A 448,572-nucleotide genomic window follows, 5' to 3' on the forward strand; every position below is an offset into this window, starting at 1 on the left:
GGCTGGCGCGCGTGCGCAGCCTGCTGCGGCGCGCGCGCATGCCGGCCCCCGCGCCGGCGCCGGCGGCCAGCCCTTTCGAGATCGACACCGCCGGCCAGCGCGTGAGCCTGCACGGCCGCCCGCTCAACCTGACACGCCGCGAGTTCGGCCTGCTGGCCGATTTGCTGCGCCACCGCGGCCGCATACGCTCGCGCGATGAACTGCTGGACGCCGTCTGGGGGGCCGGCACGGACAGCGCGGACCGCACCGTCGACACCCACATCAAGACCCTGCGCGCCAAGCTGCAGGAGGCCAGCCCTGGGCACGACTGCATCACGACGCACCGCGGCATGGGCTACAGCCTTGACATAGACCGCATCCAGGGCGACTGACGTGCGTTTAGGCATACGCCTGCTGTTCGGTTTTTTCCTGGTCACCGGGCTGGCGGCGTTTTTCACGCTGCGCGTTTTTGTGGCCGAAGTGAAGCCCAGCGTGCGCGAAGTCATGGAAGACATGATGGTGGACACCGCCAACATCCTGGCCGAACTGGCCGGCGACGACCTGGCGGCCGGGGCCATCGCCGATGGCCGCTTTGCCGGCCATGTGCGCAACTACGCCAGGCGCCCCATAGACGCGAAAATCTGGGGCCTGGCCAAGCAGTCACTGGATTTTCGCGTTTACGTCACCGACGCCGGCGGCAAGGTGGTGTTCGATTCGGAGAACGCGGCGACCGGGCAGGACTATTCGCGCTGGCGCGACGTCGCCTTGACCCTGCGCGGCGAATACGGCGCGCGCGCCACCCGCGAGGTGCAGCAGGACGACCGCAGCTCGGTGATGTACGTGGCCGCGCCGGTGCAGCGGGACGGAAAAATCATCGGCGTGCTGACCGTCGCCAAGCCCATGTCCACCATACAGGCCTTTATAGACCGGGCCGAGCGCAAGATCCTGCTAAGCGGCGCGCTGCTGCTGGTGTTGTCGCTGGCCATCGGCGTGGCGGTAACGCTGTGGGTGGTGTGGAGCATTCGCAAGCTGCGCCGCTATGCCAACGCCGTCGGCCAGGGCGAAAAACCCGCGGTTCCGCAAATACCGGGTGAGCTTGGCGAGCTGGCCATGGCAGTCGATGCCATGCGCCTGAAGCTCGAGGGCCACGAGTACATAGAAGATTACGTGCGCGCCCTGACGCACGAGCTCAAAAGCCCGCTCGCCGCCATCCGCGGCGCCGGCGAGCTGCTGCAGGACGAGCTCCCCGAAGACGCGCGCCGCGAGTTTTCGGGGCAGGTACTGGCCCAGTCCGGCCGCATGCAGGCGCTGGTGGACCGCATGCTCGAGCTGACGAAGCTGGAGCAGCGCCATGCAAAGGTAGAGCGCGAGCGCCTTCCTTGGGCCGGCGTCCTCAAACCCTTTGAGGTGGCGCCCGGCGGCCGGGCCCAGCATGCGGTCAAAGTCGTAATCAGCCCGGAACATGCCGACGTGCATGCGGAGCCCGGCCTGCTGGGCCTGGCGCTGAGCAACCTGGTGGAAAACGCGCGCTCGTTCGCGCCCCAGGGCTCGACCATCACGCTGGAGGCAGGGCCGGACCGCATCGCCGTGCAGGACAGCGGCCCCGGCGTGGCCGACTACGCCCTGCCCCGGCTGGGTGAACGCTTTTTCTCGACCGTGCGCCCCGACGGCCATACCAAAGGCTCGGGCCTGGGGCTGGCCATCGTGCGGCAGATCATGCTGCTGCATGGCGGCCGCATGGTGGTACGCAACACCCAGCCCGGCTTGCGGGTCGAGCTGCATTTCTAGGCGGGCCGCGCCCATCACCCGGCCGCCTTCACGGCTTCGGGCTGCTTGAAGCGCGCATACCAGTCAACACGGCGCGTCAGCATCATCACGGCGGCCAGCACCGCGAACAGCGCCACGGCACCCAGCAGCAGGGCCGTCTGCTCCATACGCAGCAGCACAAACAGCATGCCGTACAGCGTGGCAATGCCCAGGCCAAAAGGCAGGCCGCGCGACCAGTGGCCCAGCATGTGGCTGGCGTAATAAGTCAGCAGCAGCACGCAGGCGGCCGACGCAATCGCGTAAGCCGACTCGAAAGGCATGTGCTCCGAAAGGCTGACCAGCAAGAGGAAAAACATGCTCATCGCCGCGCCCACCAGCAGGTACTGAATCGGGTGCACGCGCAGCGACTTCATGAATTCAAACAGTCCCACGGCCAAAAAAGTCAGGCCTATGAACAGCAAGCCGTATTTGGTGGCCCGGTCGCTGAGCGCATACGTGTTGGAAGGGTCGACAAAGGTCACGCTGAAGGCCTCGGCGCAGCTATTGTCGGCCGAGCCGTCGCCGTAAGACGGGCAAACGGCCTTGCGCTTGCCCGCATCCACTTGCGTCACCTCCTGCTGCGCGGTGCTGGCCAGCGAGCTGACGCGCCAGTTGGCCTCAAAGCCCTCCTCCGTGACCTTGCGCTCCACCGGCAGGAACTGCCCGCCAAAACTCGGGTGCGGCCAGTTGGAGCTGAGCTGCACGCGGGTATCGCCGCCCAGCGGCACGACTGAAATGCTCTCGGTGCCCGTCAGCTCGAGTTGCAGTTGCGCCTGCAGCGGCATGGCACCAATCAGGGCCATTGACAGTGGCGCATGCACGCCGCGCGGATAGCTGCCGTAAAAGGTGCCGGGCTTGAGCGCCAGCAACTGCTCGCCGATCTTGACGCTGGCATGGCGTATGCCGCGCGCGTCGGACACCGCCATCATGAGCAGCGGCTGGCCGCAGTTCATGCGCGAGCCGGCATGTTCGGCCACCGGCTTGAGAGATTCGGTGTCGGCCCATTCGGCCACGATGTCGGCTTTGAGGTTGAAAACCTGCGTTGCATGCAGGCCACGAGCCCGCGCCTCGAGCTTGCTGCCACCCTTGAGCGTTAATGAAGCCGGCGCAGCGATCAGCGTGAACTCGCGCCGCTCGCTGCGCACTTTCTTGTCGCCATCCTTGACGTCCCACTCCTCGGTGCAGGCCCGGTGGATCAGCGGGCCGGTCAGCGTCTGCGGACCGGCCAGGCTCTGGGCCACGCTTTGAATGGCAATATGGCGGTAGGTCTGGCGGTCCTGCACCACATCGCTGATCTTCATCAACGCGACGACCAGCAGCACGATCACCAGCGCGAGTGCGGCGACTTTCTGTTTCATGACTTCCTTTCGTTTTTGGACAACGAAGGGGAGTTTGCAAACCGCGTGTGAAGGCAGCATGAGCTGCACACGGCCTGTGTGAAGTGAAAGTGAAGTGCGGGGCGCTTCAGCGCGCCGGTGTTTCCGCGGCTGCGGCGGCTTGTTTTCTAAGTAGCCTGACCAACTGGTTGCTGGTATTGCGCAGGCGCTGCGCCATCATCTGGGTGATCTTGACCAGCAGCTTGGCGCCCACGCCGGGGTGGTCGCGGATCAACAGGGCGATTTCACGGCGGCCCCAGACGCCGGCCTCCACCGCCTCGATGGCGGTGCAGGTGGCATAGCGCGGCTCGCTGTCGAGCATGGACATGTCGCCCACCGCCGCGCCGCTGCGCACCACCGCCACGCGCGACACGGCCGCTTCGGTGCCGGCATCGGCGTCGGCATCAGCGTCGGCCGGCAACTCCAGGCGCTTGGTGACGTCCACCGTGCCTTTAAGGATCAGCATCATCCAGTCGCCGGCTTCGCCTTCGCGGATCATCACCTGGCCCGGCTCGGCCCGCACCAGCAGCATGGAGGCGCCCAGGATGTCGGCCTCGGCCGGCGTGAAGTCCTGCAGCAATTGCGAGGTCTGCAGCAGGTCCGGGCCGTAGGCGCTCAGGCGTTCGCAGCAGCCGAAGACCTGCAGCCCGGCGGCGTCCAGCTGTTCTTGCAGCGTTTTCATGGCGCAGCACGCCTCAGCGCGCGGGGGTTTGCTGCAGCCATTGGTCGATCTCGGCGATGGCCGCGTCGGTAGCGGCCGTCAGGGCCTGGACGCCGCCGGGCGCGTCGCTGCTGGGGGCCGGACGCTGCACGATGACATTGCGCTGGCCGACCAGTTTTTCGCCCGCGGGCGTGATTTCCAGCAACGTGGCGCGCAGGCGGATCAGGCCGACGCTGTCCGTGGGCGAGCTGAACAGGTGGCTGAATTCTTCAAGGTCCAGGCGTAGCAGCAGCGGCAGCACCGCATTCTGGCTGCGGTTCAACGCCACGCTGGTCCCGGCGTTGAACACGGCGCGGCGCTGGCCCAGTTGCTCGCGCACACGCTGGCGCACCAGCTGCGCGGGCGGCATGCTCCAGCGCGCCTGCGAATAGGGACGCAGCTGCTGCGTGTCGGCATAGCCGAGGCGGTACAGCACCGCCATGTTGTCCAGCGCGCCGCCTGGAGTGGAGACATCGTCCAGGGCCAGCGGCGGCAGCGGCGCCTGGCGCGTGGTGGGCAGGGTGGCGGTCGGGCCCGGGCCGAAGTCATACATGGTGGCGCGCGTGGGTTTGTCGGGCAGGCCCGAACAGCCGGCCAGCGCCACGGCGGCCAGCAGCGCGCACAGCAAGCCGCCGGCCCGCGAAGGGGGTTTGGAAAAAGTGGACGTCATTTTTTCACTCCAGAGGCGGAAAAACCGGGTTCGCCGGGGCCAGGCACGGGTGGGCCGTTGCCGAAGATCAGCGACTGCGGGTTGTCGTCGACGGCGCTCACGGTGCGGCGCATCTGGCGCATGGCGCGCGCGGTTTCGTCGGCGACCTCGCCGAGCTTGGGCAGCGTTGCGGCGCTGAAGGTCTCCACGCCCGCGGCCAGCGCGGTGCCGCCTTCGGAAAGCTTGTCCAGCGGCCCGCCCTTTTCATTGAGGCGGGTGGCGGTCGTGCTGATGTCATCGGCGGCCGTCTTGACGGACTTCAGCGTGGCCGTGGTGTCGCGCGACAGGGCCGGCAGGGATGCCACCGTGGGCTCCAGCCCTTTGGCGACCCGGTCCATGCTGCCGGCGGCGTTGCCGAGCTGCTTGACGGCCGCGGTCATGGCCTGCTGGTTTTCGTCGGACAGCAGCTTGTTGAGCCGCGTGCTGGCCTCCTCGACCTGGTTGAAGATCACCTCGCTTTGTTTGAGCAGCTTGTCCAGGCCGCCGGGCTTGAGCGGAATGCGCGGTGGGTCGTCGTCGTTGACGGCCAGGCGCTCGGCGGACTTGCCGTCGTCGTCGAGCTGGATAAAACCCAGCCCGGTGACACCTTGCGAGGCGACAGTCGCGAACGTGGACTTGGTGACGGGCGCGCCGCGGTCTATGGAGACGCGGATCAGCACATTGCCCTTGACCTTCTCGTCAAAGCCTATGAGCTCGATTTTTCCCACCGGCACACCGCGAAAACGCACCGCCGCCTGCGGCTGCAGGCCGGAGACGGTCTCGCTGGTGCTCATGTCGTAGAGGTCGCGCTGGGTGTTGTCCCGCGTGAGCCAGACGGCCAGCAGGACCAGCAAGGCGGTGACCACCAGCACAAAAGCGCCGGCGGCCATGGCATGGGCTTTGTTTTCCATAGTGATGCCTTTCTAGACGGTAAAAGGGTATTCGCGCAACAACTCCATCGCGCGTTGTCCCCTTTCGCCGAGGAAAAATTCGTGGATAAAGGGGTGCGGGAAGGCCACCACTTCCTTGGGCACGTCGTTGACGATGACCTTCTGCTCGGCCAGCACCGCGATGCGGGTGCTGAGTTCAAACAGCGTGTCCAGGTCGTGCGTCACCATGACCACCGTGAGTTCCATGTCGCGGTGCAGCGAGCGCAGCAGCGAGACAAAGCTGTCGGAGCTTTCCGGGTCCAGCCCGGCCGTGGGTTCGTCAAGCAGCAGCAGCGGCGGGTCCATGATGAGGGCGCGCGCCAGGGCCACGCGCTTGATCATGCCGCCCGAGAGGTCGCTGGGCATCTTGTCGGCCGCATCGGGCCCCAGGCCCACCATCTGCAGCTTGACCATGGCCGCCTCGTAGACCAGCGCGCGCGGCAGGGTCTTGAGTTCACGCAGCGGAAAGGCAATGTTCTCCAGCACGGTGAAGGCCGAGAACAGCGCGCCCTGCTGGAACAGCATGCCGACACGGCTGGCCGCGCCCTGCTTGCCGAGCTCGGCCGCCGGCTTGCCCAGCACCGTGATCTCGCCCTGGGTCGGTTTCTCCAGCCCCAGCATCTGGCGCAGCAGCACGGTCTTGCCGGTGCCCGAGCCTCCCACCAGGGACAGCACCTCGCCGCGCTCCACCGTCAGGTCCAGGTCTTTGTGCACCACGGCTTTTTTATCGCCGTTAGGGAACACGGTCCAGAGTTTTTTGATGTCGACGATGGGGTCGTTCATATGCCGACACTCTTAAAAAGAACCGCGAACAGCGCATCGACCAGAATGACCACGGTGATCGACGTCACCACCGAGGCCGTGGTCCCCTGCCCCAGGCTTTCGGTGTTGGGTTTGACGCGCAGGCCGTAGTGGCAGCCGACCAGCGCGATCAGCACGCCGAAGACCACCGACTTGCCCGTGGCCAGCGTGAGGTTGGCCACGTCCACCGCGGCCGGCAGCGAGTTGATGAAGTAGGACGGCGTGACGTCCATGGAGATGTCGGCGGCCAGCATGCCGCCCAGCAAGGCGGCGATGGTGGTCCAGACGCTGATCAGCGGCATCACCACGGCCAGCGCCAGCGCGCGCGGCATGACAAGGCGAAAGCCGCGTGCGATGCCCATGACGCGCATGGCGTCGAGCTCCTCGGTGACGCGCATCACGCCGATCTGCGCCGTGATGGCCGAGCCGCTGCGCCCGGCAATCAGGATGGCGGCCAGCACCGGCCCGAGTTCGCGGATCAGCGAGATGCCCAGGATGTTGACGATAAACGCGTCGGCGCCGAACTGGCGCAGCTGCTGCGAGATCAGGTAGGCCAGCACCACGCCGATCAGAAACCCGACCAGCGCGGTAATGGGCAGCGCGGTGGCGCCTATGTGAAACAGATGGCCCGACAGGTCGCGCCAGGGGCCGTCCTGCGGGCGCCGCACCAGGTGGATGATGTCCAGCAGCAGCTGCCCGATCAGGCGCACCAAGCCCTTGAGGTGGTCCAGCAGCCGCAGCACCCGTGTACCCAGCACGATAAAGGGCTGGCTCCAGTCGGGCTTGCGGGGTTTGGGCGGGTCGGCGCTGAATTTGGCGACGGTTTCCAGCACCGCGCGCTGGCTGGGCTCAACCTGCAGCTGCGCCGGCCAGCTGCGGCCCCAGTGGTTCCACAGCACCTGCGCGCCCAGGTGGTCGAGTTTGCCGACCTGTTCCAGACTCCAGCCTGCAGGGGAAGCCCCGCCGTCTTTCAGGCCCTGGAGCTGCGCGGTCAGCGCATCCCAGACGCTCTCACCGGTAAGGCCGGCGGCTGTCCACGCACCTTGCACGACAAACAGCCGGCCTTGCGGCGTGTCCTGCAGTGCGATGCGGGGCGTGGAGTCTTCCATAAACATTAGTCAGGCCAGGCGCAAGCCGGCAGTTTGCAATGTACGAAACACAAAGTTGCATGGTAACTGCTGAAAACACACTTGCCGCACGCACGCCCCTGCTGTCGCCTTGGTCCTACATCGTGACTGGAAGACGGCCAGAGCCCACGCGCCATGGCCCCAGCGGGTAATCCCCGCCGTGCGGCCATCCGGGTTTTGCCACAATCGGCCAGGGTGCGGTGGTCAGCCCCGCGTTAGGCTGGGCTGGCAGCATGGGCCCTGCAGTGCGCTCCGGCCGCCGCCAGCCCGGTTTTCCCGGTTACATCTTCTAAAAACGACGAGACAAAGGCATCCATGCAAGACGAGAGCCAGGTTTTTGACTACATCATCATCGGTGCCGGAACCGCGGGCTGCCTGCTGGCCAACCGCCTGAGCGCCGATGCGTCCAAGCGCGTGCTGCTGATCGAAGCGGGCCGCAAGGACGACTACCACTGGATCCACATTCCGGTGGGCTATCTCTACTGCATAGGCAACCCGCGCACCGACTGGCTCTACAACACCGAGCCCGACGCCGGGCTCAACGGCCGGGCGCTGCGCTACCCGCGCGGCAAGACCCTGGGCGGCTGCTCCAGCATCAACGGCATGATCTATATGCGCGGCCAGGCGCGCGACTACGACCAGTGGGCCCAGCTGACCGGCGACATGGCTTGGCGCTGGGAAAATTCCCTGCCGCACTTCAAGCTGCACGAGGACCACCACAAGGGCGCCGACGCGATGCACGGCGCGCGCGGCACGGCACCCGAGCTGATGCAGGACAAGAGCCAGCCTTACCAGAAGGTGCTGCGCCATCGCAACGCCGGCGGCGAATGGCGCGTTGAAAAGCAGCGCCTGCGCTGGGACATCCTGGACGCTTTTGCCGAAGCCGCGCAGCAAGCCGGCATCCCGGCCAGCGGCGACTTCAACCGCGGCGACAACGAGGGCGTGGGCTACTTCGAGGTCAACCAGAAAAACGGCTGGCGCTGGAACACCGCCAAGGCTTTTTTGCGGCCCGCCTGCTACGCGCGCCCCAATTTTGAGTTGTGGAACAACGCCCAGGTGTGCAAGCTGGTGATAGAAGCGCAGCCCGACGGCGGCCAGCGCTGCACCGGCGTGGAGGTATGGGCCGGCAGCGAGCGCGTCACGGCGCGCGCCACGCGCGACTCCGGCCCCATGGGCGAAGTCATCCTGTGCGCGGGCAGCATAGGCTCGCCGCAGATCCTGCAGCTCTCGGGCATAGGCCCGGCCGCCCTGCTGCAGCAGCACGGCATCCCCGTGCTGCAGGACCTGCCCGGCGTGGGCGCCAACCTGCAGGACCACCTGCAGATCCGCTCGGTCTACAAGGTGCAGGGCGACAAGCGCTGGGGCCTGTCGCTCAACACCATGGCCAATTCCTTCTGGGGCAAGGCCCGCATCGGGCTGGAGTACGCGCTGCGCCAGACCGGCCCCATGAGCATGGCACCCTCGCAGCTGGGCGCGTTCACGCGCAGCTCGCCCGACCAGCCCTATCCCAACATCGAGTACCACGTGCAGCCGCTGTCGCTGGACGCCTTCGGCGAGCCGCTGCACGGCTTCAATGCTTTTACCGCCAGCGTCTGCAACCTGAACCCGACCAGCCGCGGCACGGTGCACATCAAGAGCGGCCGCTTCGAGGATGCGCCGGCGATTGCGCCCAACTACCTGAGCACGGCCGAAGACCGCAAGGTGGCGGCCGATTCGCTGCGCGTGACGCGCAAGATCGTGAGCCAAAGCGCGCTGGCCAAATACCGGCCCGAAGAGTTCAAGCCGGGCGTGCAGTTCCAGACGGACGAGGAACTCACGCGGCTGGCCGGTGACATCGCCACCACCATCTTCCACCCGGTGGGCACGACCAAGATGGGACGTGACGACGACCCGATGGCGGTGGTGGATTCACACCTCAGGGTGCGCGGCATTCGCGGCCTGCGGGTGGTCGATGCCGGCGTGATGCCGCTGATCACCAGCGGCAACACCAACTCGCCCACGCTGATGATCGCGGAGAAGGCGGCGGCCTGGATCCAGGCCGGGATCTGAGCGGCCGCGAGCCGCGCGCTTCAGCGGTAGATCTTTTGCAGAAGGCGCATCAGCGTCTTCTTTTCCGCGGCGCTCAGGCGCTGGGTGGCCTCGGTTTCCAGGTCGACGGCCGTGCCTTCGGCATCGCGCATCAAGGCCTCGCCCGCGGCGGTGAGGTAGAGCCCCACGGCGCGGCCGTCCTGCGGATGCGGCTTGCGGTGCACCAGCTTGCGTTTTTCCAGCGTGACGATTTTCCCGACGAGGTTGGGCGGCAGGATGCTGAGCGCGCCGCAAAGCTGGCGCGAGGTGATGCCTGGGTTGTGCGTGATCAGGGACAGGATCGAAAAATCCACATGCCGGAGGTCATAGACCGCCATGCGCTTGCTGAACAACTCAATGACCTTGAGGGAGGCGCGCGTGGCGTTATAGCCCACCAAGGTTTCGAGATAGGAGGTATCCACCTCCTCTACCGCGGGAGCGGGTTTGGACGACACTGGCATAGAGGATCAGGGCGCTTTCTTTATCGGGCAACGCTGCGGGCACAGGCAGGTGGCCAGGCTAGCCCCGATTATGCCAACGCGCCCGGCCGGCGCCCGGGCCGGCCGGGCGGAGGGACCTCAGGACTCGGCGGTGAAGCCGACTTTTTTGATCAGCGGACCCCAGCGCTCGAACTCGCGCTTCTGGCTGTAGGCCATGTCGTCCGCCGTGCCGCCGTAGGGAATCAGTCCCACCACCGTGAGCGAGTCGATGACGGATTTGTCCTGGATGGCGGCATTGATGGCGGCATTGGCCGCGGCCACCGTGCTGGCGGGTGTTTTCGCGGGGGCGTAGAAACCGAACCACTCCTCCACCGTGAGGTCGGCAAAACCCTGCTCGGCGAAGGTCGGCACCTCAGGCACGAAGGGTGAGCGCTGCTTGCCCGAGGTGGCCAGGATGCGCAGTTTGCCGGCCTTGTGGTTGGGAATGAAGTCGCCGTGCGGCGTCACCATCGCCGCGAGCTGGCCGCCGACCACGTCGGTCACGCCGGGCACCGAACCACGGTAGGGCACATGCTTGAGCTCCACATGGTTGTTCAGGCCCAGCAGCGCGCCTATGAAGTGCGGGGTCGACCCTGCCGCGGGCGAGCCGTAGCTGGCGTCCTTGGGGTTGGCCTTGGCCCAGGCGAGAAAGTCCTGCACGGTCTTGACCGAGGCCGGCACCAGCGGCCCGACGGCCAGCCCATGGTGGATCATGGAGGCGGTGCCCACCGTGACGAAATCCGCGAACGGGTCGTAGGACAGTTTTTTGTAGATGTGCGGGTACAGCGACAGGCAGGAGAACGGCGACATCGCCAACACCGAGCCGTCCGCCGGCGCCGTCTTGAGCACCTCCAGCGCGATGCGGCCGCCGGCGCCGGTCTTGGTGTCCACGATACCGTTGTTTTTGGCATAGGCGGTGCCGCCGAGGCGGTCGCCCACGCGGCGCGCGCAGATGTCGCCCGCGCTGCCGGCCGGGAAGCCGTAAATGATCTTGACCTGCTCGAGCGCCCGCGCCAGGGCCGGGAAAGGCGCAAGGGCGGCCGCAGAAAGCGCCGCTGCGCCCTGCACAAAATGACGACGTGTTTGCATGAGATGTCTCCTTGTAGTTAAGTCCACGGGTCGAAAAAGCAAAATCCGCCAAGCGCCAGGGCCGCAGACGCCGGTTGCGTCAGTTGCGCCCGTTCAACTGCATTGGCGGCGGATATCCTGGGGTACGGGAATCGCTTTCATGCGCTCGGGTTTGTCGGGGTGGCGTATGCAGAAGGCGCGGGTTTCCCGGCCTTCGCAAATCAGGTCCTCGCCGCGCCGGATCACATGCTTCTGGATAAACACCTTGTCCCGCCACTCTTCCACGCTGGTATGTATCTGCAGGGTCTCGCCATAGGTGGCGGGCAGGCTGAAGCGGGTGTTGATCTCCAGCAGGGGCGTACCTATGATGCCGGTGCTCTTGACCAGCTCTCGCCAGGGCGGCACGCCGCATGCGGCGAAAAAATTCAGCGACGCGGCATCCATCCAGCGCGAGAAGTTGGGGAAAAACACGATCCCCGCGGGATCGCAGTCGCCGAACGCGACCTTCACTTCATAAACCACGGTCTTTTCCATGCGGCTCACCTTGGCGCCATGCGCAGTGCACCGTCCAGGCGTATGACTTCGCCGTTCAGGTGGTCGTTGTGGACGATGTGCGCGGCCAGTTGCGCGAACTCCTGCGGCTTGCCCAGGCGCTGCGGAAACGGGATGCTGGCGGCCAGCGAAGCCTGGACTGCTTCGGGCAGCTGCGCCATCAGCGGCGTGGCGAACAGGCCGGGCGCCACCGTGCAGACGCGGATGCCGTGCTGCGCCAGGTCGCGCGCCATGGGCAGCGTCATGCCGGCCAGGCCGGCCTTGGAGGCGCTGTAGGCCTGCTGCCCGACCTGGCCGTCGAAGGCGGCCACCGAGGCGGTGAACATCATGACGCCGCGCTGGCCGTCCTCCAGCGGCGCCAGCTTGGCGCAGGCGGCCGCGAACAGCCGGCTCACGTTGTAGCTGCCGACCAGGTTGATGTTGACCACCCTGGCAAAGTCCTCCAGCGGTGCCGGTGTGCCGTCTTTGGCGACGATGCGTTTGGCCGACCCTATGCCGGCGATGTTCATCAGGATGCGGGCGGTGCCGTGCGCACCAGCCGCCTTGTCCAGCGCGGCCTGCACGCTGGCGCTGTCGGTGATGTCGCAGCCGCAGGCCAGCGCGGCGGCCGGGCCGTGGGCCGCGCAAATATCGGCGGCGACCTTTTCGGCGTTCGCCAGGTTGATGTCCAGCACGGCGACCTTGGCGCCCAGGCGCGCCAGTTCGCGGGCTGTGGCTTCGCCCAGTCCCGAGCCGCCGCCGGTGACCAGTGCCGCGAGTCCTTCGATATTCATGCCGCTCCTCCTTCCGGGTTCTCCAGCAGCAGGGCAATGCCCTGGCCGCCGCCCACACAGGCCGAGGCAATGCCGTAGCGCATGCCTGCGCGCTGGATCTCGCGCGCGACGGTGACCGTAAGGCGCACACCGGTCACCGCCAGCGGGTGGCCCATGGCGATCGCCCCGCCGTTGACGTTGAGCTTGCCGAGGTCCAGGTCCAGCTCGCGGGCGACCGCCAGCGTCTGCGCGCCCTGGGCTTCGTTGATTTCAAAACGGCCAATCTGCTCCAGCCTGAGGCCGCAGCGCTCGAGCAGCAGGCGGATCGCGGGAGCCGGGCCTATGCCCATGATCTCGGGCGGCACACCGACCACCGCGGCGGCCACCACACGCGCCAGCGGCTTGCCGCCACGGGCTTTCACGTAGGCGCCGGAGGCCACGACGGCGGCCGCGGCCGCGTCCACCAGCGCCGCGCTGTTGCCGCCGGTCTGCACGCCGCCGGCATGCACCGCCCGGAGTTTGGCCAGGACCTCGACGGGGGACGGCCGTGCATGGGTGTCCTGCGCGACTTCCGCAAGCTTGCCCAGGCTGATGCCGCGCGTGGCGTAGCCGGGGAGTTCAAATTTCTCGCTGACCACCGGCACGATCTCACCGGCGTGAAAGCCGGCATCCCGGGCCGCCACGGCCTTGGCGAAGGAGCTGGAGGCGAATTCATCGACCGCTTCGCGCGTGATGCCGTATTTCTTCGCGAGGTTTTCCGCGGTCTGGATCATGTCGATGCCGGCGGCCGAGTCCTTGAGGGCCTCCCACATGAAGTCCTTGAAACCGACGGGTGCGCCCAGCTTGAAGCCGGTGCGGTGCTCAAAGGCCGCGATCGGGTTGCGCGTCATGCTCTCGGCGCCGACCACCAGCGCCACGTTGGCCGCACCGCTCTGGATCTGTTCGCCGGCCTGCCGAAACAGCTCGAAGCCGGTGCCGCAGATCCGCTGCACCATGATGGCGGGCACTTCCACCGGCACGCCGGCGTACAGGCCGATATGGCGCGGCAGCATGAATTGCTCGAAATCGCCCGGGGCCATGTTGCCGGCAATCACCGAGTCGACATCGCCGGGGCTGACGCCCGAGCGCTGCAGCACGGCGCGCGCGGCCTTGATGCCGAGGTCGGTGGGCGATACATGGCCCAGGGCGCCGCAATAGTCGACCATGGGCGTGCGCATGCCGTCCAGCATCCAGACGTCCTGGAAGGCGGAGAAAAATCCTTTGTGTTGCATGGTGTTGGGGTTCGTGGTGTTAGCGTGCGGCGGGTTTAAGAATGGGGTGCGCGGTGTCCTCGTGCAGGGCCGCCACAAGCACCGCCCGGTGCGTGAGCACGGCGCGTTGGTTGATGGAGCCCTTGTCGGTGACCTCGCCCTTGTCGAAAGAAGGCGGCTCGTGCATCAGGAGCAATCGGCCTATGCAGCTGGCACTGCCGGTGGCGCTCTGCGCGAGCGTGTCCAGCACAGCCTGGAAATGCGCGATCACCTGTTCGCATTCGAGAACCTCGCGCAGCGGCGCCTCGGGCGCAAGCCTCGAAAGCGCGCGCACCGCGGGCGTCGGAAACACCAGCGCGCCCACTTCCCTGAGGTTGATGCCCGTGAGGACCACGTCCTGCACATAAGGCGCGCCCGCCGCGATGACTTTTGCGCGCAGCGGTCCCACGCTGACAAAAGTGCCGGTGGCGAGCTTGAAGTCTTCGGCGATGCGCCCGTCGAACTTGAGGCCGAGGTGGATGTTGCCCTCGTCTATCCATTTGACGGCGTCGCCGGTGCAGAAAAAGCCTTCCTCGTCAAAAGCCTGCGCCGTTTCCAGCGGCGCCCGCCAGTAGCCGGGCGTGATGTTGGGGCCCTTGTAGCGGACCTCGGTCTTGCCGTCGATGTCGGCCAGCTTGAGTTCGATGCCGGGCGCGGGCACACCCAGGTCGCCGGCCTTCACCTCGGGGCTGGTCACAAAGATGGCGAAGGGCCCGGACTCGGTCATGCCCAGGCCGGTGGCCATGACGATGCGCTCGCCCACTTCCTTTTCCTCGGATTCATACAGGCTGTCCCAGACCGGCTGGGCGAGCGAAGCCCCGGCATAAAAGAACATCTTCACGCGCGACAGCAGATTGCGCCTCAGCTCCGCGTCCGTTTTCATGGCGTTGGCGATGGCTTCAAAGCCGGTCGGCACATTGAAGTAGACCGTGGGGGCAATTTCGCGCAGGTTGCGCAAGGTCTCATGCATCAGCGCGGGTGTGGGTTTTCCGTCGTCGATGTAAAGCGTTCCGCCGTGGAACAGCACCATGCCGAAGTTGTGGTTGCCGCCGAAAGTGTGGTTCCACGGCAGCCAGTCGACCAGCACCGGCGGCTCCTCCTGCAGCACCGGCATGGACTGCGCCATCTGCTGCTGGTTGGCGCACCACATGCGCTGGGTGTTGATCACCGCCTTGGGCATCTTGGTCGAGCCGCTGGTGAACAGGAACTTCACGATGGTGTCCGGGCCTGTGGCCTGCATGGCGCGGTCCACCGCGGTTGTCGCGGGCGTCGCGGCCAGGTCCGCGAAGCGCGTGCTGGCGCGTCCCTCGATCTGCCCGTCGCCCAGCAGCACCTCGACCCCGGGCTCCAGCACGGCCTGGATGGCCTTGCCATACCGCTGCGCGTCGGCGGCAAACACCAGGCCCGGCGTCACGGTCTTGACCACATGGCGCAGCTTGTCGTAGTCCTGGCTGACCAGCGAGTACGGCGGTGAAACCGGCACAAAGGGCACGCCGGCCACCAGGCAGCCCAGGGCCAGCTGCGCGTGCTCCAGGCCGTTCTCGGACAGGATCACCACGGGCCGCTCGGCGCTGAGGCCGCGGTCCAGCAAGCCCTGGGCGATGCTGCGCGCCGCCGCCCAGGCCTGGGCGTAGCTCAGGTGCTGCCATTCGCCGGTCACGCCGCCGGCCAGCTTTTCGCGCCGTGCCATGAAGCTGCGCTCGGGCGCGGTCAGCGCCCAATGCCGCAGCCGGTCGGTGATGCGCTCGGGATAGTCTTTCAGGTCCTGGTCGGCACGCAGGTAGCGGACGCCGGGCTGGCCTTCGCGCAGCACGGCACGGGTCACGCCAAAGCGCAGCGGGCGGAATTTGGGGGCGCTCATGATGGTTTCTTGTCTCTTGTCTCTGCTGTTTTTGCTTTGCGTCTCTTGCTCACCGGGCCCTGGTGGCGCCCACCGGCGGGCTCAGGCTTTTTTCACCTTGGCGGCCCTGCCGCTCAGAAACTCCTTGACGCGGTCCTTGGCCTCGGGCGCGCTTTGCGCCACCGCCGCCATCAGGGCCTCGGTGAAGAATCCCTGGTCGGCCGGCTGCTCGGCGATGCGCGGCAAGGCATGCATCAGGGCGTAGTTGGTCAGCGGCGCGTTTTTCGCGACCTGGCCGGCGAGCTCCAGCGCCTTGTCGAAGGCCTGGCCCTGCGGCACCAGGTATTGCGCCAGGCCTATGCGTTCGCCTTCCTGGGCGTTGTAGACACGGCCGGTCAGCATCATGTCCGTCATGCGGGCCGTGCCTATCAGGCGCGGGATGCGCACCGCGCCGCCGCCGCCGACAAAAATGCCGCGCGAGCCTTCGGGCAGGGCGTAAAAAGCGCTTTCATCGGCGACCCGGATGTGGCAGGCGCTCGCCAGCTCCAGACCGCCGCCGACCACCGCGCCGTGCAGCGCGGCGATCACGGGCACGGGCCCGTACTGCAGGCGGTCCAGCGCGGCGTGCCACATGCGCGAATGGTGCAGGCCCTGGCTGGCGTCGCGCTCCTGCAGCTCGCTGAGGTCCAGGCCGGCGCAGAAGTGGTCGCCCTCTCCATGGATCACGGCGGCCCTGGCGGCGGACGGCAGGTTTTCAAACAGGTCGCGCAGCGCCAGCACCAGGGCATCGCCCAGGGCATTGCGTTTGGCGGGGCGCGCCAGGCGAATCACGGCAATGTCGCCGCGCATTTCGAGAATCAGGTGTTTTTGGGTCATAGGAATCTTTTCAGTGAGGCCAATTATGATTATGAATCATAACTATTACAACGAGACCGGGCGGCTTTTTGGGCAGTGAAAACCCTAGGAGCCGAAAAAGGCGAGGTGGATCGCGGCGGCGCACAAAGAAGCGCGCGGGCGACTGCGGCGCCCGGCTGGCGCAGCCCGGTTCAGGCTGGCTTTATGACGGTTCGAATCAGCAAAGGCTCAGATATTGAGCCATTTGAGCAGCTCGCGCATGCGCGGCTCGGACGTGGTGTCGAACTGCTCCACCCCTATGCGCTTGAGCACGTCCTTGCCGGCGTCGCTGGCGGGCAAGGCCAGCAGCTCCTCCTGGATGGCCTTGAGCTGCTCGGGCTTGATGCGCTTGTGCGCCACCATCGGAAAGTAGGGCTGGGGCACGCTCTTGTGAATGATGCGGCCGCCGTCCTTTTCCCACTTTTTGGCGATGCCTGAATAGGAAGCCACGCCGCCCACGTCGGCGAACTTGTTGTCCAGGTAGAAGCCGACCGCAGCCTGCTCGCGCACGAACTGCACGTTTTCCTTGCCCACCAGGATGCCCTTGTCGCGCAGTTCCGCGGCGCAAAAACGCGACATGTAGGCGATCTGCTCGGGCAGGGCGATGCGCTTGCCCTTGACGTCATCGATGGTCTTCAGCTCGGAACCCTTGGGCGCGATGATGAAGCATTGCCCGTCGGGTTTGGTGCTGGCAATGTAGCTGTAGCCGTAGTCGCGCATGCCGCGCGCCGGGTAATCGCTGGGGCGGGCCATCACCAGGTCGAAGCGGCCGGTCTGCATGCCTTCTTCCAGCTGCTTGAATTCGCGCGCGAACACCACGCTGACCTTGGCTTTCATGGCTTTGCCGATCACCTCGGCCAGGCCCTGGTATTTGGCGATCACCTGGGCATGATCCAGGCCGCCCGAGGTGCCTTCGCTGATGCCCAGCACCAGCTGCTGGGCCGGGGCCTGCGCGTGTGCGGCGCCGGGCCCGAGCAGGCCGGCTGCCGATATGAATGCCAATGCCATCAAATCGCGCAACATAAGTTACTCCTTATACAGAGTCCGCATGCTAAAGGCGGCCCTTGGGACTGGCTAGCTGTGATTACCCTTAAAAGCGCGCCCCGGCAGACAGGCGGCAAGCGCTTGCGGCCGGTCGGCGATGACACAATGCGGCGCATGAAATACCTGCCCCCTTCCCTGGCCGCCACCCTGCTCCTGGCCCTGTCCGCCTGTGCTTCGGCGCCGCGAGCCAGCCAGGACCCGCTGTCGATTGCCCGCGCGCCGGTAGCGGCCGCCATCAACGACTACCAACGCTGCGCCGACCAGGCCCTGCTGCCGCTGAAAACCGATATGGCCCAGTCCGTCTTTGCGCTCGCCGATACCGCCCTGGCCGCCTGCGAGCCCGGCCTGGAGCAGGTGCGGCGCAGCATCCTGGCCGACAACGCGGGCCACCCCTATGTAGCTGCCTTCGCGGAAGAAGCCAGCGCCAACATCCGCATGCGTACCCGCAACATGCTGGCGCACAGCCTGAACCGCGCGCGGGAAACGCAGCCGGCGAACTAACGCAGGCTCTTCACATAACGCGGCGCGTTCGGGTCGCGGTGCTTGCGTTCGCGATGGCCCTCTTCGCCAAAGATCGCGCCGAAAGTCGATTCGATGAAACCCGATTCCGGGTAAACCTCTTCCTCGGTGTCTATGGAGCGCGCGCTCTGGCGGTCCGGCTGGGGCGGCGGGGCCAGCACGGGCGCGCTGCGCTCCTTCACGGCCTCCGACACCATCTGCACCAGCGGCAGGCGCGGCTTGGGATCCGGCACGGCCATGATCTCCTCCAGCCTGTCGGCCCAGACGGCCAGGTCGGGATGGCCGTCCTCCGCCGCCCTCTCGCGCGCAAAACGCGCGATCTCGGCCGCGTACTCGAGGTTGCCGGCCATCCACTCGGTGTCGGTTACCCGGCCGGTCTTGCGGCGCAGCAGCACGTGCAGGTGGGCGGCGATGGCGATTTTCTCGTTGGAAGGCATGGCGTGGTGTCCTTCAAAGGGTGAGATGCCGGCAACTCAGGTGCCCAGGCGTTCGGCGTGCTGGGTGATGTCCAGGCCGTCGCTTTCCGAGGCTTCGCTGACGCGCAGGCTGACCAGCAGCGAGGTGATCCACAAGGCCAGCGCCGTCATGAACAGGCTGTACAGCATGACGGCACCCGCGCCTATGGCCTGCGTGAGCACTTCGCCTTGCGCGCCGGAAATGGCCTTGCTGGCGAACACGCCCGTGAGCAGCGAGCCCACGATGCCGCCCACCCCGTGCACGCCGAACACGTCCAGCGAGTCGTCGGCATCGAGCAGGCGCTTCAGGCCCGTGGCGCCCCAGTAGCATGCCAGCCCAGCGGCCACGCCGAACACCAGCGCCGCGCGCGGTGAGACAAAACCGGCGGCCGGCGTGATCGCGACCAGGCCGGCCACCAGGCCCGAGCACAGGCCCAGCAGCGAGGGCCGCCCGCGCACCGCCCACTCGGCGGCCATCCACGACAGAGCGCCGGCCGCGGCCGCGATGTGGGTGACCGCCATGGCCAGGCCGGCCCGGCCGTCGGAGGCCACGGCGGAGCCGGCGTTGAACCCGAACCAGCCGACCCACAGCATGCCGGCGCCGGCCATGGTCAGGCCCAGGTTGAAGGGGGTGAAGGGCTCGCGGCCGTAGCCGCGGCGCGGGCCGAGCACATAGGCGCAGACCAGCCCGGCGATACCGGCATTGATGTGCACCACCGAGCCGCCGGCAAAATCCAGCGCGCCCATGCGGGCCAGCCAGCCGTTGGGCTCCCACACCCAGTGGGCGATAGGCGCATAGACGATGACCGTCCACAGCGACATGAAAATCAGCATCGCCGAAAAACGCATGCGCTCGACGAAGGAGCCGACCACCAGCGCCGCCGTGATGATGGCAAACGTCAGCTGGAACATAGCGTAAACCGATTCCGGGATGTTGGGCGCGACGTGGCTGACCGCGACCTTTTGCGCGTCCTTCACATAATCCAGCCCAGTGAACCAGAAGCGCTCGGTGCCGCCCAGGTAATGGCCCCAGGCACCGCTGCCGGGCGTGAACGCGATGGAATATCCCAAGGCGAACCACAAGAGGCTGACGACGGCGCAGATGGCGACGACGCAGGCCATGACGTTGAGCACGCTTTTCTTGCGCACCATGCCGCCGTAAAAAAGGGCGATGCCCGGGAGCGTCATGAGCAGCACCAGGGCCGTGGAGGTCATCATCCAGGCGGTGTCGGCGCCGTTGAGTGTCTCAGCCCCCACCAGGCCCGGCTGGGTCAGGGGCGCGGGAGGCGGCGGGGCGGATGCGGCCGCCGCGGGCGCGGGGGCCGCCGGCGGCGGCGCGGGAATCACGGGAATCGCAGGAGTCGCGGCGGTCGCTGCGGCCTGGGCGGCGGCACTGGCCGCAGCCGCCGCGGAAGCGGAGGCCGGTGCGGCGGGCGCCTGCGCCATGGCCTGCTGGCAGGCTATGCCGACCCAGATCGTCAAGCCCCACGCCACAAAGCTCTTCAGGTACATACATGCCCGCCTTTCTTGCATCCAGCCAACAATCCGTAACATTTAAAGGCCGAAGGCATAACTCGTGCCAGTGCCTGGCAGCGGGGTTTTTAGGCAATTTTGAGTACAAATGCGTGCACAAGGTGCATGCGGGTGCCATGGTGTGGCACGCCGCGGCACGGACTGCGGGCATGCCGCGGGGTTTCGGGGGCGGGAAACCCCCAATGCACTATGCCAGTGCACGGGCTACATTGGATGACTTGCTGACGAGCCTCGCTGCTCGCAACGCGAGGAGCCGAGGAGACACGAGAGAGCCATTAGAAGTACACAAGCAACAGGGCATTCCAAAAGATGCCTTGTCGCAAAAAGCGCTGGTAACCCCAGCGCTTTTTTTATGCCTGTCGTTTTCCGGCAGGCTTGCGGGTGCGGTACTCAGTCGGGGTTGATGCCGGCCGCGGCCATGGGCGGGGGCAGCTTGCTGAGCGCCTCCGCAATGGCAGCCGCCTTGGCCTTGGCGGCCGCTGCCGCGGCGGCGGTGGTCGGCCCGGGGGCGCCGCCGCCTGCCGACAGCAGGCCGGCCATCTCGGAGGCCTGGCGCGGTTTGCCGATGGGCGCGGCGGCCAGGCCTTTTTGCACCGCGATCATGTCTTCCTCGCTCGGGTACTGGCCCAGCAGCACGTAGTCAAACACCCGGCGCGCGATGGGCGCGGCCACGCCGGCGCCCCAGCCGGCGTTTTCCACAATCACGGCCAGCGCGATCTTGGGGTCCTCGGCCGGCGCGAAAGCCATGTACACCGCGTGGTCGCGCTGGTGCTCCTCCATCTTGGCGCTGTTGTACTTGTCCTTCTGGCCTATGGTCACGGCCTGGGCCGTGCCGGTCTTGCCACCCGAGAGATAACCCGCGCCGGCAAACACCCGCGCCGAGGTGCCCTCCTGCGTGACGCCCACCAGGGCCTTGCGCACGATGGCCACGTTCTCCGGCTTGTAGCCCAGGTCCTGCGGCGGGTCGGCCGGCAGCGGGTGCATCACGCGCGTGACCGGGTCCTGCGTGCCTATGACCAGGCGCGGCCTGTGCTTGATGCCGCCGTTGGCCAGCGCCGCCGTGGCCTGCGCCAGCTGCAGCATGGTGAAGGTGTTGTAGCCCTGGCCGATGCCCAGGGAAATCGTTTCGCCGGGATACCACTTCTGCTGCTCGGGCCGCTTGTAGGCCTTGCGCTTCCATTCCTGGCTGGGCAGCACGCCGCGCACCTCGCCGTTGATGTCGATGCCGGTGAGCTGGCCGAAGCCCAGCGGCTTCATGAAGTCGTGCATGGCGTCGACGCCCATCTCATTGGCCAGCGAGTAGTAATACACATTGCTGGACTTGACGATGGAGCGGTACATGTCGACCGCACCCAGCGCGATGTCGCCGTGGCTGCGGAACACGTGGCCGCCGAAGCTCCAGGAGGCGTTGTCATTGACGATGAAAGTCGGCGAGCGCTTGCCGGTCTGCAGCGCGGCCATGGCCATGAAAGGCTTGTAGGTCGAGCCCGGCGGGTAGGTGCCGCGCAGCGCGCGGTTGAGCAGCGGCTTGTCGATGGACTCATTGAGCGCCTGCCAGCTTTCGCTGTCGATGCCGTCGACAAAAAGATTGGGGTCGAAGGTCGGCTTGCTGACAAAGGCCAGCACGTCGCCGGTTTTAGGGTCCAGCGCCACCAGCGCGCCGCGCCGCTCGCCGAACATGTCTTCCACGAGCTTTTGCAGGCGGATGTCCAGCGACAGCATCACCGTGTTGCCGGGCGTGGCCGGGTTGCTGGCCAGCTTGCGCACCGCGCGCCCACCGGCCGAGGTCTCCACCTGCTCCACGCCGGTGGTGCCGTGCAGCTGCTGCTCGAAGCTTTGCTCGACGCCGAGCTTGCCGATGTAGTCGGTGCCGCGGTAGTTGCCCTCGTCGTCGCTGCCTTCGATGCTTTCCTTTTCGGCCTGGTTGATGCGGCCTATATAGCCCACCACGTGGCTGCCCAGCTCGCCGTAGGGGTAGCTGCGAAACAGCCGGGCCTTGATGTCGACGCCCGGAAAACGAAAGCGCTGCGCCGCGAAGCGCGCCACTTCCTCGTCGGTCAGGCGCGTGCGTATGGGCAGCGACTCGAAATTCTTGGACTCCTCGCGCAGGCGCTTGAAACGCCGCTTGTCGCGCAGCTGGATGTCGACCACCTTTTCCAGCGCGGCAATCGTTTCCTCGAGGTTCTCGACCTTGGACGGTGTGATCTCCAGCGTATAGGCCGAATAGTTGGTCGCCAGCACGATGCCGTTGCGGTCCAGGATCAGGCCCCGGTTCGGCACGATGGGCACGATGGCCGTGCGGTTGCTTTCGGCCTGCTCGTTCAGGTCGGCATGGCGGTACACCTGCAAATACACCAGCCGCGCCGCCAGCAAGGCAAACGCGCACAACACCACCAGGCTGGCCACCAGCACCCGCGCGCGAAAGCGCGACAGGTCGGCTTCAACGTTGCGCAATTCAGTCATGGTGGTGCGACTCTACAACCCGCACAAAGTGCCCGCAATCCCCATTCTTACCCCTAGAGAAGAAGAGGCGATGCGAAGCGAGCCGTACAGGCCAGCAGGGGCCGCGGAACCGGCTTTGCCGGGCCGCAGGCGCAGCGGCCCCCTCGGGGGGCAGCGCATTACACGCAGTGAAAAGCGTGGGGGCCATCACAACGGCCGGTTCTGGTCGGGGTCGGGCGCGCGCCGCTGCGGCACCAGCAGCAGCACGCTCACGACGGGCCACAGCAAAGCCTCGATCAGGGGCGCCATCAGCATGATCCAGCCCGGGAAGATGCCGCCGCCTATCATGCGGATCACGAGCTCCACGCCGTGCGCCACGGCGAACAGCGGCAGCACCTGCAGGGCCTGCGAGGGCACGGTGAACCAGAGCAGGCGGCGGTGGATCATGGTGGCGAAAAAGCTCAGCGCCGTGTACGACAGCGCGTGCTGGCCCAGCAGCGAAGACTGGTGCACGTCCATGCCCAGGCCGAACATAAAGGCCACGCCTATGCCCACGCGCAGCGGCTGGTGCACGTTCCAGAACACCAGCACCAACGCGAGGAAGTCGGGCATCCAGGGCACGCGCCCCAGGGGCAGCATGTCCAGCAGCAGCGCCGCGATGAGGCTGCACCAGATGAACACCGGGTTGGCGGGCAGCAGCAGCTGCTGGCCTGAGCGCATGATCATTTCGCGGCCCCTTTTTCTTTCTTCCTGGGCGGGGCCTCGGGCGCATCGGCCTCGGGCCGCGGCGGGATCAGGCCGGTGCCGGGCTTGACCACCATAACGTGCCGCGCCCCCGTCACCAACGCCTGGGGCGTGCAGTAAATCTTGGCGAAGGCCGACTCGGCGCGCCGCTCGATGCGGCTGATCTTGGCCACCGGCAGGCCGGCCGGGTAGACGCCGTCCACGCCGCTGGTGGTCAGCAGGTCGCCCTGCTGCACGTCCGAGTTGCTGCCCATGAACCGCAGTTCCAGCCCGCTGCCGGAAACCGCCGGGTCGCCATAGGCCACGCTGCGCGCGCCGGTGCGCACATTGAGCACGGGAATGGCCAGGTCGCGGTCCACCAGCAGGGTGACCTCGCTGACCAGCGGATGCACGCGCGTGACCTGGCCCAGCACGCCGGACTCATCCAGCACCGGAGAGCCCAGGTCCACGCCCTGCGCCATGCCCTTGTCGATGATCACCTTGCGGGTGTAGGGGTCGGCCGCGTCGTACAGCACCTCGGCGGCCATGACCGGCGTGCTGAGCTGCTCGCGCAGGCCCAGCAGCTTGCGCAGGCGGTTGTTTTCCTGGGTCAGTTGCTCGACCTGACCGGCGCGCATCGACTGCAGCGCCAGCTTGCGGCCGGCTTCCTCGCTGGCCAGTTTGGCCTGGCTCAGGGTGGTGAAATATTCGCCGCCGCCGCGGATCGCGCGCACCGGCTGCAGCGCCAGCCATTGCACCGGGTACAGCGCGGTGGCGAGCACGGCGCGCACCGGCTGGGTGATGCGAAAGCGGGTGTCGGCGACCATCAGGAACAGCGACAAGGCGCTGAAGAACATCAGCTTGGACAGCGCCGACGGCCCCTGCTTGAAAAAGGGCGGCGGGGATCTGTCAAGGGTTCCTAAGGGCATGGTTCGCTGTCAAGCTGGCCCCGCTTCATGCCGGCGCGCGGCACGAGATACGGCGTTGCGCTTATTCCGAGGTGAAGATGGAACCCAGGCGATCCATGCGCTCCAGGGCGATGCCGCAGCCGCGCACCACGCAGGTCAGCGGGTCTTCGGCCACCAGCACCGGCAGGCCGGTTTCCTCGGCCAGCAGGCGGTCCAGGTCGCGCAGCAAGGCGCCGCCGCCGGTCAGCATCATGCCGCGCTCGGCGATGTCGGCGCCCAGCTCGGGCGGGGTCTGCTCCAGCGCGTTCTTCACGGCGCTCACGATGTTGTTGAGCGGATCGGTCAGGGCTTCCAGGATTTCGTTGCTGGAAATCGTGAAGCTGCGCGGCACGCCTTCGGAGAGGTTGCGGCCCTTGACTTCCATTTCCTTGACTTCGGAACCGGGGAAAGCCGAGCCTATGCTCTTCTTGATGGCTTCGGCCGTAGGCTCGCCGATCAGCATGCCGTAGTTGCGGCGGATGTAATTGATGATGGCTTCGTCGAAGCGGTCGCCGCCGACACGCACGCTGCCCTTGTAGACCATGCCGCCCAGCGAGATCACGCCGACCTCGGTGGTGCCGCCGCCGATGTCGACGACCATGGAGCCGCTGGCTTCGGACACCGGCAGGCCCGCGCCTATCGCGGCGGCCATGGGCTCTTCAATCAGGTACACGTCGCTGGCGCCGGCGCCCAGGGCGCTTTCGCGGATCGCGCGGCGCTCGACCTGGGTCGAGCCGCAGGGCACGCAGATGATGATGCGCGGGCTGGGCTTGAGCAGGCTGCGCGGGTGCACCATCTTGATGAACTGCTTGAGCATCTGCTCGGTCACGGTGAAGTCGGCGATCACGCCGTCTTTCATCGGGCGGATCGCCTCGATGTTGCCGGGAACCTTGCCCAGCATGGCCTTGGCTTCGTGGCCGACGGCCTGGATGGTCTTCTTGCCTTGGGGGCCGCCTTCGTGGCGGATGGCGACGACGGAGGGCTCATCGAGCACAATACCGCGGTCGCGTACAAAAATCAGGGTGTTGGCAGTGCCGAGGTCAATGGCCAGGTCGGTGGAAAAATACCGACGAAATGCTTCAAACATATGCAAGAGTCCAGTTGGGGCATGGGCATACTTCGTTGCGCCATCGCCTTTTTATTGATTAAGCCATTATCGGGAAAGTCGGGCCAGAGGCGTTGGAAACCTTGCTTCAGGCATCTAAAAAGCGCCTAAAGAGTGCATCCGGCCCTGATTTCACACCAAAGGCGGGATAATACCGCATCCCCTGTAGATCAATGGGTCCATGAGGGCCGTTTTTTCAGCTTTACACCTCGTTTCAGGCCCTCGTTTCCGCGCTATTTTCACCTGCCTTTTCCCTCGAATTCCGCTGTATTTTCCTTCATACCTACCCATGGCATTGACACCCCAAGACATCGCCCGCGTCGCCAACCTGGCGCGGCTGGAATTGCGACCTGACGAGACCGAGCACACCCTGAGCCAGATCAACGGCTTTTTTGCCCTGGTGGAGCAGATGGACGCCGTCAACACCGAAGGCGTGGAGCCGCTGGCCCACCCGGCGGCGGTGATCGGCGACGTCGCCCTGCGCCTGCGCGAGGACGTCGCCAGCGAACCCAACCAGCGCGAAGCCAGCCAGGTCAGCGCACCCGCCGTGGAGCGGGGCCTGTTTCTCGTGCCCAAGGTGATCGAATGAGCGGCGCCCTGAACAACACCGCGCTGCACGAGCTGGGGGTCGCGCAACTGGCCGCCAAACTGGCCGCGCGCGAAGTCTCCAGCGTGGAAGCCACGCAGCATTTCCTGGCCCGCATCCAGCAGGAACAGCTGGGCGCCTTCCTGGCCACCAACGCCGACGTCTCCCTGGCCCAGGCCAAGGCGGCCGATGCGCGGCTGGCCGCCGGCGAGCGCACGCCGCTGCTGGGCGTGCCGCTGGCGCACAAGGACGTGTTCGTCACGCGCGACTTCCCCACCACGGCCGGCTCGAAGATACTGGAAAACTACCGCAGTCCCTTTGACGCCACGGTGGTCAGCCGGCTCGGCGCGCAAGGCGCCGGCATGGTCACGCTGGGCAAGCTCAACTGCGACGAATTCGCCATGGGCTCGGGCAACGACAACAGCGCCTACAAGCCCGTGAAAAACCCCTGGGACACCAGCCGCATTCCGGGCGGTTCCTCGGGCGGCTCGGCCGCCGCCGTGGCCGCGCGCCTGGTGCCCGCCGCCACCGGCACCGACACCGGCGGCTCGATACGCCAGCCGGCCTCGCTGACCGGCATCACCGGCATCAAGCCCACCTACGGACGCTGCTCGCGCTACGGCATGGTGGCCTTCGCCTCCAGCCTGGACCAGGCCGGCCCGATGGCGCGCAGCGCGCTCGATTGCGCCCTGCTGCTGTCGGCCATGGCCGCGCCCGACCCGGACCGCGACTCGACCTCGCTGGACCTGCCCGCCGCCGACTACGCGGCCGACCTGCTGGCCGCGCGCCCCGCCTCCGCCGGCGACAAGCCGCTCAAGGGCCTGCGCATAGGCCTGCCCACGCAGTTCTTCGGCGCCGGCTGCGCGCCCGACGTGCTGGCCGCCGTGCGCGGCGCGCTGGCCGAGTATGAAAAGCTGGGCGCCACGCTGGTGGACGTGAGCCTGCCGCTGACCGAACTGTCGATCCCGGTGTATTACGTCATCGCGCCGGCCGAAGCCAGCAGCAACCTGAGCCGCTTTGACGGCGTGCGTTACGGCCACCGCGCGGCGCAGTACGGCGACCTCAACGACATGTACAAAAAGTCGCGCAGCGAAGGCTTCGGCGACGAGGCCACGCGCCGCATCATGATAGGCACCTATGTGCTGTCGCACGGCTACTACGACGCCTACTACCTCAAGGCGCAAAAAATCCGCCGCCTGATCGCGCAGGACTTCCAGACCGCCTTCACGCAGTGCGACATCATTGCCGGCCCGGTATCGCCCACCGTCGCCTGGAAGATCGGTGAAAAATCCGGCGACCCGGTGGCCAACTACCTGGCCGACATCTACACCCTGTCGTCCAGCCTGGCCGGCCTGCCCGGCATGAGCGTGCCGGCGGGCTTCGGCGCCGGCGGCATGCCCGTGGGCCTGCAGCTGATCGGCAACTACTTCAAGGAAGCGCAACTGCTGGGCACGGCCCACCAGTTCCAGCTGGCAACCGACTGGCACACGCGCGCACCAGCAACATCGGCATGACTGACATGAGCAAAGACACGAAATCCACGCTGGTGCAGGGCTACGAAGTCGTCATCGGCTTTGAGACCCACACGCAGCTCACCACTCAATCGAAAATCTTCAGCCGCGCCTCCACCGCCTTCGGCGCCGAGCCGAACACGCAGGCCAGCGCCGTGGACTTCGCGCTGCCCGGCGCGTTGCCGGTGATGAACAAGGGCGCGGTGCAGCGCGCCATCGAGTTCGGCCTGGCCGTCAACGCGCACATCGCCGAGCGCAGCGTATTCGCGCGCAAGAACTACTTTTACCCCGACCTGCCCAAGGGCTACCAGATCAGCCAGTTTGAAATTCCCGTGGTGCAGGGCGGCAGCGTCGAGTTTTTCCTGGACGGCGAAAAGCGCTCGGTGCGCCTGGTGCGCGCCCACCTCGAGGAAGACGCGGGCAAGTCGCTGCACGAAGACTTCATCGGCATGAGCGGCATAGACCTGAACCGCGCCGGCACGCCGCTGCTGGAGATCGTGACCGAACCGGACATGCGCTCCTCGGCCGAAGCCGTCGCCTATGCCAAGGAACTGCACAAGATCGTCACCTGGATAGGCATCTGCGACGGCAACATGCAGGAAGGCAGCTTCCGCTGCGACGCCAACGTTTCGGTGCGCAAGCCGGGCGAGCCGCTGGGCACGCGCCGCGAAATCAAGAACCTCAACAGCTTTCGCTTCATGCAGCAGGCCATCGACTACGAGGTGCGCTGGCAGATCGGGCAGATCGAAGACGGCCACGCCATCGAGCAGGCCACCGTGCTGTTCGACCCCGACACGGGCGAGACGCGCAGCATGCGCACCAAGGAGGACGCGGCCGACTACCGCTATTTCCCCGACCCCGACCTGCCGCCGCTGGTGATCGGTCGCGACTGGGTGGAAAAAACACGCTCGGAAATGTCCGAGCTGCCGCGCGTGATGGCGGCGCGTTTCGTCAAGGACTACGGGCTGCCCGAATACGACGCCGGCCAGCTCACCCAGAGCAAGGCGACGGCCGCGTTTTTTGAGGCGGTGGCCGAGGCAAGCCAGCAAGCCAAGCTGGCCAGCAACTGGGTCATGGGGGAGCTCTCGCGGCGCCTGAACAGCGAAGAAAAACCGATCGAAGACTCCGCCGTCAGCGCCGCGCAACTGGCGAGCCTGATCACCCGCATCGCCGACGGCACGATTTCCAACAATGCCGCCAAGCAGGTGTTCAACGCGCTGTGGACCGGCGAGGGTTCGGACGTCGACGCCATCATCGAGGCCAAGGGCCTCAAGCCGATGAGCGATACCGGCGAGCTCGAGAAGATCATCGACGAGGTGCTGGCCGCCAATGCCAGGAATGTGGAAGAGGTCAAAGCCGGCAACGCCAAAGCCATGAACGCCCTGGTCGGCCAGGCCATGAAAGCCACCAAGGGCAAGGCCAACCCGGCGCAGGTCAACGAGCTGCTGAAGAAAAAACTGGCTTAGGAGGCCGCGCCTGGGGACACCGGGCGGCCCGCGCCCGCCCCTTCAGTTTTTGGCGCTGGGGGCCGCCGGGCTTATAGAGCCTTCTCTCAAGGCCCATAGCTGCTTGAGCTTGACCAGCTCTTCGTCAAAGCGCTGGTTGACGCGCTTTTTCTCCTGCTCCTGGTCCTGGACGAACTTCCTCTGCACGGCCGAGCTGGCCTCGTTTTCTTCCACTTTGCGCTTGAGCCCGGGCGGCGCCTTGCCGGGGTCTTTGGCGTAGAACTCGAATTCGGCCTGGATGGCCTTGCGCTGCTCGGCCAGCTCCGCCGTCCGCTTGTTGGAGGCCTTGATGACCTCGTCGACCTGGGCCAAGGCGATGAGGCGTTCCTGATCATGCACCGCGCGGCTGGGATAACGCAGCAGCAGGGCGCGGTCGCGGCGCTTGTCCTCGGCCTCGCGCGCGCGCGCCTCGGCGGCGGCCTTGTCCTTTTCTTCCTGCGCCGCGCGCTCCTGCGCGGTCAGCGAAGGCCCCACCTCGCGCTTCACCGTGCCCGAGCGGTTCAATTCCTTCTGGGTGCGGTCCATGCACTCGGCAATCGGGCGGTCGGCCGTGATCTTGCGGCCTTTGCCGTCCACACAGGTGTAAATGTGCTGGGCCGCGGCCTGACTCGCCGTGAAGGCAGCCGACACCCAGATGACCATAAGCGCTGTTCGCAAGAGCAAATCGACTCCTTAATCCACGCCGTAGCGTTCCCGGTAGGCCAGCACGGCCTGGTAGTGCGTCTTCAGAGACAGTGCATCGGGACCGTCGGACCCCGGCGTGCCGCCCTGTGCTGAGAGATATTGCAGCAAGTCCGTCAGGCGCGCAATCGCGCAAACCTGAAGGCCCAGGTGTTTCGTAACATATTGCACGGCACTATGGCTCACATCCACGCCGTTTTCCGTGGCCTTCTCCTGGCGGTCCAGCGCCAGCGCCACCGCGTGGGGAACGGCGCCGGCGGCCTTGATGATGGCGATCGATTCCCGCGCGGCCGTGCCGGCGGACATCACGTCGTCAATGATGAGCACGCGGCCCTTGACCGGCGCGCCGACCAGCGTGCCGCCTTCGCCGTGGTCCTTGGCCTCCTTGCGGTTGTAGGCGAAGGGGTAGTTGCGCCCCAGCCGCGCGAGTTCGATGGCCACCGCCGCGGCCAGCGGGATGCCCTTGTAGGCCGGCCCGAAAATCATGTCAAAGGCCAGGCCCGTGCGCTTTTCCTCGGCCAGCAGGTGGCGCGCATAGAATTGCGCCAGCCGTCCCAGCTTGGCCCCGTCGTCGAACAGGCCGGCGTTGAAAAAATACGGGCTCATGCGCCCGGCCTTGGTCTTGAATTGCCCGAAGCGCAGCACGCCCGCCTCCACGGCGAACTGCACGAATTCCTGTGCCAGCGCGCCGTCCGCGGAAGTTGCCCCGTCCCTGTTGTCCTGTTGTTGCCCTGCCGTGCTCATTGGAAGTTCCATGTTTAAATTGACCAGCCTCAACCTCAACGGTATCCGCTCCGCGGCCAGCAAAGGGCTGCTGGACTGGGTTGCGCAGTCTATGCCGGATTGTATTTGCGTGCAGGAGCTCAAGGCCCAGGCGGCCGACATGAGCGGCCGCTTCGAGGAAATCGCCGGCCTCAAGGGCTATTTTCATTTTGCCGAGAAAAAAGGCTATTCCGGCGTGGGCATCTACACGCGCCATGAGCCCAGCGACGTGATCGTGGGCTACGGCTCCACCGAATTCGACGCCGAAGGGCGCTATGTGGAGCTGCGCTTTGACAGGCCCGGACGCAAGCTGAGCCCCAAACTCTCCATCATCAGCTGCTACTTCCCGAGCGGCTCCTCGGGCGAGGAGCGCCAGGCCGCCAAATTCCGCTTCCTGGCCGAGTTTTACCCGCGCCTGCTGGCCCTGAAGGAAACGCGCGATTTTGTGCTGTGCGGCGACGTCAACATTGCACACCAGGAGATCGACCTGAAGAACTTCAAGGGCAACCGGAAAAACAGCGGCTTCCTGCCCGAGGAACGCGCCTGGATGACCGAACTGCTGCGCGACGCCGAACTGGCCAACGAGGCGGCCGACGAGTTGACGCAGCGCACCGGCCCCTCGACCCGGGGCGGCGGCATGGTCGACGTCTACCGCAAGCTGCAGCCCACGGCGACCGACGCGGCCTACACCTGGTGGAGCAACCGCGGCCAGGCCTATGCGAAGAACGTGGGCTGGCGCCTGGACTACCACCTGGCCACGCCGGCCTTCGCGGCGCTGGCCCGCAGCGAGCACATTTACAAGGAACAGCGCTTTTCCGACCACGCGCCCATGAGTGTGGATTATGAATTCAAGCTATGACCCCCGCCCAGGCTCACTGCGTGTAGCCTGTCCCCCCCTTCCAGGGGGCGGTGACATTGGTACACCCCTGTCCAAGCTCACTGCGTGTAGCTTGTTCCCCCCTCAAGGGGGCGGCGCCTGGGGCCGGCGAAGCCGGACCCTCGGCCCCCGCTGGTGAAAACCCCAGCGCTGGTTAAGCCATGAACTCTTAAGCCAGCATGAGCCGCGGGACTGGCTTTGCCAGACCGCAGGCGGGCGGCCCCCTCGGGGGGCAGGGAGCTACACGAAGTGAGCGACCGTGGGGGCTAACCTTGTTCAGCCCAGATCCGCTGGATCTGCGTGGACAGCTCCATGGGGTCGAAGGGCTTGGGAATCACCTCCAGCGCGCCCAGGCCCTTGTACACAGCCACTTCGGCGGCCTGCACCTTGGCGGTCATGAAAATGACCGGTGTGCTGGCCGTGGCCGGCAGCTCGCGCAAGCCCTTGAGCGTGGTGGGGCCGTCCATGCCGGGCATCATGACGTCCAGCAGCAGCAGGTCGGCCCCGGCGCCGGGTGCGGCATCCAGCGCCTCCTGGCCGGAGGCGCAGGCGATCACGGTGAAGCCTCCCACCGCTTGCAGCGCCATCTGCGCCACCATGCGGATGTCGGGCTCGTCTTCAACATAGAGGATGCGGTTCAGTGGTTTGGTCATGATGGTTCAACTCAAGGCTTGGGGACGGGTTGGGCCCGGATCGCCGGGAATCTGGAGGACTCGCTGGATTGTATTGAGCAGTTCGGTGTTTGAGGTATGGGCCTTGACCAGGACCGCGTCGGCATACCGGCCGTCCGAGGGTTCCACGTCGCCGGCCGAGAACACGATCACCGGCGGGCGCGGATCCAGCGCGTCGATGTCCTCAAACAAGTCCCAGCCCGAATGGCTGCCCAGCGCCAGGTCCAGCAGCACCAGGTCAAAGGTGTGCTCGCGCAGCAGGGCGCGGGCCTCGTCCAGCGTGGCGGCGAATTCGAAGCTCGCGAATTCCTGGGCGATGGCGGCGGTGATGCGCTGGATGTCCAGGTCGTCTTCGACATGCAGGATGCGCGGCTTGCCCGAGTCCAGGCTGGCGACGGCGCGGCGCAGGCTGTGGATCAGCAGGTGCTCGTCGATGGGTTTTTTCAGCCAGTCCGAAACCGTGTGCGGCTTGCGGTTGAATTGCAGTTCGCCCTGCTCGGCCATGGCCGAAATGACCACGACGGGCAGGTTGCGCGTACTCTCGTCCTCGCGCAGCTGGCCGATGAAGGACACGCCGTTCTGGCCGGGCAGCTTAAGGTCCACCGTCACCGCGTCGTAGCTGTTGGAGGCCAGGCTGGCCAGCGCCTCCTCGGCGCTGTAGGTCATGTCCGAATCAAAGCCGGCCTTGCCCAGCATCATGCTGATGAGCCGGGCCACGTCGGGGTCGCCCTCGCAGATCAGGATGCGCGGGCGCGACGACACCGCGGGCGGCCGCAGGGGCTTGAGCAGCGGCACCGGGTTGGTCCATTCGGGCGTCTCAAAAAAGAAGGTGGTGCCCACGCCCGCCTTGCTCGAAAAACCGATGGTGCCGCCCATTTTTTCGACCAGGGCGCGGGAAATATTCAGGCCCAGGCCGGTTCCGCCTTTCTGGCGGGTGTCGGAGGAGTCGGCCTGCGAGAACTTCTGGAAGATGCGGGAACTGAATTCCTCCGGAATGCCGGGGCCGGCGTCGACCACCTCCGCCCGCACTTTCTGTGCCGTGCGCGAAAGCCTGACCTCCACCACGCCGGCCTTGGGCGAAAACTTCACGGCGTTGGACAGCAGGTTGGTCAGCACCTGGGTCATGCGGTCGCTGTCGACGCGCACGTGCAAGGCCGCCTCGGGCGCCCGCATCACCAGACTCACGCCATGCTGGCTGGCAAAACCCTCGTTGGCGACCAGCGTCTGCTGCACCAGCTGCCGCAGGTCCACCACCTGCAAGTCCAGGCGCAGCTTGCCGGATTCGATTTTTTCGCTGTCCAGGATGTCGTTGATCAGCCGGATCAGGCGCTCGCAGTTGTTTTGCGCAATGGTCACCAGGCTCTTGACGGCATCGGGCAACTGGCCGGCCACGCCGCCCGAGATCAGGCCCAGCGAACCGCGTATCGAAGTGAGCGGCGTGCGCAGTTCGTGGCTGACGGTGGAAACAAACTCGGTCTTCATGCGGTCTATGCGCTTGAGCTCGGTGATGTCGGTGCCCAGCGAGAAAAAGCCGATCACCTTGTCCGCCGCCGAGCCTTCGCCGTAGCGCGGGAAATACTGCATCGCGTAGTGCCTGCGCTCGCCCTGTGGCGTGACCTGCGTGCGCTCGTAACGCACCGTATGCCCGGTCAGGACTTCATCCACCTTTTCCCGCACCGTTTCATACACCTGGGGGCCCAGCACGTCGGCCAGCGGCTTGCCGTCGATCTGCTCGTAGCTCAGGCCGAAGTTGTCCTCATAGGCCCGGTTATGAAAGCGAAAGCGCTGGTCGGTGTCCAGGTAGGCGATCAGGGCCGGCACCGTATCGGTGACCTGGCGCAGCTGCGACTCGCTGGCCCGCAGGGCCTTGGTAATGCGCTTGCTTTCGGTGATGTCGTGCATCAGGGCGGTGAACACGCGCCGCCCGCCCACCTGCACGTCGCTGAAGGACACGCTGACCGGGAATTCGGTGCCGTCCTTGCGCAAGGCCAGCACTTCACGCCCGGAGATCCGGAAGGCCCCGGGCCGTGCATGCATCATCGCGGTGAATTCCTTGTACTGGCCGCGCAGGCGCTCGGGCACCAGTTCCGAGACGTCGCGACCCACCAGCTCACTGCGCTCATAGCCGAAAAGCTGCAGCGCGGCGGCATTGGCCTCCAGCACGATGTCCTCCGAGGTGGTGGTGATCACAGCCTCCACCATGCCTTCGGTGATGCTGCGGCTCATGGCTTCGCTGTCGCGCAGCTGGGCCTCGCCGCTTTTTCGCACCTGCTCGTAATGCTTGACCACATAAACCACCCAGCCCAGCATGGCGAAGAACAGGGCGCTGGCGGCCACGATGAGGCTCAGCGCCCACTGCGCGCTGCGCTCGGCCGCTGCCTGCGCGTCACGCCATTTGTAGGACTCGCGGTTGCGCGCGCCTTCGAGCAGCGCATTGGTGCGCAGGCGCAAATCACGGCTCGCCTGGCTGGCCAGGACGGCCGCCGCGGCCTCGGGGCCGCCTGCCTGGCGCGCCGCGATGGCCTGATTCGCGGTCTGGGCGCGCTGGTTGATCAATTCGTCAAAATCCGCCGACTCCTGCAGCACATTGGCACTGCGCGTGCGGGCCCTGACGGCGCGCAGTTCGACCCGGGCTTCCTGGAAGGCCGCCAGGTCGTCCTCGCGGCCGCTCAGCAGGTACTGGCGCAGCGTGGACTCGGCCGTTCGCAGGCTGGAGTCCACGCGCTCCAGCGTCACCAGCGTGTCCTCGGTCCGCACGCGGGACTGCGCCGTTTCCAGCAGGCGGCTGATGGCCATATAGGACGCCGTGCCCACCACGGCCATGAGCACCACACCGCCGGCCATCGCGACTTTGATCTTTTTCAGGAAGATGGCGGAGGATGGCATGGGCAGTTCCTTCGCGACGTGTCAGGCAGCGCCGTGAAAGCGCTGCTGCAATTGCTCAACGGCCCGGCCCACTTCGGCCCGCACCTCGGGCGCCAGCGCCTGCTCCATGCCGACGTGGGGGCTCAGGGCCAATTCCAGCGCCTGTGCGGCCAGTCCGAGTTCCGCCCAGCCGAAAGTCGCCGCGGAGCCCGCCAGGCTGTGCGCATGGCGCTCCAGCGCCGGCAAAGCCTGGGCCAGGTCCTCGCCCCGCAGAATCTGCTGCCAGAGCAGCCCGACCTGCTCCAGGCGGCGCGGCAGGGAGCGGGTGTAATCGGCGCGTTGCTCCTCCAGGAATGCGATCAGGGCCGGATCGGTGCGCGTCATGGCATCGGGATGGAGGGTGCCCGCCGTGCGTCCGCGGCCCGCCACCGCGCGAGAAAGGCGGCTTGTCCTGGAAGAAGAGGAGGGCTCATGCGGCCCATCTTAAGGCGCAAGTATCAAAAAGCAGCGTAGGACAAGTACGAGTGGTTGCCGCCCTGGACGCCCCTTTGGCGCGGGTCCATCCGGCGCGAAAACCGCACAAGGCAACGCCGTTAAACCTTATGCCTTGATATGCAGAGGATTACATCCACAACCGCGCATAAATTGAATACCTTCGACCTCATTCATCACGCGCTAAGCCCCTGGTCAAGCTGACGGGTCGGCCGCCTTCCCGAGCGCCGCGACCAGATCCGACTGGGTAATAATCCCGACCAGCCGCTCACCCTCGCCAATGATGGGGATATGGTGGTGGCCGGTGCTGCCGAACAGCGGCACCAGCTCCACCAGCCGGCGCTGCCGGCCCGCCACGCGCACGTTGCGGGTCATGATCTGCCCCACGACCTCGGGCTTGTCCGAATACACGCTGCGCGTGCTGCGCACCAGCTGCCTGAGCTTGGCGTCAAAGCCTTCGTACAGGTCCAGGTCGGCGGCGCGCATGAAGTCCGCCACCGTGATGATGCCGGCGATGCGAAAGCCGCGGTCCACCACCGGCAGCGCCTTGATGCGGCGCTCCCTCAGCAGGGCCCAGGCCTCCTCAAGCGGCGTGCCGAATTCCACCGTCACCAGCTCGCGCGACATGATGTCTTCGCAGCGCACCTCGGCCAGCTTTCGGTCGTAGGCGCGCAGCCGCGTTTCGGCCAGCAGGGCCTTGAGGTCGTCGCGGCTCACGTCCAGCACCTGGTTGTAGCGTGCCAGCACGGCGTCCAGGTCGGCGTCGAGCTGCCGGTCCTGGGCCGAGGGCGCCGCACCCGGCGGGGGCAGCTGCGTGTGCGGGTAGGCGCGCCGCGTCGCGTTGTTGTAGAGGATGCCCATGAGCACCAGCAGCACCGAATTGAGCATCACGGGATAAAAGGCGAACACCGGGCTGGAGATGCCGCCCAGCACCATCATCAGCGCCGTGGCGCCGCCCGGCGGGTGCAGGCAGCGCAGCGCCAGCATCAGCGCAATCGCCGTGGCCACCGCCAGGGCCGCGGCCAGTTCGGGCGAACCCAGCAGGTGCGCGCCGTGCACTCCGGCGATGCCGGCCAGCGCCGACAGCGTGTTGCCGCCCACCACCGGCCAGGGCTGCGCCATGGGGCTGGCCGGCACGGCAAAGATCAGCACCGCGCTGGCCCCCAGCGGCGCCACCAGCCAGGGCAGGCCGGGCAGCACCCAGCCGGCCAGATGGCACAGCAGCCCCGTCAGGAAGATGCCAAACAGCGAACCCGCCACCAGGCGCAGGCGTTCGCGCGTGTCGATGCGGGTGCGCGCAGGGCGAAAAGCCCGCCACCAGGCGCGCGAAAAGAATGCGGCGCGCTGCGTCAAACCGGTTACCGGAGACGGCCAGCCTGCTTAGCTGCGGGCGCGTTGATAAAGGGCTTGTACCTTGGGCACATTGGCCTGCAGTTGCTGGATGCGCTCAGGGCCGGAAGGATGGGTGGACAGAAAGCTCGGGCCGGAAGATCCGCCGCCGGCCTGGCCCATCTTTTCCCACAGGCTGACGGCCGCCTGCGGGTTGTAGCCGCCGCGCGCGGCCAGCTCCAGGCCCACCAGGTCGGCATCGGTTTCGTCCTCGCGGCTAAACCGCAGCGTCAGCAGCTGCGTGCCTATGCTGGCGGCCAGGTCGCCGACCTGGCCCCAGCCCAGCAACTGCGCGCCCAGCGACAGCAAGGTGCCCGTGCCCTGGCTTTTGGCGATGCGCGCGCGCGCATGCTCGCGCAGCGCGTGGGCCATTTCGTGGCCCATGATCATGGCCGCCTCGTCGTCGGTCAGCTTGAGCTGGTCGAGGATGCCGGTATAAAAAGCGATCTTGCCGCCCGGCATGCAAAACGCGTTGATCTGTTTGCTGCCCAGCAGGTTGACCTCCCAGCGCCATTGTTTGGCGCGGTCGTTCCATTGGGTGGTCTGCGGCACCAGCCTGGCGGCGATGGCGCGCAGCCGTTGCAGCTGCGGATTGCCCTGTGGCGCCAGCGCGCCCTTGGCGCGGGCTTCGGCCAGCAGCTTGCTGTATTCCTGGGTGGCGGCGCTTTCAATCTCGTCGGCGGGCACCAGGTTGCGCAGCTGGGACGCGGGCCCGACATCCACCTGGGCGCGCAGCGGCATGGTGGCGGCCGTCGCCGCAGTGCCGGCGGCGGCCAGCAGAAATGCCCGGCGGCCGGGCCAGGCGGAGTGTTTGGCATCGCATAAAAAGCACATGGGTGAATAATAGTCACAAATCGAAATGGCCATGTCAGACAAAACCCCCTCCGCCACCTTGGCACCAGGCACCGCCTCTTCCGTCCCCGAATCTTCCAGCGCCGCCCCGGTATCGTGGGCCAGCGTCTGGCGTGTGTACGCCGAGCGCGCCACGCTGCGCATGCTGCTGCTCGGCTTTTCGGCGGGCCTGCCGCTGTTACTGGTTTTTGGCACGCTGAGCTTCTGGCTGCGCGAGGCGGGCATTGACCGCACCACCATAGGATTCCTAAGCTGGATAGGCTTGGCCTACGGCTTCAAATGGGTATGGGCGCCGCTGGTCGACCGTTTGCCGATACCGGTGCTCACACGCCTGTTGGGGCGCCGCCGCAGCTGGTTGCTGCTGGCGCAGCTCACCATCATCGGCGCACTGTGCGGCATGGCGCTGAACGACCCCAAGCTGTCCCTGCAGCCCATGGTGTGGTGCGCGCTGGCCGCGGCCTTTGGCTCGGCCACGCAGGATATCGCGCTCGACGCCTTTCGCATCGAATCCGCGGATGCCAAACGCCAGGCGGCGCTGGCAGCGGCCTACCAGACCGGCTACCGCATCGCCATGATCTGGGCCGGGGCCGGCGTGCTGTGGATCGCCGCGCGCGCCGAAGTCCCCAACGCCGCGGCCTACCAGCCCGGCGCATGGCAGACCGCTTACCTGGTCATGGCGGTCTCCATGCTCCCGGGCATCATCACCGTGCTGTTTTCGGCGGAGCCCGCAGAGCGCGCCCGCGCCGAAAGCGACGCTGAAACCGCGGCGACCCGTGCGCGTTTTGCCGCCACCGGCATTCCCCTCTACGGCACGGTGCTGTTTGCGACGCTGGCGCTCCTCGTGCTGTTGCTGCTGGCCGTGCCCGGCGTGGTGGTGCGGGCGTACGACCTGGCCCTCAGCGCCTACCTGTTGCCGCTGCCCATCTACGTGCTGGCCATCATCGGCCTGGCCAAAACAGGTATTCGCGTCGCACTGCCGGCGCGGCTGGTGCCGGCCGCCGTCTGGTTCGACCATGCCTTTTACGTGCCCTTCGCCGAGTTCCTCAAGCGGTACGGCAAGCAGGCTATCGTGATCCTCGCGCTGATCGCCATCTACCGCATCAGCGACGTCGTCATGGGCATCATGGCCAACCCGTTTTACGTGGACATGGGCTACACCAAGGATGAGGTCGCCGCCGTCACCAAGATCTACGGTGTCATCATGACGCTGGCCGGCGCCTTTATCGGCGGTGCCATGGCCATGCGCCTGGGCGTGATGCGCGTGCTGATGCTGGGCGCCGTGCTGAGCGCGGCCAGCAACCTGCTGTTCGCCTGGCTGGGCACGCGCGGCCATGACGTCAGCGCGCTGATTTTCGTGATCTCGGCCGACAACCTCTCCAGCGGCATTGCCTCGGCCGCCTTCATTGCCTACCTGTCCAGCCTGACCAACGTCAATTACTCGGCCACGCAGTATGCGCTGTTCAGCTCCATGATGCTGCTGCTGCCCAAGTTCCTGGCCGGCTACTCGGGCAAATACGTGGACGCCTTCGGTTACAGCCATTTCTTCACCGCGACCGCCCTGCTGGGGCTGCCGGTGCTCGTGCTGGTGGCCCTGGCTTCGCGGCTTCAGCCTCCGAAATCCCAATAGGAACAGGCACCTGCAGCTATTAAATTAATAGCTTCAAAACAGCTGCCAGATACCCGCGCAGCGGAGTATGCTGGTGGACTGCCGCCCCGGTTTACCGTAACTTTACGATGGCTTCAAGCGCGATTGTTGCGTGCGGCGCAGCATGAACCCATCGTGTTCCACCCCGGGGGACACACCCTGCAACCGAGGACCTCTCCATGACCCAACAACTCCTGATGATCGAAGACGACGCCCGCCTGGCCAGCATGGTGGGCGAGTACCTGCGCCAGTCGGGCTATGGCTTCACCCACGCGGCCGACGGCGCGAGCGGGCTCGCCGCGCTGGAAGGCAACACCCCCGACCTGGTCATCCTGGACCTGATGCTGCCCGACATGGACGGCCTGGAAGTCTGCCGGCGCATCAAGGGCCAGGGCAGCGACAGCGCCAACACCGCGGTGCTCATGCTCACCGCCAAGGGCGACCCCATGGACCGCATCGTCGGCCTGGAAATCGGCGCCGACGACTACCTGCCCAAGCCGTTTGAGCCGCGCGAGCTGCTGGCGCGCATACGCGCCGTGCTGCGCCGCGGCGGCGACACCGCCAGCGCCGCGGCCAACGGCGGCCACAAGGTCATGCGCTTCGGCTCGCTGGAAATCGACCGCGATGCGCGCACCGTCTCGGTGTCGGGCAGCCCCTGCGAACTGACCTCCTACCAGTTCGACCTGCTGGTGGCGCTGGCCGAACGCGCTGGCCGCGTGCTCAGCCGCGACCAGATCATGGAAGCCGTGCGCGGCCGCGAGCTCGAGGCCTTCGACCGATCCATCGACGTGCACATGGGCCGCATCCGCAGCGCCATCGAGGCCGACGCCAAGGATCCCAAACGCATACTCACCGTGCGCGGCGTGGGTTATGTGTTCGCCAAGCAGCAGGACTGATCTTCATGTGGGGCCGTTTCACTTCGCACCTCTATGTACGTATATGGCTGGCGGTTGTCGCCACCGTGGTCGTGCTGACTTTCCTGGTCGGCGCGGCCTGGCGCCTGAGCGCCGACCCGCCGCTGCTGCCGATACGCGAAGTGCTGGTGCACAACGACAAGGGCGAAGTCATAGGCACGGCGCAGACCCGGCCCGACCGCAAGCTCGGCGATGACCTGGAGTTCGACGTCGTGACCAATGACGGCCAGACCCTGAACCTGCTGCTGCCCCGGCCCAAGCGCCCGCCGGGCAACCCCTGGATGCGCCCGCCTTTTGGTTTCGGCTTCGGCTGGATGCTGGGCCTGGTCGGCCTGGCCGTGGCCGTGGGCGCCTACCCCGTCATGCGGCGGCTGACGCAGCGGCTCGAAGCCCTGCAACGCGGCGTGGAGCGCTGGGGCGCAGGCGACCTGTCGGCCCGCGTCAATGCCGACGGCAAGGACGAGGTGGCGTTCCTGGCCGGGCGCTTCAACCACGCGGCCGAACGCATCGAAACCCTGATGGAGTCGCACAAGTCACTGCTGGCCAACGCCTCGCATGAATTGCGCTCGCCGCTGGCACGCATCCGCATGGGCCTGGAACTCATGGGCACCGACGCCGCCTCGCCCCAGCGCAAGGAAATCTCGCGCAGCATCAACGAGCTCGACCAGCTGATCGACGAAATCCTGCTGGCCAGCCGCCTGGACGCCAAGCAGGCCGACGCGGAGCCCTTTGAAACCCTGGACCTCACGGGACTGGCGGCCGAGGAATGCGCGCGCGTCAACGCCGAACTCAGCGCGGAACTCGGCCAGCAGCCGGCCGCCGGCCTGGGGCTGGACGCCGCCAGCCACAGCCTGACCGTGCAGGGCTCGCCGCGCCTGCTGCGCCGGCTGATCCGCAACCTGCTGGAAAACGCCAGGCGCTACAGCACCGGCGAGATCAACCTCGAACTCGCACAAACCCGCGTCGGCGCCAAACAGCTGGCCGTGGTCAAGGTGCACGACCGCGGCCCGGGCGTTCCGGCCGGCCAGCGCGAACGCATCTTCGAGCCTTTTTACCGCCTGCCCGGTGCCAGCGAGCGGGAGGGCGGCGTGGGCCTGGGCCTGGCGCTGGTCAAGTCCATCAGCCAGCGCCATGGCGGCAACGTGCGCTGCGAGGCACGACCCGGCGGCGGCGCGTCCTTCATCGTGGAGTTGCCCGTGGCCCATGCGGTCGCCCAGCCCGCAGCGTGAAATAAGTCACGAACTTGCGACGATTCAGCTGAAATCCCCGCCGTCTCCTCTATTTGGAGAATGGTCAAACCCTGCGCGATCACCGACAGTTGCGGTCGTTGCTGTCACAACACCCGCAATTCGAGGGAAACAGGGAAATAAAAACCAGACGTCGGTGAAACATTTTTTGGTCTCCCAACGACGTTCTCCCATCCAGGAGAACTTTCAACAGGCCACCGCGAGGTGGCCTTTTTTTTGCCCCGGTGCCAGGCAGCGCAGGCTTTGATACCCTAGGGCCTCCTTCTCAGCACAGGACCGCAAGCCATGAGCACCGCCGCCACGCCCCAGCCCGCCAGCATCCCCCAGGGCTTTTTCCCGTCCACCGCGGACCGCATGCCGCTGATGCCGCGCGAGGCCATGTCGCCCGCGCAACGCGAAGCCGCCGATGCCATCATCGCCGGGCCGCGCAAGGCCGTGTTCGGCCCCTTCATCCCGCTGCTGCGCAGCCCGCAGCTCATGGGCCGCGTCGGTGACGTGGGCGCCTACCTGCGTTTTGAGAGCACGCTGGACGCGCGCATACGCGAACTCGCGACCTGCGTGGCGGCCCGCCACACCGCCAACCAGTTCGAATGGCTGATGCATGCGCCGCTGGCGGTGGCCGCGGGCGTGGCCCAGGCCACCGTGGACGCGATTGCCGACGGCCGCCAGCCGCGCGGCATGGCCGAAGACGAAGCCGTCGCGCTGGACCTGAGCTTCGAAGTGCTGCGCCAGCACGGCTGCAGCGACGCGACCTATGCCGCGGCCGTCAAAACCTTTGGCGAACAGGGCGTGGTCGAGCTGGTGAGCCTGGTCGGCTACTTCGTGATGGTGTGCTGGGTCATGAATGTGGCGCGCACGCCGACGCAGGCCAAGCCGAGTGTGGCGCCCCTGTCCGCCTTCCCGGGCTAGGGCATCGGCGCCAGCGCCGCCAGCACACGGTCGGCGCTGATGTCATTCAGGCAACGCGTGTGGCCCAGCGGGCATTCGCGTTCAAAACAAGGCGCGCAGTCCAGCGGCGGCTGGTAATCCGCATCGGCCTTGAGCCAGAGCACGCTGGCCTTGCCGCTCAGCGGCGGCGTGTGCAACGGGCTGGACGAACCGAAAATCGCGACCTGCGGCACGCCGAACGCCGCCGCCACATGCATCAGGCCCGAGTCGTTGCTGATCGTGCTTTTGCAGGCAGCGATCAGGCACAGCGCCTGCACCAGCGAGGTCTTGCCCGCGAAATTCAGGCAGTGGCCGGCTTTCGCCGCATTCACGGGCGCGGCGATTTCCTCGCACAGCGCCGCTTCCTTGCCTGAGCCCAGCAGCACCACCGGCAAGTCCAGCCGCGCGGCCAGCTCCGAGAAATGGCGGGCCGGCCAGCGCTTGGCAGGCCCATACTCGGCGCCCGGCGCAAACACGTAATAGCCGCCGCGCCGCAAGCCCAGTTCGGCCAGCGCCTGGTCGATTTCGGCCGGCGCCATCTGCAGCCGCGGTGTGTCCTTGTCGAGATCGCCCTCCCCGCTCAAGGCCGAATAAAACGCCACCATGGGCGGCTTGTTCTTGGGGTTCTTGAGCCGGTGCGTGAGCAGGCCCACGCGCGCCTCGCCGAAGTAGCCTATGCGCTCGGGAATGCTGGCCAGAAAGGGCAGCAGCGCGCTTTTCAGCGAGTTGGGCAACACATAGGCTTTGTCGAAACGGCCTTCAATGCGCTTGGCGATCGCCCGGCGCTCCCGGAACTGCAGGCCGCCGTGCGCAAAAGGAAACTCGATGACCTCGGCCACCTGCGGCATGGCGCGGTACACAGGCGCCACCCAGGGCAAGGCCCCCACCGTGAGGCGCTCGCCGCGCGCATGCAAGCGGCGCAGCAGCGGCTCCGTCATCACCGCATCCCCAATCCACTGTGGAGCGATGACGAGGGTGTTTTTAGTGGCCGCCACCGAAATGCTCGCCGTCTTTTAATTTGTAGACGGTCCCGCAATAGGGGCATTTCGCTTCGCCGGTGCGCGCCACATCCAGGTAGACCTTGGGGTGGCTGTTCCAGATTTTCATGTCGGCCTTGGGGCTGGGGCAGTAGACACCGCCTTGCGCATTCAGGTCGGAGGCCAGCAGTTCAACAGAAGAAGAGGTGCTCATAGATATGTTCAAACCTTGGCGAGCCAATGGGCGTATTTGGGATTGCGGCCGTTGACGATGTCAAAGAAGGCGCTCTGGATTTTTTCGGTGATGGGGCCGCGCGAGCCGGCGCCGATTTCAATGCGGTCGAGTTCGCGGATAGGCGTGACTTCGGCGGCGGTGCCGGTGAAAAAGGCCTCATCCGAGATATACACCTCGTCGCGCGTGATGCGCTTTTGCACCAGCTCCAGGCCCAGGTCCTTGCAGATGTGCAGGATGGTGTTGCGCGTGATGCCGTTGAGCGCGCCGGCCGAGAGGTCGGGTGTGTAGACCACGCCGCCCTTGACCACAAAAATATTCTCGCCCGCGCCTTCGCTGACGAAACCCGAGGCGTCCAGCAGCAGCGCCTCGTCGTAGCCGTCGTCCAGCGCTTCCATATTGGCCAGGATGGAGTTGGTGTAGTTGCTCACCGCCTTGGCCTGCGTCATGGTGATGTTGACGTGGTGGCGCGTGTAGCTCGAAGTCTTCACGCGTATGCCGCGCTTCATGCCCTCTTCGCCGAGGTAGGCGCCCCAGGCCCAGGCCGCGACCATCAGGTGGATCTGGTTGCCCTTGGGGCTGACGCCGAGTTTTTGCGAGCCTATCCAGGTCAGCGGACGGATGTAGCAGGACTCCAGCTTGTTCTCGCGCACCACGGCTTTGGTGGCTTCGTTGACTTCTTCCTGGGTGAACGGAATCTTCATGCGCAGGATCTTGGCGCTGTTGAAGAGGCGCTCGGTGTGCTCTTCAAGGCGGAAAACCGCCGTGCCGCCGGCCGCGTTGTAGGCGCGCACGCCTTCAAAAGCGCCGCAGCCGTAATGCAGGGTGTGGCTCAGCACGTGGATCTTGGCGTCGCGCCAATCGACCATCTGGCCGTCCATCCAGATTTTGCCGTCGCGGTCTGCCATGGAGGGTGCTACTGGGGGCATGATGGGAATCCTGTTCTATGTGGGGTGATGCGGGAAGCCGGGCGCGCGCGGGGCGCCGCCCGAAAAACCTGAATTGGCGATTTTACGGGGCGGGCGCCGCCGCGTCCTGCGCGGGCCTGAAAAGCTCATGGTGGGCCAGCTTGCCACCCACAAAGGTGCAGGTGACCCTGGATTCGCCGGCATCGGCCCAGCGGAAGATCTCGGGCTGCTCATCCTTGGGCGAAAGCCGCTCGCCCAGCGCCCGCGTCATGGCCACGACGTGCAGCAGCGTCATGCCGGGCTTGAGCTTGGCATTGAGCATGACCGCGCTGTCGACATACCCTATGGGGCGGTTGGCCGCGCGTTTGAGGATCTGCATCATGCGGCTGAAATGCAGCAGCACCCACATGACCAGGCCGCCGGCTACCGCGGCCACACCGGCCCAGCCGTAAAAGCGGTAGCCCAGCACAACGGCCGCGACGCCGGCCACGGGAACAAGGATTTTCTGGAAGTTCATGGCGCTATTTTCGCAGCCCCGGCCCGGCGGCCGGCTGCGGGGACTGCGTAGGCGCCTGAGCGGCGGCAAAACGGGGATTCAGCCCGCGCGCGCGGCCCAGCCCGTGGCCAGCGCATGCGCCCAGTCGCCGCGCCCACGGCTGGCCGCCACCCGCGACTGCGCCAGGTGGTCGTAAGGCACGGCGCGCAGATCGACGCGCCAGCCCACGCCGGTTTTTTCAGCGATGGCATAGCGCGCATGCGGCGCGCCGTTTTCCACCACATGCGGATGCGGGTGCGCGTCGTCATAGGCCTGCAGGCCGACGCTGCCGGGGTTGACGATGAGCACATCGCCGCACTGCGCCAAACGCGGCACATGGGTGTGGCCGCACAGGACCAGCGTATGCCCGGACTGCGCTGTGGCGCCCAGGCGCTCGCGCACTTCATCCGCCGTGGCCGGGCTTATGCCCGTGGCGTGGCCCGCGCCGAAGCCGGGAATGGTGGTTTCCAGCCAGTAAATCAGGTCGCTGGCCGGCGTGCCGTGGCACAGCAGGATGTCGCCGCCGGCCAGCGTCAGGCTTTCGGGCAGTGAGCGTATCCACGCCAGGTGCGCCGAACCCAGCTGGGCCGCCGTGTAGCCGTCGGTGCCCAGGGGGTCCAGGTACTGGCCCTGGTCGATCAGCTCCAGCACCTGCCGTTCATGGTTGCCGCGAATCGTGGGAAAGCCGCGCGCCATCAGCAAATCAGCCGTTTCGGCCGGCTGCAGTGGCCCGCTGAGGATGTCGCCGAGGTTCACCACCTGGTCCACGCCCTGGCCTTCGATGTCGGCCAGCACGGCCTCCAGCGCCGGCAGGTTGCCGTGGATGTCGGAGATGGCGGCGAGTTTCATGCCACTGATTGTGCAACGCCTCAGCCCAGGCCGCGCACCACGTTCATCGCCTCTTCCACCCGCTCCACCGCGTGGATGGTCAGGCCCTCGATGGGCTTTTTGGGCGCGTTGGCCTTGGGCACCACGGCCACGCTAAAGCCCAGCTTGGCAGCCTCCTTCAGGCGCTCCTGGCCGCGCGGGGCCGGCCGCACCTCGCCGGCCAGGCCCACTTCGCCAAAGGCGATAAAACCCTTGGGCAGCGGCTTGCCGCGCAGGGACGAGGTGATGGCCAGCATCACGGACAGGTCGGCGGCCGGCTCGCTGATGCGCACGCCGCCCACGGCATTGACAAACACGTCCTGGTCCATGCAGGCCACGCCCGCATGGCGGTGCAGTACCGCCAGCAGCATGGCCAGGCGGTCGCGGTCCAGGCCTACCGAGAGGCGCCGCGGGCTGGGCCCGCCGTTGTCGACCAGCGCCTGGATTTCAACCAGCATGGGGCGCGTGCCTTCCAGCGTGACCAGCACGCAGCTGCCGGGCACGGGTTCGCTGTGCTGGCTCAAAAAGATGGCGCTCGGATTGGCCACGCCCTTGAGGCCTTTTTCGGTCATCGCGAACACGCCGATCTCGTTGACCGCACCGAAGCGGTTCTTGATGGCGCGCACCAGGCGAAAGCTCGAATGCGTGTCGCCTTCAAAGTAGAGCACGGTGTCCACCATGTGCTCGAGCACGCGCGGGCCGGCCAGCGCTCCTTCTTTGGTCACATGGCCCACCAGCACGATGCACACGCCGCTGGACTTGGCCGCGCGCGTGAGGTGGGCCGCGCATTCGCGCACCTGCGCGACCGAGCCGGGCGCGGAAGTCAGCTGGTCGGAATACACGGTCTGGATGGAGTCGATGACGGCAATCGCCGGCTGGGTGGCTTCCAGCGTGGCGAGGATTTTTTCAAGCTGGATCTCGGCCAGCACCTTGACCTGCGAGCCATCCAGCCCGAGCCGGCGCGAGCGCAACGCGACCTGCGCGCCGCTTTCTTCACCGGTGACATACAGGGTGTTGAGCCCGGCGCGCTGCAGCGAATCAAGCGCCTGCAGCAGCAGCGTGGATTTGCCTATGCCCGGGTCGCCGCCTATCAGCACCACGCCACCTTCCACGATGCCGCCGCCCAGCACGCGGTCCAGCTCTTCGTGGCCGGTGGGCGTGCGCTCCATGTCGGTGGCTTCGATGTCGGACAGGGCGGTCACGTCGGAGGCCTTGGCCAGCGACTGGAACTGGCTGCTGTAGCGGTTCTTGGCCGGCGCGCCGCTCTCGGCGGCCGACTCGACCAGCGTGTTCCAGGCATTGCAGTGCGGGCACTTGCCCAGCCACTTGGGGCTGCTGCCGCCGCATTCGCTGCAGGTGTAAATCGTCTTGTCTTTGGCCATACGCGATATTACTGTATAAATAACCAGGTTTTGGATTTGATCATGATGCGGGAGGCGCCGGCCCGACAAGCTGGCCGCCTGGCGGAATCCCGCCGGCTCAGCATAATTGCGCGCTTGCACAGACAATGGCCTTTTGCTGTATTTCCCCGCCGACCCGACCCCCATTGCTTTCTTGAGGACACCGCACCATGAACATTTCGCGCCGCCAGCTCATACAGTCTTCCAGCGCCGCCGCCCTGCTCGCCGGCATAGGCCGGCAGGCCTGGGCCCAGGCCCTTGACAGCACCAAGGTCATCGCTGGCTTCGCGCCCGGCGGCACCGCCGACATCGTCTCGCGCCGCGTGGCCGACAAACTGCACCCCGGCTATGCCAAAAGCGCGGTGGTCGAGAACAAAACCGGCGCGGGCGGGCAGATCGCCGTGCAGTTCGTCAAGACGGCCGCGCCCGACGGCGCGACGGTGCTGCTCACGCCCATGTCCATGCTGGGCATCTACCCCCACACTTACAAGAAGCTGCCCTACGACCCGGTGGCCGACCTGACGCCGGTCTCGGCCGCGGCGATTTTTGACTACGGCTTTGCCGTCGGCCCCATGGTGCCGGCCAGCGTCAAGACCGTGCCCGACTTCCTCGCCTGGTGCAAGGCCAACCCCGGCCAGGCCAACTTCGGCTCGCCGGCGGCCGGCTCCTCGCCGCACTTCATAGGCGCGCTGCTGGGCCGTGGCGGCAACGTCGACCTGCGCCACGTCGCCTTCCGCGGCACCCAGCCCGCGGTGCTCGACATGGTGGGCGGGCAGATCGCCGCCGTGTCGGGCCCCACCGGCGAATTCACCCAGCATGTGGCGGCCGGCAAATGCCGCCTGCTCTCCACCAGCGGCCCCAAACGCAGCCGCTTCACGCCGAACACGCCCACGCTCGTGGAGCAGGGTTTCAAGGACTTGGCCTTCACCGAGTGGTTCGGCTTTTTCCTGCCGGCCAAGGCGCCGCAGGATGTGGTGCAGCGCCTGAACGCCGGCATACGCAGCGCGCTGGCCTCTCAGGACGTGATCGACGGACTGGCCGTGTCCTTCCTGGAGCCGGCGCCCACCTCGCCGGCCCAACTGGCCGCCATGCTCAAGGCCGACACCGAGCTGTGGGGCCCCTTGGTCAAAGCTGTGGGCTTTACACCGGAAGGCTAAGCCCTTCCCCTGATGGTGAGCAGGCGCCGCCCTTTACGCCGGGCGGCCGTTTTTTTGTGATCAAGAGAACCATGGGCAGCAGCATGAAGGTATGTATTTACGGCGCGGGCGCCATAGGCGGCTGGATAGGTATGGGGCTGGCGCGCGCCGGCTGCAGCGTCAGCGTGGTGGCACGCGGCGGCACACTCGAAGCCTTGCAGCTGCACGGCCTGAGGCTCAACCAGGGCGGCACGGTCAGCTCGCAGGCCGTGGCCTCCAGCGCCCGGCCGGCCGAACTCGGTGTGCAGGACATGGTGGTGCTGGCCGTCAAGGCGCCCTCGCTGCCCGAGGTCGCCCACCAGATCGCGCCGCTGCTGGGCCCGGACACCCTGGTGCTGACGGCCATGAACGGCGTGCCCTGGTGGTTTTTGCAAGGCTTTGGCGGCGCGCTGGCCGGCCAGCGCCTCAGCTCAGTAGATCCGGCGGGCGAGATCGCCGAGGCGATTCCGGCCCGGCACATCGTGGGCTGTGTGGTGCATGCGAGCTGCTCGCTCGACGAGCCCGGCCAGGTGCACCACCACTTCGGCAACAAACTCATCATTGGCGAGCCTTCGGGCGAGAAGACCGCCCGCGTGCTGCAACTGGCCGCGCTGCTCGAAAAGGCCGGCTTCGAAGCCCCGGTGTCGGACCAGATCCAGAAAGACATCTGGTTCAAACTCTGGGGCAATATGACGGCCAACCCGATCAGCGCGCTGACCGGCGCGACCATGGACCGCGTGCTCGACGACGAGCTCGTGACCGCCTTTACCCACAGCATCATGCTGGAGGCCAAGGAAATCGGCGCGCGCATAGGCATCCCCATTAATCAGACCCCCGAGGAGCGCCATGTCATCACACGCAAGCTGGGCGCCTTCAAGACCTCCATGCTGCAGGACGTGGAGGCCGGCAAGCCCGTCGAGCTCGACGCGCTCGTGAGCGCCGTGCGCGAACTGGGCCAGTTGACGGCCGTGCCCACGCCCTCCACCAACGCCCTGCTGGGCCTGGCGCGGCTGCAGGCGCGGGTCAAGGGCTTGTACTGAGGCCCTCCGTTTCATTCCATTCACCACCACTTTTCCAGGAGACAACATGAAACACATAGGCGTCATAGGCGCATCGGGAATGATGGGCCACGGCATCGCGCGCAACCTGCTGGCCAAAGGCTTCCAGCTCAGCCTGACCGTGCACCGCAACAGGGAGCGCGTAGCCGACCTGCTGGCCGCCGGCGCGAAACAGGCGTTCGGCCCGGCCGAACTCGGCACCTGCGACGCCGTCGTGATTTGCGTGACCGGCTCGCCCCAGGTAGAAGAAACCTTGCTGGGCCCCAACGGCGTGCTGTCCAAGGCCAGGGCCGGCCTGGTCGTGATCGACACCTCGACCAGCGAGCCCGAGTCCACGCGCCGCCTGGCCGCTTTGTGCGCGCAGCATGGCGCCATCCTGGTCGACGCGCCGCTGGCGCGCACGCCGGTGGAGGCCGAGCTCGGCAAGCTCAACACCATGGTGGGCGCCGAGCAGGCGGTGTTCGACAGGATCCGCCCGGTGCTGGCGGCTTACTGCGAAAACATCTTCCACGTGGGCGGCCCCAGCGCCGGCCATGTGGTCAAGCTGCTCAACAACTTCGTTGCCCAGGCCATCTGCACGGCCACGGCCGAAGCCTTTGCCGTGGGCGCGCTGGCCGGCATCGAGCCGCAAAAACTGGTCGACGTGGTGTCCGCCGGCGCGGTGAACTCGGGCCTGTTCCAGGCCATGGCCAAAACCCTGGGCGGCGATTTTGCCGGCCTCAAGTTCGAGCTCGACAACGCGCGCAAGGACTTGCGCTACTACACCCACCTGGCCGAGATGGTCAAGGTGCCGTCTATGGTCGGCGAGGCCGTGCACCAGAGCCTGGTGACCGCCAGCGCGCTGGGCTACGGCAAGGAGTTTGTTCCGGCACTGGTGAAGGCGCAGGAAAAGCTGACCGGCGCGAAGATCACGCCGCAGTAAACAACGCAGCCCGCTACAAGGCCTTGGCGTACACCACAAAGCCGGATTTTTCGGCCACCTGGTCGTACAGCCGCATGGCCGTGGTGTTGGTTTCGTGGGTTTGCCAGTACACCCGGTCGCAGCCCGCCGCCCTGGCTTGTTCATAGACGGCCTCGATCAAGGCCTTACCGACGCCGCGGCCACGCACCGATTCGGCGGTGAACAAATCCTGCAGATAACAGACCGGAACAATGCGGGTGCTGCTGCGGTGATACAGGTAGTGCGTGAGGCCCACAAGCTCGCCATTCCCCGATTCGGCGACCAGCGCATGCACCGGCTCATAGGCATCAAAAAACCGCGACCAGGTCATGGCGGTGATTTCGTCGGCCAGCGCGGTCGGGCCGGAGCGGCCGTAGAAGCGGTTGTAGCCGGCCCAGAGCGGAAGCCAGGCGGCGAAGTCCGCTTTGCGGACGGGACGGATGGTGATCGCTGATGTCATGGATGGTCAGGCACTAAATTCCACGGGCCGGGTGGTTCCGGATTTTTTGCGCACCACCACCGTGCCGGCCATCTTGTCGTGCCAGCCCTGCTTGCGCGCGTCAAAGGCCACCCAGAAAATGCCCAGGCCCAGCGGGATGCAGGAAACAAAGTAACCGAGGTAGCGAATCAGCAATTGGCCGGTGCCAGGGTTATTGCCGGTGTCGGCGTCAACTATGCGCGCGGCAATCGCCATCTTTCCGGGCGTGGCCTGGCGCGCCACCCAGAACGCGATCACCGCCACCGCGGGCAGCACCCAGGAGATCAGGAAATCCAGGGGGCCGTGGACGAAGCTCGTGCCCTCCCAGTAGGCGTCGCCGTAGATCGCCGTCAGCAGCGGATACACCACGATGCCCAGCAGCAGGGTGTCGATGATCGACGCCCAGACGCGGATCCAGAAGCCCGCGTATTCCAGTTCTTCCGATGCCATGGAAAACTCCAGTTGGAGAGGTTTTTCATTCGATCTGTACGGGCACGCGCTGCGCAAGCGCGCACATCAATTCATAGCCCACGGTGGCACCGGCCTGCGCGACTTCGTCGATGGACAGCTCGGCGCCGCCTCCAGCGCGGCCCCACAGGGTGACTTCGCTGCCCATGCCCGCGGCGGGCACGGGCGTGAGGTCCACCGTGATCATGTCCATGCTGACGCGGCCCACCATGCGGGTGCGCACGCCGTTCACCAGCACGGGCGTGCCGGTGCTGCAGTGGCGCGGGTAGCCGTCGGCATAACCGCAGGCCACGATGCCTATGCGCAGCGGGCCGTCGGCGGTGAAGCTCGAGCCATAGCCCACGGTATCGCCGGCCTTGAGGTCCTGCACGCCGATGATTTTTGACGACAGCGTCATGGTGGGCTGCAAACCCCAGCCGGCCGCCGTGTGTTCGGGGAAATCGGGCGCGCTGCCGTAGACCAGGATGCCGGGCCGCACCCAGTCGGAGCGGCCGGCCAGTACGTCGCGGTGGCGCAGCGTGGCGGCGCTGTTGCTCAGCGTGCGCTCGCCGGGCAGGTCGTGCGTGACGGCGTCGAAGGCCTGCAGCGCCGCGCTGATGCCCTTGGGGCCGTCGGCGTCGGAGAAGTGCGTCATCAATGTGATCTCCTCGACCTGCGGCAGCGCGTTCAGGCGCGTCCAGGCGGCGCGGTAGCGCTCGGGCGGAAAGCCCAGGCGGTTCATGCCCGAGTTCATCTTGAGGAACACGCGGTGCGGCAGCTGCGTCTTGTGGGCGGCCAGCATGTCGATCTGCTCGTTGCAATGGATCGAGTGCCACAGGCCCAGGCGCGAGCACAGCTCCAGGTCGCGCGCGTCAAAGCAACCCTCCAGCAGCAGGATGGGGCCGCGCCAGTCGAGCGCGCGCAGGCGCTGGGCCTCGGCCAGGTCCAGCAGCGCGAAACCGTCGGCGCTGCGCAGCGCGTCGAAGACGCGTTCTATGCCGTGCCCGTAGGCGTTGGCCTTGACGACGGCCCAGACCTTGGCGTCGGGCGCGGCGGCGCGCGCAACGCCCAGGTTGTGGGCAAGCGCCGCGGTGTGGATGGTGGCAAGAATGGGACGTGGCATGGTGCAAAGAAGAAGTTGGTGCGGGCGGCGGCCTCAGCGGCCCGGTGGAGGCGGTGAACCGGTTCTAAGGGCTTTCTGCATTCTGACACCGCCCCCCATGCTATAAACCGGAATCGTCCGGAGACATTCATCCATATCTTGCAGCATCAGATCGGCTGATGCAGTGCCGCAATGACCACAACAGTTTAATGAAGCGCGGTTTTTACACCATCATGGCGGCCCAGTTTTTCAGCTCGCTGGCTGATAACGCGCTGTTTGTGGCCGCCGTGGAGCTGCTCAAGACCAGCGGGGCGCCCAAGTGGCAGCCAGCGGCGCTGGTGCCCATGTTTGCCTTGTTTTACGTGGTGTTGGCGCCTTTTGTGGGCGCTTTCGCCGACGCGCGGCCCAAGGGCAACGTGATGTTCGTGAGCAATGCCATCAAGGTCATAGGCTGCCTCATGATGCTGTTCGGCTCGCACCCGCTGCTGGCCTACGCCATCGTCGGGCTGGGCGCCGCCGCTTATTCACCGGCCAAATACGGCATCCTCACCGAACTGCTGCCGGCCTCGCAGCTCGTCAAGGCCAACGGCTGGATCGAGGGGCTGACGATTTCCTCCATCATCCTGGGCGTACTGCTGGGCGGCCAGCTGGTCGGCCACACGGTGTCCAGCCTGCTGCTGTCGTTCGACTTCCCGGTTTTCGAAACCGGCATAGACACCGCGCCCGAAGCGGCGATCGCCGTGCTTATCCTGCTGTACATCGTCGCGGCCTGGTTCAACACGCGCATCCCCGACACCGGCGTCGAGATGCGGCCCATGCCGCGCAACAAGCTTGAGCTGCTGCCCGACTTCTGGAACTGCAATTCGGCGCTGTGGCGCGACAAGCTGGGCCAGATCTCCCTGGCCACCACCACCTTGTTCTGGGGCGTTTCCGGCAACCTGCGCTACATTGTGCTGGCCTGGAGCGCCGCGGCCCTGGGCTACAGCACCTCGCAGGCCTCCTCGCTGGTCGGCGTGGTGGCCATAGGCACGGCCGTGGGCGCCGTGATGGCCTCCATGCGCATGCGGCTGGACCAGGCCACCAGCGTGATGCCGCTGGGCATTGCCATGGGCCTGCTGGTCGTGCTGATGAATTTCATCGGCAGCGTCTGGGTGGCCGCACCCTTCCTGATCCTGCTGGGCGGCCTGGGCGGCTTCCTGGTGGTGCCCATGAACGCGCTGCTGCAGCACCGCGGCCACAACCTCATGGGCGCGGGCCGCTCCATCGCGGTGCAGAACTTCAACGAACAGGCCTGCATCCTGAGCCTGGGCGCTTTCTACAGCCTGTCCACCGGCATGGGCCTGTCGGCCTTCGGCGCGATCACCGCCTTCGGCGTCGTGGTGGCCGGCTTTATGTGGCTGATCCAGCGCTGGCACCAGCACAACCTTGTCAAACACAAGGAACAGGTCGACCACCTGCTGAGCATCGCCCGCAGCGATAAATCGCACTGATGGCGGCCGACGCAACAGGCGCCGCCGTGCGCAGCGGCACGCCCAAAGCCGTGCTGGCTCTTACATTCAATGCCTTCGTCTGGGGCGTGTCCTGGTGGCCGCTGCGCCAGCTGCAAAGCCTGGGCCTGCACCCGCTGTGGACCACGGCGCTGGTCTATGCGATTGTGGTGGCCGGGCTGCTGGTCTTGATGCCGAAAGCCTGGCGCGGCTTTGCCGCGCATCCGCAGCTGTGGCTCCTGGTGGCGGGCGCGGGCCTGACCAATGTCGGCTTCAACTGGGCCGTGACCGTCGGCGACGTGGTGCGCGTGGTGCTGCTGTTCTACCTGATGCCGGCCTGGTCGGTGCTGGTGGCCTGGGCCATGCTGGGCGAAAAACCCACGCCGGCCTCGCTGCTGCGCCTGCTGCTGGCCATGGCCGGCGTGTTGATTGTGCTCAAGACGCCGGACTCCCCCTGGCCCGTGCCGCAAGGCGGGGCCGACTGGCTGGCCATCATGGGCGGCTTCAGCTTCGCGCTGACCAACGCCATGCTGCGCAAATCCAGGCACACGCTCGGTGAATCGCGCATGCTGGCCATGTTCGGCGGCAGCGGCCTGATGGCGGCTTGCGCCGCATTGGTCGGCATGTCGCAAGCCGCGGTGCCCGCGCCGACTTTGGCGCTGGCAGGCATTCCGGTGGCGCTGGGGCTGGCGCTGGCTTTCATGGCCAGCAACGCCTGCCTGCAGTACGGCGCAGCGCGCCTGGCCGCCGGCACCACGGCCATCGTGATGCTGACCGAAATCCTGTTCGCCAGCCTGTCCTCGGCCGCGCTGGGCGCCGCCGAGCTCACGCCGCGCATCCTGCTGGGCGGCAGCCTGATCGTGCTGGCCGCGCTGCTGGCGGCCATGGCGCCATCGGCATCTGCCCAAACCGCGCCGGGCGGTGCAGAATCGCGGTAAACCGGCAACCGGGACAGCGCCGGCAACAACCGCACCAGGAGACACCCCCATGAGCACCGTCTACGATTTCGAAGCACGCCAGATCAACGGCCAGGACATCTCGCTGGCCGGGTTCAAGGGCAAGGTCATGCTGATCGTCAACACCGCCAGCAAATGCGGCTTCACGCCGCAGTTCGGCGGCCTCGAAGAGCTGCACAAGCAGTACGCCGGCAAGGGCCTGGCGGTGCTGGGTTTCCCCTGCAACCAGTTCGGCTCGCAGGACCCGGGCGCCGACGGCGAGATCGAGTCCTTCTGCCAGGTCAACTATGGCGTGAGTTTTCCCATGATGTCCAAGATCGACGTCAACGGCCCGGCCGCGCATCCGCTCTACAAATGGCTGTCGGCCGAGGCGCCCGGCCTGCTGGGCAGCAAATCCATCAAATGGAACTTCACCAAATTCCTGGTCGGCAAGGACGGCAAGGTGATCCGGCGCTACGCGCCCACCGACAAACCGGCCGACCTGGCCAAGGATATCGAGGCCGCACTAGCCGCCTGAGGCAGAGCCGCCCTGCGTGTAACTCAAGGAGGCTTGGGGCCGGCTTTGACGGTGCGCAAATAATCCGCCAGCGTGCGGCCCGCCTCGTGGCCCACGCGCTCGTCCAGCACGTCGATCTCTGCCATGCGGTCCACGCGAAAGCTGCGAAAGTCCTGCCGGGTCTCGCACCAGGCGCCCAGCGTCCAGACGCTGCCCCAGTAAAAACAACCCAGCGGCCAGAGCACACGCCGGCTTTCCCGCCCGGCCGCATCGAGGTAGCGCACATCCACCTTGCAGCGCGCATGCACCGCCTCGCGCAGCAATTGCAGGCTGCGCTGCGTGGCTTCATCGGGATTGATCACCACCGCATACAGCGGCACACCTTCGGCCGCCGCACGCGCCGTGGGCGGCAGCACCGAAAAAATCTTGCTCCAGGCCGCTTCCGCATCGCCCGCCATGGCCGGGTCCAGCCAGGCCTGGGCCAGGCGCACCGAGGCGGCCAGTGCATTGGCTTCCTTTTGCGTGAACATCAGCGGCGGCAGGTCAAAGCCCGCGCCCAGCCGGTAACCCACACCGGCCTCGCCTTCAATCGGCACGCCCTGGTGCTGCAGGTCGGCCACGTCGCGGTAAATGGTGCGCTCAGACACCTCCAGCCGCTTGGCCAGGAATTCCGCCGTGCTCAGGCGGCGGCCGCGAATCAGCTGGACTAGATGGAAAAGGCGGTCGGCGCGGCGCATGGTGTGTCGAGTGATTTGAATGACCGCAGCTTAACGCGTGTCGAAATGGCCAACATACGCCATGCGCGGCTATAGTGCAGGCATCCATCTGCGCGCGTATTGCCCTCCGACAAACCGAGGAGACATCGTGGTGTTTCGTGGAACTTCCATACCCGTATAAATGAGTACAGCCTGTCCGAACTGCCAGAACCGCTCGCTCGGCGCGTTATTTCGCCTACGGGTCTGGTGGACGCGGCCGGTTGCATGCCCTCATTGCGCAGCGCTGTTGATTCCTGTACCGTCGCTTTGGCGCTGGGGCTTGTGCGGGTTGATAGTTTTCGCACCATCGAGCATCCTGGATACCTTTTCTCTTCATGGCTATCTCGGCACGGCTATTGTCTTTGGGATTGCATTTGGCTTTCTCTGCCTGTTGCTCGCTTCCTGGCCATTGCAGACGACGTCCATCGGGCTTGTCTCACGCAATCGGCGCATCGCGCTTGCCATCGTTGGTGTCATCTTTGTGCTGGCACTTTTCGGGCATGCGCTCTGACCATGTGCTTGAGCATCCTGGTTTCGGCGTTTAGCTTCATCGGGTCCGGTCGAGCCATCCATAAAGTAAATCACCGATGCCGTACGAACTGGCTTTCACGAAATTGGTCCCCATCGCTGATCGCGCCCAATACTTCAACGAATGTTGTGTTGGGGGTGACGTCGTGATGGATCAACTGCTCCCCATGCTCCGCGCGAAGTACGAGGGCATTGAGACCAATCAGGAAGACTGGGGGTGGTTTGCCTGGTTCAAAGACGCTGGCTCAAACCTCGCCGTGGATGTTTTTAGCGACCATCCTGATGCGGGTGAGTTCAGAATCCACATTACTTCAAGGGCGCCACGTTTTTTGTTTGGCGCTAAAGTGATGGATACCCCCGAGCTTGGCCGCCGCCGACAGCCAGTGCTTCAGCACCGTCAGCAAGAGACACATCGCTGCCGGCGGGCGCTTTGGCTATAGTGCCAACACCGGTTCGACCTCATAGCCCCATGAAGCTCACTGTCCGCCCCCTCACACCCGAGCGCTGGCCCGACCTTGAAGCGCTCTTCAACGCCAAAGGCTGTTCGGTGGCGCGCGGCTGCTGGTGCATGTTTTACCGCCGCCGTGGTGCCCGCGGGCCCTTGCCGGCGGGCGCCACCGCGGCCCAGGCCAATCGCGCCGAGCTCAAAGAGCTCACGCGCGGCGGCACCCCGCCCGGCCTGATCGGCTATCGCGGCAAGCTGCCGGTCGGCTGGGTGTCGCTGGGGCCGCGCGAGGACTACGCCAAGCTCCAGCGCTCACCGGTGATGAAGCCGGTCGATGACAAGCCTGTCTGGTCCATCATCTGTTTTGTCGTACCCGCGGAGCATCGCGGCCAGGGCGTCGCGCGGGCGCTGCTGGACGGGGCGATTGCCTACGCCAAAAAACAGGGCGTGACGTTGCTGGAGGCCTACCCGGTGGACAAGCCCGGCCGCGCCCAGGGCGACACCATGTGGTTCGGCGCCAAGTCCATGTATGACGACGCCGGCTTTGAAGAGGTCGCGCGGCGCAAGCCGCAGCGGCCTGTGGTGCGCATCAAGCCCGTCTGAGCTGCCGATAAGCGTTGGCGCACAATGATGCCGAAGCGGGGGCAAATACCATGAGCAATCCCAACGGCGATAAAGTCTTCAGCGGCTCGATTCCGAAGCTCTATGAAACGTATCTGGTTCCGCTGATCTTCGAGCCCTACGCGGCAGATCTGGTGGCGCGGCTTGCGTCGAGGCCTTTGACGCGTGTTCTCGAGATCGCAGCCGGCACCGGTGTCGTGACGCGTGCGTTGACAAGCGTGCTGCCCGAAAGTGTCTCCGTCGTGGCCACGGATTTGAATCAGTCGATGCTGGACCAGGCCTGCGCGGTCGGGACCACGCGCCCGGTGGAGTGGCGGCAGGCAGATGCCATGCAACTGCCTTTTCCGGACGCGAGTTTTGACGCGGTGGTCTGCCAATTCGGAGCCATGTTCTTCCCTGAAAGGTCAAAAGCGTTTGCAGAAACACGCCGGGTACTCAGGCCGGGAGGTGTTTTCATTTTTAATGTATGGGACCGGATTGAGGAAAACGAATTCGCCGACACCGTGATCACGGCGCTCGAATCCGTCTTTCCTCAAGACCCGCCGCGCTTCCTGGCCCGCACGCCGCACGGCTATTACGAGCGCCGCAGCATCGAGCAAGATCTTGCAAACGGCGGATTTATGGCGCCACCTCAAATCAGCACGGTTGCAGCGCGAAGCCGGGCGGAATCTGCCCGGGTTCCAGCGATCGCCTACTGCCAGGGCACGCCGCTGCGAAACGAGATCGAAACGCGCGACGCTTCACGGCTTCTGGAAGCCACCGACGTTGCGGCGGAAGCGATTGCCCTGCGCTTCGGACGCGGGCCGGTGGACGGCAAAATCCAGGCGCATGTTGTCACCATTGAAAACTGAGCGCGCGAACTGTGCGTGCCGCGCCCTGGCAAGCCGTTCGAGGCGGATGGCCGCCTGTTCGGCCGCACCCAGATGGATGCTGGCTGCCTTTTACCGCCACCTCTGGGACAACGAGGACAGCATAGGCGCCTGAGCCGCGCCATTTCCACGCCGCAGCCGTTGAGGCGCTGGACAGCATTTCCAATATAATGGAAAATAAATTCCATCATGACAGAAATTCCCTCCGACCTGAACCAGCGCATCGCCGAACGCGTGCGTGAGCTGCGAGCCGCCAAAAGCCTGTCGCTGGAAGCGCTGGCCGCCAAAAGCGGCGTGAGCCGTTCCATGATTTCATTGATAGAACGCGGCGAGAGCAGCCCCACGGCCGTGGTGCTGGAGCGCCTGGCCACCGGCCTGGGCGTGATGCTGGCTTCGCTGTTTGACGCAGCCGCCGCCCGGGCACCCGCCAGCCCCATCAGCCCTGTTGCGCGCCATGCGGACCAAGTGCAGTGGCAAGACCCGGCCTCGGGCTATGTGCGGCGCAACATCTCGCCGCCCGGCGTGCCGCAGCCCATGCAGATCGTCGAAGTGCATTTCCCGCCGGGTGGGCGCGTGGCCTTTGAGACCGGCGCGCGCGACGCGCGTGTGCACCAGCAGGTGTGGGTGCTCGAAGGCGCGATTGACATCACTGTGGGCGAGACACGCCACGCGCTGCGCGAAGGCGACTGCCTGGCCATGCAACTGGATCGCCCCACGATGTTCCACAACCCGACGCGAAAACCCGCGCGCTATGCGGTGGTGATCGCCACTGAACCCGCATGAACACCATGACGAATACCCCACCTTGGTCGCTGCGGCGCCTGCATGAAGTGAATGAGGCGCAGATTGCCGGACTCGCCGACGTGCTGATCGACTGCGTGGAAGGCGACGCCTCAGTGAGTTTTATGCATCCGCTGCCGCGCGAACGCGCCCAGGCCTTCTGGCGCGGCGTGGCCGACGACGTGGCGACGGGCGAACGCGCGCTGCTGGTGGCCGAGGATGGCCAAGGCATTTGCGGCACGGTGCAATTGGTGCTGGCCCAGCCCGAGAACCAGCCGCACCGCGCCGACCTGGCCAAGATGCTGGTGCACCGCCGCTGCCGCCGCCAGGGCCTGGGCGAGGCCTTGATGCGGGCCGCCGAATCCATGGCGCGCGACTGCGGCAAGACGCTGCTGGTGCTGGACACCGTCACCGGCGACAACGGCGAGCGCCTGTACCAGCGCCTGGGCTGGCAGCGCGTCGGCGTGATTCCCGGCTACGCGCTGCTGCCGCGCGGCGGGCTGGTGGGCACGACGGTGTTTTACCGCGAGCTGGCCTGACGGAAGTTGTTGTGGGCTGTTGGCGTGCCGCCGGCAGGCGCAAGGCCCCGCGGCGCGTGCGCCGCTGTTTTCAGGCTTTTTTACCCGTGCGATGAACCACCATGCGCTCATGCAGGCGAGTGACGATGCGGCTTCCCGTCCTGACGAAGAAGAAGGGGAACACGCCGTGGATGAACGCGGCGACGGCGGCCGACAGCAGCGGCACGGCAAATGAAAAGGAAGCCGACATGTGCTCGAAATAGCTCTCCCCTACGGAGTCAGGGTGTTCCTTGAACAGCTGGAGAATTTTTTCCATGGTCGTATCCGTCGGTTTTCGGGGTTTGCACCCCGCTTGCATCAATGCCTGCCAGGAATCATAGGCCTGCGGATCGGAAAATAAGTTGCAAGTTCGGCTAGAAATCCTTCCATAATTAGAATTATTTTCTAATAATCTGGCCACATGGACAAAAAAGACATCCGGATCCTGGAGCTGTTGCAAGACGATGCCTCGATGGGGCTCAATGAGCTGGCCCACGCCGTCAGCCTGTCGCCGACACCTTGCTGGCGGCGAATCCAGAAGCTGCGCGATGAAGGCGTCATCAAGCAGCAGGTCACCTTGTGCGACCCGGTCAAGCTCAATCTGGGCCTGACCGCTTTTGTGAGCATCCGTGCCAGCCTGCACAACGACGCATGGACCCAGCGCTTCATCAAAGGCATCGTCGCCATCCGCGAGGTGGTGGAGGTCTACCGGATGACGGGCGATATCGACTACCTGCTGAAGGTCGTCGTGCCCGACATTGCCGGTTACGACAGCGTGTACAAACGCCTGATCAAGGTCGCCGAACTGCAGGACGTGAGTTCGGGCTTCGTGATGGAGGTGGTCAAGCACACCACCGCCCTCCCCACGGATTACGCGCTGCCGGCCTGAGGGGCCGAAAGCGTCAAAATCCCAGCATTGCGCCGTCGGCCCGCATGGCCTGCGCGATCAGCCGCATGTCGTGGTCGCTGATATCGAACAGGCCGAAACGGAACTTGTAGCCCCAGCGCTGGCGGTCTTCCACAAACTCGAAATCATCGAGCAGCGGCAGTATGGACGCCTCCTGCGCGGCCACATAGGCCACGTCGCGGCGAAAAGGCACAAAACCGCCGCCCATGTCAAAGGCGTAGGGCTCGCCGGCCCGCACCAGGCCTATGGACACAAAACGCTGGAGTTTGTCCTTGCCGCCCATGGTCAGCGCGGGCGAGTAGTAGGCCACCCGGTCGCCGGCCGACATGCGCCTGAGCGGCGCGCTTTTGCCGTGGCAGACCTGCATGAATCCGTTTTGCGGATCCACGCAGCCATGCCGAGCATGCTCGGCGCTGGCGACGGCTATCCAGTTCCTGCGGCTCATGCGAGGGCGTGCAGGCCGACGCGGTTGCCGTCCAGGTCGGTGACGTGGGCAAAGAACCCCAGGCCGGGCGGCAGCGCCTGGCGCGGCAAGGCGACCTTGCCGCCGGCCTTGACGGCGCGCGCCAATGCGGCATCCAGCGAGGGCGAGGCATCGAGGTAAATCAGGGTTCCATTCGATGCCGGCGCCGATGCGGTGGGGCCTGCCAACAGGGCGCCGCCCACACCTTCCTCGCGCTCATAGGGAAACACCGCGCCTTCCGACGGGCCCATGGGCTCGCGGCGCATCTTGCACTCGAGCACGGCTTCGTAAAAGGCCTGGGCTTTGTCCAGTTGGGTGCTGGGGATTTCAAACCAGGTGACGGCGTTTTTCATGGGAGGCTCCTTGTGTGTTGAAGAAGCCTTGATGATGCGGACCTGCTACTGACAACGTCATGTCAGGAGGATGTTGGCCCCCACGCTTCCCGCTTCGCGAGCCTACGGCGTTGCGCTGCCCCTTTCCTCACATAACGGGGCGCTGCGCCTGCGGCCTGGCAAAGCCAGTTCCGCGGCCCCGGCTGGTTAGGTGTTTAGCTCAACTCAGGACATCAACGCAGCATCCAGCACTTCCACCCAATGCCGCACGGGCGTTGCCGTGCCGCTTTGCAGGTGGGTGATGCAGCCGATGTTGGCCGAGATGATGGTGCCGGGCGCCGAGGCCTGCAGATTGCCCAGCTTGCGGTCGCGCAGCTGGTAGGCGATGTCCGGGTTGAGCACCGAGTAAGTGCCGGCCGAGCCGCAGCACAGGTGGGATTCAGAGGCCGCCAGCGTTACCTGGAAACCCAGCGTGCCCATCAGCGTTTCCACCCCGCCGCGCAGCTGCTGGCCGTGCTGCAGGGTGCAGGGCGGGTGGAACACCAGCGCGCCGGTACCGGCCTTGACCTTGCCCTGCAGCTCGCCCACCAGTTCGGGCATCAACTCGCTGAGGTCGCGCGTGAGTTCGCTGATGCGCGCGGCCTTGGCCGCATAGGCCGGGTCGTCCTTGAGCAGGTGGCCGTAGTCCTTGACGGTGACGCCGCAGCCTGAGGCATTCATGACGATGGCTTCCACGCCGCTGCCCTCACCTCCTTCGGCCGCCGCCACATGCGGCCACCAGGCGTCGATGTTGCGCCGCATCTGGTCCTTGCCGCCTTCCTGGTCATTGAGGTGGAATTTGACCGCACCGCAGCAGCCGGCCTTGGGCGCCAGCACGGTTTCTATGCCGGCTGCGTCCAGCACGCGCGCGGTCGCGGCATTGATGTTGGGCATCATGGCCGGCTGCACGCAGCCTTCAAGCATCAGCATCTTGCGCGCATGCGCGCGCCGCGGCCAGGTGCCGGCGTCCTGCTTTTTCGGTACCTTGTTTTGCAGGGCCGCAGGCAGCAGGCCGCGCACAGCCTGGCCGGCCTTCATCGCGGGGGCAAACAGCGGCGAAGGCAAGCCTTCTTTCAAAGCCCAGCGCAAGGCCTTCTCGCCGCCCGGACGCGGCACACGCTCATCGACCAGCTTGCGGCCTATATCGACAAGGTGGCCGTATTCGACGCCGCTGGGGCAGGTGCTTTCGCAGTTGCGGCAGGTGAGGCAGCGGTCCAGGTGCAGCTGGGTTTTGCGCGTGGGCGCCTCGCCTTCGAGCACCTGCTTGATCAGGTAGATGCGGCCGCGCGGGCCGTCGAGTTCGTCGCCCAGCAGCTGGTAAGTCGGGCAGGTGGCGGTGCAAAAACCGCAATGCACACATTTGCGCAAAATCGCTTCGGCCTCGCGGCCTTCGGTACTGTTCTTGAATTCGGGGGCGAGATGGGTTTGCATGGCGTCAGGGCGCCTCTTTCAGGGCCACGGCGAGGGCCTTGCGCCGGGCGGCGCGCCGGAAATCGGCATACAGAGGCGGCAGGGACAGCGCCAGCAGCATGAGCGCCAGCGGCACGACCCAGATAAAGCCGATGTACTTGAAGCCGGCCGCGCCCACCACGCCGCCGGCGATAAACATCGCCAGCAAGGTACCGAACAGCCGCAGCTTGATGCGGTTGGCGCGCACGCGCGACTCGGGCGGGCTGGCCGTGCGGTTCCAGTAAAACATCTTGCCGAGCTCTATGCCCAGGTCGGTGATCACGCCGGTCATATGGGTGGTGCGGATCTGCGAGGACGAGATCTTGCTGACCAGCGCGTTCTGCAGGCCCATGGTGAAGGCCAGCACCAGCACGGTCAGCGGCACGGCGAAAGGGGTCTGGCGGTTCAGCGTCGCGCCCAGCAGCCCGAACAGCAGCATCAGCACGGCCTCCAGCAGCAGGGGCAGCGCGTATTCGCTGCGCAGGTGGTTCTGGCGCGCCCAGTTCACCAGCACGGCCGTCACGGCAGCGCCGGTGGTAAAGGCCAGCAGCGCGCCCACAGCACCCAGCACCAGCGTCATGTTGCCCAGCACCAGGTTGTCGGCCAGCAGCGAGGCGAAACCCGTCATGTGCGAGGTGTACATGCTGACCAGCAGAAAACCGCCCGCGTTGATCGCGCCGGCGTTGAATGCCAGCAGCCCGCCCAGCAGGCGGTTGATAGACGGCGTCCGGTGCTGCCCGGTCAGGTGGCGAAGGCGTCGCATGGCTTGTTTACCAGTCCGCGTAGAGGCGGCCCGGGTTGAACACGCCGGCTGGGTCGAACTGCTTTTTGAGTTCTCGGTGTATGCGGTCCAGCGGCGGCTTGAGCGCGGAGAACACCGGCACGGATTTGCCGGCCGCGCGAAACAAGGTGGCATGGCCATGGGCCCCGGCCGCCGCTTCGCGTACCAGCGCCGCATCGCTTTCTGGCCGCTTGACCCAGCGCTGGGCGCCGCCCCACTCCACCAGCGTCTCGCCCAGCCCAAGCGGCGGCGCCGTGTCGGGCACGCTGAGCCGCCACAGCGATTCGTCGCCCTGCAAGGCAAAGAAAGGCTGGGCCTGCTCGCGCAGCGCAGTCCAATGGCGGGCCGCGTCACTGTCCAGAACTTCTCCACCCATGGATTTTTGCGCGGCAGCGACAGCAGCTTTCGCGCCGCGCAGGCGCACCCACAGGCGGCCCTCCCGCCAGCACGAGGCGTTGACAGGCAAGGGCATGGCGCCCCAGCGATTGAGTTGTTGCAACGCCGCGGCCTCATCCATGTCAAAGACCAGCGTGGCCTCTTGCGGCGCGACCGGCAGGACCTTGAGCGAGACCTCCAGCAGCACACCCAGCGTGCCCAACGAGCCGGCCATCAGGCGTGAGACGTCGTAGCCGGCCACATTCTTCATGACCTGTCCGCCGAAGACCAAGCGCTCGCCCTTGCCGTTGAGCAACACCACGCCCAGCATGTAGTCGCGCACGGCGCCCACGCTGGCACGCGCCGGGCCGCTCAGGCCGCTGGCCACCATGCCGCCCACGGTGGCTTTGGCTTGTGCGCCGTCGAAATGCGGTGGTTCAAAGGGTAGGCATTGGCCCTGCCCGGCTAGCAGGGCTTCAAGTTCTGCCAGCGGGGTGCCGGCGCGGGCGGTGACTACCAGTTCGCTGGGCTCGTAGCTCGTGACGCCGCTGTGCGGCCGGATGTCCAGGATCTCGCCCGCCAGGGCCTGCCCGTAAAAATCCTTGCTGCCGCCTCCGCGCAGGCGCAGCGGCGTGCGCGCGGCGGCGGCGGCACGCACGCGCTCGGCCAGCGCGGCGCTGATGTCGGTGTCTGGAGTCATTGCCGACATGGTAAGCGGCGCCCGCCCGTGCCGGTTTGATTTTTTTGAACGCGGCTTGTTCGGTTTTTTGGGGCCGCCAACTGCAAAGTCAGTCCTGGAAGAAATTGACCGGCAGGCCGGGCACCTCAACCTGCATGGAAAACACGCAGCCCGAGTCGGGATAGTCACGCAGTTCCTGCTCGGGCCGGTTGTAGCGCGCGGTCGTGAGGTACAGGGTTTTGAGGTCGTCGCCGCCGAAGCAGGGCATGGTGGGGCAGCGCGCCGGCACGGCGAACTCGGCCAGCAGCGCACCGGCGGGCGAGAGCTTGAGCATGCGCCCGCCTTCAAACATCGCGACGTAGTAATTGCCCTCGCGGTCCACGGCGGCGCCGTCGGGCCGCCCGCCGTAGCCGGCCATGCCGGGCAACCAGCCTTCGGGCTTGCCGGGCCACTGCGCGAACACGCGGGGCTCGGTCATGGTGTTGCGTTCGGCGTCCCAGTTCCAGGCCCGGATGATGTGGCGCGGCGTGTCGGACCAATAAACCGTGGCCGCATCGGGCGACCAGGCCAGGCCGTTGGCGATGATGGCGTCGCCCGCCTTGCGCTCGATCACAGGGGCGCGGCCGCCGCGGCAGTCCAGCGAAAACAGCTCGGCCGTGGACTTGTCGCGCGGCTCGTACATGGTGCCGGCCCAGAAGCGGCCCAGCGGGTCGGCCTTGCCGTCGTTAAAGCGCGTGGTCGCCGTGTCGTGGCCGGCCCGCATGAGCTGGTGCAGTTCACCACCCCATTGCCTGGCGCGGTAAATGCCGTCGCGCAGCGCGACCACGAGTCCCCCGCTGCGCGCCGGCGCGATGCTGCCGGGTTCGGAGGGCATGGCCCAGCTTTCCACCGTGCCCATGAAGACATTGCAGCGATGCAGCTGCCTGCCGGGAATATCTATCCAGTACAGCATCTGCTCGTCGGGGTGCCAGAACGGCGATTCGCCGAGTCCGCTGGGCGGTGCAGCAAGGGTTTGCCAGGTCATCACGCTACCTTTGTTTGTGTGTGGACAGCCGCCACTGTAACGCCCCCCCAAAAAAAAACAGCCCACCGGTTTGCACCGGCGGGCTGAACATCCAAAGGAGACTCTCAGTAAATAATTAGCAGGACCGGGCCGCCTGCGGGGTGGCCCGTCCGCTGTATCAGCGGTTGTAAGCGGTTTCGCCGTGGGACGTGATGTCCAGGCCTTCGCGCTCGTCTTCTTCGCTGACACGCAGGCCTATGGTCAGGTCCACCACCTTGTAGGCGATGAAGGAGACCACGCCGGACCAGACGATGGTGATCAGCACGGCCTTGGCCTGGATCCAGAGCTGGCCGGCGATGGTGTAGGCGTCGGGCGTCACGGCCGTGGCGGTCACCCAGTCACCCACGAAGCTTGGGCCACCGAGGGCCGGCGAATTGAAGACACCGGTGAGCAATGCGCCCAGGATACCGCCCACGCCGTGCACGCCGAACACGTCCAGCGAGTCGTCGGCACCCAGCAGCTTCTTCAGGCCGTTCACGCCCCAGAGGCAGGCGAAGCCGGCAACCAGGCCGATGACCAGGCCGCCGCCGATGCCGACGTTGCCGGCTGCGGGGGTGATGGCCACCAGGCCGGCGACGGCGCCGGACGCGGCACCCAGCATGGAGGCCTTGCCGCGCATCAGCGCTTCACCGACGCACCAGGCCAGCACGGCGGCGGCGGTGGCACCCAGGGTGTTGATAAAGGCCAGGGCGGCGAAGCCGTTGGCTTCCAGGGCGGAGCCGGCGTTGAAGCCGAACCAGCCCACCCACAGCAGCGCGGCGCCGACCATGGTCAGGGTCAGGCTGTGAGGCGCCATGGCTTCCTTGCCGTAACCGATGCGCTTGCCGATGCAGAAGGCACCCACCAGGCCGGCAACGGCGGCGTTGATGTGCACCACGGTACCGCCCGCGAAGTCCAGGGCGCCCATTTGCCAGATGTAACCGCCCTTGGCGCTCATGGCGTCGGCGACTTCCTTGCCGGTGTAGGCGTCAGGGCCCATCCAGAACCAGACCATGTGGGCGATAGGCGCATAGCTGAAGGTGAACCAGATGGCCATGAACAGCAGCACGGCGGAGAACTTGATGCGTTCGGCGAAGGCGCCGACGATCAGCGCGCAGGTGATGCCGGCGAAGGTGGCCTGGAAGGCGGCGAACACGATCTCGGGGATCACGACACCCTTGCTGAAGGTCGCGCCGTTGGCGAAGGTGCCCGCGACGTTGTCCCAGATGCCTTTCATGAAGAGCCGGTCGAAGCCGCCAAAGAAGGCGTTGCCCTCGGTAAAGGCCAGGCTGTAGCCGTAGATGAACCACAGCACCACGATCATCGAGAAGGTGACCATGACCTGCATCAGCACCGACAGCATGTTCTTGCTGCGGACCAGGCCGCCGTAGAACAGCGCCAGGCCGGGAACGGTCATCATGATGACCAGCAGCGTGGAAACCATCATCCAGGCGGTGTCGCCCTTGTTGGGAACAGGTGCGGGCGCTGCGGAGGCGGCCGCTGCGGGTGCGGAAGCCGCTGCTGCGGCGGCCGGAGCGGCGGCAGCCGAGGCTGCGGGCGCGGCGGCGGAAGCGGCCGCTTCAGCCGGTTTGGCTTCGGCTGCGGAAGCGGCGGGCGCGGCGGCCGGGGCTTGCGCCATGACGGCGCCTGTTGTCAGCAGGCTCAGTCCCAATACAAGGGAAGCAAGTATTTTTTTCATGTCGATGTTCTCTTTTTGTGTGGATTGAGCCTTACAGCGCTTCCTTGCCGGTTTCACCGGTACGGATGCGCACGACCTGCTCGAGGTTGTAGACAAAGACCTTGCCGTCGCCGATCTTGCCGGTGCGGGCCGCGCCTTCGACCGCTTCGATCACGCGGTCCACCAGGTCGTCGGAGACAGCCGCCTCGATCTTGACCTTGGGCAGGAAGTCGACGACATATTCCGCACCGCGATACAGCTCGGTGTGGCCTTTCTGGCGGCCGAAGCCCTTGACTTCAGTGACCGTGATGCCTTGCACGCCAATACCGGACAGCGCTTCCCGCACTTCGTCCAGCTTGAACGGTTTGATGATGGCCGTTACGAGTTTCATGTTCAGGTTTCCTCCAAGGATGAATAAAGAAGCGGCCCCTCGGTGCGCCACTCCAGCTGCTTTACGGTTTTTCTGAGCGTAAAGGTCAGGCGCTCTGATTCAGGGATTTCGACGGTTGCGGAAAGGGTCCTATTCCCGGATTCCACGAAGTCTTCGTAGCACGTACCGTGCCAAAGCAAGCCCCTTGGCCGGACGCAGTCCACCCGCTTCGGGCTTGCCACGTTGAACACCGGAATCCAAAAAAACACGATAAGCACCAGATTGGGGCGTTCACTACGCACAACTTTGGAGCATCACCAGGGAGTTAGTTCATGAGCCTGTCTTTAGTGCACAGCCGCGCCTTGCTGGGGCTGGAAGCGCGACCCGTCCGCGTCGAGGTCCACCTGGCCAACGGCCTGCCCAGCTTCACGCTGGTCGGCCTGGCCGAAACCGAGGTCAAGGAGGCCCGCGAACGCGTGCGCTCCGCCATCCAGAACACCGGCCTGGAGTTTCCCGCCAATAAGCGGATCAAAGGTAGTCAAGCACTTTTTTGGCTTAATGAGCAGAGTAAGCAGCTATCAACACTCACCCGCAGCTACCTTGGCGGGGTACTTGGCCATCCTTGGATTTAGATGGTCTTTAGTCAAAAGATCAACGTCACCAAAACCGTGCGTCGTGGGCCTACTTAGACTCGACCAGATAGCGGTTTCCGGCGTCTAGATTCCCCGAGCCACCAGGCATGTCACTTATTAAAGATCGACCCGGTGCTTTGTATCTCAGCTGTGGCCGATACGTTGCACGGAAGCGCCCAAACCTTGAGTTGAGGCTTACTTTTTCCAGATAGCTTGCTACGAATGAGCGAACGCCTCGACTCACGCGATCACGAGTGGGAGGCTTCAACTTTAGGTTGCTCATCAGCGCATGCTCGAACTCTGCGAAAAATGCGACTGCCCTTTCGACAGTCGCATCTTTTGGAGACAGGGCAGTAAGCGCCTTCCAGCATGGCAAATCCTTTGCCAAAGCAAAGCCTTCTACCAATGTGCTTATTTCGATCACGTGCTTTGGTCTGATCTCGGTCTGCCGTGAAAGCTCAAGTAGAGCCGGCCAAAGCCAACGCTTAACCGCAGGAGAGAAGTCTTTCGAGTACATCGAAATACTTCGCTCATAGAGCGTCGTGTGGGTCCTGTGGACCACTGAAAAAGAAATAACGCTATCCTGCTCGAGCAGAGTAGGCTGAGCTGATTTTGAGAGTAAGCGTTCTAACTTGTTCATCTCTCATGCTACAGCGGGTCTAACAGTCAACCTCGCGCCGGCCGACCTGCCCAAGGATTCCGGCCGCTTCGACCTACCGATTGCCCTGGGCATCCTGGCGGCCAGCGGCCAGGTCGATGCCCGCAAGCTGGAAGGCTATGAGTTCGCGGGCGAGCTGTCCCTGGGTGGCGACCTGCGGCCCGTGCGCGGCGCGCTGGCCATGAGCCTGGCGCTGGCCCGCCCCGGGCGCGACGCTGCCGGCGCCGGAAAACTGCCCAAATTGGTGCTGCCGGAAGCCAGCGCCCAGGAAGCGGCCCTGGTGCCCGGTGCGGAAATCTTCCGGGCGCTGCATTTACTCGACGTGGTCAGGCAGTTTTTGCCGGGGGATGCCCCCGTGGAGACGCTGGACGGCTGGTCGCGGGTGAGGCCGGCCCCGCCGCCGCCGCAGTCGGCCTACCCGGACCTGGCCGACGTGAAAGGCCAGGCCGCCGCCCGTCGCGCGCTGGAAATTGCGGCCGCCGGCGGCCATAGCGTGCTCATGATGGGCGCGCCCGGCTCCGGCAAATCCATGCTGGCCCAGCGTTTTGCCGGCCTGCTGCCGGCCATGAGCACCGAAGAGGCGCTGGAAAGCGCCGCGGTGGCCTCCCTGGGCGGCCGCTTTTCGCTGGATAAATGGGCGCTGCGCCCGACTTGCGCGCCCCACCATACCGCCAGCGCCGTGGCCCTGGTCGGCGGCGGCTCGCCGCCACGGCCCGGCGAGATCTCGCTGGCGCACCGCGGCGTGCTGTTTCTTGACGAGCTGCCCGAGTTTCCGCGCGCGGCGCTGGAGGCGCTGCGCGAGCCGCTGGAGTCCGGCAGCATCACCATCTCGCGGGCCGCCCAGCGCGCCGAGTTTCCGGCCCGCTTCCAGCTGGTCGCGGCGATGAACCCTTGCCCCTGCGGCTACCTCGGCTCCAGCCTGCGGGCCTGCCGCTGCTCGCCCGAGCAGGTCTCGCGTTACCAGGGCAAACTCAGCGGCCCGCTGCTGGACCGCATAGACCTGCATGTGGAAGTCGGCGCCCTGGCGGCCGATGAGCTGGTGAACGCGCCGCCCGGCGAAGCCACGGCCGATATCCGGCGCCGCGTCGTCGCGGCGCGCGAGCGCGCCCTGGCCCGCCAAGGCAGCACCAACCAGGCGCTGGCAGGCCAGGCCATAGACGCGCAATGCCAGCTTGATGACGCGGCCGCGAAATTCCTCAACACCGCGGCCGCCCGCCTGGGCTGGTCGGGGCGCAGCATCCACCGCTGCCTGAAAGTCGCCAGGACGATTGCCGACCTGGCCGGCGCGCAGGTGGTGCAGACGGTCCATGTCGCGGAGGCGGTGCAATACCGGCGGGCGCTCAAGGCCGCCCAGTGAGGTGCGGCGGCAGCAGCTGCGCACGTGCACACTTTTTAGATCTCATAATGCATTTGTATCTGAAGTGTCACAACTTCGGCTATCCGGTATCTGATTGAGATACTTCTACAGACTTAATGTCGATTAAGGCCGACTCATTGCTACCGTGCATGCGCTTGCGCCACCTTTCTTGGCGCAAGCTGGAGGAAGAAGTCCTTACACCCGGCCTGGAAAGGCCCCGCAAAACTCCGATTTGCGAGGTCCAACCCGGTCCCACCAAAAGCTTTATGTTGACCACAAAAATCTCATCGCAGGGTCGCGCCTCGCAAGCGCCCGCAGGATGCCCACGGCAGCCCCTGTGCGAATGAAGATTCCTGTTCGCCTCGTTGCCACCGGCAAAGCGCTGCCATCCCTGCGTGTCACGGCTGAAAACCTGGACCAGAAACACGGCCGGCCTGCCGGCCACACTTTGGCCAAAAGCGGCGTTCGCGTCAGGCACTTTGCGGCCGACGGCGAGAGCCAGAGCCAGCTGGGGGCCGCGGCGCTGGCCGATGCGCTGCAGCGGGCTTGCTTGCCGGCATCCAGCATCGATCTGCTGATTTCCGCTTGCGGCGTGCCTGAGCAGGCCTTGCCGTCCACCGCCTGCTTTATTGCCGAAAAGGCCGGCCTGCCGCGCGGCACCCCGGCCTTCGATGTCAACGCGAGTTGTCTTGGTTTTATGGCCGCGCTCCGCGTGGCCGCAGGCCTGTTCGCCAGCGGCGGCTACCAGCGGATCGCGATCGTCGCATCCGACCTGCCTTCGCGCGGGCTGGACTGGGACGAGCCCGAGGCCTCGCTGATTTTTGGCGACGGTGCGGCAGCCGCCATCCTGGAAAAAGGGGATGGCGCCCAAGGCATCGCGGCCTACCGCATGGAAACCTTCCCCGAAGGCAAGCGCTTGTGCGAGATTCGCGGCGGCGGCTCGCAGCGCAACCCGCCCAATGCCACGATACCGAAAGATTTTTTGTTCCAGATGGACGGCCGTGCCGTCTTCAAGCTGGCCGCCAAGGTCATGCCGCCGTTTCTTGACGCATTGATGGCGCAAACCGACGGCGGCAAGGCTTCCATCGACTGGGTGGTGCCGCACCAGGCCAGCCACCTCGGCATGGCGCATGCGGCCCGCAAGCTGGGCTTGCCGGCTTCCCGGGTCATCAATATTTATGAAAGCCACGGCAACCAGGTCGCCGCTTCGCTGCCGACGGCGCTGCATGAAGCGCTCACCACTCACAAGGCCAAAGCGGGTGACCGGCTGTTGCTGATCGGTACCGCGGCGGGGCTCTCGGTCGGCGGACTGGTGCTGGACCTATGAAACGCGTGCTTGTCACCGGCGCCACGGGCGGGCTGGGCCGCAACGCGGTGGAGGCGCTGCTGCGCCAAGGCATCCAGGTGCGCGCCACCGGTCGCAACCTGGCAGCCGGTGAAGCGCTGTCCGCGATGGGCGCGGAGTTCGTGCCGCTGGACCTGGCGGCGGCCGGCCAAACCAGTTCCGCCGGGCTGGCCGCATTGGTGCGGCATGTCGACGCGGTCTGGCATTGCGCCGCGCTCTCGTCGCCCTGGGGCAAGGCGGCCGACTTCACCGCCGCCAACGTCACCGCCACGCGGCAGCTCCTGCAGGCCGCCGGCCGCGCTGAAGTGGCCCGGTTTGTCCATATCTCCACGCCCGCGCTTTACTTCAACTACCGCGCCCAGCTGGGCATCAAGGAAAGCTTTCGGCCGGCCGCCTACGTCAACGCGTACGCACGCACCAAGGCCGAAGCCGAAGCCTGCGTGCAGGAGGCGGTCCGGGCCTTTCCCCACATGCACTGCAGCATCCTGCGGCCGCGCGCCATCTTCGGCCCGCACGACCAGGTGCTGCTGCCGCGCATCGCCCGCGTGCTGCGGCAGCGCGACGGCCGGCTGCCGCTGCCGCGCGGCGGGCGCGTCACGCTGGACCTGACCTATACCGGCAACGTGGTGCAGGCGATGTGGCTGGCCACCACCGTCGAGGGGGTGCCCAGCGGCGAGGTATTCAATATCACCAACCACGAACCGGTGCTTTTGCGGGACGTCCTGACGGCCTTGTTTGCGGACCGGCTGCAACGGCCGTTTCGCATCGCCAGCGTGCCGTACCCGGTGATGGCGGCGGCCGCGCGCGGCATGCAAGCGCTGGCGCGCATCACGCAAAAAGAACCCACGCTCACGGCGTACAGCGTCGGCGCGCTGGCTTTCGACATGACACTGGACAACAGCCGCGCCCGGCAGCTCCTGGGTTATGTGCCAACAACCAAACTTGCGGATGCGCTGGACCGCACCGCCGACTGGATGCGCGCCCATGGCTAAGCTCACCACCTTTCGTGTCGGACACTGCACGCACCCGTCGTGCATGGTGCTCAAGGGCAGCGGCTTTGCCAGCCGGTGTTTTCCGTCTCGCGCCTACCTGGTCGAAACGCGGGCCGGGCTGGTGCTGTGGGACACGGGTTACGCCGACCGCTTTCGCGAAGCCACGTCGCAAGGCATCTACCGCTTGTATTCGATGGTCACGCCGGTGCACTTCGAAGCGCACGAATCGCTGGCGGGCCAGCTGAAGGCACTGGGCATAGTCCCCGCGGACATCGCCATGCTGGTGATTTCGCACTTTCACGCGGACCACATGGCGGGCCTGCGCGACTTTCCTTCGGCGCGTGTGCTGGCCTCGGCCGCCGGCTGGCGGTCGGTGCAGGGGCTGTCGGCTTTTTCGGCGGTGCGCCGGGCTTTTGTGCCCGCCCTGATGCCGGACGACATCGCCACCCGCCTCGAACTTGTGGAATCCTTCGGAGAGGCCGCACTGCCGGCCGCACTGGCGCCTTTTGCGACCGGCCGCGACATCACCGGCACGGGCGAGCTGTTCGTTGTCGACCTGCCGGGCCATGCGGCCGGCCACCTTGGCGCGTTTGTGCTGGGCGACGACGGCTGGACCCTGCTGGCCTCGGATGCCGGCTGGGCGGCCGAAAGTTATCAGCAACTGCGCGGCCCATCGGAGCTGACCTTCCTGATCCAGCACCAACGGCGGGCCTATTACGACACGCTGCGCAAACTGCATGCGCTGCATCGCAACGGCGCCGCTTCCATCCGCCTGACCCATGAAAGCGCCGAAGACTACCTGCCGCCGGGCAAGGCCGTGCCATGACGCGGCTGTTCTGGTTGTTGCTCGCCTACTGCCAAACCCGCCGTTTGCGGTTTGCAGACCGTGCGGCCTTGCAGGATTACCAGGCGCGGCAGCTTCGCAAGTTCACGCGCAAGCTCTGCCGTCGCAGCGCTTATTTCGCACCGTACGGCCAATTGCCGCTGGACCGGTGGCCGACCATGGACAAGGCATCGATGCTGGCGAATTTCAACGCCATGAACACCGCCGGGCTGACCCTGGAAAATGTGATGGCCCAGGCGCAGGCCGCCGAGCGCAGCCGGGATTTCACGCCCACCGTCGGGGGCATCACTGTCGGCCTGTCATCGGGCACCTCGGCGCAACGTGGGGCCTTCGCGGTCAGCGACCGCGAAAAGGCGCGCTGGGCGGGCATTTTGCTGGCGAAAGTCTTGCCCGACGGCTTGCTGGCCGGTGAACGCGCGGCGCTGTTCCTGCGGGCCAACAGCAATCTCTACACCGCCGTGCGCAACCGCTGGTTGAGCCTGCGCTTTTTTGATCTGTTCCAGCCTTTTGAAACGCATGCCGCCGCGCTGCAGGCCTACCGGCCGACCATCCTCGTCGCGCCCGCGCAGGTATTGCGCGAACTGGCCACCGCGGCCCTCGCGGGCAGGCTGTGCATACGCCCCAAACGCGTCATCTCCGTCGCCGAAGTGCTGGAGCCGCAGGACCGGGCGCTGATCGAGCGCGCCTTCGGCCCCGTGCACCAGATCTACCAGGCCACTGAAGGGTTTCTGGCCAGCACCTGCGAGCACGGCGTGCTGCATCTCAACGAAGAGTTCGTGCACATCGAGCCCGAATGGCTGGACAGCGAGCAGCGCCGCTTCGTGCCGGTCATCACCGACTTCAGCCGCATGACGCAGCCCATCGTGCGGTACCGGCTGGGCGACGTGCTCGCCGCGCGCGCCACACCGTGCGCGTGCGGCCGCGCTACCCGCGCCATCGACCACATCGAGGGCCGCTGCGACGACATGCTGCACCTGCCCGGCGCAAGCGGCGAGGCGATGCCCGTGTTCGCCGACGTCCTGTCTCGCGCGCTGGCGCAGTCCCTGCCGGCCGACGCCGACTACCGTTTGCTGCAGACGGGCGCTTCGTCGCTCGCGCTGCATGCGCGGCTACCGGAACCCGTCCTGCAAGCCGTGCGCGCGCACCTCGATACGGCGCTGGCCCAACTTGGCGTCGCCACCGCGGCGCTTTCGTGGACGCTGTCGCGGGACGTGCCGGCTTTCGACCCGACGCAGAAACGCCGCCGCATCCGCAAGCTGGCGTTTGAAGGAGGCGGCCATGCGTGAATGCACCGGCACCCACGGAAAGCGCCTGTTTTCGCGCCCGCGCGGCATGCCGTCGGGCCGGGCCGCGACAGCCAAGGGGCCCTTCCTATGAATGTGTTCGCGCTGACCTTCGCCCTCATGCTGGCCTTGATACTGGCTGAGTTGTTCATCCTGAAGTTTGCGCGCGGCCAGGCCATACCGTGGAAGGAAGTCGTCTTCAACCTGAACTCCGGCCACATCCTGGTGTGGGTGTTTCGTGGTGTCGAATTGCTGGCCTTCGGCATGGTGCTCAAGCATTTGAGCTTTCATTGGATCGGCCAGTGGCCGGCACTCTGGCAGTGGGTGTTCGCCTTCATCGCCTGGGACTTCTGCTTTTACTGGATGCACCGCCTGCACCACAAGCTGCCGCTGCTCTGGGCGGTGCATGTGGTGCACCACCAGGGACGGCATTTCGGCCTGTCCCTGGGCATGCGCAACTCCTGGTATTCGTCGCTGACCAACTTCCCCTTTATTGCCGGGCTGGCGGTGCTCGGCGTGCCGCTGGAGATTTTTGTCGGGGTTTCCTCCGTTCATTACGGTGTGCAGGTCTACAACCATAACGCGCTGGTCGGCAAATCGGGTTTTCTTGACCGCATTCTGGTGACGCCGTCCAACCACCGGGTGCACCACGGCACCGATCCCGCCTACATCGACCGCAACTTCGGGGGCACCTTCCTGGTGTGGGACAAAATTTTCGGCAGCTACCAGGCGGAGCGCGACGACATTCCGATGCACTACGGCGTGACCGCCGGCGCCGGCGGCGCACCCAGCCACAACCCGCTGTGGGCCAGCAACGCCGGTGCTTTTCTCTGGCTGCGCGCGCGCTTTCCCAGGCTGGCGCACCGCGCGAGCCTTTCGCTGCCCGGGCCATACATCGGCCTGGCCGGCGTGCTGCTGTTCGGCGCGACCATCTACTACGTCAACCACGCACTGGCCTGGGCGGTGGTGCCGCGCGTCGCGCTTTTTTCCGGCCTCTTTTTCGGCACCCTGGCCATCGGCGGCATGTCTGACGACAAGCGATGGGGCCTGGCCGCCTGGGTGCTGGTCACGCTGGGCATGCCCGCGCTGTTTGCCCTGCATGGCGGCCTCGGCAATCCCTGGGCCATGGCCTTGCTGTTGCTGTTGGGGCTGCACGGCCTGGACGGCGCGCGGCGGCTGGCGCTTGCCGCGCCATCAAACCACCGGGCCCGGGAGTCCTCATGAGCACGCACCATGAACCGAACGACGGACCCCGCCCCTTGATCGCATCGCGGCAGGCCTTTTCCAGACCCCGAAGCCGCGCCTCGGCGTCCCGCTCCACACCCGCTGAAAGCAACTCCACACCATGCCCAATGTTCTTATCCTGAGCGGCCGCGCGCCTGTCGCGCTTGACCACGCACGCCGCTTCGCGCAGCAGGGCTGGACAGCCTATATCGGCGACAGCATCCCGTGCCGGCTGTCCAGCTGGTCGCGCGCCGTGGCCGGCAAGGTGGCGCTTGCGTCACCGCGCGCGGACGCCGGCGGGTTTGTCGCCGGTTTGAGGCAGGCGATCACGCGCCTGGGCATCGACCTCGTTGTGCCGACCTGCGAAGAAGTGTTCTACCTGTCCCGCCACCGCGCCGCCCTGCCGGCCTCATGCCGCCTGGCGGTTGATGATTTCGACAAGCTGCGGCTGCTCCACAGCAAGTGGGAATTCCAGGCATTGGCGCAAAGCTGCGGCGGCAACCCGCCGCCCAGCGGCGTGGTGCGCACGCTGGACGAGGCCCGTGACTGGGTTCGTGCGACAGGCGGCGCCGGCGCCGTGCTGAAGCCCGAATTCTCCCGCTTCGGCGTGCACGTGCGGCTTTACCCGCAAGGCATACCAGACGACGCGCCGCCGCTGGCCGCCCAGGGCCAGTGGGTGGTGCAGCACCATCGCGCCGGGACTGAGCTGTGTTCCTACAGCATTGCGGATCGCGGCCGCTTGCTGGCCCATGCGGTGTACCGGCCGGCTTACCGTTTGCGGCGCAGTTCGAGTTACTACTTCGACCACCACAGCTCGCCGGCCATTGAGGCTTTCGTCGGCCGCCTGGTCGCGCGCATCGGCTTCACCGGCCAGATCTCTTTCGACTGGATTGACGGCGGCGGCGACACACCCTCCGTCATCGAATGCAACCCGCGCGCCATCAGTGGCCTGCACCTTTTTGATTTCGCGGATGCCGTGCCCGCCGCTTTGACCGGCGAGGCGACGGCGTGTGCCATGCCCACCGCCACGCGCGCGCGCATGATCGCCCCGCTCATGCTCAGCGCCGGGCTGCTGCATGCAAGAAGCAGCGGCACCTGGTCTCAATGGCGCGCCGACTGGCACCGGGCCGACGACGTGCTGATGCGGGATGGCGACGCTTTGCCCTTGGTTGGCGGCCTGGTCGACACCGGTTCGTACGCGCGGCTGGCAATCCAAGGCGGCCACTCCCTGCGCGAAGCCACCTCGCGCGACATAGAGTGGGACGGCGAGGAACTGACGGCGGTATGAGCGCGCGACTTCGGGGGCGCGCAGGCGGTGCAATACCGGCGGGCGCTCAAGGCCGCCGCCCCATGAGGGCCTGATCCTTCAGTCCACGCGCAGCCTGCGCGCCTTGCGGGTCTTCCACCAGCGCGAAAGATGCACCTTCAGGTCGTGGCGCGGGTGCGTGATGCGCCGGATCGCGCTCACGTAGTCGAGCGCCAGCCCCGGCGTCCAGGCCATGGACTCGGCGCGCACGCGGGCGCTGCCGGCCATCCAGACGTCGGGATGCAAGGCAAGCCGCAGCAGGGTCCGCCAGAAGGGCTTGTCCGCGAAAACACCTTCCATGGCCGCGTCCACGGCCTGCGTGACCACGACGGAGCAGTTGCGATGGGTGAGGTTGTAGGTGTCGTCCTGGCGGTACACGTCCCAGAAGGCCTGGAGGTAGCGACGGTTGTAGACGCGGAAATGCAGCTTGTGCGTGGAAGGACGGGTCGCCGCGGCCTCTTCTGCGTAGGAGGGCAGCCAGACACCGGGATGGTCGTTGCCGGAGGTGGCACGCAGGTGGTCTACCAGGTTGGCCTGTGTGATGGCCAGGCGGACCCGCGGGTGGTGGCTGATGTAGAGGCCGTCCTCGCATTCAAGCGCGATATGGCCTGTCGATACACGGCCCTTCTTTGTCATGGAGGCGATGTAGCGCTCGATCAGCGGAAGGCGTATGCGGTCCTTGTCGTCGTCCACCGCATCGACCGCCGTCCAGACATGCACGATCATGTGCCCGGCGGCGGCATTCGCGGCCAGCGTCTCGGCCGTGGCCGGCGCCGCATCGGGTTGCAGCACCCGGGTGCCGCTGTAAAGCTCGACGGCCGCCAGCCGCGAGCCGCGCGGCAGGCGCCTGAGCCGCCAGGCGCCGCGCATCAGGATGTGGCCGCCCGCGATCAGCGCCAGGCCCGTGCACAGCGACACATTCATGCTCGAGGGCACCGGCCAGTTGGTCAGCATCAGCAGCGCCATGACCAAGTAGGCCCAGCCTATCAGGTTGGACTTGCGCCAGCTCGGGTAGCGGATCAACCAGCTGGAGGCGATGCGGACCAGGCCGTTGAAGGTGAAGGCGGCACCGAACAGGATGCCGGCAGCGATCGAGTTGTCCCAGGGGAAATCGAGCACCAGGCAGGCGAACACCACCATGGCCGCGCCGCGCAGCATCTCAAAGCTGCGCCGCTCCCGCGCGTGGGTGGCGCCCACCACCAGATCGACCACACCCTGGGCCAGCAGCACCGCGCCCAGTACCCAAGTGGCCACGTCGGCCACGCCATCGACCAGGTCAACGAGAAGCAGCATGCCGAAGAGGGCGGTCAGCACACCCGCCGCCATGAAAACTTTCCAGCGCTTGACCAGCGCATCACCGCCAAAAAGAATCAACGCAAGTCTGAACATATTCTTCTTCTGCTTTGCCGACGCGCCGTCGCCCCAAGGCGGCCGGCGCGGCCGGGCTTCACTTCAAGGCCGGGAAATCCACCACATAGGCATCCATGGGCAGGGCCGCTCGCTGCGGGCCCTGCTGGGGCAGCGGCTGGACGAGCACCTTGCCCTGCTCCGTGGCATCGGTGGCCAGCCCCTTGACGACAAAAGCGTCGATCACATAAGGCAGGCCCTGGGACGACAGCGGGCCCATGCCGTCCGACACATGGAAATGCAGGTGCGGCGCCGTGGTGTTGCCCGAGTTGCCGAGCAACGCCAGCACCTGGCCGCGCTTGACGCGGTCGCCGACGCGCACCTTGAGCGAGCCGGGTTGCAGGTGGGCGTAGAACGCGTAGTAGCCGCGGCCCAGGTCCAGCACCACGTGGTTGCCGGTGACGTTCTGCATGGTGGTGTCGGGCGGCAAGGCATTGGGCACGCGTTCGGGCAGGCCGTCGAGCACGGACACCACCTTGGCGTCGGCCACGGCAATGGCCTTTTGCCCGTAGGTCGGCCAGTTCTCGTTCTTGTTGCTGTCGCCGTTGCTTTGCTGCGAGTTCGCGTCCAGCTTGATCCAGTCGATGGCAAAGCGCTGGCTCACATACAGCACGCCGTTGACGGGAATGCCGGCGCGCCGGTGCGGGACTTCCTTGCAGCAGCCGTTAAAAGCCACCCAGCCCGTCCCTTCCAGCGGCGGGCCTATCAGCGGCGCGGGCCGGGTGCTGAGGGCCACCGCGGCGCCGGTCTGCGTGGTCTGGACCGTGCCTTCGCTCGCGGGTTTGACGGCGGCCGTGAGCTTGACCTCGGCGCCGGCCGTCACCACGCGGTGCGACAGCGTTTTGGGCAGGGGCTGGCCGGGCTCCAGCACCACGTCGATCCAGAAGAAGCCGGCCTGGGCCGCGTCCAGGCTGTCGGTAGCGGCGCCGCCCAGCAGCGAGAAAGTGCGCGCCACGTCGGCGCCGGACACGCTGGCCAGCACTTTGGCGGAGCCGGCGTCCAGCACTTCCAGCGACACCAGCTTGACGGGCACGGCGCGCGCATTGATCACCTGCAGCTCGTAGTCGATGTGCACGCGCCCGTCGGCGCCGAGAAACGGCACGGGGCGCGAGGCGGCGCTCAGCAGCACAGGGGTGTTCTGGTCGCGCGCGCCGGCAAATTCGAGCTGGTCCAGGCCCGCCCCGGGCCCGGCCGCCATCGCCTGAAAACTGCCGGCAAACATGAGCGAGGCCAGCAGGAGCATGAAAAAGCACCGCATGCGATCCTCCTTGTGATGGGCCGGTCATCATAGCGCCAAGCCCCCCGCAGAGCGGACGTAAAAAAGCCCCGCAACAGGGCTGCTGCGGGGCTTTTCTGTGGATGGGTCAGCGGCTGTAGTAAGGGGCGGGCTCCGCCGGCTGCGCGGCCACGGGCGCGGGCGGCGGCTTGGGACCGTAAACAGCGCCGTCGTTGGTGCGCAGCACATTGCCTTCCACCGTCACGCGGCTGCCCACGCTGGGGGCGCGCGCCACTTCCACCATGCGCTGCGAGCCGTCTTCCATGCGCACGCCGACCTGGTAGACGGTTTCCTTGCGCATATGGCCTTCGATCGCGTTGCCGGCAAAACCGCCGCCGACCGCGCCCAGGATGGTGGCCGCGGTGCGGCCGCCGCCATGGCCGATCTGGTTGCCGAGCACGGCGCCCAGCACGCCACCGGCGACAGCACCCGCGCCGACACCGGCGGGTTTGGTGGAGCGTTCAACGGGCGTAACCGATTCAACGGCGCCGCACACATGGCAGACCGCGGCCACGGCCACCGGTGCGGGCGTGGGGCCGGGCGCGGGCGAAATACCGGCGTAGCTGGGCGCGGGCGCCGGCTTGGGCGTGGGCTTGGCCACCTTCTTGGCGGGAACGGGGGCGGGTTTGGCGGGGGCTGCGGCCGGTTTTTCGGCCAGGTCGTCCGCGGCGCTGGCGCTGCTGCTGGCCGCAGCCAGGGGGGCGGCCGCTTGCGGCGCTGCCTGCGGTGTCGCCAGCGCCACCGGCGGCGTGGGGGCGCCGACCGGGTTGCGCATCTGGTAAATCATGGTGCCGCCCATGGCCAGGACGGCGACGCCCAGAATGCCGACCGCGGCCCACAAGGGCTTGCTGGCCGACGAGGCCTGCTGGCCGGGCTGGAGGTTTTCAGTGGATGTGTTCATGGCAATTCCCTCTATTGAGATCAGATCGCTTGTTCAACGTTTCCCATGCCGTGAAAGTAAACACGCTTTGGCAAGCGGCTGTGTATTTATGTAAACGCCGCTTATTCTGCGGCAAAGTCGCCGTAAACGCGAATGGCGGCGGCCATCCTGGAAGTTGTTGTTCCAGGAGGGTTTTTGAGCAGCTCTAGAGATTCGGTGCCAGCAGGCGCTGCAATTCGTCCGCCTTGAGGCCACGCCGCTGCGCCAGGTCCTGCAGCTGGTCGTCGCCTATCTTGCCGACGTTGAAATAGGTGCTTTGCGGGTGGCTCAGGTAAAAGCCGCTGACGCTGGCCGCCGGGGTCATGGCCAGGCTTTCGGTCAAGGCCATGCCGATCTCGCCGGCCTTGAGCAGTTCGAACATCTCTTTCTTGACGCTGTGGTCCGGGCAGGCTGGGTAGCCGGGGGCCGGGCGTATGCCCTGGTATTTTTCGGCGATCAGCGCCTCGCCGTCCAGCGATTCGGCCGGCGCATAGCCCCACAGGTCCTTGCGCACGCGCTGGTGCAGGCTTTCAGCGAAAGCCTCGGCCAGGCGGTCGGCCAGTGCCTTGAGCATGATGGACGAGTAGTCGTCGTGGTCGTCGAGGAAGTATTTTTCCTTCTTCTCGGCGCCTATGCCGGCGGTCACGGCGAAGACGCCGATGTAGTCGGAAACACCCTTGGGCGCGACGAAATCGGCGAGGCAGCGGCTGGGCCGCATCACGCCGTCGATCGCGGTCTTTTCGGTCTGCTGGCGCAGGCCGTACCAGGTCATGGCCACTTCGCTGCGCGTCTCGTCGGTGTAGATCTCGATGTCGTCGCCCACACTGTTGGCCGGGTACAGCGCCATCACGCCGTTGGCGGTGAGCCAGCGGCCTTCGATGAGGCGCTTGAGCATGCGCTGCGCGTCGCCGTACACACGCACGGCCTCGGTGCCCACCACCTCGTCTTTCAGGATGGCCGGGAAGGGGCCGGCCAGGTCCCAGGTCTGGAAGAAGGGGCCCCAGTCGATGTAGTGCGCGAGCTCGGCCAGGTCGAAGTTCTTGAACACGCGCCGGCCTGTGAACTTGGGCACCGGCGGCGTGTAGCCGGCCCAGTCCATGGGCGTGGCATTGGCGCGCGCCTTGGCCAGCGGCCACATGGGCACCTGCTTTTTGTTGGCGTGCTGGGTGCGCACCTTGTCGTAGTCGGCGTAGAGCTCGTCGATGTATTTGGCCGCCTGGTCGGAAAGCAGGCTTTGCGCCACGCTGACGCTGCGCGAGGCATCGGGCACATAGACCACCGGGCCTTCGTAGTGCGGCGAGATCTTGACGGCCGTATGCACCCGGCTGGTGGTGGCGCCGCCTATCAGCAGCGGGATTTTTTTGATGCGGAAATGCTCGTCCTTCTGCATTTCGGCGGCCACATACTGCATTTCTTCCAGGCTGGGGGTGATCAGGCCGGACAGCCCGACGATGTCGGCGCCCTCGACCTTGGCGCGCGCCAGGATCTCGTGGCAGGGCACCATCACGCCCATGTTGACGACCTCGAAGTTGTTGCACTGCAGGACCACCGTGACGATGTTCTTGCCGATGTCGTGCACGTCGCCCTTGACGGTGGCGATGATGATCTTGCCCTTGGTCTTGACGTCGCCGCCGGCGGCTTCGAGCTGCAGCTTTTCGGCCTCTATATAGGGCAGCAGGTGAGCCACGGCCTGTTTCATCACGCGGGCGCTCTTGACCACCTGGGGCAGGAACATCTTGCCCTGGCCGAACAGGTCGCCGACCACGTTCATGCCGTCCATCAGCGGGCCTTCGATGACGTGCAGCGGCCGGCCGCCTTCGGCCAGGATTTCGCGGTACATCTCCTCGGTGTCTTCGGTGATGAACTCGTTCATGCCGTGGACCAGCGCATGCGACAGGCGCTGGCGCACCGGCAGGGCGCGCCATTCGTTTTTCTTGCTGTCGTCCTTGGCGCCGCTCTTCGCGGTTTCGGCCACTTCGATCAGGCGCTCGCTGGGCGTGAGCTCGGGCTCGCCGGGTTTGTAGACGGGCGTGCGGTTAAGCACCACGTCCTCGACGCGCTCGCGCAACACCGGGTCCAGGTCGTCGTAGACGCCGACCATGCCGGCGTTGACGATGCCCATGTCCATGCCGGCCTGGATCGCGTGATAGAGAAATACGGTGTGGATGGCTTCGCGCACCGGGTCGTTGCCGCGAAAGCTGAAGGACACGTTGGACACGCCGCCCGAAACCTTGGCGCCGGGCAGGTTCTGCTTGATCCAGCGCGTGGCGTTGATGAAGTCGACCGCGTAGTTGTTGTGCTCCTCGATGCCGGTGGCAATGGCGAAGATGTTGGGGTCGAAGATGATGTCCTCGGGCGGGAAGTCGAGTTCGTCGACCAGCACGCGGTAGGCGCGCTCGCAGATTTCGATCTTGCGCTCGTAGGTATCGGCCTGGCCTTTTTCGTCGAAGGCCATCACCACGGCCGCCGCGCCGTAGCGCTTGAGCAGCTTGGCCTGCTGCTTGAAGGGTTCCAGGCCCTCTTTCATGGAAATCGAATTGACGATGCCCTTGCCCTGGATGCAGCGCAGGCCGGCCTCGATGACGCTCCATTTGGAACTGTCGATCATGATGGGCACACGCGCGATGTCGGGTTCGCTGGCGATCAGGTTCAGGAAGCGCACCATGGCGGCCTGGCTGTCCAGCATGGCCTCGTCCATGTTGATGTCGATGATCTGCGCGCCGTTTTCCACCTGCTGGCGGGCCACCGCCAGGGCCTGTTCGTATTCGCCGTTCAGAATCATCCGGGCGAAGGCCTTGGAGCCGGTGACGTTGGTGCGCTCGCCGATGTTGACGAACAGGGTGCCCGCGCCTATGTCGACCGGCTCCAGGCCGGACAGCTTCATGGGGGGAACGGAGACGGAATTTTCAGTTTCGGACACGGACTCACCTTGGGACTAAGGTGAGCGTCGTTGCAAAAGGCCGCCGCCGGCGACCTGTAACCCAAGCCTGACGGACGCTAAGGTCCGCTGCAACGCTCCTTGGGTAGCCGGTATTTTAAGCGCTGAAGCCCTGTTGCGCCATTTCCCGGTGCGAAGCCCCGGGAAATGGGGCGCATGCTCAATCCAGCTTGATTTTGGCCACCTTGATCAGGCGGCCATAGTCGGCATGCTCTTTCATCACCATATAAGCAAAATCCGCCGAGGTCATGGGGCTGGGCGTGGCGCTCATGCGCGCGAACTTTTCGGCCGTGTCGGGCGTGTTGAGCGCGGCGGCAAAAGCCTTTTGCAGCTGGTCCGTCGTGGCTTTGGGCAGGTTGGCCGGGCCGAAGATGCCGAACCAGGTGCTGATGTGGAAACCGGGCAGCACGTCATTGATGGTGGGAATCTCGGTGAAGCTGCTGGAGCGGTTGATGGTGGTCACGCCGAAGGCCACCAGCTTGCCCGACTTGATATTGGCGCTGGCCGAGGCCAGGTTGTCGAACATCAGGTCGGTCTGGCCGGACAGCAGGCTGGCCTGCGCCTGGGCCGAGCCGCTGGAAGGCAGGTGCACCACGCTGATTTTGGCCAGGCTTTTGAACAGCTCGCCGGCAAGGTGGCCGGCGCTGCCGTTGCCGCCCGAGGCATAGTTCAACCGGCCGGGGTTCTTGCGCGCATAGGCGATCAGGTCCTTGGTGTCCTTGATGTTCAGGCGCTTGGCCGTCTCGGCGTTCATGACCAGCACATTGGGCACACGGGCCACCAGCGTGATGGGCGTGAAGTCCTTCAGCGCGTCATAAGGCATGTTGGGATAGAGCCAGGGGTTGATGGCATGGGTGGCGACCGCGCCCATGACCAGCGTGTGGCCGTCGGCCGGCGCCTTGGCGACCAGCGCGGCACCCACATTGCCGCCCGAGCCGGGGCGGTTGTCGACCACCACTTCGGTCTTGAGCATGGGGCGCAGCTTGTCGGCCAGGATGTGCGCGGCGTTGTCCAGCGGGCCGCCGGCCGGATAGGGAACGACGATGGTGACGGGCTTTTGCGGCGCCAGCTGCGCCTGGGCCGCCAGGGTGACGGTGGCCACGGCGAATGCCGCGGCGATCTTGATGAATGAACGCACGTTCAGGTTTCCTTTGTGATGATGGGTTGTCAGGCCGCGGGCGGCTGCGGGACACAGCGCCGGAAAGTGAAAAGCCAGGCCGGACAAGCGGGCCTGACTATAGCCGCTAAACGTGACGCGCCCGGTCAGGTACCGCCTGGATACTTTGTAACGGCCGGGCCGGAAAGAGACGCAGTGAAGCGACCGGGGTGGCCCTCAGGCGGCTTCTTTGTAGAAAGCGCCGCGCTGCCGCGAGCGTGCGGCCACGGGGGCCACGGCATGCGCGATGGCGCCTATGTGGTCCGGCGTGGTGCCGCAGCAGCCGCCCACGATGTTGACCAAGCCTTCGTCGGCGAACTCGCGCAGCAGGCGCGAGGTGACGTCGGGCGTCTCGTCGAAGCCGGTGTCGCTCATGGGATTGGGCAGGCCGGCGTTCGGGTAGCAACTGATGAAGGTGTCGCCGGCCACGCGGGCCAGTTCCTGGATGTAGGGGCGCATCAGGGTGGCGCCCAGCGCGCAATTGAGGCCTATGGCCAGCGGCGCGGCATGGCGCACGCTGTGCCAGAAGGCAGTCACGGTCTGCCCGCTCAGGATGCGGCCCGAGGCATCGGTCACGGTGCCGCTGATGATCAGGGGCAGGCGCTCGCCGGAGTTGTCGAAGTACTCGTCGATGGCGAACAGCGCCGCCTTGGCATTGAGCGTGTCGAAGATGGTCTCGACCAGCAGAACGTCGCTGCCGCCCTTGACCAGGGCCTCGGTCTGTTCGTAGTAGGCCTTGCGCAGCTCCTCAAAGCTGGTGTTGCGCGCGCCGGGGTCGTTGACGTCGGGGCTGATGCTGGCCGTCTTGGGCGTGGGGCCCAGGGCGCCGACCACAAAACGCGGCTTGTCGGGCGTGGAGAACTTGTCGCAGGCGGCGCGGGCGATGCGGGCCGATTCGTAGTTCATCTCGACGGCCAGGTCGGCCATGTCGTAGTCGGCCTGGGCCACCGTGGTCGCGCCGAAGGTGTTGGTTTCGATCATGTCGGCGCCGGCGGCCAGGTAGCCTTCATGGATGTCCTGGATCACGTCGGGGCGTGTGAGGCTCAGCAATTCGTTGTTGCCCTTGACGTCCTTGTGGAAGTCCTTGAAGCGCTCGCCGCGGTACTGGGCTTCGCTGAGCTTGAAGCGCTGGATCATGGTGCCCATGGCGCCGTCGAGGATGGCGATGCGTTGTTCCAGGATGGCCGGCAGCTGCTGCCCGCGGGTGTAGGTGATTGGCTTCATGCCCCGATTTTAAGATGGGCTCCGTTTTGCGGCGGACTTTCCTCGACAATAGGGGTATTGCCCTGAACATGAAAAACTTTCAACCCAAAGAAGCCTGGACCTGGCTGCAGTCGCATCCCGACGCGCTGTTCGTGGACGTGCGCATGGAAATCGAGTCGCTGTACGTGGGCCGCCCGCCGGGCGTGGTCAATGTGCCGTGGTACGAGTACCCCGACCTGCAACCCGACGCGCAGAAGTTCGCCGAGGCCGTGGCGCGCGAGGCGGCCGGCAAGGCGCAGCCGGTGCTGCTGATCTGCCGATCCGGCAAACGCACGCTGGACGCGGGCAAGGCGCTGGAGGCGGCCGGCTTCACCGACGTGCAGCATGTGGTGCACGGCTTCGAGGGCGAGCTCGACGAGCAGTTCCAGCGCTCCACGCTCTCGGGTTGGCGCTTTGACGGCCTGCCCTGGGAGCAGATGTAGGCCCCGCTTCCCCGGCTTGCCCGGCCTTCGCGCAATCCGCTTTCATTTTCCATTCCGACCTTGTCCTCCCTCCCCGTTTCTTCCCCTTCCACCCCGCTCCACGTGCTGGCCGAGGTCTTCGGCTACGACAGCTTCCGGGGCCCGCAGCAGGCCATCGTGGACCACGTGGTGCGCGGCGGCGACGCGCTGGTGCTGATGCCCACGGGCGGCGGCAAGTCGCTGTGCTACCAGATACCGGCCATCGTGCGGCAGCAGGCCGGCCACGGCGTGACCGTGGTGATCTCACCGCTGATCGCGCTGATGCACGACCAGGTCGGGGCGCTGCACGAGGCCGGCGTGTCGGCGGCCTTCCTCAATTCCACGCAAAGCTTCGACGAAAGCAGCCAGCTTGAAAAGCAGCTGCTGCGCAACGAGCTGACGCTGCTTTACGCCGCGCCCGAACGCATCAACACGCCGCGCATGAAGGGCCTGCTGGCCTCTCTGCACGAGCGCGGGCTGCTGAGCCTGTTCGCCATCGACGAGGCGCATTGCGTGAGCCAGTGGGGCCACGATTTCCGGCCCGAGTACCGCTCGCTGAGCCTGCTGCACGAGACCTTTCCCGATGTGCCGCGCATCGCGCTGACGGCCACGGCCGACGCGCTGACGCGCCAGGACATGATCGAGCGCCTCAAGCTGGAGGACGCGCGCCAGTTCGTCAGCAGCTTCGACCGGCCCAACATCCGCTACACCATCGTCGAAAAAACCGACCCGACGCGCCAGCTGCTGCGCTTCATCGAGGCCGAGCACGAGGGCGAGGCCGGCATCGTGTATTGCCAGTCGCGCAAGCGCGTGGAGGAAATCGCCGGCATGCTGCAGGACGCGGGCCTCAAGGCGCTGGCCTACCACGCGGGCCTCGATTCGGCCCTGCGCCAGCAGCGGCAGGACCGCTTCCTGCGCGAGGACGGCATTGTCATGGTGGCGACGATTGCCTTCGGCATGGGCATAGACAAACCCGACGTACGTTTTGTCGCCCACCTGGACATGCCCAAGAACATCGAGGGCTATTACCAGGAGACCGGCCGCGCCGGCCGCGACGGCCAGAGTGCCGACGCCTGGATGGTCTACGGCCTGCAGGACGTGGTGAACCAGCGCCGGATGATCGACACCAGCGAGGCGGCCAGCGAGGAGTTCAAGCAGGTGATGCGCGGCAAGCTCGACGCCCTGCTGACGCTGGCCGAGGACACGCGCTGCCGCCGCGTCAGCTTGCTGGGCTATTTCGGCGAGGACAGCCAGCCTTGCGGCAACTGCGACAACTGCCTGAACCCGCCGGCCGTCTGGGACGCCACCGAGGCCGCGCGCAAGATGCTCAGCTGCATCTACCGCGTGCAGCAGGCCAGCGGCATCAGCTTCGGCGCCGGCCACATCATGGACATCCTGCGCGGCAAGATGACCGACAAGATGGCCCAGTACGGCCACGACAAGCTCAGCACCTTCGGCATAGGCGCGGACCTGGCCGAGGCGCAGTGGCGCGGCGTGCTGCGCCAGCTGATCGCGCGCAACATGGTGCGCGTGGACGCCGAAGCCTTCAGCACCCTGCAGCTGCTGCCGGACGCGCGCCAGGTGCTCAAGGGCGAAGTCAGCGTGGTGCTGCGCGAGCAGGCGGCAGGCGCCAAGGCCGGCGGGCGCGGCAAGCGCGTGACCAAGACCTCGGTCAAGGGCCTGGCCGAGGCCGCCCTCAATGCCGGCGCGCTGGAACGCCTGGCGCGCCTCAAAGCCTGGCGCGCCGAAGTCGCCCGCGAGCACAACCTGCCGGCGTTTGTGATCTTTCACGACGCCACGCTGCGCGCCATCGCCGAGCGGGCGCCGCAAAGCCTGGACGAGCTGGACGGCATCAGCGGCATAGGCGTGAAAAAGCGCGAGGCCTACGGCGCCGAGGTGCTGCGGGTGTGCGCGGCGGCTGACTAACCAGAAGAAGCCGCGTCACGCTCCATCAGGGTTATCCCTTGGCGGCGGAAAGCCCGCCTGGGTTTGGCGCACAGGATTGTTCCAGGGGCACGGCGCGCCCGGTTTTGGGGCGGCCAGGCCGGAAGTTCCGCGTTGGTGTCCATGCGCCATGCATGGCCGGCATACCAACCCATCATTAAGCTCATGACGCATTTTTCGCAAGGGTTTATCCCGAGCGAATAGGCCTTTGCGCCCCCTCGGCGCGCGCAATGCTTGGGTTAGCATTTCGGCGCTGGCACGCATCGTGCTGGACTACAAAAGTTTCACTGACTGGAGAATCCCGTGATCAAAATCGCCAAAAAACATGGTCTTGCCACGCTGGCTGCCGCCGGCCTCACCCTTGCTGCGATGGCACCCGCCCACGCCGGCAAGACACTGGACACCATCAAGTCGCGCGGCCAGGTGATTTGCGGCGTCAACGTCGGCCTGGCGGGCTTTTCCTCCGCCGACAGCAACGGCGCCTGGACCGGCCTTGACGTGGACACCTGCAAAGCCATCGCCGCCAGCGTGCTGGGCGATGCCAGCAAGGTCAAATGGGTTCCCCTGAACGCCCAGCAGCGCTTTACCGCGCTGCAGTCCGGCGAAGTCGACGTGCTCGCGCGCAATACCACCTTCTCCTTGACCCGCGACGCTTCGCTGGGCCTGCACATGACCGCCGTGACTTACTACGACGGCCAGGGTTTCATGGTCCCCGTGAAGAGCAAGATCAAGAGCGCCAAGGCGCTGAAGAACGCCACCGTCTGCGTGCAGTCGGGCACCACGACCGAGAAAAACCTGACCGACTTCTCCAAGGCCAACAACCTGAACATGAAGCCCGTGGTGTTTGAAAAGCAGGAGGCCGTCAACGCCGCCTACTTCTCGGGCCGCTGCCAGGCTTACACCACGGACGCCTCGGGTCTCGCCTCGGTGCGCAACAAGGAAGCCAAGGTTCCCGCCGACCACCTGATCCTGCCCGAACTGATCTCCAAGGAGCCGCTGGGCCCCATGGTGCGCCGCGGTGACGACGAGTGGTTCGCCATCGTCAAGTGGGTGGTCTACGGCCTGATCGAAGCCGAAGAGTACGGCGTGACCCAGGCCAACGTCGACGCCATGACCAAGGACAGCAAGGACCCCGTGGTCATGCGCCTGACCGGCAGCGGCGAGGATACCGGCAAGCTGCTGGGCCTGGACAAGGAGTGGCTGGTGCGCGCCGTCAAGGCCGTCGGCAACTACGGCGAGATTTTCGAGCGCAACGTCGGCCCCAAGACGCCCCTGGCGCTGCCGCGCGGCCAGAACAACCAGTGGAACAAGGGCGGCCAGATGTACGCCATGCCGCTGCGCTGATCATCCCTGATCGCCTGATTCCGATGCGTTGAACGCAAGCGGGCCGCTCGCAACCCTCCGTTGTCGAGCGGCCCGTTTTTTTTGGGTACACCGTTTATGTCCGAGCACTCCCTGATCCCACCGCGCCCGGCACCCGCCCTGCGGCGCAAGGTTTTTTCCTGGCGCAGCAAGCAGGCGCGCGCCATCGTCTACCAGGTGCTGGCCGTCAGCCTGATCGTCTTCCTGATCTGGCTGCTGGTCAGCAACACCATGGCCAATATGAAGACCCGCGGCATCCAGAGCGGTTTCGACTTCCTGATGCAGCCGGCCGGCTTCGACATCGGCGAAGGCTGGCTCAGCTACGACTCCATAGACCCCTACTGGAAAGCCTTTCTGGTCGGGCTGGTCAACACACTGCGCGTGGCGGTGGTCGGCATCGTGCTGACCTCCATCCTGGGCACTCTGCTGGGCGTGGGGCGCTTTTCGCGCAACGCCCTGGTGCGGGCGCTGTGCTACGGCTACGTCGAGACCTTCCGCAACATTCCGGTGCTGCTGCAGCTGCTGATGTGGTACCTGCTGTTCACCGAATACCTGCCGGCCGTCGACCAGGCCCTGCACATCGGCAAATGGGTTTACGTCAGCAAGAACGGCATCTCCTACCCCTCGCCGGTGTGGGGCCTGGGCCAGACGCTGGCGCTCGTCGGGGCGCTGGTGGGCGTGGTGGCCAGCGTGCTGTATGCGCGTAGCGCGCGCCGGCACTTCGACCTGACCGGCAAGCCACGGCCGGTGCTGTGGGTGTCGCTGGCGCTGATCGGGGGCGGTGCGGTGCTTGGCTGGCTCGCGGGCGGTGCACCCAACGAATGGAATATGCCGCTGCTGACCGAATCGCAGGTCGAAGGCGGCGGCGCGCTGTCGCCCGAATACCTCGCGGTGCTGCTGGGCCTGGTGCTTTACACCTCCGCCTTTGTGGCCGAGGTGGTGCGCGCCGGCATCGCCTCGGTGTCGCTGGGCCAGCATGAGGCCAGTGCCTCGCTGGGCCTGTCGCGCGGCCACTCGATGCGGCTGGTGGTGCTGCCGCAGGCGCTGCGGGTCATCATCCCGCCGCTGACCAACCAGTACCTCAACCTCACCAAGAACTCCTCGCTGGCCGTGGCCGTGGGTTACCCCGACCTGGTTTCCATCGCCAACACCTCGCTGAACCAGACCGGCCGGGCCGTGGAGTGCATCGCCATCATCATGCTGATCTACCTGAGCACCTCGCTGGCGACGTCCGGCCTGATGAACTGGTTCAACAGCCGTGCCGCCATCAAGGAGCGCTGAACGATGAGCAAGACTTTTGTGCCAATCGCAGCCCGCCCCGCCCCCATCAAGATGGAGGGCTTTGTGCCCTGGCTGCGGAGCAACCTGTTTTCCAGCGTCGGCAATTCGCTGGTGTCCCTCCTCGTGCTGGCGCTGCTGCTGTGGGCCGCTTCAGGCATCGCGCAGTGGGGCATCATCCATGCCGTCACGGCGGCGGAGCCGGACGCCTGCCAGGCCGCGCGCGGCGTGGGCGCCTGCTGGGGCGTGATCCGCGAAAAAGGCCGCATCATCCTGCTGGGCCGCTATCCGCAGCCCGAGCACTGGCGCGCCGAACTCGCGACCCTGCTGCTGCTAAGCCTGGTGGTCGCCAGCTGCATACGCTGGTTCTGGAAGCCCTGGCTGGCACTGCTGTGGGTGGTGGTGCTGGCCGCCTTCTTCACGCTGATGAGCGGCGGCGTCCTGGGTCTGGCCAAGGTGACGACCGACCAGTGGGGCGGACTGCCGCTGACGGTGATGCTCACGGTGATCTCCATGACGATCGCCTTCCCCATCGCCGTGATGGTGGCGCTGGGCCGCCGCGCCAACATGCCGGCCATACGCACGCTGTGCGTTATTTATGTGGAGCTGATACGCGGCGTGCCGCTGATCTCGGTGCTGTTCATGGCCAGCTTCATGTTCCCGCTGTTCATGCCCATAGGCCAGTCGCCCGACGTGCTGGTGCGCGTCATCGTCGGCATCACGCTGTTCGCGGCGGCCTATATGGCCGAGATCGTGCGCGGCGGCCTGCAGTCGCTTTCCAAGGGCCAGACCGAGGCGGCGGCCAGCCTGGGCCTGGGCTACTGGCAGACGCAGGTCAAGATCGTGCTGCCGCAGGCCCTGGGCACGGTGGTGCCCAGCATCATGAACAACTTCATCTCGCTCTTCAAGGACACCTCGCTGGTGACCATCGTGTCGCTGTACGAGCTCACCGGCGCGCTGTCGCTGGCCGTGGGCTCGGACCCGAACTGGCGGCCCTTCAAGATCGAGGCCTATATCTTCATCGCCGCGATTTATTTCACCTGCTGCTTCGCGATGTCGCGCTACAGCCTGTGGATTGAACGCCGGCTCGCCGTGGGCAAAGCCCGTTGAACAGGAACAAAAAAATGAGTGAACCCACCATCCACTTCGACAAGGTCAACAAATGGTACGGCAACAACTTCCACGTGTTGCGCGACATCGACCTGGAAGTCAGGCCGGGCGAGCGCCTGGTGATCTGCGGGCCTTCGGGCTCGGGCAAATCCACCATGATCCGCTGCATCAACGCGCTGGAGGACTACCAGGAAGGCAAGCTCACCGTCGCGGGCTCGCTGCTGGGCGACGACATCAAGGCGATTGACGCGGTGCGCCGACAGGTCGGCATGGTGTTCCAGCAGTTCAACCTGTTTCCCCACCTGACGGTGCTCGAGAACCTCACGCTCTCACCGACCTGGGTGGCGGGCCTGTCCAAAAAGGACGCGATAGAGCGCGCCATGCACCAGCTCGAACGCGTGCGCATCGCCGAGCAGGCGCAGAAATACCCGCTGCAGCTCTCGGGCGGCCAGCAGCAGCGCGTGGCGATTGCCCGGGCGCTGTGCCTGACGCCCAAGATCATGCTGTTCGACGAGCCGACCTCGGCGCTGGACCCGGAAATGATCAAGGAAGTGCTGGACGTGATGATGGAGCTGGCCAACCAGGGCATGACCATGCTGTGCGTGACGCACGAAATGGGCTTTGCCAAAGCGGTGGCCGACCGCGTGATCTTCATGGACCAGGGCCAGATCGTCGAAGAGAACACGCCCACCGAGTTCTTCAACCATCCGCAGACCGACCGGGCCAAGGATTTCCTGTCCAAAATTCTGGGGCATTAAACTAGCGCCCATGTGCCAATTACTGGGAATGAATTCGGCCAAGCCGGCGGACCTCAGGTTCTCGCTGACCGGTTTCGCCGCGCGCGGCGGCCTGACCGACCACCATGCGGATGGTTTCGGCATCGGGTTCTTTGAAGACAAGGCCTGCCGCCTGTTCGTCGACGCCCAGCCGGCGGCGACCTCGCCGGTGGCCGAGATGCTCAAGCACTACGCCATCAAGTCGCGCAACGTGGTTTCGCACATCCGCAAGGCCACGCAGGGCGACCCGATGCGGCTGGAAAACTGCCATCCCTTCACGCGCGAACTCTGGGGCCGGCACTGGCTGTTCGCTCACAACGGCGACCTGATCGACTACCAGCCGGAGTCCGCCGGCAACTACCAGCCCGTGGGCACCACCGACAGCGAGCGGGCTTTCTGTGCGCTGATGGAAGAACTCAAACGCATCAGCCCGCGCGAACCCTGCTCGGCCGACGTCGTGTTCGACACGCTGTGCGCCATGAGCGAGCGCACGGCCGAGTTCGGGGTCTTCAACTACCTGCTGTCCAACGGCCAGTCGCTTTTCGCGCACTGCTCAACCCGGCTGTGGTACCTGGTGCGCGAATGGCCTTTTTCCAATGCCAGCCTGGTGGATGCCGACCTCAGCATGGACTTTGCGCAGACCAACGACCCGGAAGACCGGCTCTGCGTGGTCGCCACCCAGCCGCTGACGCACAACGAAAACTGGCAGCAGATGCAGCCGGGCCAGCTTCTGTGGATGCAAGAAGGCCGCATCGTGCGGCAGGCGCAGCTGGAGGTCAGCGAGGCCATACGGAAGAAATACGAGGCCAGCCTGGCCTGCGTCTAGTCTCAAGCAACAGCCGCCACCCGGCGGGCCTTACTGCAGGAAACCCATGCTGCGGCCTTCACGCACCTCGGGTTTGATGCGATGTTCGGCTTCCAGCTGCGCGAGAAACTCCTCTGCGGAAAACTCGGCCGCGAGGATATCCACCTGGCGCTTGACCGCCGCGAAATCGCCGGGGCACAGCTGGGTGAGTTTGCCCAGGCGCTCGCGCAGCTCGCCGGCCAGCAGGGTTGCGTCACCGGCCAGCGCCTCGACCACAAACATGGTTTCGCGCTGCTCGCGCGTCAGTGGCATGAACCTGATCTTGAAAGTGAAGCGGCGCAGCGCCGCCTGGTCCAGGCTATTGAACAGGTTGGTGGTGCAAATGAAGATGCCGGCGTGGCGTTCCATGCCCTGCAGCATTTCATTGACCTCGGTCACCTCGTAGGTGCGCTGGGCGCCGCGCCTGTCCTGCAAAAAGCTGTCGGCCTCATCGAGCAGCAGCACGGCTTTTTCGGACTCGGCCTCGCGGAACATGGCGGCCATGTTCTGCTCGGTCTCGCCGACGTACTTGCTCATGAGGTCGCTGGCCTGCTTGATGATGAGGGGCAGGTCCAGCGCCCTGGCGATGTGTTCGGCCAGCGCGGTCTTGCCGGTGCCGGGCGGGCCGTAAAAACACAGGCTGCCATGGCCGCGGCTTTTGAGGGCCTCGACGATGCGCGACACTTCAAAGCGCGACTCGACATGGAGCATGGACAGGTCATAAGTGGTGACGCTGCGCCGCCCCGCCGCCTCCGATTTGTTGCCCAGGGCCACGTCGGCGTTCTTGAGCTGCCGCTCGATCAGCGACTCCATCAGCAGCGGCCGGCCGCCGGCCAGGGCGGCCTGCATGGCCTGGCCATCGACCTGCGCGTCCATTTTTTCCTCGGGCGCGCTGGCCAGGCGGGCAAAACGAACCGCCGTGCGTATCTGCGCGGGCGTGAGGCCCTTGCGCGCGGTGAGCTTGGCCACAAAAGCGTCGCTGACCTGCACGCCTTCCAGCGTCTTGCGCACCACGCCCTCGCGCGCGCCGGGCGGCGGCGAGCGCAGCTCCAGGTGGTAGGCGAAGCGGCGGCGGAAGGCCGGGTCTATCTGCTCGATGCGGTTGGTGACCCACAGCGTGGGCACTGTGTTGGACTCCAGGATCTGGTTGACCCAGGCCTTGCCGCTGACCGAGCCGCTGGCCGGCACCGGCAGCTGTTCGGAGCGCGCCATGAGCTGCGCGGCTTCGCTGGAGATGGGCGGGAACACGTCTTCGACTTCATCGAAGAGCAAGGCCGAATGTGTGCTGCCCTTGAGGAAGACCTGCGCGATCTGCAGCGAGCGGTAGCGGTCGCGCCCGCTCAGCGAGTTGCCGTCGCGGTCGGCGTATTCGACCTCGAAGAGGTCCAGCCCGGCCGCCTGCGACACGACCTTGGCGAGTTCGGTCTTGCCGGTGCCGGGCGGGCCGTAAAGCAGCACGTTGACGCCCTGCTCCTTGGTGGCCACGGCATTTCGCAGCAGGGACACCAGCACTTGCGCGTCTTCCTGCACAAAGGCGAAATCGGCCAGGCCCAGGCTGCTGTGCGCGGCGGGCCGGGTGAAGACGGCCATGAGTTCGTTCTGGTCGCGGTACTCGCGCATCAGCACGGGCGGCAGTTTTTCGCTGACCTTCATGAGGTCGGCCAGGTCGGTGATGTTGTGCTCGGAGATCAGGTTCTCGACCATGCCTATGCGCTCCAGGCGCGAACCGGCGCGCAGGGCTTCGGCGACTTCGGGTGCCTTGACGCCGGCCACGTCGGCGATGGCGGCATAGGCTTCAGGCGCGTTGTTGACCTTGAACTCCACCAGCAGGGAGCGCAGGTCGCGCTGGTAGCGCGCGAGCGTGCCGTAGAGCAGCAGCGCGCGTTCGGCACGGTTGAGCTGCAGCAGGTTGGCCAGCGCGTCGATGTTTTTTTCGACCAGGGTGGATTGTTTCTTGAGCGCGTGCGTGAGCCAGTCGCCGGTGGCGGCCAGCACCGAGAGCAAATCCCTGGGCTGGTCCTTGGCGTGTTCGTCGAGGTAGAAAAACAGCGTGCCCTCTTCGTAGGGGCCGCGCCAGGCGCCGTGGCGCGCCATGAACTCGGCGTCGCTCAGGCTTTCGTGGCCGCGCCAGAATTCGTTGTCCTTGCAGCGGCGGACCAGGAATTCACGCAGGCGCTGCAGCGCGGGCAGCGGCCAGACCAGGTGCCGGCCGGACAGCGAGAGCAGGCTGTTGAGGTCGCGCCTGACGTTGAACTTGGCGCCCTGGCGGGCCGCCAGCGTCAGCACGAAATGCGAACACATCAGGTCCAGCACCGGCGCTTCCTTCAGCCCGGGGGACAGCAGCCACTGCTGCTGCTCGCTAACGGAACGCTTGCTCATGGACAAACCTCCCAATCGCATCTAATGCACCGAATGCAACTACACCGCTGGTTGACATGCCTCTGGACCTTGCCTGTTTGACTGGATGCACCACCCTGGCTATGAGCGCCTTGGCGCCACGGGGTTCAACGAGACTCCACCATAACGCAGCTTGAAGCATCATGGAAGACGCTACTTGAACCCTGTCGTGTGAAATGCGCCACAGAATCGCTACCGTTACACGCGGACAATCACACGGCACAATCCCACCATCGCCACAGAGGACATCATGCTCAGCCTTACCGACATCGAACAGGCCGCCCAGCGCCTGCAAGGCCATTTGCTGGACACGCCCTGCGTGGAATCCCGGACGCTGTCGCAGCTGACGGGCGCGCAGATTTTCCTGAAGTTCGAAAACCTCCAGTACACCGCATCCTTCAAGGAGCGTGGCGCTTGTAACAAGCTCGCGCAACTGTCAGCCGACGAACGGCGCCGCGGCGTGATCGCCATGAGCGCGGGTAACCATGCCCAGGGTGTGGCCTACCATGCGCAGCGCCTGGGCCTGCGGGCGGTGATCGTGATGCCGCGCTTCACGCCCGGCGTGAAGATTGAGCGCACCCGCGGCTTCGGCGCCGAGGTGGTGCTGCACGGCGACTCGCTGGACGAGTCGCGCGCCCACGCCCTGCAGCTGGCCGAGCGCGAAGGCCTTGTCTTTGTGCATCCCTATGACGACGAAGCCATCGTCGCGGGCCAGGGCACCGTCGGGCTGGAGATGCTGCATGCCGTGCCCGAACTGGACACCCTGGTGATTGCCGTGGGCGGCGGCGGCCTGATCGCGGGCATGGCCACGGCGGCCAAGGCCCTCAAGCCCGGCATTGAAATCATCGGTGTGCAGACCTCCCGCTTCCCGGGCATGGTCAACGCCATCAAGGGCACCAAGCACCCGCAGGGCACCAGCACCATCGCCGAGGGCATCGCCGTCGGCACGCCGGGCCTCATCCCGCAGGCCATCATCGCCAAGCTGGTGGACGACCTGGTACTGGTCGACGAGGGCGACATCGAGCAGGCCATGGTCATGCTGCTCGAGATCGAAAAAACCCTGGTGGAAGGCGCGGGCGCGGCCGGGCTGGCGGCGCTGCTCAAGTACCCGGCGCGTTTTGCCGGCAAGAAGGTCGGCCTGGTGCTGTGCGGTGGCAACATCGATCCGCTGCTACTGGCCGCCATCATCGAGCGCGGCATGGTGCGCGCCGGGCGCCTGGCGCGCATCAAGGTCAGCGTGCGCGACATTCCCGGCTCACTGGCGAAGATCACCGCCACCGTGGCCGACGCCGGGGCCAACATCGACGAGGTGCACCACCAGCGCGCCTTCACCATGCTTTCGGCCCAGAACGTGGAGATCGAGCTGGTGATACAGACGCGCGGGCGCGACCACATCCAGCAGGTGCTGGCGGCGCTCAACGCGGCCGGTTACGAGGCGTCGGAGCAGCACTGAGCGCGGCGGGGGGCCACGCTCAGTTCCAGCCAATCACCTCAAAACCACGTTCGCTGAGGCAGCGCTGCACAAAGCTGCGGTAGGTGCTGTTGGGCTTGTCGTTGTGAAACGCCCCCGACACCGCGCCGGCCGAGCCGCCCACGGCGGCGCCCGCGGCGCCGGCGCGCAGCACGCCTTCCCCGCCGCGCCCGGTGATCAGGGCGCCCACGGCCGAGGCCACGCCGCCGACGGCCGCGCCCTCGCCGGCGCGGCGGCCCACTTCATTGCCGCTTTGCGAGGGGCTGAGCCCGGCGGCCGAGGCCCGCGACATGCAGGCATTGACCTCGGCCTGGCCCTGGGCATCGCCCACGCGGTTGAGCGTGGCATTGGGATACAGCACCGGCCTGGCCGAGGCGCTGCTGGGCCCGCCGGTGGCGCAGGCCGACAGCAAGGCCAGCGCGGACACGGCGGCCGGCAAGAGTCGAAATGAAGTCGGGTATTTCATGCGTTCCTTCCGCAAACAAGCGTGGGTAAAGGGTAACGCAACTGGGCAATGCAACCGACGGCGGCGGCCTGTTTGCCGCCGGGGCGCCGCATGCGGCTAAAATCTGCCCAGACTTTCAAGCAATTCAGGAACCCCCATGTCCAGTTCAGCCAACCACACCACCAATGCCGCCCACGACAGCCCCACGTCCGCCCAGGAGCAGGAAGCCGTTGACGCCATCGTCCCCGTGATCCCCATTGTGCTGCCCGTGGTCGGCGGCGTGCTGATGTTCCTGCTGGCCTTTATCGCCATCTACATGGCCTGATACTCCCCCGCTTCCCCTAAAAAGTCCGCAGCCTGCGGACTTTTTTGTTTCCGGCCCTGGCGCCCGCCGCCGGCCCGTTTCACCGCAAAAACCGCCGTGAAACCGCAGGCCAGGCCCCCTTCGCGGTATTCCATACCCCCATGTCAGGGCTGCCTGAACCCCTACACATGGTATGCATAACCTCATGCAAGTTCTGCATAACTTTTGACGGTAACTGCAAGGTAACCGGCGCCTATCTTCTTAAAATGAATTCTCTGGCCGACCCGTGGAAGGCGGAAAAGCAGGCCTCCCGGCCGCTTTTTTGACCTTGCGCCGCAGCACCTCCGGGCTTGCGGCCCCGCCCGCCGACCAGGGCCCGGTTGTTGCGTGAGCTGCCCTGTTTCAGGCCCTTGAAGGCCCGGTTCGGAAAAGCCCCAAGCCTTATTTCGACAGTCGTTTCGATGTCGCAACCTCTTTCGGTTGCCGCGCGACGCCTCTCGAAATAACGCTTTTTAACTTTGGAGTTTTTTCGATGAACCAACCTGTGATGCAAGGCCTGCAGCTCAACACACCCAGCTACGTCAAGAACGCGAAACTGATCGCCTGGGTCGCCGACATGGTGGCCCTGTGCAAGCCCGACAATGTGTACTGGTGCGACGGCAGCGAGGCCGAATACCAGCGCCTGTGCCAGCAACTGGTCGACGCCGGCACCTTCAAGAAACTCAACGAGGCCAAGCGCCCCAACAGCTTCCTGGCCCAGAGCGACCCCAGCGACGTGGCCCGTGTGGAAGACCGCACCTATATCTGCTCAGCCAAAAAGGAAGACGCCGGCCCGACCAACAACTGGATGGCGCCCGCCGAAATGCGCCAGACGCTGCAGCCCCTGTTTGACGGCTGCATGAAGGGCCGCACCATGTACGTCGTGCCGTTCAGCATGGGCCCGCTGGGCTCGCCGATCGCGCACATCGGCATTGAACTCTCCGACAGCCCTTACGTGGCCGTCAACATGAAGATCATGACGCGCATGGGCCAGGCGGTGTTCGGCGTGCTGGGCGTGGACGGCGACTTCGTGCCCTGCGTGCACACCGTGGGCGCGCCGCTGGCCGAGGGCCAGAAAGACGTGAAGTGGCCCTGCAACAAGACCAAATACATCGTGCACTACCCCGAGACCCGCGAGATCTGGTCTTACGGCTCCGGCTACGGCGGCAACGCGCTGCTGGGCAAGAAGTGCTTTGCACTGCGCATCGCCTCCAACATGGGCCGCGACGAGGGCTGGCTGGCCGAGCACATGCTGATCCTCGGCGTGACCAACCCCCAGGGCAAGAAATACCATGTGGCGGCGGCTTTCCCCAGCGCCTGCGGCAAGACCAATTTCTCCATGCTGGTGCCGCCCGCCGGTTTTGACGGCTGGAAAGTCACCACCATAGGCGACGACATCGCCTGGATCAAGCCCAGCGCCGACGGCAAGCTCTACGCCATCAACCCCGAAGCCGGTTATTTCGGCGTGGCCCCGGGCACCAACTTCCACACCAACCCGAACTGCATGGCGAGCCTGGACAAGAACGTGATCTTCACGAACGTGGCCCTCACCGACGACGGCGACGTATGGTGGGAAGGCATGGAAAAAGACACCGGCGGCCAACCCGCGCACCTGATCGACTGGCAAGGCAAGGACTGGACGCCGCAGATCGCCAAGGAAACCGGCGCCAAGGCCGCCCACCCCAATGCCCGCTTCACCGTGGCCGCCACCAACAACCCGGCGCTCGACAGCGCCTGGGACGACCCCAAGGGCGTGGCGATCGACGCCTTCATCTTCGGCGGCCGCCGCTCCACCACCGTGCCCCTGGTCACCGAGGCGCGCAACTGGGTCGAAGGCGTTTACATGGCCGCGACCATGGGCTCGGAAACCACGGCAGCCGCCACCGGCCAGGCCGGCGTGGTGCGCCGCGACCCCTTCGCCATGCTGCCCTTCATGGGCTACAACATGAGCGACTACTTCCAGCACTGGCTCAACGTCGGCAAGAAGCTGGAAGCCACGGGCGCCAAGATCCCCAAGATCTACACCACCAACTGGTTCCGCAAGGGCGAGGACGGCAAGTTTGTCTGGCCCGGCTACGGCGAGAACATGCGCGTGCTCAAGTGGATGATCGACCGCATCGAAGGCACGGGCAAGGGCTCGGAGCACATCACCGGCATCAGCCCCGCCTATGAAGACCTGAACTGGACCGGCCTCAATTTCAGCGCCGAGCAGTTCAAGACCGTGACCAGCATCGACAAGGCCGCCTGGCTCAAGGAGCTGGAGCTGCACGCCGAACTGTTCAAGCAACTCGAACATCACCTGCCGAAAGAGCTGGGGGAGACCAAAGCCGCGATCGAGCGCCGCCTGGCTGCCTGACCGGCAGAGCCAAGCGGGCACGGCGCACGACCTGCGCCGCGCCTTATGCCCCCAGGCCAGCAGGCCAGGGCAAAAAAAAGCCACCCGACAAGGTGGCTTTTTTTGTGGGCCGCCGCTGCGGGCGGCCGGGCATCCGGCGGGATGCTTAGATGTAGCTGCGGTGGTAGGCGCGCAGCACCGAGGCACCGCTGGCGGCTTCGGCGCGCTCTGCCTTGGCGACAGGAGCGGCGGGTGCTTCCACTTCAGCGTCGGCCGCGCGTTGCAGGGCCATTTGCAGGTCGGCCATCACGCGGGGGTCATTCTTGGCGGCTTGCCAGAGGCGTTGGTCGGCGCGGGCTTCGGCCAGGCTGCGCGACCAGTCGTCCAGGCCGGCTTTGACACGGGCGGCCAGGTTGCGCGCGGTGCCGGCGAACAGCGCCAGGACGGCAAAGGCGACAGCCCACAAGGCGATCCACATCACCAGGAGGTGGCCTTCGGTGACGCTGTCCATCACCTGGTAAGCCACCACCATGATGGCGGCCGCCACGGCGGACAACAGCAGCGTGGCGAGGCCGCGGGTGCCGGTGAAGGCCTGGCCCAGCTGGCGTACGGCACCAAAGGCCGACTCAGCGCGGACAACGCCGGGATGCTGTGTGGAATGTTTGATATTGACGAAGCTGGTCATGATGAACTCCCGTTATGGCTAATCCCCGCCAGGACAAGATATCTCGGCGGGTACAGGGATATTAGGGTTATCACTGATGCTATTCAACTTTATCTTTATGATGAGATTCATTCATACTGGTGATAACTGAGGCATTTGCCCTCCAAACCATGGCTTCCGACACCTTCAATCCCCTCAATTTCCGGACGCTGGACCTGAACCTGCTCCGTGTGTTCGACGAAGTGATGGCAGAGCGAAGCCTGACGCGGGCCGCGCGCAACCTGTCGCTGACCCAGCCCGCCGTCAGCAATGCGCTGCGCCGGCTGCGCGAGACCCTGGGCGACGAGCTGGTGCAGCGCAGCGGCCAGGGCATGGCTCCCACACCGCGCGCCCTGGCCATCTGGCCGGCCGTGCGCGAGGCGCTGCAGCAGCTGCAGGAGTCACTGGTTCCCAACGAATTTGTGCCCGGCGAGGCGAACACCACCTTTGTGCTGGCCATGGCCGACGCCACCGCGGCCGAGCTCATGCCCGGCCTGGTCGAAACGCTGGAGCGCGAAGCCCCGGGCGTGTCGATACGGGTGGTGCCGCTCACCACCCGCGACCCGCGGCGTCTGCTGGACGAGGAAACCTGCGACCTGGCCATAGGCTACTTTCCCTCGCTGCTGGCCGACCTGACGGCCAGCGAGCAAAGCGGCGAGCCGCTGCCGTTTTCGCACCAGCGGCTCTACGACGGCGAATATGTCTGCGTGATGCGCAAGGACCATGCGCTGGCCACCGGCCCCTTCACGCTCAACCGCTTTTGCGCCGCGCGCCACATGCTGGTGAGCTTTTCGGGCCGGCCCTACGGGTTTATCGACGAAGCCCTGGCCTCGCTGGGACGCAAGCGGCAGGTCGTGCTCACCGTCAACCAGTTCTTCACGGCAGGCCGCGTGGTGGCCAACTCCAACCTGCTGACGGTGTTGCCGCGCCACTTCGTGCGCGTGACCGGCATTGCCGAGCAGCTGGTGCTGCGCCCCTTGCCCTTTGACGTCTCGCCGGTGCACGTGGACGCGGTATGGCACCGCCGTTCCCGCCAGCGCAGCGCCCACATGTGGCTAAGGCAGGCGGTGGTGCGCGCCGCCGACCAGGCGTTTTCCGCCTGAGCCCCTTTCCTCTATTACAGATGACATGGTGACGTGCTTGCGCGCACGGCGGTACATCAGCTAAGCTGGCGCCGCCCGCTCCAGGACGGGACCACAACAACCATGCCAGCCCGAGGGATCCCTTCCGTGACAACACGTCCGAATTTCCGTCTGCGCCCGCTGAGCGCTTCCCTTGTCCTGGTCGGCCTGCTCGCGGCGCCCGGCAGCGGCATCGCCCAAAGCACTGACTGGAGCGCCGGCGCCGGAGGCAACTGGAGCACCGGCGGCAACTGGACCAGCGGCGTGCCCACCGGGGCGACTGCCGCGCGCCTGACCAATGCCGGCGACCAGGCCACCCTGAACGCGGGCGGCGCGGCGCAGTCGCTGGACGTGCAAAGCAGCGGCGAGGTCATCGTCGGCGCGGGCGGGTCGCTGGCCGTCGGCGACCTCATCAGCCTGGGAACGACCACCGGCGGTGGCGTCGCCAGGCTCACCATCCAGGGAGGCGGCACGGTAAGCGCCGCCCATCTTTTCGCGGGTGACGGACTCCGGCAGGGCATTGTCACGGTCACCGGCACCGGCTCCAGCCTGACGCTTGCGCCGGTCGGGCTGGGGCAGGCGCAGCGCTTTGAGATAGGCGGCAACGGCGCGGGTGAGCTGCACATTGATGCCGGCGCCAACGTCACGGTCAACGGCACGCGCACCCTGCATGTGGGCGACACGGCCAACGGCACGCTCTTCATAGGCAGCGGCGCGGGCGCCGGCACGCTCGCGGCCGACAGCGTGATCCTCGGCACGGCGGGCTCCTCCGTGCAGTTCAACCACACCGGCACCACAACGTTTTCAGCAGCTGTTTCCGGCAACGGCTCTCTGACCAAGTCGGGCGGCAGCGGCACCACCATCCTCACGGGCGCCAATACCTATACCGGCGGCACCACCGTGGGAGCCGGCATACTGCTGGGCAACACCACCAGCCTGCAGGGCAATATCACCAACAACGCGGGCGTGACCTTTAACCAGGCCGGCAATGGCACCTACGCCGGCACAATGACCGGCACGGGCATCCTCGCCAAAAGCGGCGTGGGCACCGTGGTGCTGACGGGCGCCAACAATTATTCCGGCGGCACCAGCGTGACGAACGGCACCCTGCAGGGCAACACCACCAGCCTGCAGGGCAACATCACCAACAACGCTGCCCTCATCTTCGACCAGGCGGCCACAGGTACCTACTCCGGCGCCATGACCGGCACCGGCACCCTCACCAAAATGGGCGCCGGCAACCTGGTGCTCGCCGGCGTCAACGGCTACAACGGCGCCACCGCCGTCAATGCCGGCACGCTGTCGGTCAACGGCAGCATCGCCAACTCGGCCGTCACCGTCAACAACGGCGGCACGCTGGGCGGCAGCGGTACGGTGGGCACCACCACCATCGCCGCGGGCGGCGTGCTGGCGCCGGGCAACTCCATAGGCACGCTGACGGTCAACGGCAACGTGACGTTTGCAGCGGGGTCGATCTACCGTGTTGAAGTCGACCCGGCCGGCAATAGCGACCGCATCCACGCCACCGGCACCGCGACGATCAACGGCGGCACAGTCGATGTGCAGGCCGGCGCCGGCACCTATGCCGCCAGCACGCAGTACACCATCCTTACCGCTGCGGGCGGGCGCACCGGCAACTTTGCCGGCGTCACATCCAACCTAGCGTTCCTGACGCCGACGCTGGGCTATGACGCCAACAACGTTTTCCTCACGCTGGCGCGCAATCAAACGCCCTTCGCCTCGGTTGCCATCACGCCGAACCAGATCGCCGCATCGACCGCGCTGCAGAACGCCGGCAATGCGGGCGACATGGGCACGGTGCAAACCGCGCTGACGGGGCTGTCGGCCGTGCAGGCGCGTGCCGCCTATGACGCAGCCGGAGGCGCGGGTATCGTTGAGCTGCGCCGCGCCTCCGCCGGCTTTGCCGCCAGCCTCGGCAACCAGCTGCAGGCTCGCCTGGCCGCGGTGCAAGGCCGGGGCACCGGCACACTGGCCAATTCCTTTACCGACCGGCCGCTTCTGCTGGCCGCCAATGACACGCTGTCCGGCCTGATGGCGCCGGTGTCCGATACGCCCCCGCGCAAGTTTTCGCTCGCCGGCAACGCGCCGGCGCTGCCCGCCGCTTCGGATGCGGGCCAGGGCCTCTGGGCGCGCGGTTACGGCGGCCACAGCACCACCGACGCCGACGGCAACGCGGCAGCCAGCCGCCTGCGCGGTTCGGGACTGAGCATTGGCTTTGATGCGGAGGCCAGCGAAGGCTTGCGTTTAGGCGTGGCCGTAAGCACCGGCACCGCCCGCCTGTCCACCGACAACAACGAGACCGGCAAGACACGCGGCACCGCGCTTGCGGTGTATGGCGGCTACACCAGCGGTGCCTGGAGCTTCAGCGGCTCGGCCGGCATGAGCTGGGGCAAGAACCACATGGACCGCGGCATCAGCTTCGGGACACTGAGCCGCACGGCCAGCGGTGACTTCGACAGCGACACGCTCTCGGCCTACGGCGAGGCCACCTATTCACTCGCCATGGACGGCTGGACACTGCAGCCGCTAGCCGGGCTTTCGCTCAGCAGGAACAAGGCGAACGACTTTACGGAAACGGGGGCCGGCGCGCTGAACCTGCAAGTGGCGAGCCAAACCACCCACTCATCCAGATCAGTCCTGGGCGCCAGGGCCTTCTTTGACGTGGGCCGCATCCGCCTGGAACCTCGCGTGGTCTGGGCCCATGAATTTGGCGACCTGAACACGCCGATGACGGCGCAGTTCCAGGGCGCGGCCACGGCTTCGCCTTTCCAGATTTCGGGCGCGGCACTGAAGCGGGACACGCTGATCCTCGGGCTGGGCGCGACCGGCAGCATAGGCAAGGGAGTTGATCTCTTCGCGGACGTGCAAGCCGAATTCAACGCGGCCCAGCGCAACGTGGCAATGCTGGTGGGATTGCGCAGCCGCTGGTAAACGGCAAGCCGCCGCGGCCCGGATCCAGGCTCTGGGTTCTTTCCGGGGCATGCTTTTTGCGTACGGCTCTGCACACACATTGTCTGCAGGAGACCCGAATGTCCCAGCCTGAATTTCCCTTGCTCCGCCGCCGCGGCACGTTGAAGTGGCTCGCCGGCGGCGCGGCCTGCCTCGCCCTGCCGGCCTTGGCGGCCTGGCCCGACAAGCCCATCAAGATCATCGTGACCTTCCCGGCCGGCGGTGCCAGCGACATCGTCGCGCGCCTCATGGCCGAGCAGCTCGGCAAAAAGCTGGGCCAGGCGGTGGTGGTGGACAACCGCCCCGGGGCGGGCGGCAGTGTGGGCGGGCTGGTGGTGGCGCAGGCGCCGGCGGACGGCTACACCTTGATGCTCAGCAATTCGACGCCAGTGTCCATAGGGCCGTTCGCGCTGGAGAAGCAACCCTATGACCCGGTGGAAGGCTTCACCCATATCGCGCTGATCGGCAACGCACCCTGTGTGGTCATGGCCAACCCGCACGCGCCCATCAAGACCATCACGGATGTGGAATCGCAGGCGCGCAAGGCGGGCCGGCTGGACTTCGGTTCGGGCGGGCCGGCGTCCATAGGCCATATCTACGGCGAGCTGATGAAAAAAGCCATGGGCGTGAACCTGCAGCACATTCCCTACCGCGGCGGCGCGCCCATGGCGACCGACCTGATCGCCGGCGTGATTCCGATCGGTATTGATGTGCTGACGGCCTTTGTGCCCTACTTCAAAAGCGGGCAGCTGGTGCCGTTGGCGGTGACCTCGGCGGCGCGTTCACCGCTGGTGCCCGAGGTGCCCAGCGTGCTCGAGTTCGGCTACCGCAAGCTGGTGCTGGACAACTTCTTCGGCCTGAGCGGGCCGGCGCACATGCCGGCCGACATGGTGGCGCGGCTGAACGCCGCGTGCAACGAAATCCTCGCTACCGCGGAAGTCAAAAAGAAAATGCTGGAGTTGGGCATCACCACCCAGGCCATGAGCCCGGCCGCGTTTGGCGGCTTCGTCAAGGACCAGGTGGCGGTGCTGGCGCCTGCCGTGAAGGGCGCGGGGGTGAAACTCTGAAAAGCGGCGCGCCGTTTTCGGCGGCCGAAAGCGTCAGCGAACCACGCTGAGGTAGGCGTAGGCGGCCGTGCGCAGTTCCTGGGCTTGCTGCGGGTTGCGGCCGGCACGGGCTTCGGCGCGTTCCATCAGGTTGTGGGCCACGCCATGGACGGGGACCACGCCGGCGGCGGAAGGCAGGAAACGGGCGATTTGGGCAAACAGGCTGTACATGTCGAAAGTCACCCATGGGTGGGTGAAAAGTTACGGTGAATCAAGAATAAGGGTTTTCCCTAGGGTTTCAACCCTAAGACAGGCCCCAATCCATGCAAAACATGCATAGTTTGATCCGCCGGCCCACATAGCCGGGGTTTTACGGGAGGAATTCACGCCCGCGATACGGCTATGCTCCCAGCATGTCCGCCCCCTCCTCCGCATCGACGACGGCTGAGACGCCTGTTTCGCTGCCGGGCGAGGAGCTGCTTCGGCAGATCGCCGCCAACATCGACGCCATGCTCTGGTCCTGGGACCCGGCCGGCGGCCGCATCACTTACACCAACCCGGCTTTCGAGATGTTCTGGGGCCAGTCGGCCGACAAGCTGGCGGGCGACCCCTGGCAATGGCTGGAGCAGGTCGACCCGGCGGACCGCGACCGGGTGCGGCAGCTGCAGCTGGCCGCCGTCAAACGCAGCGAGGAATACCGCGTGCGCAGGGCGAACGGCGACCTCGCCCGGCTGAGCCAGCGCGCGCTGCCCATCCACAGCCCCTCGGGGCAGCTGCTGCGCGTCATACACCTGGCCAACAACATCACCTGGCAGCTCGACACCTCCAAGCAGCTGCGCGTGGAAATCGGCCGGCGCACCGACTCCGAGGCCAAATACCGCGCGGTGGTGGAAAACGTCAGCGAGGGCATCCTGGTCACGGCGGGCGGGCGCATCCTCTATGCCAATCCCAAGGCGCTGAAGCTGACCGCGCTGGACGAAGCCACCGCCAAGTCGCGGCCCTTCATCGACTTCATCCACCCCGACGACCGCGAGCGGGTGCTGGCCAACCACCTGAGGCGCCTGCGCGGCGAGACGGTGGAGAACCACTACCAGTTCCGCGTGCAGCACAGCCAGAGCGTCACGCGCTGGCTGGAAATCAGCGCGGTGATGTTCGAGTGGGAGGGCACGCCGGCCACGCTGAACTTCCTGACCGACGTGACGCTCAAGCGCCAGGCCGAGGAAGACATGCTCAAGGCGCTGGCGCACGAGCGCGAGCTGTCGGAGCTCAAGTCGCGCTTTGTCGCCGTCACCTCGCACGAATTCCGCACGCCGCTGGCCGCCATCCTGTCGTCGGTGGAGCTGCTCGACGCCTACGGCGCGAGTTTTCCGGCCGAGGAGCGCCGCGAATTGCTGGGCCAGATCAAGACCGCCGTCGCGCGCATGAGCAACATGGTGGAACAGGTGCTGCTGACCAGCCGCCTGGAACTGGGCAAGTTCAGGTTTGAACCCGCGCCGCTGCTGGTGCCCGACTGGCTGGTACAGGTGATGGCCGAGCTCGAGCGCGGCAACCCGCAGGCCGCGCGCGTGTCCCTCACTTGCGACGGGCTGGACGCGCCGCGCACGGCGGACCAGCAGCTGCTGCGCCACATTGTGGTCAACCTGCTGGGCAACGCGCTCAAGTATTCGGACCCGGACACGCCGGTGAGGTTTGCGGTGCGCGGCGTGGGCGAGCAGATCCACCTGCGCATCAGCGACCAGGGCATAGGCATTCCGGAGGCCGACCTGCCGCGCCTGTTCGGCAGCTTTCATCGCGGCACCAATGTCGGGAATATTTCCGGCACCGGCATAGGCCTGCACATCGTCAAGGAATGCGTGGACCTGCACCGCGGCGAAATCGAAGTCAGCAGCCGGCCGGGACAAGGCACCAGCTTCACGGTGCGGCTGGCGGCGCCGCCGGCCTGATGGGCCACGCCCGAGCTGGCGGGGCTAGCCGGCTATCTCGAACTGCGGGTTCCACGCCACCTCCCAGAGGTGGCCGTCCGGGTCCTGGAAGTAGCCCGCATAACCGCCGTAGAAGGTCGCGCCCGCCGGCTTGGTGATCACGGCGCCGGCTTTTTCAGCCTCGGCCATCACCGCGTCGACCTCTTGCCGCGAGGCCACGTTGTGCGCCAGTGAAAACGCCGGTGCCCCGCGCTGCGATACCGGCAAGCCCGTGTCGTGCGACAGGCTGGCGCGCGGCCACAGGGCCAGCTTGAGGCCCGGCTGCAGGTCGATGAAGACCACCGCGCCGTGCTCGAACTCTTGCCCGACTATGCCGGGCGTTGCCAGCCCCAGGCCGTCACGGTAAAAAGCCAGCGCGCGCTGGAGATCGTCGACGCCCAGGGTGATCAAGGTGATGCGGGGTTTCATCAGGATTTCCTTCGGTGGTAAGTCAGCGCCGCCGTGATGCAGAACACCAGCGCGTCACGCGGCAGCGCATCGGCGGCATCCAGCACGATGGCGCGATTGCCTTCATAGCGCAGTTCCACCGGAAACAGCGTGCGGAAGGTGTCGACCAGCGTGGTCTTGCAATTGAAGTAAAGCGCGTACTGCGAGGGGCTGGATTTGACCGGTCCCAGGCGCAGGGTGCTGCCGCTTTTGCTGGCCGAGGTCAGGTAGGCCGGCTCGCCCCACTTGAGCGTCTCTTCGATCTCGCCGACACCGGGCGTGGCGGCCGCGGTGTCCAGAACCAGGCGGCGCAATACCAGCAGCCTGCGCCGCAGCGGCGGGGGATAGGCCGCGAAGGCACGCGCGACGTCGGGGTTCTCGATGTCTTCTTTCACAAGCGGCTCCTGTTGCCTGTCTCCATCTGCTTGCAGCTTGTGAAATCTAGCATGGGCGCAAGGCCGCAGGCGTCTTCCCGCACAATCGGCGGGTGAACATCCAGCTCCTGTCCGACCTGCATCTCGAATCCAACCCGCATTTCACGGCCCAGCCCGTGCCCGGCGCCGACCTGCTGGTGCTGGCCGGCGATATCGGCTCCTACCAGCAGGGTTCGCTGCTGGCTGAACGGGACATCGCCGACTTCGGCCTGGCGCGGTTTTCGCCCTTGCCCGCGGCACAGGGCGGCGCGGGCTGGCCCACGCCGGTGTTCTTCCTGCCGGGCAACCACGAGTACGACGGCCTGGACTTTGACGCCACGCATGCGCGGCTGCGCGAAACCTGCGAGCGGCTGGGCATGGTCTGGCTGGAGCAGGAGGCCGTGGTGCTGCAGGGCGTGCGCTTTGTCGGCAGCACGCTGTGGACCGACTTCGACGCCCTGAGCGCGGGCCAGGCGCAGGACGCCGATATCACGCTGGGCGAGCAGCTGAAGGCGCGCGAAAAAGCCTTTCGCGCGGCCAATTTTTACCTGAGCAAAAACCATTCGTTCAGGAACGGCCAGCCCCTGCTGGCGGCCGATGTGCGCGAGCAGGGCCTGAAAAGCCAGGCCTGGCTGCGGCAGGCGCTGGCCCAGCCCTTTGACGGCCCCACGGTCGCCGTGACCCATTTCGCGCCCAGCCTGCTGAGCGCCGACCCGCGCTACGGCCTGGCGCCGGGCACGGCGGGTTTTTGCAACGCGCTCGATGAACTGCTGCCGCTGGCCGACCTGTGGCTGCACGGCCACCTGCATTGCGCGATCGACTACACCAGCCGCGGCTGCCGCGTGGTGGCCAACCCGCTGGGCTATGCGCGCAAAGGCGAGCAGGAGGGATTTTTACCCGAACTGCTGATCCCCATCGGCCAATAGCATTCGTATGGAAGCGCGGCCGACGCGCCGCTGCTGACTAAAGTCGTAGCGCCGCGGCTTGCGCGGCGGCGCCTCTTTTTCTTTGGAACTTCCCGCGCGCCGCGCGACCCAACCAGGGTCGGCAACCTGGGGCCAAGCGTGTCAAGCAGTGATAACACTTTGTTCCAATTGTTGATTTGCGCGCTGTTCGGCTTGCAGGTATCTTGCTTGAAGGGTTCATGCAGGACTTCCTGTACCGCACCCGAATCGGGGAGAGCACTATGAAAAGCAATGTGTCCTATCTTGGCGCCTGGCTTGCCGCCGCCGGCCTGGCATTTGCACTCGCGCTGGCGGCACCCAATGATTCCAGCGTGATGGGCCGCCTGCCCGCCTTCATGGCGCAAACCCTGCTGCGCCAGCCGGTCACCGTGCCCGAAGGCCTGCCGTCGGACCGCACGCTGGCACTGATCACTTTCAAGCGCGGCCAGCGAGCCGAAGTCGAGGGCTGGATCGAGGGCATGAACCTCAGGAACGACCCATCGATCACCTGGATGCGCATGCCGGTGCTCAACGACCCGGGCACGCTGACGGGCCGCAGCGCGGTGGAAGACCGGCTGCTGCAGCATTACACGGCCGATACTGAGCGGGCCAAGATGGTGCCGGTGTTCACCGACCGCGCCAGTTTTGTGCGCTCCGCCGGCCTCGGCAGCACCGACCAGGTCTACGCCGTGGTGGTCAACCGCCAGGGCGAGGTGCTGGCACGGGTCGAGGGCCAGTTTGATGCCGACAAGGCACAAACGCTCCGCGAAACTCTCCAGCAGAAAACCTTTTAGCCCACGCGTTCACTTCGTGTAATGCGCGGCACCACAGGCGCGATGCGAAGCGAGCCGTCCCATACCAGCAGGGGCCGCGGGACTGGCTTTGCCAGACCGCAGGCGCCGCCCCCTTGAGGGGGGGAACGGGCTACACGCAGTGAGCCCGGACAGGGGTGTACTAATTTCACCGCCCCCTCGCGGGGGGAACAGCTACACGCAGTGAGCTTGGACGGGGGTGTTACGCACCTTCAGGCCCCAACGTGAAATAAAACGTGGCGCCCTTCCCTGTTTCGGACTTGGCCCATACCTTGCCGCCGTGCCGCGCGATGATGCGGTGCACCGTGGCCAGGCCGACGCCGGTGCCGGAAAATTCCGACGGTGTGTGCAGGCGCTGGAAGGCGCCGAACAGCTTCTCGGCATAGGCCATGTCAAAACCCGCTCCCTGGTCGCGCACAAAGTACACCGTTTCACCGGCCTCGCCGGTTTCGCGGCCGAAGCTGATCTCGGTGAAGGCCTGCCTGGCGCTGAACTTCCAGGCGTTGCCCAGCAGGTTGTCCAGCACCTGCTTGAGCAGCCTGGGGTCTCCCGGCCCCGTGACGCCGGGCTCGACATGCAGCCGGGCGTCGCGGCCGGGCTCGCGCTCGCGGTAGCCGGCCAGCAGGCCCTCGGCGAGCGCGCTCAGGTCGACGCGCTCCCAGCGCAGGCTGGAACGCGACACCTGCGCCAGCGCGAGCATGGCGTCGATCAGCTCGCCCATCTGTGAAACACCCGCGCGTATGCGCGCCAGGTAATGCCGGCTGCGTTCGGTCAAGGGGGTGTTTTCGGCCTTGGCCATGGTCCGCTCGAGCAGGTCGCTGAAGCCGTCCACCGCGCTCAGCGGGCTGCGCAGGTCATGCGACACCGAGTAGGAGAACGCCTCCAGCTCCTTGTTGGCGAATTCAAGCTGCTCGGTGCGCTGCTGCACCCGCTCCTCGAGGCTGGCATTGAGCCGCAGGATTTCCTCGCGCGCGCGCTTGCGTTCGCGGATATTGGTGTTGATGCCCAGCACCCCGTTGACCTTGCCCTGCTCGTCGCGCACCACCGTCCAGCGCGCCTCTATGCACACCGTCGAACCGTCGCGCGCGCGCTGCTCAAGCTCGCCGCTCCAGTCGCCGTCGTTGGCCAGGGTCTTGGCCATGCTGTCCAGAAGCACCTGCGGGTCGGGGTACATGAGCGTGTCCATGGTCTTGCCCAGCACCTCCTCGGCCGTCCAGCCGTAGAGGCGCTCGGCGCCCTTGTTCCAAAAGCGTATGGTCCGGTCGAGATTGCGGACCATGATGGCGTCCTGCGCCCGGTCCAGCAGCGAGGCCTGCTCGCGCACTTTGATGACGGCCTGCCGCTCGGCCTCCTGGCTGCGCTGGCGCTCCAGCTGGGCGCGCAAGCTGACGATGCCGAAGGCCAGGTTGTCGGCAAGCTCCTGCAGGAGCTTGATTTCATCAGCACTGAATATCTGCGCCTCGCCCGAATACAGGCACAGCACGCCAAAGCTGCGAGGCCCGTCGCGCAGCGGCAGGCAGATCGCGCTGAGGAAACCGCGCTCCAGCGCATGCGCATGCCAATAGAACTTGTTGTCGGCCCGGCTGATGTCGCCGGTCTGCTGGGCTTGCCCGCTGCGCACGGCCTGGCCCGCCGGGCCTTGGCCGATGGCGTCGTCGTCGCGCCAGCTCAGGCGTATCTCCGCGAGATAGCCGTTTTCCTCTCCGGCATGGGCCATGGGCAGGATGCTGCGCTCCGCGTCGTCCTGCGCATAACCCACCCAGGCCATGCGGTAACCACCCACGTCGACGGCCACGCGGCACACCTCGGCCAGCAGCCCCGCTTCCTCGTCCACGCGGTTGATGGCGACGCTGGAGCGGCTCAGCATCTGCAGAGCCCGGTTGGTGCTGGCCAGCGCCAGGTCGGCCAGTTTGCGGTCGGTGATGTCGCGCGCCGTGCCCACCACGCGCTCGAGCTCGCCCGAAGCGTTCATGACCGGGTAGGCGTGGTCGCGTATCCACAGGACCCTGCCGTCCGCTGAGCGGATGCGGTATTCGATATCCGAGGCCTGGCCGCTGCGGTTGCGCTTCCTGGCCTCTTTGAGCAGGTGGTTGTCCTCGGGCAGCGTGACCTCGGCGTACGAGAGCGGGTCGGCATAAAGGCTTTCGCGGCTGCGGCCCCAGACCCTTTCATAGCCGGGGCTGACATACAGCGGGCGGCCGGTGCTCGGCTCCACAATGTAGAAAACGTCCTGGATGTTTTCCGCCAGTTCGCGAAAACGCGCCTCGCTGCTGACCAGGGCCGCCTCGGCGCGCGCGCGCGCCAGCGCAATGCCGGCCAGCCGCGCCGCGATGTTGATCAGCTCGAGTTCCGCGGGCTGGGGCCTGCAGGGGTAGGCGCGGTAGATCGCGAAGGTCGCGAGCACCTCGCCGTCGTTGGACACCACCGGCATGGACCAGCAGGCCCGCAACCCGTGCTCGCGCATCAGCTCGCGGTAGTCCTGCATCAGCGGGTCGCTCTGCGTATCTTCCACCACCACCAGGTGGTTGCGGAAGGCGGCGGTGCCGCAGGCGCCCACGCCCTCGCCGACGGGCAGGCCCTCGATGGCCTGGTTGTAGCGCTCGGGCAGGCTGGGCGCGGCACCCAGGTGCAGCTTCCCGTCCTCGACCAGCAGGATGGAGCACAGGCTGTCCGGCGAGCTGTCTTCGATCAGGCGCACGACGGCTTCCAGCGATTTCGCCAGGGGCGCGCCGCCGGCGATCAGCGCCAGCACCTGCTCCTGCGCGTGGGCGAAGTTTTCCGCCGCCTTCTGGGCGGTGATGTCGTTGAACACGGTGACGCCGCCCTTCATCACGCCGGCGGCATCGCGCAGCGGCCGGGTGCTCAGGCGCAGCACGCGGTCTTCCGAGCCGGCCCGGCGAAAAACCACGTCCCAATTGTCGATGGTGATGCCGCGCGCGGCCTGCGACAAGGGCCGCTCCGACTCGGCATAGGCTGTCTTGCCGTCCAGCATCAACAGCTGGTGGCCGCGGCGCCAGTCTTCCAACCGCATGCCGGGATTCGGCGCCCCGCTGAACAGCGCGCGTGCCGTGGCGTTGAACAGCAGGAAGCGGCCCTCGGTGTCCACGGCGATCACGCCCTCGTTCATGCTGTTGAGGATGAGGTCCAGCAGGGTGCGCTCCTTGTCCACGCGATCCAGCATGGCGTCGAGCTCGCGCTGCCGCGCCTGCAGCGATTCGGCCATGCGGTTGAAGGTGTGGCCGATCTCGCCGAGCTCACCCTGGTACAGCGGGCCCAGCCTGACGCGCGCGTCAAGGTTGCCCCGCGCCACCTCGTTGGCCTCTTTCAGGATCGCCTTGGCGGGGTTGACGATCAGCCGGTTGCCCAGCCACCATGCGCATGCCACGCCGAACAGCGCCACGGCGAGCAGCGCCAGCAGTTCAATCGCCAGCTCCTCGTGGCCGGACGCCGCGATCACCGCTTCCGGCGCGCTGATCACCACAAGCAAGCCTTCGCGCCCGCCGCCCGGCACGGGCGCCGCGGCATAGACCCGCTGCACGCCCTGCGCGTCAGGCGCCTGCTGCACACCTTGCCGGCGCTCCCGCACGGCCTGTTGCACGACGGGGTCCGGGTGCGGCCGGCCCAGCCAGGACGGTGCCGGCGGGGACATGGCCAGCACCGTGCCGTCCCGGTCCAGCACGGACAGGCGCGCGCCCGGTAGGGAGGACACGTCCGCCAGCGATTCCGCCAGGGCGGGCAGGCCCAGCACCGCGAAGGCCACGCCGCTGACCTTGCCGGCCTCGTTGCGCACCGGTACCGCGAAGCCTATGCCGGGACGCCCGCTGGCGCGGCCCACGGCATAGCGGCCCACCGCGAAGCGCTGGCCCGCCATGACCTGCTGGAAGTAGGGCCTGTCAATGGTGCCCAGGTTTTTGGCCAGGCCCAGCGCGTCGCACAGCAGCTTGCCGTCGGTCGCGGCCAGGCCCATGTTGGTGAATTCGGGATGCTCGGCATGCAGGTTTTTCAGGTGCTGGTCGCACAGGCCGGGCACGGGGTTCTTGATGTGCGGGCCGCTGGCGATGCCGCTGAGCAGTTCGTGGACCAGGTCCACGGTGCGCTGCGTGCGCGACGAGAGCATCAGCACATCCGACAGCAGGTCGGACTGCGCCAGCCGCAGCGCGGCCCGGTGGCTTTGCTGCGCGGAGTAAACAAGCAAGCCGAAGACGGGGAGCAGCGCGAGCAGCACCAGCATTACCAGACGGGTACGCAGTCCCAGCCATCCCAGCATTCGGATTACCTTATGCCTTTCATGCCACGCCGCAGCCTGCCCCGCATGGCTTTTGCAGTGTGCGCACCCCCCGGGCTTTTGTAAATGGGAATAGTCCCCGAACTGAGGCCATAAGTGTCTATCCCCGGCCTTGTCCTACAGGGCTATACCCACCCTTGTGGCGGCAAATTGAATACCAAGGATTTGTTCCGGCCCCAACCGGCCGGCCGCGCCTCAGGGCACCAGCGACTGGGCCGCGGTCTGCTTGAGCGCGGCCGTCAGGGCGTCCAGCACCTCGGATTCCAGGTTCCAGCAATGCCAGTACAGCTGGACGGGCAGCGTGTAATGGGGCGCCACATTGACCAGCTGGCCCTGGTCTATCAGGCCCTGCGCCAGCAGGCGGGGCACCACGCTGACGCCCCAGCCCGCCAGCACGGCCCTGACCATGCCCTCCGACGAAGGCACAAACAGCTGGTTCAGGGTGACGCGCTTGAGCCCGAAGGCCTTGCCCACAAATTCGACCGGCAATTCGTCCTTGCGGTTGAAGGCGATAAAAGGCACTTCGCGGAAGTTGTATTGGGTCAGCGCCGCCGCGGCCGGCCTGTCGCCGGCGGCGTCGCGCTGGCCGAGCCGGCCCTGCGCGAAGGCCGGCGCGGCCACCGCGATGTACTGCATCGCGCCCAGCGGCTCCACCTTGCAGCCGCGCAGCGCCTGCTTGAGCGTGGTCACGCAGCCCAGCACCTGGCCTTCGCGCAGCCATTCGTGGGTGAAATTCTGGTCGTCGTGGATGATCTCCATGGGCAGGCCCTGCTGCACCAGCTCGGTCAGCGCCGGCAAGGCCCAGGTGGCGATGCTGTCGGCGTTGATGGCGATGGAGATGCGCTCTTCCTCGCGCGCGCCGCCCAGCGAGCTGGGCGCCAGCTCCTTGAGGTCGCGCTCCAGGTCGGCGCGCAGCAGGCGCAGCATTTTGGTGTGTTTAAGCAACAGCTGGCCGGCCGAGGTGGGTTTGAGCGGCCGGCTGCGCACGATCAGCACGGTGCCGACCTGGGCCTCCAGGGCCCGCAGGCGCTGCGACACCGCCGACTGGGTGATGGACAAGCGCTGGGCCGCGCGCTCAAAACCGCCCTCTTCCACGATTGCCGCCAGGCATTCGAGTGCATCAGGATCAAAAGTACTCATCCCGCATCCCCTCTTCCGTTTTCTATTTGCTCTACCAGTTGTGCTAGTTGTGCCAGCTACCGGCGCTATTTAGCTTTATTAGCTGTTCTGATGTTTTCACTGAGAGTTTAATTTTTCTATTAATTGAAAGCAACATCCTTCACACTGGAATGTTGCAAAGGGGTTAGCGATGAAAGTTGTAGTTTTAGGGGCCGGCATCATCGGCGTGAGCACGGCCTGGCATCTGCTGGAGCGCGGCCATGAGGTCACGGTGGTGGACCGCCAGCCCGACGCGGCGCTGGAGACCAGCTTTGGCAACGCGGCGCAGATTTCCGTCAGCTATTGCGAGCCCTGGGCCAACAAGGACGCGCCGCTGAAGGCCTTGAAATGGATGTTCAGGGACGACGCCCCGCTGCTGTTCCGCCCGCAGCTGCCTTTCGGCGAAGGCTGGCAGCAATGGCGCTGGGGCCTGCAGTTCCTGGCGCAGTGCAACGACACCGCCTTCGAGCGCAACGTGCAGCAGCTGGTGGCGCTGGGCGCCTACAGCCATGCGGCGCTCAAGGAGGTGGTGGCCGCCACCGGCATCGAATACAACCGGCTCGAGCGCGGCATCGCGCACTACTACACCGACCAGAAAGCTTTTGACACGGCCGGCGAGGCCGCGGCCCTGATGCGCAAATACGGCGTGGCGCGCCGCGTGGTGGGCACGGCCGAGCTGCTGGCCATAGAGCCGGCCTTCAAGTCCTTCGCGCACCGCATCGTGGGCGGCACTTACACCGCCAGCGACGAAAGCGGCGACGCCCGCGTTTTCACCCAGGCGCTGGCGCAGCGCTGCGCCGCCCGCGGCGCGCGTTTCCTCTACGGCCACGACATAGCGCGGCTGGAAAAAACCGGTGGCGCCATCGAGTCCGTCGCCGTGCGGCCGCGCACGATTCGCGGCGAGAACCAGGAGCTGGTTCGCCTCAAGGCCGACGAAATCGTCGTGGCCTGCGGCTCCCACACGGCGCCGCTGCTGCGCACCGTGGGCGTCGACCTGCCCATCTACCCCGGCAAGGGCTATAGCGCCACCTTCAAGCTGCTCAAACCGGAGCTGGCGCCTTTTGTCAGCACCATCGACGACGAAGTCAAATGCGCGATGAGCCGGCTCGGCGACCAGCTGCGCGTGGCCGGCACCATCGAGGTCGGCGGCTACGACCTTTCGCTGGACACGCCGCTGGCCAAGGCCCGCTGCAAGATGCTGGCCGACCGCATCGAGGAAGTGTTGCCGGGCGTGTGCGATACCCGCCTGGAGGAGCAAGGCGGCACGCCGAACTTCTGGACTGGGCTGCGCCCCGCGACACCCACCAACATCCCCTACATCGGCAAGACCAAGGTCGGCCGCCTCTGGGTCAACGCCGGCCACGGCACGCTGGGCTGGACGCACGGCGCGGGCTCGGGCAAGGCCATCGCCGAGCTGATCAGCGGTGAAGTGCCAGCCATGGATTTCGGCTTTTACGGGCAGGGCCGCGCAGGCGGCCGGCTGCAGGCCAAAGGCGCCTGATCACCTAACCTAGGCGGCGTGCTGCTCCAGGGTGCGCCGGGCATGCTCGCGCAGCGCGACGCGCAAGGCCGCGGGCTCCTGGACGTCGAAGGAAAAAGACAAACGCATCAGCTGCCGCGCGAACCAGCCCAGGTGGTCGGTCTGGCTGTGCAGCAGCACGCCCTCCTCGCTGGGCTGGAACACGCCCACGCTGTCGGGCAGTTCCATCTGCGCGGTCTGCAGGTCGGTGTGCAAAAGCAGCCGCACGGTATTGCTGCGCGGCATGGTCGCCAGGCCCAGCGCCAGGTGCTGCACCGCGTCGAAGTCGGCCGGCGGCGTGAACACCACGTTGAGGGCGCGCACCTCGCGCACCCGGTCCAGCCGGAATGAGCGCAGCGCGCCGCGCAGGTGGCACCAGCCCGCCGCATACCAGCGGCCCTTGCGAAACACCAGGCCGTAGGCGTCGAACTCGCGCTCGGTCACCTCGCCTTCGGCCGACTGGTAGGCCATGTGCACACGCTGCCAGCCGTGCGCCGCGGCGCTCAGGGCCAGCAAGGCGGTGTTGTCGCCGGGCGCGTCGGCGCGGCGCAGGTCCAGCCTCACCGTTTCGCCGAGCCCGCGAACGCGGTTTTTCAGGTTGTGCGGCATCACGCGCTCGAGCTTGGCCTGCGCGCTTTGCGCGGCCGGTGCGGCTTCGGCCAACCCCAGGCTGCGCGCGGCCAGCAGGCCCAGGGACAGCGCCAGGGCCTCGTCGTCGGTGAACATCATGGGCGGCAGCTTGAAGCCGGCGATCAGGCTGTAGCAGCCGTAGCGGCCGCGTTCGGCCACCACCGGGATGCCCAGGTCCTCCAGCTTGGCGATGTAGCGGCGCAGGGTGCGGCCGTCCACCTCCAGCCGCCGCGCCAGTTCGGCGCCGCTCATGCGCCCATGGGACTGCAGCAGTTCCAGTACGGTCAAGACACGGGTGGTCGGGGAATACATGCTGAAAAGTTTAGCCCTTAATCAGGGCTGAAATAGCCCTATTACATCCATAGACTGGGTTTTTCCACAGGTATCGCCAACGTATCGGGGCGCCACAAGCGCTTTTAAACCATGACCACCTCCACCCTGCCAAAACCCCTGGAGCCGTCCCAGCTGAACGATGGGCGGCACGACTTCAACTTCATCGCGGGGCGCTGGCTGGTCAGCAACAAGCGGCTCAAAAAGCGCCTGGCGGGCTGCACCGACTGGGAACGTTTCGAGGCCGTGCAGGACGGCGCGCTGCTGCTCGGCGGCCTGGGCAATATGAACGACCTGGTCGTGGACGGCAAGCAGACCCTGGGCATGTCGCTGCGCTTTTTCAGCCCGCAGACCCGGCTCTGGAGCATTTACTGGGTCAGCCACAGCGACGGCCTGATGCAGCCGCCGGTGATGGGCGCGTTTGTGGACGGCACGGGCCGCTTTGAGGGCCACGACAGCCATGAAGGCCGGCCGGTGCGGGTGCGCTTTACCTGGTCGGGCATCACGCCCATCCGCGCCCGCTGGGAGCAGGCATTCTCCGAGGACGGCGGCCGCCACTGGGAAACCAACTGGGTGATGGACCTGGCCCGGCCCGCCTATTCCGCATTGCGCTAGGAGGGCCGGCCATGGAGCAATTCACCCACCTCTGGCTGTTTTTCCTGATGGTGCTGGGCATCATCATCCTGCCCGGTATGGACATGGCCTTTGTGATGGCCAGCTCGCTGACCGGCGGGCGCCGCGCCGGCCTGTTCGCGGTCGGCGGCATCGTGGCCGGCGGCGCCTGCCACGTGGCGGCCGGTGCGCTGGGGCTGGGCATTGTGCTCAAGCTGGTGCCCGGTATGGTCCATGTGATGCTTGTCGCGGGCAGCCTCTACATCGCGTGGATAGGCTGGTCGCTCACGCGCAGCCACTCGGTGTTCGGCGGCCTGCCGGCGCTGCAGGAAAGCCCGCCTTGGCGCACCTTCCGCCAGGCCGCGCTGACCTGCCTGCTGAATCCCAAGGCCTATTTGTTCATGCTGGCGATTTTTCCGCAGTTCCTGCGGCTGGAATACGGCTCGCTGTGGATACAGGCCGTGGCGCTGGGCCTGATCATCGCGCTGACCCAGACCGGTGTGTATGGCTCGCTGGCGCTGGCCGCCGCCGGCGCGCGCCAGTGGCTGGCCGACCGGCCGGGCGCCAGCGTGGTGATGGCGCGCACCGTGGGCGTCGTGCTGATTGTGTGCGCAGGCTTCACGGCCTGGCAGGGCTGGCGGCAGTTCTAGGATTATTCAGGGCTTGCCGCCCTCGGGCCAGGGCGGGCCCTTGAGTTCCACGGTGTTGCCTTCGGGGTCGTTGAGGTAGATCGAAGGTCCCTCGCCCTCGGCGCCATAGCGCGATTCCACCTCGCCCGCCTCAACGCCATGGGCCGCCAGGTGGCGGCGAATCACGTCGGCATCAAAGGGCTCGACGCGAAAGCAGACATGGTCGACATTGCGGCCTTCCTTGCCCGGCGCCGCGCCGCCGGCCTTGCCCAGCGGGCCGTCCACCGGCACCAGGTCCACCAATGAGCGGCCGGCGCGCAGCTGCACCAGGCCGATGGCGTCCTGCCGGCGCTCCAGGCTGCAGCCCAGCACCTGCTGGTAAAAGCGCAGCATGCCCATGAGGTCGCTGACCCGCAGGACGATGTGGTCGATGTCTCGAATACGGATCATGGCAAAGGCGGCTCCTGTGAATCGGTGCTCATTCTGGCACGCGGGCCCCAACCCCGCAGCTGCAAGGGCTCGCGGCTGCCGCTACCATGGCCGCCATGAATGCTCCCTCCCAATTCCTCTTCCTGGCCACCTCCACGCGTGAACCCGGCGCGCTGGGCAACACCGAATGGCTGGCCCGGCAGGCCGCCGCGGCGCTACCGGCCGGCACGCCCCAGGCCTGGCACCATTTGTCGCGCCTGCGCATGCCGCTGTTTGTCGACCAGCGCCACACCACGGGCCAGTACCCCATGCCCGAGGGCGACATGAAAACCTTGCTGGACGCGACCATGGCCGCCACCGACATCGTCTTCGTGGCCCCGGTCTACTGGTACAGCATCCCGGCCCCGCTGAAGATCTACCTGGACCACTGGAGCGCCTGGATGCGCGTGCCCGGCCTGCCCTTCAAGGAAGAGATGGCGAAAAAGACGCTGCGGCTGGTCACCACCAGCGGCGACCGCGCCAAGGCCCAGCCCATGATCGACTCCATCCGCCTGTGCGCGCAGTTCATGGCCATGAACTACGGCGGCGAGCTCTGGGGCAAGGGCGGGCCGCCCGATGCCGTCAAGGCCGACACGGCGGCGCTGGCGCAGGCCGCCAGCTTTCTGGCGGCCTGAAGGCTGGTCGAAGCCGCTTCAAGTGGCCTTCTCCTACAGGGCCTGATTTTCCGGGCTGACAGAGCCGGTGCGGCGGGACACGCAGAGTTGTTCCATGACCCCTGAAAACACGCCCCTGAACAGCCGCGCGCAACCCGCCTCCAGCAAAGGCATGCCGGCGAAAGACCCGCGTGCACAACGTTCGCGTCCCGGCCAGCAGGACACCCTGAAGGACGGCGCCGTCGAGTCCAGCCTGGAATTGCCGCACGAGCGCGACCAGGCGGTGGACATGACGAATGCCAAGCCCGACCCGGTCGTCGAGCAGGCGGGGCGCGACCTGAAGCGCGGCGTGAAAGACACCAGCAAAAGCGTGGAGATGGACCGCGCCTACAAAAAGCTCGGGTCCTAGCGCCTCCCTGCATTTGCGGATGGCGCGCATGCGCCTCCAGCCCTGCAGCCCTGCTGATCGACAACCGCACCATTTGCGCTGTTCCCGGCCGCGCCGCCCTGCAAGGTATTGCCGGTTTCAATTTGATTGGAAATGATCAAATATTTCGTTATGATGAATTAGTTTGTAAATTTATATACATTTAATTCAGCTCAGCCCTGATGGCCACATTTCCCGGCAACCCTTCGATGGCACAGCGTATTGGGCGTTTGCTGCCGACGCTGACGCGCTCCCACCGGCAGATGGCCGACTATGTGCTGGCCCATCCCCTGCAAGCAGCAACCATGCCCATCGACGAGCTGGCCGCCACGCTGGGGGTTTCCGTGGCCACCGCCAACCGCTTCGCCCGGGCGCTGGAATTTGAGGGCTACCCGCAGTTCCGCGCCGCGCTGGTGCTGGGCTTCGAAGCCACACTGGCCCCGGTCGAAAAGCTGCGCAACAAGCTGGAGCACTCCGCCACGGTGGCCGACGTGTTTGCCTCCGCGCTGGCGCAAAGCCAGCGCAACATCGAGCTGACGCGGCAAGCGCTGGATGCCCAGAGCTGCGAGCAGGCGGTGGCGGCCATCCTGAAGGCACGGCGCATCTACATTGCCGGCTTTGGCAGCAGCAGCTGGCTCGGCGGGCTGCTGCAGCGATCGCTGGACCCTTACTGCGACAACGTCCAGCTGCTGGCCAGCGTGGAAAGCTCCTCTTACGGCGCGCGCGTGCTGGCGCGCCTGAAGCCTGAGGACCTGCTGATCGCCATCGCCTACCCGCGCTATTTCAGCGACACGATCTTGCTGGCGCGCCGCGCGCACGACGCCGGCGTGCCGGTGCTGGCGCTGACCGACCGCGTGACATCGCCGTTGGCGCCGCTGGCCAGCGTCGCGCTCTACGCCCACACCGAGAGCCAGTATTTCGCCAATTCCGAAGCCACCGTGCTGGCGCTGATCGAGGCCTTGTGCAGCGCCGTCGCCCACAGCGCCAAAGACTCGCTCAAGGCGGCGACACAGCTGGCCGAGTCGGTGCTGCCCTGGCTGCACGGCAACCACGCCAGCCGGCTGCGCGCCGATGCCGACGCCGCGGCGCCCGCCCCWCGCAAAGCCCGCACCCCACCCAAATCGCCAAAGGTTTCCAAGTGACACGGCCCCAGCCCATTCCCCTTATCGCCATCCACGGCGGCGCCGGCACCATGAGCCGCAGCCACATCAGCGCGGAACAGAACGCGGCCTACCACGCCGCCCTGCAGGCCATCCTGCGGCCCGCGCAGCAGCTGCTGGCCGGCGGCGGCAGCGCACTGGATGCGGTCAGCCTGGCGGTGGAGCTGCTCGAGGACTGCCCGCTCTTCAATGCCGGGCATGGTGCGGTCTTCACCCACGACGAAACCCATGAACTCGACGCGGCCGTGATGGACGGCGCCACCTTGCGCGCCGGCGCGGTGGCCTGCGTGAACCGCGTGCGCCGCCCGGTGCGCGCGGCGCGCGCCGTGATGGAGCACAGCGCGCATGTGCTGCTGGTGGGAGCCGGTGCCGAGGCCTTCGCCGAGGAGTGCGGGCTGGAAATGGTCTCGCCCGATTATTTTTCGACCGAGGCCCGCCGCGAGCAGTTGCGGCGCGCCCTCGCGACCGACGCGGCCGTGCTGGACCACGACGGCGCGGCCCTGGCGTTCCGCTCAGGCACGGCCGCCGCCGCGCCCCTGGACGAAGGCCGCAAGCTCGGCACCGTGGGCGCCGTGGCCCTGGACGCGCAGGGCAACCTGGCCGCCGCCACCTCCACCGGCGGCATGACCAACAAGCGCGCCGGCCGGGTGGGCGACTCGCCCCTGATAGGCGCCGGCACCTATGCCGACAACCGCACGGCGGCGATCTCCTGCACCGGCACCGGCGAAATGTTCATACGCGCCGCGGCGGCCTACGACATCTGCGCGCGCATGGCCTATGCCGGCATGCCGCTGGACGCGGCCGCCCGGGAAGTGGTCATGAAGGTGCTGCCCGCCATAGGCGGGCGGGGCGGCCTGATCGCCGTCGATGCGCAGGGCCACCTGAGCCTTCCCTTCAACACCGAAGGCATGTACCGCGGCTGGGCCCGCGTGGGCGAAGCGCCGGTGAGCGCCATTTACGCCGACGCCGTCGAAGGATTCTCCGCATGAGCGCCCTGCCCGGCCGCCAGCGCGTGATCGAGGTCAAGGACCTCAGCGTGAGTTTCGCCAGCGAGCAGCGCACCGTGCACGCGGTGCGCAATCTCGGCTTTCACGTGGACGCCGGGGAGACGCTGGCCATCGTGGGCGAATCGGGCTCCGGCAAATCGGTGTCCTCGCTGGCCCTGATGCGCCTGGTGGAGCAAGGCGGTGGCCGCCTGGGCAGCGGCAGCATGTGGCTGACGCGCCGCAACGGCGAGCGCCTGGACCTGGCGCGCGCTTCGCAGTCGCAGATGCGCAGCCTGCGCGGGGCCGACCTCGCCATGGTGTTCCAGGAGCCCATGACCTCGCTCAACCCGGTGTTCACGGTGGGCGAGCAGATCGCCGAATCGATACGCCTGCACCAGGGACTTTCGCGCCAGGCGGCGCTGGCCGAAGCGCTGCGCATGCTGGACCTGGTCCGCATCCCGGAAGCCAAAAACGTGCTGGGCCGCCATCCGCACCAGCTCTCGGGCGGCATGCGCCAGCGCGTGGTGATCGCCATGGCGCTGGCCTGCAAACCCACGCTGCTGATCGCCGACGAGCCGACCACGGCACTCGATGTGACCATCCAGGCGCAGATTCTCGCGCTGATCCAGCAACTGCAGCGCGAGCTCGCCATGGCGGTGATCTTCATCACCCACGACATGGGCGTGGTGGCCGAGATCGCCGACCGCGTGCTCGTGATGTACCGCGGCGACAAGGTGGAAGAAGGCGACTGCGCCACCCTGTTTGCCAGGCCGCAGCAGCCCTACACCCAGGCCTTGCTGGCGGCCGTGCCCCGGCTGGGCGCCATGCAGGGGCAGGATTTGCCGGCGCGCTTCGCGGTGCCGGGTGCGCCGCTGCAAGATAACGGCCAGGCCCTCAGCGCCGCCAGCACCGTGCGCAACGACCTGCCGCCTGTGCTCAAGGTGCAGGACCTGGTCACGCGCTTTCCATTGGCTGGCGGCCTGCTCGGGCGCGTGCGCCGGCAGGTGTATGCGGTGGAGCAGCTCAGCTTCGAACTCAAGGCCGGCGAAACCCTGTCGCTGGTGGGTGAATCCGGTTGCGGAAAATCCACCACGGGCCGCTCGCTGGCGCGGCTGCTTGAATTCAACAGCGGGCAGGTCGAGGTCGCGGGGCGCGACATCTCGGCGCTCAAGGGCCGGGCCCTGCAGGCGCTGCGCCGCGATATCCAGTTCGTCTTCCAGGACCCTTTCGCCTCGCTCGATCCGCGGCTGACCATAGGTTATTCGGTCATGGAGCCCATGCTGATCCACAAGCTCGCCTCGCCCAAGGAGGCCGAGGAGCGCGTGCGCTGGCTGCTGGGCAAGGTGGGCCTGCCGGCCGAGGCGGCCCATCGCTACCCGCACGAGTTCTCCGGCGGGCAGCGCCAGCGCGTGGCGATCGCGCGGGCACTGGCGCTCAACCCCAAGGTGGTGATCGCCGACGAGGCGGTGTCGGCGCTGGACGTGTCCATCCGCGCGCAGATCATCAACCTGATGCTGGACCTGCAGCAGGAATTCGGCGTTGCTTTCCTCTTCATCTCGCACGACATGGCGGTGGTCGAGCGCATCAGCCACCGCGTGGCCGTGATGTACCTGGGCCAGATCGTGGAAATCGGCCCGCGCCGGGCCGTGTTCGAGAACCCGCAGCACGCCTACACCCGGCGCCTGCTGGCGGCCGTTCCGGTCGCCGACCCGGCGCGCCGCAGCGCCGTGCGCGAGCTCATGGCCGACGAGATTCCCAGCCCCATACGCGCCGTGGGCGACGCGCCGCAAGTCGCGCCGCTGCACCAGGTGGCGCCGGGGCATTTTGTCGCGCGGCATTCGGTGGGAGGCCCTTATTGAGCACCCTCATTGCCCTCCTCCCGCCTTCACCTTTCCGTCTCCCGTGTCTGCCCCTCGTTTCGCCCCTAGGAGTTTTTTCATGAAGAATCGTCTTTCCACCCTCACCGCCGCGCTGGCCGGCATCATCGGCCTGATGGGCCTTGCCGCGCCGGCCCATGCCGCCAAGGACGTGGTCGTTGCCGTCCAGTCCAATTTCACCAGCACCGATCCCTATGATTCCAACGACACGTTGTCGCAAGCCATGGCCAAGTCCTTCTACCAGGGGCTGTACGGTTTCGACAAGGACATGAAGATGGTGCCGGTGCTGGCCGAGAGCCATACCGTGAGCAAGGACGGCCTGGTCTACACCTTCAAGCTCAAGTCCGGCATCAAGTTCCATGACGGCACGCCTTTCAACGCCGAGGCCGTGAAGGTCAATTTCGACCGCGTCACCAACCCCGACAACAAGCTCAAGCGCTACAACCTCTACAAGAACATCGCCAAAACCGAGGCGGTGGACGCCAGCACCGTGCGCGTGACGCTCAAGGAGCCCTTCTCGCCCTTCATCAACACGCTGGCCCATCCCTCGGGCGTGATGATTTCGCCCGCGGCGCTGGCCAAGTACGGCAGCAAGGGCATCGCGCAAAACCCCGTGGGCACCGGGCCCTTCAAGTTCGTCGAGTGGAAGGCCACCGACTACCTGAAGGTCGCCAAGTGGGAAGGCTACTGGAAGAAGGGCTACCCCAAGGTGGACAGCATCACCTGGCGCCCGGTGGTGGACAACAACACGCGTGCGGCCATGATGCAGACCAACGAGGCGCATTTCGCCTTCCCCATGCCGCCCGAGACGGTGGAAAGCCTGTCGAAGAAGCCCAGCCTGGAAGTGACGAGCGCGCCCTCCATCATCCACCGCTACCTCTCGATGAACACGCTGCAAAAGCCCTTCGACAATCCGAAGGTGCGTGAAGCCATCAACTACGCGATCAACAAGGAAGCCCTGGTCAAGGTGGCCTTCTCGGGCTACGCGATTCCCGCCGAAGGCGTGGTGCCGCACGGCGTGGAATACGCCGCCAAGCTGGGTCCCTGGCCCTACAACCCGGCCAAGGCGCGCGAGCTGCTGAAGGAAGCCGGCTATCCCAACGGTTTCGAAAGCACCTTATGGTCGGCCTACAACTACACCACGGCGCAGAAGGTGATCCAGTTCGTGCAGCAGCAACTGGCCCAGGTCGGCGTCAAGGTGCAGGTGCAGGCGCTGGAAGCCGGCCAGCGCGTGGAGCGCGTGGAAAGCGCGCAGGACCCCGCGACGGCGCCGGTGCGCATGTACTACGTGGGCTGGTCCTCGTCCACCGGCGAAGCCGACTGGGCGCTGCGCCCCCTGCTGGCCTCCGAGTCCCTGCCGCCCAAGATGTTCAACACCGCCTACTACAAGAATGCTGAAGTGGACGCCGACATCGCCAAGGCGCTGGTCACCACCAGCAGCGCGGAAAAAGCCAGGCTGTACACCGACGCCCAGCAGCGCATCTGGAAAGACGCACCCTGGGTTTTCCTGGTCACCGAACGCGTGCTGTCGGTGCGTGCGCGCAACCTGGCCGGCTTTTACGTGGCCCCGGACGGCAGCTTCAACTTCGACGAAGTCGAACTCAAGTAATCCCGGCCGCGCCAGCCTCAGCCCACCTAGCCTCTTCGACCTTCCCAAGAAGCACGCCTTCGCATGACTCTCTACCTTCTCAAGCGCCTGCTGGGCCTGCTGCCGACGCTGCTGATCGTGGCCGTGCTGGTGTTCCTGTTCGTGCACCTGCTGCCCGGCGACCCGGCACGCCTGGCCGCCGGGCCCGACGCGGGCCCCGAAACCGTGGAGCTGGTGCGCCGCGACCTGGGGCTGGACCTGCCGATGCCGCAGCAGTTCGTGCGCTTTTTCAGCCACGCGCTGCAAGGCGACTTCGGCCTGTCCATACGCACCAAACGGCCCGTGGCCACGGAGATCGCGGAGCGTTTTGCGCCCACCTTCTGGCTCACCATCGCGGCCATGGGGTGGTCGGTGCTGCTGGGCCTGGTACTGGGCATGGTGTCGGCGGTGTGGCGCAACCGCTGGCCCGACCGGCTGGGCATGTCGCTGGCGGTCTCGGGCATTTCGTTTCCCTCGTTCGCGCTGGGCATGCTGCTGATGCAGTTCTTCTCGGTGCAGCTGGGCTGGCTGCCCACCGTCGGGGCCGACTCGTGGCGCCACTACATCCTGCCCTCGCTCACGCTGGGCGCGGGCGTGGCGGCCGTGATGGCGCGCTTTACGCGCAGCTCCTTCATCGACATCCTCAAGGAAGACTATGTGCGCACGGCGCGCGCCAAGGGCCTCACCGAAACCGTGGTGGTGGTCAAGCACGCGCTGCGCAACGCGCTGATCCCGGTGGTCACCATGATGGGCCTGCAGTTCGGCTTCCTGCTGGGCGGCTCCATCGTCGTCGAGGTGGTTTTCAACTGGCCCGGCATGGGCCGGCTGCTGGTCGACGCGGTGGAGATGCGCGACTACCCCGTGATCCAGGCGCTGGTCCTGCTGTTCTCGCTCGAATTCATCCTGATCAACCTGGTGGTGGACATGCTCTACGCCGTCATCAACCCGACCATCCGCTTCAAGTGAACACCACCGAATCCCCCAGCACCACCGCCGCGAACGAAGCGCCGCCTCCCGACAGCGCGCAGCTCTCCGTGCGCACACCCGCCGCCGAGTTCTGGCGCAAATTCAAGAAGCAGCGCGTGGCCCTGGCGGCCGCCGGTTTTGTGCTGCTGCTGGTGCTGGTGGCGGTGCTCGCGCCCTGGCTGAGCCCTTTTGACGCGGAGAATTTTTTCGACTACGACGCCCTGAACGCGCCGCCCTCGGCCAAGCACTGGTTCGGCGTGGACGCGCTGGGCCGCGACATCTTCAGCCGCATCCTGATGGGTGCGCGCATTTCGCTGGCTGCGGGCCTGGTCTCGGTGGCCGTGGGCGCCGTGATCGGCACGCTGCTGGGCTTGCTGGCCGGTTATTACGAAGGCTGGTGGGACCGCATCGTCATGCGCATGTCCGACGTACTGTTCGCCTTTCCCGGCATTTTGCTGGCCATCGGCATCGTCGCCATCCTGGGCAACGGCATGATCAATGTGATCATGGCCGTGGCCGTGTTCAGCGTGCCGGCGTTCGCGCGCCTGGTGCGCGGCAATGTGCTGTCGCTCAAGCACCAGACCTACATCGAGGCGGTGCGCTCCATAGGCGCGCCCGACTCGGTCATCATGCTGCGCCACCTGCTGCCGGGCACGGTGTCCTCGGTGGTGGTCTACCTGACCATGCGCATAGGCACCTCCATCATCACGGCTGCCAGCCTCTCCTTCCTGGGCCTGGGCGCGCAACCGCCCACGCCGGAATGGGGCGCCATGCTCAACGAGGCGCGCGCCGACATGCTCAACGCGCCGCATATCGCGCTGTTTCCCAGCCTGGCCATCTTCCTGACCGTGCTGGCTTTCAACCTGCTGGGCGACGGCCTGCGCGATGCGCTGGACCCCAAGATAGACCGCCAGTAAACGGGGCAAGGCCGCTTCGTGACACCCCGCCACCTGCTGCCCCACATCGGCAGCCTGCCGCACGGGCAGCGCAACGCCATCACCGACGTCGCCGGCGTGAGCGTCGGCCATTGCACGCTTGACGCGGGCGAGGTGCAGACCGGCGTGACCGTGGTGCGCCCGCATGGCGGCGACCTGTTCCGCGACCGCGTCCCGGCCGCGGCGGCCGTGCTCAACGGCTTCGGCAAAAGCGTGGGCCTGCTGCAGATCGAGGAGCTCGGCGTGCTGGAAACGCCGATCGCGCTCACCAATACCTTTTCGGTCGCCGCCGTGGCCACCGCGCAGATCCGCCAGTGCATGGCCGCCAACCCCGAAACCGGGCGCGGCCTGCCCACGGTCAACCCGCTGGTGTTCGAGTGCAACGACGGTTTTCTCAACGACATCCAGCGCATGGCGGTCACGCAGCAGCACTACCTGCAGGCCTGTGCGCAGGCGGGCGTGGAGGTTGAAGAAGGTTCGGTCGGCGCGGGGCGCGGCATGTCCAGCTTCGGGCTCAAGGGCGGCGTGGGCACGGCCTCGCGCCGCGTGGCGGCCACCGGGGGCGGCGAGCACACCGTGGGTGCGCTGGTGCTGGCCAACTACGGCCAGCTGCCGCAATTGGTCATGGCCGGCCAGGCCCTGGGCGCGCGGCTGGCGGCACATCAAATGCAAGCAGCAGAACCCGAAAAAGGCTCCATCATCCTGCTGGTCGCCACCGACGCGCCGCTGGACGCGCGCCAGCTGCGCCGGCTGGCCCTGCGCGCCGGCGCCGGGCTGGCGCGCACCGGCTCGGTGTTCGGCCACGGTAGCGGCGACATCGCGCTGGCGTTTTCCACCGCCTATACCGTGCCGCAGCAAACCACCAGGCCAATGCCGGCCGTGGCCATGCTGCACGACGGCCTGATAGACCCGCTGTTCCAGGCCGTGGCCGACAGCACCGAGCAGGCCATCCTCCATGCCCTGTGGCAGGCCCGCGCCGTCACCGGCCGCGGCGGCCACCAGCGTCGCGCGCTGGCCGAACTGCTGCCCGGCTGGCCCTCTTCATCCTCCTTTTCACCTTCAGCGGATTGCCCATGAAAGTCCTGATCTCCACCGACATCGAAGGCGTTGCCGGCGTTTTCCACCACGAACAGGTGCGCGCCGGCAATCCCGAGTACGAACGCGCCCGCCTGCTGATGACGCACGAGGCCAATGCCGCCATTGCCGGCGCCTTCGATGCGGGCGCCACCGAGGTGCTGGTCAACGATTCGCACGGGAGTTTTCGCAACATGCCGCCGGAGCTGCTGGATGCGCGCGCCCAGGCCGTCATGGGCAAGCCGCGCTACCTGAGCATGATGGCCGGCGTCGATGACGGCGTGGACGCCGTCTGCATGGTCGGCTACCACTCTCGCGCGCAAGGCCGGGGCATCCTGGCGCACACCATCAACAGCTTTGCCTTTGCGCGCGTGTATTTCAACGGCCTTGAACTGGGCGAAGCCGGCATTTACGGCGCGCTGGCCGGCGAGTACGGCGTGCCGGTGGTGATGGCCAGCGGCGACGACGTGTTCATCGAGGAGCACCGCCCGCTGTTTCCGCATGCCACCTTTGTGCAGACCAAGCGGGCCACCGGCCAGACCAGCGGCATCAGCCTGTCCCCGGCCCAGGCCTGCGCGGCCATACGCGTCGGCGTGGCCGCCGCACTGGCGGAGTACGGTTCAGCCCGGCCTTACGTGCTGAAAGGCCCTGTCGCGGTACGCATCCAGACCCAGTCACCGGCGCTGGCCGACCTGTTTTGCCAGTGGCCGGCCCTGCGGCGCCTGGACGGGGACGAGGTCGGCTTTGAAGCGCCTACCGTGGAGGCCGCGGTGCGCATGGTCAACAGCCTGTCGGCCATGTCCAGCATGCTGCGCTAAAAACCTTTTCAAGGATTAAGAGTCGCTAACAAAACCCAGCGAAGCGGTCCTGGCTAGGCGCGCCGCCGCAGACAGTGCATTAGCACGGCAAGGCGGCGCAACAACGCCAGGAGGGTTTTGTTAGCGACTCTAAGGCACGCGCGGCGCGTGTTCCGCGCCCTGCCCCACCGCCCGTTCGCTCATCCAGCGCAGCAGGTCCAGCCACATCTGGCGCATCTCGGCATCGAGCGGCGTGCGTGTGGAATTGGGCAGTTCTATGGTCACCACAGGAACGCCTTTGTGGATGCCGCCGTAATTGCCCAGCGAGCCGGGGAAGATGCCGACCTGGTCCAGGTAAAGCCGCCCCAGGCGCGAGGGCGGCACCGAGGGCCCGTCGAAGTCGAGCACGCCGTAAGGCGCATGGATGCTGACGATGAGCTGCGGCTTGAAGCTTTGCATCTGCTCGTGCAGAAAACGCGACTCGGGCTCGGACAGCGGCTTGGGCCCGGGCCAGCGGCGCGGGTCCTTGCCCGTGCGCTTTTCCCAGTAGACCTTGGCGTCGCGCTCCCAGTTGGGCGTGGGGAAGTTGCGGTTCAGGTCCACGCCGTGCGCGTTGACGCGGCGCGGCGGCGTGGACAGCACGCCGTCGGGGTTGAGCACCGGCACAAAACGCCAATGGACCACCTGGGGCGCGTCCTGCGGCGGCTGCCCGGCCAGCTTGATCCAGTGCAGGGCCACCGCGCCCGAGGACAGCTCGTCGCCGTGGATAGCGCCCACCACCAGCACGCGCAGGCCGGCGTTGTCGGGCTTGATGTCGCGCACCCAAATCGCCTGCCCATTGACGGATCGCGCGCCCGTGGGCTGCAGCTGCGCCGCCTCGCAGAGTTCCCGTTTGACGTTCGGCAGTTTGGCCGCGTAGTCGGCGCAAGGCGAATCAGCCCGGGCACCGTCCGCTATGAAATAGGTAGCAAGCAGGCAGAGGGCAAAGCGGTGAAACGGCATGCCCGCGAGTTTAACCGGCGCCGCCGCGGCCCCTGCCGCCCGCCCGCCTAAACCCTGACGCGAGTGGGCCGCGGCCGCATCAGTTAAATTAGCCTTCTATGCCGACCGCCGCAACCCCTCGCCAAGCGAGCAGCCCCAGCTTTTCACAGCGGGAATTCCGGGCGTCGCTGGCCATGTTCGCCACCGGGGTCACCATCGTCACCGCGCGCACGCCGGCGGGCGTATTGGTGGGCCTGACCGCCAACTCCTTCAATTCGGTGTCGCTGCAGCCGCCGCTGGTGCTCTGGAGCCTGGCGCGCGCAGCCGGCTCCATGGCCGCCTTGAGCGCCGGCTCGCACTATGCGATCAACATCCTCGCGGCCGACCAGAAAGAGCTGGCCGAGCGTTTCGCCAGCGGGCGCGCCGACCGCTGGGACGGCGTGGCCTACAGCGAAGGCGCCAGCGGCGCGCCGCTGCTGGACGGCGCGGCCGCCCACTTTGAATGCTTTAACCGCAGCCGCTATGAAGAAGGCGACCACGTGATCTTCGTCGGTGAGGTCGAGCGCTGCGGCCACCGCGCGGGCGCCTCGCCGCTGCTGTTCCACGGCGGCAAGTTTTATACCGAGCATCCGCTGTAGATCACGAGAAGGCGACGGCCGCGGCCGCCGCTTCCAGGTCCCCGCCAGTTTCCCCAGGTCCTTCACGATGACACGCAAGACCCATCTCGACACCCTCGCCATGTCCCTGCTGCTGGGCTGCTGCCTGTTCTGGGGCCTGCAGCAGGTGCTGATCAAGGCGACCATCAGCGAGGTCCCGCCCATGTTCCAGGCCTCGCTGCGCCTGGTGGGCGCCACGGCGCTGCTGTGGCTGTGGTGCCTGTGGCGAAAAATTCCGCTGTTCAGCCGCGACGGTTCGCTCAAGGCCGGCCTGCTGGCCGGCGCCCTGTTCGGCGCGGAGTTCGCCTGCATTTATGTGGGCCTGCAATACACCAGCGCTTCCCGCCTGACGGTGTTTTTGTACACCTCGCCCTTCTGGGTTGCGGCGCTGGTGCCGCTGTGGGTCAAGTCCGAGCGGCTGCGCGGCCTGCAGTGGCTGGGCCTGCTGTGCGCGTTTGCCGCCGTGGTGTTCGCGCTGCGCGAAGGCTTTACCGGCGACCATGCCTCAACGGCGCGCGGCGACCTGCTGGCACTGGCCGCCGGCATGCTGTGGGGCCTGACCACGGTGGTGATACGCGCCACTCAGCTGGTCAAAATCTCCGCCGAGAAGCTGCTGTTCTACCAGCTGGCCGTCAGCGCCGCCGTCTTCCCCTTGCTGTCGCTCTACCTGGGTGAGCAGTGGTCCTGGCACTTCAGCCCGTTTGCCATCACCTCGCTGCTGCTGCAGACGGTGATAGGCGCGTTCGCCAGCTACCTGGCCTGGATGTGGATGCTGGGGCGCTACCCGGCCACCAAAATCTCGGTATTTGTGTTTTTCACGCCGCTGTTCGCGCTGCTGTTCGGCGCGCTGTGGCTCAAGGAAAGCGTGACCACCGGCCTGCTGGTGGCGCTGGCCACCGTGGCGGCCGGCATCGTGCTGGTCAACCGCAAGCCGGCAGGCGCATAATTTTTCGGCATGACGACCCACCCTCGCATCCCCGGCCATCGATTCCTCCATTCACCGGGCCCCACGCGGGTGCCCGACGAGGTCATGGACGCGATGCGAAGGCAGCCCATGGATATGGGCGACCCGCGGCTGGAGCGTGTGATCCAGGCCTGCGAAACCGGGCTCAAGGCGCTGCTGCAAACCGACAAGGCCGACGTCTTTATGTATACCTGCAACGGCCACGGTGCCTGGGAAGCCGTGATCGCCAACCTGCTCGCGCCGGGGCAGCAGGTGCTGGTCGCCGGCACCGGGCATTTTTCCGAATCCTGGGCCGTGCAGGCCGAGGCCATGGGTGCCAAAGTGCTGCGCACTCCCTGGCGGGAGGGTTACCCGATTGATGTGCCCGCGATTGAAACCGCCCTGCGCGCAGACACCGCGCATGCCATCGTCGCCGTGTTTGTGGTGCATACCGACACCGCCAGCGGCATGACCAGCGAGCTCGCCAAAGTCCGGCAGGCGCTGGACGCCGCGGGCCATCCGGCGCTGCTGGTGGTGGATGTGGTGGCCTCGCTGGGCGCGGCGCCCTTTGCCATGGATGCGCTGGGCGCCAACGTCGTGCTGGGCGCCTCGCAAAAAGGATTGATGGTGCCGCCCGGCCTGGCCTTTGTCGCCGCCGATGCCGCCGCGATGAAGGTGGCCGCGGCCAACCCGACACCCCGGTTTTACTGGGACTGGGCGCGGCGGCAAAGCCCGCTGAGCTACCGCAAGTTCTGCGGCACGCCGCCGCAAACCCTGCTCTTCGGCCTGGAGGCCGCACTGGGGCTGATTTTTCACGAAGGCCTTGAAGAGGTCATTGCCCGCCACCGGCTGATCGCCGGCGCCGTGCATGCCGCCGTCCAGGCCTGGAGCGAAGGCGGCGCGCTGGGGTTTTTTGTGCGCGAACCGGCGGCGCGCTCGGTCTCCGTTACCACGGTGGCTGTGGCTGAGGGCACGGATCCCGAGGCCATGCGCACGGTCGCGCGCGAGCAGTTCCAGGTCGCGATTGCGGGCGGCCTGGGCCCGCTGGCGGGACGCACGTTTCGCATAGGCCACCTGGGCGACATGAACCCGGCCATGATCCTGGGCTGCCTGGCCGGTGTGGAAGCCGCCATGCGGGTGCAAGGCATTCCCTTCGGCAACGGCGTGCAGCACGCTGTTGCAGCGCTGGCCGGAAAACGCTAAGGCTTACTGGGAGGCGGTGATGCCGCCGTCCAGGTAAAGCACCTGCCCGGTCACAAAACGCGAGGCGGGTGCTGCAAAAAACACCGCCGCGCCGGCCACGTCCTGCGGGTCGGCCACACGGCCCAGCGGAATGCGCTCCAGCACCTGCTGGCGCGTCTCGGGGTTTTCCAGCCAGTGGCGTGCCATCTCGGTCTGCACCACCGTGGGCGCGATGCCATTGACGGTGATGCCGTGCGGCGCGAGTTCGCTCGCATGCTGGCGTATCAGCATGACCAGGCCACCCTTGCTGCTGCTGTAGGCCGAATAACCACGGCCGCGCAGGCCCAGCTGCGCGCGCACCGACAGCAGATGCACCTGCGCGCCTCCCTTGCCGCCTGCGATCTGGTGTTTGGCTGCCGCCTGTGCCAGAAACATCGCAGCCTTGAGGTTGACCTGCAGCACTTCGTCGAAAGCCTCTTCGGTGACTTCGAGCAAGGCCTGTTCGCGCTGCATGCCGACGCAATTCACCAGGATGTCCAGGCCGCCCCACTGCGCGGCCACCTTGTCGACGGAGGCCTGCATCTGCGGCACCGAGTGCGCGTCCATGGCCAGGCCCAGGGCCTCGTGCCCGGCCGCCCGCAGCGCCGACGCCACGGCTTGCGCCTTGGCCTCATCGCGGCCCGACACAGCAACCCGCGCGCCGGCGATCGCCAGGCCCCAGGCAATGGCCTCGCCAATGCCGCCATAGCCGCCGGGCACATAGGCGGTCTTGCCGCGCAGGTCAAACAGGCCTGTCAGCGCAGTGCTGAAATCAATCCGGGGTGTGATGCTCATGGATGGCGAAATTGTGGACGCAAAGCGTAGCGGCGGCGAAAGGGCTTTCCCTGCCTCCTGGGGCCGGCCCTAGTCCATCAGCAGGCCGCCATTGAGATCAATAATCTCGCCGGTGATAAAGCCCGACAGCGGCGAAGCCAGGAAGCGCACCACGTGGGCAAACTCCTCGGGTTCACAAAAGCGGCCGACCGGGATGTCTTTGAGCAACTTCTGGCGCTGCTCCTCATTGAGCTGCTCGGTGATCATGGGCGTCTTGACGTAAGCCGGCGCGACGGCATTGGCCGTGACACCAAAAGGCGCGAGCTCGCGCGCCAGCGAAAAGGTCAGCGAGCTCATCGCGCCCTTGGACACCGAATAGGCCGTGCCCGCCGTCAAGCCGCCGGTCTTGGCCGCCAGCGAGCTGGTGTTGATGATGCGGCCGAAACGCCGCGCCTTCATGGCCGGCACCACCTGCTGCGCGAGGTAAAAAGCACCGTCCAGGTTGGCTCCCAGCACGCGGCGCCACTCACCGGCCTCGGTGGCCTCGACCTTGTTGTTGGAGAGAATGCCGGCATTGTTGACCAGGATGTCGACAGGCCCGAAGGCCTTGACGATCAGCGCATGGCCGTCGCTCACGGCGGCGGCATCACTGATATCGAACGAGAACGGCAAGGCACGCGAGCCCAGTTCATAGGCCAGCACACGGTTGCGCTCGTGGTTCACATCGACCATCGCGACCTTGCAGCCGTCTTCGAGCAAGGCCTTGACGACGGCCAGGCCCATGGTGCCGGCCGCGCCTGTGACCAGCGCGACTTTGTCTTGAAGCGGTTTCATTCAAATGGCTTTCTGCGGCAGATATTGGCGGGGGGAATCAGGCATCGAGAACGCTTTTTTTGCCGAACAAACCGCGCGAACGGAAAGTCACGATGGCGATAAACAGCAAATACATGGACATCAGCGACCACTCGGACGCATACGAGCCGGTAAGCCCGACCACCATGCCCACCATCAGCCCGGCAATCACCGCACCCCACAACGAACCGACGCCGCCCAGCACAATGATCAGGAAAGCCGGCACCACCGCGTCCACACCCACATGCGGACGTATGCCCCAGATGGGCGCCATGACCACGCCCGCAATGGCCGCCAGCGCCACGCCGAGGCCGAACACAAAAAGGCGCAGGCGCGAAAGGTTGATGCCCAGGGCGCGCACCATTTCGCTGTCGTGCGCGCCGGCCTTGATGATGGCGCCGTAGGGCGTCTTCTGCAAAAACAACCAGAGCAGCACAATCATCAGGATGGCAAAGCCGCTGGCAAAGAAGCGGTACTTTGAATACACCAGGTCACCCATCAGGAAGGCGCCTGAGATCGCCTCGGGCAGCATGAGCTGCTTTTCCGACGAGCCCCAGACCACACGTATGCCTTCTTCAATCACCAGCGCAGCGCCGAAAGTCAGCAGCAGGCCGTAGAGCGGGTCGCGACCATAGGTGCGCCGCATGCACAGCTCCAGCAGCATGCCGAAGATGCCGACAAAAATGGGCGCGAAGACCAGCGCCACGCCGTAGCGCGTGCCCAGCGGCAGGCCCATGTACCAGGCCTGCAGATTCGGAAACATGCCCAGCTGCGGCGCGATGAGGAACAACGCGAAATACATGCCCAGCGCGAACAGCGAGCCGTGCGCCAGGTTGATGGTTTCCATCACCCCCACGATGAGCATAAAGCCCAGCGCGATGAGCGCGAACAGCAGGCCCAGCGAGATGCCGTTGACGAGGTGGGGAACCAGTTGAAGCAGGAAGTCCATCGCGGCCTTTAAAGGTGAGAAGCCGGGCGCTCAGACTTCGTAGCTGGGCGTCGCGTCGTAGCTCTCGAGCTTGCAGGCGCCCGCGGCATCCTTGTCCTGCACGTCCTTGGGATCGGCTTGCGTGAGGATCTTGAAGATGTCGTCTTTCTCGGCGGGCTGGTCGTTGTAGGTCGCCATATAAATGGTTTGCTGGCACTGGTGGGTGACCGGGTCCATCCAGGCGTCGTAATGCTGCAAGCGGTCGGCCGCGCTCATCTTGCGGCCTTCGAGCTTCTTGATGACCGCGATGTTGTTGGTGGTGCCGGCCTCCTCCGCGCAGCGCAGCAGTTCGCGCGTGGCCATGTAGCTGTTGTGGTACACATTGCCCGGCACGCGGATCGCCATACCCGGGAACTGCTTCTGGTAGGCCGCGACGAATTCCTTCACGCCGGGCAGGTTCAGGCGCCAGTACCAGGTGGTGCCGAAGACGCCGAAGATGGCCTCGGGGCCCAGGCCGTAGACATCAGGCCAGTCCTGCTGGTTGTTGATCCAGGCCATGCTCTGGTTCATCTTGAGCTGCACCACCTGCTGGCGCAGCGCCTTGATGTCGTCGCCGCCCACGGCCGTGGCCACGACATTGGGCTTGAGCTGCTGCAGCTTGAGCAGGTAGGACGAAAAATCGCGGGTGTTCTGCGGCACCAGCAGTTCTTCCACGATCTTGCCCCCATTGGCCTCGACGATGGCGCGCGTTGCCTTCGATGTGGTGTGGCCCCACACATAGTCGTTGGTCAGCAGCACCCAGTTCTTGCCGCTGGCCTTGATGGCGTTCTTGACGATGGCATTCGAAAAATTGGTGCCGTTGCCGTCCCAGACAAACTTGGTGCGGTGGCAGTCCTTGCCGGCTTCGGTGGGGCTGCTGGAGTTGGTGTTCAAAAACACGGTGCCGTATTTCTGCGCCACCTGCGAGATGGCGTTGGACACGCCCGAATGCACCGCGCCTATCAGGAAGGCCGCCTCGTTGCGCGTGATCATGCGCTCGGCCACGCGCGAGCCGGTGGCCGGCGTGGTTTCGGTGTCAATGTGGATGGCCTCTATGCGCCGGCCCAGCACGCCGCCCTTGTCGTTGAACTCCTTGATGGCCATCATCGCGCCCAGGCGTTCTTCAGCACCCGAGGCCGCGTACAGGCCCGAGGCGTCCATGGTCAGGCCAATGGTCAGCGGCTTCTTCTGGCCGGCCTGCGCCCAGGCGTGGTTGTGCTTCCAGGGGCCCATAAAGGGCGCCGCGCCGTACAGGCCCGCGCCCACCAGCGCCAGGCTGGAGTGCTTGAGCAGCGCGCGGCGCGAGGTGGCCGCGGTTTCGGGTTGGGATTCGGGGGCTGCGTCCTTGTTGTTGATCTCGCTCATGGTTTTGTCTCCTGCTGGTTGAGGGATGGGCTTAACGGGGAACGATCTTGACGTCGTTGAGTTTTTCCTGCGCTTCAAAAAGGGAGGCGATCAGCTTGTCGCCGAAACCGGCATTGCTGGCCTGTATCAGGCTCTGGTGCGCGGCCTCGCCCATCAAGCTGCTGACGGGCAGCATCTCGGCCAGGTGGGTGTAGTAGCGCAGGTCTTTCTGCGCATTGGCGATGCCGAACTTGAAGCCGGTGACGTCGCCTTCCTTGAGCGTCTTGGTCGCCATCATCTGGAAGATGCCGCAGTTCACGCCGCCGGCCGAGATCACGTCGTAGAGGCGATTGAGGTCCAGCCCGCTCTTGGCCGCGACGGCGAAGGCTTCGGCAATCGAGGCCGCGAAGCTCATGGCCATCATGTTGTTGACCAGCTTGAGCACGTGGCCGTGGCCGGGCGGGCCGACGTGGAAGATGTTTTCGCAGAAAGCCTTGAGCACCGGCTCCAGCGTTTTGAAGTCTTCCGGCTCGGCGCCCACCATGGTGTTGAGCCGGCCCTCCTCGGCCTCCTTGGGCGTGCGCGCCAGCGGCGCATCGGCCAGCTTGATGCCTTTGGCCGCGAGGTCATTGCGTATGCGTGTGCTGGAGGCCGGCTCGGCCGTGGAGGTGTCGACCACGATCAGGCCCTCGCGGCCGCTGCCCAGCAGGCCGTCCTTGCCGTAGACGATGTCCTCGACCTGCGGCGAGCCGGTGACGCAGATAAACACGATGTCCGAAGCCCGCGCGCATTCGGCATTGGTCTTGGCCTCCTTCGCGCCGGCGGCGATGAGGTCGGCCAGGTTGTCGCGGTTGCGGTTGACCTTGAATGTCAGGCCACAGCCCTTGGCCAGCAGGTTTTTGGCCATGCCGTGGCCCATCATGCCTATGCCGATAAATCCGATTCGGGGTGCCATGTCTTGTCTCCGTTTTATCCGTTGTGTTTCTTGTGTTCAGTTCACGGGCTCGGCCGCGTCGGCAGGGGCACCGGCCCGTTGGCCTGTGCGCGCCTGGTCCCAGAGCGCGATCAGCCGCGCATAGCGCTCGGCAATGTCTTTCACGACCGCCGCGTCATCCATGGCGCCGGCAAACCAGCCGTTCGCGGCATCAGCAAAGATCGAGCGCCCGACCGCGAAGCCGCGGCAAATCGCGTGCGGCGCCGCGATGCGAAAGCTCCGGTCCAGTTTTTCCTCACTGGCCTCCAGGCCCAGCACCAGCACGCCGCGGCAATGCGGGTCGTGCTGCCTCAGCACGGCCGCGATCTTTTCCCAGCCGGCGGCGGTCGCGGCGGGCGGCAGCTTCCACCAGTCGGGAAAAATGCCGGCCTGGTAGATCTGCGCGAGCGCCTGCGGCACGGTGTCGTCATCGCAGGGCATGTCCTTGGGCGGAATGACTTCGATCAGGAATTCGTGAAAGCTGTCCACGCTGGCGCGCTGCAGGTCGGCCAGACTGGCCAGCTGGCTTTCGCGCAAAGGCGCAGGGTCTTGCGGGTGGTAGCTGACCAGGCATTTGGCGACATGCTCGCCGGGCCAGGTCCGCATGGCCGCGCCCAGGCCGGCGCCGGCTTCGAACTGCAGCGGGCGCGAGCCCGGCAGTTCGACGGGCCGTGCCACCCACCAGCCCTTACCCGTGACAGAAGGCAGCACGTCTTCGCCAAAACGACCGTCGACGATCACGCCCACCCCGACGCGCTTGCCGGCGCCTCGCCGCGCGCCTTCAGCGATCAGGGATTTGAAATGCGGAATGCGCTCATGGCCCGCGCCGTGGCGCGCAGCCAGCTCCTCCAGCTGCATGCGGTGGTCAAAGGCCAGGATGACCAGTTCTTCCCAGCGCCGAGTGCGCGTGCTGGCGCGATGCAGGTGCTCCAGCCGCGCGTCTTCGCGCAGGCGGCGCGTGGTGGAGCCGTGCCCCAGGAAGAACTGCAGCTCTTCCCAGCTGGCCATGGCCGGCGCGCAACCGTGGCGCGAGACCACCAGCGCGCCGCAGGCATTGGCATAGGCGCAGCAGCGCGCCAGCGGCTCGCCCGCTATCCAGCCGCGCAGAAAACCCGACATAAAGGCATCGCCCGCCCCCAGCACGTTGTAGACGTCGACTGGAAAGCCCGGGCCCTGCAAACCCTTCTCGAGCGCATCGGGAATCGCGCCGTCGAACAGCACGCAGCCCATGGGGCCGCGCTTGACGACCAGCGTGCCGGCCGTCAGCTCGCGCAGGCGGCGCAGCGCGGTGAGCGTGTCGGTGCTGCCGCCCGCGATATGGATTTCCTCCTCGGTGCCGACCACCAGGTCGCACTGGCCGACCACGGTCTGCAGGTGGGCGCTGACCTCACCCGAAGGCACAAAGCGCTGCTCGCCCATGCCGGGGCTGGTCAAGCCCCAAAGCACGGGGCGGTAGTCGATGTCCAGCACCACACGCGTGCCCGCGGCCTTGGCCAACGCCATCGCGCGGGTACAGCTTTCGTAGGTGAGCGGCTGCGACAGGTGCGTGCCCGAGATCAGCAGCGCCTTGGCCGAGGCGATAAAAGCCGCGTCGAAGTCCTCGGGGCTGATCGCCATGTCGGCGCAGTTGTCGCGGTAAAAAACCAGCGGAAAGGTGTCTTTGTCCTGGATGCCCAGGAACACCAGCGCAGTCAGGCGCTTGGGGTCGGTGGCCACATGGCTGACGTCCACGCCTTCGGCCGCCAGGGTTTCACGCACAAAGCGGCCGTTGTGCTCATCGCCCACGCGCGTCAGCATGGCGGGCTTGAGGCCCAGGCGCGCCACACCGACCGCGGTGTTGGCCGGCGAGCCGCCCAGGTATTTGCTGAAGCTCTGCATGTCTTCGAGGCGACCGCCTATCTGCTCGCCGTACAGGTCGACGGCGGCGCGGCCCACGCAGATCAGGTCCAGCGGGCGGCTCATGCGCGTCCTTTGCGCGCCGGCTTGGCGGCCGGTTTGCCCTTGGTTTTGGCCGCGCCCTGTTCGGCCAGCTGGTGGCCGGTGCTGACCACCAGCGCCTGCGCCAGGCACAGCGGCGCGACCAGCGAGCGAAAGGGCTTGGACGAATCGTCGGCCAGCTCCAGGCAGACCTGGGCATGCGCCTTGAGCGGCGAGAGCGGGCCGTCGGTGATGGCGATCACCGAGGCGCCCAGCCTGGCCGCTTCCGCCGTAGCGGCGATCACCTCGGGCGAATAGTTGCGAAAGCTCGCGGCGATCAGCACGTCGCCGGGCGCGATGGAGCGCAGGCTTTCGCGCAGCATGCCGCCCGTGCCGTCCAGCAAATGGGTGCGCAGCTCGAGCTGGCTCAGCGCATAGGCGAGGTAGCCCGCCACCGGGAAGGCGCGGCGCTGGGCCAGCACATGGATGCGCGGCGCCGAGGCCATGAGTTTGACGGCGGCCTTCAGGTCGGCCTGGGCAATGCTTTCTTCCAGGTGGCCCAGTTCGGCCACCGACTCGCCCACCAGCTGGTGCAGCACGCCGGCCGGGGCACGTTCGCCGTTGAGCTGCTTGCGGCGCATCTGGTCTATGCGCTCGCGGTAGCTGTCGGAGCGCTCCAGCAGGTGGCCGCGAAACACCTGCTGCATTTCGGAAAAGCCGCCGTAGCCCAGCGCGTTGGCAAAACGGATCATGGCCGAGGGCTGGACCTCGGTGGCTTCGGCCACCGTGGCCACCGTGCCCAGGGCCAGCTCGTTGGGCTGCTCCAGCGCGAAGCGCGCGATGCGCTGCAGCTGCTTGGACATGTCCGGGTAGGTCCGTCCTATCAGCGCCTTGAGTTCTTCGTAGTTCGTTGCAGAGTCCATGGGTTCTTGCCGCCTGGGAAATGCGATGGGCCGGTTCAGCTCGCATCGCGTCAATTTAGAATAAATGTTCTTGCTTATTTAAATAATAGAATTTATATTCTGTTTTGTCCAGCGTCTTTTTTTCGAACGCTTTTCCTCCCCCCAAGAAAACCCAGATAGACAAGGCCCCCATGCAACTCGCTTCCGGCCGCGCGCCGCTGATTCCCTTGCCGATGCTCGCCACGCTGCTGGTGCTGCTGTCCACGCCGCTGTGGGTAGGCCGCGTCGGGCTCTACCAGTACCTGGCCCTGGAAATCATGATCTGGGTGCTGTTCGCACTGGGCTACAACCTGCTGCTGGGCTTCACCGGCCTGCCCTCTTTCGGCCACGGCGCTTTTTTCGGCGCGGGTGCCTATGCCTTCGGCCTGCTGCAGCTCAGGGTCTGGCCCAACCTGTGGTTCGACCTGGCCGGTGCGGTGCTGGTCACGGCGGCGCTGGGTGCGCTGGTGGCGCTGTTCATCTCGCACCGGCGCGGCATTTATTACGCCCTGCTCACGATCGCCTTCGGCCAGGTGTTCTGGTTCATCGCCAACAAATGGCACACCGTCACCGGCGGCGAGGACGGCCTGCTCAACATCAAGCGCCTGCCGGTCGACTTCGGCTTTGTGTCTTTCAACCTGTCGGGCAACAACGCCCTCTTCTTCTTTTGCCTGGCGCTGTTCGCGCTGGTGCTGCTGGGCCTGTGGCGGCTGATCCATTCGCCGCTGGGCCGCATCTTCAGTGCCATCAAGCAGAACGAGACACGCGCGGCCTTTGTGGGCTACAACGTCTGGCTCTACAAATGGCTGGCCTTCACGATCTCCACCGCGGTGGCGGGCCTGGCCGGCGCGCTGTTCGCCATGGCGCAGCAGTCGGCCTACCCCAACGTCATGAGCCTGCACAACTCGGGTTTTGTGGTGATGATGGTGCTGATAGGCGGCGGCCTGGTGAGCTTCTGGGGCCCGGTCATAGGCGCGACCTTCTTTATCCTGGCGCGCGACCTGCTGGGCGCCTACACCGAGACCTGGCTGCTCTGGTACGGCCTGGTCTTTATGGCCATGGTGCTGTTCAAGCCCGAAGGCATTGCCGGCGCCTGGCAGGCCTGGAAGGCCAGGCCGCGGCGCGCGGTCGCCGCCAAGCCCGCACCCGCTGGAGGTGCGCTGTGAAGCTTTTTGAGGCCAGCGGCCTGTCCAAACGTTTCGGCGCCCAGGTGGTGCTGCAAGACATCACGCTCAGTTTCGAGGAAGGGCAACTCAACGGCATCATGGGCCCCAACGGCGCGGGCAAGACCACCTGCTTCAATGTGCTGACGGGCCGCTACAAGCCGGATCGTGGCCGCGTGACCTTTGCGGGCGAGGACATCACGGGCCTGTCGCCGCGCGAGATCGCGCGCAAGGGCGTGTCGCGCTCCTTCCAGATCATGAATCTGTTCGACAGCTATACCGCGCTGGACAACGTGCTGGTGGCCACGCCGCATGTGCGCCGGCAGGGCTTCAACCCCTGGCGCGACCTGGGGGCCGACGACACGGCGCAGCAGCTGGCCGCCGCGATCCTCGAGCGCGTGGGCCTCAAGGGCAAGGAGCGCACCTTGGCCAGCAGCCTGTCCTACGGCGAGCGCCGTGCGCTGGAGATCGGCGTGGCGCTGGCGGCCGAACCGCGCATGCTGTTTCTGGACGAACCCACCGCCGGCCTGGGCGCCGAAGGCACGGCGCGGCTGATGGAGCTCGTGAAAGAGCTCAAGCGCCAGCTGACCATTGTGATCATTGAACACGACATGAATTTCCTCTTCAAACTCGCCGACCAGATTTCGGTCATCCACTGGGGCCAGGTCATCACCCAGGGCACACCCGGCCAGTTGCGTGAGAACGAATGGGTGCGCCGCTCCAACCTGGGGGCGCTGGCATGAGCGCGGTCCTCCAACCCACCATCAATACCGTTGCGCAGCAGCAGGACATGCTGGCCGTGGAACGCATAGACACCTTCTACGGCGAAACGCAGGTGCTGTTCGACGTGTCGCTCAAAGTCGGCGCCGGTGAAGTGGTGGCGCTGCTGGGCCCCAACGGCGCGGGCAAGACCACGCTGCTGCGCTCGGTGCTGGGCCTGACGCCGCCGCGCAAAGGCGGCATCGCCTTCGATGCGCGGGACATCACACGTTTGCCCACGCATGAGATTGCCAAGGCCGGCATGGGCTGGGTGCCGGACGACAGGCGTATCTTCCCAACACTCACGGTGGCGCGCAACCTGGCCATCGCGCGCAAAGCCACGCGTTTCAGACCCTGGCACGAGAAAGAATGTTTTGAGATTTTCAGCGCGCTCGAATACCTGATGCACCGCGAGTGCGAAAACCTGTCGGGCGGCGAGATGCAGATGGTGGCGATCTCGCGCGCGCTGCTGGGCTCGCCCGGCCTGGTGCTCTTCGACGAGCCCAGCCAGGGCCTGGCGCCCAAGGTGGTGCAGGACGTGATGAAGACCATCAGCCGGCTCAAGGCCGAAGGCATCGCGGTGCTGGTGGTCGAGCAGAACGTGCAAAGCGCGCTGGCGGTGGCCGACCGCGCTTATGTGATGAACCAGGGCGTGATCGTCCACCAGGGCCCCGCGGCCGACCTGCGCAACGATGCCGCCTTGTGCCGGCAGCTTTTGGGAGTCTGAGCCAGCATGAGCCATCCACTGTTACGCGTCGAGAACCTCGCCAAGCAATACCAGCGCGGCGTGCTCCGCAAGACCACGACCTTTTCACTGAACGCCGATTTCGAGGTCGACAAGCCCTGCGTGGTCGGTGTCATGGGCCCCAACGGCTCGGGCAAGACCACGCTGTTCGAACTCATCACCGGCAGCAACCTGCCCAGCGCGGGCCGCGTGCTGGTGAACGGCCAGGACATCCACCAGGTGCGCACGCGCGAGCGCGACCGGCTGGCCATCCACTACCACCAGTCCTACCAGGTCCGCTCCTTCCAGAAAACCAAACCCGACTTCATGCTGGCGCATGCGCAAAGCGATTCGCCGCTGGTGCATCTTTTTGACGAGCCGCAGTTCAACACCCAGGACGGCTACATAGGCTTCATGCTGGACTTCTTCGCCAGGCTCAAGGCCAACGGCCGGCTGGTGTTTTTATGCCTGCACCCCAACGAGCCCTACCACGTGGACATCCTGCGGCAATGCTGCGAGCGTTTTATCTTTGTGCAAAAGGGTGCGATCAGCGAGGCGCCCGACTTCGATACGCTGGCGCGTGATGAGAAGGTCAGAGCCTACCTGGGAGCCCTGGCGCCGGCGGTGGCCTAGAACCTGTTCTCAGATCAGGCTGTGTTTTCTGGCCCGGTAGGCCAGCTTGGCGCGTGTGGTACCCAGCCGCCGCGCCGCCGCCGAGAGATTGCCCTGGCAGGCGGCGATCGCGCGCTCCAGCGTGTCGCGCTCGGTTTGCTCCAGGGATTGCGGCGAAGCGCCAGCGCCCGTCAGCACGGGATGGGCGCAGGCCGGCGCGCCCTCGAAGTTCAGGGTGCCCGAGCTGCCCTGCAGCCGCAAGGTCATGACCTCGGCGCTCAGGGTTTCGCCGCCGGTGAACAGGTGGTGCACGTCGATCAGCCCGTCGGCATCGGCCATGATCACGGCGCGCTCGATCAGGTTTTGCAGTTCGCGGATGTTGCCGGGAAAGTCGTAGTTCAGCAGGGTGCGCACCGAGGCCTGGGTGAAGCCGCCGGTGTTGCAGCCGTGCTTGCGCCGGTAGTGGTTCAGGAAATGGTTCATCAGCAGCGGAATGTCGTCGCGCCGCTCGCGCAGCGGCGGCAGGTGGATGGGAAACACATTGAGCCGGAAGAACAAGTCCTCGCGAAAGCGCCCCTCGCGCACGGCCTGGCGCAAGTCCTCATTGGTGGCGGCCACCACACGCACATCCACCGCGATGCCGCGCGTGCCGCCCACGCGCTCGACCTCGCCCTCCTGCAGGGCGCGCAGCAGCTTGCCCTGGGCGACAAAACTCAGCATGCCGATTTCATCGAGAAACAGGGTGCCGCCGCTGGCGCGCTCAAAGCGGCCCGGCCGCGAATGGCTGGCGCCGGTGTAGGCGCCGCGCTCCACGCCGAAGAGCTCGGACTCGATCAGCGTCTCAGGGATGGCCGCGCAGTTCACCGCGATAAAAGGCTGGTCCTTGCGCGGGCTGATCCTGTGCAGCATGCTGGCGAATTTTTCCTTGCCCACGCCGGACTCGCCCGTGAACAGCACGGTGGCCGAGGTGCGCGCCACGCGGCTGAGCTGGTGGCAGGCCGCGTTAAAGGCCGATGAGGCACCCACCATGGCGTCGCCGGCCGGCGCCTCGCTGGGCGCCAGGTCGGCCGGGCTCGTTTCGCTGCGCGCATAGGCCGCGGTGTCGACAAACTCCCTGGCGTTCAGGTAGCGCATGTCTTCCTCGATGTTCTCCCACTTGTCGGCGGACTTGCCGACCACGCGGCACTGCGCATGGCCCATGGAGCGGCACATGGTTTCGCGGAAGACGATGAGCCGGCCGAACAGCGTGCTGACATAACCCGTGGCGTAACCCACCTGCATCCAGCAGGCCGGCGAGCCGCCTATGCCGTAGGCGGCGATGTGTTCGTCGTCCTCGCTGGAGTTGTGCCAGATGAATTCGCCCTCATAGCCGCTGGTGTCAGGATCGTAGGTCACGCTGACCAGCTCCACCTTGACCACGCCCTCCAGCGCATGCAGGCGCGTGCCGGCCATGGCGGCCGCCGGCGGGTCGGCATCGGGCCAGTGCTTGCGCACGAGCTGGGCATCGCGGGCGCCGCTGACATAACCGGCGCGGGTGAACAGGCCGCGGGCCTTCTCGATGCCCAGGCTGTCGACCATCTCGCGGCGCATGGACCCCAGCGCCTCGGTGTGCAACAGCACCATGCGCTGGTCCTGCAGCCAGATGCGCCCGTCGCCCGGCGAGAAAAACAGGCATTCGCTGATGTCGGCAATCGTCGGGTGCGTATCGCCGCCTATGTGGGTGCTGGCAAAACCGCCCAGGGCCTTGGCCACCGACGCGCTGTCGAAGCTGCCCAGCGCGACACCGGTGGCCCGGGCCACCTCGGCCAGGGAAATGCGGTCTGAGACACCCATGGCGTTTGTCCTTGGATTGATCAAATGGTGAAAAGTAGTTTTACTTTATAACTATTTGATCAAAAGTTCCCTCAGGGCTTTCCATGTGCTGCGCCGCAGCAATCGGACCTAGGGTATGTCCCGGTTTTCCCAGTGAAAAACCGCTTGCTGCGGCGCCGCAAGCGGGCCCCGGCACGCGCCGCTGGTACATGCATTGCGATACAGCAGCACGACGCGCCGATGTGGCGAGCTGATCAAACAACCGTGAGGACAAAGGCAAATGGGTGTATCCGACGCGAAGGCATTTCTGGATTTTTCCGCGCTGGCGAGCGCGCCGCTGGGCGGCGGCAAACGCGACGTGGTCGAGCCCGCGACCGGCAAGGTGATGTGCACCGTGGGCATCGCCAACGCGGCGGATGTGGCCGCGGCCACGCGGGCGGCGGCGAATGCGCAAAAGCCCTGGGCCGCCCTGCCCCCGCGCGAGAAGGCCGACATCTTTCGCCGCGCCGGCGCGCTGTTCCAGCAGCACTTCGACGAACTCGCGCTGTATGCGACACGCGAAACCGGCGGCATCCTGCCCAAGGGACAGCATGAAATCCGCGAGGCCATCACGATTTGCCACCTGGCCGCTGCCATGCCGCTGCAGCCCCAGGGCCATGTGCTGCCCAGCGTGCCGGGGCGCACCAGCATCGCGCGCCGCGTGCCGCACGGCGTGGTGGGCGTGATCTCGCCCTTCAACTTCCCGCTGATCCTGACGCTGCGCGCCGTGGCGCCGGCGCTGGCCGCGGGCAATGCCGTGGTGATCAAGCCCGACACCCGCACGCCGGTGACCGGCGGCCTGATGATCGCGCGCATCTTCGCGCAAGCGGGCCTGCCCAAGGACTTGCTGCATGTGCTGCCCGGCGATGCCGAGGCCGGCGAGGCTTTGGTGACCGACCCGCTGGTGCCCATGATTGCCTTCACCGGCTCGCCCGCGGTGGGCCGGCGCATAGGCGAACTGGCGGGCAAGCACCTCAAGAAGGTGTCGCTGGAGCTGGGCGGCGCGAACTCGCTGATCATCCTGGACGACGCCGACCTGGACATCGCCGCGAGCAATGCCGCCTGGGCCGCCTACCTGCACCAGGGCCAGATCTGCATGGCGGCCAACCGCATCCTGGTGCACGAAAGCATCGCAGCCCCCTTCCTGCAGCGCCTGGTCGCCAAGGCCACCCACCTGCCGGTCGGCGACGGCGCCACCGGCCTGGTCGCGCTGGGGCCGCTGATCGACGCGCGCCAGCGCGACCGCGTGCATGCCATCGTGCAGGACAGCATCAAGGCCGGCGCCAAGCTCGAAGCCGGCGGCACCCACGACGGCCTGTTCTACAAGCCGACGGTGCTGTCCGGCGTCAGGCCCGGCATGCGCGTGTTCGACGAGGAGACCTTCGGGCCGGTGGCCAACATCATCAGCTTCGGCAGCGATGAGGAAGCGGTGGCGCTGGCCAACAACAACACCGGCAGCCTGGCCTGCGCCGTGATTTCGCGCTCCGTGGGCCGCGCCATGGCGGTGGGGCAGCAGCTCAGGGCTGGCATGGTCCACATCAACGACCAGACCGTCAACGACGACTGCGTCAACCCCTTCGGCGGCCCCGGCATCGCGGGCAACGGCACCAGCGTGGGCGGCCCGGCCGACTGGGAGGAATACACGCAGTGGCAGTGGATGACCATCAAGGACACCGCGCCCATGTTCCCGTTCTGAACCTGACCTTCAGCCCACGACTTCACCACTTCAAGGAGAGCTTCATGAATCCCCACATCCCGGAGGCCTTATGAGCCTGATGAGCCTGCAAGGCAAAACCATCGTCATCACCGGCACCTCGTCGGGCATAGGCGCCGAAACCGCCAGGCTGGCGCGCTTTCAGGGCGCCCGTGTCATCGGCATGGACCGCAACGACCCCAGCCTGACGCTGGACGGCTTTATCAAAGCTGACCTCGGCACGGCGCAAGCCATAGACGCCGCCGTCGCCCAGCTGCCGGCCCAGGTCGATGCGCTGTGCAACATCGCCGGCGTGCCGGGCACGGCCGAAGGCGAGCTGGTGGCCCGCGTGAACTACCTGGGCCTCAGGCACCTGACGGAAAAAGTGCTGGCCCGCATGCCGCGCGGCGGCAGCATCGTCAACGTGGCCTCCATCCTGGGCGCCGAATGGCCGCAGCGCCTGGCCCTGCACAAGGAGCTCGCGGCGGCCAAGGGCTTTGAAGCCGGCACCGCATGGCTGCGCGCCCACCCGGTGCCGCAAGCGACCTGCTACCAGTACTTCAAGGAGGCGCTGATCGTCTGGAACGCCGTGCAGTCGCAGGAATGGTTCCTCGGCAAAGGCGTGCGCATGAACTGCGTGGCGCCCGGCCCGGTGTTCACGCCCATCCTGGGCGACTTCGTGGCCATGCTGGGCCAGGAGCGCGTCCAGGCCGACGCCCACCGCATGCTGCGCCCCGGCTTTGCCGACGAGATCGCGCCCGTGGTGGCCTGGCTATGCGGCGATGCCGCGCGCTGGGTCAGCGGCGCCAACCTCCCCGTCGACGGCGGCCTGGCCTCCACCTATATCTGACGGCATCCGACACGCACACCGCGGATGCGAGGGCATCCGCTTCACCGCCACAACGACCACAACGACACACCACGAGGAGACAAAAACCATGACCAAGTTATTCACCCCCTTCCGGCTCAGCACGCTGGCGCTAAGCTGCCTGGCCTGCACGCTGCCGGCCCATGCCTTTGAGCTGGACTCCGGCGACCCCGACACCAAGATCCGGCTGGACTTCACGCCCAAGTACAGCCTGGCCTGGCGGCTCAAGGATCCGTCGGCGCTGCTGACCTCGCCGGCCGCCCGCGGCGACGGCGGCGTGACCAACGAGAACGACGGCGACCTCAACTTCAAGAAGGGCCTGATCTCCAACCGCGCCGACCTGCTGACCGAGTTCGACTACAGCCGCAGCAACTGGGGCCTGCGCATCAGCCATTCGGCCTGGTACGACTCGCAATACCTGCGCGCCAATGCCAACGACGGCACGGCCGGCGTCAGCAACTTCGCGGGCCAGCCCGCCAACCAGTTTGTGCCCGCGACCCGGGACCAGCACGGCCGCGGTGACGAGTTCCTGGACGCCTTTGTCTGGGGCAAGGGCTCCATCGGCAGCATGCCGGCCTCGATACGCGTGGGCAAACACGCGCTGCAGTATGGCGAGAGCGTGTTCTTCGGCCAGAACGGCATCGCCAACGCGCAAGGCCCGGTGGACATCGCCAAAATAGTCTCGGTGCCCAACTGGCAGTTCAAGGAAGTGCTGCTGCCGGTGGAGCAGATCTCGGGCACGCTGCAGGTGGCCGAAGGCCTGACGCTGGGCGGCTACTACCAGCTCAAGTGGCGGCCCAGCAAGATCCCCGGGGTCGGCAGCTATTTCTCCAACCAGGACTACATAGGCGGCGGCCGCGTCTACCTGGGCGGGCCGGTGCTGCCCACCGACACCAGCCGCGACCAGAAGCCGGGTGACAGCGGCCAGTTCGGCGCGCAGCTGCGCTGGGCCCCGGCCGGCAGCAACTATGAGTTCGGCCTGTACGCGGCGCGCTACAACGACAAGACCCCGGCCGTGCCGGTGTTCGACCTGATCAACGGCAATGTGCACAACGTCTATGCCAAGGGCATCAAGACCATAGGCGCCAGCGTCACCTCGTCCATAGGCCAGCTCAACTGGGCGCTCGAAGGCTCGCTGCGCAGCAACGCCCCGCTGGCCAGCGACCCGGCCGTGCTGGGCGGCGCGCCCTTCATGCCGCCGGCCAACTGCGACGGCTCGGCCGCCAACCCCTGCTATGCCACCGGCAGGACGGCGCACATCAACCTCTCGGGCATTTATGTGCTCAACAAGTCCAGCCTGTGGGACGGCGGCGCGCTGGTGGCGGAGCTGGCCTGGAACCGGCTGCTGAGCGTGAGCAAAAACCCCAGCGCCGTCGGCTTCGGCGGGCTGGACCCGAATGCCACGCGCGACGCAGCGGCCTTCCGCATGATTTTTGAGCCGCAGTACTTCCAGGTGCTGCCCGGCCTGGACCTGTCCATCCCGCTGGGCCTGGGCTACAACTTCGGCGGCCGCTCCTCGGCGGTCATCAACTTCGCCGGCGGCGCCAGCAAGGCGGGCGACGTGAGCATAGGCATCAAGGGCAAATACCAGAACGTCTGGAATTTCGCGCTGAACTACACGGCCTTCTTCGGCAAGGAAAACACCTTGACCGTCACCGACCCGAGCACGCCCACCCGCATGCTGTCTTACGGCCAGAGCCTGAAAGACCGCAACTACGTTTCCTTCACCGCTTCCCGCACTTTCTGAGTTTCCGACTTTTCGATAACACCACCGAGACAACCATCATGATGCAGACCGCAAAACACTCATTGCTCATGGCAGCCCTGCTGGCCGGCGCCATGTCCGCCCAGGCCGGCGTCACCGCCGAAGAAGCCGCCAAACTCAAATCCACCCTGACGCCCATGGGTGCCGAAAAAGCCGGCAACAAGGACGGCAGCATCCCGCCCTGGGAAGGGGGCCTGACCAAGGCCACGCCAGGCTACAAGAACGGCGACGCGCGGCCCGACCTTTACCCCAGCGAAAAACCCCTCCTGTCGATCAACGCCAAGAACATGGCGCAGCATGCCGACAAGCTGACCGAGGGCGTGCAGGCGCTGATGAAGAAGTACCCCGACTTCCGCATCGACGTCTATCCCACGCACCGCACGGCGGCGGCGCCGCAGTCGGTGTACGACAACACCTTCAAGAACGCCACCCGGGCCAAGACGATTGAAGGCGGCTACGGCATGGAAGGCGCTTTCGGCGGCACGCCCTTCCCCATCCCCAAGGACGGCTATGAAGCCATGTGGAACCAGCGCACGGCCTGGCGCGGCGGCAACTTCGCCATGCCCATGCGCGTGTGGGTGGTGACCTCCGACGGCAAGCGCACCATGGCCTCCGGCGGCACGCAGACCATACGCCAGGCCTTTTACGACAAGGACGGCAGCGCCGAGAAGTTCGACGGCTACTACCAGTACGGCAAGCTGGTGGTCAACGCGCCGGGCTCCAAGGCGGGCGAGGCCATCCTGGCGCTCGACGGCGTGTCGGAAGCCGCGCCGCGCGGCCTGTGGCAGTACCTGGTGGGCCAGCGCCGCGTGCGCAAGGCGCCTTCGGTGGCTTACGACACACCCGACTCGGTGACCTCGGGCATAGGCTTGTTCGACGAAGCCTTCACCTTGTTCGGACCCATCGACAAGCACGAGCTCAAGCTGGTCGGCAAGAAGGAAATCTACATCCCCTACAACAACAACCGCGCCGCCTCCGCGAAGATTGAGGACCTGGTGACGCCCAACACGCTGAACCCCTCGCAGGTGCGCTGGGAGCTGCACCGCGTCTGGGAAGTCGAGGCCACGCTGGCGGCCGGCAAGCGCCACGTGGTGCCCAAGCGCAAGTACTACATCGACGAAGACTCCTGGCAGATCGCGCTGTTCGACGGCTGGGACGCCAAGGGCCAGCTCTGGCGCACCAACTATGCGCTGATGCTGACGGCGCCCGACGTTCCCGCCGTGAGCAACGTCGTGCTGTGGGGCGGTTATGACATGCAGACCGGCGCCTACTACCTGAACATGGCCTCCAACGAGTTGCCCAAGCAGTACGAGGTGCAGCCGCCGATTCCGCGCTCCTTCTTCAGCGCCGAGTCCCTCTCCAGCGAAGGCGCGCGCTGATGGCCGGAGTCACGCGCCGGCAGGCCGCCCTGGCGGGCCTGCTGGGCGGCGCTGCGGCGATGCTTCCCGCATGGGCGGCCAGCGTGCCGGCCGTGCTGTCGCAAGCCGCCCTGATCACCCCCAAGGCACTGGGCGCGGCCACGCTGGCCGTGGCACGGGCCGGTGACCGGCTGGTGGCCGTCGGCGAGCGCGGCACGGTGCTGCTGTCGGACGACCATGGCGCGAGCTGGCGCCAGGCGCAGGTGCCGGTGCAGGCCAGCCTGACGGCCGTGTGCTTTGCCGATGCGCGCACCGGCTGGGCCGCCGGCCACCTGGGCGTCATCCTGCGCAGCGACGACGCCGGCGCCAGCTGGCACAAACAACTCGACGGCGTGCAGGCGGCGGAACTCGTGAAGCAGGCCGCGCAACGCACGGGCGACGCTGGCGCCATCGCGCAGGCGCAGCGCCTGGTCGAAGAAGGCGCGGACAAACCGTTTTTTGACCTGGAATTCATCGACGCGCAGCGCGGCTTTGCCGTCGGCGCCTACAACCTGATGTTCGCCACCACGGACGGCGGCAAGAGCTGGACGGCGCTGGGGCCGCGGCTGCCGAATCCGAAGAGCCTGCACCTCTACGGCGTGCGCGCGCGCGGCCGCACGCTGGTGGTCGCCGGCGAGCAGGGCCTGCTGCTGCGCTCCACCGACGCCGGCGCGAGCTTCAGCGCGCTGGCCTCGCCCTACAAGGGCAGTTTTTTCGGCCTGCTGCAGACACGCGGCGGCGCACTGGTGGCCTACGGCCTGCGTGGCACGGCCTGGCGCTCCAGCGATGAAGGCCTGCACTGGGACAAGCTGGACACCGGTGTGCCCATGGCCGTCGGCGCCGGCCTGGCTTTGCCGGACGGCGGTTTTGTGCTGCTGAGCCAGGCCGGTGATGCCTTGCTGGGCGCCGAGAACGGGCCCGCCCTGAAGCGCATCCCGGCGCGCGAAGCCGTGCCGGTCTCCGGCGCCGCGCTGGCCGCCGATGGCGCCCTGGTGCTGGCCAGCCTGCGCGGCATGCGGCGCGTGCAACTGCCTGCCAACTGAAAAAAGAGCTCTCTCAAAGTCATGCACGCCGATTCCTCCTCCGCTTCCTCTCCTGATCTCCAGCCCACCCAACCCGTCGTTGCACGGCTGGAGGATTTCGACACGCGCTCGGGCACCCTGCTCGAGCGCGTCTTTTTTAATCACCGGCCCTGGGTCATGGCCGTCTGCGTGCTGCTCACCCTGCTGCTGGGCTGGCAGGCCACCAAGCTGCGGCTCAACGCGAGCTTTGAAAAAACCATTCCCACGGGCCACCCCTACATCGTCAACTACCTGGCCCACAAGGCCGACCTGGGCGGCCAGGCCAATGCGCTGCGGCTGGTGGTGGAGGCCAAACAGGGCACCATCTTCGACAAGGCCTACCTGGACGCACTGCAAAAGGTCAATGACGAGATCTTTTTGCTGCCCGGCGTGGACCGGCCCTTCATGAAGTCGCTGTGGACCTCCAACACGCGCTGGGTGGCCGTGACCGAGGAAGGCCTGGACGGCGGGCCGGTGATCCCCGACGCCTATGACGGCTCGCCCGCGAGCCTGGCCGGGCTGCGCGCCAACGTCGAGCGCTCGGGCGAGATAGGCCAGCTGGTGGCGGGCGACTTCAAGTCCAGCATCGTGTTTGTGCCCCTGCTGGACCGCAACCCCGAGACCGGCCAGGCGCTGGACTACGGCGAGCTGTCGCGCCAGATCGAGGCCTTGCGCGCCAAGTGCGGCAGCGACACGCTGCAGATCCGCGTGACCGGTTTCGCCAAGGTGGTGGGCGACCTGATCGAGGGCCTGCACCAGGTGCTGCTGTTTTTCCTGCTGGCCCTGGCCATCACCACCGTGGTGCTTTACGGCTACACCCGCTGCAAGCGCAGCACCGCGCTGGTGGTGGCCTGCTCGCTGGTGGCGGTGGTCTGGCAGTTCGGCCTGCTGGCCTTGCTGGGCTACGAACTCGATCCCTATTCGGTGCTGGTGCCTTTTCTGGTGTTTGCCATCGGCATGAGCCACGGCGCGCAGAAGATGAACGGCATCATGCAGGACATAGGCCGCGGCACGCACCGCGTGGTGGCCGCGCGCTACACCTTCCGGCGCCTGTTCGTGGCCGGCCTGACCGCCCTGCTCTGCGATGCCGTGGGCTTCGCGGTGCTGGTCATCATCCAGATCAAGGTCATCCAGGACCTGGCGCTGATCGCCAGCATAGGCGTGGCGGTGCTGATCTTCAGCAACCTGGTGCTGCTGCCCATCCTTTTGTCCTACGCGGGCGTGGCGCCGGCCGCCGCGGCGCGCAGCCTGCGCCAGGAAACTGCGCAGGGGACGCAACGTTCGTGGCTATGGGCCTTGCTCGACCATTTCACGCAAAAGCGCTGGGCCACGGCGGCCGTGGCAGTCGCGGCCCTGATGGCCGCGGGCGGCTATGCCGCCAGCCTGCACCTGAAGATAGGCGACCTGGATGCGGGCGCCTCCGAACTGCGGCCGGGCTCGCGCTACAACCAGGACAACGCCTACCAGATCGCCCACTACGCGGCCAGCGCCGACATCCTGACGGTGATGGTGACCACACCCGCGGACAAATGCACGGCCTATGAAACCCTGGCCAAGGTCGACGCCCTGGCCTGGCGGCTTGAACAACTGCCCGGCGTGGAATCCACCAATTCCATGGCGGCGCTCTCCAAGCTGGCCATGGTGGGCTACAACGAAGGCAACTTCAAATGGTTTGAGCTGCTGCCCAACGAAGGCGCGCTGGGCGGCGTGCAGACGCGCGCGCCGCGCGAGCTCTTCAACCAGAGCTGCTCCTTCCTGGCCCTCTATGTGTACCTGAAGGACCACAAGGCCGAAACGCTGGCGCAAGTGGTGGACGGCGTGGAACGCTTCGCGGCCGTCAACAACACACCCGAGGTCAGCTTCAAGCTCGCGGCGGGCAGCGCCGGCATCGCGGCCGCCACCAACATCGTGGTGGGCAAGGCCATGCGCGAGATGCTGCTGTGGGTGTATGCGGCCGTGGTGGTGCTGTGCTGGATCACCTTCCGCTCCTGGCGCGCGGTGGTGGTGGCGGTGCTGCCGCTGGTGCTGACTTCGATCTTGTGCGAGGCGCTGATGGTAGGCCTGGGCATGGGGGTCAAGGTCGCCACCTTGCCGGTCATCGCGCTGGGCGTGGGCATAGGCGTGGACTACGCGCTTTATGTGCTCAGCATCACGCTGGCCCGCATGCGCGAAGGCGCCAGCCTGTCCGACGCCTACCACCATGCGCTGCAGTTCACCGGCCGCGTGGTGCTGCTCACCGGCATCACGCTGGCGCTGGCCGTGGGCACCTGGGCTTTTTCGCCGATCAAGTTCCAGGCCGACATGGGCATCCTGCTGGCCTTTATGTTTGTGTGGAACATGGTGGGGGCCCTGGTGCTGCTGCCGGCGCTGGCCTACTTCCTGCTGCGGCCGGCCCCGGCCTTCGCCAGGCCCCAACCGACCGGCGCGGGTGTGCCGGCATGAGCCGGCGCACACTGCTGGCCGCGGCGATGCTGCTCAGCGCCTGCATGGCAAGCCGGGCCGCGCCCGAGCCCATCGTCATCGGGCAATCGCTGCCGCTGACCGGTGCGGGCTTTCCGGTCGCCAACCGCGTGCTGGCCGGTGCCCGCGCCCACGTGGAACGCGTCAATGCGTCGGGCGGCATTCTCGGGCGTCCCGTGGAGCTGGTGACGCTGGACGACGGCGGCGACAGCCGGCGTGTGGCCGCCAACCTGCGCACCCTGGTGCGCCAGCACAAGGCGGCACTCATCGTGAACTGCCTGGGCGAGCGGGCCTGCCTGGAGGCCACCCAGGCCACGCGCGAGCTGCGTGTGCCGCTGGTCGGCCCCATGTCGGGCGCGCTGGCCCTTCGCGCCCCCGAGGTCCGCCATGTGTTCAGCCTGCGGCCGGATGATGCCAGGGAGGCCGAGGCACTGGCGCGCCAGCTTGCATCGATTGGCGTTTCAAAGGTGGTGCTGCTGGCCGATGACTCCGAGCCGGCGCGCACCGAGGCCTTGACGGCGGCCTTGCAGGGCAAGGGCCGGCAGCTCACACGCATCACGACCGACACGCGCCTGGAGACCATCGACAAGGCCTTCCAGGACATCGCCAAAGCCGCGCCGCAGGCCCTGGTGCTGAACCTGGGCAACGAGGTGCTCGATGCGCTGGGCCGGCTACCGGCCTCGGCCTACGACAGCGCGCCGTCCACCGTCGCCACCCTGTCGACGGCGGGGCTCACGCAGCTGACGCGGCTGTTTCGCAACCGGCTCGTGGGCTACACCAGCGTGGTGCCGAATCCCGAGGTGGCCCGCCTGCCCATCGTGCGCGAACTCGAGCGCGATGCCGACGCCTTCATAGGCCCCGAGGCGCTGACCTTCGAGGGCCTGGAGTCCTACCTGAACCTGCGCGTCTGCACCGAGGCCTTGCGCCGTGCCGGCCCGCGCGCCGACGGCCAGCGACTGGGCGAGGCGATGGAGAGCCTGGGCGCGCTGGACCTGGGCGGCGTCAGGCTGCTGTTTGGAAAGGAACGGCACCACGCGTCGGACCTTGTCGAGATCGGCATGCGGGCACGCGACGGCAAGCTACTCAGATAACCCCCCGAAGCGCCGGTGGCGCCTCCCCCCAGGGGGCGCCACCTGCGGCCCGGCAAAGCCGGTTCCGCGCTGGCCCTTGTACTGCAACTTTGAACTGCGAAGGACTGTAATGACCGCACCTGCCATCCCCACCGTACTCGAGACGGCTCCCATGGACCCCGGCCTGGCCGGCTTTCTGGCCCAGGCCGCTGCGCAGGGCAACCCGCCGCTGGAAAGCCTGCCCCCCGCCATCGCGCGGCAGGTGTACCGCGAACTGGCCGACACCTTGGGCCTGCCGGCTCCGGCCATAGGCAAGGTGAACGACAGCAGCATCCCCGGGCCGGGCGGCCCGCTGCGCCTGCGTGTGTACAGCCCCGACACCACCGGCCCCTGGCCCGTGCTGCTGTACGCGCATGGCGGCGGTTTTGTGATCGGCGACCTGGAGACCCACGACAAGGTCTGCCGCACGCTGTGCTACCACGCCGGCATGCTGGTGGTGGCGGTGGACTACCGGCTGGCGCCCGAGCACCCCTTCCCCGCCGCGCCTGACGACGTCGAGGCCGCCCTGCGCTGGGTGCTCGCGAACGCTGCTGCGCTGGGCGGCGATGCCAGCCGCATCGCCATGGTCGGCGACAGCGCCGGTGCGCAGCTGGCACTGGTGGCGGCGCGCCGCGTGAAGGCCGGGGCCGTGCGCGCCCTGGGCCTGATCTACCCGGTGGCGCAGCATCCCGACCAGCCCAGTGCGTCCTACGAAGAGAACGAAGGCAAGTTCCTCAGCATGGGCGTGATGCAATGGTTTATGGCCAGCTACCTGGGCGAGCAGGTGGATGCGCAAAAGCACCCTGACTTTGCCTTGCTCGATTCAGGCGGCCTGGCCGGCCTTCCCGCCACCTGGGTGGCGACCATGGGCCACGACCCGTTGCGCGACGAAGGCCACGCCCTCGCGCAGCGCGTGGCCGCTGCGGGCGTGGAGGTGGCACACCGGCACTACCCCGAGGCCATTCATGCCTGCATCCATTTCACGGCGGTATCGCCCGTCGGCTTGCGGGTCATGGTGGACCTGGCGCAGTGGTTGCGCGCGCGGGTGTGAGGGCGCGCCGGCTCAAGCAGTCCCGGCACGTCGGCGCGCAAACGCCACATACCAGTCCAGGCAGCCGGGGTTGGCCATGGCGTCGCGGTTCACGACTTTCTCCAGCGGCTGGCCCAACAGCAGCTTCTTGATCGGCAGCTCCTGCTTTTTGCCGGAGAGGGTGCGCGGAATTTCCGGCACGGCAAGGATCTCGTTGGGCACAAAGCGCGGCGACAGCGCGGTCTTGACGGCCTGGTTGAGTTTGGCCTTCATCGCCTCGTCAAGTTCGTGCCCGGGGCGCAGGACGACAAATAGCGGCATATAACTTTCGCGGCCCAGGTATTCGAGGTCGACCACCATGGAGTCCAGCACCTCGGGCAGGGCTTCGATGGCGCTGTAGAGCTCGCTGGTGCCCATGCGCAGGCCGTGGCGGTTGATGGTGGCGTCGCTGCGGCCGTAAATGATGCAGCTACCCGAGCGCGTGACCTTGAGCCAGTCGCCGTGGCGCCAGACGCCGGGGTAGGTGTCGAAGTAGCTCGCGAGGTAGCGCTGATTGTCCTTGTCGCCGACGAAGTACAGCGGCATGGAGGGCAGAGGCTGGGTGCAGACCAGTTCGCCGACTTCATCGACCACGGACTCGCCCTTGTCGTTCCAGGCCTCGACGGCGCAGCCCAGGATGCGGCATTGCATTTCGCCGGGAACCACGGGCAGTTCGCGGTTGCCGCCTATGAATGCGCCGGCGAAGTCTGTGCCCCCCGAAATATTGCACCACCAGATGTCCGGATTGCCGATCTTCGCGAACTGCGCCGTGCCCCAGCGCTGCGTGTCCTCGCTGAGCGGCGAGCCCGTCGTGCCCAAGGTGCGCAGCCGGCCCAGGTCCCCACATTGCGCGATGTCAATGCCCGCCTTCATGCAGTTGGCAAAAAAGGCCGCGCCCGCGCCAAAAAAAGTCGCGCCCGTGTTGGCGACAAAACGCCACAGCGTGGTCCAGTCGGGCTTGTCCTTGTTGGTGCCGGCCGGGTTGCCGTCGTAAATGCAGCAAGTGGTGCCGTTGAGCAGGCTGGCGGCCTGCACATTCCACATGATCCAGCCCGTGGAGCTGTACCAGTGAAAGCGTTCCGGCTTCGCCGGCTCGGCATGGCTGGGCGCCAGGTCGTTGTGCAGACGCAGCAGCGCCAGCCCCACGAGCGCCACGCCGCCGTGGCCGTGGACGATGGGCTTGGGCAGGCCGGTGGTACCGCTGGAATAGACGATCCACAGCGGATGCTCAAAGGGCAGCCAGAGCGGTTCGAAAGCCGCGGTTTGCGCATCGTTGCGCGCGACGGCCTGCGCGAAGCTCGCATGGCCGGGCAGCAGGCTGGAGGGCGGGAGGATCTCGTGGATCAGCACATGCGTGACGCTGGGCAGGGCCGCGGCCAGTTCGGCCACCGCCTCACCGCGCGCCATGTCGCGCCCGCCATAGTGCACGCCGTTGCAGGCGATCAGCACCTTGGGCGCTATCTGGCGAAAGCGGTCCAGCACGGCGGGCGTGCCCATGTCGGGCGCGCAGACGCTCCAGACGGCGCCCAGGCTGACCGTCGCGAGAAAAGCGATCATGGTCTCGGGCGTGTTGGGCAGGTAGGCGGCCACACGGTCGCCGGGCTGGACGCCCTGCGCCTTGAGGTGCAAGGCCAGCGAGGCCGACTGCCGGCGCATTTCGGCCCAGCCCAGTTGGCGCGCCGGCTCGCCCCTGGCCAGGCTGGCTTCGCCATGGCTCAGGATGGCGGGCACACCGGCCGCCTCGGCGGCGGCCGCATGGCGGAACACCTGCCGTGCGTAATTGCCCTGCGCGCCGGGAAACCATTCGGCGCCCGGCATGGCGCGCCGGCCCAGCACGGCCGTGTGCGCGGTGGGCGACTGGACTTCAAAGTAATCCCAGATGCTTTGCCAGAAGGCGTCGATGTCCGTCACCGACCAGCGCCACAGCGCCTCATAGCTGTCGAAAGACAGGCCGCGTGTGGCCTGCAGCCAGTTCTGGTAATGGCGTATTTGAAGCATGGACGCAACCATAAACCAAGTCGGGCGAACGCGGCCAGCCGCGAAGGGGCCGTGGCGTATATTGGCTGGCGGCCATGTACCGCCCCACGCCAGAAAGTATTGATTGACCGACCCAGCCTGGACGATTCACTGCGACGGCAGCGCCGTGCCCAATCCCGGCCGCATGGGCCTGGGCGCGGTGCTCACGGCACCTGATGGCACGCGGCACTCGCTGTCTACCCAGGCTGAGGACCGGGGCTGCAACAACGAGGCGGAGTTGCGCGCGCTGATGGCGGCGCTGCAGGAAGCCAGGCAGCGCGGGGCGACCACGCTGCTGATCCACTGCGACAACAGCGTGGTCGTGGAACAACTCGCGGGAACCGCCGTGGAACCTTTTTTACGACTGGCCCCGCTGTTTGACGAGGTACGCGCCATGCTGCGGTCTTTCGCATCGACGCGGCTGGTATGGATACCGCGCCACCGCAACCGGGAAGCCGATGCCCTGGCCAGGGCGGCTGTCGGACTGAGGCCCAAAAGCCCGACCCCGGCGAGCAAGCGCCGGCGATAGCGGTGGCCTGGCGGCACCGCATCCATGCTTCGTCCTGGCGCGAAGCACGGCCACGCAGTTGCCGGTTAAAACAGCAGAAATCCCTGCATACCCACCGGAACACCGCCATGGCCAAAGAAGTTATTCGTGTCGAGCCCCTTTCCAGCTACCTGGAACGATGGAAGGCGCCCACCTCGGTCGTCACGCGCCATAACGGCACCGTCTACGTATCGGGCCTGCCCCCTTTTGACCCGGCCACGGGCGAAGTCATCCACGCCTCTCTTGAACGCCAGACCGAGCTGGTGCTGGAACAGATGAAGCTGTGCCTGGAAACGGCGGCCTCCTCGCTGGACCAAGTGCTCAAATGCAATGTCTATTGCACCTCGGTCGAGAAGTTCGCGGCGGTCAATACCATCTATTCCCGTTACTTTCCCAAAGACCCGCCGGCCCGGATTTTTGTCTGTGTGCCTGCCTGGCCAGGGCACTTTGACATTGAGATCGACTGCACTGCAGCCTGCTAGAAGGCCAAAACCCGGGTTGGGGGCATGGGATTGTACTTTCGCACAATCGTGCTAATATCCGCGCCATGGACGCCAAAACCCAGAAAAGCGAAATGACCCGCGCCGCCATCATTGGCGCGGGCATAGACCTGGCCGCCGCGGAAGGCCTGGAGGCCATCACGCTGCAGGCCGTGGCCGACCGCATCGGGATTTCCAAGAGCGGCGTGTTCTCGCGCATAGGTTCGCGCGAGGCCTTGCAGAAAGCCGTGATCGAGGAGTTCGGCCGGCGCTTTATCGCCGATGTGTTTGTGCCCGCCATGCAGCAGCCCAAGGGCCTGCCGCGCCTGGACGCCATCGTGCAGCGCTGGATAGTCCGCATGCGCGACGTGGAAATCCAGTCAGGCTGCATTTACACCGCGGGCGCCTTCGAGCTGGACGACCGCGAAGGCGAGCTGCGCGACACCCTGCTGGGTGAAATCACGCGCTGGCGTGCCGCCTTGCGGCGCACGGTGTTGCAGGCTGTTGAAGCCGGCCACCTGCAGGCCGACACCGACCCCGAGCAGCTGGTGGCCGAGATTTACGCCCTGTCCATGGGCTTGTTGCACGATGCCCGTTTCCTGCGCGACAACCGCGCGGCCGACCGGGCCCAGGCATCCTGGAAGCGCCTGCTGCGAAGCTACCAGACCGAGGCGAGCAACCCACAATAAAGACCAGGAAAAAGCGCGGAAACAGGCGGCAACGCCATTTCCGCATGTGTCGGTAAGTTCTAATTTCGCACGATTGTGCGGAGAAATGAGGAAATCATGTTGATCCTGATGATTGGTTTAGGCGTATTCCTCGGCGTTCGCGCCGTGAAGGCGGCCCTGGCTTCGCTGCGTGGTTTGCCGCGCAGCAACGAAGACTGGATCTGGTACTGACAAACCGCGAAAGGCCCACGCCATGACACGCACCTCCCTGCAGGCCACCACGGCCTTTTACAACGCCAGCCCGCTGACGCGCATCTTCCGCTGGGGCCTGGGCGCTTCGCAGCAGCTGTGGCCGGCGCTGGCCGTGCGCGCGGCCTACCGGCTGTTTGGCACGCCGCTGCCGCCCAAGTGGGTCAGCCGACGCCGTGGCTGGAGCCCCGACTGGCACATCGAGCAATGGCCCTTCGAGGATGCCGGCCTCACGCTGTATTCGCGTCCCATCGCACCGCACGGCCCGGTGGTGCTGCTGGTGCACGGCTGGGGCGGCCATGCCGGGCAAATGCTGGCGCTGGCCGAGCGGCTCAGCGCGCAGGGCCTGCGCCCCGTGATCGTCGAGATGCCGGCGCACGGCCGCAGCAGCGGCTCGGTCAGCAACCTGCCGCAATTCGCGCGTGTACTCGAATACGTGGCGGCGCGGCTGCAGCAGCAAGGCCACACGCTGCGCGCGGTGGTCGCACATTCGCTGGCCGCCAATGCCGGTGCCTACGCGGCCAGCCGCGGGCTGGCGGCCGGCCGCCTGGTGCTGCTGGCGCCACCGGCCTCGCCGCTGGAATACACACGGCTGTTCGCTCATGTGTTCGGCCTGGCCGAATCGACGCGGGCAGCGATGCAAAGGCGCATAGAAGCACGCGAAGGCATCCTGATGCCGCAGTTCGAGCCCGCCGCGGTCGGCCCGCGCATCAGCCTGCCCACGCTGGTGGTGCATGACCGCCACGACAGCATCAACCGCTTCGCCGACGGCGTGGCCTACAGCGAAGCCATTGCCGGTGCTCGCCTCATGGCGACCGAGGGCCTGGGCCACCGCAAGATCCTCAAGGACGAGGAAGTGCTGCGCGAAGTGGCCGCCTTCCTCGCCTGAGCGGCGCCTGCGCGACGCACCCGCCCTTGTGCGGCACGCGCATTCCCCCTAGCATTGCCTCACTTTTATATTGAGGAGACATGATGGGAATGCTGGACTGGACGGAGAAAAGCAGCGCGGTACTGCAGCAAGGCGGGGTCATAGGCCCCGATGAACGCCTGCCCTGGCCGCAGACCGCGGTCATGGGCGTGCAGCACGTGATCGCGATGTTCGGCGCCACGGTGCTGGCGCCCATCCTGATGGGCTTTGATCCCAACATCGCCATCCTGATGAGCGGCATAGGCACGCTGATTTTTTTCCTCGTCACCGGCGGCAAGGTGCCCAGCTACCTGGGCTCAAGCTTTGCCTTTATCGGCGTGGTGATTGCGGCCACGGCCTATGCCGGCAAGGGGCCCAACGCCAACCTGGGCGTGGCGCTGGGCGGCATCATCGCCTGCGGCGCGCTCTACACGCTGATAGGCGTGGTGGTGCAGGCCATAGGCACGGGCTGGATAGAGCGCTTCATGCCGCCTGTGGTCACGGGCGCGGTGGTCGCCGTGATAGGCCTGAACCTGGCCAGCATCCCGGTCAAGAACATGGCGGCCGGCAATTTCGACGCGTGGATGCAGCTGGTGACTTTTGTCAGCGTGGCCCTGGTGGCGGTGATGACGCGCGGCATGGTGCAGCGCCTGCTGATCCTGGTCGGGTTGATTGTGGCCAGCGTGATTTATGCGGTGCTCACCAACGGCCTGGGCCTGGGCAAGCCGATAGACATTTCGGGCATCGCCAATGCGGCCTGGATAGGCCTGCCGGGCTTTACCACGCCGGTGTTCAACGCCAGCGCCATGCTGCTGATCGCGCCGGTGGCCATCATCCTGGTGGCCGAAAACCTGGGCCACATCAAGGCGGTGACGGCCATGACCGGCAAGAACCTGGACGTCTACATGGGCCGGGCCTTTATCGGCGACGGCGTGGCCACCATGGTCTCGGGCGTCGCGGGCGGCACGGGCGTGACGACTTACGCGGAGAACATCGGCGTGATGGCCGCGACCAAGATCTACTCGACGGCCGTCTTTGTGGTGGCGGCACTGATCGCCGTGCTGCTGGGCTTCAGCCCCAAGTTCGGCGCGCTGATCCAGGCCATCCCGCTGCCGGTGATGGGCGGCGTGAGCATCGTGGTGTTCGGCCTGATCGCCGTGGCAGGCGCCAAGATCTGGGTCGACAACAAGGTCGACTTCTCGGACAACAAGAACCTGATCGTCGCGGCCATCACCCTGGTGCTGGGCACCGGCGACTTCACGCTGCGTTTCGGCCAGTTCGCGCTGGGCGGCATAGGCACGGCCACCTTCGGCGCCATCCTGCTGTACGCGCTGCTCAACCGCAAACACTGAGTCGGCCCCCACAAAAAAGCCCCGGCGGGTGCATCACCCGCCGGGGCTTTTTAACTTGCGGCCTGGCCGTTTAACCGATAAAGCGGCCGCCGGCGCCCAGCACGCCGAGCTCCACGAACTTCGAGCCCGCGAAGGGCGGCGCGGCGTAGTCGACGCTGAAACCGCCGAGGTCGAATTTCTGCAGGCCGGCCAGCGCGTTGCGCAGCCTGGCGCGCGTCAGCTCGCGGCCGGCGCGCTCCAGGCCCTCGGCCATGACGAGGGTATTGATGTAGCTCTCAAAGCTGACCGGCGAGAACTCCTGCTGGCCAATGGCGCGCATGGCGGCCTGGTAGTCGCGCACCACCTGCAGCTTGGCGCGGTACGGGTCGGGGAAGACCATGGTCAGCGCAACGCCGGAACCGGCCGCGCCCAGTGCCTTGATGCCGTCGCCCGACAGCGTGACGCTCAGGCCCGCGATCGGCAGCATGGGCGACGCCTTCTTCAGCGCGCTGATCAGGCCGACGGACACCGAACCCGCGGTGCCCAGCAGCACGGCGCCGGGTTTGCCCGCGACGACCTGGTTCACGACCTCGGTGAGGTTTTTGCCATCCACGGCCAGCGCCACCTGCGTCGCGGCCTTGACGCCCTGCGCCTGCAGCGCACGGCCGACGTCGACCAGCACTTCCTTGCCGTAGTCGTTGTCCAGGTAGACGACGGCCAGGTCCTTGATGCCCATGCTCACGATACGCTGCACCAGGCGTTGGGTTTCGTCGGTATAGCTGGCGCGAACATGGAACACATTGCGCATGCCGGGCTTGCGCAGCGAGGAAGCGCCCGAACGCGGGCCGACGTAAGGCAGGTTGGACTCTTCAATCAGCGGCACGATGGCCGTGTTGTTGGGCGTGCCGACGCAGGACATCAGCGCAAAAATGCTGCCGTCGCCGATCATCTTCTTGACGTTGTCGGCGCTGCGCTGCGGCACGTAGGCATCGTCCATCATCTGGAACTGCAGCACCCGGCCGTTCACGCCGCCCTTGGCGTTGATCTGGCCCATGGCGGCGTCCACGCCTTGTTTGAGTTCTGCGCCGACACCGGCCAGCGGGCCGCTGGTCGCACCCGTGCAGCCTATGGTGACGGCCTTGGCGGTCAGGCCGTCCTGGGCATAGGCATTGCGGATAAAAGCGGGGGCGGCGGCAAGGGCAGCCATTTGAGGGGCAAGCGAAAGGAAGCGGCGGCGAAACATCGCGAAGAATCTCCAAGGGGGCGGCCGTGAAGCCGGAAGAACAAGGCCGTGCGGCCTTGGGGGTGAACAACTGGCCACCGCCCGGCGCAAAAGCGCGGGCCGGCAGCGTGAGCACCGGAGTGTAATGGATTCTAGGTAATAACCCTGATAAACCGTTCAACAACGGGGGCGATCAGGGACAGGCCGCGTGGGCCGCCGCCTTACTTATTTGGCCTGAGCTTGCCCTGTCGCCTTGGCCAGGGCGGCCTTGGTGGCCCTGAGTTCGCGCTCCAGGTCGGCGCGCTCGTCGATTTGCTGCTCCAGCACCTCGTTGACCTGGGCCAAGTCTTCGGCGGACTCCTGGATGCGGGTTTCCAGGGCATCGGTTTTTTCCAGCGCCTGGGCGACATCGCCGCTTTGCACATGCGGCGGGATTTCCTGTTTGAGCACCGTGTTGATCACCAGCAGTTCGGCGGCCGACTGTTCCACGGTGTCTTTCACGGACTCGTTCTGGTCAAGCGCGCGTTCCAGTGGCGTGGGTACGGCGGAGAGCGGCTGAGGCATGTCAGGGGCCTTGGTGGGAGGGGCAAGATCGTTGCCGGTGGTGAGCCTATGCAAAAGCAAGGACTTACAAACGGCGCGCGGGATTCGCGGACGATTTTACGCGCTTGCCGCCTGCGGGGGCTGGCAAAGGCTTTGGGCGAGGCGGGGTATCCGCTCCGCGGCTTCTCAGCGGGCTTTGGTGGCAGGTTTGGCCGGTGGCGCGGACGCGGGCGACGCCGGCCCGGGGCTGAAAATTTTTCCCAGCGTGGCCCCTATGCGCGCGCCTATGGCCGTGCCCACGCCCGGCAGCACGGCCGTGCCGACCACGGCACCCGCGATGGCGCTGTTGGGCACCGAGAATTTGACGTTGTCGAGCGGGCCGCTGACGCTGAGCGGGACGCCGACAATGCCGTCCACCAGGTCGACGGCGAACTCGGCCTCGATCTGCCGGTTGGCGACCTTGGCCTGGCCCGAGGCGCTCAGCGAGCCCGAGGTCGCCTTGAGATCTGTATAGGTGACCACCATGCCCTGCGGTGTGTTCTGCGTCTCGAGCTGGCCGGTGATGGAGTCCAGCGGCGTCTGGCCGGCGTGCTCCCTGCCGGCGCTGCGCACGGCCTTGTCCAGGTCAAAGCGCAGCAGGGTGGACTTGCCGATGCTGAAGGGCGTGCGCGTGTGCAGCGAGCGCGCGAGCTCGCCCACCGTGTCGCCGTTGGCCGAGAGCGTGGTCTCGCCCGAGGCCTTGCCCGCGATGACGGAGCGGCGGTTGAACGCCGCCATCATGGTCTCGACTTCCACGCCCTGCGGCTGCAATGTGCCCTCCAGGTGCATGCGGCCATTGGCACGAAAGTCCAGCCTGACTTCGCCGTTGGCCGTGCCCCCGCCCACATGGATGCGCGCGGCCCAGCGATCCTCCTGGCCCTGGCGCGCCAGGCTCAGGTCGGTGGCGGGCTTGAAGCCGGGCCGGCGCAGCTCGGCCTTGCGCGGGCGCCAGCCGGGATCAAAATCAACTTCGCCCTCGTAGACCACCGCGATGCCGCGCCGCGAAACCCAGGTCAGGTCGCGAAACACAAACCGCGCGAGCGGCAGCTCTTCGGCCGCCGTCTCTTCCTTCTCGCGCCCGCTGCCCAGGCCGTGCAGCGAGAGCTGGGGCACCACGGCGCCTTCCAGGTCGGCCCGGTCTATCTTGACGCGGCGCTGCGCGAGCGCGAACACGTCGGGATAGGCGGTGAGTTTTTTAATCAGTATGGGCTGGGCTTGCTCGGTCGCGACATCTTCGATGACCACGGCGGGCGAAGGCAGCAGCCGCCAGTGCAGCGCGCCCACGCGCACCTTGGTGCCCAGCCGGGCCTCCAGTTCGATGGAAGCGCGGCGCGCCAGCTCTTCGTCGGACGGCAGCCAGCGCAGCAGCGCAAGCCAGGCGGCACCCAGCAGCACGGCCGTAATGCCCAGGCCCATCAGCCACTTGTTCGCGCGTGTCATCAAATCATGTCCCTCATGCAGGCCAGCTTAGGCCTTGGCGCCGCTGTTGCCGAGGCGACAAGTGGCCCACCTGCTGTAGGCCGCAAGCTTATAGTCCTGATAGCCGAGAAAGCCCCATCACCATGCGCATCTGGAAACAACCCATCTCCGTCGCACTGCTCACCGCCGCCAACGCCGACAGCGCGGTGACGCACCTGGGCATAGAGTTCCTGGAGGTCGGCGACGACTTCATACGCGCGCGGGTACCGGTGGACCGCCGCACGGTGCAACCCTATGGCCTGCTGCACGGCGGCGTGTCGGTGGTGCTGGCCGAAACCCTGGGCTCCTGCGGCGCGGCCTTCGCGGCGCCGGCGGGCCATCGCGCCGTGGGGCTGGACATCAATGCCAACCACCTCAAGGGCACGACCAGCGGCTGGGTCACGGGCACCACGCGCCCGGTGCACATAGGCCGCAGCACCCAGGTCTGGCAGATAGACCTGCACAACGACGCGGGCGAGCTGACCTGTGTCTCGCGCATCACCATGGCGATGCTGCAGCCGGGCTGAAGCGGCCGGCTTACGAATAGCAACGAATTGCCCGCACCGGGCAACCGTACCGGCGCTTGCCGATGGCAGCCCTTCACGACCGGCGGAGGGGCAGGCGCCTGCGGCTTTCGCGGCAGCTTGCTCACCCACGCAGACTGAGGCGGCAAGCCGCTTCCAGCCGCATTCACCCAGGCCAGCGCCAGCATTGGCACCATATTTTTTTCGTCTGGAAAAGCCGTTTTTATCGTATTTGATCTTATGAGTATTCGTCCCTATCGTTCGGCGACATAAGGCGAAAAGGTAACAAATGGACACGAAAACACTTCAAAGATGCGCGGCGGCGCTGCTGGCGGCCGTCCTGTGCGGGGCGGGACAGGCGCAGATCCTGATCGGCCAGACGGCCGGGTTCACCGGCCCCGTGGCCGCGGGCGTCAAGGAGACAACCGACGGGGCGCGCCTCTGGCTGGACGCGGTGAACGCCAGGGGCGGCATCGCGGGCCAGCAACTGGAGCTGGTGTCCATGGACGACAAGTTCGATCCCAAGCTCGCCGCGGAGAACGCGCAGAAGCTGGCCGAGCGCGGCGCCGTTGCCCTGTTCCTCACGCGCGGCACACCGCCCACCGAAGCCGTGCTGCCCGTGCTGCAGGCCAGCCGCATGCCGCTGGTGGGGCCCTCCACCGGCGCGATGGTCTTCCACCAGCCGGTGCAGCGCTATGTCTTCAATGTGCGCGCGACCTACCAGCGCGAGGCCCAGAAAGCCATTGAGCACCTGAATACGCTGGGGATCACGCGCATCGCCCTGGTCCATGCGGACGACTCCTTCGGCCGTGACGGCCTGGAGGGGGCCAACAAGGGCTTTGCCCAGGCCAAGCTGAAACCCACGCATGTGCTGAAAGCCGACCGCAGCAAGCCCGACTACAGCCAGCTCGTGCCGCCCATCCTGGCCAGCGATGCGCAGGCCGTGCTGTGGATAGGCTCGGCCAATGCCGTGGCCGAGGGGGTGAAGGCCTTTCGCGCCGCCAAGTCGTCGGTGCGCGTGGTCACCCTGTCGAACAACGCATCACAGGGCTTCGTCAAGGCGCTGGGGGAATATTCGCGCGGCGTCATCGTCACGCAGGTCTATCCGTCCGAGCGCTCTTATGCCTACACCATGGTGCAGGAAGCCACCGAACTCGCCAAGGCCAAAAAAATCATGCTCTCGCCCGCCATCCTCGAAGGTTATGCCGCCGCCAAGGTGCTGGTGGAAGGCCTGCGGCGCGCCGGCAAAAACCCCACGCGCGAGACGCTGCAAGCGGCGCTGGAAGGCATGAAGCGCTACGACCTGGGCGGGCTGGAGGTGAGTTTCGGCCCCGACGACCACACGGGCCTGGACTTCGCCGACCTCTCCATCGTGGACCTTGAAGGCCGCTTCGTGCGCTGATGGCGGGCCTTCTGGATACCTCGGCCGCATCAACGCCCATTCACAAGGGGAATCGCCATGGCCTGGAAAAAGTCGCTTCACAGCTGGCTGCACGAAAGCGTCGCCGAGGCAGGCAAACCGCAGCACCTGGAACAACTGCGGGTTCAGCTGCACGAAGCGCTGCAGCGCTGCGAGGGGCCGATGTGCGAACGCATGCGCTGGCGCATCGACGAGGCGCACACCGCCCAGCAGCTGTGGCAGCTGCGCGGGGAAGTATTCCAGCTGGTCGCGCGCCAGTTCTGCCAGGAAGAGGCGGTGCGGCGCATCAACGCGCTGCTGCCCGCCTTCCGCAGCTGCTTGCCGGAGCGCATGCTGACGCGGGTCTAGGGCCTCTTAGGATGTTTTGGTGATTTAGAACGAACTAATCAGTAGTTCCTTAAATAAGGGCGCCTGCCCACAATCCGGTGTTTGCCCTTCTTCAACACCGCGCGCCCCGCGCCTTCGCCACCATGAATTTCCAGCAGCTGCGTTCCATGCGCGAGGCCGTGCGATGCAATTTCAACCTGACCGATGTGGCCAATGCCCTGCACACCTCGCAGCCGGGCGTCAGCCGGCAGATCCGCGAACTCGAGGAAGAGCTGGGCATTGAGCTCTTTGTGCGTGCCGGCAAGCGCCTGACCGGGCTGACCGAGCCGGGCACCCATGTGCTGCCCATCATCGAACGCCTGCTGCTGGAGAGCAGCAACCTCAAAAAAGCCGGCCAGGAATTCATGGCCCAGCAAAGCGGCCTGCTGTCGATTGCCGCCACGCACTCCCAGGCGCGCTACGCGCTGCCGCATGCGGTGCAGGAGTTCCGCAGCCAGTTTCCCAACGTGAAACTGCACCTGCACCAGGGCTCGCCCAAGCAGGTGGCCGACATGCTGGTGTCGGGCGAGGTCGACGTGGGCATCGCCACCGAGGCGCTCAACGACTACCCCGAGCTTGTCGCCCTGCCCTGCTACCGCTGGACACATTCGGTCATCGTGCCGCCCGGCCACCCGCTGCTGGACGGCCCGCTCACGCTGGAGAGCCTGGCGCGCTTCGCGCTGATCACCTACGACACCGGCTTCACCGGCCGCTCGCACATCGACGAGGCTTTCACGCAGCGCGGCCTGGCGCCCAACATCGTGCTGACGGCCATGGACGCCGACGTGATCAAGACCTATGTGGAGCTGGGCATGGGCGTGGGCATCGTCGCGTCCATCGCCTACGAGGCCGAGCGCGATACTGCGCTGCGCGCGTTGGACGCGGGCGCGCTGTTCGGCATCAACCTGACCAAACTCGCGGTGCGCCGCGGCAGTTACCTGCGCGGTTACGTCTATGCCTTTATCGAGTCCTTCGCGCCGACGCTGACGCGCGCCGTGGTCGAGAAAACCTTGAGCGACGAGCCGGGCGCCGCGAGCTACGACATCTAGCGCCGCTCGTCTGTTCGGGCTGAGCATCGAAGCCTCCTCCCCTGTTCAGTACCTGACAGGCGGCATCTCAAGGATGCGGCACGCGGGCGTCAACAGCCGCGCTATTCGCTCGCCGCGCGCGCCATGCGCTCGCTCTTCCAGTACACATCGTCACCGCCGTTCATGCGGTTGAGCACGCGCGACAGCACAAACAGCAGGTCGCTCAGGCGGTTGAGGTACTGGCGCGGCGCATCCTTCAAGGGCTCGGCCGCGCCCAGCGCCACCACGGCGCGTTCGGCGCGGCGCGCCACGGTGCGGCACACATGGGCCAGCGCAGCGGCGCGCGAGCCGGCCGGCAGGATGAACTCGGCCAGGCGCGGCAGCTTCGCGTTGTGCTCGGCCAGCGCCTCATCGAGCAGCGCCACCGCCTCGGGCTTGAGGAGCTCAAAGCCCGGGATGGACAGCTCGCCGCCCAGGTTGAAGAGCTGGTGCTGCACCTCCACCAGCAGCTCGCGCACGCCGGGCGGCAGCTCTTCGCACAGCAACACGCCGATGTGCGAATTCAGCTCGTCGACGTCGCCCATGGCATGGACGCGCAGGCTGTCCTTGGACACGCGCGTGTTGTCGCCCAGGCCGGTGGTGCCGTTGTCGCCGGTGCGGGTTGCGATCTGTGAAAGTCTGTTGGCCATGGTGCGAAGGCGCGGTGAGCGCGATGAGGAAAAGTCAATGAAGCAAAGGGACTAATAAGAGACCCAAGCGGCAAGCGTTACGCGAGGCAAAAAAATGTGTCGTCCTAGGACATCATGTCAGTGAGGCAACACCCTGAAAAACTGCTGGCCGCAAGGCGCCGGCTGGGTTGCAATGGCGGCTTGTTCACTCTTTGAAAGACTCCTCGCATGACCCTGCACACGACGGCAACGTCCCCCGTAAAACATTCAAAACATTCTATTCCCGGCTTTGAGTTGCGCAGCGTGCTGCTGGTGGCCGCATTGGCCGCGGGCGCCGCCGGCGCCGCGCGGGCCCAGACCGCCCCGCCTTCGCCGGCCAGCCCCGGCAGCCCGCCTGCCCAGATGGCGCCCTCCGCCAGCCCGGGCGCCGTGCCGCAAAACCGCACCACGCCCAAGGACGTCGAGGCGGCCTTCAACCGCGCCGATGCCAACAAGGACGGCAAACTGGACCGCCAGGAGGCCGAACACCTGCCGGCCGTGGCACAGCGTTTTGAGCAGATCGACACCAACCACGACTCCTTTATCTCGCTGGCCGAGCTCACCAAGGCCGCCACGGGCTCGGGCTCCTGATCCCTCGCGGGGTGACCATCGCCCCGCTTTCATGCCTCTCTCCCGCGGCCACGCCCGCGGGTCTCCGGGCCGCCCTGGCGGAAAATGGCGAAATAGCGGAAAGGGCACACACGTCGTAAACTGTGCCACCGACCCGGAGACAACAATGAACGCCCCCCTTCCCCAGCACCTGCTTCCCGAAATCCACCAGCGCGAAACGCCGGCGGCGCTGATAGACGCGCTCAAGGCCCGCTTTGCCGAGCGCTGCTCCACCGCCCTGGTGGTGCGCGAGCAGCACGGCCGTGATGAATCCTCTTTCGCCGCGCCGCCGCCCTCGGCCGTGGTGTTCGCCGAAAGCACGCAGGACGTGGCCGATGCGGTCAAGCTCGCGAGCCAGTACAACGTGCCCGTGATCCCCTTTGGCGTGGGCACTTCGCTGGAAGGCCATTTGCTGGCCGTGCAGGGCGGCATCAGCATCGACGTGAGCCGCATGAACAAGGTCTTGTCCATCAACGCCGAAGACCTGACCGTCACCGTGCAGCCGGGCGTGACGCGCAAGCAGCTCAATGAAGAAGTCAAAAGCACCGGCCTCTTCTTCCCCATAGACCCGGGCGCCGACGCGACCCTGGGCGGCATGAGCGCCACGCGCGCCAGCGGAACGAATGCCGTGCGCTACGGCACCATGCGCGAGAACGTGCTGGCGCTGGAAGTCGTCACCGCCGACGGCAGCGTGATACGCACCGGCACGCGCGCCAAAAAATCCTCGGCCGGCTACGACCTGACCCGCCTCATGGTGGGCAGCGAAGGCACGCTGGGCGTGATCACCGAAGTCACCGTGAGGCTTTACCCGCTGCCCGAGGCCATTTCGGCCGCGGTGTGTTCCTTCCCGAGCATTGAGGCCGCCGTGCGCACCACGATTGAAGTGATACAGCTGGGCGTGCCGATCGCGCGCGTGGAGCTGATAGACCACAACACGGTGCGCATGGTGAACACGCACTCCAAGCTCACGCTGCGCGAGGAGCCCATGCTGCTGATGGAGTTCCACGGCACGCCCAGCAGCGTGAAGGAACAGGCCGAGCTGGTGCAGGAACTCGCCAGCGGCCACGGCGGCAATGCCTTTGAATGGGCCAGCACGCCGGAAGAGCGCACGCGCCTCTGGACGGCGCGGCACAACGCCTATTTCGCGGCCATCCAGTCGCGGCCCGGCTGCCGCGCGATTTCGACCGACACCTGCGTGCCGATCTCGCGCCTGGCCGATTGCCTGCTGGAGTCGGTGGCCGAGGTCGACGCCAGCGGCATCCCCTATTTCCTGGTCGGTCACGTCGGCGACGGCAACTTCCACTTCGGCTACCTGATTGACCCGACCATCCCCAAGGAGCGCGAAGTGGCCGAGGCGCTGAACCACAAGCTGGTGGCACGCGCACTGGCGCTGGAAGGCACTTGCACCGGCGAGCACGGCGTGGGCCTGCACAAGATGGACTTCCTGGTGACCGAAACCGGCGACGGCGCTGTCGACATGATGCGCACCATCAAGCGCGCGCTGGACCCGAAAAACATCATGAACCCAGGCAAGATTTTTTCGTTGTCCTGAAGCCGCGGCCTCAGCCCCCGGCCTGAAGGCCGGGATCGCCGAGCGTGAAGAAAAACGTGGCGCCCCGGCCGGGCTCCGAATGCGCCCACACTCTCCCCCGGTGCCGCGCCACAACGGCGTGGACAATCGCCAGGCCGGTGCCCAGGCCGGGGAATTCGTCCGCCGCGTGCAGCCGCTGGAAGGGCATGAAGAGCTTGTCGGCATAAGCCATGTCAAAGCCCACGCCGTTGTCCCTGATCCACCACATCGGCACGCCGGATTCATCCTGGCCGCAGCCGACTTCTATCTCCGAAACGTCGCGGGTGGCGCTGAACTTCCAGGCATTGCCAACCACATGCCAGACCAACACCGCCAGCAGGCTGCGGTCGGCATGCGCGGGCCGCGTGGGCCCGGCAAACAGCCTCAGCCGCCGGCCCGGCTCCTGCTCGCGCAGCTGGGCGACCATGGCCTTCACCAGCCCGCTGACATCCACCGTCTGTATCCACAGGCTTCTGCTGGAGACACGTTCCAGTTCCAGCAAGGCGTCGGCGCAGGCGTCCACCTGCCGGGTGGCGCGCAGGATGCGCTGCATGAGCTTGCGGCCTTGCGCGTCCTTGGTTTCAAGCAGCCGGCGGTCCAGGAGTTGGCCGAAGCTGCCCAGGGAGATCAGGGGCTGCCGGAGGTCATGGGCCAGCAGGCTCATGAAGGTGTTCAGGCGCTCGTTGGCCGCGTTGAGTTCGGCGGCGCGCTCGTGCACTCGCTGCTCCAGGTGTTTGTTGAGCGCGGAGATCTCCGCGCGCGCCAGGATGTTGCGGCTCATCTCCCGCCTGACCGATGCCATCAGCACGACAAACACCGCCACCGCCAGGCCTATGGTGACGAGGAGCGACACCAGCATGGTGGTGCGGCCCTTTTCCAGGGGGCCGGCCTGCTCGCCCCGCAGCGACTGTTGTGCGGTTTCAAGCTCCCGCCCCAGCCGGGAGAGCTCCGCGAACAGCACCACGCTGGCGAAGGAGTCGCCCGCATCGCCGTAGCCGGCCGGCAGCGGCGCGCCCGGTGAGGCCGACAGCGCGTCGGCCGTCACACGCTGCGCGCGCGCCAGCGAGGCTTTGAGCGCCGCGACACGCTGCTGCTGGCCGGCCGCCATCTGGTCCGCGTGCCCGGTGAAGGCCACCACCGAGCGATAGGTGTAGCTGGCCGACGCCACCAGAACCACCAGCGTGCCGGCCATGGCGAGCACCACCTTGACCTCCAGCGGGGAGAGTTCGGTTTCCATGCTGCTGAGCGAGGTATCGCGGGCGTGCGCGGCGGCCACGGCAAGCCCCAAGGCGGTGAAGGCCAGCGCAGTGTTGACCGCCACGGGCGGCAACCAGACGTCGGTGACCAGCTCGCTGGCATGCCAGAGGTAGCCCAGCAGGCTGACCGCGCCTATGCTGGCGACCTGGCCGCCGCACACATAGGCCAGCCAGCCCGCGTAGCGGCAGCGCACAAAGCCCAGCCCGATACCCAGCATGAAGAATGTCCAGGCGCTGAAGGGCGACATGCGGCCGGGGGCCAGGTTGTAGGCATTGGCCCCATCGCGAAACAGCAGTTCATCGATCCTCAGGTCGACCGCGAAGAGGTATTCGAACAGCGTGGCCGCACCTATGGCGCTGACGGCGGCGGCCAGGGCGTAGCCCCGGTAGCGCATTCTTTTCTCATGGCGGCGCAAACCCACGAGCAGGGCCGCGGCGCACAGGCACAGGCCGACGGCCGTGTTGGGTTTCATCTGGACGGCGCCCGGTATCAGGCTTTTCAGGATGTCCAGTTGCAGCACCCAGCCCAGCAGCGCCACGACGCCCATGGCCATGGCCAGGCCCGCGGCAACCAGAACGGTATGCCTTCTGATGTGGCTCAGATTAAAGGTGCGCATGGCGAACCCCATTGCTTCTTCGCCGGCGCGGCCAGCTCCGGAGGGAGGTCCGAAGACCTGGCCGCGCCTTTGAGTCCAAAGACTAGCACTTTATTACTCAAACAAGTAGAGCAATTAACACTATTTGGGTACGCCTTTGGAACCGAAGCGGAAAAGAAAAAGCCCCCTCTGGAAGGGGGCTAAGGCACAGCGTGAAACGGCCTTGCCCGGGCCGGCCGGGCCGGCTATTTGCTGCCGCGCAGGCGCTCGATCAGCCCGTTGAGTTCGTCCATGGAGGCGAACTGTATGGCCACCTCGCCCATGTCCTCCCGCTTGCCGTTGCGCTTGACCTGTTTCTTGACGCGCACCTCCACGTCGGCCATCAGCAGGTCGGCCAGCTCCTCTTCAACGCGGCGGGTGTCGCGCGATTTTTCCTTGGCGGCTTTTTGCGGCTTGAGCGAGAACTCCGCGCTCAGTTTTTTGACCAGGCTTTCGGCCTCGCGCACCGACATTTTCTTGGCTGAGATCTGGTTGGCCGCGGTGATCTGCGCGGCGCGATCCAGGCCCAGCAACGCGCGCGCGTGGCCCATGTCCAGGTCGCCGGCCATCAGCATGGTCTGCACCGGGTCGGCCAGGTTGAGCAAACGCAGCAGGTTGGAGGCGGCGCTGCGCGAGCGGCCCACGGCCTGCGCGGCGAGCTCGTGCGTGAGGCCGAACTCCTTGACCAGGCGCTGCAGGCCGTGCGCTTCTTCAAGCGGATTGAGGTCTTCGCGCTGGATGTTTTCGATCAGCGACATGGCGGCGGCCGACTCGTCGGGCACGTCGCGCACCAGCACCGGCACACTGTCCAGGCCGGCCAGCCTGGCCGCGCGGAAGCGCCGCTCGCCGGCGATGATTTCATACTTGCCGTCGTTGGCGCCTGAGGTCAGCCGCCGCACCAGGATGGGCTGCATGATGCCCTGGACCTTGATGGATTCGGCCAGCTCGTAGAGCGCGCCCTCGTCCATGCGGGTGCGCGGCTGGTACTGGCCGGCGACCATGTCTTCCAGCCGCAGCGAGGCCGGCAGGCCCGGGCTGTTGGCGCTGATGCTGGCGTTCTCGGCGTCGCTGGCGCTCTCGCTGACCTTGGGGCCCAGCAATGCTTCCAGTCCGCGGCCCAGGCCTTTGGGTTTTTTTGTGACCATGGTTTTCTATTCCTTCAATCCGTCAATGTTGTGATGTATGGCGCAGTGTTATTGGGGCGTGAGGCTGCCGCCCAGGGACTGCAGCACGCCGCGCCACAGGGCGTCGCGCTCTTCGTAAGGTTGTGCGTCCTGCTTGCCGCTGGCGTATTCCCAGGCCGAGGTCAGCACCAGTACGATGCCGGTGGAGGGCTGCACATAGACCGTCTGGCCGTGGATGCCCTGCATGGCGAAGGTGCGCGACCGCATGGGCATGAGCCAGAACTGGTAGCCGTAGCCGAAGTAAGGCGTGGCCGTGCGCGGCTTGAAAGCCTGCGGCTGGCGCGTCGCGTCGGTGGCGTCCAGCAAATACTCCACCGGCAGGACCTGCAGCGCGCCAGGCTTGCCGGTGGCTTTGTCGATGGCGCGGCCGTCATTGGCCAGCAGCTGGCCCAGGCGCGCCCAGTCGCGCAGGCTGGCGTTGAAGCCTCCATAGGACTGCTCCTGCCCGTCGGCAAAGACGCGCCAGAAGGCGTCGTGCTCGGCGCCCATGGGTTTCCAGATCCACTCGGTGGTGAGCTCGGACATGTTCTTGCCGGCGGCGGCCACCACCACGCGGCCCAGCACGTCGGTCTCTGAGCCGGCGTAGACAAATTTTTCGCCGGGCGGCGAGTGGCGGTCGGTGATGGACTTCAGCACATCCACCGGTTTGCCCGCGCCGGGCGCACCGGCGCCGGCACGCGAGAGGCGCGCGATGTCGTCCTTGCCGTCATAGCGCTCGGTAAAAGTGAGGCCCGAGCTCATGCGCAGCAGCTGGCGCAGGGTGGTCGCGCCATAGGGGCTGCCGGCGAGTTCCTTGGCGTATTTCTCAGCCGGGTCGTCGAGCGAGGCGATCAAGCCCAGCGAGAGCGCCTTGCCGACCAGCAGCGAGGTGACGCTCTTGGCCATGGAGAAGGACAGAAAGCGCGCGTCGTCCTTGCGGCCGTAGCGGTAGTGTTCGGCGACGATCTCGCCGTTTTTCAGCACCAGCAGGCCGGTGGCACGCTGGCGGTCCAGGTAGTCGGCCAGCGTGTAATTGGTGTTCTTGTAGCGGTAGCTGATGGACGCGGGGCTGGCCGCACGCGGCAAGGGACTGGCCTCAGCCGGGTGCGCCACAGCGCGGACCTGCACACCGGCCACCTTGTCCATGGCCGACCAGGAGCCGATGCGGTAAGGGTTGCTGTACCAGGTGCTGGCGTTGCCCAGCGGGTAGCCCTGCGATTTGCCAAGCAGCTCTTCATCGGGCTCGGCATGCAGCGCGGGGCAGGCGAGCGAGGCGGCCACGGCCAGTGCGGTGGCCGCCAAGTGAGAACGAGAGCGGGCGAATAAGCGGGGCAAGGGCATGGGTTCTCTTGTCATGAATGGCTGCGTGGGAGAGAAGCAGGCAGTGCTTGAAGGCGCTGCAATTTTTCAAACGCCTCGGGCCAGTCGCCCAGGCCGCTGTCGGCATTGAGGTGGCCGCGCGGCCCGGCTTCAACAAGCTCGGCGCCCCAGGCCGCGGCGAACCGGCGGGCACGCTCGGGCGCGCAAAACGGATCGTCGCCGCTGCAGAACACCATGGCGGAAAAGGGCAGCTTGCGCAGCGGCACGGGCGCCCAGCCCGGCAGCATCTGGCACACGTCCTCGCGCTCCACATCGGGCGGCGCGACCAGCAGCGCGGCCTTGACACGATGGCTGTTGCGCGAGTGCGAGGCCCATGCGGCGGTGAGCATGCAGCCCAGGCTGTGCGCGACCAGCACGGCCGGCTCGTCGCAAGCCAGCAGCACCTCTTCAAGCCGCGCGCTCCAGTCGCCGCGCAGCGGCCGCATCCAGTCGTGCTGCTCGACCCGCGTATAGCCGTGCGCCTTCTCCCAGCGGCTTTGCCAGTGGCCGGGGCCGCTGTTTTGCCAGCCGGGGAGTATCAGGACGTTGCGGGGGTTCATCGCTTGGCGGATCAGTTTGCTATAAATTCAGTAGCAACAGGAGGCCTGTTTACAGGCACTTCTGATGCACCCGATTTACATCGCCTTGATGCGGTCGACCATCTCTTCGGCGAAGGTGATGAAAGCCTGCGCGCCCCTGGAGGAAGGATCGAACACCACGCCGGGCAGGCCGTAGCTGGGCGCTTCGGCCAGGCGCACATTGCGCGGGATCACGGTGTTGAAAACCTTGTCGGCGAAATGCTCCTTGAGCTGGTCGCTGACCTGCTGCTGCAGGGTGATGCGCGGGTCGAACATCACGCGCAGCAGGCCGATGATCTGCAAATCCTTGTTGAGGTTGGCATGCACCTGCTTGATGGTGTTGACCAGGTCGGTCAGGCCCTCGAGCGCGAAGTACTCGCACTGCATGGGCACGATGACGCCGTGCGCGCAGCACAGGCCATTGAGCGTCAGCATGCTGAGCGAAGGCGGGCAATCGATGAGCACGAAGTCGTACTGGCTGTCGACTTCGGCCAGCGCGAGCTTGAGGCGTTTTTCGCGGCGCTCGACATCGACCAGTTCGACCTCGGCGCCGGCCAGTTCGCGGTTGGCGCCCAGCACGTCATAGCCGCATTTGTCGCTGTGCACGCGCGCCTCCAGCACCGAAGCCGATTCGAGCAGCACGTCGTAGACCGTCATTTCCAGCTTGCGCTTGTCCACGCCCGAACCCATGGTGGCATTGCCCTGAGGGTCCAGGTCGATCATCAACACCCGCTGGCCGACTTTTGCCAGCCCCGCTGCCAGATTCACCGTGGTGGTGGTCTTGCCCACCCCGCCCTTTTGGTTGGCAACGCAGAATATTTTGGCCATGTGTGTTTTTAGTTTTTGTTCGGAAGAGGACGCGAAATGCGATGGCGGCTTATTTGGAGACCGCTAGCTTGAGGCCGAAGCCGATCAGGAAGATACCGGCCAGCTTGTTCAGGACCGCCGTGATTTTCGGGTTGGCGCGTATGCGCTCGGCCAGGTGGTAGGTGATCATCACCGAGCACAGGCCGTACAGAAAGGTCAGCCCGGCAATCGTGGCCGCCATCACGGCAAAGGTCTTCAGGCCCTGGTGCTGGGCCGGGTCCACGAACAGCGGGAAGAAAGCCATGTAAAAAACAATCGCCTTGGGATTGAGCAAGGTGATCAACAGGGCCTGGCGGAAGTAGTGACGCGGCTTGATGTTGAGCAAGGGCGCATCGCCGGGTTTGGCCACCAGCATCTTGATGCCCAGCCAGGCCAGGTAAATCGCCCCGGCCCACTGGACGATGTGGAACGCCGTGGGGTACGCCGCCATGATGGCCGACACGCCGGCCACCGCCGCCCAGAGCAACACCTGGTCGCCGGCGATGACGCCAAAGGTCGCGCCCAGGCCGCCGGCAATACCGCCCTTGCTGGTCGAGGTGATCAGCGCGAGGTTGCCCGGGCCGGGAATCAGCAAAAACACAATGATGGCGACGACAAAAGCGCCGTAGTCGGCAATGCCGACGAATGAGCCCAACATGGAGGTTCTCCAGAAAGTAGAGAAAAGAGAGAGGAACCGAGTTTACGACAGGGGTGTGCCGCCCCAATGCCAAATCAGCCGATCAGGGCCGATTCGGTGCTCGAGACGGTTTCTTTTTGTGCCCGAACAACGGACAGGGCAGGATCGCCCTCCCCCAACAACCGCCCAGCCGGGTTCAGGGAGCGGTCTTTTTCTGCATCCAGACAATGCAGCGCTCGGCATCCAGCCTAGGCACCTGCAGCTGTTCCACGTGAAACACCTCGGTGCCGACCGGCAAGGCCGCGATTTCCTCGGCCGGGTGTTTGCCTTTGAGGGCCATCCAGACACCTTTGGGCGCCAGGGCATTGACCGACCAATTGCTGAAATCAGCCAGCGAGGCAAAGGCCCGGGAGCAGATCACCTCAAATGGCGTGGCAATGGTTTCGACCCGGGCATGCAATCCCGAGAGATTGGGCAGCTTGAGCGCCAGCGCCGCCTGCTTGATAAAGGCGGCTTTTTTGGCGACCGTGTCCACGCAGGTCACGGCCACTTCCGGGCAGCAGATCGCAATCACCACTCCGGGCAGGCCGGCGCCGGAGCCCACGTCCAGCAATCTGGCGCCCTGCCCCAGCCCGGCTTTTTGCAGGTGGCGGCGCAGCGGAAGCACCGCGGCCAGGCTGTCCAGCAGGTGGTGGGTCAGCATTTCCGCCGGGTCACGCACCGCCGTCAGGTTGTAGACCTTGGTCCATTTGCCAATCAGGTCCTGGTAATCCAGCAACTGGCCGACCTGTACATCGCCCAGGTCCAGCTGCAGCGCCTTCAGGCCAGCGCGCAAATCCTGTTCACCGGCCCGCATCAGGCTTTGGCTTTTTCGTTGGCGGCGTCGGCTGCCTGCAGCGGAACCGTGTTTTTCCACAGGTTCTTTTTCAGATGAACCAGCAGCAGGGACACGGTGGCCGGCGTGATGCCCGAGATGCGCGAGGCCATTCCCAGGGTTTCCGGCCTGTGCTTGGCCAGGGTCTGGCGCGCCTCAAAACTCAGGGCCGAAACCTGCAGGTAGTCCAGGTCGGCCGGCAGTTTGAGGTTTTCATAGTGGGCGGCGCGCTCGACCTCGGTCTTTTGCAGGTCTATGTAGCCGGCGTACTTGGCGGTGATTTCGATCTGCTCGATCACGCTTTTGGCCAGGTCATCGCTGGCCGCGGCTTCGGCCGCCAGTTCGGGGTTGGCGTACTTGCCCTCCTCCAGCGACATCAGCCCGGCATAGTTCACGTCGGGGCGGCGCAGCAGGTCCAGCAGGTTGTACTCCCGCTCAATCGACTTGCCCAGCACGCGCTCGGCCTCGGCCGCCGGCAGGTTGTTGGGGTTGACCCAGATCGCCCTGAGCCGGGCTGTTTCACGTGAAACCGTGTCGCGTTTGCGGTTGAAGGCGTCCCAGCGGGCGTCGTCGACCAGGCCCAGTTCGCGGCCTTTTTCGGTGAGGCGCATGTCGGCGTTGTCCTCGCGCAGCATCAGACGGAACTCGGCCCGGCTGGTGAACATGCGGTAAGGCTCGGTCACGCCCTTGGTGATCAGGTCGTCGACCAGCACGCCCAGGTAGGCTTCGTCGCGCTTGGGCAACCAGGCTTCTTTACCCTGACACTGCAGCGCGGCATTGATGCCGGCGAACAGACCCTGGGCTGCCGCCTCTTCATAACCGGTGGTCCCGTTGATCTGGCCGGCAAAGAACAGGCCGCCGATCGCCCGGGTTTCAAAGCTGGACTTGAGCGCCCGCGGGTCGAAGTAGTCGTACTCGATGGCATAGCCGGGCCGCAGGATGTGGGCGTTTTCCATGCCGGCCATGGAGCGCACCAGGTCGTACTGGATGTCGAAAGGCAGGCTGGTCGAGATGCCGTTGGGGTAGATCTCGTGGGTGGTCAGGCCCTCGGGTTCCAGGAAAATCTGGTGGCTGTCCTTGTCGGCGAAGCGGTTGATCTTGTCTTCCACGCTGGGGCAGTAGCGCGGGCCGACGCCGTCTATCTTGCCGGTGAACATGGGGCTGCGGTCAAAACCGGAGCGGATGATCTCGTGGGTGCGCTCGTTGGTATGGGTGATCCAGCACGGCACCTGGCGCGGATGGGCGATGTGGCCGCCCATAAAACTGAACACCGGCACCGGCCCTTCGATGCCGCCGGGCATACCGTCCCCGGGCTGCTCTATGCATTTGCTGAAGTCAATCGTGCGGCCGTCTATGCGCGGGGGCGTGCCGGTCTTGAGCCGGCCCTGCGGCAGCTTGAGCTCCTTGAGCCGGCTGGACAGCGACACCGCCGGCGGGTCGCCCGCCCGGCCCGCCGAGTAATTGTTCAGGCCCACATGGATCTTGCCGTCCAGAAAAGTCCCGGCCGTCAGCACCACGGTGCGCGAGCGGAACTTGATGCCCACCTGGGTGACGGCGCCGACCACCCGGTCGCCCTCCACCATCAGGTCGTCGACCGCCTGCTGGAACAGCCAGAGATTGGGCTGGTTCTCCAGCCTGCGGCGAATCGCCGCCTTGTACAGAATGCGGTCGGCCTGGGCCCGGGTGGCGCGCACGGCCGGGCCCTTGGAGCTGTTCAGGATGCGGAACTGGATGCCGCCTTCGTCGGTGGCCAGCGCCATCGCACCGCCCAGGGCGTCCACTTCCTTGACCAGGTGGCCCTTGCCTATGCCGCCTATCGAAGGGTTGCAGCTCATCTGGCCCAGGGTCTCGATGTTGTGCGAGAGCAGCAAGGTCTTGCAGCCCATGCGGGCCGAAGCCAGGGCGGCCTCGGTGCCGGCATGGCCGCCGCCGACCACGATCACGTCAAATTCTTGGGGGTAAAACATATCCAACCTTCAGGTCTCTCGACCACTACTGACTATTAACTCTCGATCAATTCGGTGGCCAGGCCCATGCCGCGTGCCACCTGCGCCTGGCGCCTGTCCGCCGTGACAAACAGGTCCACGCGGCTGGCCAGCGCGCTGCCCACATGCAGCGCGTCCATGCCGCGCAAAGGGCCCTGCTCCATCGCCGCAAAGGCAAACCGCTCCACATGCGCGTCCAGCGGCACCAGGGTCATGTCGGCCACGTCGCGCTGCGCCGCCGCCCAGGCCCGGTCAAATTCAGGGGCCGGCAGGCTGCCGTCACGCCGGCGCCGCAGCAGCGCCGAGGCTACCTCGGTCTTGCAGTGCGCGGCCACCAGCAACTCACTGGCCGCCTCGAACAACATCAGCACCCGGTCACGCCCGGCTTCGCTGGCGTAGCGTTTGGTCAGCGCCGAGGCGTCGAACATCAGCCGCGCTTCGCCGTCGCGCGCCACCACCCGGGTGGCGGAAACAGCCTGCGGCGCATAAGCGGCTTGCGCCCTCTTCACCATGGCGATTCATTCCGTTCGTCCAGCACCGCCTGCGACAGCGACACGCCGGGCGGCAGGACCACAGGTTCAAACGGCTTTTTCCAGCTCGGTACTTTGGCGGCGTCTTCTTCGGCCTTCAGGGGCACAAGCTCGGCCACCGGTTTGCCGTGCCGAAGTATGCGGACGGTTTCACCCTGCTCCACCAGGTCGATCATGGCGGAGGCATTGGCGCGAAACTCGCTGAGTGGAATGGTATGCATTTTGTACAAATTTCAATGTTTTGTACATTTTAGCGGGTTTGTGCTTGCAAGCCGCTCCACACGCAGTTTTTCACCTTACGGCCTGTGGTGAAATCGGACGCATGAACGCCCCCCAAAAACTCCTGATCTTCGCCGGCAGCACCCGCCAGAACTCCTACAACCGCAAGCTGGCCCATGTCGCGGCCGGCCTGGCGCGCGCCAGCGGCGCCGAAGTCACCCATATCGAACTGGCGGACTTCGACATTCCCATGTACAACGCCGACCTTGAGGCCAAGGGCACGCCGCCCGACGTCATGAAGCTCAAGCAGATCATGTACGAGCACCCGGCCTGGATCATCTGCTCGCCCGAATACAACGGCAGCTACACCGCGCTGCTCAAGAACACCATCGACTGGGTGTCCAGCCCCGTCAAGAGCGAGCCGGCCTGGCACGACGGCTTCAAGTCCTTTACCGGGAAGGTGGTGGGCGTGCTCAGCGCCTCGCCCGGCGCGCTGGGCGGCCTGCGCTCGCAAAGCCACCTGGTGCCGCTGCTGCTCAACGCACAGTGCTGGGTCGCGCCCAAGGCCTTTGCCCTGAGCCGCGCCGGCGATGCCTTTGATGCCGAGGGCAAACTGGTCCACGAAGCCAGCCTGCAGAACGTGCAGGCCGTGATCGACCAGGTGCTGTTCGCCTCGCAACGCCTCGCAGCATGATCACGCGCCCGGGCCGCTGGTTGTGCAGTCTGGCGGCCTGTTGCCTCGCCTCATGCACTTATGCCATGGAGGTGGAGATCAGGGAGCCTTTTATCTTTCTGTCGGGCAAGGTGACCGGCAATGAGCAACGGATCTTGGCTGCCGCAGTAGAGGAGCACCCCGGTATCACGACGGTGGTGCTCAAAAACTCTTCCGGCGGGGATGCCCGGGCCGGGTATGCCACCGGCGAATACATCCGCGAAAAAGGCCTGGCGACTTTGTTATCGGGCTATTGCCGTTCTTCCTGTTCACGCATGTTTCTTGGCGGCAAAATACGCGCCTACTCCGACGACCAGCCCCTCGAAAAAACCGCCGTGGCCTTCCATGGCAACTACGCGCAGGACGGCAGCTTGCAGCAGGCGCGCATGCCGGCGTTGAAAGCCTGGATCATCAAATACAGCGACGGCAAAGCCAACCCGGAGCTGGTTGAGCAGTGGGTCAGCCTGCCCAACCGGAACGGCTTTGCGTATTTCTATCACCCGCAGGTGCCGGGCATAGGCCCCGAGGGTGTGATGCTGTGCCAGGGAAGCGAAGACGCGAAACTGCGCAAGGAACTGTGCGCAAAACCGCAACAGGGTGATGCGCTGGCCAACGGGATCGTGACCACGCTGGAAATCGCAAAAATACCCCGGTGACCGTCACGTTAATTTGTAGCCAGCATCCGTGCCCGCTCCATCGCCGCGGCCTTCGTCACCGCCAGGTCATCGGGCGGCACCAGCGTCGGCGCGGCGCTGATTTCCGCCTCGACCGCAATATCCAGAAAACGCAGCCAGCGCCGCATATACGGCTTCTGGAAATCCGAATCGTCCTCCTCGGGCCGCAGCGGATAGGCGCCGGCGCTTGAATACACCAGCGTTGCCCTCTTGCCGGAAAGCAGGGCCTGGTAACCGGCCTGCCGCGACCAGGACCAGTTCTGTCCCGGCAAGGTCACCACATCGATGAAATGCTTGAGCCGGTAGGGGATGCCGAAATTCCACATCGGCAGGCTGAAGAGGTAATGGTCGGCCGCGTTGAAGCGCCGTGACAGCGCCACCGCACGCGCCCACAGCGCCTGCTGCGGCGCCGTCGCGTTCTGCGCGCGCAGCACGGCGAACTTGGCGGCGATCATCTCGGCGTCAAAGGGCGGCAAGTCGATGTCCCAGACATTGACGGCGTCCACCGTGTCCCCGGGATGCGCCTCGCGCCAGGCATCCAGCCAGGCAGCGGCGACGGCACTCGATGTTGATGCGGCCCGCATGGGCGACGCTTCTATATAGAGCAGATGGGTCATAGGGCTTCTCCTTGCAGGGGGCCCCTCACGCCGCGCCGTCCAGCAGGCGCAAGCCCACCATGCCGGCCACGACAAACGCCACGCACAGCAAGCGCAGCGGCGTGGCGCTTTCGCCCATCCAGAGGATGCCGATCACGGTCACGCCGACCGAGCCTATGCCGGTCCAGATCGCGTAAGCCGTGCCCACCGGCAAGGTCTTGACGGCATGCGTCAAAAAGAAAATGCTGGCGCCGGCCGCGGCCACGCCCAGTACGCTGGGCAAGAGCCGGGTCCAGCCCTGGGAGGATTTGAGGAGCAAAGCCATCGCGATTTCGACAATGCTTGCGGCGAGCAGGTAGAACCAGGCCATGGGGAGTCTTTCTTTTAAAGAACGGGGTTAAAGATTGAAGAGCCGCCAGCTTAGGTTTACGATTACCCATAGGCAAGTACGCACCTTCTGGTAACCATGACAATTCCCGACGCGCCCGACACCGATTCCTCCACTGTGTTTAGCCAGGCCTGCCCCTCGCGCCAGGCGCTGGAGCTGGTCGCCAGCAAATGGGCGCTGCTGGTGATCCCGGCGCTGGCCGGCGGGCCGGTGCGCAACAACGAACTGATGCGCAAGATAGAAGGCATCTCGCAAAAAATGCTGACGCAGACCCTCAAGGAGCTGGTGCGCAACGGCCTGGTGCTGCGCTTTGACCGCCAGACCGTGCCGCCCCATGTGGAATACCAGCTCAGCACCTTGGGCCAGTCGCTCAGCGAAACCCTGATCCCGCTGGACAACTGGGCCGAGCGCAACCACCAGAACCTCAAGGCCGCGCGCGAACGTTTCGACGCATCCTTCAACTAGCCACGCGAGCAAGCAGGGTTAGCCTCATTAGCGGAATCACGTAGCGGCCCGCCGCAAGTACGGTCCTATATTGGGCCAACGACAACGATACGGAGACATTCATGAAACTCACCAACACGCGCCGCGGCGCATTGCAGTTCGGCCTCAAGGCCGGCGGCGCACTCGCCGCCGTCTCGGCCTTTCCGGGGCTGCTCCATGCGCAAGCCGGCTGGCCCAGCAAACCGATACGCCTGCTCGTGCCCTTCGCGCCCGGCGGCAGCTCTGAAATCGTCGCGCGCTCGGCCGCCAACGAACTCAGCAAAAGCCTGGGCCAGAACGTCTTCGTCGAGAACAAGCCCGGCGCCAGCGGCAACATCGCGATGCAGGAATGCGCGGCCTCCACCGACGGCCACACCATCATCCTGGGCCACATCGGCACCATGGCGGTCAATCCCTTTATCTTCGACAAGCTGCCCTTCGACACCAACAAGGACTTCAAGCCCATCTCGCTGCTGGCCAAGGTGCCCAGCCTGTACGTGATCAATTCCAGCGTGCCCGCCAACAACCTCAAGGAATTCATCGCGCTGGCCAAGTCCAAGCCCGGCCAGCTCAATTACGGCTCGGCCGGCAACGGCAGCGCCGGCCACCTGGCCTTTGAATACCTGAAGATGGCCACCGGCATCTTCGTGCTGCACGTGCCCTACCGCGGCACCGGCCCGCAGCTCACCGATTTGCTGGCCGGCCGGCTCGAAGCCGCCAGCGTGGGCGCGCCCGCCATCCTGGCCCACATCAAGTCCGGCAAGCTGCGCTGCATCGCCACCGGCACCAAGGAGCGCCTGCCCCAGCTGCCCGACGTGCCCACGGTCGCCGAAAGCGGCTACCCGGGCTTTGAGATGACGCAGTGGTACGGCCTCAACGCGCCGTCCAACATGCCGCAGGCCAACATAGACCGCATCGCCGAAGCCTGCAACAAGGCCATGCGCAACCCGCAGGCCACCGAACGCCTGCGCGGCGACACAGCCCAGCCCGTGGGCGACACGCCGGCGCAGTATGGCGCCTTTATCAAGACCGAGCAGGCGCGCTGGAAACTGGTCGCCGACCGGGCGAAAATCAAGCCCGATTAAGCGGCCCGCCGCATTCCCATTCTTCCCAACCGCGAGCCATCCCCATGAACTGCCGCCCCGGCTGCGGCGCCTGCTGCATCGCGCCGTCCATCAGCTCCGCCATCCCCGGCATGCCGCAGGGCAAACCGGCCGGCGTGCGCTGCGTGCAGCTTGATGAGAACAACCGCTGCCTGATCTTCGGCCGGCCCGAGCGGCCCGCCGTCTGCGGCCAGCTCATGGCTTCGGTGGAGATGTGCGGCAGCGATGCGGGCGCCGCCATGCTCTGGCTGGGCCGGCTCGAAAGCGATACACGGCCCGGCCCGCGCTAACCCGCGCTAGCCCAACCTAAGGCGACACATTGCCCAGCGCCTCCAGCCGCGCGGCCGAGACAATCTCTATGCGCCGGTAACGCAGCGCGATCGCGCCCACGGCCACCATGGCCTTGAGCTCCACCGACAGCGTCTGCCGGCTGATGCCCAGCATCATGGCCAGCGCCTCCTGCGACACCGGCACCGCCGGCCTGGCCTTGGGCGCCATGGTGGCGTCGCCGCGCGCCAGCAGCAGCAGGCGGCGCGCCACGCGCGCGCGGGTCGAGCGCAGCGCTGCGTCCTCCACCATGCCGTAGAGCGAGCGCACGCGCGCCGCCAGCAGCCCCGCCACCGCGCGCGCGAAGGGCGCGCCCTCCATCAGCGCGGCAAAAGCGGCCTGCGGCACCACCAGCACCTCGGCCACCGACAGCGCCGTGGCATCGTGGGTGCGCGGCTCACCGTCCATCAGCGAGATCTCGCCAATCCAGTTGCCGGCCTCCAGCACCACCAGGATGGCCTCGCGCCCGTCCTCGCGCAGTGAAGAGATCTTGAGCAGCCCGCCCAGCAAGCCGTAAAAGCCGCCGGGCGCATCCCCCTGGCGAAACAGCATCTCGCCGGGCCGAAGCCGCAGCAGCTCGGCCGAGCCCAGCAGCGCCTGCCTGTCGGCCAGGGGCAGCGCGCCAAACCAGGGGTTGGCCGACATGCGGTCCAGCAAGGAAGAAGGCGAGGCTGTCGCGAGAACGATAGGCATGCGGGCAATTGTCAAATTTTTGACAGTTCGCCGTCAAGCACGGACGTATCGTGCACCTGAGTTCAGTAAAACAATTACCTCGGAGACAAACCCCATGCACATCCCCTCCCTCAAGGAAGTCGTCAGCGCTGAAGAATGGCAATTGCGCTGCGACCTCGCCGCCTGCTACCGCCTGGTCGCGCTCTACGGCTGGAGCGACCTGGTCTTTACCCACATCAGCGCCAAGCTGCCCGAGTCGGTCTCCGGCGCCGGCAACCATCACTTCCTGATCAACCCCTACGGCCTGATGTTCGACGAGATCACGGCCTCCAGCCTGGTCAAGGTCGACGGCCAGTGCAACAAGGTGATTGACTCGCCCTTTCCGGTGAACCCCGCCGGTTTTGTGATCCACAGCGCGGTGCACGAGGCGCGCGCCGATGCCGGCTGCGTGCTGCACACCCACACGCGCGCCGGCGTGGCCGTGAGCGCCCAGCAGTGCGGCGTGCTGCCCATCAGCCAGCAATCGACCTTTGTGCTGGCGTCGCTGGCCTATCACGAGTACGAAGGCGTGGCCTTTCGCGACGAAGAGAAGCCGCGCCTGCAGGCCGACCTCGGCAAGGCCAATTTCCTGATGCTGCGCAACCACGGCCTGCTGGTCGTGGGCAAGACGATTGCCGACGCCTTCCTCAGCATGTACACCTTCGAGAACACCTGCCGCATCCAGCTCGACGCGCAGGCCGGCGGCCCGCTGACCGAGGTCAACCCGCTGATCGTCAAGGGCGTGGCCGAAGCCATGCGCGTGCAGACCGGCGGCATGGGCGGGGCGTTTGTCTGGCCCTCGCTGATCCGCAAGCTCGACAAACTCGATGAAAGCTACAAGTCATGAGCGGCTCCCCCATCGTCGCGCAGCTGCTGGTGGCGGCCCTGGCCCTGGTCATGCTGGGCCTGGGCCTGACGCTCAAGGTCGAGGACTTCACCCGCCTGCTCAAATACCCCAAGGCCGTGTTGGTGGCGCTGGTGCTGCAGGTCATCGTGCTGCCCATCGCCTGCTACGCCATCATCGTGCTGCTCAATGTGCCGCCGCTGTTCGCCGTGGGCCTGATGCTGCTGGCGGCCTCGCCCGGCGGCATTTCGGCCAACCTGTTCAGCCACCTGTTCGGCGGCAACGTCGCGATGAACATCTCGCTGACCGCCATCAACACCCTGCTGTCCATCGTCACCATGCCGCTGATCGCCAACTGGGCCATCAACACCTTCGCCAAAACCGGCCAGGTCGTGCCGCTGCAGTTCGGCAAGGTGGTGGAGGTCATCCTCATCGTGCTGGTGCCGGTGGCCATTGGCATGTGGCTGCGCACCGTCAGGCCCGGCTGGGCCGCGCGCAGCGAGAACCCGACCAAGGTCTTCAGCATCATCGTGCTGGTCGTGGTGGCCGTGGGCGCGGTCGTCAAGGAATGGCAGGCGCTCAGCAGCGGCTTCGCGGCCATAGGCCCGGCCGTGCTGGCCTTCAACCTCGTGAGCCTGCTGGCGGGTTATTACGTGTCGCGGGCGACCGGCCTGGACAAGCCCATTTCCACCGCCATCAGCTACGAGATCGGCATCCACAACGCGACGCTGGCCATCTTCATCGCGCTGGCCGTGCTGAACAACTTCCAGCTGGCCCTGCCGGCGGCCATCTATTCCTTCAGCATGTACCTCACGGCCACGCTGTTCGGGCTGCTGGTGCTCAGGCGAAAGCGCGAGCCGGTGCCCGTGAAGGCGCCGGCCTAGGCGCTCACCACGGTCAGCTGGGGCGGCGCCTGCGAGGCGCCGGGCGGGCGCGGCGGCATGTCGCCCTCCTCCACCGTCAGCTCCTTGCGCGTCATGCGCACGTCGCCGAAGATGGTGGCGAAGGCCACGTCCTTGGCGTCGCGCCCCGTCCCCACGCGCACCAGCCGGTCTATGGGCGCCATGCGCGTCGGGTCGAAAATCACCCAGCGGCCCTCCAGCCAGGCTTCGAACACCGCGTGGAAATCCTCCGGCGGCTCTTCGAAGTGCACATAACCCACGACCAGCCGCGCCGGGATGTTGAGGGCGCGGCACATGGTGATGCCCAGGTGGGCGAAATCGCGGCACACGCCCGCGCGCTGCACAAACACCTCCTGCGCAGAGGTCGTGGAGTCGCTGAAGCCGGGCAGGTAGTTGATCGATTCGTGGATCCAGCTTTCGATGGCACGCACCCGGCCTATGCCGGGCGGCAGCTGGCCGAACAGCTGCTGCGCCGCGCGGCTCATCACGTCGGATTCGCAATAGCGGCTGGGCATCAGGTAGCGCAGCACATCGTCGGGCACGCCGGTCACCGGCGTTTCCTCCAGGTGCAGCGGGACGGGCGCGGGATGCAGTTCCACGCGTGTGCGGTAGTTGACCGAGAGCAGCCCCTTGGGCGCATCCAGGCGTATGAAACGGTTGCCGCTGCGCTCGTCGCAGAAGTTGCGTACCTTCATGCTGGGCGTGATGGTCAGGCGCTCCTCCACCACATGGTGGCCTTCATGGAAAGCCGTCTCGATATTGAACAGGAAGTGCGCGGGGCTGCCGACTTCGTATTCCAGCAGGGATTCGATCAGGGCGGTGTGCATGGCTCAGGCGCGGGCCGTCACAGGCGGGTCCGATGGTCCGGACTGCCGCGGCGCGGCTGGGCAAACCAGTTCTGGCAGGTCACAAACACAATGCGCGCGGCACGCTCCAGCACGTCGGCCGAAGGCTGGGCGCGCCGGCGTGCACGCAGGCGATTGATCAGCAGGAACTCGGCAATGCTGGCCTGGAAAGTGATCTTGCGTTTTGCGACAGCCGGGGGCGCGCTCGCCGGCGCAAGCGGCCCAGACCAGGGATGGAACAGCCGCTGCCGAAAGCGCGACGCCAGCGATGCCGGCGGCGCGGCGGCGCTATCCATTTTTTGTGGCGCCATCTACTTGAGCACCTTGTTCACCGCGCCCACGCCCAGGGCAGCCAGCAGCAGGAAGATGACCGCCAGGATCAGGAACAGCCCGAACAGGATCTTGGCGATGCCGGCGGCGCCCGCCGCCACGCCGCCGAAGCCGAGGGCGCCGGCAATCAGTGAAATCAGCGCAAAAATAATCGCGTACTTGAGCATCTTGGCCTCCTGTGCAAGGTAGGTCGGCCCGGTTTATGCGCGAATCGGCATGCCAGCCGGGGCCGGGACGGCCGCGACAAGGTGCCGCAGCGAATCTTCATGCTAAAAGTGCGCCGGCCCCTGCCCCATCAGCAGCACCCGCCAGGCGCTGTAGGACAAGGGCGCGGCGGCGCCGGCTTGCTATGTTTTTAGCAGCGCAACAGCCCCAAGGCATCGGGGCTGCTGGGCTTACTTGCCAAACAGGCTGCGAAAGCCCTCACCCACGCGATCGCCCAGGTTGGCGCCCGCGCCGGTGCCCACGCCGGGCAGCAGCGCCGTGCCTATGGCCGCACCCAGCAGGGCCGAGCGCGACAGCGTGACCTCGGGGTTGTCCAGGGTGCCGCCCACCGTCAAGGGCACACCCACCGCGCCGCCTATGGCGCTGCCCAGCTTGCTGTCGCCGGCCACGTTCACGCTCACGCGCCCGCTCAGTACCTTGGCCGGCGAGATGGCGACATTGCCGGTCGCGCTCAGCGCGCCCGAACTCGCCACCAGGTTGGTCAGCTGCGCCGACTTGCCCTGGGTGTTGACCTGCCCAGCCAAGGTGTCCAGCGGGGTCTGGCCGCCGCGGCTCAAGCCTATGGTCTTGACCGCCTTGGCCAGGTCCAGGCCGTGGATCACCGCGTCACGCACCGTGAACGTCGTCTGGCTCTGCAGCGCCTCCACCAGCGCGCCCGTGGTCACGGCCCGCGCATGCAGCGTGGTCGAGGCCTCCAGCCGGCCCGTCAGCGATTTGCTGGGCGCGGTCAGTGCCGACACTTCCACATCCCTGGTCTGCAGCTTGCCCTGCAGCGCCAGCTCTTCCCGCGCGGCCGCCGCCGGCACTTTCTTCAGGCCCAGCTTGCCTTCGACCTTGCCGCCGCCCACGTCCACGCGCAAGGCCCATTCGTCGCCTGCGTCGCCGGCCTTGGGCTCCTCGCGCTTCAGGTGGGCTTCCAGGCCCTGCAGGTTGCCCTTGATGAGCTTGAGCGAGACCTTGTCGGGCAGGCCGTCGTCGCCCAGCGCGGCTTCGGCATTCACCGTGGTGCGCGCGCCCGCGGCGCTGATCCAGGTCACCTCGTCCAGCACCGTGCGGCGCGGCAGCCAGTCCATGGAGGCCTGCCCTGGCGGCGCGGAAGGCGCGGCGGCCGCCGCCTGCGCAGGGGTTTTCTTCTTTTGCAGCAGGAGCAGCACCGCGTCTATGCCCTGCTGCGGCAGCACCGCCTTGCGCACCAGCAGGGTCGCCACCGCCAGCTTTCCCGTCAGCAGCGGCTGCCAGCGCGGCCGCACTTCCAGGCGCTCCAGCGTGAGGGGCGGCTTGCTTTTGATGGAAATGCCGCTCAAGGCCACCGCCGGCAGCGGCCAGACGTCCACGGCGACCCGGTCCAGCGCCACCGGCACGCCCAGCGCGGCCGAGGCCTCGCGCTCCACGCGCTGGCGGAAATCATCCGTGCTGACCCAGCGGTGCAGCGTGAAAGCCACCACCGCCAGCAACACCATCAAACCCAAGGCCAGGAACACCAGCCATTTGAAAACTTTTGCCATGCGGCTATTGTGGCGCGCCCATGGCCCGCTCCCGCAGCAAAAATCCGCCGATGCGGCTAGCATCAGGGGCTCTGCAACATTCCCGCCACACCCCAAAGGACGAGACACCATGAAGCTTTATTACTCCCCCGGCGCCTGCTCCCTCTCCCCGCACATCACGCTGCATGAGTCCGGCCTGAAGTTCGAGCACGTGGCGGCGCCCACCAAGACCCACCAGCTCGAAGACGGCACCGACTACTACACCATCAATCCGCTGGGCTATGTACCCCTGCTCGAGCTCGACGACGGCACGCGCATCGCCGAAGGCCCGGCCATCGTGCAGTACATCGCCGACCAGGTGCCCGAGAAAAAACTCGCGCCGGCCAACGGCACGCTGGATCGCTACAAGATGCAGTCCTGGCTGACCTTCATCGGCACCGAACTGCACAAGGGCTTCAGCCCGCTGTTCAACGCCGCCACGCCGGCCGAGTACAAAACCATCGTCATCGACAAGCTGCTGTCGCGCCTGAAGTGGGTCGACGGCCAGCTCGCCGGCAAGCAGTACCTGATGGGCGACAGCTTCAGCGTGGCCGACCCCTATCTTTTCACCGTCACCAACTGGGCGCCGCGCGTGGGCGTGGACATCTCGGGTTTCGCCAACCTGGCGGCCTTCCGTGAGCGCATGGCGGCCCGGCCTGCGGTTCAAGCAGCCATGAAGCACGAAGGCTTGACCAAGTAACACCCCCGTCCAGGCTCACTTCGTGTAGCTTGTTCCCCCCTCAAGGGGGCGGCGCCTGCGGCCCGGCAAAGCCGGTTCCGCGGCCCCTGCTGGTTCTATAGGCGGGGCTCCAAATACCACGGATTTAGCAACCCGTGTTGGGCAAGCCAATCGAAACAGGGCCAAACTGGCCCTGTTTTTATTCAGCCCTTCAGGACCCAAGCCATGCCCACCTTATTCGACTCCAACAAAGCCGGTGACCTCGTCCTCGCCAACCGCATCGTCATGGCGCCGCTCACGCGCAACCGCTCACCCAATGCCGTGCCGCCGGCCATCGCCCGGACCTATTACGCCCAGCGCGCCAGCGCCGGCCTGCTGATCACCGAGGCCACGGCCATCAGCCACCAGGGCCAGGGCTATGCCGACGTGCCGGGCCTCTACGGCAGCGAGCAGCTCGACAGCTGGAAAAAAGTCACCCACGCGGTGCATGAAAAAGGTGGCAAGATCGTCGTGCAGCTGTGGCATGTGGGCCGCGTCTCGCACAACAAGCTGCAACCCAATGGCGGCAAGCCGGTCGCGCCCTCGGCCATCACCGCCAAGACCAAGACCGTGCTGATCGAGGACGGCGTGCCGACTTTTGTCGAAACCTCGGAGCCGCGCGCGCTCGACCTCGGCGAAATCCCCGGCATCGTGCACACCTTCGCGGCGGCGGCGCGCAACGCGGTCGAGACCGCCGGTTTTGACGGCGTGGAAATCCACGGCGCCAACGGCTACCTGCTGGACCAGTTCCTCAAAGACGGCAGCAACCACCGCCGCGACGACTACGGCGGCAGCATCGAAAACCGCGCCCGCCTGCTGCTGGAAGTCACGCGCGCCGTGACCGACGCCGTCGGCGGCGGCCGCACCGGCATACGCCTGTCGCCCGTCACCCCCGCCAACGATGTGCACGACAGCAAGCCCCAGGCCTTGTTTGAATACGTGGTCAAGCAGCTCGCCAGCCTGAACCTGGCCTATGTCCACGTCATCGAAGGCGCCACGGGCGGGCCGCGTGAAATCGACGACCGGCCCTTTGACTACCCGGCGCTCAAGGCCGCCTACCGCAAGGCCGGCGGCAAGGGCGCCTGGATGGTCAACAACGGCTACGACCAGGACCTGGCTGAAAAAGCCGTGGCCGACGGCGCCGACCTCGTGGCTTTCGGCAAGCCCTATATCGCCAACCCCGACCTGGTGGAGCGCCTGCGCGCCAGGGCGCCGCTCAACACGCCCGACAAAAACACCTTTTACGGCGGCGGCGAAAAAGGCTACACCGACTACCCGGCGCTGTCGGCTTAAGTGCCGCGGGCCTGCGCCGCCAGGGCCAGGCCCTGGCGCGCGGCCTCCTTCGGGTCGGCCGCCAGCGTCACCGCGCTGACCACCGCCACGCCATCCACGCCGCAGGCCAGCACGCCCGGCATCAGCGCCAGCGAAATGCCGCCTATGGCCACCACCGGATAGGGCGCGGCATCCTGCGCCCATGACTTCAGGCGCTCCAGGCCCACAGGCTCATAAGGCATGACTTTGAGCGTGGTCGGGTAAATCGGACCTATCGCGAGGTAGGAAGGCTGCACCGCCTTGGCCCGTGCCAGTTCGGCCGGCGTGTGCGTGCTCAGGCCCAGGCGCAGGCCGGCCTTGCGCAGGGCCGCGATGTCGGCCGTGTCCAGGTCTTCCTGGCCCAGGTGCACGCCGTAAGCGCCGGCCTCCAGCGCCAGCGCCCAGTGGTCGTTGATAAAGACCTGTGCGCCCGGCACTTCGCGCCCGGCCGCCACCGCGGTGCGCACCTCCCAGGCGATCTCGTCAACATCGTGGTCCGCCGCCTTGATGCGCAGCTGGATCGTGCGCACACCCCAGCCCAGCAGGCGCCGCACCCAGGCGGCGTCGGGAACGACGGGGTAAAAACCGATGGGGCCGGTGAGGGGCTTAAAGGAATTCATGAGGGCCTCAAGGGGAATGCCAGAAGGGAACACCGACCGTGGGCGTCGAAGCCTGCGCCGCCGCGCGTTCGGGCATGGGTGTGGATTCATATGCGGCGCGGCCTGCCGCCACACCATCGGCAAAAGCGCGCGCCATGCGCACCGGGTCGCCCGCCTGCGCCACCGCGGTGTTCAGCAGCACGGCGTCAAAGCCCAGCTCCATCACCTGCGCGGCATGCGAGGGCCGGCCCAGGCCGGCATCGACCACCAGCACCGCATCGGGCAAACGCCGGCGCATGGTCTCCAGCGCATACGGGTTGAGCGGCCCGCGGCCCGTGCCAATCGGCGCGGCCCAGGGCATCACCGCCGCGCAGCCGGCCGCATGCAGGCGCTGCGCCATCACCAGGTCGTCGGTGGTGTAGGCGAACACCGCAAAGCCTTCTTTCACCAGCGTGGTCGCGGCTTCGAGTGTGGCCACCGTGTCGGGCTGCAGTGTGTAGTCGTCGCCTATGACCTCCAGCTTGATCCAGGGCGTGCCGAAAATCTCGCGCGCCATCTGCGCCAGCGTGACGGCCTCCTCGGCGCTGTGGCAGCCCGCCGTGTTGGGCAGGATGCGGCAACCCATGGCCTGCACACGCTGCCAGAAACTGTTGCCGCCGCCACTCTCGGGCTGCAGCCGGCGCAGGCCCACCGTCAGCACCTCGGTGCCGCTGGCGCGCACCGCGTCGGCCAGCACCTGCGGCGAAGGGTAATGCGAAGTGCCCAGGAAAAAGCGGCTGGACAGCGTGATACCAGCCACGGTCCAGGAGCTGCCGTGGGCGATAGGGGATGACGTGATGGACGTGTCCATTTAACCTCCTGTGATGGGGGTGACGATGTCTATGCGGTCGCCGTTATTCAGGACGCGCTCCGGCCACTGGGGGCGCGGCACAAAACTGTTGTTGATCGCGCAGGCAAACGCGCCTTGCAGCTGGTAGCCACGCGCCAGCAGCAAAGCCTGCAAGGTGGCTGCGTCGGTTTGAATGGTTTCGCCGTTCAGCGAAATGTTCAGTCTTGTCATGCCATCCATTTTCACTGCCCCAACAGTTGATGAACCAGGTCCTCGACCAGCGCCGGCGCGCACAGGTAGCCGTGGCGATACAGGCCGTTGATGTGCCACACGCCATGCCGCTGCGCAATCGTTGGGCGGTGATCATCGAGCGCCGGGCGCAAAGCCGCTGCCAGGCGCAGCACCCGCGCCTCGCCAAAAGCCGGGTGCAGGCTGTGCAGTGCACTGCCCAGCTCCAGCGTGGAGCGCAAGGTCACCGGCCCGGTGTCTTCCGACTCCAGCTCGGTCGCGCCGACCACAAACTGGTGGTTGGGGCGCGGCGCCACATACAGCTGGTAGCGCGGGTGCATCAGGCGCACCGGGCGCTGCAGGCTCACACCATCACATTCGACGGTCAGCACTTCGCCGCGCACACCGCGCAGCTGCGGCCAGCTGCCCTTCGCGCCCACGCCGCGCGCATCGACCGCCACATCCACATCGTAGGTTTGCCCGCCGCATTCAATATGGCCGTCTTTGACCGCATCGACCGCCCGGCCTTCAAGCCAGCTGCCGCCCAGCCGGTCTATCTCGGTCGCCAATGCGGCCATCCACTGGTCGTTGGCCAGCTGGCCCTCGCCGTCCAGCATCAAGCCATGGCCGAAGCGCCCGGCCAGCGCCGGCTCGGCCTGGGCCAGTGCAGCCGCGTCCAGCGTATGCACCTGGGCGCGCGCGGCTTCGGGCAGCTTGTGCAGCAGCAGGCCGGTGAAATGCGCCAGCGAACTCTGGTCGGGCGCATGCGCGACGACCAGCGTGCCCTCGCGCCGGAAATACACCGGCAGGCCCCGATCGGCCAGCTCGCTGATCCACTGCGGCCACAGCTGCATGGAGCGCTGGCCCAGCGCAAACACGGCCTCATCGGACACCGCAAGCTCGGCCAGCGGCGAGAGCATGGCCGCCGCCGTCATGGACGCCGTGGCCAGGTCGCCGCGCGCCCGCGCATCGAACAGGCTCACGCGGCAGCCGGCGCGCAGCAGGCGCCAGGCCAGCGTGCGGCCCGCCAGGCCCGCGCCTGCAATGCCGATGTGCAAACTATTCATTTCAAGAATAAATCTCGCTGCCGCCTTCGCGGAACTCCTTGGCCTTTTCCTCAAAGCCCGTCGCGATCTGCTTGATGGGAATGGTACCGGCGGCTGGCGCCAGCGTCGTCGTGGCCGGATTCAGCCGCGCGAATTCACGCACTTCCTGCGAAATCTTCATCGAGCAGAACTTCGGCCCGCACATGGAGCAGAAATGCGCGACCTTGGCGTTCTCCTTGGGCAGGGTTTCGTCGTGGTAGGCCATGGCCGTGTCAGGGTCGATTGCCAGGCGGAACTGGTCTTCCCAGCGGAACTCGAAACGCGCCTTGGACACCGCGTTGTCCCACATCTGCGCGCCCGGGTAGCCCTTGGCCAGGTCGCCCGCATGCGCGGCGATCTTGTAGGCGATCAGGCCCTGCTTCACGTCGTCGCGGTTCGGCAGGCCCAGGTGCTCCTTGGGCGTCACGTAGCACAGCATGGCCGTGCCGTACCAGCCGATGTTGGCCGCGCCCATGGCCGAAGAAATATGGTCGTAACCGGGCGAGATGTCGGTGATCAGCGGGCCCAGCGTGTAGAACGGCGCCTCGAAGCAGGCTTCGAGCTGCTTGTCGACGTTTTCCTTCACCAGCTGCAGCGGCACATGGCCGGGGCCTTCGATCATCACCTGCACGTCGTGCTTCCAGGCGATCTGCGTGAGCTCGCCCAGGGTGTGCAGCTCGGCAAACTGCGCTTCGTCGTTGGCGTCGGCAATCGAGCCGGGCCGCAGGCCATCGCCCAGCGAGAAGCACACGTCGTAGGCCTTCATGATCTCGCAGATCTCGTCAAAGCGCTCGTACAAAAAGCTTTCCTTGTGGTGCGACAGGCACCACTTGGCCATGATGGAGCCGCCGCGCGAGACGATGCCCGTCAGGCGGTTGGCCGTGAGCGGCACATAGGCCAGGCGCACGCCGGCATGGATGGTGAAGTAGTCCACGCCCTGCTCGGCCTGCTCGATCAGCGTGTCGCGGAAGATTTCCCAGGTCAGGTCCTCGGCCTTGCCGTTGACTTTTTCGAGCGCCTGGTAAATCGGCACCGTGCCGATCGGCACCGGCGAGTTGCGCAAAATCCATTCCCGGGTTTCATGGATGTTCTCGCCGGTCGAGAGGTCCATCACCGTGTCGGCGCCCCAGCGAATCGACCAGACCAGCTTGTCGACTTCTTCCTCGATGCTCGAGGTGACCGCCGAGTTGCCGATGTTGGCGTTGACCTTGATCAGGAAGTTGCGGCCGATGATCATCGGCTCGCTCTCGGGGTGGTTGATGTTGTTGGGGATGACGGCGCGGCCGCGCGCCACTTCGTCACGCACAAATTCGGCGGTGATTTCTTTGGGTATCGAGGCGTTGAAGGAGTGGCCGGCCTTGGGCATGCGCTCGGTCTTCAGGCGCTCGGCCAGCTGCGCGCGCACCAGGTTTTCGCGCACCGCGATGTATTCCATCTCGGGGGTGATGATGCCTTTGCGGGCGTAATGCATTTGCGACACGTTGGCGCCCGCCTTGGCGCGGCGCGGCACGGGCGCATGCGCCATGCGCAGCGCGGCCAGGGCCGGGTCGTTCAGGCGCTGGCGGCCGTAGGCGCTGCTGATGCCGGCCAGGGCCTCGGTGTCTTGGCGCTCGTTGATCCAGGCGCCGCGCAGCGGCGGCAGGCCGCGCGTGATGTCTATGGGCGCAGCCGGGTCGGTGTAAATGCCCGAGGCGTCGTACAGGCGCAGCGGCGGGTTGGCTTCACGGCGCGGCTCGCCGGCGCCCTCGTGCACCAGGGTGTCGGTCAGCGTGACCTCGCGAAACGGCACGCGGATGTCGGGGCGCGAGCCCTCAAGGTAAATCTTCGCCGAGCCGGGAAAGGGCGCGCGCGTAATGCGCCCCGTGAGGTCTTGGGTGTCAACGGTGAGTCGGGTTTTGGCCATGTGGTTCTCCAGGAGGTGGGGTGCCTGCTGGGGAGCCGGAGGGTCCTTGCGCGGCCTCTGGGGGTGCCGCTACGGAATACCGGAGCCAATTGCGTTGTTCCCTACGCGGGGATGACCCCGATCAGGTTCAGCGGGTCTCGCATACTGCGATCTCAGCCTCGACATTCTTTTCAGAAAATCTTGGCACCCCGACAAGCTGTGGCCATTGTAGGCACCCCCAGGCCGCATGGCAAATAAACAAGGTCACAAGTCGTCCAAGCCCGTGGGGGCCGCGGAACTGGCTTTGCCAGGCCGCAGGCGCCGTCCCCTGCAAGGGGAAAAGGCATTACACGAAGTGAATGCCGATAGGGGTGTGCCAATCCACCAGTGGGGGCCGCGGTCCGGCTCCGCCGGCCGCAAGGCGCCCGTCCCCTGCAAGGGGAAAGGGCACTACACGAAGTGAGTGCCGATAGGGGTGTGCATTACGGGAGGTTTTCCCTGAATATCACCTGGCTACGCACCGCGTCTACCCCGCTCATCACATCCCGCCCATCGCGCAAATTGGTGAACATGCGCACGCAGCTCATCATGGCCGACTGCGGGCTTTGGGTGATCACCGCGTCCATGCTGCCATCTATCAGCATCGCGCGCGTGTCCGGCGTGAGGCCGTGGCCTATAAAAACCACCTTGTGCTCGCGGCCCGTTTCCTTGAGCGCGCGCGCCACGCCGTCGGACGCGCCGCCTATGTTGTAGATGCCGGCCAGGTCCGGGTATTGCTCCAGCAGCGTGCGCGTCTGTTCGTAATTTTTCTGCGCATCGTCGTGCCCCTCGCGCAGGCCCACCACCTGCAGTGTCGGAAACATCTCCTCGATCACATGCAGGAAGCCGGCCTCGCGCTCCTCATGCGCGCGGTAGCTCAGCGAACCGGCGATCAGCGCCACCTTGCCGCCGCGCGCGCCGGGCGCGATGAAGCGGCCCAGCAGGTAGCCTGCGGTGCGCCCGGCCGCCCGGTTGTCCAGGCCCACATAACCGGCGCGCTGCGAGCCCGAGAGGTCCGAGATCAGCGTGATGGTGGGCACGCCTTTTTCGGCCAGTTCACTGACGGCCTCGCGCACCGCCGGATGCTCCAGCGCCATGAAGGCAATGCCCTCGCTGCGCTTGCCCTGCTGCAAGAGGCTGGCGGCCAGCTGCTGCGGGTTAAAGCTTTCAAACAGCTCGGTGCGGCACTTCACGTTAAAGGGCGTCAGGTGCTCCTGCGAATAACCCACCGTGTCGCCCAGCATGCGGATAAAGCGGTTGCTGCCGTCGGGCAGCAAAAAGGTCAGGCGCATGGGCGGCGCCGCCAGCGCGGCATACAGCCCCGTCTCCGGCAGGTAGTCCATCTCGGCCGCGGCCTTGAGCACTTTTTGCGCGGTGGCCCCGCGCACGCCGGGGCGCTGGTTCAACACCCGGTCTACAGTGGCGGTGGAAACGCCGGCGGCCCGCGCAATGTCCACCACGCGTGCCCGCTGCTGCGGTACCTGCAACCCATCAGGGATAACCCTCATACATCAAATTCCATCATTTTTCTCGTTTGACGCTTCAACACCATGAACCTATCGTTGCGCTGCTTTCGCCCGATGATGCATCAAAACGCATCAAAACAAAACTGGAGACAAACCATGACCGAAGTCACCCGCCGCAGCGTGCTGCGTACCCTGTCCGCCGTTCCCGCCGCCGGCATCGCCGCCGCCCTGCCCTCCATGGCACGCGCCGCCGAGTTCTCCTACAAGTACGGCAACAACCTGCCCGTCACCCACCCGCTCAACATCCGCGCCCAGCAGGCTGCCGACCGCATCCTCAAGGAAACCAACGGCCGCGTCGAGATCAAGATCTTCCCGAACAACCAGCTGGGCGGCGACACCGACATGCTGGCCCAGGTGCGCTCGGGCGGCATCGAGTTCTTCACGCCCTCGGCGCTGGTCATCGCCACGCTGGTCCCGGTGGCCGCCATCAATGCCGTGGGTTTTGCCTTCAGCGACTACAACCAGGTCTGGGGCGCCATGGATGGCAAGCTGGGCGCCCACGTGCGCGAAGCCATCAGCAAGTCGCGCCTCTACGCGTTTGAAAAAATGTGGGACAACGGTTTCCGCCAGACCACCAGCAGCAAGGCGCCGGTGACCACCGCCAAGGACATGGACGGCCTGAAGATACGCGTGCCGGTGAGCCCGCTGTCGATCTCCATGTTCAAGGGCCTGGGCGCCGCGCCCGCCAGCCTGCAGTTCAGCGAGGTCTACTCTTCGCTGCAGACCAAGATCGTCGACGCGCAGGAAAACCCGCTGCCCATCATCCAGGTCGCCAAGCTGTATGAAGTGCAGAAATTCTGCTCGCTGACCAACCACATCTGGGACGGCTACTGGTTCATCGCCAACGGCCGCGCCTGGGACAAGCTGCCCGCCGACCTGAAGACCATCGTGGCCCGCGCCATCAACGAAGCCGGCCTGCAGCAGCGCGAAGACATCAAGAAGCTCAACGAAACCGTGGTCACCGACCTGCAGTCCAAGGGCCTGGCCATCAACCGCCCCACCTCGGACAGCTTCCGCGCCAAGCTGCGCGAAGCCGGTTTTTATTCCGAGTGGAAAGAGCGGTTTGGGGCCGAGGCCTGGGGGCTGTTGGAACAATCGGTGGGCAAGCTCGCCTAAAGAGCTTCCCCTTTCTTACTCCCTCCCCCACTGGGGGAGGGCAGGGGTGGGGGCCTGCGGCGCTTGAGTCCGCACCTGGCTAAGGCCGGCAGCCCCCATCCCCACCTTCCCCCAGCGGGGGAAGGAGCAAGACCAGCAGCCTCAGTTCTCTCGCTTTCCTTTCGGAGTTTGACCCCATGTCCCACGCCTCCCCCCAAGCGCCAGCCGATGCCCCACCCGCCAACCCGCTGAGCGGCCTCGCGCACAAGGCGGACCGCGGCCTGGGCTATGTGGTGGAAACCATCGCCGCCGCCCTGGTGCTGGCCGAAATCTTTGTGCTGTTTGCCGGCGTGGTGTCACGTTATGTCTTTCATTCGCCGCTGGTCTGGTCGGACGAGCTGGCCTCCATCATGTTTTTGTGGCTGTCCATGCTGGGCGCGGTGGTCGCGCTGCGCCGCGGCGAGCACATGCGCATGACGGCCCTGGTCAACAACGTCAAGCCGCACACCCGCGCGCTGCTGGACACCATCGCGATCACCGCGTCCATCGCCTTCCTGGTGCTGGTGATCTACCCAGCCTCGGAATACGCCTATGAAGAAAGCTTCATCGTCACCGCCGCGATGGAAGTCAACAATGCCTGGCGCGCCTCGGCCATTCCCATCGGCATGGCGCTCATGGTCATCGTCGCCGTGCTGCGCCTCTTACGCATCAGCACCTTCAAGCAGACGGCCATTGCGCTGGCAGGCACGGCTGGTGTGGTCGCCCTGTTCTGGTTCGCGCAACCGCTGCTGCAGCCGCTGGGCAAGCTCAACCTGATCCTGTTTTTTGTCGTCGTCGTGGCCGGCACCGTGCTGTCGGGCGTGCCCATCGCCTTCTCCTTCGCGCTGGCCACCTTCGGCTACCTGGCGCTCACCACTTCCACGCCGCTGCTGGTCATGGTAGGCCGCATGGACGAAGGCATGTCGCACATGATCCTGCTGGCGGTGCCGCTCTTCATCTTCCTGGGCGCGCTGATCGAGATGACCGGCATGGCCAAGGCCATGATCCAGTTCCTGGCCAGCCTGCTGGGCCACGTGCGCGGCGGCCTCAGTTATGTGCTGATAGGCGCGATGTACCTGGTCTCGGGCATATCGGGCTCCAAGATCGCCGACATGGCGGCGATTGCGCCCGTGCTGTTTCCCGAAATGAAAAAGCGCGGCGCCAAGCCCGGCGACCTGGTGGCCCTGCTGTCGGCCACCGGCGCGCAGACCGAAACCATTCCGCCCTCCATCGTGCTCATCACCATAGGCTCGGTCACCGGTGTATCGATTGCCGCGCTGTTCACCGGCGGCCTGCTGCCGGCCGTGGTGCTGGGCGCGGCCCTGTGCGCCGTCGTGTGGTGGCGCTACCGCCATGAAGACCTGAGCGGCGTCGCGCGCCACAGCAAGCGTGAAATCGGCAAGCTGCTGCTGGTCGCCCTGCCCGCCATCATCCTGCCCTTTGTGATTCGCGCCGCGGTGGTCGAGGGCGTGGCCACGGCCACCGAAGTGTCGACCATAGGCATCGTCTACTCGGTGCTGGCCGGGCTCTTCCTGTACCGCCAGTTCCCGTGGCGGCGCCTCATGCCCATGCTGATCGAGACCGCCTCGCTGACCGGCGCCATCATGTTCATCATCGGCTGCGCCACCGCCATGGCCTGGGGCCTCACGCAGTCGGGCTTCTCGCAGGACCTGGCGCGCGTCATGGGCAGCCTGCCCGGCGGCGCCTACGGTTTCCTCGCGGTGTCCATCGTCGCCTTCGTCGTCCTGGGCAGCGTGCTCGAGGGCATTCCCGCCATCGTGCTGTTCGGCCCCCTGCTGTTTCCCATCGCCCGCATGGTCGGCGTGCACGACGTGCACTACGCCATGGTCGTGATCTTCGCCATGGGCATAGGCCTGTTCGCGCCGCCCTTCGGCGTCGGCTACTACGGTGCCTGCGCGGTCAGCAAAGTCGACCCCGACGAAGGCATTCCCTACATCTGGGCTTACATGGGCGCGCTGCTCATAGGCCTGGCCCTGGTGGCGGCCGTGCCCTGGTTCTCCACCGGTTTCCTCAAAACCTGAACCCCACTTCCTCCCCTTTCACTGGAGCAAAACAACATGAGCAAATTTTTTGGCGAGATCCGCCAGCTGGGCTACGTCGTGCCCGACATCGAGGCCGCGATGGACTACTGGAGCAAAACCCTGGGCGTGGGCCCCTGGTTTTACAACCCCAAGGTGCCCATCAAAAACTACCGCTACAACGGTGAATCGCACGAACCGCACAACTCGGTTGCGCTGGCCAACTCGGGCTTTGTGCAGGTCGAGCTGATCCAGACGCGCAACGACGTGCCTTCCATGTACCGCGACTTCCTGCGCGCCGGCCGCACCGGCCTGCAGCACGTCGCCTACTGGACCAGCGACTACGACGCCGACCTGGCGCGCCTGCTCAGGCAAGGCTTCAAACCCGTCATGAGCGGCGAGGTCGGCGAAAAGGGCCGCTTCATCTACTTCGACACCGAATACCACCCCGGCACCGTGATCGAGCTGTCCGAAGTCGCCGGCCCCAAGGGCAAGATGTTCGACCTGATACGCGCCTCGAGCGAAGGCTGGGACGGCAGCGAGCCGGTGCGGCCCTTTCCTGACCTGAGCAAACTCTGAGCCCCGCGATGCAAGCCGACCGCTTTGAGGCCACCTACCTGATCGAAACCCCGTTGGCGCCCGCGCAGGTCGCCGAAGTCATGGCGGGCGAACAGTCCTGCGGCACCTTCACGCGCGTCGAAGGCGAAACCGACGAGCTGCGCCGGCGCGCGCGCGCCACCGTCGAGCAGATCGATGAACTCGAGGCGGTCAACGCGCCCAGCCTGCCCAATGCCTTGCTGGAACGCAAGGGCCACACGGGCCCCTGGCGCCGCGCACGTGTGCGCATCTCCTTTCCGGTCGCCAATGTGGGCGCCAACCTGCCGACCCTGGCCGCCACCGTGTCGGGCAATCTCTACGACCTCGGCGAGGCCAGCGGCCTGCGCCTGGAAAGCCTCAAGCTGCCCGCCGGCTACCGCGCCTTCTTCGACATGCCGCGTGTCGGCATCGACGGCACGCGCAAGGCCACGGGCGTGGCCACGGGCGCGCTGGTCGGCACCATCATCAAGCCCAATGTCGGCTTCAGCGCGGCGCAGACCGCCGAGCTCGTGGCGCGCCTGTGCGCCGCCGGTGTGGACTTCATCAAGGACGACGAGGTCTGCGCCAACCCCACTCATGCGCCGCTGGGCGAACGCGTGCCGGCCGTGATGGCCGTGGTGCGCGAACACCAGCAGCGCACCGGCAAACACGTCATGGTGGCCTTCAACATCACCGACGAAACCGACGCGATGAAGCGCCACGCCGACCTGGTCGAGCGCGAAGGCGGCAGCTGCGTCATGGCCAGCCTCAACTGGTGCGGCCATTCGGGCATGCAGACCTTGCGCCGCCACACTGGCCTGGCCATCCACGGCCACCGCAACGGCTACGGCGCGCTGTCGCGGCACCCGCTGCTGGGCATGTCCTTCCAGGCCTACCAGACGCTGTGGCGCCTGGCCGGCGTCGACCACATGCATGTGCACGGCCTGCAAGGCAAGTTCTCGCAGGCCGATGAGGAAGTGATCGAGTCCGCGCAGGACTGCTACACGCCGCTGACCGAAGCCTTCGACGACCGCGTCATGCCGGCCTTCTCGTCGGGCCAATGGGCCGGCACCGTGCCCGCCACCTGGGCCGCCGTCAAAAGCGACGACCTGCTGTTCATGTCCGGCGGCGGCATACTCGCGCACCCGGGCGGCCCCGCGGCCGGCGTGGCCAGCATTCGCCAGGCCTGGGAAGCCGCGCGCGCCGGCGTGGCGCTGGCCGACCACGCGCGCGGCGCGCCGGAACTCGCGGCGGCGCTGGCTTTCTTCGGCAAATAAACGATGGCCGCTGACGAGGGCTCATTGAAGATCGCCTACTACGGCGACGACTTTACGGGCGCCACCGACACCCTGGCCACGGCCGCGCGCGCCGGCCTGCGCAGCCTGCTGTTCCTGGGCCTGCCCACGGACGCGCAACTCGAACGCGCCGGCCCGCTGGACTGCCTGGGCATTGCTGGCGCCGCACGCGCCATGAGCCCCGATGAAATGCGCACCGAGCTCGAACCCGTGGGCCGCCTGTTCGCGCGCCTGGGCGCGCCCGTCATGCACTACAAGACCTGCTCGACCTTTGACAGCGCCCCCGAAGTCGGCAGCATAGGCGCGGCCATCCGCATACTGCGGCCGCACGCCGGCAATCCCTTTGTGCCCATCGTCGGCGGCCAGCCCAACCTCAGGCGCTACTGCGTGTTCGGCAACCTGTTCGCCGGCGCCGGCGCGTCCATGCACCGGCTCGACCGCCACCCGACCATGAGCCGGCACCCCATCACACCCATGCACGAGGCCGACCTGCGGCGCCACCTGGCCGCGCAGGGCCTGGCGCAGGTCGCCGGCATGGACTATCCCGACTACGCGCAGGACGCCCAGGCGCTGGACCGCCAGCTGGCCGGCTTGCTGGCCCGCGAGCCCGACGCGGTGCTGCTGGACGTCGCCCATGAAGGCCACCTGGCCAGCGTGGGCCGGCTGATCTGGCAACGGGCGCAACAGCAGCGCCTGCTCGCCGCGGGGCCCAGCAGCGTGGTGCAGGCCCTGGCCGCGCACTGGCGGCAGGCAGGCACCGAAGCGGCGCCGCCCCGCATCGCCGCGGCGACAGGCCCGGTGCTGGTGCTGGCCGGGAGCCTGTCGCCCGTGACGGCGCGCCAGGTCCAGGGCGCAAGCTCCTACCGGCAGGTCGCGCTCGACGCCGCCCGCCTCGGCAGCGACACGGCCTACGCACAGCAGATGTCCGGGCAGGTCACGGCGCTGCTGGCCCAGGGCCGCCATGTGCTGGCCTGCACCTCGGCGCCGGGGCTTGCGCCCGTCGGCACCGTGGACGGCCGCGCGCTGGCCCAGGCCAGCGGCGCCCTGCTCGCGCGCGTGCTGCAGTCCGTGCCCCTGCGCCGCCTGGGCATTGCCGGCGGCGACACCTCCAGCCTGGCGGTGCAGGCGCTCAAGGCCTGGGGCCTGTCCTATGCCGCCCAGCTCGCGCCCGGCGTGGCCCTGTGCCGCCTGCACAGCGACGAGACCGCGCTTGACGGCCTGGAGATCATGCTCAAAGGCGGGCAAATGGGCGGCGACGATCTGTTTGAAACCCTGCTGCACGGCACGACCTGACGCCAGCAGGGAGGCGCAGCCCGGCTTGACCAAGCAGGGGCCGCGGAACTGGCTTTGCCAGGCCGCAGGCGCCGTCCCCCGCAAGGGGAAAAGGCATTACACGAAGTGAATGCCGATAGGGGTGTGCCAATCCACCAGCGGGGGCCGCGATCCGGCTTTGCCGGCCGCAAGGCGCCGTCCCCTGCAAGGGGAAAAGGCACTACACGAAGTGAGTGCCGATAGGGGTGAGCTTTTTCCCAAAACTTTACAAACCCTCATCGCTCGGGCAACGGCGGGGATACAGACGGGCGCCACACTTGCCTTCAACCTGAAGCCGAGCCGCATGTCGCGGCCGCGGATTTCAGGCACCTTCTCTTCGAAAGGAAGTCCCCATGAAATTCGCATTCAAGCCCTCCGCTTCCCTCAACAGCCTCGTCCTGGCCGGCTTGCTGGCAACAGCGGGCGCCGGCGCCATGGCACAAACACCTCCCGCCCCCCCGGCCGGATCGCCGCCTCCCGCTGGCGCGCACGGCGAACGCATGGGCCGCCATGACCCCGCCAAGATGCAGGCCATGATCGCCAAGCACCAGGCCGAACTCAAGGCCAAGCTCAAGCTCACGCCGGCCCAGGAAGGCGCATGGACCAGCTACACGGCCGCCATGCAGCCGCCCGCACGCGGCCCCCGCCCCACGGCCGAGCAGCGCGCCGAGTTCGACAAGCTGACCACGCCCCAGCGTATCGACAAGATGAAAGAAATGCGCACCCAGCACATGGCCGAGATGAACGCCGCCATGGACAAGCGCGGCGAAGCCACCAAAGCCTTTTACGCCGTGCTGAGCCCCGAGCAGCAAAAAACCTTTGATGCCGAGCACAAAAAACACGGCCCGCGCGGCGGCCACCGCGAGCACGGCGGCCCCGCCCCGCAAAAAGGCTAAGCCAGCGCCTTCGCCAAGCCCGCACGGCAAACCGGTGCGGGCTTTTTTGTGCGCCTGGTCATGAACAGGCAGCAAAAAGCCGGGCCGCGGGACATGCCCGCGCCCGGCCTTGCAAGGTCAATGGCGCCGGCCGCGAACGGCCGGCCCAGGCTTCTGCTTTTAGTGGGCGCCGCCGCTGACGGCCGCGCCACCCTGGACACTGCCCTGCACGCCGCCCTGGAGGCTGCCCACGCCGCTGCTCACGCCGTTGTAGGTGCGCTTGGCGCCGCTCTTCACGGCGCTGCCCGTGCGGGCCACGGCCCGGCCGGTGGCGCGTGCGCTGTCGTCCACAGCGCCCGTGGCCCGGCTGCTCAGGTCGCCGGCACCCTGGGCGGCACCTGAAACATTGGCACCCAGCCCTGCGCCCACACGGCCGGCAGTTGCGCCGGAGCCGCTGTCGCCACCGCCGCCCGCATTCGCGCGGGTGGAAGCATCAATATTGGCGTTCTGGCCGGCATTGACACCCAGGTTCACGCCCAGGCCGGCGTCGCCGCTGGTCCGGTTGCCACTCAGGCCCGCGCCAGCGCCCACACCCACGCCGACACCCAGGCTTTGCGCAAAAGCGCCGGGTGCGGCCAGCGCGGCCGCCAGGGTCAGCGCCACGGCGCCGGGAATCGAACGAATCAAGAACTTGGACATTTCAGTCTCCTTCAAAAACGATGGGCTTGCTCAACATGGCAACCCACCCGGCAGGGCCGCCCGGGGCCGTGGATCAGCACGCCGCCCCAAGGCGGATCGGCGGTCTTAATGGTTGTCGCCCTTCGCAGGGCCTTGCGCGCCGCCGGTCGAGGTCGCGGCGGCATCACGCGCGGCGGAGTTCCGGGCACGTTTGGCCGCGCGTTTCTCGCGCTTTTCGGCCCTGGCGACCGCGCGGTCGGCCTTGGCGGCCGTGCGTGCTTCAGGCGTCGTGGCCGGACCGCCCGCAGGCGCCGCCGCAACCTGGTCCTGTACCTTGGTGCTTCCGGGTGGCGTCGTGGTGTCCGTCTGCGCATGGACTTGCGCGCCCAGCAACAAGGCGGAAACAATCGCGGCCGCTGCGGGAATGGACTTCATTGAAATTTTCGTCATGGTGATTTCCTCTTCGGTTGGCCCCATTGAATAAGGCGTGTTGGATAAACAGGCCCTGAAGTGATGGCGGGGCTGGTTTCAATTTAGGGGCCGGGCCGCGGCGGACTTGCCGGAGAGGCCCGCCGCGCCATGTAGGACACTGCGCCCGCGGCGTGTGGTTGCGCCCATTTCCGTGAAACTGTTCACACGAAAGGGTCAGCCAGGCTCGTGTACAAATAAGTTTCTGTCCTACACCTGGGAAAAGACGCGCGGGGCCACAATGGCTGTCCGGGTGACCGCCCTCCTGCCTGCCGCACTCCTGCGCGTTTCCCCGACTGCCTTATGCAAAATCTTCCGTCCGACTCATCCCGCCGCCGCGCGCCCGACGCGCTGTCCGTCGCCGTGCCCACCCGGCCGCCCAAAGCCGGCACACGCGTCGACATGGCCGCCGTCGAGGCCGACACCCAGACCGCGCTGGCGGCCGTGAGCCCCGAGTCCTCGTTTTCCTTCAAGGTGCTCACGGTCAACATCCACAAGGGCTTTACCTTCTTCAACCGCAAGTTCATCCTGCCCGAGCTGCGCGAGGCGGTGCGCAGCGTGGGCGCGGACGTGGTGTTCCTGCAGGAAGTGACGGGCAACCACGTCAAGCACGCCGACAAGTTCGACAACTACCCCGACACGCCGCACTACGAATTCCTGGCCGACACCATCTGGCCGCAGTTCGCCTACGGCCGCAACGCCGTCTACACCAACGGCCACCACGGCAACGCGGTGCTGTCGAAATTTCCCATCGTGCGTTTTGAAAACCGCGACGTCTCCATCAGCGGCCCCGAGCGCCGCGGCCTGCTGCATTGCGAGCTGCAGATCCCCGGCCGCAGCGTCAACGTGCACGCCATCTGCGTGCACCTGGGCCTCATGGAAACGCACCGCGAGCAGCAGATGGACATGCTGTGCGAGCTGGTGCGCAAGGACATCCCGCCGCACGCCCCCGTGGTGGTGGCCGGCGACTTCAACGACTGGCGCCACCGCGCCCATGCGCGGCTTGAAAAAGGCGCCGAGCTGCACGAGGTTTTTGTGCAGGCCAACGGCCACGCGGCGCGCACCTTCCCCGCGCGCCTGCCCCTGCTGCGCCTGGACCGCATCTATGTGCGCAACGCCATAGGCCATGCGCCCGTCGTGCTGCCGCTGCGGCCCTGGTCGCACCTCTCAGACCACGCGCCCTTGGCGGCAGAAATAGAGCTCTGAGCATGACCAGGTGGGTCAGCGGCAACCAGTTCCACCTGCTCGAGAACGGCGAGGAGTTTTTCCCGCGCGTGTTTGAGTGCATCGCCGCCGCCAAACGCGAAGTCGTGCTGGAAACCTTCATCCTGTTTGAAGACAAGGTCGGCGAAGAGCTGCACGCGGCCCTGCACCAGGCCGCGCGGCGCGGCGTGCAGGTCGACGTGACCATAGACGGCTACGGCTCCCCCGACCTGTCGCCCGAATTCATCTCCACCCTCACGCGCGCCGGCGTGCGCGTGCATGTGTTCGACCCGGGCCCCAGGCTCTGGGGCTGGCGCACCAACCTGTTTCGCCGCATGCACCGCAAGATCGTGGTGGTCGACGGCGAGCGCGCCTTTGTGGGCGGCATCAACTACTCGGCCGACCACCTGGCCGACTTCGGGCCCCAGGCCAAGCAGGACTACGCCGTTGAAATCGAAGGCCCGCTGGTCGCCGACATCCACAGCTTTGTGCTTCGCGCCTTGGCCGCCGGCCAGCGCAATGCCGGCGCCGAGCCGCTGCATGGCCTGCGCGAGCGCTTTTCCGACCGCGCGCGTTCGCTGGCCGGCGCCTGGCGCGGCGACAGCATTCCCGCGCCGGTGGGCGAGGCCTCCGCGCTTTTTGTCACGCGCGACAACCGCAAGCACACCAACGACATCGAGCGCCACTACCGCGCGGCCCTGCGCACGGCGCGCAAGCGCGTGGTCATCGCCAACGCCTACTTCTTCCCCGGCTACCGGCTGCTCAGGGAAATGCGCCACGCCGCGCGGCGCGGCGTGGACGTGCGCCTGATCCTGCAGGGCGAGCCCGACATGGCCATCGTCAAGACCGCCGCCAGCATGCTTTACCACCACCTGCTGGACGCCGGCGTGCGCATCTACGAATACTGCGAGCGGCCGCTGCACGGCAAGGTGGCCGTCATCGATGACGACTGGGCCACCGTGGGCTCCAGCAACCTGGACCCGCTCAGCCTCTCGCTGAACCTGGAGGCCAACGTCGTCATACGCGACCCGGGCTTCAACAGCGAGCTGGGCGCGCGGCTGGAGGCCCTGATCCGGCACAGCTGCAAACAGGTGACCCATGAAAGCCTGGTGGAACCCAGCTGGTGGCGCACCGTGCGCAGCTACTTTGTGTTCCACCTGCTGCGCCGCTACCCGGCCTGGGCCGGCTGGCTGCCCGCGCACACGCCGCGCATCACGCCCGCCGGCCAGGAGCTTCCCGCCAAGGCCGGCGCCACCGGCCGCGACCCCAAGCCGGTGGGCCAGGCCAAACCCGTGTGAGCGCCTGATGGCTTCAAGCCGCAGCCCCCTGCGCGGCCGCCCCTGGTGGCCCTGGCTCAGGCGCGGCGCCACCGCCGTGTTTTTTGCGCTGGTGGCCGCCTTGCTGGCGTCGCAGGTGCGCAGCATTGAATGGGGCGAGGTGCTCAGCTCACTGGCGGACTACCCCCTCAGCGCCGCCTGGGGCGCCGTGGCCCTGGCCGCGGCCAGCTTCACGCTGTACAGCTGCTTTGACTTGCTGGGCCGGCACTACACGCACCACAAGCTCAGGGCCTCCACCGTGATGCTGGTGACCTTCACCAGCTACGCCTTCAACCTCAACCTCGGCTCGCTGGTGGGCGGCGTGGCCTTTCGCTTTCGCCTGTACTCGCGCCTGGGCCTCAAGCCCGGCGCCATCACCCGCGTCATGTCCATCAGCATGCTGGCCAACTGGATGGGTTATGTGCTGCTGGCCGGCCTAGTGTTCAGCCTGCACCCGCCCACCTTGCCGGCGGACTGGCCCGTCACCGCCAGCTACCTGCGCCTGGCCGGCCTGGCGCTGCTGGCGGCGGCCGCCGGCTACCTGGGCATTTGCGCCTTCACGCGCCGGCGCCACTACATAGTGCGCGGCCACACCCTGGAGCTGCCCTCGCCGCGGCTGGCCATCCTTCAGTTGCTGATGGGCGCCGGCAACTGGCTCATCATGTCGGGCATCCTGTACATCCTGCTGCAGCACCGCATCGAGTTCTCCGCCGTCGCCAGCGTGCTGCTGCTGGCGGCGGTGGCCGGCGTCATCACCCACATCCCCGCCGGCCTGGGCGTGCTGGAGGCGGTGTTTGTCGCCCTGCTCTCGCACCTGATGCCGCAGGCCGAGCTACTCGCCGCCCTGGTGGCCTACCGCCTCATCTATTACCTGGCGCCGCTGGGCATTGCCACGGCGGTCTATGCGGTGATGGAAGCCCATGCCAGAAAACTGGCCCGCGCGGCCAGGGCGGCCCAGCCCCCGCGAAACGCCCACCCCGCCACGCGCTGAGCCGCGCGGGCCCGCAGCCAGGCGGTTTCAAGCTGGTTTAGGCGCCAAAGCCACACGCCACAAAGGTTTTGGGCCCAGGCTCTGTGCTCATGAACCCAAACTACTGTATATTAATACAGTGTTTTTGGTTTTCTCTTTCCCGGCGATGCGCCGCCCGCACCCGGGAAGTCGGCTTCTTTGCCTACAGCCGCGCCTGAACCCGCGGCGGCACCATGAAGTCAGACCGTGAAGCAGAAAGGATGTATCGCATGGGCGTGATGAATGACCTGCTGACGACCGACCTCTTTCCCCAGGCCGCGCTGCCCGTCGCGTTGCGCGGCCAGACGGACTTCGAAGGTTTTCGCCGTGCCGCGCGCGGCCTGCTGGCGCAGAACATCCTGCCCGCGCAGGTCAGCTGGCAATGCGGCGATGCGCCAACACCCCAAGCCCCGCAGGCCGCCGGCAGCGCACACAGCCCGGCCTTCAGCGACGCGCCCGCCGTCAGCGTGCCGCCCGAATTCCTCGCGCTGTGCCAGGCCGCCGTGCTGCACCGCAACCCGCAGCGCTTTCAGCTGCTCTACCGCCTGCTGTGGCGCCTGGTGCATGAACCCGAACTGCGCCACACACCACAGGACGCCGACATGGACCAGGCCCGCCAGATGGCCGACGAGGTGCGCGAGGACATCCGCAAGATGAAAGCCCAGCTGCGCTTTCGCTCGGTGCAGGACGACAGCTTCAGGGCTCGCCCCCTTGCCGGGCCGCTGCACGTCGCCTGGTACGAGCCTGAACACCACATTGTCGAAGCCGTGGCGCCCACTTTCGCCAAGCGCTTTTCCCTGATGCGCTGGGCCATCCTCACCCCCGGGGGCAGCGTCGAGTCCGACTACCTGGGCCCGCAGGACTTTGCGGCGGACGCAATACCACCCGGCGAGGGCCTGGCCGCACTGCGCTTCGGCCCGGCCGCCGACCCGCAGGATGCACCGGCCCTGGATGCCGGCGAACAGCAGTGGCTGGCGTACTACGAACAGGTCTTCCACCCCGCGCGCCTCGCACGGCGCCGCCTGCTGCAAAAACAGGCAGCGCCGCAGCGCTACCGCAAGGGCCGCAGCCTCATAGGCCGCAAAGCCCATGCGCCCCGGGCACCAGGCCCCGGTCGCGCCGGCAGCCCATCGCTTTCGCTCTAAGCAGCAACCAAGAAACGCTAAGGCCTGCGCGCGTCCGATGCCGGCGCCTCGGGCGGCACCACCGTGTCACGCCCATCGCGGCTGACAGGCGGCAGTGTGGGCCGTGATGTCGAATCGCGCGGGTCCGGCGGTGGAATGGAGTTGTCCGGCGGCAGCGCGCGGCGCGCCGGGTTGCGGTTCAGCGGGTTCTTCAAAGGCACGGCGGGCTGTTGCACGGCGCCCGGCTCCGCCGCAGGTGTTGGCGCTGTGGTTTGCGCCTGCGCCATGGGCCCGGCCAGCAAGGCCAGCGCCGTGCCAAGCGCCAGGGGGATGGGGTGGATTTTTCGCATGGCCATGAATGACTCCTTCATCAAGCCGCATGGATGCCCTTGCAAGGCTTGTTGCCTTTCACTGTACGCCGATCAAAGCCCAAAACCATGGCCGGAACGCCGGCCGCGCCGTCAGGCCCGGCCTACAGGCTTTGCCACCAGCTCCTTGAAACCGGTTTGTGCATCACGCTCACGCGTGAACACCCAGCCCGGCAAAGGCGCCAGCACGATTTCCGCCGTGGTCCGCACCACACAGCCCGGCATCACATGGCCGCCGCGCATCTCGCCACGCGCCGTCGCCACGCTGGCATGCAGATGCACGCCGTCGGCGCTCAGCGTGCCTGACAAGGTGATCAGTTCCAGCGGCTCCACCAGCACCGTGCCCTCAGGTTCGGCTGCATAGCGCAAGACGGCTTGGGACAGGCTGCCCACGGCCGAGATGATGCAGGCCGCGGTCGTGCTCTGCTCCACCTGCAGCTGGGCGAAGGCCTTGGTCAGGGTGGTGCGGAGGTCTTCTCCAGGTTGCAGCCGCAGGACGTGGGTTTGGGGCATGAGGTGAGGTTAATGGTGTGGCTGTTGGAGTTCAAGAGGGGTTCTCTCCTCTTGCTCCTGCTGGCCGGGGTTGCCCGGCGGCAACTCACTTTTCTTTGCTTCGCCAAAGAAAAGTAAGCAAAAGAAAGGCGACCCTGGTGTCTGCGTCCCTTCGCTTCGCTACGGACAACCTGCGGTGCTCGGTCCAGCCGGGGTCTGGCTAAACTCGCTACGCTGCGCTTCGCTCAGACAACGCCAGCCCTTATCCGTCTGGCCCTCCGCTCCTCGGCGCATACACAAGGGGTGGGGACAAGAAATACCAAACAGCCAAATACCGAAAACCTATGCGGCTACCAGTCGCAGAGCGGTAATCTCCGACGGTGCCCCAAACCGCTTGGGCGGCCCCCAATATCCCGTCCCGCGACTCGTATAAACCCATAGGTTCTGCAGCTTGTGCAAACCCGCCGTGAACGGCTGCTGAAACCGCACAAACAGGTTCCACGGATAGAACTGCCCGCCATGCGTGTGGCCCGACAGCTGTAAATCAAAACCCGCTTTGGCGGCCGCAGCCGCGCTGCGCGGCTGGTGGGCCAGCAGCACGCGCACGGCGTCCAGCGGCGCGCCTGACAAGGCCGCTTCGGGGTCGCTGCGGTGGGCCGGGTCGAAGTGGCCGGCGCTGTAGTCCGTCACACCGGCCAGCACCAGCGGCTTGCCGTTCTGGCCCGGCTGGCGGATCACCACGTGTTCGTTCATCAGCACCGTCAGGCCCAGGCGGCGCAGCTCGTCCACCCAGGCGTGGGCGCCCGAGTAGTACTCGTGGTTGCCGGTCACAAAAAAGGTGCCGTGGCGCGACTTCAAGTCCGCCAGCGGCGCGGTGTGGGCCGCGAGCTCGCCGACCTTGCCGTCCACCAGGTCGCCGGTGATGGCCACCACGTCGGCGTCCAGCGCGTTGACCTTGTCGACAATGCGGCGCAGGTATTGCTGCTTGATGGTCGGCCCCACATGGATGTCGCTGAGCTGCGCCAGGGTAAATCCCTGCAGCGCGGGCGGCAGGCCCTTGATGGGCACGTCGACTCTGACCACGGCCGCGGTGCGCCGCGCATTCAAAAAACCCAGCAGGGTGACCAGCAGGCCCAGCAGCGGCACGGCTTCGGCCGAGGCGATGCGCAGCCAGGCCAGTGGCAACTGGCCTGGCACCAGCAGGTCGGCCAGCCACAGCAGCAGCAAGCCGGCGTCGCGCGCCAGCGTCAGCACAAACAGGGACGAGAACAGGCCCATGAACAGCAACCCCACCCAGGTCAGCACATCGGCAAGCGGCTGTTTGGCCACACGCCCGGCCATCAGGCCCAACGGCATCAGCAGCGCCGACAGCGCCAGGCCGATGATGAGCAGCCACTGGACAAGGGGAAGGGCCTGGAGCCCGGGAACAAGGCGTGCGCCAATGTAAACATGGAGCAGCGCGGTTACAAGCGCCAGCGGCAGGAAGTTCATGAACAGGGTTCCGGTAATGAGCACTGCATATGGGTGCAGGCCGCATGCATTCAATGCCAAAACGCTTTCCGGTGATGGACGGCGATGGACGGCGCCAGCGCACCAAGGCCGTGCACGCGGCTTTTACGCGTTTCACCCGCTCACAACTGCGACAAAGCGTGCGGCTCAATCCCGCACTTCACGGGCTACCCTCGGCCATCTTTTCATTTGCCGCTTCGCCAGCCGGCTTTCTCCGCCCATGCGCCTATGACCGTCGCCCTCCAGGCCACCACTCCCGCCACCTTTGAAATCAAAAGCGCCAACCTGCCCCTGGTGGCCTTGCTGCTCAAGTCCACCGACCTCGTCGCGCTGGCACGCGAACTGGAAGCGCGCTTTGGCGACATCCCCGACTTCTTCGACCAGGACGCGCTGATGGTCGACCTCTCGCCCTTGCCGCCGGCGGCCGGTGACATCGACTTTCCGGCCCTGATCAGCCTGCTGGGCAGCTACCAGCTGGTGCCTCTCACGGCCAAGGGCGGCAGCCCCGCGCAAATGGCGGCGGCGCTGCAGGCCGGCCTGCTGCCCGTGCCCGATGCGCACCTGGTGCCGCCGCGGCCCGTAGTGGCCGCGCCACCCGCGCCAACACCTGTTGCCCCTGTTGCATCGGCGCCCGCCGCACCGCTGGGTGCCCTGGTCGTCGACAAGCCCTTGCGCTCCGGCCAGCAGGTTTATGCGCGCGGCCGCGACCTGGTGGTGCTGGCCATGGTCAATGCCGGCGCCGAAGTGATTGCCGACGGCCACATCCATGTCTATGCGCCGCTGCGCGGCAAGGCCATGGCCGGCGCGCGCGGCAACACCGAGGCGCGCATCTTCTCGCTGGCGCTGGAGGCCGAGCTGCTGTCGATCGCCGGCGTCTACCGCACCAGCGAACACCCCCTGCCGCCCGGCATGGCCGGCAAGCCCACACAGGTGCGGCTCGTTCCGGGCGACGAGGGCGACAAACTCGTGATGAATGTGATGTCAGCATGAACACAGCCACTTTGCTTCCCCCTGCTCCCACTGCACACCCTGCCTCCACCCAAAACACCTCTCCCGTTCTCCAAGGAAATTCAAGCATGGCAAAAATCATTGTGGTCACCTCCGGCAAGGGCGGCGTGGGCAAAACCACCACCAGCGCCAGCTTTGCCACCGGCCTGGCGCTGCGCGGCCATAAAACCGCGGTCATCGACTTCGACGTGGGCCTGCGCAACCTGGACCTCATCATGGGCTGCGAACGCCGCGTGGTCTATGACCTCATCAACGTCATCCAGGGCGAGGCCACGCTGAACCAGGCCCTGATCAAAGACAAGCAGTGCCACAACCTGTTTGTGCTGGCCGCCTCGCAAACCCGCGACAAGGACGCGCTGACCAAAAGCGGCGTCGAGAAGGTGCTCAAGGATCTGGGCGAGATGGACTTTGAATACATCGTCTGCGACTCCCCCGCCGGCATAGAGACCGGCGCGCTGATGGCCATGCATTTTGCCGACGAGGCCCTGGTGGTGACGAATCCCGAGGTCTCATCGGTGCGCGACTCCGACCGCATTTTGGGCATGCTCTCCAGCAAGACCCAGCGCGCGATTGCCGGCGGCGACCCCATCAAGGAACACCTGCTGATCACCCGTTACAACCCCGGCCGCGTCGACCAGGGGCAGATGCTTTCACTCGAAGACATCCAGGATATTTTGCGCATCAAGCTCATAGGCGTGATCCCCGAATCCGAGTCCGTGCTGCAGGCCTCCAACCAGGGCGTGCCGGCGGTGCACATGAACGGCAGCGACGTCTCCGAAGCCTACAAGGACGTGGTCGACCGCTTCCTCGGCGACAAGGACAAGCCGATGCGGTTTATCGATGCGCAAAAGCCGGGGATCTTCAAGCGCTGGTTCGGAGGCAAATAAAGCATGGCGTCTTTTTTGTCCTTCCTGCTTGGCGAGAAGAAGAAAACCGCCAACGTCGCGAAAGAGCGGTTGCAGATCATCCTGGCGCACGAGCGCACCGACCGCAGCCCCAAGCCAGACTACCTGCCCGCGCTGCAACGCGACCTGATCGCGGTGATTGCCAAATACATTCCCATCAACCCTGAGCACATCAAGCTGCACCTGGAGCGGCAGGACAACCTCGATGTGCTGGAAGTGAAGATCGAGCTGCCCGACAAGAAGTAGCCGGCAGCCCTCTCCTGTGGGCATCCCGCTGGCGCCGTCAATGGCGCCACGGCCTCGCCAAAAAAAAAACGCCTGGACCGATTCGTTTGGCCCTTACCCAACGTCTATACAGGTACGAGCCCTCCTGTACGGGTTCGCGGAGCCTGTTCATGTCGATACCACACCCCCCCGGCCGGCCTGGCCGGCGCAAGCTGCTTGCCGGCGCGCTGGTGCTCGCGGCGAGCGCGCCCTTTGCCTCACCCTCCCAACCGAAACCCCACACCATGACACTCAACATCAACCCCGATGCCAAACTCACCACGCTGATCAACGTCTTCAGCGTCTCCCCTGAAAACCTCGACCGGCTTGTGGCGCTGCTCAAGGAAGGAACCGACGCCTGGATTTCCAAGGTCCCCGGCTTCGTCTCGTCCTCTTTGCATGTCTCGCGCGACGGCAAGCGCGTGATAATCTACGGCCAATGGCGCAGCGCCGACGCGATCGCGACGATGCGGCAGCGCCCCGAAATGCCGGAATACTTTGAACGCATCAAGGCGATCGCGCAGATGGAAGCGACGATTTGTGATGTCATCTCCACCATTGCCGCCTGATTCGCATCCCCTGTCGTCGGTGGACCTCGAGCGGCTGCGGCCCACCTTGCACCGCTACTGCGCCAGGATGGTGGGCTCAGCCCTCGACGGCGAGGACATTGTCCAGGACGCCCTGGTGCGCGCGCTGGAGTCGGCCCCGCCAGACCACCCGATAGCGAACCCCGAAGGCTGGCTGTTCCGCATCGCCCACAACCTGGCGCTCGACTTGCTGCGCCGCAGGGCGCGCGCGAACGGCACGCAGGAAGAAGACGACATGGACCTGATCGTCCATCCCGTCGACGAACTGGCGCGGCGCGAGGCCGCCGCAGCGGCTTTGCCGACCTTTATGCACATGCCCGCGTCGCAGCGCAGCGTGGTCATCCTGTTCGATGTGCTGGACTATTCCGCCGAAGAGGTCGGCGAGATCCTCGGCACCACGGTGCCCGCGGTCAAGTCCCTGCTGCAGCGCGGGCGCGGCCGCCTGCGCGAGCTGGTGGGGCAAACGGCGGCGGCGGGCAAGCGCGCCGCATTGTCCGCCGCGGAAGAAGGGCTGCTGCGAAGGTATGTAGAGCTGTTCAATGCCCACGACTTCGACACGCTTCGCACCATGCTGGCCGCCGACGTGCAGCTCGACCTGGTGAACCGGGTGCGCCTGCAGGGGCCTGCCGTCGGCGAGTACTTCACGCGCTACAAACAGGCGCCGGGCTGGAGAGCCTGGCCGGGCCTGGTCGAAGGCCGGCCGGCCGTGCTGATTCAGCAACAAGCGCTTGCCGAGCCGCGGCGGCCGGACTACTTTGTCGTGCTGGATTGGTCCGGCGAACGCGTCTCGGCGATTCGCGATTTTCTTTTTGCCCGCTATGTGATGGCGGACGTTGAACACGCGTCGCTGTAGCCGTGCCGCCCTCGGCGATCGCTACAGCTTGAGGCTGGCCGGCAAATACTTGGCCATCAGCTCGTCGTAATAAGGCTTGAGTTCAGCCAGCACCGGCGGCTTGTCATTCTTGGAATAGAGGTCGTAGGGGTTAAACCTCTGCACCCATGAGAGGTGCGCCTTATCCTGGGCATCGGTCAAATGCCCATACTCCCCTTCCCGGTGCCAGGCATAAAACGAGTGGTAGCGGATCATGTACAGCGCCGGCAGCGGCAGGTAGGGCCTCATGAGCTGGTACAAATATTCGTCGTGACCCCATGACATGTGCACCGCATCCAGCCCGCAGCCGGGCGTGTAGATGCCGTTCTCGCTGTTGTAGCGGGCATCGCTGCTGTCAGGGTTCAGCGCGAAGTACTCGGGGTACACAATGCGCTCCGAGAAACGGCAACCCACCGGAAAGGTGTCGCCCACCACCGCCCATTGCGGCTCGCCGAACAGGCACAGCACCTTGCCCAGGTCGTGGATAAAACCCGTCAGCACAAACCAGTCGGGGTGGCCGTCGGCGCGAATCGCTTCGGCGGTCTGCAGCAGGTGGCTGATCTGCGGCAGCTCGATGTCGGGGTCGGACTCATCGACCAGGGTGTTCAGGAACTCCAGCGCCGCCCAGGGCGTCATCTCGCGCTGCCCAAAACCCAGCCACTGGGCCTTCTTGGCCCGCACAAAGTCCAGCGTCTGGTGCTGGTGGTTGTTGCGGTAAAAGTTGCGCACCCTGTCCATGCCGGGCTGGTCGTAATCGCGGTAGGCGGCGCGCTCGGGCTCGCTGGCCAGCAAGGCGGTGGTTTGTAAAGCGGGGCTGGCGGCGTGGGGCGTGGCGGCGTTCATCATCAGCCGATTGTAGAAAGCGCCGCCACTGCGTGCAAACCCGCTGGCGCGCCGGGCCGCAGCGGCTATATTGGGCCGCACCCCGTGCACCGAAAGCGCTTATGCCACGCACAACCCCCTTACGTGCCCTCTTCTGCACCCTCGCTGCCGGCCTGTTGCTGGGCCTGTGTACCCTCCTGGTCGGCCGCCCGGCTTTTGCGCAAAGCACTGCGCCGCGTGTGATCGACATCCCCACCCGCCCCGGCGTCACCCAGCGCTTTGTCTACATCGCCCCTTCGGGCGCGCCCAAGGCCTCGGTCATCCTGCTGGCTGGCGGCCATGGCGGCTTGCAGATCAACGAGGCCGGCAACTTTGGCTGGGGCGGCGGCAACTTCCTGGTGCGCACGCGCCAGCTGTTCGCCGACGCCGGCCTGGCCGTCGCCGTCATCGACGCGCCTTCCGACAAACAGTCGCCGCCCTACCTCTCAGGCAACCGGCAAAGGCCTGAGCACAGCGCCGATGTACTGGCCGCCATTGCCTGGCTCAAACAGCAATCACCGGCCCCCGTGTGGCTGGTCGGCACCAGCCGCGGCACCCAATCGGCCGCCTACATCGCCACCGAGGCCTCGCCGGCCCAGGGCGGCCCCGACGGCCTGGTGCTGACCTCCAGCATCCTGCTGGACCCCAACGGCCGCGCCGTGCCCCGAATGCCGCTGGAAAAACTCGCCATCCCCGTGCTCGTGGTCCACCACGAAAGCGACGGCTGCAAGGTCTGCCCCTTCAGCGAGATACCGGCCATGATGGACAAGCTCAGCAAAACACCCAAAGCCGAACTCATCAGCATCAGCGGCGGCCAAAGCCGCGGCGACCCCTGCGAGGCCATGGCCTACCACGGCTTTAACGGGCTGGAGGCCGACGTCGTCGGCAAGATCAGCCGCTGGGTGATTGCGGCCAAGCCTTAAGAGAGAGAAGACAGGCCGCTCAAGCCTGCTCAGGCTTGTCCTGCGGCAGGTCGCTGGGGCTGCTGCCCACGGCCGCATGGTTGAGCGCCAGGCTCACACCCGCGCGCTTTTCCGCCTTCTGCATGGTGTCCATCACATCCGGGTCCGGCGCCACACCCCAGGCCATGGCGGTGGTCAGCACCACCAGCGAGGGAATCGCGCGCAAATAACGCGGGCGGAACAAAAAGTCGGCAAGCTTCTTCATGGCAGGCACTCCGGTCACAACATCAGAAAAACAACAAGCCTCGATGCTGCGCCGCCCGCCTTAGGGCCGTGCGTCTGCCATGTTGCGCTATGTATCAATTTGCGCCAAGGCCCAGCCGGCGCGGCCCAGCGGCCGGCAGCTTTACGTAAATGCCTGCCCGGCAGGGCCGGCTAGGCCCTGCCGCGGCGCGACTGCAGCTGGTTGCTGCCGCCCACATGCGACTCGCGGTCGCTGCGGCTGTTGGCCGTGCGCTGGCCTTCGTTGCGCTGGGTGGGCTTTTGCTCGCCCACCTGGTTGAAGTCGTTCTCCACCTTGCCGCCATGGCCCGAGGCTTTGGGTGCGGTGCTGTTGTCGTCCTGCACGCTGGGGTCATTCGCCGCGGCAGGCTGCTTGCCCGTTCGTTTGTTGCCGTTGGATTTGTTGGGCATGGGTGTCTCCTGGTGAGGGGGTTGAACATGGGTGAAGGCCTTGGCAGGCCGGCCGCTTGCGCAAACCATCCAGCCGCATCACCCGCGTATTCACCATTCTGGAAACCCCAAAACACCACCCGTGTCAGACAGCGCCCTGTACCCCCGCACGACAAGGCGAACTCGGGTCAGCTCCCATCGCTTGTTCCTTGTTGATCGAGAAGGAAAAAGCTTAACTCCGCGACAAGGGCATGGCAGTCCACAAGCCTCAAAGCTCGCGGGCTATCGATCCACGGACGCCTTCCTCACACGCCAGCGTATCTCGACATCAGCGCCGGCACAGCCGGCCTCGCACAACGCTGCAACGCAAGCAGCAAACCATGGTCAGGCCGCGCCACCCGGTGCCGGCTGCGCAAATCATCCTGGATCTGCCCCAACAGGGAGGCCGCCATCTCGGCATCGGCCATGGCCCTGTGGGCGCGGCCGGCTTTGGGCAAGCGGTGGTAGTCGATCAGCACGCCTAGTTTGTGGCTGGGCGCCTGGGGATACAGCCTTCTGGCGACCAGCATGGTGCAGGCAAAGGGCTGGCTGGCTGCTCTTTCGCCGGCCAGACCCAGTTCAGCTTCCCAGAAGCGGCGGTCAAAGGAGGCGTTGTGGGCCACCATGGGGGCGCTGCCGACAAAGCGGCTGGCTTCCCTCATCACGGTATCGGCCGCGGGTGCGGCGGCGACCATGGCGTTGCTGATGCCTGTCAGGCTTTCGATAAAGGACGGGATATAGCGCCCCGCGTTCATCAGGCTCTGGAAACGGTCCACCACTTTGCCGCTGGCTTCTTCGACGAGCACGATGGCGATTTCGGTGGCGCGGTCGCCCATGGCCGGTGACAGGCCTGTGGTCTCGAAGTCGATGACGGCGATGCAGCTCATGGCTTTTTGCTGTTGTTGTTCACGCAAAGAAAAACACCATGAAGATCACCTGCGGGAGGTAAACACTTCATGGTGTTGATCGTGGCCGGGTTTGTCATGCTTGCACCGGCCCGGGCCAAGCAGTGGCTTATTTGTAAAACGACTCAACCTTGCCCTTGAGCTTGATCATCAACGGGTTGCCCTTGCGGTCCACCTTGTTGCCGACGGGGACCTTGATCCAGCCTTCGCTGATGCAGTATTCGGCAACGTCAAAACGTTCCTTGTCGTTAAAGCGTATGCCTACGTCATGCTCAAAGATGGCCCTGACGAAATGCGGGCTGCGCTCGTCGGTGGAGAGGTGGTCGGGCAGCGCCGGGCGTTCTGTTGTCGCCGCTGCTGCTGCCGTGGTGGTCGTGGTTTCTTCGGTCATGGAATCGGAAAAGGGGGTTGGTCGTGTATCAAACGTCGATATTGGCGGCACGCAAGGCGTTCTGCTCAATAAACTCGCGGCGCGGCTCGACCTCGTCGCCCATCAGCATGGTGAAGACGCGGTCGGCCTCGATGGCGTCGTCGATCTGCACGCGCAGCAGGCGGCGCACGGTGGGGTCCATGGTGGTTTCCCACAACTGGGCGGGGTTCATCTCGCCCAGGCCTTTGTAGCGCTGGCGGGCGGTGGCATTCTCGGCCTGGCCGATCAACCAGGCCATGGCCTGGCGGAAGTCGCTGATTTTTTCTTCTTTCTGGCGCTCGCCTTCGCCGCGCATGACTTTGGCGCCTTCGCTGCTGATCAGGCCCCGGAAGGTGGCGGCCGCTTCGGCCAGGGTGGCGTAGTCGGCGCCGTGCACAAAGTCCTGGGTCAGCACGCTGCTCTTGACATTGCCGTGGTGGCGGCGGCTGATGCGCAGAATCGGTTTGTCGTTGCGGGTGTCGAATTCGCCGGCCACTTCGGCGGGGGTGCCGGTGGTGTTGAGTTCACGCAGCTTGGCCTGCAGGGCCACGGCTGAGACTTCCGCATCGGCCACGGTGTCGAGGTTCAGGCTCACGCCGTCGGCAATCGCGCGCAGGGCCTCGGCATCCATAAAGCCGCGCAGGCGGGCAATGACGGACTCGGCCAGCTGGTGCTTGCGTGCGAGCTCGGCCAGGGTGTCGCCGGTGAGTATCGATTTTTCGTCGGGACCGACCTGCACGCTGGCATCCTTGAGCGCAATGCGCAGCAAAAAGCCGTCCAGGGCCGCGGTGTCCTTGAGGTATTGCTCTTCCTTGCCGGCCTTGACTTTGTAGAGCGGCGGCTGGGCGATGTAGATGTGGCCGCGCTCGACGAGCTCGGGCATCTGGCGGTAGAAGAAGGTCAGCAGCAGGGTGCGGATGTGGGCGCCGTCAACGTCGGCGTCGGTCATGATGATGATGCGGTGGTAACGCAGCTTGGCGACGTTGAAGTCGTCGGTACCGGCCGTGCCGCCCACGCCGCCGGCCTTGCCTATGCCGGTGCCCAGGGCGGTGATCAGCGTCAGGATTTCATTGCTGGTCAGCAGCTTTTCGTAGCGGGCTTTTTCGACGTTGAGGATCTTGCCGCGCAGCGGCAGGATGGCCTGGAATTTACGGTCGCGGCCCTGTTTGGCGGAGCCGCCGGCGGAGTCACCCTCGACCAGGTAGATCTCGCACATGGCGGGGTCTTTTTCCTGGCAGTCGGCCAGCTTGCCGGGCAGGCCCATGCCGTCGAGCACACCTTTGCGGCGCGTCATGTCGCGGGCCTTGCGCGCGGCTTCACGGGCGCGGGCGGCTTCAATGATCTTGCCGACGATGATCTTCGCGTCGTTGGGGCGTTCCTGCAGGTAGTCGTGCAGCAAACGGCTCACGATGTCTTCGACCGGGCCGCGCACTTCGCTGGAAACCAGCTTGTCCTTGGTCTGGCTGCTGAACTTGGGCTCGGGCACCTTGACGCTGAGCACGCAGCACAGGCCTTCGCGCATGTCGTCGCCGGTGACTTCGACTTTCGCTTTTTTGGCCAGCTCGCTGTCGTCGATGTATTTGTTGATGACGCGGGTCATGGCGGCGCGCAGGCCTGTCAGGTGGGTGCCGCCGTCACGCTGGGGAATGTTGTTGGTGAAGCACAGCACCTGTTCGCTGTAGCCGCTGTTCCACTGCATGGCGACTTCGACGCCGATGTTGGTGCCCTGGTCGCTCTGGCGGTCGCCCATGGCGGCAAACACATTGGGGTGCAGGACGGTCTTGCCCTTGTTGATGAACTCGACAAAACCCTTGACGCCGCCGGCGCCAGCGAAGTCGTCTTCCTTGCCGGTGCGCTCGTCTTTCAGGCGAATGCGCACGCCGTTGTTGAGGAAGCTCAGTTCGCGCAGGCGCTTGCTGAGGATCTCGTAGTGAAAATCGTTGTTCTCTTTGAAGATCTCGGTGTCGGGCAGGAAGTGGACTTCGGTGCCGCGCTTGTCGGTGTCGTCCATGACCTTCATGGGTGATACTTCGACGCCATCGACGGTCTCGACGATGCGGTTCTGCACAAAGCCGCGCGAGAACTCCATGACATGGACCTTGCCGTCGCGGCGGATGGTGAGGCGCAACATCTTGCTGAGTGCGTTGACGCAGCTCACGCCCACACCGTGCAGGCCGCCTGAGACCTTGTAGCTGTTCTGGTTGAACTTGCCGCCGGCGTGCAGCTCGGTCAGGGCGATTTCGGCGGCCGAGCGTTTGGGCTCGTGCTTGTCGTCCATCTTGATGCCGGTGGGGATGCCGCGGCCGTTGTCGGTGACGCTGACGGAGTTGTCGGTGTGGATGGTGACGACGATGTCGTCACAGTGGCCGGCCAGGGCTTCGTCGATGGAGTTGTCGACCACCTCAAAGACCAGGTGGTGCAGGCCCGTGCCGTCGGAGGTGTCGCCGATGTACATGCCGGGGCGCTTGCGCACGGCTTCCAGGCCTTCCAGGATCTGGATGGAGCCTTCACCATAGGCTTCGGACGCGCCGGCCTGGTTGGTGTCGATTTTGGGCTGGAAATTGGAGCTTTCCTCGGTGGCCGCGCCTTCGGACACATGCACCTGTTCGGCTTCGTTCACTTTGTTTTCTTCAGTCATATCCGGCTTCTTTTCCGATCTTTTCACGAGCTATTTCGTGAGCTGTTTCGCGATCTCTTTTCGAATTGCTTCGATTTCTTCAATCTCTTGAATGACCAAACCCGCGTAGGGTCGCGGGTCTGATGGTTGTTGGCGTGTGTTCAGCGCGCTAGATGCGCATGGGCATCACCACGTATTTGAAGGCCGAATCGTCGGGGATGGTCAGCAGCGCGGAGCTGTTGGAATCGGCCAGTTCGATCTTGACCATGTCCTGGTCCATATTGGCCAGCGCGTCTATCAGGTAGGTCACGTTGAAGCCGATTTCGATGGCGTCGCCGCCGTAGTCAATGTCGAGCTCGTCGACGGCTTCTTCCTGCTCGGCATTGTTGGAGGCCACGCGCAGGGTGCCGGGCTCGATGTTCAGGCGCACGCCCTTGAACTTTTCGCTGGTCAGGATGGCGGTGCGCTGCAGGCTGGCCAGCAGGGGCACGCGGCCCAGGGTGATGATGTTCTTGTGGTTCTTGGGGATCACGCGGTTGTAGTCGGGGAACTTGCCTTCGACCAGCTTGGTGACGAATTCCATGCCTTCAAAGCTGAATTTGGCCTGGTTGCCGGCGAACTGCATCTCGATGGCGCCTTCCTTGTCGCTGAGCAGGCGCTGCATTTCGAGCACGGTCTTGCGCGGCAGGATCACTTCCTGCTTGGGCACTTCGACGTCCAGCATGGCCGAGGAAAACGCCAGGCGGTGGCCGTCGGTGGCGACCAGGCTCAGCTGCTTGCCTTCGGCGACAAACAGGATGCCGTTGAGGTAGTAGCGGATGTCGTGCACGGCCATGGCGAAGGAGACCTGGTTGAGCAGCTCCTTGAGGACTTTTTGCGGCACCGAGAAGCCGGGGCCGAAGTTGGCGGCTTCCTGGACCAGGGGGAAGTCTTCGGCGGGCAGGGTTTGCAGCGTGAAGCGGCTTTTGCCGCCCTTGAGGATCAATTTGTTCTGCGAGGACTCGAGCGAGACGGTCTGGTCGCTGGGCATGGAACGCAGGATGTCGATGAGCTTGCGGGCACCCACGGTGGTGGTGAAGTTGCCGCTGTCGCCGTCGAGCTCGGCGGTGGTGCGGATCTGGATTTCAAGATCGCTGGTGGTCAGCTGCACCTGTGCGCCGGTTTTGCGGATCAGCACGTTGGCCAGAATCGGCAAGGTGTGCCTGCGCTCCACGATGCCGGCGACCGATTGCAGTACCGACAAAACTTTATCCTGGGTTGCTTTCAGAACGATCATGACTTCCTCTGTATATATCTTTAATTCTTTAATTCAAATTAGTAGTAGTAGATAAGGGGGGAGCCCATCTGTGGATAGTGCCATTTTCCCCTTTTTGATCAACCACTTGGCGTTTGTTTAACCATGTGCCCAGATGCCTTGGAAGTTCACTGCCGGATATGAACAACTTTCGATTGTCATCTGCTTCTGTGGATAAACCATGGGTTGTTCAAAAGTTGTCCCCAAACTTGTTGTGAAGGCCTTTGAGCCCGGGATTGGGGCCTGAAAACTGAGCGCTAAAGGATTCATTTGCCATATATGAAGTGCTTTCAGCCTTTCAGGGTCTGTTCCAGCACATGCAACTGCTGGTTGAGCTCGGTCATCTGCTGGCGCTCCGCAGACATCTTGCGCACGGCGTGCAGCACCGTGGTGTGGTCGCGCCCGCCGAAGAGCTCGCCGATCTCGGGCAGGCTCTTCTGGGTCAGTTCCTTGGCCAGGTACATGGCGATCTGGCGCGGCCGGGCGATGCTGGCGGGCCGTTTCTTGGAATACATGTCGGCGACCTTGATCTTGTAATAGTCGGCGACGGTCTTCTGGATGTTCTCCACGCTGATCTGCCGGTTCTGGATGGACAGCAGGTCGCGCAATGCCTCCCGGGCCAGCTGGATGGAGATTTCCTTCAGGTTGAAGCGCGAATAGGCCAGGATCTTGCGCAGCGCGCCTTCGAGCTCGCGCACATTGGAGCGCACGTTCTTGGCAACGAAGAAGGCGACTTCCTCGGGCATGGAGGCGCCTTCGGCCTCGGCCTTGCGGATCAGGATGGCCACGCGCATTTCGAGCTCGGGCGGCTCGATGGCGACCGTCAGGCCGGAATCAAAGCGCGAAACCAGGCGTTCGTGGATGTCCGTCAAACCCTTGGGGTAAGTGTCGCTGGTCATCACGATGTGCGACTTTTTGGTCAGCAAGGCCTCAAAAGCGTTGAAAAACTCTTCCTGGGTGCGGTCCTTGTTGGCGAAGAACTGGACGTCGTCGATCAGCAGCAAATCCAGGGAGTGGTAACGCTCCTTGAATTCATCAAAAGTCTTGCGCTGGTAAGCTTTAACCACATCTGAAACAAATTGTTCAGCATGGATGTAGAGAACTTTGGCCGCGGGGTTGTCCACCAGCAGTTTGTTGCCGATGGCGTGCATCAAATGGGTCTTGCCCAGACCGACGCCGCCGTAGATAAAAAGCGGGTTGTAAAGCTGGCCCAGGCTGCTGGACACATGCAGGGCGGCGGCCCGGCCCATGCGGTTGGCCGTGCCTTCAATCAGGGTGTCGAAGGTCAGCGCGCTGTTGAGCCGGTTTTTGAAAGGCGCGCCGGCGGCTTCTTCGGGAACGCCCAGGCCGGCGGGCTCGGGGATATTCGAGCCTTCAAAGCTGCGGATCAGGGAATTCGATTTGACGGGCGCTTCGCGAGGAGCAAGCGCTAACTCAAGGGCGATGGCCTGGCCGGAAATTTTCTCGAGCAGGGCCGAAATACGGCCGGCATACTGGGCGCGCACCCAGTCCAGTTTGAAGCGGTTGCCCACCAGAACCGTGACTTTGGAGAGGTCGGCCGCGACGTCAACCACCAGCGGACGGATCCAGGTGTTGAACTGCTGCTCGGGCAATTCCTGCGCCAAATGGTCGACGCAGCTTTGCCACAAGCCCTGGCTCAGGTTTTGGACGGATGCCTCACTCATGCTGGTTTTTGCCGGGTTGCCGGCCTGGCAGAAGGGGCCGGGCGGCGTGTCGCTGCTTGTGGATATTGTTAATTTTGAGCACCGGCAATTGTAGTCCGGGCGGGGAGTTATCCACAAAATAAATGCTCAGTGTTTCAACCTATTTTCGGGCTGTCCAGATCGGTTCTGGCGGCCCTGCGGCGGCCCCTGGGAAGCGGCTGAGTAAGTGGCCGGGCGCTTCTCAGCCTTTACCCCCAATGAGCGGGCTAACTTGTTGCCAGCGTTGGGAAATCTGCGATAATCATGGGTTTCCCTGATTCGCAGCGGGTTTTCGCCTGTTTGCAGACTTGCAGAGTTGGTTGTGTTGTACGGCCACCAAGATCATTCGAATCGCCCAGGGGAAGCTTTGTAGCTGACCGGCTAACAGGACTCATCATGAAACGCACATACCAACCTTCCAAAGTCAAACGCGCCCGCACGCACGGCTTTCTGACGCGCATGAAAACGCGCGGCGGCCGCGCAGTGATCGCCGCGCGCCGCGCCAAGGGCCGCAAACGCCTGGCTGTCTAAGCCTGTCGTTTTTGCTGGCCATCCGCAGTTTTCCGAACTGAGGCCTGGCGCTCGTGCAGCGGCTTCAAACCCGTTCCCAGTTCCAGGCAGTCCTTGCCGGCGCCATCGTTGCAAAAACAACGCACTTCGCATTGCACCGCAATGCGCTGGACGCCAGGCCGGTGCAAACCGAGTCCGGCGGCCCTGTTGATGCCCTTGCGGCAAGGTCGCTGTTCCCCATCCAGGACACCTGGCTCGGGGCCATGGTTCCCAAACGCTGGGCCAAACGGGCTGTCACGCGCAACGCCATCAAACGCCAGATTTACACCGTGAGCGCTGATTTTTCGCATCAGTACCCCGAGGCCGCTTATGTGGTCCGCTTGCGGCGTGATTTTTCGCGCACCGAATTCGTCAGCGCGAGCTCCGAGCCGCTGAAGCAGGCCGTGCGCGCCGAAGTCCAGGCCCTGATGCAGGCCGGAGCCAAAGCGCCATGAGCCTGCCGGCCGCCATCGTCCGCTTGCCGCAAACGCTGTTGATAGGCCTGGTCAAAGGCTATCGCCTGCTGCTCAGCCCCTGGCTGGGCTCGGCCTGCCGCTTTGAGCCGACCTGTTCCGCATATTCTTTAGAGGCGCTGCAGCAGCACGGCGCCGCCGTGGGCAGCTATCTCACGCTGCGCCGCCTGGCCCGCTGCCACCCCTGGTGCGAAGGCGGGCACGATCCCGTACCGCCGGCCACCGCGGCGCGCCCCTTCTCTCTCTTTTCCCGCCTGGCCACGCCCGTGGCCCCTACCCCTTCTAAAAAGACGCCGTCATGAACGACATCCGCCGCACCATCTTGTGGGTGATATTTGGTTTCTCCATGGTCCTCCTGTGGGACCAGTGGCAGGTTTTTAACGGCCACAAGGCGACCTTCTTCCCCTCCAGCACGCAATCCGCCAAGGCGCCCGCCGCTGGCGCGGCCGCTTCCGCGCCGGCTGCCGGTGCCGCGGCCTCCTCGGTGCCCGCGCCCCAGGCCGCCAATGCGGCGCCCGCCGCGCCGGGCAGCGTGCCCACAGGCGCACCCAGCCTCACGCCCGCGGCCGCCAAGGAGCGTGTGGTGGTGAACACCGACGTGCTCACGCTGACCTTTGACAGCGAGGGCGGCACCCTGGTGCATTCGGCCTTTGCCAAATACAAGGACCAGACGCACAAGGACCAGGGTTTTGTGCTGCTCGATGAAAGCGCCAACCGCGTTTATGTGGCGCAGACCGGCCTGATCGGCGGCAGCGCTCCCGACAGCTTTCCCACGCACAAGACCCTGATGAAGCTTGTCCCCGGCGAGCGTTCGCTGAAAGACGGCCTCGACGAGCTTGAAGTCAAGTTCGAGTCGGCCGACGTCGGCGGCCTCAAGGTGGTCAAGACCTATACGCTCAAGCGCGGCGCCTATGACATCGCGGTCCGCCACGACGTCGTCAATACCGGCACGGCCGCGGTTTCGCCGCAGCTCTACCTGCAGCTGGTGCGCGACGGCAACAAGCCGCCCGGAGAGTCGTCCTTCTATTCCACCTTCACCGGCCCGGCGATTTACACCGAAGCCAAGAAGTACCAGAAGGTCGAGTTCAAGGACATCGAGAACAACAAGGTAGACGTTGAGAAACAGGCCAGCAACGGTTATGCCGCCATGGTGCAGCACTACTTCGCTTCGGCCTGGATATTGGGCGACGGCATCAAGCGTGACCTGTTCTTCAAGAAGGTCAGCACCAACCTCTACTCTGTCGGCATGATCACCTCGCTGGACACGATCGCGCCAGGCGCGAGCAAATCCATCGACTCGAAATTTTTTGTCGGCCCGCAGGAAGAAAAAACCCTGGAAGCCATTGCCCCCGGCCTGGAGCTGGTGAAGGACTACGGCTGGCTCACCATCCTGGCCAAGCCGCTGTACTGGCTGCTCGACAAGCTGCACGGCTTCATCCACAACTGGGGCTGGTCCATCGTGGCGCTGGTGCTGCTGCTCAAGGTGGCTTTTTACTGGCTCAACGCCAAGGCTTACGCCAGCATGGCCAAGATGAAGGCCATCAACCCCAAGATCATGGAGATGCGCGAGCGCCTGAAGGACAAGCCGCAGGAAATGCAGCAAGCCATGATGAAGATCTACCGCGAGGAAAAGGTCAACCCCATGGGCGGCTGTTTCCCCATCATGATCCAGATCCCGGTGTTCATCGCGCTGTACTGGGTGCTGCTGTCCAGCGTCGAAATGCGCAATGCGCCCTGGATAGGCTGGATCCACGACCTCTCGGCGCCGGACCCCTTCTTCATCCTGCCCATCGTGATGACGCTGACGACCATGCTGCAGACGGCGCTCAACCCCGCGCCGCCGGACCCCATGCAGGCCAAGCTGATGTGGTTCATGCCGCTGATCTTCAGCGTGATGTTCTTCTTCTTCCCGGCGGGCCTGGTGTTGTACTGGATCACCAACAACATCCTGTCCATCGCCCAGCAGTGGGTGATCAACACCCGCATGGGCGTGCCGCCGCAGTTCAACCTGCCCAAATTCAACTAAGGCGGGGCAGAAAATAAAAATTGGGCCGCTTCGCGGCCCTTTTTTCTTTGGAAGCTGATGGGGGCCTGTCCGCCGCGCCCGGCCGGCCCCACCAGCCGATTGCCGCTTAATATCTAGCACCATGCTGGCCCGACACCACGACCCCATCGTTGCCATCGCCACCGCGCCCGGCCGCGGTGCCGTGGGCATTGTGCGCGTCTCCGGCAAACACATAGGGCCCGTGATCGAAGCGCTGTGCGGCCGCGCGCTGCTGCCGCGCCAGGCGACCTACCTGCCCTTTCGTGACGCGCAGGGCGCGGCCATAGACCAGGGGCTGGCCCTGCATTTCCCCGCGCCCCATTCCTATACCGGCGAAGACGTGCTGGAGCTGCAGGCCCATGGCGGGCCCGTGGTGCTGCAGCTGTTGCTGGCGCGCTGTCTGGAAGCCGGCGCCGCGCTTGACCCTGTCACCGGCCAGGCCGCCCTGCCCCGGCTGCGTGTGGCGCAACCCGGGGAATTCACCGAACGCGCCTTCCTCAACGACAAGATAGACCTGGCCCAGGCCGAGGCCATCGCCGACCTGATTGACGCCAGCACCGAAACCGCGGCGCGCTCGGCCGCGCGTTCGATGTCGGGTGAGTTCTCGCTGGCGGTCAACGCGCTGCTCGAGCAGCTGATCCACCTGCGGATGCTGGTGGAAGCCACGCTGGACTTTCCGGAAGAAGACATCGACTTCCTGCAGAAGGCCGATGCGCAAGGCCAGCTTACGCGGCTGCAAACGACGCTGGCCGCCGTGATGCAGCGCGCCGTGCAAGGCGCGCTGCTGCGCGAAGGCATCAAGGTGGTGATCGCGGGCCAGCCCAATGCCGGCAAAAGCTCATTGCTTAACGCACTGGCCGGCGCCGAGCTTGCCATCGTCACACCAATTGCCGGCACGACGCGCGACAAGGTGTCGCAGCTGATCCAGATCGAGGGTGTGCCCCTGCATGTGGTGGACACCGCCGGCCTGCGCGATGCGCTCGACGAAGTGGAAAAAATCGGCGTGGAACGCGCATGGGCCGAAATCGCCAGCGCCGACGCCGTGCTCTTCCTGCACGACCTGACCCGCCACACCGCCGACTACCTGGCCGCCGACGCGCACATCGCGCAGGTGCTGGGCCGCGAGCTGCCGCGCAACACGCCCGTCATCGATGTGTGGAACAAATCCGATGCGGCAGGCGCGCAGGTGTTGGGCGCCATCAAGGGCGGCGTGTTGATCTCCGCCAAAACCGGCACCGGTTTGCAGGACTTGCGCAACCGGTTGCTGGATGTCGCGGGCTGGCAGGCCGTGCCCGAAGGCGTGTTCATGGCCCGCGAGCGCCATGTGCGCGCGCTGCGCCAGGTGCAAGAGCAATTCACCAGAGCCGGCGCGCAGCTTCATGCGGCGCAGCCGGCGCTGGACCTGCTGGCCGAGGACCTGCGGCAGGCCCAGCTGCACCTGGGCGAGATCACCGGCGCGTTCACCCCGGACGACCTGCTGGGTGAAATTTTCTCGAGATTCTGTATTGGAAAGTAGTAAGCGGGCGGCCGGCGAACGATAGGCGGGGCCCACGCGCAGACCAGCGGTCGCAAACCCCCTGAAAGGGTTAAAAATGGCCTGTTCTCGAGGGGAAATTACAAATCGGACCACCCCTGTATCAGGTGTAAGTGGGCGTTAAGAGCCCTTGCTGCTGTTGTAGTGCGAAGGTATCTTCCGTTGCACTATGAACGCTCCACTCCCCGCCGCCATCCGTTTTGACATCCAGGGCCTGGCCCAGGCCATCCTGCATTGCCACGCCAGCGATGCCTTGCGTTGTCAATTCAACCAGCCGCATTGGGACATCCTGGCCAGCTACCTGCAGCCGTTTGCCCTGAACAGCGGCCAGGTGCTGATGGAGCAAGGCGCGCTGGACCGTACGCTGTACTTTGTGGAAAGCGGCACGCTCAGCGTCCATTACGAAGATGAAAAAGCGCGCGTGCGCATGGCCCTGGTCGGTGCCGGCACCGTGCTCGGCGAAGGCGCATTCTTCTCGCACATGCCGCGCAGCGCCACGGTGCATGCCTCGACTCCTTGCAAGCTCTGGTGCCTCACGCCCATGCGCTTCCTTGAACTGGCCAATCGCCACAGCCCCATCGCACTGGAGCTGACCATGGCCATGGGTTCGGTGATGGCCAAGCGCCTGTACAACCGGCCCAAGCGCGTTGCGGTGACCTGAGGCGGCGGGTCGGCGAATTCAAAGCATATACAGCAGTCATCAGACAACGGTTTCCCGGTAAAGCGGGGTTTGCGCGGCTGGCGCAAACCGCCGTTGGCCGTGATTTTTTACCGTGCGATGCTGCGGGCAATTCGATAAAGTGACCGTTAAAGCAGCCGCCAAACAACAGCGGTCGTGGTTTGTGGGGATTGCTTACAGACTTCACACACTGCATTGACGGAAAATTGCCCTATCCATTACAAGAACGCCGAATATGTCTTTTCTAAACTGGTTTTCCAGCAAGCCAAGTCCGCTCAAACCCTCTCCCGCCGAGGAGCAGAAGCGCGCTTCCGCCGGGCGTGACAAATCACCCCTTTCCGTCCCGGGCCGGCTGCCTGTTGAAGCCGCAGCGCCCGGTGACGGCGCCAAGCTCAAGCGCCACGCCCGCCGCGAGCAGCTGTATGTCGCGATCCGCGAGTCCATGACACGCTCCGGTGTGCTGTCCGCCAGCTATAAATTCAAGGTGCTTTCGCTGGACCAGCGCGGCAATGAGTTCCTCGTCATGATGGACCTGGCCAAAGCCTTCGGCCGTCCTTCGGAGCAGCTCGGCGAAATCGAGACGCTGATCATCCAGAATGCCAAGGCACGCTTCGAAATCACGGTGCCCGCGGTGTACTGGCGCATCGACGAAACGGCCGTCGTGGTCAAGCCCAAACCCAGCACTCAGGACGCGCCACAAAGCGTGGCCGCCCCCGCTGCTGCTGCCGTTGTCCCCGCTGCTCCCGACGCGGCGGCCAAGCCTGCCAAGCCACCTACTCCCCGCTACGAACCGATACAGGCCGACGAAGTGGCCGCGTTCAAGCAGGCCTTGCTGGCCGCCTCCGCCCAGGGGCCGGCCACCGGACCCGAGAAAGGCGTCAAGGAGGTCAAGGAAGCCAAGGAAGTCAAAGAGGCCAGGGACGCCGCCAGGAGCAAAAGCGGCCCGCGCTCCTACGCATTGCTGACCGGCTTTGAAGACACGGAGATGCCGGATTCGCCATCCTCGCCGGCGCTCAGCAGCACCCAGTACGGCGACCTGGTCTAACAGCCGCGGGACTTGGCGCCGGGCGGCGTTCAGTGCCCGGCAAAATCAATCAGCGTGAACAAGGGCAGGCCCGCGGCCTGCAGCTTCACCGATCCGCCCAGTTCGGGCAAATCCACAATCGCCGCGCCCTCGGTCACGCTGGCGCCCAGCTTCTCCAGCAGCTTCTTGCCGGCCATCATGGTGCCGCCGGTGGCGATCAGGTCGTCGATCAGCAGGACCTTGTCGCCGCGCTTGACGGCGTCGGTGTGCAGCTCCACCGTGGCGCTGCCGTATTCGAGCTCATAGGTCTCTTGCACTGTGGAGAAAGGCAGCTTGCCCTTTTTGCGGATAGGCACAAAGCCGACATTGAGCTCATAGGCCACCACCGCGCCCAGAATGAAGCCGCGCGCGTCCAGGCCGGCCACCACGTCGGGGCGCAAGGCCGGGTCCATATAGCGGTGCACAAACGCATCAATCAGGACGCGAAAAACCTTGGGGTTTTGCAGCAGCGGCGTGATGTCGCGAAACTGCACGCCCGGTGCGGGCCAGTCCGGCACGGTGCGGATGTGGTTGCGCAAATACTGGCTGATGGACTGGTGCTGGAGGCTGTGAAGGTCTGGCATGGTGCGTCGTGCAGATGGGGTGCGCGGGTGGGGTGCGCGTATTGTGCGCCCGGCGGGGGAAAAACGCGTCAGCCCGGCGCGCCGGCGGGGCTGGTGGGGTTGGTTTTGGCCGGCCGGCCGCGCAGCAGTTTTTCTTCGGCCATGGCCAGTGCTTCGGGCTTGCCTGACAGCACCAGCGTGTCGCCGCCTTCCAGCAGGGTTTCCGCCTGCGCGGCCACGGCCTTGCCGTTGCCGCGGCGCAGGCTCACGACGCGCACGCCGCCGGCTTCCAGGGCCATGGCGCCCAGGGGCTTGCCGAGGGACTTGATGCCCAGCGGCAGCGTGACGTTGGACAGCCGTTCCTGCTCCAGCTCGTTGACCGTGTCGTCGTCGGCGCCGCGGAAGTAACCGCGCAGCAGGTTGTAGCGCGCGTCGCGCTGGTCCTGCACCACGCGGATCACGCGGCGCATGGGCACGCCCACCAGCGCGAGCGCGTGGCTGGCGAGCATCAGGCTGCCTTCTATGGCCTCAGGCACGACCTCGGTGGCGCCGGCCGTCTGCAGTTTCTCCAGGTCGTGGTCGTCCACGGTGCGTACGATGACCGGCACCGTGGGCGCATGGGCGCGCGTGTTGGCCAGCACCTTGAGGGCACTGGCCGTGTCCAGGTAGGTGATGACGACCGCGCTGGCGCGCGCCAGGCCCGCGGCCATCAGGGCCTGCAGGCGCACCGCGTCGCCGAACACCACGGAGTCGCCCGCGGCGGCGGCTTGCCGCACGCGGTCGGGGTCCAGGTCCAGCGCCATGTACTGGATGCCTTCGCGCTCCAGCATGTGGCCCAGGTTCTGGCCGCAGCGGCCGTAGCCGCAGATGATCACGTGTTTGTTGGCGTTGATGGACTTGCGCGCGATGGTGGTCATCTGCAGCGACTGCTGCAGCCATTCGCTGGAGACCAGTTTCATCACGATGCGGTTGCTGTACATGATGATGAAGGGCGTGGCGAGCATGGACAGCACCATGCTGGCCAGGATGGGGTTGAGCAGGGCCGGCGGCACCAGGCGGTTCTGCTGGGCCAGCGTGAGCAGCACAAAACCGAATTCACCGGCCTGCGCCAGGTACAGGCCCGTGCGCAGCGACACGCCGGCGGTCGCGCCCAGCGAACGGGCCAGCGCCGTGACCAGCACCAGCTTGAAAATGACGGGCAGGGTCATCAGCAGCAGCACCAGCGGCCAACGCTCCAGCACCAGGCGCCAATCCAGCAGCATGCCTATGCTGATGAAGAACAGGCCCAGCAGCACGTCGTGGAAAGGCCGGATGTCGGTCTCGACCTGGTGTTTGTATTCAGTTTCCGAGATCAGCATGCCGGCAATGAAGGCACCCAGTGCCAGGCTCAGTCCGGCGCGCTCGGTCAGCCAGGCCAGCGCCAGCGTGACCAGCAGCAGGTTCAGCACGAACAGCTCTTCGCTCTTGCGCCGAGCCACGATGGTGAGCCACCAGCGCATGACGCGTTGCCCGCCGGTCAGCAGCAGGCCCACCAGGACGGTGGCCTTCACGCCGGCGACGGCCAGCGCCATGAGCAGCGCGTCGGCGGGTGCGCCCAGCGCCGGAATCAGCACCAGCAGCGGCACCACGGCCAGATCCTGGAACAGCAGCACGCCCATGATGCGCTTGCCGTGCTCGGACTCCAGCTCGAGCCGCTCCGACAGCAGCTTGACGACGATGGCGGTGCTGCTCATGGCAATCGCGCCGGACAGCGCCAGCGCGGTCTGCCAGCCCATGGTCCACAGGCCGGGCGCCATGCTGGCGAGGAACAGCGAGCCCACGGTGGCCAGCACGATGGTGAGCGCCACCTGCAGCAGCCCCAGGCCGAACACGTGGCGCCGCATGGAGCGCAGCTTGGGAAGGTTGAATTCGAGCCCGATCACGAACATCAGGAAGACCACGCCGAACTCGCCCAGGTGGCGGATGCCGTCGGAGTTCTGGGCCAGCGCCAGCGCGTTGGGGCCTATGATCACGCCCACCGCCAGGTAGCCCAGCATGGGCGGCAGCTTGAGCGAGCGGCACGCGACCACGCCCAGCACTGCGGCCAGCAGGTACAGCAGGGTCAGTTCAAGCGCGCTCATGCGCCGATGGTAGCCGAGGAAACCGCGCCGGCATGGGCCTTTGTACGCCTCTATAGAATGCAGCCATGAGCCAAGACCCCGTGAAACTGGATGTCGAGCAGGTGCTGAACCTGGCCCGCAAGACCTTCGAGATAGAAGCCGCCGCCGTGCTGGGACTGGCGCAGCGCCTGGGCGGCGAGTTTGTCCAGGCGGTGGAGCTGATACTGGCCTGCCGGGGCCGCGTGGTGGTCATGGGCATGGGCAAAAGCGGCCACATAGGCCGCAAGATCGCGGCCACACTGGCCTCCACCGGCACCCCCGCCATGTTTGTGCACCCGGCCGAAGCCAGCCATGGCGACCTGGGCATGATCACCGGCCAAGACGTGGTGCTGGCGATTTCCAACAGCGGCGAAAGCGAGGAACTCACGGTGATCCTGCCGGTGCTGAGCCGCCAGGGCGTGCCCATGATCGCCATCACCGGTGGCGCCCAGTCCGCGCTGGCGCGCCATGCGCGCGTCACGCTCGACAGCAGTGTCGCGCTGGAGGCCTGCCCGCTCAACCTGGCGCCGACCGCCAGCACCACCGCGCAGCTCGCCATGGGGGACGCGCTGGCCGTCGCGCTGCTCGACGTGCGCGGCTTCAGGGAAGAAGACTTTGCCCGCTCGCACCCCGGCGGCGCGCTGGGCCGCAAGCTGCTCACGCATGTCAGCGACGTGATGCGCAGCGGCGACGCCGTGCCGCAGGTGCGGGCCGACACCGGTTTTAGCGACCTGATGCGTGAGATGAGCGCCAAGGGCCTGGGCGCCTCCGCGGTGGTCGACGGTACGCGGCGCGTGATCGGGATTTTTACCGACGGCGACTTGCGCCGCCTGGTCGAAAAAGGCGTGGACCTGCGCAGCAGCAAGGCCGGCGACGTGATGCATGCCAACCCGCGCACCGTGCGGGCGGATTCGCTGGCCGTGGAGGCGGCCGCGTTGATGGAGCAATACCGCATCACCAGCGTGCTGGTGGTCGACGAGGCCGGCGTGCTGTGCGGCGCGCTCAATTCCAACGACCTGATGCGCGCGAAAGTCATCTGATGGTGTTGTCATGCCCTCTTTGACGCCACCCATGCCGCAGCCCGTCCCCGCCCTGAACTTTGCTCCCGAGCTGTTGCTGCGGGCCCAGGGTGTCAAGGTGGCGTTTTTCGACGTGGACGGCGTGCTCACCGACGGCGGCCTGTATTTCTCCGAATATCCCGACGGCCATGCCCTGGCCCAGGCCAGCGGCGGTTACCGCGCCTCCGGCGAAATCATCAAGCGTTTCAACACCCTGGACGGCCACGGCCTGAAGCTGCTGCAGCGCGCCGGCATCACCCCTGTGGTGATCACCGGGCGGGACAGCGATGTGCTGCGCGCGCGCCTGCGGGCGCTGGGCGTCACACATGCGCATTTCGGCACCGAAGACAAGCGCCCCGCGGCCGAGACCACCCTGCAGGCGCTGGGCCTGGACTGGTCCGCGGCTGCCGCCATGGGCGACGACTGGCCGGACCTGCCGGTGATGTCCCGGGCGGCGCTCAGCTGCGCGCCGTCCAATGCGCATGTGGAAGTCCGGGCGCAGGCCCACCATGTCACGCAGGCGCCGGGCGGCCACGGCGCGGCGCGCGAGTTCTGCGACCTGCTGCTCGTCGCCGGCGGGCGCTATGCGGAATTGCTGCGGGAATACCGCCAATGACGACTGCGACACAGGGCCAGGACGCCGGTCGCGCCGGCGCGTTCTCCCCGCTCAAAAGGGCGTGGCGCGGCTTTTTGCGCGTGTGGGACAGCATGTCCATCTACATGCCCTTGCTGATGATGGGTGCGCTCGCGCTGGGCACCTACTGGCTGGTGCGCAATACGCCCATCTTCAGCACACCCGAAGCGCCCCGGGAAGCAAGCCACGATATCGACTATTTCATGCGCAAGTTCACCGTCAAGACCTTTGACGAAAACGGGCAGCTCAAGAGCGAAATCTACGGCATTGAGGCCCGGCATTTCCCCGACACCGACATTCTCGAGATCGACCAGGCGCGGATTCGCAGCATCCGCCCCGACGGCCGTGTGACCACCGCGACGGCGAATCGCGCCTATTCCAACGGCGACGGCTCGGAAGTGCAGCTGACCGGCAACGCGCGGGTGATCAGGGATGCCGGCAAGGACGCCAGCGGCAAGGAAACACCCCGCATGGAGTTTCGCGGTGAGTTCCTGCATGCCTTCCTGAACGACGAGCGCGTGAAATCCCACAAGCCCGTACTGCTGATTCGCGGTACCGACCAGTTTGTCGGCGACACCTTCGCTTATGACAACCTGGACCAGGTGGCGAACCTCAACGGTCGCGTCCACGGTATTCTGGTGCCCCGCTCCGCCGCCAGCGCCCCCGGTCTTCCCGCATTGACCTTACCGGCGGCGCCGGCAGGCCCCGCCAAACCGGTTGCGCCTTAGCGGCCGACTTTTTCAACGGCCATCCATGTCCAGACTCGTATTCATCACCGGCGCGTCCAGCGGCATAGGCCAGGCGCTGGCCATGCGCTTTTATTCGGCGGGCTACCGGCTGGCGCTGGCCGCGCGCCGCACGGCCGAGGTCCAGGCCTGGGCCGAGGCCAACGGCCTCAGCGCGGGGCGCTACCAGGTCTACAGTGCCGATGTGGCCGATACCGGCAGCATCGTCGCGGCCGGCCAGGCCTGCGTCGCGGCGCAGGGCGTGCCTGACGTGGTGATCGCCAACGCCGGGATCAGCATAGGCATGGACACCGCGGTGCGGTCGGACCTGGACGTGATGGCACAGACCTTTGCGACCAACAACACCGGCGTGGCCGCCACTTTTCACCCCTTCATCGCCGGCATGGTGACGCGCGGCACCGGTACCCTGGTGGGCATAGGCAGCGTGGCCGGTATACGCGGCCTGCCCGGGCACGGCGCTTACTGCGCCAGCAAGGCGGCGGTCATCGCGTATTGCGAAAGCCTGCGCGGCGAGCTGCGTCCCAGCGGTGTGAAAGTCGTGACCATCTGCCCCGGCTATATCGATACGCCGCTGACCCGTGAAAACCGCTACCCCATGCCTTTTTTGATGAAGGTGGAGGCGTTTGCCGACAAGGCGTTCGGGGCCATTCATGCCGGGCACAGCTATCGGGTGATTCCCTGGCAGATGGGCGTGGTGGCCAAGCTGCTGCGCCTGTTGCCCAATGCGCTGTTTGACAAGGCCTTGTCCGGGCGCGCGCGCAAGCATCGCCAGGGTGAGCGCTGACACTTCGCTTTTTGGCTTTTTATGTGTGGGCCGAAAAGCAAAAAGGCTTCAAAACCGAAGTCTTGAAGCCTTTTTAGCGCTCTTCAGCCGGGGCTGAAGAAAGAGGGGGTTAGCAGGGCTTAGTAGCCGCCGCGTCCGCCACCACCGCCGCCGCCGGAACGGCCACCGCCGCTACCGCCGCCGCCGTATGGGCTACGGAAACCGCCGTCGCTGCCGCCGCCACCGGAACGGCCACCGCCGCCGTAACCGCCGCCGCCACCACCACCGTAGCCGCCACCACCGCCGCCGCCGAAGCCGCCGCTACGTGGAGGACGTGCCTCCATCGGACGTGCTTCGTTCACGACGACGCTGCGGCCGCCCAGAGGCTGGCCGTTCATGCCGTTGATGGCTGCCTGGGCTTCTGCATCGCTGCCCATTTCGACAAAGCCAAAGCCCTTGGAGCGACCGGTGTCGCGTTCCATCATGACTTTAGCGCTGGTGACAGCGCCGAATTGGCCAAAAGATTGTTGCAGGTCTTCGTCACGCACCGAGTAAGGCAGGTTGCCGACGTATAGTTTGTTGCCCATGAAGGGACTCCTCTAAAACACAAAAACAAAAGCGATGGGGTCCCGAAAGCACAACAAATCTTGATACGTACCGCTGTAGCGCGCGAAACTGACCGATCACCTAACGTGTGCGAATGCTGACACTCGCACCGGCATATTATGCTTCACGAATCCAAAACACAATCCACTAGCGTTACTACCTAGGCGGCCCCAGCCCGCATGAACAGGGGCTTTGCGGCCTGATGGGCAGGTGGCTGGCGGCGGGTTCTGGTGGCAAGCCAGACGCGGATTAAATGAGGCATAAAGACTTCCATGCCTTGCTCGCCTGATAAAAGCTTGATTTCTATGCCTTTGTTCTAAAAATCAAACCGTCATTGATTTGCAAGCTAAGTTAGTGCATACATTAAAAATCGGGCACTCCAGAAACCTGTAAACGCAAGGTTTTTGAGGCCAACGCGGCTTACAACCGGGCGCACCCCGTGTGAACCTTGCCGAAGCGCAAGGCGTGTGCCGCGCTGGTCATGCATCTTGTTCCAACTATTGGGAAATAGTTACACAAAATTGCATCCACGAAGAGTGCTTTTTTGGCGTCTCGCGCGGCGGCAGGGCCTTACTTCGATGAATTGCCTTCAGCCTGCCCCACTGCGTCCGCCGCGTCGCCGGAATAGTGACGCCAGCGTTTCATCGCGGCGCGCAGGGTCAGGATCTGGTTCTCGAATTTGGGGCAGGCGCCGCAGGCCATCAGGTGCAGCTTGAGCGCAACATGGTCCGGCAGGCTGAGCGCGCGGTCTTCGCGCGCGATCAGCAGGGCTGCAGCCTCCCGGCAGGTGCGTCGTAACAGGGCGATTTTGGGTTTCACGTCAGGGGCGCCGGGCGATCAGGTGCTGGGTTTGCCGAACCAGTGGATATTCAGGCACTCCTGCAGGCGCAGGCGGGCCCGGTGCAACTGGACATACAGGTTGGTCGGCGTCAGCGAGAGTTCCTTACAGACTTCCTGTGAAGAAAGTTCCAGCCATTCGCGCATCAGGAACAGCCGCCCCAGCGCCGGCGGCAGGCGCTCCATGCAGGCGTCCAGCACCTGGAAGAACTGCGTTTGCTGCAAGGTCTGGTCGGGATTGCCCCAATCGTTGGGCGTCTCCGTAAAGTGGCCGTCGGCCTTGAAAGACAGGCGGTCCAGCTCGTCGCCCTCATCGTCGGCCTGCGCATCGGGCACGGCCACCAGCCGGGCATTGCTGCGGATCAAATCGATGACCTTGTGCTTGAGGATGCCGACCAGCCAGGTCTTGAGCTGCGAGCGATTGCCGAAGGACTGGGGTTTGGACAGGGCCGCGAGCAGGGTTTCCGACACCGCGTCTTCGGCCCATTCGTCGTTGCGCAGCTGCAGGCGCGCAAAACGAAGGAGGTAGAGCCGGTGCTCCACCAGCTGCTCTTCAAAAGTAGGCATGGCCGGAAGTCTAGCGGCAGGCGGCCACGGCCGCTACCAGTTGACCTCGCGGTCCGGTGTCGCGCCGATCCGGTGCACGGAAAGGTCCGCGCCCTCAAACTCTTCTTCCTGGCTCAGGCGCAAGCCCATGGCGGCCTTGAGGGCGCCGTAAACGGCAAAGCCCGCCAGCAGCGCCCAGGCCACGCCCATGGCGCTGCCTATGAGCTGCGCACCCAGGCTCACGCCGCCCAGGCCGCCCAGCGCCTGGCTGCCGAAAATGCCGGCCGCGATGCCGCCCCAGAGGCCGCACAGGCCATGCAGCGGCCACACGCCCAGCACGTCGTCGACCTTCCATTTGTTCTGCGTCAGCGTGAACATCACGACAAAGACGCCGCCGGCCACGCCGCCCGTCACCAGGGCGCCCAGCGGATGCATCAGGTCCGAGCCCGCGCACACCGCCACCAGGCCGGCCAGCGGGCCGTTGTGCACAAAGCCCGGGTCGTTCTTGCCAAAGGCCAGCGCCGCCAGCGTGCCGCCCACCATGGCCATCAGCGAATTCACGGCGACCAGGCCGGAAATCTTGTCTATGGTCTGCGCGCTCATCACGTTGAAGCCGAACCAGCCCACAGTCAAAATCCAGGCGCCCAGCGCCAGAAAGGGAATGTTCGATGGCGGATGGGCCGACACCGCGCCGTCTTTGCGATAGCGGTTGCTGCGCGCGCCCAGCAGAATCACCGCGGGCAATGCCAGCCAGCCGCCCACCGCATGGACCACGATGGAGCCCGCGAAGTCATGGAACTCCGCGCCGGTCAGGGACTTGATCCAGGCCTGCACGCCGAAGTGCTGGTTCCAGACAATGCCCTCGAAGAAGGGGTAGACAAAGCCCACGATGACGGCCGTGGCGATCAGCTGCGGGTAAAAGCGCGCGCGCTCGGCAATGCCGCCCGAAATAATCGCCGGGATTGCCGCGGCAAAGGTCAGCAGAAAGAAAAACTTGACCAGCTCATAGCCGTTTTTGGCGGCCAGCTGTTCCGCGCCGACAAAAAAATGTGTGCCGTAGGCCACGCCATAGCCCACCACAAAATACACCACGGTGGACACCGAGAAGTCCACCAGGATCTTGACCAGCGCATTGACCTGGTTTTTTTTGCGAACCGTGCCCAGTTCCAGAAAGGCAAAACCGGCATGCATGGCCAGCACCATGATGCCGCCCAGCAGAATGAACAAGGCGTCCGAGCCCTGTTTTAGTGCTTCCATAGGTCCCTCTTCAGATGAAATGTGATTTATTGGTGCGTAATTCCGTGAATTTCAGGAATCGCACCAAATACAAGCAAGAAATGCGCCGCAAACGTGCGGATGCCGCTTGCGTGCACCAATTTCTGCCTTCAAGCGGGGGCTGGAGGGCGCCGGCTACAATGCAGGCTGTCATTGGGGAGTAGCCAGCCTTTCAATCCTGGAAGGGGCTTGCGTCAACAGACTTGCCCACTCAGGGCATGGCGCAAGCGGTCTTCGGACTACGCGAGACCTTTGACTGCACAGCCTCCGCTTCAGGCCGGGGATGGCGTGCAGTCATGGGTTTTCGTCCGGCCGGAGTCTTTTTAAATGGAAGCTTTCCTCGTCTCCACGGGCATCGTCGCCCTCGCCGAAATGGGCGACAAGACGCAACTCCTCGCCCTCATCCTCGCCGCCCGCTTTAAAAAGCCCTGGCCCATCGTCGCCGGCATCCTCGTCGCGACCCTGGCCAACCACGCCCTCGCCGGCGCGGCCGGCGCCTGGGTGACCACGCTGGTCGGTCCGCAAACGCTGCGCTGGATCCTGGGCGCATCGTTCCTGGCCATGGCGGTGTGGATGCTGGTGCCCGACAAGATCGAGGCGGAGGAGGACGGGAAACCGCCGCGCTTCGGCGTGTTCTTCACCACCGTGCTGGTGTTTTTTCTCGCCGAAATGGGCGACAAGACGCAGATCGCCACCGTGATGCTGGCCGCGCGCTATGACGCCATCGCCAGCGTGGTCGCGGGCACCACGCTGGGCATGATGCTGGCCAATGCGCCCGTGGTCTGGCTCGGCGAGCGCGTCACGCGCCTGCTGCCGCTGCGCGCGGTGCACATCGTCTCGGCGCTGATCTTCGCCGGGCTGGGGTTGGCCGCGCTCTTGATGTGACCCCGGCTTGGTATACTTCCTTTCAGCGCCGATTTGCTCAGCTTGCGGGCGCTTAAAAAGTACAGCTAAAGACGAACTCCAAAGGACCCGGACTCGCTTTAGCGACGCCGGGTTTTTTGTTTTCTGCAGGTGATTTTTTGACACTGATTGCCACCCCGCTCAGCATGCATTTCGTTGAGGCTCTGCCGCTGCAGAGCGGCGCTTCGATACGCGCCTACGACCTGAGCTATGAAACCTATGGCGAGCTCAACGCCGACAAATCCAATGCCGTGCTGATCTGCCACGCGCTCAACGCTTCCCACCATGTGGCGGGCGTCTACCTCGATGCGCAGGGGCAGCCCATAGACAAATCCGAAGGCTGGTGGGACACCATGATTGGTCCCGGCAAGCCGGTCGACACGGACCGCTTCTTCGTGATCGGCGTCAACAACCTGGGCTCCTGCTTCGGCTCCACCGGCCCGATGCAGCCCAACCCCGACACGCAGGAACTGTACGGCGCCGATTTCCCCGTCGTCACCGTGCAGGACTGGGTCAGCGCGCAGGCTCGCCTGCTGGACCGCCTGGGCATACAGACTTTGGCCGCCGTGATGGGCGGCAGCCTGGGCGGCATGCAGGCCCTGGCCTGGACGCTGCAATACCCCGAGCGTGTGCGCCACGCCGTGGTGGTGGCCAGCGCGCCCAACCTCACGGCCGAAAACATCGCCTTCAACGAAGTCGCCCGGCGCGCCATCGTGACCGACCCGGATTTCCACGGCGGCCATTTTTACCGCCACGGCGTGTTGCCCAAGCGCGGCCTGCGCATCGCCCGCATGATTGGCCACATCACCTATTTGAGCGACGACGTGATGAACGAAAAATTCGGCCGCCAGCTGCGCCAGGCGGTCGCGGAAACCGCGAGCGCCGACGCGCCCTACAAATACACCACGCAGGACATCGAGTTTGAAATCGAAAGCTATCTGCGCTACCAGGGCGACAAGTTCAGCGAGTACTTCGACGCCAACACCTATTTGCTGATCACGCGCGCGCTCGACTACTTCGACCCGGCGCGCGCCTACGGCGGCAGCCTCACCCAGGCCCTGGCCCAGGTCAAGGCCAAATTCCTGCTGGTGAGCTTCACCACCGACTGGCGCTTTTCCCCGGCGCGCAGCCGCGAAATCGTCAAGGCCCTGCTCGACAACCAGCGCGACGTGAGCTATGCCGAAATCGACGCGCCGCACGGCCACGATGCCTTCTTGCTGGAGGACGAGCGCTACCTCGGTGTCGTGCGTTCCTATTTCCAGAGCAAGGTGGCCGCATGAACCCGATTGCCGACCTCACTGTGCCGCCTTCGGCCGACCTGCTGTCCATCGCCCGCCTGGTGCCGCCCGGCTCCCGCGTGCTCGACCTGGGCTGCGGCACCGGCGAATTGCTGGACTACCTGATCCGCGAGCGCGGCTGTTCGGGCTACGGCGTCGAGATCAACGACGCCAATGTGCAGGCCTGCGTGGCGCGCGGCGTCAACGTGATCCAGCTCAACCTGGAGGAAGGCCTGGCGCTGTTCGGCGACAGCTCCTTCGATGTGGTGTTGCAGATAGACACGCTGCAACATCTGCGCAACGCCGAAACCATGCTGCGCGAGACCGCGCGCGTGGGCCGCGCCGGCATCGTCGTGTTTCCCAACTTCGGCCATTGGCCGAATCGCCTGGCTGTCGCGCGCGGCCGCATGCCGGTGACCAAGGTGCTGCCCTACCAGTGGTACGACACGCCCAACATCCGTGTCGGCACGCTCCAGGACTTTGAAGCGCTGGCGCTGCAGAACCAGCTGGAGATTCTCGACGCCTTTGGCTTGCAGGACGGCCGCGAAGTCCGCTTCTGGCCGAATGCCCGCGCCAGCCGGGCGGTTTTCAAGTTCCGGCACGGCTGAAAACTGCTCACGGATTCTTGGGAGTGCTAATATCCACCTATCGGGATTTCAGCCTCCCGAATCTTCACAGATAGACGGTGTCCCGTCCAAGCGCTGGCAACTCATTGGAGTACTCCGTGGACACCTCTACCCTTTCCGTTCCCCATATCTCTCCCCAGGATCTCGCAGCCCGCATGGGCCGCGCCGATGCGCCCTTGCTGCTCGACGTGCGGCGCGAAGCCAAATTCCGCGAGAGCCCCCAGCTGATCGCGGGCGCCCGCTACTGCGCGCCTGAAGACGTGGCCGCGTTTGCGGCCTCGGAGCCGCCGCGCGAGGTGGTGGCCTATTGCGTTTATGGGCACAACGTCAGCGCGGACGCCGTCGCCGAGCTGCGGGCCGCTGGCTGGAATGCCTTCGCGCTGGCCGGCGGTATCGTCGGCGGCGAAGACGGCGTCGATACGCCGCAGGACATTGCCCAGTGGCGCGCGCAGCGCCCGCCCACGGTGGCCAAACGGCCGGACTGGGGCGTCACCGGTGAGCAGCCCTCGCGCTGGATCACGCGCGAGCGGCCCAAGATTGACCGCATCGCCTGCCCCTGGCTGGTGCGCCGCTTCATAGACCCGCGCGCCGAGTTTTTGTATGTGCCTACTCTGCAGGTGCTGGCCGAGGCCAAGCACCTGGGCGCCGTGGCCTATGACATTCCGGGGGCACCGGTCTCGCACGAGGGTGAGCTGTGCAGCTTTGATACCTTGCTCAAGGCCTTCGGCCTGGAGCATCCCGCGCTCAAGGTGCTGGCGCGCATCGTGCGCGGCGCCGACACCGACCGCCTGGACCTCGCCCCGCAATCGGCCGGCCTGCTGGCCTTTTCGCTGGGCCTGTCGCGCCTGCACGCCGAGGACGACCACGCCATGCTGGAAGCCGCCATGCCGCTGTATGACGCGCTCTTTGCCTGGTGCCGAGAGGCGCATGGCGAGCCGCACAGCTGGAAACCCGAAACCATGACCGGAGCCGCGAAGTGACGACCGCCTTGCCCTCATCCCTTCCCCTGTCGCATGAACGGCCGGCGGCCGTCTCATTTGCCGACGCGCTGAAGTTCTGGCTCAAGCTGGGCTTTATCAGCTTTGGCGGGCCGGCCGGACAGATTGCCATCATGCACCGCGAACTCGTCGAGCAAAAACGCTGGATCAGCGAGCAGCGCTTTTTGCACGCGCTCAACTACTGCATGCTGCTGCCAGGCCCCGAAGCGCAGCAGCTGGCCACCTACATAGGCTGGCTGATGCACCGGACCTGGGGCGGCGTGGTGGCCGGCGCGCTGTTTGTGCTGCCTTCGCTGTTCATCCTGGTCGCGCTGAGCTGGGTCTATGTGGTCTTTGGCCAGGTGCCGCTGGTTGCGGGCCTTTTTTACGGCATCAAGCCGGCGGTGGCCGCCATCGTGCTGCAGGCTGTGCACCGTATAGGCTCGCGCTCGCTCAAGACGCCCTCGCAAGCGCCCATCCTGTGGGCCATCGCCATTAGCAGCTTTGTCGCTATCTATGTGTTGAACACGCCGTTCCCGCTCATCGTACTGGGCGCAGCCGTGCTGGGCTGGCTGGGCGCGCGCTTCGCGCCTGCGCAGTTCGCCGGCGGGGCCGGCCATGGTGCCGCGCAAAAGGGCTACGGCCCGGCGCTGATCGATGACGACACGCCGACGCCGGCGCATGCGCGCTTCAAGCCTTCGCGCCTGGCCGCCGTGCTGGGCGTGGGCGCCATGCTCTGGTTCTTGCCCATGGGCGCCCTGCTGGCCACGCAAGGCTGGAACGCCACCCTCACGCAAATGGGCTGGTTTTTCACCAAGGCCGCGCTGCTCACCTTCGGCGGCGCCTATGCGGTCCTGCCCTATGTCTACCAAGGCGCGGTCGAGCAATTCCACTGGCTGAGCGGCCCGCAGATGATTGACGGGCTGGCGCTGGGCGAAACCACGCCCGGCCCGCTGATCATGGTGGTGGCCTTTGTCGGCTTTATGGGCGGCTGGGCCAGGCAGGTGCTGGGGCCGGACATGCTGTTCCTGGGCGCGGCGCTGGCGGCCACGGTGGTGACCTGGTTCACCTTTTTGCCCTCCTTTCTGTTCATCCTCGCCGGCGGGCCGCTGGTCGAGTCCACGCACGGCAAGCTGCATTTCACCGCGCCGCTGACGGCCATCACAGCCGCGGTGGTCGGCGTGATTGCCAGCCTGGCGCTGTTTTTCCTCGCGCACATCGCCTTGCGCGCGGACACGGGCGGGCCCTGGCTGGCCCGGGTGGACTTTTACGCGCTGGCCATCACGCTGGGCGCGGCCGTGGCCCTGCTGCGCTACAAGCGCGGCGTGATCCCGGTGATCGCGGCCTCGGCCTTGGCCGGTTTGCTGCTGCGCCTGTCCGGCCTGGCCTGATCGCCCGGGGCGGCCGGCATGCCGGGCGCGGTATGCTCAAGCCCTTGTGATGGAACCCTCAGCCGCCCCAGCATCCCGGTCATCAATTCCGCTCCTGGAACGCCTGTTCGGCGACTGGGTGCGCGAAGTGTCGCCCGCCACCCTGCGGGCCGACGCGATGGCCGGCCTGCTGGGCGCGGTGCTGGTACTGCCGCAAGGCATTGCCTTCGCGACGCTGGCCGGCCTGCCGCCGGCCTACGGCCTGTACACCGCCGTCATTCCCTGCATCATCGCCGCGCTGTTCGGCTCCAGCCGGCATGTCATGTCGGGCCCGACCAACGCCAACTCGCTGGCCCTGTTCGCCATGCTCTCGCCGCTGGCCATGGCCTTCAGCCCGCTGTATATCCAGCTCGCGCTGGCTGTCACCGTGATGGTGGGCGTCATGCAGTGGCTGATAGGCGCGCTGCGCCTGGGCGTGCTGGCCAACTTCATCTCGCCGGCCGTGCTTTTCGGTTTTACCTCGGGCGCCGCACTACTGATCGCCGTGCACGCCCTGCCCGACTTGCTGGGCCTGGCGGCCGCGCCGGAGCACAGCGCGGCTGCCGTGCTGGGGCATGCGCTCACGAACCTCACTTCCGCCCAGCCGCTGGCGCTGGGCGTCGCGGCCATCACGCTGGCTGTGGCTCTGCTGCTGCGCCGCCTGCGCCGCAACTGGCCTTATATGCTGATCGGCCTGGTGGTGGCCACCGCGCTGGCCTGGGTCTGGAGCGGCTGGCTGTACCCCGGCGCCCAGCCCTCGGCCGCGCTGCGCACCGTGGGCCAGATTCCCGTGCCCTGGCCGCGCTTTGAATTGCCGCGCATCAGCTGGGCGCAGGCCGCCGACCTGGTCGGCCTGGCCTTCGCGCTGACCATCGTCGCGCTGGGCCAGGCGATCTCGATCGCCAAGACGGTGGCGCTGCGCTCCGGCCAGCGCATAGACGCCAACCGCGAGTTCCGCGGCCAGGGCCTGTCCAACATCGTGGGCGGGTTTTTCTCGAGTTATGTGTCCTGCGGCTCCATGAACCGCTCCATGCCCAACCTGGAGGCCGGCGCGCGCACGCCGCTGGCCTCGGTGTTCTCCGCCCTGCTGTTGCTGGCGCTGGTGGCCCTCAGCGCGCCGCTGCTCGCGCAGATCCCCATGGCCGCGCTGGCGGCGCTGCTGGTGCTGGTGGCTTTCGCGCTGCTCGACGCCGCGCGCTGGCGCCAGCTGTTCAGCTTGAGCCGCAGCGATTTCGGTGTGGCCCTGGCCACCATGGCGGCGACCGTCACCATCCGGCTGGAAATCGCCATCCTGCTGGGCATGATCTTGTCGCTGATGTCTTTTCTCTACCGCACCTCAAAGCCCGCGATGCGCACCATGGGTTTTGACAGCCGCGGCCTGGACCGCCAGTTTGTGGTGATAGACAACTCGCCCGATGCGGGGCTGGAAACCAAAAAAACGTCGGGCCCTGACGGGCCCGACGAGGGGCCGCGCCAGGCGCTGCCGGAGTGCCCGCAGCTCAAACTGCTGCGCATGGAGGGCGAGGTGTATTTCGGTGCGACCCAGCATGTGGCCGACATCCTGCACGCATTGCGCACCCAGCCCCAGCCGCAAAAACACCTGCTGGTCATGGGCAAGAGCATGAACTTCATCGACCTGGCCGGCGCCGAGCTCTGGGAGGCCGAACTCGCCGCGCGCCGCGCCATGGGCGGCGACCTGTACTTCCACCGGCCGCGGCCCGAAGTGATACGCATGTGGCGCAAGACCGGTTTCACGAGCGTGCTCGGGCCCGAACACCAGTTTCCCGACAAGTTCACCGCGATCGCCACCATCTTCAACAAGCTGGACCCGGACATTTGCCGGCACTGCACGGCGCGCATATTCTGGGAATGCCAAACCGCGCCCGGTCCTGGCACAGCCGCCGCAGCCGCCGCCTGAAGCCCATGCCCCAATTCGCCGCCAACCTCAGCTGGATGTACACCGAGCTTCCCATGGCCGAACGCTTTGGCGCCGCCGCGCGCGATGGCTTCACGGCCGTGGAGATCCTCTCGCCCTACGTTTGGGCGCCGGACGAACTCAAGGCCATGCTGCAGCGCAACGGCCAGCAGCTGGTGCTGTTCAATGCGCCGCCGGGCGGCGTGGACCCGGCCGGCATCGAGAAAGCCTGGGCCTCCTCGCAAAAAGGCACGGCCTGCCTGCCCGGCCGTGAGGCCGAGTTCCGCGCCGGCATCGCCATCGCGCTGGAGTACGCGCAGGCCCTTGGCTGCCCGCGCATCCATGTGATGGCCGGCGTGCTGCCCGCGGGCATGGAGCGCGAGGCGGCGCAGCCCACCTATGTGAACAACCTGCGCGAGGCGGCCGCGCTGGCCGCCAGGGTGGGCGTGGACCTGCTGATAGAGCCCATCAACACCCGCGATATCCCGCGCTTTTTTTTGAACCGGCAGGACCATGCGCACGAAATCATCCGTGAAGTGGGCGCGGCCAACCTCAAGGTGCAGATGGACCTCTACCACTGCCAGGTCGTTGAAGGCGACCTGGCCATGAAGCTGCGCAAATACCTGCCCACCGGCCATGTCGGCCACCTGCAGATCGCCGGCGCGCCGGGCCGCCACGAGCCCGACGTCGGCGAAATCAATTACTCCTATCTATTTGCGCTGCTCGATGAACTGGGCTACGGCGGCTGGGTGGGCTGCGAATACAAACCGCTGCGCGGCGCCCAGGCCGGCGCCACAAGCGACGGGCTGGGCTGGCTGAAAAAATTTCGCGAACGCGCCTGAGCGCGTTCGAAGCCCATTCAGCACCTGCTTAGCGCGCGCAGCGAAACGTCAAATTGATGCGCTGCCTGCCCAGGCGCACATGCTCACCCTCGGCCAGCGGTGCCACGCCGTGGTAAGCCAGCCGCGACGCACCGCCCCACACCGCCACGTCGCCATGCAGCAGGCGGTAGCGCGCGGGCTTGTCGCTGCGCTTCAAGCCGCCGAACAGGAACACCGCCGGCAGGCCCAGCGACACCGACACAATCGGCGCATCCAGCTGGCCTTCGTCCTTGTCCTGGTGCAGCGACAGGCGCGCGCCGGGTTCATAGCGGTTGATCAGGCAGGCGTCCGGTCGGAAGTTGCCAAAGCCCGCCTCCGCCGCGGCCTTTAAAGCGAGCCTGGAAAAACAATCCGGCATGGGCGGCCAGAGCTTGCCCGAGAGCGGGTCCCTGGGGTCATAGCGGTAGCCGCTGCGGTCCGATACCCAGCCCAGTTCACCGCAGTTGCTCATGGCGACCGACATGGTGTAGCCGCCCGGCGTGACCAGGTGGCGCAGCGGTGCTGCCGCAGTGACTGCGTCCACGGCCTGCAGCAAGGCTTCATCAACCTCCAGGGCAAAGCCGCGCAATAGAGCCGCGCCCGGGGCGATCGTCTCCGGAGCCGCATACGGCGCCGGTGCCTCATCAAAAAGCTGCAGGGTCACACCATCTCCTGGATCGCTTTGCTGCGCCAGCGGCCATCACTCAGCGTCATGAAAAATAATCCCCAGCGTATGCCGGTGGCCGCTGCGCACCGTACTCACGCCGTGCCGCATGTTGACGCGGTAAAAGCCGCGGTTGCCCTGCACCGGCCGGTGGTGCACGGCAAACACCACGGCATCACCCTGCTGCAGCGGCACCACCTCGGGCCGCGACTGCATGCGCGGGCGCTGCTCGGTCAGCACAAATTCGCCGCCGGTGAAGTCTTCGCCCGGCCGCGACAGCAGCACCGCGACCTGGAGGGGGAACACATGCTCGCCATACAGGTCCTGGTGCAGGCAGTTGTAGTCGCCGGGCCCGTATTGCAAGAGCAGCGGCGTGGGCTGCTGCTGGCCGGCCTGGTGGCAGCGCGCGAGAAAATCGGCGTGGTCGGCCGGATAGCGGACATCTATGCCCATGGCCTGGTTCCAGGCATTGGCCACGCCGACCAGGCGCGGATACAGCGTGGCGCGCAGCCGCGCCACGCTGTCCGGCAGCGGGTAGCTGAAGTACTGGTATTCGCCCTGGCCGAAGCCGTGGCGCTGCATCAGCACGCGGCTGCGGAAATGGCGCGTGTCGGCATACAGCTCGGCCACGGCCCTGCATTCGCGTGCGCTCAACAATTGCGGGAGCACGGCGTTGCCGTGGAGGTCCAGCGTGGCGGTGGTGGCCGCCCAGTCATCCGTCTCGGCGGGCAACAGGGAAAGTGTGCTTGAAAGAGGTGGCATGCGGCGGTCCGTGAGGCGATGGAAGAGCCATCAATACCCCCAGGATAAATCCGCCGGCTCGCTTGCGCTCGCCGGATCCGGACATTTCATTGGGCCCTGCTCAGGCCGCCAGCTCAGTCAGGATGGGGCAATCAGGCCGGCTGTTGCCCTGGCAGCAGTGCGCCAGGTGGCCCAGGGTCTGCTTCATGGCCTCCATCTCGGCAATGCGGCGTTCCAGGTCGGCCACATGGGCCAGCGCGATGCGTTTGACGTCGGCGCTGGCGCGGCGTTTGTTCTGCCACAGCTTGAGCAGCTCGGCGATCTCGGCCATGCTGAAGCCCAGCGCGCGGGCGCGGCGTATGAAGCGCAAAGTGTGCACCTCTTTTTCGCCGTACTGGCGGTAGCCCGCGTCGCTGCGGTGCACCGCGGGCAGCAGGCCCAGCGATTCATAGTGGCGAACCATCTTGGCCGACACGCCGGAACGCGCGGCAGCCTGGCCGATGTTGAGCGGACCTGTGCTGTCAACGGTTTCAGTCATGGGTGTTTCCTTTCCAGCGCCGCAGGAGCAAGGCGTTCATCACCACGCTGGCGCTGCTCAGCGCCATGGCGGCGCCGGCGATCACGGGGCTCAGCAGGCCTAGCGCGGCCAGCGGTATGCCAACCACGTTGTAAACAAAAGCCCAGAACAGGTTCTGGCGTATCTTGGCGTAGGTGCGGCGTGAAATGTCGACGGCGCCGGCCACCAGCGACGGGTCGCCGCGCATCAGCGTGATGCCGGCCGCATGCATGGCCACGTCGGTGCCGGTGGACATGGCAATGCCCACGTCGGCCGCGGCCAGGGCCGGCGCATCGTTGATGCCGTCACCCACCATGGCCACGCGTCCGCCCTGGGCCTGCACGCCGGCCTTGAGCCGGCCGATGATGGCGGCCTTGTCTTCGGGCAACACCTGGCTGTGCACCAGGTCTATGCCCAGCTGCCGCGCCACGGCATCGGCGCTGCCGCGGTTGTCGCCGGTCACCAGGGCGATTTGTATGCCCAGCGCATGCAGACTGGCCATGGCCGGCGCCGCGCTGGTTTTGAGCGTGTCGCCAAAGGCCAGCAGGCCCAGCAACTGGGGCGTGCCCGCGACGTCGGCGAGCCAGGACACCGTGCGGCCCTGGGCTTCGAGTTCCCTGGCGCGCGCATCGAGTGCTGCAAAGCTGCTGAGGTCCAGGCCCAGCTCCTGCATAAAGCGCGGGCTGCCTAGCCGCAGTTCGCGGCCGGCCACCACGGCGGCCATGCCGCGCCCGGCGACCGCTCGCAGCTGTGTTGCCGCGGGAATCTCAAGCGCTTGCTCCATCGCGCGCCGCATGACCGCGCGGGCCAGCGGATGCTCGCTGCCCGACTGGATGGCGGCGGCCCAGGCCAGCAGTTCCTGCTCTGCGATGCCGTGCGACTGTAGTGCCACCAGTTCGGGCTTGCCCTCGGTCAAGGTGCCGGTTTTGTCGAAGGCCACGACCTTGAGGCTGTGCGCGACTTCCAGCGCCTCGGCGTCCTTGATCAGGATGCCCTGGCGGGCGGCGGCCCCGGTGCCGACCATGATGGCGGTGGGTGTGGCCAGGCCCAGCGCGCAGGGGCAGGCAATCACCAGCACGGCGACGGCGTTCAGGATGGCGGCTTCCCAGTTCTGCGTGGCCAGGCCCCAGCCCAGCAGCGTGACCAGCGCAATGCCTATGACCACCGGCACAAAGACGGCGCTGACCTGGTCCACCAGGCGTTGAATCGGCGCTTTTTTGGCCTGGGCCGACTCCACCATGCGCACGATGCGCGCCAGCGTGGACTCCGCGCCTATGGCCGTGGTGCGCACCACGATCAGGCCTTCGGCATTGACCGCGCCGCCGGTCACACGCTCGCCCGCGTGTTTGGCCACGGGCAGGCTTTCGCCGGTGATCAGGGATTCGTCGACCTGGGTGGCGCCTTCGACGATTTCGCCGTCCACCGCGATGCGCTCGCCGGGGCGCACCACCACCAGGTCGCCGAGCTGGATGTCCTGCAGGGCCACATCCTCGTCTTTGCCGCCCTGCCGGCGGCGCGCGGTGTCGGGCCGCAGTGCCTGCAGCGCGCGGATGGCGGCGGTGGTCTGGTGCTTGGCGCGCACCTCCATCCATTTGCCCAGCAATACCAGCGTGATGACGACGGCCGAGGCTTCAAAGTACAGATGGGCCATGCCGTGGCCGCCGTGGCGCAGCAGCTGGTAGACGCTCAGGCCGTAGGCCGCCGAGGTGCCCAGGGCCACCAGCAGGTCCATATTGCCGGTGCCCGCGCGCAAGGCCTTCCAGCCCGCGCGGTAAAAACGCGCGCCCAGCCAGAACTGCACCGGTGTGGCGATCAGCCATTGCAGCCAGCCATCGAGCATCCACTCCCGGCCGAACAGCGCGCCCACCATGGGCAGGGCCAGCGGCGCCGACAGGACCGCGGCCAGCGCGACAGGCCACCAGGCGGCGGGTTTGTTGGCAGGGCTTTCCCCGGCCGCTGGGATGTCGCGCGCCTGGTAGCCGGCCTTGGCCACTGCCGCCACCAGCGCGGGCAGCATGGCGGCGCTGCCGGCCACGCTGACTTCAGCGGTTTCGGTCGCGAGGTTGACGCTGGCCAAGAGCACGCCCGGTACTTGTTTAAGCGCTTTTTCCACACGCGAGACGCAGGAGGCGCAGCTCATGCCCTCTAGCCTGAGCCTCAAGGTTTGTTCGGCCACGCTGTAGCCGGCTTTCGCGACGGCGGCCTTCAAGGTGTCCATGCCGACGTCGCCGCGCGCCTTGACGCTGGCCTGCTCGGTCGCGAAATTGATGCTGACGTCCTGCACGCCGGGAACGGCGGCCAGCGAGCGTTCCACGCGCGCCACGCAGGAGGCGCAGCTCATGCCCTGGACGGGAAACCGCCATTCGGCCAGCGCGGCCGCGGCAGGCGGGATTTTCAGGGAGGTCGTGGTATTCATGTCAGGCAGTCTGAACCTTACCATCATGGGAGGGTCAAGCCCCGGGGACAATAGCCACAGACGCGGGGCGGGTTTGGCCGGCCTGGCTGGACTTTGCCCCCATGGGAAGGTTCAGACTCCCGCCAACCCTTTTCACCACTCTCAGGAGGCTTTATGGAATTCACGATCCCCGCCATGAGCTGCGGCCATTGCGCCGGCGCCATCACCAAGGCCGTCAAGGCACTGGACCCGGCCGCGCAGGTCCATATGGACCTGGCGTCCAAAAAAGTCGTGGTCCAGACCTCGCAAGACCGGCAGGCCGTGGCGGCGGTGCTCGCGCAGGCGGGTTATCCCGCACAGTAAGGCAGCGCCGCGCGGCGGCAAGGCGTTTGGGCGTCGATAGAATGGCCCTTCCTTCACCCTTCAAGCCGCCTAGTGTCCGACCGATTCGCCGTTCTCCCCCAATACCTGTTTCCCAAGCAGGCGCTGACTTCCTTTGCCGGTTTTGTGGCTTCGCGCGAGCGCGGCTGGGTCACGACGGAAATCATCCGCCGCTTTGTCGCCAAGTACCGGGTCAATATGGAGGAGGCGCTGAACCCGGACATCGCCAGCTACCCGACCTTTAACGACTTTTTCACGCGCGCGCTCAAGCCCGGCGCGCGGCCCCTCGCGGCGGCCGAGCTGGTGTCGCCGGTGGACGGCGCGATCAGCCAGTTCGGCGCCATTGAGAAAGACCAGATCTTCCAGGCCAAGGGCCACCGTTATTCCACCACCGCGCTGGTGGGCGGCGATGCGGCGCTGGCCGCGCGCTACCAGGACGGGCATTTCGCCACGCTCTATCTAAGCCCCAGGGATTACCATCGCATCCACATGCCCTGCGACGGCCGGCTGGTGCGCATGATCTATGTGCCCGGCGAGCTGTTTTCGGTCAATCCCGTCACCGCGCGCGGCGTGCCGGGCCTGTTCGCGCGCAACGAGCGCGTGGTCTGCGTCTTTGAGTCGGCGCGCGGGCCTTTTGTGCTGGTGCTGGTTGGCGCGACGATTGTCGGCAGCATGGCCACGGTCTGGCACGGCGTGGTCAACCCGCCGCGCGGCAAGGACGTGCGGCAATGGGACTACCCCGACGAGCCGACCTCCGCGATACGCCTGAAGCAAGGCGAGGAAATGGGCCGCTTCCTGCTGGGCTCCACCGTCGTCATGCTGTTTCCCAAGGGGCCGCTGCAGTTCAATCCCGAGTGGGCGCCCGGCCGCGAGATCCGGCTGGGCGAGGCCATGGCCTCCTAGCCCTGAGCTGGGGGCGTAAAGCCCAGGCGCTTTAAGAACGCCATGGCCGCGGCAGGCGCCCTTTCCTTGGCGCCGTTGATGAAATACACAAACACGTCGCGCGGCTTTCCCTGCGCCGGGGCTTCTTCCAGCGCTGGCAGGTCCCCGGGTGCGCCGCCCGCGGCCCATTGCCTTGCACGTTCAGCCCAGGCGTGCAGCGCGCCTTCCTCATAGCCGGTCTCCAGGCCTGCCTCGCTCATCATCAAGCGGGCATAGGCGAAGTCGCCCGTGAGGTCGGCGAAGGACGGGAACTTGTCAGCGTCGGTAAATACCGTCGCAACCCTGTAACGGCGCGCGAGCGCCAGGTAGTCGGGCGACATGAAACTTTCATGGCGCACGTCGACCACATGGCGCAACGCGAGGCCGTCCACCTGTTTGGGCAGCAGGGCCAGAAAGGCCTCGAAATCGCCGGCCTCGAACACCTTGCCGGGCATGAACTGCCAGACGATGGGGCCCAGCTTGCCGCCCAGCTCGCTGATGCCGCTTTCGGTGAAACGCTGGATGGACTCGCCCGCCTCCGCCAGCACGCGGCGGTTGGTCGCGTAGCGCGAGGCCTTGAGGGAAAACACGAAGTGGTCCGGCGTCTCTTCATGCCACTTTCTGAAGCTGGCCGGCTTGAGCGTGCCGTAATAGGTGCCGTTGACCTCGATGGCGCTCAGCTGGCGGCTGGCGTATTCGAGTTCCCGGCTGTGTGGCAGGCCGGGCGGAAAAAAGCTGCCGCGCCAGGGCTCAAAAGTCCAGCCGCCCACACCCGCGCGTATGCGGGCATCGACGGTGGAAGGCGCGGCGGAAGATGGCGCTTGCGCGCGGCTGGCTGGTGTCATGGCGGCTCCGTGGCGTACTTGTCTGGTCTCTCGTCCAAATAGAGGAGATATCTTTGCCCTCGCCGGCTGCCGGCGCTGCAGGTTGAATTCTCCAATTGCGGGTCTATGTGGCGTGGTCTGTGCCGGAAGCGTACAGTAGCAGCTGCCGCAGCAAAACGCTGTCCTAAAAAGCCGACATTTTTCTCCCGGAGCCTTTCCCATGAACGCCCCACTGCACCGCGAAATCCCCGCCAGCATCCTCAACGCCGCCCAGGCCCTGTCCCAGGTCACGGCCCAGTGGGACGGCGACATCGTCAAACAGATCACCGACTACATCTCTATCCCCGCCAAGTCCCCCACTTTCGACAGCGACTGGGCGCAGCACGGTTTCATTGACACCGTCATGCGCAATGCGGCGGCCTGGGTCGAGGCGCAGAAGGTCGAAGGCCTCAAGCTGGAGATCGTGCGCCTCGAAGGACGCACGCCGGTGCTGTTCTTTGAGATCCCGGCCACCCGCGCCGATTCCACGCAGACCGTGCTGATGTACGGCCACCTCGACAAGCAGCCCGAGTTCACCGGCTGGCGCAATGACCTGAGCCCCTGGAAAGCCAAGTACGAGGACGGCAAGCTCTACGGCCGCGGCGCCGCCGACGACGGTTATGCGGTTTACGCCAGCATCGCCGCCGTGCAGGCGCTCAAGGCGCAAAACGTGCCGCACCCGCGCATCGTCGGCCTGATCGAAACCTGCGAAGAAAGCGGCTCCTACGACCTGCTGCCCTACGTCAACGCGCTGCGCGAGCGCCTGGGGGAGGTCGCGCTGGTGGTGTGCCTGGATTCCGGCGCGGGCAATTACGACCAGCTGTGGCTGACCACCAGCCTGCGCGGCAACGCGGCCGGCGTGCTCAAGGTCGAAATCCTCACCGAAGGCGTGCACTCGGGCGACGCCAGCGGCCTGGTGCCGTCGAGCTTTCGCATCATGCGCCAGGTGCTGGACCGCCTCGAGGACAGCAAGACCGGCCGCCTGCTGCCGCAAAGCTTTCACTGCGAAATCCCGGCCGACCGCCTGGCCCAGGCGCAGGCCACCGCCAAAATCCTCGGCGAGGAAATCTACAAGCGCTTTCCGTGGGCGCATTACGACTGCGAAGGCTCCAGCACCTTCGCCCTGCCCACCACCACCGACCCGGTCGAGGCTTTGCTCAACCGCACCTGGCGCCCCACGCTGAGCGTGACCGGCGCCGAAGGTTTCCCGGCACTCAAGGACGCCGGCAATGTGCTGCGCCCCTACACCGCCTTCAAGCTTTCGCTGCGGTTTCCGCCGCTGATCGATGCCGGCGCGGCGGTGCAGGAGCTCAAGACGCTGCTCGAAGACAACGCGCCCTACCAGGCCAAAGTCACCTTCGAAAGCAACGGCGGGGCCACGGGCTGGAACGCACCGGGCACCGTGCCCTGGTTCGAGAACGCGCTCAATGACGCGTCGCAAAGCTTTTTCGGCGCGCCCTGCGGCACGATCGGCCAGGGCGGCACCATTCCGCTGATGAACATGCTGAGCAAGGGTTTTCCCAAGGCGCAGATGATGGTTTGCGGCGTGCTGGGTCCCAAGAGCAATGCCCACGGCCCCAACGAATTCCTGAACGTGCCCTACGCCAAGAAGCTGACCGCCGCGGTCGCGCACGTGATGGCCCGCGTCCCCGGTTGATTCGGGTGCGGCGTCCTTTTCTTTCGCATCGCGGCCTGCCGCGCGCGCTTGCCACAGGCCAGGCTTTCGCCGCCGCATGCATTCGACCATCCTAGCCCCCTTCACCGCCCGCGATGGCGAGAACCTGGCCTTGTACGAGTGGCCGCTGGACGCCTGGGCCGACGAAATGGGCCCACACGCGCCGCCGCCGCGCGCCGTCGTGCTGCTGGTGCACGGCCTGGGCGAACACGCCCTGCGCTACGACCATGTCGCGCGCCAGCTGATGGAATGGGGTTTTGCCGTGCGCGCTTACGACCAGCGCGGCCATGGCGAGTCCGGCGGCGCGCGCGGCGTGCTGCCCGCCGACAGCACCTTGCTCGAGGACCTGGCCGAGGTGGTTGACGACACGCGGCTGCGCTGCATGCGCCTGCTGAAGGAGTCTCCCTCGCACCATGCGTCGGCCGAACCCGACCAGATCCCGCTGGTCCTGCTGGGCCATAGCCTGGGCGGCCTGGTGGTGGGCCGTTTTGTTTCGCTGGGCATACGCCCCGTCGAAGGCCTGGTGATGTCTTCGCCGGCGCTGGATGCGGGCCTCAATCCCCTGCAGAAATTGCTGCTGGCCTTCATGCCCAGGCTGGCCCCCGACTTTTGCGTGGGCAACGGCCTGGACCCGCACTATCTTTCGCACGACCCGGAGGTGGTCAGGAAATACCTGACCGACAAGTTGGTGCACAACCGGATCTCGCCCCGGCTGGGCAAGTTCATCGCGACGGCCGGCCCCGCCACCATAGCGGCCGCCGCCCAGTGGCGCACGCCCACACTGCTGATGTATGCGGGCGCGGACCGGCTGGTCGACCCGGCGGGCAGCCGCGCTTTCGCGGAAAGCGCCGCGAGCTCACGCGCCGTCAAGCCCGGCACGGTGACCGCGCGCTGCTTTGAGGACCTCTACCACGAGATCTTCAACGAAACCGACTCGGTGCCGGTGTTCGACACGCTCAAGGCCTGGCTGGACGCGCGTTTCTAGGCTGCGCTTGCGGGCGCCGGCCCCTTCACGAGATCAGCGCGCCTGCTTCAGCAGGCCGCCCAGCATGCCCATCAAGTCCTCGCCGTTGCCCAGGCCCTGCTCGGGCGCCTGGCCTTCGGGCGTCAGGTGGTTGATCAGGCCCGGCAGTATGTGGGAAAGCTGGCTGGCGGCATCGCCGGGGTCCAGCCCCAGCTTCGCGGCGATGTCGGACACGGTGCCGGCACCCAGCGCGCTGGTGACCTGGTCGCCGGAGACGGGCTGGTTGGCCCCGCTGCCTATCCACGACTGGATGGCGTCGCCCAGGCCGGCTTGTTCGAATTTGCTGACCAGACCACCCAGGCCGCCCTGGCCGCCGTTGTTGGCCAGCATGTCCGTGGCGACCTGGATCAGTTGCGGGTTGCTGGCCAGCATGCCGATGAGGCCGCCCAGGCCCGCGCCGGCCTGGCCCTGCTGGCCGTTGTTGTTGAGGACACTGCCCAGGACTGAATCAAGTAAACCCATGACGAACTCCTCAAGTGAGGGTGAAATAAAAACGGGAGAAAGCAGGAGAAAAAACGCGGAAGGCCTCAGGCATTCTGTTCCCTGCGCCGGCCCAGTGCAAGCCAGGCCAGCAAGGCGCCGGTCAAGCCCAGCGGCAGCAGCGAACCGAGGTTGAGCAAGGCCCAGCCCTGCGTGGTGACCAGCACGCCCGAGGCCAGCGACGAAACCGCCAGCACGGCAAAAATGCAGAAATTGAGCGCGCCCTGCGCCTTGTCTTTTTCTTCGGGGCGGTAGGCCGTGAGCGCCAGCGTGGTGGCGCCGGTGAACAGGAAATTCCAGCCCAGCCCCAGCAGGAAAAGCGCCCCCAGGAACTGCTTGAGGTCCACGCCAGAGAGCGCGATCAGCACGCACAGCACGTTGAGCAGCAGGCCCACCGCCATGATGGGCAGGGTGCCGAAGCGGCGTATCAGGTGGCCGGTGAAAAAGCCCGGCGCGAACATACCGATCACATGCCACTCAAGCACCAGCGCGACGCTGGAAAACGGCAGGCCGCAGACCTGCATGGCGATGGGCGTGGCGGCCATCAGCAAATTCATCACGCCAAAACCCAGGGCGCCGGCGGCCGCTGCCACGATAAAGACCGGCTGGCGCATGATTTCGCCAAGCGGCCTTCCGCCGCGGGCCGCATGTGCTTCGGGCGGCGGCGGGAACTGGATGAAGGCCAGCAAGGCCATGGACAGCAGCGCCACGCCGGCCAGCGCCAGGTAGGCGCCGGCAAAAGGCACGGCGGTCAGCTCCCGCGTGCGCGCGGCGAGGTTGGGCCCCGCGACGGCGCCCAGCAGGCCGCCGGCCATGACCAGCGAAATGGCTTTTTCGCGAAAGGCCGGCAGGGCCAGCTCGGCCGCGGCGAAGCGGTAGAGCTGCGCGTTGGCGCTGTAATAGCCGGCCACCACCGTGGCCGTCACCAGCAGCCAGAAGTTGCGGCTGTAGGCCGCATAGCAGCACAGCAGGGCCGAGGCCACGGCCACCAGCAGGCCCAGCTGGAAAGAGGTCTTGCGCCCGAAGCGCGATTGTGTGCGCGCCACCACCGCGGTCGACAGCGCACCGCCCACCACATAACCCATGACGGGCAGGGTGGCCATCCAGCCCAGCGGCGCCAGGTTCAGGCCGACCAGGCCGTTGATGGCGATGAAGGTGACGTTGTTGGTCAGGAACAGGCCCTGGCAGACGGCCAGCAGCCAGAGATTGCGGTTCATGCGGCTCCACCCAGTGTGAGCAGGGACAGGCAGGCCAGCGGCGCGGTTTCGGCCCGCAGCACACGCGGGCCCAGCGTGACGGGACTGAAGCCGCACGCAATGGCGGCGGCTTCCTCGGCGGGGCTCAGGCCGCCCTCGGGGCCGCTCAAAAACGTCAGCGCGCCGCTGCCCGGCACCGCCTGGGCCAGCGGGCGGCTGCCCTCGCGCAGCGACAGCAGCAGGCGGCTTCCGTCCGCGGCCGCGTTCCCGGCGCTCTTGAGCCAGTCGGCCAGGCTGGCGACCTCGTGGATCAGCGGGACGCGGCTGCGGCCGCATTGTTCGCAGGCGGCGACGGCCACGCCGCGCCAGTGCGAGATTTTTTTGTCGGCACGCTCGCCTTTGAGGCGCAGAACGCTGCGCTCGCTCATCAGGGGCTGGATGCTGGCCGCGCCCAGCTCGGCTGCTTTTTCCACCAGCCAGTCCATGCGCTCGTTGGCCGGCATGCCGACCGCCAGGTGGATGGCGCGGCCGGCCTCGCGCGCCGTCGGGGTGTACGCACCAATGGTGACCTCGACCTCGCTGCGGCCCATGCGCGCGACCGTGGCCTCAAATTCCCCTTCGCTGCCGGGCAGGCCGTCGCCTTGGCCGTTGAACAGCGACAGGGCGTCCCCGGGCTGCAGCCGCAGGACCTGCACGTGGCGGGCGGTGTCCGGTGGCAGCTGGACCGTCGTGCCCGGCACCAGCGCGATGTCGGCGTAGAAGCGGGCATTCATGGCATGGCCTTAAAACGTGTAGCCCACGCGGGTCTCATTGCCTTCGATCTCGTCGAGCAGCACCATCAGCGGGCCCAGCTGCCGGTAGCGCGCGGCGGTGTTGCGCGCGTATTTGATGAAGCGCGGGGTGTCGGCCAGGTATTTGGGCTTACCGTCACGCAGCGTGAGGCGGGCGAAAATGCCCAGCACCTTGAGGTGGCGCTGCAGGCCCATCCATTCGACGGCGCGGTAAAACTCGCCGAAATCGTCACCGACCGGCAAGCCCGCCTTGCGGGCCTTTTGCCAGTAGCGCACGGTGATGTCGAGCACAAAATCCTCTTCCCAGCTGAGGAAGGCATCGCGCATCAGGCTGGCGATGTCGTAGGTGATGGGGCCGTAGACCGCGTCCTGGAAGTCGAGTACGCCGAGTGGCGGCGCATCCGCGGGCGCTGCTGATGCGCCGTCCGGAATCATCAGGTTGCGGGGCATGAAGTCGCGGTGCACAAACACCCGCGCGCCGTCCAGCGAATTGAGGTTGCTGGCCTTGATCTGCGTGAACAGGACTTCGAGTTTGTCCCGCAGGCCGGTGTCCAGCGCGAGGCCGCGGTGTTTGGCGACGTACCAGTCCGGGAATAGGGAGAGTTCGCGCGACAGCAGCGCATCGTCATAGGGGGGCAGCACGCCCGGCTTCGATGCGAGCTGCCAGCGCACCAGGACGTCCACCGCTTGGGCGTACAGCTCGTAGTGCGCGGATGCGGGGCTGGCAATCGCGTCGACCGCGGCGGGCGGGGCGATCACTTCCATCATGGTCCGCGCGCCCAGGTCGCTCAGCAGCATAAAGCCCAGGGGCTCGTCCCATGCCAGCACGCGCGGCGCGTTCAGGCCGGCGTCCGCCATCAGGCCGGCGATCTTGGCAAAGGGTTTGCAGTCTTCCTGCGCGGGCGGCGCATCCATGATGATGCAGCTGCCCCCGCCCGATGCGGCGTCTACCCGGAAGTAACGGCGAAAGCTCGCGTCGGCGGAGGCCGGCCTCAGCGTGCCGGCTTGCAGGTGGTGCTGGCGGGCCGTGGCGGCCAGCCATTGTTCGAAGGCGGCGGCGCGTGCCGGATCGGCCCAGGCGATGGACGGTGCGGTCATGCTTGCGAAGCCTTCGCCGGGCGCGCGGCCGGGCTCGGGTTCGGCATTGTGGGGAGGGGATGGAGGGTCATGGATAATCAGGCCTGATTTTACAAACGGGTTTATCTCACATAAACGATGCGCCGCGCATCCCGCTCGCCTTTTATTCTCTCCCCGGTAGCTCTTGCTGTCTCCAGGCTGGCTGTGTTCTGCGCCACGCTGGGGATGACTGTTGCCGGGACGGCGCACGCCCAGGCGGTGCCGGCGGCACCGGTGCAGACGGCGGAATCCGGCGGCGGGCTGAAACTCAAGCCCTCGCCCATGCTGGCCGAGGAAGTCTCCAGTGATCCGCAGGACCGGGGCCCGACCTTTGTCTTCGGCGACCGCGTGTCGGGCCGCCCCGACCTGGAGACGGTCATCGACGGCAATGCGGAGCTGCGCCGCGGCGCCACCTCCATCCGCGCCGACCGCATCGAGTATTACCAGCCCGACGACCAGCTCAAAAGCCGCGGCAATGTCCGCGTCAACCGGGCCGGCAACCGCTTTGAAGGTCCCGAGCTGGAACTCAAGCTGGACCGTTTCGAGGGGTTTTTCACCACGCCGGACTACCGCTTCCTGAGCAATGGCGGCAACGGCCGGGCGCAGCGGGTCGACTTCCTCGATGAACACCACCTGACGGCCCAGCGCGCCAGCTACACCACCTGCGAGCGCGGCGATGAAGCGAGCTGGGAGCCGGCCTGGGTGCTGCGCGCCAACAGCTTTGAGTTCGACCTGGAGACCGAGGTCGGCGTGGCCCGGGGGGCCGTCGTCCGTTTCAAGGACGTGCCCATCCTGGCTTTTCCCAAGTTCAGCTTTCCGCTGAGCGACAAGCGCAAGTCAGGCCTGTTACCGCCCAGCATCAGCATGGGCTCGACCGACGGCTTTGAATTTCGCCAGCCTTATTACTTTGACATCGCGCCGAATCGGGACGCGACCTTCTCCCCGGCGATCATGACCAAGCGGGGCATAGACCTGGCCGGCGAGTTCCGCTACCTGGAGCCCACCTATTACGGCCAGCTCCGTGCCAACTACCTGCCGAGCGACAAATTGCGCGACCGGGACCGCTGGTCTTATGGTTACCAGCACAGCGGTACCATCAATACCGGCTTTCCATCGATCGGCAAGCTGGGGCTTAACCTCAACCTGAACCGTGTCAGCGACAACGACTATTGGCGCGATTTCCCGGCACGGCTGGGATCCACCACCCAGCGGCTGTTGTCGCAGGACGCCACCCTGTCCTGGAGCCAGGGCTTCTTCTCCTCCACCTTGCGCACCCTGAAATGGCAGACGCTGCAGGACGTGACCTCGCCCATCGTCCCGCCCTATGACCGCCTGCCGCAGCTCACGGCCAGTTACTCCCGGGTGGATGCCCCTCTGGGCCGCCTGGGCAATGGCTTTGACTGGTCCATCGAGGGCGACTACACGCGGTTCTCCGCGGACCGGGTGCTGACGAACCAGCCCAACGGCAACCGGGCCTACACCAAGCTGCAGGTCAGCCGCCCCTGGCTGTCCTCGTCCGGCTTTATCACGCCCAAGGTGCAGCTGCATGCCACCAGCTACCAGTTCGACGCGCCGCTGGTCGACGGCGCGCGCTCGGCCTCGCGTGTCGTTCCGACCTTCAGCCTGGACAGCGGCCTGCAGTTTGAGCGCGAGGCGAGCTTCCTGGGCCGCAACTTTACCCAGACGCTGGAGCCGCGGGCTTTTTATGTGCGAACGCCCTTTCGCGACCAGAGCCGGCTGCCGAACTACGATTCCGGCCTCAACGACTTCAATTTCGCGACGGTGTTCACCGAAAACGCCTTTGTCGGCAATGACCGCATTTCCGACGCGAACCTGCTGACGCTGGGCGTGACCTCGCGCCTGCTGGACCCGGCGACCGGCGCCGAGGCCGTGCGCGTGGGCATTGCGCAGCGCCTGCGCTTTGAGGACCAGCGCGTGACGCTGCCCGGCGCGCTGCCCGTCACCGACCGGATCAGCGACATCCTGGTCGGCGCGTCCGTCAACTGGGTGCCGCAGTGGTCTTTCGACAGCACGGTGCAGTACAACCCCAAGACCAAACAGTCCGAACGCGCCTCTTTCGGCGTGCGCTACAACCCGAGCAACTACCGCGTCATCAGCGCCGCGTTCCGGCGCCAGCGCAATGTCAGCGAGCAGATCGACATCGGCTGGCAATGGCCCATCAACGACCTGTGGGGCGACAGGGGCAAGGACCTGGGCGCCGGGCAGGGCCAGGGCGGCGGGCGCTACTACGCGGTCGGCCGGCTCAATTACAGCGTGCTGGACAAGCGGCTGGTCGATTCCATCATCGGCGTCGAATACGACGGCTGCTGCTGGATAGGCCGCGTCGTGCTGCAGCGCTCGCAGACCGGCACGGGCACGTCGGACACCCGGATCATGTTCCAGCTGGAGCTCGTGGGTTTCTCCCGCATAGGCGCCAACCCCCTGGAAACCCTCAAGTCAAATGTCCCGCGCTACCAGTACCTGCGTGAGAAAATCGAGGCTCCAAGCCGCTTTACCACTTATGACTAATCACCGCTTTGTTCCAGAATTTTTCTCGGGCCTGCCGCGCCTCGCCGGGGCGGCGTTCGCGCTCGCCATGCTGCTGACGGCGCAGGCGCAAGCTCAGGGGCTGAGGCCCTCCGCGCCGCTGCGCCTGTCGTCCGATCCCGCCGCGCGGGCTCCGGCCGGTCAGCGCCAGGCCGATTTCATCGTCGCGGTGGTGAATTCCGAGCCCATCACCAACAGCGAGGTCCGCCTCAAGCTGATCCGCACCGAGCAGCAAATCCTCCAGCAGGGCACGGCGCTGCCGCCGCGCAGCGAACTGGTGGTGCAGGTCCTGGAGCGCATGATCAGTGACAAGGCGCAGCTGCAGCTGGCGCGCGCTTCCGGTGTGCGGATCGATGAAAGCGCGATCCAGGCCGCGGTCCAGAGCGTCGCGACCCAGAACCAGATCACCGTGGACGAGCTGCGCAGCCGCCTGAAGGCGGACGGCATCGACTACACGCAGTTCCGCTCCGAAGTGCGCGACGAGCTTTTGGTGGGCCGCCTGCGCCAGCGCGAACTCGAGTCGCGCGTGAGCGTGACCGAGCAGGAGATCGACCAGTTCCTGCGCGACCAGGAAGGCGGCACCGCCGAAGCTTCCGCCCTGGCCCTCAACCTGGGCGAGATCCTGGTGGCGGTGCCCGAGAATGCCACGCCCGAACAGGTCGCGGCGCTGCAAGCCAGGGCCCAACAGGTGGTCGACCGTGCCCGCGCCGGCGGTGATTTCGCCGCGCTGGCCGCCGAGTTCTCCGCTTCCGCCACACGCACGACCGGCGGCCAGATGGGTCTGCGCACCGCCGACCGCTATCCCCCGCTTTTTGTGGATGCCACCAAAAACCTGCAAACCGGCGGACTGGCCGGCCCGGTGCGAAGCGGCGCGGGCTTTCACATCCTCAAGGTGATTGAAAAGCGCCAGGGCGGCATGCCCGGCGCGACCGTGACGCAGACCCATGCCCGCCACATCCTGCTGCGGCTGAACCCCAAAGTGACGGAAGCCGCCGCGACCGAAAAGCTCGCTGAATTCAAGAAGCGCATCCAGGCCGGGCAAGCCGATTTTGCCGCCCTCGCCCGCGAGAACAGCGATGACGGCTCGGCCAAGGAGGGCGGCGACCTGGGCTGGGCCAGCCCCGGCATGTTTGTGCCCGAGTTCGAGAAAGTCATGAACAGCCTGGCGCCCAACCAGGTATCCGATCCGCTGGTGTCCCGTTTCGGCGTGCACATTATCCAGGTGCTGGAGCGCCGCGACACCCAGCTCTCGCTGCGTGACCAGCGCGAAATCGCGCGCAACGTGCTGCGCGAAAAGAAACAGGGCGAAGCCTACGCACTCTGGGCCCAGGAGGTCCGTGGCCGCGCGTATGTGGAGTACCGTGAACCGCCGCAGTGAATGTGGCCCCCACGGTCGCTCACTGCGTGTAGCCGGCGGCTTCTCCCTGCCCCTCTCATAATGAAAGGGGCCGCTGCGCCTGCAGCCCGGCAAAGCCGGTTCCGCGGCCCCTGCTGGTTTAGTGGGTAAGGCCGCTGCATCGTGAAACACATCCCTCGCAAACGCTTTGGCCAGCATTTCCTGACCGACCAGGGCATCATTGAAGGCATAGTCCAGGCGATCGCGCCGCGGCCTGGTCAGGCTGTGGTCGAAATCGGGCCCGGGCTGGCCGCCCTGACGCAACCCCTGGTCGAGCGCCTCGGGACGCTCACCGTGATTGAACTGGATCGCGACCTGGCCCGGCAGCTGCGCGAGCATCCCCAGCTCAACGTGGTCGAGTCCGACATCCTCAAGGTGGATATCCATGCGCTGGCGGGCACCACCTGCGCGCCGGGGCAAAAACTCCGGGTTGTCGGCAACCTTCCGTACAACATCTCCACACCCATCTTGTTTCACCTGCTGGGCGCCGTGGACGTCATTGAAGACCAGCACTTCATGCTGCAAAAGGAAGTGATAGACCGCATGGTGGCCACGCCTGCCACCGGCGATTACGGCCGGCTCAGCGTGATGCTGCAGTGGCGCTACGCCATGGAAAATGTGCTGTTCGTGCCGCCGCAGAGCTTTGACCCGCCGCCGCGCGTGGACAGCGCTGTGGTGCGCATGGTGCCGCATGCGGTGCCGCCGGCGCTGGATGCCAGGCTGCTCAGCGAGCTGGTTCAGGTGGCTTTCAGCCAGCGCCGCAAGCTGCTGCGCCACACGCTGGGCCAGTGGCTGGCCGCGCGGGGCTTTGGCGGGACCTTTGACGTGCAGCGCCGCGCGGAAGAGGTGCCGGTCGCCGAGTACGTGGCGCTGGTGCAGGCGCTGCAAGCCTGAACGCCAATTTCCGGCATAAAAAAAGCCCGTCATCGACGGGCTTTTTTGCGGGCGCCATCGGCGCCCATTTCCATTTGGTTTACTTCAAGCAGCGGCGAGCCAGTAACCCGCGTTAAACGGGCTGCTCATACGCAATGCCAGAGGTGACACGTCTACCAGTTTGTCGGTAGGCATGACTTCTTCACCTTCTGCAACTGCTTGCTGGGCCTCATTCGCCCGATCCCCTTGGCCGATGTCTGGGGAGCGGGCTACAGAAAAGAATAGAAGCATCTGAACGGTATCTTGCGATCCGCCCAGTAGTCCGAGGCATCCCGGAAGATGTCGAGCAGCTGCTCGCGCGCTTCCTTGTCAAATTTGGCGTTGGCCGGAATCTGCTCGAGCACGACGATGAAGCCGGGCTGCGGGCCCGACTTGTGGACCAGGTCCGTCATGCAGTCGTACAGCGCGTCGAAATTCTTGCCGAAGTGGGCCGGGAAGGTGTATTGCGCCGCAATCATGTCCAGCACGTCCTGCTTGCTCTGGGCATTGCCCAGGTTGGCATACAGGAAATGCTGGTTCAGCTGCGTCGCGGCGTCCTGCAGGTCCTGCACCCGGAAGGCGCGTATGGATTGAACGATATTGGGCCGCACGCCGCGCAAGGGCGTTTCGCCGTCCTTGCGTACCGGCGTCTCGTGGTCCCGACGAAGTGGTGTATCCATCTCCGCTACTCTTTCTCTGAAGTCAAAAACTCGTAATAACAACCACGGTTCATTTACTGAACAATTCTGCGAAAACTCGCATAGTGGTCGTCGGTGTAATAACAGGCATCCGGGGCGGTGGGTTTCAAGCCGCCACAAACAATGCGCCGGGCTCCCCGGCTGCGTTCATTGGGCGTTCGGACGGTGTATTCGCGGTAGTAACCGCGACGGTTGGCCGGAAGAAGTCGCTCCCGGTTGCCAAACACCACGCCGTCCTTGTCATGCCTGAACGGCCCACCCTGGTAAATCAGCGTCATCATGTCGCGCCCTTGCGGGGGCAATTGGGCCGCTGCGATCGTGCCGACCGGCGCCGGTGAATCCGCGCCCTTGGCCTGCACCACGCTGGGGATCAGCCCGCTCAGGCTGGTTGCCAAGACCAGCAGGCCGGCCATTCTGGCTGCCTGCCGACGTCCCCACCCATTGCGCAACATGAAAAAGAAGCCTTTCCTGAACCCAGGGTCCGCCCGCCGATTTCGGGTTAACCCTTAAATTTCAAGAGAGCTAGTTTGCCGCAAGTGGCCGGAAAACGCAAGTGGCTGCTGAAAATTTAGGCAGTAAAGACAGGGCTTCTTGCCTAAATAAGTTAGTGCTGGCTATCTAATTGGGGCTTATCGGGCCGCGTTGGCGTCGGCTACCGTGAGGGCCGTCATGTTGACGATGCGGCGCACCGTGGCGGTGGCGGTCAGGATGTGCATGGGTTTGTTCGCGCCCAGCAGCACGGGGCCGATCGCGATGTTGCCGCCGGCCGCCGTTTTGAGCAGGTTGTACGAAATATTGGCCGCATCAATATTGGGCAGCACCAGCAGGTTGGCCTCGCCGGCCAGCGTGCTGTTGGGCATGATCAGGCCGCGCGCGTCGGCATCCAGCGCCATGTCGCCGTGCATCTCGCCGTCGACTTCCAGCCAGGGCGCTTTTTCGCGCAGCAGTTCCAGCGTGCGGCGCATCTTCAGGGCGCTGGGCAGGTTGGAGGAGCCGAAGTTCGAGTGTGACAGCAGGGCCGCCTTGGGCTTGATGCCGAAGCGCATCATTTCCTCGGCCGCCATGGTGGTGATCTCGGCGAGCTGCTCGGCCGTCGGGTCGCAGTTGACGTGCGTGTCGAGCAGGAAGACCTGGCGATTCGGCAGCAGCAGGCCGTTCATGCAGGCATAGGTGTTGACGCCCTCGCGCTTGCCGATGACCTGGTCCAGGTAGTCCAGGTGGTGGGCCGTCGTGCCCCAGGTGCCGCAGATCAGGCCGTCCACGTCGCCCTTGTGCAGCAGCATGCCGGCGATCAGCGTGAGGCGGCGGCGCATCTCGATCTTGGCGATCTGCACGGTGACGCCGCGGCGCTCCATCATGCGGTGGTAGGTCTGCCAGAAGTCGCGGTAGCGGTGGTCCTGCTCGACGTTGACCACGTCGTAGTCGAGCTCTTCCTTCAGGCGCAGGCCGAATTTTTCGATGCGCTGGGCGATGATGGCGGGCCGGCCTATCAGCGTCGGCCGTGCCAGGCCCTCGTCCACCACGATCTGGCAGGCGCGCAGCACGCGCTCTTCCTCGCCCTCGGCATAGGCCACGCGCTTGCGGCTGGCGGCCTTGGCGGCCGCGAAGATCGGCTTCATGACCGTGCCCGAGGCGTAGACAAAGCTCTGCAGCTTGTCGCGGTAGGCGTTCATGTCCTGGATGGGCCGCAGCGCCACGCCGCTGTCGGCCGCCGCCTGCGCCACCGCAGGCGCGATCTTCATCATGAGGCGCGGATCAAAAGGCTTGGGAATCAGGTATTCGGGGCCGAAGGCCAGCTTCTCGCCCACATAGGCAGCCGCCACGACTTCGCTCTGCTCGGCCTGGGCGAGTTCGGCGATCGCATGCACGGCCGCGATTTCCATCTCGACGGTGATGGTCGAGGCGCCGGCGTCCAGCGCGCCGCGGAAGATATAGGGAAAGCACAGGACGTTGTTGACCTGGTTGGGGTAGTCGGTGCGGCCGGTCGCCATGATGGCGTCGTCGCGCACGGACTTGACGTCCTCGGGCGTGATCTCGGGATTCGGATTGGCCAGCGCCAGGATGATGGGCTTGGCCGCCATCTTGGCGACCATGTCCTTCTTGAGCACGCCGCCGGCCGACAGACCCAGGAAGATGTCCGCGCCCGCGATCACTTCGCCGAGGGTGCGCGCGTCGGTCTTCTGCGCGAACTGGATCTTGTCCTCGTCCATCAGCTCGGTGCGGCCTTCATAGACCACGCCGGCGAGATCGGTCACGAATACGTTTTCGCGCTGTATGCCCAGCTTGAGCAGCAGGTTCAGGCAGGCCAGCGCCGCGGCGCCCGCGCCGGAGGTTACCAGCTTGACCTGGCCGGGGCCCTTGCCGACCACCTTGAGCGCATTCAGCACCGCCGCGCCCACGGTGATGGCTGTGCCGTGCTGGTCGTCGTGGAACACCGGGATCTTCATGCGCTTGCGCAGCTCGCGCTCCACATAAAAGCAGTCGGGCGCCTTGATGTCTTCCAGGTTGATGGCGCCGAAGGTCGGCTCCAGCGAGGCGATGATGTCGACCAGCTTGGCCGGGTCTTTTTCGTCGATCTCGATGTCGAACACGTCGACGCCGGCGAACTTCTTGAACAGCACGCCCTTGCCTTCCATGACCGGCTTGGAGGCCAGCGGGCCGATGTCGCCCAGGCCCAGCACGGCGGTGCCGTTGGTCACCACGGCCACGAGATTGCCGCGGCTGGTGTACTTGAAGGCGTTGTTCGGGTCCTTGACGATCTCTTCGCAGGGCGCGGCGACGCCGGGGGAGTAAGCCAGTGCCAGGTCGCGCTGGTTGGTCAGCTGCTTGGTTGCCGCGATGGCCACCTTGCCGGGGGTCGGAAACTCGTGGTATTCAAGGGCGGCGCGGCGCAGTTCAGCGCGTTTTTCTTCACGGTCGGCGGGCGTCGCGGCGGTGGGTGTCGGCATCAGCAGGGTCTCCAGCGGAAACGGTCGGGCGACCGTCAATTTCTTGTAAGGGTCTGGATTGTAGGCCGTTGGACGGGAAAACCCTAGTAAGTGAATCTACGCAAAAAGGTGCTTCGCTTTTGACTTTTCAGCATGGAAAGCCGCGTTGCCGCGAAGCTGGTTCACGATAACAGCGCGTAGATGTTTTTTGGGCGCTTTAAGCGCGAAATACTGAACGGAGCGGCCGGGCGCGCAGCCCGTCCGTTCAACGCGCCACGCCCAGCAAATGGTTCAGGCGCTCGGGCTGCTCGCGCAGCGCCTGGGCCGTGCCCGTGTGCACCACCATGCCGCGGTCCAGCACCACGGCGCTGTCGGAAATCGCCAGGATGGCCTGCGGGTGCTGCTCCACGATGATGGCGCTCAGGCCCTCCTCGCGCGTGATGCGGCGTATGGCGCGCAGCAACTCCTCCACGATGATGGGCGCCAGGCCTTCCAGCGGTTCGTCGAGCAGCAGCAGCCTGGGATTGAGCACCAGCGCCCGGCCCACGGCCAGCATCTGCTGCTCGCCGCCCGACAGCTGCGTGCCCAGGTTGGCCTTGCGCTCGGCCAGGCGCGGGAACATGGCGTACACGCCATCCGGGTTCCATTTGCCGGGCCGCGCCACCGCCGTCAGGTTCTCGTGCACCGTCAGCGACTTGAAGATGTTGCGCTCCTGTGGCACCCAGCCTATGCCGCTGGCCGCGCGTTCGTGCGAGGGCAGCTGGTGCAGCGCGACCATGGATGCGCCCGCGCCGAAGGAGATGGTCCCGCCGTGCTGGCGCGTCGCGCCCGCCAGGGTGTTGATCAGCGTGGTCTTGCCGGTGCCGTTGCGGCCCAGCAGCGCGAGCGTCTGGCCTTCGCCCAGCGTGAACGAGACCTCGTGCAGCACCACCGCCTCGCCGTAGCCGGCGCGCAGTTTGTCGACCTTGAGCAACTCAGCCATGGGCCACCTCCCCATGCTCCTCGCCATGGCCCAGGTAGACCGCCTTGACCTGCGGGTCGGCGGCGATCTGCTCGGGTGTGCCCTCGGTCAGCAGCGTGCCGTTGACCAGCACCGTCATGGTGGTGGCGAAGCTGAACACCAGGTCCATGTCGTGCTCGATCAAAAGTACCGAAACGTCAGCGGGCAGCGCGGCCACGGTTTGCAGCAGCTCCTCGCGCTCGCCGGCCGGCACGCCCGCCACGGGTTCGTCCAGCAGCAATACGCGCGGCTCGCAGGCCAGCGCCACGGCGATCTCCAGCAGGCGGCGCTTGCCGTAAGCCAGCACGCGGGTCGGCTGGTCCATCACCTCCGTCAGGTGAAACTGTTCCAGCAACTGTTCGCAGCGCTCGGCCACGGCCCGGTTGCGGCCCAGCGCCTGCCACCATTTCGCGCCCAGCCCGGCCTGCTGGGACACGGTGAGCGCCAGCGTCTGCAGCGGCGTGAGCGAGTCAAACAGCTGGTTGATCTGGAAGGTGCGCACCATGCCGCGCTTGACGCGCTGGTGCGGCGCCAGCCGCGTGATGTCCTCGCCCTCGAGGAAGATGCGGCCCTCGGTGGGTTGCAGCACGCCCGTCAGCAGGTTGACCAGTGTGGTCTTGCCCGCGCCGTTGGGCCCTATCAGCGCATGGCGCGCGCCGCGCCGCAGGTTCAGGCTCACATTGTTGGTGGCGGTGATGCCGCCGAAACGCATCACCAGGCCTTGCGCGGACAGCACCGCGTCCTGGACCGGCGCGCTCATGGCCGGCCCCCGCGCCGCGGCAGCCAGGTCCAGGGCCGGACCAGGCGCTCGCGGCCCACCAGCACCAGCACCACCAGGAAAAGGCCTATCCAGAAGGTCCAGTACTGCGGCGTGATGGACGAAAGCGCGTCCTGCATCAGCTTGAACACAATCGCCCCGGCCACGCCGCCATACAGCCAGCCCACGCCGCCCACCACCAGGATCAGCAGCACGTCGGCCGAACGGTGGAATTCGAATAAATCCAGCGAGGCGAAGCCGGTGGTTTGCGTCAGCAGCGCGCCGGCCGCGCCCGCCACGCCGGCCGCCACCGTGTAGACCACCGCCAGCCGGGACGCGACCGGGATGCCGATCGCCATGGCACGCAGGCGGTTGTCGCGTATGGCCTTGAGCGTCGCGCCCAGCGGCGAATGCACCAGGCGGCGCATCAGCACAAACAGGACCAGCAACACGGCCAGCGAGTAATAGGCGCCGGTGCGGCCCGAAAGATCGAACTCGAAGCGGCCCAGCAGCGGGCCCATGACCACGCCTTGCAGGCCGTCGGCGCCGCCCGTCAGCCAGTCCAGCTTGTTGGCCAGCTCCAGCAGGATCAGCGCCACGCCCAGCGTCACCATAAGCCGGGTCAGGTCGCTGCCGCGCAGGATGGTCAGCGAGCAGACCGCGCCCAGCAGCGTGGCGGTGGTGACGCCCACGGCCAGGCCCAGCAGCGGGTCGGGCATGACCAGCTTGGCGAACAGCGCCGCGGCATAACCGCCTATGCCGAAGAAGGCCGCATGGCCCAGCGAGACAATGCCGGTGTAGCCCAGCACCAGGTCCAGCGACACGGCGAACAGCGCGACGATGGCGATCTCGTTGATGAGGGATGCGTGGCTGGGCATCAGCACCGGTGCGGCGAAGGCGATGAGCCAGAGCACTGGCTCCCAGGGTTTCCAGCGGCTGCTTTTGAGCAGCGATGTCTGGGTGTTGCTCATGCTATTTGCCTCCCTTGCGCACAAAGAGGCCCTGCGGCCGCCAGATCAGGATCACGATCATCAGGCTGTAGACGATAAAGGCGCCCAGCTTGGGGATGTAGTACTTGCCCGCCACGTCGGCGATGCCCAGCAGCAGCGCGGCCAGCAGCGGCCCGGTGATCGATGAGGTGCCGCCCACGGCCACCACGATCAGGAAATAAATCATGAACTTGAGCGGAAAGCCCGGGTCCAGGCCCAGCACCTCGGCGCCCAGCGCGCCGCCCAGGCCGGCCAGGCCTGAGCCCACGGCGAAGGTCGAGAGGAACACGATGTTGACATTGATGCCCAGGCCGGCGGCCACGCGCTGGTCGTCCACCGACGCGCGCAGCCGGCTGCCGAAGCGCGTGCGCGCCAGCAGGTATTGCAGGCCCACCGTCAGCGCCGCGCAGACCGCGATGATGAACAGCCGGTAGTGGCCCATGCCCAGCATCCAGGCGCCGCTGCCGATCTCGGTGCGGCCCTTGAGCCATTGCGGCAGCTGCACGATCTGCTGCGTCGAGCCGACGAAGTAGTCCACGCTGGCCACCGCCATGAACACCAGGCCTATCGAAAACAGCACCTGGTCCAGGTGCGGCTTGTGGTAGAGCGGCCGGTACAGCGTGCGCTCCAGCACGCCGCCCAGCAGCGCCGAGCCGATAAAGGCCAGCGGCAGGCACAGCAAAAAGGGCACGCCGAAATGCTGCATCAGCAGCACGGTGATGTAGCCGCCGGCCATGGCGAAGGCGCCGTGCGCAAGGTTGATGAAATTCATCAAGCCCATGGTCACCGCCAGGCCCACCGCCAGGATAAACAGCAGCATGCCGTAGGCGATACCGTCAAAAAGAAGCGTCAGCATGGGTCGATTCTGGATGTTTGCTCCCTCCCCCGCTGGGGGAGGGATGGGGTGGGGGCCGGACGGCGCTTGTGTCCTGGCCTCCCCACGCGAAGGATGGCGTGCTTACTTGGCTTTGCCTGGATCTTTCACGTCCTTGATCACGTCAAATTCCACGTTGTAAAGCTGGCCGTCCTTCTTCTCGACCTTGCGCAGGTAGACGTCCTGCACGATGTCGCGCGTCTGCGCGTCGATGAAGATCTTGCCGCGCGGGCTTTCAAACAGCTGGCCCTTCATGGCCGCGAGCAGCGCGTCGCCGCCGCCCTGGCCCTTGCTGGTCTTGAGTGCTTCATAAATCACGCGCATGCCGTCATAGCCGCCGACGGCCATGAAGTTGGGACGCAAGCCCTTGTTGGCCTTGGAAAAAGCCTCCACAAACTTCTTGTTCACGGCTGAAGGGTGTGCCGCCGAGTAGTGGTGCGAAGTCACCACGCCCAGCGCGCCGTCGCCCATGTCGTTGAGCTGGTCGTCGTCCGTCACGTCGCCGGTGGCGATCAGCCGTATGCCGGCCTTGTCCAGGCCGCGCTCGAGGAACTGCTTCATCACCGCGGCGCCGGCGCCGGAAGGCACAAAGACAAAGAGCGCGTCGGGTTTGTTGTCCCGCACCTTTTGCAAAAAGGGCGCGAAGTCCGGGTTGCGCAGCGGCACGCGCAGCGCGTCGGTCACTTCACCGCCGTTGAAGGTCAGGCGGTCCTTGAAGAATTTTTCGGCGTCTATGCCGGGGCCGTAGTCGGACACCAGCGTGACCACCTTCTTGATGCCGTTCTTGGGTGCCCAGTCGGCCAGCGCGACCGAGACCTGCGGCAAGGTGAAGCTGCTGCGCACGATGTAGGGCGAGGCCTGCGTGATGCTGGAGGTCGCCGCCGCCATCACCACCATGGGCGTCTTGGACTGCGTCGCGATGGGCGCGGTGGCCAGGGCCGAGGGCGTGATGCCGAAGCCGGCCAGCACATTGACCTTGTCGTTGACCACCAGCTCCTGCGCCAGGCGGCGCGTGGTGTCCGGCAGCGAGGTGTCGTCCTTCACGATCAGCTGAATCTTCTTGCCCGCCACGGTGTCGCCGTTTTGCGCCATATAAAGCCGCGCGGCCGCCTCGATCTGCCGGCCGGTGGTGGCCTGCTGGCCTGTCATCGGCAGGATCAGGCCTATCTTGAAGGTGTTGTCCTGGGCCAGCACGGGGCCGGCGGCAAGTGTGGCGGCCGCCAGCGCGGCGGCGGTAAGAAAGCTACGTTTTTTCATGTTTGTCTCCTGGTGATTTTTCAGTGCTTGCCGCTGCGTCCCGGCATGCGGCCGCAAAACGCTGCGAGTCTAGTATGAGTGCGGTATCTGCACAAATGTTCTTTATGCGAACACCCTTGGCGTTCATTCTGTCGCGGGTCATCCCCTGGTTTGATGCCTGTTCATCGACGTTGCGCGATCATCGCGCGCATGGCCCGGTGATCGCACACAAGTTGCCTTGTCAAAGGTCGGGCCGGTAGGAAGAATCGAGCGTCACCGAGCCGACCACGCGTGAGACACAGGCGCACAGCCGCGTGTTCCCCTGTTTCTCATGCTCGCTCAGAAAAACGTCGCGGTGGTCGATCTCGCCGTCCAGCGCCAGCACGTCCAGCGTGCACAAGCCGCACTCGCCGCGCTTGCAGTCGGACACCGCCTCCACGCCGGCCAGCTCCAGCGCGTCCAGCAGGCTGCAGTCGGCCGGCACGGTGATGTCAAGCGCATGGCGCGGAATTAGCACCCGGAAGGCCTGCGGCGCAAAACGGCCGCTGTTGCCGAAGGTCTCATAACGCAGGTCGGTCGCCGGCCGGCCCGAGGCCTCCCAGGCATGGCGCGCCGCATCCAGCATGGGCACGGGGCCGCAGACATACATTTGCGCGCCCGGCGGCAAGGCCGCGATCTCGGCGGCGAAGTCGATGCGCGCGTCGACGGCCGCATGCAGCCGCAGGCCCAGGCAGGCATGCAGTGCCTGGCCGTAAGCCAGCTCGGCTTCGCTGCGCACGCCGTACAGCATACGCAGCGGCCGGCCCGATGGCGCGCAGCGCCCGGCCAGCGACTGGGCCATGCCCAGCAGCGGCGTGATGCCTATGCCGCCGGCCACCAGCAGGTAGGCCGGCGCATTGAGGTCCAGCGGGAAATGGTTGTGCGGCCCGCTCAGTTGCAGCCGGTCGCCGGCGGCCAGCTGCCACATCGCGCGCGAGCCGCCGCGGCCGTCGTCCAGCCGCTTGACCGCGATGCGCCAGCTTTGCCCGTCGGGCTCGCCGACCAGGGAATAGGAGCGCTGCTGCGGCCTGCCGCCCACCAGCAGCTGCACCTGCAGGTGGCTGCCGGGTTCATGGCGCGGCACGCCCTGCCCGTCGGCGGGGCGTATGCGGAACTCGCGCACGGTGGGCGTGAGGTCTTCAAAAGAATCAATGACCGCGTCGGTCCAGCTGGAATTTGCTTTCATTTAGTTTTCCGTGGTCTCTTTAGTCTCTTCAATTCACGGGCCGACGTGGAACCGGCTTTGCCGGGCCACAGGCGGCGCCCCCTTGGGGGGAGACGGCCGCAGGCCGCTTCGGGGGGTCATTTCTTCCGGATAAGGCGTACGCCCGGCATCTGGTCCAGGTTGTGGCTGGCCACGGCGGCGCGCAGGTTGCGCTGGGCCAGGCGCGAGTGCTCGCGCATGATGGCTTCGGCGCGCGAGCCTTCCCGCTGCTCGATGGCGTCCAGCACCTGGCGGTGCTGGTCCTGCGCCACGATGAGCATGTCGCGCGCGCGCGGCGAGTTGGCCTGCACCACCACAAAACCCGAGGCCGAGGCAAACGGCAGGCTGGAGACGCGGTCCAGTTCTTTCGCGATCACCTCGCTGCCCGCCATCTCGCTGAGCAGCGCGTGAAAACGCTCGTTGAGCGCCACATAGTCCGAAAACGCCTCGTCGTTCAAGGCCGGCTGGCTCAGCACAGCGTCGATGCGGTTCAGGCATTCGCGCGCTTCGCCCAGCACCACCGTGGGCGCGCCGCGCTCGGCCGCCAGCCGCGCCGACAGGCCCTCAATCGTGCCGCGCAGCTCGATGGCTTCGGACACATCGCGTTCGGAAAAAGTACGCACCGCAAAACCGCCGTTGGGCAGCGATTCCAGCAGGCCTTCCTGCTCCAGCCGCATCAGCGCGGCGCGTATCGGCGTGCGCGAAACGCCCAGCTTTTCGACAATGGACAGTTCGGCGATGCGTGCGCCGCCGGGCAGCTCGCCCGCCAGGATCATCTCGCGCAGCTGCAGCTGCGCCCTCACCTGCGCGCTTTCCAGGCTGTTGTTGGATGCGGCGGCTGGGTTGGCGGCGTTGGCCATAGGGAGTGCTTTCACCATGGGTTCAGGCCGCCAGGCGGATGGGAATCACGGGCGCGGGCGGCGCCTCCTGCGCAATCATGCGGTCTATCAGGCGCCTGGCCCACATGGAGCCGGCATCGATGTTGAGGTTGTAGAACTGGTGGTCCGGGTGCTCCTCGATCGCGACCTGCTGGGCCTCCAGCACATGCTCGTCCTCGCGGAAGATGCCGGCCACGCCCTCGCGCAGCTGGTGCGTCAGGCGCTGCTCACCCAGGCAGTAGTTGCGCGCGAAGGCCCAGAAGTAGTGGCAGCTGCCGTCGGTCTCGGGCGTCACGGTGTTCAGCACAAAGCCGTTGACGCCCTTGCTGCGGTCGCCCGGCTGCCCGTCTTTGGGCGGCGCGCCCGAGCCGGCCTCGGCCACACCGACGTCGATGTTCACGGTGCAGGGTGCTTCGAACCGGATGATCTGCCAGCGGTCCACCTTGCCCTTGTAGCCGCGCGCATGCTCGATCTGCCCGGCCCAGAAGGGCGGTGCGTCGATGTTTTCCATCCAGCGCGTGACGGTGGCCGTGCGGTCGCCATGCGTGGCCACAAAGGGCGCCTCAGCCACCGCGCGCTGGCCGATGCTGGAGCCGTGCACAAAGGTCTCGTGGGTCAGGTCCATCAGGTTGTCCACCACCAGGCGGTAGTCGCACTTCACGGTGATCAGCTTGCCGTCGCCGGCCCAGGCCGGGTCGTCGTTCCAGTGCATGTCGGGCACCAGCGCCGGGTCCGCCTTGGCCGGGTCCCCTGGCCAGATCCAGACGAAGCGATGCTTTTCCACCGCCGGGAAGGCGCGCACGCAGGCCGAGGGGTTGAGGGTTTCCTGGCTGGGCATATGGGTGCAGCGGCCCTGGGCGTTATAGACCAGGCCGTGGTAGCCGCAGGTCACTTCGTCGCCGTCCAGCGAACCCATGGACAGCGGCAGCAGCCGGTGCCAGCAGGCATCCTCCAGCGCAGCCACCTGGCCGTCGGTGCGGCGGAACATCACGAGCTTTTGTTTGCAGATGGTGCGCGCCAGCAGCTTGCGGCCGACTTCAACGTCATAGGCGGCGGCATACCAGGCGTTGAGCGGAAAAGTGGGTTTTTTGGCATCCATGGATACTCAATGTATACATAAATAGCCAAAAAGCCAAGTAAAAGGCCAAAATTCAGGATAAATCAGGAGTTGTTGTATTCAATGAGGCTGTTTCCAGCTGGAATACCATGGTGCCTGTATCTGCAAATTCGCCAACTCCGGAGACTTTCCCATGACCGCCAAACTACCCGCCCGTTATGACCATGTCGGCAGTTTTCTGCGCCCGCAATACCTGCTGGAAGCCCGCGAGCAGAAAGCCAAGGGCCAGATCACGCCCGAACAGCTGCGCAAGGTTGAAGACCAGGCCATCACCGAAATCGTGAAGTTCCAGGAAGACGTGGGCCTGAAAAGCATCACCGACGGCGAATTCCGTCGCACCTATTTCCACATCGATTTCCTGGAGCAGATCGGCGGCGTGAAGACCGACATCCCGGTCACCATACAGCGGCCCGACGGCAGCATGGAACTGGCGCCGCCCGTGATGCGTGTGATCGACAAGGTGCGCCACGTGAAGGACATCCAGCTTGCCGACTTCCAGTACCTCAAAAGCCAGGTCAGCGCGGGCAACACGCCCAAGGTCACGATTCCCTCGCCCACCATGCTGCACTTTCGCGGCGGCCGGGCCGGCATCAGCAAGGAGGCCTATCCCGAGCTCGAGCCGGATTTTTATGACGACGTGGCCAAGGCCTACGGCGACGAGCTGCGCAGCCTGGCCGCGGCCGGCTGCACTTATGTGCAGATGGACGACACCAACCTGGCCTACCTCTGCGACGAAAAAATGCGCGAAGCGGCGCGCCAGCGCGGCGACGACCCCAACGAGCTGCCGCACCGCTACGCCAAATTCATCAACAAGGTGGTCGCGCAAAAACCCGCCGGCATGACCCTGGCCATGCACCTGTGCCGCGGCAACTTCAAGAGCACCCACGCCGCGGCCGGCAACTACGAGCCGGTGGCCGAAGCGCTGCTCAAGGAGATGGACCTGGACGCCTACTTCCTTGAGTACGACGACAGCCGTAGCGGCGACTTCCGGCCGCTGCGCTACCTGCCCAAGGGCAAGACCGTGGTGCTGGGCCTGGTCACCACCAAGTTCGGCGAAATGGAAAGCAAGGACGACCTCAAGCGCCGCATCGAAGACGCCGCGAAATACGCGCCGCTGGAGCAGCTCGCGCTGTCACCGCAGTGCGGTTTCAGCAGCACGGTGCACGGCAACAACATCGCCGTCGAGGCGCAGCGCAACAAGCTTCGCTTGGTCGTGGAGACCGCACGTGAAGTCTGGGGTACGGCCTGAGCCGTAGTCCCCGGCCAGACTGAGTCCGCTAGGCGCCCATCGCCACGGGCGCGGCCGCGCGCTGGCCGCCCCAGCGCTGCCAGGCTTTTTCATGGAAGAAAAAGGCAAAGGCCTGCACGGTCGGCTCCAGCAGGCTGAGCGTGATCGCCAGCAGAAAGCTGCCGGTCACCGCATAGGCGACCAGCGCGGCCACCGTCACGTGCACCACGTAATAGCTGGCGGTTTTTTTCAGGGTGGGCAGGTTGGCGCGTACAAGTTCAGTCATCAGCCTCTCCTTTGAAATAGCTAAAAGCGATTGATTCTCCATCAATGGTAGAGATTGACTAATCTTTTGGCCAATTGATTGGGCCTAAACAATCCATAGCGCCTGGGCCTGCAAACAGTTCGCGCAGCGGCATTTTTACAAATTGCAACATTTCGGGGGCCGCTTCGCCGCCTGGCCCGGTCGACATCAAAAAAGTGTGAAAAAACAAACAGATACGCGCTAAAACTGCGTCCGAAACAGGGAAACTGTTGGACAGAGTGAACCCAAAAGACTACAACCTGCTTACAACATTTTGTTGCAATCTGGCTTAAGGGTTTGCGCTTGTCCCTTCCTCATGTTTCACTGCGCCAGGCCTCGGCCTGGTTTGTATGGGCTGCCTGCGCCGCCGGGGCTGCGCCTGCGCTGGCCCAGTTGCGGCCGGATGCCGGCACCCTGCTGGAGTCTCCGGGGCCTCTGCCCCAGCTGCCGCCGCGTGGCGAGCCGCCGCTGGAACTGCGGCCACCCCAGGCCACGCCGCCCGCCCCCGGCGCGGCGCGCATCACGCCGGCGGCCTTCAGCTTCACCGGCAACACGGTGTTCTCCAGCGAGCTGCTCGTTGCCCTGCTCGCGTCCCGCCTGAACCAGCCCACCGACATGGCCGGCCTGAGCGAAGCGGCCAACAGCGTCAGCGCCTACTACCGGCAAAAGGGTTACCTGCTCACGCAGGCCTATTTGCCTGAGCAGGCCTTCGCCGCCCAGGGCGGCAGCGTCACCATCGCCATCCTCGAAGCGCGCGTGGGCCGCGTCACGGTGCGCGTGGAAGGCTCCGGCATTTCACAGGCCTTCGCCGAAAGTCTGGTGGCCGGCCAGCTCAAGACGGGCGACGCCGTCACCGAATACGCGCTCGACAAACCCGTGCTGCTGCTGCGCGACCTGGCCGGCTTCGAGGCCGCCGCGACCGTCCAGCCCGGCGAGCGCCTGGGCCAGGCCGATGTGCTGGTCACCGTGCAGGCCAAGGGCCCGCGTATTGACGGCTCCGTCAGCATCGACAACCACGGCGCACGCACCGCCGGCGCAGTGCGCGCCGTGCTCAACGCCAATATCAACAACCTGCTGGGTCGCGGCGACGTGGTGGCATTGAGCGCCCAGCACAGCGACCAGGCCGGCTCCACCCTTTACCGCCTGGGCTACACCTTGCCGGTGGGCGCTTCCGGCACGCGGCTGGGCCTGAGCCTGGCGCGGCTCGATTACGCGCTGGGCAAACAGTTCGAAGCGCTGGGCGCCAGCGGCAGCGCCGACATCGCCGGCGTCAGCCTGTCCCAGCCGCTGCTGCGCGGGCGCGGTGCCAATCTTTACGGCTTCATCAGCGCGGAACACAAAAAGCTGGTCGACGAAACCCGCACGCCCGCGCTCAAAAGCGAGCGCAAAGTCCAGGCGCTCAGGCTGGGCCTGGCGGGCAACTTTGTCGACGATGCGATGGGCGGCAGCGGCCTGAACAACTATGCCCTCAACCTCACTTTCGGCCGCCTCACGCTCAATGCGGCCGACCAGGCCCTGGACGACGGCCTGGGCGGCCTGCGCACGGCGGGCGGCTTCAGCAAGCTGAACCTGGAGTTCCAGCGCTCGCAGTTTTTCGATGCGCCCTACAGCGTTCACCTCGCGGCCCAGGCCCAGCTCGCCTCGAAGAACCTCAGCTCCGCCGAAAAAATGGTGCTGGGCGGGCCCAACGGCGTGCGCGGCTACCCGGTGGGCGAAGGCGTAGGCGACACGGGTTTCCTGCTCAACCTGGAGTCGCGCTACCAGTTCCCGCAAGCGCCCTGGGGCGAGCCGCTGACCTTGCTCGCCTTTTACGACTTCGGGCGCGTGCACTTCAACCGCAACGGCGCCACCGTGCCCGGCAACACCAACACCTTGAGCCTGGGCTCCTTCGGCGTGGGCGCCACGCTGGGCCGGCCCGGCAAGTTCCTCATCAAAAGCTACCTGGCCTGGCGCACCACGCCCGCGCAACCCTCCACCGGCGACCCGGACCGCGCACCGCGCGCCTGGCTGTCGGCCCAGACCTGGTTTTAGTACACCCCTTCATTCCGAATGCCCATCATGAGCACCACCGCATCCAGCACCCACGCCGCCTACCGACCCTGGGCTGTGCGTACCGTGGTGGTCAGGATCTCGCGCAAGCTGCGCGCCACCTACCGCATCCGCAGCGGCCGCCGCCTGTCGCAGCTGCTTGCAACGCTGCTGGCCGCCGTTTCGCCCTGGGCTACCGCCTTGCCCGAAGGCGCGCAAGTGGTGGCCGGCCAGGCCAGCGTCAGCACGCCCTCGGCCAATGCCATGGTGGTCAACCAGGCCAGCGACAAGGCCGTGCTCAACTGGCAAAGCTTCAACATAGGCGCCGGCCAGTCCATGCAGTTCGTGCAGCCCGGCGCATCGTCCGTCGCGCTGAACCGCGTCATCGGCAACGGCGCCTCTTCCATCTTCGGCTCGCTCAGTGCCAACGGCCAGGTCTTCCTGGTCAACCCGTCGGGCGTGATGTTCGCGCCCGGCGCGCAGGTCAATGTGGGCGGCCTGGTCGCCTCCAGCCTGGACATCGGCAACGGCGACTTCATGGCCGGGCGCTACAGCTTCAGCGGCACGGGCACGGGCGCCGTCAGCAACTACGGCAGCATCAATGCCGCGCGCGGCGGTTATGTGCTGCTGGCCGCGCCGCAGGTCACCAACGCCGGCGCCATCAGCGCCGAGGCTGGTTCCGTCGGCCTGTTGGCAGGCTCGCGTGTGTCGGTTGACGCTTCAGGCGCGGGCCTGGTGCGCTTCTCGGTGGACGCTGCGGCCGCGCAGGCCGCGATCAACAACAGCGGCAGCATCACGGCCGCGGGCGGCCAGGTCGCCGTGCTGGCCAGCGCCATGGGCGACGCAATGGCCACCGTCATCAACCAGTCCGGCGTGATACGCGCCAACTCGGCGGTGGAGCGCAACGGCACGATTGTGCTGAGCGGCGGCGGCACCGGCGTGGTCCATGTCTCGGGCACGCTGGACGCCAGCGGCGCGGCGGCAGGCCAGAGCGGCGGCACGGTGCAGGTGCTGGGCGACAAGGTGGCGCTCGACAGCGGCGCTTCCATCAATGTGTCCGGCGCCGCGGGCGGCGGCACCGCGCTGGTGGGCGGCGATTACCAGGGCTCCAATGCCGCCGTGCAGAACGCCTCGCGCACCTACATCGCGGCGGGCGCCACGGTGCGTGCCGACGCAACCGACAGCGGCAAGGGCGGCAAGGTAGTGGTCTGGGCCGATGGCGACACCCGCCACAGCGGTGCCATCAGCGCGCGCGGCGGCGCCAACGGCGGCGATGGCGGTTTTGTCGAGGTCTCGGGCAAACAGCAGCTGGACCTGCACGGCAGCGTTGACGTGGCCGCGCCGGCCGGCAGCGGCGGACGCGTGCTGCTGGACCCGCAGGACATCCTGCTCAACGCCTCGGTCCAGCCCTCGCCGCCCAACAATGCCGACGGCACGCCCGATGTGGCTTTCGCCGACCCACCGGCCGCGAGCACCTACACCATCCAGGTCGCCGACGTCACCGGCTACAGCGAGCTCTACCTGCAGGCCACGAACAACATCACGCTGGCCAATGCGCTGGCCATGACGGCGGGCAACAAGGTCCGCTTTGAAGCCGGCAACACGATTGCCTTGAATGCCGCACTGACGGCCTCCGGTGGCGTGAATCTCTCAGGGGCCAGCATCACCAGCACGGCGGCCGGCACCATCACCACCACCGGCGCGGCCAACACCAATGCCGGCAACGTCACCCTCAACGCCACCGGCATCATCAACCTGGCCGGCGCCATCACCGCCACCGGTGGTGCGGCCAGCGCCGGCAACCCGGGCCGCAGCGGCGGCGCCGTCAGCATCACAGGTGCGGGCGTCACGGTTGCCGCCATCACGGCCAACGGCTCCGCCGGATCGGGCGCGGGGCAAACCGGCGGCGCCGGCGGCAACATCGGCATTACCTCCACCAATGGCATCAGCGCTACCGGCACCCTCACGGCCAGCGGCGCCAGTGGCGGCGCCGGCCCTTCGGTGGGCGGCAACGCGGGCAGCATCAGCGTGGCCAACAGCGGCGCCGGCAATATCGCCATCGGCGCGCTCACCGCGAGCACCGGCAATGCCGTGACCACAGGCGCGGGCGGCACGGCCGGCAGCATCTCGGTCACCAACAGCGCCGCCGGCGCCAGCCTGGGCACCGGCAACATCACCACGACCGGCGGCGCCAACGGCGACGGTGGTTCGGTCACGCTCAACTCTGCCGGTGCGCTGAGTGCGGGCACTGTCACCAGCAGCGGTGGCGGGACGCTGGCCAATACCTCGGGCCGCAATGCCGGCGCGATCAATATCACGGCAGCCGGCGCCATCACCGCGCTGGGCGCCGTGGCGGCCAGCGGCACCGGCGCCAACACGGCCGGCAACGGCGGCAATGCGGCCGCGGTCTCCATCACCGCGACAGGCGGCATCGCCGGTGCGGCCATTACCGCCAGCGGCGGGGTCGGTGCGGGCGCCAGCGGAACGGGCGGCAACGCCGGTGGCATCACAGTCGGCAACAGCGGCAGCGGCAACATCGTGACGGCGGCATTGACAGCTCAAACCGGCGCGGCCACAGGCACCGGCGTCGGCGGCACGGCCGGCAGCATCAGCGTCACCAATAACGCGGCCGCCGGCAACCTCAACACGGGCGCCATCAACACCGCGGGCGGCCCGGGCGGCAACGGCGGCGCGGTCGCACTGGCCTCGCAGGCCGGCGTCACCGTGACCGGCACCTTGAACACCAGCGGCACGGTGCTGGCCGCGGGCACGCGCGCCGGCAGTAATGCCGGCAACATCACGATCACCGGCGTGGACCGCTCAGTCACCGGTGCCATCACCGCCAGCGGCAGCGCGGCCAACGGCACCAACCAGGCCGGCGGCAATGCCGGTGTGGTCGGCATCACCGGCAGCGGCACCCTGGGCGTTGCCGCGGGCATCACGGCCTCCACGGGCGCAGCCACCGGAACAGGTGCGGGCGGCACGGCCGGCAGCATCACGCTGAGCGGCACGGCCGTGACCACGGGCGCGCTGACCACCACGGGCGGCGCCAACGGCGACGGCGGCAATATCAGCGCCACCTCAACGGCCGGCGTGCTGACGGCGGGCGCCGTCAGCACCAGCGGCGGCGTGGCCAATGCGGGAACGAGCGGCCGCAACGCGGGCACCGTCACGCTGCAGGCCACGGATGGTTTGCTGACCGGCACAACGGTCACGGCCAGCGGCACCAGCGGCACGCTGACAGGCGACCAGGCCGGCGGCAATGGCGCTGCGATTTCGATCACCGGCAATAGCGGCATCACGGTCACCAACCTGGCCGCCAGCGGCGGCGCGGCGGCCGGCAGCAACGCGGCCGGCGGCAATGCCGGCAGCATCACGCTCACCAACAGCGGCAGCGGCAATATCAGCACCGGCACCTTGGCCGCGCAGACCGGTAACGCGCTGGGCACAGGTACGGGCGGCACGGCGGGCAGCATCAGCGTCACCAACACGGCCGCAGCGGGAACACTGTCCACGGCCGCCATCACCACCACAGGCGGCGCCAAGGGCAATGGCGGCAATGTCAGCCTGTCGGCGCTGGGCCAGGTGTCCGTGTTGAACAACAACATCAACACCAGCGGCGGCGCCACGGTCAGCGGCCTGGCCGGCCGCAATGCCGGCACGGTCACCATCAGCGGTGCCGGCCTCAACATGGGCACAGGCACCATCACGGCCAGCGGCGGCGCGGCAGCGGCCACGTCCAGCCAGAAGGGCGGCAGCGGCGCGGCCATCAGCATCACTAGCACCGATGCCGTGACCACCGGCGCCCTCAGCGCCAGCGGCGGCGCGGGCGGCACCACCAACGGCGACGGCGGCGATGCCGGCAGCATCAGCGTACAGAACAACTCCGCCACGACTGGCGCGATCGCGCTGGGTGCGCTCACGGCGCGCACCGGCGCGGCGATGGGCACCGGCGCGGGCGGCGCGGCCGGCAGCATCAGCGTGAGCAACAGCGCGGCCGGCGCCAACCTCAGTACCGGCGCCATAGACAGCAGCGGCGCGGCGGGCGGCAACGGCGGTGCGGTCACGCTGGCATCGCAGGCCGGGGTGACGGTCGCCGGCACGCTGAACACCAGCGGCACCGTGCTGGCCGGCGGCACCGGCGCCGGCCGCAATGCGGGCAATGTCACGATCACGGGCGTGAACCGCTCGGTCACCGGCCTGGTCACCGCCAGCGGCAGTGCGGGCCTGGGTACCAACCAGGCTGGCGGCAATGCCGGCGTGGTCGGCATCACCGGCAGCGGCACGCTGGGCGTCGCCGCGGGCATCACGGCTTCGACCGGTGGCGCCACCGGCACAGGTGCGGGCGGTGCGGCCGGCAGCATCACGCTGAGCGGCACAACCATCACGGCCGGTGCGCTGACCACCACGGGCGGCGCCAACGGCGACGGCGGCAATATCAGCGCCACTTCAACGGCCGGCGTGCTGACGGCGGGCGCCGTCAGCACCAGCGGCGGCACGGCCAATGCCGGCACCTCGGGGCGCAATGCAGGCACCGTCACGCTGCAGGCCACGGGTGGTTTGCTGACCGGCACCACCGTCACCGCCAGCGGCACGGCAGGCACAGCCGCTGGCGACCAGGCCGGTGGCAACGGCGCGGCGATTTCCATCACCGGCAACAGCGGCGTCACGGTCACCAACCTGGCCGCCAGCGGCGGCGCAGCGGCCGGTACCAACGCGGCCGGCGGCAATGCCGGCAGCATCACGCTCAACAACAGTGGCAGCGGCAACATCAGCACCGGCACCCTGGTCGCGCAAACCGGCAATGCGCTGGGCACGGGCGCGGGCGGCACGGCGGGCAGCGTCAGCGTCACCAACACGGCGGCAGCAGGAACGCTCTCCACCGCGGCCATCACCACCACAGGTGGCGTCAAAGGCAACGGCGGCAATGTCAGCCTGTCGGCCCTGGGCCAGGTGTCCGTGCTCAACAACAACATCACCACCAGCGGCGGCACCACGGTCAGCGGCCTGGCCGGCCGCAATGCCGGCACGGTCACCCTCAACGGCGCCGGCGTCAACCTGGGCACAGGCACCATTACCGCCTCGGGCGGCGCGGCTGCGGCCGGCGCCAATGAAAAAGGCGGCAGCGGCGCAGCTGTCGGCATCACTTCCAGCGGAACGGTCACCACGGCGGCCATCACCGCCAACGGCGGCGCGGGCGGCACGACCAACGGTGACGGCGGCAATGCCGGCAGCATCAGCCTGGCCAACACGGTGGCCGGCAATGTCACCACGGGCGCGCTCACCGCGCAAAGCGGCAATGCGGCGGGCACCGGTGCCGGCGGCACGGCCGGCAGCGTCAGCGTGAGCAATGCCGCGGGCAACCTCACGACGGGTGCGATCTCCACCGTGGGCGGCACCTCGGGCCTGGGCGGCAATGTCAGTATTTCCGCCGCGAGCGGCACCGTGACGGTAGGCGGCATCGCCACCTCCGGCGGCGCCGCCACCGGCACGGCCAACGGCCGCAATGCCGGCACTGTCGATATTTCGGGGGCCGGCGTCAGCACGGCCGCCATCTCGGCCAACGGCAGCAATGGCAGCGGCACGGGCGCGGGCGGCAACGGCGGCGCGATCACCGTGAACTCCACGGCGGCCATCAACAGCAGCGGCACGCTGAACACCATAGGCGGCAACGGCGCGGGCGCCGGCCAGGCCGGCGGCCAGGGCGCGGCGGTGTCGCTGGTGTCCACAGGCGGCAATCTCTCGGTTGCCGCCATCACCACCAGCGGCGGCAACGGCGGCACGGGCGTGGCGGCGGGCGGCAACGCGGGCGGCATCACGCTCGATGCGGCGGGCGCCACGCCCACCATCACGCTGGCCGGCGGCCTCACGGCGCTGGGCGGCAGCCAGGCCGGCGGCGCGGTCTCGGGCGCCGGCGGCGCGATCCGCATCAAGGACGATGCCCTGCTCAACGCGGCCAGTATCACGCTGGACTCGCGCGGCGGCAATGCCGGCGCGGGCGTAGGCGCCAACATCCAGTTTGACGGCGCCGTCAACAGCCAGGCTTCGGGCCGCGCGCTGGTGCTGCAATCGGGCAACGGCGACGTGAGCATTGCCGGAACCACAGGCGCCGGCCTGGCCCTGTCGGCGCTGACCGTGACCGCCAACGACATCGCCGTGGGCGCCATAGGCGGCGCCTCGGCGGGTGTCACCGGCGCCACCTCGCTGACGGCCACCACCAACGGCGCCGACACCGGCGACATCAGCCTGAACGGCGCGCTCAACGTCAACGCGCTGACAATGACGGCGGGAAGCGCCCTCACGCAGACCAGCGCCATCAAGGCCAGCACCGCCACCCTGACGGCCGGCGCCGGCAACAACATCACGCTGAACAACGCCGGCAACGATTTCACCGGCGCGGTGACCGTGGTCTCGGGGCTCAACGTCAGCCTTGCGGACGCCAATGCGCTGGCGCTGGGCACCTCCACCGTCTCGGGTACGCTGGACGTGAACACGGCGGGCGCCATCACACAAAGCGGCGCCCTTACCGTGACCGGCGCCACCACGCTGGCGGCCGGCGCTGCCAACGACATCACGCTGGCCAATGCCGGCAACAATTTCTCCAGCGTCGCCGTCACCGGCGGCAACAACGTTTCGCTGCGCGACAGCAACGCCATCGTCCTGGGTGCTTCCACGGCCAATACCAGCCTCACGGTCGTGGCCGGCGGCGCCATCAGCCAGACCGGCGCCATCACAGCGCCCACGCTGGTGGCCAAGACGCTGTCCGCGGGCACGGCGAACATCACGCTGAACAACGCCGGCAACGAGGCCGCCAGCGTGGACCTGCGCGCGCGCAATGCCGCCGACATGGCCAATGCCGCCGGCGCGATTGCCTACCGCGACGCCACCGGCTTCGACGTGGCCGCGGTCAACACCACGGGCGCGCTGGCGCTGCAGTCCAACGGCAACATCACCCAGTCGGGCGCCGTGACGGCCGCTTCGCTGGCGGTGGCCGGCACCGGCGCCGGTTCCTTGAACTTCGGCAGCTCGGCCAATGCCATCGCCGCGCTGAACGGCATCACGGCGGCCGGCGGCTTCGCGCTGAACAACGGCAACAACGGCGTGACGCTGACGGGCAACCTCGGCACCACCAACGGCGCGGTGTCCATAGACACCGGTACCGGCAGCTACACGCAGAACGCGAACATCGACGTGACCGCCGGCAGCGGCCCCATCACCATCACGGCCGACACGGTCGCCATCGCCGCGAACACCGGCAACAACGCGCTGGCCACCAGTGGCGTGCTCACGCTCAAGGCCAAGACCGCGAGCCGCGCCATGTCGCTGGCCGGCGCGTCTGGCTTTGACCTCACGGCCGCGGAAATCACCGCCTTTGCCACCGGCGCCACCGGCCCCATCGTCATTGGCGATACGGCCAGCACCGGCGTGATGACCATAGGCGGGCCGGTCGCCCTGGCCGGCAAGACCCTGACGCTCAACGCCGGCTCCATCACCGACGCGGGCGTGCAGACCATCACCGCGCAGAACGTCTCGCTCAACGCCAACGGCCAGATCGGCACGGACGCCAGCAACGGCATCGACGTGGCGGCCACCAGCCTCAGCGTCAACACCACGGGCAATGCCAACGCCTTTGTACGCAGCGCGGGCGCCATCAACCTGGGTGTGGGCGGCACGGCCTCCAATGTGGGCAGCGGCACGCTGGACCTGGTGGCGGCGGGCGCGGTCACCCAGACGGCGGGCACGGGCAACGTCACGGCCGGCACGCTCAAGGTCAAGACCCTGGTCAACGCCGGCGGCGCCATCACGCTCAACAACGCCGGCAATACCAATACCGTCATCAACCTGCAGTCGCGCAACGCCGCGGACACGGCCAATGCGGCGGGTGCCATCCAGTACGGTAGCGCCGCCGGATTTGACGTGGCGGCACTGGCCACCACAGCCAACGCCACCTTGTCCGCCGGTGCTGCGGTCAGCCAGTCGGGCGCCATTGCCGCCTCCGGGCTTGCGCTCACGGGCACGGGCGGCTACACCTTCGCAAACGCAGGCAACGCCGTCACGACACTTGCCGCCAATGCCGGCAGCGTGGACTACAAACAGGCGGGCGCATTGGTGGTGGGGACGGTAGGCGCCACGGTGGGCGTGACGGCCGGTGGGCCGGTCAAGATCGAAACCACCGGCGCGGCCTCCAACCTCACGCTGAACAACGCCGTGAGTTCTTCCGCCACCGGCGATGCCGTGGTCCTCAAGGCTGGCAGCTCCAATGCGGCCGGCGTCAGCACCGGCGGCCAGCTCATCAACAACGTGGGTGCGGGCGGCATTGTGGCCGCCTCCGGCCGTTACCTGGCCTACAGCGGCGACCCGGGTACCACGCTCGAGGGCGTCACCGGCTACAGCAAGCGCTACAACAGCGATGCGAGCTATGTGCCGGCCGGCGGCGCCAGCACCTTCCTCTACCGCATCGCACCGACCCTGACCGTCACGGCCGACAACAAGACCAAGGTCTACGGCGACAGCAACCCGCTGCTGACCGGCGTGGTCGGCGGCCTGATCGACGGCGACACCGCCGCCGGCGTGGGCGTCGGCTACAGCACCACCGCGGTCGACAGGACGGCCGTGGCCGCCGGCCCGGTGGCGATCACCGCGGGCGCCACCAACAACGAAAACTACACCCTGGCCCTGACCAACGGCGCCTTGACCATCACGCAACGCGCCCTGACGGTCAGCGCCACGGGAAGCAACAAGGTTTACGACGGCGGCACCACTGCCGGCGTGACCCTGTCGGACAACCGGCTGGCCGGCGACGTGCTCAGCGCCAGCAACACTTCCGCCGCCTTCCTCGACAAAAACGTGGGCATCGCCAAGACGGTCAACGTGAGCGGCATCAGCATCAGCGGCACGGACGCCGGCAACTACAGCGTCAACACCACGGCGGCCACCACGGCCGATATCACGCAGCGCGCGCTGACGGTCAGCGCCACCGGCCAGAACCGGTTTTATGACGGCGGCACGGTTGCCACCGTCACCTTGAGCGACAACCGGGTTGCGGGCGATGTGCTCAGCGCCAGCAACACCGCTGCCAGCTTCGCCGACAAGAATGTGGGAACCGGCAAGGCTGTCAGCGTGAGCGGCATCGGCATCAGCGGTACCGACGCCGGCAACTACAGCGTCAACACCACGGCCGCCACCACGGCCGACATCACGCAGCGGGCCCTCACGGTCAGCGCCACCGGCCAGAACCGGGTTTATGACGGCGGCACGGTTGCCACCGTCACCTTGAGCGACAACCGCGTTGCGGGCGATGTGCTCAGCGCCAGCAATACCGCTGCCAGCTTCGCCGACAAAAATGTGGGAACCGGCAAGGCCGTCAGCGTGAGCGGCATCGCCATTACCGGCACCGATGCGGCTAACTACAGCGTCAACACCACGGCCGCCACTACGGCCAACATCACCCAGCGCGCCCTCACGGTCAGTGCCACGGGAAGCAACAAGGTCTACGACGGCAACACCACCGCCGGCGTGACCCTGACGGACAACCGCGTCGTGGGTGACGTGCTCAGCGCCAGCAACACGGCCGCGAACTTTGTTGACAAGAACGTGGGAACCGGCAAGGCCGTCAGCGTCAGCGGCATCGGTATCAGCGGCACCGACGCCGGCAACTACAGCGTCAACACCACAGCGGCCACAACGGCCGACATCACACAGCGCGCCCTCACTATCAGCGCCACGGGAAGCAACAAGGTCTACGACGGCGGCACCGCCGCCGGCGTGACCCTGACGGACAACCGCGTGGCTGGCGACGTGCTGACCGCCAGCAACACGGCCGCGAATTTTGCCGACAAGAATGTGGGTACGGGCAAGGCCGTGAGCGTCAGCGGTATCGGTATCACCGGCACCGATGCGGGTAACTACAGCGTCAACACCACGGCCGCAACCACGGCCAATATCACGCAGCGCACCCTCACGGTCGGCGCCACGGCGCAAAACAAGGTCTATGACGGCGGCACCACCGCTGTCGTCACGCTCAGCGACAACCGCGTTGCCGGCGACGTGCTGAGCGCCAGCAACACGGCCGCCAACTTCACCGACAAGAACGCGGGCGCCGGCAAGACGGTGAATGTGGGCGGCATCGCCATCACGGGCACCGACGCCGGCAACTACAGCGTCAACAGCACGGCCGCCACCGCGGCCACCATCACGCCGGCCTCGATCGCGAACGTCATCGGCATCACCGCCGCCGACAAGGTGCAGGACGGCACCACGGCCGCCACGCTGGCGACCGGCGCCGCCGCATTTACTGGCCGCATTGGCACGGATGTGCTCACGGTGGGCACGGCGACCGGCAATTTCGACACCCCCGCCGTCGGCAGCGGCAAACCCGTCAGCATCACCGGCATCACGCTGTCGGGCGCCGACGCCGGCAACTACGTGCTGCTCAACACCACGGCCGCCAGCACGGCCAGCATCACGCCGGCGCCTGCCAATATGGCCGAGCGCAGCGGCGACGCGCGCATGGCCAATGGAACGGCGTTGCCGGTGCTGGAGGCCGATGACAGTCGCGAACAGGCTTTCCGCCGCTCGGCCGGCATACGGCCCGCGACCGAGCTGGCCGGCGCGGCGCAAACGCCGGCTTTCAGCCTGGCGGGTTTTCCCGATACACGCAGCCCCGACGGCCCGGCCCAGGCCGATTGCACGGGCGCGGGCAGCCGCGTGGCCTGCCTGGCCGACCCGGTGGAAGCAGGCCAGGGGCAGTAAACGGCGCCGTCCGGCGCCGCTTTTCTTTTCCGGCCTGTTTTGGCGGACAGAAATGGCTGCCCGGGCGCCATTTCCGGCGGTTATCATGTGGCCGACAACTCACTTCAAAGGGAGCGCGCCATGGCCTTAATGGACTTCATCAAGAAACAGTTCATCGACATCATCCAGTGGACGGAGGACGGCGACGGCACCCTGGCCTGGCGTTTCCCGATGGCCGACATGGAGATCCAGTACGGCGCCTCGCTGACCGTGCGCGAGTCGCAGATGGCGGTGTTTGTCAACGAAGGCAAGGTCGCCGACGTGTTCGGCCCCGGCATGTACAAGCTGACCACGCAGACCATCCCGGTGCTGACCTACCTCAAGAACTGGGACAAGCTGTTCGAGTCGCCTTTCAAGAGCGACGTTTATTTCTTCAGCACCCGCCAGCAGATAGACCAGAAGTGGGGCACGCCCCAGCCCATCACGATTCGCGACAAGGATTTCGGCGCCGTGCGCCTGCGTGCCTTCGGCAACTACAACTTCCGCATCGCCGACCCCAAGCTTTTCCACAGCGAAATCTCGGGCACGCGCGACCGCTACACCACGGCCGACCTCGACGGCCAGCTGCGCGGCCTGGTGCTGCAGAATATTTCCAACGCCATCGCCTCCAGCGAAATCGCCTTCCTGGACCTGGCCGCCAACCAGCTGGCCTTCGCGCAGGCGCTGGTCACGCAGCTCACCCCCGAGTTCGCCAAGATCGGCTTGAAGCTTGAAGGCATGACGGTGCAGAACGTCTCGCTGCCCGAAGAGCTGCAAAAAATCCTGGACCAGAAAATCGGCATGGGCATGGTCGGCAACGACATGGGCAAGTTCATGCAGTACCAGACGGCGCAGGCCATTCCCAAATTCGCCGAGGGCGCGGGCTCGGGCGGCGGCATTGCCGGCGACGCCATGGGCCTGGGCGCCGGCGTCGCGCTGGGCCAGGTGCTCGCGCAAAACCTGCAGCAAGGCCTGCAGGGCGGTGGCAACGCGGCCCAGGCCGCCGCGGCGGCGGCGGCCGTGAAGCCCGACGACGTGATGGCCACGCTCGAGAAACTCGGCGAACTCAAGGCCAAGGGCATACTCACGCAGGAAGAGTTCGACGCCAAGAAGGCCGAGCTGCTCAAGAAGCTGGTCTGAGAATGTGGCCCCCACGCTTGTCACTTCGTGTACTACGCGAGGCCTTGCAGGCCGCGGCTCGCGAGACGCTTCGCCTCTGTCGCCCGTCCAAAGCTGCTCAAGCTTTGGAGCCGCGGGCTCCAGCCCCTCGGGGGCCGTCGCTTGCTCGGGGCGGCCCTTCGCTGCGCGAGTCCTCTGTCTGGCGTTGACCTTCATCTGCCGTGACTGACGTCACTCCGCAACGCGCCTACCGCGCGCCGTGCCCCGGCTGCGGCGCGCCCGTTGAATTTCGCAGCGCGCAGTCCACGCACGCGGTGTGCGGCTATTGCCAGAGCACCGTCGTGCGCGACGGCGACACCTTGTCGCGCATCGGCAAGATGGCCGAGCTGTTCAATGACTTCAGCCCGCTGCAGCTGCAGGCCTCAGGGACCTGGCAAGGCCGCAATTTCACGCTGGTCGGCCGGCTGCAATACCAGTACGCGCAAGGTACCTGGACCGAGTGGTACGCGGTGCTGGACGACGGCAAAGCCGCCTTCCTGAGCGAAGACAACGGCGCCTATGTCTTCAGCCTGCCCACCAGCCTGCAGCGCGCCGTGCCGCCGGCCGAGAATTTCCGCGTGGGCGCGACCACGGCCATCAATGCCAAGCCCTTCAGCGTGGCGTCCAACGAACGTGTGTCGCTGCTCTCGGCCCAGGGCGAGCTGCCGCGCCTGCCGGCATTGGGCTCGCCCTTTGCGATGGTGGAGCTGCGCAGCGCCGACGGCGACGTGCTCAGCGTCGACTACGGCACCGTTGCCACCGGCGGCGCGCCCGTGCTGTCACTGGGCCGCTCCGTGCTGCTGGACGACTTGAAACTCACGGGCCTGAAGGACGAATCCGCCAAGGACGAAAGCGGCAAGCAGTTCAGCTGCCCGAATTGCGGTGCACCTGTCGAGGTCACGCTGGCCGGCAGCAAAAGCATTACCTGCCGTTCCTGCAACAGCATCATCGACCTCACGCAGGGCACGGGCGCCGCGCTCAAGCACGCGATCCAGGACGAGCCCGTCAGCCCGCTGATCGCTCTGGGCAGCACAGGCCAATTGCAAGGCGTGCAGTGGCAGGTCGTGGGTTTCCAGCACCGCATGGGCTACGAGGCCGACGACCCGGACGAGCACTTCGGCTGGGATGAATACCTGCTCTACAACCAGAAGCGCGGCTTCACCTTCCTGGTGGATTCCGAAGACGGCTGGAGCCTGGTCAAGCCGGTCACGGGTGCGCCTATCTTCAAGCCCGGCCAGAACAGCGCCGTCTACCTCAAGACAAACTACCCGCTGCAAAGCAGCTACAGCGCCGAGACGACTTATGTCGCCGGTGAGTTTTACTGGCAGGTTCAGCGCGGGCAGAAAACGTTTAACCGCGATTTCGCGAGCGGCAGCGCCCTGCTTTCGCAGGAAGAAGCGCCCAATGAGATCACCTGGTCCAGCGGCAGCAAGCTGGACGGCGACCTGGTCGCCAAGGCCTTCAAGCTCGAGGGCAAGAAGGACTTGTTCAAACGCTCGGACGCCAAGCCCCTGAGCAGCTCGGCCGGCATGGGCTGCGGCACCATCATCATCGTGGTGTTGCTGATACTGGTGCTGCTGTTTGTCATAGGCCGCTGCTCAAGCTGCGACCCGAAGTATGAAAATTGTTCCTCGTCCAGCAGCTCGCGCAGTTCGGGCGGCTCGTTCGGCGGTTTTTCCGGCGGGGGCGGCCACAAATGAAGGCCGCCTCTTTTTGCTTCTTTGTCTTCTGCGCAAGCTGGCAGACCTTTTCTGGAGACCATCATGGGACTTGAATGGCTTAAACCCGCGGCTTTCCTGGGCTCGATACTTTTCGCGCTGATAGGCGTGGTCATCTTCTGGCTCAGCTTTGTCATCATCGACAAGATGACGCCCTATGACCTGTGGCTGGAGATTGTCGAGAAGCAGAATGTGGCGCTGGCGCTGGTTGTCGCCGCGATGGCGCTAGGCATCTGTGTCATAGTAGCCGCCGCCATCCACGGCTGATCTTTCCCGGCTACTGCGCGGACCGGGGGCGGCGTTGGTCCGGTGCTCCGAATCCTCACGTACTTCAAGTACGTTCCGGTTCGTCCGCTCCGTCCGCCTTGCCCGCGGCCCGCTCGCTACGCCCTACGCGCCGCTGTTTTGACCAGCTCGCTTCGCATCGCGTTTTTTCTTCCACCTTCGGTTTCATTTTGAACACTGAGTCACCTACTCCCCCCACCCCGCGCCCTCTCGAGGTCGCGCTGCTGGCCAGCGTCTTTGTCGTGGCGGCATGCGGGCTGGTGTATGAGCTCGCTGCGGGGGCCTTGGCTTCTTACCTGCTCGGCGACTCGGTGCTGCAGTTTTCGACCATCATCGGCAGCTATCTGTTCGCCATGGGCATAGGCTCCTGGCTGTCGCGGTTTTTCGAGCGGCAGCTGCCCGCGCATTTTTTGCGCATTGAATTGATGGTGGCGCTGGTGGGCGGCGCCTTGCCGGCCCTGCTGTTTCTGGCCAATGCCTATGTGCCCGGCGCATTCCGGTTTTTGCTGTATGCCCTGGTGCTGCTGGTGGGCACGCTGGTGGGGCTGGAGATTCCGCTGGTCATGCGCATACTGCGGCGCAACGTGGCGCTCAAGGAGCTGGTCTCGCAGGTGCTGACCTTCGATTACCTGGGCGCGCTGGCCGTGTCGCTGGCTTTTCCACTGGTGCTGGTGCCGCATCTGGGCCTGATACGCACCGGCCTGCTGTTCGGCCTCATGAATGCGGCTGTCGCGCTGTGGGCGCTGTGGCTGTTTCGCGCTGAGCTGCGGCACCTCAGGTCGCATGCCGTCGCCTGCTTCGCCGTCTTATGCGCATTGGCGGCCGGTTTTGTGGGCGCCAACCAGATCACCACGCTGGCCGAAGACCATTTCTACCAGGACCGCGTGGTCTTCACCGCCACCACGCCTTACCAGCGCATCGTGGTGACCAACGGCCGTGGCGGCCACAGGCTGTTCCTCAACGGCAACCTGCAGTTTGCCGAGCGCGACGAATACCGCTACCACGAGGCGCTGGTGCACCCGGTGATGAGCGCGCACGGCGCGCCCAAAAAAGTCGCCGTGCTGGGCGGCGGCGACGGCATGGCGGTGCGCGAGATCCTCAAGTACCCCAGCGTGGAGAGTGTCACGCTGGTCGAGCTGGACCCGGCCATGACGGATCTCTTCAGCCAGCAGCCGGCCTTGAAGCGCCTGAACGGCGAGGCGCTGCTGTCGCCCAAGGTGAAGGTGGTGAACGCCGACGCCTTCCAGTGGCTGGACAAAAGCGCGGACATGTTCGACATCATCGTGGTCGACTTCCCGGACCCCACCAATTTTTCGATCGGCAAGCTCTACACCAACTCGTTTTACGCGCTGCTGGACCGGCACTTGTCGGCCAGCGGTTATGCCGTGATCCAGACCACCTCGCCGCTGGTGGCGCGCCGCAGCTTCTGGACGGTGGTGGCCACGCTGGAGGCCGTGGGCTTGAAGACCGCGCCTTACCACGCCAATGTGCCCAGTTTTGGCGAATGGGGTTTTGTGGTCGCCAGCCGCCGGCCTTTCAGCCCTACGACGCAAACCGGTGCCCTGCCGGCCGGCCTGCGTTTCCTGGATGCGCAAACCCTGCCGCTGCTGTTTGACTTTCCGGTTGACATGGCCCGCGTGCCGGCGCCGGTCAACCGGCTCTCCAACCAGGAACTGGTGCACAGCTATGAGCAGGAATGGGGCAAGGTGCTGCGTTGAAGCGCCGTGACTTTCTGGCGGCCTCCACGCTGCCGCTGCTGGGCTGCAAGGAGACCCGACAGATCGAAGGCGGCTTCCTGGGCGCGAACCATGAACGCGGCCACCTGCTGCGGCCCGGCGAGCCCGGCAAAGACCGCACCTGGCCCGCTCCCTCCGTCACCCGGCGCACCCGTGTGCTGATTGCCGGCGGCGGCGTTGCCGGCCTCGCGGCGGCGCGCGCGCTGCGCCTGCGCGGCATGGACGATTTCGCCATGCTGGAGCTGGAGGACAGCGCCGGCGGCAACAGCCGCGGTGGCGTGGTCGGTGGCCTGCCGTGTCCCCTGGGCGCGCACTACCTGCCGGTGCCCGGCGACGCCGCGCGCGACGTGCAGGACCTGCTGGAAGAGCTGTCGCTGCGCCGGCGCGTGGCCGGGCGCTGGGAGTATGACGAGCGCCACCTGTGCCACAGCCCGCAGGAGCGCCTCTTCATCCACGGCCAGTGGCAGGAGGGCCTGCTGCCCCTGCCGGAGATGGACATCGCCCTGCTGGCCGACTACCAGCGTTTTGCACGGCTGGTGCAGCAAGCCTCGGCCGCCGCGCCTTTTTCGATTCCGCTGTCAGCCGGCGCGCCGGCGCCGCAACACCGCGCGCTCGACGCCCTGACCTTTGAAGCCTGGCTGGACCAGCAGCAGCTCACGCGCGTGCCGCTGCGCTGGTACCTGGACTACTGCTGCCGCGACGACTACGGCGCGGGCCTGGACAGCGTCTCGGCCTGGGCCGGCATCCATTACTTCGCGAGCCGCCACGGCTTCCAGGCGCCCGGCGAGCCGCCTTCGGCCGAGCGCGATGCCGGCGTGCTGACCTGGCCCGAGGGCAACGGCTGGCTGACCCGGAAACTGGCCGCACCGCTGGGCGAGCGTCTGCACACAGGCCGCATCGTGATCCGCGTCGCCGCGGGCCGGCACGGCGTGGAGGTCGATGCCTTCAATGCGGCCACGCAGTCGGTGGAACGCTGGCAGGCCGAGCAATGCATCCTGGCCCTGCCCCTGTTCGTGGCCGCGCGTGTCGTCGAAAACCCGCCGCCTGCGCTGGGCGAAGCCGCCGGCCAGCTGCGTTACGCGCCCTGGCTGGTCGCCAACCTGCACATCGATGCGGCCCTGCACGACAGGCCAGGCGCCGCGCCCAGCTGGGACAACGTGATCTACGGCGACAAGCCCGGCCTGGGCTATGTCGACGCCACACACCAGAGCCTGCAGGCCGTGCCCGGCGCCACGGTGCTCACCTATTACCGCGCCTTTGGCATAGGCACGGCCGGCCGCAAAACCTTGTACGAACGGCCCTGGACACACTGGCGCGACAGCGTGCTGGCTGAACTCTCGGTGCCGCACCCCGACCTGCCCGGCAAGGTCACGCGCATGGATGTCATGCGGTATGGGCATGCGATGAGTACGCCGGTGCCTGGCGTTCGCAGCAGCGCGGCACTGCGGGCGCTACAGAGGGTTTTGCCTGTGCCCTGGCAGCGCTTGCATTTTGCGCACAGTGATTTGTCGGGGTATTCGGTGTTTGAGGAGGCGTTTACGCAAGGGCACCGGCGGGGGATGGGGTTGGTTTAGCCGGGTCTTGCTCCGGCTGAGTGCGCTCTTCTCCTCCATCTCCTCTTTTCTCTGCTGAGAGCGGCTGGCCGGGTCTCGCCCCGGCCAACCACCCTCAGCAGAGTAAGCAGAAAGACGAAGAGAGGAGAAGGAGAGAAGGGAGAGAGCGCGCCCGCCGGCGCAAGACCCGGCAAACTTCTCAAGCCGAGTACGGCGTAATCGCCACCTTCCCAAGCGAGGGATCCCCCGCATGGATCGCAAGAACATTGATCCCCATCTGGTATTGCCGGTAACCCTGCGCATCGAGCAGGCGGCGCAGCGCCTCGCCGTCGGTTTTGAGCGACTCGATCAGCATCTGGGGTTTGTGGGCTTCGAGGGTTTTGAGCGCACCGGCCAGGCCTTCGAGTTCCATGCCCTCGATGTCCATCTTGATGAAGTCCAGGCGGGGGAGCTTCAGGCCGTCCACCGTGATCATCCTGACCGTCTGGCTGCCCTGGGCCGAATAGTCGATGGGCTGCCCGATGAATTCGTTTTTCTCGCTCTGGCGCAATTCGAGCGAGCCGAAGCTCGCGGGCTTGAGGTAGTCGGGCCTGGGAATTTTCAGCTCGCCTTCCTGCGCGCCAAGCGCGGCGTGATGGGCCTCCGCGTTGAAGCAGTTGTTGATGGCGATGTTGCCGGCGAGGGCGTAAAAAATCCGTTCCTGGGCTTCGACGGCGATGACCTTGCCCCAGCCATGCATATGCCTGGCCCACTCGACGGTGTGAACGCCGATGTTGGCGCCTATGTCCAGCGCGGCCACCCCGTCCCCGAAAAGCTCCCGGCGCAAGGTCAGCAGTTGCAGGACCATGGCGACTTCCTGCGGATCGAACTGGGAGTTCTGGAAAATCTGGTGCCCGACGCCATAGCCGTCCGTGTCGTTGACCATGTGGTAGTCGTTGCGGTTGACGATCATGGTTCCGTGGTTGGAGGAAGCCAGGACAAAAGGCAGGGGGCGAGAAACAAAGGTCATGGCAGGTTTTCCCGGTTGCGCAAAAATCTGGAGGAGGCCGGCCCGAGATCAGGTGCCCGGCGCGGCGGCGCCGCTGAACTGCCGGCGCAGCGCCTCGCCGGCAATGCCCGCCGCCTCTTCCCAGGCACCCAGCGCCGGGGCTCTTGCGATGGACATGCCCGGGTACCACGGCGACGCCGTGGGGTGTTTTTCCCAGCGCCACTCGGCCGCATGGTTGGCCAGCAGAATCGTCGGTGTTCCCATGGCAGCCGCGCCGTGGAGCAGCCCGCTGTCGATGCTGACCAGCGCATCGAGCTCGCCGGCCAACGCGATGCTGCGGTCGAAGGGCAGCGATACCGGAACCGTCGTGAAATGCCGGGTGTCCCGGCTGCGGGAGTCTTCAAGCCAGCGCGTGCGCTGGTAACCGCGCTGAAAGACCACCCAGTGCACCTCGTGCATCGCCAGCAGTTCGTGGAGTTGCTGCAGCTTCAGGCTTCTGCTGCCAAACATGGCCGGGCTTTCATTGGCCGACCAGAAAAGCCCGACGCAGGGCCGGCCCCCGGCGTTGGCGCGAATCGAATCCAGCAGCGCCGTGTCCTGGTACGCGGGCGACTTTGCCACGTAGCGGCTTCTGGCGGCATAACCGAAGTCCGGGAAAAGCGCCGCAAACAGGGTGAAAGGGTCCGTCCACAGGGCCTCACCGGAAGCGCCCAGGTGGTAGCCGCGCTGCGCCAGCAAGGGCGCGACCTCGTCACGCTCGGCCGGCAGAAGCTGCAGCACTTCCGGATCCCAGCCGGTCAGCTCGACCTGCACGCCCGCGCACGCGAGGATGGCCGCATACCGCAGCCACTGCATGCGGTCGCCGATCCCGCCGCGCCCCTCCAGCCGCAAAACCCGGGGCAGCTCCTTGCCGCCGTTCCAGTAAGTGCCGGTATCGAACTGCGGGTACATGCAGTTCCAGGCCGCCGGTGTGCAGTAGCTTTCGTGATAAGCCGGCACCCCGCCGGCAATGCCGTGCAGGCGCATGCGGCTTTGCGCCGCCATCATGAGCCGCATGTGATGGTTGAGCTCCCCGCAGGAATTGCCCGGCTCCAGCGCCAGGGTTTCCTTGTCGAAGCCCAGGGGCGACCAGCCTTCGGCAAACATTTGCGCATTCAGCCCGGGATGCATGCCCGCCCGCTCCGCCATGCGCGCCAGCTCGAGCCGGCCCAGTTCGCGCAGCCCCAGCTGGGCGCAGACGTCGGTCAGGTGGTAGCGGTGGTTCACATAGCCGGGGAAGTCATGGCCGGTCTTGAGGTACAGGTCCAGGGCCTGGGTGAACTCGCTCGCGCGGTAATGCGCGTCCGCCCGGCCGGCCCAATATTCCGGCGTGCCGGATTCGCTGTGGTGCACTCCGTCAAGAAAGGCGCGGCACTCCTGTAGCCGGCCTTGCAAAAGGCCGTCATTGAAGTTTTGCCAGTTGATGGAATCCGTCAATGGGAGTGCCTCGCCGCGGCAAGGCCGTTCATGCGCGCATCAGGCGCTCAATCTCATCCCCATCGACTGGCACCCCCCGCGTCATCAGCTCACAGCCCTTGGCCGTCACCAGGGCATCATCCTCAATCCGGATACCAATGTTCCAGAACTCCTTGGGAACGTTCTTCCCAGGGCGAACATACAGGCCTGGCTCTATCGTCATCACCATGCCGGGCCGCAGGATGCGCGAGGGCTTGCGCATGATGGGCTGGTTCATCGCGTCCTTGTCGGGGCGGGGTTTGCTGCCGGGCTCGGTGTAGTCGCCGCAGTCGTGCACGTCCATGCCCATCCAGTGGCTGGTGCGGTGCATGTAAAACTGGCGGTACGCGCCGGACTCGAGCACGTCGTCGACCTTGCCGTGTTTGGCCTTGGGCAGCAGGCCGGTGTCGAGCATGCCCTGGGCCAGCACGCGCAGCGCGGCCTCGTGCGGGTCGTTGAAGCGCTTGCCGGGTTTGGTGGCCTTGACCGCGGCGTACTGGGACTCCACCACGATGTCGTACAGCCTGCGCTGGGCCGGCGTGAAGGTGCCGCCCGCAGGGAAGGTGCGCGTGATGTCGCTGGCGTAGCCGTCGAGCTCGCAGCCGGCGTCTATCAGGCACAGCTCGCCGGCCTTGAGTTCGGCATCCCCGGCGCGGTAGTGCAGCACGCAGGCATTGGCGCCTGCCGCCACGATGCTGGTGTAGGCCGGGAACTGCGAGCCGTGGCGGCGGAACTCGTGCAGCAGCTCGGCCTCCAGGTGGTATTCGCGCAGGCCGCCCTTGACGGGGTTGCGCAGCATGGCTGCCGAGGCCTGCATGGCCCGCACATGCGCGCCCGCTGAAATCTTTCCGGCGCGGCGCAGGATGGCGATCTCGTGGCTGTCCTTGAAGAGGCGCATCTCGTCGAGCACACCGCACAGGTCGTTGCGGCTTTGCGGGCATTCGTCGCCCAGGCGCGCGCGGGCGCGCACCTTGTCCAGCCAGCCGTCCACGCGTGCGTCCAGGCCCTCGTGCGTGGCAAACGGGAACCATACCGACTTCCTGTTGGCCAGCAGGGCCGGCATCTGCGCATCCAGCGCCTCGGTGCTGAAGGCCGCGTCCACACCCAGCCGGGCCGGCGCGGCCTTAGGTCCCAGGCGTATGCCGTCCCAGATTTCGCGCTCCAGGTCCTTGGGGCGGCAAAACAGCGTGGTCTTGCCGCTGGCGTCTATCACCAGCCAGCTTTCAGGTTCGTCAAAGCCTGTCAGGTAATAGAAATAGCTGTCGTGCCGGTATGGAAAGTCGGTGTCGCGGTTGCGCGGGTATTCGCGCGCGGTCGGTAGCAGGGCGATGCCGCCGCCTGCCGCCTTGAGCGCGCGGGCCACGGCGGCACGGCGTTTCTGGTAAATCGTGGTGGTGCTCATGGTGCGCTGCGCTTTTTTGGGTTGTTGTTCAGTGTGTGGTGCTTGCCTGGTTCAGCTCGTCCAGCCGGGCTGGTGTGCCCACGTCGGTCCAGGGTCCGGGGTACAGCTGGGCGCTGACCTGGCCATTGTCCATCGCCGCGCGCAGCAGCGGCGCCAGTGGGGCTTTCAGGCCCTGTGGGTTGCCGAAGGGCATCGTGTCGAAGAATTCCCGGCGATAAAGGCCAATGGTGCTGTAGGTGAACTTTGGCTCAGCACTGTCTTTGGACAGATTCAGCGCCAGGCCGTCAGCGCCCAGGCCGAAGTCGCCTTTGGGGTTGTGGGGCGGGTTGGGCACCAGCCAGAGGTGCGCCAGCTTGCCGCCGGCGGCGAAACGGTCTACCGCGGCCTGCGTGAACTCAAAGCCCGGCACAAACACGTCGCCCGCCAGCAGCCAGAACACCTCGCCCAGCAACGGCAGCGCGCGCGCGATGCCGCCCGCGGTTTCCAGCGCGCCGCCGAAATCGACGCCTTCGTGCGAATACGCGATGGACAACAAGGGTGCGCGGCCTGGCTGGCTGAAGTGGTTTTTAATCTGCTCACCGAGCCAGGCGGTGTTGACCACCAGGTCGGTGAAGCCGCCGCGCGCCAGCGCCTCGGCATGCCAGTCAATCAGCGGCTTGCCGCGCACCTTGAGCAGGGGCTTGGGCGTGCTGTCGGTCAGCGGGCGCATGCGCTCGCCGCGGCCGGCGGCCATGATCATGGCTTTGATGGCGGGGCCGCTCACTGCGTATCCCCCCGGTCCAGCGAACGCTGCTCGGTCCATTCCGGGTTGAAGCGCCGCACCAGCGCGTCCATCAGGCTGCGCGCCCGGGCCGAGTGGTCGCCGCCGAAATTGCAGACGTACACGTCCAGCGTCACGGCTTTTTGTTCGGGCCAGGTGTGCACGCAGACATGCGATTCGGCCAGCAGCACCGTGGCGGTGATGCCGCCCGGGCCGTGCTCGGTGTCGGGAAAGGTGTGGAACAGCTGGTTGACGGCCTGCAATCCGGTGGCCTGCACGGCCTGCACACACCACTCGCCCAGGCGGGCGGCGTCGGTGAGCCAGGCGGGATCGCAGCGGCATTTGTAAAGGTCGGCGGTCAGGTGTAGGCCTTGCATGCCCCGACTTTAGACGATGCGCGGCCCCGTTCGGGCCGTAACTTGGTTCCATATCCCGCCAAATCGCCGGGCTGGGGCCAGACGGTAAAATACCGGGTTACCCCTGATCTTTTCCCCTCCGGAGCAGCCTACATGGCAAACACGCAAATGATGGCGAATGCGATACGCGCACTCGCAATGGACGCCGTACAACAAGCCAATTCCGGACATCCCGGCGCCCCCATGGGCATGGCCGACATGGCCGTCGCCCTCTGGGGCAGCCACCTCAAGCACAGCCCGCACAACCCCAACTGGTTCGACCGCGACCGTTTTGTGCTCTCCAACGGCCACGGCTCCATGCTGATTTACGCCGTGCTGCACCTGACCGGTTACAAACTGCCCATAGCCGAACTCAAAAACTTCCGCCAGCTGCACAGCAAAACCCCCGGCCACCCCGAATACGGCTACACCCCTGGCGTGGAAACCACCACCGGTCCGCTGGGCCAGGGCCTGACCAATGCGGTCGGCATGGCGCTGGCTGAAAAGCTGCTCGCCAAGGAATTCAACCGCGAAGGCCACAGCGTCGTCGACCACAACACCTATGTGTTCATGGGCGACGGCTGCCTGATGGAAGGCATCAGCCACGAAGCCGCGGCCCTGGCCGGCGCCTGGAAACTCAACAAGCTGATCGCGCTGTACGACGACAACGGCATCTCGATTGACGGCCAGGTCGCGCCCTGGTTCATCGACAACACCGCCGTGCGTTTTGCCGCCTACGGCTGGAACGTGCTGGGCCCTATCGACGGCCACGACGCAGAGCTGGTCTCGCAGGCCATCGAAGGCGCGAAGAAATCGAACGACAAGCCCACGCTGATCATCTGCAAGACCCACATCGGCAAGGGCTCGCCGAACCGCGCCAACACCGCCAAGGCCCACGGCGAGCCGCTGGGCGCCGAGGAAATCAAGCTCACGCGCGAAGCCCTGAACTGGCCTTATGCGCCGTTTGAAGTGCCCAAGGAAACCTACGACGCCTGGGACGCCAAGGCCAAGGGCCTGGCCGCCGAAGCCGCCTGGGACGCGAAATTCGCCGCCTACAAGGCCGCCCACCCCGAACTCGCCGCCGAACTGGTCCGCCGCATGAAGGGCGAGCTGCCCAAGGCCTTCGCACAGCTGGCGGTCGACACCGTCATTGGCGCGCACACCAAGGCCGAAACCGTGGCTTCGCGCAAGGCCTCGCAGCTCGCGCTCGAAGCCTTCACCGCCGGCCTGCCCGAGATGCTGGGCGGCTCGGCTGACCTGACCGGCTCCAACCTGACCAACACCAAGTCCACGCCCAGCCTGCGTTTTGACATGAACGGCGAGGTCGTGCTGACGGCCAACGCCGAGGGCGTGAGCGCCATAGGCCGCCACATCAACTACGGCGTGCGCGAATTCGGCATGGCCGCCATCATGAACGGCATCGCGCTGCACGGCGGCTACATCCCCTACGGCGGCACCTTCCTGACCTTCAGCGACTACAGCCGCAATGCCATCCGCATGGCCGCGCTGATGAAGCTGCGCGTGGTGCATGTGTTCACCCACGACTCCATAGGCCTGGGCGAAGACGGCCCGACGCACCAGTCGATCGAGCACGCCGCCAGCCTGCGCCTGATCCCCAACCTGGACGTCTGGCGTCCGGGCGACACGGCCGAAACGGCCGTCGCCTGGGCCGTCGCGCTCGAGAACAAGAACAAGCCGACCGCCCTGCTGCTGAGCCGCCAGAACCTGCCCTACGCGCCCAAGAAAGACCTCGGCAACATCAGCCGCGGCGCCTACGTGCTGGCCGAACCGGTTGAAGTGGGCCTGAACAAAAAGGCCCAGGCCGTGATCATCGCCACCGGCTCCGAAGTGCAGCTGGCGCTCAAGGCCCAGGAACTGCTGGCCGCCCACAAGATCGCCGTGCGCGTGGTCTCCATGCCCAGCACCACCACCTTCGACAAACAGAAGACCGCCTACAAGAGCGAAGTCCTGCCCGAGGGCATCCCCCGTATCGCGGTGGAAATGGGCGTGACCGACGGCTGGTGGAAATACGGCTGCGCGGCCGTGGTCGGCATCGACAGCTACGGCGAGTCCGCCCCCGCCCCGGTGCTGTTCAAACACTTCGGCTTCACGGCTGAGAACGTCGCCGACACCGTGCGCACGGTGCTGCGCAAATAAGCGCACGCATCAGTACACGGCCCGCCGATCCAACGAAATTTCAACTTCCAGGAGCAACAGAAAATGACGATCAAACTTGGTATCAATGGTTTTGGCCGGATCGGCCGCAACGTGTTCCGCTCGGCGATCAAGAGCTTTAAGGACATCGAAATCGTCGGCATCAACGACCTGCTCGAGCCCGACTACCTGGCCTATATGCTGAAGTACGACTCGGTGCACGGCCGCTTTGAAGGCGACGTGTCCGTCGACGGCAACACCCTCATCGTCAACGGAAAGAAGATACGCCTGACGCAGGAACGCGACCCCGCCAACCTCAAGTGGGGCGACATCGGCGCCACCGTGGTGCTGGAATCGACCGGCCTGTTCCTGGACAAAGCCTCCGGCGAGAAGCACCTGGCCGCCGGCGCCAAGAAAGTGATCTTTTCGGCGCCGTCCAAAGACGACACCCCGATGTTCGTCTTCGGCGTCAACGACAAGACCTACAAGGGCGAGGCCATCATCTCCAACGCCAGCTGCACCACCAACTGCCTGGCGCCCGTCGCCAAGGTGCTCAACGACAAGTGGGGCATCAAGCGCGGCCTGATGACGACTGTGCACGCTGCCACCGCCACGCAAAAAACCGTGGACGGCCCGAGCAACAAGGACTGGCGCGGCGGCCGCGGCATCCTGGAAAACATCATTCCTTCCAGCACCGGCGCGGCCAAGGCCGTGGGCGTGGTGATCCCCGAGCTCAACAAGAAGCTGACCGGCATGTCCTTCCGCGTGCCGACCTCCGACGTGTCTGTGGTCGACCTGACCTGCGAACTCAACAAGGAAGCCACGCTGAAAGAAATCTGCGCCGAGATGAAGGCGCAAAGCGAAGGCGCGCTCAAGGGCATCCTGGGCTACACCGAAGACAAGGTGGTCGCCACCGATTTCCGCGGCGAGACCTGCACCAGCGTGTTTGACGCCGACGCCAGCATCGCGCTGGACGGCACCTTCGTCAAGGTCGTGGCCTGGTACGACAACGAATGGGGCTACTCCAACAAGTGCCTGGAAATGGTGCGCGTCGTTTCGAAGTAATTTCGCCACGGTCCTCCATAAAAAGCGCCTTCGGGCGCTTTTTTTTTCGGCTTCGCACATCAAAAGGCCGCGGGCGGTCAATGTCCGTTGACCTACACCCGGCCAGCCCGTATGGTCCCCGCATGCTGCGCCCATGCCGCGCGGCGCAAGGGAGGAATGACCATGGCGCAGCAGCCGTTCAGGGATTGGCTCGTCCAGAAAAGCTGGGCACAGGGCGTGTATTACAGCAAGGCGGTGGCCTGGCTGTTGCCGCCGGCGGCGCTCGCCGCCGACGCGACATACTTCAGCATCGCGCAGCAGCACTGGCCGCCGGGTGTGGCCGGCCTGCTGGCCTGGCAGCTCACGGCCGAGCTGTTCTTCATCGCGGTCATCCTGGCGGACCGGTTTGCGCCCTCGCTGCGCGGCCGGGAAGGCGCGCTCAATACCGCATGCGCCGGCGCCATGCTGCTGGCCACCTGGATAGGCGCCGTCCATGGCGCGATGTGGGGCGATTTGTCCATCTATGCGGCGGGCGCGACCTTTGTCGCGGCCGTCATGTGCACGCCCAGCCCGGTGCGCAAGCCCATGTACCTGCTGAGCTTTGCGGCGCTGGGCCTGGCCGCCGCCCTGCGCGGGCACGCGGGCCTGGAGCTCCTGGCCGCGCTGGTCAACCCCTTTTGCATCCTGGTGCTGTGCGTGGCGCTCGACAAGCTCATGCTGGCGCGCAATGCCGAGCTGTACACCGAGATGCAGCGCGCCGAGAGCGAATGCGCGCGCGCCGACAAGGTGCTGTACAACGTGCTGCCGGCCTCCATCGCCGATGAGCTCAAGCGCGAGGACAAGGTCAACGCGGTGAAGTTCGACAACATGGGCGTGCTGTTCGCCGACATCGCCGGCTTCACGAGTTTTTCACGCGCCTTGCCGCCCGACGCGCTGGTGCTGGTGCTGAACCAGATCTTCTCGGCCTTTGACGGCCTGGTCGAAAAATACGGGCTGGAAAAGATCAAGACCATAGGCGATGCTTACATGGTGGTGGCCCACCACCGGCTCGACAGCCTGGGGCGGCTGGCGCTGGACATGGGCGAGGCCTTGCGGCGCTACAACGCCGCCAACGGCACGCGGCTGGCCATGCGCATAGGCATGCACGCGGGACCCGCGGTGGCGGGGGTGATAGGCGTCAAGCGTTTTCTCTACGACGTCTGGGGTGACACGGTCAATGTGGCCAGCCGCATGGAGGCCAGCGGCGAGCCTGGCGCCGTCCACGTCAGCGAAGCGGTCTACCTGCAGACGCGGCAGCATTTTGCCTTTGCCGCGCGCGAGCCTATCGAGGTCAAGGGCCGGGGCCGCATGGCCACCTACTGGCTGCTGGGGCCCAGCGCGCCGCCCCGTTTCAGCATGGAGTGCGCGGGCGCCGTGTCAGGCTAGCGGCGCGGGCGCTTGAACGGCCGACATGGCTTGCGGCAAGGCCGCCGCCAGGTGGTCTATCAGGGCGCGCACCGTGACGGGAACGCGCCGCGTCGCCGGGTACAGCGCGTAGAGCGCGATCTCCGGCGACTCCTGCCACTGCGGCAACACCGGCACCAGCCGGCCCGCCGCGAGGTGTCTGGCCGCCAGGAACTCGGGCTGCAGGATCAAGCCGGCGCCCGCGACGGCGGCCTCCACCAGCAGGTCGCCGTTGTTGGCGCACAGCGGCCCGCCGACGGCGACGTGCGCTGTTTCCCGGCCTCTCCCGAGGTGCCAGATGTGCCCCTTGTTGGCATGCGCGTAGTTCAGGCAGCGGTGCGCCTCGAGGGCCTTGGGTGACGCGGGCGTGCCGTGCGCCCGCAGGTAGGCCGGGGCGGCGTACACGGCGCGGCGCACGTCGCACAGGCGGCGCGCCGCCAGCGAAGAGTCCGGTAGCTGCGCGATGCGCAGGGTGAGGTCAAAGCCGGTCTCATAGGGGTCCAGCATGCGGTCGTTGAGCTCCACGCGCAGCTCGACCCGCGGATGCCGCGCCAGGAACTCCGACAGCAGCGGCGCCAGCACCAGCTTGCCGAAGGACATGGGCGCGTTGACGCGCAGCGGCCCGGCCACCGCGCCGCGAATGGCCGCCATGGACTCGCGGGCTTCGGCGGCAATGGCCAGCAGGTCCACCGCGTAGTCGTGCAAGGTGGCGCCGGCGCTGGTCAAGGCGATTGCGCGGGTGGAGCGCACAAACAGCGCGCCGCCGTACTCGGTTTCCAGCGAGGCAATGAGCTTGCTGATCGGTGAGCGCGTCACGCCGAGTTCACGCGCGGCGGCGGCAAAACTGCCCAGCCGCGTCGATAGCACCAGGGCCTGGAGGGCATCAAGTCTGTCCATGATTGGTTCCTGTCTGGATACGGTTTGGTTCTAAAACACAGTCTAGTCAACCCATTGGCTGCAATTTAGCATTCCAGGCTTGTTTATTCACTCTTTCAAGGGACTCGCCATGGCTCTAGGAAAACTCGAACTGCTCACCCCCCAGAACTGCGCGCTGGTGCTGATCGACCACCAGCCGCAAATGACCTTTGGCGTGGCCAACATCGACCGGCAGCTGCTGAAGAACAACGTCATCGGCCTGGCCAAGGCGGCCAAGGTGTTCCAGGTCCCCACGGTGCTGACCTCGGTTGAAACCGAGTCCTTTTCGGGCAACATCTGGCCCGAACTGCTGGCGGTGCTGCCCGACAACCGGATTTTTGAACGCACCAGCATGAACACCTGGGACGACGCGGGCGTGAAGGCCGAGCTGAAAAAATTCGGCCGCAAAAAACTGGTGCTCGCCGCGCTGTGGACCGAGGTCTGCCTGACCTTCCCCGCGCTGGAGGCCATGGCCGACGGCTACGAGGTGTATTTTGTGGAAGACGCCTCCGGCGGCACCTCGGTGGCCGCGCACAACATGTCGGTGCAGCGCATGATCCAGGCCGGCGCCGTGCCTATCACCTGGCAGCAGTTCCTGCTCGAAATGCAGCGCGACTGGGCGCGCAAGGAGACCTATGCGGGCACCACGGGCATCGTCATGGAGCATTCCGGCGCCTACGGCTCGGGCGTCGACTACGCGATCACGCACGTGCACAAGATGCCCGCGCGCAAGCTGGGCTGAAAGCGCCATGAACAGCGCGAACAGCCCCGGCGAGCCGGCCGGCCCGTCCTCCGAAAGCGTCAGCCTTGTGGTGCGCCACCGCGTGCGCGCCGGCGCGCGCACCGCGTATGACGGCTGGCTGGCCGAGACCATGCGCACCGCATCGGCCTATCCGGGCCACCAGGGCGTGCATGTGGTCCGCCCGTCCGGGGGCGGCGCTGACTATCTCATCGTGGTGCGCTTTGCCACCACGGAGCAGCTGAACGGCTGGTACCAGTCGGCGGAACGCGCGCGCCTGCTTGAGGCGGTGCAGCCGCATCTGCAAGCCGGTGAACAGGTCAGCGTGGGCAGCGGCATCGATTTCCTGTTCCCCCCTGAAGCGGCGGCTGGTGCAGAGGCGCCGGCCAAGCCCGCGGCCTGGAAGCAGTGGCTGATCACCACCTCGGTCATCTGGCCGCTGACCATGGTCGTGCCCTGGGCCATGGGGCCGCTGTTCAAGGCCTTCCCCGTGCTGGGCCTGTATGGCGTGGCGCACGGCATACTGGCGGCCGTCATCGTGGCCCTGGTGGTCTGGGTGGTCATGCCGCCCTACACGCGGCTGCTGCACCCCTGGCTGTTCGCGCGGCGCTGACGCCCCCAACCCAACGGAAAACCCCATGAACCCTCCCGCCACCGCCGACCTTGTCTTCACCAACGGCCGCTTCGCCACCCTGGACCGGCAGAACCCGGTGGCCGCCGCGGTGGCCGTGGCCGGCGGCACATTCATTGCCGTGGGCAGCCATGAAGACGCCATGCGCCACGCGGGCGCCGCGACACGGGTGGTCGACCTGGGCGGCGCGGCCGCCCTGCCCGGCCTGCATGACAGCCACACGCATTTGATACGCGCCGGCCTCAATTACGCGATGGAGCTGCGCTGGGACGGCGTGCCCTCGCTCGCCGATGCGATGGCCATGCTCAAGGCGCAGGCGGCGCGCACGCCGGCGCCGCAGTGGGTGCGCGTGGTCGGCGGTTTCACCGAGCAGCAGTTCGCCGAAAAGCGCCTGCCCACGCTCGCGGAAATCAACGCGGCCGCGCCCGACACCCCGGTCTTCATCCTGCACCTGTATGACCGCGCCCTGCTCAACGGTGCCGCTCTGCGCGCCGTCGGCTACGGCAAGGACACGCCGAATCCGCCCGGCGGCGAGATCGCGCGCGATGCCCAGGGCAATCCCACCGGCCTGCTGCTCGCCAAACCCAATGCGATGATTCTTTACGCCACGCTGGCCAAGGGCCCCAAGCTGGACCCGGATGCGCAGGAGGCCTCAACCCGGCTCTTCATGCGCGAGCTGAACCGGCTCGGCATCACCTCGGTGATAGACGCCGGCGGCGGCTTCCAGAACTATCCCGAGGACTACCGTGTGATAGAGAAGCTGCGCGATGCCGGCGAGCTCACCGTGCGCATAGGCTACAACCTGTTCACGCAGCGGCCCAAACAGGAGGCCGAGGACTTCAAGCAGTGGACAGGCATGCTGCCGCCGCTGTCCGGCACCGACATGCTGCGCCACAACGGCGCCGGTGAAATGCTGGTGTTCTCCGCGGCCGATTTCGAGGATTTCCGCGAGCCCCGGCCCGAGCTGCCCGGGAGCATGGAGGACGAACTCGAGCGCGTGGTGCGCCTGCTGGTGGAAAAGCGCTGGCCCTTCCGCCTGCACGCGACCTATGACGAGTCGATAGCGCGCGCGCTCGACACTTTCGAGAAGGTCAACCGGGACATTCCCTTCAACGGCCTGCACTGGTTTTTCGACCATGCCGAAACCATCAGCCCGCGCAACATCGACCGGGTCAAGGTGCTGGGCGGCGGCATCGCCGTGCAGCACCGCATGGCCTACCAGGGCGAATATTTCATCGAGCGCTACGGCGCCGGGGCCGCCGAGCACTCGCCGCCGATCCGCCGCATGCTGGACGCCGGCCTGCCCGTCGGCGGCGGCACCGATGCGACCCGTGTCGCGAGCTACAACCCCTGGGTCTGCCTGTACTGGATGGTCACCGGCAAGACGCTGGGCGGCACCACGCTGTACCGGCCCGACAACCTGCTGGACCGCGACACCGCGCTGCGGCTGTGGACCAGCGGCAGCGCCTGGTTCGCCAACGCCGAGGGGAAAAAAGCCAGATCAAGGTGGGCCAGCTCGCCGACTTCATCGTGCCCTCGCGCGACTTCTTCGGCATCCCGGAGTCCGACATCAAGGACCTGGTCTCGCACCTGACGGTGGTGGGCGGCCGCATCGTGCATGGCGATGGCGGTTTCGCAAGCCTTGCGCCGCCCATGCCCAAGGCCGCCAACGACTGGGCGCCGACAAACGCCTTCGGCGGCTACTGGCGCGAACCCGCGGCGGGTGACCAGCCGGCCGGCCGCGCCGCGCGCGCGATGCAGCCCTTTACCGACTGCTGCGCCAAGCCTTGCGCGGTGCACGGGCACGGCCACACCCAAAGCTGGCTGGGCCATGCGCCGGTGTCCGACGAAAAAAGCTTTTGGGGCGCGCTGGGTTGCGCGTGCTGGCTTTAAACAATACCTGGCAGGAAGAACACCATGAACACACACGAGCCGCCCATTTCAACACCGGCGCTCCGGGCCGCCAGGCTGTTGCTGGCGGTCGCCTTTGTCTACAGCGGCGTCTCCAAGCTGCTCAATTTCGACGCGGCCATCGGCGAGGCCGCGCATTTCGGCCTCAACCCGGCACCCGTGTTCGCCGCCGCGGTGCTCATCACGCAGCTGGCCGGCTCGGCGCTGATGCTGTTCGGCCGCGGCCTGTGGGCGGCGCTGGGCGCGCTCGCACTGGCCGGGTTCACGGTGGTCGCCACGTTCATAGGCCACCCCTTCTGGGCCATGGGCGGCATGGAGCAATTCCACAACCGCAATTCATTCCTCGAGCACCTGGGACTGGTCGGCGGCCTGGTGCTGGTGGCCGCGCTGTGCTGGGACCGCCGCGCCGCGCGCTGAACCGCGCCATAGCGGCCGGGTCTGGGGGCTTAGCCGCCCAGCAACTCAGCCGGCAGCGACAGGCCGGGCCGCTCGTCGTCCCAGGCCATGGCGCTCATCTTCCAGCCTTCAGGTGTCTTGACGAATTGCGTGGAGATCACGCCGCGCGCCTCAAAAGCCTGGCCGCCCTGCGTCCCGGCCTTGCCGTAGGCGCTGTAGCGGTGGGCGATGTTGCCGAAGATTTGCGTGATTTCCGACAGCTCCCATTCCTTGAAGCGTGTGAGCGCCCCACTGTCCACCAGCGCCTGGCGCGGCGCGATGAATTCGGCGACGCTGGAGATCTCGGGCGTGGCCGCCGTGTTCTTGATCAACAGGCCGGTGGCAATGAACAGGCCGTGGATTTCCTTGTAGGCCGGTTTGTCGCCGGGCTCAAATGACACCGCGCGGAAAAACCGGGTGCTCAAGCTATCAAGCGCCTGCTTCACGGCAGTGTGGCTGGGGTCTTTGTCCATGCGGGCTCCTTCAGGATGCCGCAGTGTAGAAGTTTGCGGCAAATCCTGCAGGCGGCGGGGATACCAAACGGGTGTCCCCTTTCAGCGGATTTTCACAAGAGCCGCGCAGGCAGGGCGGTGGCGAATGCCGCCCTGTGCTCAGCCGCCGGCTGGTTTTTCTTCCCGCCCGCCTGGGTGGCGCGCAAAGCGTGCCGGCTCACGGCCATGCACCGGTGCATCGTCGGCAAACGACCAGCCGCCGAACTGCGTGCGCCGGTAGTCGGCCATGGTCTGGGCGATCTCGGCCTGCGTGTTCATCACGAACGGCCCGTACTGCACCACCGGCTCGCCGATGGGCTTGCCCTGCAGCAATAAAAACTCCGCCTCTGCGGCGCCGGTGTTGCGCAGCGCCACGGCCTCGCCGGCGCGCAGCTCCAGCGCCGCATGCTGGTCAAGCTGCCGGCCGGCGACTTCAATGGACGTGCCTTTGAAGAAATACAGCATACGGCGCGTGCCGTCGCCGCCAGCCGCGGGCAGCTCCCAGCGGGCGCCCGGCGCCATGCGTATCGTCCAGATCGCCACGTCCGCATCGGCCTGCGCCGCCCAGGAGTCCGGCGGCGGTGGCAGGGGCGCACCGGCGCCCGCCAGCCGGCCCGCCACCACGGCGACTTCGGTCGTGCGGCCATCGGCATCGGTGGCCGTCAGGCGCGGAATATCCTGCCCCCAGAACATGGTGAAGTGCGGCTCGCTCATCTTGCTGCGCGCCGGCAGGTTCAGCCAGATCTGGAACAGCTCCAGCGGGTTGTCATTCTTTTCGTCCAGCAGCGGGAACATCTCGGCATGCACGATGCCCTTGCCGGCGGTAAGCCACTGCGCGTCGCCCCGGCCGAAGCGCGCGGTCGCGCCCAGCGAGTCGGAGTGGTCGATCAGGCCCTTGCGTACCACCGTCACGGTTTCAAAGCCGCGGTGCGGGTGCGGAGGAAAGCCGGGAATCTTTTCGCCGTGGTACATGCTCCAGCCGTCCTTGCGGCTGAAGTCCTGGCCGATGTCGCGCCCGGCCAGCGAAGCGTCCGGGCCCATTTGCGCATTGGCGCGGGGGTAGGCGTCGTCGTGATAAGCGCAAAAGAGAAAGGGGTCGATGGTGGCCCACGGGAAGCCGAGCGGCTTGGCCTCGAGGATCGGACTGGTAGCGGAACCTGCAGCGGAGTCGGCAGACATGGCGAGGCCTTTCTGGCGTGAGATTTTCAAAGAAACCATATGGGGCCGGCTGCCCCTGCTTCAAGCACGCCGCCGGCCCGGCAGCCGTGCCCGCCCGCCGTGTTCCCAAGCTTTCTCAGGCCTTGAGCTTCCAGCCCGTGCGGAAGATCCACCACACCACGCCCAGGCACAGCCCCAGAAAGCCCAGGATGGCCAGCACGCTGAGGCCCACATTGACATCGGCCACGCCGTAAAAACTCCAGCGGAAGCCGCTGATCAGGTAGACCACCGGGTTGAACAGGGCGATCTTCTGCCACAGCGGCGGCAGCATGTTGATGGCGTAAAACGCGCCGCCCAGAAAGGTCAGCGGCGTCACCACCATCAGCGGCACGACCTGCAGCTTCTGGAAGTTGTCGGCCCACAGCCCGATGATGAAACCGAACAGGCTGAAGGTCAGCGCCGTCAGCAGCAAAAAGCACAGCATCCAGAATGGGTGCGCAATCTCATAAGGCACGAACAGCCGCGCCGTCGCCAGGATCAGGAGGCCCAGCATGACGGACTTGCTCGCCGCGGCGCCCACATAACCCATCACCACCTCCATGGAGGACACCGGCGCCGACAGCAGCTCGTAAATCGTGCCCGACCATTTCGGCATGTAGATGCCGAAGGCGGCGTTGGAGATGCTTTCGTTGAGCAGCGACAGCATGACCAGGCCGGGGATGATGAAGGCGCCGTAGCGTATGCCTTCGATGTCGCCCATGCGCGAGCCGATGGCGGCCCCGAACACCACGAAGTAGAGCGAGGTCGAGATCACCGGCGAGGCGATGGACTGCATCAGCGTGCGGAAGGTGCGCGCCATTTCAAAGCGGTAGATCGCGCGGATGGCGTGCCAGTTCATGCGGCCTCCTTCTGGGTGGCGGGTTGGCCGGCATGCACCAGGCTCACGAAGATGTCCTCGAGCGAACTCTCGCTCGAATGCAGGTCCTTGAAGTCGATGCCGAGTTCGGCCAGCTGCCTGAGCAGGGCCGCGATGCCGGTTTCCTCGGTCTGCGAGTCGAAGGTGTAGACCAGGCTGCGGCCTTCCTGGGCCAGCTCCAGCGGCAGCCCGGCCAGCGCGGCCGGAATGTTCTGCAGCGGCGTCTGCAGCTGCAGGCTCAGCTGCTTCTTGCCGAGCTTGCGCATCAGCACGGCCTTGTCTTCAACCAGGATCAGCTCGCCCTTGTTGATCACGCCTATGCGGTCGGCCATTTCCTCGGCCTCCTCGATGTAGTGCGTGGTCAGGATGATGGTCACGCCGCTGTCGCGCAAGTCGCGCACCATTTGCCACATGCCCTTGCGCAGCTCGACGTCGACGCCCGCGCTGGGCTCGTCCAGGAACAGGATGGTCGGCTCGTGCGACAGCGCCTTGGCGATCAGCACCCGGCGCTTCATGCCGCCCGAGAGCGTCATGATCTTGCTGTCCTTCTTGTCCCACAGGGACAGGTCGCGCAGCACCTTTTCGATATAGGCCGGGTTGGGCGCCCTGCCGTACAGGCCGCGGCTGAAACTCACGGTGGACCACACGGTTTCAAAGGCGTCGGTCGACAGCTCCTGCGGCACCAGGCCTATCTTGGCGCGGGCGGCCCGGTAGTCGCGCACGATGTCGTGGCCGTCGGCGGTCACCGTGCCCGAGCTGGGCCTGACGATGCCGCAGATGATGCTGATCAGGGTGGTCTTGCCCGCGCCGTTCGGGCCCAGCAGCGCGAGAATTTCGCCGCGCCGTATCTCCAGGTCCACGGACTTGAGCGCATGAAAGCCCGAGGCGTAGGTTTTGCTGAGTTGCTGTATCGAAATAATGGGATTGGCTTGCACGCGGCATCCTGATGAAGGTGGCACCGGAAGACTGGTGCCGGAAGAGACCCGGATCATTCTATAGAGCGCGGGTGAAAAATGCCCGCCAGGGGTTTTCTGCGCGGCGCGGCCGTTTGTGAGGGCGCGCTGCCGCTGATTCGGGACAGGCTGTCGTGGGCCCGTCCTACAGCATGCACGGCCGTCCATGGGTAACTTGGACATTCATCCTGTTGTCTGCATCGGAAATGATTCTTTCAAGGCAGCCAGGCATACGGCGACCGCTGCGCGGTTTCCGGATGTTTGTGCTCCGGCAAAGCGTTGTGGCCGATATCGGTTTCATGCACATGGTCCGTAAAAAAAACAGTTTACGGTCAGGTCCTGGTGACAGGCCCTGGGAACGAACTGTTGGCGCACGCTATCCGTGCGAATTTCTCACCAAGGACCTCTTATGAAATACCCCCTGCTTTTAGCCGTAGTTGCCGGCACGCTGGCCCTGAGCGCTTGTGAGCGCACGGTTGTCGCACCGCCCGCCGCCGTTGTCACGGTTCCCGGCCCCGCCGGCCCTGCGGGGGCCACTGGCGCTTCCGGTACCGATGGTGCCAAAGGCGCCACGGGTGCGGGCGTAGGCATTCCCGGCCCGACCGGCGCCACCGGTGCGACGGGCGCAACCGGTTCTACCGGCTACGAAGGCGCGACGGGTGCCACGGGCGCAACCGGTGCCACCGGCAATACCGGAAGGACTGGCCAGACCGGCCAGACCGGTGACACGGTCGTGATCGTTCCCGCACCGGCCCGTTAAGCCGCCAACAGCTCGTAGGCTGCACAGGCCGGCGCATGCGCAAGCGTTCGCCGGCCTTTATTGATTCCGCGGCGGATCACGCGGCCGCAGCGGCCCGCAATGCGGGAAATGGCTCGCGCCAGGCCGCCAGTTCGTTGAGCCGCGCATGCCAGCGCCGGATTTCCGGAAAAGCCTGCAGCGGCACGCGGGTTTTTTCGGCATAGGGGAAGGTGATGGCCACCGCGAAGTCGGCCACCGTCAGCGCGTTGCCCACCAGGTAATCGCGCCCTTTGAGGTGTGCCTCCAGCACGCCGGCGTAACGTTCGAAGGCTGGTGTCACCCTGGCGATTTCGGCCGGGTCGGCTTCGCTGCGCAAAAAGCGCGGCTTGATGATGTGCTCAAAATAGAACGTGGCGGCGGCCGGCGCGAACTCGGTCGCGTCCCACATCAGCCAGCGCAGCACCTCGATGCGGCGTTCGTCCCGCGGCCACAAATCCGAGCCGGCTTTTTCGGCCAGGTGGCACATGATGGCGTTCGATTCCCACAGCACCAGCTCGCCGTCGACCAGCACCGGCACCTTGGCATTCGGGTTCATCGCACAGAATTCCGGCGTGCGGTGTTCGCCTTTTTCGAGCGTGACGTGGATGAACTCCACGGGCAGCTTCAAATGCCTGGCGACCGCGCAGGCTTTTCGCGGGTTCAGCGTGTCCGAGTAATAAAGCTTCATGGGCTTCTTTCCATGCTGTGAGTTTTACGCGGCCATGCGCGGCAGGTCGGACCACACCGGCCTGACTTCGATGGTCGCGGCGCGGGCCATGGGGTGGCCGGCCGCGATGTCGATCGCCTCCTGCATGCCGGCGCATTCAATCAGCCCGTAGGCCGCCATTTTTTCCGCGCTGTCGGTGAAGGGGCCGCTGCTCACCTTGCGTTTGCCGCCGCGCACCCGCACCGTCATCGCGTCGCCGGGCGGGCGCAGCGGGTTGCCGTGCTGCAGGATGCCGCGGCCCTGCATGTCGCGGACCCAGGCGCCTATCTCGGCGACCAGCGCCGGTGTGGGCGCGAAGGCCGCGTCATGGCTGATGATCAAAAGGAACTGCATGTGCCGCCGCCTCAGGGCATGGGCAGGGGCTTGATCACCATCCACGACACGCCGAAGCGGTCGACCACCATGCCGAAGGACGAGGCATAAAAGGTTTTCATGATGGGCATTTCCACCTTGCCGCCATCGGCCAGCGCGTTGAAGAGGCGATTGGCTTCGGCGTCGCTGGCCGCGGTCAGCGACAGCGAAAAGCCCTTGAACTCCGGCTGGCCGGTGCCCATGCCGTCGGAGGCCATCACTTCGCTCTCGCCTATCCTGAAGCAGGCGTGCATGATGTTGTCGCCCGGGATGGCGGCGCCGCCAGGGCCGCAGCCCTCGGTCATGGGTTCGGGGTTTTCCTTGAAGCGCATCATCATCTTCACTTCGGCGCCCAGCGCCTTGCGGTAAAAGTTGATGGCCTCTTCGCAGCGGCCGTTGAAAAACAGGTAGGACTGGACCAGCATGGTGGGCTCCTTGGTGGGTTGACAGGGGTTGATGGGCTTGGGGTTTCAGGCGTTCTTTTGCGCGGCGTGGGCTTCAACGTTCATGTGAACCAGCTCCCAGATGTGGCCGTCCAGGTCTTCAAAGCCGTGCTGGTACATGAAACCGTGGTCCTGCGCCTTGCTGGGTGTGGTGGCGCCGCCGGCCACGGCCTTGCGGACCATCGCGTCGATGGCCTCGCGGCTGTCCGCCGAGAGGCAGATCAGCACCTCGGTGCTCTTGCGCGCGTCGATCACCGGCTTGGGCGTGAAGGTCTTGAAATAGTCCTCGACCAGCAGCATCACAAAATTTTCCTCGCTCACGATCATGCAGGTGGCGTTCCTGTCGGTGAATTGCGGGTTGAACCTGAAGCCCAGCGCGGTGAAAAATTTCACCGACCTGTCCAGGTCTTTCACGGCCAGGTTCACAAACATCTTGGTACTCACGGGGATCTCTCCTTGGATGAATGGCGGGTTGGGTAAACGGCGTGGGGATTCCTCAGGCCCTGTCGTAGGCTTCCTTGAGGTCCTTGATATTGATCTTGCGCATCTTGAGCATGGCGCCCATGGCGGCGCCGGCCTTGGCCGGGTTCTTGTCGCCCAGCATTTCGCCGAGCGCGGTCGGGATGATCTGCCAGGACAGGCCGAACTTGTCCTGCACCCAGCCGCACTGGTTGGGCGCGCCGCCGGCCGAGAGCTTGTCCCAGAGTTCGTCCACCTCCTCCTGCGTCTTGCAGTCCACGAACAGCGAGATCGCCGGCGTGAAGCTGAAATGCGGGCCGCCGTTGAGCGCCATGAATTCCTGGCCCTCGAGCTCAAAGCTGCCGGTCATGACCGAGCCTTCCGGCCCCGGGCCTTCCTTGCCGTAGCGCCTGAGCATGGTGATCTTCGAGTTCTTGAAGATGGAGACATAGAAGTTCATGGCCTCCTCGGCCTGGTCGTTGAACCACAGGAAGGGGGTGATTTTCTGCATGTTCGTCCTTCTTGAGAAAGTGTTTGCCAGAGGGGAAATCCAGGATCCGGGGTCTTGCGCGGGGGTCGGATCAGCGGTATTGTGTACACCGTCCACAAAAGAATAGCAAAGATAATGAACGCTGTCCACATAAATAAGTAACAAGCCATGTCGAGCGCGCCCCAGATACCGCCACCCCGCAGCACCTACCGCCACGGGGACCTGCGGCGCGCCCTGCTGGACGCCGCCGTGGAGCTGGCCCGCGTGGGCGGGCCCGAGGCCGTGGTGCTGCGCGAAGCCACGCGCCGCGCGGGTGTCGCGCCCAATGCCGCCTACCGCCATTTCGAAAGCCGCCAGGCCCTGCTCTATGCGGTGCGCTCCGCTGCATTGGCGGCCATGGCCCGCGCCATGGAGGCCGAGCTGGCCGCCCTGCCGCCGGATTTATCGCCCGCCGAATTCGCCCGCGCCAACCTGCGCGCGGTCGGCACCGGCTACCTGCGTTTTGCGCAGGCCGAAAGCGGGCTGTTCCGCACGGCCTTCGGCCCTTCGGATGATTTGAAGGAAAGAGCCCAGGGCGCGCCCGCGGACAGCGAGCGCAAAGGCCAAAGCGGGCTGGACCCGTTCGAGCTGCTGGGCGCCGCGATCGACAAACTGCTGGCCGCCGGCCTGCTGTCGCCCGGGCGCCGCCCCGGCGCCGAGTTCCTCGCCTGGTCGGCGGTGCACGGCCTGGCCATGCTGGTCGTGGACGGCCCGCTGGGCCCGCTCATGGGTCCGCAGATGCAGCAGATCGGCCAGCGCGTGATCGATATGGTGGAAAAAGGCCTGTGCGAGCAGTAGGCCTCCAACTGGCCGGGCTGCTCAGAAGTTGTGCAGGATGCCCACGCCGTAAACCCGGATCACGTCGTTGGCGACACGGTTGTTGGGATCGGTGCGGTCATAAAAGGCATACAGCGACGTGCGGTTGCTCATTTTGTAGGAGTAACCCGCCTGGAAGCGCTTGAGCTTGCCCGCCGGATCGCTCTGCACATCCTTGCGGATGTAGTTGCCCATGATCTTGCTGCTGGGCGTCAGGTCCCAGGAGGCGCCAATCATCTGCGCATCGACCTTGCTGCGTGACAGCGGGCCGCCCACGAAGTTATCGCGGTTGTAGACCGCCCAGGCCCGCACTTCCCCGAAGTCGTAAGAGCCCACCAGCATCCACTTGTTCCTGAAGTCGTTGAGCAGCGCGCCGCCGCGCTTGCTGTCGCTGCCGTAGCCCAAGCCTAGCCCCAAGGGCCCGCCGCCTTCGCCGTAGCTGATGGACACATCGGTCTGCTTGTAGTCGCCCTCAAAGCGTATCGGGCCGGCCGGGGTTTCCGCCAAGCCTTCACCGTTGAGGTAGTGGCCGGCGCGGAACACAACATTGCCGATGACCGGGCTGGCATAGCCGATGGCATTCGAGACGCGCGTGCGCGCGTTGAAGATGGAGGTGCCTATGGCGGTGGCGCCCGCATCGTGGATCACGTACTCCACATTGCGGCTCAGGATGGCGTAAATCGGCGTGCGGCTGGGCGCGGCCGAATCAATGCGGCCGATGTTGACGACACCGAAATCGCCGCCTATCCCAACATAAGAGTTGCGGTACATCGGCGTGCTTGATGCCCCCGTGTCGGAAGAGATTCCCATCTCGAGCCCAAACAGCGCTTTGAGCCCGCCGCCCAGGTCTTCGACGCCCTTGAAGCCCAGCCGGGAGGCATTGCCCGTGATCAAGGTCTGGGAAATGGAGCCGGTCTTCGAGTTCTCGAAGCTCGTGTCCATCCTGCCGTAAATCGTCACCGTGCTTTGCGCCAGCGCGGCCACGGGTGTTATTGCGCCGGCGGCCACCGCGGCCAGGCTGATCATCTTCAGTTTCATCCCTCACTCCTCAAAAGTTTTATCGATGGCGGAGATTCATCACCGCCGCTGGGGTTTTCGCGGGCAAAGTTCGCCCAGGCGGCTGAAGATTTCGTCTTCAGCGGGCGGCAAATTCAGGGGAAAGGCGTGGGTGTCAGCCGTCCGGCTGGGGCGTGACGCCAGGGTGGCGGTGATTCATGCGCAAGGCCCTAGTCCAGCACAATCTTGTTGGCCTGCGCGACGTTCCTGAAGAACTGGATGCGCTGAATCACTTCCTGCCGGTACTCGGCCGGCCGCACATTCTCGGGAAGCATGGCGCCGCGCTTTCGCCAGAGTTCCTGCGTGTCCTTGTCGCGCAGGATGCTGCGCATCGCGTCATACAGCGTCTGGATGATGGGCTCCGGCGTCTTTGCCGGCGCCGCCAGCCCCGTCCACGAGGTGAGGTTCAGGTCGGGCAGCTTGAGCTCGTCAAAGGTGGGAACATCCGGCAGCTGCGGCACGCGCAGTGGCGCCGCGACGGCCAGTGCGCGCAGGCTTCCGTTCTGCAGCATGCCGAGGTTGGATGACAGGTTGTTCCAGGTGAGCTGGACCTGCCCCGACAGCAAATCCGTCAGCGCCGGCCCGGAACCCCGGTAAGGAATGTGCGTGATGAACAGGCCCAGCTTGGCCTTGAGCAGCTCCATGCTCAGATGTGCCACCGAGCCGTTGCCCGATGAGGCGTAGTTCAGCTTGCCCGGATTGGCCTTGGCGTAACGCACAAACTCGGCAAAGTTTTTGACGGGCAGCTTGGCGCTGGCGACCAGCACATTGGGCAGCCTGTCGATCAGCGTGATGTAGGCGAAATCGTTGACCGCGTCATACGGCAGGCTGCTTGACACCGCGGGGTTGACCACATGGGTCGACTGCGAGGTGACCACCAGCGTGTAGCCGTCGGGCGCGGCCTTCGCGCCTATGCCGGTGCCTATGGCGCCGCCCGCACCGGCCTTGTTGTCGATCACCACCGGCTGGCCGAGCAGCCTGCCCAGCTTGTCGGAGACGGCGCGCGCCGAAATGTCCACCGCGCCGCCGGGTGGAAAAGGCACGATCAGCGTGATGGGTCGGTTGGGCCAGGCGCGTGCCTGGCTGAAGGCCGGGCAGGCCATCACGCCGGCAGCGCCGGCCGCCATGCCGAGAACCTGCCTGCGGCTGCGGATGAGTGTCATGCTGTGTCCTTGAGCTTGGCCTTGCGTTCGGCCTGAACGGTTTCTTCCCTGATGTAATTCGCGATGTCCTGCAGCACCAGGTGGATGCGCTTCCTGAGTTCAGGAAACCGCCGCTTGGGCTCGCGTGTTTTTTCGTCGAGGTAAAGGCCCCTGTTGATCTCGACCTGCAGGCTGTGCTGCCCGAGCGCGGGCCGGCCCAGGCTGCGCACCAGGTCCTGGCCCGCATAAGGGTCGTTCAGTGCCACGGTGTAACCGTGCCGCCTGAAGGCTTCGCCCACAACATCCACAAACGCCGCGTCGCAGCTTGCGCCGTGCAGGTTGCCCAGCACGATGTCGGCCAGGGGCTTCTCGGGAAGTCCCAGGCGCGCATAGGCATTGCTGGGCATGGAATGGAGATTGAGGTGCCACCACCCGCCCTGCCGTGTGCTTGCGCCGGTCAGCGCATCGGCCAGCGCGCGGCGGTACGGCCGCCAGCAGCTTTCAATCCGTTGCGCAATCTCGCGGGCGTGGAGCCGGCGGTTGTAGATCGGCTCCAGCGTCGGTGTCTTGCTGAAGACCAGGCCGTTGCCAAGCCGCAGGCAGCGATCGGAGGGCGCCACCGGCCCGGACCATTCGCCGTCCAGCATCGCCAGGTCTATGTCGTCCTCAGCGCGGTTGGTGTCGATGTAGCTGCGTGGAAAGGTCGCGTGCACCAGCGTCGCGCCCACCAGCGGGGCGGCGTCCCACAGCTGCTCGACCAGCGTGTCCTCGCATTGCCGCAGCTGCTGCAACTCGATCGCGAAGTCGAAGTCTTGTGGATAGCAGGTGCCGCTGTGCGGTGAATCGCATACCAGTGCGATGGGATCGCCTGCGGGACGCAGGACTTTGACGGGCGCGGTGTTGCTCATGGGCCGCAGTGTGCGGCCGCGGCCGCCGCAGGGCAAACGACAATTTCAAAGCAGGTGATTAGATGATCTAATGCGTCCCATGAAGTTCAAGTCACCTTCGCTGGCCGAGCTGCACGCCTTTCTCGGGGTCTGCCAGCTCGGCAGTTTTCGCCGCGCGGCCGAGGTTCTCTCCGTCACCCAGGGTGCCGTCAGCCAGGCCATCCTGCGGCTGGAGCAAAGGCTGGGCTGCAGCCTGTTCGACCGGCAAGCCACGGGCGTTGTGCCCACGGCCCGCGGCCGTGAATTCCAGAAACTGGTGGAAGTGCATGTGGCCGGGCTGGAGTCGGCGGTCACGCAGTTCGGCGGTGCGCCCGCACAGCGCAAGGTCCGGGTCAGTGTGCTGCCGACCCTGGGAACGCGCTGGCTGGTTCCCAGGCTGGCCGGCTTCCAGTCCTCGAACCCGGGCATCGAAGTGGAACTGCGCCAGTTCCGCTTTGATGAAGACTTCACGCGCGATGACGTCGACCTGTGGATCGCGCTCAAGCGGCCCGGCAAAAAGTGGCCGCGCGGAATCCAGGGGCGCTACCTGCTGGGCAAGGAGATCATGCCGGCCTGCACACCCGCGCTGGCGCGCAACCTCAAGCAGCCGGCGGACCTGGCCACGCGCCCCCTGCTCCATCACATCAACTACCCGGGCAACTGGGCCGTCTGGATGGAAGGCGCGGGCGTGAAAAAAACCTTGCCCGCGCTGGGCCCCGGCTTTGACCTTGGCAACAACCTCATCGTCGCGGCCACCGCCGGCATGGGTGCCATCGTCATCCAGCCCTGCCTGATCGAGAGCGAGCTGCGCAGCGGCCAGCTGGTCCTGCCTTTTGATATTTGTGTTCCCACCGGCCGCGGCTACTACCTGTGCCAGCGCTCGGCCACCGCCAACACGAACCGCGCAGTGGACGTGTTTGCCGCCTGGCTGCAACAGCAGGCTGTGGACACGGTCCGGGTTTAGCCCGGCAGCCGCGCCCGCTCAGGCGATGCCCATCGGTTCCGGCCGCGTCGGCAGGCCCATGCCCGGGGGCAGGCCCTCGCGCAGCGCCTCCACAAAGCGGCGCAGCTTGGCCGGGTAAAAACTCGAATAGGGATAGATCAGGTAAACCGGCAGCGGCGCGGCGCACCATTGGGGCGCCAGGTGCAGCAGCCGGCCCTGCGCCACATCGTCGGCCACCAGCCAGGTCGAGGCGATGCTCGCGCCCAGGCCCAGCAGCGTGGCATTGCGCAGCGCGAACAGGCTGTCCGTGCCCAGGCGCGGCCGTATCGCGAAGCGGTAGTCCTCGCTGTCCCGGCCGGCGTGGCGGCGCGTCAGCGCCACCTCGTTGCGGTAAAAAGTCTGCAGCGCCAGCCAGGGCAGGGCCTGCAGCTCGGCCGGCTGCAGGGGCGGCGGCCTGCCCTGCAGCAGCGACGGCGCGGCCACCACGATGCGCCTGACTTCGGCGATCTTCACGGCCACCAGCGAAGGGTCTTCCACCGCGCCCACATGCACCGCGCAATCGATGCCCTGGGCGATGAAGTCCGGCGTGCCGTCATGCAGCAGCCATTCCACCGTCACGCGCTCGTGGCGCCGCAAATAGTCGACCACAGGCCCCACCAGTTGCTGCTGGCCCAGCGCGTGCGGCACCACCACGCGCAGCGTGCCTTCCGGCACCTCCTGGGTGCCGCGCAGGTCGGCCTCAAAGGCGTCCCAGTTGCCCAGCAACTCCTTGGCGCGGCTGAAGCAGCGCTCGCCGTCCTCGGTCAGCTTCATCGCGTGGGTGGAGCGCTGCAGCAGCTTGAGCCCCAGGGATCGCTCCAGCGCCTGCAGGCGCCGGCTCACAGTGGGTTGCGTGGCGTTCATCTGCGCGGCGGCGGCCGACAGGCTGCCCGACTCCACGATGCGCACAAAGGTCTGCATCAGTTCAATCCGGTCCGGCGCGGTTTTCATGGGGTGTCCGTTCTGTGTTCTTGCATGCGTTTGACGTATGACCATTGTGCCCAATAGCCGCCTTCACAGCGCAAAACCCGGCCCGCATACTCGCATCCTGCTTCAAACCTGGACTCCTGCCATGACCTCCACTCTTTATACGCATGACCACGCCGCGCCGGCATTGCCGCTTTCGCTGATCCTGCTGCTCGCCACCGGCGCCGGCCTGGGCGCGGCTTCGCTCTATTACAGCCAGCCCATGCTGGCCCTGCTGCTCGCCGAATTCAAATCCACGCCCGCCGCCATAGGCCTGGTGCCCACCTTGACCACGCTGGGTTATGCGCTGGGCATTGGGCTGCTCGCGCCCCTGGGCGACCGTTATGACCGCCGCCGCATCATCCTCGGCAAGGCCGCGGCGCTGGTGCTGGCCTTGTTGCTGGCCGCCAGTGCGCCCTCGGTGGCGGTGCTTGCGCTGGCCAGCCTAGCGATCGGCCTGGCGGCCACGCTGGCGCAGGACATCGTGCCGGCCGCCGCCACGCTCGCCCCCGAAGCCCAGCGCGGCAAAACCGTGGGCACGGTGATGACAGGCCTGCTGCTGGGCATCCTGCTGTCGCGTGTGGTGGCCGGCGTCGTGGCCGAGCAGCTTGGCTGGCGCAGCATGTTTGTGGCCGCGGCGCTCAGCATCGCGCTGCTGGGCATTGCCGTGTGGCGGCGCCTGCCGCGCTTTGCGCCGACCACCCAGCTGCCTTACCTGGCGCTGCTGGGCTCGCTGGCCACGCTGTGGAAGCGCCACGGCGCGCTGCGCCGCGCGGCCCTGGCCCAGGGGCTGATCAGCATAGGCTTTAGCGCCTTCTGGTCCACCCTGGCCATCATGCTGCACGCCGCACCTTTCAATTTGGGCAGCGGCGCGGCCGGCGCCTTCGGCCTGGCGGGGGCCGCCGGTGCGCTGGCCGCGCCGCTGGCCGGCCGCCTGGCCGACAGCAAAGGCCCGGAAGTCGTGACCCGGCTGGGCGCGGCGCTGGTGGCCGCCGCCTTCATCGCCATGGCCGCCGGCCCCGACCAGTTGTGGCTCATCGCCCTGGGCGCCGTGGTGTTCGACCTGGGCGCGCAGGCCACGCTGATCGCGCACCAAACCATCATCTACAGCATAGAGCCCGCCGCGCGCAGCCGCCTCAACGCCGTGCTGTTTATCGGCATGTTCAGCGGCATGGCCAGCGGCGCCTGGCTGGGCAGCGTGGTGCTGGCGCGGGCCGGCTGGCAGGGCGTGTGTGTGATGGCGGCGGTGTCCGGTGTCGCCGCGCTGGCGGTGCGCATGTGGCCGGCGAAGAAGCTGGCTCCCTGCGCGGCGTGATCTTCGCCGCACCCCAAAAAAAGGGCCTCTCGCGAGGCCCTTTTTATTTGCGCACCGGCAGCTCAGGCCGCCAGCGCTTCCTGGGGGAAATCCGTCGAAGCGGCCAGCACCTTCCAGTCCTTCAGTTCAGCGTTCACAAACGCATGCTTGTCCGCAATCGTTTGCAGCGTGTCGGTGCCCAGCGGCAGGCGCAGCGGCGGCGCGCTTGCGTCCACCAGCGCCAGCATGGCCTGCGCCAGCCGCAGCGGGTCGCCGGCCTGGTTGTGGTTGATGCGCGTGGCGGCCGCGCGCACCTGGCCGGCGCTGGCGGCGTAGTCGTCCAGGATGCGCGGCGACACCGCCAGCGAGTTGCTGTCCAGGAAGTCGGTGCGGAAATAACCCGGCTCCACCACCGTCACATGGATGCCCAGCGGCGCCAGCTCGCCGTGCAGCGCTTCGCTCAGGCCCTCGACCGCGAACTTGGTCGAGCAGTACACGCCAAAACCCGGGCCCGACTGGTAGCCGCCCAGCGAGGAAATGTTGATGACGTGGCCGCTGCGGCGCGCGCGCATGGCCGGCAGCACGGCGCGCGTCACATTCAGCAGGCCGAACACATTGGTGTCATACAGGCGCCGCACCTCCTCGGCCGTGGCTTCCTCTACCGCGCCCAGCAGGCCGTAGCCCGCGTTGTTGACCAGCACGTCGATGCGGCCGAAACGCGCCAGCGCGGCCTGCACCGCCGTGGCCGCCTGGGCTTCGTCGGTCACGTCCAGCGGCAGCGCCAGCAACGCGTCACTGACAGGAAAGCGCTTTTGCAGCGAAGCCGCATCGCGCGAAGTCGCCACCACCGCCTCGCCGCGTGCCAGCGCCGCTTCGGTGATGCGCGCGCCTATGCCGCGCGCCGCGCCGGTGATCATCCACACACGTTTGAAATCCGTCTTTGCATTCATGGCCTTGCCCCTTGAAAAAAAGTTGTTGAGGAGGGCAATGTAGGATTTTCATTAGGCGTTGAATAGCGAGCAGTCGCTGGGTTCATAATCAAGTAAATCGTGACAATCGTCATCCACCTCCGGGAGAAACCGCATGGCCTTGAATGAGCTGCGCGCCATTGCCACCTTCGTCAAGGCGGCCGAACTCGGCAGCCTGCGCCAGGCCGCCGCGGCCCAGGCCATCACGCCGCAGGCCGCGAGCCAGGCGCTGGTGCAGCTGGAGCGCCACCTGGGCGTGCGCCTGTTTCACCGCACCACACGCAGCCTGAGCCTGACCGAAGAAGGCCAGCAGTTCCTGCAGGCCGCGCAGCCCGGGCTGTCCACCCTGCAGCGCGCCCTGCACGGCGCACGCCGCGGCCGCGAAGAGATCGCCGGGCCGCTGCGCATCGCCGCGCCGCGCTCCATCATGCTGGAGGTGCTGTGGCCGGTGCTCGAGGAATACTGCCGCCGTCACCCGCAGGTCGAGCCCGACATCCAGATGGACGACCGTATTGGCAACTGGGTCGAGGACCGCGTCGACGTCGGCTTTCGCGCCGGCTCGCCGCCCGAGGGCGGCATCATCTCGCGGCGCATCCTGCCGCTGCAGCTCGTCGTCTGCGCCTCACCGGCCTACATTGCGCGGAACGGCGCGCCCCAGACCATTGAAGACCTGGCCCACCACCGCTGCACCGGCTTTCACCACACGGGCACCGGCAAGACCATGCCCTGGGAATTCAAGGTGGGGGAAGAAGTGGTGGCCCGCAGCGTCGCGACCTCCTTCCTCAGCAACGACGTGGACCTCGAAGCCCGCGCCGTCGTCGCCGGCCAGGCCATAGGCCAGCTGATAGGCGCGACCGCCGCGCCGCTGGTGCGCGCCGGCCTGCTGGTGCCGCTGCTCACGCAGCACGTCACCGAACACCTGGGCCTGCATGTGTATTACGGCAGCCGCAACGCGCAGCCGGCGCGGGCGCGCGCCTTCATCGACCTTGCTGTCGAGCGGCTGGTGGGCAACACGCAGTTTTTCCTGGAGCCGCATGAACTCGTTCCGGCCAGTGCAAAAGCGAAAGGCCGGCGCGGCAGGAAATCCTCAGAGCCCTGAGGGCCGTCGTATCAGGACTTGGCGGCTGCGGTCGAGGCCGCCAGTTCCCTGGCCATCTCCAGGTGGTGTTCCACAGCCGGCAGCATTTTGCCGGCCAGGGCCTTGAGGTCGCTGTCCTTGCCGTCCTTCTGGATCTTTTGCAGTAGCTTCACCGTGCTTTCATGGTCGCTCACGGCCGAGCGCTTGGCGTATTCCTTGTCGAACAAATTGCCCGACAGCGCCTTCAGCGCGGTGGCCTTGGTCTTGGCCATGGCGCCCGCGCCGTCCGGCAGCGTGACGTTCTTGGCCCGGGCCAGGGCCTGCACTTCGGCCAGGGACGAGCCGTGATCGTCGACCATCTGCTGCGCGAATTTTTTCACCTCGGCGCTCTGCGCTTTCTCCAGCGCCATCTTGCCGGCATCGACTTCGGCCATATTGCCTTGCGCCAGCTCCTGCAGCATCTTGCGGTCGCTGCGGTCCAGCTTGGAATCGCCCTCGGACTGGGTGGTGGCGGGCGCGGGTGTGCCGCTTTGCGCCTGGACGGCGGGCGCGGCCAGCAGCGCCAGGGCAGCGGCGCTTGCCAGCGCCAGACCGCAGCTGCGAAATGTGGGTTGTGTCTTGAACGGCATGGAAGACTCCTTGCAGGGGTTTGAAAAGGTTGAAAGCGCGGCACGCGCACGCATCGCGCGCGACGCCGCCGAATCCCCAGGATCACCCCTGCGGCACACGCTCTGCGCCGGGCATTTCCGGCGCTGCGTGTAGGAATCCACTCACCGGACGGGCCATCGCACCTCGAGTCACACCTCGATGATCACCTTCAGCGCCTTGGTGTCGGCGGCCTGGCTGAAGGTCTCATAGGCCTTCAGAATCTCACCGAGCTTGAAGCGGTGGGTGATCAGTTGGCCGGCATCGATGCCTTTGGACTGCACGGTCTTGAGCAGCATGGGGATGGACATGGTGTCGACCAGCCCCGTGGTGATGGTCACGTTGTGCGACCACAACTTCTCCAGGTGCAGGTCCACCTTGGTGCCGTGCACGCCCACGTTGGCAATCGTGCCGCCCGCGGCCACGATGTCCTCGCAGAGTTCGAAGGTCGCGGGAATCCCCACCGCCTCGATCGCCGTGTCCACGCCGCGCCCGTGCGTCAGCACCATGATCTGCCTGGCCGCATCGCCGTTCTGGCTGTTGACCGTGTCGCTGGCGCCAAAGCGCCTGGCCACGGCCAGCCGGTGCTCGTCCACGTCCACCATGATGATGCGCGCCGGCGTGTAGAACTGCGCCGTCAGCAGCGCCGCCAGCCCTATGGGCCCCGAGCCCACAATCGCGATCGCGGAGCCCGGCACCACCTTGCCGTTGAGCACGCCGCATTCAAAACCCGTGGGCAGGATGTCGCTGAGCATCACCAGCGCCTCCTCGTCCGCGCCGGCCGGAATCGGGTACAGGCTGGTATCGGCATGCGGCGTGCGCACGTACTCGGCCTGCGTGCCGTCGATCTGGTTGCCCAGGATCCAGCCGCCCGTGGTGCAGTGCGAATACATGCTGAGGCGGCAGTACTCGCACTTGCCGCAGGGCGAGATGCAGGAAATCAGCACCCGGTCGCCGGGGCGAAAGGCCGTCACGCCCGCACCCACCGAATCGACCACCCCCACGCCCTCGTGCCCCAGGACGCGCCCCGGCGCGCAGGTGGAAACGTCACCCTTGAGGATGTGCAGGTCGGTGCCGCAAATCGTGGTTCTCGTGATCTTCACGACCGCGTCGCCGGGCGCCTGGACTTCCGGCTTGGGGCGGTCTTCAAGGGCCTTGAGGCCCGGCCCGCCGTAAACAAGTGCTTTCATTTCTGGTGTTCCCCCTGGGTTGCCGCCATGCGAATCCGCAGGACTCCACGATGGCGCATGCCGTACCCCCAGCAGGCGCGCATTCGGTGCGCGGGTCTGTTCGCTGGCGCACACAACCGGGTTGGGGCCACGGCCTTCCTACAGACATCTCAGCCCCAGGCTGACGCGCGCAGCGGCGCGTGCGGACTAGATTGGCTCCACAGCCGCTGTGTTTTGTCAACGCATCCATGCCAGGCCCATGGCTGAACCGCGCGGTCGAAAGAACACAAGAACACAAAAACACGAAGAGCAAAAATGCCGTCTTACAACCCCTCCCCTGTAAACCCCGCGCTCAAGCCCGTCGACCCGCTCAAACGCCGCACGGCCTGGGCCGCGGGCCTGGTCCTGCTGGTACTCGGCGTGCCCCTGCTGCTGGCCGGGTGCTGGCTCGTCGTGCTGGGGGGCACTTCCTACTACCTGCTCGCGGGCCTGGGCTTTGTGCTGGCGGGCGTGCTGCTGGCCCGCCGCAGCCCGTCCGGCCTGTGGGTTTTCGCCCTGGTGGTAGGCGGCACACTGGCTTGGGCGCTATGGGAGGCCGGGCTGGACTGGTGGCCGCTGGCGGCACGTGGCGGCGTGGTGTTCCTCATCGGGCTTTTCCTGCTGACGCCCGGGGTCGCCCGCACCTGGCCTATCCACGCCATCGGTCACGAGGGCTTTCTGGGCGCGCGCGGCGGGCGCTGGGCCCTCGGTTCGGTGCTGGGCGCCTTCCTGGTCGCCTCGGTCGTGACCTGGTTTCACGATGACAACCGCGTGGTGGGCATGCTGCCCCTGCCGCCCATGGGCGCCAGTGCCGCCATGCAACCGGCCGACACGGTGCCGGCCGATGAATGGCATGCCTACGGCCGCACCGGCCTGGGCCAGCGTTATTCGCCGCTGGCGCAGATCACACCCGACAACGTCAAGAGCCTGGAGCTGGCCTGGGAGTACCGCACCGGCGACATGCGCGGCCGCCCCGGCGACCCGCAAGAAACCACCTTCGAAGTGACGCCGCTCAAGATCGGCAGCCGGCTGTTTTTCTGCACGCCGCACCAGTCGGTGATTGCGCTCGACGCCACCACCGGCGCAGAGGCCTGGCGCTTCAACCCCGAGATCCAGGACAAGCTCGCGCTGCAGCACCTGACCTGCCGCGGCCTGTCTTACCAGCCGCCGGCCACCGCGCCCAAGCCGCCTGCTGCGGACGGCTGCACGGCCAAACTCTTCATGCCCACGGCCGACGGACGCGTGATCGCGCTGAGCCCCGAGACCGGCAAACCCTGCACGTCCTTCGGCGGCGGCAAGGGGCAAATCGACCTCTGGACCGGCATGCCCAACCTCAAGCCCGGCGCCTATTACTCGACCTCGCCCGTGGTGGTGACTTCGCGCCTCATCATCGTCGGCGGCACCGTGCTCGACAACGTCTCCACCAAGGAGCAGTCCGGCGTCATACGCGCCTATGACATCAACACCGGCGCGCTGGTCTGGGCCTGGGACTCGGGCCGGCCCGACAGCAGCGCGCCGCTTGCGCCCGGCCAGACCTACACCGCCAACTCGCCCAACAGCTGGTCCATCTCCAGCGTCGACGAAACGCTGGGCATGGTTTATGTGCCGCTGGGCAACCAGCCTCCCGACCAGTGGGGCGGCAACCGCAGCCCGGCGGTGGAGACCTATTCGTCCTCCGTCGTCGCGCTGGACCTGGCCACCGGCAAGGTGCGCTGGAATTTCCAGACGGTGCACCACGACCTCTGGGACTACGACGTGCCGGCCCAGCCCAGCCTGCTGGACCTCAACATTGGCGGCAACAAAGTGCCCGCCCTCGTGCAGCCCACCAAGCAGGGCGAGATCTTTGTGCTGGACCGCCGCACCGGCACGCCGCTGCTGCCAGTCACCGAAGTCCCCGCGCCGCAGGGCGCCGCGCAGGGCGACCGCAGCGCGCCCACCCAGCCGAAGTCGGCGCTGTCCTTCAACCCGCCGCCGCTGACCGGCCGCGACATGTGGGGCGCCACCATGTTCGACCAGCTGTATTGCCGCATCGCTTTTCAGCGCCTGCGTTATGAGGGCCGCTTCACGCCGCCGTCCACCCAGGGCACGCTGGTCTACCCCGGCAACTTCGGCGTCTTCAACTGGGGCGGCGTGGCCGTCGACCCGGTGCGGCAGATGGTCTTCAGCACGCCGACCTACCTGGCCTTTGTTTCCAGGCTGGTGCCGCGCAGCGACGACACGACGCTGATGGTCCAGGGCAAGCAGCGGCCCGAAGGCAGCCTGCCTTCGCTCAATGAAAACTTCGGCGCGCCCTTCGCCGTCAAGCTCAGCGCCTTTTTGTCGCCGCTGGGCATTCCCTGCCAGGCGCCGCCCTGGGGCTATGTGGCCGGCACCGACCTCATCACCGGCGCCATCGCCTGGCAGCACAAGAACGGCACCGTGCGCGATCTCTCGCCTGTGCCATTGCCCCTGCGCATGGGCGTGCCCAGCCTGGGCGGCCCACTCGCCACGGCCGGCGGCGTTGCTTTCCTCTCGGGCACGCTGGACGACTATGTGCGCGCCTACGACGTCAACACTGGCGACGAACTCTGGAAGTCCCGCCTGCCCGCCGGCGGCCAGGCCACGCCCATGAGCTATGCCGTCGCCGACGGCCGGCAGTTTGTGCTGGTGGTGGCCGGTGGCCACGGCTCGCTGGGCACGCGGGCGGGCGACTATGTGCGCGCCTATGCGCTGCCACTGGCGCGTTGAGTTCTCAGCGCGCGTGGGCCATGACGTCGGCCACCCAATCTACGAACACCCGCACGCGCGGTGAGAGCTGCCGGTGGTGCGGATACAGCACAGACACCGGCATGGGCGCCGGCCTGAATTGCGCCAGCACCTCCACCAGCGCGCCCGCCTCCAGCTGCGCGGCCAGGTGGTAGCGCGGCACCTGGATAAAACCGAGGTGCGCGGCGCAGCAGGCCTTGTAGGCGTCGGCGTCCGTTACCGCGACCGAGCCCTTGAGCTGCACCTGGCGCGGCACGCCGTCCACGATGAAATCAAAAGGCAGCGCCTTGCCGGTGCGGCTTGAGAGGAAGTTGACGGCGCGGTGCCCGCGCAGCGCCTCTATCGTGTCGGGCGTGCCGTGTTTGTCCAGGTATTCGCGGCTCGCGCAGGTGACCTGTTCAAGCAAGGCCACACGCCGCCCCACCATGCTGGACTCGGCCAGCTCGCCCACACGCAGCACACAGTCCACCCCCTCGCGCACCAGGTCCACCAGCCGGTCGCCCATGCCGATTTCGAGTTCGATGTCCGGGTAGCGCGCAAAAAAATCGCCGATCACCGGCAGCAAAAAATGCCTGGCCAGCGTGCCGTGCAAATCCACCCGCAGCTTGCCGCGCGGCTTGCTGCCCACGTTCACAAACGCCGACTCGGCCTCTTCCAGATCGGTCAACAGGCGCAGGCAGCGCTCGTAATAGGCCGCGCCGTCCTGCGTGGGGCTCACATGCCGCGTCGTGCGGTGCAAAAGCCGCGCGCCCAGGCGTTTTTCCAGCTGCTGCACCGCATGCGTCACGGTCGCGCGCGGCAGTCCCAGGTCGTCGGCCGCCTTCGTAAAACTGCCCAGCTCCACGATGCGGGTAAAGAGCTGCATCGAACTAAAACGGTCCATGGATCGTAGCCTGATTGTTGGTGTTAATTGAATAGTGAAGGCAAGTTTACGGTATTTATGGCATGTGGATTGAATAGAACAATAGCGTCACTGGCTCACCAAATCGCTCAAACAAACAAAGCGCCGCGGGCAGTCAGAACAAACCAACCCTTATCAATTTCAGGAGTTCCAGATGACCGCTTTCGCATCCCCCCAAACCGCCATCGTCACCGGCGCCTCGCGCGGCATAGGCGCAGCCGTCGCCCAGCGCCTTGCGCAAGAAGGCTACGCCGTCGTCGTCAACTACGCCGGCCAGGCCGAAGAAGCCCAGGCCGTGGTGCAGTCCATCGTCTCCGCCGGCGGCAAAGCCGTCGCCGTGCAGGCCGATGTGTCCAGCCCTGCTGCTGTGAAGCAGCTGTTTGACGACAGCATCAAGGCCTTCGGCCGCGTCGACGTGCTCATCAACAACGCCGGCATCATGCCGCCCACGCTGCCGGCGCTGGCCGACACCGACGACGACACCTTTGACCGCCTCTTTGCCGTCAATGTCAAAGGCACCTTCAACACGCTGCGTGAAGCCGCAACCCGCCTGCAGTCCGGCGGCCGCATCGTCAATTTCTCGACCAGCGTGACCGGCCTGGCCCTGCCCGGCTACGCGGTCTATGGCGCCACCAAGAGCGCGGTGGAAACTTTCACCAACATCATGGCCAAAGAGCTGCGCGGCAAAAACATCCGCATCAACGCCATCGCCCCCGGCCCCACGGCCACGGCGCTGTTCCTCAACGGCAAGACGCCCGAGACGGTGGAGCGCATGTCCAGGATGGCGCCGCTGGAACGCCTGGGCACGCCTGAGGACATCGCGAGTGCGGTTGCTTTCCTGGTCAGCGAGAACTCGGCCTGGGTCAACGGCCAGACGCTCAGGGCAAATGGGGGTGTCGTCTAAGCGCACGCACCCCTATCGACACAGCAATCTTTTTTCAACCCTTTCCAGAAAGCCACACACCATGAAATCCGTCATCCTCGTCACCGGTGCAGGCACCGGTATCGGCCACCTCACCGCCCGTTCACTCGCACAAGCCGGCCACACCGTGTATGCCAGCATGCGCGACATCCAGGGCCGCAACGCACCCAAAGTGCGCGAGCTGCGCGACTGGAGTTTTGCCAATGGCTTTGACTTGCGCGCCGTTGAACTCGACGTGCTCTCGCAGCCGTCTGCCGACGCCGCCGTGGCGCACATCGTGGCCGAGCAAGGCCGCCTCGACGTCATCGTGCACAACGCCGGCCACCTGGTCGTCGGCCCTGCCGAGGCCTATACGCCCGAAGAAATCATCAAGGTGCTGGACACCAACTTCCTGGGCAGCCAGCGCGTGAACCGCGCCGTGTTGCCGGTCATGCGCCAGGCGGAAGCGGGCCTCGTGCTGTGGGTCAGCAGCAGCACGGTGCGCGGCGGCTTCCCGCCCTTCCTCGGTCCCTATGCCGCTGCCAAGGCCGCGATGGATTCGATGGCGGTCACGATGTCCTACGAGCTCGCCCGCTTCGGCATCGAGACCTCCATCGTCGTGCCAGGCGCCTTCACCAAAGGCACGGACCACTTCCCCAGCGCCGGCAGGCCCGCCGATGAAGCGACGACAGCCGCCTACGCCCGCTACGACGGCGTGATGGACAAAGTCGGCGAGCGCCTCTCGGCCCTCAGCCCCGAGCACGCCGACCCGCAGGCCGTGGCCGACGACATCACCCGCATCGTCGGCCTGCCCGCCGGCACGCGGCCCTTCCGCTCGGTCACCGACTTCATCGACGATGGTGCCGCTGAAGTCACGGTGGTGGCCGAACGTGTGCGCGAGGAATTCGCCCGGCGCATAGGCATCGCCGACATGCTCAAGCCGACGGTGCACCGCACGGCTTGAGCGCCCACTTCTTGCTCCCTCCCCCGCTGGGGGAGGGCTGGGGTAGGGGCCAACCGGCCTTTGAATAGGTGCAGCGAATATCAGGCGCCGACAGCCCCCATCCCTGCCTTCCCCCAGCGGGGGAAGGAGCAAGACCACACCTCCCGATTGTTAATTCAGATATCCCAACGCCCAGGAGGCACCATGCAACCCATCACCATCTTCACTCTCGTCCGCATCCTCATGGCCCTGGCCTTTATCGGCCCAGGCGCTTCGCACTTCATTGAATCGGCCCGGCAACGCAACTACACCGCAGCGGCGATAGGCGCAATCGAGGTCGCCGCCGGCCTGGCGCTCGCCTTCGGCTGGCAGGTGCGCTGGTTCGCGTTGGCCGCCGCGGCCTTTTTGCTGGCCGACGCTTTCATCGCCCACAACTTCTGGACGGCCACGCCGCAAGCGCTGCGCAACCAGGTCCTGCATTTCTTCAAGAACCTCGCGCTGGCCGGCGGCTTTGTGCTGCTGGCCCTGATGCCGCAAGGCCGCTAGGAAACCGTTTTGGCCCACTCGCGTGGCGAGGTCCCCGTCTTCTGCACAAACAGGCGCGACAGCGCCGAAGCATTGGCATAACCCAGTTGTGCAGCGATCGCCTTGAGGGATTGGCCGCCGCGCAATTCGGCCTGGGCAATTGCCAGCCGCCATGTGGCCAGGTAGTCCGCCGGTGTTTGCCCCACCTTCTGCTTGAACAGCAGCGCGAAGGCGCTGCGCGACATGCCGGCGGCTTGCGCCAGCAGCTCCAGGCTCCAGGCCTCGCCGGGCTTTTCATGCACCGCGACCAGCGCGCGCGCCAGGCGCGGTTCGGCCAGGCCCGCCAGCAGGCCCTCGGGCGCGCCGCCTTCGGGCGGGTTGTCCAGCAGCCAGCGCAGCAACTGCAGCAGCAGCACTTCGAACAGCCGGTCGGCCAGCAGGCGCTGGCCGCAGCGCACCTGCTCGGTCTCGGCAAACAGCAGCGCCAGCGTGTGCTCCAGCCCTTGCACGCGCGCCAGCGGCAGCACCACCAGCGCCGGCAAGGCACGCGCCAGCGGGTGGCCGGCGCCGCCGTCAAAAGCCAGCGTCGCGCAGCTGAAGTCGGCGCCTTCCACCGGCGCATTGTGAAAGTCGTGCGCCAAAGGCCTTGGGTAAAACACCAGGCTGGGCTCGTTCACCTCCACGCGGCGCGGCGCACCTGTGCCCGCGCGGTGCGTCACCACCATGGTCCCGCGTCGCATCACATGCAAAAACCCCAGCCCGGCCTCGGGCGTGAAGTGGGTGACGCCGCACAGCGGCCCGTTGTGGAACATATGGGCCCGCACGCGAAAGCGGTCCATCAGCGCGGAAAGCCGGTCCAGTCCTTGGTTCGTGGGGAGGCTTGTGTTGGACATGTCTGGATGATAAGGATGATTTGATGGATGAATTGATCCAATCCGTCCAGATTGTCACGGGAAACTGCATCCCGTGCAGCGAGGGGGCCTCAAGCCCCTGGCCGCACGAAATGTTCAGTTTTCCCTTTCAACTTTCCAAGGACTCCACCATGTCACGCATCCCATTGATAGACCGTAGCGCCACCACCGCAGACCGCAAGGCCTTGCTCGACCAGGTCCACCAGGCCTTCGGCGCCACGCCCAATATGTTCAAGGCCGTTGCCAATTCGCCGGCCGCGCTCCAAAGCATGTGGGGCTTCTTCGGCGCCCTGGGCGGCGGCACCCTTGGCGCCAAACTCGGCGAGCAGATCGCCGTCGCGGTCGCCGACCGCAACGCCTGCGAATACTGCCTGGCCGCCCACACCGCGTTGGGCCGCAAGGCCGGCGTCAGCGCCGAGGGCATGGCTGCCGCGCAGCGCGGTGAATCCGCCGACCCGGCCACCGCTGCGGCGCTCGCATTTGCGCTCAAGCTCGTGAACGAACGCGGCAATGTGTCCGAGGCCGACGTGCAGGCCCTTCGCAAGGCCGGCTTCAGCGATGAGCAGGTGGTCGAGATCCTCGCGCATGTGGCGCTCAACCTCTTCACCAACTACGTCAACGTGGCGTTCGCGGTGCCCGTCGATTTCGCGCCCGTCAAGCTAAGCCGCGCGGCCGCCTGAGGCTGCACCGCTACTGCGGGTACAGCTTCGCCCCCGCCGCGAACTCCGCCTTGAACACCTCCGCCACCCAGTCGGCAAAGGCCCTGACCTTGGCCGTCAGGTGGCGGTTGCGCGGGTACATCACCACCATGGGCAGGTCTTCGGGTTGCCAGTCGGGCAGCACGCGCACCAGCGCGCCGCTCTCCAGCAGCGCGCAGGTGCGCCGGGTCAGCGGTGGCTGCGACAGGCCCAGGCCAGCCAGCACCGCGCTCATGTGGCTGTCGGCGTCGTTGCAGGTCACCCAGTGCGGGCGGTTGATCTGCCGCGTCTCGCCGCCTTTTGAAAATTCAAACGGAAAAATCCTGCCTGTCTTGGCCGAGTGGAAGTTCACGAAGCGGTGCTGCTCCAGGTCCTCCAGGGTTTTCGGCGTGCCGTACTGGGCCAGGTAGGAGGGCGCGGCGCAGGTCACCACCTTGAGCCGGCCCAGCGGCCGCGCCACCAGGGTCTCGTCGTGCAGCAGGCCGCCGCGAATCACGCAGTCCACGCCCTCGGCCACCAGGTCCACCGGCCTGTCGCTGCTGCCCAGCTCCAGCACCATGTCCGGGTAGCGCTTGAAGAATTCCGGCAACGCCGGCGAGACCACATGCCGGCCCACGGCGGCCGGCACGTCCACGCGCAGCCGCCCGGCCGGCGTGGCCACGGAGCGGCGCAGCGCGCCCTCGAGCTCGCCCATGTCCTGCAGCATGGCCAGTGCGCGCTGGTGGTACAGCGCGCCGTCGTCCGTCAGGCTCAGCCGGCGTGTGGTGCGGTTCAGCAGGCGCACGCCCAGGTGCGCCTCGAGTTCCTGCACCGTCGTTGTCACGCGCGCCTTGGGCATGTGCAGCGCCGTGGCCGCCGCGGTAAAGCTACCCAGCTCGACCACGCGGTTAAACACTTCCATCGCTTTGTAGCGGTCAACACTCATGAATTCAGCCTTATTGTTCTTGAATCAGGTAACAGTTATTTTGATGAATGGCAGTTTATTCCGGTAATTGAAATCAATATAGTCCTTCTACCGAACATCCATTCACTGACTCCGAATTCACCGAAAGGCTCCCATGAACACCACCACCCTTGCCCAAACCCGTCTGGGCGCCAAAGGCCCGCAATCCGTTTCCACCATTGGCCTGGGCGCCATGGGCATGTCCGGCATGTACGGCGCCAGTGACGAGGCGCAGAGCATCGCCACCGTCCATGCCGCGCTCGACGCCGGCATCAACCTCATAGACACCGGCGACTTCTACGGCATGGGCCACAACGAGATGTTGCTGGGCCGCGCGCTCAAAGGCCGGCGCGATGAGGCGCTGGTCTCCGTCAAGTTCGGCGCGATGCGCGACCCCAGCGCCGGCTGGATAGGCATGGACGGTCGGCCCGCCGCCGTCAAGAACTTCCTGGCCTACAGCCTGCAGCGCCTGGGCACCGGCCACATCGACATCTACCGCATCGCGCGTCTCGACCCGAATGTGCCGATTGAAGACACGATTGGCGCCATCGCCGACATGGTCAAAGCCGGTTTTGTGCGCCACATCGGCCTGAGCGAAGTCGGCGCCGACACCATCCAAAAAGCGCACGCCGTGCACCCGATCACGGATCTGCAGATCGAGTACTCGCTGATCAGCCGCGGGCCCGAGGCCGAAATCTTTCCGGTGCTCAGGCAGCTGGGCATAGGCGTGACCGCCTACGGTGTGCTCTCACGCGGCCTGCTGTCAGGCTCCAAACCCACAGGGCCGAATGACTTTCGCGCCCACCTGCCGCGCTTCACCGGCGACAACGCCGCCAAAAACCAGCAGCTGGTCGATGTGCTGCAGCAACTCGCCGCCGGCCTGGGCGCCACGGCCTCGCAGGTCGCGATTGCCTGGGTGCTGGCGCGCGGCAAGGCCCTGGGCGTGGACATGGTGGCGCTGGTCGGCTCGCGCACCTTGAAGCAGCTGGACGAATCGCTGGGTGCGCTCAAGCTCACGCTGGGCAGCGAAGACCTTAAGCGCATTGAAGCCGCGCTGCCCGCCGATGCCGTGGCCGGCACGCGGTATGGCGCCGAGCAGATGGCGCATCTGGACAGCGAGAAGTAAAGTGCCCGGAATACGGCTCAAAATTTGAGCCGTATTTCATTCAATGCGGCTCACATCCGCGTTTTCGGAGCGGCGGTGAGGCCACTCAGCCCGCGCGCCCACCCGTAAAACGCTTGCGGTAGTCATTCGGGCTCACGCCCAGCCGCCGCGTGAAGGCGCGCCGAAAGCCGTCGGCATTGGCATAACCCAGCGTGTCGGCCAGCTTCTTGATCGGCACCTCGGAGGCTTCCACCTGCCGCCGCGCTTCGTCTATACGCGCCGCCTCCACAAAGCTGGCCGGCGTCAGCCCGGTGGCCGCGCGGAACACTCGCGCGAAGTTGCGCTCGCTCATCGCGGCGCGCCGGCACAGCGCCGGCACCGAGAGATCCTCGCCCAGGTGCGCCAGCACATAGTCCTGGATCTCGCGCACCACCGACTTGTCGGCCGTCTGCGCCGCCAGGTGGGCGCTGAACTGCGACTGCCCGCCCGGCCGCTTGAGGAACATCACCATCTTGCGCGCCACCTTCAGGGCAATGTCGCGCCCGTGGTCTTCCTCCACCAGGTGCAGCGCCAGGTCCATGCCCGCCGTCACGCCGGCCGAGGTGTAGGTGTTGCCGTCCCTCACATAAATCGCATCGGCCTCCACCCGTAGCGCGGGAAAGCACGCGGCCAGCCGGTCCGTTGAATTCCAGTGCGTGGCCACGCGCTTGCCGTCCAGCAGGCCCGCCTCGGCCAGCAAAAACGCGCCCGTGCAGACCGAACCCAGGCGCCGCACCGTGCGCGCCTGCCGCACCAGCCAGGCGCTGATCTCCGGCTTGCCGGTCAGCTCCTCGGCCAGCGGGCTGCCCGCCACCAGCAAAGTGTCTATCCGGCCGCGGTAGGTCTGGATGGTGCTGTCCACCGCCATGCGCATGCCGTTGCTGCCCTTGATTTCACCGGCTTGCGTGCCTATCAGCCGCAGCCGGTAGGCGCGCGGGTCGTTCAGCTGCTGCGCGGCTTCGGCAAATACGTCTGCCGGCCCGATCACGTCGAGCAGCTGGACACGCGGCACGGCAAGTATGCAAACCTGGCGGGTGGCGGACATGGGGGCCTCTTTGGCTGGATTCGCCGCATGCGCGGTGTTGAATTCAAGTCAGCTTAGCCGAAAATTACCTGAACGACAAATTCAGCCAAAGACACTTCCATGAACACCCTCGTCGCCCCCACCGCCGCCGGCCCGGCTCCCGCCACCGGCGCCTATTCCATACGCCAGCTGCCCATCAACCTCTACGGCGCCGTCATGGGCCTGGCCGGCATGGCCCTGGCCTGGCGGCTCGCGGTACCGGCCTTTGGCGCGCCTGTTGTGGTCGGCGAGGCCATGGGTTTTTTCGCGCTGACCGTTTTCGTTGCGCACTCTGCCGGCTACCTCGCGAAGCTCGCGCTGCACCCGGCCGCCGTGCGCGAGGAATTCAGCGACCCGGTCTCCGGCAACTTCTTCGGCCAGCTCGCCATCTCGCTGCTGCTGCTGTCCTCAGTGCTCATGCCCTACGGCCAGGCGTTCGCGCAGGCGCTGTGGACGGTGGGCGTGGCCGTCACCCTGGCGCTTGCATGGCTGGTCGGCAGCCGCCTGCTCAAGGGCAAGCTGGCCCCCGGCCACATGCTGCCGGTGTGGATCATCCCCGGCGTCGGCGTGCTCGACATAGGCGTGACCGGCGGCCATATGCCCATGGCCTGGGCCGCTGAAATCAATTTGGGGGCCATGGCCGTCGGCGCCATGCTCGCGCTGGTGCTGTGGACGCTGATCATCCACCGCCTGGCCCACGGCGATCCCCTGCCCGCGCGCATGCGGCCCTCGCTGATGATTTTGATGGCGCCCTTTGCCGTCGGCTTCCTGGCCTGGGTCCATGTCTTCGGCCAGGTCGACCGCTTCGCGGGCGCGCTGTTTTATTTCGGCTTGTTTGTGTTTGCCGTGGTTGCGCCCAAGGTGTTTCGCCGCGATGTGCGCTTCTCGCCGGGCTCCTGGGCCGTGAGCTTCCCCATGGCTGCGCTGGCCAGCGCCGCCATCGTCTATGCCCAGGCCCAGGGCGGCGCGCTGCTGCACGGGCTGGCCGGCCTGCTGCTGGGGGTGCTGACGCTGGTGCTGGCGGTGCTCACCGTGCGCACCCTGCACTGGGTGTTCAGCGGCAAGCTGTTTGCTGTTTGACGTTGCCTCAGATCACGTTCTTCTCGATCAAGGCCTCACCGCTCACCAGCCGCCCGGCCGCCAGCGGCGACAAATCCAGGCTGGTGTAAGCCCCCTCGCAGATCCACTCCGCCAGGCCCCGCCCCACGGCCGGCGACTGCTGCAGGCCGTGGCCGCTGAAGCCGTTGGCCAGCAGCAGGTTGGGCAAGGCCGGGTGCGGGCCCAGCAGCGCGTTGTGGTCCAGCGTGTTGTATTCGTAATAGCCGGCCCAGGCGCGCTGCAGGCGCAGCGCCTCAAAACCCGGCACGCGGTGCGCGAGCGTCAGCCAGGCCTGGTCGAAGAGTTCGTGGTCCACGTCCAGCGGTGCATCGTTGTCGTCATTGCCTTCGGCGGGGGGCAATCCGCAAATCCAGATATCACCCTCGGGCCGGAACCACAGGCCGCTGGTGTCTATCACCAGCGGGCAGTCGGGCGTCTTCGCGGGGCTGGCAAAGGCATACACACAGCGCCTGCGCCCATACACCGGCAGGTCCAGCCCCGTGCCTGCCATCAGCGGCCGCGCCCAGGCGCCCGCCGCGTTCACTGCCCAGTCGCAAGGCAGCTGCGCGCCGCCCTGCAGCGCCACCGCCGTCACGCGGCCCGCGCTGTGCACAAAGCCCGTGGCCTCGGCCTTCACATACTGCACGCCCAGGCTGCGCGCTTTTTGTTTAAAGGCCATCAGCAGGCCGTAGCCGTCAAACCAGCCCTCGCCCGCCAGGCCCAAAGAACCCAGCGCGAGGTCGTCCGCATTGAGCCAGGGAAAGCGCTGCCGCAATTGCGCGGGCTCCAGCAGCGCGACCTCCACGCCCATGGCGCGCTGCGTCGCATGGTTCTCGCGCAAGGTGGCCGCGCCGGCATCGGTTGCCAGATAAAGATAGCCGCGCTCGGCCAAACCGATCTCGGGCACGCTGCCGTCGACGGCCAGGTGCTGGTGGATGTTGCGAAGAAACTGTATGCCGAACTGCGAGACCGCGATGTTCACCGGCTGCGAGAACTGCTGGCGTATCGAGCTGGCCGACAGCGCCGACGAAGCCTGCGCATAAGTCGGGTCGCGCTCTATCACCGTGACCTCGCCGGCAAAGCGCGGATGGCTTGCAAGAAAGTAGGCGATCGCACTGCCGATCACGCCGCCGCCCGCGATGACGATTTTTTGGGAGGGTGTTGTGTTGCGCATGCCGTTCGCTTTTGTCCTGCAGTCTCGATGCGCCACATCCTACATGGCGGCCATGCTGCCCACGCATTTGTCGCCGCACAGCGACAAAAGAGGTTAAGCGCAAGCCCTCAAGTGCAACGGTGTGTGTGCGGGGTCAACAGCGCGCGGCGCCATGCCGTTGAACACGAGGCTACGTGATATCAACGATTCAACCTTCCATATCCAAAGGACTCTCTCTCATGAACAAACTGCTCGCTACCCTGATTGCCACCCTGTTCGTTGGCATCGCTTCCGCACAAACCCCTGCACCCACCGCACCGGCCGCTTCGGCCGCAACCAAAGCTGAAGTCAAGGCGGAAGCCAAGGCCGACAAAGCTGTCGCCGGTGCCGTGAAGAGCGAAGCCAAGGTCGATGCCAAGGCAGACGCCAAGGTCGCCAAGGCCGAAGCCGCAGCCGCCGCAAAAACCGCCAAGGCCGATGCCAAGGCTGCCAAGGTGAAAGCCAAGGCCGAAGCCAAAGCTGCCAAGGCCGACGCTGACGACCAGGCCAAGGCCAACGCCAAGGCTGAAAAGACCGGCATCAAGGCAGACGCCAAAGCCGCTTCCACCAAGGTTGACGCCAACGCCAAGGTCGACTCGCTGAAAGTGGAAACCGGCGCCGACAAGGCCAAGGCCAAGCTCGACACCAATGCTGTCAAGGCCGAAGCCAAGACCGACGTGAAAGCCGCCGCAAGCAAGTAAGCAAGCGCGCAAAAAAAGGGGCAGCTGTTTCAGCTGCCCCTTTTTGTTTTTCCGCCTGGCCTGTCGCGGCTCAGCCCTTCTCCAGCTCCTGCTTCGCATGGCCCGCGCCCGGCCCCGTGGGCGCGAGCTCCAGGTAGGCGCGAAAGGCTTTTTTCGCCTTCTCGCCGTCGCCCGCCTTCGCATGGGCATCGCCCAGGTTCAGGTAGGCAATCGCGCGTGATGGGTCCATCTTCACCGTGTTCTCAAACCAGCGCGCCGCTTCCTTGAACTTGTCCTGCTTGAAGTAGACAAAGCCCAGGTTGTTCGCGGCCAGCGCAAAATCCGGCCGCAGCTTCAGCGCCTCGGTGAACTGCGCTTCCGCCTCGGCGTAATTTTTTTCCTTGTAGAGCTGCAGGCCGCGGTCGTTGGCGCGCTGCGCCAGCTGGCGCGCCGAACTCGGCACGGCCAGCGGCGTGACGATCTTCTGCTCGCCGCCCTGCAAATCCTTCACCACCACCGTGGCCGATACCGGCAGCGCGGCGGGGCTGTCGGCAGCGGCGGGCGCGGCAGCGGGTGTGGGCGCCGGCGGCCGTGTGGCATCCAGCTTGCTGTTCAGCGCGATCGCGTCCCCCGACAACTGGCTGGTCTGCGCGCTCAAAAACTCCGCCTCCACCGGCAGCGCGAACACAAAGTCGCCGCCTTCCGAACCCGGCAGGCTACCGAAGGCCGGCGTCTGGCGCGACACGGCCGACACCGCCGGCGCCACATACGCGGCCAGCTCGGTCGCGGTGATCAGGCCGTCGCCGTTGAGGTCGGCCTTGCCGGCCATGGCCTGCAGCAGCGTCCAGGTAAACACCGAATGCCCGTTGGGCCCGCCGTCGGCCACCAGCTGGTCGGCGCCGCCGGCCGTCAGCATCTGCCGGCCCAGGCGCTTGGCGTTGTCCCGCAAGAAGTTGCCGCTGCCCGCGCCGCGCGTCAGCCCCAGGCCGCTGTAGCAGGCGTCCATCACAAACAGCACATGTTTGGCCGTCACGCTTTCGGCGATGTTCTGCAGCTCTGTCATGGGCACCGCGTCGGTCGCGATCTTGTTCGGGTCCGAATCGGCCGGGATGATGTAGCCCAGGTCGCGGCCCGAGCTCAGCTGGCGCGTCGCGCCGTGGCCCGCGAAGAACACAAACAGCCTGTCGTTCTTTTTCATGCCGCTGCGCGCCAGCTTGTCGTTAAAGGCCGCGAGTATGCCGGCGCGCGTCGCCTCGCGGTTTTCCAGCGACAGCACATGCTCGGCGCTGAAGCCGAAGCGCTGCACCAGCGTCTCGCGGATGGCCCGGGCGTCGCGCACCGCGTACTGCAGCTTGGGCCAGTGGGCATAGTCGTCAATGCCTATCACCACGGCCCATGAGTCGCTGTAGCCCGGGTTGGCCGCCACCGGGGCGGGCGCCGCCGCCGCGCCCTTGGCGATGCTGAAGCCGCTGCCGTCCCAGTTCGCGAACTGGTAGCCCTCGGCCACCAGCCGGTCCAGGATGGCCGGCAGGGCTTTGACCGTGCGCTCGTGAATGTCGTGAAACAGGATGATGCCGCGGCCTTCCTTCTCCACCGTGCGCAGCACGCGCTCCACAATCGAGCTGGGCACCGGGTCGGCCCAGTCCAGCGAATCAATGTTCCACATCACCGAGCGCAGCTGCGCGCCCGACAGCAGGTCCAGGCCCTCGTCATTGCGCGCGCCATACGGAAAGCGAAACAGCGGCGAACGCCGCGCATCCACCGCCTTGAGCAGTTCGTCGGTGCCCAGCACCTCCGACTTGAGCCCGTCGCCCTTGAGTTTGGAAAGCTGCGCATGCGTCATGCTGTGGTTGGCCAGCGTGTGGCCCGCTTCCAGCAGCTTGCGGCTCACCTCGGCGCGCGGGCCGAGCTTGGTCTTGCCGTCGGCCCCTACCGTGCCCAGGTTGCTGCCCACCTGGAAGAAGATGGCCGGCGCGCCATACTGCTTGAGAATCGCCGCGATCTCCGCCGTGTACACGCCGTGCGGGCCGTCGTCAAAGGTCAGCACCACGGTCTTGGGCGGCAGGCTGTAGCCGAACACTTCGCCCTCTTCCTCGCCCTTGGCCTTGCGCGTGGGCGCCTTGGGTGCGGGGTAGGGCATCACCACACCGAAGTCTTTCAAAATCTGCGCGCGCGTGTACAGCTTCTTGAGGCTGGCCAGATAGTCCTCCCAGCGCTCACGCTTCAGGTCAATCGCGCGCGGCTCAAAGCGGCCGAAGACCAGGCGTATTTCTTTTTCGTAATTGCGCTCTATCTCCTGCAGCGCGTCCAGGTCCTCGCCTATGCGCTTGTGCAGCTTGATCGCCGGCAGTGAAGAGTCCGCCGCCACCGCGGCCTGCAGGCTGCGCAGCAGTTCGCGAAACGCCAGGCGGTCCGCGTCGAACAGGGACTTGTCGCTCTCGATGTAATCCAGCAGCCCGGCCATCGCGTCAAAGCGCTGCGCGTTACCCGAAGCCGCCAGCGCCGCCATCTGCGCCTCCAGAGCGGCCACACGCTCACGGTTTTCATGGAACAGGCCCTGGCCCACCTGGTTGGCCATGGCGCGCTCGTTCGTGCCCAGGCTTTTTTCATCGGCAAACAGCACAATGATTTTGCGGTAGCCGGCCAGCACCTCCTGCATGCCCGCGAGGATTTTGCTGGTATCCGGCGGCGCGGTGACTGCAGTCGCCACGGCCGCCGCCGTCGCCTTGTCCTGCTTGCCGCGCCAGGCCCGGCTGTCCACGCTGATCAGCACGGCCGTTGCCACCGCCAGCAGCAGCACGGCCCCCGCGGCCCCCAGGGCCAGTTTGGTGTTTCTTTTCATCATGGTTCTTGTGTTGTGGCCAGCCCGGCCGCCCGGGTCCTGCTTCACTTGCCCTCCGGCGCACCGCAGGCCTGGCCTGTGGTGCGCCCCCTCTGCGCTGGATCATAGCTTTGCGCCGCGGGCCGCCAGCCCTTTCCCAACAAGGCAAGGCGCAAGGCTACAAGGACTTCGCCAGCGACTCCATCAATGCCCTGAGCCACACCTGGGCCGGGTTGGTTTCGCTGCGCCGGTGCCAGATGAGGTCGAACGGCACTTGCGGCAGCGCGACGGGCGGCGGAAACAGCACCAGCATGCGCCGGGCCGGTGAATGCAGGGCCACCCGCTTCATGACCGTGGCGGTCATCCGGGTCTGGGCGACCACCGCCGGTATCGCGAACATCTGCGGCAGGCTCAGCGCCAGCTTGCGGCGCTTGCCGAGCTGCGCGAGCGCTTCGTCCACCAGGCCATGACGATCGCCTTCGGGCGAGGCCAGCACATGCTGCAGCGACAGAAAGGTTTTCAGGCTCATGCCGCGCCGCGCGTCGGGATGGTCGCGGCGCACGATGGTGACGAAGTCGTCGCGCAGGATGGGGCGGGTCAGTATCCGGCTTTCCGCCTGCGTGGGCGGCACGCCGACCGCCGCATCGATCAAGCCGGCGTCGAGCAGGTCGACCGCGCTGTCCCGGCTGCTGAAGCTGCGCACGCTCAGCGAGATGCCGGGCGCTTTTTTCTCCAGCGCATTCAACAGCGCGGGCAGCAGCACAAAGGCGGGGTAGTCCGACAGGCCCAGGGTGAAATCCATGGTCACCTGGGCCGGGTCGAACTCGGGCTTTTTCACCAGGGCCGCCTCCAGCCGCCGCAGCGCATCGGCCACGGGCCCGGCGAGATCCCTGGCGCGCGGCGTGGGCAGCAGGCCTTCGGCGCTGCGCAGAAACAAGGGGTCTTCAAACAGCGTGCGCAGGCGCGACAGCGCGGCGCTCATCGCCGGCTGGCTCACGCCCATGCGCACCGCGGCGCGGGTCACGTTGCGCTCCTCCACCAACGCGTCAAAAGCCGCGAGCAGGTTCAGGTCTATCCCATGAAAATCCATAAATCAAATATTCATTTATACAGATCATTTGTTGGACAGATGGTAGCGCGGTGCCCAGAATTCCGCCATTGCTTCACCACACCAACAAGGATCACTTCATGAGCCATTCCAACCCCGGCAACCCCAGCGCGCAGGACCAGGCGCGGCGCCAGTCCATAGACCTGCTGTACCGCGCGTTCAGCGACCAGAACCCCGACCTCCTGGATGACGCCGTCACCGCCGACTGGGACGACATCCCCCTGGCGCCCGGCCAGGGCCCCGGGCCTGAAGGCCTCAAGCCCATCATCCGCGGCTTCATCGAAGCGCTGCCCGACGTGCGCATCACGGCCCATGAGGTGCTGATGGACCAGGGCCGCGCCGCGGTGCGCGCCGAGATCACCGGCACCCACCGGGGGCCCCTCTTCGGCATCGCGGCCACCGGCAGGAAGGTCAGCTTTCGCATCCATGAGTTCCACGAATTCGAGGGCGAGCGCATCAAGCGGACCTGGCATATGGAGGACTGGTTCGGCCTGTTCCAGCAGCTGGGCGCCTTTCCGGCACTCGACAAGCAGGCTGGCGAGGGCACGGCATGAAAGCGCTGCGTATCCACGAATTCGGCAACCCCAGCCTGGCCGTGCTCGAAGACCTCGCGCCGGCCGAACCCGGCCCAGGCCAGGTGTCCCTGCGCATAGAGGCCGCCAGCGTGAACCCGCTGGACCTCAAGATGCTGGCCGGCCATATGCAGCAGGTGTTCCCGGTGAACCTGCCCTACACGCTGGGCACCGACCTGGCCGGTGTGGTCTTGCAGGCCGGCCCCGGCGTGGCCCGGTTCAAACCCGGCGACCGCGTGGTGGGCCGCCTGGAGCCCACAGTCGGCGGCGCGTTCGCGCAGGCGGCCGTCGTCCCCGCGCAGGCCCTGAGCCCCATGCCGGCCGACATGAGTTTCGAGCAGGCCGCCGCATTGCCGACGGCCGCGGGCACGGCCTGGCTGGCCCTGTTCGGCGCCGGCAAGCTGCAAGCCGGGCAACGCGTGCTCGTCCATGCGGCAGCGGGCGGTGTCGGCAGCTTTGCCATGCAATTTGCCAGGCAGGCCGGGGCGCATGTCATCGCCACCGCCTCGGCGCGCAACATGGGCCTGGCCGGGGAGCTGGGCGCCCACGAGGTGATCGACTACCAGCGCCAGGACTTCGCCGGCCTGCTGCGCGGGGTGGACCTGGTCCTAGACACGGTGGGCGGCGACACGCTCGAGCGTTCATGGCAGGTGCTCGCACCCCAGGGCGCGGTGGTGAGCACCGTCGACTTCGCCGTCAAGCCGCGCGGCAACCAGGCGGGCGCCTTTGTGTTCTTCCAGCACGATGCCGAGGCCCTGTCCGGGATTCTGGAGACCTTCAAGGCCAAGCAGTTGCAGATCGTGCTGGACACCATCCACCCACTCGACGACGCGCGCGCCGCCCTGGAGCAGGTGGCGGGCGGCCATGCCCGCGGCAAGGTCATCGTGCGGGCATCGCACTGAACGGCTTGTTCACCCACAACACGGAGTCAACACATGAAAAAAGCCCTCACGGCCCTTGCCTTGGCAAGCGGCCTCGCTGGCGCGGTCCAGGCCGCCGACCGCGATGTGGTCCTGGCGCTCTACAGCGACGTGCTGAGCGCCACCACCAGCCCCGACCTGCCGGCACGCATGGCCAGGGTGCTCTCGCCTGGCTGGCAAAGCATAGGCGACTACGCAAGCCCGGTGAAGACACGCGACCAGTTCCTCGCGCAGCTGCAGCGGGTGGGCGGCGCCCTCCCCAACCTGAGCTGGAAGGTCGAGGAAATCCTGCAGGCCGGCAATCGTTTTGTGGTTCGCGGCCGTGCCACCGCCACGCCTGCCGCGCCCTTCATGGGGGCGCCCTTCACGGGCCGCGGCTTCGAGATCATGGCCATCGACATCCACACGGTCGAAGACAACAAAATCGTGCTGAGCTACCACGTGGAAGACTGGCACGGGGCGCTTGAGCAGCTCCAGCGGCACTGAAGCCGCGGCCGCGCAAGGCATGGCGCACCGGCCTGGCCGGTGGCATCATCCCCTTCATGCCCGCCCCGCCCCCGCACCAATGCCGCGTCCTGGCCACGCCCTGGGACGGTGTGTATGGCACGCACATCGACAGCGCGCGCCACTACCGCCGCCATTCGCATGCCGTCTTTGGCGTGGGCTGGCTGCAGCAGGGCGCGCAAACCTCGGCCAGCGGCCGCGGCCAGGTTCAGGCCTATGCCGGCGACATCCTGATGTGCAACCCCGGCGAGGTGCATGACGGCCAGCCGCTGGGCGGGCCTTCGCGGCGCTGGCGCATGCTCTACCTCGAGCCCGCCGCCATGGCCGCCGCGCTGGGCGTGCACTATGCGGCCTCGATAGAGCTGACCCGCCCCGTCGCCCAGGATGCGCGGCTCAGGCTGGCGCTGGAGCAGCTGCTGCTGCGCCTCCAGCAATGGAGCGGCGGCAGTGCGGGCATCGATGCACTCGCCTGCGAAGAGTCGCTGGCGCGCGTCTGTGAACTGCTCACGCAGCGCCACACCCTGGCCGCTGAGCGCCCCGCCAAACCCGTCACGGCCATCGCGGCCATCAACCCGCACATCCACCAGGTGCGCGAGCGCATCGCCGCCGATCTGCTCGCGCCGCCCACCCTGGCCGAGATGGCGCACATGGCGGGCCTGAGCCGCTTCCAGCTGCTGCGGCATTTTGAAAAAGCCTTTGGCCTCACGCCCCACGCCTGGCTGCTGCAGCAGCGCGCCGAGCGCGCGCGCAGCCTGATACGCGGCGGCACCGGCCTGGCCCAGGCGGCCGCCGCCTGCGGCTTTGCCGACCAGAGCCATATGACGCGCCTCTTCACGCGCCAGTTCGGCTTCACGCCCGGCGCCTGGCAGCAAGCCACGGCACGCGCGGCCGGCGGCACGCTGCAATAACGTTCAAGACGCCGGCCCGGCGCGGGGGCAGACTGCGCGGTGTTTCTCCCCCAGACCCATGGAGCACCGCGCATGTTCTTTCGCCATTCAGACGCCCTCTGGGCCGACTACCCCAACCTGGTGCCCGGCGTGCTGCACGCCGGCGGCATCAGCGCGAATGTGGACGTCGCCCCGCAGGTCGCCCGCTTTAACGCCATCGCGCAAGCCCGGCTGGCCGCCGGCCCCGAAAGCGAGTTTCCCGAAGTGCAGGCCTGGCGGCGGGTGTTTTCCAGCATGGGCCTCAAGCCCACGCAATACCGCTGCGCCTCGGAGTCGCTGCTGCGGCGCTTTCGCAAGGAGAACACCTTGCCCCCGCTGCATCCGCTGGTCGATCTATGCAACGCTATTTCGCTGGCCTTTGCGATTCCGATTGCCGTGTTTGACATCGCCAGGGTGTCGCAACAACTTGAAGTGCGCTACGCCACAGGCGTGGAGAACTATCTGAGCTTTGGCGGGGAGATCGAACACCCGGAACCCGGCGAGGTGATATTTGCCGACGTCGCCGAACCGCTTCCCAACGCCCATGCGCGCCGCTGGACGAACCGGCAAAGCGGCCTGTCCGCCGTCAGCGTAGGCACACGCGACGTGCTCATCGTGGCCGAAGCCCTGCATGCTTCGGCGGCCGGGGACGTGGCACGCTTGCTCAATACCCTGGCGCAGGAGCTGATAGCCGCCTGGCCCACCGAGCCCAGGGCGCAGCTGCTAAGCCGGGCCTCACCGCGCTTTGAGTTTTAACTCCCTCCCCCGCTGGGGGAGGGTTGGGGTAGGGGCCAGCGGCCTTCAAGCACATGCCGGCGAAGTTTCAAACGCCGCAAGCCCCCATCCCAGCCTTCCCCCAGCGGGGGAAGGAGTCAAGGCTGCTGCTTGTTCACAAACCCAATCACCAGCCCCCTGGCCGTCACCGTGATGCTGCCCGGCTGCACGCCCATGCTGTCGGGCAGCGCCAGGTCTTGCGGCTTGAGCGTGTGCAGCACCGCGCCCTGCAGCGCCTGCTCGGCCAGCTGCGGCCCGTAGCTGGCCAGCAGCAGCGAGACCTCAGGTGGCACGCCCTCGAACTGCAGCGTGTTCACGCGCAGCTGGTGCGCGCGTATGGTCATGTCGCTGGCCTCATAACGCAGCGCGAAGTCCAGGTCAAAGGTGCCGGGGTAGGCGCGCCGCAGTGCGGGGCCGCCGGCTTCGACGGCCATCACCGCGCCCAGCCGGTTCAGCTCGGGCATCATGCGCAGCTGCGGCGCTTGCACCGTGATGTCCAGGATGCCCTCGGCGCGCTTGCGCAGCGGAAAGCGCTTGGCAACCGCGTCCTGCAGCTGGGCCGTCGTCACCGTGTAGCTGGGCTGGGCCTGCGCGCCAGACAGCGCCAGCCAGGCCGCGCCGCCTATGGCCAGGTGTGTGGTGGCGGCCAATAAGCGGCGCCGTTGCGGGGAGTGTTGTGTGTCGGGTGCTTTCATCATCCCTTCGATGCTGCACCCCATGCAGAGTTTCCGGCGTCAGCCAATGCCGCAATCGCGTGAACCTCGCGTAAAGCAGGGGCCCTTCAGCGCCCCACCACAGACCAGCCGGCCTTCTGGTTGGTCTTGTCGTTCTCGTATTCCCAGGCCGTGCCGCAGCGGTCGCATTTGTAGCGCGTGATGGTGATCAGGCCGTGGCGCCGCGTTTCATGGCGCGGGTCGCCCTGCACCAGCTCCGGGTGGCCGGGCGCCTTGCGCCAGTGGCGCTGTATGCCCGCGCAGGACTCGCAAAGTTCCATCTTCTTGAGTTCCTGTGCGCGCTGGGGGTCTTGGGTCATGGGCTGCTTTGTGGGGTCGGGGAGTCGTCGGAAAAATCGGGGCTGAGTTCCGATTGTCGCCTGTGTATTTCCCCACCGCCAGTGCGGCGACCCTGCTGCCGCAGGGGCGATCATTTGACCGGCACCCACGGCAGGCCTATTCTGGAATCGCCCAGTCACTTCATTCGGGAGACACATCATGTACAAACGAATTTTGCTGGCTTACGACGGTTCCACACCCGGCCAGAAAGCCTTGCTGGACTGCCGCGAGATCGCGCAGTGGAGCGGGGCCTCCTTGACACTGATCGCCGTGATGTCCCTGCAGCGGCGGGTCGTCGCCGCCGAAGGTGTGATCTACGAACAAAGCATCATCGAGGAAGACAAGGCCAGGTACCAGGGCATCCTCAACGACGGCCTGCGCCGGCTCATAGAAGCCGGCCATGAGGCCAAGGGCGAAGTGCTCTACGGCGAAACCGTCGATGAAATCGCGAACTACGCCAAACAGATGGACGCCGACCTGATCGTCGTCGGCCACAAACACCTCGAAGGCTGGGCCGCCCGCTGGTGGCGCGGCTCGGTCTCCAAATCACTGATCGCACATGCGCCCTGCAGTGTGCTGGTGGTGATTACCCGCTGAGCAAAGCGGCGCAAGGCGGTGCCACACCGCCAGCAGGGTTTTATGCGAGGACCCGCTTGACTTAGAGCGCGCTCGAAGTCTTACAGTCCTCACATGACCGCCTCATCGATTGATTCCCCCACTGTTTCCCTGACCATCGCCGAAGCCGCCCAGGCCTCGGGCCTCAGCGCCTACACCCTGCGCTATTACGAGCAGATAGGCCTGATCGCCCCCATAGACAGGCGCAGCGGCGCGCGCCGCTACAACGATGCCGACATGCGCTGGCTGGACTTTCTGGTGCGCCTGCGCGCCACCGGCATGTCCATGCGCGACATGCAGCGTTATGCCCAGCTGCTGCGCATAGGCAATACCTCCGCCGCCAGCACGGCCGAACGCCAGGCCCTGCTCGAGGCCCATGCCGAGCGCCTCGAGGCCGAGATACGCACCCAGCGCGAGACCCTGGCCTATATCCGCAAAAAAATCCGCCTCTATGAAGAGATGCGAGCCGAGCCCCAACCCGCCAAGCTCGCCAAGCGTGCCTGAACCCCATCCATCCAACCACTCAAAGGACACACACCATGATCAAAACCCGTACCCTGGGCCGAAACGGCCCGCAAATTTCTGCCATCGGCCTGGGCTGCATGGGCATGAGCGAGTTTTATGCGAACCGCGACGACACCGAATCCATCGCCACCCTTCACCATGCGCTGGACAAAGGCCTCAACTTCCTCGACACCTCCGACATCTACGGCCCGCACACCAACGAGCTACTGATAGGCAAAGCCATCGCCGGCCGCCGCAAGGACGTGTTTATCGCCACCAAGTTCGGCATCACCCGCGACCCGGCCAATGACGCCGTGCGCGGCGTCAACGGCCGGCCCGAGTACGTCAAGGCCGCCTGCGAGGCCAGCCTCAAGCGTCTCGGCATAGAGCAGATAGACCTGTATTACCAGCACCGCGTCGACAAAACCGTGCCGATTGAAGACACGGTAGGCGCCATGGCCGAGCTGGTGAAGGCCGGCAAGGTGCGTTACCTGGGCTTGTCCGAAGCCTCGGCCGAGACGATCACGCGCGCCTGCAAGATCCACCCGATTGCCGCGCTGCAAAGCGAATATTCGCTGTGGACACGCGACCCCGAAGCCACAGGCACCCTGGCCGCCTGCCGTGAAAACGGCGTGGCCTTTGTCGCCTACTCGCCGCTGGGCCGCGGCTTTTTGACGGGCGCCTTCAGCAAACCTGAAGACCTGCCCGCCGACGACTACCGCCGCAAGTTCTCGCCGCGCTTTGCCGAAGAAAACTTCAAGCGCAACCTCGCGCTGGTCGACGCCGTCAAAAGCCTGGCCGCCGCCAAGGGCGTCACCGCTTCGCAAATCGCGCTGGCCTGGGTGCTGGCCCAGGGCGAAGACATCATCCCGATTCCCGGCACCAAGCGCCGCAGCTATCTGGACCAGAACATTGGCGCGCTCGATGTGAAGCTGAGTGGTGCCGAGCTTGCCGAGCTGGACAAGGCTTTCCCGCCTGATGCTGCCGCCGGTCTGCGCTACCCGGCGTCGTTTCTGGGCTTGGTGAATGTCTGAAGTTAGAAACTAGAAACGGCTAGAAGCGGATCTCCACCACCGAGCCTTTGGCCACCGCCGACGAAATCGCGAGCGACCATTTGAAGCGCTCGCAAATCCGCTTCGTCAAAAACAGCCCAAGCCCCCGGCCGCCGCCGGGCTTCATGGACGTCTGCAAGGCCGCGCTATAGCTGCGCGCGGCCTCCACCGCGTCAAAGCCTTCGCCGGAGTCGCTCACCCGCAGCCTTTGCGGCGTGAGGCTGACCGTGACGTCCCCCTTCTGGGTGTTCTCGGCCGCGTTCCGCAGAAGGTTGGCAATGACGATCCTGAGCATCGCTTCCGGTGCGTTGACCGAAAGGCTCGCGCACTCCACCAGCACAAAGCGCGCGGGCTTGAAGGCCAGCAGGTGTTCATGGTCCTGCATCAGCTCCTGCAAAATCAGGTCGACCCGGGTGGTTTCCATCCTCGCGTTGCCGTCCGGCTCGCGCGACAGGTACAGCAGGGCGCCCATGGTTTCGGTCAGGTTGTCGACGGTGCCGCGAATCCGCTCCAGCGGGCCTTTCGCCTGCGCGGGCAGCGTTTGCCGGGCCAGCACGTCCACCGCGCCGCTGATCACCGCGACCGGGGTGCGGAACTCATGGCTGGCCTGGTCCAGCAGGCTGCGTTCCCGCTCGATAAAGCGCTCCACCCTTTCCAGGTGGCGATTGACTTGCACCGCGATGTCGTGCAGCTCCGCCTGCGGGTAGTCGACCGACAGCCGCTGCGAGGGCTGCTCCGGGTCCAGGGCCTCCATGCGCTGCGCCAGCGCCCTGGCCGGCTTGCGCAGGCTGCCGTGAAGCCACAGCAGCGTCGCGCCCACCAGCGCCAGGTTGACCAGCACAAAGACCAGGCCGCCTATGCCGACCTTGTTCTGCAGCTGCTCGATGTCGGTCATGTCGATGAGGGTGACCACGCGGCCGTCCGCGACCGGCGTCACCAGGGCCGCGTAGTCGTGCTCGTCAAACCGGTCCAAATCCTCTTCGCTGTAGAACCCGGCGGGCAGCGTGGCCAGGTAGGCCGGCATGTCGGCAGGCAATGCCGTGCCGTTCCTGACGTGCCATCCCCTGTAGGCGCCCTGTGTCGGCAAAGACACGGGCTGCGTGCCCTTGCTGCCGGCAATGTAATGCTCGGTGGTCGAGCGCAGTATCTGCTCCCACACCGGGTGCGTGATCATCACCTGGCCGAAGCCCACCGAGACGGTGACGCCCACAGCCAGCAGCACCCCGAACGCGACAAACAAAGCGCTGATGCGCCAGTGCAAGTCGAACATGCGTGTTTTATTCGCCATCCTGCACCCGTATGCTGTAGCCCTGCCCGAACACCGTGTGCAGGATTTTGCGGTCCCCCTCGCCATCGACTTCCTTTCGCAGCAAGTGCATGTGCGACCTCAGGATGTCCTTGTCCAGGGTCCGCTCGCCCCAGATCTGCGCTTCCAGGTGTTCGCGGCTCACGATGTGCGGCGAGCGGCGCATCAAGACCTCCAGTATCTGCCGCCGTATCGGTGACAGCGACAGCTCGCGGTCTCCCCGGGTGATCACCAGCGATTGCAGGTTGAAGCGCAGGTCACCGGCCTGCAGCACCTGCCCCGGGGCCTGCGCCGCATGGCTGCGCGTCACCAGCACCCGCAGCCGCATTTCAAGTTCAGGCAGCGCGACCGGCTTGACGAGGTAGTCGTCGGCCCCGGCCGCAAAGCCCTGCAGTTTGCTGTCCAGCTGGTCTTTCGCCGTCAGCATGATCACCGGCGTCCTCGACTTGAGTTGGTCCCGCAGCTGCGTGAGCATGGCCAGGCCGTCCATGCGCGGCATCATCCAGTCCAGCACGATCGCGTCGTAGTGGTTCGCCTGCACCATGCCCAGACCCGACTTGCCGTCGGGCGCGGCGTCGGGCTTGTGGCCGCAGGCCTCCAGGTAGTCGTAGATGTTCGCCGCCATAGGCGCGTTGTCCTCGACGATCAGGATGCTGAGCGGGCCTTCAATCATCTCCATCTCGGTCCTCAATCGGTCTTCTTTCACGGGCTGCGGCGGCGCCCGCCGGCTTCAGAATTTTCGGGAAACGCCGACAAACACGGAGGTTACGCCCTTGGCGTCCCTGTCCACCAAGGGGCTGTTGCGGATCTTGCCCGGCAGCGCGCTGTAAGACAGGCCGCCCGCCAGAATCCACTTGTCCGCGAAGGGCCGCATCACGTCCACCCCGACACGCGGAATCACCGCGCTGCCCGGCTTGTAGTTCACCACACCCCGCGCCACTTCCGCGTCCAGCGTGCCGTAGTAGTAGTTGGCCAGCTTGCTGGAGTAATGGCTGACCGCGACGTGGGGCGTGACCGTGGCCGGTCCCCACTGCAGCGGATAGCCATACTTGGCCGAGGCCTCGTAACCCTTGCTGGCGCCCGACACATCGGCCTTCAGCGCCAGCTCCACCAGGCCCATGCGGCCCTTGAAGGAGCCGGCAATCCCCAGGTCCAGGCCGTTGTCGCGGTCTTCCATCAGGCTGCGGTTGATGCCCCGGGCCGCGAGCTCGGCCACGCCGAAATCCTCTTTCTTGATGCCGCCCAGCCGGGCGCCCAGGGTGGCATCGAATGTGAAACCGTCGCGGCTGAGCAGGTGGTAACCCCCGCTGATCCCGCGCCAGAAGAACTTCTCGCCCTGGTAGCTGATTAGCGGCAGCGCGCGAAGTTTGGCGCTTTCCCCCGCGTAAATGTCGGTCCTGGCCGCTATGCCCAGCCCCAGGCCCCAGGGTGAGTCCCCGGGCTCGGGCCTGGGCTGCGCATAAACGCCCGTAGTGCCCGTCAATGCCGACAGCAACACCACAGCGGCGGGAACAACGACAACAGATTTGCGCTTCATAGGGGAACTCCTCCTGGACGGTTTCGGGAAAAAGGCCGCCGGCGGACCGCCGGGCTGCACGCACTGTGCTGCCCCGCTGTCGCGGAGATGTCGCGGCCGCGAAACACGCGTCGCGACATCCCGGCGACAGCCAGCGCCCACCATCAGCGCCTTTGCTTTCCCTTTCCTTTTTTTGAAACCGGACACACCAGCATGACAAAACGCCAAGCCCGCCCTGACGCCGCCTCTTCCGCAGCTTCCCCGGCCGCGAAACCCGCATCCCTTGCCGGTGCAGAAAGCCCGCGCCCGCTCAAGCGCGAGCCCTGCGCCCCGCCCGCCTTGCCGCTTTTTTCGATGTACTTTCTGGGCGCATGGGCCGGCAATCCCGGCGCGCTGCGCGGGCGCAAGCGATGAATGGGGGCGCGCAAAAAAAAGCCAGGCAAGCAGCCTGGCCGATCGCTTGTTTACTTGTCCGTGACGGGAAAGTAAGGCGCGCCCTGTATTGCCGTCAGTGGCAGATAAAAAGTTTTCACCGGCACCAGCGGCGGCGGTTTCACGGACGTCGCGCGTCCGGCCGCTATCTCTGCGGCTTCTTCATCGCTGGGGCGTTTGGCCTCGGCCAGCGCTGGCTGTATGCAGGCGCTGCGAATCCTTTGCAGCGCTTTTTCGGGCAGTTCCTTGCGCACGCCAAAGCGGCGGCCGTCCACATGCAGCACCTCGTCGTCTTTCAGTGTGGCAGACAGGTTCAGCGGCGGGCTGCCAAACGCGCGGTTGTAGCCCACGCGCAGCATGTTCACATCGCCACGCCGGTACTGCACCACGCGCAGCCGCTTGGGTTGGCGCATGTCATCGCCTTCCACGTCGCCCATGTAGAAGTAGCGCACCTGCGCCGCCGGCATGGGCGGCAGCTTGTAGCTTGAAGACCAGCCGTTGTGGTCGGCGTTGAACAGCGGGCGCATCGTGGTGGGCAGCGCTTCGTCGCCCGAGGTGGCAAACACCGGTGACGTCGCGTCAGAAAGCGAGCTGCCATGAAAGTCAAACGCCACGCTCGCCTTTTGCTCAGCCGCCGCACGGCCAAAGGCGGGGAAGACGGAGCCGATTTGCCGCACTTCCTCCAGGCGCACACCATGGCCCTCGGCCTTCCAGCGCCCGCCGGCCAGCATGTCCAGCGAGCCGCCCATAAAGGCAAAACAAAAGGTGTTGTCGTCCAGCAGCATCAGCTGCGCCCGCGAATCCACCGAGCCCTGGGTGTAGCCGCCCACATAGGGCTTCTCGGCCTCGGTCAGCGCCTGCGCGGCGGCCAGCGGCAGCAGGCAGAGGGTGAAAGTGGCAAGCGTGGTGTTCAGAAGCTGAAGGCGTGGGTGCATGGGCAGTCTGGTGAAGTTGGGTCAGTCAATGTATGGCAGTTGCGTTTGCCTAGAGAAGGCCAAAGCAGGCGCGGTAGCTGTCCGTGGATACCCGGTCTTGAACAAACATCAAGGCTACCGCGCTGCCGAGAAAAAGCGCAGCCCATAGCCAGCCTGTAAGAACCATGGCATTGAGCTGCGCATCCTGGAGGTGTTTATGCTCACCTCGCCACAGGTACTGCTGTAGGGCAGCGCTCTGCATGTCACCCTCCACAAACCAGAGCTTGCGCTGGGCCAGGTCCGCCCACACCTCGGGATGCTTTTGCCGCAAATGGGATGCCAGCTTTCCCTCGCGCCGCGCCCCACCGATGAAGGCACCTACCAACCCGATGATGGCCAAGGCATGCAGCAGCGCCAGTGGGCTGCACATCAGGCTGCACCTGCGGGAGGTAACAGCGTTGCCTCTGTTTGCAGCCCGCGCAAACGCTGGTGCACCGCATCTTCCAGATCCAGGGGTTGCTGCTGTTTGGCTTTTAAGTAGTGATTCGTGAAAACATCCAGATAAGCCTCCAGCGTCTCGGCCACCCGCGCCTCACCCGCCAGCGCAAAACACAAAGCCGCCACTTCCGAGGTGCAGAAATGTTCATCGCGCTGCGAGCGCCTGAGCTTGTAGCGCGACAGCTGCTCGCTCTGCAAACTCAGCACCGGCAGCTTGTCGAGGTAAGGGCTTTTGCGAAACATCTTTCGCGCCTCGGGCCAGGTCGCGTCCAGCAGCACAAACAGCGGGCGTTTGGCTTGGTGCTGGTTGTTGCTGCCATCTGCTGGAGCGATGATGGCCGGCAACTCCGTCACCACCCGCTCAGCCGCCACAAACTCACCGGGAAAGACCAAATAAGGCTGCCACTGCGGGTCCGCCAGCAAGGCCAGCAAGCCAGGCTCCACCTCGGTACGCGCCCAGCCAAAGGCAAATGTATCGGCCACCACATCGGCAATCAGCCAGCCCGTGTTGCTGGGCTTGAGCGCCTCGATATCCGCCATCACCAGGCACACACCGGCATTGACGACCGGCGTCACCGGCCGCAAGGCACACATGCAATGGCTGGGCACCAGCCGGCAACCGGCACAACGGACGTTGCGCGGCCCGCCACGGGCTAAAAAAGGTTTGGAGGCGCGCGCCAGGCGGGCTGTGCGCAGGCGGGAGACGGCGTGGGACATGGGGAAGGTTCGGGACTAAGTACAAGTAGTGACTATGAACGCCGAGGAGCCTTTAGTGGGCCCGCAAGACAATTGTGATTCCATGCCCACGGTTGTGACTAACCAGCCTTATCAACTAGGAAGCGGCAAGTCCTCAAGGGTGTTCGAGTACACGAGCGCTCCCAGAATGTGTCGCCAACTATCAGCATCGTCGCGAAGTATCTGCGCGGCGACGTCAAGTGGATTATCCGAGAACTCCTCAAACGCAGTTACTACGGTCTCGGCACGACTTAGTGCTACAGCCGCAGATCTGTGCCGAACGCCCCTTGTCATCATAGAAACGGCTATCTCGGATGGCACACCGAATCGTAGGCGTTCTATTAGGGTCTTAACGTTTTGAGATACACCGCCCTCAACCAAGTTGTCCAAAATGGCGATACCCTGTTCTAGAACGCTTATCAACGCAAATCCCATGACCTGCGTAATTGCGGTGAGCAAATCGTCAAGCTCTATTCCCAGCGATGTCGCTAGCGTCTGATAGTTCTGGCCTGCAATCCAGAAATTAATCATTTGCGCAAGGTTTGCCTTCGCTGTTTGCTGGCCTATTTCATCAGTGGACACACTGAAGGCCACACATGTCGTTACGCGAACCTCGTTATGTGTCCACGCCCAATTCAAAAGCGTTGCAAGGATGTCTGCATTTTGGGGATTTTGTGCGACCGCCCAATCATTTCGAGCCGGCAGCAGCGTCGTTTCCACAGAAGAAATATACCTAGCCTTTGCGCCCCGCATTCGTATCCACGTGAGGCGCCCACTGTCCTTTAATGCTTCTATTCTGTTAGCGCGTAGGGTGAATACGTCCTTCAAAAGTTGCCGCGCTCCTAGATCTACCCCCGTGGCTGCAAATGAAGCTTCCGCAACGGCTGCAGCAATTCCTGCCAACGTTCCCTCGCCAAGTTCTTCAGCCGCCAACTCTACGAGGACGGCGTCTACCCCATCTACTAGCGCCAGGGTTTCAGAGTCAGCATCGGGCGCTTCAAGTAGCTCCTGCGTAAGCGGAAGGTTCGAGGAATGGAGTCGCTGGCGAAGCGCCTCTAGGAATTCGCGAAGTGCACCGGTGACTGGTTCCATCTGCCCCTGAATGGCAACAGTTGCCACGGTAGGCCACTGGTCCTCGTTTGCACAAATCACAAGGCCCTTTGTTGTTGAGCCTGCCCTGCCGGCGCGCCCAACCAGATTTTTTATGTCTCTTGCTAAAAGCGTAGTTCTATGGCCCTCATGGTCCATGCGTTGCACCGAATAGAGCACCAACGTCCGAATGGGTAGATTAACGCCCTCGGCTAAGGTCGACGTACAAATTACTAGCCGGATGCCCCCTGATCTGAGGAGCTTCTCCAGAACTTCTCGTGACTCTTGCGGAAGGTCGCCATGATGAATGGTTGTGCCCACCGTCAGGAGTTTCGTTCCGATCCAGTCAACTCCAAATTCGTTCTGAAAATATTGCACAACATGAGGCAACTGCGCTGACGCAACGTACTCAGAAGGAGAGGGTAGACGCAGAGTGACGTCGAGTTGCTTTAGAAGTTCTTCACCAAGGCCCACCACACCTTGGTGCCCTTTCTTGTTCGCTGAAAAGATGGCAACCAATCCCATCGGCAACGCCTTTCTTGCGGCGGCAACAGCGCGGCTCTTGATTGAGCTAATGCCGTACGTTTTTCTTCGTCCCGTATCCGGATTGACGTATTTAAAGTCGTCTTTGTCGAGAAATCTCTCGATGTCGAACCGAGCCGGTGTGGCTAGGTGCGGGTGCATTCGAAGAGTTGCCTGTTGATTGCTCCCTGTGCCGACGGTGATTAACGATGCGAATTCAGCTATCGAAGGGCGATAGTTGCTAACAACCACCGTTTCTTCAGTCCCTCCTAACCAAGCGTTTATTTCATGAATGTTTGGGACGATGGCCGAAATAAAGATAATTTTTGGTGAGCCTCCTGAGCGTGCGCGAAGCCGCGCAATCAAGAGTTCCAATGCTATGCCTCTTTGTCCCCCGTCGAGCAAGTGCCCTTCGTCACAAATCACAAGGCTAATGCGTCTAGAGAAAGATGCGTCGGCGCCGAGAAGTCCAGATACCGATTCCGGCGTTGCCACTACTGCGCGGACGGTTGATAGTGAATGAACTTCGTCGCCTGTAGGAATCGTACCACCATAGGCTGACCGAGAAGCAATTCCCATGCGATTGAGGTTTGCAACCAAGGATCCACGAAGTTCAGAGGCCAGCGAGCGGAAGGGAACTAGAAGCAGCGCGGCGTCATTTGGATGGCTGCTTAGATGTCCAAAGAGGATCGTTTCGCAGAGGGTCGTTTTGCCTGAGCCTGTAGGCATCTGCAACGAAAATGATTCATCCGCGCGCAGTATTCCTTTCTCAATCGCTTGAATTTGAGAGGGGAAAAACTCCCAAGTCGGAGTCGCCCGGTTCAGAAAGGAGTTGATCAAGAGGTCCCAATTTCCCGGCTGACTATTCAATACAGTTCGAATATTTGTCCTGACAAAACGCGTGGTTAGTGCTTCCAGTAGTTTGCTTGGAATGAACGTAGCAGGTCCTCGTTGGAGGTTTTCGGCGGTTTGTTGAATTGCGGACTCTAGACTCCGGTTCATCGCGGGAGTGTCGTTGTTTCGGACATGGTTTAGAAGGCCCTGTGCGAATGAGCTGAGTGGCATACGCCGGAGTAGCAAGTCAAGATTTGCCAGATGGAACGGCTGTACATCGGCCGAACGGATTTGGCTTGCAACTAAATATGCGGCTGCGGGATATCCGCCAACATAGAACGAAGCAGCAGCAAACAGCAAGGCTTCGGTGTGGTCAACAGTGCCAGACCATCGGGTTGTTCGGTGAGAGATTTGGCTGGCCTGAACAATAGCGTTCGCCAAATGTGCCCACTCCTCCCCTGGCTCATCCACTGTGCGCAGTTTGTCAAAAAGCGCGCTTACCAGAGATATGTAGTAGTCGTCAAATCGATCAAAGATGTGGGCAGTATCGAGCGAGCCCTGAACGATTTTCATCTCTAGGAGGTGTGTGGAGGCATCTGCGACGCTGATCCACGAAAGCAAAGATTCTTTCATAATGACTTACACGCTCGTGCTACACGCTTCGTACACTGCGGTGTAAGTCGCGTGAAGTGTAGGGACCGCAATAACTACAAGGTCGCAATCTTGGTCGAGCGGCGTTACGATTTTTCCGATTTCTTCGTCAAGAAATTCGTCGTCTATTACCGCTACCGCGTGAAACCTCTTGGAGTAGGGAGGGTGCTCTGTGGCGTTCGAGAATCTATCGATTTGATCGACGTTAATTTCAAGGTTAGTCATTGCGCGCTCTTGAAGCCATACCAAAGTTTTTGCTAGCCTCGATACTTGATCTTTCTTGCTATCGCGCCGCGCGTCTGCGATTGGGTCGCCATTTGATCTCGTGGATTTCACTTTCACTTCAGAGCATAGAAGCACATCTGAGGCTGAAGGGGTGGGCCATTCTGGAAGGTAAAAATGAACCACGTCTGAATAGGGCGCTGCGTGGGTTCGAGTCTCCTTTAATCTCCACTTCTTCTGTCCATGTAGGTTCTCTGGTGCGTGGCTTGACCCCTGAAATAGGTAGACGAGAATTTCACCGAAGTCGCCAGCCATCACTGGGCCGGCGGGAGGTAAGACCGACTCAAGGATTGTTTTGGGTGGTCGTTCTCGCAATTCGGCCATTTCGGCAATTGTTCTGTCCGAGATGTACGCTCTTCTAAAAGCTATTGCCAAATCATTCGGCCATGTAGCCGAGATATTCGCTTGCACCCTGATCAGTGCATATGGGCGCCCCGGCGTCGTTGGGAACCAAGTTACTGCCGTAGCCGGTTCAATTCCCATCTCTTGCATCGCGACTATCCTCCTGGGTCCGGTTGTCGAGTACACCCTAACACTTTGTGACAATCATCATGGACCTGAACCTGCGTCATAGCTAGGGTGCTTTTGCGGTCCAGAGGGCCAGCACGCGTCATTTCATGGGTGAATATTCACCAAGCTGCCACCTCCAGTACGACTTCTCCGCTTTCCCCCTCCTCCCTTGTCCTACGCCACGGCCCGTGCCCCCGGCTTACGGTGCTCCTTTTAAGGGGACAAGCCATGAGCCAGCACCAGGACTTCCAATCCTTTATGAGGGCGCGCCAGCATGCCGCGAGCGCGTATGTCAGCGGCAATGCCGCGCCGCTTGCGCGTGTGGTGGCGCATGCGTCGCCGGCCACGTTTATGGGGCCGGGTGGCGGTACCGTGCAGGGCGCGGACGCGGTGTGGTCGCGTTATGAGCACGATGCCCAGCTGTTTGAGCCGGGCAGTACGACCGAGTTTGAAATCCTGGACATGGCGGCGGGTGACACCGTCGCCTACTGGACGGGCTACCAGAAAGCGCAGGCCCATATGAAGGGCCAGGCGAAAACCATTCCCATGACCTTGCGCGTGACCGAGGTGTTTCGGCTGGAGGGTGATGCCTGGAAGCTGGTGCACAGGCATGCGGACCCGCTGGCTGAGCCTGGGGCCAAGAAGCCTTAGCCTGTAGAACTCCTTCCCCCGCTGGGGGAAGGTAGGGATGGGGGCCGGCGGCGGCTGGTGTTTCGCTGCGTCTGTTTAAAGGCCGCTGGCCCCCACCCCAACCCTCCCCCAGTGGGGGAGGGAGTCAATCGGGGGAGCGGGGACAGGGCGAGCGCCGCGCCCCTTTCTTTCCGCTTAAGCCACCTTGACGTTAATCCGCCGCGGCTGCGCGTGCGCGGCCTTGGGGATGCGCAGCTTGAGTACGCCCTGGGCCAGTTCGGCCGTGACGTTCTCGGTGTCCAGCTCCTTGCTGAGGCTGAAGACGCGGTGAAAACGTCCCAGGCCCACCTCGGTGTGGCTGGACTGCAGGCCTTCGGGCGCGGCCAGGGCGGAGTCGGCCTCAATGGTCAGGGTGTCGGCCTCGACCTGCAGCTTGAGGTTCTCCCTGGGCACGCCGGGAAGGTCGGCATACAGGGTGATGCCGGTGCTGTCTTCGATGACGTCGACGGGCGGCGTGAGCGTGGCGTTGGCATAACGCGCCGGCTGCCGGCCTTGCTGCCGTGTGAGCTCGCTGGACGGGTCGCCGTGTTGCATGGCTGCGTTGCCGTTGCCGCTGCTGGCGGGGTTGGTGGTGTTGGTCGTGGGTTGGGTGGATTTGCTGCCGAACATGGTTGGCCTCCTTTCCTTGTTTGCCAATCTGTGTGCCTTTAGTGGATGGTGATGCGGCGCGGTTGTGCGGCCGCGCGGCGCCGGATGCTGATGTGGACCAGGCCGTCCTTGAAGCTGGCCTCGACGGCGTCGGGGTCGGCGTCTTCGGGCAGGCTGACCACGCGGCGGAAGCTGCCGGCAAAACGCTCGTTGATGTGCAGCGTGGACTGCGCGCCGGCCTGGGCCTGGGGCAGCTCGGACTTGCGCTCGCCGGCGATGGTGAGCATGCCGCGCTCTAAATCAATCTCCAGGGTTTTGGGGTCTACGCCGGGGGCGAAGGCATAGACCTCGACGGTCTGCGGCGTGCCGCCTATGTTGAGGGCGGGAAAGCCGCCGCGGCCGAAGCCGCGTATGTTGGGAGACAGCTCAAGCGCCTGCTGAATCTCGCGTTGCAGGCGGTCCATCTCCCCGAACATGTCGTAGGGAAACAGGGATCGAAACATGGCGATTACCTCCATTCAGGTTGAACATGGTCATGAATGGCGCCGGACCGGCGGCTCGGCGCCCGGATGGAGGAATTAGGAATTCGCCCGCGAATTTCAAGAGGGGCAAAAGCGCGTTTGCGTTTGCTGGTGCGTTTGCTGGTTGTTGCGGCGGTTTGTTGCGGGTGTGCGGCGGATTTTTTAAGACTTTTTTCGCAAATCGCCGCGCCCCTTGGGCGGCCGCTTGCCCCACCCTGGCCCTTTCCCGGAGGAAGAGGGCGCCAGACCGGGGAGGTGCAGGGACAGGCCCCGCACGCCCGGACTGCGCGTGCGGGCTGTCGTGCGGGCTACTTCCTGGCCACCACCATGCGGTAAACCAGCAGCAGCACGATGGCGCCCAGCACGCCGGCGATAAAACCCGCCGTCTCGCCGTTCTGGTACCAGCCCATGGCCGCGCCTACATAGGTGGCGATGAAGGAGCCGGCAATACCGATGAGCACGGTGATGATGAAGCCGCCGGGGTCGCGGCCTGGCATCAGGAACTTGGCGACAAGGCCGATCAGAAAGCCGATAAGAATGGTCCAGAGTATGGTCATGTTGTTCTCTCCTGGTGATGGATGTTGCGGGGGCGCTTGCCTGCCGGGCGGCCCTTGCGGCCGGCCCCGTGCCTGCCCCTGATAGCGTGGCGGGCACCTGTGCTGCGGCCTATCGGCGGGAAATCCGCGCAGGTGTAGGAGAAGGCGGACGGCGGTGTTTATCCGTCTTCCCCTGGGAGAGAGGAAGAAAGACGCTTGATTAGGGCCGGCGCTCAAACGCCAGCTTGAGGCCCAGCCCGACCAGGATGGCGCCGCTGCCGCGGTAGACCCACTTGAGCACCGCGGGCCGGGTGCGCAGCCAGCCCGAGAGCCTGCCGGCGCCGTAGCCGACCGGGCCTTTGACGACAAAGGTCAGCGCGGCAAAACTCAGGCCCAGCACAAAGACGGCGAGTGTGGGGTGGCTGGCGCCGGGCATGACGAACTGCGGCAAAAAGGCGAAGTAAAAGACTGCGACCTTGGGGTTGGAGACATTGGACAGCGCGCCGTCCAGGAACAGCCGGCCCATGGAGCGCGGGGCCGCGCCTTCGACCTGCAGTGTGCTGTCCTTGCTGCGCAGCAGGCCTATGCCGATGTAGATCAGGTAAACGGCGCCCACGAGTTTGAGCGCGACAAACAGCCACTCGGACGTGCGCAAGATCGCGCCCAGGCCCAGGGTGGCCAGCACGGTGTGGCCTATAAGGCCGACGCTGACACCGGCGGCGGTGGCCACGCCGGCCGCGGAGCCCTGCGCAACGGAGCGTGACATGACGAGGACCATGTCCTGCCCGGGCGTGATGATCACGACCAGCGAGGTGAGGATAAACAGCAGCCAGGAGACTTCGGTCAACAACAACATGGCGGGGTCCTTTGGGGTGGCTATCACTATATCGCTGCTGCTTCGCTCCTTCCCCCGCTGGGGGAAGGCTGGGATGGGGGCCGGCGGTGCTTGATGTTGCGCTGCGCCTGTTTGAAGGCCGGTTGGCCCCCACCCTACCCTCCCCCAGCGGGGGAGGGAGTGAAACGGGGACTGTGCCTAAACGCCTACTTCCGGCTGATGACCACCGCGCCGCCCACGCCTTTGGCGTCGGAGTTATTGCCCCGCAGCAGGTTGTTGCTGCCTATGGTCAGCGTGTAGTTGTCGGCGTTGTAGACGCCTGTGCCCTGCAGGTAAACCGGGTTGCTGCCGTTGACGATCACGCTGTTGCCTTGCACGGTGATCGCCGCATCCTGCTGCACGCGTTTGGCGATGCCTTCGGTGTTGACAAAAGCCAGCACCAGCACGCCGCGGTAGCTGCCGCTGCCCGTGCTCTGGGTCACGCGCAGGCTGCCGTTGGCGGTGTAGCCGGTCGGCGAGACGTAGTCCACCAGCCATTCGCCCAGCATGGCGAAGCCGCCGGCGGCCGGTTTGCTGTTGTTGTTGTTATTGCTGTTGCTGCTGACTTGGGGGGTGGAGGCAGCCTCGACCGAGGTCTTGGTGGCATCGCAGCCCCAGGATCGCACCTTGCAGCTGGAGCCGCCTCTTTCGCGGCATTCAGACATGGCGCGGGCCTGGGCGTTGGAACTGTTGGCGGCCGTGCCCCAGCCATAGGCGTTGGAGCCCTTGGCCTGGTCGGCGGCATAGGCGCCGCATTGGCCGCCGCCAAAGCGCAGCACGACGGCGCAGTCGCTGCCGCATTCGCGCATGGCGCGCGCGTCGGCCTGGTCGGTGCTGGGGTGGTTAAAAGAGAAGCCGTATTTTTCGCCCTGCAGCGAATCGATGGCCAGCGAGCCCGCGGCCATGGCCTGGCCGCCCGCGAACAGCACAAACATGCCCAGCGCCAGCCTGGCGACGAGCGCCTTCAATCCCAAAGTCATCATGGTTCTTTCCCTCCAAGGAAATGGTGTTGTTGTCATTGCCGCGCGGGTGGGGCCCATGCCGGCGTTTGTAGTCCTTTAGTAGACAGGGAAATTATGAGGGAATTGGGGATTTGGAGGGTGGGGTTTTCACTCCTTCCCCCGCTGGGGGAAGGTTGGGATGGGGGCCGGCGGCGGGTGATGTTGCGCCGCGCCTGTTTGAAGGCCGTACTGGCCCCCACCCTACCCWCCCCCAGCGGGGGAGGGAAAGAAGAGGAACACTAGCCGCCAAACAGCTCCGTCATGAACTGCGTGGACTTGAGTCCCGTGCCGGTCAGCAGCACCACCGTGGTTTCATTGGCCTTGATCGCGCCCGAGGCCTGCAAGAGCTCCAGCGCCGCGGCGGCCGAGGAACTGGTGGGCTCGGCATACAGGCCCATGCCGGCCAGGCGGCGCACGGCCGCGGCGATCTGCTCTTCGCTCAGGGCCACGGTGCCGCCGGCCGATTCGCGAATCGCCTTGAGCAGCTCCAGCAGGCGTATGGGCCGCTTGATGGCCGTGCCTTCGGCGATCGTGGGCTTGACGGCGCGCTCCACGGGGCCGTCGCTGCCGGCCTTGAAGCTCGCGTCTATCGGCGAGCAATTGAGCGGCTGGGCCGCGAAGAGTTTGGGCAGCTTCTTGATCTGGCCCGAAGCCAGCAGCTCGCTGAAGCCGATATGGCAACCCAGCACATTGCTGCCGGCGCCCGCCGGGATGATGATGTTGTCGGGCGCCTTGAAGCCCAGGTCTTCCCAGAGTTCATAGGCGATGGACTTGGTGCCCTGCAAAAAGAAGGGATGCCAGTTGTGGCTGGCGTAGAAGATGTTGTCCGACTGGCGTATCGCCTCGTATTCGGATTCCTCGCGTGGGCCCTCGACCAGCTGCACCTCGGCGCCAAAAGCGCGTATCTGCGCGACCTTCGGTAGCGGCGTGTAGCTGGGCGCGAGGATCTTGACTTGGATGCCGGCCGCCGCGCCCGCGGCCGCAATCGCCGCACCGCCGTTGCCCGAGCTGTCTTCGAGGATGTGGGCTATGCCCAGCTGCTTGAGGAAGGACACCATCACACTGGCACCGCGGTCTTTAAAACTGCTGGTGGGGTTGAACCATTCGAGCTTGAACAGGGGTGAGAGCCCGCCCCAGGATTTTTCGACCAGGGGCGTGCAGCCTTCGCCCATGCTGGCGCGGCTGTCTATGGCCAGCGGCAGGGCGGCGCGGTAGCGCCAGAGCGAGCGCTCGCGCGTGTCGATGTCGTCACGGCTGATGCCGGGCAGGGCGCTCAGCATCAGCGGGTTGCCGGCGTCGGAGCGCCAGCGGCGGTCGCTGAGCGGGTAGTGTTTGCCGGTGCGGGGGTCTAGGTAGTGGGCTTGCATGGGGGCTTTCGGGGACTTCAGATGTTCGTCCAGATATTGGAAAATATATCCAATATTGGATAAATCGTCAAACCACTCTCTCCGCTCCCTCCCCCGCTGGGGGAGGGCGGGGGTGGGGGCCAGCGGCCTCCAAATCCACCCACTGCGATACGATGAGCAACCAGACAATTTGTCTGAATTCTGAAAACCACCGCCATGCCCAAAGCACCCGCCAAGCCCTCCCAGCCCGCCAGCAAGCCCAGCAACAAGCACCTGCTCGCCGAGCTGAAAAACATCGCCGAAGGCCTGGGCAAGACCTTTGCGCCCTTTTGCGAGGTGGTGGTGCACGACCTCACGCATCCCAAGAACGCCATCCTCGCGATTGAAAACAATTTAAGCGGCCGGCGCGTGGGCCAGCCCGCGACCGAGCTGGGCCTGGCGCGCATCCAGGACCCGGACTACCCGGCGGTGATCGCCAACTACGCCAACCAGTTCGCCGACGGCCGCAAGGTCAAGAGCACCTCGGTGGGCATACGCAATGAGGAAGGCGACTATGTGGCCGCCATCTGCCTCAATGTGGACCTGACCCTGTTCAACGGCTTCCAGGCCGCGATGGGCCAGTTCACCGCGATTGAAAGCAGCGCCGTGACCGAGACCCTGGACGCGGCAAACGCCGACCGCATCCAGCAGTGCATAGACGACTTCGCCGCCGCGCGCGCCACCACCGCGCGCTCGCTGCGGCCGGCGGACCGCAAGCAGCTGGTGCAGGACTTGAAGAAAGCCGGTTACCTGGAGATACGCCGCGGCGCGGAGATCGCGGCCGCGCACATGGGGGTGTCGCGGGCGACGGTGTATAGCGACGCGAAGTAAGGGCTCGGCGGCCGCTGGCCCCCACCCCACCCTCCCCCAGCGGGGGWGGGAGTAAGTCCCCTCTCCCCCTGGGAGAGGGTTAGGGTGAGGGCCGACGGCCGCACAAAGGCACAGAGGCAAAACCCTTACAAATGAATCCGCCAAAAGCGCGCAGCCAGGCGCGCTTGACCCGATGATGATGGTCGCGGCAGCAGCCGGACAACACCACGGAGGACGAGATGCAAAACACCATCACCACAGGCCTGGGCCTGCTCACGGCGGCCGCCTTGCTGGCCGGCTGCGGCAGCGGCGCGGGCGAACCCAAGAACACCAAGCCGGCCTTCCTGGGCCCCATCAGCGTCGGTGTGTACGACGGCGGCAACGACGACCTGCTGACCGCGGGCCTGGGGAAGACCGGCCTGGGCGGCGCGGCGCCGCAGCCGGCGGACCCTTTGAAGCCGACGCCGGCCGAGCTGCGGCGCATCGCGATTTACAACAACTACCGCGCCATCCTCGACATCTCGCCGGCCGGCGGCTACGGCACGCTCTACGGCCCGAATGTGGATGCGCGCGGCGTCGTCACCACCGGCGAGGGCAAGATCCCCGGCACCGAATACATCGCCTACTCGGACGACGGCAGCGGCCGCCACAACGTGACCATGATGGTGCAGGTACCGGCCAGCTTTAACCCGGCCAGCGCCTGCATCGTGACCGGCACCTCCAGCGGCTCGCGCGGCGTTTACGGCGCGATAGGCTCATCCGGCGAATGGGGTTTGAAGAACGGCTGCGCCGTGGCCTATACCGACAAGGGCACGGGCAGCGGCATGCACGACCTGCAGAACAACACCGTGCATTTGCAGAACGGCCTGCGCGCCGATGCGGTGGCGGCCGGCATCACCTCCAACTTCACGGCCGCCATCAGCCCGGCCGAGCGCGCGGCCTTCAACGCGGCCACGCCGAACCGCTTCGCCGTCAAGCATGCGCATTCGCAGCAGAACTCCGAAAAAGACTGGGGCCGCTTCACCTTGCAGGCGGTGGAGTTTGCCTACTATGTGCTCAACGAACGTTATGGCGCGCCGGCGCGCGACGGCGTGTCGCGCCTGCGCACGCTGACGCCGGCCAACACCATCGTGATCGCCTCCAGCGTGTCCAACGGCGCGGGCGCGGCGCTGGCCGCGGCCGAGCTCGACACGCGAGGATTGATCAGCGGTGTGGCGGTCGGCGAGCCGCAGGTGCAGCTGGTGCCCGACAGCCGGCTCAGCGTGCGGCGCGGCAACGTCACGCTGGCCGGCACCGGCCGGCCGCTGTACGACTACACCACGCTGGCCAACCTGTTGCAGCCCTGCGCCGCGCTGCTCTCGCCCGCGACCAATGTGTTTAACACCATCAACCCGGCGATTGCCGCGAACCGCTGCGCGGCGCTCAAGGCCCAGGGCCTTGTCAATGGCAACACCACTGCCGAGCAGGCGGCAGGCGCCATGGCGGTGCTGCAGGCCGCGGGCTGGCAGCCCGAAAGCAATGACCTGCAGGCCTCGCACTATTCATTTGCCACCTTGCCGGTGGCGCTGACCTATGCCAATGCCTATGGCCGTTTCGGCGTGCAGGACAACCTGTGCGGCTACAGCTTTGCCGCCACGGCGCCGGCCACCGCGCCCACGCCCAATGTGCCGGTGCCGGTGTCCCCCGCCGCGCTGGCGACGTCCTTCGGCACCGGCAACGGCGTGCCGCCCACGGCCGGCGTCAGCATCGTCAACAACCTGAGCGCGGGCGGCCCGCTGCTGGACGCGGCCTCGGTATCGGCCGGCAATGTGCAGGACTACAACAGCCAGGGCGCACTGTGCCTGCGCGCCCTGGTGGCCGGCAACAGCCCCGCAGGCTTGCGTGTGCGCGAAGGCATACAGCAGGTGCTGCGCACCGCCAACCTGCAAGGCAAGCCGGCCCTCATCGTGCACGGCCGCTCCGACACCCTGGTGCCGGTGGCGCTGACCTCACGGCCCTACTTCGGCCTCAACAAAATGGTCGAAGGCCAGGCCAGCAAGCTCTCCTACATCGAGGTCACCAACGCCCAGCACTTCGACGCCTTTTTGGGATTTCCGGGGTATGGCGCGCGCCTGGTGCCGCTGCACCGGTATTTCATTCAGGCGATGGACATGATGTACGCCCACCTCAAGACCGGCGCGCCGCTGCCGGGTAGTCAGGTTGTGCGGACTGTGCCGCGCGGGCAGACAGGCACTGTTGCGAATCCGATCACGCTGGCCAACGTACCGGCTATTCAGTTGGTGCCGGATGCTGGCAACCGGATCAGTTTTGCCAATAACGTTGTGACGGTTGCTGATTGAGGATTGGCTGCGCCGGCGGGGTTCTTGTTTGTTCCAACGGCGTGTCCATCTCTGAGAGTTGCTGGCCGGGGTTGCCCGGCGGCAACTCACTTTTCTTTGCTTCGCCAAAGAAAAGTAAGCAAAAGAAAGGCGACCCTGGTTGCTGCGTCCCTCCGCTTCGCTGCGGGCAACCTGCGGTGCTCGGTCCAGCCGGGGTCTGGCTAAACTCGCTGCGTTTCACTCCGCTCAGACAACRCCAGCCCTGATCCGTCTGGCCCTGCGCTCCTCGGCGCATCCACAAGGGGGTGGGAGAAAAATACCAATACAGAAAACCACAAGGACACGCCATGGCGTGTCCTTGTTTGTATTGATTTTTCTTTGGTATTTGTCTTCTGTCCCCGATCCCGATTGCCCCGTCCTGGCTGGGCCGAGCAGCGCAGACGGAGGAGGGATAAGGGCTGGCGTTGTCTGAGCGAAGCGCAGCGTAGCGAGTTTAGCCAGCCCCCCTCCGCAGTCGAGCAGCGCAGGTTGCCCGCAGCGCAGCGGAGGGACCCAGACTGCGGGTCGCCTTTTCTTTGGTGACTTTCTTTTGGCGAAGCAAAAGAAAGTTACTGGCCGCCGGGCCACTCCCGGCCAGCAGGAGTCAGAGGGGAGCGCCCCGCTGGAGCAAGACCCGGCTACTGCGTCGGGGGCAGAACCCCGTCCAAACTATCCGCGTGCCGCTGACAAAACCTCACCAGCTTCTCCACATCATGCGACTTGTCAAAAATCTCATCCGCCCCCAGCTCGCGGCAACGAATCATGAGGTTCTCCTGGTTGTGGCTGGTCAGCACCACGACCTTCTGGCTGGGTTTGCGGTGCTGGCAGTCCTTGAGCACGCCGAAGCCCGAACCCTCGGCGAGGAACAGGTCGACGATGGCCAGGTCCCAATCCTGGTGAGAGCCTAACCACTGTCGTGCGCCGGTCTCGGAATCGGCGTGGCCGACAAAGCGCAGCGGCGCGATTTCTTCCATGGCTTCCACCAAGGTATTGCGTATGTCCGGCTTGTCCTCGACAAGAAACGCGTTGATGACCATGGAGCCCCCGAAGTTAATCCATGAAGTTAGCCGCCATCCCGCGCCCTACCTGTCGTCGGGCTCCTTCGGGATGTGTAGGCTGAGTCCCACTTTAGGACAACGGCCGTCTTTTAGCCGTAACTACGGGTAACGCGGGCAATATTACCGGCCGCCATCCGCCGGCCGGTTGGCTGGCGGCGACCAGTGGCGATTTGTAAATATCAGTGGTGGTGGCCGTGCTCGCCGTGGACGTGGCGGTGGGCGATTTCCTCTTCGGAGGCGGCGCGCACGTCGGTCACCTTGAGGGTAAAACGCAGGGCCTTGCCGGCCAGCGGGTGGTTGCCGTCCAGCATGACGGTGTCGCCCTTGATCTTGGTGACGTTGAAGACATGCCGGCGGCCGTCTTCGCCGCGGCCTTCGAGCTGGCCGCCGACCTTGACCCCGGGCGGGAACTGCGTGCGCGGGATGGTCTGCACCAGGCTTTCGTCGCGCAGGCCAAAAGCGTCCTGCGGCTCCAGCGCCAGCACGGTCTGGAAGCCCGGCTCCTTGCCGTCCAGCGCTTCCTCGATCTTGGGCAGGGTGTTGCCGTAGCCGCCGTGCAGGTAAACCATGGGCGCGTTGCTTTGTTCAACCAGCTTGCCCTGGGCGTCCGCCACCTTGTAGCTAAGTGTGACGGCGGTGTCTTTTGCGATTTTCATGGTGTTTTTCCGGGTATCCGGGATGCATGTCCCGTGCATAAAAGCGCTGATTTTCGCCCAGCCGGCGCCGGCGGGCCGGACGGCACCGGATTCGGCGGCATTGGCCCCTGGCCGCGTGGGGCTTTGGGACGGCCCGGCCGGCGGGTGGCGGCCGCATCCCTAGAATCATGCAACATGATAAGTTACATGAAATCCAAAGGCCGGCTGTCAGCCGTCCTGCATGCCCTGCTGCACATGGCCCACCGCGGCGGGCCCATGACTTCGGAGGAACTCGCGGCCTGCCTGCGCACGCACGCGGTGGTGGTGCGGCGCACCATGGCCGGCCTGCGCGAGGCGGGTTTTGTGGTGTCCGAGCGCGGCCACGGCGGCGGCTGGGTGCTGGCGCGCGACCTGGCATCGGTCACCTTGCTTGATGTGCAGATGGCCGTCGGTGATGCCGGCGGCGTGGCGGATGGCGACGGCCCGCATGCCGACGGCTGCGTCATCGAGCAGTCGGTGCAGCGCGCGCTGGCCGGCAGCCTGCGCGAGGCCGAGGCCTTGCTGATGAAGCGCCTGGGCGAGGTCACGCTGGCCGACCTCTCGGCCGATTTCAACCGTGCCATGGCCGCCCATGCGGCGCGCCATCCCTCGCCGGAGGCCCCCCATGCTGCATGACGCCATCATTGTGGGCGGCAGCTTTGCCGGGCTGTCCGCCGCGCTGCAGCTGGCGCGCGCCAGGCGGCAGGTGCTGGTGATAGACGCGGGCCTGCCGCGCAACCGCTTTGCCGCCGAATCGCACGGCGTGCTGGGCCATGACGGCAAGCCGGGCGCGCAGGTCCTGGCCGAGGCCAGGCAGCAGCTGCAGGCCTACCCGACGGTGAAACTCTTCAGCGGCCGCGTGAGCCGCGTGGACAGCGGTGAGGCCGGTTTTGTGGTGGAAGCCGATGAGGGCATGCGCTGGTTCACCGGTCGCCGCCTGCTGCTGGCCACCGGCGTGGCCGACGTGCTGCCCGAGATACCCGGGCTGCAGGAACGCTGGGGCAAGACCGTGGTGCACTGCCCTTATTGCCATGGTTACGAGATTGGCGGTGGCGCGGTGGGCGTGCTGGGCGCCGGGCCCATGTCGGTGCACCAGGCGCTGCTGTTTGCCGACTGGGGCGAGGTGACGCTGTTCACGCAAGATGTGGTGCAGCTGTCGCCCGAAGACAGGGCCTCGCTGGCCGCGCGCAAGGTGAAGGTCGAGGCTTCGCCCATCACCGAATTGCAGGGTACCGCGCCCGCGCTGGACGGTGTGCTGCTGAAGGACGGCCGCCGGCTGCCGCTCAAGGCGCTGCTGGTGGGCGCCCAGGTGCGCATGGCCAGCCCGCTGGCCGCGGCGCTGGGCTGCGCCTTTGACGACACGCCCATGGGGCCCGTGGTGCGCATCGATGCCTGGGGCCAGACCAGCGTGGCCGGTGTCTATGCGGGCGGCGATATGGCCCGCGTGCCGCACAGCATCACTTTTGCCTGCGCGAGCGGCGTGGCGGCCGGCATAGGCCTGCATGCCTCGCTGGTGATGCAGGACGCGCACAGCGGCGAAACGGCCCCGGCATAGCGGGCTCGGCTAAAGTGGTTGAAAGCCGCCGCGAAGGCCCCAATTGCCTTTTTTCCGCCCCTTCTACTGCCCTGCCCCGCCATGAATCCCCTGGACACCGTCACCATTGAACTGCTGCCCGCCGGCGCCACACCGCGCCAGCTGTTTGTGCTGCTGCACGACGCGGGCGGCTCGGCCGCCGACATGCTGGAGCTGGGCAACCTGCTGGGCGGCGCTTTTCCCGAGGCCGCCGTGCTGATCCCCGAAGGCCTGACGGGCCCGCATGCCGATGCGGCCGGCGCCGCCGCGGCCGGGCTGGACGATGCGGTGGCCCTGGCCGCGCGCGTGGAGGCATTGGCCGCCTATCTGCGCGCGCAGCAGCAGCGCTTTGAGGTGCTGCAGTCGGACACCGCGCTGGCCGGCTTTGGCGCGGGCGCCAGCCTGGCGCTGGCGCTCAGCGATGCGCACGACGGCCTGGCGGGCCGCCTGCTGTCCTTTGGCGGCGGCTACCAGGTCTGGCCGGCCCGCGCGCCCGCGCTGACCACCCTGCATTTGCTGCACGGCCAGAACGACGAGATCGTGCCGCTGGCGCGCACACGCAGCGATTTTGACCACCTGATGGAGCTGGGCGCCGACGCGACCCTGGATGTGGCCCGCTCGCTGGGCCATGAGCTGCACCCGGCGCTGATGGACCAGGCGGTCACACGGCTGCAGACTTGTGTGCCGTTAAGGGCCTGGAAGGCAGTTTGAGATTTACTGGCAGGCCTGGAGTGGCTTGCCGGCCAGCTGCGGCTTGAGTGCTTCCAGCTTGGCCTTGAGCGCCGCGTCGGCGGCCGGCAGCTTGAGCAGCTGGCCGCGCGATTCGGGCCGCTCCAGCACCACCTTGGCGGTGCGCACGCCGCGCGTGGCCACCTTGGCCAGTTCGCGTTCGGCTTCCGCCTGGGACGTGTAATGGCCCAGTGACAGGCCGGGCCCCAGCGCGGGATTGACCAGGGCTTCAAAGGACACGCCCAGGCCGCGCAGCTCGCTGCGTTTTTTGTTGAGGGCGTCCTCGTTGCTGTACTTGCCCATGTAGACGATCCAGCGGCCCGGCTCCACGCCGCTTTCCAGCGTCCAGCTGCCTATGGGGAAGCTGCTTTCAAGGCCGGCGCGCAGCGCGCTGCTTTGTTCGGGGCTGAAGAGGCCGGCCTGCAGGCATTCGGGGGCGGGCTGCGCCGCGGGCGCGGGGCTGGGTTCGTTTTCGATCTGGCGTGCCTCGGCGCTTGTGAGCAGCCGCATGGCCTCGGGCCGAATCTGCTGGGCCAGGCGCTGCGGCTCGGCCTGGACGGCCGGGGCAAAACCGTAGTCGGCCAGCAGGCCGTGCGTCCAGGCGAAATAGCCGGCATTGGCCAGCAGCAGGGCCAGCACCAGCAGCCTCAGCATGGGCGCGCGCCTTGCGGGTTGTGGGCCGCCACGGGCCGCACGCTGACTTCGGAACTGGTGATTTCTTTCATGCCAGCCGCAGTATGCACCAGCAGCGCGCCGTTTTCGGCGGCGCCGTGGGCCGTGCCGGTGGTGCCGTCGGACAGCTGCACGGCCCGGCCCGCGAGCACGTCGCGCGCCGCGAAACGCGCCTGGAAGGGCGCAAAACCGAAGCGCTCAAAGGCCTGCACCGCCTGCACCAGCGGCGGGATGATGCGCAGCAGCGCGGCCGGCGCGTCGAGTTCGGGCAGCAGCTCCTGCAGGCCGCCGGGCGGGATGGCGGGCAGGGCTGCCGCCGATGCCGCGGGTGTGGCCGGATCCAGCGCCATGGCGCGGATATTGATGCCTATGCCTATGACCACATAACGGATGCCTTCCCAGCTCGCGGTCTCGACCAGGATGCCGGCCAGCTTGCGCTCGCCCTGGGGCGTGGACAGCCAGAGGTCGTTGGGCCATTTAAGGCCTATGCGCGGTTTGCCGCCCGGCGCCAGGGGCTCCAGGCTGTCGGCCACGCTGACGCCGGCCACCAGCGACAGGCCCGACCAGTCGGTGGGCGCCAGCGGCAGGCCCAGGGAGAAGGTCAGGCTGTCGCCGCGCCGGCTTTGCCACTGGCGGCCCAGGCGGCCGCGGCCGGCGGTTTGCTGCTCGGCCACCAACAGCAGCGGTTCGGGCCTGGGCTCCACGCCGGGGCTGCCGCGGAAGCGGCGCATGAGTTCGGTGTTGCTGGAGTCGATCTCGGGCAGCACCTCGACCGTGAAGCCCGGCAGCGAGGGCGCCAGGGCCTCCCAGAGGGCCTCGGCGGGCCAGCGTATGGGGTTGGGTGAGGGAGTGCTCATGAAAAGCTCAGGGGCCCGGGGATCCGGCCGGGGCCGACCTGGGAACCGGTGAGTACCGGCTCAGTCCTTCTTTTTCTTCTTGGGCTTTTTGTCGGCTTTCTTGTCAGCCTTCTTTTCCGACTTCTTCTTGTCGGCTTTGGCTTCGGCCTTTTTGTCGGCCTTCTTGGCGGACTTCTTCTTGCCCTTGGCTTTTTTCTTCTCGTCGTCCTTGGGCGCCAGCAAGGTGCCGCGGCAGTTCTTGGCGCCGCACCAGCAGGGGTATTCGGCCAGCAGTTTCTTGGTATAGGGCGCGTCGATGATCAGGCCGTAGTCATAGAACAGCTCTTCGCCGGCCTTGATGTTGCGCAGCGCCTTGATGAAGACCCGGCCATCGTTCTCATCGGCTTCGCAGTTGGGCTTGCAGCTGTGGTTGATCCAGCGCGAGGAATTGCCGCCGTGCTTGGCGTCAATCACATGGTCTTCGTCGATGTGGAAGTAGAAGGTGTGGTTCGGGTCCTTGGGGTCGTGCGGGTGGCGGCGCAGCGCTTCCTTCCAGTTGATGACCTCGCCCACGTATTCGATCAGGGTCTCGCCTTCGGCCAGGTCCTGCACGGCGAACACGCCCTTGCCGTGCACGCCGGAGCGCCGTGTCTGGATACGCCGGCCGTCGGCGGCGGGCGCCGGCGCGGGGGGCATGGAAGAAAGGGGCGCGATGGGCGCATTGGCCTGGTTTTTTGACACGGGATATTTTTTTGGTATGGTTAATTCATGCATGTGCGCGTGCGCGCGTATGCGTGCGCACCCGCGCGCGTACATGCGCGAGAAGCCGCTATTGTAGTGATGCATCGTGACGCACCCCTGGAGCCCCTCATGTTCAAGCGCCGAAACCTGTTGCAGACGACCGCCGCCCTTGTGGCCGGGCTGGGCCTGCCGGCGTGGGCCAAGGACGGGGAAAGCCCCCTGCCCAAGGTCGGCAGCAGCCTGGCTTTGCCGGCCGTGGCGCTGCTGGACGGCAGCGCCTGGAAGCCCGCCGATGTGGGCGGAAAGACGCTTGTGGTGTACTGGTGGGCCAGCTGGTGCCCTTTTTGCGCGGTGCAATCGCCCCATATAGAAGCGCTGTGGCGGGCCCAGAAGGCCAAGGGGCTGGAGGTGCTGGCGCTGTCCATCGACAAGCAGCCGGCCGCCGCCGCGGCCTATATGAAGGCCAAGGGCTACAGTTTCCCCGCCGGGATGCTGACGCCGGAAGTCGCCAAGCGCCTGCCCAAGCCGGCCGGACTGCCCGTGGTGGTGGTGCTCAAGGTGTCGGCGGACGGCCGTGAAGGCAAAGTCGTATTCGCGGAAAGCGGGGAAATGTTCCCCGAAGATGTAGAAGGTTTGAAGAAGTACATATGAAAACCCTGGTGATTGCAGAAAAGCCCTCGGTGGCGCAGGACATCGTCCGCGCCATCACGCCGACGGCGGGCAAGTTCGAAAAACACGATGAATATTTCGAGAGCGACGAGTGGCTGGTGACCTCGGCCGTGGGCCACCTGGTCGAGATCCAGGCGCCCGAGGAGTTCGACGTCAAGCGCGGCAAATGGAGTTTTGCCAACCTGCCGGTGATCCCGCCCTACTTTGACTTGAAGCCCATCGACAAGACCAAGACGCGGCTCAATGCCATCGTCAAGCTGGCCAAGCGCAAGGATGTGGGCGCGCTGGTCAACGCCTGCGACGCGGGCCGCGAGGGCGAGCTGATCTTCCGGCTGATCCAGCAGTACGCCAGCAGCAAGCTGCCGGTCAAGCGCCTGTGGCTGCAGTCCATGACGCCGGCCGCGATACGCGAGGGCTTTGACAGCCTGCGCAGCGAAAAGCAGATGCAGGGCCTGGCCGACGCCGCGCGGTCCCGCTCGGAGGCCGACTGGATGGTCGGCATCAACGGCACGCGCGCGATGACGGCTTTCAACTCGCGCGACGGCGGTTTCTTCTTGACCACCGTGGGCCGCGTGCAGACGCCGACGCTGTCGGTGGTGGTCGAGCGCGAGGAAAAAATCCGCAAGTTCGTGAGCCGCGACTACTGGGAAATCCACGCGACCTTCCTGGCCGAGGCCGGCGAATACCCGGCCAAGTGGTTTGACCCCAAGTGGAAAAAGGCCGCGGCCAATGCCGCCAACGGCGAGGGTGCGGAGCCCGACCCCGAACTGAAGGCCGACCGTGTCTGGTCCGAGCGCGAGGCGATGGCCATTGCCGAGGCCGTGCGCGGCAAGGCCGCCACGGTGACGGAAGAAAGCAAGCCCACCACGCAGGCGGCCGGCCTGCTGTTCGATTTGACCTCCTTGCAGCGCGAGGCCAACGGCAAGTTCGGCTTCTCGGCCAAGACCACGCTGGCGATCGCGCAAAGCCTGTACGAACGCCACAAGGCGCTGACCTACCCGCGTACCGATTCGCGCGCGCTGCCCGAAGACTACCTGCCGGTGGTCAAGCAGACCTTTGAAATGCTGGCCGACAGCGGCATGAAACACCTGGCGCCGCATGCGGCGACGGCACTCAAGGGCGGCTACATCAAGCCCAGCAAGCGCATCTTCGACAACGCCAAGGTCAGCGACCACTTCGCCATCATCCCCACGCTGCAGGCGCCCAGCGGCCTGAGCGAAGCCGAGCAGAAACTGTATGACCTGGTGGTGCGCCGCTTCATGGCGGTGTTCTTCCCGAGCGCCGAATACCTGGTGACCACGCGTATCTCGCAGGCCGTGGGCCACAGCTTCAAGACCGAGGGCAAGGTGCTGGTCAAGCCGGGCTGGCTCGCGATTTACGGCAAGGAAGCCGCCGACGAGGTGGCCGACGCCAAGGACGGCGACAAGGGCCAGAGCCTGGTACCGGTCAAGCCCGGCGAGATGGTGCGCGCCGAGGTGGTCGAGGCCAAGGGCCTGAAGACCCGGCCGCCCGCCCGCTATTCGGAAGCCACCCTGCTGGGCGCCATGGAAGGCGCCGGCAAGACGATTGACGACGACGAGCTGCGCGAAGCCATGCAGGAAAAAGGCCTGGGCACACCGGCCACGCGCGCCGCCACGATTGAAGGCCTGATCGCCGAGAAATACATGCTGCGCGAAGGCCGCGAGCTGATCCCCACGGCCAAGGCCTTCCAGCTCATGACCTTGTTGCGCGGCCTGGGCGTGGAGGAACTCTCCAAGGCCGAGCTGACCGGCGAGTGGGAACACAAGCTCGCGCAGATGGAGCACGGCAAGCTGAGCCGCGAAACATTCATGGCCGAGATCGCCGCCATGACGGAAAACCTGGTCAACAAGGCCAAGGGCTACGACAAGGACACGATTCCCGGCGACTACGCCACGCTGTCCGCGCCCTGCCCCAACTGCGGCGGCGTCATGAAGGAAAACTACCGGCGCTACACCTGCACCGGCAAGAACGGCGACGACGGCTGCGGCTTCAGTTTCGGCAAGACGCCGGCCGGCCGCACCTTCGAGGTGGCCGAGGTCGAGCAATTCCTGCGCGACAGAAAAATCGGCCCGCTGGACGGCTTCCGTTCCAAGGCCGGCTGGCCTTTCACCGCCGAGATGGTGATCAAGTTCGACGAAGAGACGAAGAACTACAAACTCGAGTTTGATTTCGGCGACGACAAGAACGCCGAGACCGGCGAGATCGTCGACTTCGCCGGCCAGCAGTCGCTGGGCCCCTGCCCGCGCTGCGCCTCGCGCGTGTTCGAGCTCGGCAAGAACTATGTCTGCGAAAAATCGGTGCCCACACTTGAGCAGCCGACACCCAGCTGCACCTTCAAGACCGGCCAGGTGATCCTGCAGCAGCCGATTGAGCGCGAGCAGATGCACAAGCTGCTGGAAACCGGCAAGACCGACCTGCTCGACAAGTTTGTCTCTATGCGCACGCGCCGGCCCTTCAAGGCCATGCTGGCCTGGGACAAGGAGGCCGACAAGGTGAACTTTGAGTTCGCGCCCTCCAAGTTCCCGCCGCGCAAGCCGGCGGCCGCCAAGACCGGCACGGTGAAAACGCCTTTCGGCAAGACCGTTGCGGCCAAGGCCGCAAAAACGGAAAAGGCGCCAGCCGCGAAGAAGGTCGCCGCCAAGAAAACACCGGCCGCCAAAACCGCCAAGCCCAAGGCGCCGCGTGTCGCCAAGCCGGGCGCCGGCCTCAAGCCCAGTGATGCGCTGGCCGCGGTGATAGGGGCCGAGCCGGTGGCGCGTACCCAGGTCATCAAAAAGCTCTGGGACTACATCAAGGCCGAGGGCCTGCAGGATGCGGCCAACAAGCGCGCCATCAATGCCGACGCCAAGCTGCTGCCGGTGTTCGGCAAGCCGCAGGTCACGATGTTTGAATTGGCCGGCATTGTCGGCAAACACCTGACGGCGGAATAAGAAACTCCCGGTCCTTACTCCCTCCCCCGCTGGGGGAGGGCAGGGGTGGGGGCTAGCGGCGGTTGAGCAAGCGTTTTTGCCACAGCCGCAAGGCCCCCATCCCCGCCTTCCCCCAGCGGGGGAAGGAGCAAGATAAACCGCTCCTAGCGTACTCAGGCCACAGGCTCGGGCAGCTGCCGCAGCGCGTGCAGCTGCGACGCAAAAATCACCGCCGCCTGCAGTGCAAAGCCGGCCAGCGCCAGCCACAGGCAGGCGGCTTCGCCCATGGACGCACCCACCACGCCGCCCAGCGCCGCGCCCAGGGGGCGCGAACCGGCATTGACGGCCAGGAACACGGCCGAGACCCGGCCCAGCATGGCGTGCGGCGTGACGCTCTGGCGCAAGGTGGTGGAGGTGATGGTCCAGACAATGGGCCCGACGCCGAACAGGAAAAACGCCGTGCCCGCCAGCACGCCGCTGGGAGCAAACAGCGTGGCCGCCATGGCCGCGGCGGCCAGCACCGAGACGGCCGGGCCCAGCTGGATGGCGCGGCCAAAAGGCATGGCCGCCACCACGCGCGGCGACAGCAGCGCGCCTACGACCATTCCCGCCCCATAAGCGCCCAGTGTGATGCCCACGCCCTGCGCCGTCAGGCCCAGCACGCGCACCGCGTAGGGCACGTAGGCGGCCTGCAGCACAAACCAGGAGATGTTCCAGACCGTGCCGGCGATCACCATGGGCCGCAAATAGGTCTGGCGCCAGACAAACTGCGCGCCGTCGCGGATCTCGAGCAGCGCGTGGCGCCTCGCGGTGGGTGCGCGCGCCGGTTCGGCCAGCAGCAGCAGCAGGGCCACGGCCGCGCCGGACAGCAGGGTCGCCAGTACAAAGGCCGAGGACGCGCCGGCCCAGGCGACCAGCGCCCCGGCCAGCGCCGGCCCGGCCGCGAAAGCCATGCTGCGCGCCAGTTCCAGCCGGCCGTTGGCGCGCGCCAGCAGCGTGCGCGGCACGATGGCGGGCACCAGGGCCGGCGCCGCCACACTAAAGCAGACGGTGCCCACCGCGCCTATAAAACCCAACAAGGCCAGCCCCGCGATGGACAGCCGGCCCGTCAGCACCATGGCCAGCAGTGCCACCAGGGACAGCGCGCGCAGGCTCTCGGCCGCCACCATCAGGCGGCAACGCGAGACACGGTCGGCCAGCAGGCCCAGGGGAATGGCCAGCAGCAAAAAGGGCAGGGTCTGCAGCGCCGCGAGCAGGCCGATTTCGCCGGGCCCCGCGCCCAGCATCAGCACCGCGACCAGCGGCACTGCCGCCAGGCTCAGCTGTTCGGCCGATTGGGCCGCGAGGTTGGACCAGGCCAGGCGCTGGAAGGAAAGAGGAAGTGGAGGGTGCATAGGGGCAAGCCGGATGAGGCTGCCATTCTGCCCGCGATGGCCCGGCCTTGCTGGCCGTTAACGGACGCGCGATGGGCCCGGCGCCGCGCTCAATGCAGCTGCAATGCCGGCCAGCCGCGCTCGCCGCCAATCGCGGCCAGCGTTGCGTCGGCATTCACCATGACCGGGTGCTTGACGGCTTCCAGCAGCGGCAGGTCGTTGATGGAGTCGCTGTAGGCCGTGCTTTTGCAGTCCTTGAAGCGCAGGCCGCGCGCCGTGAGCCAGGCGTGCAGGCGTTCGACCTTGCCCTCGCGCATATTGAGCACGCCGGTGGTGCTGCCGGTGAACAGGTCGCCGCGCATCTCGGGTTCGGTGGCGATCAGGTGCTCGATGTCGAAGTAGATCGCCGTGAGTTCGGTGATGAAGCGGTTGGTGGCCGTGGTCATGACCACCAGGTCGCCCGCCTCCAGGTGTTTGTCGACCAGCGCGACGGCGGCCGGCGTGATGCGCGGCACTATCCAGTCGGCCAGGAATTCCTGGCGCAGCGGCTCCCACTGCTGCACGGTGCGGCCGGCCAGCGTGCCCACATAAAAATCGGCGAACTCTTTCAGCCCGACGGTGCCGGCCTTGTAGCGCGCCGCCATGTCGGCATTGCGCGCCGTGAACTCGGTGCGGCCCAGCAAGCCCTTCTCGACCAGGAAATCGCACCACAGCACATCGCTGTCACCGTTGAGCACGGTGTGGTCCAGGTCGAAGAGGGTCAGCCTCATGGTCAAGGTTGGCGCAAATGCCAGGCTTTGGGGCGTGTGAAGGTCTGTATGCCGTAGGTGGAAAGCGTCAGGCCCACGCCCGAATCGCCATAACCGCTCCAGGGCAGGCGCGGGCTCACGCGGTCGCAGCAGTTCCAGTAGACGCTGCCGGCATGGACCTGGGCCAGCAGGGCCTTGGCGCGCGCCTCGTCGGGCGTGAAGACGCCGGCCGTCAGGCCGTAGCGCGTGTCGTTCATGAGCTTGATGGCTTCGGCATCGCCCGAGACCTTCTGGATGCCGATCAGGGGACCGAAGCTTTCCTCGCGCATCAGCTCCATGCTGTGGTTGACGTTGCTGAACACCGTGGGTTCGTACCAGTTGCCGGGGCCGGCCCCGCGCTTGCCGCCGGCCAGCAGGGTGGCGCCCTTGGCCTTGGCGTCGGCCACCTGGGCGTCCAGCACGGCCAGCTGCGGCGCGCGCGTGATCGCGCCTATGTAAGTGTCTTCGCTCATGGGGTCGCCGGTCTTGAAGGTTTTTACCGTTTCCAGGAAGGCGGCGACAAAGGCGTCGTAAATTTTTTCGTGCACATAGATGCGCTCGACCGAGCAGCAGCTCTGGCCGGTGTTGTACATCGCGCCGTCGGCCAGCGATTCGGCCGCGTTCTTGACGTTGGCGTCTTCGCTGACATAGGTCGGGTCCTTGCCGCCCAGCTCGAGCTGCAGCTTCACCAGGCGCGGGCCCAGCGCCTGCGCGATTTTGGCGCCGGTGGCGTGCGAGCCGGTGAAAAACAGGCCGTCGATCTTTTGCTCCATCAACGCCGCGCCCACCGCGCCGCCGCCTATCAGCGGGATGAACACGTCCTGCGGCACGCCGGCCGCATGCAGCAGGCGCGCCATGGCCAGGCCCGACATTGCGGCGTATTCCGAGGGTTTGTAGAGCACCGCGTTGCCCGTGAGCAGCGCGGGGATGAAGACATTGCCGCCCACAAACCAGGGGTAGTTCCAGGCCGAGATGTTGGCGACCACGCCCAGCGGCGTGTGCTCGATCTGCTCGGTCATGCCGCCCTCGTTGAACACGGTTTGTGTGCCGGTGGCACCGCCCACTTCCGCGAGGAAGAAATCGATGCGCCCCAGCAGGCCGTTCAATTCGTTGCGCGACATCTTGAGCGGCTTGCCGGTCTCGCGCGTCATGACGGCGGCCAGCGCGTCGAGCTCGGCGACGATGCCGGCGCGAAAGCGCGTGATGCAGGCCTTGCGTTCGGCCATGGGCACGGCCGCCCAGGCGGGTTGCGCCGCGCGGGCGCGCCTGGCCTTGGCGGCGACGGAGTCCGCGTCGTCGGCGGGCAATTCGGCGATCTGCGCGCCGGTGGCGGGGTTGTGGACGGCGAGTGTATTCATGCTTGTTTTGCCTTGTGTTTGGCGGCGGCCACGGCCGTGAGGAAGTCGTCGAGCACGGCGGCGTCGTCAATCGTGTCGGAGCCGGGTTTGTGGAATTCGGGGTGCCACTGGGTGGCGGCGATATAGCTCTTGCTCTTGTCCTTGCGGCGTATGGCTTCGACGATGCCGTCGTCCACGCTGAAGGCCTCGGCCTCGAACTCGGGCGACAGGTCCTTGATGCCCTGGTGGTGGATGCTGTTGACGCGCACGCGCTCCACGCCGGGGTACAGCGCCGACAGCCTGGAGCCCTGGACGATGTTGACGCTGTGGAAGTTCAGGTCGTAGGTCGCGGCGTCGCGGTGCACAAAAGACTCGGGCACCTGGGTGTTGATGTCCTGGTAGAGCGTGCCGCCGAAGGCGACGTTGAGCAGCTGCAGGCCGCGGCAGACGCCGAAGACCGGCTTGCCGGCTTTTTCGAACGCGGCCACCAGGGCCTTGTCGTATTCGTCGCGGATGCGGTCGCCCGACCATTTTTCGTCCAGCGGCTCCTCGCCGTAGCTGCCGGGCCAGACGTCGGCGCCGCCATGCAGCACCAGGCCGTCCAGCCACTGCGCATAGTGTTCATAGGTCACGTCGCCGCGCTGCGTGCTGCCCGTGGGGCAGGGCACCATGACCACCATGGCGCCCGAGGACATGACCCAGTGCGCGATGGATTGCTCGACGTATTGCAGCGTCTTGCCGGTGAAGAAGGAGCGCGTCGGGTCGGCGTGCGAGAAGCAGGCCGACAAACCGATCTTCAAGCGGCTGGCGGCGATCACAGGGCTGCCTCGAATAAACGCTGGAAGTCCTCGGCCTTGCAAGGCCGCGGGTTGGTCTGGTGGCAGATATCGGCCGTGGCGATCTCGACCAGGCGCGGCAGCTGTTCGCGCTTGACGCCATGGGCCGACAGCGGGCCGGTGATGCCCACGCTTTCTTTCAGCTGCTTGAGCCAGGGCACCAGGGCCTTGCCGCCGCCGGCCACGCCGCAGACATGGGCCAGCTCGTCGAACTTGGCGGGCGCCGACTCGTAGTTCCAGGCCAGCACGGTGTCGATCATCAGCGCATTGGCCAGGCCGTGGTGCAGGTCGCAGACGGCGCCCAGCGCGTGCGCGCAGGAGTGCACCGCGCCCAGGTCTTTCTGGAAGGCGATGGCGCCCATCATGGAGGCCATCATCATGTCGCTGCGCGCCTGCAGGTTGGACGGCTCCTTGACGGCCTTGAGCAGGGCATGGGCCGCAATGCGCGTGCCCTCGAGCGCGATGCCGTCGCACAGCGGGTGGTAGGCCGGCGAGAGGTAGCTCTCGATGTTGTGGGTCAGCGCGTCCATGCCGGTGGCAGCCGTCACATGGGGCGGCAGGCCCAGCGTGAGTTCCGGGTCGGCGAACACCACCTTGGCCAGGATCTTGGGGCTGAAGACCACGCGTTTGAGGTGCGTGTCGTTTTCGCTCACCACCGAGGAGCGGCCGACCTCGGAGCCCGTGCCCGAGGTGGTGGGCAGGGCCACGAAGTAGGGCAGCTCGTTGACGATGGGACGCACCTGGGGGTGGTCCCAGACGTATTCGAGGATGTCGCCCTCGTGGGTGGCGGCAATGCCCACCACCTTGGCCACGTCCAGCGCCGCGCCGCCGCCGAAGCCGATCACGCAGTCGGCCTTGTGGGCCTTGTAGGCCGCGGCACCGTCCATGACCTGGCTGCAGGTCGGGTTGCCGAACACGCCCGAGAACACGGCCACGTCCAGCCCGCCCAGGTGGGTCTTGAACTCGGCCAGCACCGGCAGCGCGGCCAGCGCCTTGTCGGTCACGATCAGCGGGCGCTTGCAGCCGGCGGCCAGCAGGGTTTCGGCGACCTGCTTGCGCGCGCCGGCGCCGAAACGGATGGCGGTAGGGAAGGAGAAGTTGGTGGTGCTCATGGGGTGTCTTCTTTGGAAGGGCTGTAAGGGTCAGATGGGGTCAGGTGGCGGAAGGCAGTTGCAGGACCATATGCTGTTTGCCGAACGGTACGCCGTTCACGCGTATGGCGTCGGGTTCTATGCCGAAGGGCGCGAAGCCGGCGCGGGCATAGAGGGCCGCGGCCTGCTTGTTGCCCTCGGTCACGGTCAGCACCAGCAGCTCCACGCCTGCGGCCTTGGCGGCCTGCACCACGGTGTTGACCAGGGCCAGGCCCAGGCCCTGGCCGCTGTACTCGGGCGCGACGTACATCGCGACCAGGGTGGCCTTGTGGCGGTTTTTCAGGCGCGTCTCGCGCGTCATGCCGACCACCCCGGCCAGCGTGCCGCCCACAAAAGCGCCCCACATGATGGTGTCCGAGGCGGGCGACAGCCGCTTTTCGGTGTCGGCCGGCGGGCGGATGTTTTCTTCCTCGAAGCTGGAGGTGAAGGCGTCGGGGTGCTCGCGCAGACCACGCAGGCGCAACTCCCGGTACACCGGTGCGTCGGAGACTTCAAGGCGGCGAATCTGCATCAGGGGGTTCGGATGGTTCAATCAGATGATCTCGAAATAGCGTTTCATTTCCCAGTCGGTCACGGCGTCCAGCCATTGCCGCCATTCCCACTCGCGCGTGGCCGCGAAGTGATCCACGAAAGTATCGCCCAACCAGTCGCGCGCGATGGCCGATTTCTGGAAAATCCGCGTGGTTTCTATCAGGGTGCGCGGCGCGCGCGGGATGTGCTCGGCCCCGGCATTGGTGCCGGTGATGGGCGCGCCCAGCTTCAGGCCTTTTTCGACGCCGTGCAGGCCGGCCGCGATCACCGCCGCCATGGCCAGGTAGGGGTTCACGTCGGCGCCCGGGCAGCGGGTCTCCAGCCGGGTGGCCTTGGGGCTGCCGGCGATCACACGAAAGCTCGCGGTGCGGTTGTCCATACCCCAGGTCGGTTTCACCGGCGCCCAGAAACCGTCGACCAGGCGCTTGTAGCTGTTGATGGTGGGCCAGATCATGGGGCCGAACTCCATCATGCAGGCGACCTGGCCGGCGATGTAGCTCTCGAACAGCTTGCTCATCTTGCGCGGGTTCTTCGCGTCGTAGAACAGGTTGTTCTTGCCGTCGGACAGGCTTTGGTGGATGTGGCCGCTGCAGCCCGGCAGCTGCTGGTGGGGCTTGGCCATGAAGCTGGGCATGATGCCGAAGCGCGAACCAATTTCCTTGGTGCCGGTCTTGAACAGGATGGCGCGGTCGGCCTGCTCCAGCGCTTCGCTGAAGGCGATGGCGACTTCGTAGACGCCGGGGCCGGTCTCGGTGTGCAGGCCCTCGATGGGGATGCCGAAGGCCAGCATCTCGTCCATGATGGCGTTGAAAAAGCCCTGGTTCTGGTTCATGCGCAGCAGCGAATAGCCGAACATGCCGGGCGTGAGTTTTTCGGCGCCCACGCCGTTTTTGGCGGCCCAGCTGTGGGGCGTCTCCAGGAAGTTGAACCACTCGAACTCCATGCCCGTCATGGGCATGAAACCCATTTTTTCGGCGCGCTTCAGGACACGCTTGAGCGTCTGGCGCGGGCAGACGGCATGCGGCGAGCCGTCGGCGTTGACGAACTCGCCGAGCACAAAAGGCACTTTGTTGTCCCAGGGCACGTGGCGCAGGGTGGCCAGGTCCAGCCGGGCCAGCGCATCGGGAAAGCCGTGCTGCCAGCCGGTCACCGTGGTGTTGTCGTAGCAGCTGTCCATCATGTCCCAGCCCATGACCACGTCGCAAAAGCCGAAGCCGCCGGCGGGATAAGGCTCGGCCGCGCCCAGGAATTTGTCCCTGTGCAGGTATTTGCCGCGCAGCACGCCGTCGATGTCGCTGACGGCGACCTTCATCTTGTTGGCGCCCGACTTGCGCAGGGAGTCCAGCACGCCGCGGGATGCGGAAGGGGTGGGAGCTTTTTTGGCCATGGTGTGTGCGCCTTATGGTTCAGGTAGAGGCGGCAGCCCGGCCTTTTTCGGCCAGGCTGATCGCGAATTCTTCTTCGGGCGAGAGGATCAGGCGGTGCCGGCCGGCCACGGCAAAGTAGCTCACGCCGATGGCGAACCACAGCGCGACCCAGAGCACGCCGACCCTGTAGACCGGGTCGCTGAGCTGGAAGTAAATGGTGACCAATGCGATCAGCAGGGTCAGCACGGCGCCTGTCACGCCCAGCGGGCTGCGGTAGGGGCGCTCCATGTGCGGCAGCTTGCTGCGCAGCCGTATGAAGGACAGCGCCTGCATCACATAGGAAAACATGGCGCCGAACACCGCCATGTTGAGCAGCGTGCCGCCAATCACGGCCGAGCCCTTGTCCACGCCCAGCGTGAACCACAGCACAAACATCACCACCAGCGCGACCACCGAGCCGACGACCATGGCGATGTGCGGCGTCTTGCGGCTGCCGTGGGTGACCGACAGCGCCGAGGGGAAATAACCAGCCCGGCTCAGCGAATAGATCTGCCGGCCCTTGGCGAAGATGATGGTGTGGAAACTCGCCACCAGGCCCAGCACTGCGACCAGCGCCAGCACCTTGGCGATGCCGCCGCCGTAGATGGCCTTGAAGCCGTCCAGCAGCGGCTCGGCCGAGGTGCTGAGCGCGTGCGAGCCTATGCCCGCGACCGAGGGGTTGAGCCACAGGATCATGAAGGCCGAGAGGATCAGCGTGAAGATGCCGGCGATGATGCCGCGCGGCATGTCGCGGCGCGGGTCCACCGACTCCTCGGCCGCCAGCGGCAGCTGCTCGATGGCCAGGAACAGCCACACGGCGAAGGGCAGGGCCGCGAGCACGCCGCCCAGGCCCAGCGGCAGGAAGGGGCCGCGGCCCTCGGGCAGCGCAACGCCGCCGGCGCCCACGTTCATGGCCCAGCGCGCGAAGTCTATGCGCGGGAAAGCGCTGACCCAGAAGGCCACCAGGCAGGCCAGTGCCAGCAGCGTGACGGCCAGCGTGATCTTGAAGGACAGCTCGACGCCGACGATGTTCAGGCCTATGAAGACGACGTAAAAGCCTATCCACCACAGCGGCTGCCAGGCCGGCGGGGTGCCGAAGATGCTGCCCATGTAGCTGCCGATGAAAAACACGATGACGGCCGGCGTCAGCACGTATTCCACGTTCTCGGCCAGGCCGGTCAGGAAACCGCCCCAGGGCCCCATGGCGGTGCGGGCGAAAGAGTAGGCACCGCCGGTGTGCGGCAGCGCGGGCGACATTTCGGCCAGCGAAAAGGTCAGCCCCAGGTACATCACCGAAATGATGATGGTGGCCAGCAGCATGCTGCCCCAGCCGTTGGCCAGGCCCAGGTTCCAGCCCGCGAAGTGGCCGGAGATCACGGCCCCCACCCCCAGGGCCCAGAGCGACCAGACGCCGGCATAGCGGCGCAGTCCCCTCTTTTCAAAGTAGCTGCCGTCGACTTTCGCGTACTGGACGCCGGAACGTTCTGACATGGTGGCTCCCTAAAGATGGCTGGATGGGCGGCCCGGTGGGGCCGACTTGCATCCTAGGGCGGGGGTGGGCGCGCTGAAATCCCATTTCGGCAAATGATGCGCAAGAGATGCCAGCGAAGTGAGCGCAAGTAAGTCGAACTGTTTCAAAGCGTAGCTTGCATGCGGCACGAATCCTGCAAGAATGCGGCGATGGCACATCCTTCCGATACCGCCGAGCCGGCCCCACCGGCCCTGCTGTCCCGCGCGTCGTTTGCCGATGCGGACGAGCAGGCGGCAGCGCTCACGGGCTGGAATCAGAGCTACCTCCAGCTCTCGCGCGGCGCCTTTGGCGGCGAGGTGCGGCAGCTGGAATTCGCGGGCCTGCGGCTCTTTGTGGAAAGCCTGCGGGAGTCGGTGTACCAGACAGGCCAGATCCGTGACGGTGCACTGGCCCTGGGCCTGCCGCTGCAGGTCCAGGGGCCCAGTGTGTTTTGTGGTGCGCCCAGCGATGCTGACGCGTTGCATGTATTTTCGGGTGCGTCGGGTTTTGAGTTCCGCTCGTCCCGACGCCATGTGATGCTGGGGCTGGAGCTTGATGAGGCCGCCTGGCGCCGCTGCGGCGAGCATGACCCGGCGCTGCAGGCCCGGCTGGGCGCGCAGGCCGGCTTGCGCCGGCTGGACGGCGCGGCGCAGGCGGGGCTCAGGCAGTGCCTGGTTGGGGTGCTGGATACGGTGGAGGCGGCCCCTGCGCTGCTGCGCTCCCCTGCCGTGCAAGCCGCCATGCTCGACAGCGTGGTGGAGCAGCTCGGCCGCGTTCTTGCGCCGACGGGCGGCGTCGATTCGGTGGGCATCCACGGGCATTGGACGCTGACGCGCCGCGCCCGCGAGCTGGTGCATGCGCAGCTCGACCAGCCGCCCACTGTCCTGGCACTGTGCGAGCAGCTCGGCGTGAGCCGGCGAACCCTGCAGAACGGCTTTCAGACGGCACTGGGCATCAGCCCGCTGGCTTATCTGCGCGCCGTGCGCCTGAACGCCGCCAGGCAGGCGCTGAAGACCGCTACGTCGGTGACGGCGGCTGCAACGCACCTGGGGTTTTGGCATTTTGGTCATTTCGCGCACGACTACCAGCAAATGTTTGGCGAGCTTCCTTCTGAAGCATTTCGCCGAAACCATTAACGCCCCCACGCTCCCCACTTCGTGTGGTTCGCTGCCCCCCGAGGGGGCCGCCCGCCTGTGGCCCGGCAAAGCCGGTTCCACGGCTCATGCTGGTAAGGGAGCTCCCAGCTCGCCACACTGCGTGTGGCTCTTTGCTCAGACAGACGGCGCGGCGGAGCGTATGCCCATGTCCTGCAGGGCGGCCGCCACGGCCTGTACCGCCTGCGCCATTTCGTTGGGGCCTATGGCGCCTATGCAGCCGACCCGGAAAGTCTCCACCTGGGTCAGCTTGCCGGGGTAGAGGACAAAGCCGCGATTTCGCGCGGCGGCATAAAAGGCCTTGAAGTCGTAGCGGTTGTCGGCCGGTGCGTGGAAGGTCACGATGATGGGTGCCTGGATGGCCGGGTCCAGGAAGGGCTTGAAGCCGAGTTTTGCCATGCCCGCGACCAGCGTGCGGTAGTTGCTCTCGTAGCGCGCCAGGCGCGCGGGCTGGCCGCCTTCCTCCTCGAACTGGGCAATCGCTTCGGCCAGCGCCACCACCACATGGGTGGGCGGCGTGAAGCGCCACTGCGTGGTTTTTTCCATATAGGTGTACTGGTCGTGCAGGTCCATGGCCAGCGACTGGCTGCGGCCGGCGCAGCCCTCCAGCACCGCCTTGCGGATAAACACAAACCCCATGCCGGGCACGCCCTCCAGGCATTTGCCGCTGGCGGCCACCAGCGCGTCGAAATGCACCTTGCGCGCATCGATTTCTATCGCGGCGAAAGAACTCATGGCGTCGACCAGCAGGCCCTTGCCGTGGGTCTTGCAGACGTCGGCGACTTCCTGCAGCGGATTGAGCACGCCGGCGCCGGTCTCGCAGTGGATCAGCATCACGTGGGTGATGCTGGTGTCGGCTTCCAGCATGGCGTCCAGCGCGGCCGGCGACACCTGGGCGGCTTCGTCAAAAGGCATGACGGTGCAGCGCCGGCCCATCAGCGAGGTGAGTTTGGCCGCGCGCTTGCAGTAGGCGCCGTTGTCCATGACCAGCACATGGCCGTCGCGCGGCACCACGGTGGCCACCGCCGCCTCCACGCTGAAGGTGCCGCTGCCCTGGAGCGGCACAACGACGTGCGAATCCTGGCCATGGATGATGGCCAGCAGGCTTTTGCGTACGCTGGCGGTCACGGCGTTGAAATCGCTGTCCCAGGAACCCCAGTCTTTCAGCATCGCGAGCTTGGTGCGCAGCGTTGTTGTGAGGGGTCCGGGAGTCAGCAATATCTTGTCTCTGTCCATGGATTTGTCTCTTCTCTTTTATGTAGGTCGCGGAAAAGGGTGAGCGTCAGCGTGAACTGGTGCGCCAGGCTTGGGTGCGGCGGTTGACCCACCAGGCCAGCGCCATGAACAGCAAGGTGGCGATCGTCGAGGCCACGCCTATCAGCACGGCCATGGCCGCGGCCGCGCCGATTTCGCCGGCCTCGTCGAGGTTCAGGATGGCGATGGAGGCGACCTTGGTTTCGGGCGAGTAGAGGAAGACCACGGCGGAGATGGTCGTCATCGCGTTGATGAAGAAGTAGCGCGCGATGTCGACCAGGGCCGGCGTGCAGATCGGCAGCGTGACGCGCCAGAAGGTCTTGAAGAAGGGCACCTTGAGCGAGGCGCTCACGGCCTCGAATTCGCCGTCCAGCGCCTTGAGCGCCGTCACCGCCGTCAGGTGGCCGGTGGTGTAGAAGTGCACGATGGTGCACAGCGTGAGCAGGGTCAACGTGTGGTACAGCCCGTTCAGCGGGTTGTCGGGTGCGTTGAAAAAGAAGATGTAGCCCAGGCCCAGCACCAGGCCGGGCACGGCCATGGGCAGCATGGCCAGCATGCGCACAAAACCGCGCAGGCCGTCCATGCCCTTGGTTTTTTCGAGCAAGTAGGCGCTGACAAACACCAGCGCCGTGCCGAAGACGGCCGTGCCCGCCGCCATCTTGAGGCTGTTGACGAAGCCGACGCCGACCTCGGCATCGACCAGTCCCATGGTGTAGTGGCGCAGGCTGGGCGTGAGGTTGTAGGGCCAGAAGCTGGCAAAGGAAGCGAACACCGCCATGCCCAGCATGGCCAGCACCAGGAAAGCGATGGCGCAGCAATACAGCGTCATGACCCCGTCATAGGCGCGCGAGGGCGTGGGCCGGTAGGGCACGGCGCGCGCCGTCAGCATCGCGGTCTGGCGTTTGCTGACGTAGTGGTCGACCGCGAAGGTCAGCACGGCAGGCGCCAGCAGCAGGATGGCGACGACCGCGCCCTTGGCGAAATCCTGCTGGCCTATGACCAGCTTGAAGACGTCGGTGGCCAGCACGTTGAAATTGCCGCCTATCACCTTGGGAATCCCGAAGTCGGTCATGACCAGCGTGAAGGTGACCAGCGCGGCGGAGATCAGGCCGTACTTGGCGCCGGGCAGGGTGATGGTGAAAAACTTGCGCCGCGCGCTGGTGCCCATGGCGTTGGCGGCTTCGTAGAGGCGCGCGTCCGACAGCGTGAGCGCCGTGACCAGAATCATCAGCGCATGCGGGAATACCGCGAAGCATTCGGCCACCACGATGCCGGGCGCGCCGTAGATCTGTTCTATGCCCAGGCCCTGCATCCAGCCCTTGAGCACGCCCTGGTTGCCGAACCAGTAGATCAGCGAAATCGCCGACAGCAGCGAAGGCGCCAGCAGCGGGATCAGGGTGATGCCGCGAAACAGCGCCTTGTATTGCATGCAGGAGCGCGCCAGCGCATAGGCAAAACCGAAAGCCAGCGGCACGGCAACCAGCGTGACCACGCTGGAGACCCACAGGCTGTTCCACAGGCTTTCGAGCAGCGCCGGGGTCTTGGCGTACTCGATGAAGTTGTCGAACCAGATGAAGTCGCCGGACTTGCCCAGCAGCGCCTGCTGCAGAATGGCCAGCAGCGGCGCCGCGAGGAACACGACCAGGATCAGCGCGGCCAGCGCCAGGGCCGCGTAGGCAAGGTGGTCTATCCAGTGCGCGCGCTGCCTGACCATGGGCGGCGCGGGGGGCGTGAAGACCGGCATCAGAATACCTTGATGCGCTCGGGCAGCAGCTTCAGGGGCAGCGAGGAGCCCACCCGCAGCGACTGCTCCGACAGGAAATTGAGCGAGAGGTAGACCGTGAGCTTGTGGCCGCCCAGCGCGGGCGAGGCCACATGCACATGGCAGAAGGAGCCCAGGAACTCGATCTTCTCGATGGTGGCGTCAAACACATGGGGGTCGCCGGCGGCAATCGGCCGGGCCAGCACGTCCTCGGGCCGCAGGTAGATCTTGGCTTCGCGGTCGGCGCCGTCGCAGGGCAGGCACAGCGCGCCGAACTTCATCTGGCCTTCGCTCACGCGCACCGGCATCACATTGACCTTGCCGACAAAGTCGGCCACAAAGGGCGAAGCCGGCTCGCGGTAAATCTCCATGGGCGTGCCGACCTGCTCGATCAGGCCGTGGTTCATCACCACGATGCGGTCGGCCACGCTGAGCGCTTCCTCCTGGTCGTGCGTGACCATGATGGTGGTCACACCCAGCTTTTGCTGCAGCGCGCGTATCTCCTGGCGCAGGCGCACACGCTCCAGCGCGTCCAGCGCCGACAGCGGCTCGTCCAGCAGCAGCAGGCCCGGCGAGGTGGCCAGCGCCCGCGCCAGCGCAATGCGCTGCTGCTGGCCGCCGGAGAGCTGGCTGGGGTATTTGCTTTCGCTGCCCGGCAGGCCCACGAGCTTGACGAGTTCGCTCACACGTTTCGCGGCTTCGGCCCTGGGCGTCTTGCGGTTGACCAGGCCGTAGGCCACGTTGTCGGCCACGCTGAGGTTGGGAAACAGCGCATAACTCTGGAACACGATGCCGTAGTCGCGCAGCGCCGGCGGCAGCCGAGAGATGTCGCGCCCGCCCTGGTGCACCTCACCGGAGGTCTGCACTTCCAGCCCCGCGATGATGCGCAGCAAGGTCGTCTTGCCGCAGCCCGAGGGCCCGAGGAAACACACAAACTCGCCCTTGCGTATGTCCAGGTTGATGTCTTGCAGCGCGGTGAAACCGCCGAACTCCTTGCGGATATGGCGCAGGTTCAGAAAGATGTCATTGTTCATTCGTGGATTACCTGGACGAGCGGCACAGTACCAAGCAAGCAGCCGCGTGGAACCGGCTTAGCCGGGCCACAGCGGCTGTCCCCCTGAGGGGGAGACAGCGGCCGAAGGCCGCTGACAGGGGGCTACTTTTTTTCGGTTTTGCTGTTGTAGCGCTTGGTCCACTCGTTGAGGATGCGCTCACGGTTGTCGGCGGCCCAGTTGAAGTCCATCTTGACGAGACGGGCCTCATAGTCCTTGGGTACATTGGCCAGCGGCGGCGCCAGGCCGGGCTGCGCGGTGATCGCGAAGTTCTTGCCGTAGAGCATCATGGCGTCCTTGCTCGAAGCCCAGTCGGCCAGCTTTTTGGCGGCGTCCAGTTTTTTGGTGCCCTTGTGGATGGCAAAGGCTTCCAGGTCCCAGCCCAGGCCTTCCTTGGGGAACACCAGGTCTATGGGCGCGCCCTTGGCCTTGTTGGTGTTGCCGCGGTACTCAAACGAGATGCCGGCCAGGAACTCGCCGGCGGCTGCCATGTTGCAGGGCTTGGAACCCGAGTGGGTGTACTGCGCGATGTTTTCATGCAGCGCGTCCATGTACTTCCAGCCGCCGCCCTTGCCGTCCTTGTCGCCGAACAGCGTGAGCCAGGCGGTCACGTCGAAATAACCGGTGCCGCTGGAGGCGGGGTTGGGCATGACGATCTGGCCCTTGTAGATGGGCTTGGTCAGGTCCTGCCAGGTTTCGGGCGCGGGGATGTTTTTCTTCTTGGCCTCGACGGTGTTGAAGCACACGGTGGCGCCCCACACGTCCATGCCGAACCAGGCGGGGACTTTTTTCTTGTCACGGTACTGACTCATGATCCCGTCAAGATTGATGGGCGCATAGGGCTCGAGCATGCCCTGCTTGTCGAGCAGCGCCAGGCTGGAGGCGGCCACGCCCATGATGGTGTCGGCCTGGGGATTGGATTTTTCCGCCAGCAGCTTGGCGGTGATCACGCCGGTCGAGTCGCGCACCCATTTGATTTCGATGTCGGGATACACCTTGTTGAAGCCTTCCTGGTAGGCCTTGATCTGGTCGGTTTCCAGCGCGGTGTAAACCAGCAACTGGGTTTTCTGGGCGAAGGCGCCGGTGGAGGCGGCCAGCAGGCCAAGAAGAGCGATCGCCTTTGACAGGGATTTGAGATGGGAAGCCAGTTGCATAAAAAGTCCTTTGTGGCAAAGCCTGCAATGTTGTTGACTCGTTCGTGTCGGCGCTGACACTGCGATGACCAACCTGAGTGCAGGCCCGTCAACCCAGCTCGTTTTTTATTTAACGCCGACCCTTCTATCTTGTCAATTGTTTATTGCAGATTGTTGACAATCTACATTTCTGTGCTTCAATTCAGGGCATGAACGCTGCTTTGCATCCCACCATCGCGCAACTCCAGAACAGCTCCCTCACCACAGTGGTGCAACAGGAAATCGAGCGCGCGATTCTTGCCGGCGAGTACGAGCCCGGCAGCAAATTGATAGAGGCCACACTGGCCGAAAAAATGGGCGTCTCGCGCGGCCCGGTGCGCGAGGCCTTTCGCATGCTCGAAGAGGCCGGCCTGGTGCGCACCGAGAAAAACCGCGGCGTCTTTGTGCGCGACATCCCGATCGACGAAGCCGTCGAGATATTCGATTTGCGCGCGGCCATGGATGAACTCGTGGGCCGCCGGCTCGCGGAAAACATCACGGGGCCCCAGGTCAAGGAGCTCAAGGCCCTGGTCGACGCCATGGAAAAAGCCGTCAAGGCTGAAGACCCCCAGGCCTACCACCTGCTGAACCTGAGCTTTCACGACCGCATGGTCGAGATGGCGGGCAACCGCAAGATGACCGAGATCTACCGCAAGCTGATCAAGGAGCTGTCGCTGTTCCGGCGCCTGAACCTCGCTGACGGCTGGCTGATGCCGATGTCGGCCAACGAGCACCGGCTGATCGTCAAGGCCATCGCCTCGGGCGACGCCGACGCGGCCGGCCGCGCGATGTTCCAGCATGTGATCGAAAGCAAGGAGCGCACGATAGAAAACGACCTGCGGCGCCAGGCCGGGCAAGCCGATGCGGCGGGGGTGGAAGAGGCCGCGGCCGGCAAGCCCGTGCCTGTCAAGCTCGTCTCCAGTACCACGGCCGCGCGCAAGGGTAAGGACAAAAACAAGGAAGGACCGTCACGTGGCAAACACTGAGCCGAATGGCGAATTGACGGTGAACGGCAGGACGTACAAGCTGCCGGCCCAGCCCACGGTGGTGGTCTGTGTGGACGGCTGCGAGCCCGATTACCTGGCGCAGGCCGTGGCCACGGGCCAGATGCCCTGGCTCAAGCGCACGCTGGCGCTGGGCTCCGGCCTGACGGGCGATTGTGTGGTGCCCAGTTTCACCAACCCGAACAACCTGTCCATCGTGACCGGCGCGCCGCCCAGCGTGCACGGCATTTGCGGCAACTACCTGTTCGACACGGCCAGCGGCACCGAGGTCATGATGAACGACCCCAAGTGGCTGCGCGCGCCCACCTTGCTGGCCGCACTGTCCGGCGCCGGCAAGTCCCTGGCGGTGGTGACGGCCAAGGACAAGCTGCGCAAGCTGCTGGGCCACCAGATGAAGGGCATCTGCTTTTCGTCGGAGAAGGCCGACCAGGTGTCGCTGGAAGAAAACGGCATTGAGGATGTGCTGGGACTGGTGGGGCTGCCGCTGCCCAGCGTCTACAGCGCCGACCTGTCGGAGTTTGTCTTCGCGGCCGGCGTGAAGATCATGCAAAAGCACAAGCCCGACGTGATGTACCTCTCGACCACCGACTATGTGCAGCACAAGCACGCGCCGGGCACCGAAGGGGCGAATGCCTTCTACCGCATGATGGATGGCTACATGCAGCAGCTCGAGGGCCTGGGCTGCGTGATCGTGCTCACGGCCGACCACGGCATGAACGCCAAGGTCGCCATGGACGGCACGCCCGACGTGATCTACCTGCAGGACTGGTTCGACAACTGGCTGGGCGCCACCATCGCGCGCGTGATCCTGCCTATCACCGACCCCTATGTGGTGCACCATGGCGCCCTGGGCTCTTTTGCCACGGTCTACCTGCCGGAGGGCACCAACATCGAGGTCGCGCGCAAGCGGCTGGCGGCGCTCAAGGGCATGGAACTGGTGCTCTCGCGCGAGCAGGCCGCCGAACGCTTTGAACTGCCGGCCGACCGGATCGGCGACATCGTGGCGGTGTCCGAGCGCTTCACCGTGATAGGCACCTCGGCCTCGCGCCATGACCTTTCGGCGCTGGAAGTGCCGCTGCGCTCGCACGGCGGCATGAGCGAGCAGCGCGTGCCGCTGATCGTGAACCGCGCGCTGCCCGGGCTGGACCGCAACCGGCGCTTCCGCAATTTTGATGCTTTTGACCTGGCGCTCAATTACGCCCAGTAAGTCCAGGCCCCACGCCATGAAAGCCGCAGAGTGATTGACCAATACATCCGCGACCACCAGCTCAATGCCATGCGCCTGTCGGGCCGCAAGGTCGGCTCGGGCCGGGGCGGCGACCGCGCCATCGCGGTGTTCAACCCCTACACCGAAAAAAAAATGGGCACCGTGCCCAAGGCCACGCTGGAGGAGGTGCGGCAGACCTTTGCCAGGGCCCATGCCTACAAGCCCCAGCTCACGCGCTACGAACGCGCGGCCATCCTGAACCGCGCGGCCGCCATCATTCAGTCGCGCTTGTCCGAGGTCGCCAACCTGATCACCGCCGAAGCGGGCCTGTGCCTGAAGGATGCGATTTATGAGGCCGGCCGCGTCAGCGACGTGCTGCTGTTCGGCGCGACCGAGGTGCTCAAGGACGACGGCCAGATCTTCAGCTGCGACCTCACGCCCCATGGCAAAAAGCGCCGGGTCTACACGCACCGTTCGCCGCTGCTGGGCGTGATCACCGCGATCACGCCTTTTAACCATCCGATGAACCAGGTGGCGCACAAGGTGGTGCCCAGCATCGCGACCAACAACCGCATGGTGCTCAAGCCGTCCGAGAAGGTGCCCTTTTCGGCCCTGCTGTTTGCCGACATCCTGTACGAGGCCGGGCTGCCGCCCGAGATGCTCAGCGTGGTGACGGGCGACCCGCGCGAGATCGCCGACGAGCTGATCACCAACCCGCTGGTCGACCTGGTGACCTTTACCGGTGGCGTGGCCATAGGCAAGTACATCGCTTCAAAAGCCGGCTACCGCCGCGTGGTGCTGGAGCTGGGCGGCAACGACCCCATCATCGTGATGGAGGATGCCGACATTGACGAAGCCTCCACCCTGGCCGTGCAGGGTTCCTACAAAAACTCGGGCCAGCGCTGCACCGCCATCAAACGGCTTCTGGTGCACGAGGCGGTGGCCGGCGAGTTTGTGGAGCAGGTGCGGGCCAAGACCCTGGCCTGGAAATACGGCGACCCCTGCGACAAGGCCAACGACATGGGCACAGTGATCGACGAGCAGGCCGCCATGCTGTTCGAGTCGCGCGTCAACGAGGCCGTGGCGCAGGGCGCGAAACTGCTGGCCGGCAACCAGCGCCGGGGCGCGCTGTATTCGCCCACGCTGCTGGACCATGTGTTGCCGCAGATGACGGTGGCGCGCGAGGAAACCTTCGGGCCGGTTTCGCCGGTCATACGGTTTAAAAACATCGACGAAGCCATCGAGATTTCCAACGGCACGGCCTACGGCCTGTCAAGTGCGGTGTGCACCAACCGCCTGGACTACATCAACCGTTTTGTGAGCGAGCTGCATGTCGGCACGGTCAATGTGCGCGAAGTGCCGGGCTACCGCCTGGAGCTCACGCCCTTCGGTGGCATCAAGGATTCGGGCCTGGGGTATAAGGAAGGTGTGCAGGAAGCGATCAAGAGCTTTACCAACCTCAAGACCTATTCCCTCCCCTGGAATGCCTGACCTCTGAGGAACTCATATGCTGAGCTTTGACGACATCGAACGACTCTTCGAAGAGCGCGGCGGCGAACAGTACAGCGGTGAGCCCGTGACGCAGCTGCAGCACGCGCTGCAGACCGCCGCGTTGGCTGAGGCCGAAGGCGCGAACGACGCGCTGGTCACCGCTGCCCTGCTGCACGACCTGGGCCATTTGCTGCATGACCTGGGCGAGACACCTTCGCTGCGCGGCGTGGACGACGTGCACCAGTACCGCGCGCTGCCCTTTTTGCGCGGCCTGTTTCCCGACGCGGTGCTGGACGCCATCAAGCTGCATGTGGATGCAAAGCGCTATCTGTGCGCGGCCCGGCGCGGCTACCACTCCAGCCTCTCGGCGGATTCCAAGCGCAGCCTGCTGCTGCAGGGGGGCATTTTTACGGCCGAGGAAGCCGCGCGTTTCATGGCCCAGCCCGGCGCGGAAGACGCGGTAAAACTGCGCCTCTGGGACGACCTCGCGAAGGACGCGAACAAGGCCACGCCGCCGCTGGCGCACTACCTGGCGCGGGCCCGGCGCTGCGCCCTTCCCGCCGCAGAGCCTTCGCTTGCCGCCTGAAGTCCTGGCCCTGACCTGGCCGGTGCTATGCGCCGTGCTGTTCGGCGCGCTGCTGCACGCGGGTTGGAACGCGCTCGTCAAGTCCAGCGCGGACAAGTCCATGGACATGGCGGTCATTCATTTGATCGGCTCGGTGCTGGCCTTGCCGCTGGTGCTGATGGCGGGCCTGCCGCGCATGGAAGCCTGGCCCTTCATAGGCGCCTCGGTGCTGATCCACATCGGCTATTACATCGCGACCACTCAAGCCTATAAACATGGCGACCTGGGCCTGACCTATCCCTTGATGCGCGGCGTGGCGCCTCTACTGGTGGCGCTGTCGGCCACCTTCACGCTGGGCGAGACTTTGACGCCGCTGGCCTGGGCCGGGATCATCGGCATCTGCAGCGGTGTGCTGGTGCTGGGCCTGAGCCGCCACGCGCTGCATGCGCGCAAGGCCATCGGCTTCGCGCTGGCCAATGCGGTCATCATCGCGATCTACACCGTGGTCGACGGGCTGGGCGTTCGGGCTTCGGGCAATGCGCTGCAATATGTCGCCGCCCTGTTCCTGCTCGACGGCTGGCCCTTCGGCCTCCTGATGATGGCGCGCCGCGGGCGGGCCATGGCCCATTACGCGCGCCACCGCTGGCCGGTGGCCATCGGCGGCGCGCTGGCTTCTCTGGGCTCCTACGGCATCGCCCTGTGGGCCATGACGCGCGCGCCGGTTGCCACGGTGGCGGCGCTGCGCGAGACCTCCGTGCTGTTCGCGGTGCTGCTCGGTTGCTGGCTGCTCAAGGAGACCTTCACGCTGCGCCGCTTCGCCGGCAGCTGCGCGATTGTGGGCGGCGTGATGGCCATACGGCTGGCCTAGCCCTGTACCTTTTGAGATGAGGCTCGCACCATGACCACCCCGACTTTTCCCGGCCATGCGGAAATTATCATCGTGGGCGGCGGCATCGCCGGCTGCTCGGTGGCCTACCACCTGGCCAAAATGGGCAAGACCGACGTGCTGCTGCTGGAGCAAGGCAAGCTCACCAGCGGCACCACCTGGCATGCGGCCGGCCTGGTCGGCCAGATGCGGCCGAATCGCAATATGACGCAGATGAGCAAGTACGGCATAGAGCTGTATGCGTCGCTGGAGGCCGAGACGGGCCTGGCCACGGGCTGGAAACAATGCGGCAGCGTCAATGTGGCGCGCACGCCCGAGCGCATGAAGGTGCTCAGGAAGCAGGTGGCCATGGCCAACAGCTTTGGTGTGGAGTGCCATGAGATATCGCCCCAGGAAGCCGGCGACAGATACCCCATCATGCGCACCGACGACTTGCAGGGCGCGATCTGGCTGCCCGGTGACGGCAAGGCCAACCCGGCCGACCTGTGCATGTCGCTGGCCAAGGGCGCGCGCAACCGCGGCGTGAAGATGCTGGAAGGCATCGAAGTGACGGGTGTCATCACCGAGAACGGCAAGGCGGTGGGCGTGCGCACCGCGCAGGGCGAGGTGCGCTGCGAGGTCCTCGTCAACTGCGCCGGCCAGTGGGCGCGCCAGTTCGGCCGGCTCGCGGGTGTGAACGTGCCCTTGTATTCGGCCGAGCATTTTTACATCGTCACCGGCAAAATTCCCGGGGTGCACCCCATGCTGCCGGTGATGCGCGACCCGGACGGCTACATCTACTACAAGGAAGAAGTCGGCGGCCTGGTGATGGGCGGCTTCGAGCCGCAAGCCAAGCCCTGGAAGATGGACCCGATTCCTTCGACCTTCCAGTTCGAGCTGCTGGACGAGGACTGGGACCAGTTCGAGCCCCTGATGACCGCCGCGCTGCACCGCACGCCTTGCCTGGAGACGGCCGAGGTCAAGATGCTGCTCAACGGCCCGGAAAGTTTCACGCCCGACGGTAACTTCATCCTCGGCGAAGCGCCTGAGCTGCGCAATTATTTTGTCTGCGCGGGTTTTAACTCGGCCGGCATCGCCAACAGCGGCGGCGCGGGCCGGCTCATGGCCGAATGGATTGTGGGCGGCGAGCCCGGCACTGATTTGTGGGATGTGGACATACGCCGCTTCGGCAGTTTCACCGGCAACCGCAAGGCACTGGCCGAGCGCACCGGCGAAACCCTGGGCCTGCATTACGCCATGCGCTGGCCGAGGCAGGAGCTGGAAACGGCAAGGCCGCTGCGCACCTCGCCGCTGTACGACATCCTGGCCGCCAAGGGCGCGGAGTTTGGCAGCAAGAACGGGTGGGAACGGGCCAGCTATTTCCGGCCGGATGGCGCGCAACGTCCCGAGTACACGCTGGGCAAACCCGGCTGGTTGCCCTGGATGATTGAAGAGCAGAAGGCCACACGCGAAACCGTGGCCCTCTACGACCAGACTTCGTTTTCCAAATACCTGCTGCAGGGCCGCGACGCGCTGGCCGTGTTGCAGCGCCTGTGTGCCAACGAGATGGACATGCCCGTGGGCAAGATGGTTTACACCGCCATGCTCAACGAGCGCGGCGGTTTTGAAAGCGACCTGACCGTGATGCGGCAAGCCGCGGACCGCTTTATGGTCATCACCGGCTCGGCGCAGACCGTGCGCGACTTCGACTGGATCACGCGGCACATAGCCGACACCGAACACGCGGTGTTGACCGATGTGTCGGCCCTGTATTCGGTGCTGTCGCTCATGGGGCCGAAAGCGCGCGAGCTGCTGGCGCGGGTCAGCCCCGACGAGCTGTCGCCCGAGGCCTTGAAGTTCTCGTGGACGAAAGAGATAGACCTGGGCTTTGCGCGTGTGCGCGCGGCGCGCATGAGTTATGTGGGCGGGCCGGGTTTTGAGCTGTACGTGCCGGTTGAAATGGCGCGCCATGTCTACCTCGCCCTGATGGAGGCCGGCAAGCCACTGGCCATTCGCGACGCGGGTTATTACGCGCTGGATGCCTTGCGCATAGAACAAGGCCGGCGTGCCTGGGGAGCGGAGCTGGGTCCGGACGAAACGCCGTGGGAGGCCGGCCTGGCCTTCAGCGTCAAGCTGGACAAGCCGGCCGATTTCATCGGCAGGGCCGCGCTGCTCAATTCACAGGGCTTGGCGCTGCGAAAAAAACTGGTGACGCTGGTGTTCGATACGCCGGATGCCTTTGCCTGGGGCGGCGAAGCCATCGTGCTGGGCGGGCAATCGGTGGGAGAGATCTCCTCGGTCGGCTGGAGCCCGCTGGCCGGCGCCTGCGTGGCGCTGGGCTATGTACGCGGCGCCGGCGCCAACCAGTCGCATGACGGAACGCCGGCGCAGATTGAGCTGTGGGGCGAGCGTGTGGGCGTGAAGCTTTACGACCGCTGGCCCGCAAAGCCCTGAGCGCCTATACACCCTCGGGCAGATCCATGCCGACAAAACGCACGGTGACACGCGTGCCCGGGGTTTGTGGATGGCCCGGCAGGGCGGCATCCTCGATTGAAATCGTCGCGCCGTGCTGTTTGGCGATCTCCAGGACAATCGCCAGGCCCAGGCCCGAGCCGTCCACATTGGTGCCCAGCGCGCGGTAAAAAGGCTGGAACACCAGCTCGCGTTCCGACTCCAGGATGCCGGGCCCCGAGTCTTCCACCAGCAGCACCAGCACGCCGCTGAAACGGTCCGTCATCAGCCGCAGCGTGACCTGGCCTTTTTCGGGCGTGTAGTTGATGGCGTTGTCCAACAGGTTGCGCACCAGTTCCTTGAGCAGGGTCGCATTGCCTTCGAGCTGCGTGGCCTGTTCGCCGGCATCGGGCCCGTCGTAGCCCAGGTCTATCTGCTTTTCGAGCGCGCGCGGCACCGAGTCGGCCATGACTTCCGAGACGATGTGCACCAGGTCGATGTGCTGCTTGGCCAGGCTGCGGCCCGTGGTCTCGGCGCGCGCCAGGGCCAGCAGCTGGTTGACGGTGTGGGTGGCGCGGATGCTGGCGCGGCCTATGTGCTTGAGCGACTTCTTGAGTTCGTCGGCATCGGTCTCGCGCTGCGCCAGGTCGGCCTGCATGCGCAGGCCTGCCAGCGGCGTCTTGAGCTGGTGGGCCGCATCGGCCAGGAAGCGTTTTTGCGTGGTCAGCGAGACCTTGAGCCGGCTCAGCAGGTCGTTGATGGAGGACACCAGCGGCGCGACTTCCTCGGGCACCGCGGTCTCGTCCAGCGGGCTCATGTCGTCGGACTTGCGCGCGCGTATGCGCTTTTCAAGCTGGGCCAGCGGCTTGATGCCGCGCACCAGCGCGAGCCACACCAGCAGCACGGCCAGCGGCAGCGTGACGAATTGCGGCACCATGGTGCCCTTGACGATTTCGGTGGCCAGCGTCTTGCGTTTTTCCAGCGTCTCGGCCACCTGCACCAGCACCAGTACCGGCTGCGAGCCGGCGGGCGTGGCCTTCACGTCCACCTTGAGCCAGGTGTAGGCCACGCGCACGTCCTCGCCCTGGATCACGTCCTCGCGCAGCCGCACCTCGCCGTTGGTGGGCTTGTCTTCGTCGGGCGGCGCGGGCAGGTCGTGCTCGCCGCTCAGGTGCTCGCCCTGCGTGCCCACCACCTGGTAGTAGACGAGGTCGGTGTCGTCGGCGCGCAGGATTTCGCGCGCGGGCGCCGTGAGGGTGAACTGCACCTGGTTGTTCTTGACCACCACCAGCTTGGCCAGCGCCTGCACGTTGTATTCGAGCGCGCGGTCAAAAGGCTTGCCCGCGATGTTCTGCGCCACCAGCCAGGTCAGCGCCAGGCTGATGGGCCACAGCAGCAGCAGCGGCGTGAGCATCCAGTCGAGGATCTCGCCGAAGAGGCTGCGGCGTTCGCGTTGGAAGAGTCTTAGGGCCACAGGCTGGGTTGCTCCAAATCAGGGGCCTGGTGTTTTGACTCCTTCCCCCTTTGGGGGAAGGTGGGGATGGGGGCTGACGATGGTGGATAGCCCCCGCAGTTCAGGCTTGGGAGGCCGCGGGCCCCCATCCCAGCCTTCCCCCAGCGGGGGAAGGAGCAAAGACGTGCTAACCAGGGATTTTCTCAAGGCAGTAACCCAGGCCGCGCACGGTCGCGATCCGCACCGGGCCTTTTTCAATCTTCTTGCGCAGGCGGTGGATGTAGACCTCGATCGCGTTGTTGCTGACCTCCTCGCCCCATTCGCAGAGGCGCTCCACCAGCTGGTCCTTGCTGACCAGCCGGCCGGCGCGCTGCAGCAGCACTTCAAGCAAACCGAGTTCGCGCGCCGACAGCTCCAGCATCTGGCCGTCTATGGTGGCGACGCGGCCGGCCTGGTCGTAGACCAGCGGGCCGTGCTTGATGGTGCTGCTGGCGCCGCCCATGCCGCGGCGTATCAGCGCGCGTACGCGGGCTTCGAGTTCCTGCAGCGAAAACGGTTTGGCCATGTAGTCGTCGGCGCCGTAGTCCAGGCCTTTGACGCGCTCTTCCACGCTGTCGGCGGCCGTCAGGATCAGCACGGGCATGGCCGAGCCGCGCGCGCGCAGGCGCTTGAGCACCTCCAGGCCGTGCATGCGCGGCAGGCCCAGGTCCAGGATCAGCAAATCGAATTCGGTGTTGGTGAGCAGCGCGGCGTCGGCCTCGGTGCCGCTGGCCACGTGGTCGGCCGCCGCGCCGGAGGCGCGCAGCGTGCGCAGCAGGCCATCGGCCAGTACCTGGTCGTCTTCGGCAATCAGAATACGCATGGTTGTCTCCAGTCTCCATTTGCCGGCCTGTTGCGGCCTGCGGGTGGGTTTGTGTTCTTCGGCAAATTCTAGGCTCGAATAGGGCCCCCACGGTCGCTCACTTCGTGTGGCTCCCTGCCCCCGAGGGGGCCGCTGCGCCTGCGGCCCGGCAAAGCCGGTTCCGCGGCCCCTGCTGGAATGGGGAGTTGAGATCTTCAAGCTCCCGCATAAGCCTCCAGCCCCAGCGCCACCACGGTGGCCACATCATGCCCCACGGCCTGGCGGAATTCCTCCTCGGCCTGGCGCACCGCCTGGTGGAAGGCTTCCAGCCAGAGCAGGCCTGACTCGGTGAACACCACCCGGCGGGCGCGTTTGTCGTGCGGGTCGGGCTGGCGTTTGACCAGGCCCCAGGCCTCGCACTGGTCGACCAGGTCGCCCATGGCCTGCTTGCTCATGCCGGCGCTCTGCGCCAGGTCGGTCAGGCGCGAACCGGCCACGGCCAAGTGGCGCGTGATGTGGATGTGGGCGGCGCCGACCTGGTCGCGCGCCGCCAGGTTGGACAGCGCCAGCGGCACCTCCACGCTGCTGGCCATCAGCGAGAGCACCCGCTCGTCGAAGCGGCGCAGCGCATGGCCCATAAGCCGCCCCAGGTGGGTCTGCCGCCAGCCGGCCTCGGTCGCGCCAAAGGGGCTGGGCATGGGGGCTGGGAGTGTCGTTTCTGCCATAAAAGCATGGTAAGCCATTTGATCAGGCAAACTGACTAAAAATAGGATTTACTTATTTTTATAGCGCCCATAAAGTACTGGTCATGCATCCAGCGCTGTGAATAAAAGCAGAGACTGGAATCCAGGCAACAAGTTTTACATCATTGATTTTCAAGGAGTTTTTCATGGAACTGACCAACAAGCTGAACCCCGCCCAGAACCCCGTGCAAAGCGCCGCCCTGAACACCGAAAAGGCCAAGGCCTTGCAAGCCGCGCTGGCCCAGATCGAAAAGCAGTTCGGCAAGGGCACCATCATGAAGCTGGGCGACGGCGAAGTGATTGAGGACATCCAGGTCGTTTCCACCGGCTCCCTGGGCCTTGACATTGCCCTGGGCGTGGGCGGCCTGCCGCGCGGCCGGGTGGTTGAAATCTACGGCCCGGAATCGTCCGGCAAGACCACGCTGACCCTGCAGGTCATCGCCGAAATGCAAAAACTGGGCGGCACCTGCGCTTTTGTGGACGCCGAGCACGCGCTGGACATCCAGTACGCGCAAAAGCTGGGCGTGAACCTACAGGACCTGCTGATTTCCCAGCCCGACACCGGCGAGCAGGCGCTTGAAATCGTCGACTCCCTGACCCGCTCCGGCGCGGTGGACCTGATCATCGTCGACTCGGTGGCGGCGCTCACGCCCAAGGCCGAGCTCGAAGGCGAAATGGGCGACTCGCTGCCCGGCCTGCAGGCCCGTTTGATGAGCCAGGCGCTGCGCAAGCTCACCGCCACCATCAAGAAGGCCAATTGCACGGTCATCTTCATCAACCAGATCCGCATGAAGATTGGCGTGATGTTCGGCTCGCCCGAAACCACCACGGGCGGCAATGCGCTGAAGTTCTACGCCTCGGTACGCCTGGACATCCGCCGCATCGGCTCGATCAAGAAGGGCGAAGAGGTGATCGGCAACGAGACCCGCGTCAAGGTGGTCAAGAACAAGGTGGCTTCGCCCTTCAAGACGGCGGAGTTCGACATTCTTTACGGCGAGGGCATCAGCCGCCTGGGCGAGGTGCTGGACCTGGGGGTGGCCGGCCACATCGTTGAGAAAGCCGGTGCCTGGTACGCCTTCAACGGCGAAAAAATCGGCCAGGGCCGCGACAACTCGCGTGAATTCCTCAAGGAAAACCCCGAACTCGCGATCGAGATCGAAAACAAGGTGCGTGAATCGCTGGGCATCCCGCTGGTGCAGGTTGCCGGCAGTGTCGATGCCCCGGCCGAGAAGCCGGCCAAGGCTGAGAAAGCTGAAAAACCCGCCAAGGCCGCAGCCTGATAGCTGGTAGCCAGCCTGGGAGCGCGGAGCAGCCGTCAAAAGGCAGTGCTTGCGCGGCCCAGGCGCGTTGACCATGGACAAGCCCTCAGATCGCAAACCCCCGAAACCCGCCACCCGTGCGGGTTTCGGCCTTTCGCTCAAGGGCCGCGCCCTGCGCTACCTGGCCGGGCGCGAGCATTCACGGGCTGAGCTGGAACGCAAACTCGCGCCCCATGAGGAAACGCCGGGCCAGCTGGCCCAGGTGCTGGACGACTTGCAGGCCAAGGATTTCATCAGTGAAGCGCGTGTGGTCGAATCGGTGATCAACCGGCGCGCCGGCCGTTTTGGCGCGGCGCGTATCAAGCATGAATTGCTGGGCAAAGGCCTCAGCGCGGAGCGCGTGGCCGGCGCCATGGACAGCCTCAAGGGCAGCGAGCTGGAACGCGCCCGCGAGATCTGGCGCAAAAAATTCGAGGGGCCGGCGCCCGACGCGGCCGGCCGCGCCAAACAAATGCGCTTTCTGGCGGCCCGGGGCTTTGGCGGCGAGGTGATACGCCGCGTGGTGCAGGCAGATGAGGATTGAGCTTACAACCCGAGCATCAACTTGAGATTCTGCACAGCGGCGCCTGACGCGCCCTTACCCAGGTTGTCCAGCCGCGCCACCAGCACGGCCTGGCGGTGCTCTTCATTGGCGAACACGCGCAGCTCCATCTTGTTGGTGTCGTTGAGCGCCAGCGCATCGAGTTTGTTTGACTCGGGCGCGGCTTCCACGGTCACCCATTCGCTGCCGGCGTAATGTTTGGCCAGCATGTCCTGCAGCTGCACGCCGGTCGGCTTGCCGGGCAGCAGGTCCAGGTGCAGCGGCAGCTGCACCAGCATGCCCTGCTTGAAATTGCCGACGGAAGGAATGAACACCGGGCGGCGTGACAGGCCGGTGTATTTCATGATCTCGGGCAGGTGTTTGTGCTTCAGGCCCAGGCCGTAGAGCTCAAACGCGGGCGCAGTGCCGGCCTCGTAGTCTTCAATCATTTGCCGCCCGCCGCCGGAGTAACCGCTCACGGCGGGAAGGCTCAGGGGGAAATCGGCCGGTATCGCACCGGCGTCGACCAGCGGGCGGATCAGCGCGATCGCACCGGTGGCATAGCAGCCGGGGTTGCCGACGCGCTCGGCGGCCGCCACGGCGGCGCGCTGCGTCTGCGTCAGTTCGGGAAAGCCATAGACCCAGCCGGGCACGGTGCGGTGCGCGGTGGAGGCATCAATGACCTTGGGTTTTTTGCCGGGCAGTGAATCAATCATGGCCACCGATTCGCGCGCCGCGTCGTCGTGCAGGCACAGGATCACCATGTCCACCTGCGCCATCAACGCACGCTTGGCTGCCGCATCCTTGCGCAGTTCGGGCGCGATGCTGACCAGCTCGATCTGCGGCATGGCTTGCAGCCGCTCGCGGATTTGCAGGCCCGTGGTGCCGGCTTCTCCGTCAATAAAAACTTTGGGCATGGATGAGGACTTCCAGGTACTGACAACAGAACGAAATGCGCCAACAAGGCAAACCCAGGAGGTGTGCTGGCAGGCCAAAAACAGCTTAAAAATGCCCAATTCGGGGCTATTTTGGGGTGTAAGCCGGGCACAAGAATTGTGCGTCGCACCATGATACAGTTCTGCGTTGCTGCCTGCAGTGACCGCCGACGTGGTTTTTTGGGCCGGTGTGGCCTGTTTCCGACACCCCACAGCCCTGTCCAAATCCCAGTTGCACCCCCTCTTTTACTGAATTCTGAAGGTTTTTCATGAAAATTCACGAGTACCAGGGCAAGGAAATCTTGCGCAATTTTGGTGTGCCTGTGCCGCGCGGCATTCCGGCGTTCACGGTGCAGGAAGCGGTGGAAGCCGCCCAGAAGCTAGGCGGCCCGGTATGGGTGGTCAAGGCGCAAATCCACGCGGGCGGCCGCGGCAAGGGCGGCGGCGTGAAGGTCGCCAAGACCATTGAGGACGTCAAGCGCATCGCCGGCGAAATTCTGGGCATGCAGCTCAAGACGCACCAGACCGGCCCCGAAGGACAGAAAGTCCGCCGCCTCTATATTGAAGACGGCGCCGACATCCAGAAAGAATATTACGTCTCGGCCGTGACCGACCGCGAATCGCAAAAGGTGGCCTTTATCGCCTCCAGCGAAGGCGGCATGGACATCGAAGAGGTGGCCCACTCCCACCCCGAAAAGATCATCAAGGTGTTTGTCGATCCGCTGGTCGGCATGACGGACGCCCAGGCCAAGGAAATCGCGAGCGGCATCGGCATGCCCGCCGACTCCGTGCCGCAGACCGTCGACATCCTGCAAAAGCTCTACAAGTGCTACATGGACACCGACGCCTCGCTGGTTGAAATCAACCCGCTGAACCGCAACAGCAAGGGCGAAGTCATGGCGCTGGACGCGAAGTTCAACTTCGACGCCAACGCGCTGTTCCGCCACCCCGAAATCGTCGCCTACCGCGACCTGGACGAGGAAGACCCGGCCGAAGTCGAAGCCAGCAAGTTCGACCTGGCCTACATCAGCCTGGACGGCAACATCGGCTGCCTGGTCAACGGCGCGGGCCTGGCCATGGCGACCATGGACACCATCAAGCTGTTCGGCGGCGAGCCGGCCAACTTCCTGGACGTGGGCGGCGGCGCGACGGCTGAAAAAGTCACCGAAGCCTTCAAGATCATGCTGAAGAACCCCGATGTCAAAGGCATCCTGGTCAACATCTTCGGCGGCATCATGAAGTGCGACACCATCGCCGACGGCGTCATCACCGCCTGCAAGGCCGTGAACCTCTCCGTGCCGCTGGTCGTGCGCATGAAGGGCACCAACGAAGACCTGGGCAAGAAGATGCTGGCCGACTCCGGTCTGCCCATCATTGCCGCAGACACCATGGCCGAAGCCGCGACCAAAATCGTGGCCGCCGTCAAGTAAGCCCAGGAGAACACAAGCATGTCGATCTACATCAACAAACACACCAAAGTCATCACCCAGGGCATCACCGGCAAGACCGGCCAGTTCCACACCCGCATGTGCCGCGACTACGCGAACGGCAAAGAGGCCTTTGTGGCCGGTGTGAACCCCAAGAAAGCCGGCGAAGACTTCGAAGGCATCCCGATTTTCGCCAACGTGACCGAGGCCGCCAAGGCCACCGGCGCCACGGTGTCCGTCATCTACGTGCCGCCCGCGGGCGCGGCAGCCGCGATCTGGGAAGCCGTGGAGGCCAACCTGGACCTGGCGATCTGCATCACCGAAGGCATTCCGGTCAAGGACATGCTGGAAGTGCGCAACCGCATGAAGGCCAAGGAAGCCGCCGGCGGCAAGAAAACCCTGCTGCTGGGCCCCAACTGCCCCGGCCTGATCACGCCCGACGAAATCAAGATCGGCATCATGCCCGGCCACATCCACCGCAAGGGCCGCATCGGCGTGGTCAGCCGCTCCGGCACGCTGACCTATGAAGCCGTGGCGCAACTGACCGAAATCGGCCTGGGCCAGTCCAGCGCCGTCGGCATCGGCGGCGACCCGATCAACGGCCTCAAGCACATCGACGTGATGAAGGCCTTCAATGACGACCCGGACACCGACGCCGTCATCATGATCGGCGAAATCGGCGGCCCCGATGAAGCCGAAGCCGCCCAATGGTGCAAGGCCAACATGAAAAAACCTATCGTCGGCTTTATCGCCGGCGTGACGGCCCCGGCCGGCAAGCGCATGGGCCATGCGGGTGCGCTGATCTCCGGCGGCGCCGATACGGCCGACGCCAAGCTGGCCATCATGGAAGCCTGCGGCTTCACGGTGACGCGCAATCCTTCGGAAATGGGCAAGCTGCTCAAGGGCCTGCTGTAAGGCTGTAAGGCCGGGGCGGCGGTCGTAAGCATTACTACGAACGCCGCCTGCGCCCATACGGGCTAAACTCGCAAAAACAAAAAAAGCGCTGCACAGCGCTTTTTTTCATTCATAACAGGAGATAGCCATGATTTTCGGACTGGACCTCGCGTCCCCGCTTTTCTGGAGCGCTTTTGGCTCCATCATCCTCGCCAACATCGTGCTGTCGGGCGACAACGCCGTGGTGATCGCCATGGCGGCGCGCACGCTCAAGCCCGAGCAGCGCGGCAAAGCCATCTTCTGGGGCAGCGCCGCGGCCATCGTCATGCGTATCGTGCTGACCATTGTGGCCATCCAGCTGCTGACCCTGCCCTACCTGAAGCTCATAGGCGCCATCCTACTGGTCTATATCGGCGTGGACCTGCTCAAGGGCGAGGAAGACGAAGACGGTGAAGGCCATGAAATCAACGGGATGATGGCCGCCATCCGCACCATCCTGATCGCCGACCTGGTCATGAGCCTGGACAACGTGCTGGCCGTGGCCGCCGCCGCCAAGGGCAACCTGCCGCTGCTGGTCCTGGGCCTGCTGGTGAGCATCCCGCTGATCATTTTCGGCGCCACCTTGCTGACCAAGGTCATGGAACGTTTCCCCATCATCATCACCATAGGCGCCGCCCTGCTCGGCTTCCTGGCCGGCGAAATGCTGCTGACCGACCCGGCCGTGGCTGGCTATTTCGGCGCCGTCAGCGAGCAAACCGTGACCTTTGGCGGGATTCTGGGCGCTGTGCTGGTCGTGGCGCTGGGCACCTATCTCACCAAACGGCAGCAGAAAAAAGCCCCTTCCGCCTGAAATCCGCCCGCCCGTCCCGCAGCCGCGGGGCGAAAGGCCTGCGCTTGCCTCAAGCCCGCATGCCGCGGGCTTTTGCACATCCGCTGAAATACCACTTATTTGCAACAGTCGGCACGGCTGCCGTGCAAAAGTCCCTTGTCCAGCCGCACCCCGTCTGTTAATGTCCCTTATCAGGAGACTTGTAACCTGCCGAAACAAAGGGCGGCGGGCGTTGCTTGGTGCGCCAAAACGACGGCGTCGCCGGGCGGCCGGTAATACAAAGCAATTAAAAATCGTCTAGCTTATGCACAGCGAAACAGGACAAGGGACGGGTAGTGGCCAAATCATCTAGAAAGCTGAGTCAGTTCTGGCGGGCCGACTGGTTTGTCGGGGTCCTGGTGGTGCTGGCCGTCCTTTTTCTGCACGGCCTGACCGATTTTTTCGGCACGCTGGAGCGCCGCTATTACGACTTCGCGAGCACCAGCACCTCGCGCCAGCCTTCCGACCGCATCGCGATCATCGCCATCGACGACCAGAGCATTGCCAACATCGGGCGCTGGCCCTGGCCGCGCGACGTGCATGCGCAGCTGATCGACCAGCTTTCGGCCGCCAAGGCCAAAACCATCGCGCACACGGCTTTTTTCTTTGAGCCGCAGACGGACCGCGGGCTGGTGTTCATCCGCAAGATGAAGGAAGCGCTCGGCCCGGCCGCCGATCCGGCGACGGCGGCCCAGGGTGGGCTGCCCGAGCAGCTCGGCAAGGTCATCGCCGAGGCCGAAGTCGCCCTGGATACCGACGCCAAGCTCGCGGCCAGCATGGGCAAGGCCGGCAACGTCCTGGTGCCCTCTGTTTTCCAGCTGGGTGTGCCGCAGGGCCGCCCCGACAACCCGCTGCCGGCCTATGCCCTGAAGAGCGCGGTCGATGAAACCAACAACTTCTCGCTGCCGGCCATACGCGGGCAGCAGCCCATCGAGCAGATAGGCGCGGCGGCCGCCGGCATCGCCCACCTCAACCAGCTGCCCGACGTGGACGGCGCCGTGCGCCAGGAGCCGTTGCTGATCAATTACTACGGCAAGGCTGTGCCCTCCATGAGCCTGCTGGTGGCGGCCAAGAGCCTGAACCTCGGGCCGGCGGACATCAAGCTCAATGTGGGCGAGTCGGTGCAGATCGGCAAGCTGATGGTCAAGACGGACGAATCGGCCTTGATGCTGCCGCAGTTCTACAAAGGCAGGGACGGCCGGCCCGCTTTCGCGGTGGACTCGTTCTACGACGTGATTTCCGGCAAGATCCCGGCCGCCAAGTACGCGGACAAGATCGTGATCATCGGTGCCACCGCCGCGGGCGTGGGCACCCAGTTCCCGACCCCGGCCGGCCCCGGGCTGTCGCCGGCGGAAACCATCGCGCACATCACCTCCAGCATCCTGAGCGAGCATTTCATTGTGCAGCCGGGCTGGGGCGTGTGGGCCACGCTGGGGGTGCTGCTGCTGGTGGCCGGCTACCTGATCGCGGGCCTGCCCAGGCTGTCGGCGGGCAAGGCGGCCGTCGTCACCTTGCTGCTTTTCGTGGTGCTGCTGGTGGTCGAGTTCAGCCTGCTGTCGGCGGCCGCGACCTGGCTCAAATTTGTCTTCCCCGCCGCGCTGCTGGTCATAGGCCACCTGGCGCTGACCACCAAGCGCTTCCTCATGACCGAGGCGGGCAAGCTCAAGTCCGACGAAGAGTCGGCCGAAACCAACCGCATGATGGGCCTGGCGCTGCAAGGCCAGGGCCAGCTGGACATGGCCTTTGACCGCTTCCGCCGCGTGCCCTTCACCGACGCGCTGATGGACAACATGAACAACCTCGCGCTGGACTTCGAGCGCAAGCGTCAGTTCAACAAGGCCCAGGCCGTGTATGAGTACATGGCCACCTACAACAAGAACCACAAGGACCTGCAGTCCAAGCTCAACCGCGCCAAAAACCTGTCGGAGACGGTCATCCTGGGCGGCGGCGGCTCCCACCCCGGCGGCACCATGCTGCTGGACGGCGGCGCCGTCGAAAAACCCATGCTGGGCCGCTACCAGGTGGAAAAAGAGCTGGGCAAGGGCGCCATGGGCGTGGTCTATCTCGGCAAGGACCCCAAGATAGGCCGTGTCGTGGCCATCAAGACCATGGCGCTGAGCCAGGAGTTCGAGGGCGAGGAACTCGACGACGCGCGCGAGCGCTTCTTCCGCGAGGCCGAGACGGCCGGGCGCCTGCAGCACCAGAACATCGTGACGATTTTTGATGCGGGCGAGGAGCACGACCTGGCCTATATCGCGATGGAATTCCTCAAGGGCAAGGACCTGGCCGACGTCACCAAGGACGGCAGCCTGCTGCCCGTGCCCAAGGTCCTGTCCATCGTGGCGCGGGTGGCCGAAGCCCTGGCCTACGCGCACAAGCAGAACGTGGTGCACCGGGATATCAAGCCGGCCAACATCATGTATGAGATCGACAGCGATACGGTGAAGGTGACCGACTTCGGCATCGCCCGCATCACCGACTCCAGCAAGACCAAGACCGGCCTGGTGCTGGGCACGCCCAGCTTCATGTCGCCCGAGCAGATCGCCGGCAAGAAGGTCGACGGGCGCTCGGACCTGTATTCGCTGGGGGTGATGCTGTTCCAGATGCTGGCCGGCGTGCTGCCTTTCCGGGGCGACTCCATGGCCGAGCTGATGTACAAGATCGCCAACGAAGAGGCGCCGGACATCCGCATCATCCGCAAGGAGCTGCCCGCCCGGCTGGCCGAGGTGGTCGCGCTGTCGCTGGCCAAAAAGCCCGAGCTTCGCTACCAGGACGGCGACCGTTTCGCCGCCGACCTGCGCGAAATCATCGCGTCCCTGGACGGCGGCGCACCCCTGTCCGCCCCCGCTCCTTCGCCCCATGCCGTCCCGCCGGCCGCGCCCGCGGCCACATTCGACGCCACGGTGGTGCAATCCGCCCCCGCCGCGCAGGCGGCCGAGCCCAGGGCCTATGATGCCACCCAGGCCTTGAATGCCGGCGGCGCCCAGACCTTCGAAAAAACCGTTGTCTCCAGGCCGCCCGCCGCCGACAAAGATTCCCAGTGACAACACGAACAAGATGATCTACGAGATTTGTACACATACCGACCCAGGGCTGACGCGGGACAATAACGAGGATGCGGTGGCGTTTGACCCGGCAACGCGGCTTTGCATCCTGGCGGACGGCATGGGCGGCTACAACGCCGGCGAGATCGCCAGCGGCATGGCCGTGGCCTTCATCAAGTCGGAAATGGGACGCTGGCTGTCCCAGGCCGGCCGGCATGCGAATGCCAAGGAAGTGCGCCGGGCAATGGAAATCTGCGTGGAAAACGCCAATCATTCGATTTTCAACGCGGCCAACTCCAACCCCCAGTACACGGGCATGGGCACCACGCTGGTCGTGGGCGTCTTCCAGGACGGGCGCCTGATGCTGGGCCATATCGGCGATTCGCGCTGCTACCGCCTGCGCGGCCAGGAACTCCAGCAGATCACCAAGGACCATTCGCTGCTCCAGGAGCAGATCGACGCCGGGCTGATCACGCCCGAGCAGGCGCTGACCTCCCTGAACAAGAACCTGGTGACGCGCGCCCTGGGCGTGGAAGACACCGTGCTGGTGGAGGTCAATGAGCACCGCGTGGAGCCGGGCGATCTTTACCTGATGTGTTCCGACGGCCTGTCGGACATGGTGGTGGACCCGGGTATTGCCGCCATCCTGACGGGCGCCGGGACGCTGGAGCAGAAGTCAAAACAGCTGATTGCGGCGGCGAACGAGGCCGGCGGACGCGATAATATTTCCGTCTTGCTGGCTTATGCGAAAGAAGACTCGGCCAAGCGCGGCCTTTTGTCGAGAATGCTGGGAAAATAAGCGGTGACTGAAAATTTAAAAACAGACAGGAGTCGGCCATGCCGAAAATGATCGTCTCTATTGACGGCGTTGTGATCAAGGAAGTCCAGTTGACGAAAGACAGGACGTCCCTGGGCCGCAGGCCCTACAACGATATCGTCATTGACAACCTCGCTGTCAGCGGGGAGCACGCCGTCCTGCAGATGTCCGGTAACGAGGTGTACCTTGAAGACCTCAACAGCACCAACGGCACCTATGTCAACGGCAAGGCCGTGAAAAAACTGTTGCTGCAAAACAGCGACACGGTGGAAATCGGCAAGTACAAGATCAAGTACGTGAACGAGGCCCAGCCTGCCGGTTTCGAAAAAACCATGATCATTAAGGCCGGTTCCGCGGGTCTGGTCGCGCCTCCTGCCGGTGCGCCGGCAGCGGCGCCCGCCGCCGCCGACGTGGGCGGCAACATCAGCGCGGCCATCAAGGTCATGTCGGGGGCCGCTGCCGGCCGCGAAGTGGCGCTGGTCAAGGTGGTGACCACCATCGGCAAGCCGGGCGTCGCGGTGGCCGCGATCACCAAACGGCCCCAGGGCTTTGTCGTGGCCCACGTGGAAGGCGCCGGGAAACCGACCCTCAACGGTGCGCCTATCGGGGCCGAGCCTGTCATCCTGAAAAACGGCGACATGCTTGAGCTGGCCGGAACGCAGATGCAGTTCGTCCAACATTGACCCGGGTGCCCGCCCGGGCTTCGCCGTAACGCGGACCGTCAGCACCCAACACCCGAGGTCTCATGAGACTCCTCTCCCGGCACTGGCCCCGCATCGCTGTCACGCTGATCCCGCTTGTGTTTGCCCTGCTGCATGCCGGCGGTGTCATGCGCCTCGGGGTGTTGCAGCGGCTGGACGACATCTTCTACGACGCGCGGCTTCGGGCAACCATGCCGCGCACGCTCGATGAACGCATCGTCATCGTCGACATCGACGAAAAAAGCCTGGCCGAGGTCGGCCGCTGGCCCTGGGGGCGCAACAAGCTCGCGGAACTGGTCGAGGAACTGCAGGACCGCCAGAAGACGGCCCTGCTGGGCTTTGACGTGGTGTTCGCCGAGGCCGACGACAGTTCGGGCCTGAAGCGGCTCAAGCAGCTGGCGCAGGCCGAGCTCAAGGACCAGCCCGGTTTCGCGGAAAAACTCAACCAGCTGCAGGCCGGGCTGGACTACGACGCGGTGTTCGCCAAGGCGATCGAAAAGCGGCCCGTCGTGATGGGCTATTACTTCACCAGCGACCGCGATGGGCGCGTCAACGGCGTCCTGCCGGCGCCCGTCATGGGCCGCGATGCGCTGGCCGGCCGCCCCATCAAGTTCACCAGCTGGAACGGCTACGGCGCCAACATCGAGCAACTGGCCAAAGCCGCGCCGCTGGGCGGCTTTTTCAATTCCATCACCGAGGGCGACGGCGTGGTGCGCTCCATCCCCCTGCTGGCGGAATACAAGGGGCAATACTACGAATCGCTGGCGCTGGCCATGTTCCGCATGCTGGCGGGCCTGCCCCGGGTCGAGCCCGGGTTCCCGCCGGAAAAATTCCTCACGCGCAATTACCAGGGGTTGGAAAGCATATTGCTCAAGCAGGGCAGCAAGACCCTGGCGATTCCGGTCGATGACCGGGTCGCCACCTTGGTGCCGTTCCGGGGCCATGGCGGCGCCAACGGTGGCTCCTTCCGTTACATCTCGGCGGCCGACGTGCTGGGCAAGCGCCTGGCGCCCGGCGCGCTCAAGGACAAAATCGTCCTGATAGGCACCACGGCACCCGGCCTGCTTGATTTGCGGGTGACGCCGGTCGGGGAGACCTACCCCGGCGTGGAAACCCATGCCAACGTGATCTCGGGTTTCCTGGACGGCAAGGTGTTCGTCAAGCCCGATTACGCCGTCGGCTTTGAGGTCGTCATCCTGCTGCTGTCGGGCCTGACGCTGGCTTTCGCGCTGCCCATGCTCTCGGCTTCCCGCGCGGTCCTGGTCAGCCTGGCCGTGATCGCCGCCATCGGCGGGCTGAATTTCTGGCTGTATGCGGGTTACGGCCTGGTGCTGCCGCTGGCCAGCGCGCTGGTCATGGCACTGACGGCCTTCGCGCTCAACATGAGCTACGGCTATTTCGTGGAAAGCCGCTCCAAGCGCGAGCTGGCCAATCTGTTCGGCACCTATGTACCGCCCGAGCTGGTCGACGAGATGGTGAAAGACCCCGACAGTTACAACATGAAGGCGACCACCAAGGAGCTGACCGTCATGTTCTGCGACATGCGCGGCTTCACCAAGATGTCCGAAACCATGGAGCCGACCCAGCTGCAGGCGCTGCTCAACAGCGTCTTCAGCCGCCTGACGGACCTGATACGCGGCAACCGCGGCACCATCGACAAATACATGGGCGACTGCGTCATGGCGTTCTGGGGCGCCCCTGTCGACACGCCCGACCATGCCGCGCTGGCCGTGAAAACCGCGCTCGAGATGTCAAACGCCGTGCGCAGGATCAATGAAGAGCACAGGACCAAGGGTTTACCCGAGATCGGCATCGGCATAGGCCTGAACACCGGCACCATGTGCGTGGGCGATATGGGATCGGACATCCGCCGCAGCTACACCGTGATCGGCGACGCCGTGAACCTGGGCTCGCGCCTGGAGGGCTTGTCCAAAACCTATGGTGTCGATATCGTGGTCAGCGAGTCCACCCGCAAACTGGCTGGGGACTTTGCATGGCAGGAGCTGGACAAAGTCCGCGTGAAGGGCAAAGATCAGGCTGTGGCCATTTTTTGGCCATTGGCGCCGGCGGACCGGATCGACAAGGACAATGCCGACGAATTGAAGACCTGGGGCCTGGCTTTGAAGGCCTATCGGGCCCAGGACTGGGACCAATGTGACGTGCAGTTACTAAATTTGCAGCGGGCAAATGGCAAAAAGTTCCTTTACCGGCTGTACGCGGAGCGTGTAGCCTCGATGAGGCTGTTGCCGTTTGATCCGGAGTGGGATGGCGCAACCAATTTTGAGACCAAATAATACAAAGACCAACTCAGGGCCAACCGGAAAACCACATGAAAGTACGTGTACTAGGCTGCTCGGGAGCCATCGCCAAGGACTGCCGGACCACGTCTTTTCTGCTGGACCATGATTTGCTGGTCGATGCGGGCACGGGCGTGGGCGACCTCACGCTCGACGAGATGGCCGGCATAGACCACGTGCTGCTGACGCACTCGCACCTGGACCACGTCGCCGCGCTGCCGCTGATGGTGGACGCCATCGCGGCGCGGCGTACCACGCCGATACAGATACACGCGCTGCAAGGCACGATCGAAGCGCTGAAAGCGCATATCTTCAACAACACCATCTGGCCGGATTTTTCCAGGATTCCCACGCCGCAGGCGCCGTTCGTCAGCTTTCACCCCCTGGATGTGGGGCAGACCCTGCTGCTGGCGGGAAAGCACGTGGAAGTGCTGCCCGCCGTGCACACCGTGCCGGCCGTGGGATACGCCGTGGCCACCGGCAAGGGCTGCTGGGTGTTCACCGGCGATACCGAGCAGAACCCGGCGCTGTGGGCCCGCATCAACCAGATGAACGTGGCCATGCTGGTCATCGAAACCGCCTTCAGCAACCGCGAGCGCGACCTTGCCAAGCGCAGCCTGCACCTGTCGCCTCATGCGCTGGCCAACGAGCTCGACTGCATAGAGCGCGGCAAAAATTATCCGATTTACATCACCCACACCAAGCCCGCCGAGACCGATCTCATCATGGCCGAGATACAGCGTTTCGACCAGACACGGCCGTTTGGCCCCAATGTGACGCACGACATCCGGTGGCTGCGGGCAGGCCAGGAGTTTGAACTATGAGCGCCGTACTGCAACGCGATCCCCAGGACGAGTTTTTCGACTCGCAGATGCTGCCGCCGCAGGAGCGCGGCGTCACCTTCGAGGCGCTGTACTTCCGGCAGCTGCAGCTGGTCACCAACCGCATCCATGAGACCGAAAACATCGACCAGATCATGCTGGAGGCGAGCCAGGACATCTGCAAGCTCTTCAACGCCGACCGGCTGACCCTCTACGCCGTCAACGAGGACCGCACGTCCATCGTCTCCAAGGTCAAGACCGGCCTCAACACCAGCCGCGACCTGAAACTTCCGGTCAGCGCGCAAAGCATCGCCGGCTATGTGGCCATGTCCCGGCAGATGGTCAACATCGCCGATGTCTACGACGAAGAGGCCCTCAAGAAAATCCACCCGGCCCTGAGCTTCCTCCAGGAGGTCGACAAGCGCTCGGGCTACAGGACCAAGCAGATGCTGGTGGCGCCCGTCATGGACGGCGACACGCTGTACGGCGTGTTGCAGGTCATCAACAACCGCAGCGACCAGCCCTTCGGCAAGCTCGAGGAGGACGGCGCGCGCCAGCTCTGCAAAACACTGGGCATCGCGATACGCCAGCGGATGCAGAGGGCGGAGGACGGCCAGCGCCGCAAGGCGACCAAGTACGACGGGCTGGTCACCGAAGGCGTGCTGTCGCAGAACGAACTGCAGCAATGCATCCAGCAGGCGCGCGAGGAGGGCAAGTCGGTCGAGCACATGCTGATGGCCAACTACCATCTGCGCCCCGCCCAGATCGGCCAATCCCTGGCGAAGTTTTTTGGCGTGGGCTACGAGTCTTTCAACACCGGCCGCATACGCTCTGAAATGCTGCACGGCCCGCTCAAGCGCGATTTCATCGAGCAGCAGGGCTGGATACCGCTGGAAGAAACCACCGAAGGCCTGGTGATCATGTGCATGGACCCGGAAGCCGTGCGCGGGGCGCGCGTCGTGCCGCAGGTGTTTCCGCGCATCACCAAGTTCGCTTACCGCGTCACCACCCAGACCGAGTTTGAGGAGACGCTGAACCAGCTGTTCGGCGCCGGCGCGGACAGCAGCTCCATCGACCAGTTGCTGGCGGACATGGACTCGCCGCTGGAAGGCGAATCCGCCGACGATTCCTCACTGGAGTCCGCGGCGGCCGATAACGAGCTGGTCAAGTTCGTCAACAAGGTCATCATCGACGCCTACAACCAGAAGGTTTCGGACATCCACATCGAGCCCATGCCCGGCAAGGCCAAGACCGGCATACGCTTTCGTGTGGACGGCACCCTGCAGCCCTATATCGAGGTGCCGGCCCAGTTCCGCCAGGCCATGGTCACGCGGCTCAAGATCATGTGCGACCTGGACATTTCCGAAAAGCGCAAGCCGCAGGACGGCAAGATCAAGTTCAAGAAGTACGGCCCGCTCGACATCGAGCTGCGCGTCGCCACGATCCCCTCGGCCGGCGGTGTGGAAGACGTGGTCATGCGGATCCTGGCCGCGGGCGAGCCGATTCCGCTGGAAAAGCTCGGGTTGACGGCGCACAACAAGGAGCGGCTGGAAAAAACCGTCTCCAAACCCTACGGCCTCTTTTATGTTTGCGGCCCCACGGGTTCGGGCAAGACCACCACGCTGCATTCCATCCTGAAATTCCTCAACACGCCGGACACCAAGATCTGGACCGCCGAGGACCCGGTTGAAATCACCCAGAAAGGCCTGCGCCAGGTGCAGATCAACCGCAAAGCCGGCATCGACTTTGCGCTGGTCATGCGCGCCTTCCTGCGGGCCGACCCGGACATCATCATGGTCGGCGAGTCGCGCGACAAGGAAACGGTGGCCATGGGCGTCGAGGCTTCGCTGACCGGCCACATGGTGTTCTCGACCCTGCACACCAACTCGGCGCCCGAATCCATCACGCGCCTGCTGGACATGGGCATGGACCCTTTCAATTTTGCCGACGCGCTGCTGGGCATCCTGGCGCAGCGCCTGGCCAAAAAATTATGCGACTGCAAGGAGGCTCATGTCTTGAGTTCGCAGGAAATCAAGGATTTCATCAAGGAATACTCTGAAGAGTTGCGACACACCGACGCCTGGAAGGCCGATGAGGGTGGCGAGTCGCAAAAGCTGTTTGAAGACTGGATGGAGCGCTACGGCAAGGACGGCAAGCTCACCGTGTACCGCGCCGTGGGCTGCGATAAATGCGGCAAGACCGGCTACAAAGGCCGCGTCGGCCTGCACGAACTCATGATCGCCGACGACGCCGCGAAAAAACTGATCCAGGAGCGCGCCCGTGTCGCGGAACTGTTCGCCAGCGCGGTCAGCAGCGGCATGCGCACGCTGAAGATGGACGGCATGGAAAAAGTGCTGATGGGCCTGACCGACTTGAAGATGGTTCGCTCGGTCTGTATCAAGTAAGGGTTTGCCGGGAACTGCAACGCGCGGGGGCTCAGGTCTGTGCCCGCGATTTCGATGCCGCCTGTTCCTCGCACCACTTGCGCCACACGTTGCGCAGGGCTTGCTCAAAATGCCGGGCAAAGCGCGGCGCGTCGAAAACCGGTGAAGCCAGCACCTGCTCCCTCATGCTGGCGCGCAGCGATGCCAGGCGCGGCAGGTCGCCGGCATGCAATACCGCCTTCTTGACATAGTCATCGGCATCCTCGGCCACCCACTCGGGCAAGCCGGCATTCATCAGCAGGCCGACGCCCTGGCGGGCCAGGAAGCTCTTGCCCGCCAAAGTCAGCACCGGCACGCCCATCCACAAGGCTTCGGCCGAGGTTGTTCCGCCCGTGTAGGGGAAGGGATCGAGAGCGATATCGACCTGCTGGTAGGTCGCAAGATAGGCCGCGCGAGGCCCTGCGTTCAACACCAGCAGCCGCTCTGCGGCTATACCGTGAGCGGCAAAACGCCCGGCAACGATGCCTTGCAAGCGGGCCTGCTGGTCCGGTGGCGCGACGAGTTGCAAGCGGCTGCCAGGCACGGCATGCAGTACGCGGGCCCACAGGGCGACGACGGCATCGTTCATCTTGGACAGGGTATTGAAGCAGGCAAAGGTCACGTAGCCGTTACGCAAGGCAGGAAGAGGCGTGACATCCACATCGTGTGTGGGCGGGGTAAAGCAAAGCCGGGTTTCCGGCAGGCGCAGGATTTCCTCGGTGAAATGGCTCTCCAGCTCGGGGGGCAAGGTCCAGGGGTCGGCAATCAGGTAATCGATGGCCGCGACGCCGGTGGTGGCGAAGTAACCCAGCCAGCTCATCTGCACGGGAGCGGGTTTCCAGGCAAAGACCGGCAGGCGGTTCTTGCCGGTATGGCCGGACAGGTCGATCAGGATGTCTATGCCGTCATCGCGGATGATCCGGGCCATGGCTTCGTCGGGCAAGCCAACCACCGATTGCCAGTGGTGGAAGTGGCGCCTGATCCGGGCCGTGACCTCGTCCGCAATCAATGAGTTGGAATAGGCGAAGAGTTCCAGCCGGCCGGGTGCCTCCGTCGACAATGCAGCCAGCACGCCTTCAATGAAATGGCCCACAGGGTGGGAGTGCAAGTCGGCTGAGACAAATCCGATTCGCAGGCATCTGGAGAAATCCGCCAGATTCCCCGGGGCGACGGCGGGTGGGGCAAGCCGGGCAACCATCGCGCCGAAGCGCCGGGCTTCTTCCAGGTGTTGCTCGACCGAGAACCTGGACAGCAGATGCTGAATCAGTAAGAGGTTGCTGTGCGCGATCGGAAAATCCGGTTTGATAGTTATGGCGCGGCGGTAGCTTTCCAATGCCTCGTCCAGCCGGCCGATATCTTTCAGCGCGGCCGCCAGGTTTTGATGTACCCCGGCGTTTTCGGGCTCCAGTTGCAGCACCTTTAGGTAGCTTGCCACCGCGTCATCGAAGAGGCGCAGCCCGATAGAGATGTCGCCGAGATTGCAATAGGCATCAATGAAGTCGGGCCTGAGTTCCACCGCGCGCCGGAAATTGCTGGCGGCGTCCTGCATGCGACCCAAGTGGCGCAAGACCAGGCCCAGGTTATAGAGTATTTCCACGTTGTCGGGATTGAGCTCCAGCATATGGCGGTAGACGGCCGCGAGCTCGTTGGAGCGTCCGAGCCGTCCCAGCAGCTTGACGAGTTTTTCGTGGCTTTCGACATAGTCGTGGTTGATCTCCAGTGCGCGGCGATAGCTTTCCACCGCCGCCTGGTCCTGCCCGAGTTCCTCAAGCGCCGTTCCCAGAGCCATCTCCGCCTCGGCGAAATCCGGTTTGAGCACGAGCGCTTCGCGGTAGGCGGAAACGGCCGCCTCGTGCTGGTCCAGCTGCGAGTAAGCAGCTCCCAGGTTGAAATGGGCGCCGGCCGAGTCCGGTTTGTAGCGCACGGCCTCGGTGAAAGCTTCCAGGGCCTCTCGCGCATCGCCGCGGTCCAGCAAAATCGTGCCCCGGTTGAAGTGCGCCCGCGCCAGCTCGGGCACCAGGCTGACGGCCATGTCGTAGCAGCGAAGCGCTTCATCGAGTTGCCCTTGCTGCTCGAGCGCCATGCCTTTCTCCAGCAACTGCGCGGCGGACGGCCCGGTTTCCATCGCCGGCTCAAATCTTCCCATTTCGTACCTCTTCAATGTGCGGTGGAGCCGAGAATTGTGAAGTATTCCGCTCGCACCACTTGTGCCATACACCGCGCAGGGCGGCCTGAAAGTGCCGGGCAAAGCGCGGCGCGTCGAAGATCGGCGAGGCCAGCACCTGGGGCCGCAAGCCCGAGCGCAGCGCGGACAGTTTCTGCAGATCGCCGGCGTGCGCAGCCGCCCGCTTCACATAGTCGTCGGCATCAGTGGCGACCCACTCGGGCAAACCGGCGTTCATCAGCAATCCGACGCCCTGGCGCGATAAAAAGGTGTTGCCCGCCAATGTCAGCACCGGCACCCCCATCCATAGCGCCTCGGCCGTGGTGGTGCCGCCTGTGTAGGGGAAGGGGTCGAGGGCGATGTCCACGCGATGGTAAGCCTGCAAGTACCTGTCGCGCGGCACGGGACCTTGAACCAGCAGCCGCGACGCCTCGATTCCATGCGCCGCGAATCGCTCCAGGGTCGCTTGCCGGTTTGAGGCCTCATTGAGTTGGGAGGCCATGAGGTGCAGGCGGCTCCCGGGCACCGCATGCAATATTCTGGCCCATAGGGCGACGACGGCGTCGTTCATCTTGGGCAGCGCATTGAAGCAGGCGAAGGTGACGTAACCGTTGGCCAGTGCGGGCAGTGCTGCCGTGTCAAGGTCAAGCGTGGGTGCGGTAAAGCACAGCCGGGTTTGCGGCAGGCGCAGGATTTTCTCGGTGAAATGGCTCTCCAGGTGCGGAGGCAGCGTCCATGGGTCGGCAATGAGGTAATCGATGGCCGCGACGCCCGTGGTGGCAAAGTAGCCCAGCCAGCTGATCTGCACGGGGGCGGGCCTTGCTGCAAAGACGGGTAGGCGGTTGCCTCCCGTGTGGCCGGACAGGTCAATCAGGATGTCTATGCGGTCATTGCGTATCTGCTGGACCAGCGATGCATCGGATCGGTCATGTACCGGATGCCAGCCCTGGAGGTGGGATTTGATCCTTCCGGTCACCTCGTCCGATTGCGCTGAATTGGAATAGGCGAAGAGCTCCAGGCGTCCGGCTTTTTCAGCCGACAGGGCGGCCAGAATGCTCTCAACAAAATAACCCACGGGATGGGCGCTCAAGTCCGCCGAGACAAAACCCACCCGCAGGCATCTGTCGGGCATCGGGCTGTTGTTCAAAGGCTCGAAGGAGGGGGCCAGGCGAGCGGCCGTTTCACCAAACCGGCGTGCCTCCTCGAACAATTCTTCAGGCGGCTGCTCGGACAGGTAGTTCTGGACCATCAAAAGATTGCTGTGGGCCACTGCCAGCTCCGGCCTGAGGGCCATGGCCCTGCGGTAACTCACCAAGGCTTTGCCCAAGTCGCCGAGGTCCTTGAATGCGCTTCCGATGTTGTTGTACGCATCCGCGCTATCGGGGTTGAGTTCCAGCACCCTGTGATAGCTTGCTGCCGCGTCGCTGAACTGGTGCAGGTCCATCAATACGTTGCCGAGGTTGCCATGCGCGGCCAGAAAGTCCGGCTTCAACTTCACCGCCAGCCGGTACTGGCTGACCGCCTCGTGAAACTGGCCCTTGATGCTCAGGAGGAGTCCCAGGCTGTTGAGGGCTTCGACATTGTGTGGATCCCGAACAAGGATCTGGCGGAAGCAGGCTGTGGCTTCATCGAATTGGTCGAGCCGCAGCAGGCTGTAAGCCAGCTTGTTCTGCGCCGCGGCGTGGCCGGGTTCGATCTCCAGGACACGGCGATAGCTTTTGATGGCCTCCTGCTCGTGTCCCTGCTCTTCCAGCGCCGCGCCCAGGGCCATCTCCGCCTCCGCAAAATCGGGCCTGAGCGAAAGCGCCTGGCGGTAGGCGGACACGGCTGCCTCATGGTGGTCCAGCCGGGCATATGCGGCCCCCAGGTTGAAATGGGCGCCGGCCGAGTCCGGCTTGTACTGCACGGCCTTGGTAAAGGCCTCCAGGGCTTGCCGCGCGTCGCCGCGGTCCAGCAAAATGGTGCCCCGGTTGAAGTGCGCCCGTGCGAGTTCCGGCATCAAGGCTATGGCGGAGTCGTAGCGCAGCAATGCCTCTTCGGGCTGCCCGTGCTGCTCCAGCGCCATGCCTTGCTCCAGCAGTTGTTCGGCCGATGGTCCGGGATTCAAGGGCGCCCCGCTGGCGGCGCCTGCGACGGGCCCCCCGGCCTTGGCCGCCGGCCCAGGTGCGCTCATCGCCGGCTTCCTGTTTGTGCGGCTGCGGGCGCGGTATTTTCCGCGCACCATGCTTGCCACATGCCGCGCAGCGCCGTTTCAAAGTACCCGGCAAAGCGCGGCGCATCAAAGATCGGCGAGGCCAGCACCTGCGGCCGCAAGCCTGCGCGCAACTCGGATAGTTTTCGCAAGTCGCCGGCATGCGCGACGGCACGGGCGAGATAGTCGCCGGGGTCCGAGGCGACCCATTCGGGCAGTCCCGCATTCATCATGAGGCCGACACCCTGGCGCGACAAAAACCGTTCGCCGGCCAGTGTCAGCACGGGCACACCCATCCACAAGGCTTCCGCCGTCGTTGTCCCGCCCGGGTAGGGAAAAGGGTCCAGGGCGATGTCAACCCGGTTATAGGCGGCCAGATAGTTTTCGCGGGGAACATAGTCTTCCAGAATCAGCCGTCCCTCCTCAATACCATGGGCCGCGAAACGGGCCATGACCTCGCGCTGTGCGGACATCTGCTTGATTTGGCGGGCCTTGAGAAACAAGCGGCTCGCCGGCACGGCATTCAGTATCTGGGCCCACAATTTCACCACGGCATCATTCATCTTGGTCAGGTTGTTGAAGCAGCCGAAGGTGACATAGCCGTTGGACAGGGCCGGAAGCGGCGAGACGCCGATATCCGCACGAGGGGGCGTAAAGCAAAGCCGCGTTTGCGGCAGGCGCCAGATCTTCTCGGTGAAGCTGCTTTCCTCGCTGACCGGCAAGGTCCAAGGGTCGGCGAGGAGGTAGTCCATCGCCTGCACCCCAGTGGTCGCGAAATAGCCCAGCCAGGAGAGCTGCACCGGTGCGGGTTTCCAGGCAAATACCGGCAGGCGGTTGAACGCGGTATGCCCCGAGAGGTCGATCAGGATGTCAATACCGTCTTCGCGTATCAGTTCGGCCACATGCTCATCGGAAAGCCCTGCCACCGGATGCCATGCGCGGCAGCAGGCCTTGAGCCGCCGGCTGAGTTCGTCATCGCAGCTGCGTGTGGGATAGCCGAACAGTTCCAGCGAGGTGGCGCTGGAAGCCAAGGCCGCCATAACAGCATCCAGAAAATAGCCGACGGGGTGGATGCAAAAATCCCCGGAAACCAGGCCCACGCGGAGGCGGCGATGTGGGTCGGGTGTATTGCGCCAAGCCATCGCCGGCCGGGCACGGCGCGCAAGCACCTCGCCAAAACGCCTGGCCTCGATCAGCAAATTCGCAACAGGCTGGTCGGCCAGATAGTTGTGTACGAACAGCAGGCTGTTGTGAGCATCCGTGAAGTCCGGCTGGAGCTCCAGCGCGCGGCGCGTGCTCTTCAGGGAGCTTTCAAGCTGCCCGAGATCCTGCAGGGCATTTCCGAGATTGCTGTGGGCCTGCGCGTAATCCGGTTTGATGGCCAAGGCCCGCCGGTGGCATTCAACCGCTTCGTCAAATTGTCCCTGTGTCTGAAAAACCGCGCCCATGGCGGTGAGCGATTCGGCGAAGTCAGGGTTGATCTCCAGCGCCTGGCGGTAACTCGCCACTGCGGCGTCAGTCTGGCCCAGGTCGGAAAGAAGATTGCCCAGGTTGTGATGGACCTCGATGAAGTCAGGCCGGATCTCTAAAGCCCGGCGATAGCTTTGCACTGCGTCCGTGAGCTGCCCCAGCGTGCGCAAGGTGGCGCCGAGGTTGTTGTGCGCCAGCGCATCATCCGGATCGGCCGCTACTGCCCGGCGAAAGCTGATGGCTGAATCTTTAAACCGCCCCAGTTTTCTCTGGACGGCTCCCAGGTTGTTGAGCCAATCCGCGTTGTGGGGATCGGTTTCCAGCATCCGGTGATAGGTGTCCGCGAGTTCATCAAATCGCCCAGACTGGCTCAGGACCTTGATCAGCTTGTCATACGCCTCGGTATAAGCTGGATCGATCTCCAGTGCGCGGCGATAGCTTGCCACCGCCGCTTCATCCTGCCCGAGCTCTTCAAGCGCCGCTCCGAGGGCGATTTCCGCCTCGCCGAAATCCGGCTTGAGCGCCAGCGCCTCGCGGTAGGCGGGGACGGCCGCCTCGTGCTGATCCAGCCGTGAATAAGCGGCCCCCAGGTTGAAATGGGCGCCGGCGGAGTCCGGTTTGTAGCGCACGGCGTTGCTGAAGGCCTCCAGGGCCTGTTGCGCATCGCCGCGGTCCAGCAAAATGGTGCCCCGGTTGAAGTGCGCCCGCGCCAGTTCGGGCATCAGGCTGACGGCCATGTCGTAGCACCGCAGTGCCTCTTCGGCTTGTCCTTGTTGTTCGAGCGCCATGCCTTGCTCCAGCAACTGCACGGCGGACGGCTCGGGGCTCGACCGGACAATTCCCGCGGCAGGACGTTCGGCTTTTGTGGCCCGATCAAATATTCCCATCCCTTACCTCTTCAATGTGTTGCAGAGCTGGCCGGCGATTTATGGATTGAAAACGGACCTTGCGCCTCATTGGACCCAGCAGGGGGAAAGTCCGCCATTGCTTCCTGAATGCGTCTCGAACAAGGGGGATGCCAACCTGCTCCCGAACTTGCTACATTGCTGGGGCAGCATTTTTATAATGCCACAATCGTGAAAAGCACCCGGAGGCCACATGGTATTGAGTTGGTTTGACGCTCGTGAAGCGAAGACGTTTGGCGAATCTCTCGCACGGTATTTCCTGGAGGGCATGCCTCCGGCCAACCAAATTGGGGACAAGGCATTTGCGCAGAAATCCACCAAGCTGCTCGGAAAAATGGCGGATCAGATTTACCATTTCAAAAGACAGCACAAACTAAATACCTACAAGAAAGCCCAGCTTGGCAATGCCTTCAAATGGAAGCTCAAGGATGCCGGTGTTGCGCCCGACTATACGGATGAACTGACCAAATGGTTGATCCGGCATATCGGGTGAGCTGGGTAATCGGCTCGGAGGCTCGCCGTCAATTTGGCTCAGGGGAAATAGAGTGACAAAAATGCCATTTCCGATGGCTTGAATTGACAAGAAGCGCTACAAGTAAGCCGGTTTTTTGCTCATTCCCTATGTCAAAGCCGCGAGTTCAGGGGCTAAGTCCGGTCTGGCACAGAAACTGCTCTAACCTGCCCGCTATCTGTGTTTGTTTGTTTTTCATTTAAGGAGCTTTTTATGAAGCGTTCTCTCCAGCAGGGTTTTACCCTGATTGAATTGATGATCGTGGTTGCGATCATTGGTATTTTGGCTGCGGTGGCCCTGCCGGCTTACCAGGACTACATGGTCCGCGCCAAGGTCTCTGAAGTTGTGCTGGCCGCATCTTCCGGCCGTACCGCTGTGTCCGAGACTTTCTCGCAAAAGTCCACGATGCTGCTGAACCAGGCTTCCATGGGTGTGCAGACCCAGGATTCGAAGTATGTTGCTTCGGTGTCCTATTCGGGTGTCAACTCCACGCAAGGTGACATCATCGTGACGTCCAAGAACGACACCGGCCTGTCTGGCGCTGCCAGCAAGACCATGATTCTGCGCGGCATTGGTAGCACCTCCACCGGCACTGTTGCCTGGAGCTGCGGTACCGACGGTACGTCCAACGCGATCCCCAAGAAGTACCTGCCAAGCTCGTGCAAAGACTTCTGATCGATTGATTGGATAAAAAGCCCCTTGGCATCGCCAAGGGGCTTTTTTCATTTTTGCGCATGATTCGAATCCGATACCTCCTGGCGGCTGCCTCCGTCTTTGTCGGTGTTCTTGTTGCCATCTACTGGCCGGGCTTGCACGGCAATTTCTTTTTTGACGACGGCCCCAGCATCACCCTCGCGGAGGGTGTGCGCCTTGAGACCTTGTCTTCGGAGTCCCTCCACCAGGCCCTGGCCAGCGGTGGTGCCGGCCCCTCGGGCAGGCCGGTCGCCCAGTTGAGTTTCGCGCTCAACCACTATTTCAGCGGACTCGATCCCTTTGTTTTCAAGGCGACCAATCTTGCCATCCACCTTGCCTGTGGATTCCTGGTGTTTGCCTTGACCCGGCGCCTGTTGGGCACCGTCAAGCCGCTGGCCCAGCAGCGCAATCTCCTGATCGCATCCGGCGCCGTGACCGCGCTGTGGCTGCTGCATCCCATCCAGCTGCTCCCGGTTTTGCATGTAGTGCAGCGCATGACCAGCCTGTCGGCCTTCTTTCTGCTCGCCGCGCTGTTGCTGCATATCCGCGGGCGGGAGCGCGTGGGCCGGGTGGCCGCCGCATGGCTCTTGCTGGCATGGGCTGTTTTCTGGCCGCTTTCCTGCCTCAGCAAGGAAAGCGGCCTGCTGTTTCCCGTGTTTGTGCTTGCTTGGGAACTGCTGGTGCGCAGGAGCGTAGTCGGGCACCTCGATCGCTTTGCGCGCGGGTTGACGGCCTTGACGGCCCTGCTCCTGGCGGCTGGATTGGCCTATGCGCTGTCCGCTCGCGGGCAATGGTTATGGGCCGGTTATCAGCTGCGCCCGTTCTCACTGACGGAGCGCCTGCTGACGGAAGGCCGGGTGCTCTGGTTTTACCTTGACCTGATTGTGGTCCCGGACCTCAAGGCCTTCGGTCTGTACCACGACGATTTTGTGGTTTCTACCGGCCTGCTTTCTCCGTGGACAACCCTGCCCGCCTTGCTGGGGCTGGCTGGCCTGGCATTGCTCGCGTGGTGGACGCGAACACGCGCGCCGCTTGTCGCGTTCGGCATCTTGTGGTTTCTGATCGGGCACGCACTGGAGTCCACCGTATTGCCCCTGGAGCTTGTGCACGAGCACCGCAATTACCTGCCCGTCCTGGGTGTCTTGATGGTGGCAGGATGGGCTTTGATGCTCGCACTGGAACGGCAGGGGGCGCACAGGAGGATTGGCGTCATGCTCGCGGCGGCGGCACTGGGCTATTCCTTGCTCGTCACAGCCTTGCGTTCACACCAGTTCGGCGAGGAAGTGCGGCGCACCCAGGTCGAGGCCCGTAACCATCCTTCGTCGGCCCGCGCCCAGCACGAGGCCGGGATCTCGTTGGCGGGACTGCCGGATGCGGCTTTGCGAGATTCGCCCACTTATGCTTTGGCCCGCACGCGTTACGAGATGGCCGGCAAGCTCGACCCGAACCTCAAGATGAGCTGGCTCGGGTTGATCCACCTGGACTGCAAGGCGGGCATGCCGGCAAAACAGGCGGACATCGAAGAACTGGCGCGACGGCTGCGGGAGACGCCTTTTGCACCGGGCGATACAGGCGTGCTGTACAACATGAAAGAGATGTCGATTGCCGGCTCGGTATGCCTTACCCGGGCGGAGATGGACGCGGTGTTCGCCGCCGCGCTGGCCAACCCCGGGGTATCGCCCGGGATCCAGGCCATACTGCACTCCTGGCATGCCGACTATCTCTGGCTCCATGAGCACGACCTTGCAGCGGCCCGCCGCGCTTTGGGCCAATCCTTGGCGCTGAACCCGTCCAATCCGAGCAATCGCCTCAAGTGGGCACAGCTGCTCATGATCTCCGGGGAGATGGCGCAGGCCCGGCAACTGCTTATGGCATTGCGGACGGTGTATTTTTCGGCCGAAGAGCGAAAGACGCTCGACGAGCTGCTCGCTGCGCTTAACATGACGGCACGTTGACACCAACCGGCCGCCTGCCAATGCCCCATACCGTCCCCCTCTCCATCGTCCTTCCCGCTAGAAACGAAGCGGCGGGCTTGCGGGATATCCTGCCTCGCATCCTGGCCGTGGCCCCTGATGCGGAGGTGCTGGTGGTTGACGACGGCTCCACCGATGACACTCCCGCCGTGTGCGCCGAACACCGCGTAAAACACCTGCGGCATCCTTACGCCAAAGGCAACGGCGCGGCCGTCAAGACCGGCGCCCGGGCGGCGCTTGGGGCGGTGATTGTTTTCATGGATGCCGACGGCCAGCACAAGCCCGAAGACATTCCCGGCCTGCTCGAGGAATTCAACAAGGGTTATGACATGGTGGTGGGCGCGCGGCAGGCGGGTTCCCAGGCCGGCTTGCATCGCGCGGCCGCCAACGACATCTTCAGCCGCTTCGCAAGCTGGATGGTGATGCAGCCGATTGCCGACCTCACCTCGGGATTCAGGGTGGTTCGCGCGGCACGGTTTCGCCAGTTCCTCTATCTCCTGCCCAATGGCTTCTCGTATCCGACAACGATCACCATGAGCTTCTTTCGTGCCGGTTATGGCGTGGCGTATGTGCCTATCCATTCGCCGCGCAGGAACAGCGGCGCCAGCCATATCCATCCGCTGCGAGACGGTTTGCGTTTTCTGCTGATCATCATCAAGATCGGCACGCTTTTTTCGCCGCAAAAGCTTTTCCTGCCCATCAGCGCGGGCTTCTTCCTGACGGGACTGACCTACTACCTGTATACCTACCTGACGGCGGGCCGGTTTACCAACATGAGCGCCTTGTTGTTCATATCGGCCGTCTTCACTTTCCTGATCGGCATTGTTTCCGAGCAGATATCCGCGCTGCACTACAAAAACATCGATACCAGCGACCAGGAAGGAGAATAGTGCGTGTGCGGGAACAGGAGCGTCAGCTTCCCCATCGGCCTGGAAATCCTCTTGACCATGACATTGAATTCCGCTCGCCGCACGCTTTGCCATAAGCTGGTACCTTGGGCACTCGCCCTGGCCGCATTGGCGATAGCGTTGGGCCTGATGCTGTGTGCGACGGACGGGCGAGTCGCTTACACGATGGACTCCCTGACGTACCGGGATGCCGCGCTCCAGTTCGCGGCCGGACACCCGATGCAGTCAAGTAACGTGGCGACGCAAACGCCGGAGTTCCGACCTCTGCTGAACTGGCCCCCCGCCTATCCGGCGTTGTGGGCCTCGGCCCTGGGTTTGGCGAATGGCAATGTCGACGATGTGCCTGCGCTGTTGAACCCGGCTTTGCTGGCGCTCACCACGCTGGTCATTTTCTGGATCTGCTGGAGGTCCACCGGCAATCCCGTGGTCGCTGGCGTCATGGCCGCCGTGAACGCGTTCACGCCGACCAATATGATTGTGTATGGCCATGCGTGGAGCGAGACCCTGTTCGTGCCCCTGGTGCTGTTGGCCTATGCGGCTGTATGGAAATATCGATTGTCCGGGGGAAAGCTTATCTGGCTCGCGGTCGCGGCCATCCTGGCGGGGAGTACCAATTGGGTCCGGTATGCCGGCGTGGTCTTTCTTCCCCTGCTGGGATTTTCAGTTCTTGCGGCATCGAATTCAGCCTTGAGCAAGCGCATCCTGCATGCCGCCGGCGCCATGCTGTTGGCTGCGGCGGTGGCCCTGCCCTTGTGGGTTCGCAATTGGCAGCTCGCTGGAAACATCTCCGGGTCCGCGCGCGGGGGAATGCCGAAAACCGGCCGATGGCTGGACGACCTGGCCATCATCGCGGACCTGTTTGAACATTGCTTCTTTGCGTTCAGCATGGTGCTGCGGGCGAATCTGGAAATCCCGATGCTCATCGCGGCCGCTTTTGTGGTCTACAAGGCGTTTCGCCGCGGCGGCGCGCAATGGTTGCGCCCGCCCGAGATCTGGCTTCCGATGGTCTGGTTCATGGGCTACCTGCTGTTCCTGCTTTACGCCAGGAGAATCCAGACCACGGTCGATGTGGATCTGCGCATGGTGGGGGTTGTGTTTCCATTTCTCATTCTTGCGATGGCGCCCGCGGTGGGCGCCGCCTTCTCGGACCGAACCCTGGACACCCGGAAAATATTGGTGGCCTTGCTGCTGGGCCTGCTGGTTTATGCCGGCCTTGACCAGGCCGGCAGAGTTCGCGCAAGCTACGCATCCGACGGCATTCCGCGCTGGCGGTCCGCGTTTAGCCTTGGTTTTAGGGAATTGCGCGACACCTCGCCGACCAGCCGCGCGATCAAGGAAAGCATAGGCCCCGTCGAAGCGTCGACCGTCATACTGACCGACTATCGTCCGCTCTATATCCGGTACTTGACGGGCGCGAAAGCCTATTCACCCGAAGGCAGCGACTGTGCACATTGGGCCAACACTCCGGGCCCGGGCATCCTGTTCATTGGCAGCAAGGAACTTCCGGAATGGGCTGCCGATTGCCTGAAAGAAAAGCCACAATGGCAATTGTTGCGGCCCCGCGGAAAGGCTGCGCCCTCCATGTATGTTGACTGAGCCCATCCTTGAAGAAGGCAAACGCTTGAACGTCCTGATGAGCAGCACCTCCTACCCGGAAAGTCCGCAGGATTGGCGTGGCCGTTTCATTGCCAATCAGGCGGGCGCACTGGCCCGGCGCGGCGACGTCAGCCTTTCGCTATGGGCGCCGCCGGGTGAACTGCCCGCCGGCGTAGTCGCCGCGATGACGCCGGCCGATGCACTCTGGCTGGGACGCCTGTCTCAGCAAGGCGGCATTGCGCACTTGCTGCGCACCCGCAAGGCGCTTGCCGCCGGAACCATTCTGGCCCTGCTGGCGCGCCTGGGCCGCACCTATCGCCGCCAACCGGCCGACGTCGTCCACGTCAACTGGCTCCAGAATGCCCTGCCCCTGTGGGGTACCACAACACCGGCGTTGATCACCGTGCTGGGCAGCGATTTTGGCCTGCTTCGGTTGCCCGGCATGAAGGCCTTGTTACGCGCCGTGTTGCGGCAACGCCGCGCGATCCTGGCGCCCAACGCCGAGTGGATGCGGCCGGCCCTGGAGCAGGCCTTTGGTGACCTCGCCGAAATTCGCCCGATCGCCTTTGGCGTGGACGACCCCTGGTTTGCGGTGCAGCGCCAGCCTCTGGCGGGCAGCACGCGGAACTGGCTGGCGGTGACCCGGCTGACCCGTGACAAGATCGGCGACCTGTTCAATTGGGGCGAGGGCTTTTTTGGCGTTGAACGGCAATTGCACTTGTTTGGTCCTATGCAGGAGACGATTGAACTTCCTTCCTGGGTGCGTTACCACGGCCCCACGCATCCGGCTGATTTGCTTGAAAACTGGTTCCCCCAGGCCTGCGGCTTGATCACCCTCAGCCGTCATGACGAGGGACGGCCGCAGGTGATGCTGGAAGCGATGGCCGCGGGCTTGCCAGTCCTTGCTTCCAACTTGCCGGCCCACCGCGACATGGTGCAGCATCGCGTCACGGGTTGGCTTGCGGCCGGCCGTGAGGAGCTGTCCCAGGGCCTGGAATGGCTGGAGGACCCTATGCATAACCAGGTCACGGGTCAAGCGGCTCGAGACTGGATCAAGGAATCAATAGGCACCTGGGACGGTTGCGCCGGCCGTTATGTCGTGGCCTACCAAAATCTTCTGGAGCGCAGCGCGTGAGGCGCGACGGGGTATTGCTGCTGGGCGGCGCGGGCTTCATCGGCAGTGCCCTGGCCAGGCGCCTGCAAGATGAGAAGAGGCCTGTGCATATCCTCGGCCGCCAACAGGAGGCGCAGCTTGAGCAGGTGCTGCCTCAATGCGGCACGGTGGTGCATCTGGCCTGCTCCACCACGCCGGGAGCATCCGCTGCCAGCCCGGGCCTGGAACTGGGCAATCTCGCCTTGACCTTGCGTTTGCTGGACTTGCTGAAAAAGCAGCCACAGACACACCTGATCTTCTTCTCTTCCGGGGGAACTGTGTATGGCAATCCCCTGACCCTGCCCGTGACGGAGGACAGCCCGCTCGCACCGCTTTCCAACCACGGGGCAAGCAAGGCCTCGCAGGAGGCCTTTTGCAACGCGCTCAGGACCGAGGGCCATCCCATTACGATCCTTCGCCCGTCGAATGCCTATGGACCAGGCCAGGTAATAAAAAACGGATTTGGTCTCGTGCGTACCATGCTCGAACATGCTTATGCCGGCACGCCGCTGGAGGTGTGGGGAGACGGGGAAAATATTCGCGATTTCATCTACATCGACGACGTCGTTGATGCCGCGGCGGGCTTTGTGAACCTGCCGCAAGACTCCGGCACTTACAACCTCGGCAGCGGCACGGGTTTTAGTGTCAACCAGGTTCGCGGCCTTGTTGAAGCGCAATCCGGTAGGAAAGTGCTGACAGTTTTCAGGCCAGGAAGGGGTATTGATGTTCGCAGCGTGGTGCTCGACAACTCCCGCCTCAATGCACGATTGGGCTGGCGACCCACGGTGGGGCTGGCGGAGGGTATAGCACGGACCTGGGATTGGCTGCACCGGCATGGATGACAACCGTCCCTTGATTTCCGTATGCATTGCCAACTACAACGGCATGGAGGTGATCGATGAGTGCCTGCAATCGGTCCTGGCGCAGGAAGGCCATATTTCCCTGGAAATACTGGTCCATGACGATGCCTCCAACGACGGATCCGCGGCATACATTCAAGAAGCCTATCCGCAGGTGCGGCTGATCATCAGCAACACCAATGTCGGTTTTTGCGTGGCAAATAATCGCATGGTGGCCGAAGCCAAAGGCAACTATCTGCTGCTGCTCAACAATGACGCGGCACTTTATCCGGATGCATTGCGGACGCTGCTCACCGAGGCGAATCACCTTGACCGGCATGCCATCCTCAGCCTGCCTCAATATGACGCCGTGAGCGGTGCATTGATCGATCGCGGGTGCCTGCTCGATCCCTTCCTCAATCCCGTTCCCAACCTGGACCCGGCTCGACGCGATGTTGCCATGGTGATAGGTGCTTGCTTGTGGATTCCCAGTGCCTTGTGGGAGGAGTTAGGCGGCTTCCCGGAATGGTTCGGTAGCATCGGGGAAGACCTGTATCTGTGTTGCCGCGCGCGACTGGCGGACTATCCCGTCCGCACCTTGGATAGCTCTGGTTATAGGCATCGGGTTGGCATGAGTTTCGGTGGGGGCAAGGCGATAGAGGGGCGGTTGGCCACGACCTTCAGGCGGCGGGCATTGTCCGAGCGAAACAAGAGTTTCGTCATGGTGTGTACTTATCCGGCCCCGTTCTTCCAGTTGATCACGGTAGTTCATCTGGCGCTTCTGATGTTTGAAGGAGGCTTGCTCGCCCTGATCAAGCGCGACGCTCGTTTGTTCCGGGATATTTACCTGGCCTGCTTATGGGCCTTGTGGGAAAGACGCGCAGAACTGAATATCCAGAGGCGCCAGGCGCAAGCGGCAAGAAAAATCGGTCGTCGGGCGTTCTTCATGCCTTTCAACTGGTTCCCCCATAAATTGAGGCTGCTGGCTCGGTACGGCGTACCCAGGATCAGGTGACGGGGGCGGGTACAAACACAACAGAGGCGATTGAGGCCAAGCCACTGGCTTGATGGCAAGCCGGCAGGACTGGCGCTGGTTATTTCACCAGCCAGTGCCGAACCCGATGTTGCCAGTGCAGCGGCACCCGACGCACCAGTCTCGCAAGCAAGGGATGGGACCGTAGCGTAAGCCCCAACCGCAACACATGGCCTCGCATGCCAACCATCGTGCGCCTGATGAATGGTAATTTGACCGTGGTGTGCGTGTCGGCAAAACGGGTAATCGCATCCTGGCCCCCCGTCATTTTCGCAGGCGCCTTATCTGTCCTCAAGTAGATGGCGGCCAAATCAACATTGGTATTTGGAAAGGGGAAGGGAAAGGGGACGTGGGGCGGCGAAGTGCCTGAAAGGAAATGGGTTTCCCGTAGGTGGATAAAGAAGTTGTTCCAATCATGAGCCGATTGATTCCACTGGCATATCCAACTCCATGGCCTGTTTGCCAGGCGTTCTGCAAAGGCGCCCAAATCAGGTGCCACCACGGGCAGGTTGGAAATCAGTGCCGCGCTCAATGTATAGCTGTAAGTTTCTGGGCAAAGCGCGGGAAACCAGATGAGATGGGGGTTGGCGGCCTTCAGCAACCCCTGAAGCTCGTCGTCATGGTAGGCGCCTGAAATCGTCAGCAGGCTCTTTGGTTTTATGGCCAGCTTATGCGAAGGGCGACCAATCAAGTGAAACTCGAGCAACAAGCCCCTGTCTTTTGCCTCGAGGGCTACCGACTCCAGTAAATCAGCGCCCTTGGCCGCGCTCAAGGCGCCAATCACGACGATACGTAAAGGCTCTGCTGATTCGATGCCGTGAGGGCGGAACGCGGGAATTTCCAGTCCTTGCAAATCGGTGTGGGGAGCAACGATGAGATTAGGAAGTTGAAAGTAACGCTTCAATCGAACTGCGACATCATGGCTTGGAACGAAAACGCGTTCGGCACCCGCGAGCAAGCTCTCATAG

Annotated in this window: 417 protein-coding genes, 2 pseudogenes and 3 riboswitches (1 of these 422 only partly in view); of the genes and pseudogenes, 209 read left to right on the plus strand and 210 right to left on the minus strand. The window is 65.8% G+C overall.

Translation table 11 applies throughout. From position 1 onward, the window contains the following. A partial coding sequence (locus tag AC1D09_RS16015; protein WP_477701133.1) for a winged helix-turn-helix domain-containing protein occupies positions 1-371 on the plus strand: 371 nt, incomplete at its 5' end. A 1-nt stretch (position 372) separates the two neighbouring features. Then, on the plus strand, positions 373-1,767 hold the full coding sequence (creC, locus tag AC1D09_RS16020; protein ID WP_477664280.1) for a two-component system sensor histidine kinase CreC: 1,395 nt from the start codon (positions 373-375) through the stop codon (positions 1,765-1,767). A 14-nt stretch (positions 1,768-1,781) separates the two neighbouring features. Here the strand turns inward: creC and creD are convergent, their stop codons facing one another. The 6 genes from creD to AC1D09_RS16050 form a co-directional block, all read right to left on the minus strand. Continuing rightward, the gene (creD, locus tag AC1D09_RS16025; protein WP_477664279.1) at positions 1,782-3,143 is read right to left on the minus strand and encodes a cell envelope integrity protein CreD; all 1,362 of its coding nucleotides are present in this window, start codon (positions 3,141-3,143) and stop codon (positions 1,782-1,784) included. 106 nt (positions 3,144-3,249) lie between these two features. Next, positions 3,250-3,843 (minus strand): Crp/Fnr family transcriptional regulator, encoded by a 594-nt coding sequence (locus AC1D09_RS16030; protein ID WP_477664278.1) that lies wholly within the window; start codon positions 3,841-3,843, stop codon positions 3,250-3,252. A gap of 13 nt (positions 3,844-3,856) precedes the next feature. Then, positions 3,857-4,531 (minus strand): ABC-type transport auxiliary lipoprotein family protein, encoded by a 675-nt coding sequence (locus AC1D09_RS16035; RefSeq protein WP_477664277.1) that lies wholly within the window; start codon positions 4,529-4,531, stop codon positions 3,857-3,859. Then, on the minus strand, positions 4,528-5,460 hold the full coding sequence (locus AC1D09_RS16040) for an MlaD family protein (protein WP_477701134.1): 933 nt from the start codon (positions 5,458-5,460) through the stop codon (positions 4,528-4,530). Before AC1D09_RS16040 ends, AC1D09_RS16035 begins: the two co-directional genes overlap by 4 nt. A gap of 12 nt (positions 5,461-5,472) precedes the next feature. Then, positions 5,473-6,261 carry an ABC transporter ATP-binding protein gene (locus AC1D09_RS16045; protein WP_477664275.1) on the minus strand — a complete coding sequence of 263 codons (789 nt, stop codon included), beginning with the start codon at positions 6,259-6,261 and terminating at the stop codon, positions 5,473-5,475. Continuing rightward, complete coding sequence (locus AC1D09_RS16050; RefSeq protein ID WP_477664299.1) at positions 6,258-7,388, minus strand: MlaE family ABC transporter permease; 1,131 nt, start codon at positions 7,386-7,388, stop codon at positions 6,258-6,260. The genes AC1D09_RS16045 and AC1D09_RS16050 overlap by 4 nt, the downstream gene beginning before the upstream one ends. A gap of 333 nt (positions 7,389-7,721) precedes the next feature. On the opposite strand from AC1D09_RS16050, the gene AC1D09_RS16055 reads away from it, so the two are divergent. Next, positions 7,722-9,455, plus strand: a complete 1,734-nt coding sequence (locus AC1D09_RS16055; protein ID WP_477664274.1) for a GMC family oxidoreductase — start codon at positions 7,722-7,724, stop codon at positions 9,453-9,455. Positions 9,456-9,475: 20 nt separating this feature from the next. Here the strand turns inward: AC1D09_RS16055 and AC1D09_RS16060 are convergent, their stop codons facing one another. The 8 genes from AC1D09_RS16060 to AC1D09_RS16095 form a co-directional block, all read right to left on the minus strand. Then, complete coding sequence (locus AC1D09_RS16060; RefSeq protein WP_477664273.1) at positions 9,476-9,934, minus strand: MarR family winged helix-turn-helix transcriptional regulator; 459 nt, start codon at positions 9,932-9,934, stop codon at positions 9,476-9,478. A 117-nt stretch (positions 9,935-10,051) separates the two neighbouring features. Next, the gene (locus AC1D09_RS16065; protein WP_477664272.1) at positions 10,052-11,041 is read right to left on the minus strand and encodes a Bug family tripartite tricarboxylate transporter substrate binding protein; all 990 of its coding nucleotides are present in this window, start codon (positions 11,039-11,041) and stop codon (positions 10,052-10,054) included. A gap of 93 nt (positions 11,042-11,134) precedes the next feature. Further along, positions 11,135-11,554, minus strand: coding sequence for an acyl-CoA thioesterase (locus AC1D09_RS16070; RefSeq protein WP_477664271.1), 420 nt, complete (start codon positions 11,552-11,554; stop codon positions 11,135-11,137). 5 nt (positions 11,555-11,559) lie between these two features. Continuing rightward, on the minus strand, positions 11,560-12,345 hold the full coding sequence (locus tag AC1D09_RS16075; RefSeq protein WP_477664270.1) for an SDR family NAD(P)-dependent oxidoreductase: 786 nt from the start codon (positions 12,343-12,345) through the stop codon (positions 11,560-11,562). Then, positions 12,342-13,595 carry a thiolase family protein gene (locus AC1D09_RS16080; protein WP_477664269.1) on the minus strand — a complete coding sequence of 418 codons (1,254 nt, stop codon included), beginning with the start codon at positions 13,593-13,595 and terminating at the stop codon, positions 12,342-12,344. Before AC1D09_RS16080 ends, AC1D09_RS16075 begins: the two co-directional genes overlap by 4 nt. A gap of 19 nt (positions 13,596-13,614) precedes the next feature. Beyond that, a complete protein-coding gene (locus AC1D09_RS16085) occupies positions 13,615-15,474 on the minus strand; it encodes a feruloyl-CoA synthase (RefSeq protein WP_477664268.1) in 1,860 nt (619 codons plus the stop codon). An 81-nt stretch (positions 15,475-15,555) separates the two neighbouring features. After that, positions 15,556-16,329: a crotonase/enoyl-CoA hydratase family protein gene (locus AC1D09_RS16090; protein WP_477664267.1), complete on the minus strand. Its 774-nt coding sequence runs from the start codon at positions 16,327-16,329 to the stop codon at positions 15,556-15,558. A 207-nt stretch (positions 16,330-16,536) separates the two neighbouring features. Continuing rightward, positions 16,537-17,370: a phosphate/phosphite/phosphonate ABC transporter substrate-binding protein gene (locus AC1D09_RS16095; protein ID WP_477664266.1), complete on the minus strand. Its 834-nt coding sequence runs from the start codon at positions 17,368-17,370 to the stop codon at positions 16,537-16,539. 135 nt (positions 17,371-17,505) lie between these two features. Between AC1D09_RS16095 and AC1D09_RS16100 the strand changes: the two genes are divergently transcribed. Continuing rightward, positions 17,506-17,892, plus strand: a complete 387-nt coding sequence (locus AC1D09_RS16100; protein ID WP_477664265.1) for a hypothetical protein — start codon at positions 17,506-17,508, stop codon at positions 17,890-17,892. Here AC1D09_RS16100 and AC1D09_RS16105 read toward each other — a convergent pair. From AC1D09_RS16105 to AC1D09_RS16130, 6 genes are all read right to left on the minus strand, one after another. After that, positions 17,889-18,347, minus strand: coding sequence for a hypothetical protein (locus AC1D09_RS16105; protein WP_477664264.1), 459 nt, complete (start codon positions 18,345-18,347; stop codon positions 17,889-17,891). The genes AC1D09_RS16100 and AC1D09_RS16105 overlap by 4 nt on opposite strands. A 36-nt stretch (positions 18,348-18,383) precedes the next feature. After that, entirely contained in the window at positions 18,384-19,877 is a 1,494-nt protein-coding gene (locus AC1D09_RS16110) for an ammonium transporter (protein WP_477701135.1), read from the minus strand. A 411-nt stretch (positions 19,878-20,288) separates the two neighbouring features. Beyond that, positions 20,289-22,361, minus strand: coding sequence for a penicillin-binding protein 2 (gene mrdA, locus AC1D09_RS16115; RefSeq protein ID WP_477664158.1), 2,073 nt, complete (start codon positions 22,359-22,361; stop codon positions 20,289-20,291). A 186-nt stretch (positions 22,362-22,547) separates the two neighbouring features. Beyond that, entirely contained in the window at positions 22,548-23,066 is a 519-nt protein-coding gene (mreD, locus tag AC1D09_RS16120; protein WP_477664159.1) for a rod shape-determining protein MreD, read from the minus strand. Beyond that, positions 23,063-23,992: a rod shape-determining protein MreC gene (gene mreC / locus AC1D09_RS16125; RefSeq protein ID WP_477664160.1), complete on the minus strand. Its 930-nt coding sequence runs from the start codon at positions 23,990-23,992 to the stop codon at positions 23,063-23,065. Before mreC ends, mreD begins: the two co-directional genes overlap by 4 nt. 61 nt (positions 23,993-24,053) lie before the next feature. Continuing rightward, positions 24,054-25,097 carry a rod shape-determining protein gene (locus AC1D09_RS16130; RefSeq protein WP_007872262.1) on the minus strand — a complete coding sequence of 348 codons (1,044 nt, stop codon included), beginning with the start codon at positions 25,095-25,097 and terminating at the stop codon, positions 24,054-24,056. A 307-nt stretch (positions 25,098-25,404) separates the two neighbouring features. Here AC1D09_RS16130 and gatC point away from each other — a divergent pair, with 307 nt between their 5' ends. The 3 genes from gatC to gatB are packed head-to-tail and all read left to right on the plus strand — an operon-like array spanning position 25,405 to position 28,678. Continuing rightward, positions 25,405-25,704, plus strand: coding sequence for an Asp-tRNA(Asn)/Glu-tRNA(Gln) amidotransferase subunit GatC (gatC, locus tag AC1D09_RS16135; RefSeq protein WP_074578270.1), 300 nt, complete (start codon positions 25,405-25,407; stop codon positions 25,702-25,704). Beyond that, positions 25,701-27,215, plus strand: coding sequence for an Asp-tRNA(Asn)/Glu-tRNA(Gln) amidotransferase subunit GatA (gatA, locus tag AC1D09_RS16140; RefSeq protein ID WP_477664161.1), 1,515 nt, complete (start codon positions 25,701-25,703; stop codon positions 27,213-27,215). The genes gatC and gatA overlap by 4 nt, the downstream gene beginning before the upstream one ends. 5 nt (positions 27,216-27,220) lie before the next feature. Then, complete coding sequence (gene gatB, locus AC1D09_RS16145; protein WP_477664162.1) at positions 27,221-28,678, plus strand: Asp-tRNA(Asn)/Glu-tRNA(Gln) amidotransferase subunit GatB; 1,458 nt, start codon at positions 27,221-27,223, stop codon at positions 28,676-28,678. A gap of 42 nt (positions 28,679-28,720) precedes the next feature. Here gatB and AC1D09_RS16150 read toward each other — a convergent pair whose 3' ends face one another. Together AC1D09_RS16150 and pyrE are read right to left on the minus strand one after the other, a co-directional pair. Then, complete coding sequence (locus tag AC1D09_RS16150; protein WP_477664220.1) at positions 28,721-29,359, minus strand: DUF4124 domain-containing protein; 639 nt, start codon at positions 29,357-29,359, stop codon at positions 28,721-28,723. A 30-nt stretch (positions 29,360-29,389) separates the two neighbouring features. Next, positions 29,390-30,142 carry an orotate phosphoribosyltransferase gene (gene pyrE, locus AC1D09_RS16155; RefSeq protein ID WP_477664221.1) on the minus strand — a complete coding sequence of 251 codons (753 nt, stop codon included), beginning with the start codon at positions 30,140-30,142 and terminating at the stop codon, positions 29,390-29,392. 10 nt (positions 30,143-30,152) lie between these two features. Between pyrE and AC1D09_RS16160 the strand changes: the two genes are divergently transcribed. After that, positions 30,153-31,019, plus strand: a complete 867-nt coding sequence (locus AC1D09_RS16160; protein ID WP_477664163.1) for an exodeoxyribonuclease III — start codon at positions 30,153-30,155, stop codon at positions 31,017-31,019. A 284-nt stretch (positions 31,020-31,303) separates the two neighbouring features. Here AC1D09_RS16160 and AC1D09_RS16165 read toward each other — a convergent pair whose 3' ends face one another. The 5 genes from AC1D09_RS16165 to AC1D09_RS16185 all read right to left on the minus strand — a co-directional run bounded on the left by AC1D09_RS16165 (position 31,304) and on the right by AC1D09_RS16185 (position 37,288). Continuing rightward, entirely contained in the window at positions 31,304-31,690 is a 387-nt protein-coding gene (locus AC1D09_RS16165; RefSeq protein ID WP_477664164.1) for a response regulator, read from the minus strand. Positions 31,691-31,696: 6 nt separating this feature from the next. Further along, positions 31,697-34,594, minus strand: a complete 2,898-nt coding sequence (locus AC1D09_RS16170) for a PAS domain S-box protein (RefSeq protein WP_477664165.1) — start codon at positions 34,592-34,594, stop codon at positions 31,697-31,699. Between the two features lie 21 nt (positions 34,595-34,615). After that, the gene (locus AC1D09_RS16175; protein WP_477664166.1) at positions 34,616-34,957 is read right to left on the minus strand and encodes an Hpt domain-containing protein; all 342 of its coding nucleotides are present in this window, start codon (positions 34,955-34,957) and stop codon (positions 34,616-34,618) included. Positions 34,958-35,260: 303 nt separating this feature from the next. Then, positions 35,261-36,418, minus strand: coding sequence for an HPP family protein (locus AC1D09_RS16180; protein WP_477664167.1), 1,158 nt, complete (start codon positions 36,416-36,418; stop codon positions 35,261-35,263). 27 nt (positions 36,419-36,445) lie between these two features. Continuing rightward, positions 36,446-37,288 carry a M48 family metallopeptidase gene (locus AC1D09_RS16185; protein WP_477664168.1) on the minus strand — a complete coding sequence of 281 codons (843 nt, stop codon included), beginning with the start codon at positions 37,286-37,288 and terminating at the stop codon, positions 36,446-36,448. Between the two features lie 31 nt (positions 37,289-37,319). On the opposite strand from AC1D09_RS16185, the gene AC1D09_RS16190 reads away from it, so the two are divergent. The 4 genes from AC1D09_RS16190 (at position 37,320) to AC1D09_RS16205 (ending at position 42,021) form a co-directional block, all read left to right on the plus strand. Continuing rightward, the gene (locus AC1D09_RS16190; protein WP_477664169.1) at positions 37,320-38,933 is read left to right on the plus strand and encodes an AmpG family muropeptide MFS transporter; all 1,614 of its coding nucleotides are present in this window, start codon (positions 37,320-37,322) and stop codon (positions 38,931-38,933) included. A 197-nt stretch (positions 38,934-39,130) separates the two neighbouring features. Further along, positions 39,131-39,847: a response regulator gene (locus AC1D09_RS16195; RefSeq protein ID WP_074578280.1), complete on the plus strand. Its 717-nt coding sequence runs from the start codon at positions 39,131-39,133 to the stop codon at positions 39,845-39,847. A gap of 5 nt (positions 39,848-39,852) precedes the next feature. Then, on the plus strand, positions 39,853-41,094 hold the full coding sequence (locus AC1D09_RS16200; protein ID WP_477664171.1) for an ATP-binding protein: 1,242 nt from the start codon (positions 39,853-39,855) through the stop codon (positions 41,092-41,094). A gap of 303 nt (positions 41,095-41,397) precedes the next feature. Beyond that, a complete protein-coding gene (locus tag AC1D09_RS16205) occupies positions 41,398-42,021 on the plus strand; it encodes a carboxymuconolactone decarboxylase family protein (protein ID WP_477664172.1) in 624 nt (207 codons plus the stop codon). On the opposite strand, the gene waaF is transcribed toward AC1D09_RS16205, so the two are convergent. The 6 genes from waaF to radA all read right to left on the minus strand — a co-directional run bounded on the left by waaF (position 42,018) and on the right by radA (position 46,940). Further along, entirely contained in the window at positions 42,018-43,034 is a 1,017-nt protein-coding gene (waaF, locus tag AC1D09_RS16210; protein ID WP_477664173.1) for a lipopolysaccharide heptosyltransferase II, read from the minus strand. The genes AC1D09_RS16205 and waaF overlap by 4 nt on opposite strands. After that, positions 43,021-43,230 carry a zinc-finger domain-containing protein gene (locus AC1D09_RS16215; protein WP_007873859.1) on the minus strand — a complete coding sequence of 70 codons (210 nt, stop codon included), beginning with the start codon at positions 43,228-43,230 and terminating at the stop codon, positions 43,021-43,023. The genes waaF and AC1D09_RS16215 overlap by 14 nt, the downstream gene beginning before the upstream one ends. Positions 43,231-43,238: 8 nt before the next feature. Then, positions 43,239-44,177: a branched-chain amino acid transaminase gene (locus tag AC1D09_RS16220; protein ID WP_007873858.1), complete on the minus strand. Its 939-nt coding sequence runs from the start codon at positions 44,175-44,177 to the stop codon at positions 43,239-43,241. An 82-nt stretch (positions 44,178-44,259) separates the two neighbouring features. Next, positions 44,260-44,673, minus strand: coding sequence for a glycerate kinase (locus AC1D09_RS16225; protein WP_477664174.1), 414 nt, complete (start codon positions 44,671-44,673; stop codon positions 44,260-44,262). A 78-nt stretch (positions 44,674-44,751) separates the two neighbouring features. After that, entirely contained in the window at positions 44,752-45,540 is a 789-nt protein-coding gene (locus AC1D09_RS16230; RefSeq protein WP_477664175.1) for a metallophosphoesterase family protein, read from the minus strand. A gap of 20 nt (positions 45,541-45,560) precedes the next feature. Then, entirely contained in the window at positions 45,561-46,940 is a 1,380-nt protein-coding gene (gene radA / locus AC1D09_RS16235) for a DNA repair protein RadA (protein ID WP_007873855.1), read from the minus strand. Positions 46,941-47,128: 188 nt separating this feature from the next. Here radA and AC1D09_RS16240 point away from each other — a divergent pair, with 188 nt between their 5' ends. From AC1D09_RS16240 to AC1D09_RS16250, 3 genes are all read left to right on the plus strand, one after another. Next, positions 47,129-48,115: a Bug family tripartite tricarboxylate transporter substrate binding protein gene (locus AC1D09_RS16240; RefSeq protein WP_477664176.1), complete on the plus strand. Its 987-nt coding sequence runs from the start codon at positions 47,129-47,131 to the stop codon at positions 48,113-48,115. Between the two features lie 83 nt (positions 48,116-48,198). Then, complete coding sequence (locus AC1D09_RS16245; RefSeq protein ID WP_477701166.1) at positions 48,199-49,173, plus strand: 2-dehydropantoate 2-reductase; 975 nt, start codon at positions 48,199-48,201, stop codon at positions 49,171-49,173. Between the two features lie 46 nt (positions 49,174-49,219). After that, entirely contained in the window at positions 49,220-50,113 is an 894-nt protein-coding gene (locus tag AC1D09_RS16250) for an NAD(P)-dependent oxidoreductase (RefSeq protein WP_477664177.1), read from the plus strand. Between the two features lie 13 nt (positions 50,114-50,126). Here AC1D09_RS16250 and AC1D09_RS16255 read toward each other — a convergent pair whose 3' ends face one another. Genes AC1D09_RS16255 through alr form a run of 3 tightly spaced genes read right to left on the minus strand, consistent with a single transcriptional unit; the run spans position 50,127 to position 52,179 of the window. Then, complete coding sequence (locus tag AC1D09_RS16255; protein ID WP_477664178.1) at positions 50,127-50,591, minus strand: N-acetyltransferase family protein; 465 nt, start codon at positions 50,589-50,591, stop codon at positions 50,127-50,129. A gap of 6 nt (positions 50,592-50,597) precedes the next feature. Next, entirely contained in the window at positions 50,598-51,059 is a 462-nt protein-coding gene (locus AC1D09_RS16260; RefSeq protein ID WP_477664179.1) for an RDD family protein, read from the minus strand. Between the two features lie 25 nt (positions 51,060-51,084). Then, positions 51,085-52,179, minus strand: coding sequence for an alanine racemase (gene alr / locus AC1D09_RS16265; protein ID WP_477701136.1), 1,095 nt, complete (start codon positions 52,177-52,179; stop codon positions 51,085-51,087). 188 nt (positions 52,180-52,367) lie between these two features. Between alr and lplT the strand changes: the two genes are divergently transcribed. The 3 genes from lplT to AC1D09_RS16280 are packed head-to-tail and all read left to right on the plus strand — an operon-like array spanning position 52,368 to position 55,118. Beyond that, a complete protein-coding gene (lplT, locus tag AC1D09_RS16270) occupies positions 52,368-53,648 on the plus strand; it encodes a lysophospholipid transporter LplT (RefSeq protein ID WP_477664181.1) in 1,281 nt (426 codons plus the stop codon). After that, positions 53,648-54,583: a DMT family transporter gene (locus AC1D09_RS16275; protein WP_477664182.1), complete on the plus strand. Its 936-nt coding sequence runs from the start codon at positions 53,648-53,650 to the stop codon at positions 54,581-54,583. The genes lplT and AC1D09_RS16275 overlap by 1 nt, the downstream gene beginning before the upstream one ends. Before the next feature lie 49 nt (positions 54,584-54,632). Next, positions 54,633-55,118: a glutathione peroxidase gene (locus AC1D09_RS16280; protein WP_477664183.1), complete on the plus strand. Its 486-nt coding sequence runs from the start codon at positions 54,633-54,635 to the stop codon at positions 55,116-55,118. A gap of 23 nt (positions 55,119-55,141) precedes the next feature. On the opposite strand, the gene AC1D09_RS16285 is transcribed toward AC1D09_RS16280, so the two are convergent. Further along, the gene (locus AC1D09_RS16285; RefSeq protein ID WP_477701137.1) at positions 55,142-55,834 is read right to left on the minus strand and encodes a helix-turn-helix transcriptional regulator; all 693 of its coding nucleotides are present in this window, start codon (positions 55,832-55,834) and stop codon (positions 55,142-55,144) included. Between the two features lie 160 nt (positions 55,835-55,994). Here AC1D09_RS16285 and AC1D09_RS16290 point away from each other — a divergent pair, with 160 nt between their 5' ends. From AC1D09_RS16290 to AC1D09_RS16315, 6 genes are all read left to right on the plus strand, one after another. Further along, the gene (locus AC1D09_RS16290) at positions 55,995-56,363 is read left to right on the plus strand and encodes a hypothetical protein (protein ID WP_477664184.1); all 369 of its coding nucleotides are present in this window, start codon (positions 55,995-55,997) and stop codon (positions 56,361-56,363) included. Positions 56,364-56,439: 76 nt separating this feature from the next. Continuing rightward, positions 56,440-56,820, plus strand: a complete 381-nt coding sequence (locus AC1D09_RS16295) for a hypothetical protein (protein ID WP_477664185.1) — start codon at positions 56,440-56,442, stop codon at positions 56,818-56,820. Positions 56,821-56,849: 29 nt separating this feature from the next. Then, complete coding sequence (locus AC1D09_RS16300; RefSeq protein ID WP_477664186.1) at positions 56,850-57,428, plus strand: GNAT family N-acetyltransferase; 579 nt, start codon at positions 56,850-56,852, stop codon at positions 57,426-57,428. 50 nt (positions 57,429-57,478) lie between these two features. Then, positions 57,479-58,297, plus strand: a complete 819-nt coding sequence (locus AC1D09_RS16305) for a class I SAM-dependent methyltransferase (protein ID WP_477664187.1) — start codon at positions 57,479-57,481, stop codon at positions 58,295-58,297. A gap of 207 nt (positions 58,298-58,504) precedes the next feature. Continuing rightward, a complete protein-coding gene (locus tag AC1D09_RS16310) occupies positions 58,505-59,098 on the plus strand; it encodes a helix-turn-helix domain-containing protein (RefSeq protein WP_477664188.1) in 594 nt (197 codons plus the stop codon). A 5-nt stretch (positions 59,099-59,103) separates the two neighbouring features. After that, positions 59,104-59,634 (plus strand): N-acetyltransferase family protein, encoded by a 531-nt coding sequence (locus AC1D09_RS16315; protein WP_477664189.1) that lies wholly within the window; start codon positions 59,104-59,106, stop codon positions 59,632-59,634. Positions 59,635-59,704: 70 nt separating this feature from the next. Here AC1D09_RS16315 and AC1D09_RS16320 read toward each other — a convergent pair whose 3' ends face one another. Beyond that, a complete protein-coding gene (locus tag AC1D09_RS16320) occupies positions 59,705-59,929 on the minus strand; it encodes a DUF6356 family protein (RefSeq protein WP_477664190.1) in 225 nt (74 codons plus the stop codon). 144 nt (positions 59,930-60,073) lie between these two features. On the opposite strand from AC1D09_RS16320, the gene AC1D09_RS16325 reads away from it, so the two are divergent. Further along, positions 60,074-60,541: an Lrp/AsnC family transcriptional regulator gene (locus AC1D09_RS16325; protein WP_477664191.1), complete on the plus strand. Its 468-nt coding sequence runs from the start codon at positions 60,074-60,076 to the stop codon at positions 60,539-60,541. 13 nt (positions 60,542-60,554) lie between these two features. On the opposite strand, the gene AC1D09_RS16330 is transcribed toward AC1D09_RS16325, so the two are convergent. From AC1D09_RS16330 to glnK, 8 genes are all read right to left on the minus strand, one after another. Continuing rightward, positions 60,555-61,004 (minus strand): EVE domain-containing protein, encoded by a 450-nt coding sequence (locus AC1D09_RS16330; protein ID WP_477664192.1) that lies wholly within the window; start codon positions 61,002-61,004, stop codon positions 60,555-60,557. Continuing rightward, the gene (locus AC1D09_RS16335; RefSeq protein WP_477664193.1) at positions 61,001-61,375 is read right to left on the minus strand and encodes a VOC family protein; all 375 of its coding nucleotides are present in this window, start codon (positions 61,373-61,375) and stop codon (positions 61,001-61,003) included. Before AC1D09_RS16335 ends, AC1D09_RS16330 begins: the two co-directional genes overlap by 4 nt. Positions 61,376-61,579: 204 nt before the next feature. Then, complete coding sequence (gene glcF, locus AC1D09_RS16340; RefSeq protein ID WP_477664194.1) at positions 61,580-62,824, minus strand: glycolate oxidase subunit GlcF; 1,245 nt, start codon at positions 62,822-62,824, stop codon at positions 61,580-61,582. 4 nt (positions 62,825-62,828) lie between these two features. Further along, positions 62,829-63,605, minus strand: coding sequence for a YoaK family protein (locus AC1D09_RS16345; protein WP_477664195.1), 777 nt, complete (start codon positions 63,603-63,605; stop codon positions 62,829-62,831). Between the two features lie 7 nt (positions 63,606-63,612). Continuing rightward, a complete protein-coding gene (glcE, locus tag AC1D09_RS16350) occupies positions 63,613-64,707 on the minus strand; it encodes a glycolate oxidase subunit GlcE (RefSeq protein ID WP_477664196.1) in 1,095 nt (364 codons plus the stop codon). A gap of 79 nt (positions 64,708-64,786) precedes the next feature. Further along, a complete protein-coding gene (locus tag AC1D09_RS16355; RefSeq protein ID WP_477701138.1) occupies positions 64,787-65,701 on the minus strand; it encodes an SMP-30/gluconolactonase/LRE family protein in 915 nt (304 codons plus the stop codon). Between the two features lie 157 nt (positions 65,702-65,858). Beyond that, positions 65,859-67,418 carry an ammonium transporter gene (locus AC1D09_RS16360; RefSeq protein WP_477664198.1) on the minus strand — a complete coding sequence of 520 codons (1,560 nt, stop codon included), beginning with the start codon at positions 67,416-67,418 and terminating at the stop codon, positions 65,859-65,861. A gap of 31 nt (positions 67,419-67,449) precedes the next feature. Beyond that, a complete protein-coding gene (gene glnK, locus AC1D09_RS16365) occupies positions 67,450-67,788 on the minus strand; it encodes a P-II family nitrogen regulator (protein WP_007873831.1) in 339 nt (112 codons plus the stop codon). A gap of 311 nt (positions 67,789-68,099) precedes the next feature. Here glnK and AC1D09_RS16370 point away from each other — a divergent pair. Further along, positions 68,100-68,297: pseudogene (locus AC1D09_RS16370) on the plus strand (magnesium chelatase domain-containing protein); the annotation flags it as partial. Positions 68,298-68,448: 151 nt separating this feature from the next. Here the strand turns inward: AC1D09_RS16370 and AC1D09_RS16375 are convergent. Further along, positions 68,449-69,039, minus strand: coding sequence for a hypothetical protein (locus tag AC1D09_RS16375; RefSeq protein ID WP_477664199.1), 591 nt, complete (start codon positions 69,037-69,039; stop codon positions 68,449-68,451). On the opposite strand from AC1D09_RS16375, the gene AC1D09_RS16380 reads away from it, so the two are divergent. The 7 genes from AC1D09_RS16380 to AC1D09_RS16410 all read left to right on the plus strand — a co-directional run bounded on the left by AC1D09_RS16380 (position 69,032) and on the right by AC1D09_RS16410 (position 77,390). Continuing rightward, positions 69,032-70,414: a YifB family Mg chelatase-like AAA ATPase gene (locus AC1D09_RS16380; protein WP_477664200.1), complete on the plus strand. Its 1,383-nt coding sequence runs from the start codon at positions 69,032-69,034 to the stop codon at positions 70,412-70,414. The two genes, AC1D09_RS16375 and AC1D09_RS16380, sit on opposite strands and share 8 nt — an antisense overlap. 343 nt (positions 70,415-70,757) lie before the next feature. Then, complete coding sequence (locus AC1D09_RS16385) at positions 70,758-71,741, plus strand: 3-oxoacyl-[acyl-carrier-protein] synthase III C-terminal domain-containing protein (RefSeq protein WP_477664201.1); 984 nt, start codon at positions 70,758-70,760, stop codon at positions 71,739-71,741. Further along, positions 71,738-72,751: an NAD-dependent epimerase/dehydratase family protein gene (locus AC1D09_RS16390; protein ID WP_477664202.1), complete on the plus strand. Its 1,014-nt coding sequence runs from the start codon at positions 71,738-71,740 to the stop codon at positions 72,749-72,751. Before AC1D09_RS16385 ends, AC1D09_RS16390 begins: the two co-directional genes overlap by 4 nt. Further along, a complete protein-coding gene (locus tag AC1D09_RS16395; RefSeq protein WP_477664203.1) occupies positions 72,744-73,577 on the plus strand; it encodes an MBL fold metallo-hydrolase in 834 nt (277 codons plus the stop codon). Before AC1D09_RS16390 ends, AC1D09_RS16395 begins: the two co-directional genes overlap by 8 nt. After that, complete coding sequence (locus tag AC1D09_RS16400; protein ID WP_477664204.1) at positions 73,574-74,881, plus strand: F390 synthetase-related protein; 1,308 nt, start codon at positions 73,574-73,576, stop codon at positions 74,879-74,881. Before AC1D09_RS16395 ends, AC1D09_RS16400 begins: the two co-directional genes overlap by 4 nt. An 87-nt stretch (positions 74,882-74,968) precedes the next feature. Continuing rightward, on the plus strand, positions 74,969-76,102 hold the full coding sequence (locus AC1D09_RS16405) for a sterol desaturase family protein (RefSeq protein WP_477664205.1): 1,134 nt from the start codon (positions 74,969-74,971) through the stop codon (positions 76,100-76,102). Positions 76,103-76,223: 121 nt separating this feature from the next. After that, positions 76,224-77,390 (plus strand): ATP-grasp domain-containing protein, encoded by a 1,167-nt coding sequence (locus AC1D09_RS16410; RefSeq protein WP_477664206.1) that lies wholly within the window; start codon positions 76,224-76,226, stop codon positions 77,388-77,390. A gap of 78 nt (positions 77,391-77,468) precedes the next feature. On the opposite strand, the gene AC1D09_RS16415 is transcribed toward AC1D09_RS16410, so the two are convergent. The 6 genes from AC1D09_RS16415 to AC1D09_RS16440 all read right to left on the minus strand — a co-directional run bounded on the left by AC1D09_RS16415 (position 77,469) and on the right by AC1D09_RS16440 (position 86,328). Then, on the minus strand, positions 77,469-78,797 hold the full coding sequence (locus tag AC1D09_RS16415; protein WP_477664207.1) for an HdeD family acid-resistance protein: 1,329 nt from the start codon (positions 78,795-78,797) through the stop codon (positions 77,469-77,471). A gap of 58 nt (positions 78,798-78,855) precedes the next feature. Then, positions 78,856-80,073 (minus strand): M23 family metallopeptidase, encoded by a 1,218-nt coding sequence (locus AC1D09_RS16420; RefSeq protein ID WP_477664208.1) that lies wholly within the window; start codon positions 80,071-80,073, stop codon positions 78,856-78,858. A gap of 106 nt (positions 80,074-80,179) precedes the next feature. After that, positions 80,180-80,992 carry a glycine zipper 2TM domain-containing protein gene (locus AC1D09_RS16425; RefSeq protein WP_477664209.1) on the minus strand — a complete coding sequence of 271 codons (813 nt, stop codon included), beginning with the start codon at positions 80,990-80,992 and terminating at the stop codon, positions 80,180-80,182. Positions 80,993-81,176: 184 nt separating this feature from the next. Continuing rightward, a complete protein-coding gene (gene metH, locus AC1D09_RS16430; protein ID WP_477664210.1) occupies positions 81,177-83,930 on the minus strand; it encodes a methionine synthase in 2,754 nt (917 codons plus the stop codon). Between the two features lie 15 nt (positions 83,931-83,945). Continuing rightward, positions 83,946-84,037: riboswitch (S-adenosyl-L-homocysteine riboswitch) on the minus strand. Positions 84,038-84,108: 71 nt separating this feature from the next. Beyond that, on the minus strand, positions 84,109-85,086 hold the full coding sequence (locus AC1D09_RS16435; protein WP_477664211.1) for a Bug family tripartite tricarboxylate transporter substrate binding protein: 978 nt from the start codon (positions 85,084-85,086) through the stop codon (positions 84,109-84,111). A 195-nt stretch (positions 85,087-85,281) separates the two neighbouring features. After that, positions 85,282-86,328: a homocysteine S-methyltransferase family protein gene (locus tag AC1D09_RS16440; RefSeq protein ID WP_477664212.1), complete on the minus strand. Its 1,047-nt coding sequence runs from the start codon at positions 86,326-86,328 to the stop codon at positions 85,282-85,284. A gap of 68 nt (positions 86,329-86,396) precedes the next feature. Between AC1D09_RS16440 and AC1D09_RS16445 the strand changes: the two genes are divergently transcribed. The 7 genes from AC1D09_RS16445 to AC1D09_RS16475 all read left to right on the plus strand — a co-directional run bounded on the left by AC1D09_RS16445 (position 86,397) and on the right by AC1D09_RS16475 (position 94,103). Further along, positions 86,397-86,789, plus strand: a complete 393-nt coding sequence (locus AC1D09_RS16445) for a rhodanese-like domain-containing protein (protein ID WP_477664213.1) — start codon at positions 86,397-86,399, stop codon at positions 86,787-86,789. 60 nt (positions 86,790-86,849) lie between these two features. Then, a complete protein-coding gene (recQ, locus tag AC1D09_RS16450) occupies positions 86,850-88,733 on the plus strand; it encodes a DNA helicase RecQ (protein WP_477664214.1) in 1,884 nt (627 codons plus the stop codon). Between the two features lie 387 nt (positions 88,734-89,120). Continuing rightward, positions 89,121-90,095, plus strand: a complete 975-nt coding sequence (locus AC1D09_RS16455; RefSeq protein WP_477664223.1) for an amino acid ABC transporter substrate-binding protein — start codon at positions 89,121-89,123, stop codon at positions 90,093-90,095. Between the two features lie 96 nt (positions 90,096-90,191). Next, positions 90,192-91,394 (plus strand): amino acid ABC transporter permease, encoded by a 1,203-nt coding sequence (locus AC1D09_RS16460; RefSeq protein WP_477664215.1) that lies wholly within the window; start codon positions 90,192-90,194, stop codon positions 91,392-91,394. Between the two features lie 3 nt (positions 91,395-91,397). Further along, complete coding sequence (locus AC1D09_RS16465) at positions 91,398-92,501, plus strand: amino acid ABC transporter permease (protein WP_477664216.1); 1,104 nt, start codon at positions 91,398-91,400, stop codon at positions 92,499-92,501. A gap of 14 nt (positions 92,502-92,515) precedes the next feature. Beyond that, on the plus strand, positions 92,516-93,259 hold the full coding sequence (locus tag AC1D09_RS16470) for an amino acid ABC transporter ATP-binding protein (protein WP_074578347.1): 744 nt from the start codon (positions 92,516-92,518) through the stop codon (positions 93,257-93,259). A 10-nt stretch (positions 93,260-93,269) separates the two neighbouring features. Further along, positions 93,270-94,103 carry a class II glutamine amidotransferase gene (locus tag AC1D09_RS16475; RefSeq protein ID WP_477664217.1) on the plus strand — a complete coding sequence of 278 codons (834 nt, stop codon included), beginning with the start codon at positions 93,270-93,272 and terminating at the stop codon, positions 94,101-94,103. Between the two features lie 30 nt (positions 94,104-94,133). Here AC1D09_RS16475 and AC1D09_RS16480 read toward each other — a convergent pair whose 3' ends face one another. Beyond that, on the minus strand, positions 94,134-96,500 hold the full coding sequence (locus tag AC1D09_RS16480) for an ATP-binding protein (RefSeq protein WP_477664218.1): 2,367 nt from the start codon (positions 96,498-96,500) through the stop codon (positions 94,134-94,136). 268 nt (positions 96,501-96,768) lie between these two features. Here AC1D09_RS16480 and AC1D09_RS16485 point away from each other — a divergent pair, with 268 nt between their 5' ends. Then, entirely contained in the window at positions 96,769-97,971 is a 1,203-nt protein-coding gene (locus AC1D09_RS16485; RefSeq protein WP_477664219.1) for a threonine ammonia-lyase, read from the plus strand. A gap of 19 nt (positions 97,972-97,990) precedes the next feature. Here the strand turns inward: AC1D09_RS16485 and AC1D09_RS16490 are convergent, their stop codons facing one another. Next, positions 97,991-98,455, minus strand: a complete 465-nt coding sequence (locus AC1D09_RS16490; protein WP_074578362.1) for a glycine zipper family protein — start codon at positions 98,453-98,455, stop codon at positions 97,991-97,993. A 136-nt stretch (positions 98,456-98,591) separates the two neighbouring features. Between AC1D09_RS16490 and AC1D09_RS16495 the strand changes: the two genes are divergently transcribed. Then, positions 98,592-98,759 carry a hypothetical protein gene (locus AC1D09_RS16495; protein WP_007873808.1) on the plus strand — a complete coding sequence of 56 codons (168 nt, stop codon included), beginning with the start codon at positions 98,592-98,594 and terminating at the stop codon, positions 98,757-98,759. Between the two features lie 511 nt (positions 98,760-99,270). Further along, positions 99,271-101,133, plus strand: a complete 1,863-nt coding sequence (locus tag AC1D09_RS16500; protein WP_074578365.1) for a phosphoenolpyruvate carboxykinase (GTP) — start codon at positions 99,271-99,273, stop codon at positions 101,131-101,133. 145 nt (positions 101,134-101,278) lie between these two features. Here AC1D09_RS16500 and AC1D09_RS16505 read toward each other — a convergent pair whose 3' ends face one another. Then, complete coding sequence (locus tag AC1D09_RS16505) at positions 101,279-101,797, minus strand: hypothetical protein (RefSeq protein WP_477662575.1); 519 nt, start codon at positions 101,795-101,797, stop codon at positions 101,279-101,281. 149 nt (positions 101,798-101,946) lie between these two features. On the opposite strand from AC1D09_RS16505, the gene AC1D09_RS16510 reads away from it, so the two are divergent. The 3 genes from AC1D09_RS16510 to AC1D09_RS16520 all read left to right on the plus strand — a co-directional run bounded on the left by AC1D09_RS16510 (position 101,947) and on the right by AC1D09_RS16520 (position 106,973). After that, the gene (locus AC1D09_RS16510) at positions 101,947-102,918 is read left to right on the plus strand and encodes a LysR family transcriptional regulator (protein WP_477701139.1); all 972 of its coding nucleotides are present in this window, start codon (positions 101,947-101,949) and stop codon (positions 102,916-102,918) included. Positions 102,919-103,044: 126 nt separating this feature from the next. Beyond that, the gene (locus AC1D09_RS16515; protein ID WP_477701140.1) at positions 103,045-105,888 is read left to right on the plus strand and encodes an autotransporter outer membrane beta-barrel domain-containing protein; all 2,844 of its coding nucleotides are present in this window, start codon (positions 103,045-103,047) and stop codon (positions 105,886-105,888) included. Between the two features lie 98 nt (positions 105,889-105,986). Further along, a complete protein-coding gene (locus tag AC1D09_RS16520) occupies positions 105,987-106,973 on the plus strand; it encodes a Bug family tripartite tricarboxylate transporter substrate binding protein (RefSeq protein WP_477662578.1) in 987 nt (328 codons plus the stop codon). A gap of 33 nt (positions 106,974-107,006) precedes the next feature. Here AC1D09_RS16520 and AC1D09_RS16525 read toward each other — a convergent pair whose 3' ends face one another. Next, a complete protein-coding gene (locus AC1D09_RS16525) occupies positions 107,007-107,195 on the minus strand; it encodes a hypothetical protein (RefSeq protein WP_477662579.1) in 189 nt (62 codons plus the stop codon). Positions 107,196-107,365: 170 nt separating this feature from the next. On the opposite strand from AC1D09_RS16525, the gene AC1D09_RS16530 reads away from it, so the two are divergent. Continuing rightward, positions 107,366-108,895, plus strand: a complete 1,530-nt coding sequence (locus tag AC1D09_RS16530; RefSeq protein WP_477662580.1) for a sensor histidine kinase — start codon at positions 107,366-107,368, stop codon at positions 108,893-108,895. A gap of 24 nt (positions 108,896-108,919) precedes the next feature. Here the strand turns inward: AC1D09_RS16530 and AC1D09_RS16535 are convergent, their stop codons facing one another. Beyond that, the gene (locus tag AC1D09_RS16535) at positions 108,920-109,342 is read right to left on the minus strand and encodes a VOC family protein (RefSeq protein WP_477662581.1); all 423 of its coding nucleotides are present in this window, start codon (positions 109,340-109,342) and stop codon (positions 108,920-108,922) included. Then, positions 109,342-109,755 carry a DUF1801 domain-containing protein gene (locus tag AC1D09_RS16540; RefSeq protein ID WP_477662582.1) on the minus strand — a complete coding sequence of 138 codons (414 nt, stop codon included), beginning with the start codon at positions 109,753-109,755 and terminating at the stop codon, positions 109,342-109,344. The genes AC1D09_RS16535 and AC1D09_RS16540 overlap by 1 nt, the downstream gene beginning before the upstream one ends. A gap of 92 nt (positions 109,756-109,847) precedes the next feature. Here AC1D09_RS16540 and AC1D09_RS16545 point away from each other — a divergent pair, with 92 nt between their 5' ends. After that, a complete protein-coding gene (locus tag AC1D09_RS16545) occupies positions 109,848-110,699 on the plus strand; it encodes a metallophosphoesterase (protein WP_477662583.1) in 852 nt (283 codons plus the stop codon). A 260-nt stretch (positions 110,700-110,959) separates the two neighbouring features. Then, positions 110,960-111,511 (plus strand): hypothetical protein, encoded by a 552-nt coding sequence (locus AC1D09_RS16550; RefSeq protein ID WP_477662584.1) that lies wholly within the window; start codon positions 110,960-110,962, stop codon positions 111,509-111,511. Positions 111,512-111,731: 220 nt separating this feature from the next. Here AC1D09_RS16550 and AC1D09_RS16555 read toward each other — a convergent pair whose 3' ends face one another. Together AC1D09_RS16555 and AC1D09_RS16560 are read right to left on the minus strand one after the other, a co-directional pair. Continuing rightward, positions 111,732-115,796 carry a PAS domain S-box protein gene (locus AC1D09_RS16555; protein WP_477662585.1) on the minus strand — a complete coding sequence of 1,355 codons (4,065 nt, stop codon included), beginning with the start codon at positions 115,794-115,796 and terminating at the stop codon, positions 111,732-111,734. Positions 115,797-116,009: 213 nt separating this feature from the next. Further along, positions 116,010-116,954, minus strand: a complete 945-nt coding sequence (locus tag AC1D09_RS16560; protein WP_477662586.1) for a LysR family transcriptional regulator ArgP — start codon at positions 116,952-116,954, stop codon at positions 116,010-116,012. Between the two features lie 169 nt (positions 116,955-117,123). On the opposite strand from AC1D09_RS16560, the gene AC1D09_RS16565 reads away from it, so the two are divergent. Continuing rightward, positions 117,124-118,473 carry a D-amino acid dehydrogenase gene (locus AC1D09_RS16565; protein WP_477662587.1) on the plus strand — a complete coding sequence of 450 codons (1,350 nt, stop codon included), beginning with the start codon at positions 117,124-117,126 and terminating at the stop codon, positions 118,471-118,473. 9 nt (positions 118,474-118,482) lie between these two features. Here AC1D09_RS16565 and AC1D09_RS16570 read toward each other — a convergent pair whose 3' ends face one another. Continuing rightward, positions 118,483-119,409 (minus strand): helix-turn-helix transcriptional regulator, encoded by a 927-nt coding sequence (locus AC1D09_RS16570; RefSeq protein WP_477662588.1) that lies wholly within the window; start codon positions 119,407-119,409, stop codon positions 118,483-118,485. Between the two features lie 135 nt (positions 119,410-119,544). On the opposite strand from AC1D09_RS16570, the gene AC1D09_RS16575 reads away from it, so the two are divergent. Next, positions 119,545-120,066 (plus strand): hypothetical protein, encoded by a 522-nt coding sequence (locus AC1D09_RS16575; RefSeq protein WP_477662589.1) that lies wholly within the window; start codon positions 119,545-119,547, stop codon positions 120,064-120,066. Positions 120,067-120,077: 11 nt separating this feature from the next. Further along, the gene (locus AC1D09_RS16580) at positions 120,078-120,713 is read left to right on the plus strand and encodes a LysE family translocator (RefSeq protein WP_477662590.1); all 636 of its coding nucleotides are present in this window, start codon (positions 120,078-120,080) and stop codon (positions 120,711-120,713) included. Between the two features lie 6 nt (positions 120,714-120,719). Here the strand turns inward: AC1D09_RS16580 and AC1D09_RS16585 are convergent, their stop codons facing one another. Then, positions 120,720-121,142, minus strand: a complete 423-nt coding sequence (locus AC1D09_RS16585) for a VOC family protein (RefSeq protein ID WP_477662591.1) — start codon at positions 121,140-121,142, stop codon at positions 120,720-120,722. 86 nt (positions 121,143-121,228) lie between these two features. On the opposite strand from AC1D09_RS16585, the gene AC1D09_RS16590 reads away from it, so the two are divergent. The 10 genes from AC1D09_RS16590 (at position 121,229) to AC1D09_RS16635 (ending at position 131,644) form a co-directional block, all read left to right on the plus strand. Continuing rightward, a complete protein-coding gene (locus AC1D09_RS16590) occupies positions 121,229-121,795 on the plus strand; it encodes an NAD(P)H-dependent oxidoreductase (RefSeq protein WP_477662592.1) in 567 nt (188 codons plus the stop codon). 94 nt (positions 121,796-121,889) lie between these two features. Further along, complete coding sequence (locus AC1D09_RS16595; RefSeq protein ID WP_477662593.1) at positions 121,890-122,183, plus strand: hypothetical protein; 294 nt, start codon at positions 121,890-121,892, stop codon at positions 122,181-122,183. Between the two features lie 200 nt (positions 122,184-122,383). Next, positions 122,384-123,343: a MurR/RpiR family transcriptional regulator gene (locus tag AC1D09_RS16600; RefSeq protein WP_477662594.1), complete on the plus strand. Its 960-nt coding sequence runs from the start codon at positions 122,384-122,386 to the stop codon at positions 123,341-123,343. Between the two features lie 50 nt (positions 123,344-123,393). After that, positions 123,394-124,350: an isoaspartyl peptidase/L-asparaginase family protein gene (locus AC1D09_RS16605; protein ID WP_477662674.1), complete on the plus strand. Its 957-nt coding sequence runs from the start codon at positions 123,394-123,396 to the stop codon at positions 124,348-124,350. Then, a complete protein-coding gene (locus AC1D09_RS16610; protein ID WP_477701141.1) occupies positions 124,347-126,206 on the plus strand; it encodes a dipeptide ABC transporter ATP-binding protein in 1,860 nt (619 codons plus the stop codon). Before AC1D09_RS16605 ends, AC1D09_RS16610 begins: the two co-directional genes overlap by 4 nt. A 79-nt stretch (positions 126,207-126,285) precedes the next feature. Next, positions 126,286-127,833 carry a glutathione ABC transporter substrate-binding protein GsiB gene (gsiB, locus tag AC1D09_RS16615; protein WP_477662596.1) on the plus strand — a complete coding sequence of 516 codons (1,548 nt, stop codon included), beginning with the start codon at positions 126,286-126,288 and terminating at the stop codon, positions 127,831-127,833. Between the two features lie 63 nt (positions 127,834-127,896). Further along, positions 127,897-128,817 carry a glutathione ABC transporter permease GsiC gene (gene gsiC, locus AC1D09_RS16620; protein ID WP_413329940.1) on the plus strand — a complete coding sequence of 307 codons (921 nt, stop codon included), beginning with the start codon at positions 127,897-127,899 and terminating at the stop codon, positions 128,815-128,817. Next, positions 128,814-129,734, plus strand: coding sequence for a glutathione ABC transporter permease GsiD (gene gsiD / locus AC1D09_RS16625; protein ID WP_477662597.1), 921 nt, complete (start codon positions 128,814-128,816; stop codon positions 129,732-129,734). Before gsiC ends, gsiD begins: the two co-directional genes overlap by 4 nt. 18 nt (positions 129,735-129,752) lie before the next feature. Continuing rightward, entirely contained in the window at positions 129,753-130,829 is a 1,077-nt protein-coding gene (locus AC1D09_RS16630; RefSeq protein ID WP_477662598.1) for a DmpA family aminopeptidase, read from the plus strand. Then, the gene (locus AC1D09_RS16635; protein ID WP_477662599.1) at positions 130,826-131,644 is read left to right on the plus strand and encodes a M55 family metallopeptidase; all 819 of its coding nucleotides are present in this window, start codon (positions 130,826-130,828) and stop codon (positions 131,642-131,644) included. Before AC1D09_RS16630 ends, AC1D09_RS16635 begins: the two co-directional genes overlap by 4 nt. A 129-nt stretch (positions 131,645-131,773) precedes the next feature. Here the strand turns inward: AC1D09_RS16635 and AC1D09_RS16640 are convergent, their stop codons facing one another. Next, a complete protein-coding gene (locus AC1D09_RS16640) occupies positions 131,774-132,625 on the minus strand; it encodes a M14 family zinc carboxypeptidase (RefSeq protein WP_477662600.1) in 852 nt (283 codons plus the stop codon). Positions 132,626-132,798: 173 nt separating this feature from the next. Here AC1D09_RS16640 and AC1D09_RS16645 point away from each other — a divergent pair, with 173 nt between their 5' ends. From AC1D09_RS16645 to AC1D09_RS16655, 3 genes are all read left to right on the plus strand, one after another. Continuing rightward, positions 132,799-133,242, plus strand: coding sequence for a flavin reductase family protein (locus AC1D09_RS16645; protein ID WP_477662601.1), 444 nt, complete (start codon positions 132,799-132,801; stop codon positions 133,240-133,242). A 67-nt stretch (positions 133,243-133,309) separates the two neighbouring features. Continuing rightward, positions 133,310-134,206: a DMT family transporter gene (locus AC1D09_RS16650; protein WP_477662602.1), complete on the plus strand. Its 897-nt coding sequence runs from the start codon at positions 133,310-133,312 to the stop codon at positions 134,204-134,206. A gap of 9 nt (positions 134,207-134,215) precedes the next feature. Then, positions 134,216-135,406: a pyridoxal-phosphate-dependent aminotransferase family protein gene (locus AC1D09_RS16655; RefSeq protein ID WP_477662603.1), complete on the plus strand. Its 1,191-nt coding sequence runs from the start codon at positions 134,216-134,218 to the stop codon at positions 135,404-135,406. A 3-nt stretch (positions 135,407-135,409) separates the two neighbouring features. Here the strand turns inward: AC1D09_RS16655 and AC1D09_RS16660 are convergent, their stop codons facing one another. From AC1D09_RS16660 to AC1D09_RS16690, 7 genes are all read right to left on the minus strand, one after another. Continuing rightward, positions 135,410-136,219, minus strand: a complete 810-nt coding sequence (locus AC1D09_RS16660) for an SDR family NAD(P)-dependent oxidoreductase (RefSeq protein WP_477662604.1) — start codon at positions 136,217-136,219, stop codon at positions 135,410-135,412. A gap of 69 nt (positions 136,220-136,288) precedes the next feature. After that, positions 136,289-137,032 carry an SDR family NAD(P)-dependent oxidoreductase gene (locus AC1D09_RS16665; RefSeq protein ID WP_477662605.1) on the minus strand — a complete coding sequence of 248 codons (744 nt, stop codon included), beginning with the start codon at positions 137,030-137,032 and terminating at the stop codon, positions 136,289-136,291. A gap of 37 nt (positions 137,033-137,069) precedes the next feature. Continuing rightward, entirely contained in the window at positions 137,070-137,999 is a 930-nt protein-coding gene (locus AC1D09_RS16670; protein ID WP_477662606.1) for a branched-chain amino acid ABC transporter permease, read from the minus strand. A 30-nt stretch (positions 138,000-138,029) separates the two neighbouring features. Then, positions 138,030-139,382 carry an ABC transporter substrate-binding protein gene (locus tag AC1D09_RS16675; RefSeq protein WP_477662607.1) on the minus strand — a complete coding sequence of 451 codons (1,353 nt, stop codon included), beginning with the start codon at positions 139,380-139,382 and terminating at the stop codon, positions 138,030-138,032. A 31-nt stretch (positions 139,383-139,413) separates the two neighbouring features. After that, the gene (locus tag AC1D09_RS16680; protein ID WP_477662608.1) at positions 139,414-140,316 is read right to left on the minus strand and encodes an NAD(P)-dependent oxidoreductase; all 903 of its coding nucleotides are present in this window, start codon (positions 140,314-140,316) and stop codon (positions 139,414-139,416) included. A 36-nt stretch (positions 140,317-140,352) separates the two neighbouring features. Continuing rightward, positions 140,353-142,296, minus strand: a complete 1,944-nt coding sequence (locus tag AC1D09_RS16685) for a bifunctional 5-dehydro-2-deoxygluconokinase/5-dehydro-2-deoxyphosphogluconate aldolase (RefSeq protein ID WP_477701142.1) — start codon at positions 142,294-142,296, stop codon at positions 140,353-140,355. Next, complete coding sequence (locus tag AC1D09_RS16690) at positions 142,293-143,174, minus strand: MurR/RpiR family transcriptional regulator (RefSeq protein WP_477662610.1); 882 nt, start codon at positions 143,172-143,174, stop codon at positions 142,293-142,295. Before AC1D09_RS16690 ends, AC1D09_RS16685 begins: the two co-directional genes overlap by 4 nt. 170 nt (positions 143,175-143,344) lie before the next feature. Between AC1D09_RS16690 and AC1D09_RS16695 the strand changes: the two genes are divergently transcribed. From AC1D09_RS16695 to AC1D09_RS16710, 4 genes are read left to right on the plus strand one after another with little or no spacing between them, the layout of a single operon-like run. Continuing rightward, complete coding sequence (locus AC1D09_RS16695; protein ID WP_477662611.1) at positions 143,345-144,358, plus strand: branched-chain amino acid ABC transporter permease; 1,014 nt, start codon at positions 143,345-143,347, stop codon at positions 144,356-144,358. Continuing rightward, complete coding sequence (locus AC1D09_RS16700; protein ID WP_477662612.1) at positions 144,355-145,098, plus strand: ABC transporter ATP-binding protein; 744 nt, start codon at positions 144,355-144,357, stop codon at positions 145,096-145,098. Before AC1D09_RS16695 ends, AC1D09_RS16700 begins: the two co-directional genes overlap by 4 nt. Continuing rightward, positions 145,095-145,841: an ABC transporter ATP-binding protein gene (locus AC1D09_RS16705; RefSeq protein WP_477662613.1), complete on the plus strand. Its 747-nt coding sequence runs from the start codon at positions 145,095-145,097 to the stop codon at positions 145,839-145,841. Before AC1D09_RS16700 ends, AC1D09_RS16705 begins: the two co-directional genes overlap by 4 nt. Before the next feature lie 6 nt (positions 145,842-145,847). Further along, positions 145,848-146,471 (plus strand): ATP-binding cassette domain-containing protein, encoded by a 624-nt coding sequence (locus AC1D09_RS16710; RefSeq protein WP_477662614.1) that lies wholly within the window; start codon positions 145,848-145,850, stop codon positions 146,469-146,471. A 9-nt stretch (positions 146,472-146,480) separates the two neighbouring features. Here AC1D09_RS16710 and AC1D09_RS16715 read toward each other — a convergent pair whose 3' ends face one another. Next, the gene (locus tag AC1D09_RS16715) at positions 146,481-148,283 is read right to left on the minus strand and encodes a sigma 54-interacting transcriptional regulator (RefSeq protein WP_477662615.1); all 1,803 of its coding nucleotides are present in this window, start codon (positions 148,281-148,283) and stop codon (positions 146,481-146,483) included. Between the two features lie 259 nt (positions 148,284-148,542). Between AC1D09_RS16715 and AC1D09_RS16720 the strand changes: the two genes are divergently transcribed. From AC1D09_RS16720 to AC1D09_RS16755, 8 genes are all read left to right on the plus strand, one after another. Further along, entirely contained in the window at positions 148,543-149,997 is a 1,455-nt protein-coding gene (locus AC1D09_RS16720; protein WP_477662616.1) for a benzaldehyde dehydrogenase, read from the plus strand. Positions 149,998-150,076: 79 nt separating this feature from the next. Then, on the plus strand, positions 150,077-150,844 hold the full coding sequence (locus AC1D09_RS16725; RefSeq protein WP_477701167.1) for a coniferyl-alcohol dehydrogenase: 768 nt from the start codon (positions 150,077-150,079) through the stop codon (positions 150,842-150,844). A gap of 88 nt (positions 150,845-150,932) precedes the next feature. Beyond that, positions 150,933-152,609 (plus strand): DUF1302 domain-containing protein, encoded by a 1,677-nt coding sequence (locus tag AC1D09_RS16730; protein ID WP_477701143.1) that lies wholly within the window; start codon positions 150,933-150,935, stop codon positions 152,607-152,609. Positions 152,610-152,647: 38 nt separating this feature from the next. Further along, a complete protein-coding gene (locus tag AC1D09_RS16735; RefSeq protein WP_477662618.1) occupies positions 152,648-154,006 on the plus strand; it encodes a DUF1329 domain-containing protein in 1,359 nt (452 codons plus the stop codon). Continuing rightward, complete coding sequence (locus AC1D09_RS16740; RefSeq protein WP_477662619.1) at positions 154,006-155,067, plus strand: WD40/YVTN/BNR-like repeat-containing protein; 1,062 nt, start codon at positions 154,006-154,008, stop codon at positions 155,065-155,067. The genes AC1D09_RS16735 and AC1D09_RS16740 overlap by 1 nt, the downstream gene beginning before the upstream one ends. Before the next feature lie 21 nt (positions 155,068-155,088). Continuing rightward, positions 155,089-157,527, plus strand: a complete 2,439-nt coding sequence (locus AC1D09_RS16745; protein ID WP_477662620.1) for an efflux RND transporter permease subunit — start codon at positions 155,089-155,091, stop codon at positions 157,525-157,527. Continuing rightward, positions 157,524-158,636: an ABC transporter substrate-binding protein gene (locus tag AC1D09_RS16750; RefSeq protein WP_477662621.1), complete on the plus strand. Its 1,113-nt coding sequence runs from the start codon at positions 157,524-157,526 to the stop codon at positions 158,634-158,636. Before AC1D09_RS16745 ends, AC1D09_RS16750 begins: the two co-directional genes overlap by 4 nt. A gap of 109 nt (positions 158,637-158,745) precedes the next feature. Continuing rightward, the gene (locus AC1D09_RS16755) at positions 158,746-159,705 is read left to right on the plus strand and encodes an alpha/beta hydrolase (protein WP_477662622.1); all 960 of its coding nucleotides are present in this window, start codon (positions 158,746-158,748) and stop codon (positions 159,703-159,705) included. A 12-nt stretch (positions 159,706-159,717) separates the two neighbouring features. Here AC1D09_RS16755 and AC1D09_RS16760 read toward each other — a convergent pair whose 3' ends face one another. Continuing rightward, entirely contained in the window at positions 159,718-161,721 is a 2,004-nt protein-coding gene (locus tag AC1D09_RS16760; protein WP_477662623.1) for an acetoacetate--CoA ligase, read from the minus strand. Between the two features lie 103 nt (positions 161,722-161,824). Between AC1D09_RS16760 and AC1D09_RS16765 the strand changes: the two genes are divergently transcribed. From AC1D09_RS16765 to AC1D09_RS16785, 5 genes are all read left to right on the plus strand, one after another. Continuing rightward, entirely contained in the window at positions 161,825-162,268 is a 444-nt protein-coding gene (locus AC1D09_RS16765) for a ribonuclease HI family protein (RefSeq protein ID WP_477662624.1), read from the plus strand. A 107-nt stretch (positions 162,269-162,375) separates the two neighbouring features. Next, a complete protein-coding gene (locus AC1D09_RS16770) occupies positions 162,376-162,768 on the plus strand; it encodes a RidA family protein (protein WP_477662625.1) in 393 nt (130 codons plus the stop codon). Positions 162,769-162,833: 65 nt separating this feature from the next. Continuing rightward, positions 162,834-163,454, plus strand: a complete 621-nt coding sequence (locus AC1D09_RS16775; protein ID WP_007873699.1) for a TetR/AcrR family transcriptional regulator — start codon at positions 162,834-162,836, stop codon at positions 163,452-163,454. 232 nt (positions 163,455-163,686) lie between these two features. Further along, positions 163,687-164,571, plus strand: coding sequence for an alpha/beta hydrolase (locus AC1D09_RS16780; protein WP_477662626.1), 885 nt, complete (start codon positions 163,687-163,689; stop codon positions 164,569-164,571). An 83-nt stretch (positions 164,572-164,654) separates the two neighbouring features. Then, positions 164,655-165,941, plus strand: a complete 1,287-nt coding sequence (locus AC1D09_RS16785) for a solute carrier family 23 protein (RefSeq protein ID WP_477662676.1) — start codon at positions 164,655-164,657, stop codon at positions 165,939-165,941. Positions 165,942-166,011: 70 nt separating this feature from the next. Here the strand turns inward: AC1D09_RS16785 and AC1D09_RS16790 are convergent, their stop codons facing one another. The 3 genes from AC1D09_RS16790 to AC1D09_RS16800 form a co-directional block, all read right to left on the minus strand. Then, positions 166,012-167,163, minus strand: coding sequence for an ABC transporter substrate-binding protein (locus AC1D09_RS16790; RefSeq protein ID WP_477662627.1), 1,152 nt, complete (start codon positions 167,161-167,163; stop codon positions 166,012-166,014). A gap of 204 nt (positions 167,164-167,367) precedes the next feature. Beyond that, a complete protein-coding gene (locus tag AC1D09_RS16795; protein WP_477662628.1) occupies positions 167,368-167,706 on the minus strand; it encodes a hypothetical protein in 339 nt (112 codons plus the stop codon). A 165-nt stretch (positions 167,707-167,871) separates the two neighbouring features. Then, on the minus strand, positions 167,872-169,164 hold the full coding sequence (locus tag AC1D09_RS16800) for an AsmA family protein (protein WP_477662629.1): 1,293 nt from the start codon (positions 169,162-169,164) through the stop codon (positions 167,872-167,874). 122 nt (positions 169,165-169,286) lie between these two features. Here AC1D09_RS16800 and AC1D09_RS16805 point away from each other — a divergent pair, with 122 nt between their 5' ends. From AC1D09_RS16805 to AC1D09_RS16820, 4 genes are all read left to right on the plus strand, one after another. Beyond that, positions 169,287-169,709, plus strand: coding sequence for a hotdog fold thioesterase (locus tag AC1D09_RS16805; RefSeq protein WP_477662630.1), 423 nt, complete (start codon positions 169,287-169,289; stop codon positions 169,707-169,709). A gap of 286 nt (positions 169,710-169,995) precedes the next feature. Next, complete coding sequence (locus AC1D09_RS16810; RefSeq protein WP_477662631.1) at positions 169,996-171,108, plus strand: ABC transporter substrate-binding protein; 1,113 nt, start codon at positions 169,996-169,998, stop codon at positions 171,106-171,108. Positions 171,109-171,165: 57 nt separating this feature from the next. Next, the gene (locus tag AC1D09_RS16815) at positions 171,166-171,474 is read left to right on the plus strand and encodes a hypothetical protein (RefSeq protein WP_477662632.1); all 309 of its coding nucleotides are present in this window, start codon (positions 171,166-171,168) and stop codon (positions 171,472-171,474) included. A 122-nt stretch (positions 171,475-171,596) separates the two neighbouring features. Continuing rightward, complete coding sequence (locus AC1D09_RS16820) at positions 171,597-172,541, plus strand: CysB family HTH-type transcriptional regulator (protein ID WP_477662633.1); 945 nt, start codon at positions 171,597-171,599, stop codon at positions 172,539-172,541. Positions 172,542-172,642: 101 nt separating this feature from the next. Here the strand turns inward: AC1D09_RS16820 and AC1D09_RS16825 are convergent, their stop codons facing one another. Continuing rightward, positions 172,643-173,209 (minus strand): cob(I)yrinic acid a,c-diamide adenosyltransferase, encoded by a 567-nt coding sequence (locus AC1D09_RS16825; RefSeq protein ID WP_477662634.1) that lies wholly within the window; start codon positions 173,207-173,209, stop codon positions 172,643-172,645. 207 nt (positions 173,210-173,416) lie between these two features. On the opposite strand from AC1D09_RS16825, the gene AC1D09_RS16830 reads away from it, so the two are divergent. Continuing rightward, on the plus strand, positions 173,417-173,818 hold the full coding sequence (locus AC1D09_RS16830; protein ID WP_477662635.1) for an EF-hand domain-containing protein: 402 nt from the start codon (positions 173,417-173,419) through the stop codon (positions 173,816-173,818). Between the two features lie 145 nt (positions 173,819-173,963). Then, positions 173,964-175,388 (plus strand): FAD-binding oxidoreductase, encoded by a 1,425-nt coding sequence (locus AC1D09_RS16835; protein WP_477662636.1) that lies wholly within the window; start codon positions 173,964-173,966, stop codon positions 175,386-175,388. Between the two features lie 10 nt (positions 175,389-175,398). Here AC1D09_RS16835 and AC1D09_RS16840 read toward each other — a convergent pair whose 3' ends face one another. The 10 genes from AC1D09_RS16840 to AC1D09_RS16885 all read right to left on the minus strand — a co-directional run bounded on the left by AC1D09_RS16840 (position 175,399) and on the right by AC1D09_RS16885 (position 185,490). Beyond that, positions 175,399-177,279, minus strand: a complete 1,881-nt coding sequence (locus tag AC1D09_RS16840; RefSeq protein WP_477662637.1) for a sensor histidine kinase — start codon at positions 177,277-177,279, stop codon at positions 175,399-175,401. Between the two features lie 224 nt (positions 177,280-177,503). Continuing rightward, complete coding sequence (locus AC1D09_RS16845) at positions 177,504-178,442, minus strand: ParB/RepB/Spo0J family partition protein (protein ID WP_477662638.1); 939 nt, start codon at positions 178,440-178,442, stop codon at positions 177,504-177,506. Positions 178,443-178,490: 48 nt separating this feature from the next. Next, positions 178,491-179,762 (minus strand): serine hydrolase domain-containing protein, encoded by a 1,272-nt coding sequence (locus AC1D09_RS16850; protein WP_477662639.1) that lies wholly within the window; start codon positions 179,760-179,762, stop codon positions 178,491-178,493. Positions 179,763-179,812: 50 nt separating this feature from the next. After that, on the minus strand, positions 179,813-180,379 hold the full coding sequence (locus AC1D09_RS16855) for an RBBP9/YdeN family alpha/beta hydrolase (RefSeq protein WP_477662640.1): 567 nt from the start codon (positions 180,377-180,379) through the stop codon (positions 179,813-179,815). Positions 180,380-180,454: 75 nt separating this feature from the next. Next, positions 180,455-181,225, minus strand: a complete 771-nt coding sequence (locus AC1D09_RS16860; RefSeq protein ID WP_477662641.1) for a ParA family protein — start codon at positions 181,223-181,225, stop codon at positions 180,455-180,457. Between the two features lie 49 nt (positions 181,226-181,274). After that, positions 181,275-181,901: a LysE family transporter gene (locus tag AC1D09_RS16865; RefSeq protein WP_477662642.1), complete on the minus strand. Its 627-nt coding sequence runs from the start codon at positions 181,899-181,901 to the stop codon at positions 181,275-181,277. Between the two features lie 175 nt (positions 181,902-182,076). Beyond that, on the minus strand, positions 182,077-182,736 hold the full coding sequence (rsmG, locus tag AC1D09_RS16870) for a 16S rRNA (guanine(527)-N(7))-methyltransferase RsmG (protein ID WP_477662643.1): 660 nt from the start codon (positions 182,734-182,736) through the stop codon (positions 182,077-182,079). Further along, positions 182,736-184,721: a tRNA uridine-5-carboxymethylaminomethyl(34) synthesis enzyme MnmG gene (gene mnmG, locus AC1D09_RS16875; RefSeq protein WP_477662644.1), complete on the minus strand. Its 1,986-nt coding sequence runs from the start codon at positions 184,719-184,721 to the stop codon at positions 182,736-182,738. The genes rsmG and mnmG overlap by 1 nt, the downstream gene beginning before the upstream one ends. 35 nt (positions 184,722-184,756) lie before the next feature. Next, positions 184,757-185,251, minus strand: a complete 495-nt coding sequence (locus AC1D09_RS16880; RefSeq protein WP_477662645.1) for a type II toxin-antitoxin system VapC family toxin — start codon at positions 185,249-185,251, stop codon at positions 184,757-184,759. After that, complete coding sequence (locus tag AC1D09_RS16885) at positions 185,245-185,490, minus strand: type II toxin-antitoxin system Phd/YefM family antitoxin (RefSeq protein WP_477662646.1); 246 nt, start codon at positions 185,488-185,490, stop codon at positions 185,245-185,247. Before AC1D09_RS16885 ends, AC1D09_RS16880 begins: the two co-directional genes overlap by 7 nt. A gap of 101 nt (positions 185,491-185,591) precedes the next feature. Between AC1D09_RS16885 and AC1D09_RS16890 the strand changes: the two genes are divergently transcribed. Together AC1D09_RS16890 and AC1D09_RS16895 are read left to right on the plus strand one after the other, a co-directional pair. Beyond that, positions 185,592-186,182, plus strand: coding sequence for an NADPH-dependent FMN reductase (locus tag AC1D09_RS16890; protein ID WP_477662647.1), 591 nt, complete (start codon positions 185,592-185,594; stop codon positions 186,180-186,182). A gap of 65 nt (positions 186,183-186,247) precedes the next feature. Then, positions 186,248-186,856 (plus strand): hypothetical protein, encoded by a 609-nt coding sequence (locus AC1D09_RS16895; RefSeq protein WP_477662648.1) that lies wholly within the window; start codon positions 186,248-186,250, stop codon positions 186,854-186,856. A gap of 8 nt (positions 186,857-186,864) precedes the next feature. On the opposite strand, the gene AC1D09_RS16900 is transcribed toward AC1D09_RS16895, so the two are convergent. Together AC1D09_RS16900 and AC1D09_RS16905 are read right to left on the minus strand one after the other, a co-directional pair. Then, positions 186,865-187,491 carry an FMN-dependent NADH-azoreductase gene (locus AC1D09_RS16900; protein WP_477662649.1) on the minus strand — a complete coding sequence of 209 codons (627 nt, stop codon included), beginning with the start codon at positions 187,489-187,491 and terminating at the stop codon, positions 186,865-186,867. Positions 187,492-187,516: 25 nt separating this feature from the next. Beyond that, positions 187,517-187,840 (minus strand): DMT family transporter, encoded by a 324-nt coding sequence (locus tag AC1D09_RS16905; RefSeq protein ID WP_477662650.1) that lies wholly within the window; start codon positions 187,838-187,840, stop codon positions 187,517-187,519. 96 nt (positions 187,841-187,936) lie between these two features. On the opposite strand from AC1D09_RS16905, the gene AC1D09_RS16910 reads away from it, so the two are divergent. From AC1D09_RS16910 to AC1D09_RS16920, 3 genes are all read left to right on the plus strand, one after another. After that, on the plus strand, positions 187,937-188,323 hold the full coding sequence (locus AC1D09_RS16910; RefSeq protein ID WP_477662651.1) for a winged helix-turn-helix transcriptional regulator: 387 nt from the start codon (positions 187,937-187,939) through the stop codon (positions 188,321-188,323). 101 nt (positions 188,324-188,424) lie between these two features. Next, positions 188,425-189,426 carry a Bug family tripartite tricarboxylate transporter substrate binding protein gene (locus AC1D09_RS16915; protein WP_477662652.1) on the plus strand — a complete coding sequence of 334 codons (1,002 nt, stop codon included), beginning with the start codon at positions 188,425-188,427 and terminating at the stop codon, positions 189,424-189,426. A 44-nt stretch (positions 189,427-189,470) separates the two neighbouring features. Then, the gene (locus AC1D09_RS16920; protein ID WP_477662653.1) at positions 189,471-189,734 is read left to right on the plus strand and encodes a YkgJ family cysteine cluster protein; all 264 of its coding nucleotides are present in this window, start codon (positions 189,471-189,473) and stop codon (positions 189,732-189,734) included. A 16-nt stretch (positions 189,735-189,750) separates the two neighbouring features. On the opposite strand, the gene AC1D09_RS16925 is transcribed toward AC1D09_RS16920, so the two are convergent. Beyond that, positions 189,751-190,464 carry a Crp/Fnr family transcriptional regulator gene (locus AC1D09_RS16925; protein WP_477662654.1) on the minus strand — a complete coding sequence of 238 codons (714 nt, stop codon included), beginning with the start codon at positions 190,462-190,464 and terminating at the stop codon, positions 189,751-189,753. A 94-nt stretch (positions 190,465-190,558) separates the two neighbouring features. On the opposite strand from AC1D09_RS16925, the gene AC1D09_RS16930 reads away from it, so the two are divergent. Further along, positions 190,559-191,329, plus strand: a complete 771-nt coding sequence (locus AC1D09_RS16930; RefSeq protein ID WP_477662655.1) for a class II aldolase/adducin family protein — start codon at positions 190,559-190,561, stop codon at positions 191,327-191,329. After that, complete coding sequence (locus AC1D09_RS16935; protein WP_477662656.1) at positions 191,326-192,210, plus strand: bile acid:sodium symporter family protein; 885 nt, start codon at positions 191,326-191,328, stop codon at positions 192,208-192,210. The genes AC1D09_RS16930 and AC1D09_RS16935 overlap by 4 nt, the downstream gene beginning before the upstream one ends. Here the strand turns inward: AC1D09_RS16935 and AC1D09_RS16940 are convergent. The 4 genes from AC1D09_RS16940 to AC1D09_RS16955 all read right to left on the minus strand — a co-directional run bounded on the left by AC1D09_RS16940 (position 192,207) and on the right by AC1D09_RS16955 (position 195,133). Then, on the minus strand, positions 192,207-193,055 hold the full coding sequence (locus AC1D09_RS16940) for a transglutaminase-like domain-containing protein (protein ID WP_477662657.1): 849 nt from the start codon (positions 193,053-193,055) through the stop codon (positions 192,207-192,209). The two genes, AC1D09_RS16935 and AC1D09_RS16940, sit on opposite strands and share 4 nt — an antisense overlap. A 17-nt stretch (positions 193,056-193,072) precedes the next feature. Continuing rightward, positions 193,073-193,384, minus strand: a complete 312-nt coding sequence (locus tag AC1D09_RS16945) for a hypothetical protein (protein ID WP_477662658.1) — start codon at positions 193,382-193,384, stop codon at positions 193,073-193,075. Continuing rightward, positions 193,385-193,570 carry a DUF1328 family protein gene (locus tag AC1D09_RS16950; RefSeq protein WP_477662659.1) on the minus strand — a complete coding sequence of 62 codons (186 nt, stop codon included), beginning with the start codon at positions 193,568-193,570 and terminating at the stop codon, positions 193,385-193,387. It lies immediately after the preceding gene. A 228-nt stretch (positions 193,571-193,798) separates the two neighbouring features. Then, positions 193,799-195,133: an AsmA family protein gene (locus AC1D09_RS16955; RefSeq protein ID WP_477662660.1), complete on the minus strand. Its 1,335-nt coding sequence runs from the start codon at positions 195,131-195,133 to the stop codon at positions 193,799-193,801. A gap of 109 nt (positions 195,134-195,242) precedes the next feature. Here AC1D09_RS16955 and gstA point away from each other — a divergent pair, with 109 nt between their 5' ends. Next, positions 195,243-195,851, plus strand: coding sequence for a glutathione transferase GstA (gene gstA / locus AC1D09_RS16960; RefSeq protein WP_477662661.1), 609 nt, complete (start codon positions 195,243-195,245; stop codon positions 195,849-195,851). Positions 195,852-196,055: 204 nt separating this feature from the next. Beyond that, entirely contained in the window at positions 196,056-197,162 is a 1,107-nt protein-coding gene (locus AC1D09_RS16965; RefSeq protein ID WP_477662662.1) for an alkene reductase, read from the plus strand. Here the strand turns inward: AC1D09_RS16965 and thiE are convergent. The 6 genes from thiE to AC1D09_RS16995 form a co-directional block, all read right to left on the minus strand. Continuing rightward, positions 197,159-197,800, minus strand: a complete 642-nt coding sequence (gene thiE / locus AC1D09_RS16970) for a thiamine phosphate synthase (RefSeq protein WP_477662663.1) — start codon at positions 197,798-197,800, stop codon at positions 197,159-197,161. The genes AC1D09_RS16965 and thiE overlap by 4 nt on opposite strands. 7 nt (positions 197,801-197,807) lie before the next feature. Further along, positions 197,808-198,629: a thiazole synthase gene (locus AC1D09_RS16975; protein ID WP_477662664.1), complete on the minus strand. Its 822-nt coding sequence runs from the start codon at positions 198,627-198,629 to the stop codon at positions 197,808-197,810. Beyond that, on the minus strand, positions 198,630-198,839 hold the full coding sequence (gene thiS, locus AC1D09_RS16980) for a sulfur carrier protein ThiS (protein WP_477662665.1): 210 nt from the start codon (positions 198,837-198,839) through the stop codon (positions 198,630-198,632). Between the two features lie 11 nt (positions 198,840-198,850). Next, on the minus strand, positions 198,851-199,903 hold the full coding sequence (gene thiO, locus AC1D09_RS16985) for a glycine oxidase ThiO (protein ID WP_477662666.1): 1,053 nt from the start codon (positions 199,901-199,903) through the stop codon (positions 198,851-198,853). A gap of 1 nt (position 199,904) precedes the next feature. After that, on the minus strand, positions 199,905-201,824 hold the full coding sequence (gene thiC, locus AC1D09_RS16990; protein WP_477662667.1) for a phosphomethylpyrimidine synthase ThiC: 1,920 nt from the start codon (positions 201,822-201,824) through the stop codon (positions 199,905-199,907). An 81-nt stretch (positions 201,825-201,905) separates the two neighbouring features. Next, a riboswitch (TPP riboswitch) is annotated at positions 201,906-202,025 on the minus strand. A gap of 260 nt (positions 202,026-202,285) precedes the next feature. After that, positions 202,286-203,350: a LacI family DNA-binding transcriptional regulator gene (locus tag AC1D09_RS16995; protein ID WP_477662668.1), complete on the minus strand. Its 1,065-nt coding sequence runs from the start codon at positions 203,348-203,350 to the stop codon at positions 202,286-202,288. 114 nt (positions 203,351-203,464) lie between these two features. Here AC1D09_RS16995 and AC1D09_RS17000 point away from each other — a divergent pair, with 114 nt between their 5' ends. From AC1D09_RS17000 to AC1D09_RS17025, 6 genes are all read left to right on the plus strand, one after another. Next, complete coding sequence (locus AC1D09_RS17000; protein ID WP_477662669.1) at positions 203,465-204,484, plus strand: TRAP transporter substrate-binding protein; 1,020 nt, start codon at positions 203,465-203,467, stop codon at positions 204,482-204,484. A gap of 176 nt (positions 204,485-204,660) precedes the next feature. Beyond that, positions 204,661-206,544, plus strand: coding sequence for a TRAP transporter large permease (locus tag AC1D09_RS17005; protein WP_477662670.1), 1,884 nt, complete (start codon positions 204,661-204,663; stop codon positions 206,542-206,544). Between the two features lie 36 nt (positions 206,545-206,580). Continuing rightward, on the plus strand, positions 206,581-207,120 hold the full coding sequence (locus AC1D09_RS17010) for a VOC family protein (RefSeq protein ID WP_477662671.1): 540 nt from the start codon (positions 206,581-206,583) through the stop codon (positions 207,118-207,120). An 8-nt stretch (positions 207,121-207,128) separates the two neighbouring features. Continuing rightward, positions 207,129-208,394, plus strand: a complete 1,266-nt coding sequence (locus AC1D09_RS17015) for a ribulose-bisphosphate carboxylase large subunit family protein (RefSeq protein WP_477662672.1) — start codon at positions 207,129-207,131, stop codon at positions 208,392-208,394. Positions 208,395-208,397: 3 nt separating this feature from the next. After that, positions 208,398-209,705: a four-carbon acid sugar kinase family protein gene (locus AC1D09_RS17020; RefSeq protein WP_477701144.1), complete on the plus strand. Its 1,308-nt coding sequence runs from the start codon at positions 208,398-208,400 to the stop codon at positions 209,703-209,705. Positions 209,706-210,076: 371 nt separating this feature from the next. Then, the gene (locus AC1D09_RS17025) at positions 210,077-210,619 is read left to right on the plus strand and encodes a Spy/CpxP family protein refolding chaperone (protein ID WP_477664225.1); all 543 of its coding nucleotides are present in this window, start codon (positions 210,077-210,079) and stop codon (positions 210,617-210,619) included. Positions 210,620-210,778: 159 nt separating this feature from the next. Here AC1D09_RS17025 and AC1D09_RS17030 read toward each other — a convergent pair whose 3' ends face one another. Together AC1D09_RS17030 and AC1D09_RS17035 are read right to left on the minus strand one after the other, a co-directional pair. Further along, complete coding sequence (locus tag AC1D09_RS17030; protein ID WP_477664226.1) at positions 210,779-211,297, minus strand: hypothetical protein; 519 nt, start codon at positions 211,295-211,297, stop codon at positions 210,779-210,781. Between the two features lie 105 nt (positions 211,298-211,402). Next, on the minus strand, positions 211,403-211,726 hold the full coding sequence (locus AC1D09_RS17035; RefSeq protein WP_477664227.1) for a hypothetical protein: 324 nt from the start codon (positions 211,724-211,726) through the stop codon (positions 211,403-211,405). Between the two features lie 420 nt (positions 211,727-212,146). Here AC1D09_RS17035 and AC1D09_RS17040 point away from each other — a divergent pair, with 420 nt between their 5' ends. The 4 genes from AC1D09_RS17040 to AC1D09_RS17055 all read left to right on the plus strand — a co-directional run bounded on the left by AC1D09_RS17040 (position 212,147) and on the right by AC1D09_RS17055 (position 216,417). Continuing rightward, positions 212,147-212,950: an endonuclease/exonuclease/phosphatase family protein gene (locus tag AC1D09_RS17040; protein ID WP_477664263.1), complete on the plus strand. Its 804-nt coding sequence runs from the start codon at positions 212,147-212,149 to the stop codon at positions 212,948-212,950. Between the two features lie 2 nt (positions 212,951-212,952). Continuing rightward, positions 212,953-214,245 carry a cardiolipin synthase ClsB gene (clsB, locus tag AC1D09_RS17045; protein WP_477664228.1) on the plus strand — a complete coding sequence of 431 codons (1,293 nt, stop codon included), beginning with the start codon at positions 212,953-212,955 and terminating at the stop codon, positions 214,243-214,245. Positions 214,246-214,252: 7 nt separating this feature from the next. Beyond that, a complete protein-coding gene (locus AC1D09_RS17050; RefSeq protein WP_477664229.1) occupies positions 214,253-215,254 on the plus strand; it encodes a lysylphosphatidylglycerol synthase domain-containing protein in 1,002 nt (333 codons plus the stop codon). 248 nt (positions 215,255-215,502) lie between these two features. Continuing rightward, positions 215,503-216,417 carry a TIGR03915 family putative DNA repair protein gene (locus tag AC1D09_RS17055; protein WP_477701145.1) on the plus strand — a complete coding sequence of 305 codons (915 nt, stop codon included), beginning with the start codon at positions 215,503-215,505 and terminating at the stop codon, positions 216,415-216,417. A 17-nt stretch (positions 216,418-216,434) separates the two neighbouring features. Here the strand turns inward: AC1D09_RS17055 and AC1D09_RS17060 are convergent, their stop codons facing one another. The 3 genes from AC1D09_RS17060 to AC1D09_RS17070 form a co-directional block, all read right to left on the minus strand. Beyond that, positions 216,435-216,752 (minus strand): hypothetical protein, encoded by a 318-nt coding sequence (locus AC1D09_RS17060; RefSeq protein WP_477664231.1) that lies wholly within the window; start codon positions 216,750-216,752, stop codon positions 216,435-216,437. Between the two features lie 105 nt (positions 216,753-216,857). Next, positions 216,858-217,277: a PPC domain-containing DNA-binding protein gene (locus AC1D09_RS17065; RefSeq protein ID WP_477664232.1), complete on the minus strand. Its 420-nt coding sequence runs from the start codon at positions 217,275-217,277 to the stop codon at positions 216,858-216,860. Positions 217,278-217,598: 321 nt separating this feature from the next. Next, positions 217,599-218,747, minus strand: coding sequence for a metallophosphoesterase (locus tag AC1D09_RS17070; protein WP_477664233.1), 1,149 nt, complete (start codon positions 218,745-218,747; stop codon positions 217,599-217,601). Positions 218,748-218,993: 246 nt separating this feature from the next. On the opposite strand from AC1D09_RS17070, the gene minC reads away from it, so the two are divergent. The 5 genes from minC (at position 218,994) to AC1D09_RS17095 (ending at position 222,382) form a co-directional block, all read left to right on the plus strand. Beyond that, entirely contained in the window at positions 218,994-219,755 is a 762-nt protein-coding gene (minC, locus tag AC1D09_RS17075; protein WP_477664234.1) for a septum site-determining protein MinC, read from the plus strand. Between the two features lie 86 nt (positions 219,756-219,841). Further along, a complete protein-coding gene (gene minD / locus AC1D09_RS17080) occupies positions 219,842-220,660 on the plus strand; it encodes a septum site-determining protein MinD (protein ID WP_074578576.1) in 819 nt (272 codons plus the stop codon). A gap of 3 nt (positions 220,661-220,663) precedes the next feature. Continuing rightward, positions 220,664-220,924: a cell division topological specificity factor MinE gene (minE, locus tag AC1D09_RS17085; protein ID WP_074578574.1), complete on the plus strand. Its 261-nt coding sequence runs from the start codon at positions 220,664-220,666 to the stop codon at positions 220,922-220,924. Positions 220,925-221,187: 263 nt separating this feature from the next. Continuing rightward, positions 221,188-221,511 carry an antibiotic biosynthesis monooxygenase family protein gene (locus tag AC1D09_RS17090; protein WP_477701146.1) on the plus strand — a complete coding sequence of 108 codons (324 nt, stop codon included), beginning with the start codon at positions 221,188-221,190 and terminating at the stop codon, positions 221,509-221,511. Then, positions 221,486-222,382 (plus strand): sigma-70 family RNA polymerase sigma factor, encoded by an 897-nt coding sequence (locus AC1D09_RS17095; protein WP_477701147.1) that lies wholly within the window; start codon positions 221,486-221,488, stop codon positions 222,380-222,382. The genes AC1D09_RS17090 and AC1D09_RS17095 overlap by 26 nt, the downstream gene beginning before the upstream one ends. Positions 222,383-222,403: 21 nt before the next feature. On the opposite strand, the gene AC1D09_RS17100 is transcribed toward AC1D09_RS17095, so the two are convergent. Beyond that, a complete protein-coding gene (locus AC1D09_RS17100; RefSeq protein ID WP_477664237.1) occupies positions 222,404-223,246 on the minus strand; it encodes an inositol oxygenase family protein in 843 nt (280 codons plus the stop codon). A gap of 98 nt (positions 223,247-223,344) precedes the next feature. Between AC1D09_RS17100 and AC1D09_RS17105 the strand changes: the two genes are divergently transcribed. Then, the gene (locus AC1D09_RS17105; RefSeq protein WP_477701148.1) at positions 223,345-224,184 is read left to right on the plus strand and encodes an alpha/beta hydrolase family protein; all 840 of its coding nucleotides are present in this window, start codon (positions 223,345-223,347) and stop codon (positions 224,182-224,184) included. Between the two features lie 19 nt (positions 224,185-224,203). On the opposite strand, the gene AC1D09_RS17110 is transcribed toward AC1D09_RS17105, so the two are convergent. The 7 genes from AC1D09_RS17110 to dnaA form a co-directional block, all read right to left on the minus strand. Continuing rightward, entirely contained in the window at positions 224,204-224,428 is a 225-nt protein-coding gene (locus AC1D09_RS17110; protein ID WP_477664239.1) for a hypothetical protein, read from the minus strand. A gap of 170 nt (positions 224,429-224,598) precedes the next feature. Continuing rightward, the gene (locus AC1D09_RS17115; RefSeq protein ID WP_477664240.1) at positions 224,599-224,856 is read right to left on the minus strand and encodes a hypothetical protein; all 258 of its coding nucleotides are present in this window, start codon (positions 224,854-224,856) and stop codon (positions 224,599-224,601) included. Positions 224,857-225,140: 284 nt separating this feature from the next. Beyond that, a complete protein-coding gene (locus AC1D09_RS17120) occupies positions 225,141-225,761 on the minus strand; it encodes a 3'-5' exonuclease (protein WP_477664241.1) in 621 nt (206 codons plus the stop codon). A 127-nt stretch (positions 225,762-225,888) separates the two neighbouring features. Beyond that, positions 225,889-226,170, minus strand: a complete 282-nt coding sequence (locus tag AC1D09_RS17125) for a DUF3297 family protein (protein WP_477664242.1) — start codon at positions 226,168-226,170, stop codon at positions 225,889-225,891. A 28-nt stretch (positions 226,171-226,198) separates the two neighbouring features. Continuing rightward, the gene (gene gyrB / locus AC1D09_RS17130) at positions 226,199-228,826 is read right to left on the minus strand and encodes a DNA topoisomerase (ATP-hydrolyzing) subunit B (RefSeq protein ID WP_477664243.1); all 2,628 of its coding nucleotides are present in this window, start codon (positions 228,824-228,826) and stop codon (positions 226,199-226,201) included. Positions 228,827-228,974: 148 nt separating this feature from the next. After that, positions 228,975-230,081, minus strand: coding sequence for a DNA polymerase III subunit beta (dnaN, locus tag AC1D09_RS17135; RefSeq protein ID WP_074580175.1), 1,107 nt, complete (start codon positions 230,079-230,081; stop codon positions 228,975-228,977). A gap of 308 nt (positions 230,082-230,389) precedes the next feature. Next, positions 230,390-231,784 (minus strand): chromosomal replication initiator protein DnaA, encoded by a 1,395-nt coding sequence (dnaA, locus tag AC1D09_RS17140; RefSeq protein WP_477664244.1) that lies wholly within the window; start codon positions 231,782-231,784, stop codon positions 230,390-230,392. 414 nt (positions 231,785-232,198) lie between these two features. Here dnaA and rpmH point away from each other — a divergent pair, with 414 nt between their 5' ends. From rpmH to AC1D09_RS17175, 7 genes are all read left to right on the plus strand, one after another. Further along, on the plus strand, positions 232,199-232,333 hold the full coding sequence (gene rpmH / locus AC1D09_RS17145; protein WP_007862708.1) for a 50S ribosomal protein L34: 135 nt from the start codon (positions 232,199-232,201) through the stop codon (positions 232,331-232,333). A 53-nt stretch (positions 232,334-232,386) separates the two neighbouring features. Then, positions 232,387-232,806, plus strand: a complete 420-nt coding sequence (locus AC1D09_RS17150; protein WP_477664245.1) for a ribonuclease P protein component — start codon at positions 232,387-232,389, stop codon at positions 232,804-232,806. Continuing rightward, positions 232,803-233,126, plus strand: a complete 324-nt coding sequence (gene yidD, locus AC1D09_RS17155) for a membrane protein insertion efficiency factor YidD (RefSeq protein WP_477664246.1) — start codon at positions 232,803-232,805, stop codon at positions 233,124-233,126. The genes AC1D09_RS17150 and yidD overlap by 4 nt, the downstream gene beginning before the upstream one ends. Next, the gene (gene yidC, locus AC1D09_RS17160) at positions 233,123-234,850 is read left to right on the plus strand and encodes a membrane protein insertase YidC (protein ID WP_477664247.1); all 1,728 of its coding nucleotides are present in this window, start codon (positions 233,123-233,125) and stop codon (positions 234,848-234,850) included. Before yidD ends, yidC begins: the two co-directional genes overlap by 4 nt. A 121-nt stretch (positions 234,851-234,971) precedes the next feature. Then, positions 234,972-236,384 (plus strand): tRNA uridine-5-carboxymethylaminomethyl(34) synthesis GTPase MnmE, encoded by a 1,413-nt coding sequence (gene mnmE, locus AC1D09_RS17165; protein ID WP_477664248.1) that lies wholly within the window; start codon positions 234,972-234,974, stop codon positions 236,382-236,384. A gap of 187 nt (positions 236,385-236,571) precedes the next feature. Next, positions 236,572-237,063, plus strand: coding sequence for a Crp/Fnr family transcriptional regulator (locus AC1D09_RS17170; protein WP_007862691.1), 492 nt, complete (start codon positions 236,572-236,574; stop codon positions 237,061-237,063). A gap of 253 nt (positions 237,064-237,316) precedes the next feature. Continuing rightward, on the plus strand, positions 237,317-238,126 hold the full coding sequence (locus AC1D09_RS17175) for a hypothetical protein (RefSeq protein ID WP_477664249.1): 810 nt from the start codon (positions 237,317-237,319) through the stop codon (positions 238,124-238,126). Between the two features lie 29 nt (positions 238,127-238,155). Here AC1D09_RS17175 and AC1D09_RS17180 read toward each other — a convergent pair whose 3' ends face one another. Further along, positions 238,156-238,728 carry an adenine phosphoribosyltransferase gene (locus tag AC1D09_RS17180; RefSeq protein WP_477664250.1) on the minus strand — a complete coding sequence of 191 codons (573 nt, stop codon included), beginning with the start codon at positions 238,726-238,728 and terminating at the stop codon, positions 238,156-238,158. Between the two features lie 68 nt (positions 238,729-238,796). Next, complete coding sequence (locus tag AC1D09_RS17185) at positions 238,797-240,827, minus strand: monovalent cation:proton antiporter family protein (RefSeq protein WP_477701149.1); 2,031 nt, start codon at positions 240,825-240,827, stop codon at positions 238,797-238,799. Positions 240,828-240,892: 65 nt separating this feature from the next. On the opposite strand from AC1D09_RS17185, the gene AC1D09_RS17190 reads away from it, so the two are divergent. From AC1D09_RS17190 to AC1D09_RS17205, 4 genes are read left to right on the plus strand one after another with little or no spacing between them, the layout of a single operon-like run. Next, on the plus strand, positions 240,893-241,885 hold the full coding sequence (locus AC1D09_RS17190; RefSeq protein ID WP_477664252.1) for a KpsF/GutQ family sugar-phosphate isomerase: 993 nt from the start codon (positions 240,893-240,895) through the stop codon (positions 241,883-241,885). A 10-nt stretch (positions 241,886-241,895) separates the two neighbouring features. Continuing rightward, the gene (locus tag AC1D09_RS17195) at positions 241,896-242,519 is read left to right on the plus strand and encodes a KdsC family phosphatase (protein WP_477701150.1); all 624 of its coding nucleotides are present in this window, start codon (positions 241,896-241,898) and stop codon (positions 242,517-242,519) included. Beyond that, positions 242,516-243,265, plus strand: coding sequence for an LPS export ABC transporter periplasmic protein LptC (lptC, locus tag AC1D09_RS17200; RefSeq protein ID WP_477664254.1), 750 nt, complete (start codon positions 242,516-242,518; stop codon positions 243,263-243,265). Before AC1D09_RS17195 ends, lptC begins: the two co-directional genes overlap by 4 nt. A gap of 25 nt (positions 243,266-243,290) precedes the next feature. Then, entirely contained in the window at positions 243,291-244,067 is a 777-nt protein-coding gene (locus AC1D09_RS17205; RefSeq protein WP_477664255.1) for an SDR family oxidoreductase, read from the plus strand. Positions 244,068-244,186: 119 nt separating this feature from the next. Here AC1D09_RS17205 and AC1D09_RS17210 read toward each other — a convergent pair whose 3' ends face one another. The 4 genes from AC1D09_RS17210 to AC1D09_RS17225 all read right to left on the minus strand — a co-directional run bounded on the left by AC1D09_RS17210 (position 244,187) and on the right by AC1D09_RS17225 (position 247,292). Continuing rightward, on the minus strand, positions 244,187-244,633 hold the full coding sequence (locus AC1D09_RS17210; protein WP_007862676.1) for an RNA recognition motif domain-containing protein: 447 nt from the start codon (positions 244,631-244,633) through the stop codon (positions 244,187-244,189). A 589-nt stretch (positions 244,634-245,222) separates the two neighbouring features. Further along, complete coding sequence (locus tag AC1D09_RS17215; RefSeq protein WP_477664256.1) at positions 245,223-245,471, minus strand: zf-HC2 domain-containing protein; 249 nt, start codon at positions 245,469-245,471, stop codon at positions 245,223-245,225. 18 nt (positions 245,472-245,489) lie between these two features. Then, positions 245,490-246,056 (minus strand): sigma-70 family RNA polymerase sigma factor, encoded by a 567-nt coding sequence (locus tag AC1D09_RS17220; RefSeq protein WP_477664257.1) that lies wholly within the window; start codon positions 246,054-246,056, stop codon positions 245,490-245,492. A gap of 33 nt (positions 246,057-246,089) precedes the next feature. Beyond that, the gene (locus AC1D09_RS17225) at positions 246,090-247,292 is read right to left on the minus strand and encodes an ammonium transporter (protein WP_477664258.1); all 1,203 of its coding nucleotides are present in this window, start codon (positions 247,290-247,292) and stop codon (positions 246,090-246,092) included. A gap of 161 nt (positions 247,293-247,453) precedes the next feature. Then, a riboswitch (yybP-ykoY riboswitch) is annotated at positions 247,454-247,632 on the plus strand. Between the two features lie 5 nt (positions 247,633-247,637). Between AC1D09_RS17225 and AC1D09_RS17230 the strand changes: the two genes are divergently transcribed. The 7 genes from AC1D09_RS17230 to otnI all read left to right on the plus strand — a co-directional run bounded on the left by AC1D09_RS17230 (position 247,638) and on the right by otnI (position 255,259). Then, positions 247,638-248,195 (plus strand): TMEM165/GDT1 family protein, encoded by a 558-nt coding sequence (locus tag AC1D09_RS17230; RefSeq protein ID WP_477664259.1) that lies wholly within the window; start codon positions 247,638-247,640, stop codon positions 248,193-248,195. A gap of 137 nt (positions 248,196-248,332) precedes the next feature. After that, the gene (metX, locus tag AC1D09_RS17235; protein WP_477664260.1) at positions 248,333-249,493 is read left to right on the plus strand and encodes a homoserine O-succinyltransferase MetX; all 1,161 of its coding nucleotides are present in this window, start codon (positions 248,333-248,335) and stop codon (positions 249,491-249,493) included. Continuing rightward, complete coding sequence (metW, locus tag AC1D09_RS17240) at positions 249,490-250,098, plus strand: methionine biosynthesis protein MetW (RefSeq protein ID WP_477664261.1); 609 nt, start codon at positions 249,490-249,492, stop codon at positions 250,096-250,098. The genes metX and metW overlap by 4 nt, the downstream gene beginning before the upstream one ends. A gap of 116 nt (positions 250,099-250,214) precedes the next feature. Continuing rightward, positions 250,215-251,096 (plus strand): chromate resistance protein ChrB domain-containing protein, encoded by an 882-nt coding sequence (locus AC1D09_RS17245; RefSeq protein ID WP_477664262.1) that lies wholly within the window; start codon positions 250,215-250,217, stop codon positions 251,094-251,096. Then, positions 251,093-252,484, plus strand: coding sequence for a chromate efflux transporter (chrA, locus tag AC1D09_RS17250; RefSeq protein ID WP_477701151.1), 1,392 nt, complete (start codon positions 251,093-251,095; stop codon positions 252,482-252,484). The genes AC1D09_RS17245 and chrA overlap by 4 nt, the downstream gene beginning before the upstream one ends. A 49-nt stretch (positions 252,485-252,533) precedes the next feature. Continuing rightward, positions 252,534-254,420, plus strand: coding sequence for a SulP family inorganic anion transporter (locus tag AC1D09_RS17255; RefSeq protein WP_477701152.1), 1,887 nt, complete (start codon positions 252,534-252,536; stop codon positions 254,418-254,420). A gap of 5 nt (positions 254,421-254,425) precedes the next feature. After that, positions 254,426-255,259, plus strand: coding sequence for a 2-oxo-tetronate isomerase (gene otnI, locus AC1D09_RS17260; RefSeq protein WP_477662174.1), 834 nt, complete (start codon positions 254,426-254,428; stop codon positions 255,257-255,259). A 28-nt stretch (positions 255,260-255,287) separates the two neighbouring features. Here the strand turns inward: otnI and alkB are convergent, their stop codons facing one another. From alkB to AC1D09_RS17280, 4 genes are all read right to left on the minus strand, one after another. Next, a complete protein-coding gene (gene alkB / locus AC1D09_RS17265) occupies positions 255,288-255,941 on the minus strand; it encodes a DNA oxidative demethylase AlkB (RefSeq protein WP_477662175.1) in 654 nt (217 codons plus the stop codon). 36 nt (positions 255,942-255,977) lie between these two features. Then, a complete protein-coding gene (locus tag AC1D09_RS17270; RefSeq protein ID WP_477662176.1) occupies positions 255,978-256,703 on the minus strand; it encodes a 2OG-Fe(II) oxygenase in 726 nt (241 codons plus the stop codon). A gap of 100 nt (positions 256,704-256,803) precedes the next feature. Beyond that, positions 256,804-257,220: a Cu(I)-responsive transcriptional regulator gene (gene cueR, locus AC1D09_RS17275; RefSeq protein ID WP_477662177.1), complete on the minus strand. Its 417-nt coding sequence runs from the start codon at positions 257,218-257,220 to the stop codon at positions 256,804-256,806. After that, positions 257,213-259,654, minus strand: coding sequence for a heavy metal translocating P-type ATPase (locus AC1D09_RS17280; protein ID WP_477662178.1), 2,442 nt, complete (start codon positions 259,652-259,654; stop codon positions 257,213-257,215). The genes cueR and AC1D09_RS17280 overlap by 8 nt, the downstream gene beginning before the upstream one ends. Before the next feature lie 153 nt (positions 259,655-259,807). On the opposite strand from AC1D09_RS17280, the gene AC1D09_RS17285 reads away from it, so the two are divergent. Both AC1D09_RS17285 and asd read left to right on the plus strand, forming a co-directional pair. Next, the gene (locus AC1D09_RS17285; RefSeq protein ID WP_477662179.1) at positions 259,808-259,996 is read left to right on the plus strand and encodes a heavy-metal-associated domain-containing protein; all 189 of its coding nucleotides are present in this window, start codon (positions 259,808-259,810) and stop codon (positions 259,994-259,996) included. Between the two features lie 72 nt (positions 259,997-260,068). Further along, positions 260,069-260,917 carry an archaetidylserine decarboxylase gene (gene asd, locus AC1D09_RS17290; protein WP_477662180.1) on the plus strand — a complete coding sequence of 283 codons (849 nt, stop codon included), beginning with the start codon at positions 260,069-260,071 and terminating at the stop codon, positions 260,915-260,917. Here the strand turns inward: asd and AC1D09_RS17295 are convergent. Then, positions 260,914-261,780: a DUF72 domain-containing protein gene (locus tag AC1D09_RS17295; RefSeq protein ID WP_477662181.1), complete on the minus strand. Its 867-nt coding sequence runs from the start codon at positions 261,778-261,780 to the stop codon at positions 260,914-260,916. The two genes, asd and AC1D09_RS17295, sit on opposite strands and share 4 nt — an antisense overlap. A 199-nt stretch (positions 261,781-261,979) precedes the next feature. Between AC1D09_RS17295 and AC1D09_RS17300 the strand changes: the two genes are divergently transcribed. Continuing rightward, positions 261,980-263,455: a M20 family metallopeptidase gene (locus tag AC1D09_RS17300; RefSeq protein ID WP_477662182.1), complete on the plus strand. Its 1,476-nt coding sequence runs from the start codon at positions 261,980-261,982 to the stop codon at positions 263,453-263,455. Positions 263,456-263,531: 76 nt separating this feature from the next. Then, a complete protein-coding gene (locus AC1D09_RS17305; protein ID WP_477662183.1) occupies positions 263,532-264,458 on the plus strand; it encodes a lysophospholipase in 927 nt (308 codons plus the stop codon). A 33-nt stretch (positions 264,459-264,491) separates the two neighbouring features. Here the strand turns inward: AC1D09_RS17305 and AC1D09_RS17310 are convergent, their stop codons facing one another. The 4 genes from AC1D09_RS17310 to AC1D09_RS17325 form a co-directional block, all read right to left on the minus strand. After that, entirely contained in the window at positions 264,492-264,959 is a 468-nt protein-coding gene (locus AC1D09_RS17310; RefSeq protein WP_477662184.1) for a YidB family protein, read from the minus strand. A gap of 65 nt (positions 264,960-265,024) precedes the next feature. After that, on the minus strand, positions 265,025-266,194 hold the full coding sequence (locus AC1D09_RS17315) for an MFS transporter (RefSeq protein WP_477662185.1): 1,170 nt from the start codon (positions 266,192-266,194) through the stop codon (positions 265,025-265,027). Continuing rightward, the gene (locus tag AC1D09_RS17320) at positions 266,191-266,946 is read right to left on the minus strand and encodes a 16S rRNA (uracil(1498)-N(3))-methyltransferase (RefSeq protein WP_477662186.1); all 756 of its coding nucleotides are present in this window, start codon (positions 266,944-266,946) and stop codon (positions 266,191-266,193) included. Before AC1D09_RS17320 ends, AC1D09_RS17315 begins: the two co-directional genes overlap by 4 nt. 9 nt (positions 266,947-266,955) lie before the next feature. Continuing rightward, a complete protein-coding gene (locus tag AC1D09_RS17325; RefSeq protein WP_477662187.1) occupies positions 266,956-268,062 on the minus strand; it encodes an aminoglycoside phosphotransferase family protein in 1,107 nt (368 codons plus the stop codon). Between the two features lie 117 nt (positions 268,063-268,179). On the opposite strand from AC1D09_RS17325, the gene AC1D09_RS17330 reads away from it, so the two are divergent. The 3 genes from AC1D09_RS17330 to rsmA all read left to right on the plus strand — a co-directional run bounded on the left by AC1D09_RS17330 (position 268,180) and on the right by rsmA (position 272,917). After that, on the plus strand, positions 268,180-270,609 hold the full coding sequence (locus tag AC1D09_RS17330; protein WP_477662188.1) for an LPS-assembly protein LptD: 2,430 nt from the start codon (positions 268,180-268,182) through the stop codon (positions 270,607-270,609). Beyond that, positions 270,602-272,005, plus strand: coding sequence for a peptidylprolyl isomerase (locus tag AC1D09_RS17335; protein WP_477662189.1), 1,404 nt, complete (start codon positions 270,602-270,604; stop codon positions 272,003-272,005). Before AC1D09_RS17330 ends, AC1D09_RS17335 begins: the two co-directional genes overlap by 8 nt. 141 nt (positions 272,006-272,146) lie before the next feature. Continuing rightward, positions 272,147-272,917, plus strand: a complete 771-nt coding sequence (rsmA, locus tag AC1D09_RS17340) for a 16S rRNA (adenine(1518)-N(6)/adenine(1519)-N(6))-dimethyltransferase RsmA (protein WP_477662190.1) — start codon at positions 272,147-272,149, stop codon at positions 272,915-272,917. A 248-nt stretch (positions 272,918-273,165) separates the two neighbouring features. Here rsmA and AC1D09_RS17345 read toward each other — a convergent pair whose 3' ends face one another. The 11 genes from AC1D09_RS17345 to AC1D09_RS17395 all read right to left on the minus strand — a co-directional run bounded on the left by AC1D09_RS17345 (position 273,166) and on the right by AC1D09_RS17395 (position 284,636). After that, positions 273,166-273,615 (minus strand): barstar family protein, encoded by a 450-nt coding sequence (locus AC1D09_RS17345; protein ID WP_477662191.1) that lies wholly within the window; start codon positions 273,613-273,615, stop codon positions 273,166-273,168. Between the two features lie 53 nt (positions 273,616-273,668). Next, complete coding sequence (locus AC1D09_RS17350; protein ID WP_139201092.1) at positions 273,669-274,046, minus strand: guanyl-specific ribonuclease; 378 nt, start codon at positions 274,044-274,046, stop codon at positions 273,669-273,671. Between the two features lie 216 nt (positions 274,047-274,262). Continuing rightward, positions 274,263-276,581 (minus strand): NADP-dependent malic enzyme, encoded by a 2,319-nt coding sequence (locus AC1D09_RS17355; protein WP_477662192.1) that lies wholly within the window; start codon positions 276,579-276,581, stop codon positions 274,263-274,265. 244 nt (positions 276,582-276,825) lie between these two features. Then, the gene (locus AC1D09_RS17360) at positions 276,826-277,542 is read right to left on the minus strand and encodes an ABC transporter ATP-binding protein (RefSeq protein WP_477662193.1); all 717 of its coding nucleotides are present in this window, start codon (positions 277,540-277,542) and stop codon (positions 276,826-276,828) included. Continuing rightward, positions 277,535-278,320, minus strand: a complete 786-nt coding sequence (locus AC1D09_RS17365; protein ID WP_477662194.1) for an ABC transporter ATP-binding protein — start codon at positions 278,318-278,320, stop codon at positions 277,535-277,537. Before AC1D09_RS17365 ends, AC1D09_RS17360 begins: the two co-directional genes overlap by 8 nt. Further along, complete coding sequence (locus AC1D09_RS17370; protein WP_477662195.1) at positions 278,317-279,288, minus strand: branched-chain amino acid ABC transporter permease; 972 nt, start codon at positions 279,286-279,288, stop codon at positions 278,317-278,319. Before AC1D09_RS17370 ends, AC1D09_RS17365 begins: the two co-directional genes overlap by 4 nt. Position 279,289: 1 nt before the next feature. Next, a complete protein-coding gene (locus AC1D09_RS17375; RefSeq protein WP_477662196.1) occupies positions 279,290-280,162 on the minus strand; it encodes a branched-chain amino acid ABC transporter permease in 873 nt (290 codons plus the stop codon). Positions 280,163-280,264: 102 nt separating this feature from the next. Further along, entirely contained in the window at positions 280,265-281,437 is a 1,173-nt protein-coding gene (locus AC1D09_RS17380) for an ABC transporter substrate-binding protein (protein ID WP_477662197.1), read from the minus strand. Positions 281,438-281,657: 220 nt separating this feature from the next. Continuing rightward, complete coding sequence (locus AC1D09_RS17385; RefSeq protein ID WP_477662198.1) at positions 281,658-282,641, minus strand: PDR/VanB family oxidoreductase; 984 nt, start codon at positions 282,639-282,641, stop codon at positions 281,658-281,660. Positions 282,642-282,757: 116 nt separating this feature from the next. Beyond that, a complete protein-coding gene (locus AC1D09_RS17390; protein WP_477662277.1) occupies positions 282,758-283,519 on the minus strand; it encodes a GntR family transcriptional regulator in 762 nt (253 codons plus the stop codon). 22 nt (positions 283,520-283,541) lie between these two features. Beyond that, complete coding sequence (locus tag AC1D09_RS17395; RefSeq protein ID WP_477662199.1) at positions 283,542-284,636, minus strand: aromatic ring-hydroxylating dioxygenase subunit alpha; 1,095 nt, start codon at positions 284,634-284,636, stop codon at positions 283,542-283,544. A gap of 151 nt (positions 284,637-284,787) precedes the next feature. On the opposite strand from AC1D09_RS17395, the gene AC1D09_RS17400 reads away from it, so the two are divergent. Next, positions 284,788-285,903 carry a 5-methyltetrahydropteroyltriglutamate--homocysteine S-methyltransferase gene (locus AC1D09_RS17400; protein WP_074580226.1) on the plus strand — a complete coding sequence of 372 codons (1,116 nt, stop codon included), beginning with the start codon at positions 284,788-284,790 and terminating at the stop codon, positions 285,901-285,903. Between the two features lie 28 nt (positions 285,904-285,931). Here the strand turns inward: AC1D09_RS17400 and AC1D09_RS17405 are convergent, their stop codons facing one another. Continuing rightward, positions 285,932-286,168, minus strand: a complete 237-nt coding sequence (locus AC1D09_RS17405; protein WP_477662200.1) for a DUF2061 domain-containing protein — start codon at positions 286,166-286,168, stop codon at positions 285,932-285,934. Between the two features lie 321 nt (positions 286,169-286,489). Here AC1D09_RS17405 and AC1D09_RS17410 point away from each other — a divergent pair, with 321 nt between their 5' ends. The 7 genes from AC1D09_RS17410 to AC1D09_RS17440 all read left to right on the plus strand — a co-directional run bounded on the left by AC1D09_RS17410 (position 286,490) and on the right by AC1D09_RS17440 (position 305,455). Further along, positions 286,490-288,217 (plus strand): ShlB/FhaC/HecB family hemolysin secretion/activation protein, encoded by a 1,728-nt coding sequence (locus AC1D09_RS17410; RefSeq protein WP_477662201.1) that lies wholly within the window; start codon positions 286,490-286,492, stop codon positions 288,215-288,217. 27 nt (positions 288,218-288,244) lie between these two features. Further along, entirely contained in the window at positions 288,245-298,966 is a 10,722-nt protein-coding gene (locus AC1D09_RS17415; RefSeq protein WP_477701153.1) for a YDG domain-containing protein, read from the plus strand. Between the two features lie 120 nt (positions 298,967-299,086). Beyond that, positions 299,087-300,124: an SPFH domain-containing protein gene (locus tag AC1D09_RS17420; protein ID WP_477662203.1), complete on the plus strand. Its 1,038-nt coding sequence runs from the start codon at positions 299,087-299,089 to the stop codon at positions 300,122-300,124. Between the two features lie 200 nt (positions 300,125-300,324). After that, positions 300,325-301,842 carry a DUF4178 domain-containing protein gene (locus tag AC1D09_RS17425; protein WP_477662204.1) on the plus strand — a complete coding sequence of 506 codons (1,518 nt, stop codon included), beginning with the start codon at positions 300,325-300,327 and terminating at the stop codon, positions 301,840-301,842. A 63-nt stretch (positions 301,843-301,905) separates the two neighbouring features. Beyond that, positions 301,906-302,127, plus strand: a complete 222-nt coding sequence (locus AC1D09_RS17430; RefSeq protein WP_477662205.1) for a DUF350 domain-containing protein — start codon at positions 301,906-301,908, stop codon at positions 302,125-302,127. Positions 302,128-302,315: 188 nt separating this feature from the next. Then, positions 302,316-303,863 carry a polyamine aminopropyltransferase gene (locus tag AC1D09_RS17435; RefSeq protein ID WP_477662206.1) on the plus strand — a complete coding sequence of 516 codons (1,548 nt, stop codon included), beginning with the start codon at positions 302,316-302,318 and terminating at the stop codon, positions 303,861-303,863. Further along, positions 303,842-305,455, plus strand: a complete 1,614-nt coding sequence (locus AC1D09_RS17440; RefSeq protein ID WP_477662207.1) for an FAD-dependent oxidoreductase — start codon at positions 303,842-303,844, stop codon at positions 305,453-305,455. The genes AC1D09_RS17435 and AC1D09_RS17440 overlap by 22 nt, the downstream gene beginning before the upstream one ends. Positions 305,456-305,633: 178 nt before the next feature. Here AC1D09_RS17440 and AC1D09_RS17445 read toward each other — a convergent pair whose 3' ends face one another. The 5 genes from AC1D09_RS17445 to speD are packed head-to-tail and all read right to left on the minus strand — an operon-like array spanning position 305,634 to position 310,455. Further along, the gene (locus AC1D09_RS17445; RefSeq protein ID WP_477662208.1) at positions 305,634-306,443 is read right to left on the minus strand and encodes an FkbM family methyltransferase; all 810 of its coding nucleotides are present in this window, start codon (positions 306,441-306,443) and stop codon (positions 305,634-305,636) included. Positions 306,444-306,491: 48 nt separating this feature from the next. Beyond that, positions 306,492-307,898, minus strand: coding sequence for a hypothetical protein (locus AC1D09_RS17450; protein WP_477662209.1), 1,407 nt, complete (start codon positions 307,896-307,898; stop codon positions 306,492-306,494). Between the two features lie 28 nt (positions 307,899-307,926). Further along, complete coding sequence (locus AC1D09_RS17455) at positions 307,927-309,318, minus strand: aminopeptidase P N-terminal domain-containing protein (protein WP_477662210.1); 1,392 nt, start codon at positions 309,316-309,318, stop codon at positions 307,927-307,929. Positions 309,319-309,346: 28 nt separating this feature from the next. Next, entirely contained in the window at positions 309,347-310,057 is a 711-nt protein-coding gene (gene murU / locus AC1D09_RS17460; protein ID WP_477662278.1) for an N-acetylmuramate alpha-1-phosphate uridylyltransferase MurU, read from the minus strand. 20 nt (positions 310,058-310,077) lie between these two features. Then, the gene (gene speD / locus AC1D09_RS17465) at positions 310,078-310,455 is read right to left on the minus strand and encodes an adenosylmethionine decarboxylase (protein WP_477662211.1); all 378 of its coding nucleotides are present in this window, start codon (positions 310,453-310,455) and stop codon (positions 310,078-310,080) included. A 132-nt stretch (positions 310,456-310,587) separates the two neighbouring features. Between speD and tkt the strand changes: the two genes are divergently transcribed. From tkt to AC1D09_RS17480, 3 genes are all read left to right on the plus strand, one after another. Further along, on the plus strand, positions 310,588-312,630 hold the full coding sequence (gene tkt, locus AC1D09_RS17470) for a transketolase (protein WP_477662212.1): 2,043 nt from the start codon (positions 310,588-310,590) through the stop codon (positions 312,628-312,630). A gap of 63 nt (positions 312,631-312,693) precedes the next feature. Then, entirely contained in the window at positions 312,694-313,692 is a 999-nt protein-coding gene (gene gap / locus AC1D09_RS17475; RefSeq protein WP_477662213.1) for a type I glyceraldehyde-3-phosphate dehydrogenase, read from the plus strand. A gap of 162 nt (positions 313,693-313,854) precedes the next feature. Next, a complete protein-coding gene (locus AC1D09_RS17480) occupies positions 313,855-315,096 on the plus strand; it encodes an adenylate/guanylate cyclase domain-containing protein (protein WP_477662214.1) in 1,242 nt (413 codons plus the stop codon). On the opposite strand, the gene AC1D09_RS17485 is transcribed toward AC1D09_RS17480, so the two are convergent. After that, on the minus strand, positions 315,088-316,011 hold the full coding sequence (locus AC1D09_RS17485) for a LysR family transcriptional regulator (protein WP_477662215.1): 924 nt from the start codon (positions 316,009-316,011) through the stop codon (positions 315,088-315,090). The genes AC1D09_RS17480 and AC1D09_RS17485 overlap by 9 nt on opposite strands. Positions 316,012-316,120: 109 nt before the next feature. On the opposite strand from AC1D09_RS17485, the gene AC1D09_RS17490 reads away from it, so the two are divergent. The 4 genes and pseudogenes from AC1D09_RS17490 (at position 316,121) to AC1D09_RS17505 (ending at position 319,727) form a co-directional block, all read left to right on the plus strand. Next, complete coding sequence (locus AC1D09_RS17490; RefSeq protein ID WP_477662216.1) at positions 316,121-316,771, plus strand: hydrolase; 651 nt, start codon at positions 316,121-316,123, stop codon at positions 316,769-316,771. Between the two features lie 7 nt (positions 316,772-316,778). Further along, complete coding sequence (locus tag AC1D09_RS17495) at positions 316,779-317,381, plus strand: antibiotic biosynthesis monooxygenase (RefSeq protein ID WP_477662217.1); 603 nt, start codon at positions 316,779-316,781, stop codon at positions 317,379-317,381. A 25-nt stretch (positions 317,382-317,406) separates the two neighbouring features. After that, positions 317,407-319,292 (plus strand): annotated as a pseudogene (locus tag AC1D09_RS17500) (amidohydrolase). Positions 319,293-319,316: 24 nt separating this feature from the next. Further along, a complete protein-coding gene (locus AC1D09_RS17505; RefSeq protein WP_477662218.1) occupies positions 319,317-319,727 on the plus strand; it encodes a DoxX family protein in 411 nt (136 codons plus the stop codon). A gap of 29 nt (positions 319,728-319,756) precedes the next feature. Here the strand turns inward: AC1D09_RS17505 and AC1D09_RS17510 are convergent, their stop codons facing one another. The 4 genes from AC1D09_RS17510 to AC1D09_RS17525 form a co-directional block, all read right to left on the minus strand. Then, entirely contained in the window at positions 319,757-320,218 is a 462-nt protein-coding gene (locus AC1D09_RS17510; RefSeq protein WP_477662219.1) for a hypothetical protein, read from the minus strand. A 138-nt stretch (positions 320,219-320,356) separates the two neighbouring features. After that, on the minus strand, positions 320,357-321,415 hold the full coding sequence (locus AC1D09_RS17515; protein WP_477662220.1) for a pirin family protein: 1,059 nt from the start codon (positions 321,413-321,415) through the stop codon (positions 320,357-320,359). A 115-nt stretch (positions 321,416-321,530) separates the two neighbouring features. Continuing rightward, complete coding sequence (locus tag AC1D09_RS17520; protein WP_477662221.1) at positions 321,531-322,292, minus strand: ABC transporter permease; 762 nt, start codon at positions 322,290-322,292, stop codon at positions 321,531-321,533. Next, positions 322,289-323,245 (minus strand): ABC transporter ATP-binding protein, encoded by a 957-nt coding sequence (locus AC1D09_RS17525; RefSeq protein WP_477662222.1) that lies wholly within the window; start codon positions 323,243-323,245, stop codon positions 322,289-322,291. The genes AC1D09_RS17520 and AC1D09_RS17525 overlap by 4 nt, the downstream gene beginning before the upstream one ends. Positions 323,246-323,672: 427 nt before the next feature. Here AC1D09_RS17525 and AC1D09_RS17530 point away from each other — a divergent pair, with 427 nt between their 5' ends. Beyond that, positions 323,673-324,023: a collagen-like protein gene (locus AC1D09_RS17530; protein WP_477662223.1), complete on the plus strand. Its 351-nt coding sequence runs from the start codon at positions 323,673-323,675 to the stop codon at positions 324,021-324,023. Positions 324,024-324,099: 76 nt separating this feature from the next. On the opposite strand, the gene AC1D09_RS17535 is transcribed toward AC1D09_RS17530, so the two are convergent. The 5 genes from AC1D09_RS17535 to AC1D09_RS17555 all read right to left on the minus strand — a co-directional run bounded on the left by AC1D09_RS17535 (position 324,100) and on the right by AC1D09_RS17555 (position 326,532). Beyond that, the gene (locus AC1D09_RS17535) at positions 324,100-324,729 is read right to left on the minus strand and encodes a glutathione S-transferase family protein (protein WP_477662224.1); all 630 of its coding nucleotides are present in this window, start codon (positions 324,727-324,729) and stop codon (positions 324,100-324,102) included. Positions 324,730-324,753: 24 nt separating this feature from the next. Next, positions 324,754-325,101, minus strand: coding sequence for a YciI family protein (locus AC1D09_RS17540; protein WP_477662225.1), 348 nt, complete (start codon positions 325,099-325,101; stop codon positions 324,754-324,756). 11 nt (positions 325,102-325,112) lie between these two features. Continuing rightward, entirely contained in the window at positions 325,113-325,544 is a 432-nt protein-coding gene (locus tag AC1D09_RS17545) for a VOC family protein (protein ID WP_413328824.1), read from the minus strand. A 45-nt stretch (positions 325,545-325,589) separates the two neighbouring features. Next, the gene (locus tag AC1D09_RS17550) at positions 325,590-325,994 is read right to left on the minus strand and encodes a VOC family protein (RefSeq protein ID WP_477662279.1); all 405 of its coding nucleotides are present in this window, start codon (positions 325,992-325,994) and stop codon (positions 325,590-325,592) included. Between the two features lie 64 nt (positions 325,995-326,058). Continuing rightward, the gene (locus tag AC1D09_RS17555) at positions 326,059-326,532 is read right to left on the minus strand and encodes a VOC family protein (protein ID WP_477662226.1); all 474 of its coding nucleotides are present in this window, start codon (positions 326,530-326,532) and stop codon (positions 326,059-326,061) included. Between the two features lie 147 nt (positions 326,533-326,679). Here AC1D09_RS17555 and AC1D09_RS17560 point away from each other — a divergent pair, with 147 nt between their 5' ends. Next, a complete protein-coding gene (locus AC1D09_RS17560) occupies positions 326,680-327,348 on the plus strand; it encodes a TetR/AcrR family transcriptional regulator (RefSeq protein WP_477662227.1) in 669 nt (222 codons plus the stop codon). Between the two features lie 21 nt (positions 327,349-327,369). Here AC1D09_RS17560 and AC1D09_RS17565 read toward each other — a convergent pair whose 3' ends face one another. The 3 genes from AC1D09_RS17565 to AC1D09_RS17575 form a co-directional block, all read right to left on the minus strand. Then, positions 327,370-328,404, minus strand: a complete 1,035-nt coding sequence (locus tag AC1D09_RS17565) for a porin (RefSeq protein ID WP_477662228.1) — start codon at positions 328,402-328,404, stop codon at positions 327,370-327,372. A gap of 188 nt (positions 328,405-328,592) precedes the next feature. After that, positions 328,593-329,585 (minus strand): Bug family tripartite tricarboxylate transporter substrate binding protein, encoded by a 993-nt coding sequence (locus AC1D09_RS17570; RefSeq protein ID WP_477662229.1) that lies wholly within the window; start codon positions 329,583-329,585, stop codon positions 328,593-328,595. Next, on the minus strand, positions 329,582-330,472 hold the full coding sequence (locus tag AC1D09_RS17575; protein ID WP_477662230.1) for an N-formylglutamate amidohydrolase: 891 nt from the start codon (positions 330,470-330,472) through the stop codon (positions 329,582-329,584). The genes AC1D09_RS17570 and AC1D09_RS17575 overlap by 4 nt, the downstream gene beginning before the upstream one ends. 79 nt (positions 330,473-330,551) lie before the next feature. On the opposite strand from AC1D09_RS17575, the gene AC1D09_RS17580 reads away from it, so the two are divergent. Then, positions 330,552-331,454 carry a LysR substrate-binding domain-containing protein gene (locus tag AC1D09_RS17580; protein WP_477662231.1) on the plus strand — a complete coding sequence of 301 codons (903 nt, stop codon included), beginning with the start codon at positions 330,552-330,554 and terminating at the stop codon, positions 331,452-331,454. An 18-nt stretch (positions 331,455-331,472) separates the two neighbouring features. On the opposite strand, the gene AC1D09_RS17585 is transcribed toward AC1D09_RS17580, so the two are convergent. Continuing rightward, positions 331,473-332,423 carry a LysR family transcriptional regulator gene (locus AC1D09_RS17585; RefSeq protein ID WP_477662232.1) on the minus strand — a complete coding sequence of 317 codons (951 nt, stop codon included), beginning with the start codon at positions 332,421-332,423 and terminating at the stop codon, positions 331,473-331,475. A gap of 121 nt (positions 332,424-332,544) precedes the next feature. On the opposite strand from AC1D09_RS17585, the gene AC1D09_RS17590 reads away from it, so the two are divergent. Continuing rightward, complete coding sequence (locus AC1D09_RS17590; RefSeq protein WP_477662233.1) at positions 332,545-333,753, plus strand: MFS transporter; 1,209 nt, start codon at positions 332,545-332,547, stop codon at positions 333,751-333,753. A gap of 62 nt (positions 333,754-333,815) precedes the next feature. On the opposite strand, the gene AC1D09_RS17595 is transcribed toward AC1D09_RS17590, so the two are convergent. Next, positions 333,816-334,682, minus strand: coding sequence for an oxidoreductase (locus AC1D09_RS17595; protein ID WP_477662234.1), 867 nt, complete (start codon positions 334,680-334,682; stop codon positions 333,816-333,818). 133 nt (positions 334,683-334,815) lie between these two features. Between AC1D09_RS17595 and AC1D09_RS17600 the strand changes: the two genes are divergently transcribed. Beyond that, complete coding sequence (locus tag AC1D09_RS17600) at positions 334,816-335,799, plus strand: LysR family transcriptional regulator (RefSeq protein ID WP_477662235.1); 984 nt, start codon at positions 334,816-334,818, stop codon at positions 335,797-335,799. 11 nt (positions 335,800-335,810) lie between these two features. Here the strand turns inward: AC1D09_RS17600 and AC1D09_RS17605 are convergent, their stop codons facing one another. Together AC1D09_RS17605 and AC1D09_RS17610 are read right to left on the minus strand one after the other, a co-directional pair. Further along, positions 335,811-336,407 (minus strand): DUF4142 domain-containing protein, encoded by a 597-nt coding sequence (locus AC1D09_RS17605; RefSeq protein WP_477662236.1) that lies wholly within the window; start codon positions 336,405-336,407, stop codon positions 335,811-335,813. A gap of 168 nt (positions 336,408-336,575) precedes the next feature. Next, positions 336,576-337,613 (minus strand): zinc-dependent alcohol dehydrogenase family protein, encoded by a 1,038-nt coding sequence (locus AC1D09_RS17610; RefSeq protein ID WP_477662237.1) that lies wholly within the window; start codon positions 337,611-337,613, stop codon positions 336,576-336,578. 294 nt (positions 337,614-337,907) lie between these two features. On the opposite strand from AC1D09_RS17610, the gene AC1D09_RS17615 reads away from it, so the two are divergent. After that, on the plus strand, positions 337,908-340,358 hold the full coding sequence (locus AC1D09_RS17615; protein WP_477662238.1) for a glucose/quinate/shikimate family membrane-bound PQQ-dependent dehydrogenase: 2,451 nt from the start codon (positions 337,908-337,910) through the stop codon (positions 340,356-340,358). 4 nt (positions 340,359-340,362) lie between these two features. On the opposite strand, the gene AC1D09_RS17620 is transcribed toward AC1D09_RS17615, so the two are convergent. Then, complete coding sequence (locus tag AC1D09_RS17620; RefSeq protein WP_477662239.1) at positions 340,363-341,259, minus strand: LysR family transcriptional regulator; 897 nt, start codon at positions 341,257-341,259, stop codon at positions 340,363-340,365. 172 nt (positions 341,260-341,431) lie between these two features. Here AC1D09_RS17620 and AC1D09_RS17625 point away from each other — a divergent pair, with 172 nt between their 5' ends. The 3 genes from AC1D09_RS17625 to AC1D09_RS17635 all read left to right on the plus strand — a co-directional run bounded on the left by AC1D09_RS17625 (position 341,432) and on the right by AC1D09_RS17635 (position 343,667). After that, the gene (locus AC1D09_RS17625) at positions 341,432-342,181 is read left to right on the plus strand and encodes a glucose 1-dehydrogenase (protein WP_477662240.1); all 750 of its coding nucleotides are present in this window, start codon (positions 341,432-341,434) and stop codon (positions 342,179-342,181) included. Between the two features lie 61 nt (positions 342,182-342,242). Then, the gene (locus tag AC1D09_RS17630) at positions 342,243-343,142 is read left to right on the plus strand and encodes an SDR family oxidoreductase (protein WP_477662241.1); all 900 of its coding nucleotides are present in this window, start codon (positions 342,243-342,245) and stop codon (positions 343,140-343,142) included. Positions 343,143-343,325: 183 nt separating this feature from the next. Further along, positions 343,326-343,667, plus strand: coding sequence for a hypothetical protein (locus AC1D09_RS17635; RefSeq protein ID WP_477662242.1), 342 nt, complete (start codon positions 343,326-343,328; stop codon positions 343,665-343,667). Here the strand turns inward: AC1D09_RS17635 and AC1D09_RS17640 are convergent. After that, the gene (locus AC1D09_RS17640; RefSeq protein ID WP_477662243.1) at positions 343,664-344,539 is read right to left on the minus strand and encodes an AraC family transcriptional regulator; all 876 of its coding nucleotides are present in this window, start codon (positions 344,537-344,539) and stop codon (positions 343,664-343,666) included. The genes AC1D09_RS17635 and AC1D09_RS17640 overlap by 4 nt on opposite strands. A 149-nt stretch (positions 344,540-344,688) precedes the next feature. Here AC1D09_RS17640 and AC1D09_RS17645 point away from each other — a divergent pair, with 149 nt between their 5' ends. Then, positions 344,689-345,237, plus strand: coding sequence for a carboxymuconolactone decarboxylase family protein (locus AC1D09_RS17645; RefSeq protein WP_477662244.1), 549 nt, complete (start codon positions 344,689-344,691; stop codon positions 345,235-345,237). Between the two features lie 10 nt (positions 345,238-345,247). On the opposite strand, the gene AC1D09_RS17650 is transcribed toward AC1D09_RS17645, so the two are convergent. Next, complete coding sequence (locus AC1D09_RS17650; protein ID WP_477662245.1) at positions 345,248-346,180, minus strand: LysR family transcriptional regulator; 933 nt, start codon at positions 346,178-346,180, stop codon at positions 345,248-345,250. 133 nt (positions 346,181-346,313) lie between these two features. Between AC1D09_RS17650 and AC1D09_RS17655 the strand changes: the two genes are divergently transcribed. After that, on the plus strand, positions 346,314-347,324 hold the full coding sequence (locus tag AC1D09_RS17655) for an aldo/keto reductase (RefSeq protein WP_477662246.1): 1,011 nt from the start codon (positions 346,314-346,316) through the stop codon (positions 347,322-347,324). Between the two features lie 85 nt (positions 347,325-347,409). Here AC1D09_RS17655 and AC1D09_RS17660 read toward each other — a convergent pair whose 3' ends face one another. Beyond that, positions 347,410-348,387 carry a GlxA family transcriptional regulator gene (locus AC1D09_RS17660; protein ID WP_477662247.1) on the minus strand — a complete coding sequence of 326 codons (978 nt, stop codon included), beginning with the start codon at positions 348,385-348,387 and terminating at the stop codon, positions 347,410-347,412. 99 nt (positions 348,388-348,486) lie between these two features. Between AC1D09_RS17660 and AC1D09_RS17665 the strand changes: the two genes are divergently transcribed. Further along, positions 348,487-349,485 carry an SLAC1 anion channel family protein gene (locus AC1D09_RS17665; RefSeq protein WP_477662248.1) on the plus strand — a complete coding sequence of 333 codons (999 nt, stop codon included), beginning with the start codon at positions 348,487-348,489 and terminating at the stop codon, positions 349,483-349,485. A gap of 7 nt (positions 349,486-349,492) precedes the next feature. Here the strand turns inward: AC1D09_RS17665 and AC1D09_RS17670 are convergent, their stop codons facing one another. Then, a complete protein-coding gene (locus AC1D09_RS17670; protein ID WP_477662249.1) occupies positions 349,493-350,677 on the minus strand; it encodes an NAD(P)/FAD-dependent oxidoreductase in 1,185 nt (394 codons plus the stop codon). 218 nt (positions 350,678-350,895) lie between these two features. Here AC1D09_RS17670 and AC1D09_RS17675 point away from each other — a divergent pair, with 218 nt between their 5' ends. Then, complete coding sequence (locus AC1D09_RS17675) at positions 350,896-351,396, plus strand: hypothetical protein (RefSeq protein WP_477662250.1); 501 nt, start codon at positions 350,896-350,898, stop codon at positions 351,394-351,396. 70 nt (positions 351,397-351,466) lie between these two features. Here AC1D09_RS17675 and AC1D09_RS17680 read toward each other — a convergent pair whose 3' ends face one another. Together AC1D09_RS17680 and AC1D09_RS17685 are read right to left on the minus strand one after the other, a co-directional pair. Beyond that, on the minus strand, positions 351,467-354,217 hold the full coding sequence (locus AC1D09_RS17680; RefSeq protein ID WP_477662251.1) for a polysaccharide deacetylase family protein: 2,751 nt from the start codon (positions 354,215-354,217) through the stop codon (positions 351,467-351,469). A gap of 157 nt (positions 354,218-354,374) precedes the next feature. Continuing rightward, positions 354,375-355,286 (minus strand): LysR family transcriptional regulator, encoded by a 912-nt coding sequence (locus AC1D09_RS17685; RefSeq protein WP_477662252.1) that lies wholly within the window; start codon positions 355,284-355,286, stop codon positions 354,375-354,377. Between the two features lie 98 nt (positions 355,287-355,384). Here AC1D09_RS17685 and AC1D09_RS17690 point away from each other — a divergent pair, with 98 nt between their 5' ends. The 5 genes from AC1D09_RS17690 to AC1D09_RS17710 all read left to right on the plus strand — a co-directional run bounded on the left by AC1D09_RS17690 (position 355,385) and on the right by AC1D09_RS17710 (position 358,982). Continuing rightward, on the plus strand, positions 355,385-355,858 hold the full coding sequence (locus AC1D09_RS17690; RefSeq protein WP_477662253.1) for an ester cyclase: 474 nt from the start codon (positions 355,385-355,387) through the stop codon (positions 355,856-355,858). After that, the gene (locus AC1D09_RS17695) at positions 355,855-356,778 is read left to right on the plus strand and encodes an NADP-dependent oxidoreductase (RefSeq protein ID WP_477662254.1); all 924 of its coding nucleotides are present in this window, start codon (positions 355,855-355,857) and stop codon (positions 356,776-356,778) included. The genes AC1D09_RS17690 and AC1D09_RS17695 overlap by 4 nt, the downstream gene beginning before the upstream one ends. A gap of 33 nt (positions 356,779-356,811) precedes the next feature. Beyond that, entirely contained in the window at positions 356,812-357,282 is a 471-nt protein-coding gene (locus AC1D09_RS17700) for an ester cyclase (RefSeq protein ID WP_477662255.1), read from the plus strand. A gap of 56 nt (positions 357,283-357,338) precedes the next feature. Next, a complete protein-coding gene (locus AC1D09_RS17705; protein ID WP_477662256.1) occupies positions 357,339-358,208 on the plus strand; it encodes a helix-turn-helix domain-containing protein in 870 nt (289 codons plus the stop codon). A gap of 72 nt (positions 358,209-358,280) precedes the next feature. Continuing rightward, complete coding sequence (locus AC1D09_RS17710; RefSeq protein WP_477662257.1) at positions 358,281-358,982, plus strand: B3/B4 domain-containing protein; 702 nt, start codon at positions 358,281-358,283, stop codon at positions 358,980-358,982. Positions 358,983-359,098: 116 nt separating this feature from the next. On the opposite strand, the gene AC1D09_RS17715 is transcribed toward AC1D09_RS17710, so the two are convergent. Both AC1D09_RS17715 and AC1D09_RS17720 read right to left on the minus strand, forming a co-directional pair. Beyond that, positions 359,099-359,698: a DUF1439 domain-containing protein gene (locus AC1D09_RS17715; RefSeq protein WP_477662258.1), complete on the minus strand. Its 600-nt coding sequence runs from the start codon at positions 359,696-359,698 to the stop codon at positions 359,099-359,101. Between the two features lie 83 nt (positions 359,699-359,781). Continuing rightward, a complete protein-coding gene (locus tag AC1D09_RS17720; protein ID WP_007874612.1) occupies positions 359,782-360,033 on the minus strand; it encodes a hypothetical protein in 252 nt (83 codons plus the stop codon). Positions 360,034-360,211: 178 nt separating this feature from the next. Between AC1D09_RS17720 and AC1D09_RS17725 the strand changes: the two genes are divergently transcribed. The 3 genes from AC1D09_RS17725 to AC1D09_RS17735 all read left to right on the plus strand — a co-directional run bounded on the left by AC1D09_RS17725 (position 360,212) and on the right by AC1D09_RS17735 (position 362,205). Then, positions 360,212-360,649, plus strand: coding sequence for a universal stress protein (locus tag AC1D09_RS17725; protein WP_477662259.1), 438 nt, complete (start codon positions 360,212-360,214; stop codon positions 360,647-360,649). Between the two features lie 93 nt (positions 360,650-360,742). After that, entirely contained in the window at positions 360,743-361,171 is a 429-nt protein-coding gene (locus AC1D09_RS17730) for a MerR family transcriptional regulator (protein WP_477662260.1), read from the plus strand. A 35-nt stretch (positions 361,172-361,206) separates the two neighbouring features. After that, positions 361,207-362,205 (plus strand): aldo/keto reductase, encoded by a 999-nt coding sequence (locus AC1D09_RS17735; protein WP_477662261.1) that lies wholly within the window; start codon positions 361,207-361,209, stop codon positions 362,203-362,205. A 19-nt stretch (positions 362,206-362,224) separates the two neighbouring features. Here AC1D09_RS17735 and AC1D09_RS17740 read toward each other — a convergent pair whose 3' ends face one another. Genes AC1D09_RS17740 through AC1D09_RS17750 form a run of 3 tightly spaced genes read right to left on the minus strand, consistent with a single transcriptional unit; the run spans position 362,225 to position 365,066 of the window. Continuing rightward, on the minus strand, positions 362,225-363,493 hold the full coding sequence (locus AC1D09_RS17740; protein WP_477662262.1) for a sensor histidine kinase: 1,269 nt from the start codon (positions 363,491-363,493) through the stop codon (positions 362,225-362,227). 7 nt (positions 363,494-363,500) lie between these two features. Continuing rightward, positions 363,501-364,220 carry a response regulator transcription factor gene (locus AC1D09_RS17745; RefSeq protein ID WP_477701154.1) on the minus strand — a complete coding sequence of 240 codons (720 nt, stop codon included), beginning with the start codon at positions 364,218-364,220 and terminating at the stop codon, positions 363,501-363,503. A 39-nt stretch (positions 364,221-364,259) separates the two neighbouring features. Further along, complete coding sequence (locus AC1D09_RS17750) at positions 364,260-365,066, minus strand: MipA/OmpV family protein (protein WP_477662264.1); 807 nt, start codon at positions 365,064-365,066, stop codon at positions 364,260-364,262. Positions 365,067-365,258: 192 nt separating this feature from the next. On the opposite strand from AC1D09_RS17750, the gene AC1D09_RS17755 reads away from it, so the two are divergent. Then, the gene (locus AC1D09_RS17755) at positions 365,259-365,459 is read left to right on the plus strand and encodes a hypothetical protein (RefSeq protein ID WP_477662265.1); all 201 of its coding nucleotides are present in this window, start codon (positions 365,259-365,261) and stop codon (positions 365,457-365,459) included. 50 nt (positions 365,460-365,509) lie between these two features. On the opposite strand, the gene AC1D09_RS17760 is transcribed toward AC1D09_RS17755, so the two are convergent. The 5 genes from AC1D09_RS17760 to AC1D09_RS17780 form a co-directional block, all read right to left on the minus strand. Then, positions 365,510-366,412 (minus strand): hypothetical protein, encoded by a 903-nt coding sequence (locus AC1D09_RS17760; RefSeq protein WP_477662266.1) that lies wholly within the window; start codon positions 366,410-366,412, stop codon positions 365,510-365,512. Positions 366,413-366,461: 49 nt separating this feature from the next. After that, the gene (locus AC1D09_RS17765; protein ID WP_477662267.1) at positions 366,462-366,821 is read right to left on the minus strand and encodes a hypothetical protein; all 360 of its coding nucleotides are present in this window, start codon (positions 366,819-366,821) and stop codon (positions 366,462-366,464) included. Beyond that, a complete protein-coding gene (locus AC1D09_RS17770) occupies positions 366,821-367,606 on the minus strand; it encodes a tRNA-uridine aminocarboxypropyltransferase (protein ID WP_477662268.1) in 786 nt (261 codons plus the stop codon). The genes AC1D09_RS17765 and AC1D09_RS17770 overlap by 1 nt, the downstream gene beginning before the upstream one ends. Before the next feature lie 111 nt (positions 367,607-367,717). Beyond that, positions 367,718-370,642, minus strand: coding sequence for a DEAD/DEAH box helicase (locus AC1D09_RS17775; RefSeq protein WP_477662269.1), 2,925 nt, complete (start codon positions 370,640-370,642; stop codon positions 367,718-367,720). Between the two features lie 66 nt (positions 370,643-370,708). After that, complete coding sequence (locus tag AC1D09_RS17780) at positions 370,709-371,494, minus strand: Hachiman antiphage defense system protein HamA (protein ID WP_477662270.1); 786 nt, start codon at positions 371,492-371,494, stop codon at positions 370,709-370,711. A 246-nt stretch (positions 371,495-371,740) separates the two neighbouring features. Between AC1D09_RS17780 and AC1D09_RS17785 the strand changes: the two genes are divergently transcribed. Beyond that, entirely contained in the window at positions 371,741-372,163 is a 423-nt protein-coding gene (locus tag AC1D09_RS17785; protein WP_477662271.1) for a YybH family protein, read from the plus strand. A 174-nt stretch (positions 372,164-372,337) separates the two neighbouring features. Here AC1D09_RS17785 and AC1D09_RS17790 read toward each other — a convergent pair whose 3' ends face one another. The 6 genes from AC1D09_RS17790 to AC1D09_RS17815 all read right to left on the minus strand — a co-directional run bounded on the left by AC1D09_RS17790 (position 372,338) and on the right by AC1D09_RS17815 (position 377,089). Further along, entirely contained in the window at positions 372,338-372,811 is a 474-nt protein-coding gene (locus AC1D09_RS17790; RefSeq protein WP_477662272.1) for an Hsp20/alpha crystallin family protein, read from the minus strand. Between the two features lie 38 nt (positions 372,812-372,849). Then, entirely contained in the window at positions 372,850-373,293 is a 444-nt protein-coding gene (locus AC1D09_RS17795; RefSeq protein WP_477662273.1) for an Hsp20/alpha crystallin family protein, read from the minus strand. A gap of 326 nt (positions 373,294-373,619) precedes the next feature. Further along, positions 373,620-373,868, minus strand: coding sequence for a GlsB/YeaQ/YmgE family stress response membrane protein (locus AC1D09_RS17800; RefSeq protein ID WP_477662274.1), 249 nt, complete (start codon positions 373,866-373,868; stop codon positions 373,620-373,622). A 199-nt stretch (positions 373,869-374,067) separates the two neighbouring features. Beyond that, positions 374,068-374,694: a LysE family translocator gene (locus tag AC1D09_RS17805; RefSeq protein ID WP_477662280.1), complete on the minus strand. Its 627-nt coding sequence runs from the start codon at positions 374,692-374,694 to the stop codon at positions 374,068-374,070. 194 nt (positions 374,695-374,888) lie between these two features. Further along, complete coding sequence (locus AC1D09_RS17810; protein ID WP_477662275.1) at positions 374,889-375,704, minus strand: DUF4189 domain-containing protein; 816 nt, start codon at positions 375,702-375,704, stop codon at positions 374,889-374,891. Between the two features lie 257 nt (positions 375,705-375,961). After that, the gene (locus tag AC1D09_RS17815) at positions 375,962-377,089 is read right to left on the minus strand and encodes a threonine synthase (RefSeq protein ID WP_477664873.1); all 1,128 of its coding nucleotides are present in this window, start codon (positions 377,087-377,089) and stop codon (positions 375,962-375,964) included. A 195-nt stretch (positions 377,090-377,284) separates the two neighbouring features. Between AC1D09_RS17815 and AC1D09_RS17820 the strand changes: the two genes are divergently transcribed. Both AC1D09_RS17820 and AC1D09_RS17825 read left to right on the plus strand, forming a co-directional pair. After that, positions 377,285-377,938, plus strand: coding sequence for a helix-turn-helix transcriptional regulator (locus tag AC1D09_RS17820; RefSeq protein WP_477701155.1), 654 nt, complete (start codon positions 377,285-377,287; stop codon positions 377,936-377,938). 218 nt (positions 377,939-378,156) lie between these two features. Then, entirely contained in the window at positions 378,157-380,256 is a 2,100-nt protein-coding gene (locus AC1D09_RS17825; protein ID WP_477664871.1) for a D-(-)-3-hydroxybutyrate oligomer hydrolase, read from the plus strand. A 656-nt stretch (positions 380,257-380,912) separates the two neighbouring features. Here the strand turns inward: AC1D09_RS17825 and AC1D09_RS17830 are convergent. Both AC1D09_RS17830 and AC1D09_RS17835 read right to left on the minus strand, forming a co-directional pair. Continuing rightward, positions 380,913-381,311: a response regulator gene (locus AC1D09_RS17830; protein WP_477664826.1), complete on the minus strand. Its 399-nt coding sequence runs from the start codon at positions 381,309-381,311 to the stop codon at positions 380,913-380,915. A gap of 200 nt (positions 381,312-381,511) precedes the next feature. Beyond that, the gene (locus AC1D09_RS17835) at positions 381,512-381,988 is read right to left on the minus strand and encodes an FKBP-type peptidyl-prolyl cis-trans isomerase (RefSeq protein ID WP_413326419.1); all 477 of its coding nucleotides are present in this window, start codon (positions 381,986-381,988) and stop codon (positions 381,512-381,514) included. A gap of 186 nt (positions 381,989-382,174) precedes the next feature. Between AC1D09_RS17835 and AC1D09_RS17840 the strand changes: the two genes are divergently transcribed. From AC1D09_RS17840 to ypfH, 3 genes are all read left to right on the plus strand, one after another. Continuing rightward, on the plus strand, positions 382,175-382,642 hold the full coding sequence (locus AC1D09_RS17840; protein WP_477664825.1) for an Rrf2 family transcriptional regulator: 468 nt from the start codon (positions 382,175-382,177) through the stop codon (positions 382,640-382,642). After that, positions 382,632-383,561 (plus strand): NAD(P)/FAD-dependent oxidoreductase, encoded by a 930-nt coding sequence (locus AC1D09_RS17845; RefSeq protein ID WP_477664824.1) that lies wholly within the window; start codon positions 382,632-382,634, stop codon positions 383,559-383,561. The genes AC1D09_RS17840 and AC1D09_RS17845 overlap by 11 nt, the downstream gene beginning before the upstream one ends. 81 nt (positions 383,562-383,642) lie before the next feature. Beyond that, complete coding sequence (ypfH, locus tag AC1D09_RS17850; RefSeq protein ID WP_477664823.1) at positions 383,643-384,290, plus strand: esterase; 648 nt, start codon at positions 383,643-383,645, stop codon at positions 384,288-384,290. A 3-nt stretch (positions 384,291-384,293) separates the two neighbouring features. On the opposite strand, the gene AC1D09_RS17855 is transcribed toward ypfH, so the two are convergent. From AC1D09_RS17855 to AC1D09_RS17865, 3 genes are read right to left on the minus strand one after another with little or no spacing between them, the layout of a single operon-like run. Further along, positions 384,294-384,962, minus strand: a complete 669-nt coding sequence (locus tag AC1D09_RS17855; protein ID WP_477664822.1) for an SPOR domain-containing protein — start codon at positions 384,960-384,962, stop codon at positions 384,294-384,296. After that, positions 384,956-385,837 (minus strand): biotin--[acetyl-CoA-carboxylase] ligase, encoded by an 882-nt coding sequence (locus tag AC1D09_RS17860; protein WP_477664821.1) that lies wholly within the window; start codon positions 385,835-385,837, stop codon positions 384,956-384,958. Before AC1D09_RS17860 ends, AC1D09_RS17855 begins: the two co-directional genes overlap by 7 nt. 60 nt (positions 385,838-385,897) lie before the next feature. Beyond that, on the minus strand, positions 385,898-386,512 hold the full coding sequence (locus tag AC1D09_RS17865) for an SET domain-containing protein (protein ID WP_477664827.1): 615 nt from the start codon (positions 386,510-386,512) through the stop codon (positions 385,898-385,900). Between the two features lie 174 nt (positions 386,513-386,686). Between AC1D09_RS17865 and AC1D09_RS17870 the strand changes: the two genes are divergently transcribed. Both AC1D09_RS17870 and AC1D09_RS17875 read left to right on the plus strand, forming a co-directional pair. Continuing rightward, positions 386,687-387,208, plus strand: coding sequence for a TlpA family protein disulfide reductase (locus tag AC1D09_RS17870; RefSeq protein ID WP_477664820.1), 522 nt, complete (start codon positions 386,687-386,689; stop codon positions 387,206-387,208). After that, positions 387,205-390,177, plus strand: coding sequence for a DNA topoisomerase III (locus AC1D09_RS17875; RefSeq protein ID WP_477701156.1), 2,973 nt, complete (start codon positions 387,205-387,207; stop codon positions 390,175-390,177). Before AC1D09_RS17870 ends, AC1D09_RS17875 begins: the two co-directional genes overlap by 4 nt. A 152-nt stretch (positions 390,178-390,329) precedes the next feature. On the opposite strand, the gene AC1D09_RS17880 is transcribed toward AC1D09_RS17875, so the two are convergent. The 8 genes from AC1D09_RS17880 to AC1D09_RS17915 all read right to left on the minus strand — a co-directional run bounded on the left by AC1D09_RS17880 (position 390,330) and on the right by AC1D09_RS17915 (position 399,069). Beyond that, complete coding sequence (locus tag AC1D09_RS17880) at positions 390,330-391,550, minus strand: MFS transporter (protein WP_477662169.1); 1,221 nt, start codon at positions 391,548-391,550, stop codon at positions 390,330-390,332. Positions 391,551-391,639: 89 nt separating this feature from the next. Continuing rightward, positions 391,640-392,299, minus strand: a complete 660-nt coding sequence (locus AC1D09_RS17885; RefSeq protein ID WP_477662168.1) for an HAD family hydrolase — start codon at positions 392,297-392,299, stop codon at positions 391,640-391,642. Positions 392,300-392,301: 2 nt separating this feature from the next. Continuing rightward, positions 392,302-393,675 carry an aldehyde dehydrogenase family protein gene (locus tag AC1D09_RS17890; protein ID WP_477662167.1) on the minus strand — a complete coding sequence of 458 codons (1,374 nt, stop codon included), beginning with the start codon at positions 393,673-393,675 and terminating at the stop codon, positions 392,302-392,304. Then, entirely contained in the window at positions 393,672-394,472 is an 801-nt protein-coding gene (locus AC1D09_RS17895) for a gamma-glutamyl-gamma-aminobutyrate hydrolase family protein (RefSeq protein ID WP_477662166.1), read from the minus strand. Before AC1D09_RS17895 ends, AC1D09_RS17890 begins: the two co-directional genes overlap by 4 nt. After that, positions 394,469-395,602 carry an iron-containing alcohol dehydrogenase gene (locus tag AC1D09_RS17900; protein ID WP_477662165.1) on the minus strand — a complete coding sequence of 378 codons (1,134 nt, stop codon included), beginning with the start codon at positions 395,600-395,602 and terminating at the stop codon, positions 394,469-394,471. Before AC1D09_RS17900 ends, AC1D09_RS17895 begins: the two co-directional genes overlap by 4 nt. A 40-nt stretch (positions 395,603-395,642) precedes the next feature. Next, on the minus strand, positions 395,643-396,152 hold the full coding sequence (locus AC1D09_RS17905) for an N-acetyltransferase family protein (RefSeq protein ID WP_477662164.1): 510 nt from the start codon (positions 396,150-396,152) through the stop codon (positions 395,643-395,645). Positions 396,153-396,173: 21 nt separating this feature from the next. Beyond that, positions 396,174-397,559 carry a glutamine synthetase family protein gene (locus AC1D09_RS17910; RefSeq protein ID WP_477662163.1) on the minus strand — a complete coding sequence of 462 codons (1,386 nt, stop codon included), beginning with the start codon at positions 397,557-397,559 and terminating at the stop codon, positions 396,174-396,176. 19 nt (positions 397,560-397,578) lie between these two features. Continuing rightward, the gene (locus AC1D09_RS17915; protein WP_477662162.1) at positions 397,579-399,069 is read right to left on the minus strand and encodes an amino acid permease; all 1,491 of its coding nucleotides are present in this window, start codon (positions 399,067-399,069) and stop codon (positions 397,579-397,581) included. Positions 399,070-399,258: 189 nt separating this feature from the next. Here AC1D09_RS17915 and AC1D09_RS17920 point away from each other — a divergent pair, with 189 nt between their 5' ends. Then, a complete protein-coding gene (locus tag AC1D09_RS17920; protein WP_477662161.1) occupies positions 399,259-400,224 on the plus strand; it encodes a helix-turn-helix domain-containing protein in 966 nt (321 codons plus the stop codon). Positions 400,225-400,359: 135 nt separating this feature from the next. Here the strand turns inward: AC1D09_RS17920 and AC1D09_RS17925 are convergent, their stop codons facing one another. From AC1D09_RS17925 to AC1D09_RS17940, 4 genes are all read right to left on the minus strand, one after another. Continuing rightward, the gene (locus AC1D09_RS17925) at positions 400,360-401,478 is read right to left on the minus strand and encodes a 2-aminoethylphosphonate--pyruvate transaminase (protein ID WP_477662160.1); all 1,119 of its coding nucleotides are present in this window, start codon (positions 401,476-401,478) and stop codon (positions 400,360-400,362) included. A gap of 46 nt (positions 401,479-401,524) precedes the next feature. Next, positions 401,525-403,240: a putative 2-aminoethylphosphonate ABC transporter permease subunit gene (locus AC1D09_RS17930; RefSeq protein WP_477662159.1), complete on the minus strand. Its 1,716-nt coding sequence runs from the start codon at positions 403,238-403,240 to the stop codon at positions 401,525-401,527. After that, positions 403,240-404,292: a putative 2-aminoethylphosphonate ABC transporter ATP-binding protein gene (locus AC1D09_RS17935; RefSeq protein WP_477662158.1), complete on the minus strand. Its 1,053-nt coding sequence runs from the start codon at positions 404,290-404,292 to the stop codon at positions 403,240-403,242. Before AC1D09_RS17935 ends, AC1D09_RS17930 begins: the two co-directional genes overlap by 1 nt. Positions 404,293-404,414: 122 nt before the next feature. Then, positions 404,415-405,464 carry a putative 2-aminoethylphosphonate ABC transporter substrate-binding protein gene (locus tag AC1D09_RS17940; protein WP_477662157.1) on the minus strand — a complete coding sequence of 350 codons (1,050 nt, stop codon included), beginning with the start codon at positions 405,462-405,464 and terminating at the stop codon, positions 404,415-404,417. A 188-nt stretch (positions 405,465-405,652) separates the two neighbouring features. Between AC1D09_RS17940 and AC1D09_RS17945 the strand changes: the two genes are divergently transcribed. From AC1D09_RS17945 to AC1D09_RS17970, 6 genes are all read left to right on the plus strand, one after another. Then, a complete protein-coding gene (locus AC1D09_RS17945) occupies positions 405,653-406,468 on the plus strand; it encodes a phosphonate utilization associated transcriptional regulator (protein WP_477662156.1) in 816 nt (271 codons plus the stop codon). After that, a complete protein-coding gene (phnA, locus tag AC1D09_RS17950) occupies positions 406,455-407,693 on the plus strand; it encodes a phosphonoacetate hydrolase (RefSeq protein WP_477662155.1) in 1,239 nt (412 codons plus the stop codon). The genes AC1D09_RS17945 and phnA overlap by 14 nt, the downstream gene beginning before the upstream one ends. Before the next feature lie 69 nt (positions 407,694-407,762). Continuing rightward, a complete protein-coding gene (phnY, locus tag AC1D09_RS17955) occupies positions 407,763-409,184 on the plus strand; it encodes a phosphonoacetaldehyde dehydrogenase (protein ID WP_477662172.1) in 1,422 nt (473 codons plus the stop codon). A gap of 16 nt (positions 409,185-409,200) precedes the next feature. After that, a complete protein-coding gene (locus AC1D09_RS17960; RefSeq protein ID WP_477662154.1) occupies positions 409,201-409,770 on the plus strand; it encodes a phosphonate degradation HD-domain oxygenase in 570 nt (189 codons plus the stop codon). After that, a complete protein-coding gene (locus AC1D09_RS17965; RefSeq protein WP_477701157.1) occupies positions 409,760-410,617 on the plus strand; it encodes an EamA family transporter in 858 nt (285 codons plus the stop codon). The genes AC1D09_RS17960 and AC1D09_RS17965 overlap by 11 nt, the downstream gene beginning before the upstream one ends. 30 nt (positions 410,618-410,647) lie before the next feature. Continuing rightward, complete coding sequence (locus AC1D09_RS17970; protein WP_477701158.1) at positions 410,648-413,068, plus strand: GcvT family protein; 2,421 nt, start codon at positions 410,648-410,650, stop codon at positions 413,066-413,068. Positions 413,069-413,072: 4 nt separating this feature from the next. Here the strand turns inward: AC1D09_RS17970 and AC1D09_RS17975 are convergent, their stop codons facing one another. The 3 genes from AC1D09_RS17975 to AC1D09_RS17985 form a co-directional block, all read right to left on the minus strand. Beyond that, positions 413,073-414,479 (minus strand): sensor histidine kinase, encoded by a 1,407-nt coding sequence (locus tag AC1D09_RS17975; RefSeq protein WP_477662171.1) that lies wholly within the window; start codon positions 414,477-414,479, stop codon positions 413,073-413,075. Between the two features lie 226 nt (positions 414,480-414,705). Next, positions 414,706-415,380: a response regulator gene (locus AC1D09_RS17980; protein WP_007870259.1), complete on the minus strand. Its 675-nt coding sequence runs from the start codon at positions 415,378-415,380 to the stop codon at positions 414,706-414,708. Between the two features lie 194 nt (positions 415,381-415,574). Continuing rightward, a complete protein-coding gene (locus tag AC1D09_RS17985; protein ID WP_477662150.1) occupies positions 415,575-416,057 on the minus strand; it encodes a MarR family winged helix-turn-helix transcriptional regulator in 483 nt (160 codons plus the stop codon). 191 nt (positions 416,058-416,248) lie between these two features. Between AC1D09_RS17985 and recA the strand changes: the two genes are divergently transcribed. Together recA and recX are read left to right on the plus strand one after the other, a co-directional pair. Next, the gene (gene recA / locus AC1D09_RS17990; protein WP_074579186.1) at positions 416,249-417,382 is read left to right on the plus strand and encodes a recombinase RecA; all 1,134 of its coding nucleotides are present in this window, start codon (positions 416,249-416,251) and stop codon (positions 417,380-417,382) included. A 73-nt stretch (positions 417,383-417,455) separates the two neighbouring features. Further along, on the plus strand, positions 417,456-417,944 hold the full coding sequence (gene recX / locus AC1D09_RS17995; protein WP_477662149.1) for a recombination regulator RecX: 489 nt from the start codon (positions 417,456-417,458) through the stop codon (positions 417,942-417,944). Positions 417,945-417,946: 2 nt separating this feature from the next. Here the strand turns inward: recX and argC are convergent, their stop codons facing one another. Then, positions 417,947-418,858, minus strand: a complete 912-nt coding sequence (gene argC, locus AC1D09_RS18000; protein ID WP_477662148.1) for an N-acetyl-gamma-glutamyl-phosphate reductase — start codon at positions 418,856-418,858, stop codon at positions 417,947-417,949. Positions 418,859-419,145: 287 nt separating this feature from the next. On the opposite strand from argC, the gene sucC reads away from it, so the two are divergent. The 9 genes from sucC (at position 419,146) to AC1D09_RS18045 (ending at position 432,150) form a co-directional block, all read left to right on the plus strand. Continuing rightward, a complete protein-coding gene (gene sucC, locus AC1D09_RS18005; RefSeq protein ID WP_007870246.1) occupies positions 419,146-420,306 on the plus strand; it encodes an ADP-forming succinate--CoA ligase subunit beta in 1,161 nt (386 codons plus the stop codon). Between the two features lie 18 nt (positions 420,307-420,324). Beyond that, positions 420,325-421,218, plus strand: coding sequence for a succinate--CoA ligase subunit alpha (gene sucD / locus AC1D09_RS18010; protein ID WP_007870244.1), 894 nt, complete (start codon positions 420,325-420,327; stop codon positions 421,216-421,218). 127 nt (positions 421,219-421,345) lie between these two features. Next, complete coding sequence (locus AC1D09_RS18015; protein ID WP_477662146.1) at positions 421,346-422,047, plus strand: TerC family protein; 702 nt, start codon at positions 421,346-421,348, stop codon at positions 422,045-422,047. A 314-nt stretch (positions 422,048-422,361) separates the two neighbouring features. Beyond that, the gene (locus AC1D09_RS18020; RefSeq protein WP_477662145.1) at positions 422,362-425,109 is read left to right on the plus strand and encodes a CHASE2 domain-containing serine/threonine-protein kinase; all 2,748 of its coding nucleotides are present in this window, start codon (positions 422,362-422,364) and stop codon (positions 425,107-425,109) included. Positions 425,110-425,122: 13 nt separating this feature from the next. Next, positions 425,123-425,908, plus strand: coding sequence for a Stp1/IreP family PP2C-type Ser/Thr phosphatase (locus AC1D09_RS18025; RefSeq protein WP_074578987.1), 786 nt, complete (start codon positions 425,123-425,125; stop codon positions 425,906-425,908). Between the two features lie 38 nt (positions 425,909-425,946). Further along, positions 425,947-426,609 (plus strand): FHA domain-containing protein, encoded by a 663-nt coding sequence (locus AC1D09_RS18030; protein ID WP_477662144.1) that lies wholly within the window; start codon positions 425,947-425,949, stop codon positions 426,607-426,609. A gap of 62 nt (positions 426,610-426,671) precedes the next feature. Beyond that, entirely contained in the window at positions 426,672-428,921 is a 2,250-nt protein-coding gene (locus AC1D09_RS18035; RefSeq protein WP_477662143.1) for a CHASE2 domain-containing protein, read from the plus strand. Between the two features lie 35 nt (positions 428,922-428,956). Beyond that, complete coding sequence (locus AC1D09_RS18040; RefSeq protein WP_477662142.1) at positions 428,957-429,748, plus strand: 3',5'-cyclic-nucleotide phosphodiesterase; 792 nt, start codon at positions 428,957-428,959, stop codon at positions 429,746-429,748. Continuing rightward, positions 429,745-432,150: a GspE/PulE family protein gene (locus AC1D09_RS18045; RefSeq protein WP_477662141.1), complete on the plus strand. Its 2,406-nt coding sequence runs from the start codon at positions 429,745-429,747 to the stop codon at positions 432,148-432,150. Before AC1D09_RS18040 ends, AC1D09_RS18045 begins: the two co-directional genes overlap by 4 nt. A gap of 31 nt (positions 432,151-432,181) precedes the next feature. On the opposite strand, the gene AC1D09_RS18050 is transcribed toward AC1D09_RS18045, so the two are convergent. The 3 genes from AC1D09_RS18050 to AC1D09_RS18060 form a co-directional block, all read right to left on the minus strand. Beyond that, the gene (locus tag AC1D09_RS18050; RefSeq protein WP_477662140.1) at positions 432,182-434,314 is read right to left on the minus strand and encodes a tetratricopeptide repeat protein; all 2,133 of its coding nucleotides are present in this window, start codon (positions 434,312-434,314) and stop codon (positions 432,182-432,184) included. Next, positions 434,301-436,397: a tetratricopeptide repeat protein gene (locus tag AC1D09_RS18055; protein ID WP_477662139.1), complete on the minus strand. Its 2,097-nt coding sequence runs from the start codon at positions 436,395-436,397 to the stop codon at positions 434,301-434,303. Before AC1D09_RS18055 ends, AC1D09_RS18050 begins: the two co-directional genes overlap by 14 nt. 104 nt (positions 436,398-436,501) lie before the next feature. Continuing rightward, positions 436,502-438,781, minus strand: coding sequence for a tetratricopeptide repeat protein (locus AC1D09_RS18060; RefSeq protein ID WP_477662138.1), 2,280 nt, complete (start codon positions 438,779-438,781; stop codon positions 436,502-436,504). A 310-nt stretch (positions 438,782-439,091) separates the two neighbouring features. Here AC1D09_RS18060 and AC1D09_RS18065 point away from each other — a divergent pair, with 310 nt between their 5' ends. From AC1D09_RS18065 to AC1D09_RS18100, 8 genes are all read left to right on the plus strand, one after another. Beyond that, positions 439,092-439,391, plus strand: a complete 300-nt coding sequence (locus tag AC1D09_RS18065) for a hypothetical protein (RefSeq protein WP_477662137.1) — start codon at positions 439,092-439,094, stop codon at positions 439,389-439,391. A gap of 231 nt (positions 439,392-439,622) precedes the next feature. Further along, entirely contained in the window at positions 439,623-440,084 is a 462-nt protein-coding gene (locus tag AC1D09_RS18070) for a pilin (protein WP_477662136.1), read from the plus strand. Between the two features lie 8 nt (positions 440,085-440,092). After that, positions 440,093-442,057: a tetratricopeptide repeat protein gene (locus tag AC1D09_RS18075; RefSeq protein ID WP_477662135.1), complete on the plus strand. Its 1,965-nt coding sequence runs from the start codon at positions 440,093-440,095 to the stop codon at positions 442,055-442,057. 20 nt (positions 442,058-442,077) lie between these two features. Then, positions 442,078-442,965, plus strand: a complete 888-nt coding sequence (locus tag AC1D09_RS18080) for a glycosyltransferase family 2 protein (RefSeq protein ID WP_477662134.1) — start codon at positions 442,078-442,080, stop codon at positions 442,963-442,965. Positions 442,966-443,022: 57 nt separating this feature from the next. Beyond that, positions 443,023-444,579, plus strand: coding sequence for a hypothetical protein (locus AC1D09_RS18085; RefSeq protein WP_477662133.1), 1,557 nt, complete (start codon positions 443,023-443,025; stop codon positions 444,577-444,579). 25 nt (positions 444,580-444,604) lie between these two features. Further along, positions 444,605-445,714 (plus strand): glycosyltransferase family 4 protein, encoded by a 1,110-nt coding sequence (locus AC1D09_RS18090; RefSeq protein WP_477662132.1) that lies wholly within the window; start codon positions 444,605-444,607, stop codon positions 445,712-445,714. After that, positions 445,711-446,574, plus strand: a complete 864-nt coding sequence (locus AC1D09_RS18095; protein ID WP_477662131.1) for an NAD-dependent epimerase/dehydratase family protein — start codon at positions 445,711-445,713, stop codon at positions 446,572-446,574. The genes AC1D09_RS18090 and AC1D09_RS18095 overlap by 4 nt, the downstream gene beginning before the upstream one ends. Further along, complete coding sequence (locus AC1D09_RS18100) at positions 446,567-447,586, plus strand: glycosyltransferase family 2 protein (RefSeq protein WP_477662130.1); 1,020 nt, start codon at positions 446,567-446,569, stop codon at positions 447,584-447,586. The genes AC1D09_RS18095 and AC1D09_RS18100 overlap by 8 nt, the downstream gene beginning before the upstream one ends. 79 nt (positions 447,587-447,665) lie before the next feature. Here AC1D09_RS18100 and AC1D09_RS18105 read toward each other — a convergent pair whose 3' ends face one another. Continuing rightward, positions 447,666-448,572: the 3' portion of a glycosyltransferase gene (locus AC1D09_RS18105; protein ID WP_477662129.1), read on the minus strand. The gene runs 1,409 nt beyond the window's last position; only the last 907 of its 2,316 coding nucleotides appear in the window; its start codon lies off the right edge, out of view; its stop codon occupies positions 447,666-447,668.

Source organism: Polaromonas sp. P1_A2 (assembly GCF_056406895.1).

What these genes read in the sequence shown, in the direction of transcription:
- AC1D09_RS16940 (WP_477662657.1), bottom strand. Translation starts at nt 193,055, where the DNA reads ATGCACACCGCCCTGATCGAATCCCTGCTGGAATACGAAGTCGGCAGC.
- sucD (WP_007870244.1), top strand. Translation starts at nt 420,325, where the DNA reads ATGTCGATCTACATCAACAAACACACCAAAGTCATCACCCAGGGCATC.
- AC1D09_RS17815 (WP_477664873.1), bottom strand. Translation starts at nt 377,089, where the DNA reads ATGCAAGCCCACTACCTAGACCCCCGCACCGGCAAACACTACCCGCTC.
- AC1D09_RS16455 (WP_477664223.1), top strand. Translation starts at nt 89,121, where the DNA reads ATGGCACCCGCCCACGCCGGCAAGACACTGGACACCATCAAGTCGCGC.
- AC1D09_RS16485 (WP_477664219.1), top strand. Translation starts at nt 96,769, where the DNA reads ATGCTCAGCCTTACCGACATCGAACAGGCCGCCCAGCGCCTGCAAGGC.
- AC1D09_RS17375 (WP_477662196.1), bottom strand. Translation starts at nt 280,162, where the DNA reads ATGCTGACGCTTCTTTTTGACGGTATCGCCTACGGCATGCTGCTGTTT.
- AC1D09_RS17940 (WP_477662157.1), bottom strand. Translation starts at nt 405,464, where the DNA reads ATGCAACTGGCTTCCCATCTCAAATCCCTGTCAAAGGCGATCGCTCTT.
- AC1D09_RS17655 (WP_477662246.1), top strand. Translation starts at nt 346,314, where the DNA reads ATGAACACCACCACCCTTGCCCAAACCCGTCTGGGCGCCAAAGGCCCG.
- AC1D09_RS16440 (WP_477664212.1), bottom strand. Translation starts at nt 86,328, where the DNA reads ATGAAGCCAATCACCTACACCCGCGGGCAGCAGCTGCCGGCCATCCTG.
- thiE (WP_477662663.1), bottom strand. Translation starts at nt 197,800, where the DNA reads ATGAATTCCTTTAAGCCCCTCACCGGCCCCATCGGTTTTTACCCCGTC.
- AC1D09_RS16755 (WP_477662622.1), top strand. Translation starts at nt 158,746, where the DNA reads ATGACCGCACCTGCCATCCCCACCGTACTCGAGACGGCTCCCATGGAC.
- AC1D09_RS17380 (WP_477662197.1), bottom strand. Translation starts at nt 281,437, where the DNA reads ATGAAAAAACGTAGCTTTCTTACCGCCGCCGCGCTGGCGGCCGCCACA.
- AC1D09_RS17335 (WP_477662189.1), top strand. Translation starts at nt 270,602, where the DNA reads ATGACTAATCACCGCTTTGTTCCAGAATTTTTCTCGGGCCTGCCGCGC.
- AC1D09_RS17350 (WP_139201092.1), bottom strand. Translation starts at nt 274,046, where the DNA reads ATGGCCGGCCTGCTGGTCTTGGCAACCAGCCTGAGCGGGCTGATCCCC.
- AC1D09_RS16095 (WP_477664266.1), bottom strand. Translation starts at nt 17,370, where the DNA reads ATGTTGCGCGATTTGATGGCATTGGCATTCATATCGGCAGCCGGCCTG.
- otnI (WP_477662174.1), top strand. Translation starts at nt 254,426, where the DNA reads ATGCCCCAATTCGCCGCCAACCTCAGCTGGATGTACACCGAGCTTCCC.
- argC (WP_477662148.1), bottom strand. Translation starts at nt 418,858, where the DNA reads ATGCCCAAAGTTTTTATTGACGGAGAAGCCGGCACCACGGGCCTGCAA.
- AC1D09_RS16790 (WP_477662627.1), bottom strand. Translation starts at nt 167,163, where the DNA reads ATGTTTCGCCGCCGCTTCCTTTCGCTTGCCCCTCAAATGGCTGCCCTT.
- AC1D09_RS17750 (WP_477662264.1), bottom strand. Translation starts at nt 365,066, where the DNA reads ATGAAGCGCAAATCTGTTGTCGTTGTTCCCGCCGCTGTGGTGTTGCTG.
- AC1D09_RS17560 (WP_477662227.1), top strand. Translation starts at nt 326,680, where the DNA reads ATGTCGAGCGCGCCCCAGATACCGCCACCCCGCAGCACCTACCGCCAC.
- recA (WP_074579186.1), top strand. Translation starts at nt 416,249, where the DNA reads ATGGAACTGACCAACAAGCTGAACCCCGCCCAGAACCCCGTGCAAAGC.
- AC1D09_RS17860 (WP_477664821.1), bottom strand. Translation starts at nt 385,837, where the DNA reads ATGAGCACTCCCTCACCCAACCCCATACGCTGGCCCGCCGAGGCCCTC.
- AC1D09_RS17390 (WP_477662277.1), bottom strand. Translation starts at nt 283,519, where the DNA reads ATGGCCAACGCCGCCAACCCAGCCGCCGCATCCAACAACAGCCTGGAA.
- AC1D09_RS17430 (WP_477662205.1), top strand. Translation starts at nt 301,906, where the DNA reads ATGGGACTTGAATGGCTTAAACCCGCGGCTTTCCTGGGCTCGATACTT.
- AC1D09_RS16520 (WP_477662578.1), top strand. Translation starts at nt 105,987, where the DNA reads ATGTCCCAGCCTGAATTTCCCTTGCTCCGCCGCCGCGGCACGTTGAAG.
- AC1D09_RS17880 (WP_477662169.1), bottom strand. Translation starts at nt 391,550, where the DNA reads ATGCACCCTCCACTTCCTCTTTCCTTCCAGCGCCTGGCCTGGTCCAAC.
- AC1D09_RS16495 (WP_007873808.1), top strand. Translation starts at nt 98,592, where the DNA reads ATGTCCAGTTCAGCCAACCACACCACCAATGCCGCCCACGACAGCCCC.
- AC1D09_RS17985 (WP_477662150.1), bottom strand. Translation starts at nt 416,057, where the DNA reads ATGCCCAGCCCCTTTGGCGCGACCGAGGCCGGCTGGCGGCAGACCCAC.
- AC1D09_RS16205 (WP_477664172.1), top strand. Translation starts at nt 41,398, where the DNA reads ATGAGCACCGCCGCCACGCCCCAGCCCGCCAGCATCCCCCAGGGCTTT.
- AC1D09_RS16605 (WP_477662674.1), top strand. Translation starts at nt 123,394, where the DNA reads ATGAGCCGCAGCCACATCAGCGCGGAACAGAACGCGGCCTACCACGCC.
- AC1D09_RS16490 (WP_074578362.1), bottom strand. Translation starts at nt 98,455, where the DNA reads ATGAAATACCCGACTTCATTTCGACTCTTGCCGGCCGCCGTGTCCGCG.
- AC1D09_RS16045 (WP_477664275.1), bottom strand. Translation starts at nt 6,261, where the DNA reads ATGAACGACCCCATCGTCGACATCAAAAAACTCTGGACCGTGTTCCCT.
- AC1D09_RS17785 (WP_477662271.1), top strand. Translation starts at nt 371,741, where the DNA reads ATGAGCCAGCACCAGGACTTCCAATCCTTTATGAGGGCGCGCCAGCAT.
- AC1D09_RS17710 (WP_477662257.1), top strand. Translation starts at nt 358,281, where the DNA reads ATGTTCTTTCGCCATTCAGACGCCCTCTGGGCCGACTACCCCAACCTG.
- AC1D09_RS17535 (WP_477662224.1), bottom strand. Translation starts at nt 324,729, where the DNA reads ATGAAGCTTTATTACTCGGACACGCTGAACCCGCGAAAAGCCTGCGCG.
- AC1D09_RS16130 (WP_007872262.1), bottom strand. Translation starts at nt 25,097, where the DNA reads ATGTTTGAAGCATTTCGTCGGTATTTTTCCACCGACCTGGCCATTGAC.
- AC1D09_RS17385 (WP_477662198.1), bottom strand. Translation starts at nt 282,641, where the DNA reads ATGAAAGCAAATTCCAGCTGGACCGACGCGGTCATTGATTCTTTTGAA.
- gatC (WP_074578270.1), top strand. Translation starts at nt 25,405, where the DNA reads ATGGCATTGACACCCCAAGACATCGCCCGCGTCGCCAACCTGGCGCGG.
- AC1D09_RS16105 (WP_477664264.1), bottom strand. Translation starts at nt 18,347, where the DNA reads ATGCCTTCCAACGAGAAAATCGCCATCGCCGCCCACCTGCACGTGCTG.
- tkt (WP_477662212.1), top strand. Translation starts at nt 310,588, where the DNA reads ATGGCAAACACGCAAATGATGGCGAATGCGATACGCGCACTCGCAATG.
- AC1D09_RS17820 (WP_477701155.1), top strand. Translation starts at nt 377,285, where the DNA reads ATGCCCAAAGCACCCGCCAAGCCCTCCCAGCCCGCCAGCAAGCCCAGC.
- AC1D09_RS18070 (WP_477662136.1), top strand. Translation starts at nt 439,623, where the DNA reads ATGAAGCGTTCTCTCCAGCAGGGTTTTACCCTGATTGAATTGATGATC.
- AC1D09_RS17300 (WP_477662182.1), top strand. Translation starts at nt 261,980, where the DNA reads ATGAACGCCCCACTGCACCGCGAAATCCCCGCCAGCATCCTCAACGCC.
- gatB (WP_477664162.1), top strand. Translation starts at nt 27,221, where the DNA reads ATGAGCAAAGACACGAAATCCACGCTGGTGCAGGGCTACGAAGTCGTC.
- AC1D09_RS17610 (WP_477662237.1), bottom strand. Translation starts at nt 337,613, where the DNA reads ATGAAAGCACTTGTTTACGGCGGGCCGGGCCTCAAGGCCCTTGAAGAC.
- AC1D09_RS17295 (WP_477662181.1), bottom strand. Translation starts at nt 261,780, where the DNA reads ATGACACCAGCCAGCCGCGCGCAAGCGCCATCTTCCGCCGCGCCTTCC.
- AC1D09_RS16050 (WP_477664299.1), bottom strand. Translation starts at nt 7,388, where the DNA reads ATGGAAGACTCCACGCCCCGCATCGCACTGCAGGACACGCCGCAAGGC.
- AC1D09_RS16660 (WP_477662604.1), bottom strand. Translation starts at nt 136,219, where the DNA reads ATGAGCATCACACCCCGGATTGATTTCAGCACTGCGCTGACAGGCCTG.
- AC1D09_RS16635 (WP_477662599.1), top strand. Translation starts at nt 130,826, where the DNA reads ATGAAAGTCCTGATCTCCACCGACATCGAAGGCGTTGCCGGCGTTTTC.
- AC1D09_RS17515 (WP_477662220.1), bottom strand. Translation starts at nt 321,415, where the DNA reads ATGTCTGCCGACTCCGCTGCAGGTTCCGCTACCAGTCCGATCCTCGAG.
- AC1D09_RS17885 (WP_477662168.1), bottom strand. Translation starts at nt 392,299, where the DNA reads ATGAGGCTGACCCTCTTCGACCTGGACCACACCGTGCTCAACGGTGAC.
- AC1D09_RS17780 (WP_477662270.1), bottom strand. Translation starts at nt 371,494, where the DNA reads ATGCAAGAGATGGGAATTGAACCGGCTACGGCAGTAACTTGGTTCCCA.
- AC1D09_RS16080 (WP_477664269.1), bottom strand. Translation starts at nt 13,595, where the DNA reads ATGCAACACAAAGGATTTTTCTCCGCCTTCCAGGACGTCTGGATGCTG.
- AC1D09_RS17790 (WP_477662272.1), bottom strand. Translation starts at nt 372,811, where the DNA reads ATGTTCGGCAGCAAATCCACCCAACCCACGACCAACACCACCAACCCC.
- AC1D09_RS16690 (WP_477662610.1), bottom strand. Translation starts at nt 143,174, where the DNA reads ATGGACTCTGCAACGAACTACGAAGAACTCAAGGCGCTGATAGGACGG.
- AC1D09_RS16500 (WP_074578365.1), top strand. Translation starts at nt 99,271, where the DNA reads ATGAACCAACCTGTGATGCAAGGCCTGCAGCTCAACACACCCAGCTAC.
- AC1D09_RS18085 (WP_477662133.1), top strand. Translation starts at nt 443,023, where the DNA reads ATGACATTGAATTCCGCTCGCCGCACGCTTTGCCATAAGCTGGTACCT.
- AC1D09_RS16965 (WP_477662662.1), top strand. Translation starts at nt 196,056, where the DNA reads ATGCCCACCTTATTCGACTCCAACAAAGCCGGTGACCTCGTCCTCGCC.
- AC1D09_RS16215 (WP_007873859.1), bottom strand. Translation starts at nt 43,230, where the DNA reads ATGAGCACCTCTTCTTCTGTTGAACTGCTGGCCTCCGACCTGAATGCG.
- AC1D09_RS17625 (WP_477662240.1), top strand. Translation starts at nt 341,432, where the DNA reads ATGACCGCTTTCGCATCCCCCCAAACCGCCATCGTCACCGGCGCCTCG.
- AC1D09_RS16920 (WP_477662653.1), top strand. Translation starts at nt 189,471, where the DNA reads ATGAACTGCCGCCCCGGCTGCGGCGCCTGCTGCATCGCGCCGTCCATC.
- AC1D09_RS17810 (WP_477662275.1), bottom strand. Translation starts at nt 375,704, where the DNA reads ATGATGACTTTGGGATTGAAGGCGCTCGTCGCCAGGCTGGCGCTGGGC.
- AC1D09_RS17070 (WP_477664233.1), bottom strand. Translation starts at nt 218,747, where the DNA reads ATGAACTTCCTGCCGCTGGCGCTTGTAACCGCGCTGCTCCATGTTTAC.
- AC1D09_RS16275 (WP_477664182.1), top strand. Translation starts at nt 53,648, where the DNA reads ATGGCGGCCGACGCAACAGGCGCCGCCGTGCGCAGCGGCACGCCCAAA.
- AC1D09_RS17670 (WP_477662249.1), bottom strand. Translation starts at nt 350,677, where the DNA reads ATGCGCAACACAACACCCTCCCAAAAAATCGTCATCGCGGGCGGCGGC.
- AC1D09_RS17900 (WP_477662165.1), bottom strand. Translation starts at nt 395,602, where the DNA reads ATGAGCACCACCAACTTCTCCTTCCCTACCGCCATCCGTTTCGGCGCC.
- AC1D09_RS16460 (WP_477664215.1), top strand. Translation starts at nt 90,192, where the DNA reads ATGTCCGAGCACTCCCTGATCCCACCGCGCCCGGCACCCGCCCTGCGG.
- AC1D09_RS17175 (WP_477664249.1), top strand. Translation starts at nt 237,317, where the DNA reads ATGTCTTTTCTAAACTGGTTTTCCAGCAAGCCAAGTCCGCTCAAACCC.
- AC1D09_RS17855 (WP_477664822.1), bottom strand. Translation starts at nt 384,962, where the DNA reads ATGCTGAGGCTGCTGGTGCTGGCCCTGCTGCTGGCCAATGCCGGCTAT.
- AC1D09_RS17685 (WP_477662252.1), bottom strand. Translation starts at nt 355,286, where the DNA reads ATGGATTTTCATGGGATAGACCTGAACCTGCTCGCGGCTTTTGACGCG.
- AC1D09_RS16745 (WP_477662620.1), top strand. Translation starts at nt 155,089, where the DNA reads ATGCACGCCGATTCCTCCTCCGCTTCCTCTCCTGATCTCCAGCCCACC.
- AC1D09_RS16505 (WP_477662575.1), bottom strand. Translation starts at nt 101,797, where the DNA reads ATGACCAGCTTCGTCAATATCAAACATTCCACACAGCATCCCGGCGTT.
- AC1D09_RS16885 (WP_477662646.1), bottom strand. Translation starts at nt 185,490, where the DNA reads ATGCATACCATTCCACTCAGCGAGTTTCGCGCCAATGCCTCCGCCATG.
- AC1D09_RS16295 (WP_477664185.1), top strand. Translation starts at nt 56,440, where the DNA reads ATGCCGTACGAACTGGCTTTCACGAAATTGGTCCCCATCGCTGATCGC.
- AC1D09_RS16840 (WP_477662637.1), bottom strand. Translation starts at nt 177,279, where the DNA reads ATGCGCACCTTTAATCTGAGCCACATCAGAAGGCATACCGTTCTGGTT.
- yidD (WP_477664246.1), top strand. Translation starts at nt 232,803, where the DNA reads ATGAGCCTGCCGGCCGCCATCGTCCGCTTGCCGCAAACGCTGTTGATA.
- AC1D09_RS17935 (WP_477662158.1), bottom strand. Translation starts at nt 404,292, where the DNA reads ATGAACAATGACATCTTTCTGAACCTGCGCCATATCCGCAAGGAGTTC.
- AC1D09_RS17570 (WP_477662229.1), bottom strand. Translation starts at nt 329,585, where the DNA reads ATGACACTCATCCGCAGCCGCAGGCAGGTTCTCGGCATGGCGGCCGGC.
- AC1D09_RS17555 (WP_477662226.1), bottom strand. Translation starts at nt 326,532, where the DNA reads ATGCAGAAAATCACCCCCTTCCTGTGGTTCAACGACCAGGCCGAGGAG.
- AC1D09_RS16665 (WP_477662605.1), bottom strand. Translation starts at nt 137,032, where the DNA reads ATGAAACCGCTTCAAGACAAAGTCGCGCTGGTCACAGGCGCGGCCGGC.
- AC1D09_RS16195 (WP_074578280.1), top strand. Translation starts at nt 39,131, where the DNA reads ATGACCCAACAACTCCTGATGATCGAAGACGACGCCCGCCTGGCCAGC.
- rsmG (WP_477662643.1), bottom strand. Translation starts at nt 182,736, where the DNA reads ATGCGGGCCGGTGAACAGGATTTGCGCGCTGGCCTGAAGGCGCTGCAG.
- AC1D09_RS17980 (WP_007870259.1), bottom strand. Translation starts at nt 415,380, where the DNA reads ATGCGTATTCTGATTGCCGAAGACGACCAGGTACTGGCCGATGGCCTG.
- AC1D09_RS17325 (WP_477662187.1), bottom strand. Translation starts at nt 268,062, where the DNA reads ATGACCGCACCGTCCATCGCCTGGGCCGATCCGGCACGCGCCGCCGCC.
- AC1D09_RS17490 (WP_477662216.1), top strand. Translation starts at nt 316,121, where the DNA reads ATGGCTCTAGGAAAACTCGAACTGCTCACCCCCCAGAACTGCGCGCTG.
- AC1D09_RS17930 (WP_477662159.1), bottom strand. Translation starts at nt 403,240, where the DNA reads ATGCCGGTCTTCACGCCCCCCGCGCCGCCCATGGTCAGGCAGCGCGCG.
- AC1D09_RS16035 (WP_477664277.1), bottom strand. Translation starts at nt 4,531, where the DNA reads ATGACGTCCACTTTTTCCAAACCCCCTTCGCGGGCCGGCGGCTTGCTG.
- AC1D09_RS16300 (WP_477664186.1), top strand. Translation starts at nt 56,850, where the DNA reads ATGAAGCTCACTGTCCGCCCCCTCACACCCGAGCGCTGGCCCGACCTT.
- AC1D09_RS16465 (WP_477664216.1), top strand. Translation starts at nt 91,398, where the DNA reads ATGAGCAAGACTTTTGTGCCAATCGCAGCCCGCCCCGCCCCCATCAAG.
- AC1D09_RS18035 (WP_477662143.1), top strand. Translation starts at nt 426,672, where the DNA reads ATGAGACTCCTCTCCCGGCACTGGCCCCGCATCGCTGTCACGCTGATC.
- AC1D09_RS16055 (WP_477664274.1), top strand. Translation starts at nt 7,722, where the DNA reads ATGCAAGACGAGAGCCAGGTTTTTGACTACATCATCATCGGTGCCGGA.
- AC1D09_RS17280 (WP_477662178.1), bottom strand. Translation starts at nt 259,654, where the DNA reads ATGAATACCACGACCTCCCTGAAAATCCCGCCTGCCGCGGCCGCGCTG.
- AC1D09_RS17695 (WP_477662254.1), top strand. Translation starts at nt 355,855, where the DNA reads ATGAAAGCGCTGCGTATCCACGAATTCGGCAACCCCAGCCTGGCCGTG.
- AC1D09_RS17110 (WP_477664239.1), bottom strand. Translation starts at nt 224,428, where the DNA reads ATGAAGAAGCTTGCCGACTTTTTGTTCCGCCCGCGTTATTTGCGCGCG.
- AC1D09_RS17590 (WP_477662233.1), top strand. Translation starts at nt 332,545, where the DNA reads ATGACCTCCACTCTTTATACGCATGACCACGCCGCGCCGGCATTGCCG.
- AC1D09_RS18100 (WP_477662130.1), top strand. Translation starts at nt 446,567, where the DNA reads ATGGATGACAACCGTCCCTTGATTTCCGTATGCATTGCCAACTACAAC.
- AC1D09_RS17650 (WP_477662245.1), bottom strand. Translation starts at nt 346,180, where the DNA reads ATGAGTGTTGACCGCTACAAAGCGATGGAAGTGTTTAACCGCGTGGTC.
- AC1D09_RS17125 (WP_477664242.1), bottom strand. Translation starts at nt 226,170, where the DNA reads ATGACCGAAGAAACCACGACCACCACGGCAGCAGCAGCGGCGACAACA.
- AC1D09_RS16890 (WP_477662647.1), top strand. Translation starts at nt 185,592, where the DNA reads ATGAACGCCCCCCAAAAACTCCTGATCTTCGCCGGCAGCACCCGCCAG.
- AC1D09_RS16930 (WP_477662655.1), top strand. Translation starts at nt 190,559, where the DNA reads ATGCACATCCCCTCCCTCAAGGAAGTCGTCAGCGCTGAAGAATGGCAA.
- AC1D09_RS17725 (WP_477662259.1), top strand. Translation starts at nt 360,212, where the DNA reads ATGTACAAACGAATTTTGCTGGCTTACGACGGTTCCACACCCGGCCAG.
- ypfH (WP_477664823.1), top strand. Translation starts at nt 383,643, where the DNA reads ATGAATCCCCTGGACACCGTCACCATTGAACTGCTGCCCGCCGGCGCC.
- AC1D09_RS17735 (WP_477662261.1), top strand. Translation starts at nt 361,207, where the DNA reads ATGATCAAAACCCGTACCCTGGGCCGAAACGGCCCGCAAATTTCTGCC.
- AC1D09_RS17720 (WP_007874612.1), bottom strand. Translation starts at nt 360,033, where the DNA reads ATGACCCAAGACCCCCAGCGCGCACAGGAACTCAAGAAGATGGAACTT.
- AC1D09_RS16200 (WP_477664171.1), top strand. Translation starts at nt 39,853, where the DNA reads ATGTGGGGCCGTTTCACTTCGCACCTCTATGTACGTATATGGCTGGCG.
- AC1D09_RS16585 (WP_477662591.1), bottom strand. Translation starts at nt 121,142, where the DNA reads ATGATCCGTATTCGAGACATCGACCACATCGTCCTGCGGGTCAGCGAC.
- AC1D09_RS17845 (WP_477664824.1), top strand. Translation starts at nt 382,632, where the DNA reads ATGCTGCATGACGCCATCATTGTGGGCGGCAGCTTTGCCGGGCTGTCC.
- AC1D09_RS17090 (WP_477701146.1), top strand. Translation starts at nt 221,188, where the DNA reads ATGACACTCAACATCAACCCCGATGCCAAACTCACCACGCTGATCAAC.
- AC1D09_RS17910 (WP_477662163.1), bottom strand. Translation starts at nt 397,559, where the DNA reads ATGGCCAAAAAAGCTCCCACCCCTTCCGCATCCCGCGGCGTGCTGGAC.
- AC1D09_RS17620 (WP_477662239.1), bottom strand. Translation starts at nt 341,259, where the DNA reads ATGGACCGTTTTAGTTCGATGCAGCTCTTTACCCGCATCGTGGAGCTG.
- gsiC (WP_413329940.1), top strand. Translation starts at nt 127,897, where the DNA reads ATGACTCTCTACCTTCTCAAGCGCCTGCTGGGCCTGCTGCCGACGCTG.
- AC1D09_RS16595 (WP_477662593.1), top strand. Translation starts at nt 121,890, where the DNA reads ATGACCCCTGAAAACACGCCCCTGAACAGCCGCGCGCAACCCGCCTCC.
- glcE (WP_477664196.1), bottom strand. Translation starts at nt 64,707, where the DNA reads ATGTCGGCAATGACTCCAGACACCGACATCAGCGCCGCGCTGGCCGAG.
- AC1D09_RS17315 (WP_477662185.1), bottom strand. Translation starts at nt 266,194, where the DNA reads ATGAACCGCAATCTCTGGCTGCTGGCCGTCTGCCAGGGCCTGTTCCTG.
- minE (WP_074578574.1), top strand. Translation starts at nt 220,664, where the DNA reads ATGGCGTCTTTTTTGTCCTTCCTGCTTGGCGAGAAGAAGAAAACCGCC.
- AC1D09_RS16650 (WP_477662602.1), top strand. Translation starts at nt 133,310, where the DNA reads ATGACACGCAAGACCCATCTCGACACCCTCGCCATGTCCCTGCTGCTG.
- thiO (WP_477662666.1), bottom strand. Translation starts at nt 199,903, where the DNA reads ATGAATAGTTTGCACATCGGCATTGCAGGCGCGGGCCTGGCGGGCCGC.
- AC1D09_RS16645 (WP_477662601.1), top strand. Translation starts at nt 132,799, where the DNA reads ATGTTCGCCACCGGGGTCACCATCGTCACCGCGCGCACGCCGGCGGGC.
- AC1D09_RS17255 (WP_477701152.1), top strand. Translation starts at nt 252,534, where the DNA reads ATGGAACCCTCAGCCGCCCCAGCATCCCGGTCATCAATTCCGCTCCTG.
- AC1D09_RS16325 (WP_477664191.1), top strand. Translation starts at nt 60,074, where the DNA reads ATGGACAAAAAAGACATCCGGATCCTGGAGCTGTTGCAAGACGATGCC.
- AC1D09_RS16905 (WP_477662650.1), bottom strand. Translation starts at nt 187,840, where the DNA reads ATGGCCTGGTTCTACCTGCTCGCCGCAAGCATTGTCGAAATCGCGATG.
- AC1D09_RS16675 (WP_477662607.1), bottom strand. Translation starts at nt 139,382, where the DNA reads ATGAGCGAGATCAACAACAAGGACGCAGCCCCCGAATCCCAACCCGAA.
- AC1D09_RS16825 (WP_477662634.1), bottom strand. Translation starts at nt 173,209, where the DNA reads ATGGCCAACAGACTTTCACAGATCGCAACCCGCACCGGCGACAACGGC.
- AC1D09_RS16065 (WP_477664272.1), bottom strand. Translation starts at nt 11,041, where the DNA reads ATGCAAACACGTCGTCATTTTGTGCAGGGCGCAGCGGCGCTTTCTGCG.
- AC1D09_RS16910 (WP_477662651.1), top strand. Translation starts at nt 187,937, where the DNA reads ATGACAATTCCCGACGCGCCCGACACCGATTCCTCCACTGTGTTTAGC.
- AC1D09_RS17480 (WP_477662214.1), top strand. Translation starts at nt 313,855, where the DNA reads ATGGCGCAGCAGCCGTTCAGGGATTGGCTCGTCCAGAAAAGCTGGGCA.
- AC1D09_RS16725 (WP_477701167.1), top strand. Translation starts at nt 150,077, where the DNA reads ATGAGCCTGCAAGGCAAAACCATCGTCATCACCGGCACCTCGTCGGGC.
- AC1D09_RS16925 (WP_477662654.1), bottom strand. Translation starts at nt 190,464, where the DNA reads ATGCCTATCGTTCTCGCGACAGCCTCGCCTTCTTCCTTGCTGGACCGC.
- AC1D09_RS17530 (WP_477662223.1), top strand. Translation starts at nt 323,673, where the DNA reads ATGAAATACCCCCTGCTTTTAGCCGTAGTTGCCGGCACGCTGGCCCTG.
- AC1D09_RS16685 (WP_477701142.1), bottom strand. Translation starts at nt 142,296, where the DNA reads ATGAGCCGCCCGCTGGACCTGATCTGCGTGGGCCGCGCCGCCGTCGAC.
- AC1D09_RS16160 (WP_477664163.1), top strand. Translation starts at nt 30,153, where the DNA reads ATGTTTAAATTGACCAGCCTCAACCTCAACGGTATCCGCTCCGCGGCC.
- metW (WP_477664261.1), top strand. Translation starts at nt 249,490, where the DNA reads ATGAACCCGATTGCCGACCTCACTGTGCCGCCTTCGGCCGACCTGCTG.
- AC1D09_RS16730 (WP_477701143.1), top strand. Translation starts at nt 150,933, where the DNA reads ATGACCAAGTTATTCACCCCCTTCCGGCTCAGCACGCTGGCGCTAAGC.
- AC1D09_RS17540 (WP_477662225.1), bottom strand. Translation starts at nt 325,101, where the DNA reads ATGCAGTTCCTTTTGATCATCAGCCATGACGCGGCCTTCGCGCCCACA.
- AC1D09_RS17395 (WP_477662199.1), bottom strand. Translation starts at nt 284,636, where the DNA reads ATGGATGCCAAAAAACCCACTTTTCCGCTCAACGCCTGGTATGCCGCC.
- AC1D09_RS16240 (WP_477664176.1), top strand. Translation starts at nt 47,129, where the DNA reads ATGAACATTTCGCGCCGCCAGCTCATACAGTCTTCCAGCGCCGCCGCC.
- AC1D09_RS17210 (WP_007862676.1), bottom strand. Translation starts at nt 244,633, where the DNA reads ATGGGCAACAAACTATACGTCGGCAACCTGCCTTACTCGGTGCGTGAC.
- dnaA (WP_477664244.1), bottom strand. Translation starts at nt 231,784, where the DNA reads ATGAGTGAGGCATCCGTCCAAAACCTGAGCCAGGGCTTGTGGCAAAGC.
- AC1D09_RS17775 (WP_477662269.1), bottom strand. Translation starts at nt 370,642, where the DNA reads ATGAAAATCGTTCAGGGCTCGCTCGATACTGCCCACATCTTTGATCGA.
- AC1D09_RS16750 (WP_477662621.1), top strand. Translation starts at nt 157,524, where the DNA reads ATGAGCCGGCGCACACTGCTGGCCGCGGCGATGCTGCTCAGCGCCTGC.
- AC1D09_RS17180 (WP_477664250.1), bottom strand. Translation starts at nt 238,728, where the DNA reads ATGCCAGACCTTCACAGCCTCCAGCACCAGTCCATCAGCCAGTATTTG.
- AC1D09_RS17310 (WP_477662184.1), bottom strand. Translation starts at nt 264,959, where the DNA reads ATGGGTTTACTTGATTCAGTCCTGGGCAGTGTCCTCAACAACAACGGC.
- mnmG (WP_477662644.1), bottom strand. Translation starts at nt 184,721, where the DNA reads ATGTTTTACCCCCAAGAATTTGACGTGATCGTGGTCGGCGGCGGCCAT.
- AC1D09_RS16770 (WP_477662625.1), top strand. Translation starts at nt 162,376, where the DNA reads ATGGCCAAAGAAGTTATTCGTGTCGAGCCCCTTTCCAGCTACCTGGAA.
- AC1D09_RS16995 (WP_477662668.1), bottom strand. Translation starts at nt 203,350, where the DNA reads ATGAGGGTTATCCCTGATGGGTTGCAGGTACCGCAGCAGCGGGCACGC.
- murU (WP_477662278.1), bottom strand. Translation starts at nt 310,057, where the DNA reads ATGATCATGGCCGCCGGCCGCGGCGAGCGCATGCGCCCGCTGACCGAC.
- lptC (WP_477664254.1), top strand. Translation starts at nt 242,516, where the DNA reads ATGACGACTGCGACACAGGGCCAGGACGCCGGTCGCGCCGGCGCGTTC.
- AC1D09_RS16610 (WP_477701141.1), top strand. Translation starts at nt 124,347, where the DNA reads ATGAGCGCCCTGCCCGGCCGCCAGCGCGTGATCGAGGTCAAGGACCTC.
- AC1D09_RS16550 (WP_477662584.1), top strand. Translation starts at nt 110,960, where the DNA reads ATGAAAAGCAATGTGTCCTATCTTGGCGCCTGGCTTGCCGCCGCCGGC.
- AC1D09_RS16935 (WP_477662656.1), top strand. Translation starts at nt 191,326, where the DNA reads ATGAGCGGCTCCCCCATCGTCGCGCAGCTGCTGGTGGCGGCCCTGGCC.
- AC1D09_RS16530 (WP_477662580.1), top strand. Translation starts at nt 107,366, where the DNA reads ATGTCCGCCCCCTCCTCCGCATCGACGACGGCTGAGACGCCTGTTTCG.
- AC1D09_RS16280 (WP_477664183.1), top strand. Translation starts at nt 54,633, where the DNA reads ATGAGCACCGTCTACGATTTCGAAGCACGCCAGATCAACGGCCAGGAC.
- AC1D09_RS16575 (WP_477662589.1), top strand. Translation starts at nt 119,545, where the DNA reads ATGACCACCTCCACCCTGCCAAAACCCCTGGAGCCGTCCCAGCTGAAC.
- AC1D09_RS17585 (WP_477662232.1), bottom strand. Translation starts at nt 332,423, where the DNA reads ATGAAAACCGCGCCGGACCGGATTGAACTGATGCAGACCTTTGTGCGC.
- AC1D09_RS17415 (WP_477701153.1), top strand. Translation starts at nt 288,245, where the DNA reads ATGAGCACCACCGCATCCAGCACCCACGCCGCCTACCGACCCTGGGCT.
- AC1D09_RS17660 (WP_477662247.1), bottom strand. Translation starts at nt 348,387, where the DNA reads ATGTCCGCCACCCGCCAGGTTTGCATACTTGCCGTGCCGCGTGTCCAG.
- AC1D09_RS16470 (WP_074578347.1), top strand. Translation starts at nt 92,516, where the DNA reads ATGAGTGAACCCACCATCCACTTCGACAAGGTCAACAAATGGTACGGC.
- AC1D09_RS16800 (WP_477662629.1), bottom strand. Translation starts at nt 169,164, where the DNA reads ATGACACGCGCGAACAAGTGGCTGATGGGCCTGGGCATTACGGCCGTG.
- AC1D09_RS16405 (WP_477664205.1), top strand. Translation starts at nt 74,969, where the DNA reads ATGAATGTGTTCGCGCTGACCTTCGCCCTCATGCTGGCCTTGATACTG.
- gstA (WP_477662661.1), top strand. Translation starts at nt 195,243, where the DNA reads ATGAAGCTTTATTACTCCCCCGGCGCCTGCTCCCTCTCCCCGCACATC.
- AC1D09_RS16670 (WP_477662606.1), bottom strand. Translation starts at nt 137,999, where the DNA reads ATGGACTTCCTGCTTCAACTGGTTCCCCACCTCGTCAACGGCATCTCG.
- AC1D09_RS16445 (WP_477664213.1), top strand. Translation starts at nt 86,397, where the DNA reads ATGAAAAACTTTCAACCCAAAGAAGCCTGGACCTGGCTGCAGTCGCAT.
- AC1D09_RS18015 (WP_477662146.1), top strand. Translation starts at nt 421,346, where the DNA reads ATGATTTTCGGACTGGACCTCGCGTCCCCGCTTTTCTGGAGCGCTTTT.
- AC1D09_RS16555 (WP_477662585.1), bottom strand. Translation starts at nt 115,796, where the DNA reads ATGCTGGGATGGCTGGGACTGCGTACCCGTCTGGTAATGCTGGTGCTG.
- AC1D09_RS16220 (WP_007873858.1), bottom strand. Translation starts at nt 44,177, where the DNA reads ATGCCCCCAGTAGCACCCTCCATGGCAGACCGCGACGGCAAAATCTGG.
- AC1D09_RS17020 (WP_477701144.1), top strand. Translation starts at nt 208,398, where the DNA reads ATGGCCGCTGACGAGGGCTCATTGAAGATCGCCTACTACGGCGACGAC.
- AC1D09_RS17700 (WP_477662255.1), top strand. Translation starts at nt 356,812, where the DNA reads ATGAAAAAAGCCCTCACGGCCCTTGCCTTGGCAAGCGGCCTCGCTGGC.
- AC1D09_RS16580 (WP_477662590.1), top strand. Translation starts at nt 120,078, where the DNA reads ATGGAGCAATTCACCCACCTCTGGCTGTTTTTCCTGATGGTGCTGGGC.
- AC1D09_RS16805 (WP_477662630.1), top strand. Translation starts at nt 169,287, where the DNA reads ATGCGCATCTGGAAACAACCCATCTCCGTCGCACTGCTCACCGCCGCC.
- AC1D09_RS17765 (WP_477662267.1), bottom strand. Translation starts at nt 366,821, where the DNA reads ATGTGCAGCCCACTGGCGCTGCTGCATGCCTTGGCCATCATCGGGTTG.
- AC1D09_RS17405 (WP_477662200.1), bottom strand. Translation starts at nt 286,168, where the DNA reads ATGACTGAACTTGTACGCGCCAACCTGCCCACCCTGAAAAAAACCGCC.
- AC1D09_RS17420 (WP_477662203.1), top strand. Translation starts at nt 299,087, where the DNA reads ATGGCCTTAATGGACTTCATCAAGAAACAGTTCATCGACATCATCCAG.
- AC1D09_RS16260 (WP_477664179.1), bottom strand. Translation starts at nt 51,059, where the DNA reads ATGGCATCGGAAGAACTGGAATACGCGGGCTTCTGGATCCGCGTCTGG.
- AC1D09_RS18060 (WP_477662138.1), bottom strand. Translation starts at nt 438,781, where the DNA reads ATGGCGCTCGAACAACAAGGACAAGCCGAAGAGGCACTGCGGTGCTAC.
- AC1D09_RS16385 (WP_477664201.1), top strand. Translation starts at nt 70,758, where the DNA reads ATGAAGATTCCTGTTCGCCTCGTTGCCACCGGCAAAGCGCTGCCATCC.
- AC1D09_RS17495 (WP_477662217.1), top strand. Translation starts at nt 316,779, where the DNA reads ATGAACAGCGCGAACAGCCCCGGCGAGCCGGCCGGCCCGTCCTCCGAA.
- AC1D09_RS16705 (WP_477662613.1), top strand. Translation starts at nt 145,095, where the DNA reads ATGAGCGCGGTCCTCCAACCCACCATCAATACCGTTGCGCAGCAGCAG.
- AC1D09_RS17035 (WP_477664227.1), bottom strand. Translation starts at nt 211,726, where the DNA reads ATGACGAAAATTTCAATGAAGTCCATTCCCGCAGCGGCCGCGATTGTT.
- AC1D09_RS17115 (WP_477664240.1), bottom strand. Translation starts at nt 224,856, where the DNA reads ATGCCCAACAAATCCAACGGCAACAAACGAACGGGCAAGCAGCCTGCC.
- rpmH (WP_007862708.1), top strand. Translation starts at nt 232,199, where the DNA reads ATGAAACGCACATACCAACCTTCCAAAGTCAAACGCGCCCGCACGCAC.
- AC1D09_RS17925 (WP_477662160.1), bottom strand. Translation starts at nt 401,478, where the DNA reads ATGGACAGAGACAAGATATTGCTGACTCCCGGACCCCTCACAACAACG.
- AC1D09_RS16565 (WP_477662587.1), top strand. Translation starts at nt 117,124, where the DNA reads ATGAAAGTTGTAGTTTTAGGGGCCGGCATCATCGGCGTGAGCACGGCC.
- AC1D09_RS17485 (WP_477662215.1), bottom strand. Translation starts at nt 316,011, where the DNA reads ATGGACAGACTTGATGCCCTCCAGGCCCTGGTGCTATCGACGCGGCTG.
- AC1D09_RS17330 (WP_477662188.1), top strand. Translation starts at nt 268,180, where the DNA reads ATGCGCCGCGCATCCCGCTCGCCTTTTATTCTCTCCCCGGTAGCTCTT.
- AC1D09_RS16415 (WP_477664207.1), bottom strand. Translation starts at nt 78,797, where the DNA reads ATGTTCAGACTTGCGTTGATTCTTTTTGGCGGTGATGCGCTGGTCAAG.
- AC1D09_RS17665 (WP_477662248.1), top strand. Translation starts at nt 348,487, where the DNA reads ATGAACACCCTCGTCGCCCCCACCGCCGCCGGCCCGGCTCCCGCCACC.
- AC1D09_RS17520 (WP_477662221.1), bottom strand. Translation starts at nt 322,292, where the DNA reads ATGAACTGGCACGCCATCCGCGCGATCTACCGCTTTGAAATGGCGCGC.
- AC1D09_RS16820 (WP_477662633.1), top strand. Translation starts at nt 171,597, where the DNA reads ATGAATTTCCAGCAGCTGCGTTCCATGCGCGAGGCCGTGCGATGCAAT.
- AC1D09_RS17975 (WP_477662171.1), bottom strand. Translation starts at nt 414,479, where the DNA reads ATGCTCACGCCGCTGCTGCTGCTGTGGCCCATCAGCCTGGCGCTGACC.
- AC1D09_RS16410 (WP_477664206.1), top strand. Translation starts at nt 76,224, where the DNA reads ATGCCCAATGTTCTTATCCTGAGCGGCCGCGCGCCTGTCGCGCTTGAC.
- AC1D09_RS17615 (WP_477662238.1), top strand. Translation starts at nt 337,908, where the DNA reads ATGCCGTCTTACAACCCCTCCCCTGTAAACCCCGCGCTCAAGCCCGTC.
- creD (WP_477664279.1), bottom strand. Translation starts at nt 3,143, where the DNA reads ATGAAACAGAAAGTCGCCGCACTCGCGCTGGTGATCGTGCTGCTGGTC.
- AC1D09_RS17595 (WP_477662234.1), bottom strand. Translation starts at nt 334,682, where the DNA reads ATGAATGCAAAGACGGATTTCAAACGTGTGTGGATGATCACCGGCGCG.
- mreD (WP_477664159.1), bottom strand. Translation starts at nt 23,066, where the DNA reads ATGATCATGCGCTCAGGCCAGCAGCTGCTGCTGCCCGCCAACCCGGTG.
- AC1D09_RS16480 (WP_477664218.1), bottom strand. Translation starts at nt 96,500, where the DNA reads ATGAGCAAGCGTTCCGTTAGCGAGCAGCAGCAGTGGCTGCTGTCCCCC.
- AC1D09_RS17510 (WP_477662219.1), bottom strand. Translation starts at nt 320,218, where the DNA reads ATGGACAAAGACCCCAGCCACACTGCCGTGAAGCAGGCGCTTGATAGC.
- AC1D09_RS17875 (WP_477701156.1), top strand. Translation starts at nt 387,205, where the DNA reads ATGAAAACCCTGGTGATTGCAGAAAAGCCCTCGGTGGCGCAGGACATC.
- AC1D09_RS17645 (WP_477662244.1), top strand. Translation starts at nt 344,689, where the DNA reads ATGTCACGCATCCCATTGATAGACCGTAGCGCCACCACCGCAGACCGC.
- AC1D09_RS18025 (WP_074578987.1), top strand. Translation starts at nt 425,123, where the DNA reads ATGATCTACGAGATTTGTACACATACCGACCCAGGGCTGACGCGGGAC.
- AC1D09_RS17835 (WP_413326419.1), bottom strand. Translation starts at nt 381,988, where the DNA reads ATGAAAATCGCAAAAGACACCGCCGTCACACTTAGCTACAAGGTGGCG.
- AC1D09_RS16225 (WP_477664174.1), bottom strand. Translation starts at nt 44,673, where the DNA reads ATGAACTTCCAGAAAATCCTTGTTCCCGTGGCCGGCGTCGCGGCCGTT.
- AC1D09_RS16865 (WP_477662642.1), bottom strand. Translation starts at nt 181,901, where the DNA reads ATGTTGGGCTCATTCGTCGGCATTGCCGACTACGGCGCTTTTGTCGTC.
- AC1D09_RS17890 (WP_477662167.1), bottom strand. Translation starts at nt 393,675, where the DNA reads ATGAATACACTCGCCGTCCACAACCCCGCCACCGGCGCGCAGATCGCC.
- AC1D09_RS17870 (WP_477664820.1), top strand. Translation starts at nt 386,687, where the DNA reads ATGTTCAAGCGCCGAAACCTGTTGCAGACGACCGCCGCCCTTGTGGCC.
- AC1D09_RS16945 (WP_477662658.1), bottom strand. Translation starts at nt 193,384, where the DNA reads ATGGCGCCACAAAAAATGGATAGCGCCGCCGCGCCGCCGGCATCGCTG.
- AC1D09_RS16915 (WP_477662652.1), top strand. Translation starts at nt 188,425, where the DNA reads ATGAAACTCACCAACACGCGCCGCGGCGCATTGCAGTTCGGCCTCAAG.
- AC1D09_RS17445 (WP_477662208.1), bottom strand. Translation starts at nt 306,443, where the DNA reads ATGACCTTTGTTTCTCGCCCCCTGCCTTTTGTCCTGGCTTCCTCCAAC.
- AC1D09_RS17705 (WP_477662256.1), top strand. Translation starts at nt 357,339, where the DNA reads ATGCCCGCCCCGCCCCCGCACCAATGCCGCGTCCTGGCCACGCCCTGG.
- AC1D09_RS16810 (WP_477662631.1), top strand. Translation starts at nt 169,996, where the DNA reads ATGGACACGAAAACACTTCAAAGATGCGCGGCGGCGCTGCTGGCGGCC.
- AC1D09_RS17730 (WP_477662260.1), top strand. Translation starts at nt 360,743, where the DNA reads ATGACCGCCTCATCGATTGATTCCCCCACTGTTTCCCTGACCATCGCC.
- AC1D09_RS16860 (WP_477662641.1), bottom strand. Translation starts at nt 181,225, where the DNA reads ATGGCCAAAATATTCTGCGTTGCCAACCAAAAGGGCGGGGTGGGCAAG.
- AC1D09_RS16150 (WP_477664220.1), bottom strand. Translation starts at nt 29,359, where the DNA reads ATGGTCATCTGGGTGTCGGCTGCCTTCACGGCGAGTCAGGCCGCGGCC.
- AC1D09_RS16475 (WP_477664217.1), top strand. Translation starts at nt 93,270, where the DNA reads ATGTGCCAATTACTGGGAATGAATTCGGCCAAGCCGGCGGACCTCAGG.
- AC1D09_RS18065 (WP_477662137.1), top strand. Translation starts at nt 439,092, where the DNA reads ATGGTATTGAGTTGGTTTGACGCTCGTGAAGCGAAGACGTTTGGCGAA.
- AC1D09_RS16955 (WP_477662660.1), bottom strand. Translation starts at nt 195,133, where the DNA reads ATGGCAAAAGTTTTCAAATGGCTGGTGTTCCTGGCCTTGGGTTTGATG.
- AC1D09_RS16720 (WP_477662616.1), top strand. Translation starts at nt 148,543, where the DNA reads ATGGGTGTATCCGACGCGAAGGCATTTCTGGATTTTTCCGCGCTGGCG.
- AC1D09_RS16285 (WP_477701137.1), bottom strand. Translation starts at nt 55,834, where the DNA reads ATGCGCCGCGCCGACCGCCTTTTCCATCTAGTCCAGCTGATTCGCGGC.
- AC1D09_RS16775 (WP_007873699.1), top strand. Translation starts at nt 162,834, where the DNA reads ATGGACGCCAAAACCCAGAAAAGCGAAATGACCCGCGCCGCCATCATT.
- AC1D09_RS17400 (WP_074580226.1), top strand. Translation starts at nt 284,788, where the DNA reads ATGACCGCCAAACTACCCGCCCGTTATGACCATGTCGGCAGTTTTCTG.
- AC1D09_RS18050 (WP_477662140.1), bottom strand. Translation starts at nt 434,314, where the DNA reads ATGGGAAGATTTGAGCCGGCGATGGAAACCGGGCCGTCCGCCGCGCAG.
- AC1D09_RS17365 (WP_477662194.1), bottom strand. Translation starts at nt 278,320, where the DNA reads ATGAGCGCGCCGGTCCAGGACGCGGTGCTGTCCGCGCAAGGCCTGGTG.
- AC1D09_RS16355 (WP_477701138.1), bottom strand. Translation starts at nt 65,701, where the DNA reads ATGACCTGGCAAACCCTTGCTGCACCGCCCAGCGGACTCGGCGAATCG.
- AC1D09_RS16060 (WP_477664273.1), bottom strand. Translation starts at nt 9,934, where the DNA reads ATGCCAGTGTCGTCCAAACCCGCTCCCGCGGTAGAGGAGGTGGATACC.
- AC1D09_RS17230 (WP_477664259.1), top strand. Translation starts at nt 247,638, where the DNA reads ATGGAAGCTTTCCTCGTCTCCACGGGCATCGTCGCCCTCGCCGAAATG.
- AC1D09_RS16320 (WP_477664190.1), bottom strand. Translation starts at nt 59,929, where the DNA reads ATGGAAAAAATTCTCCAGCTGTTCAAGGAACACCCTGACTCCGTAGGG.
- phnY (WP_477662172.1), top strand. Translation starts at nt 407,763, where the DNA reads ATGCGCCTGTCGGGCCGCAAGGTCGGCTCGGGCCGGGGCGGCGACCGC.
- AC1D09_RS16760 (WP_477662623.1), bottom strand. Translation starts at nt 161,721, where the DNA reads ATGCTTCAAATACGCCATTACCAGAACTGGCTGCAGGCCACACGCGGC.
- AC1D09_RS16030 (WP_477664278.1), bottom strand. Translation starts at nt 3,843, where the DNA reads ATGAAAACGCTGCAAGAACAGCTGGACGCCGCCGGGCTGCAGGTCTTC.
- pyrE (WP_477664221.1), bottom strand. Translation starts at nt 30,142, where the DNA reads ATGAGCACGGCAGGGCAACAACAGGACAACAGGGACGGGGCAACTTCC.
- AC1D09_RS16740 (WP_477662619.1), top strand. Translation starts at nt 154,006, where the DNA reads ATGGCCGGAGTCACGCGCCGGCAGGCCGCCCTGGCGGGCCTGCTGGGC.
- AC1D09_RS17865 (WP_477664827.1), bottom strand. Translation starts at nt 386,512, where the DNA reads ATGCCCCCCGCGCCGGCGCCCGCCGCCGACGGCCGGCGTATCCAGACA.
- AC1D09_RS17945 (WP_477662156.1), top strand. Translation starts at nt 405,653, where the DNA reads ATGAACGCTGCTTTGCATCCCACCATCGCGCAACTCCAGAACAGCTCC.
- AC1D09_RS17760 (WP_477662266.1), bottom strand. Translation starts at nt 366,412, where the DNA reads ATGCACCCACGCCTTCAGCTTCTGAACACCACGCTTGCCACTTTCACC.
- AC1D09_RS18080 (WP_477662134.1), top strand. Translation starts at nt 442,078, where the DNA reads ATGCCCCATACCGTCCCCCTCTCCATCGTCCTTCCCGCTAGAAACGAA.
- AC1D09_RS17795 (WP_477662273.1), bottom strand. Translation starts at nt 373,293, where the DNA reads ATGTTTCGATCCCTGTTTCCCTACGACATGTTCGGGGAGATGGACCGC.
- AC1D09_RS16735 (WP_477662618.1), top strand. Translation starts at nt 152,648, where the DNA reads ATGATGCAGACCGCAAAACACTCATTGCTCATGGCAGCCCTGCTGGCC.
- AC1D09_RS17205 (WP_477664255.1), top strand. Translation starts at nt 243,291, where the DNA reads ATGTCCAGACTCGTATTCATCACCGGCGCGTCCAGCGGCATAGGCCAG.
- AC1D09_RS17060 (WP_477664231.1), bottom strand. Translation starts at nt 216,752, where the DNA reads ATGGCCATGCGAAAAATCCACCCCATCCCCCTGGCGCTTGGCACGGCG.
- AC1D09_RS17635 (WP_477662242.1), top strand. Translation starts at nt 343,326, where the DNA reads ATGCAACCCATCACCATCTTCACTCTCGTCCGCATCCTCATGGCCCTG.
- AC1D09_RS16710 (WP_477662614.1), top strand. Translation starts at nt 145,848, where the DNA reads ATGAGCCATCCACTGTTACGCGTCGAGAACCTCGCCAAGCAATACCAG.
- AC1D09_RS16950 (WP_477662659.1), bottom strand. Translation starts at nt 193,570, where the DNA reads ATGCTCAAGTACGCGATTATTTTTGCGCTGATTTCACTGATTGCCGGC.
- AC1D09_RS16315 (WP_477664189.1), top strand. Translation starts at nt 59,104, where the DNA reads ATGACGAATACCCCACCTTGGTCGCTGCGGCGCCTGCATGAAGTGAAT.
- lplT (WP_477664181.1), top strand. Translation starts at nt 52,368, where the DNA reads ATGAAGCGCGGTTTTTACACCATCATGGCGGCCCAGTTTTTCAGCTCG.
- AC1D09_RS16335 (WP_477664193.1), bottom strand. Translation starts at nt 61,375, where the DNA reads ATGAAAAACGCCGTCACCTGGTTTGAAATCCCCAGCACCCAACTGGAC.
- AC1D09_RS17455 (WP_477662210.1), bottom strand. Translation starts at nt 309,318, where the DNA reads ATGAGCACCACCACGATTTACCAGAAACGCCGTGCCGCCGTGGCCCGC.
- AC1D09_RS17505 (WP_477662218.1), top strand. Translation starts at nt 319,317, where the DNA reads ATGAACACACACGAGCCGCCCATTTCAACACCGGCGCTCCGGGCCGCC.
- AC1D09_RS16795 (WP_477662628.1), bottom strand. Translation starts at nt 167,706, where the DNA reads ATGCCTCAGCCGCTCTCCGCCGTACCCACGCCACTGGAACGCGCGCTT.
- AC1D09_RS16110 (WP_477701135.1), bottom strand. Translation starts at nt 19,877, where the DNA reads ATGTACCTGAAGAGCTTTGTGGCGTGGGGCTTGACGATCTGGGTCGGC.
- AC1D09_RS16175 (WP_477664166.1), bottom strand. Translation starts at nt 34,957, where the DNA reads ATGACGCGCACCGATCCGGCCCTGATCGCATTCCTGGAGGAGCAACGC.
- AC1D09_RS16250 (WP_477664177.1), top strand. Translation starts at nt 49,220, where the DNA reads ATGAAACACATAGGCGTCATAGGCGCATCGGGAATGATGGGCCACGGC.
- AC1D09_RS16305 (WP_477664187.1), top strand. Translation starts at nt 57,479, where the DNA reads ATGAGCAATCCCAACGGCGATAAAGTCTTCAGCGGCTCGATTCCGAAG.
- AC1D09_RS16880 (WP_477662645.1), bottom strand. Translation starts at nt 185,251, where the DNA reads ATGGTGAAGAGGGCGCAAGCCGCTTATGCGCCGCAGGCTGTTTCCGCC.
- AC1D09_RS16510 (WP_477701139.1), top strand. Translation starts at nt 101,947, where the DNA reads ATGGCTTCCGACACCTTCAATCCCCTCAATTTCCGGACGCTGGACCTG.
- AC1D09_RS17190 (WP_477664252.1), top strand. Translation starts at nt 240,893, where the DNA reads ATGAGCCAAGACCCCGTGAAACTGGATGTCGAGCAGGTGCTGAACCTG.
- AC1D09_RS17920 (WP_477662161.1), top strand. Translation starts at nt 399,259, where the DNA reads ATGGCACATCCTTCCGATACCGCCGAGCCGGCCCCACCGGCCCTGCTG.
- AC1D09_RS16290 (WP_477664184.1), top strand. Translation starts at nt 55,995, where the DNA reads ATGAGTACAGCCTGTCCGAACTGCCAGAACCGCTCGCTCGGCGCGTTA.
- AC1D09_RS17575 (WP_477662230.1), bottom strand. Translation starts at nt 330,472, where the DNA reads ATGAGCAACACCGCGCCCGTCAAAGTCCTGCGTCCCGCAGGCGATCCC.
- AC1D09_RS16310 (WP_477664188.1), top strand. Translation starts at nt 58,505, where the DNA reads ATGACAGAAATTCCCTCCGACCTGAACCAGCGCATCGCCGAACGCGTG.
- AC1D09_RS17195 (WP_477701150.1), top strand. Translation starts at nt 241,896, where the DNA reads ATGCCCTCTTTGACGCCACCCATGCCGCAGCCCGTCCCCGCCCTGAAC.
- AC1D09_RS17550 (WP_477662279.1), bottom strand. Translation starts at nt 325,994, where the DNA reads ATGTTTGTGAACCTGGCCGTGAAAGACCTGGACAGGTCGGTGAAATTT.
- AC1D09_RS16715 (WP_477662615.1), bottom strand. Translation starts at nt 148,283, where the DNA reads ATGGGTGTCTCAGACCGCATTTCCCTGGCCGAGGTGGCCCGGGCCACC.
- AC1D09_RS16390 (WP_477664202.1), top strand. Translation starts at nt 71,738, where the DNA reads ATGAAACGCGTGCTTGTCACCGGCGCCACGGGCGGGCTGGGCCGCAAC.
- radA (WP_007873855.1), bottom strand. Translation starts at nt 46,940, where the DNA reads ATGGCCAAAGACAAGACGATTTACACCTGCAGCGAATGCGGCGGCAGC.
- AC1D09_RS16165 (WP_477664164.1), bottom strand. Translation starts at nt 31,690, where the DNA reads ATGACCAAACCACTGAACCGCATCCTCTATGTTGAAGACGAGCCCGAC.
- AC1D09_RS16400 (WP_477664204.1), top strand. Translation starts at nt 73,574, where the DNA reads ATGACGCGGCTGTTCTGGTTGTTGCTCGCCTACTGCCAAACCCGCCGT.
- speD (WP_477662211.1), bottom strand. Translation starts at nt 310,455, where the DNA reads ATGCAAGGCCTACACCTGACCGCCGACCTTTACAAATGCCGCTGCGAT.
- AC1D09_RS17010 (WP_477662671.1), top strand. Translation starts at nt 206,581, where the DNA reads ATGAGCAAATTTTTTGGCGAGATCCGCCAGCTGGGCTACGTCGTGCCC.
- AC1D09_RS17270 (WP_477662176.1), bottom strand. Translation starts at nt 256,703, where the DNA reads ATGCCACCTCTTTCAAGCACACTTTCCCTGTTGCCCGCCGAGACGGAT.
- AC1D09_RS16535 (WP_477662581.1), bottom strand. Translation starts at nt 109,342, where the DNA reads ATGAAACCCCGCATCACCTTGATCACCCTGGGCGTCGACGATCTCCAG.
- gsiB (WP_477662596.1), top strand. Translation starts at nt 126,286, where the DNA reads ATGAAGAATCGTCTTTCCACCCTCACCGCCGCGCTGGCCGGCATCATC.
- AC1D09_RS16085 (WP_477664268.1), bottom strand. Translation starts at nt 15,474, where the DNA reads ATGAGCGCCCCCAAATTCCGCCCGCTGCGCTTTGGCGTGACCCGTGCC.
- AC1D09_RS17580 (WP_477662231.1), top strand. Translation starts at nt 330,552, where the DNA reads ATGAAGTTCAAGTCACCTTCGCTGGCCGAGCTGCACGCCTTTCTCGGG.
- AC1D09_RS16695 (WP_477662611.1), top strand. Translation starts at nt 143,345, where the DNA reads ATGCAACTCGCTTCCGGCCGCGCGCCGCTGATTCCCTTGCCGATGCTC.
- AC1D09_RS17690 (WP_477662253.1), top strand. Translation starts at nt 355,385, where the DNA reads ATGAGCCATTCCAACCCCGGCAACCCCAGCGCGCAGGACCAGGCGCGG.
- AC1D09_RS17970 (WP_477701158.1), top strand. Translation starts at nt 410,648, where the DNA reads ATGACCACCCCGACTTTTCCCGGCCATGCGGAAATTATCATCGTGGGC.
- AC1D09_RS17095 (WP_477701147.1), top strand. Translation starts at nt 221,486, where the DNA reads ATGTCATCTCCACCATTGCCGCCTGATTCGCATCCCCTGTCGTCGGTG.
- AC1D09_RS16895 (WP_477662648.1), top strand. Translation starts at nt 186,248, where the DNA reads ATGGAGGTGGAGATCAGGGAGCCTTTTATCTTTCTGTCGGGCAAGGTG.
- AC1D09_RS16785 (WP_477662676.1), top strand. Translation starts at nt 164,655, where the DNA reads ATGGGAATGCTGGACTGGACGGAGAAAAGCAGCGCGGTACTGCAGCAA.
- minD (WP_074578576.1), top strand. Translation starts at nt 219,842, where the DNA reads ATGGCAAAAATCATTGTGGTCACCTCCGGCAAGGGCGGCGTGGGCAAA.
- yidC (WP_477664247.1), top strand. Translation starts at nt 233,123, where the DNA reads ATGAACGACATCCGCCGCACCATCTTGTGGGTGATATTTGGTTTCTCC.
- dnaN (WP_074580175.1), bottom strand. Translation starts at nt 230,081, where the DNA reads ATGATCGTTCTGAAAGCAACCCAGGATAAAGTTTTGTCGGTACTGCAA.
- AC1D09_RS17055 (WP_477701145.1), top strand. Translation starts at nt 215,503, where the DNA reads ATGGGCGTGATGAATGACCTGCTGACGACCGACCTCTTTCCCCAGGCC.
- AC1D09_RS17185 (WP_477701149.1), bottom strand. Translation starts at nt 240,827, where the DNA reads ATGAGCGCGCTTGAACTGACCCTGCTGTACCTGCTGGCCGCAGTGCTG.
- thiS (WP_477662665.1), bottom strand. Translation starts at nt 198,839, where the DNA reads ATGACAAGACTGAACATTTCGCTGAACGGCGAAACCATTCAAACCGAC.
- AC1D09_RS16855 (WP_477662640.1), bottom strand. Translation starts at nt 180,379, where the DNA reads ATGAACCCCCGCAACGTCCTGATACTCCCCGGCTGGCAAAACAGCGGC.
- AC1D09_RS17000 (WP_477662669.1), top strand. Translation starts at nt 203,465, where the DNA reads ATGACCGAAGTCACCCGCCGCAGCGTGCTGCGTACCCTGTCCGCCGTT.
- AC1D09_RS16835 (WP_477662636.1), top strand. Translation starts at nt 173,964, where the DNA reads ATGAACGCCCCCCTTCCCCAGCACCTGCTTCCCGAAATCCACCAGCGC.
- AC1D09_RS17015 (WP_477662672.1), top strand. Translation starts at nt 207,129, where the DNA reads ATGCAAGCCGACCGCTTTGAGGCCACCTACCTGATCGAAACCCCGTTG.
- AC1D09_RS17905 (WP_477662164.1), bottom strand. Translation starts at nt 396,152, where the DNA reads ATGCAGATTCGCCGCCTTGAAGTCTCCGACGCACCGGTGTACCGGGAG.
- AC1D09_RS17680 (WP_477662251.1), bottom strand. Translation starts at nt 354,217, where the DNA reads ATGAAAAGAAACACCAAACTGGCCCTGGGGGCCGCGGGGGCCGTGCTG.
- AC1D09_RS17030 (WP_477664226.1), bottom strand. Translation starts at nt 211,297, where the DNA reads ATGTCCAAGTTCTTGATTCGTTCGATTCCCGGCGCCGTGGCGCTGACC.
- AC1D09_RS16040 (WP_477701134.1), bottom strand. Translation starts at nt 5,460, where the DNA reads ATGGAAAACAAAGCCCATGCCATGGCCGCCGGCGCTTTTGTGCTGGTG.
- AC1D09_RS17630 (WP_477662241.1), top strand. Translation starts at nt 342,243, where the DNA reads ATGAAATCCGTCATCCTCGTCACCGGTGCAGGCACCGGTATCGGCCAC.
- AC1D09_RS17840 (WP_477664825.1), top strand. Translation starts at nt 382,175, where the DNA reads ATGAAATCCAAAGGCCGGCTGTCAGCCGTCCTGCATGCCCTGCTGCAC.
- AC1D09_RS16655 (WP_477662603.1), top strand. Translation starts at nt 134,216, where the DNA reads ATGACGACCCACCCTCGCATCCCCGGCCATCGATTCCTCCATTCACCG.
- AC1D09_RS18030 (WP_477662144.1), top strand. Translation starts at nt 425,947, where the DNA reads ATGCCGAAAATGATCGTCTCTATTGACGGCGTTGTGATCAAGGAAGTC.
- mrdA (WP_477664158.1), bottom strand. Translation starts at nt 22,361, where the DNA reads ATGACTGAATTGCGCAACGTTGAAGCCGACCTGTCGCGCTTTCGCGCG.
- AC1D09_RS17225 (WP_477664258.1), bottom strand. Translation starts at nt 247,292, where the DNA reads ATGGAAGCACTAAAACAGGGCTCGGACGCCTTGTTCATTCTGCTGGGC.
- AC1D09_RS16425 (WP_477664209.1), bottom strand. Translation starts at nt 80,992, where the DNA reads ATGAACACATCCACTGAAAACCTCCAGCCCGGCCAGCAGGCCTCGTCG.
- AC1D09_RS17600 (WP_477662235.1), top strand. Translation starts at nt 334,816, where the DNA reads ATGGCCTTGAATGAGCTGCGCGCCATTGCCACCTTCGTCAAGGCGGCC.
- thiC (WP_477662667.1), bottom strand. Translation starts at nt 201,824, where the DNA reads ATGGCCAAAACCCGACTCACCGTTGACACCCAAGACCTCACGGGGCGC.
- AC1D09_RS17545 (WP_413328824.1), bottom strand. Translation starts at nt 325,544, where the DNA reads ATGCTGGTCCAGTCCTACCTGTTTTTCAACGGCCGCTGCGAAGAGGCC.
- AC1D09_RS17050 (WP_477664229.1), top strand. Translation starts at nt 214,253, where the DNA reads ATGGCTTCAAGCCGCAGCCCCCTGCGCGGCCGCCCCTGGTGGCCCTGG.
- AC1D09_RS17960 (WP_477662154.1), top strand. Translation starts at nt 409,201, where the DNA reads ATGCTGAGCTTTGACGACATCGAACGACTCTTCGAAGAGCGCGGCGGC.
- gyrB (WP_477664243.1), bottom strand. Translation starts at nt 228,826, where the DNA reads ATGACTGAAGAAAACAAAGTGAACGAAGCCGAACAGGTGCATGTGTCC.
- gap (WP_477662213.1), top strand. Translation starts at nt 312,694, where the DNA reads ATGACGATCAAACTTGGTATCAATGGTTTTGGCCGGATCGGCCGCAAC.
- AC1D09_RS16255 (WP_477664178.1), bottom strand. Translation starts at nt 50,591, where the DNA reads ATGACATCAGCGATCACCATCCGTCCCGTCCGCAAAGCGGACTTCGCC.
- glnK (WP_007873831.1), bottom strand. Translation starts at nt 67,788, where the DNA reads ATGAAACTCGTAACGGCCATCATCAAACCGTTCAAGCTGGACGAAGTG.
- AC1D09_RS17100 (WP_477664237.1), bottom strand. Translation starts at nt 223,246, where the DNA reads ATGATGAACGCCGCCACGCCCCACGCCGCCAGCCCCGCTTTACAAACC.
- AC1D09_RS16375 (WP_477664199.1), bottom strand. Translation starts at nt 69,039, where the DNA reads ATGAACAAGTTAGAACGCTTACTCTCAAAATCAGCTCAGCCTACTCTG.
- AC1D09_RS17830 (WP_477664826.1), bottom strand. Translation starts at nt 381,311, where the DNA reads ATGGTCATCAACGCGTTTCTTGTCGAGGACAAGCCGGACATACGCAAT.
- minC (WP_477664234.1), top strand. Translation starts at nt 218,994, where the DNA reads ATGACCGTCGCCCTCCAGGCCACCACTCCCGCCACCTTTGAAATCAAA.
- AC1D09_RS17285 (WP_477662179.1), top strand. Translation starts at nt 259,808, where the DNA reads ATGGAATTCACGATCCCCGCCATGAGCTGCGGCCATTGCGCCGGCGCC.
- AC1D09_RS16245 (WP_477701166.1), top strand. Translation starts at nt 48,199, where the DNA reads ATGAAGGTATGTATTTACGGCGCGGGCGCCATAGGCGGCTGGATAGGT.
- AC1D09_RS16230 (WP_477664175.1), bottom strand. Translation starts at nt 45,540, where the DNA reads ATGAAACTCGCCGCCATCTCCGACATCCACGGCAACCTGCCGGCGCTG.
- AC1D09_RS16185 (WP_477664168.1), bottom strand. Translation starts at nt 37,288, where the DNA reads ATGTGCTTTTTATGCGATGCCAAACACTCCGCCTGGCCCGGCCGCCGG.
- AC1D09_RS16395 (WP_477664203.1), top strand. Translation starts at nt 72,744, where the DNA reads ATGGCTAAGCTCACCACCTTTCGTGTCGGACACTGCACGCACCCGTCG.
- AC1D09_RS16680 (WP_477662608.1), bottom strand. Translation starts at nt 140,316, where the DNA reads ATGGCACCCCGAATCGGATTTATCGGCATAGGCATGATGGGCCACGGC.
- AC1D09_RS17040 (WP_477664263.1), top strand. Translation starts at nt 212,147, where the DNA reads ATGGCCGCCGTCGAGGCCGACACCCAGACCGCGCTGGCGGCCGTGAGC.
- AC1D09_RS16830 (WP_477662635.1), top strand. Translation starts at nt 173,417, where the DNA reads ATGACCCTGCACACGACGGCAACGTCCCCCGTAAAACATTCAAAACAT.
- glcF (WP_477664194.1), bottom strand. Translation starts at nt 62,824, where the DNA reads ATGCAAACCCATCTCGCCCCCGAATTCAAGAACAGTACCGAAGGCCGC.
- AC1D09_RS16090 (WP_477664267.1), bottom strand. Translation starts at nt 16,329, where the DNA reads ATGACCCAAAAACACCTGATTCTCGAAATGCGCGGCGACATTGCCGTG.
- AC1D09_RS17755 (WP_477662265.1), top strand. Translation starts at nt 365,259, where the DNA reads ATGACAAAACGCCAAGCCCGCCCTGACGCCGCCTCTTCCGCAGCTTCC.
- AC1D09_RS17800 (WP_477662274.1), bottom strand. Translation starts at nt 373,868, where the DNA reads ATGACCATACTCTGGACCATTCTTATCGGCTTTCTGATCGGCCTTGTC.
- AC1D09_RS16075 (WP_477664270.1), bottom strand. Translation starts at nt 12,345, where the DNA reads ATGAATATCGAAGGACTCGCGGCACTGGTCACCGGCGGCGGCTCGGGA.
- AC1D09_RS17105 (WP_477701148.1), top strand. Translation starts at nt 223,345, where the DNA reads ATGCCACGCACAACCCCCTTACGTGCCCTCTTCTGCACCCTCGCTGCC.
- AC1D09_RS17005 (WP_477662670.1), top strand. Translation starts at nt 204,661, where the DNA reads ATGTCCCACGCCTCCCCCCAAGCGCCAGCCGATGCCCCACCCGCCAAC.
- AC1D09_RS17355 (WP_477662192.1), bottom strand. Translation starts at nt 276,581, where the DNA reads ATGCCGACACCCACCGCCGCGACGCCCGCCGACCGTGAAGAAAAACGC.
- AC1D09_RS16170 (WP_477664165.1), bottom strand. Translation starts at nt 34,594, where the DNA reads ATGCCATCCTCCGCCATCTTCCTGAAAAAGATCAAAGTCGCGATGGCC.
- AC1D09_RS17915 (WP_477662162.1), bottom strand. Translation starts at nt 399,069, where the DNA reads ATGTCAGAACGTTCCGGCGTCCAGTACGCGAAAGTCGACGGCAGCTAC.
- AC1D09_RS17370 (WP_477662195.1), bottom strand. Translation starts at nt 279,288, where the DNA reads ATGAGCAACACCCAGACATCGCTGCTCAAAAGCAGCCGCTGGAAACCC.
- AC1D09_RS18040 (WP_477662142.1), top strand. Translation starts at nt 428,957, where the DNA reads ATGAAAGTACGTGTACTAGGCTGCTCGGGAGCCATCGCCAAGGACTGC.
- AC1D09_RS17675 (WP_477662250.1), top strand. Translation starts at nt 350,896, where the DNA reads ATGAACAAACTGCTCGCTACCCTGATTGCCACCCTGTTCGTTGGCATC.
- AC1D09_RS17220 (WP_477664257.1), bottom strand. Translation starts at nt 246,056, where the DNA reads ATGCCTACTTTTGAAGAGCAGCTGGTGGAGCACCGGCTCTACCTCCTT.
- clsB (WP_477664228.1), top strand. Translation starts at nt 212,953, where the DNA reads ATGACCAGGTGGGTCAGCGGCAACCAGTTCCACCTGCTCGAGAACGGC.
- sucC (WP_007870246.1), top strand. Translation starts at nt 419,146, where the DNA reads ATGAAAATTCACGAGTACCAGGGCAAGGAAATCTTGCGCAATTTTGGT.
- AC1D09_RS17640 (WP_477662243.1), bottom strand. Translation starts at nt 344,539, where the DNA reads ATGTCCAACACAAGCCTCCCCACGAACCAAGGACTGGACCGGCTTTCC.
- AC1D09_RS17345 (WP_477662191.1), bottom strand. Translation starts at nt 273,615, where the DNA reads ATGGATACACCACTTCGTCGGGACCACGAGACGCCGGTACGCAAGGAC.
- AC1D09_RS16975 (WP_477662664.1), bottom strand. Translation starts at nt 198,629, where the DNA reads ATGGACACGTCCATCACGTCATCCCCTATCGCCCACGGCAGCTCCTGG.
- AC1D09_RS17320 (WP_477662186.1), bottom strand. Translation starts at nt 266,946, where the DNA reads ATGAATGCCCGCTTCTACGCCGACATCGCGCTGGTGCCGGGCACGACG.
- AC1D09_RS16190 (WP_477664169.1), top strand. Translation starts at nt 37,320, where the DNA reads ATGTCAGACAAAACCCCCTCCGCCACCTTGGCACCAGGCACCGCCTCT.
- alr (WP_477701136.1), bottom strand. Translation starts at nt 52,179, where the DNA reads ATGCCACGTCCCATTCTTGCCACCATCCACACCGCGGCGCTTGCCCAC.
- mreC (WP_477664160.1), bottom strand. Translation starts at nt 23,992, where the DNA reads ATGCCCTTAGGAACCCTTGACAGATCCCCGCCGCCCTTTTTCAAGCAG.
- AC1D09_RS18045 (WP_477662141.1), top strand. Translation starts at nt 429,745, where the DNA reads ATGAGCGCCGTACTGCAACGCGATCCCCAGGACGAGTTTTTCGACTCG.
- AC1D09_RS17360 (WP_477662193.1), bottom strand. Translation starts at nt 277,542, where the DNA reads ATGGCTGAGTTGCTCAAGGTCGACAAACTGCGCGCCGGCTACGGCGAG.
- AC1D09_RS17605 (WP_477662236.1), bottom strand. Translation starts at nt 336,407, where the DNA reads ATGCCGTTCAAGACACAACCCACATTTCGCAGCTGCGGTCTGGCGCTG.
- AC1D09_RS16330 (WP_477664192.1), bottom strand. Translation starts at nt 61,004, where the DNA reads ATGAGCCGCAGGAACTGGATAGCCGTCGCCAGCGCCGAGCATGCTCGG.
- AC1D09_RS17120 (WP_477664241.1), bottom strand. Translation starts at nt 225,761, where the DNA reads ATGAGCTGCATCGCCGTCATCGACTTCGAGACCACAGGCCTGTCACCG.
- AC1D09_RS16100 (WP_477664265.1), top strand. Translation starts at nt 17,506, where the DNA reads ATGAAATACCTGCCCCCTTCCCTGGCCGCCACCCTGCTCCTGGCCCTG.
- AC1D09_RS16640 (WP_477662600.1), bottom strand. Translation starts at nt 132,625, where the DNA reads ATGCCGTTTCACCGCTTTGCCCTCTGCCTGCTTGCTACCTATTTCATA.
- AC1D09_RS17565 (WP_477662228.1), bottom strand. Translation starts at nt 328,404, where the DNA reads ATGAAACTGAAGATGATCAGCCTGGCCGCGGTGGCCGCCGGCGCAATA.
- mnmE (WP_477664248.1), top strand. Translation starts at nt 234,972, where the DNA reads ATGCTGGCCCGACACCACGACCCCATCGTTGCCATCGCCACCGCGCCC.
- AC1D09_RS17170 (WP_007862691.1), top strand. Translation starts at nt 236,572, where the DNA reads ATGAACGCTCCACTCCCCGCCGCCATCCGTTTTGACATCCAGGGCCTG.
- AC1D09_RS16070 (WP_477664271.1), bottom strand. Translation starts at nt 11,554, where the DNA reads ATGGAAAAGACCGTGGTTTATGAAGTGAAGGTCGCGTTCGGCGACTGC.
- AC1D09_RS17825 (WP_477664871.1), top strand. Translation starts at nt 378,157, where the DNA reads ATGCAAAACACCATCACCACAGGCCTGGGCCTGCTCACGGCGGCCGCC.
- gatA (WP_477664161.1), top strand. Translation starts at nt 25,701, where the DNA reads ATGAGCGGCGCCCTGAACAACACCGCGCTGCACGAGCTGGGGGTCGCG.
- AC1D09_RS18055 (WP_477662139.1), bottom strand. Translation starts at nt 436,397, where the DNA reads ATGGCGCTGGAGCAGCACGGGCAGCCCGAAGAGGCATTGCTGCGCTAC.
- recX (WP_477662149.1), top strand. Translation starts at nt 417,456, where the DNA reads ATGGACAAGCCCTCAGATCGCAAACCCCCGAAACCCGCCACCCGTGCG.
- AC1D09_RS16560 (WP_477662586.1), bottom strand. Translation starts at nt 116,954, where the DNA reads ATGAGTACTTTTGATCCTGATGCACTCGAATGCCTGGCGGCAATCGTG.
- cueR (WP_477662177.1), bottom strand. Translation starts at nt 257,220, where the DNA reads ATGACTGAAACCGTTGACAGCACAGGTCCGCTCAACATCGGCCAGGCT.
- AC1D09_RS17440 (WP_477662207.1), top strand. Translation starts at nt 303,842, where the DNA reads ATGGGGCAAGGTGCTGCGTTGAAGCGCCGTGACTTTCTGGCGGCCTCC.
- AC1D09_RS16420 (WP_477664208.1), bottom strand. Translation starts at nt 80,073, where the DNA reads ATGCGGTGCTTTTTCATGCTCCTGCTGGCCTCGCTCATGTTTGCCGGC.
- AC1D09_RS17025 (WP_477664225.1), top strand. Translation starts at nt 210,077, where the DNA reads ATGAAATTCGCATTCAAGCCCTCCGCTTCCCTCAACAGCCTCGTCCTG.
- AC1D09_RS16815 (WP_477662632.1), top strand. Translation starts at nt 171,166, where the DNA reads ATGGCCTGGAAAAAGTCGCTTCACAGCTGGCTGCACGAAAGCGTCGCC.
- AC1D09_RS17740 (WP_477662262.1), bottom strand. Translation starts at nt 363,493, where the DNA reads ATGTTCGACTTGCACTGGCGCATCAGCGCTTTGTTTGTCGCGTTCGGG.
- AC1D09_RS17065 (WP_477664232.1), bottom strand. Translation starts at nt 217,277, where the DNA reads ATGCCCCAAACCCACGTCCTGCGGCTGCAACCTGGAGAAGACCTCCGC.
- AC1D09_RS16345 (WP_477664195.1), bottom strand. Translation starts at nt 63,605, where the DNA reads ATGCGACGCCTTCGCCACCTGACCGGGCAGCACCGGACGCCGTCTATC.
- AC1D09_RS16360 (WP_477664198.1), bottom strand. Translation starts at nt 67,418, where the DNA reads ATGAAAAAAATACTTGCTTCCCTTGTATTGGGACTGAGCCTGCTGACA.
- AC1D09_RS16845 (WP_477662638.1), bottom strand. Translation starts at nt 178,442, where the DNA reads ATGGTCACAAAAAAACCCAAAGGCCTGGGCCGCGGACTGGAAGCATTG.
- AC1D09_RS16780 (WP_477662626.1), top strand. Translation starts at nt 163,687, where the DNA reads ATGACACGCACCTCCCTGCAGGCCACCACGGCCTTTTACAACGCCAGC.
- AC1D09_RS17305 (WP_477662183.1), top strand. Translation starts at nt 263,532, where the DNA reads ATGCATTCGACCATCCTAGCCCCCTTCACCGCCCGCGATGGCGAGAAC.
- AC1D09_RS17770 (WP_477662268.1), bottom strand. Translation starts at nt 367,606, where the DNA reads ATGTCCCACGCCGTCTCCCGCCTGCGCACAGCCCGCCTGGCGCGCGCC.
- AC1D09_RS16900 (WP_477662649.1), bottom strand. Translation starts at nt 187,491, where the DNA reads ATGACCCATCTGCTCTATATAGAAGCGTCGCCCATGCGGGCCGCATCA.
- AC1D09_RS17715 (WP_477662258.1), bottom strand. Translation starts at nt 359,698, where the DNA reads ATGATGAAAGCACCCGACACACAACACTCCCCGCAACGGCGCCGCTTA.
- AC1D09_RS16590 (WP_477662592.1), top strand. Translation starts at nt 121,229, where the DNA reads ATGGCCGCCATGAATGCTCCCTCCCAATTCCTCTTCCTGGCCACCTCC.